The sequence below is a fragment of the Paenibacillus sp. FSL H7-0357 genome (assembly GCF_000758525.1).
GTDB lineage: Bacteria > Bacillota > Bacilli > Paenibacillales > Paenibacillaceae > Paenibacillus_AQ.
On the sequence record NZ_CP009241.1, the window covers coordinates 3,055,786 to 3,517,158 of the forward strand.

The 461,373-nt window shown below is 49.8% G+C and carries 426 protein-coding genes, 1 tRNA gene, 9 pseudogenes, 3 riboswitches and 2 other annotated features (2 of these 441 cut by a window edge); of the genes and pseudogenes, 317 read left to right on the top strand and 119 right to left on the bottom strand.

Translation table 11 applies throughout. The features are described 5' to 3' along the window. From H70357_RS13065 to H70357_RS13080, 4 genes are all read left to right on the top strand, one after another. A protein-coding gene (locus H70357_RS13065; protein ID WP_038589904.1) for a carboxylesterase/lipase family protein crosses the window boundary here: on the top strand, positions 1-166 show its 3' portion. Its footprint begins 1,367 nt before the window's first position; the window shows 166 of its 1,533 coding nt (coding positions 1,368-1,533); its start codon lies off the left edge, out of view; it ends in the stop codon at positions 164-166. Positions 167-183: 17 nt separating this feature from the next. Then, positions 184-966 (top strand): alpha/beta hydrolase, encoded by a 783-nt coding sequence (locus H70357_RS13070; RefSeq protein WP_038589907.1) that lies wholly within the window; start codon positions 184-186, stop codon positions 964-966. Between the two features lie 512 nt (positions 967-1,478). After that, positions 1,479-2,558, top strand: a complete 1,080-nt coding sequence (locus H70357_RS13075; protein ID WP_038589910.1) for an AI-2E family transporter — start codon at positions 1,479-1,481, stop codon at positions 2,556-2,558. Between the two features lie 27 nt (positions 2,559-2,585). Beyond that, complete coding sequence (locus H70357_RS13080; RefSeq protein WP_038589913.1) at positions 2,586-2,930, top strand: Asp23/Gls24 family envelope stress response protein; 345 nt, start codon at positions 2,586-2,588, stop codon at positions 2,928-2,930. A gap of 75 nt (positions 2,931-3,005) precedes the next feature. Here H70357_RS13080 and H70357_RS13085 read toward each other — a convergent pair whose 3' ends face one another. Together H70357_RS13085 and H70357_RS13090 are read right to left on the bottom strand one after the other, a co-directional pair. Beyond that, positions 3,006-4,421, bottom strand: a complete 1,416-nt coding sequence (locus H70357_RS13085; RefSeq protein WP_038589916.1) for a sensor histidine kinase — start codon at positions 4,419-4,421, stop codon at positions 3,006-3,008. Continuing rightward, complete coding sequence (locus H70357_RS13090) at positions 4,402-5,109, bottom strand: response regulator transcription factor (protein WP_038589919.1); 708 nt, start codon at positions 5,107-5,109, stop codon at positions 4,402-4,404. The genes H70357_RS13085 and H70357_RS13090 overlap by 20 nt, the downstream gene beginning before the upstream one ends. Positions 5,110-5,435: 326 nt before the next feature. Between H70357_RS13090 and H70357_RS13095 the strand changes: the two are divergent. The 6 genes and pseudogenes from H70357_RS13095 to mnhG all read left to right on the top strand — a co-directional run. Further along, positions 5,436-8,282, top strand: a pseudogene (locus H70357_RS13095) (Na+/H+ antiporter subunit A); the annotation flags it as partial. Between the two features lie 7 nt (positions 8,283-8,289). Next, positions 8,290-8,625: a Na(+)/H(+) antiporter subunit C gene (locus H70357_RS35275; RefSeq protein WP_081966165.1), complete on the top strand. Its 336-nt coding sequence runs from the start codon at positions 8,290-8,292 to the stop codon at positions 8,623-8,625. Next, a complete protein-coding gene (locus H70357_RS13100; RefSeq protein WP_038589922.1) occupies positions 8,622-10,097 on the top strand; it encodes a Na+/H+ antiporter subunit D in 1,476 nt (491 codons plus the stop codon). The genes H70357_RS35275 and H70357_RS13100 overlap by 4 nt, the downstream gene beginning before the upstream one ends. A gap of 5 nt (positions 10,098-10,102) precedes the next feature. After that, positions 10,103-10,579: a Na+/H+ antiporter subunit E gene (locus H70357_RS13105; protein WP_038589925.1), complete on the top strand. Its 477-nt coding sequence runs from the start codon at positions 10,103-10,105 to the stop codon at positions 10,577-10,579. Next, on the top strand, positions 10,579-10,872 hold the full coding sequence (locus H70357_RS13110) for a Na(+)/H(+) antiporter subunit F1 (RefSeq protein ID WP_038589927.1): 294 nt from the start codon (positions 10,579-10,581) through the stop codon (positions 10,870-10,872). The genes H70357_RS13105 and H70357_RS13110 overlap by 1 nt, the downstream gene beginning before the upstream one ends. After that, positions 10,862-11,230 (top strand): monovalent cation/H(+) antiporter subunit G, encoded by a 369-nt coding sequence (gene mnhG, locus H70357_RS13115; RefSeq protein WP_038589930.1) that lies wholly within the window; start codon positions 10,862-10,864, stop codon positions 11,228-11,230. Before H70357_RS13110 ends, mnhG begins: the two co-directional genes overlap by 11 nt. 79 nt (positions 11,231-11,309) lie before the next feature. Here the strand turns inward: mnhG and H70357_RS13120 are convergent, their stop codons facing one another. Continuing rightward, complete coding sequence (locus H70357_RS13120; RefSeq protein WP_038589933.1) at positions 11,310-12,110, bottom strand: YheC/YheD family protein; 801 nt, start codon at positions 12,108-12,110, stop codon at positions 11,310-11,312. 165 nt (positions 12,111-12,275) lie between these two features. Between H70357_RS13120 and sbnA the strand changes: the two genes are divergently transcribed. The 7 genes from sbnA to treR all read left to right on the top strand — a co-directional run bounded on the left by sbnA (position 12,276) and on the right by treR (position 22,310). Continuing rightward, positions 12,276-14,480, top strand: coding sequence for a 2,3-diaminopropionate biosynthesis protein SbnA (sbnA, locus tag H70357_RS36960; protein WP_331281760.1), 2,205 nt, complete (start codon positions 12,276-12,278; stop codon positions 14,478-14,480). 20 nt (positions 14,481-14,500) lie between these two features. Beyond that, complete coding sequence (locus H70357_RS13135; protein ID WP_038589936.1) at positions 14,501-15,466, top strand: ornithine cyclodeaminase; 966 nt, start codon at positions 14,501-14,503, stop codon at positions 15,464-15,466. Positions 15,467-16,236: 770 nt separating this feature from the next. Next, a complete protein-coding gene (locus H70357_RS13140) occupies positions 16,237-16,572 on the top strand; it encodes a potassium channel family protein (protein WP_038589938.1) in 336 nt (111 codons plus the stop codon). Between the two features lie 92 nt (positions 16,573-16,664). Beyond that, positions 16,665-17,486 (top strand): methyl-accepting chemotaxis protein, encoded by an 822-nt coding sequence (locus tag H70357_RS13145; protein ID WP_038589941.1) that lies wholly within the window; start codon positions 16,665-16,667, stop codon positions 17,484-17,486. A 328-nt stretch (positions 17,487-17,814) separates the two neighbouring features. Beyond that, positions 17,815-19,515 (top strand): alpha,alpha-phosphotrehalase, encoded by a 1,701-nt coding sequence (gene treC, locus H70357_RS13150; protein WP_038589944.1) that lies wholly within the window; start codon positions 17,815-17,817, stop codon positions 19,513-19,515. 39 nt (positions 19,516-19,554) lie between these two features. Further along, entirely contained in the window at positions 19,555-21,546 is a 1,992-nt protein-coding gene (treP, locus tag H70357_RS13155; RefSeq protein WP_038589946.1) for a PTS system trehalose-specific EIIBC component, read from the top strand. 32 nt (positions 21,547-21,578) lie between these two features. After that, positions 21,579-22,310, top strand: a complete 732-nt coding sequence (gene treR, locus H70357_RS13160; protein WP_038589949.1) for a trehalose operon repressor — start codon at positions 21,579-21,581, stop codon at positions 22,308-22,310. A gap of 364 nt (positions 22,311-22,674) precedes the next feature. Here the strand turns inward: treR and H70357_RS13165 are convergent, their stop codons facing one another. After that, a complete protein-coding gene (locus H70357_RS13165) occupies positions 22,675-23,445 on the bottom strand; it encodes a DeoR/GlpR family DNA-binding transcription regulator (RefSeq protein ID WP_038589951.1) in 771 nt (256 codons plus the stop codon). A 227-nt stretch (positions 23,446-23,672) separates the two neighbouring features. On the opposite strand from H70357_RS13165, the gene H70357_RS13170 reads away from it, so the two are divergent. The 5 genes from H70357_RS13170 (at position 23,673) to H70357_RS13190 (ending at position 30,787) form a co-directional block, all read left to right on the top strand. Next, positions 23,673-25,442 carry an L-fucose isomerase gene (locus H70357_RS13170; RefSeq protein ID WP_038589953.1) on the top strand — a complete coding sequence of 590 codons (1,770 nt, stop codon included), beginning with the start codon at positions 23,673-23,675 and terminating at the stop codon, positions 25,440-25,442. A gap of 23 nt (positions 25,443-25,465) precedes the next feature. Then, the gene (locus H70357_RS13175; RefSeq protein ID WP_038589956.1) at positions 25,466-26,896 is read left to right on the top strand and encodes a rhamnulokinase; all 1,431 of its coding nucleotides are present in this window, start codon (positions 25,466-25,468) and stop codon (positions 26,894-26,896) included. A 23-nt stretch (positions 26,897-26,919) separates the two neighbouring features. Next, positions 26,920-27,570 carry a class II aldolase/adducin family protein gene (locus H70357_RS13180; protein ID WP_038589957.1) on the top strand — a complete coding sequence of 217 codons (651 nt, stop codon included), beginning with the start codon at positions 26,920-26,922 and terminating at the stop codon, positions 27,568-27,570. A 13-nt stretch (positions 27,571-27,583) separates the two neighbouring features. Next, positions 27,584-28,012 carry an L-fucose mutarotase gene (fucU, locus tag H70357_RS13185; protein WP_038589960.1) on the top strand — a complete coding sequence of 143 codons (429 nt, stop codon included), beginning with the start codon at positions 27,584-27,586 and terminating at the stop codon, positions 28,010-28,012. Positions 28,013-28,405: 393 nt separating this feature from the next. Further along, a complete protein-coding gene (locus H70357_RS13190) occupies positions 28,406-30,787 on the top strand; it encodes a transglutaminase domain-containing protein (RefSeq protein ID WP_038589964.1) in 2,382 nt (793 codons plus the stop codon). Between the two features lie 111 nt (positions 30,788-30,898). Here H70357_RS13190 and H70357_RS13195 read toward each other — a convergent pair whose 3' ends face one another. After that, complete coding sequence (locus tag H70357_RS13195) at positions 30,899-31,288, bottom strand: hypothetical protein (RefSeq protein WP_231578425.1); 390 nt, start codon at positions 31,286-31,288, stop codon at positions 30,899-30,901. A 366-nt stretch (positions 31,289-31,654) separates the two neighbouring features. After that, entirely contained in the window at positions 31,655-34,015 is a 2,361-nt protein-coding gene (locus H70357_RS13200; protein ID WP_038589965.1) for an ABC transporter ATP-binding protein/permease, read from the bottom strand. A 354-nt stretch (positions 34,016-34,369) separates the two neighbouring features. Between H70357_RS13200 and H70357_RS13205 the strand changes: the two genes are divergently transcribed. Both H70357_RS13205 and H70357_RS13210 read left to right on the top strand, forming a co-directional pair. Next, positions 34,370-35,044 carry a response regulator transcription factor gene (locus tag H70357_RS13205; RefSeq protein ID WP_038589968.1) on the top strand — a complete coding sequence of 225 codons (675 nt, stop codon included), beginning with the start codon at positions 34,370-34,372 and terminating at the stop codon, positions 35,042-35,044. After that, a complete protein-coding gene (locus H70357_RS13210) occupies positions 35,041-36,075 on the top strand; it encodes a HAMP domain-containing sensor histidine kinase (protein ID WP_038589971.1) in 1,035 nt (344 codons plus the stop codon). The genes H70357_RS13205 and H70357_RS13210 overlap by 4 nt, the downstream gene beginning before the upstream one ends. A gap of 14 nt (positions 36,076-36,089) precedes the next feature. Here H70357_RS13210 and H70357_RS13215 read toward each other — a convergent pair whose 3' ends face one another. Next, positions 36,090-37,211 carry a saccharopine dehydrogenase family protein gene (locus H70357_RS13215; protein WP_063848042.1) on the bottom strand — a complete coding sequence of 374 codons (1,122 nt, stop codon included), beginning with the start codon at positions 37,209-37,211 and terminating at the stop codon, positions 36,090-36,092. Then, positions 37,208-37,939 carry a class I SAM-dependent methyltransferase gene (locus H70357_RS13220; protein WP_038589975.1) on the bottom strand — a complete coding sequence of 244 codons (732 nt, stop codon included), beginning with the start codon at positions 37,937-37,939 and terminating at the stop codon, positions 37,208-37,210. The genes H70357_RS13215 and H70357_RS13220 overlap by 4 nt, the downstream gene beginning before the upstream one ends. Before the next feature lie 129 nt (positions 37,940-38,068). Here H70357_RS13220 and H70357_RS13225 point away from each other — a divergent pair, with 129 nt between their 5' ends. Continuing rightward, entirely contained in the window at positions 38,069-39,142 is a 1,074-nt protein-coding gene (locus tag H70357_RS13225) for a helix-turn-helix transcriptional regulator (RefSeq protein ID WP_038589978.1), read from the top strand. A 58-nt stretch (positions 39,143-39,200) separates the two neighbouring features. On the opposite strand, the gene H70357_RS13230 is transcribed toward H70357_RS13225, so the two are convergent. Continuing rightward, positions 39,201-40,337 (bottom strand): KamA family radical SAM protein, encoded by a 1,137-nt coding sequence (locus tag H70357_RS13230; RefSeq protein WP_379145003.1) that lies wholly within the window; start codon positions 40,335-40,337, stop codon positions 39,201-39,203. A gap of 131 nt (positions 40,338-40,468) precedes the next feature. Further along, positions 40,469-40,607: riboswitch (cyclic di-AMP (ydaO/yuaA leader) on the bottom strand. A 431-nt stretch (positions 40,608-41,038) separates the two neighbouring features. Between H70357_RS13230 and H70357_RS13235 the strand changes: the two genes are divergently transcribed. Both H70357_RS13235 and H70357_RS13240 read left to right on the top strand, forming a co-directional pair. Further along, on the top strand, positions 41,039-41,719 hold the full coding sequence (locus H70357_RS13235; protein WP_038589984.1) for an HAD family hydrolase: 681 nt from the start codon (positions 41,039-41,041) through the stop codon (positions 41,717-41,719). Positions 41,720-41,806: 87 nt separating this feature from the next. Further along, the gene (locus H70357_RS13240) at positions 41,807-43,015 is read left to right on the top strand and encodes a mannitol-1-phosphate 5-dehydrogenase (protein WP_038589987.1); all 1,209 of its coding nucleotides are present in this window, start codon (positions 41,807-41,809) and stop codon (positions 43,013-43,015) included. 193 nt (positions 43,016-43,208) lie between these two features. Here H70357_RS13240 and H70357_RS13245 read toward each other — a convergent pair whose 3' ends face one another. Beyond that, positions 43,209-43,703: a MarR family winged helix-turn-helix transcriptional regulator gene (locus H70357_RS13245; protein ID WP_038589990.1), complete on the bottom strand. Its 495-nt coding sequence runs from the start codon at positions 43,701-43,703 to the stop codon at positions 43,209-43,211. A 629-nt stretch (positions 43,704-44,332) separates the two neighbouring features. On the opposite strand from H70357_RS13245, the gene H70357_RS13250 reads away from it, so the two are divergent. The 6 genes from H70357_RS13250 (at position 44,333) to H70357_RS13275 (ending at position 51,465) form a co-directional block, all read left to right on the top strand. Then, entirely contained in the window at positions 44,333-46,705 is a 2,373-nt protein-coding gene (locus H70357_RS13250) for a PEP/pyruvate-binding domain-containing protein (RefSeq protein ID WP_038589993.1), read from the top strand. Between the two features lie 85 nt (positions 46,706-46,790). After that, a complete protein-coding gene (locus tag H70357_RS13255) occupies positions 46,791-47,366 on the top strand; it encodes an acyl-CoA-like ligand-binding transcription factor (protein WP_081966167.1) in 576 nt (191 codons plus the stop codon). Positions 47,367-47,502: 136 nt separating this feature from the next. Continuing rightward, positions 47,503-47,937: a GNAT family N-acetyltransferase gene (locus H70357_RS13260; protein WP_331281761.1), complete on the top strand. Its 435-nt coding sequence runs from the start codon at positions 47,503-47,505 to the stop codon at positions 47,935-47,937. Positions 47,938-48,396: 459 nt separating this feature from the next. Further along, the gene (locus tag H70357_RS13265; RefSeq protein ID WP_038590002.1) at positions 48,397-49,764 is read left to right on the top strand and encodes a nitrogenase component 1; all 1,368 of its coding nucleotides are present in this window, start codon (positions 48,397-48,399) and stop codon (positions 49,762-49,764) included. Beyond that, positions 49,751-51,067, top strand: a complete 1,317-nt coding sequence (gene nifN, locus H70357_RS13270; RefSeq protein WP_038590005.1) for a nitrogenase iron-molybdenum cofactor biosynthesis protein NifN — start codon at positions 49,751-49,753, stop codon at positions 51,065-51,067. Before H70357_RS13265 ends, nifN begins: the two co-directional genes overlap by 14 nt. Next, positions 51,067-51,465, top strand: a complete 399-nt coding sequence (locus H70357_RS13275; protein WP_052092004.1) for a NifB/NifX family molybdenum-iron cluster-binding protein — start codon at positions 51,067-51,069, stop codon at positions 51,463-51,465. Before nifN ends, H70357_RS13275 begins: the two co-directional genes overlap by 1 nt. Positions 51,466-51,633: 168 nt before the next feature. On the opposite strand, the gene H70357_RS13280 is transcribed toward H70357_RS13275, so the two are convergent. Continuing rightward, positions 51,634-51,867 carry a ferredoxin gene (locus H70357_RS13280; RefSeq protein ID WP_038599442.1) on the bottom strand — a complete coding sequence of 78 codons (234 nt, stop codon included), beginning with the start codon at positions 51,865-51,867 and terminating at the stop codon, positions 51,634-51,636. A 442-nt stretch (positions 51,868-52,309) separates the two neighbouring features. Here H70357_RS13280 and nifH point away from each other — a divergent pair, with 442 nt between their 5' ends. The 8 genes from nifH (at position 52,310) to H70357_RS13320 (ending at position 58,900) form a co-directional block, all read left to right on the top strand. Next, complete coding sequence (gene nifH / locus H70357_RS13285; RefSeq protein ID WP_038590008.1) at positions 52,310-53,137, top strand: nitrogenase iron protein; 828 nt, start codon at positions 52,310-52,312, stop codon at positions 53,135-53,137. Between the two features lie 142 nt (positions 53,138-53,279). After that, entirely contained in the window at positions 53,280-54,839 is a 1,560-nt protein-coding gene (gene anfD / locus H70357_RS13290) for a nitrogenase iron-iron protein, alpha chain (protein ID WP_038590013.1), read from the top strand. 18 nt (positions 54,840-54,857) lie between these two features. Next, complete coding sequence (gene anfG, locus H70357_RS13295; RefSeq protein WP_038590016.1) at positions 54,858-55,208, top strand: Fe-only nitrogenase subunit delta; 351 nt, start codon at positions 54,858-54,860, stop codon at positions 55,206-55,208. Between the two features lie 70 nt (positions 55,209-55,278). Next, complete coding sequence (gene anfK / locus H70357_RS13300; RefSeq protein WP_038590019.1) at positions 55,279-56,667, top strand: Fe-only nitrogenase subunit beta; 1,389 nt, start codon at positions 55,279-55,281, stop codon at positions 56,665-56,667. Positions 56,668-56,710: 43 nt separating this feature from the next. Beyond that, positions 56,711-57,136 carry a hypothetical protein gene (locus tag H70357_RS13305; protein WP_038590022.1) on the top strand — a complete coding sequence of 142 codons (426 nt, stop codon included), beginning with the start codon at positions 56,711-56,713 and terminating at the stop codon, positions 57,134-57,136. Between the two features lies 1 nt (position 57,137). Continuing rightward, positions 57,138-57,851: a type 1 glutamine amidotransferase gene (locus H70357_RS13310; RefSeq protein ID WP_038599445.1), complete on the top strand. Its 714-nt coding sequence runs from the start codon at positions 57,138-57,140 to the stop codon at positions 57,849-57,851. After that, entirely contained in the window at positions 57,851-58,354 is a 504-nt protein-coding gene (locus tag H70357_RS13315) for a pyridoxamine 5'-phosphate oxidase family protein (protein ID WP_038590025.1), read from the top strand. The genes H70357_RS13310 and H70357_RS13315 overlap by 1 nt, the downstream gene beginning before the upstream one ends. A gap of 297 nt (positions 58,355-58,651) precedes the next feature. Next, positions 58,652-58,900: a hypothetical protein gene (locus tag H70357_RS13320; protein WP_038590027.1), complete on the top strand. Its 249-nt coding sequence runs from the start codon at positions 58,652-58,654 to the stop codon at positions 58,898-58,900. 4 nt (positions 58,901-58,904) lie between these two features. On the opposite strand, the gene H70357_RS13325 is transcribed toward H70357_RS13320, so the two are convergent. Beyond that, the gene (locus H70357_RS13325) at positions 58,905-59,723 is read right to left on the bottom strand and encodes a serine/threonine protein kinase (protein WP_038590030.1); all 819 of its coding nucleotides are present in this window, start codon (positions 59,721-59,723) and stop codon (positions 58,905-58,907) included. Between the two features lie 178 nt (positions 59,724-59,901). On the opposite strand from H70357_RS13325, the gene H70357_RS13330 reads away from it, so the two are divergent. Further along, positions 59,902-62,283 (top strand): alpha-L-arabinofuranosidase C-terminal domain-containing protein, encoded by a 2,382-nt coding sequence (locus H70357_RS13330; protein WP_038590033.1) that lies wholly within the window; start codon positions 59,902-59,904, stop codon positions 62,281-62,283. A gap of 92 nt (positions 62,284-62,375) precedes the next feature. On the opposite strand, the gene H70357_RS36635 is transcribed toward H70357_RS13330, so the two are convergent. Then, positions 62,376-62,645, bottom strand: a complete 270-nt coding sequence (locus H70357_RS36635) for a helix-turn-helix domain-containing protein (protein WP_231578426.1) — start codon at positions 62,643-62,645, stop codon at positions 62,376-62,378. A gap of 539 nt (positions 62,646-63,184) precedes the next feature. Here H70357_RS36635 and H70357_RS13340 point away from each other — a divergent pair. Continuing rightward, a complete protein-coding gene (locus H70357_RS13340; protein ID WP_038590037.1) occupies positions 63,185-64,096 on the top strand; it encodes a hypothetical protein in 912 nt (303 codons plus the stop codon). Between the two features lie 224 nt (positions 64,097-64,320). Here H70357_RS13340 and thiD (H70357_RS13345) read toward each other — a convergent pair whose 3' ends face one another. Then, positions 64,321-65,133: a bifunctional hydroxymethylpyrimidine kinase/phosphomethylpyrimidine kinase gene (gene thiD, locus H70357_RS13345; RefSeq protein WP_038590041.1), complete on the bottom strand. Its 813-nt coding sequence runs from the start codon at positions 65,131-65,133 to the stop codon at positions 64,321-64,323. Positions 65,134-65,391: 258 nt separating this feature from the next. Here thiD (H70357_RS13345) and H70357_RS13350 point away from each other — a divergent pair, with 258 nt between their 5' ends. Further along, positions 65,392-66,513, top strand: a complete 1,122-nt coding sequence (locus H70357_RS13350) for a tetratricopeptide repeat-containing glycosyltransferase family 2 protein (RefSeq protein WP_052092006.1) — start codon at positions 65,392-65,394, stop codon at positions 66,511-66,513. 430 nt (positions 66,514-66,943) lie between these two features. On the opposite strand, the gene H70357_RS13360 is transcribed toward H70357_RS13350, so the two are convergent. Beyond that, entirely contained in the window at positions 66,944-67,705 is a 762-nt protein-coding gene (locus H70357_RS13360; RefSeq protein ID WP_038590046.1) for an SGNH/GDSL hydrolase family protein, read from the bottom strand. A 174-nt stretch (positions 67,706-67,879) separates the two neighbouring features. Between H70357_RS13360 and H70357_RS13365 the strand changes: the two genes are divergently transcribed. The 4 genes from H70357_RS13365 (at position 67,880) to H70357_RS13380 (ending at position 70,550) form a co-directional block, all read left to right on the top strand. Further along, on the top strand, positions 67,880-68,284 hold the full coding sequence (locus H70357_RS13365) for a hypothetical protein (protein WP_038590050.1): 405 nt from the start codon (positions 67,880-67,882) through the stop codon (positions 68,282-68,284). 4 nt (positions 68,285-68,288) lie between these two features. Continuing rightward, entirely contained in the window at positions 68,289-68,690 is a 402-nt protein-coding gene (locus tag H70357_RS13370; protein WP_038590053.1) for a hypothetical protein, read from the top strand. Positions 68,691-68,928: 238 nt separating this feature from the next. Then, on the top strand, positions 68,929-69,300 hold the full coding sequence (locus H70357_RS13375) for a hypothetical protein (protein ID WP_038590056.1): 372 nt from the start codon (positions 68,929-68,931) through the stop codon (positions 69,298-69,300). Between the two features lie 17 nt (positions 69,301-69,317). After that, positions 69,318-70,550: a beta propeller repeat protein gene (locus H70357_RS13380; protein WP_052092007.1), complete on the top strand. Its 1,233-nt coding sequence runs from the start codon at positions 69,318-69,320 to the stop codon at positions 70,548-70,550. 88 nt (positions 70,551-70,638) lie between these two features. On the opposite strand, the gene H70357_RS13385 is transcribed toward H70357_RS13380, so the two are convergent. Further along, entirely contained in the window at positions 70,639-71,742 is a 1,104-nt protein-coding gene (locus H70357_RS13385; RefSeq protein WP_063848043.1) for a glycosyltransferase family 4 protein, read from the bottom strand. 138 nt (positions 71,743-71,880) lie between these two features. Between H70357_RS13385 and H70357_RS13390 the strand changes: the two genes are divergently transcribed. Next, complete coding sequence (locus H70357_RS13390) at positions 71,881-72,387, top strand: DinB family protein (protein WP_038590059.1); 507 nt, start codon at positions 71,881-71,883, stop codon at positions 72,385-72,387. On the opposite strand, the gene H70357_RS13395 is transcribed toward H70357_RS13390, so the two are convergent. Further along, complete coding sequence (locus H70357_RS13395) at positions 72,388-73,224, bottom strand: sugar phosphate isomerase/epimerase family protein (protein WP_052092008.1); 837 nt, start codon at positions 73,222-73,224, stop codon at positions 72,388-72,390. A 100-nt stretch (positions 73,225-73,324) separates the two neighbouring features. Here H70357_RS13395 and H70357_RS13400 point away from each other — a divergent pair, with 100 nt between their 5' ends. Both H70357_RS13400 and H70357_RS13405 read left to right on the top strand, forming a co-directional pair. Then, positions 73,325-74,299 carry an acetylxylan esterase gene (locus H70357_RS13400; RefSeq protein WP_038590062.1) on the top strand — a complete coding sequence of 325 codons (975 nt, stop codon included), beginning with the start codon at positions 73,325-73,327 and terminating at the stop codon, positions 74,297-74,299. A gap of 363 nt (positions 74,300-74,662) precedes the next feature. Continuing rightward, positions 74,663-75,040, top strand: a complete 378-nt coding sequence (locus H70357_RS13405; protein ID WP_052092009.1) for a YkvA family protein — start codon at positions 74,663-74,665, stop codon at positions 75,038-75,040. Between the two features lie 54 nt (positions 75,041-75,094). Here H70357_RS13405 and H70357_RS13410 read toward each other — a convergent pair whose 3' ends face one another. Further along, entirely contained in the window at positions 75,095-75,469 is a 375-nt protein-coding gene (locus H70357_RS13410; RefSeq protein WP_038590065.1) for a winged helix-turn-helix transcriptional regulator, read from the bottom strand. Positions 75,470-75,617: 148 nt separating this feature from the next. Between H70357_RS13410 and H70357_RS13415 the strand changes: the two genes are divergently transcribed. From H70357_RS13415 to H70357_RS13425, 3 genes are all read left to right on the top strand, one after another. Next, positions 75,618-76,298: an NAD(P)H-dependent oxidoreductase gene (locus H70357_RS13415; RefSeq protein ID WP_038590067.1), complete on the top strand. Its 681-nt coding sequence runs from the start codon at positions 75,618-75,620 to the stop codon at positions 76,296-76,298. 239 nt (positions 76,299-76,537) lie between these two features. Further along, on the top strand, positions 76,538-76,954 hold the full coding sequence (locus H70357_RS13420) for a CidA/LrgA family protein (protein ID WP_038590069.1): 417 nt from the start codon (positions 76,538-76,540) through the stop codon (positions 76,952-76,954). Next, on the top strand, positions 76,951-77,640 hold the full coding sequence (locus tag H70357_RS13425) for an LrgB family protein (RefSeq protein WP_038590072.1): 690 nt from the start codon (positions 76,951-76,953) through the stop codon (positions 77,638-77,640). The genes H70357_RS13420 and H70357_RS13425 overlap by 4 nt, the downstream gene beginning before the upstream one ends. A gap of 10 nt (positions 77,641-77,650) precedes the next feature. Here the strand turns inward: H70357_RS13425 and arfA are convergent, their stop codons facing one another. Beyond that, positions 77,651-79,159, bottom strand: a complete 1,509-nt coding sequence (arfA, locus tag H70357_RS13430; protein WP_038590075.1) for an arabinosylfuranosidase ArfA — start codon at positions 79,157-79,159, stop codon at positions 77,651-77,653. A 154-nt stretch (positions 79,160-79,313) separates the two neighbouring features. Here arfA and H70357_RS13435 point away from each other — a divergent pair, with 154 nt between their 5' ends. After that, positions 79,314-80,216, top strand: a complete 903-nt coding sequence (locus H70357_RS13435) for an ArsR/SmtB family transcription factor (protein ID WP_038590078.1) — start codon at positions 79,314-79,316, stop codon at positions 80,214-80,216. A gap of 100 nt (positions 80,217-80,316) precedes the next feature. Further along, complete coding sequence (locus tag H70357_RS36290; RefSeq protein ID WP_173139976.1) at positions 80,317-80,490, top strand: hypothetical protein; 174 nt, start codon at positions 80,317-80,319, stop codon at positions 80,488-80,490. Positions 80,491-80,689: 199 nt separating this feature from the next. Here the strand turns inward: H70357_RS36290 and H70357_RS13440 are convergent, their stop codons facing one another. The 3 genes from H70357_RS13440 to H70357_RS13450 form a co-directional block, all read right to left on the bottom strand. Then, positions 80,690-81,889: an MFS transporter gene (locus H70357_RS13440; RefSeq protein ID WP_052092531.1), complete on the bottom strand. Its 1,200-nt coding sequence runs from the start codon at positions 81,887-81,889 to the stop codon at positions 80,690-80,692. Between the two features lie 87 nt (positions 81,890-81,976). Further along, positions 81,977-83,005 carry an ROK family protein gene (locus H70357_RS13445; RefSeq protein ID WP_081965798.1) on the bottom strand — a complete coding sequence of 343 codons (1,029 nt, stop codon included), beginning with the start codon at positions 83,003-83,005 and terminating at the stop codon, positions 81,977-81,979. Positions 83,006-83,152: 147 nt separating this feature from the next. After that, entirely contained in the window at positions 83,153-83,986 is an 834-nt protein-coding gene (locus tag H70357_RS13450) for an AraC family transcriptional regulator (RefSeq protein ID WP_038590081.1), read from the bottom strand. Between the two features lie 156 nt (positions 83,987-84,142). Here H70357_RS13450 and H70357_RS13455 point away from each other — a divergent pair, with 156 nt between their 5' ends. From H70357_RS13455 to H70357_RS13520, 14 genes are all read left to right on the top strand, one after another. Beyond that, the gene (locus H70357_RS13455) at positions 84,143-84,802 is read left to right on the top strand and encodes a ThuA domain-containing protein (RefSeq protein WP_038590084.1); all 660 of its coding nucleotides are present in this window, start codon (positions 84,143-84,145) and stop codon (positions 84,800-84,802) included. A 24-nt stretch (positions 84,803-84,826) separates the two neighbouring features. After that, a complete protein-coding gene (locus H70357_RS13460; protein ID WP_197073688.1) occupies positions 84,827-85,930 on the top strand; it encodes a Gfo/Idh/MocA family protein in 1,104 nt (367 codons plus the stop codon). A 270-nt stretch (positions 85,931-86,200) separates the two neighbouring features. Next, positions 86,201-86,974, top strand: a complete 774-nt coding sequence (locus tag H70357_RS13465) for an NAD-dependent epimerase/dehydratase family protein (protein ID WP_038590089.1) — start codon at positions 86,201-86,203, stop codon at positions 86,972-86,974. A gap of 55 nt (positions 86,975-87,029) precedes the next feature. Further along, positions 87,030-87,224 (top strand): hypothetical protein, encoded by a 195-nt coding sequence (locus H70357_RS13470; protein WP_038590093.1) that lies wholly within the window; start codon positions 87,030-87,032, stop codon positions 87,222-87,224. 145 nt (positions 87,225-87,369) lie between these two features. Further along, positions 87,370-87,939 (top strand): putative ABC transporter permease, encoded by a 570-nt coding sequence (locus H70357_RS13475; RefSeq protein WP_231578427.1) that lies wholly within the window; start codon positions 87,370-87,372, stop codon positions 87,937-87,939. Between the two features lie 157 nt (positions 87,940-88,096). Next, entirely contained in the window at positions 88,097-88,558 is a 462-nt protein-coding gene (locus tag H70357_RS13480; RefSeq protein WP_038590096.1) for a DUF4362 domain-containing protein, read from the top strand. Between the two features lie 38 nt (positions 88,559-88,596). Further along, positions 88,597-89,070, top strand: a complete 474-nt coding sequence (locus H70357_RS13485) for an NUDIX domain-containing protein (protein WP_038590099.1) — start codon at positions 88,597-88,599, stop codon at positions 89,068-89,070. A 24-nt stretch (positions 89,071-89,094) separates the two neighbouring features. After that, positions 89,095-89,478 (top strand): ribosomal maturation YjgA family protein, encoded by a 384-nt coding sequence (locus tag H70357_RS13490; RefSeq protein ID WP_038590102.1) that lies wholly within the window; start codon positions 89,095-89,097, stop codon positions 89,476-89,478. A 130-nt stretch (positions 89,479-89,608) separates the two neighbouring features. Further along, complete coding sequence (locus H70357_RS13495; protein ID WP_038590105.1) at positions 89,609-90,334, top strand: response regulator transcription factor; 726 nt, start codon at positions 89,609-89,611, stop codon at positions 90,332-90,334. Next, positions 90,331-91,422, top strand: coding sequence for a sensor histidine kinase (locus H70357_RS13500; RefSeq protein WP_038590107.1), 1,092 nt, complete (start codon positions 90,331-90,333; stop codon positions 91,420-91,422). The genes H70357_RS13495 and H70357_RS13500 overlap by 4 nt, the downstream gene beginning before the upstream one ends. A 139-nt stretch (positions 91,423-91,561) precedes the next feature. Continuing rightward, complete coding sequence (locus H70357_RS13505; RefSeq protein WP_038590110.1) at positions 91,562-92,338, top strand: ABC transporter ATP-binding protein; 777 nt, start codon at positions 91,562-91,564, stop codon at positions 92,336-92,338. After that, the gene (locus H70357_RS13510; protein WP_038590113.1) at positions 92,313-93,668 is read left to right on the top strand and encodes an FtsX-like permease family protein; all 1,356 of its coding nucleotides are present in this window, start codon (positions 92,313-92,315) and stop codon (positions 93,666-93,668) included. The genes H70357_RS13505 and H70357_RS13510 overlap by 26 nt, the downstream gene beginning before the upstream one ends. Beyond that, positions 93,665-95,176 (top strand): serine hydrolase domain-containing protein, encoded by a 1,512-nt coding sequence (locus tag H70357_RS13515; RefSeq protein WP_038590116.1) that lies wholly within the window; start codon positions 93,665-93,667, stop codon positions 95,174-95,176. Before H70357_RS13510 ends, H70357_RS13515 begins: the two co-directional genes overlap by 4 nt. A gap of 167 nt (positions 95,177-95,343) precedes the next feature. After that, positions 95,344-96,135, top strand: coding sequence for a lipid II flippase Amj family protein (locus tag H70357_RS13520; RefSeq protein ID WP_038590118.1), 792 nt, complete (start codon positions 95,344-95,346; stop codon positions 96,133-96,135). Between the two features lie 61 nt (positions 96,136-96,196). On the opposite strand, the gene H70357_RS13525 is transcribed toward H70357_RS13520, so the two are convergent. Next, positions 96,197-97,009: a hypothetical protein gene (locus tag H70357_RS13525; protein WP_052092010.1), complete on the bottom strand. Its 813-nt coding sequence runs from the start codon at positions 97,007-97,009 to the stop codon at positions 96,197-96,199. A 344-nt stretch (positions 97,010-97,353) separates the two neighbouring features. Between H70357_RS13525 and pgsA the strand changes: the two genes are divergently transcribed. From pgsA to lepB, 4 genes are read left to right on the top strand one after another with little or no spacing between them, the layout of a single operon-like run. After that, positions 97,354-97,944 (top strand): CDP-diacylglycerol--glycerol-3-phosphate 3-phosphatidyltransferase, encoded by a 591-nt coding sequence (gene pgsA / locus H70357_RS13530; protein ID WP_038590121.1) that lies wholly within the window; start codon positions 97,354-97,356, stop codon positions 97,942-97,944. Between the two features lie 16 nt (positions 97,945-97,960). Next, positions 97,961-98,827, top strand: coding sequence for an SDR family oxidoreductase (locus tag H70357_RS13535; RefSeq protein WP_379145101.1), 867 nt, complete (start codon positions 97,961-97,963; stop codon positions 98,825-98,827). A 30-nt stretch (positions 98,828-98,857) separates the two neighbouring features. Then, complete coding sequence (locus tag H70357_RS13540; RefSeq protein ID WP_038590124.1) at positions 98,858-99,259, top strand: DUF4265 domain-containing protein; 402 nt, start codon at positions 98,858-98,860, stop codon at positions 99,257-99,259. A gap of 22 nt (positions 99,260-99,281) precedes the next feature. Then, positions 99,282-99,776, top strand: coding sequence for a signal peptidase I (gene lepB, locus H70357_RS13545; RefSeq protein WP_038590128.1), 495 nt, complete (start codon positions 99,282-99,284; stop codon positions 99,774-99,776). A 4-nt stretch (positions 99,777-99,780) separates the two neighbouring features. Here lepB and H70357_RS13550 read toward each other — a convergent pair whose 3' ends face one another. Next, positions 99,781-100,086, bottom strand: coding sequence for a Dabb family protein (locus tag H70357_RS13550; protein WP_038590131.1), 306 nt, complete (start codon positions 100,084-100,086; stop codon positions 99,781-99,783). A gap of 200 nt (positions 100,087-100,286) precedes the next feature. Here H70357_RS13550 and H70357_RS13555 point away from each other — a divergent pair, with 200 nt between their 5' ends. The 5 genes from H70357_RS13555 (at position 100,287) to H70357_RS13575 (ending at position 104,276) form a co-directional block, all read left to right on the top strand. After that, on the top strand, positions 100,287-100,748 hold the full coding sequence (locus tag H70357_RS13555) for a hypothetical protein (protein ID WP_038590134.1): 462 nt from the start codon (positions 100,287-100,289) through the stop codon (positions 100,746-100,748). A gap of 159 nt (positions 100,749-100,907) precedes the next feature. After that, entirely contained in the window at positions 100,908-101,942 is a 1,035-nt protein-coding gene (locus H70357_RS13560) for an HD-GYP domain-containing protein (RefSeq protein WP_038590137.1), read from the top strand. Between the two features lie 203 nt (positions 101,943-102,145). After that, positions 102,146-102,886 (top strand): GTP pyrophosphokinase, encoded by a 741-nt coding sequence (locus H70357_RS13565; protein ID WP_038590140.1) that lies wholly within the window; start codon positions 102,146-102,148, stop codon positions 102,884-102,886. Between the two features lie 102 nt (positions 102,887-102,988). Further along, on the top strand, positions 102,989-103,663 hold the full coding sequence (locus H70357_RS34330) for an HAD family hydrolase (RefSeq protein ID WP_052092011.1): 675 nt from the start codon (positions 102,989-102,991) through the stop codon (positions 103,661-103,663). 58 nt (positions 103,664-103,721) lie between these two features. Further along, the gene (locus H70357_RS13575) at positions 103,722-104,276 is read left to right on the top strand and encodes a YfiT family bacillithiol transferase (RefSeq protein ID WP_063848044.1); all 555 of its coding nucleotides are present in this window, start codon (positions 103,722-103,724) and stop codon (positions 104,274-104,276) included. 80 nt (positions 104,277-104,356) lie between these two features. Here H70357_RS13575 and H70357_RS13580 read toward each other — a convergent pair whose 3' ends face one another. Beyond that, positions 104,357-105,211 (bottom strand): alpha/beta hydrolase, encoded by an 855-nt coding sequence (locus H70357_RS13580; RefSeq protein WP_038590143.1) that lies wholly within the window; start codon positions 105,209-105,211, stop codon positions 104,357-104,359. A 178-nt stretch (positions 105,212-105,389) separates the two neighbouring features. On the opposite strand from H70357_RS13580, the gene H70357_RS13585 reads away from it, so the two are divergent. From H70357_RS13585 to H70357_RS13610, 6 genes are all read left to right on the top strand, one after another. Continuing rightward, entirely contained in the window at positions 105,390-106,982 is a 1,593-nt protein-coding gene (locus H70357_RS13585; protein WP_038590146.1) for a sensor domain-containing diguanylate cyclase, read from the top strand. A 155-nt stretch (positions 106,983-107,137) separates the two neighbouring features. Beyond that, the gene (locus tag H70357_RS13590) at positions 107,138-107,890 is read left to right on the top strand and encodes a cupin domain-containing protein (protein WP_442950463.1); all 753 of its coding nucleotides are present in this window, start codon (positions 107,138-107,140) and stop codon (positions 107,888-107,890) included. 151 nt (positions 107,891-108,041) lie between these two features. Further along, positions 108,042-108,725: a response regulator transcription factor gene (locus H70357_RS13595; protein WP_038590152.1), complete on the top strand. Its 684-nt coding sequence runs from the start codon at positions 108,042-108,044 to the stop codon at positions 108,723-108,725. Then, positions 108,722-109,981, top strand: coding sequence for a HAMP domain-containing sensor histidine kinase (locus tag H70357_RS13600; RefSeq protein ID WP_038590155.1), 1,260 nt, complete (start codon positions 108,722-108,724; stop codon positions 109,979-109,981). Before H70357_RS13595 ends, H70357_RS13600 begins: the two co-directional genes overlap by 4 nt. 99 nt (positions 109,982-110,080) lie before the next feature. Next, a complete protein-coding gene (locus tag H70357_RS13605) occupies positions 110,081-110,842 on the top strand; it encodes an ABC transporter ATP-binding protein (protein ID WP_038590158.1) in 762 nt (253 codons plus the stop codon). A gap of 1 nt (position 110,843) precedes the next feature. Further along, positions 110,844-113,183 carry an ABC transporter permease gene (locus H70357_RS13610; protein WP_038590161.1) on the top strand — a complete coding sequence of 780 codons (2,340 nt, stop codon included), beginning with the start codon at positions 110,844-110,846 and terminating at the stop codon, positions 113,181-113,183. A gap of 72 nt (positions 113,184-113,255) precedes the next feature. On the opposite strand, the gene H70357_RS13615 is transcribed toward H70357_RS13610, so the two are convergent. Continuing rightward, positions 113,256-114,248, bottom strand: a complete 993-nt coding sequence (locus tag H70357_RS13615; protein ID WP_038590164.1) for an acrylyl-CoA reductase family protein — start codon at positions 114,246-114,248, stop codon at positions 113,256-113,258. 125 nt (positions 114,249-114,373) lie between these two features. Here H70357_RS13615 and H70357_RS13620 point away from each other — a divergent pair, with 125 nt between their 5' ends. From H70357_RS13620 to H70357_RS13645, 6 genes are all read left to right on the top strand, one after another. Further along, entirely contained in the window at positions 114,374-114,970 is a 597-nt protein-coding gene (locus H70357_RS13620) for a TetR/AcrR family transcriptional regulator (protein ID WP_038590167.1), read from the top strand. A 132-nt stretch (positions 114,971-115,102) separates the two neighbouring features. Beyond that, positions 115,103-116,512, top strand: a complete 1,410-nt coding sequence (locus H70357_RS13625; protein WP_038590170.1) for an NAD-dependent malic enzyme — start codon at positions 115,103-115,105, stop codon at positions 116,510-116,512. Between the two features lie 164 nt (positions 116,513-116,676). Next, positions 116,677-117,213 (top strand): AAA family ATPase, encoded by a 537-nt coding sequence (locus H70357_RS13630; protein WP_038590174.1) that lies wholly within the window; start codon positions 116,677-116,679, stop codon positions 117,211-117,213. Between the two features lie 123 nt (positions 117,214-117,336). After that, a complete protein-coding gene (locus H70357_RS13635; RefSeq protein ID WP_038590177.1) occupies positions 117,337-117,822 on the top strand; it encodes a hypothetical protein in 486 nt (161 codons plus the stop codon). Between the two features lie 3 nt (positions 117,823-117,825). Further along, positions 117,826-118,374, top strand: coding sequence for a histidine phosphatase family protein (locus tag H70357_RS13640; RefSeq protein WP_038590180.1), 549 nt, complete (start codon positions 117,826-117,828; stop codon positions 118,372-118,374). Between the two features lie 20 nt (positions 118,375-118,394). After that, on the top strand, positions 118,395-118,838 hold the full coding sequence (locus H70357_RS13645; RefSeq protein ID WP_038590183.1) for a GNAT family N-acetyltransferase: 444 nt from the start codon (positions 118,395-118,397) through the stop codon (positions 118,836-118,838). A 194-nt stretch (positions 118,839-119,032) separates the two neighbouring features. On the opposite strand, the gene H70357_RS35290 is transcribed toward H70357_RS13645, so the two are convergent. Further along, entirely contained in the window at positions 119,033-119,260 is a 228-nt protein-coding gene (locus H70357_RS35290) for a DUF2651 family protein (protein ID WP_081965799.1), read from the bottom strand. A gap of 149 nt (positions 119,261-119,409) precedes the next feature. Here H70357_RS35290 and H70357_RS13655 point away from each other — a divergent pair. Then, positions 119,410-119,904: pseudogene (locus H70357_RS13655) on the top strand (DinB family protein). A gap of 75 nt (positions 119,905-119,979) precedes the next feature. Here H70357_RS13655 and H70357_RS13660 read toward each other — a convergent pair. Next, positions 119,980-121,656 (bottom strand): ABC transporter substrate-binding protein, encoded by a 1,677-nt coding sequence (locus H70357_RS13660; RefSeq protein WP_038590189.1) that lies wholly within the window; start codon positions 121,654-121,656, stop codon positions 119,980-119,982. Between the two features lie 113 nt (positions 121,657-121,769). On the opposite strand from H70357_RS13660, the gene H70357_RS13665 reads away from it, so the two are divergent. Both H70357_RS13665 and H70357_RS13670 read left to right on the top strand, forming a co-directional pair. Beyond that, a complete protein-coding gene (locus H70357_RS13665) occupies positions 121,770-123,269 on the top strand; it encodes a DUF4153 domain-containing protein (protein ID WP_038590191.1) in 1,500 nt (499 codons plus the stop codon). An 89-nt stretch (positions 123,270-123,358) separates the two neighbouring features. Further along, a complete protein-coding gene (locus H70357_RS13670; protein ID WP_038590196.1) occupies positions 123,359-124,057 on the top strand; it encodes a Crp/Fnr family transcriptional regulator in 699 nt (232 codons plus the stop codon). 37 nt (positions 124,058-124,094) lie between these two features. Here H70357_RS13670 and H70357_RS13675 read toward each other — a convergent pair whose 3' ends face one another. Then, positions 124,095-125,171, bottom strand: coding sequence for a M24 family metallopeptidase (locus H70357_RS13675; protein ID WP_038590199.1), 1,077 nt, complete (start codon positions 125,169-125,171; stop codon positions 124,095-124,097). Positions 125,172-125,253: 82 nt separating this feature from the next. Next, on the bottom strand, positions 125,254-127,533 hold the full coding sequence (locus tag H70357_RS13680) for a beta-L-arabinofuranosidase domain-containing protein (protein WP_038590202.1): 2,280 nt from the start codon (positions 127,531-127,533) through the stop codon (positions 125,254-125,256). A 186-nt stretch (positions 127,534-127,719) separates the two neighbouring features. On the opposite strand from H70357_RS13680, the gene H70357_RS13685 reads away from it, so the two are divergent. The 10 genes from H70357_RS13685 to H70357_RS13730 all read left to right on the top strand — a co-directional run bounded on the left by H70357_RS13685 (position 127,720) and on the right by H70357_RS13730 (position 135,680). Further along, the gene (locus H70357_RS13685) at positions 127,720-128,577 is read left to right on the top strand and encodes a helix-turn-helix transcriptional regulator (RefSeq protein WP_038590205.1); all 858 of its coding nucleotides are present in this window, start codon (positions 127,720-127,722) and stop codon (positions 128,575-128,577) included. Positions 128,578-128,699: 122 nt separating this feature from the next. Beyond that, entirely contained in the window at positions 128,700-129,758 is a 1,059-nt protein-coding gene (locus H70357_RS13690) for a hypothetical protein (RefSeq protein WP_038590208.1), read from the top strand. 187 nt (positions 129,759-129,945) lie between these two features. Then, on the top strand, positions 129,946-130,176 hold the full coding sequence (locus tag H70357_RS37130) for a WapI family immunity protein (protein WP_038590211.1): 231 nt from the start codon (positions 129,946-129,948) through the stop codon (positions 130,174-130,176). 142 nt (positions 130,177-130,318) lie between these two features. Beyond that, positions 130,319-131,785 carry an amidase family protein gene (locus tag H70357_RS13700; RefSeq protein ID WP_038599484.1) on the top strand — a complete coding sequence of 489 codons (1,467 nt, stop codon included), beginning with the start codon at positions 130,319-130,321 and terminating at the stop codon, positions 131,783-131,785. 407 nt (positions 131,786-132,192) lie between these two features. Beyond that, positions 132,193-132,585 carry a hypothetical protein gene (locus H70357_RS13705; RefSeq protein WP_038590214.1) on the top strand — a complete coding sequence of 131 codons (393 nt, stop codon included), beginning with the start codon at positions 132,193-132,195 and terminating at the stop codon, positions 132,583-132,585. Between the two features lie 162 nt (positions 132,586-132,747). Further along, entirely contained in the window at positions 132,748-133,008 is a 261-nt protein-coding gene (locus H70357_RS13710) for a hypothetical protein (RefSeq protein ID WP_038590218.1), read from the top strand. 153 nt (positions 133,009-133,161) lie between these two features. After that, entirely contained in the window at positions 133,162-133,527 is a 366-nt protein-coding gene (locus tag H70357_RS13715; protein ID WP_052092013.1) for a VOC family protein, read from the top strand. Between the two features lie 512 nt (positions 133,528-134,039). Then, positions 134,040-134,486: a GNAT family N-acetyltransferase gene (locus H70357_RS13720; protein WP_063848045.1), complete on the top strand. Its 447-nt coding sequence runs from the start codon at positions 134,040-134,042 to the stop codon at positions 134,484-134,486. A gap of 143 nt (positions 134,487-134,629) precedes the next feature. Further along, a complete protein-coding gene (locus H70357_RS13725) occupies positions 134,630-135,178 on the top strand; it encodes a histidine phosphatase family protein (RefSeq protein WP_038590220.1) in 549 nt (182 codons plus the stop codon). Between the two features lie 241 nt (positions 135,179-135,419). Then, complete coding sequence (locus H70357_RS13730) at positions 135,420-135,680, top strand: hypothetical protein (RefSeq protein WP_038590223.1); 261 nt, start codon at positions 135,420-135,422, stop codon at positions 135,678-135,680. A 196-nt stretch (positions 135,681-135,876) separates the two neighbouring features. On the opposite strand, the gene H70357_RS13735 is transcribed toward H70357_RS13730, so the two are convergent. The 3 genes from H70357_RS13735 to H70357_RS13745 all read right to left on the bottom strand — a co-directional run bounded on the left by H70357_RS13735 (position 135,877) and on the right by H70357_RS13745 (position 140,870). Next, positions 135,877-138,099, bottom strand: a complete 2,223-nt coding sequence (locus H70357_RS13735) for an alpha-galactosidase (RefSeq protein ID WP_038590226.1) — start codon at positions 138,097-138,099, stop codon at positions 135,877-135,879. Positions 138,100-138,156: 57 nt separating this feature from the next. Then, positions 138,157-139,671 (bottom strand): peptide MFS transporter, encoded by a 1,515-nt coding sequence (locus H70357_RS13740; RefSeq protein ID WP_038590228.1) that lies wholly within the window; start codon positions 139,669-139,671, stop codon positions 138,157-138,159. Positions 139,672-139,937: 266 nt separating this feature from the next. Then, the gene (locus H70357_RS13745; RefSeq protein ID WP_038590231.1) at positions 139,938-140,870 is read right to left on the bottom strand and encodes a zinc-binding dehydrogenase; all 933 of its coding nucleotides are present in this window, start codon (positions 140,868-140,870) and stop codon (positions 139,938-139,940) included. Between the two features lie 140 nt (positions 140,871-141,010). Between H70357_RS13745 and H70357_RS13750 the strand changes: the two genes are divergently transcribed. The 5 genes from H70357_RS13750 (at position 141,011) to H70357_RS13770 (ending at position 150,560) form a co-directional block, all read left to right on the top strand. Further along, positions 141,011-141,889, top strand: coding sequence for a hypothetical protein (locus tag H70357_RS13750; protein ID WP_331281762.1), 879 nt, complete (start codon positions 141,011-141,013; stop codon positions 141,887-141,889). A 299-nt stretch (positions 141,890-142,188) separates the two neighbouring features. Beyond that, positions 142,189-143,883, top strand: coding sequence for a methyl-accepting chemotaxis protein (locus H70357_RS13755; protein WP_052092014.1), 1,695 nt, complete (start codon positions 142,189-142,191; stop codon positions 143,881-143,883). A gap of 583 nt (positions 143,884-144,466) precedes the next feature. Then, positions 144,467-148,336, top strand: coding sequence for a discoidin domain-containing protein (locus H70357_RS13760; protein WP_038590236.1), 3,870 nt, complete (start codon positions 144,467-144,469; stop codon positions 148,334-148,336). A 283-nt stretch (positions 148,337-148,619) separates the two neighbouring features. Then, positions 148,620-149,540 carry a cysteine synthase A gene (cysK, locus tag H70357_RS13765; protein ID WP_038590239.1) on the top strand — a complete coding sequence of 307 codons (921 nt, stop codon included), beginning with the start codon at positions 148,620-148,622 and terminating at the stop codon, positions 149,538-149,540. A 24-nt stretch (positions 149,541-149,564) separates the two neighbouring features. Then, a complete protein-coding gene (locus H70357_RS13770; protein ID WP_052092015.1) occupies positions 149,565-150,560 on the top strand; it encodes a DUF3558 domain-containing protein in 996 nt (331 codons plus the stop codon). A 40-nt stretch (positions 150,561-150,600) separates the two neighbouring features. On the opposite strand, the gene H70357_RS13775 is transcribed toward H70357_RS13770, so the two are convergent. The 4 genes from H70357_RS13775 to H70357_RS13790 all read right to left on the bottom strand — a co-directional run bounded on the left by H70357_RS13775 (position 150,601) and on the right by H70357_RS13790 (position 153,931). Then, a complete protein-coding gene (locus tag H70357_RS13775; protein ID WP_038590242.1) occupies positions 150,601-151,098 on the bottom strand; it encodes a VanZ family protein in 498 nt (165 codons plus the stop codon). Between the two features lie 38 nt (positions 151,099-151,136). Then, on the bottom strand, positions 151,137-152,003 hold the full coding sequence (locus H70357_RS13780; protein WP_038590245.1) for a D-Ala-D-Ala carboxypeptidase VanY: 867 nt from the start codon (positions 152,001-152,003) through the stop codon (positions 151,137-151,139). A 151-nt stretch (positions 152,004-152,154) separates the two neighbouring features. Further along, complete coding sequence (locus H70357_RS13785) at positions 152,155-153,243, bottom strand: sensor histidine kinase (RefSeq protein WP_038590249.1); 1,089 nt, start codon at positions 153,241-153,243, stop codon at positions 152,155-152,157. Beyond that, positions 153,236-153,931 carry a response regulator transcription factor gene (locus tag H70357_RS13790; RefSeq protein WP_038590252.1) on the bottom strand — a complete coding sequence of 232 codons (696 nt, stop codon included), beginning with the start codon at positions 153,929-153,931 and terminating at the stop codon, positions 153,236-153,238. The genes H70357_RS13785 and H70357_RS13790 overlap by 8 nt, the downstream gene beginning before the upstream one ends. A 271-nt stretch (positions 153,932-154,202) precedes the next feature. On the opposite strand from H70357_RS13790, the gene H70357_RS13795 reads away from it, so the two are divergent. The 3 genes from H70357_RS13795 (at position 154,203) to H70357_RS13805 (ending at position 156,381) form a co-directional block, all read left to right on the top strand. Continuing rightward, complete coding sequence (locus tag H70357_RS13795) at positions 154,203-155,000, top strand: sensor histidine kinase (protein ID WP_052092016.1); 798 nt, start codon at positions 154,203-154,205, stop codon at positions 154,998-155,000. Beyond that, positions 154,997-155,668, top strand: a complete 672-nt coding sequence (locus H70357_RS13800) for a response regulator (RefSeq protein ID WP_038590258.1) — start codon at positions 154,997-154,999, stop codon at positions 155,666-155,668. The genes H70357_RS13795 and H70357_RS13800 overlap by 4 nt, the downstream gene beginning before the upstream one ends. 62 nt (positions 155,669-155,730) lie before the next feature. Then, a complete protein-coding gene (locus H70357_RS13805) occupies positions 155,731-156,381 on the top strand; it encodes a YcnI family copper-binding membrane protein (protein WP_038590260.1) in 651 nt (216 codons plus the stop codon). Positions 156,382-157,095: 714 nt separating this feature from the next. Here the strand turns inward: H70357_RS13805 and H70357_RS13810 are convergent. The 3 genes from H70357_RS13810 to H70357_RS13820 form a co-directional block, all read right to left on the bottom strand. Next, complete coding sequence (locus H70357_RS13810) at positions 157,096-158,934, bottom strand: CotH kinase family protein (RefSeq protein WP_038599495.1); 1,839 nt, start codon at positions 158,932-158,934, stop codon at positions 157,096-157,098. A gap of 54 nt (positions 158,935-158,988) precedes the next feature. Then, the gene (locus tag H70357_RS13815) at positions 158,989-159,648 is read right to left on the bottom strand and encodes a DUF4956 domain-containing protein (RefSeq protein WP_052092536.1); all 660 of its coding nucleotides are present in this window, start codon (positions 159,646-159,648) and stop codon (positions 158,989-158,991) included. A gap of 95 nt (positions 159,649-159,743) precedes the next feature. Then, complete coding sequence (locus tag H70357_RS13820; protein ID WP_038590263.1) at positions 159,744-160,457, bottom strand: polyphosphate polymerase domain-containing protein; 714 nt, start codon at positions 160,455-160,457, stop codon at positions 159,744-159,746. A gap of 278 nt (positions 160,458-160,735) precedes the next feature. Between H70357_RS13820 and H70357_RS13825 the strand changes: the two genes are divergently transcribed. From H70357_RS13825 to H70357_RS36640, 4 genes and pseudogenes are all read left to right on the top strand, one after another. Next, positions 160,736-161,986, top strand: a complete 1,251-nt coding sequence (locus H70357_RS13825) for a purple acid phosphatase family protein (protein ID WP_038590266.1) — start codon at positions 160,736-160,738, stop codon at positions 161,984-161,986. Positions 161,987-162,199: 213 nt separating this feature from the next. Then, positions 162,200-165,181 (top strand): annotated as a pseudogene (locus H70357_RS13830) (X2-like carbohydrate binding domain-containing protein); the annotation flags it as partial. Next, positions 165,167-165,295: pseudogene (locus H70357_RS37135) on the top strand (X2-like carbohydrate binding domain-containing protein); the annotation flags it as partial. The pseudogenes H70357_RS13830 and H70357_RS37135, both read left to right, overlap by 15 nt. A gap of 108 nt (positions 165,296-165,403) precedes the next feature. Beyond that, positions 165,404-165,871 (top strand): cellulose binding domain-containing protein, encoded by a 468-nt coding sequence (locus tag H70357_RS36640; RefSeq protein ID WP_339225877.1) that lies wholly within the window; start codon positions 165,404-165,406, stop codon positions 165,869-165,871. 118 nt (positions 165,872-165,989) lie between these two features. Here H70357_RS36640 and H70357_RS13835 read toward each other — a convergent pair whose 3' ends face one another. Beyond that, positions 165,990-166,730, bottom strand: a complete 741-nt coding sequence (locus tag H70357_RS13835; RefSeq protein WP_038590269.1) for an SDR family NAD(P)-dependent oxidoreductase — start codon at positions 166,728-166,730, stop codon at positions 165,990-165,992. A 127-nt stretch (positions 166,731-166,857) separates the two neighbouring features. On the opposite strand from H70357_RS13835, the gene H70357_RS13840 reads away from it, so the two are divergent. From H70357_RS13840 to H70357_RS13855, 4 genes are all read left to right on the top strand, one after another. Then, a complete protein-coding gene (locus H70357_RS13840; RefSeq protein ID WP_038590272.1) occupies positions 166,858-167,742 on the top strand; it encodes a LysR family transcriptional regulator in 885 nt (294 codons plus the stop codon). A gap of 61 nt (positions 167,743-167,803) precedes the next feature. Continuing rightward, complete coding sequence (locus H70357_RS13845) at positions 167,804-168,514, top strand: SAM-dependent methyltransferase (protein WP_038590275.1); 711 nt, start codon at positions 167,804-167,806, stop codon at positions 168,512-168,514. Between the two features lie 895 nt (positions 168,515-169,409). Continuing rightward, entirely contained in the window at positions 169,410-170,033 is a 624-nt protein-coding gene (locus H70357_RS13850; RefSeq protein ID WP_038590278.1) for a hypothetical protein, read from the top strand. 168 nt (positions 170,034-170,201) lie between these two features. Then, positions 170,202-172,391 carry an alpha-galactosidase gene (locus tag H70357_RS13855; protein ID WP_038590281.1) on the top strand — a complete coding sequence of 730 codons (2,190 nt, stop codon included), beginning with the start codon at positions 170,202-170,204 and terminating at the stop codon, positions 172,389-172,391. A gap of 81 nt (positions 172,392-172,472) precedes the next feature. Here the strand turns inward: H70357_RS13855 and H70357_RS13860 are convergent, their stop codons facing one another. Beyond that, positions 172,473-173,090 (bottom strand): nitroreductase family protein, encoded by a 618-nt coding sequence (locus H70357_RS13860; protein ID WP_038590284.1) that lies wholly within the window; start codon positions 173,088-173,090, stop codon positions 172,473-172,475. A gap of 326 nt (positions 173,091-173,416) precedes the next feature. On the opposite strand from H70357_RS13860, the gene H70357_RS13865 reads away from it, so the two are divergent. From H70357_RS13865 to H70357_RS13935, 15 genes are all read left to right on the top strand, one after another. Then, positions 173,417-173,854, top strand: a complete 438-nt coding sequence (locus H70357_RS13865; protein WP_038590287.1) for a helical membrane plugin domain-containing protein — start codon at positions 173,417-173,419, stop codon at positions 173,852-173,854. Positions 173,855-173,894: 40 nt separating this feature from the next. After that, a complete protein-coding gene (locus tag H70357_RS13870; protein WP_038590291.1) occupies positions 173,895-175,073 on the top strand; it encodes an NAD(P)/FAD-dependent oxidoreductase in 1,179 nt (392 codons plus the stop codon). A gap of 201 nt (positions 175,074-175,274) precedes the next feature. Continuing rightward, positions 175,275-176,018, top strand: coding sequence for an alpha/beta fold hydrolase (locus H70357_RS13875; RefSeq protein WP_231578428.1), 744 nt, complete (start codon positions 175,275-175,277; stop codon positions 176,016-176,018). Continuing rightward, complete coding sequence (locus H70357_RS13880) at positions 176,015-176,869, top strand: DUF2785 domain-containing protein (RefSeq protein WP_038590294.1); 855 nt, start codon at positions 176,015-176,017, stop codon at positions 176,867-176,869. Before H70357_RS13875 ends, H70357_RS13880 begins: the two co-directional genes overlap by 4 nt. Before the next feature lie 93 nt (positions 176,870-176,962). Continuing rightward, positions 176,963-177,592: an SGNH/GDSL hydrolase family protein gene (locus H70357_RS13885; protein ID WP_038590298.1), complete on the top strand. Its 630-nt coding sequence runs from the start codon at positions 176,963-176,965 to the stop codon at positions 177,590-177,592. 380 nt (positions 177,593-177,972) lie between these two features. Further along, positions 177,973-178,719, top strand: a complete 747-nt coding sequence (gene map, locus H70357_RS13890) for a type I methionyl aminopeptidase (protein ID WP_038590301.1) — start codon at positions 177,973-177,975, stop codon at positions 178,717-178,719. Positions 178,720-178,751: 32 nt separating this feature from the next. Continuing rightward, positions 178,752-179,336, top strand: a complete 585-nt coding sequence (locus H70357_RS13895; protein ID WP_038590304.1) for a DJ-1/PfpI family protein — start codon at positions 178,752-178,754, stop codon at positions 179,334-179,336. A gap of 27 nt (positions 179,337-179,363) precedes the next feature. Then, complete coding sequence (locus H70357_RS13900) at positions 179,364-180,179, top strand: hypothetical protein (protein ID WP_038590307.1); 816 nt, start codon at positions 179,364-179,366, stop codon at positions 180,177-180,179. Between the two features lie 64 nt (positions 180,180-180,243). Then, the gene (locus H70357_RS13905; RefSeq protein ID WP_038590310.1) at positions 180,244-180,666 is read left to right on the top strand and encodes an Rrf2 family transcriptional regulator; all 423 of its coding nucleotides are present in this window, start codon (positions 180,244-180,246) and stop codon (positions 180,664-180,666) included. A gap of 421 nt (positions 180,667-181,087) precedes the next feature. Beyond that, positions 181,088-181,267 (top strand): hypothetical protein, encoded by a 180-nt coding sequence (locus H70357_RS13910; RefSeq protein WP_038590313.1) that lies wholly within the window; start codon positions 181,088-181,090, stop codon positions 181,265-181,267. A 16-nt stretch (positions 181,268-181,283) separates the two neighbouring features. Then, positions 181,284-181,835: a GNAT family N-acetyltransferase gene (locus tag H70357_RS13915; protein WP_038590318.1), complete on the top strand. Its 552-nt coding sequence runs from the start codon at positions 181,284-181,286 to the stop codon at positions 181,833-181,835. Positions 181,836-181,846: 11 nt separating this feature from the next. Continuing rightward, positions 181,847-182,233 carry a hypothetical protein gene (locus H70357_RS13920; protein WP_038590321.1) on the top strand — a complete coding sequence of 129 codons (387 nt, stop codon included), beginning with the start codon at positions 181,847-181,849 and terminating at the stop codon, positions 182,231-182,233. A gap of 41 nt (positions 182,234-182,274) precedes the next feature. Further along, positions 182,275-183,012, top strand: a complete 738-nt coding sequence (locus H70357_RS13925; protein WP_038599506.1) for a metallophosphoesterase family protein — start codon at positions 182,275-182,277, stop codon at positions 183,010-183,012. Positions 183,013-183,208: 196 nt separating this feature from the next. Continuing rightward, a complete protein-coding gene (locus H70357_RS13930) occupies positions 183,209-184,081 on the top strand; it encodes a VOC family protein (RefSeq protein ID WP_038590324.1) in 873 nt (290 codons plus the stop codon). An 82-nt stretch (positions 184,082-184,163) separates the two neighbouring features. After that, positions 184,164-185,024, top strand: coding sequence for a beta-1,6-N-acetylglucosaminyltransferase (locus H70357_RS13935; protein WP_038599509.1), 861 nt, complete (start codon positions 184,164-184,166; stop codon positions 185,022-185,024). 121 nt (positions 185,025-185,145) lie between these two features. Here H70357_RS13935 and H70357_RS13940 read toward each other — a convergent pair whose 3' ends face one another. Further along, positions 185,146-185,901 (bottom strand): MBL fold metallo-hydrolase, encoded by a 756-nt coding sequence (locus tag H70357_RS13940; RefSeq protein WP_038590327.1) that lies wholly within the window; start codon positions 185,899-185,901, stop codon positions 185,146-185,148. Between the two features lie 259 nt (positions 185,902-186,160). On the opposite strand from H70357_RS13940, the gene H70357_RS13945 reads away from it, so the two are divergent. Together H70357_RS13945 and H70357_RS13950 are read left to right on the top strand one after the other, a co-directional pair. Further along, positions 186,161-188,182 carry a Na+/H+ antiporter gene (locus H70357_RS13945; RefSeq protein WP_038590331.1) on the top strand — a complete coding sequence of 674 codons (2,022 nt, stop codon included), beginning with the start codon at positions 186,161-186,163 and terminating at the stop codon, positions 188,180-188,182. A gap of 3 nt (positions 188,183-188,185) precedes the next feature. Then, entirely contained in the window at positions 188,186-188,707 is a 522-nt protein-coding gene (locus H70357_RS13950) for a GNAT family N-acetyltransferase (RefSeq protein WP_038590334.1), read from the top strand. Between the two features lie 155 nt (positions 188,708-188,862). On the opposite strand, the pseudogene H70357_RS13955 reads toward H70357_RS13950, so the two are convergent. The 5 genes and pseudogenes from H70357_RS13955 to H70357_RS13975 all read right to left on the bottom strand — a co-directional run bounded on the left by H70357_RS13955 (position 188,863) and on the right by H70357_RS13975 (position 192,780). Next, positions 188,863-189,284: pseudogene (locus H70357_RS13955) on the bottom strand (threonine/serine exporter family protein). Between the two features lie 24 nt (positions 189,285-189,308). Then, positions 189,309-190,076 carry a threonine/serine exporter family protein gene (locus H70357_RS13960; RefSeq protein WP_038590337.1) on the bottom strand — a complete coding sequence of 256 codons (768 nt, stop codon included), beginning with the start codon at positions 190,074-190,076 and terminating at the stop codon, positions 189,309-189,311. 129 nt (positions 190,077-190,205) lie between these two features. Next, positions 190,206-191,468 (bottom strand): DNA polymerase IV, encoded by a 1,263-nt coding sequence (locus H70357_RS13965; protein WP_038590341.1) that lies wholly within the window; start codon positions 191,466-191,468, stop codon positions 190,206-190,208. Between the two features lie 98 nt (positions 191,469-191,566). Then, positions 191,567-192,148 carry a YitT family protein gene (locus H70357_RS13970; protein WP_038590344.1) on the bottom strand — a complete coding sequence of 194 codons (582 nt, stop codon included), beginning with the start codon at positions 192,146-192,148 and terminating at the stop codon, positions 191,567-191,569. A gap of 113 nt (positions 192,149-192,261) precedes the next feature. Continuing rightward, positions 192,262-192,780 (bottom strand): DUF3231 family protein, encoded by a 519-nt coding sequence (locus H70357_RS13975; RefSeq protein ID WP_038590347.1) that lies wholly within the window; start codon positions 192,778-192,780, stop codon positions 192,262-192,264. A 185-nt stretch (positions 192,781-192,965) separates the two neighbouring features. Between H70357_RS13975 and H70357_RS13980 the strand changes: the two genes are divergently transcribed. Beyond that, entirely contained in the window at positions 192,966-193,178 is a 213-nt protein-coding gene (locus tag H70357_RS13980; RefSeq protein WP_038599512.1) for a hypothetical protein, read from the top strand. 6 nt (positions 193,179-193,184) lie between these two features. On the opposite strand, the gene H70357_RS13985 is transcribed toward H70357_RS13980, so the two are convergent. Then, positions 193,185-194,057, bottom strand: coding sequence for a helix-turn-helix domain-containing protein (locus H70357_RS13985; RefSeq protein ID WP_038590349.1), 873 nt, complete (start codon positions 194,055-194,057; stop codon positions 193,185-193,187). A gap of 170 nt (positions 194,058-194,227) precedes the next feature. Here H70357_RS13985 and H70357_RS13990 point away from each other — a divergent pair, with 170 nt between their 5' ends. Next, on the top strand, positions 194,228-196,192 hold the full coding sequence (locus tag H70357_RS13990) for a glycoside hydrolase family 127 protein (RefSeq protein ID WP_052092019.1): 1,965 nt from the start codon (positions 194,228-194,230) through the stop codon (positions 196,190-196,192). A gap of 229 nt (positions 196,193-196,421) precedes the next feature. Here the strand turns inward: H70357_RS13990 and H70357_RS13995 are convergent, their stop codons facing one another. Both H70357_RS13995 and H70357_RS14000 read right to left on the bottom strand, forming a co-directional pair. Then, on the bottom strand, positions 196,422-198,857 hold the full coding sequence (locus tag H70357_RS13995; protein WP_038590352.1) for a glycoside hydrolase family 94 protein: 2,436 nt from the start codon (positions 198,855-198,857) through the stop codon (positions 196,422-196,424). 181 nt (positions 198,858-199,038) lie between these two features. Further along, entirely contained in the window at positions 199,039-200,094 is a 1,056-nt protein-coding gene (locus tag H70357_RS14000) for a LacI family DNA-binding transcriptional regulator (protein ID WP_038590355.1), read from the bottom strand. Between the two features lie 614 nt (positions 200,095-200,708). Here H70357_RS14000 and H70357_RS14010 point away from each other — a divergent pair. Together H70357_RS14010 and H70357_RS14015 are read left to right on the top strand one after the other, a co-directional pair. Continuing rightward, on the top strand, positions 200,709-201,605 hold the full coding sequence (locus H70357_RS14010) for an Rpn family recombination-promoting nuclease/putative transposase (RefSeq protein WP_038599518.1): 897 nt from the start codon (positions 200,709-200,711) through the stop codon (positions 201,603-201,605). Positions 201,606-202,285: 680 nt separating this feature from the next. Continuing rightward, positions 202,286-203,305, top strand: a complete 1,020-nt coding sequence (locus H70357_RS14015) for an ABC transporter substrate-binding protein (RefSeq protein WP_038590361.1) — start codon at positions 202,286-202,288, stop codon at positions 203,303-203,305. Positions 203,306-203,411: 106 nt separating this feature from the next. On the opposite strand, the gene H70357_RS14020 is transcribed toward H70357_RS14015, so the two are convergent. Continuing rightward, a complete protein-coding gene (locus H70357_RS14020; protein WP_038590364.1) occupies positions 203,412-203,801 on the bottom strand; it encodes a hypothetical protein in 390 nt (129 codons plus the stop codon). Then, a complete protein-coding gene (locus H70357_RS14025; protein WP_038590367.1) occupies positions 203,798-204,004 on the bottom strand; it encodes a helix-turn-helix transcriptional regulator in 207 nt (68 codons plus the stop codon). The genes H70357_RS14020 and H70357_RS14025 overlap by 4 nt, the downstream gene beginning before the upstream one ends. Positions 204,005-204,179: 175 nt before the next feature. Between H70357_RS14025 and H70357_RS14030 the strand changes: the two genes are divergently transcribed. The 6 genes from H70357_RS14030 to H70357_RS35295 all read left to right on the top strand — a co-directional run bounded on the left by H70357_RS14030 (position 204,180) and on the right by H70357_RS35295 (position 209,358). Then, entirely contained in the window at positions 204,180-205,781 is a 1,602-nt protein-coding gene (locus H70357_RS14030) for a helix-turn-helix domain-containing protein (RefSeq protein WP_052092020.1), read from the top strand. A 221-nt stretch (positions 205,782-206,002) separates the two neighbouring features. Then, complete coding sequence (locus H70357_RS14035) at positions 206,003-206,290, top strand: hypothetical protein (RefSeq protein WP_038590370.1); 288 nt, start codon at positions 206,003-206,005, stop codon at positions 206,288-206,290. A gap of 298 nt (positions 206,291-206,588) precedes the next feature. Beyond that, complete coding sequence (locus tag H70357_RS14040; protein ID WP_038590373.1) at positions 206,589-207,800, top strand: copper amine oxidase N-terminal domain-containing protein; 1,212 nt, start codon at positions 206,589-206,591, stop codon at positions 207,798-207,800. Between the two features lie 274 nt (positions 207,801-208,074). Next, positions 208,075-208,704 carry a hypothetical protein gene (locus H70357_RS14045; protein ID WP_156130866.1) on the top strand — a complete coding sequence of 210 codons (630 nt, stop codon included), beginning with the start codon at positions 208,075-208,077 and terminating at the stop codon, positions 208,702-208,704. Beyond that, positions 208,697-209,221 (top strand): accessory gene regulator ArgB-like protein, encoded by a 525-nt coding sequence (locus tag H70357_RS14050; protein ID WP_038590376.1) that lies wholly within the window; start codon positions 208,697-208,699, stop codon positions 209,219-209,221. The genes H70357_RS14045 and H70357_RS14050 overlap by 8 nt, the downstream gene beginning before the upstream one ends. 2 nt (positions 209,222-209,223) lie before the next feature. Then, positions 209,224-209,358 carry a cyclic lactone autoinducer peptide gene (locus tag H70357_RS35295; RefSeq protein ID WP_081965804.1) on the top strand — a complete coding sequence of 45 codons (135 nt, stop codon included), beginning with the start codon at positions 209,224-209,226 and terminating at the stop codon, positions 209,356-209,358. 244 nt (positions 209,359-209,602) lie between these two features. Here H70357_RS35295 and H70357_RS14055 read toward each other — a convergent pair. Then, positions 209,603-209,674 (bottom strand) — tRNA-Val (locus tag H70357_RS14055). Positions 209,675-209,810: 136 nt separating this feature from the next. Here H70357_RS14055 and H70357_RS14060 point away from each other — a divergent pair. The 6 genes and pseudogenes from H70357_RS14060 to H70357_RS14085 form a co-directional block, all read left to right on the top strand. Beyond that, the gene (locus H70357_RS14060; protein ID WP_052092022.1) at positions 209,811-210,347 is read left to right on the top strand and encodes a cupin domain-containing protein; all 537 of its coding nucleotides are present in this window, start codon (positions 209,811-209,813) and stop codon (positions 210,345-210,347) included. Positions 210,348-210,514: 167 nt separating this feature from the next. Continuing rightward, positions 210,515-210,949 carry an NUDIX hydrolase gene (locus H70357_RS14065; protein ID WP_038590379.1) on the top strand — a complete coding sequence of 145 codons (435 nt, stop codon included), beginning with the start codon at positions 210,515-210,517 and terminating at the stop codon, positions 210,947-210,949. A gap of 21 nt (positions 210,950-210,970) precedes the next feature. Continuing rightward, positions 210,971-211,453: an NUDIX hydrolase gene (locus H70357_RS14070; protein ID WP_038590382.1), complete on the top strand. Its 483-nt coding sequence runs from the start codon at positions 210,971-210,973 to the stop codon at positions 211,451-211,453. A gap of 240 nt (positions 211,454-211,693) precedes the next feature. Beyond that, positions 211,694-212,431: a creatininase family protein gene (locus H70357_RS14075; protein WP_038590386.1), complete on the top strand. Its 738-nt coding sequence runs from the start codon at positions 211,694-211,696 to the stop codon at positions 212,429-212,431. Between the two features lie 205 nt (positions 212,432-212,636). Continuing rightward, positions 212,637-213,440, top strand: coding sequence for a helix-turn-helix transcriptional regulator (locus tag H70357_RS14080; protein WP_038599530.1), 804 nt, complete (start codon positions 212,637-212,639; stop codon positions 213,438-213,440). Positions 213,441-213,553: 113 nt separating this feature from the next. Further along, positions 213,554-213,802 (top strand): annotated as a pseudogene (locus H70357_RS14085) (aldo/keto reductase); the annotation flags it as partial. 284 nt (positions 213,803-214,086) lie between these two features. Here the strand turns inward: H70357_RS14085 and H70357_RS14090 are convergent. Together H70357_RS14090 and metG are read right to left on the bottom strand one after the other, a co-directional pair. Continuing rightward, a complete protein-coding gene (locus H70357_RS14090; RefSeq protein WP_038590393.1) occupies positions 214,087-214,488 on the bottom strand; it encodes a hypothetical protein in 402 nt (133 codons plus the stop codon). A 220-nt stretch (positions 214,489-214,708) separates the two neighbouring features. Then, on the bottom strand, positions 214,709-216,373 hold the full coding sequence (gene metG, locus H70357_RS14095; protein ID WP_038590396.1) for a methionine--tRNA ligase: 1,665 nt from the start codon (positions 216,371-216,373) through the stop codon (positions 214,709-214,711). Between the two features lie 230 nt (positions 216,374-216,603). Beyond that, positions 216,604-216,869 (bottom strand) — a binding site (T-box leader). Between the two features lie 158 nt (positions 216,870-217,027). Here metG and H70357_RS14100 point away from each other — a divergent pair. The 3 genes from H70357_RS14100 (at position 217,028) to H70357_RS14110 (ending at position 218,091) form a co-directional block, all read left to right on the top strand. After that, complete coding sequence (locus tag H70357_RS14100) at positions 217,028-217,243, top strand: hypothetical protein (RefSeq protein ID WP_038590399.1); 216 nt, start codon at positions 217,028-217,030, stop codon at positions 217,241-217,243. Positions 217,244-217,325: 82 nt separating this feature from the next. After that, positions 217,326-217,769: a GNAT family N-acetyltransferase gene (locus H70357_RS14105; RefSeq protein WP_038590402.1), complete on the top strand. Its 444-nt coding sequence runs from the start codon at positions 217,326-217,328 to the stop codon at positions 217,767-217,769. Positions 217,770-217,854: 85 nt separating this feature from the next. Then, a complete protein-coding gene (locus H70357_RS14110) occupies positions 217,855-218,091 on the top strand; it encodes a DUF3892 domain-containing protein (RefSeq protein ID WP_038590405.1) in 237 nt (78 codons plus the stop codon). A gap of 115 nt (positions 218,092-218,206) precedes the next feature. On the opposite strand, the gene H70357_RS14115 is transcribed toward H70357_RS14110, so the two are convergent. Further along, entirely contained in the window at positions 218,207-218,944 is a 738-nt protein-coding gene (locus H70357_RS14115; RefSeq protein ID WP_038590408.1) for an MBL fold metallo-hydrolase, read from the bottom strand. A gap of 167 nt (positions 218,945-219,111) precedes the next feature. On the opposite strand from H70357_RS14115, the gene H70357_RS14120 reads away from it, so the two are divergent. Further along, the gene (locus tag H70357_RS14120) at positions 219,112-219,663 is read left to right on the top strand and encodes a copper amine oxidase (RefSeq protein ID WP_038590410.1); all 552 of its coding nucleotides are present in this window, start codon (positions 219,112-219,114) and stop codon (positions 219,661-219,663) included. A 91-nt stretch (positions 219,664-219,754) separates the two neighbouring features. Then, entirely contained in the window at positions 219,755-220,078 is a 324-nt protein-coding gene (locus H70357_RS14125) for a DUF1292 domain-containing protein (protein WP_019911532.1), read from the top strand. Between the two features lie 121 nt (positions 220,079-220,199). Here the strand turns inward: H70357_RS14125 and H70357_RS14130 are convergent, their stop codons facing one another. Then, positions 220,200-221,675, bottom strand: coding sequence for an aminotransferase class I/II-fold pyridoxal phosphate-dependent enzyme (locus H70357_RS14130; RefSeq protein WP_038590413.1), 1,476 nt, complete (start codon positions 221,673-221,675; stop codon positions 220,200-220,202). 90 nt (positions 221,676-221,765) lie between these two features. On the opposite strand from H70357_RS14130, the gene H70357_RS14135 reads away from it, so the two are divergent. Beyond that, entirely contained in the window at positions 221,766-223,055 is a 1,290-nt protein-coding gene (locus tag H70357_RS14135; RefSeq protein ID WP_052092023.1) for an MFS transporter, read from the top strand. Between the two features lie 108 nt (positions 223,056-223,163). On the opposite strand, the gene H70357_RS14140 is transcribed toward H70357_RS14135, so the two are convergent. Further along, a complete protein-coding gene (locus H70357_RS14140) occupies positions 223,164-223,787 on the bottom strand; it encodes a DUF1054 domain-containing protein (RefSeq protein ID WP_038599535.1) in 624 nt (207 codons plus the stop codon). A 309-nt stretch (positions 223,788-224,096) separates the two neighbouring features. Here H70357_RS14140 and H70357_RS14145 point away from each other — a divergent pair, with 309 nt between their 5' ends. From H70357_RS14145 to H70357_RS14155, 3 genes are all read left to right on the top strand, one after another. Next, positions 224,097-224,693, top strand: coding sequence for a hypothetical protein (locus tag H70357_RS14145; RefSeq protein WP_038590415.1), 597 nt, complete (start codon positions 224,097-224,099; stop codon positions 224,691-224,693). Positions 224,694-224,959: 266 nt separating this feature from the next. Beyond that, the gene (gene gndA, locus H70357_RS14150; RefSeq protein WP_038590418.1) at positions 224,960-226,372 is read left to right on the top strand and encodes an NADP-dependent phosphogluconate dehydrogenase; all 1,413 of its coding nucleotides are present in this window, start codon (positions 224,960-224,962) and stop codon (positions 226,370-226,372) included. A 156-nt stretch (positions 226,373-226,528) separates the two neighbouring features. After that, positions 226,529-227,071 (top strand): shikimate kinase, encoded by a 543-nt coding sequence (locus H70357_RS14155; protein ID WP_038590433.1) that lies wholly within the window; start codon positions 226,529-226,531, stop codon positions 227,069-227,071. A 25-nt stretch (positions 227,072-227,096) separates the two neighbouring features. Here the strand turns inward: H70357_RS14155 and H70357_RS14160 are convergent, their stop codons facing one another. Further along, entirely contained in the window at positions 227,097-227,405 is a 309-nt protein-coding gene (locus tag H70357_RS14160; protein WP_038590436.1) for a rhodanese-like domain-containing protein, read from the bottom strand. Between the two features lie 112 nt (positions 227,406-227,517). On the opposite strand from H70357_RS14160, the gene aroA reads away from it, so the two are divergent. The 7 genes from aroA (at position 227,518) to H70357_RS14195 (ending at position 236,611) form a co-directional block, all read left to right on the top strand. Then, a complete protein-coding gene (gene aroA, locus H70357_RS14165) occupies positions 227,518-228,810 on the top strand; it encodes a 3-phosphoshikimate 1-carboxyvinyltransferase (protein ID WP_038590439.1) in 1,293 nt (430 codons plus the stop codon). A gap of 94 nt (positions 228,811-228,904) precedes the next feature. After that, entirely contained in the window at positions 228,905-229,339 is a 435-nt protein-coding gene (locus H70357_RS14170; RefSeq protein WP_038590442.1) for a CoA-binding protein, read from the top strand. Between the two features lie 224 nt (positions 229,340-229,563). Beyond that, the gene (locus tag H70357_RS14175) at positions 229,564-230,232 is read left to right on the top strand and encodes a PDDEXK family nuclease (RefSeq protein ID WP_038590445.1); all 669 of its coding nucleotides are present in this window, start codon (positions 229,564-229,566) and stop codon (positions 230,230-230,232) included. Positions 230,233-230,832: 600 nt separating this feature from the next. Further along, on the top strand, positions 230,833-232,719 hold the full coding sequence (locus H70357_RS14180) for a glucose PTS transporter subunit IIA (protein ID WP_038590448.1): 1,887 nt from the start codon (positions 230,833-230,835) through the stop codon (positions 232,717-232,719). Beyond that, complete coding sequence (gene ptsP, locus H70357_RS14185) at positions 232,716-234,482, top strand: phosphoenolpyruvate--protein phosphotransferase (protein WP_038590450.1); 1,767 nt, start codon at positions 232,716-232,718, stop codon at positions 234,480-234,482. The genes H70357_RS14180 and ptsP overlap by 4 nt, the downstream gene beginning before the upstream one ends. Positions 234,483-234,675: 193 nt before the next feature. Then, positions 234,676-235,209 carry a sigma-70 family RNA polymerase sigma factor gene (locus H70357_RS14190; protein ID WP_038590453.1) on the top strand — a complete coding sequence of 178 codons (534 nt, stop codon included), beginning with the start codon at positions 234,676-234,678 and terminating at the stop codon, positions 235,207-235,209. Next, entirely contained in the window at positions 235,199-236,611 is a 1,413-nt protein-coding gene (locus tag H70357_RS14195; protein ID WP_038590456.1) for a DUF4179 domain-containing protein, read from the top strand. The genes H70357_RS14190 and H70357_RS14195 overlap by 11 nt, the downstream gene beginning before the upstream one ends. An 83-nt stretch (positions 236,612-236,694) precedes the next feature. Here H70357_RS14195 and H70357_RS14200 read toward each other — a convergent pair whose 3' ends face one another. Continuing rightward, positions 236,695-237,219, bottom strand: coding sequence for a type 1 glutamine amidotransferase domain-containing protein (locus H70357_RS14200; protein ID WP_038590459.1), 525 nt, complete (start codon positions 237,217-237,219; stop codon positions 236,695-236,697). A gap of 213 nt (positions 237,220-237,432) precedes the next feature. Here H70357_RS14200 and H70357_RS14205 point away from each other — a divergent pair, with 213 nt between their 5' ends. The 4 genes from H70357_RS14205 to H70357_RS14215 all read left to right on the top strand — a co-directional run bounded on the left by H70357_RS14205 (position 237,433) and on the right by H70357_RS14215 (position 240,019). Continuing rightward, a complete protein-coding gene (locus H70357_RS14205; protein ID WP_038590461.1) occupies positions 237,433-237,885 on the top strand; it encodes a hypothetical protein in 453 nt (150 codons plus the stop codon). Positions 237,886-237,988: 103 nt separating this feature from the next. Next, entirely contained in the window at positions 237,989-238,132 is a 144-nt protein-coding gene (locus H70357_RS35870; protein WP_156130867.1) for a hypothetical protein, read from the top strand. An 87-nt stretch (positions 238,133-238,219) separates the two neighbouring features. Beyond that, positions 238,220-239,230, top strand: a complete 1,011-nt coding sequence (gene ccpA, locus H70357_RS14210) for a catabolite control protein A (protein WP_038590464.1) — start codon at positions 238,220-238,222, stop codon at positions 239,228-239,230. Between the two features lie 93 nt (positions 239,231-239,323). Further along, positions 239,324-240,019, top strand: coding sequence for a 5'-methylthioadenosine/adenosylhomocysteine nucleosidase (locus tag H70357_RS14215; RefSeq protein ID WP_038590467.1), 696 nt, complete (start codon positions 239,324-239,326; stop codon positions 240,017-240,019). A 19-nt stretch (positions 240,020-240,038) separates the two neighbouring features. On the opposite strand, the gene H70357_RS14220 is transcribed toward H70357_RS14215, so the two are convergent. After that, positions 240,039-240,671 carry a GNAT family N-acetyltransferase gene (locus H70357_RS14220; protein WP_038590470.1) on the bottom strand — a complete coding sequence of 211 codons (633 nt, stop codon included), beginning with the start codon at positions 240,669-240,671 and terminating at the stop codon, positions 240,039-240,041. A gap of 161 nt (positions 240,672-240,832) precedes the next feature. Between H70357_RS14220 and acsA the strand changes: the two genes are divergently transcribed. Then, the gene (gene acsA, locus H70357_RS14225) at positions 240,833-242,557 is read left to right on the top strand and encodes an acetate--CoA ligase (protein ID WP_038590473.1); all 1,725 of its coding nucleotides are present in this window, start codon (positions 240,833-240,835) and stop codon (positions 242,555-242,557) included. 92 nt (positions 242,558-242,649) lie between these two features. Here the strand turns inward: acsA and H70357_RS14230 are convergent, their stop codons facing one another. Continuing rightward, positions 242,650-245,568, bottom strand: coding sequence for a transglycosylase domain-containing protein (locus H70357_RS14230; protein WP_052092024.1), 2,919 nt, complete (start codon positions 245,566-245,568; stop codon positions 242,650-242,652). Positions 245,569-245,705: 137 nt separating this feature from the next. After that, positions 245,706-245,961 (top strand) — a binding site (T-box leader). Between the two features lie 68 nt (positions 245,962-246,029). Here H70357_RS14230 and tyrS point away from each other — a divergent pair. Beyond that, positions 246,030-247,283, top strand: a complete 1,254-nt coding sequence (tyrS, locus tag H70357_RS14235) for a tyrosine--tRNA ligase (protein WP_038590476.1) — start codon at positions 246,030-246,032, stop codon at positions 247,281-247,283. Between the two features lie 22 nt (positions 247,284-247,305). On the opposite strand, the gene H70357_RS14240 is transcribed toward tyrS, so the two are convergent. Next, positions 247,306-247,839 (bottom strand): GNAT family N-acetyltransferase, encoded by a 534-nt coding sequence (locus H70357_RS14240; protein ID WP_038590479.1) that lies wholly within the window; start codon positions 247,837-247,839, stop codon positions 247,306-247,308. Positions 247,840-248,009: 170 nt separating this feature from the next. Continuing rightward, entirely contained in the window at positions 248,010-248,609 is a 600-nt protein-coding gene (gene rpsD / locus H70357_RS14245) for a 30S ribosomal protein S4 (RefSeq protein ID WP_038590482.1), read from the bottom strand. Positions 248,610-249,000: 391 nt separating this feature from the next. On the opposite strand from rpsD, the gene H70357_RS14250 reads away from it, so the two are divergent. The 5 genes from H70357_RS14250 (at position 249,001) to H70357_RS14270 (ending at position 254,059) form a co-directional block, all read left to right on the top strand. Beyond that, positions 249,001-251,013 carry a sensor domain-containing diguanylate cyclase gene (locus H70357_RS14250; RefSeq protein ID WP_038599541.1) on the top strand — a complete coding sequence of 671 codons (2,013 nt, stop codon included), beginning with the start codon at positions 249,001-249,003 and terminating at the stop codon, positions 251,011-251,013. Positions 251,014-251,177: 164 nt separating this feature from the next. Beyond that, positions 251,178-252,044, top strand: coding sequence for a hypothetical protein (locus tag H70357_RS14255; RefSeq protein ID WP_038590485.1), 867 nt, complete (start codon positions 251,178-251,180; stop codon positions 252,042-252,044). 98 nt (positions 252,045-252,142) lie between these two features. After that, entirely contained in the window at positions 252,143-253,258 is a 1,116-nt protein-coding gene (locus H70357_RS14260; RefSeq protein ID WP_038590487.1) for an aminopeptidase, read from the top strand. Positions 253,259-253,362: 104 nt separating this feature from the next. Continuing rightward, positions 253,363-253,608 (top strand): HPr family phosphocarrier protein, encoded by a 246-nt coding sequence (locus H70357_RS14265; protein WP_038590490.1) that lies wholly within the window; start codon positions 253,363-253,365, stop codon positions 253,606-253,608. A gap of 148 nt (positions 253,609-253,756) precedes the next feature. Beyond that, entirely contained in the window at positions 253,757-254,059 is a 303-nt protein-coding gene (locus H70357_RS14270) for an Fpa/YlaN family protein (RefSeq protein WP_038590492.1), read from the top strand. A 104-nt stretch (positions 254,060-254,163) separates the two neighbouring features. Here the strand turns inward: H70357_RS14270 and cax are convergent, their stop codons facing one another. Further along, the gene (gene cax / locus H70357_RS14275; RefSeq protein WP_038590495.1) at positions 254,164-255,234 is read right to left on the bottom strand and encodes a calcium/proton exchanger; all 1,071 of its coding nucleotides are present in this window, start codon (positions 255,232-255,234) and stop codon (positions 254,164-254,166) included. A 155-nt stretch (positions 255,235-255,389) separates the two neighbouring features. Between cax and H70357_RS14280 the strand changes: the two genes are divergently transcribed. Beyond that, positions 255,390-255,755, top strand: a complete 366-nt coding sequence (locus H70357_RS14280) for an Asp23/Gls24 family envelope stress response protein (protein WP_019911482.1) — start codon at positions 255,390-255,392, stop codon at positions 255,753-255,755. Between the two features lie 166 nt (positions 255,756-255,921). Here H70357_RS14280 and ftsW read toward each other — a convergent pair whose 3' ends face one another. Beyond that, the gene (gene ftsW / locus H70357_RS14285) at positions 255,922-257,166 is read right to left on the bottom strand and encodes a putative lipid II flippase FtsW (RefSeq protein WP_052092025.1); all 1,245 of its coding nucleotides are present in this window, start codon (positions 257,164-257,166) and stop codon (positions 255,922-255,924) included. Further along, positions 257,163-257,510 carry a YugN family protein gene (locus H70357_RS14290; RefSeq protein WP_038590497.1) on the bottom strand — a complete coding sequence of 116 codons (348 nt, stop codon included), beginning with the start codon at positions 257,508-257,510 and terminating at the stop codon, positions 257,163-257,165. The genes ftsW and H70357_RS14290 overlap by 4 nt, the downstream gene beginning before the upstream one ends. A gap of 239 nt (positions 257,511-257,749) precedes the next feature. On the opposite strand from H70357_RS14290, the gene H70357_RS14295 reads away from it, so the two are divergent. The 12 genes from H70357_RS14295 to H70357_RS14350 all read left to right on the top strand — a co-directional run bounded on the left by H70357_RS14295 (position 257,750) and on the right by H70357_RS14350 (position 269,510). After that, a complete protein-coding gene (locus tag H70357_RS14295) occupies positions 257,750-258,919 on the top strand; it encodes a M20 family metallopeptidase (RefSeq protein ID WP_038590500.1) in 1,170 nt (389 codons plus the stop codon). Positions 258,920-258,997: 78 nt separating this feature from the next. After that, positions 258,998-259,429 (top strand): CBS domain-containing protein, encoded by a 432-nt coding sequence (locus H70357_RS14300; RefSeq protein WP_038590501.1) that lies wholly within the window; start codon positions 258,998-259,000, stop codon positions 259,427-259,429. Positions 259,430-259,554: 125 nt separating this feature from the next. Next, positions 259,555-261,258: a DNA repair helicase XPB gene (locus H70357_RS14305; protein ID WP_038590504.1), complete on the top strand. Its 1,704-nt coding sequence runs from the start codon at positions 259,555-259,557 to the stop codon at positions 261,256-261,258. Continuing rightward, the gene (locus H70357_RS14310) at positions 261,255-263,243 is read left to right on the top strand and encodes a helicase-associated domain-containing protein (RefSeq protein ID WP_038590506.1); all 1,989 of its coding nucleotides are present in this window, start codon (positions 261,255-261,257) and stop codon (positions 263,241-263,243) included. The genes H70357_RS14305 and H70357_RS14310 overlap by 4 nt, the downstream gene beginning before the upstream one ends. Positions 263,244-263,289: 46 nt before the next feature. Further along, on the top strand, positions 263,290-263,730 hold the full coding sequence (locus H70357_RS14315) for a YlbF/YmcA family competence regulator (protein ID WP_038590509.1): 441 nt from the start codon (positions 263,290-263,292) through the stop codon (positions 263,728-263,730). Positions 263,731-263,769: 39 nt separating this feature from the next. After that, entirely contained in the window at positions 263,770-264,033 is a 264-nt protein-coding gene (locus tag H70357_RS14320) for a YlbG family protein (RefSeq protein ID WP_020432997.1), read from the top strand. Between the two features lie 585 nt (positions 264,034-264,618). Further along, on the top strand, positions 264,619-265,455 hold the full coding sequence (locus H70357_RS14325; RefSeq protein WP_231578429.1) for an EAL domain-containing protein: 837 nt from the start codon (positions 264,619-264,621) through the stop codon (positions 265,453-265,455). Beyond that, entirely contained in the window at positions 265,436-266,404 is a 969-nt protein-coding gene (locus tag H70357_RS14330) for a GGDEF domain-containing protein (RefSeq protein WP_038590518.1), read from the top strand. The genes H70357_RS14325 and H70357_RS14330 overlap by 20 nt, the downstream gene beginning before the upstream one ends. A 115-nt stretch (positions 266,405-266,519) precedes the next feature. Beyond that, positions 266,520-266,957 carry a hypothetical protein gene (locus H70357_RS14335; RefSeq protein ID WP_038590521.1) on the top strand — a complete coding sequence of 146 codons (438 nt, stop codon included), beginning with the start codon at positions 266,520-266,522 and terminating at the stop codon, positions 266,955-266,957. Between the two features lie 87 nt (positions 266,958-267,044). Next, positions 267,045-267,944 carry a selenium metabolism-associated LysR family transcriptional regulator gene (locus H70357_RS14340; protein WP_038590524.1) on the top strand — a complete coding sequence of 300 codons (900 nt, stop codon included), beginning with the start codon at positions 267,045-267,047 and terminating at the stop codon, positions 267,942-267,944. An 86-nt stretch (positions 267,945-268,030) separates the two neighbouring features. Next, entirely contained in the window at positions 268,031-268,600 is a 570-nt protein-coding gene (locus tag H70357_RS14345) for a GNAT family N-acetyltransferase (RefSeq protein ID WP_038590528.1), read from the top strand. A 22-nt stretch (positions 268,601-268,622) separates the two neighbouring features. Beyond that, complete coding sequence (locus H70357_RS14350; protein ID WP_052092026.1) at positions 268,623-269,510, top strand: PHP domain-containing protein; 888 nt, start codon at positions 268,623-268,625, stop codon at positions 269,508-269,510. 192 nt (positions 269,511-269,702) lie between these two features. Here H70357_RS14350 and H70357_RS14355 read toward each other — a convergent pair whose 3' ends face one another. Then, positions 269,703-271,616, bottom strand: coding sequence for an Rqc2 family fibronectin-binding protein (locus H70357_RS14355; RefSeq protein WP_038590531.1), 1,914 nt, complete (start codon positions 271,614-271,616; stop codon positions 269,703-269,705). Positions 271,617-271,808: 192 nt separating this feature from the next. Between H70357_RS14355 and H70357_RS14360 the strand changes: the two genes are divergently transcribed. From H70357_RS14360 to H70357_RS14380, 5 genes and pseudogenes are all read left to right on the top strand, one after another. After that, positions 271,809-274,625: a calcium-translocating P-type ATPase, SERCA-type gene (locus H70357_RS14360; RefSeq protein WP_038590534.1), complete on the top strand. Its 2,817-nt coding sequence runs from the start codon at positions 271,809-271,811 to the stop codon at positions 274,623-274,625. Between the two features lie 140 nt (positions 274,626-274,765). Beyond that, positions 274,766-275,602, top strand: coding sequence for a diaminopimelate epimerase (gene dapF / locus H70357_RS14365; protein ID WP_038590537.1), 837 nt, complete (start codon positions 274,766-274,768; stop codon positions 275,600-275,602). Between the two features lie 337 nt (positions 275,603-275,939). Further along, positions 275,940-277,477: pseudogene (locus tag H70357_RS34340) on the top strand (spore germination protein). Further along, complete coding sequence (locus H70357_RS14375) at positions 277,467-278,678, top strand: Ger(x)C family spore germination protein (protein WP_038590541.1); 1,212 nt, start codon at positions 277,467-277,469, stop codon at positions 278,676-278,678. Before H70357_RS34340 ends, H70357_RS14375 begins: the two are co-directional and overlap by 11 nt. Before the next feature lie 22 nt (positions 278,679-278,700). Next, positions 278,701-279,801: a GerAB/ArcD/ProY family transporter gene (locus H70357_RS14380; protein ID WP_038590545.1), complete on the top strand. Its 1,101-nt coding sequence runs from the start codon at positions 278,701-278,703 to the stop codon at positions 279,799-279,801. On the opposite strand, the gene H70357_RS14385 is transcribed toward H70357_RS14380, so the two are convergent. Further along, on the bottom strand, positions 279,774-280,031 hold the full coding sequence (locus H70357_RS14385) for a hypothetical protein (protein WP_038590548.1): 258 nt from the start codon (positions 280,029-280,031) through the stop codon (positions 279,774-279,776). The genes H70357_RS14380 and H70357_RS14385 overlap by 28 nt on opposite strands. A 169-nt stretch (positions 280,032-280,200) precedes the next feature. On the opposite strand from H70357_RS14385, the gene H70357_RS14390 reads away from it, so the two are divergent. From H70357_RS14390 to spoVM, 16 genes are all read left to right on the top strand, one after another. Continuing rightward, the gene (locus H70357_RS14390) at positions 280,201-282,075 is read left to right on the top strand and encodes a bifunctional homocysteine S-methyltransferase/methylenetetrahydrofolate reductase (RefSeq protein ID WP_038590552.1); all 1,875 of its coding nucleotides are present in this window, start codon (positions 280,201-280,203) and stop codon (positions 282,073-282,075) included. A gap of 38 nt (positions 282,076-282,113) precedes the next feature. Continuing rightward, a complete protein-coding gene (locus tag H70357_RS14395; RefSeq protein WP_038590555.1) occupies positions 282,114-283,010 on the top strand; it encodes a YicC/YloC family endoribonuclease in 897 nt (298 codons plus the stop codon). Between the two features lie 51 nt (positions 283,011-283,061). Beyond that, the gene (gene remA, locus H70357_RS14400) at positions 283,062-283,322 is read left to right on the top strand and encodes an extracellular matrix/biofilm regulator RemA (protein WP_006209218.1); all 261 of its coding nucleotides are present in this window, start codon (positions 283,062-283,064) and stop codon (positions 283,320-283,322) included. An 18-nt stretch (positions 283,323-283,340) separates the two neighbouring features. After that, positions 283,341-283,910, top strand: a complete 570-nt coding sequence (gene gmk / locus H70357_RS14405; RefSeq protein ID WP_038590557.1) for a guanylate kinase — start codon at positions 283,341-283,343, stop codon at positions 283,908-283,910. Positions 283,911-283,964: 54 nt separating this feature from the next. After that, positions 283,965-284,165: a DNA-directed RNA polymerase subunit omega gene (gene rpoZ, locus H70357_RS14410; protein WP_038590559.1), complete on the top strand. Its 201-nt coding sequence runs from the start codon at positions 283,965-283,967 to the stop codon at positions 284,163-284,165. 340 nt (positions 284,166-284,505) lie between these two features. Next, positions 284,506-285,741 carry a bifunctional phosphopantothenoylcysteine decarboxylase/phosphopantothenate--cysteine ligase CoaBC gene (coaBC, locus tag H70357_RS14415; protein ID WP_038590561.1) on the top strand — a complete coding sequence of 412 codons (1,236 nt, stop codon included), beginning with the start codon at positions 284,506-284,508 and terminating at the stop codon, positions 285,739-285,741. Beyond that, positions 285,741-288,272 (top strand): primosomal protein N', encoded by a 2,532-nt coding sequence (gene priA / locus H70357_RS14420; protein WP_038590563.1) that lies wholly within the window; start codon positions 285,741-285,743, stop codon positions 288,270-288,272. Before coaBC ends, priA begins: the two co-directional genes overlap by 1 nt. 111 nt (positions 288,273-288,383) lie before the next feature. Beyond that, a complete protein-coding gene (gene def, locus H70357_RS14425; protein WP_038590565.1) occupies positions 288,384-288,869 on the top strand; it encodes a peptide deformylase in 486 nt (161 codons plus the stop codon). A gap of 5 nt (positions 288,870-288,874) precedes the next feature. Then, positions 288,875-289,813, top strand: a complete 939-nt coding sequence (gene fmt, locus H70357_RS14430) for a methionyl-tRNA formyltransferase (RefSeq protein WP_038590568.1) — start codon at positions 288,875-288,877, stop codon at positions 289,811-289,813. After that, positions 289,810-291,267, top strand: a complete 1,458-nt coding sequence (rsmB, locus tag H70357_RS14435; RefSeq protein ID WP_038590571.1) for a 16S rRNA (cytosine(967)-C(5))-methyltransferase RsmB — start codon at positions 289,810-289,812, stop codon at positions 291,265-291,267. Before fmt ends, rsmB begins: the two co-directional genes overlap by 4 nt. Before the next feature lie 179 nt (positions 291,268-291,446). Continuing rightward, entirely contained in the window at positions 291,447-292,487 is a 1,041-nt protein-coding gene (gene rlmN, locus H70357_RS14440) for a dual-specificity RNA methyltransferase RlmN (protein WP_038590574.1), read from the top strand. A 6-nt stretch (positions 292,488-292,493) separates the two neighbouring features. Then, positions 292,494-293,270, top strand: a complete 777-nt coding sequence (locus H70357_RS14445; RefSeq protein WP_038590577.1) for a Stp1/IreP family PP2C-type Ser/Thr phosphatase — start codon at positions 292,494-292,496, stop codon at positions 293,268-293,270. Then, positions 293,267-295,495: a Stk1 family PASTA domain-containing Ser/Thr kinase gene (gene pknB / locus H70357_RS14450; RefSeq protein WP_038590580.1), complete on the top strand. Its 2,229-nt coding sequence runs from the start codon at positions 293,267-293,269 to the stop codon at positions 295,493-295,495. The genes H70357_RS14445 and pknB overlap by 4 nt, the downstream gene beginning before the upstream one ends. Positions 295,496-295,614: 119 nt before the next feature. Then, positions 295,615-296,520, top strand: a complete 906-nt coding sequence (rsgA, locus tag H70357_RS14455) for a ribosome small subunit-dependent GTPase A (protein WP_038590583.1) — start codon at positions 295,615-295,617, stop codon at positions 296,518-296,520. Positions 296,521-296,523: 3 nt separating this feature from the next. Further along, on the top strand, positions 296,524-297,192 hold the full coding sequence (gene rpe / locus H70357_RS14460) for a ribulose-phosphate 3-epimerase (protein ID WP_038590588.1): 669 nt from the start codon (positions 296,524-296,526) through the stop codon (positions 297,190-297,192). Between the two features lie 185 nt (positions 297,193-297,377). Then, positions 297,378-297,458: a stage V sporulation protein SpoVM gene (spoVM, locus tag H70357_RS14465; RefSeq protein WP_020431362.1), complete on the top strand. Its 81-nt coding sequence runs from the start codon at positions 297,378-297,380 to the stop codon at positions 297,456-297,458. 100 nt (positions 297,459-297,558) lie between these two features. On the opposite strand, the gene rpmB is transcribed toward spoVM, so the two are convergent. Continuing rightward, positions 297,559-297,747, bottom strand: coding sequence for a 50S ribosomal protein L28 (rpmB, locus tag H70357_RS14470; protein WP_019911441.1), 189 nt, complete (start codon positions 297,745-297,747; stop codon positions 297,559-297,561). A gap of 191 nt (positions 297,748-297,938) precedes the next feature. Here rpmB and H70357_RS14475 point away from each other — a divergent pair, with 191 nt between their 5' ends. The 4 genes from H70357_RS14475 (at position 297,939) to H70357_RS14490 (ending at position 303,080) form a co-directional block, all read left to right on the top strand. After that, entirely contained in the window at positions 297,939-299,717 is a 1,779-nt protein-coding gene (locus H70357_RS14475; RefSeq protein ID WP_038590591.1) for a DAK2 domain-containing protein, read from the top strand. Positions 299,718-299,800: 83 nt separating this feature from the next. Then, complete coding sequence (locus H70357_RS14480) at positions 299,801-300,661, top strand: DegV family protein (protein WP_038590594.1); 861 nt, start codon at positions 299,801-299,803, stop codon at positions 300,659-300,661. Between the two features lie 13 nt (positions 300,662-300,674). Further along, positions 300,675-302,726 carry an ATP-dependent DNA helicase RecG gene (gene recG, locus H70357_RS14485; RefSeq protein WP_038590597.1) on the top strand — a complete coding sequence of 684 codons (2,052 nt, stop codon included), beginning with the start codon at positions 300,675-300,677 and terminating at the stop codon, positions 302,724-302,726. Positions 302,727-302,792: 66 nt separating this feature from the next. After that, positions 302,793-303,080, top strand: a complete 288-nt coding sequence (locus H70357_RS14490; RefSeq protein ID WP_038590600.1) for a stage VI sporulation protein F — start codon at positions 302,793-302,795, stop codon at positions 303,078-303,080. A 128-nt stretch (positions 303,081-303,208) separates the two neighbouring features. On the opposite strand, the gene H70357_RS14495 is transcribed toward H70357_RS14490, so the two are convergent. From H70357_RS14495 to H70357_RS14510, 4 genes are all read right to left on the bottom strand, one after another. Beyond that, positions 303,209-304,078 carry a YitT family protein gene (locus tag H70357_RS14495; protein WP_052092029.1) on the bottom strand — a complete coding sequence of 290 codons (870 nt, stop codon included), beginning with the start codon at positions 304,076-304,078 and terminating at the stop codon, positions 303,209-303,211. Positions 304,079-304,109: 31 nt separating this feature from the next. Continuing rightward, positions 304,110-305,357 (bottom strand): cation:proton antiporter, encoded by a 1,248-nt coding sequence (locus H70357_RS14500; RefSeq protein ID WP_038590603.1) that lies wholly within the window; start codon positions 305,355-305,357, stop codon positions 304,110-304,112. A 3-nt stretch (positions 305,358-305,360) separates the two neighbouring features. Further along, positions 305,361-305,855 (bottom strand): cation:proton antiporter regulatory subunit, encoded by a 495-nt coding sequence (locus tag H70357_RS14505; RefSeq protein ID WP_038590606.1) that lies wholly within the window; start codon positions 305,853-305,855, stop codon positions 305,361-305,363. Positions 305,856-305,930: 75 nt separating this feature from the next. Beyond that, the gene (locus H70357_RS14510) at positions 305,931-306,296 is read right to left on the bottom strand and encodes a hypothetical protein (RefSeq protein ID WP_038590609.1); all 366 of its coding nucleotides are present in this window, start codon (positions 306,294-306,296) and stop codon (positions 305,931-305,933) included. 181 nt (positions 306,297-306,477) lie between these two features. Between H70357_RS14510 and H70357_RS14515 the strand changes: the two genes are divergently transcribed. Next, a complete protein-coding gene (locus H70357_RS14515) occupies positions 306,478-306,897 on the top strand; it encodes a DUF2500 domain-containing protein (protein WP_231578430.1) in 420 nt (139 codons plus the stop codon). A gap of 139 nt (positions 306,898-307,036) precedes the next feature. Beyond that, entirely contained in the window at positions 307,037-309,769 is a 2,733-nt protein-coding gene (locus H70357_RS14520; protein ID WP_038590612.1) for a calcium-translocating P-type ATPase, SERCA-type, read from the top strand. A 105-nt stretch (positions 309,770-309,874) separates the two neighbouring features. Here H70357_RS14520 and H70357_RS14525 read toward each other — a convergent pair whose 3' ends face one another. After that, positions 309,875-310,813, bottom strand: coding sequence for a C40 family peptidase (locus tag H70357_RS14525; RefSeq protein ID WP_038590616.1), 939 nt, complete (start codon positions 310,811-310,813; stop codon positions 309,875-309,877). 411 nt (positions 310,814-311,224) lie between these two features. On the opposite strand from H70357_RS14525, the gene H70357_RS14530 reads away from it, so the two are divergent. The 21 genes from H70357_RS14530 to H70357_RS14630 all read left to right on the top strand — a co-directional run bounded on the left by H70357_RS14530 (position 311,225) and on the right by H70357_RS14630 (position 336,880). Continuing rightward, positions 311,225-312,295 carry an ABC transporter substrate-binding protein gene (locus tag H70357_RS14530; protein ID WP_038590619.1) on the top strand — a complete coding sequence of 357 codons (1,071 nt, stop codon included), beginning with the start codon at positions 311,225-311,227 and terminating at the stop codon, positions 312,293-312,295. A 66-nt stretch (positions 312,296-312,361) separates the two neighbouring features. Next, positions 312,362-313,288 carry an ABC transporter permease gene (locus H70357_RS14535; protein WP_038590622.1) on the top strand — a complete coding sequence of 309 codons (927 nt, stop codon included), beginning with the start codon at positions 312,362-312,364 and terminating at the stop codon, positions 313,286-313,288. After that, positions 313,275-314,069: an ABC transporter ATP-binding protein gene (locus H70357_RS14540; protein WP_038590625.1), complete on the top strand. Its 795-nt coding sequence runs from the start codon at positions 313,275-313,277 to the stop codon at positions 314,067-314,069. Before H70357_RS14535 ends, H70357_RS14540 begins: the two co-directional genes overlap by 14 nt. A gap of 188 nt (positions 314,070-314,257) precedes the next feature. Then, positions 314,258-316,036: a sensor histidine kinase gene (locus H70357_RS14545; protein ID WP_038590628.1), complete on the top strand. Its 1,779-nt coding sequence runs from the start codon at positions 314,258-314,260 to the stop codon at positions 316,034-316,036. After that, the gene (locus tag H70357_RS14550) at positions 316,029-317,594 is read left to right on the top strand and encodes a response regulator (RefSeq protein ID WP_038590630.1); all 1,566 of its coding nucleotides are present in this window, start codon (positions 316,029-316,031) and stop codon (positions 317,592-317,594) included. The genes H70357_RS14545 and H70357_RS14550 overlap by 8 nt, the downstream gene beginning before the upstream one ends. A 172-nt stretch (positions 317,595-317,766) precedes the next feature. Then, positions 317,767-319,047: an extracellular solute-binding protein gene (locus H70357_RS14555; RefSeq protein WP_197073714.1), complete on the top strand. Its 1,281-nt coding sequence runs from the start codon at positions 317,767-317,769 to the stop codon at positions 319,045-319,047. Between the two features lie 119 nt (positions 319,048-319,166). Then, positions 319,167-320,051, top strand: a complete 885-nt coding sequence (locus H70357_RS14560) for a carbohydrate ABC transporter permease (RefSeq protein ID WP_038599556.1) — start codon at positions 319,167-319,169, stop codon at positions 320,049-320,051. A 3-nt stretch (positions 320,052-320,054) separates the two neighbouring features. Further along, entirely contained in the window at positions 320,055-320,894 is an 840-nt protein-coding gene (locus H70357_RS14565; RefSeq protein WP_038590635.1) for a carbohydrate ABC transporter permease, read from the top strand. A gap of 48 nt (positions 320,895-320,942) precedes the next feature. Continuing rightward, complete coding sequence (locus H70357_RS14570; protein WP_038590637.1) at positions 320,943-321,155, top strand: hypothetical protein; 213 nt, start codon at positions 320,943-320,945, stop codon at positions 321,153-321,155. A gap of 118 nt (positions 321,156-321,273) precedes the next feature. After that, the gene (locus H70357_RS14575) at positions 321,274-322,065 is read left to right on the top strand and encodes an SDR family oxidoreductase (RefSeq protein ID WP_038590641.1); all 792 of its coding nucleotides are present in this window, start codon (positions 321,274-321,276) and stop codon (positions 322,063-322,065) included. A gap of 262 nt (positions 322,066-322,327) precedes the next feature. Then, positions 322,328-323,050: an MgtC/SapB family protein gene (locus H70357_RS14580; RefSeq protein WP_038590644.1), complete on the top strand. Its 723-nt coding sequence runs from the start codon at positions 322,328-322,330 to the stop codon at positions 323,048-323,050. A gap of 86 nt (positions 323,051-323,136) precedes the next feature. After that, positions 323,137-324,129 carry an aldose 1-epimerase gene (locus H70357_RS14585; protein WP_038590647.1) on the top strand — a complete coding sequence of 331 codons (993 nt, stop codon included), beginning with the start codon at positions 323,137-323,139 and terminating at the stop codon, positions 324,127-324,129. A gap of 183 nt (positions 324,130-324,312) precedes the next feature. Continuing rightward, positions 324,313-326,118: an LTA synthase family protein gene (locus H70357_RS14590; protein ID WP_038590652.1), complete on the top strand. Its 1,806-nt coding sequence runs from the start codon at positions 324,313-324,315 to the stop codon at positions 326,116-326,118. A gap of 78 nt (positions 326,119-326,196) precedes the next feature. Further along, a complete protein-coding gene (locus H70357_RS14595; protein WP_038590655.1) occupies positions 326,197-327,210 on the top strand; it encodes a substrate-binding domain-containing protein in 1,014 nt (337 codons plus the stop codon). 29 nt (positions 327,211-327,239) lie between these two features. Then, complete coding sequence (locus tag H70357_RS14600) at positions 327,240-329,099, top strand: cache domain-containing sensor histidine kinase (RefSeq protein WP_038590657.1); 1,860 nt, start codon at positions 327,240-327,242, stop codon at positions 329,097-329,099. A 26-nt stretch (positions 329,100-329,125) separates the two neighbouring features. Continuing rightward, complete coding sequence (locus H70357_RS14605) at positions 329,126-330,349, top strand: response regulator (RefSeq protein ID WP_038590659.1); 1,224 nt, start codon at positions 329,126-329,128, stop codon at positions 330,347-330,349. Positions 330,350-330,604: 255 nt separating this feature from the next. Then, positions 330,605-331,693, top strand: a complete 1,089-nt coding sequence (chvE, locus tag H70357_RS14610; RefSeq protein WP_038590661.1) for a multiple monosaccharide ABC transporter substrate-binding protein — start codon at positions 330,605-330,607, stop codon at positions 331,691-331,693. Between the two features lie 41 nt (positions 331,694-331,734). After that, positions 331,735-333,285 (top strand): multiple monosaccharide ABC transporter ATP-binding protein, encoded by a 1,551-nt coding sequence (gene mmsA / locus H70357_RS14615; protein WP_038590663.1) that lies wholly within the window; start codon positions 331,735-331,737, stop codon positions 333,283-333,285. Then, entirely contained in the window at positions 333,272-334,435 is a 1,164-nt protein-coding gene (gene mmsB / locus H70357_RS14620) for a multiple monosaccharide ABC transporter permease (RefSeq protein ID WP_038590665.1), read from the top strand. The genes mmsA and mmsB overlap by 14 nt, the downstream gene beginning before the upstream one ends. Before the next feature lie 168 nt (positions 334,436-334,603). Continuing rightward, positions 334,604-335,272, top strand: coding sequence for a TraX family protein (locus H70357_RS14625; RefSeq protein WP_038590667.1), 669 nt, complete (start codon positions 334,604-334,606; stop codon positions 335,270-335,272). A gap of 93 nt (positions 335,273-335,365) precedes the next feature. Continuing rightward, entirely contained in the window at positions 335,366-336,880 is a 1,515-nt protein-coding gene (locus H70357_RS14630; RefSeq protein WP_052092032.1) for a copper amine oxidase N-terminal domain-containing protein, read from the top strand. A gap of 64 nt (positions 336,881-336,944) precedes the next feature. On the opposite strand, the gene H70357_RS14635 is transcribed toward H70357_RS14630, so the two are convergent. Beyond that, a complete protein-coding gene (locus H70357_RS14635; protein ID WP_038590670.1) occupies positions 336,945-337,160 on the bottom strand; it encodes a helix-hairpin-helix domain-containing protein in 216 nt (71 codons plus the stop codon). Positions 337,161-337,190: 30 nt separating this feature from the next. After that, complete coding sequence (locus tag H70357_RS14640; protein ID WP_052092033.1) at positions 337,191-338,612, bottom strand: metallophosphoesterase; 1,422 nt, start codon at positions 338,610-338,612, stop codon at positions 337,191-337,193. Positions 338,613-338,882: 270 nt separating this feature from the next. On the opposite strand from H70357_RS14640, the gene H70357_RS14645 reads away from it, so the two are divergent. Both H70357_RS14645 and H70357_RS14650 read left to right on the top strand, forming a co-directional pair. After that, a complete protein-coding gene (locus tag H70357_RS14645; protein WP_038590673.1) occupies positions 338,883-339,482 on the top strand; it encodes a nitroreductase family protein in 600 nt (199 codons plus the stop codon). 75 nt (positions 339,483-339,557) lie between these two features. Beyond that, positions 339,558-339,752 carry a DUF2188 domain-containing protein gene (locus H70357_RS14650; protein ID WP_038590676.1) on the top strand — a complete coding sequence of 65 codons (195 nt, stop codon included), beginning with the start codon at positions 339,558-339,560 and terminating at the stop codon, positions 339,750-339,752. 78 nt (positions 339,753-339,830) lie between these two features. On the opposite strand, the gene H70357_RS14655 is transcribed toward H70357_RS14650, so the two are convergent. After that, the gene (locus H70357_RS14655) at positions 339,831-341,042 is read right to left on the bottom strand and encodes a peptidylprolyl isomerase (protein WP_038590679.1); all 1,212 of its coding nucleotides are present in this window, start codon (positions 341,040-341,042) and stop codon (positions 339,831-339,833) included. Positions 341,043-341,358: 316 nt separating this feature from the next. Beyond that, positions 341,359-341,694, bottom strand: coding sequence for a hypothetical protein (locus H70357_RS14660; RefSeq protein ID WP_038590681.1), 336 nt, complete (start codon positions 341,692-341,694; stop codon positions 341,359-341,361). A 223-nt stretch (positions 341,695-341,917) separates the two neighbouring features. Here H70357_RS14660 and H70357_RS14665 point away from each other — a divergent pair, with 223 nt between their 5' ends. Beyond that, positions 341,918-343,027, top strand: coding sequence for a lactonase family protein (locus tag H70357_RS14665; RefSeq protein WP_038590684.1), 1,110 nt, complete (start codon positions 341,918-341,920; stop codon positions 343,025-343,027). Positions 343,028-343,165: 138 nt separating this feature from the next. On the opposite strand, the gene hfq is transcribed toward H70357_RS14665, so the two are convergent. Continuing rightward, positions 343,166-343,387 (bottom strand): RNA chaperone Hfq, encoded by a 222-nt coding sequence (gene hfq, locus H70357_RS14670; protein WP_038590687.1) that lies wholly within the window; start codon positions 343,385-343,387, stop codon positions 343,166-343,168. A gap of 111 nt (positions 343,388-343,498) precedes the next feature. Between hfq and H70357_RS14675 the strand changes: the two genes are divergently transcribed. Then, positions 343,499-344,179, top strand: a complete 681-nt coding sequence (locus H70357_RS14675) for a phosphatase PAP2 family protein (protein ID WP_038590689.1) — start codon at positions 343,499-343,501, stop codon at positions 344,177-344,179. A 49-nt stretch (positions 344,180-344,228) separates the two neighbouring features. Here H70357_RS14675 and H70357_RS14680 read toward each other — a convergent pair whose 3' ends face one another. Further along, positions 344,229-344,699 (bottom strand): hypothetical protein, encoded by a 471-nt coding sequence (locus H70357_RS14680; RefSeq protein WP_038590692.1) that lies wholly within the window; start codon positions 344,697-344,699, stop codon positions 344,229-344,231. Positions 344,700-344,902: 203 nt separating this feature from the next. On the opposite strand from H70357_RS14680, the gene H70357_RS14685 reads away from it, so the two are divergent. The 3 genes from H70357_RS14685 (at position 344,903) to H70357_RS14695 (ending at position 350,038) form a co-directional block, all read left to right on the top strand. Next, positions 344,903-345,934, top strand: a complete 1,032-nt coding sequence (locus H70357_RS14685) for an FUSC family protein (protein WP_038590695.1) — start codon at positions 344,903-344,905, stop codon at positions 345,932-345,934. Between the two features lie 247 nt (positions 345,935-346,181). Further along, complete coding sequence (helD, locus tag H70357_RS14690) at positions 346,182-348,533, top strand: RNA polymerase recycling motor HelD (protein ID WP_038590698.1); 2,352 nt, start codon at positions 346,182-346,184, stop codon at positions 348,531-348,533. 224 nt (positions 348,534-348,757) lie between these two features. Next, positions 348,758-350,038: a bacillibactin exporter BcbE gene (locus H70357_RS14695; protein ID WP_038590701.1), complete on the top strand. Its 1,281-nt coding sequence runs from the start codon at positions 348,758-348,760 to the stop codon at positions 350,036-350,038. A gap of 37 nt (positions 350,039-350,075) precedes the next feature. Here the strand turns inward: H70357_RS14695 and H70357_RS14700 are convergent, their stop codons facing one another. The 3 genes from H70357_RS14700 to fsa form a co-directional block, all read right to left on the bottom strand. Next, the gene (locus tag H70357_RS14700) at positions 350,076-351,278 is read right to left on the bottom strand and encodes an MFS transporter (protein WP_038590704.1); all 1,203 of its coding nucleotides are present in this window, start codon (positions 351,276-351,278) and stop codon (positions 350,076-350,078) included. Between the two features lie 5 nt (positions 351,279-351,283). Beyond that, positions 351,284-351,727, bottom strand: a complete 444-nt coding sequence (locus H70357_RS14705) for a MarR family winged helix-turn-helix transcriptional regulator (RefSeq protein WP_231578431.1) — start codon at positions 351,725-351,727, stop codon at positions 351,284-351,286. Positions 351,728-351,885: 158 nt separating this feature from the next. Further along, positions 351,886-352,533 (bottom strand): fructose-6-phosphate aldolase, encoded by a 648-nt coding sequence (gene fsa / locus H70357_RS14710; RefSeq protein ID WP_038590710.1) that lies wholly within the window; start codon positions 352,531-352,533, stop codon positions 351,886-351,888. A gap of 273 nt (positions 352,534-352,806) precedes the next feature. Here fsa and H70357_RS14715 point away from each other — a divergent pair, with 273 nt between their 5' ends. Genes H70357_RS14715 through H70357_RS14725 form a run of 3 tightly spaced genes read left to right on the top strand, consistent with a single transcriptional unit; the run spans position 352,807 to position 354,328 of the window. Next, positions 352,807-353,274, top strand: coding sequence for a hypothetical protein (locus H70357_RS14715; protein WP_156130868.1), 468 nt, complete (start codon positions 352,807-352,809; stop codon positions 353,272-353,274). 4 nt (positions 353,275-353,278) lie between these two features. Next, positions 353,279-353,812 (top strand): macro domain-containing protein, encoded by a 534-nt coding sequence (locus H70357_RS14720; RefSeq protein WP_231578481.1) that lies wholly within the window; start codon positions 353,279-353,281, stop codon positions 353,810-353,812. 39 nt (positions 353,813-353,851) lie between these two features. Next, positions 353,852-354,328, top strand: coding sequence for a GNAT family N-acetyltransferase (locus tag H70357_RS14725; protein ID WP_038590718.1), 477 nt, complete (start codon positions 353,852-353,854; stop codon positions 354,326-354,328). 8 nt (positions 354,329-354,336) lie between these two features. Here the strand turns inward: H70357_RS14725 and H70357_RS14730 are convergent, their stop codons facing one another. Further along, the gene (locus tag H70357_RS14730; RefSeq protein ID WP_038590720.1) at positions 354,337-354,534 is read right to left on the bottom strand and encodes a hypothetical protein; all 198 of its coding nucleotides are present in this window, start codon (positions 354,532-354,534) and stop codon (positions 354,337-354,339) included. Positions 354,535-354,618: 84 nt separating this feature from the next. On the opposite strand from H70357_RS14730, the gene rpiA reads away from it, so the two are divergent. The 5 genes from rpiA (at position 354,619) to H70357_RS14755 (ending at position 360,155) form a co-directional block, all read left to right on the top strand. After that, positions 354,619-355,299, top strand: coding sequence for a ribose-5-phosphate isomerase RpiA (rpiA, locus tag H70357_RS14735; RefSeq protein ID WP_197073716.1), 681 nt, complete (start codon positions 354,619-354,621; stop codon positions 355,297-355,299). Next, the gene (locus tag H70357_RS14740) at positions 355,283-355,786 is read left to right on the top strand and encodes a VanZ family protein (RefSeq protein ID WP_052092034.1); all 504 of its coding nucleotides are present in this window, start codon (positions 355,283-355,285) and stop codon (positions 355,784-355,786) included. The genes rpiA and H70357_RS14740 overlap by 17 nt, the downstream gene beginning before the upstream one ends. Before the next feature lie 94 nt (positions 355,787-355,880). Then, entirely contained in the window at positions 355,881-356,321 is a 441-nt protein-coding gene (locus H70357_RS14745) for a GNAT family N-acetyltransferase (RefSeq protein WP_038590727.1), read from the top strand. Positions 356,322-356,547: 226 nt separating this feature from the next. Further along, a complete protein-coding gene (locus H70357_RS14750; RefSeq protein WP_038590729.1) occupies positions 356,548-357,000 on the top strand; it encodes a MarR family winged helix-turn-helix transcriptional regulator in 453 nt (150 codons plus the stop codon). After that, entirely contained in the window at positions 356,997-360,155 is a 3,159-nt protein-coding gene (locus H70357_RS14755) for an MMPL family transporter (protein ID WP_038590732.1), read from the top strand. Before H70357_RS14750 ends, H70357_RS14755 begins: the two co-directional genes overlap by 4 nt. 280 nt (positions 360,156-360,435) lie before the next feature. On the opposite strand, the gene H70357_RS14760 is transcribed toward H70357_RS14755, so the two are convergent. Then, entirely contained in the window at positions 360,436-361,107 is a 672-nt protein-coding gene (locus tag H70357_RS14760) for a tetratricopeptide repeat protein (protein ID WP_038590735.1), read from the bottom strand. 176 nt (positions 361,108-361,283) lie between these two features. On the opposite strand from H70357_RS14760, the gene H70357_RS14765 reads away from it, so the two are divergent. Next, positions 361,284-362,279, top strand: coding sequence for an aldo/keto reductase (locus H70357_RS14765; protein WP_197073689.1), 996 nt, complete (start codon positions 361,284-361,286; stop codon positions 362,277-362,279). A 176-nt stretch (positions 362,280-362,455) separates the two neighbouring features. Next, complete coding sequence (locus H70357_RS36295; protein ID WP_179091770.1) at positions 362,456-362,617, top strand: hypothetical protein; 162 nt, start codon at positions 362,456-362,458, stop codon at positions 362,615-362,617. Between the two features lie 85 nt (positions 362,618-362,702). On the opposite strand, the pseudogene H70357_RS14770 reads toward H70357_RS36295, so the two are convergent. Both H70357_RS14770 and H70357_RS14775 read right to left on the bottom strand, forming a co-directional pair. Next, positions 362,703-363,525 (bottom strand): annotated as a pseudogene (locus tag H70357_RS14770) (manganese catalase family protein); the annotation flags it as partial. A gap of 149 nt (positions 363,526-363,674) precedes the next feature. Continuing rightward, positions 363,675-363,887 carry a hypothetical protein gene (locus H70357_RS14775; RefSeq protein ID WP_038590741.1) on the bottom strand — a complete coding sequence of 71 codons (213 nt, stop codon included), beginning with the start codon at positions 363,885-363,887 and terminating at the stop codon, positions 363,675-363,677. Positions 363,888-364,128: 241 nt separating this feature from the next. Here H70357_RS14775 and H70357_RS14780 point away from each other — a divergent pair, with 241 nt between their 5' ends. From H70357_RS14780 to H70357_RS14870, 19 genes are all read left to right on the top strand, one after another. Then, on the top strand, positions 364,129-365,490 hold the full coding sequence (locus H70357_RS14780) for an ABC transporter substrate-binding protein (RefSeq protein ID WP_038590744.1): 1,362 nt from the start codon (positions 364,129-364,131) through the stop codon (positions 365,488-365,490). 145 nt (positions 365,491-365,635) lie between these two features. Then, entirely contained in the window at positions 365,636-366,589 is a 954-nt protein-coding gene (locus tag H70357_RS14785) for a carbohydrate ABC transporter permease (RefSeq protein ID WP_038590747.1), read from the top strand. Next, positions 366,586-367,449: a carbohydrate ABC transporter permease gene (locus H70357_RS14790; protein ID WP_038590750.1), complete on the top strand. Its 864-nt coding sequence runs from the start codon at positions 366,586-366,588 to the stop codon at positions 367,447-367,449. Before H70357_RS14785 ends, H70357_RS14790 begins: the two co-directional genes overlap by 4 nt. Positions 367,450-367,534: 85 nt before the next feature. After that, positions 367,535-369,259 (top strand): cache domain-containing sensor histidine kinase, encoded by a 1,725-nt coding sequence (locus H70357_RS14795; protein ID WP_038590753.1) that lies wholly within the window; start codon positions 367,535-367,537, stop codon positions 369,257-369,259. 38 nt (positions 369,260-369,297) lie between these two features. Then, a complete protein-coding gene (locus H70357_RS14800; RefSeq protein ID WP_038590756.1) occupies positions 369,298-370,644 on the top strand; it encodes an ABC transporter substrate-binding protein in 1,347 nt (448 codons plus the stop codon). 18 nt (positions 370,645-370,662) lie between these two features. Beyond that, positions 370,663-372,258: a response regulator gene (locus H70357_RS14805; protein ID WP_038590759.1), complete on the top strand. Its 1,596-nt coding sequence runs from the start codon at positions 370,663-370,665 to the stop codon at positions 372,256-372,258. A gap of 92 nt (positions 372,259-372,350) precedes the next feature. Continuing rightward, positions 372,351-372,698, top strand: a complete 348-nt coding sequence (locus tag H70357_RS14810; RefSeq protein ID WP_038590762.1) for an MFS transporter — start codon at positions 372,351-372,353, stop codon at positions 372,696-372,698. A gap of 133 nt (positions 372,699-372,831) precedes the next feature. Next, on the top strand, positions 372,832-373,896 hold the full coding sequence (locus H70357_RS14815; protein ID WP_038590765.1) for a Delta(5) desaturase DesA: 1,065 nt from the start codon (positions 372,832-372,834) through the stop codon (positions 373,894-373,896). Between the two features lie 162 nt (positions 373,897-374,058). Then, positions 374,059-375,195, top strand: a complete 1,137-nt coding sequence (locus H70357_RS14820) for a sensor histidine kinase (protein WP_038599567.1) — start codon at positions 374,059-374,061, stop codon at positions 375,193-375,195. Next, positions 375,195-375,797 carry a response regulator transcription factor gene (locus H70357_RS14825; protein WP_038590768.1) on the top strand — a complete coding sequence of 201 codons (603 nt, stop codon included), beginning with the start codon at positions 375,195-375,197 and terminating at the stop codon, positions 375,795-375,797. Before H70357_RS14820 ends, H70357_RS14825 begins: the two co-directional genes overlap by 1 nt. A 251-nt stretch (positions 375,798-376,048) precedes the next feature. Further along, entirely contained in the window at positions 376,049-377,488 is a 1,440-nt protein-coding gene (locus tag H70357_RS14830; RefSeq protein ID WP_038590771.1) for an SWIM zinc finger family protein, read from the top strand. A 51-nt stretch (positions 377,489-377,539) separates the two neighbouring features. Further along, positions 377,540-379,378, top strand: a complete 1,839-nt coding sequence (locus tag H70357_RS14835; RefSeq protein WP_038590774.1) for a HEAT repeat domain-containing protein — start codon at positions 377,540-377,542, stop codon at positions 379,376-379,378. A 23-nt stretch (positions 379,379-379,401) separates the two neighbouring features. Next, positions 379,402-380,505: an AAA family ATPase gene (locus H70357_RS14840; RefSeq protein ID WP_038590777.1), complete on the top strand. Its 1,104-nt coding sequence runs from the start codon at positions 379,402-379,404 to the stop codon at positions 380,503-380,505. Then, positions 380,505-382,847 carry a DUF5682 family protein gene (locus H70357_RS14845; RefSeq protein WP_038599570.1) on the top strand — a complete coding sequence of 781 codons (2,343 nt, stop codon included), beginning with the start codon at positions 380,505-380,507 and terminating at the stop codon, positions 382,845-382,847. Before H70357_RS14840 ends, H70357_RS14845 begins: the two co-directional genes overlap by 1 nt. Next, positions 382,848-384,059, top strand: coding sequence for a VWA domain-containing protein (locus tag H70357_RS14850; RefSeq protein WP_038590780.1), 1,212 nt, complete (start codon positions 382,848-382,850; stop codon positions 384,057-384,059). A 67-nt stretch (positions 384,060-384,126) separates the two neighbouring features. After that, entirely contained in the window at positions 384,127-384,828 is a 702-nt protein-coding gene (locus H70357_RS14855; protein ID WP_052092035.1) for an alpha/beta hydrolase, read from the top strand. Positions 384,829-385,228: 400 nt separating this feature from the next. Next, on the top strand, positions 385,229-386,314 hold the full coding sequence (asd, locus tag H70357_RS14860) for an aspartate-semialdehyde dehydrogenase (RefSeq protein ID WP_038590783.1): 1,086 nt from the start codon (positions 385,229-385,231) through the stop codon (positions 386,312-386,314). Between the two features lie 146 nt (positions 386,315-386,460). After that, a complete protein-coding gene (locus tag H70357_RS14865) occupies positions 386,461-386,640 on the top strand; it encodes a DUF3934 family protein (RefSeq protein ID WP_038590786.1) in 180 nt (59 codons plus the stop codon). 96 nt (positions 386,641-386,736) lie between these two features. After that, a complete protein-coding gene (locus tag H70357_RS14870; RefSeq protein WP_038590791.1) occupies positions 386,737-387,432 on the top strand; it encodes a pseudouridine synthase in 696 nt (231 codons plus the stop codon). Between the two features lie 111 nt (positions 387,433-387,543). Here H70357_RS14870 and H70357_RS14875 read toward each other — a convergent pair whose 3' ends face one another. Continuing rightward, on the bottom strand, positions 387,544-389,376 hold the full coding sequence (locus H70357_RS14875) for an ABC transporter ATP-binding protein (RefSeq protein WP_038590793.1): 1,833 nt from the start codon (positions 389,374-389,376) through the stop codon (positions 387,544-387,546). A gap of 33 nt (positions 389,377-389,409) precedes the next feature. Continuing rightward, positions 389,410-389,865 (bottom strand): MarR family winged helix-turn-helix transcriptional regulator, encoded by a 456-nt coding sequence (locus H70357_RS14880; protein ID WP_038590795.1) that lies wholly within the window; start codon positions 389,863-389,865, stop codon positions 389,410-389,412. A gap of 127 nt (positions 389,866-389,992) precedes the next feature. On the opposite strand from H70357_RS14880, the gene H70357_RS14885 reads away from it, so the two are divergent. Further along, positions 389,993-390,538 carry a GNAT family N-acetyltransferase gene (locus H70357_RS14885; RefSeq protein WP_038590797.1) on the top strand — a complete coding sequence of 182 codons (546 nt, stop codon included), beginning with the start codon at positions 389,993-389,995 and terminating at the stop codon, positions 390,536-390,538. A gap of 72 nt (positions 390,539-390,610) precedes the next feature. On the opposite strand, the gene thiE is transcribed toward H70357_RS14885, so the two are convergent. The 6 genes from thiE to H70357_RS14915 form a co-directional block, all read right to left on the bottom strand. Continuing rightward, positions 390,611-391,270: a thiamine phosphate synthase gene (gene thiE / locus H70357_RS14890; protein ID WP_038590799.1), complete on the bottom strand. Its 660-nt coding sequence runs from the start codon at positions 391,268-391,270 to the stop codon at positions 390,611-390,613. Next, positions 391,267-392,085, bottom strand: coding sequence for a bifunctional hydroxymethylpyrimidine kinase/phosphomethylpyrimidine kinase (thiD, locus tag H70357_RS14895; protein ID WP_038590800.1), 819 nt, complete (start codon positions 392,083-392,085; stop codon positions 391,267-391,269). The genes thiE and thiD (H70357_RS14895) overlap by 4 nt, the downstream gene beginning before the upstream one ends. A gap of 25 nt (positions 392,086-392,110) precedes the next feature. Further along, positions 392,111-392,908, bottom strand: a complete 798-nt coding sequence (gene thiM, locus H70357_RS14900) for a hydroxyethylthiazole kinase (protein ID WP_038590803.1) — start codon at positions 392,906-392,908, stop codon at positions 392,111-392,113. Between the two features lie 266 nt (positions 392,909-393,174). After that, a complete protein-coding gene (locus tag H70357_RS14905) occupies positions 393,175-394,233 on the bottom strand; it encodes an ABC transporter substrate-binding protein (RefSeq protein ID WP_052092036.1) in 1,059 nt (352 codons plus the stop codon). Further along, entirely contained in the window at positions 394,230-395,006 is a 777-nt protein-coding gene (locus H70357_RS14910) for an ABC transporter permease (RefSeq protein ID WP_038590806.1), read from the bottom strand. The genes H70357_RS14905 and H70357_RS14910 overlap by 4 nt, the downstream gene beginning before the upstream one ends. Further along, complete coding sequence (locus H70357_RS14915; protein ID WP_038590809.1) at positions 394,987-395,751, bottom strand: ABC transporter ATP-binding protein; 765 nt, start codon at positions 395,749-395,751, stop codon at positions 394,987-394,989. The genes H70357_RS14910 and H70357_RS14915 overlap by 20 nt, the downstream gene beginning before the upstream one ends. 151 nt (positions 395,752-395,902) lie before the next feature. Continuing rightward, positions 395,903-396,006, bottom strand: a riboswitch (TPP riboswitch). A 275-nt stretch (positions 396,007-396,281) separates the two neighbouring features. On the opposite strand from H70357_RS14915, the gene H70357_RS14920 reads away from it, so the two are divergent. From H70357_RS14920 to H70357_RS14930, 3 genes are read left to right on the top strand one after another with little or no spacing between them, the layout of a single operon-like run. Next, a complete protein-coding gene (locus tag H70357_RS14920; protein ID WP_038590812.1) occupies positions 396,282-397,112 on the top strand; it encodes an amino acid ABC transporter substrate-binding protein in 831 nt (276 codons plus the stop codon). 54 nt (positions 397,113-397,166) lie between these two features. Then, positions 397,167-397,835: an amino acid ABC transporter permease gene (locus H70357_RS14925; RefSeq protein WP_038590815.1), complete on the top strand. Its 669-nt coding sequence runs from the start codon at positions 397,167-397,169 to the stop codon at positions 397,833-397,835. A 12-nt stretch (positions 397,836-397,847) separates the two neighbouring features. Continuing rightward, positions 397,848-398,600, top strand: a complete 753-nt coding sequence (locus tag H70357_RS14930; RefSeq protein WP_038590817.1) for an amino acid ABC transporter ATP-binding protein — start codon at positions 397,848-397,850, stop codon at positions 398,598-398,600. A 126-nt stretch (positions 398,601-398,726) separates the two neighbouring features. Here the strand turns inward: H70357_RS14930 and H70357_RS14935 are convergent, their stop codons facing one another. The 3 genes from H70357_RS14935 to H70357_RS14945 form a co-directional block, all read right to left on the bottom strand. After that, entirely contained in the window at positions 398,727-399,401 is a 675-nt protein-coding gene (locus H70357_RS14935) for an S-layer homology domain-containing protein (protein WP_038590820.1), read from the bottom strand. Between the two features lie 115 nt (positions 399,402-399,516). Continuing rightward, entirely contained in the window at positions 399,517-400,092 is a 576-nt protein-coding gene (locus tag H70357_RS14940; protein WP_038590822.1) for a hypothetical protein, read from the bottom strand. Positions 400,093-400,171: 79 nt separating this feature from the next. Continuing rightward, complete coding sequence (locus H70357_RS14945) at positions 400,172-401,044, bottom strand: AraC family transcriptional regulator (protein WP_038590825.1); 873 nt, start codon at positions 401,042-401,044, stop codon at positions 400,172-400,174. 212 nt (positions 401,045-401,256) lie between these two features. Between H70357_RS14945 and H70357_RS14950 the strand changes: the two genes are divergently transcribed. Continuing rightward, the gene (locus H70357_RS14950; RefSeq protein ID WP_038590839.1) at positions 401,257-401,727 is read left to right on the top strand and encodes a Fur family transcriptional regulator; all 471 of its coding nucleotides are present in this window, start codon (positions 401,257-401,259) and stop codon (positions 401,725-401,727) included. A 98-nt stretch (positions 401,728-401,825) separates the two neighbouring features. Here the strand turns inward: H70357_RS14950 and H70357_RS14955 are convergent, their stop codons facing one another. Beyond that, positions 401,826-402,371 carry a hypothetical protein gene (locus tag H70357_RS14955; protein WP_038590853.1) on the bottom strand — a complete coding sequence of 182 codons (546 nt, stop codon included), beginning with the start codon at positions 402,369-402,371 and terminating at the stop codon, positions 401,826-401,828. Between the two features lie 98 nt (positions 402,372-402,469). Between H70357_RS14955 and H70357_RS14960 the strand changes: the two genes are divergently transcribed. After that, positions 402,470-403,060, top strand: coding sequence for a TetR/AcrR family transcriptional regulator (locus tag H70357_RS14960; protein ID WP_038590874.1), 591 nt, complete (start codon positions 402,470-402,472; stop codon positions 403,058-403,060). A 56-nt stretch (positions 403,061-403,116) separates the two neighbouring features. Here H70357_RS14960 and H70357_RS14965 read toward each other — a convergent pair whose 3' ends face one another. Next, a complete protein-coding gene (locus H70357_RS14965; protein WP_038590891.1) occupies positions 403,117-403,797 on the bottom strand; it encodes a TIGR00266 family protein in 681 nt (226 codons plus the stop codon). Positions 403,798-404,013: 216 nt separating this feature from the next. Here H70357_RS14965 and H70357_RS14970 point away from each other — a divergent pair, with 216 nt between their 5' ends. Further along, entirely contained in the window at positions 404,014-404,226 is a 213-nt protein-coding gene (locus tag H70357_RS14970; protein WP_038590894.1) for a hypothetical protein, read from the top strand. Position 404,227: 1 nt separating this feature from the next. Here H70357_RS14970 and H70357_RS14975 read toward each other — a convergent pair whose 3' ends face one another. Beyond that, positions 404,228-405,046 carry a helix-turn-helix domain-containing protein gene (locus H70357_RS14975; protein WP_038590897.1) on the bottom strand — a complete coding sequence of 273 codons (819 nt, stop codon included), beginning with the start codon at positions 405,044-405,046 and terminating at the stop codon, positions 404,228-404,230. A 308-nt stretch (positions 405,047-405,354) separates the two neighbouring features. Here H70357_RS14975 and H70357_RS14980 point away from each other — a divergent pair, with 308 nt between their 5' ends. The 9 genes from H70357_RS14980 (at position 405,355) to H70357_RS15020 (ending at position 416,123) form a co-directional block, all read left to right on the top strand. Continuing rightward, positions 405,355-406,122 (top strand): sugar phosphate isomerase/epimerase family protein, encoded by a 768-nt coding sequence (locus tag H70357_RS14980; protein WP_038590900.1) that lies wholly within the window; start codon positions 405,355-405,357, stop codon positions 406,120-406,122. Continuing rightward, positions 406,115-407,212 carry a Gfo/Idh/MocA family protein gene (locus H70357_RS14985; RefSeq protein WP_038590903.1) on the top strand — a complete coding sequence of 366 codons (1,098 nt, stop codon included), beginning with the start codon at positions 406,115-406,117 and terminating at the stop codon, positions 407,210-407,212. Before H70357_RS14980 ends, H70357_RS14985 begins: the two co-directional genes overlap by 8 nt. Before the next feature lie 44 nt (positions 407,213-407,256). Beyond that, on the top strand, positions 407,257-408,327 hold the full coding sequence (locus H70357_RS14990; RefSeq protein WP_038590906.1) for a Gfo/Idh/MocA family protein: 1,071 nt from the start codon (positions 407,257-407,259) through the stop codon (positions 408,325-408,327). 41 nt (positions 408,328-408,368) lie between these two features. Further along, on the top strand, positions 408,369-409,337 hold the full coding sequence (locus H70357_RS14995; RefSeq protein ID WP_038590909.1) for a sugar phosphate isomerase/epimerase family protein: 969 nt from the start codon (positions 408,369-408,371) through the stop codon (positions 409,335-409,337). Between the two features lie 5 nt (positions 409,338-409,342). Continuing rightward, positions 409,343-410,323, top strand: a complete 981-nt coding sequence (locus tag H70357_RS15000; protein WP_052092037.1) for a phosphotransferase family protein — start codon at positions 409,343-409,345, stop codon at positions 410,321-410,323. Between the two features lie 91 nt (positions 410,324-410,414). Next, on the top strand, positions 410,415-410,954 hold the full coding sequence (locus H70357_RS15005; RefSeq protein ID WP_038590912.1) for an HXXEE domain-containing protein: 540 nt from the start codon (positions 410,415-410,417) through the stop codon (positions 410,952-410,954). Positions 410,955-411,092: 138 nt separating this feature from the next. After that, complete coding sequence (locus H70357_RS15010; protein ID WP_038590915.1) at positions 411,093-412,163, top strand: ABC transporter ATP-binding protein; 1,071 nt, start codon at positions 411,093-411,095, stop codon at positions 412,161-412,163. A gap of 187 nt (positions 412,164-412,350) precedes the next feature. Continuing rightward, a complete protein-coding gene (locus tag H70357_RS15015; protein WP_052092038.1) occupies positions 412,351-413,784 on the top strand; it encodes an arabinan endo-1,5-alpha-L-arabinosidase AbnB in 1,434 nt (477 codons plus the stop codon). 293 nt (positions 413,785-414,077) lie between these two features. Next, positions 414,078-416,123 carry a beta-galactosidase gene (locus H70357_RS15020; RefSeq protein ID WP_052092039.1) on the top strand — a complete coding sequence of 682 codons (2,046 nt, stop codon included), beginning with the start codon at positions 414,078-414,080 and terminating at the stop codon, positions 416,121-416,123. Positions 416,124-416,518: 395 nt separating this feature from the next. Here H70357_RS15020 and H70357_RS15025 read toward each other — a convergent pair whose 3' ends face one another. Beyond that, positions 416,519-418,078: an IS1182 family transposase gene (locus tag H70357_RS15025; RefSeq protein WP_038590918.1), complete on the bottom strand. Its 1,560-nt coding sequence runs from the start codon at positions 418,076-418,078 to the stop codon at positions 416,519-416,521. Between the two features lie 335 nt (positions 418,079-418,413). Then, entirely contained in the window at positions 418,414-419,655 is a 1,242-nt protein-coding gene (gene fabF, locus H70357_RS15030) for a beta-ketoacyl-ACP synthase II (protein ID WP_038590921.1), read from the bottom strand. A 136-nt stretch (positions 419,656-419,791) separates the two neighbouring features. On the opposite strand from fabF, the gene H70357_RS15035 reads away from it, so the two are divergent. Together H70357_RS15035 and H70357_RS15040 are read left to right on the top strand one after the other, a co-directional pair. After that, entirely contained in the window at positions 419,792-420,643 is an 852-nt protein-coding gene (locus tag H70357_RS15035; RefSeq protein WP_038590924.1) for a helix-turn-helix transcriptional regulator, read from the top strand. 118 nt (positions 420,644-420,761) lie between these two features. Continuing rightward, entirely contained in the window at positions 420,762-421,865 is a 1,104-nt protein-coding gene (locus H70357_RS15040) for a citrate synthase/methylcitrate synthase (RefSeq protein WP_038590927.1), read from the top strand. 308 nt (positions 421,866-422,173) lie between these two features. On the opposite strand, the gene H70357_RS15045 is transcribed toward H70357_RS15040, so the two are convergent. Then, positions 422,174-423,343 carry an MFS transporter gene (locus tag H70357_RS15045; protein WP_038590930.1) on the bottom strand — a complete coding sequence of 390 codons (1,170 nt, stop codon included), beginning with the start codon at positions 423,341-423,343 and terminating at the stop codon, positions 422,174-422,176. A gap of 137 nt (positions 423,344-423,480) precedes the next feature. Here H70357_RS15045 and H70357_RS15050 point away from each other — a divergent pair, with 137 nt between their 5' ends. Continuing rightward, a complete protein-coding gene (locus H70357_RS15050; RefSeq protein ID WP_038599586.1) occupies positions 423,481-424,245 on the top strand; it encodes an exodeoxyribonuclease III in 765 nt (254 codons plus the stop codon). Between the two features lie 89 nt (positions 424,246-424,334). On the opposite strand, the gene H70357_RS15055 is transcribed toward H70357_RS15050, so the two are convergent. Continuing rightward, the gene (locus H70357_RS15055) at positions 424,335-425,471 is read right to left on the bottom strand and encodes a VanZ family protein (RefSeq protein ID WP_052092040.1); all 1,137 of its coding nucleotides are present in this window, start codon (positions 425,469-425,471) and stop codon (positions 424,335-424,337) included. A gap of 186 nt (positions 425,472-425,657) precedes the next feature. Here H70357_RS15055 and H70357_RS15060 point away from each other — a divergent pair, with 186 nt between their 5' ends. The 6 genes from H70357_RS15060 to H70357_RS15085 all read left to right on the top strand — a co-directional run bounded on the left by H70357_RS15060 (position 425,658) and on the right by H70357_RS15085 (position 430,475). Further along, positions 425,658-426,008 (top strand): hypothetical protein, encoded by a 351-nt coding sequence (locus tag H70357_RS15060; RefSeq protein WP_331281763.1) that lies wholly within the window; start codon positions 425,658-425,660, stop codon positions 426,006-426,008. 145 nt (positions 426,009-426,153) lie between these two features. After that, on the top strand, positions 426,154-426,645 hold the full coding sequence (locus H70357_RS15065; RefSeq protein WP_052092041.1) for a sigma-70 family RNA polymerase sigma factor: 492 nt from the start codon (positions 426,154-426,156) through the stop codon (positions 426,643-426,645). Further along, complete coding sequence (locus tag H70357_RS15070; protein ID WP_038590933.1) at positions 426,638-427,288, top strand: hypothetical protein; 651 nt, start codon at positions 426,638-426,640, stop codon at positions 427,286-427,288. Before H70357_RS15065 ends, H70357_RS15070 begins: the two co-directional genes overlap by 8 nt. Positions 427,289-427,399: 111 nt before the next feature. After that, on the top strand, positions 427,400-428,632 hold the full coding sequence (locus H70357_RS15075; protein ID WP_038590936.1) for an aminopeptidase: 1,233 nt from the start codon (positions 427,400-427,402) through the stop codon (positions 428,630-428,632). 174 nt (positions 428,633-428,806) lie between these two features. Then, positions 428,807-429,337 carry a sigma-70 family RNA polymerase sigma factor gene (locus H70357_RS15080; RefSeq protein ID WP_306080840.1) on the top strand — a complete coding sequence of 177 codons (531 nt, stop codon included), beginning with the start codon at positions 428,807-428,809 and terminating at the stop codon, positions 429,335-429,337. After that, positions 429,327-430,475 (top strand): DUF4179 domain-containing protein, encoded by a 1,149-nt coding sequence (locus H70357_RS15085; RefSeq protein WP_038590942.1) that lies wholly within the window; start codon positions 429,327-429,329, stop codon positions 430,473-430,475. The genes H70357_RS15080 and H70357_RS15085 overlap by 11 nt, the downstream gene beginning before the upstream one ends. Before the next feature lie 373 nt (positions 430,476-430,848). On the opposite strand, the gene H70357_RS34345 is transcribed toward H70357_RS15085, so the two are convergent. Beyond that, entirely contained in the window at positions 430,849-431,391 is a 543-nt protein-coding gene (locus H70357_RS34345; protein ID WP_052092042.1) for a GNAT family N-acetyltransferase, read from the bottom strand. Between the two features lie 3 nt (positions 431,392-431,394). Beyond that, positions 431,395-431,955, bottom strand: a complete 561-nt coding sequence (locus tag H70357_RS15095; protein WP_038590945.1) for a GNAT family N-acetyltransferase — start codon at positions 431,953-431,955, stop codon at positions 431,395-431,397. Between the two features lie 252 nt (positions 431,956-432,207). Here H70357_RS15095 and H70357_RS15100 point away from each other — a divergent pair, with 252 nt between their 5' ends. The 10 genes and pseudogenes from H70357_RS15100 (at position 432,208) to H70357_RS15145 (ending at position 447,945) form a co-directional block, all read left to right on the top strand. Continuing rightward, entirely contained in the window at positions 432,208-432,543 is a 336-nt protein-coding gene (locus H70357_RS15100; RefSeq protein WP_038590947.1) for an antibiotic biosynthesis monooxygenase, read from the top strand. 159 nt (positions 432,544-432,702) lie between these two features. Next, positions 432,703-433,845 (top strand): amidohydrolase family protein, encoded by a 1,143-nt coding sequence (locus H70357_RS15105; protein WP_231578432.1) that lies wholly within the window; start codon positions 432,703-432,705, stop codon positions 433,843-433,845. Between the two features lie 13 nt (positions 433,846-433,858). Then, the gene (locus H70357_RS15110) at positions 433,859-434,875 is read left to right on the top strand and encodes a LacI family DNA-binding transcriptional regulator (RefSeq protein ID WP_231578482.1); all 1,017 of its coding nucleotides are present in this window, start codon (positions 433,859-433,861) and stop codon (positions 434,873-434,875) included. Between the two features lie 278 nt (positions 434,876-435,153). Then, positions 435,154-437,222, top strand: a pseudogene (locus tag H70357_RS15115) (serine hydrolase domain-containing protein). A 694-nt stretch (positions 437,223-437,916) separates the two neighbouring features. Then, positions 437,917-439,161 carry a sugar ABC transporter substrate-binding protein gene (locus H70357_RS15120; protein WP_038590954.1) on the top strand — a complete coding sequence of 415 codons (1,245 nt, stop codon included), beginning with the start codon at positions 437,917-437,919 and terminating at the stop codon, positions 439,159-439,161. A 123-nt stretch (positions 439,162-439,284) separates the two neighbouring features. Continuing rightward, on the top strand, positions 439,285-440,184 hold the full coding sequence (locus H70357_RS15125; protein ID WP_038590956.1) for a carbohydrate ABC transporter permease: 900 nt from the start codon (positions 439,285-439,287) through the stop codon (positions 440,182-440,184). Positions 440,185-440,226: 42 nt separating this feature from the next. Further along, positions 440,227-441,051, top strand: a complete 825-nt coding sequence (locus H70357_RS15130; protein ID WP_038590959.1) for a carbohydrate ABC transporter permease — start codon at positions 440,227-440,229, stop codon at positions 441,049-441,051. Positions 441,052-441,093: 42 nt separating this feature from the next. Then, positions 441,094-442,086 (top strand): LacI family DNA-binding transcriptional regulator, encoded by a 993-nt coding sequence (locus tag H70357_RS15135; protein ID WP_038590962.1) that lies wholly within the window; start codon positions 441,094-441,096, stop codon positions 442,084-442,086. Positions 442,087-442,316: 230 nt separating this feature from the next. After that, positions 442,317-444,485: a beta-glucosidase BglX gene (gene bglX / locus H70357_RS15140; RefSeq protein WP_038590965.1), complete on the top strand. Its 2,169-nt coding sequence runs from the start codon at positions 442,317-442,319 to the stop codon at positions 444,483-444,485. A gap of 70 nt (positions 444,486-444,555) precedes the next feature. Then, a complete protein-coding gene (locus tag H70357_RS15145; protein WP_038590968.1) occupies positions 444,556-447,945 on the top strand; it encodes a GH36-type glycosyl hydrolase domain-containing protein in 3,390 nt (1,129 codons plus the stop codon). A 100-nt stretch (positions 447,946-448,045) separates the two neighbouring features. Here the strand turns inward: H70357_RS15145 and trpS are convergent, their stop codons facing one another. Together trpS and H70357_RS35875 are read right to left on the bottom strand one after the other, a co-directional pair. Continuing rightward, the gene (gene trpS, locus H70357_RS15150) at positions 448,046-449,035 is read right to left on the bottom strand and encodes a tryptophan--tRNA ligase (protein ID WP_038590970.1); all 990 of its coding nucleotides are present in this window, start codon (positions 449,033-449,035) and stop codon (positions 448,046-448,048) included. 137 nt (positions 449,036-449,172) lie between these two features. Beyond that, a complete protein-coding gene (locus H70357_RS35875; protein WP_156130869.1) occupies positions 449,173-449,349 on the bottom strand; it encodes a hypothetical protein in 177 nt (58 codons plus the stop codon). 248 nt (positions 449,350-449,597) lie between these two features. On the opposite strand from H70357_RS35875, the gene H70357_RS15155 reads away from it, so the two are divergent. Continuing rightward, positions 449,598-450,200 carry a GNAT family N-acetyltransferase gene (locus H70357_RS15155; protein WP_038590972.1) on the top strand — a complete coding sequence of 201 codons (603 nt, stop codon included), beginning with the start codon at positions 449,598-449,600 and terminating at the stop codon, positions 450,198-450,200. A 13-nt stretch (positions 450,201-450,213) separates the two neighbouring features. Here H70357_RS15155 and H70357_RS15160 read toward each other — a convergent pair whose 3' ends face one another. Then, positions 450,214-451,803, bottom strand: a complete 1,590-nt coding sequence (locus tag H70357_RS15160) for a DUF4179 domain-containing protein (RefSeq protein ID WP_038590974.1) — start codon at positions 451,801-451,803, stop codon at positions 450,214-450,216. After that, the gene (locus tag H70357_RS15165) at positions 451,772-452,350 is read right to left on the bottom strand and encodes a sigma-70 family RNA polymerase sigma factor (RefSeq protein ID WP_038590977.1); all 579 of its coding nucleotides are present in this window, start codon (positions 452,348-452,350) and stop codon (positions 451,772-451,774) included. Before H70357_RS15165 ends, H70357_RS15160 begins: the two co-directional genes overlap by 32 nt. 120 nt (positions 452,351-452,470) lie before the next feature. Here H70357_RS15165 and H70357_RS34350 point away from each other — a divergent pair, with 120 nt between their 5' ends. From H70357_RS34350 to H70357_RS15185, 4 genes are all read left to right on the top strand, one after another. Further along, positions 452,471-453,238, top strand: coding sequence for an aminoglycoside 6-adenylyltransferase (locus H70357_RS34350; protein WP_052092043.1), 768 nt, complete (start codon positions 452,471-452,473; stop codon positions 453,236-453,238). A gap of 126 nt (positions 453,239-453,364) precedes the next feature. Beyond that, positions 453,365-453,456: riboswitch (cyclic di-GMP riboswitch) on the top strand. 50 nt (positions 453,457-453,506) lie between these two features. Then, positions 453,507-454,562, top strand: coding sequence for a hypothetical protein (locus tag H70357_RS15175; RefSeq protein ID WP_038590980.1), 1,056 nt, complete (start codon positions 453,507-453,509; stop codon positions 454,560-454,562). Between the two features lie 139 nt (positions 454,563-454,701). Beyond that, the gene (locus H70357_RS15180; protein WP_038590982.1) at positions 454,702-455,061 is read left to right on the top strand and encodes a hypothetical protein; all 360 of its coding nucleotides are present in this window, start codon (positions 454,702-454,704) and stop codon (positions 455,059-455,061) included. Between the two features lie 38 nt (positions 455,062-455,099). Further along, positions 455,100-456,098 carry a ketoacyl-ACP synthase III gene (locus tag H70357_RS15185; protein ID WP_038590985.1) on the top strand — a complete coding sequence of 333 codons (999 nt, stop codon included), beginning with the start codon at positions 455,100-455,102 and terminating at the stop codon, positions 456,096-456,098. Between the two features lie 337 nt (positions 456,099-456,435). On the opposite strand, the gene H70357_RS15190 is transcribed toward H70357_RS15185, so the two are convergent. The 6 genes from H70357_RS15190 to H70357_RS15215 all read right to left on the bottom strand — a co-directional run. Continuing rightward, positions 456,436-457,242: an alpha/beta fold hydrolase gene (locus tag H70357_RS15190; RefSeq protein ID WP_052092044.1), complete on the bottom strand. Its 807-nt coding sequence runs from the start codon at positions 457,240-457,242 to the stop codon at positions 456,436-456,438. A gap of 16 nt (positions 457,243-457,258) precedes the next feature. Then, positions 457,259-457,804 (bottom strand): PadR family transcriptional regulator, encoded by a 546-nt coding sequence (locus H70357_RS15195; protein WP_038590988.1) that lies wholly within the window; start codon positions 457,802-457,804, stop codon positions 457,259-457,261. A 236-nt stretch (positions 457,805-458,040) separates the two neighbouring features. Then, on the bottom strand, positions 458,041-458,964 hold the full coding sequence (locus H70357_RS15200) for a sensor histidine kinase (RefSeq protein ID WP_081965809.1): 924 nt from the start codon (positions 458,962-458,964) through the stop codon (positions 458,041-458,043). A gap of 14 nt (positions 458,965-458,978) precedes the next feature. After that, complete coding sequence (locus H70357_RS15205) at positions 458,979-459,776, bottom strand: ABC transporter permease (RefSeq protein WP_038590991.1); 798 nt, start codon at positions 459,774-459,776, stop codon at positions 458,979-458,981. Next, positions 459,769-460,695 (bottom strand): ABC transporter ATP-binding protein, encoded by a 927-nt coding sequence (locus tag H70357_RS15210; protein ID WP_331281764.1) that lies wholly within the window; start codon positions 460,693-460,695, stop codon positions 459,769-459,771. Before H70357_RS15210 ends, H70357_RS15205 begins: the two co-directional genes overlap by 8 nt. Before the next feature lie 104 nt (positions 460,696-460,799). Further along, on the bottom strand, positions 460,800-461,373 hold the 3' portion of the coding sequence (locus H70357_RS15215) for a response regulator transcription factor (protein WP_038590995.1). Its footprint extends 101 nt past the window's final position; the window shows 574 of its 675 coding nt (coding positions 102-675); its start codon lies off the right edge, out of view; the stop codon is at positions 460,800-460,802.

The window sequence follows — 461,373 nt, forward strand, 5'->3', positions numbered from 1 at the left end:
CAAAGATTCCACCGGGGAGGACTTGCCTCTCTGGAAACCGTGTACGCCGGAGGCGCCTTACGGCATGGTTTTTGCGGACAAGGCAGAATTTGTGAAGGAGCCTTCGGGTGAGGTTATGCAATTTCTGGTCGAGCAATATTTCAAGCGGCAATCCATTTATATCTAGGGGAGGAATGAGGGGGAATGAACGAGAGCAATCAGAATTATACGATACCAACGGCCGGATATGATAAGGAGAGGGAAGCCATTGCGCGGGGAGTGATCCGTACTATAGAATATCCTTCTACAACGGTAGGGAACGCCCGGAAGGCAATGGTATATACACCGCCCGGATATTCCGCCGCCGAGGAATACGGTGTCTTGTATTTGCTGCACGGAATTGGCGGAGATGAGAGCGAATGGTACAATCACGGCAAGCCTCAGATTATCCTGGACAATCTGTATGCCGATCAAATGCTGAAGCCCATGATCGTCGTGCTTCCGAACGGCCGGGCGATGTTGAATGACCGGGCGGAAGGAGATGTTTTTGCTCACGACAAGGTACAGGCGTTCGAAACCTTCGAGTCGGATTTACTCCATGATCTTATCCCTTATATAGAAGCGAATTATTCGGTCCTGACGGACCGGATGCACCGCGCCATTGCCGGATTATCCATGGGCGGAGGGCAATCCCTGAATATCGGTCTGAACAATCTGGACCAGTTCGCCTGGATCGGGGCGTTCTCCCCGGCTCCCAATACGAAGCTGCCCGAGCTGCTGGTGCCGGAACCGCTGAAGACGGCAGAATTGCTCAGCCTGCTCTGGCTATCCTGTGGTGATCTGGACAGTCTCAAGAATGTCAGCGACCGGACGCATGCCTATTTATCGCAGCATTCCGTGCCGCATATCTGGGTGGAAGAACATGGCGACCACGATTGGCCGGTCTGGAAGAACGGCTTGTATCAGTTCTCCAAGCTTATTTTTTAGCTGACCGCTCAAGGATAACCGCTGCTTCAGCCTAGTACGACAAAAAGGGGGCATTCCCGGCTTCGGGACAGCGAATATATGGGTGGACGGAGCTTTAATCTGAACAGCCGATCCGCTTGTTGTGAACTGGACGCTGCCATGCCATGATCTTGTTTAATGAACGATACTGGGATTTGGGTATGTGTTGTAACACCAATTTAAAGCGAGCGTTTCCTTGTTCAATGGGGAAACGGTTGTTTACTATGAGCTGCTAAGAATTCTGAATCTTATTAAAGTGATTTGGATGGAGCTCCAGTTATAACCCCGATCCGCGGCAGCTGTTATGCCTTTGTTATGGGAGCCAAGGGGCCGCTGCTTGAACGGGCAAATCGCTTTGAAGGAGAACACCGATTGCATCATTTGAGTTGATAAAATGTAATAATATTTATCTAATCTTTAGGTTCAGTTTAGAGTGTATAAAGATTGGAACGCTATATTAATACAAATAAGCTGGATAGAGCAGGAGATGGCAGATGAAAAATGTAAATAAATTTCTTACCATAGGTAAAGCAATACTGCTGGTCCTTGCAATCATTTATGTGGGTTCTTTAGTGGATTTTATTTTTAAACCCTTTAAGGCGCTGACGGGTGTAATCCTCATCCCGATGCTGCTAGCCGTTTTTTTCTACTATATCTTGCGGCCTTTAATTCCTCTGCTGGAAAAGTGGAAATTGAAGCGAACACCGGCGATCCTTCTGATTTACCTTTTCTTGTTTATCATTGTAATGGCATTCTTTGGGGGTGTCTGGCCTCCCTTGAAATCGCAATTAATAAATCTGGTGCAAAATGCGCCTCATCTTTTCAATTTATTAAACGATAAAATTGTGGAGTTGGAGAAGACAGGAGTTTTCTCGAAAATTTTCCCCGAAGATTTCAGCCTGCTCTCCCAATTAAATGAATATTTAAACAAGGGGTTCACTTTATTAACCAGTTATGTCACAGGGCTATTTTCAGCGGTCTCCAACTTAGCGATTATACTGTTTACCTTTCCAATATTGTTGTTCTATATGCTTAAGGAGGGCGACAAATTCGGGAAAATCATCGTAAGAGCTGTTCCCAAACGTTTTCGCGGGAAAACCAGTACAATTACAAAAGAAATCGATGCCGCGCTCAGCAGCTATATCGTTAGCAGAGTTATCGTTAATCTGGCGCTGGGTGTCCTGATGTATCTCGGATTCCTTTTGATCGGGTTACCTTATGCTCTTGTATTGACGCTGATTGCTGTCATTATGAACTTTATTCCTTATTTTGGGGCCATCATCTCATCTGTTCCTATTGTGATTGTAGGACTGGTTGAATCTCCTGCTGTGGGATTGTGGGCTTTGGTTATTATCCTGTTGGCACAGCAGGTTCAGGATAACATCATTTCACCGTTGGTCTTTGGCAAAAGCCTTGATATTCATCCCATTACCACAACAGTTCTTGTGCTCGGAGTGGGGAATTTCTTTGGATTCATTGGCATGCTGATCATTATTCCTGTGTATATGGTCATCAAAATTTTATCTAAGCATACGTATCATTTGTTCTTTAAAGAAAAATGGGAGGGACTATAGTTCGTATAAATCGAAGGAGGCGATAGGATGAACAACTTAAATAACGGATATAGAGGTAACATTACGATTTCAAATCGGGCCATATTGAAGATTGCCGGCAAGGCGATTCAGGAAGCGGAAGAAGTGAAGGCGCTTATGGAAGGCAAAACAAAACGCAAAAACAGAGATGACTTCTATAAAGCTATTGACCTCCAGATAAACGGGGGAGAACTGGCGGTTCACATATTTCCGGTTTTTGTGCTCGGAACTCCTCTTCACCAGCTTGCACAGCTTTTGCAGCAAAAAATTAAGAGCAGCCTTGAAATACTGACTGGATTAAAAGTGTCACAAGTGAATGTAACCGTGGTTGGCATTATACCGGAGCCAATTTGAATTTTTCAATAAAACAGCGGCAGTCAAGGACATTATTCTATCGTCCTTGGCTGCCGCTATTTATTTGGCGTTAGACTATTTTTGTAAACTGATCTTAAAGACAGTTGATTCCTTCCCGGGGTTGGCCAGTTCCAAAGTTCCGCCCATTCTTTCCGTATTTTTCAGGGCTATAGCCAAGCCTAAGCCGGTTCCTCCAGATGCCGTTCTGGCTTCATCTCCCCGCACAAAGGGATCGAAAAGGGTGGATCTGAGTTCTTGAGGAATCCCCACACCATTATCGGCAATTTCAATGACCATTCGGGTGGCCTGGGGAATGAGCTCAATCCGAAGATTCGTTCCGGGCGGATTATAAGTCAGAGCATTGGTGATCAGATTATAGACCACTCGTGACAGCAGTTCAGGATCAAAGAGCGCATAAATATCCTGATCGGGTACTTGGAACTGAAGCGTAAACCGCTTTTGTTCGATTTCTCCATACGAATCGGCGATAATTTCCCGCAGGAAGTCGCCAAGCTCGTGATGCCCCATTTTCAACAGGAAATCCGGCGAATCTGTTTTGAGCAGTTCCATCATATTTTGAATTAATTTAGTGACTTGGGAGGACTTATTGTGAATATATGACAGATATTTCCGCTGTCTTTCCACATCCTCGACGCGGCCTTCATACAGGGCTTGCGCATAACCCTGAATGCTGGTAACCGGAGTCTTCAGATCATGAGAGAGGTCCATCATCATCCGCTGCTTGCTTTCTTCCGCCAGCCGCGTAGCCTTGGTAGTTTTCTCAATCATATCTGCCATGTAGTTGAACGTTTCAGCCATTTGCTCGAATTCCTGCTCAGCATGGACAGAGATCCTGGTGCTGTAATTACCTTGGATCATTTCCTTTAATCCTTCGTTAATTGTTTTGAGCGGTTTGAGAATCCGCCGGGCTACAGAATAGCTGTAAACAACAACCAGCACCAGAAGCACCATCGCCCCAATCAAAATATAGAAGGTAACCGAATGGTTAAAATAGGACATAAACGGGTAGCTGTTAATGGAGATGTCAATACGGTCCCGTGGGATTTTCAGCAGCAGCCAGTCTGGCGAACCAGGGCCCGGGTAGCGGGACAATGAATAGTAATAATCCTGACTTCGATCATTCTCAAGCAGTTTATACAATTGTTCCTCTGAGTAGCTAATCATCTGATCCTGTTTATTTCCGATCACTTCTTTGATGAGCTTGCTTCCGTCCAAGATTTCAAGCCAGCCCCGGCTGCGCAGCAATTTCTCGGTTTCCGGTCCGGATTTGGGATTATTCAAATATTGGCTTGCCGTGACCTTTAAATCCGGATCCGCAAGTTGATAATCCTTTAGTTTTTGCGTCACATCCAGTTGTATAAACAAATAGGCGCCAAGCGAAATGACAAGAACAATGACAAGAAACCGTAAAAAGTCAAGGGCTAGCGACGTCTGCAGCGGCCGTTGGTTTCTAGTTCTCCACAGGCGCATTAATTTTGTACCCCAATCCCCGGATGGTTTTCAGATACTCAGGTTTCTTGGAATCCAGCTCAATCTTCTCACGGATGTTGCTGATATGTACCATGATACTGTTGTCCTCATACATATAGAAGTCTTCCCAAACCGCTTCATAAATTCGCTTGCGCGTGAACACCCGCCCCGGTTCCTCCATCATCAGCTTAAGGATTTTATATTCAGTGGAGGTCAATACAACCGGTTCCCCTGAGACATACAGAACACACTCGCTCAGATCTAGTGTCAGTGCTCCAAGTACAATTTTCTCAACCGCCGGCTCCTTCTCCACAGGAGAAACATCAAAATGATGGACTCTCCTCAGCAAAGCATTGACACGGGCAACGACCTCCAGCGGATTAAAGGGCTTAGAGATATAATCATCCGCTCCGAGCTCCAGACCGAGAATTTTGTCATGATGCTGGCTTTTGGCCGATAAGAACAGGACGGGAAAATGATACGCCCGGCGAATACTCTTAAGCAGCTGTAATCCATCCATCCCCGGCATCATAATATCGAGAATAGCTAAATCAATGGTATGCTCCCCAATGATATGTAAAGCGTCCATACCGTTGGTAGCCTTCAAAATATGGTAGTCCTTTTCAAGGTAAAGCTGCAGCAATTCGACGATTTCGAGTTCGTCATCAGCGATCAGTATCGTAAATATAAAAAATCACCCCTACTCAATATAACTCTCTAACCTTTATCCATTCTAAACCAAACCTAAAGATTGGATAAATATTTATGGAATATTGTTTTTAGCTTTTTTTCATTCGTTCGAACGGGGCTTTACAGTTTCTTGCGCTGACTGTATAATTATCTTTAATTGTATACGGAATCAAACGGAGGAGCCTGCCAAAAGCGGGCTCTTTTTGTGTTTTTTTACTGGGAAAATAAGTTAATTATCAATACCTGAGAATTGTACAGAATGAATGGATACAACCGCAATAGCAGAAAACTAGAACATGAATAAAAGAGGAGGAGTGCTGGACCGTGCTGCATCTTGTAATTTTACTTCCATTTGTGCTTGCTGCATTTATTCCGCTTACTAAATATTTGCCGCGTTTTCATGTGGGCTGGATTGTTCTGCCCTTGCCTGCAGCTCTATTTCTCTACTTCCTGACAAGAATCCCAAGTATTCAAGCAGGATCAAATCTAATGACAAGCTTCTCCTGGATGCCTTCACTTGGAGTCGATATTACACTTTACCTGGATGGACTCAGCCTGTTGTTTGTTTTGCTGATTACCGGAATGGGCGCTCTGGTGGTGCTCTATTCGATTTATTATTTGAGTAAGCACAGCGAAGGAATTCGCCCATTCTACATGTACCTGCTGATGTTTATGGGGGCGATGCTGGGTGTTGTGCTGTCAGATAATCTGATGGTTCTATACGGGTTCTGGGAGCTCACCAGTATTTCATCATTCCTGCTGATTGCATTCTGGCACCGCCGGGAAAGGTCGCGCTACGGTGCAATGAAGTCGATGCTCATTACGGTGTTTGGCGGTCTGGCTATGTTTGCCGGATTTAATCTGTTATACGTCATGACTGGAACTTACAGTATCCGGGAAATTGTAGCTGTAGCCGGATCTTTGCCGGGCTATTCCATGTTTATCCCGGCGATGCTGCTGATCCTGCTGGGAGCGTTCACGAAATCAGCGCAATTTCCATTTCATATCTGGCTGCCTGATGCGATGGAAGCACCGACACCGGTCAGCGCCTATCTTCATTCGGCTACGATGGTTAAGGCGGGAATCTATTTGGTTGCACGGCTCACCCCTGTATTTGCAGGTCAATCCGGGTGGTTCTGGCTGGTTTCGCTCACAGGAATGGTGACACTGATCTATGGAGCATTTAAAGCGATTAAGCAAAGCGATCTCAAAGGCTTGCTTGCGTACTCTACCATCAGCCAGCTTGGTCTGATCATGTCTCTGCTGGGAGTTGGTTCGGCGGCTTCCTTTTTTGCCGGGAAGGAAGAAGCTGTTTTCTATACTATGGCTACTACAGCGGCTCTCTTTCATCTCCTGAATCATGCTGTTTTTAAAGGCAGCTTGTTTATGGTTGTCGGAATTATTGACCATGAAACGGGTACCCGGGATCTCCGCAAGCTGGGCGGGCTGATGTCTCTCATGCCCATTACTTTCTCGGTTGCGTTGATCGGCGCATTCTCCATGGCGGGCTTGCCGCCGTTCAGCGGCTTCCTCAGCAAAGAAATGTTCTTTACCGCTATGCTGAATATCCGTGAGTTCGACATACTGAATACTGGCTCCTGGATGGGGATTTTTCCGGTAGCCGCCTGGCTTGCCAGTGTGTTTACCTTTGTGTACAGTATGATTCTCGTCTTTAAGACCTTTGGGGGTAAACTTCAGAAGGCTAAACTGGATAAAATGCCGCATGAAGCGCCGCTCGGCCTTCTGCTGTCACCAGTGATGCTGGTCTCCCTTGCTGTAGTCTTTGCTTTCTTTCCTGAGCTTGTTTCTAATTCGCTGATTATGCCGGCCATGGCGTCGATCCATAACGGGGTATTGGCGCCTGAAGCTACGTTCGAGGTCTCGATTCATTTCTGGCATGGCTGGACACCGGAGATATTTATGACCATAGGTGTTATCGCTGCCGGTGTGCTGTTATACCGAAGCTACAGCCGGTTGCGGGTCTTGGACCGTGGGCCAAGCGGACGGAAAACGCTCAACCATCTCTATGATGGGAGCCTTCAATTGTTGGAGCGGGGCTCAAAACGCCTGACCAATGCTTATATGACCGGCTCCAACCGTCATTATTTGCTGTATATTTTCAGCTTCTTTATTATCGCGTTGCTCGCTGCTCTAATTGGACAACCGGGTATCAGCTTCGGCATGGAGCACTATGCGCCATTGTCCATTTATGAGACAGCGGTAATAGCCGTTATGCTGCTTGCGGCATTCGCGGTGCCTTTTGCCAAATCACGGGTCAGTGCCATTTTATTCACTGGCTGTGTCGGCTATATGGTAACGCTATTGTTCGTCATCTTCCGGGCGCCTGATCTCGCGCTTACGCAAATGATGATAGAGACGGTGTCGGTCATTCTCTTCCTTCTCTGCTTCAGATATCTTCCGAAGCTGAAGAAGGATAAGGAACGCCTGCGGTTTAAGCTGCCGAATTTGATTATCGCCCTTGGTGTTGGTATCACCACAACTTTAATTGCTTTGGCGGCGATGGGTAGCAGTCCCTTTGAACCGATTTCTGAGTTTTTCCTGAAAGAAAGCTACAATTCAGCCGGCGGTAAAAATGTAGTCAACGTCATTCTGGTGGATTTCCGCGGCTTTGATACCTTGTTTGAAATTATGGTGCTCGGTATCGCCTCAATGGCTATCTATGGCTTGATCCATTTAAGAATGGAACCTGGTCAGACTGAATCCGGAAAAGTCCATTCTGGAAACTCAGCCTTGCGGCTGCGGAGTAATGATGTGATCCTGCAGACCATGTCCAAGGGAATTGTCCTCATTATACTTACGTTCTCCTTGTACTTATTCTTTGCGGGCCACAACCATCCGGGTGGAGGTTTTATTGGAGCGCTGATGACTTCCGCCGCGCTTGTTCTGATGGCTGTCGCTTTTGGCATGGATACGGTCCGTAAGGTTCTTCCGGTGAACTACCGCTTGATTACGGGAGCCGGATTGCTGATCGCGATTGTTACGGCATCGGGTTCCTTCATATTTAATGCACCGTTTCTCAGTCATGCCTTTGGTCATTTTCAATTGCCTATACTCGGGGATACAGAGCTTGCGACAGCGGTTCTGTTTGACCTGGGCGTGTATTTGGCCGTAGTGGGTGTAACCATGAACATCATATTATCGATCGGGGGGATAAACAATGGAACTCATAATGGCGGTGGCTGTAGGGATTTTATTTACAATTGGTGTCTATCTGATTCTGTCCAAAAGTCTGCTGCGCATTGTGCTGGGAACTTCCCTGCTGACACATGGTGTCCATCTGCTGCTCCTCACGATGGCCGGACTCAAAAAAGGCGCTGCACCGGTGCTGGGAGACAATGCGGAGACTTATGTCGATCCCCTGCCGCAGGCGCTGATCTTAACCTCCATTGTGATCAGCTTTGGAGTTACTGCTTTCTATTTTGTTCTGGCCTACCGTTCCTACCAGACACTGGGTACGGATGAAATCGATAGTATCAAGGAGGAGAAAGAATGAGCAATCTGTTGGTGCTGCCGATTCTGATCCCCCTGTGTACAGCTGTGATCCTGATCTTCCTGAAAGAAAGAATCCGGCTCCAGCGCTGGATCAGCTCCGCCAGCGGATTACTGAATATCGGCATTGCTGCTGTCCTGGTCTCACGCGTTCACGATAAGGGTATACAAACCCTGCAGATGGGGGGATGGTCCCCGCCTTACAGCATTGTGTTCGTTGGCGATATGTTAGCGTCATTGCTGCTGCTGACGGCTTCGCTGGTCAGCTTTGCCATATTGCTCTACTCCTTCCGCAGTATAGGTGAGGAGCGGGAGCGCTTTTACTACTATAGCTTTTTTCATTTCTTGCTCGTAGGGGTATACGGTTCCTTCCTTACAGGGGACATCTTTAATCTGTTCGTCTTCTTCGAGGTGATGCTCATTTCTTCCTATGCGCTTATTTCTATTGGCGGGACGAAGCTCCAGCTCCGGGAGACGTCCAAATATTTGCTGATAAATATCGTATCCTCCACATTGTTCGTGGCGGCGGTAGCTTATCTCTATGCAGCAGTGGGCACGCTCAACATGGCCCATTTGTCCCTGCGTATTGCCGAAGCGGGGCAAGGCGGCTTACTTAATGTAATAGCCATTTTGTTCCTGATCGTATTTTCTTTAAAGGCCGGACTCTTGCTGTTTTATTGGCTGCCTGGATCGTACAGTGCACCTCCGGTGGCGGTCAGGGCTTTGTTTGGCGCATTGTTGACTAAAGTGGGCTTGTATGCAATTATTCGTACATTTACCCTCCTGTTCGTAAACGATCCGGGCTTCACCCAGCCTTGGATAGCCTGGATGGCGGCGGCTACAATGATTCTGGGCGGATTGGGAGCTGTAGCCTATCAGGATATTCCCCGTATTCTTAATTACAATGTCATCATCAGCGTTGGTTTTGTCGCCTTTGGCCTGGCAGTTGGGACACCTGACTCTCTGAACGGGGCGGTATTCTATTTGCTGCATGATATGTTGGCGAAAGCACTGATGTTTATTCTCGGAGGAATGATCATCTCTGCCGCAGGAACGGAACACTTGAAGAACATGGGGGGGATGATCAGAAAGTACCCCTTGATCGGCTGGATGTTTTTTATACTGGCGCTTGCTCTTGTGGGAATTCCTCCGCTCAGCGGTTTTGCCGGCAAGGTTCTGATGATTCGCGGAGGGTTGGATACCGGCATGTTGACCTTGTCTCTGATTGGTCTGGCGTCAAGCTTTCTTGTACTGTATTCCTTGATGAAGGTGTTCAGACTGGCATTTTGGGGAAATGAACCGGAGAAGGAATTACCAAAGGCCAACTTAAAAAGTGCTTCGGCTGTTGCTGCCGGACTGCTTGTTCTTGTTATTGCAATGGGTATTGGGGCGGAGTGGGTATACAACTATGTATCGCAGGCCGGAGATATCTTGGTCTCACCCGGGCTTTATATTGAAGCTGTAATGAAGGAGTAGAGGAGATGACTTTGCAAATACTGTTCAACCTGATGATTGCTTTCATGTGGATGCTGCTGAATAACAACAGTTCGGGCTCAAGCTTTATCGTGGGGTATGTGCTTGGAGTGTTCATTCTGCTGATCCTGCGGAAATCCTGGACACAGCCCTTCTATCTCAAACGAGTATGGGCAATGCTGAAGCTGCTGCTGATATTTATCCGCGAGCTGCTGGTATCGAGCTTTGTGGTGATCGGTCATATCGTTCGTCCAAAGCTGGCTATACGTCCCGGTATTTTTGCTTATGAGACTGCCTTAACATCCGCGTGGGAAGTCACTTTATTATCTTGTTTGATTTGCCTGACACCGGGAACACTGACACTTGATGTTTCGGGAGATGGAAAGATCCTGTACATCCATGCCATTGATATTGAAGATGCACAGCTGCTTACCGAGCAGATCAGAGGTACTTTTGAGCAAGCCATTATGGAGGTGACCCGCTGATGAGTCTGACTTTGTTAACCGCAGCGCTGATTATATTATCGGTGGCTATGCTGGCCTGTCTGTACCGTCTGCTTAAAGGACCGACCCGTTCTGACCGGGTTGCTGCACTGGATACGATAGGCATCCATGTGCTGGCCATGATTGCGGTAGTCTCTATGCTGCTGAATACACAGGATTTTCTTGAGATTATTCTGGTGATAGGCATTCTTACTTTTATAGGAACGACGGCGCTGGCCAGATATATTGAACGGGGCATTGTATTTGAAGAGGGAGGTGATAGGCATGACCGGTGAGTTGTTCAGTTCGATTCTGGTGCTGCTTGGCGCTGTATTCTGCGGTCTGAGCGCATTCGGTTTGGTCCGGCTGCCCGATGTGTACCTGCGTTCACACGCCGCTACCAAAAGCGCAACACTTGGGGTGCTCTGTGTGCTGAACGGAGCGTTTGTCTACTTCCTGTTTCACGATGGAACGGTTAGCTATAAGCTGCTGCTTGCTATCGTCTTTGTATTCATTACCTCTCCGGTAGCAGGCCATTTAAACGGCAGATCAGCCTACCGGTCGGGAGTCCCGTTATGGGAAGGCAGCATTCAGGATGACCTGAAGCCCTCCATGGAAGAGGATCAGGCGCTGTCTGTAGAACAAGATCGCTGACAGGAGCAGGCGAGCTGTGGAAGAGCAGCTCCACAATTCGCCGCTTCCGGCTGCGTTGTTCCGCAGACAACCCCGCAGATTACACCACACCCTGTTTAGATTTCATACATTTCAGATTATATGTGCGGCCATAGGCGTTAGCGTATTTGACGATCCGTTTAATCATGCTTTTGTCCTTCAGCTTGGTAAACGGACAAGGATCGGGGGAAGTATTCACTTCCAGAATCCAGGGCTTGAGGCGCTGGTCCAAGGCAATGTCCACGCCAATTTCCTGGAGGGCGGGAAAGGTTGTGCTTAGCTGCTTGGCGGACTTCACACCCATTTCCTTCAGGGCCGAGATCAATGCTTTACGCTTCTCCAGGCTGGTGTAGGCGTTCAACAATACTTCAACCGGATAAATCGTCCCCCCCTGGCTCCCGTTTGTAACAACCTTGCGGGGATGCGCCACGCGTCCTGCAACCCCCGTAGCTTCCCATCCACCCTTAAGATTTCGCTGCACCATCACCCGGATATCGAAGGGGCGGCCTTCATAAACCAAAAGCCGGATCCCTTTCTGCACTAAATAGGACTTCCCCTGGGTCTCCTTTAAGATTGCGCGATAAGCTGTTTCGTAATCCGGGAAGCTGCGTACACGTATACCCGCCTGATAGCTGTATTGAATCCGTTCCTTCCGGGCGGTCTTTTCCATCCGCATCACACCTTTCCCAAAGGATCCACAGCATGGCTTAATGTAGACCATATTATATTTTTGCAGCATCTCATGCAGTGTGCTTTGATCCATTTTTCTCGTTACCGGGATGTATGTCCTTAATTCTTGGCTTCGAGCCATCACCTTTGTCTTCGTCAGCTTATTGGATATATGCCTTATTTGCTTCTTCATCTTGTCCCTCCGTCTCTATAGTTCCATAGGCTATATTACGGAAATGTTCAGTTTTTGATTGGGCATCTACACAGCAATAGAACACACCCGGAGAATTCTACATAAGATTATTGCAGGTGTTTATCTAATGAGGCTGCAGCATGCGGCCAATAGGAGGCGGCGAAGATGCTGCTCGGCAATTTGCAGGATAAGGTGCTAGAAGTCACTGGGGTTTTTCCTTGGTACAAGAGTCTGCTCGGTGGGGAGAAGACGAGTTATAGCCTACAGAACCTTCCGCTTATGACGTCGGAGATTCTGGATACCCATTATTATACCCAAGATAGTGACCCTACTCTGGCCGTATACCGGACCTCGGGCACAAGCACGGGCCGCCGAAAAGCGATATTCTACTCAGAGGAAGACGATAAAAACTACATTGATATCAAAACAAAGCTGTTCGGTGAGCTGCTTGCGGGAAGCGGCTGTACAAGAGCTTTGGCGGACATGGGTACGGGACATGCAGCGAACACGGCCCTGTCCATATTTGAGCGGCTTGGACTCGAAAAGAGTTCAATACCCTTTGAGCTTCCCATCGAACAGCACATTGAACGGCTGCAAGCCTTTAAGCCTGAGCTGCTGTATACGATGCCTTCCATCCTTGACCATATCGTATATGCCGCCGGAAATCCGCGTGACTTCGGCATCCGCAAGATTATTCTGGTCGGGGAAATCGCCACACTGGGATGGCAGCGGAATATGGCGCGCCTGTTCGGTCTTGATCCAAGGGACATCGTCGATACTTATGGCTCCATTGAAATGGGCACGATTGCTTATTACTCTCATGAGCTAGGCAGGTACATCCTTGCCGACGGGATTTTTGCGGAAGGGCTCGGGACGGAGGCGTTAGGCGGGGGGTTAAGGCCGCTGGGTAAAAATGAAAGTATTCTGGTTCTTACTTCAACCGTCCGCAAGATGATGCCAGCCATTCGTTTTGTTACCTATGATGTGGTACGGGATTTCAGACCTGTGATGATAGGCGGTGTGGAAAAGCAGAGCTTTGCCTCAATCGTCAAACGGGTGGGCCGGGAACTGAAGCATGGAGAAAAAATTAGCCTGTACGATATCGAACAAGTTGTATACCGTCATATAGAAGATGCGATCATCCGGGTGAAGGTAAGGAACAATGCCCTGACCATTTATATCAAAAGTAAATCTGCACTTAACTCCACGGCTCCGGCAATCAGGGAGGAAATCAGGGAGTGCATTCCGGAAATCGGCATGATGATTCGAAATCATCTGCTTGACGATATTGAAGTCTTTATAGTGGCCAATGGCGAGACGCTGGAGAGCGGGCAGGTAAAGAACAAAAAGCTATATTACCAGAAAGATAAAGACAGGGCAGAGATGAACTTGAGTGGCGGCATACTGTCGACCATCGGAAATACGCCCTTAATCAAGCTGAGCAACCTGTTCCAGAACAGCGGGTTTGAGGTCTACGCCAAAATGGAGCTGCTGAATCCGGGCGGAAGTGCGAAAGACCGTCCTGCCCTGCGGATGATCCAGGAAGCTTGGAAGGAAGGTAGAATCAGGCCTGGAACTGTCATTATTGAATCGAGTTCGGGGAATATGGCGATTAGCCTGGCGATGATTTGCAAATATTTGGGGCTGCGGTTTATCAGCGTTATCGACCCCCGAACAACCGAAACTAATATTCAGATCCTGAAGGCTTTGGATGCAAAAATCGACTATGTCGCGGAGCCAGACCCGGAAACAGGCGAGTTTCTGCCTGCGAGGCTCACACGCGTACAGCAGTTATTGGCGGAGATACCCGGCAGCTTTTGGCCGAATCAGTATGGAAACGCAAATAATTATCTGGCCCACTACCATACGACCATGAAAGAGATCGTGACCGAACTTGGCCGGGTGGATTATTTGTTTTGCAGTGTCAGTACATGCGGCACGATCAGGGGGCTGGCGGAATACGCAAGGGATCATGGGCTAAAGACCAAGATCGTGGCTGTCGACGCGCAGGGCAGCGTTATTTTTGGCGGAAATAAGGGCAGCCGGCGTTTCCCCGGACTGGGTGCCGGCATTGTGCCGCCTTTCTGCAGAAAAGACCTAATCGACCATATCGTGTATGTTTCGGACTGGGAGATCGTAAAAGGCTGCCGGGCGCTCTCGCAGAATGAATCGATCCTGGCCGGTGCATCCTCCGGAGGGATTATTGCCGCCGTCAAGCGTATGGAGCAAGAAATAACTCCGGGATCTCACTGCGCGGTCATTCTGCATGACAAGGGAGAACGTTACCTCGATACCGTATATTCGGACTCATGGATTCAGAACCAGTTCGGCCGGGATCTCTCGTCTGAAGACGGAGATGTCCCTACCTAATAGCCAAAGGAGGGAGTGGCATGCTGTACTTAAATGACCAGGATATCCAGGCGATAGGCCTTGAGTGGCCTGACCTTGTGGAGTCTGCAGAATCTGCGGTGCGCATTCTTGATTCCGGTGATTACGCACAGCCAGTTAAGCCTTATCTAAGGTATAACCATCCTCAAAACCGGATTATTGCAATGCCCGCGTATGTAGGGGGAGACGTGAATGCAGCAGGGATCAAGTGGATTTCCAGCTTCCCGGATAATATCGGGGCCGGTCTTCCCCGCGCACATAGCGTTATCATATTGAATGATCCCCATACGGGCCAGCCTTCAGCCGTTCTGAACTCGCCGCTGCCCAGCATCGTCAGGACAGCTTCGATCAGCGGGCTGATGATCCGTCACTTTATGCAGGCGCGGCCGCTGGAAAAGATTCAGCTCGGCATTATCGGCTGGGGGCCGATTGGGCAGCATCATTTTCAAATGGCAATGGCTCTGTACGGTGATCGAATTGAACGTATCCGCATCTTCGATCTAAGGGGAGCCGATCTGTCAGGAATTCAGTCCTGTTACAGGGACAGGATTGAAGTGGCAGAGACCTGGGCGGACGTCTATCTGAAGTCTAATATCTTCATCACATGTACCGTATCCGATCACCGGTATATCGATCTTCCCCCTGCAAAAGGTTGTCTTCTGCTGAATGTTTCTCTGCGTGATTATAAGCCGGAGGCGTTAGCTTCGGTGAAAGCTGTCATTGTCGACGATTGGGATGAAGTGTGCCGCGAGAATACAGACATCGAGCGGCTCCATCTGGAACAGGGGCTGACCCGTACCGGCACCCGTAAGATTAGCGACGTCGTCTGCCGAAGCGGCCTGACTGAATTCGCCGAAGATGAGCCGGTCTTTTTCTGCCCGATGGGGATGGCTGTCTTCGATATTGCAACAGCGGTATATTATGTAAAGAAGGCCAGGAAAAAAGGGATTGGGAGCGAGCTTGAGTAAGATGGGAGCAATTTGCTCTGCGCAAGGATCGTGTAATACAGCTTTTCACCGCTCGATATATGATGAGGTAGATCTAACACAAACAGCGCGAGCCAATGGATACTGGCACGCGCTGTTTGTGTTCTATTCCATTCTGTAAATTATCTTGCCACCGTAATAATATAGTTAACTTCTTTTTGAGGAAAGTTTTGTGAAATAGATATATTACCATTTACATTAATTTCTCGAATTGCTGGATAAACTGGACGACTATAAGAGTCGCTAGCAAAGCCTCCATAACTAGCCCCAAAAGAAACAAGTGGATGAATGTCAGCCTTACCCTTAGGAATACTTTCACCGGTTATGTTTGTTGCATTTATGGTGAGCTGAAATGTGTTATTGCTTTTATAAGTTATTGCATAGTCATTGATTCTCAGGTTTTTTATCCATCACAACAGTTTGTCCATCCATTTGAGTATTCTTTGAATTTCGGAAAATACAAACAATATAAGTTGAACTAAAGAACACCTAGAGGCAAAAGCAGCGGAGGGGAAGTTTGGAACTGTAGGAGCGCTAGCGACCGCCTTTGTCTACGGATTTCTACCGCTAAGAGCGGTATTGATCAAGAAATCTGTAGACAACAGCGGCCGGAAGTCCAAACATTCACCGCAGTTGCGTTCTATGCCGGCTCGGTAATTCTACCCCATGAAAGCAGAACTATACTTTCTTCAGCTAGCCGATTATACTGAATTATAAAATTCACAATCTGAAATAGTTGAAAGGTGCTGCCCATGTTATCGTTTTTGCTTACGCTTAAGCGTCTGGTGACCGGCTTATGGCGGGCGCTCAAACTTAAGAATTTTCAGGCATTGCTCGTATTGGTGGTCATCACGCTGACGTCCGGAACTATTTTTTATGTCAAAGAGGAAGGACTTTCTGTAATTGACGCGATCTATTTTTGCGTAGCCACGCTTAGTACAATCGGACATCCTACCTTTGTTCCGCAAACCACTTTAGGGAAAACTTTTACTATTGTCTACATCATCGTTGGCACCGGGTTATTCCTGGGGATGATCGGCTATATCGCTTACTTCTTGATCAAACAAACAGACAAGGAAAGTGATTGATCCGCAGCAAATAGAACAGAATAATTTCTTCTTAATTTATGAACTGTATGTGACGATAATAATTAAAAACATTCACATTTAGGAGATGCATCATGGATAATTTGACCGCACTTGTATTGGCTGCACCAATGATTAAGCAAATTCACGCACAGGATATTATGATTGGGATTACGGATAAGGAGATCTTTCATTACTACGCACCCAGCAAGGTACTTGATTTTGGCCTGACCAAGGGAAGTCCTGTTCCAGAGGATGACCCGTCGCTTGGAAACGCACTTGCAGGACGTGCTACGACGAATCGTCTGTCTGCCGAGCTGTACGGTGCGACTGTAATCTCCTCGGCAGTGCCGATTTACGGAGATGAAGGGGAGATTATCGGGGCATTTGCGATTGCTTATACGCTTGAGAACGAAGACAAAATGGAACAGCTGACTGATAGTATCAACCAGATCAGTGGCCAATTGATGGATATGGTCCAGAACGTTGCCGCACAGTCCGAGGAGCTGTCAGCTACGACGGCCCAAATTCTGGAGAATTCGCGCAAGACGGTTGAGGAGTCAAAGCAGGTGAACAAGGTGGCCGGCTTTATCCGTGAAATCTCGGAACAGACGAATCTGCTTGGCCTGAACGCAGCGATTGAAGCGGCCCGCGTGGGGGAGCAGGGTGCAGGTTTCGGTGTAGTAGCTACCGAAGTGCGCAAGCTTTCCGTCAACACAAAGGAAGCGACGAAGACGATCGAAGATTCACTCAGCACCGTGCAGCATTCCATTCTGCAGATGGAACAGGAAATTGAAGCCATTGCGGATTCTTCCTCTGCACAGGCCGAATTGGTCACCCAGTTCAGCGAGCTTATTGAGCGCCTGAATGAGACCAGCAGTGAGATGGAAAAGTTCATTTCATCCATTCTTCAATAAAATTGGTGATAAAACTCCGCAAATGAGGACACTTATTTGCGGGGTTTTTTGCTATGAAGAAGCCCAAATGCGGTCTCTCCTGTTCAGGCAGGAGGTATTATTGACAATTACTTGTTAATAAATGGCCTATCTAGTTTAAGTAAGTGACATAGCTGTATTTCATGGTGGCATGCACGCTGTGTTGCATCATGATGAAATAGAGGCATTTTCAGGTTTGACAACCTGTATATACAGGTGTACAATCCATCTTGTATATACAGGTTAAAGAGAAGTGAGCTAAACCTATAATGGGTGGAAAATGCTACATACAACTAGGAGGGACAAATAAATGGCAAATACACCTGAACAACAATGGTGGCAGAAATCAACGGTGTATCAGGTCTATCCGAAAAGCTTCAAGGATACGACCGGGAGCGGAACAGGTGATATAAAAGGTTTGACCCGGAAGCTGGATTATTTGCAGGACCTGGGCATTGATATCGTTTGGCTGCAGCCGGTTTATGTATCCCCGCAAAATGATAACGGTTACGATGTCGCGAATTACCGGCAGATTGACCCGACTTTCGGAACGATGGAGGACTTCGATGAGCTGATGCATGAGCTTAATAAGCGCGGCATGCATCTGATGACGGATATTGTGGTCAACCATTCCTCAACAGAGCATCCCTGGTTTCAGGAAGCCCGCAAATCGAAGGACAATGCTTACCGCAATTATTATATCTGGAAAGATGCAGCACCGGACGGCGGTCCTCCCAACAACTGGCAGTCCAAGTTTGGCGGACCTGCATGGCAGTGGGAAGAGACAACGGGCCAGTATTTTTTGACACTGTTTGATAAGACACAGGCCGATCTGAACTGGGAGAACGAGCAAGTGCGGCAGGAAGTGGCCGACCTGATGATTTTTTGGGCGGAGAAGGGAGTCAGGGGATTCCGTATGGATGTTATCAACCTGATCTCCAAGGATCAGGGGTTTCCGGAGGATGACGGAAGTATTTCACCCGGTGACGGACGGCGTTACTATACGGACGGGCCGCGGGTGCATGAATACATCAAGGAGCTGTATGCCAAGGTCTTTGGTCCATACAATCTTGTAACTGTAGGAGAGATGTCTTCAACTACACTGGAGCACTGTATCCGCTATTCTAATCCGGAGGAGAAGGAATTCTCCATGACCTTTAACTTCCACCATCTGAAAGTGGACTACCGGAACGGGCAGAAGTGGGAACTGAAGCCTTACGATTTCGAGGAATTGAAGCAATTGTTCACGAAATGGCAGTCCGGCATGCAGCGGGGAGGGGGCTGGAACGCGCTCTTCTGGAACAACCATGATCAGCCGCGGGCTTTGTCCCGGTTTGCGGACGACGGAATCTACCGGGTGGAGAGTGCCAAGATGCTGGCGACGACGCTCCACGGGCTGCAGGGTACACCCTATGTGTACCAGGGTGAGGAGATCGGAATGGCAAATCCGAAATGGCTGGACATAAGTGAGTTCAATGATATCGAATCCACCAATATGTTCAAGATCCTGCAGGAAAGAGGCCTGTCCGCGGATGAAGCACTTGCCATCATCCGGGAACGCTCCCGCGATAATTCACGGACACCGATGCAGTGGGATGAGACAACGAATGCCGGATTTACCAGCGGGACCCCATGGCTGAAGGTGGATGAGAGTTACAAGGAGATCAACGTTAGCGCACAGCTTGGAGATCCGGCTTCTATCCTGGCTCATTACCGTAAGCTGATCCGTCTGCGCAAGCAGGAAGAAGTGCTTACCAACGGACGTTATGTCCGGCTTGATGAGGCCCATCCTCAGATTTATGCCTATGCCCGGATTAACGAAACCGAAATACTGGTCGTCGTATCCAATTTCAGCGGTGAACATGTTGTATTTACTGCTGCCGAAGTGTTCTGGGAGACGGTCAAGGGCAAGGAAGCAGAGCTGCTGGTCGGTAATACCCCGCAGACCCCGGTATGGGGCCAGACGGTTGAGCTATCACCTTATGCATCCTACATGTGGATTATCCGATAACAGCACGAATATAACCTAACTAAATTAAGGAGTGAGAACATGGCGATTAACCGGCAAAACGTGGAGCAGATCGTACAGGCTATCGGCGGGAAAGACAATATCGAAGCAGCCACGCACTGTGTCACAAGGCTGAGATTTGCCCTGAAAGACGAGGGCAAGGTTGATACCTCTGCGCTGGAGCGGAATGATCTGGTGAAAGGGCATTTTTCTTCCCAAGGCCAATTTCAAGTGATTATCGGTCCGGGACTGGTGGACAAAGTATATGAAGAAATGATCGGCATTACCGGCGGAGCCCGTTCTTCGAAAGACGAGGTGAAGACGGCGGCCAGCAAACACCAGAATCCGCTGCAGCAGGCAATCAAGACACTGGCGGATATCTTTATTCCGATCCTCCCGGCCATTGTGATGGCAGGTCTGCTGCTTGGGATCAACAACATTTTGACGGGTCCCGGCATCTTTTTCGACGCACGTTCCCTGGTGGATGTGTATCCGCAGTGGAAGGACATCGCTTCGATTATCAATACGATTGCCAGTACGGCCTTTACCTTCCTGCCCGCACTTATTGGATGGTCGGCAGTAACCCGGTTCGGCGGCAGTCCGCTGCTGGGGATTGTGCTTGGTCTTATCCTGGTTCATCCTGATCTGCTCAGTGCATACGGATATGCGGATGCCAAGCTGGAAGGTACGGTTCCGGTCTGGAATTTATTCGGCTGGGAAGTTAACAAGATCGGCTACCAGGGACAGGTGCTCCCGGTGCTGGTCTCCGCTTATCTGCTCGCCCGGCTGGAGCGCTGGCTTAACAAGCGGGTGCATGATTCCATCAAGCTGCTGGTCGTTGCACCGGTAGCGCTGCTGGTTACAGGATTTCTGGCGTTTACGGTTATCGGTCCGGTTACATTCATGATTGCCAACGCCATTACAACGGGGCTGGTCAACATCTTTGGCTCCTTCCCGGCGCTGGGAGGACTCATTTATGGGGGGCTGTACGCACTGCTGGTTATTACCGGCATGCACCATACGTTCCTTGCTGTTGATATTCAGCTGATCGGTTCCGAAGGAGGAACCTTCCTCTGGCCGATGCTGGCGTTGTCCAACATTGCACAGGGTGCAGCCGCACTTGGCATGCTGTTCGTGGCCAAGCAGGAGAAGACGAAAGGTCTGGCCGTGACCTCTTCCATTTCTGCCTTCCTGGGGGTTACAGAACCGGCGATCTTCGGGGTTAACATCCGTTATAAGTATCCGTTTATCTTCGGGATGATCGGTTCGGGTCTGGCGAGCATACTGCTGGCGCTCAACAATGTACTGGCATCCTCCATCGGGGTCGGCGGGATTCCCGGCTTCCTGTCTATCTTCCCGAAACAGTGGGGAATCTTCTTTGTCGGCATGGCCATCGTATTAATCATTCCGTTCGGAGCTACCGTATTGTTCGGCAAGATCCGCGCCCGGGGAGGAGAAGAACCGGATAATAACGCAAAGGCGGATAACGTCCAGGCCACAACTCCGGTTTCCCTTCCTCCGATGATTCAAGAGAAGGATGGTACCAAGGAATCAGCAGCGAATGTTCTGGAAATCTTCTCGCCGGTGAGAGGACAGATTGTACCGCTGGAAGAAGTGCCGGACCCGGCCTTCGCCGAGCGGCAAATGGGTAAAGGAGTGGCGGTAAATCCGTCCGAAGGAAAAGTGTATGCTCCATTTGACGCTACGGTCGCCCATGTCATCAAGAGCAAGCACGCGATGATTCTGGAGCATGCTACGGGAGTGCAGATTCTGATTCATATCGGCATCAATACCGTTTCGATGAAAGGCAGAGGTTTTACGGCTCATGCCGCCACTGGAGATCAAGTCAAGGCGGGTCAGCTGCTGCTTGAATTCGACCGGGATGTTATTACCGCAGCAGGATACCCGCTGACTTCACCGGTTATCGTGCCTGACGGGCAGGATACCATCGAACGGGTGGAGGAGCTGATCCCTAGTTCAAATCCTGTTCAGGGGCAGGCGGTTCCTGTTCTAAAGATCTATCTTAAAGGTTAACAATCGTGGTACTATGGGCATGGTGATTAAGGATGAATAAGAATATATATCTTCATATTTATAATGATTATTCGGCCCGGATTCAGTCCGGGCAGCTCCCTGCTGGCAAGAAGCTGCCCTCGGAAAGCGAGCTTGCTGAAGCTTACGGAACTTCAAGGGAGACGGTACGCAAGGCTTTGCTTATGCTCTCTCAGAACGGCTATATCCATAAGATTAAGGGCAAAGGTTCTTTTGTACTCGATGCCCAGCGGATGAATTTCCCCGTTTCCGGCTTGGTCAGCTTCAAGGAAGTGTCCAAGAACCTGGGGCGTTCCGTACGTACCATTGTATATGAGAACGGCTGTGTGCCTAGTACATCCGAGGAGGAACGGCGTCTTCAGATGAAGGAGCCGGGCCTGCTTTGGAAGGTAGTTCGTGCCCGGGAGATTGATGGGGAGAAGATCATCCTGGACAAGGATTATTTTCTAACCTCCTATGTACCGTCTCTCACTGCTGAAACCGCCGGGAATTCGATTTATGCGTATTTGGAAGGAGAACTTCACCTCACGATCAGCTACGCCAAAAAAGAGATCTCTGTGGAAGAAGCTACACCGGAGGATAAGCTTTTGCTTGATTTGCATGATTATCAGCATATTGTCGTAGTCCGCAACTATGTGCATCTGGTGGACACTAAGCTGTTCCAGTATACCGAATCGCGGCACCGGCTGGATAAGTTTCAGTTTGTGGACTTTGCCCGGCGGGCTCAGAGCGAAAGCGATCTGTAGCATTGACGGATACCGTCCTTTTGAGGACGGCGAAGCCGTTTCCACTTGGAAAAAATCGGGTGTGATTCCTCCGTCAAAGAGGGATTGCACCCGATTTTTTGTATGCAGAAGGGAATCCGGATTATGATTGATAGACCTGAAAGTTGAGTGGAAGCTTTAAGCGGGTAGAATACGGAAGGTAAATTGTTAATAGAAAGCGCATACAAAACATCAGTCCATTTTTTTGAACACAGCCCATAACAGCCCAATCAAGCATAAGCCTACAGCCAGGAGGACAAAGGGGAGCCACTGCGGACCGGCTGCAGCAGTTATATTTATTGAGACCATTCGCGGGTTCACCCCCTTTCCGGGTAAAGATTGCAGGCTACTCTGTGGGGCCATAGACCAGTGAAATCTGATGCTCCTTGAAAAAATCAATCCATTCCTCCGAAGGCTTGCGGTCTGTCACAATGTAATCCACCTTGTCAAAGCTGAACAATTTGATGAAGGCAATACGGTCGAATTTCGAATGGTCCACAAGCAAGATCACCTTGCTCGCCTGCTGCTGCATCAGAACCTTTAGCTCGCTTTCTGCTTCATTGGAATCACTCAGCCCGCCTGTCATAGACAGAGCTTTGCAGCTGAACAAGGCGACGTCCACATTGTACTTCTGTAGAGTATAGGAGGCAGTTGGTCCGACAAAAGAGTTCGTCTCGGCACCCAGCACACCACCGGTAGAGATCAGCTTGTGGCCGGAATGCTGGAACTCGGACAGGACTACCAGTGAATTGGTGATCACCGTCAGATTTTGTTTAACCTCGGTTATTTTCCTTAAAGCTTCAAAAGCAGTCGAACTGGTGTCTGTCATCAGACTGTCGCCATCATTGATCAGTCCCAGCACGTTGTCGGCGATCATCCGCTTCTCGTCAAGATGGACTGAATGCCGGAGGGAGTAGGCGGGGTCTTCATTGGTGTGAACATTCAGAACCGCTCCGCCATAGCTCTTCTTGGCAATTCCTTCTTTATCCAGCTTGTCGAGATCTCTTCTTATCGTTTCTTCGGAGACTCCGAAATCCTGTGCCAGATCAGCAACATGGACTTTCTTATAGCGGTGCAGCTTGTTGATAATATATTCCCGGCGTTCAAAAGCTCTCATGTAGTTCCTCCTGGATTAAAACATCTATAAGGGTAGTGTACTACAATTCACTTCGGGAATAAAAGGGTATTCCACATTTATTAGCGATTAACAAAATAAAATCCACAAAAAGTCACATTAATGTGTGGTTTTTTGTTGACATTCCATTTCCCAGATTTTATGATGAAGCAGATGAAAGCGATTTATTTATAGTATAAACCCATTTACCTTTGAGGAGGTTGTTCAGTATGGCAGTAAAGTATCCGGCAATCGGCATTCGTCCAACGATCGACGGCAGAAGGCGCGGTGTGCGCGAATCGTTAGAGCTGCAGACTATGGGAATGGCACAACGGGTAGCTGATTTTTTGCAGGAAAATTTGCGTTATCCTGATGGATCGCCCGTGGAATGCGTCATTGCGGATTCTACCATTGGCGGGGTCAGTGAGGCTTCGGCTGCACGTTCGAAGTTCTCCGGAGCAAATGTGGGGGTATCCATTACAGTAACTCCTTGCTGGTGCTACGGCTCCGAAACGATGGATATGGATGCGGCAATTCCCCATGCGGTATGGGGGTTCAATGGCACGGAAAGACCCGGTGCCGTTTATCTAGCCGCAGTTCTGTCGGCATACGCCCAGAAGGGAATTCCGGCCTTCGGGATCTACGGGGAGGATGTGCAGGACTCCGGAAGCGAGGAGATTCCGGCCGATGTTCAGGCCAAGCTGCTCCGGTTTGCCAAATCGGCGTTGGCTGCTGCCATTATGAAGAGCCGCTCCTATTTATCCATGGGTTCCGTTTCCATGGGAATCGCCGGTTCTATCGTGAACGACCAGTTCTTCCAGGAGTATCTGGGCATGCGTAATGAATATATCGACATGTCCGAGTTCGTGCGCCGCTTCGAAGAGGAAATCTATGATCCGGAGGAATTCGCGCGGGCCTTGAAATGGACCAAGGAGAACTGTCAGATAGGGCCTGACAACAACCCTGCCCATCTGCAGGTCAGCGAAGAAGAGAAGGAGAAGCAGTGGGAGACCTGTGTCAAGATGGCCCTGATCGGACGTGACCTCATGATCGGCAATCCTGTGCTTGCGGAGCTTGGCTTTGAAGAAGAAGCGCAGGGACATAACGCTATTGCTGCAGGCTTTCAAGGGCAACGCCAATGGACCGACCATTTCCCGAATGGCGACTTTATGGAGACGATCCTGAATTCCTCCTTTGACTGGAACGGCAAACGGGCTCCTTATATTCTGGCTACCGAAAATGACAGCCTGAACGGCGTGACGATGCTGTTTAATTATCTGCTGACGAATACGGCGCAAATATTCGCTGATGTCCGCACGTACTGGAGTCCGGCAGCCGTGAAGCGTGTGACCGGCTACGAGCTGGAAGGCGCTGCTGCGAATGGCCTGCTTCATTTGATCAACTCCGGTTCGGCCGCGCTAGACGGAACTGGGCAGCAATCCCTCGAAGGTAAGCCGGCGATCAAGCCCTTCTGGGACATTACGGATGAAGAAGTGGCTGCTTCACTTAAGGAGACCTTCTTCCGCCCTGCCTCGCAGGAATATTTCCGCGGCGGCGGTTTCTCTACCGACTACTTGACCAAAGGCGGCATGCCTGTCACGATGGCGCGGCTTAACCTCGTCAAAGGCTTGGGACCCGTTCTGCAGCTGGTGGAAGGGTATACCGCCGAGCTCCCCGGAGAGGTTCACCGCCAGTTGGATGAACGCACCGATCCGACCTGGCCGACTACCTGGTTTGCTCCAATCCTTACCGGAACCGGCTCGTTCAAATCGGTCTATGATGTGATGAATAATTGGGGAGCCAATCATGGAGCCATCAGCTACGGCCATATTGGAGCCGATCTGATAACACTTGCTTCTATACTGCGAATTCCAGTCAGCATGCATAACGTCGACGAATCACAGATTTTTAGACCGCGTGTGTGGTCGCTGTTTGGAACAGACAGCCTGGAGGATGCCGATTACCGGGCATGCCGCAATTTCGGTCCGCTGTATCATTGACAGAACTTAGGCAGGTGGTTTCGATGAGCGAGTTCAAAAGAGTGCTGGCCGTGGATCTTGGAGCCAGCTCCGGCAGAGTGATTCTGGGAACTTATGACGGCAGCCGCATTGTCACCGAGGAGCTTCACCGGTTTGCCAATACTCCGCTGCACATCGGCGGGGATTTACACTGGAACGTGCTGGAGCTTTTTCAGGAAATTAAGCAGGGTATCAGGCTGGCCTGCAGCAAATACGGGGAGCTGCTTAGTCTTAGTGTGGACACCTGGGGTGTGGATTACGGCGTGCTGGATCAGGACGGAATGCTGCTGTATCCGCCTCACCATTACAGAGATCAGCGGATGCAGGAATACCGCCTCAAGCTGGAAGAGCTGCTGCCGCCGGAGGAACAATTCCGCCTGACCGGCAACCAGCCGGACCCCATCAACACAGTGTATCAGCTGTTTGCTGATGTTCAGCGGAATCCTGAACTGCAGGCAAATGCTGGCCGTATCTTAATGATGCCGGATTTATTTCATTATTTATTATCAGGAACAGCCGCCGCCGAGAGGACGATCCTCAGCACCAGCGGCCTCATGAAGGCCGGCACGGCAGAACTCTCATCCGAGGTGTTCAGCAGACTGGGAATTTCTCCGGCGCTGATTGCCGAGAGGGTGGATGCCGGGACAGTTATCGGCTCCCTGCTACCCGGCCTCCGCAAGGAATTCGGAGGCAGTGCCCTGCAGATCATTGCCGGCGCTTCACATGATACAGCTTCAGCGGTTGCTTCCATTCCCTATCGTGACAAGGAGCATGCAGCATTTATCAGCTGCGGCACCTGGTCGCTGGTCGGATTGGAAACGGAGCAGCCCGTGCTTACAGAGCGCTGCTACCGTTATGGCTTCACCAATGAGAGCTGCTACGGCAGGGGCAACCGGCTGCTGAAGAATATTACGGGTCTTTGGCTGCTGCAGGAAACCCAGAGAGCCTGGGCGGAAGCCGGTGTGGCCCTTAGCTTCGGGGAAATGGTCGAGCTGGCCGAGAGCGAGCAGGCTGTGCAAGGTCTGATCAATCCGGGTGATCCGCTGTTCAGCACCCCGGGAGATATCCCCGGACGTATTGCGGAATATTGCCGCAGCACCGGACAGCCGGTGCCGGATACCAAAGGTGCAGTCGTCCGGCTCATTCTAGTGAGCCTCGCCGAGGCGTACCGCAAGGCGATCGCGGAGCTGGAGGAGCTCACCGGCAAAACGATCCATACCGTGCATATGGTTGGCGGCGGTATTCAGAACCGGCTGCTGTGCCAGCTGACGGCGGATGCGACCGGGAAAGAAGTGATCGCCGGTCCGGTCGAAGCAAGCGCGATCGGGAACGTTATCGTGCAGCTTACTGCACTTGGCTTGCTGGATTACAGCCGGGCGGGGGAAGTGGCCGCCGCTTCCGGAGGTCTTGCCGTGTACCGGCCTGTTCAAGAATGAATATACAAAGAGGAGAAATGACAATGGATGAAATGGAACGGAAATTACGACTGCAGATTTGCGACATTGGGAGAAACCTGTTCAATAAAGATTATATTGCCGCCAATGACGGCAATATTTCAGCAAGGTTGAACGAACACGAAGTATTGGCCACCCCTACAGGTGTAAGCAAAGGATATCTGGAGCCGGATATTCTGGTGAAAGTTAATCTTCAGGGCGAAATTCTGGAGGCACAGGAAGGCTACCGCCCTTCGACAGAGGTGAAAATGCATCTGCGGATCTACCGGGAACTTCCCGGCATCCATGGTGTGGTTCACGCGCATCCGCCATTTGCCACCGCTTTTGCCATCAAGGGAGAAGCACTGGATAAGATGATGATGCCGGAATCGGTCATTGCCATGGGCGAGATTCCTCTGGCCCCGTACGGTACGCCTTCCACTGAGGAGGTTCCTGATTCGATTATGCCCTTCCTCGGCAAGAAATCCGCTGTGCTGCTGGAAAGCCACGGGGCCTTGTCCTGGGGGAAGGATGTAATGGCGGCTTACATGAATATGGAGAGATTGGAGTATACAGCGAAGCTCACTTTTCTGACCCGCATGATCCAAGGGGAGCGTGAACTGCCGGCAGACCGGATCGAGCAACTGGTAGCACTTAGATCATTTTACGGAATGTAAAGGAGATTATAGGATGCTCAAAAAGATTCCCAAGCTGCTGTCTCCTGAGCTCGTGCGGATTATGATGGAAATGGGCCATGGGGATGAGCTGGTGCTGGCGGATGCGAATTTTCCGGGACATGCGCTGCATCCAAGGGTGACAAGATGCGATGGCATAGGAATTCCCCAGCTGCTGGCCGCTATTCTGGAGCTGTTTCCGCTGGATCATTATGCCGGGCATCAGGCCGTTCTGATGGATGTGGTGCAAGGCGATCCCACCGTTCCTGTAATCTGGGATACTTATAAGGAGATTATTAGGGGTGTTGATCCTCAAGCAGTGATTGGTTACGAGGAACGCTTCAACTTCTATGAACGGTCCAAATCCGCTTATGCGATTGTAGTAACCGGGGAAGAAGCGCTGTATGGCAATCTCATTCTTAAAAAAGGCGTTATTGAAGGGTAAGAGTAGAATTGCAGGCAATTATTAATTTTTTTATAATATACTTGAGTGTTGCGAAATCGACTTGAATGTTTTGAAAAAAACAGAGCTGTAGAAGGTTACCATATGAATGGGACATCTCCTTTATCTGGAAATTGTGGTCTGGTAAACGACAATTTCTCCAACAAGGCTGGATGTCCTTCTTCTGTCTGCCTATTCGATAAAAGTTCTAACCGTTGCCGCGAATACTCAGCGCCCCCTCGTTAGCCCTCTGCTTATATAACTTAAATATAAAATATCCCAAATTTGTTTTAATCGTTCCCAAATGGGTTATATATCTCCTGTGCTTTGTAATGGGTAATTTTGGATTACGCACCATAACCCTCATTAAGACAACCCAGACAGGAGAGGACGTTAGTGAAAGTGAAACAATTGGCAATGATTATGCTCATCATGTGTATGATTCTAACAGGCTGCATGGGGGGCGGCAAGGAAGCCGGTCCAGCGCCTTCACCCGCACCGACGGCCAGTCCGGCTGCAGAAACGAAGAAACCTTCAGGGAACCCTCCGCCGGACGCTTCGCAGACGGTGTATAATCTGAAGCAGAAATACGATACTGACAACAATCCGGGCATCATGCCTATGTATAATGTTGAGCAGGATATGGTATTTATCTTCAGATTCAATACGGATCTTGGCTCAGAGGCAATTGGCAAGACGCTGTCCGTACATACCGATATCAAGGCACTGCCGGAGAGCAAGGTAGGGACCCTTGAAGACTCACAGCTTGTAGGTGGCAAAAGCGTATACTCCATCAAGCCGCTCGGCTTCGGCGTACTCCCTTCCGATTCCTTGCGCGAAGCCGGAGGCAGCTCCTGGGGGAACGCCCCCGTGTACTACATCCGGCTCAACTATGACCTGGATGCCAAATCGCCTACTCCGCTGAAGCAGCCGATTATCATTCCGTTTACGGTGAAATCGGATCTGCCCACACCGACTCTGGATGCCGACATCAGCCCTGACGGCAGACTGACTCTCGTATGGAATGAGGTGCCGGGCGCAGAGAGCTACAATATTTACAGCGCTTCGCATATCACGATGGAGAATACCAATGAGGCGCTGAACGGGGCGGAGCAAGGATATGCGAATCAGCGTCCGCTGAAGATTGCGACGGTGCCCGGCACTTCTTATAACGACTTCATGAAGGACGGGCGCGGTGCGCTTGGCATTGTGGATGAGACCATCACCAGCCTTCAGAACAACAATGTGCAAGGTGAATATTATGTCACCGCTGTTCAGGGAGGCAAAGAGTCCAGGTTCAGCCGCTCGGTGGATACCGTGTCGCTGTCCAAGCTGCTGCCGCGCACCGTAGCTTCCGAGGATAATATCAACCTGAAATTGTTCAAGAACGCTGCCGAATTGCCCAAGACTGTACCTGTCCAGTTCATTGACGGCTCCAAAGCCTCGGGGACTGTGATATATGACACGGATTCCATCACGATTCAGCAGTCCGGTCCAACCGATGTGCCATACTCCATTCAAGGTACAGCGCTCAAGGGGTACGTACAGGTTACGCAGTTGGCGGATGCCGATATTGCAGGTCTTGCAGCCGCCCAGAGCAAAGGGGCCAATCAAGGGTATGTGGAGCCGGAGAATAATACGGAGTATGTGCCTGCCCCTGATGTTCCGACCATCATTGACAACGACAATGCGGGCGAATCCGGCGATAATGCCATTGACCGGCAGAAGGAAAATACCCGCAGCAAGGTAGATGAGGGGAACAAGCAGGCCGTGCCTGCCTCAACGATCCGGGCGGACCTGATTCATGCCGATTCTGCGCTGGAAGAGTATCTCGCCTTGTTACTGATCAGCGGAAAGACCGAAATTTCGCTTCTGGCCTTCCCGGAGGCGCAGAATGCGCGAACCCTGGTCGATGTAGTGGAAAAAGTAGTCTATCAGAACCCGCTCATTCTTGGATTCCGCAGCTACGGCTACGATTATCAGAACCTGACGCTGCATGTGGAGTACGATGATTCAGCCGAGGTCATTGCGTCCAAACAGCGTGAGATCCTCTCAGAGGCAGATAAAGTGATCGCCGCCACACTCAAGGACGGTATGAGCGCCGATGAGAAGCAGATGGCGATCTACGATTATCTGAATGACAATACCGCCTATGACGATGCCGCGCTGGAGAATGCCAAGGAGCAGCAGTTCAAGAGTGTGGATGCCAAATTCAATGATTCCTTCAGTACCTACGGCATTCTGGTCAAAAAAGTTGGCGTATGTATGAGCTATGCACACACCTTCCAGTTGCTCGCTGACCTGTCCCAGGTCCCTTCGATGGTGGTCACAGGAACCATGAGCGGCGTGAATCACGCCTGGAACAAAGTGAAAATCGGCGCGGAATGGGTCAATGTCGATCCGACCAATAATGCTACCAATAGCGGACTTCCCTATCTGCTCTACAATTCCAGCGATGCCACTGCCACAGATGTAGAGTATGCGATGGACAAGGCTTATTGGCTGGACCATGAGCTGTCCCTGTTCCAGGCCACCAGCAATGCCTATGATTATTATGTGACGCAAGGGCTTGAGGTGGATTCCCTGGAAGCGTACAAGACCAAATTGGCCGAACAGTTGAAGAATGGGGAGACCCTGGTGGTCCTGCGCGTTCTGGCCGATACAGACAGTTCAGAGCTGATGCAGAAGACCGCCGAGGTCATCAAGCAATATGATGCAACCAAGCTGGACAAAGCGGGTATGGTTGAATTCGGAAGCTACGTGGCGGTTCAGCTGTAAGCCTGGCCCCTATAGAAATGCCAAAAGGTAAGCTCCTGCAGCGGAGCTTACCTTTTGACTTTCCAGAAGAAACAAATTGCAGTCTGGGCTATGAACTTAGTTCCAAAAATATTACATCCGCTTATACCCGACATCCCATACTTTTTGGTTCCCCTCAATGGTGATCTTCAGCTCGTTCCCCGGCTCGAGAGGAATCTTGAATATCGACGGGAATAGATCAGGATCACTCCGCTGATCTTCTCCAGAGCCGGTCATTATCTCTTTTCCATCGAGGGTAACACGGATGCTTCCCGAATAATCGGTTGGTTCAGGGATTCCGTTATAGAACGAGAATATCGTCTCCCCCTCAGACGTATACGTGAACGTTCTAGAATCTACGCCTTCAGCGCCATACATATTATACAAGGGCTTTACAGTTTGACCGCTTATTTGAAAGCCGTCCTCCGGCTTGTCTCCAGCGGATGAATTCCCCGAACTGTCCGTCCATTCATTGATCGCCACAAACGGGCCTTCTACTTTGGTTGTCGCTTTATCTATCGCCCCGCTTAATCCCCATACGGCTGTTTTAGGCAGAGAGTCGAAGCAATTTTAGAATGTCGAAAAGAGGCTTCTTTTCCAGGGCTTGCTGATACACAATGAATGGGACATCTCCTTTATCTGGAAATTGTGGTCTGGTAAACGACAATTTCTCCAACAAGGCTGGATGTCCTTCTTCTGTCTGCCTATTCGATAAAAGTTCTAACCGTTTGACTTTAATTTCATTTGTTCGTCAGCATGTTTTTTACAAGACTCAAGTAATATAGTGAATACAAAAGGGGCGCTCCGTAACCATTTCTGGTTGTCGGAGCACCCCTTAGTAGGTTGTGATTATTCGCTGCGCAGCGCCGTTACCGGATTCTTCTTGGCGGCAAGCTTGGCCGGAATGAATCCGCCGAGCATGGTGAGCACCACGTTGATGAGGATCAGCAGCAAGGCATGCAGCGGATTTAATTGGGCGACATTGGAAAGATCTGTGAGCGATTTAATAATGATGTTCGCCGGGATGGTCAGCAGATAGGTAATTCCTATCGCCAGAACCCCGGAAAAGGCACCGATGATAAAGGTTTCTGCGTTGAAGACACGCGTGATGTCCTTTTTGCGTGCACCTAATGCGCGTAGCACCCCGATCTCCTTAGTCCGCTCCAGTACAGAAATATAAGTGATAATTGCGATCATAATCATGGAAACGACGAGCGAGATCGAAGCAAAGGCAATCAGTACAAGTGTTATGGCATTCATAATCCCGCCGGTCAGGCCGGTAACGATGGCCGCCATGTCCGTGTATACGATCATATCACTCTCAGGCAGGTCTTCATTCCATTTGTCCAGATACTTCACGATGGCTTCCTTGGAATCAAAGTCCTTCGGATAGATGGAGATCGAAGCCGGAATGCTTGTAGCACCCAGAGCAGCCAGAACATCTTCTTTCACAGGAGCCGTATTACTGCCTGCGCCACCTGGCATCATGGGTGCACCAGGCATCATGTCTGTCTGAGCAGAGGTTTTCGGAAACACATCGCCGGTCAGAAGGTTAACGGTATCTTCCTGCTCCTGGGCCTTTACCACCTTGGAAGCCTGTGCGGAGGTAATGAAGCGGAGCGCCAGGTCGTCGGAATAGGCGATCCCGGCAGCCATAGTGGACATCGGAGAATCCTTCTGCGCCCGGATAATTCCTGCAATCCGAAGTGGAATGGCATCCGTGCTGTTATACATATCGCTTAAATTGGCAGCCGTTCCATTGACCACGAAATGGTCACCGGATTTTACATAGTACAGATCATTCGGGATCAGCTTAAACTCTTGGCCGACAATATCGTCAAATTTGATGCTGTCCGAAGTATAATCCAGGCCGAGTGCTTCTACCGAAGCAACATTCAACTGGTTGTATTCATCCACGATCAGTACAAGGTCGGTATCCTTGGACGGAAACGAACCGGCGAGCAGGTCATAATAGTTCTCCAGATAACTTCCGGGAGCACCGCCTGCCTTACTTGGGAATGAGGAGAAGTAGCTTGTATTGATGGCAGTTGCTGTTTTACCATCAGACTTTAGAATGTTCATATTCACTTTACGGGCATAAGAGATGCCGTCGATCAGGGACGGATCAATCTGCTTCGCAAAGTCCAGATATTTTTCGGTCAGAACATTGGTGTGCATAATGGTATTGGCACTCGGATCGTATGGATAGATTTCCTGCGAGTCGCTGTACTCCTCCTTGCTGGTTGCTGCATTATCTGCCGCAGTTTCCGAGCGGTCAAAGCTCATCGCAGACTGGCTGATCGACACCGGGAAATTGGAGAGCGCACCCGCCTCATAGTTGTTGATTTGTTTATTGAAGCCGTTGGAGAGCGCCAGGATTAAGGCAATCCCGATGATACCGATACTGGAGGCGAAAGCGGTTAAGGTCGTTCTCCATTTTTTGGTCATGATGTTTTTGAAGGACAATTTGAGCGCTGTGGAGAAACCCATTGCTGTCTTTTTCAGCTTGTAGTCAGAGCTTACTTTCTGATCGGGAAGCGGATCGGTGTCAGAAATGATTTTACCGTCTCTGAATTCCACAGTCCGGTCAGTGTATTTCCGGGCCAGTTCAGGGTTATGCGTAACCATAACGACCAGCTTATCCTTGGCGATTTCCTTGATCAGCTCCATAATCTGTTCACTTGTCTGGGTATCCAACGCTCCTGTAGGTTCGTCGGCAAGAATAATGTCGGGGTCATTGGCGAGCGCCCGGGCGATGGCTACACGCTGCATTTGACCGCCGGACAGCTGGTTCGGCTTCTTGTGCAGGTGATCTTTAAGGCCAACCTTCTCCAGCACCTCTTTTGCCTTGTGCCGTTTCTCGGCTGCGGGGACACCGCTGAGGGTCATGCCCAGCTCGACATTGTCCATAATACTCAGATGTGCAATCAGATTATAGCTTTGAAAGATGAAGCCGACGCTATTATTACGGTAAGCATCCCAATCGCTGTCCTGAAAGTTCTGTGTGGATTTACCGTTAATGATCAGGTCTCCGCTGTCATATTGATCCAGCCCGCCGATGATGTTCAGGCAGGTGGTTTTACCCGAGCCGCTGGGACCCAGGATGGCGACAAATTCATTTTCCCGTAAATTGAGGCTGACCTTATCGAGCGCTACCTGTGTGAAATCTCCTGTTGTGTAGCTCTTGCTGATGTTTTTTAGCTGCAGCATATCTGTAAACCTTCCTTTCAAATAAAGCAATAAAAGTTGAACAAAAGAACTACCTAGAGGCAAAAGCAGCGGAGGGGAAGTTTGGAACTGTAGGAGCGATAGCGACCGCCTTTGTCTACGGATTTCAACTGCTAAGAGCGGTATAAATCAAGAAATCTGTAGACAACAGCGGCCGGAAGTCCAAACATTCACCGCAGTTGCGTTCTATGCCAGCTTGGTAAATCTAAAGTTCAACATATATAGCTTGATGATTGCTGACAGCATATCATACGAATATGAACTGAACATCAACTGGCTTCCGGCTACAGGGAAAGACTATAATTTATTCAAAGGCTAAAGAATGCAGGTGATTTCATGATTACTATACTTGTTGTGGAAGATAATGAGACGTTGCGCCAGCTGATCTGTACGGTGCTTGGGAAACATGGCTACAGGGTGCTTGCAGCAGAGGATGGTCAGAGTGCGCTGGATATTTTGGAAGCGGAATATATTGATTTGATTATTTCTGATATTATGATGCCGCAAGTGGACGGTTACGAGCTGATTGAGCATCTGAGGCAATCCAATAACAATCTGCCTGTGCTGATCATTACGGCAAAAGACAGCTTTCAGGACAAGCAGAAAGGGTTCCTTGTCGGCACAGACGATTATATGGTGAAGCCGGTTGATATCAATGAGATGGTACTGCGGGTGGGGGCTTTGCTGCGCCGGGCGCAGATTGTTAATGAACGCAAGCTGACTGTGGGCGGGGTGACCCTCGATTATGATTCTGTAACGGTCTACAGGGATGGGGATAATACGGTTCTCCCGCAGAAAGAATTTTTCCTGCTATATAAGCTGATTGCTTATCCAAACAAAATATTTACCAGGCAGCAGCTGATGGATGAAATCTGGGGGATGGATACGGAGACGGATGCCCGGACAGTGGATGTTCATATCAACCGGCTGCGGGAACGTTTCAGGGAATATACGGAGTTTGAGATTGTAACGGTCCGGGGACTCGGGTATAAGGCGGTGAAGCATATATGAAAAAGAGGTTCAGCAATTTATGGTTTGCCTTTGTGATGCTGGTATTTATGATCATGCTGTCTTCTGCGGTCTTTATGATGACTATTATATTCGTTATAAAGAGATTCACAATCATCGAGCCGGGCCAATTCCACGCCTTCGGATTTCTGGCAGCGGTACTGCTTACAGGGATCCTTACTGGAACGCTTATCACTGCCGTCATCGGGCAAAAAATATTGCTTCCCATCAGCAGACTGAGAGAAGCAACCAAGGAAGTCGCCAAAGGCAACTTTAATGTTCAGTTGTATGAGAATATTAAGATTGAAGAATTCCGGGAGATGGCCAAGGATTTCAATAAGATGGTTCAAGAGCTCCAAGGGATTGAAACACTAAGGACCGATTTTGTCACGAATGTATCCCATGAATTCAAGACGCCTATCACAGCCATTGAGGGCTATGCTGCACTGTTGCAGAATTCGGATCTTCCAGCCGAGGAAAGAGAGGAATACGCGGGCAAGATCATTAGCAGCACGAGGCAATTATCCATGCTGACCAACAATATTCTGAAGCTGTCGAAGCTGGAGAACCAGGAAATCATCATTGAAAAAACAGAGTTCAGTCTGGATGAGCAGATCCGCCAGGCGCTTCTTCTCCTGGAGCCGCAGTGGAGCGGCAAACAGCTGGATCTGGAGATTCAGTTGGCGGAGACTGGCTTCTACGGCAGCGAAGAGCTGCTGATGCAGGTATGGATTAACATTCTGGGGAATGCGGTAAAATTCTCAAGAGAATACGGGAACCTGTCCGTCACCTTGACCGAATCCCCCCAGAACGTGAGTGTTGAAATTACCGATACCGGAATCGGCATGACCCCGGAGGTGCAGCGGCATATCTTTGAAAAGTTCTACCAGGGCGATAAAGCGCGGGCTTCTTACGGGAACGGGCTCGGACTGCCTTTGGCCAAACGGATTGTCGACCTGTGCGGGGGACGGATTGTTGTGAGCAGCAAGCCGGGCCAGGGCTCGACATTCCTCATTGAATTGCCAAGAGGATAAAGATCGGGAACCTCTTACTGCGAGCGGACACCGGACCAGAAGGTAAGCCCGTCAAGGGGATAATCGGCTCTGCCGGAGGCCCCGGCTGCTGAACTCAAGGAGAGCTGCGTACCGCTTGACTTAAGCTTGAACAGCTGCTCAATATGATGTATTCCCGCCGGATGGGTTTCCTCATATACACTCAGGGCAACCCCGGCGGCCACTCTGGCAGTGATTGCGGATTCCCGCATTCCTTCGATACCGGCTTCCATGACAACAGCTTTACCGCTCCGAACACCATAAGCATCAACTTTGACAGCATATTGTTCTGAACCCAGCCGAAGTTTGCCGAAAGCCTGGACCGTGAGCTTGCGGATGACTTTGTTGCGGAAGAGGGCGGTTAAGCCGATTTTCCGCATAAAAGCGATGCCGGAGGTGGCCACCCGGGAATCAAAGCATAAACGTGTAGCGACAGAAGGGACTTTCAAGGTATAGGGCAGGATCTGCTGATCGGAAAAAGGGAAAAGGTAGGTCTTGCGCGTTCCCGGCGTACCTCCGAAATTCACCTGCTTGCGTTCCGTGAAGCTTCTTGCGGCAACCTTGTGTCCTTGCTCCACACGCTCAAAGGCAGAGCCGAGACTATCAACCGTCCATTCCAGGGCAGCTTGGCCGTGACTGTCGCCCAGACCCAGCATGATGGAGATGTCGATGCGCTCACGTGTATCCAGTTCATTCACCGCTTTGAGGGATAGCAGATTGGTTAAGCCGGGAGCAAGCCCCACGCTTAGAACAGCTGTACCCTTGAGCCCGGCTGCTGTGTCTCCCAGGCTCTGAAGCAGCCGGAAGTATTCCCCATTTGCCGACACATCGACATAATGGGTTCCGCTGCGCAGGCAAGCCTCCGCAAACGCGGTATCCTGCTGATCCAGGCACATGACCACCAGCTTGGTCCGCTTCAGCAGTTCTCCATCTATCGCTTCTCCCACACTAAGCCGCAGCGGCTTCACTTTGCCGTCTGTCGTCCTGCAGAATTGTTCCGCACGTTCGAGGCTTCGTCCCGCCGCATATACCACTCCAGGATGCCGTTCTCCCAGAAGCCGGCAAATTTCTGCGCCGACATGGCCATACCCGCCGACAACCACTATGTCTGTTTTCATTTCGCAACCTCTTTTCCTTGCTTCACAGCGAACCAGCCATCAATCAGATAGGAGCTGAAGAAGCGTGTGACACCGGAGAACCCGCTGCTTGCGAGCAACGCTAGAAGTTCATGTTCCGGAATGGGGAAGGAGGTTTCACCGATGGAATGCTCGAACCATTCGCATTCCTGCCCGGATATCCCGCCTGCCAGCATGTGTTTTTTCCATGCCTTTAGCGGCAAGGACCCGGGGATAGAACGGACGTCCCCGCTTAAGGTTGCCACAACCAGTATCGCCCCCTCCTTAAGCCGGCTATGGATTTCTTCCAGCATCCGCTGCTTCTGTCCGGTTTCCTTGACAAAGTGAAGCACCAGCATGCATGTGGCGGCGTCAAACAGCTTGTTCTTGTCCAGTTCATCAACCGTGCTTTGCTGGAGAGTGATTTCAGCGGCCAGCTCCGTGCGCTGCATCCGCTGCCGGGCAAGCTCAAGCATCGCCGTTGACAGATCAATGCCAGTGAGCCGCCAGTGCTCATGCTGAGCGCCGAGGGTTATCAATTCTTGTCCGCCTCCGGCCCCGACAATCAGCAGGTCTGCCGGAGTTTCGCCGCCGAGGTGTGCACTCAGCAATTGCTCCATGATGTCATAGAGCAGAGGATACCCCGGTATTTTTGCAGCGATTGTTGTCTCGTAATGCTGAACATCGGGATGCTCCCAGTCTCTGGCATGATGTAAATGTTTCTCTTGCATGATATCTGCTCCTGTCTCTATAGCTTGAATGTGAGTTCTCCTGATATATAATAAGAATTATTACTAATTATCAGGATTAAACACGGAATAGGCTATCCCACATATGTGGGATTTGGAAAGGACATCAGGATGAGCGAGGTTCTAAAAGGCTTGAGGATGCTGGAAATCAACCGGCAGGAGATGAGAATGACATCTCCGCAATACAGGGAGGCGGTAATCTCCAAGCTGCGGCAGTACATTCCGTTTACCGCTGCCTGCTGCACTACCGTGGACCCGCATACGCTGCTGTCCACCGGGGCGATCACAGAGCAGGGTCTTGAGGATCTGCACCCGCAGTTGTTTGAATATGAATATCTGCATGAGGATTATATGAAGTATGAGCAGTTGGCCGCAGCGGCAGTGCCGGTCGCCTGTTTAAGTGGTGTAACGGAAGGGCAGCCCGGGCGGAGTGAACGTTACCGCAACGTACTCCAGCCTGCGGGCCTGGGAGACGAGCTCCGGGCTGCGCTGGTTGAAGGCGGTGGCTGCTGGGGGTTCTTAACCTTGTTCCGGTCGCAGCACGAACCTCCTTTTCAGGAGCGGGAGTGTGCGGTGATATCATCTGTTGTTCCGCTGATTGCCGGCGCACTCCGCAGCTATGCCTCCGAGCCCCCTCTGGGACGGATGGATACCGCACCGGAGGACAGTGGAATCATGATTCTGACGGACCAGCTGCTTCCGGTCAGCGCGAATAGTGCGGCCCAATATTGGATGAACCGTCTGCAACAGCTGGAACGGTTGGATCACGGAGTTCTTCCCCGGCCGGTCAATGCCGTATGCCTGAGGGCACTTGGCGAGAATACGGAACCAGGAGGCTTGCCTTCCAAGGCGAAATTATGCCTGCGTGTCGAGGATGGGGCTTACTTGACAGTTACGGCCAGCAGGCTTGAAGGAAGCGGCGGGAAGACGGAGCTGGCCGTTGCCTTTGTCTATGCCAAGTCCTCGGAGATCTTCCGGCTGCTGGCCGATGCCTGCCAGCTGACCGCCAGGGAGAAGCAGCTGGCCGAAATGCTCTCCCGCGGATTATCTACCAAGGAGCTGGCGGAGTCGCTGCATATTTCTGCGTACACCGTACAGGATCACCTGAAATCGATCTTCTCCAAGACCGGCGTATCCAGCCGGAGAGCGCTCATCAGCAAGCTGTTCTCACAGGGGATGGAATAGCCGGTAAGCACGCTAAACAAACAGTCCCGATGCTGATACAAGGGGACTGTGCTGGCTTTTATAGGAGCTGCGGGATCTGGGAAGTGAAAGCAGGATGGGTCCAGTGCTTCTCGCTGCCGGGAAGATCATCGAACCATTCCGCATCCGGTGGACATTCCAGGATCATAAATTTGCCGTACTCCTGCGCTCTGGACTGATGGTATTTCAGATAGGCCTTGCCGTCTTCAATCGCCAGTATCTCGATTTTGCCGGAGGAGTGGCTCATGGATAGACGGACTCTTTTACCCAGACCTGAGGTTCTGGCCTTGGCTTCCTCAACAATGTTGTAGACACGCTCCAGCGGCAGAACGAACTCGCGGTTGCCGGCAATGGGCCGGTTCACGAAGAAATAATAGGGAGTGACTCCGGCCCAGGACAGCCGGTCGAGCAGTTCTCCGAGTACCGCCGGATCATCGTTGATGCCTTTCAGCACCGGTGTTTGATTAACTACGATTGCCCCGGCATTATGAAGTGCTCTGAATGCTTGTTTGGCTTCGGGCGTAATTTCCCGGGGATGATTAATATGCGCCATGACGTAAATGCGTTTGTCCTCCGATGAATAGGTACGGATTAGTTCCAGCAGTTCTTCGTCCTGATAAATGCGCATGGGATTAAATACGGGAATTTTGGAGCCCAGCCGGATAATCTTCACATGGTCAATGGATCTCAGGCTTTCGATGATGAAGCGCAGCTTGGAGGTAGAGAGAATCAGGCTGTCTCCGCCGGTAAGCAGCACATTATTGATCTCAGGATGATTCCTGATGTATTCCAGCCCAGGAGCCACATCGGTTTGTGCTTCCTTCACATCATTGCGGAACAGGCGCTTGCGGAAGCAGTAGCGGCAGTAAGCTCCACACACCTCGGAGACAATCAGAAGGGCCGTTGTTCTGTATTTGTGCTGACATCCCGGCACTACATAATTCATTCCCTCATCGGATGCATCCCAGCAGCCGTACTCCGCAAGTTCACCTTCACTTGGAATGACGAGCCTGCGGATCGGATCACCCGGGTCATCCCAGTCGATCAGCGACAGATAATAGTCATTGACCCGAAAGGCAAATTTGCCGGTGATCTCCTTCAGCTTTTCTTTTTCCGTTTCAGACAGCATGGCAACCTTGTTGATATCCGTTATGTACCTTACCTTTTGCACTTGCATCTCTCCTTGGTCTCATAGTGTGAGAAGTAAGGGAGCCTTGAGGTCGATAGCCAAACTGCTGCCAGCAGGGTCATTAGAATACAAAAAAGAGACCCTTAGCAAGGGTCTCTGGTTATGAATATACCTAAAAAAGCAGACCCATCCACTACTGACGAGGTTAGCTGACGGACTCGGGTAAGATGGTACCCTACATTCTGTGAATGATTCGCCCCAAAAGACTGGTTCCCCCGCTTTCCTGCCCAAAGGCTGGAAATTAAGCGTAGGTAAAGTATAACCCGGGAAGTTTTGAAAAGTCAAAGCTAAACTTGCCCGCGGCAAGGCATACGGGGCCAAGCCAAATCAGCAGAGTAGAAATTTTTTTTGTTGTGGGATTGCCGGTCGTTTTGAAATGCTTCATACGCAGAGTCCCGGCCGCAAGGCATAGAAACGCGAAATCCTTTGTACAGAAAGGTTTTTTTGTTTTTTTTGGTGCAAACAGGAGCGACCGGGAAAACGCTTTTTTTAGGCTTGTCCCCAGTTTCGTTTTTGTGCAATTGTAACCGCCCTCATATGATGGAAGATAAGCTGCCCCGGTTGACGCGGCCAGAAAACCTTTGTTATGGTTTTTACAGACATACGCCAGCCGGAAGCATTTTTGGAAGCGGATTGCACGCTTTTGTGTGAGCTTAGCTTACCGGACTACTGTGAGGGAGATGGTTGATTTGATCAAAGGGATTATATTTGATTTTGACGGAACGATTATCGACACGGAAACAGCTTGGTACACCGCTTTTAGCGAAGCCTATGGAGAGCATGGGGTAGACCTGTCGCTGGAACAGTATTCTACTTGCATAGGCACCAGCCTTAACAGTTTTAATCCCTACGAATATTTGATGACTGACCTTAAGCTGCCTATCGACCGGATGGCATTCAGAACAGCGGTCCAGCAGAGGCACAGCAAGCTGATGGAGCTCGAACAGATGCGGCCGGGAATTCAGCAATATCTGGATGCTGCCCAGGACGCCGGACTGCGGATTGGCCTTGCTTCCAGCTCCTCTATGGACTGGGTGGAACGGCATTTGGAGCTGCTGGGCATACGCGATTATTTCGAGAGCATCCGCACCTCCGATCATGTGGAGAAGGTGAAGCCTGATCCGGAGTTGTATAACCAGGTCATGTCCTCTCTTGACATTAAACCACATGAGGCAGTCGCTATTGAGGATTCGCCAAACGGCGCAAGAGCTGCGACTGCAGCCGGAATGTTCTGTGTGGTGATCCCGAATGCCATTACCCGTTTTCTTGAATTTGATATGCCGCATCACCAGACCGAAAGCCTAAGTCTTCTTGACTTCGATCACGTGATTTCCCGGAGCTGCTTCGAAATCTCTGATGTGCAGGTATAAATCACTACGGTGTACTAATTTTCTGCGTATAACAACTATGATTCGTGAAATTTTATAGAGTTGAATTTACTAAAGGGGGACACCGATTTGAGAGCCGTACATTTTGGAGCGGGCAATATTGGCCGGGGATTTATCGGTCCAGTGCTGTCAGACTCCGGTTATGAGGTTTGTTTTGTCGGAAGAAATAAGCTGAAAATCGCTCAGCTGCAGGAACGGGGGCGCTATCCCGTTACCCTTGCCAATGATGAGCGGGACCGCTTTATTGTGGAGAATGTAACTGCCCTTCATCTGAATGATCAGAAACAGGTGGCTCAAGCTGTTGCAGAGGCTGAGATCGTGACGACAGCGGTCGGGCTAACAGCGCTGAAAGACATTGCCGGAGCCATCGCGCAGGGTATCGAGAACAGGCTAAACAGCAACCCCTATCCGAAGCCGCTTCATATTATTGCCTGCGAGAATGGCGTGGGAAGCAGCCAAAAGCTTAAAAATCTGGTTTACCGCCATTTAAAGCAGCCTTTAAAGGGGCGTGCAGACCGCTGTGTCGCCTTCCCCGATGTTATGGTGGATCGCATCGTTCCTGTACAGACGCATAAAGATCCGCTGGAAATCGTAGTGGAGCCGTTCAGTGAATGGGTCATTCCCCGCAGCGAGTTAATCGCTGATTATACGGAAATCAAAGGCGTCCATTATGTAGACTCCCTCGATTCCTATCTTGAACGGAAGCTGTTTACGGTGAATACCGGGCATTGCAGCGCAGCGTATTTCGGTTACCTGGAGGGCTGCTCCAGCATTCAGGAGGCGATGTCCGACCCCGGAATTAAAGACCGTGTCCGTGGAGTGCTGCAGGAGACCGGCGCGTTGCTGGTCCATTTATACGGTTTTGATCCTGCGGCGCACGACAGATATATCCATAAGATCATGGACCGGTTCATCAACCCGAACTTCAACGATAAAATATCGCGCGTAGCACGTTCCCCGCTTCGCAAGCTTTCACCAAATGACCGGCTGCTCCGGCCTGCTATGCTTGCCCATGAGCTTGGTCTAGAGACCTCGTATCTGGTGTCGGCCATTACTTCCGCACTTCTCTATGGCGACCCAAATGATCGGGAAGCCGTGCTTCTTCAGGAAGAAATTCGGACTGCCGGTTTAAGCGCAGTGCTTGCCGCCCGGTTAGGGGTTCCAGCCGAACATCCGCTTCACGGCGAAATCCTCAAGACATACCGGAGAGCCTGCTTGAGACATCCTCATATGGCCAGCAGCGGCTTTGAATCCATGGTTCAAATTCTTCGCGGCTAAGCTGTCCAGAAATTCGCATATCAACGGCAGTCCGAGTCATAATGCTTATGCCGGCCTGCCGTTTTAATAAGCAAAGATGGCTTTTACAGCAATCCCGCATGTGAAAAAAGGACGATATCCCGGGGCCATTCGACTGCTGGATATCGTCCTTTTGAGTACGGCGAAGCCGTTTCCGCTTGTGGCAGCAGAGGATTCAGGAAGAGGGCTTGCTGAGTGTAGCAGAGCTAAGCCGATAAATCTGGTCTTCCAGAACCGTACTTGCCTTGCCCAAAAATTGTGTGATGAGTTCAAGCTCTTCTGCCGTATACGAGGAAGCAAGGTTCAGCATTTCCGAGTGAAGCTTGAGGTAGGTGCTGCTTACCTCTTCCTTATTCTCATACAACGGGACAATAATCACTTTGCGGCGGTCATTGGGATCATTTTGCCTGCGGACATACCCGCTTTTTTCAAGCCGGTCAATTAATGCGGTAACGCTGCCGGTAGTCAGCCCGGTCAGTTTGGACAGTTCCCCGGCCGTAATGGGACCTTTCTCACGCAGGATATCTACGGATAAAAAATCATTATTGTATAACCCGAGGGAAGCGGCCACGTTCTGCTGATAGATTACCGTTCGGGTTCCCAGTCCACGCATGAGTAGGGTGAGTTGTTCCTGCAGTTCCGTAGGTTGATCTTGTTCATGACTTGACATAAGACAACCCTCCTTCTGGAATGTTAATATCTCGATGGGCCAGATATTACAATCTTAAAATATTTGATGGCATGTAATAAATTAATTTTATTTTATCGAAACCATTGATATTTTGCAAAACAAGTTCAAAATAGTGTGGACCACAGTGATTGGAACAACGGTCTGGTCGCGGACCATTCGCACCAAGTGCTCATGTCTATCCTGTTCACCAAACGAGGGGTGTCCCAAGCAGCCATTTCATGGCTAATGGGACGTCTCTTTTTGTTTGGTGAAATTAATCAACTATATCAGTTGAACTGAAGAACTACCTAAATAGATTGAACTTGAGAATTACATTTAGGGATAAGTGACGGAGGGGGATTTTGGAACTGTAGGAGCGATAGCGACCGCCTTTGTCTCCGGATTTCAACCGCAAGTAGCGGTATAAATCAAGAAATCGGGAGAAGGGCAGCGGCCGGAAGTCCAAACATTCTCTGTAGTCACGGCCAATCCCAAAATAGAAGAATTATAAGTTCAATATATTGATGGATTAAAGCTTGACGGTTAATACAATAATGGAATAAAGTATTAAAAGAAACTAAGTATCAAATTAAATAAAGTTTCGAATATATCAAAGGGAGCAATTGAATATGGGACAGATGATCCGAGGATTCGCCGAGCTAAGCCCGGAGCAATACGTCGAAGCAGGAGGTAAGGGAGCGATGCTCTCCAGAATGCTTCAGGCGGGATATCCTGTGCCGGAGGGATTTGTTGTCTTTCCTTCGGCCTTTGAAGGCGATAAATTAAAGGAAGAGGCTTGGACTGAAAGTGCAGCCAGGTTGCGGAAAATCCGCATGTCACATAGAAATGCACGATTTGCAGTCAGATCTTCGGGCTTAAGTGAAGATTCCGCTGAGGCATCATTTGCCGGAGAATTCGAAACGGTGCTGAACGTGGAGACAGACGAACAGATTCGCGAAGCTATGTACACGGTCTATCAATCAAAGGATAGCGAACGGGTTCAAGTTTACAGCTCCATGCAGGACATGGACTCCTCCCATAAGGTTGCCATTGTCGTGCAGCTGATGATTCACTCGGAAATCTCCGGAGTCCTGTTCACCGCCGACCCCATTACAGGCAGCCGCACGGTTCTGCCGGGGAATTATGTCTATGGGCTGGGAGAACAGTTAGTTTCAGGGGAGAGCAACGCTTATTCCTTCACACTGGCAAGGAACCGGGGCAGATATGAAGGCCCGGATGATTTCAAGCGGTATGCAGCCAAGTTATACCGGTACGCATGCCGGCTGGAGAAGGAGCTGGGAGCTCCCCAAGATATCGAGTGGGCGGTCGCAAAGGGGCGGGTCTACCTCCTGCAGACGAGACCGGTTACGACCTTGAACCCGGGAAACCGCAATACCTTCGAGATCAACGACTCGCTGGCCGGTGATTTTCTCTGGACCAATACCAATGTGGGCGAATCCATCTCTGGTGTCTTAACACCTCTGACCTGGTCTATCCTGCGCTCCTTGGATGAAGAGTACAATATTATTCCGGGGCATTATGTAATGTCCGGCAATATTTGCGGAAGGGTGTACACTAATGTTAGTCTTTCGGTATCAATGTTCTCGGCATTTGGACTGAACACCAAGTCGATATGGAAGAAAATGAGCCGGGTGTTTGGAGAGCTTCCTGAAGGCATGGCTCTGCCGGTATATCCATTTACCAAACGGGAGCTCCTCAAGACAGTGCTTCCCAAGATGATGCACAGTATGAAACAAACTCGTAAGACCGTTAGAACCCTTCCGCAGTTCCTGGAAGATTCACCGGAGTGGTGCAGACGGCTGACAACCAGACTCCAAGCCGCAACAACCCGCAAGGAACTGCTGTCGCTCTGGAAGCAGGAGCTGTGGCCGCAGAATGTCACGGCGCTGTGGTCGGCGCTGGAAGCGCCCTCTGCCCAAATGCAGAAGTTTGAGAAGCTGCATAAGCAGCTCAGCGAGGCAGTCGGAGAAGAAAAGGCCAATATGCTGCTGTCCAACGCCGGAGAAGCCGCCCAGCTGGAAAGCCTGGGACCGCTGATCGGAATATCCAGAGTAATAAAGGGAGAAATGAGCCGGAAGGAATACCTTGTGAAGTATGGCCACCGGGGACCGAATGAAATGGAATTATCGTACCCTGACCCGGGAGAAGATGACGCGTGGCTGGACAAGCAGATCGCTGAGTTCCGCAAGGCCCCTATGGACGTGGAGGACATCCTGCAGAGACAGCGGGTCCGGAGCAGAGAAGCCTTGAAGGCGTTCGAACAGCAGTTCCCGGCAAAGGCCAAGCGGATTGCCCGGCGGATAGAGGAAGCCTCGGAGGGCCCGCGCCTGCGGGAAGCCGTACGTTCCGAATGGACCCGAACGATGCGGGTGAACCGCGCATTTGCGCTTAAAGCGGGTGAGCTTGCGGGAATTGGAGAGGATGTCTTTTTTCTTTATCTGGATGAGATTATGGATTGGCTTGCCACAGGCAATCTGACTGCTGTACAATATTTTTCTGCACGTAAGCAAACGTATGCAAGGTATCAGTCATTGCCGCCGCTGCCCTCGATGCTCCGGGGACGTTTCGAACCGTTCAAGTGGGCGAAGGATCCGCACCGGCGGCTGGATTACTACGATGCTTCCCAACCGGTCCCCTTATCTGAACACCCTCATGCCGAAAGGCTGAAGGGTTCTGCCGGTGCCGCAGGTAGGATTGAAGGGCGGGTGCGTGTACTGGCCAAACCGGAAGAGGGAGAGCAGTTTCAAGCCGGTGAAATTTTGGTCGCTTCGACGATCAATGTGGGCTGGACACCGCTGTTTCCGAGAGCTGCGGCCATTATAACCGATATCGGTGCGCCGTTGTCGCACGCGGCTATCGTAGCCAGAGAATTGGGTATCCCTGCTGTTGTTGGCTGCGGCAGCGCGACAGCAAGGTTGAAGACCGGCGACCGTGTTATTGTGGACGGGGGACAGGGAGTAGTAGAACTTATTGTGAACTGACATATGGAAATATGGGAAAATTCATTACAAGTTAATTTTAACAGGACAGGATGTGTGTACTATGCCTACAGGCGGGAAACGAAACATGGGATTGCGTGAACGTAAAAAGGCGAAGTCCATGGCAGAGGTTCAACGGCATGCCCTGCGGCTGTTCCGTGAGCAAGGCTATAAGTCAACCACTGTGGAACAGATTGCCGAAGCTGCTGAAATTTCCTACAGCACTTTTTTTCGCTACTTCTCAAGCAAGGAGGATGTGCTGACCCGTGATAATTATGATCCTCTGCTCGTGTCTGCCTTTGAGGCACAGCCGCCCGAACTTAGTCCGCTCCAGGCGCTCAAAAACGCCATGATGTCCGAGGTGATTGATATGTCTGAAGATGAGCTGGCTACGATGCGCGAACGGAATCAGCTTGTGATTGCGATTCCCGAGCTGTGGTCAGCGATGATGAACAGCATGACGCAAATGATGCAGCTGATTGCGGAGATGGTAGCGGGGCGTGTTGGCCGTCAGCCGAATGATCTCGCAGTTCGCACTTTTGCGGGAGCGGTCATCGGTGTGAACATCTCGGTCATGCTCCATTATGCAGAACACCCGGAAGAGGATTTCGCGGCAGTGCTGGATGAAGCGCTGAGCAAGCTGGAGGACGGACTGCCGTTGTAAGCAACTAATTCTTTTTAGAGGTACTTTCTTTTTATGGAGAAGTAGGGTTTCACCAAGCCTTTCGGTTTGCCGGAGGGCTGTTTATGTTTTCAAATTAGCTATTGACCCGCCGGTTTATTTCTGTACCGTAAACCATTTGGAATGGAGATATGAAGCGCCGTATGCGATGTACAATCTGTCTGACGATCCTGAAGACATTCAGGAACTGCTGGACGGCTCCTATTATGCTGTGATCAGCCCTGAGAATGAACTGGCCGGGTTTTTCTGTTACGGGCGCTACGCGCAGGTTCCCGGTGGAATCCGTGAGGGTTTATACATAGGTGACAGAGCGCTCGATATCGGTCTTGGCTTAAAGCCGGAACTCACCGGACGAGGCAAAGGGCGCGATTTTCTGGAGTCCGGTATGGAATTTGCCCGGCGGATGTACGGTCCTGAGCGATTCAGATTAAGCGTGGCCGCGTTTAATCAGCGGGCCATTGCTTTGTATACCGGTCTTGGCTTTAAGCCGGCAGGGGAGTTCGTAAATAACAATGGAGAACACGAAATGATGTTCTTGTTGCTGGAGATGTAGATTCAATTTGATTGAGTGCTAGTTGTTGCTGCAGGTTAACCTTCTTGTGATTTGTGCTCTTTAAGAGCGGATCACACAGAAGTTTTTTTGCATTTGATTAAGGATCGTAGAGCGGGTTATCGGCGTTTGTTCACAGAAGGGACAATATCTGAGGTGTGCTTAACGCAGTGAATGTATGGATTTCTCGAGAAATATGTCAAGAAACATATGCAATCTGCTGCCGGGATCACGCGGAAAACCTAAACAAAACCTGTTTGGAAACGCTTAATGTAATATGTTTGTCACAAATTATAACATGCACAATGACAATGTGCCTGAGTGCGCGTTTTGAGATTGAACTATATTTAGAATAAAAGTAATATAAATAAATAAATTTGGAATATTGACCAGCAACTGCTGGAAAGCACGCGTTACCTCAACTATTTTATGCAGGCAAAATAGAAGAAGGAGGGGTGTTCAATGCCCAAAGGTATCCCGAATCTGTACATTGAGCCTGATTGTGAGCACAACCGCCAGTTTGCTAAAGGCTGTGCCGCACCGAGCCCTGGCGAGATCACAAAGGGTTGTGTATTTCAAGGCTCCCAGGCTGTTCTGCTTCCTATCTCTGATGCCGCGCACCTGGTACACGGAACATCCGGCTGTCTTCAGAACAGTTGGAGCATGCTGGAAGCCGGTATGCCGGGAGGGCCGCTGTCGAAGTTCGGATTTTCCATGGGGCTTACGGAAATGGATATTATTCTCGGCGGGCAAAAGAAACTGTTTGAAGCTATAAACTATATCGTGGAGCACTATCGTCCTCCCTGTATATTCGTATATGCCACCTGCATTACGATCCTCACCGCCGAAGATTTGGATACGGTGTGCCGCAAAGCCGAGAGTCTATGGAGCATACCTATCATTCCGCTGCATAATTCGGGACTCACGGGGAGCGGTAATATGGGAAACCGCCAGGCGGGCGAAGCGCTGTTCGAAAAAGTCATTGGAACCTGTGATTCAGACCCCAGAAAATTAACCCCTTTTGATATTAATCTCATTGGTGATCATCATTTCTCCAAAGAAGGACATGAAATTGAAGCTATGCTATCCAAAATAGGGATCCGTGTCATCTCGCGCATTGCCGGCGAATGTACGTTCAGCGAGCTGCGCTCGGCCCATCAGGCCAAACTGAATATGCTGGTGTGCAGCCGCTCGATGGTTACCTTGGCCCGGAAAATGCGTGACTCCTTCGGTATTCCTTATTTTGAAGGCTCGTTCTGCGGCTCCCGGGAGATCCGCTTCTCCCTGCGGCAGCTCTCCTTCCACTTTCAGGATGAGGGTCTGGACAAACAGTTGCACCGCTATATGCGCCGGGAAGAGGAACGCCTTAATAAGGAAATCCTCCGCCGCTACAAATCGCTCAAAGGCAAAAAGGTTGTGCTGTTCACCGACGGCATCGAAAGCTGGATCTATATCTCGCTGCTCTATGAGCTGGGGATCAAAATCGCCGCCATTGGCACGAATCAGAATGCACAGGAGGATCTGTCACGGATCAAAGAGAGGATTCATGAGGACACACTACTGGTCGTCCAAAGCGATGAAACCCGGATTCTTAAGCTGTACCGGGAACGGAAGGCCGATCTGATGATCGTGAGCGGACGCAATGCGTTTGTGCCTCTGAAGGAAAGGATTCCTTTTATGAACATCGATGAAGAGCAGCATGGGGGATATGCCGGTTATGATGGAGTTAGAAGATTTGCTCAGGGTCTAATGGATACCCTTGAGCAGCCCATCTGGAAAATAATCCGCCGGCGTTCACCGTGGGAGGTGGAAAGCTATGGACAAGGCTGACAGAGCAGCCTCGAAGCCGCTGTCTGTCAATCCCTTTCAGACCAGCCAATCGGTTGGCGGTGTGCTTGCGCTACAAGGGATCTACCGTGCCGTACCGGTTCTGCATGGTGCGCAGGGCTGCGCGGAATCAGTGAAAACGGTGCTATCCCGCCATTTCCGCGAACCGATTTCGCTGCAGAACATTGCCATCCATGAGCAGAATTTGATTTTTGGGGGTGGGGATGGCATCCGCGAGATGATCCGGCTGGTCATGGAGAGGCATCATCCGGATGTTGTCGCGCTGATAGGCACCTCCCTGACAGAGGTAGTGGGCGAGGATCTACTGGGAACCGCTGAAACTTATTACAGGCAGCATAAGGAGATGTTCAAAGATAAGCTGATGTGCGGGTTGTACCTCCCCGACTATGAGGGCTCTCTGGAATCGGGTTATGCCAAAACGGTGTTTGCCGTGATCCAAAAAGTCATCCGAAGTCGCGGAAGGCTGTCACGGAAGAAGAAGCGGGGCCGAATCAATCTGCTGCCGGGATCTCATCTGACACCGGGGGATGTGATGGAGCTGAAGGAAATGATAGCTTCTTTTGACATCGAGGTTATCGTCCTGCCGGATTTGTCCTCCTCGCTCACCGGGCATTTAATGACAGGGCATACTGCACTCTCCCGGGGAGGCATTCCGTTGGATTATTTACGGGAGATGCTTACGAGCACGTATACGGTTGCGATCGGCAGCTCGATGGAGCCTTGTGCGAGACTGCTGCAGGAGGAACTGCAAATCCCTTATCAGATGTTTCACGGTGTAACCGGCCTGCGGGAAAGTGATGAATTCTTCCTGTTCCTCCGGCAGTTCAGCCAGAGTGAAGGACAGAATAAATACCGCTGGCAGCGGCAGTTCCTGCTCGATTGCTTGCTGGATACCCGTTCGGTCTTTAGAGGGAAACGGATTCTTGCCGCGCTTGAGCCCGATCATCTGGTTGCGCTGTACCAATGTCTCTCGGAACTCGGAATCAAGTCCTTCGGCGCGGTCATCTCCGCCGCTTCACCGGCTGTGGCTGTGATCCCGGAAGCGGTGCAGGTTGGCGATCTGGAGGATCTGGAGCGGATGGCCGCCGGGGGTGCCGACCTGTGGCTGAGCAATTCATACGGAGAGCAGACCGCGCTTAAGAGCGGCATTCCGTACTTTCCGTTGGGCTTCCCTGTCTTTAACCGCTTTGGGTCACCGGCCAACGTTTCGGTTGGTTACCGGGGAACGGCCGATCTGCTGAACCAAATCGCTAATATTATGAATAGCAAGGAGAGGATCAGCTGATGAAGATAGCCTTTGCGTCCAACGAGGGCAGAGCTCTGGATTGTCATTTCGGGCAGTGCACATCATTTTCCATTTTTGATTTCGGGGAGAAGGGATACCGCTTGCTGGAGACAAGGCCGCTTCCGGCCCCGCAGCCGGAGACGGAGGAATGCGATAAATTCCAGCAGAGGGTGGATCTTATTCAGGATTGTACGGTTTTATTAGTAGTGAAGATTGGCGGTGATGCCACTAAAACAGTCTTGAAAGCAGGCATTATCCTCCTGCAGTCCGAACAGGGGAGCGAGATTATCCCGCAGCTTGAACAACTAGGGCGGATGCTGAAGGAGCGTCCGCCCCTGTGGCTGGTCAAAGCTTTGAAACGGGGGCAGGGACTGGGGCGAGCGGATCATCTATTATGATGGCGAAAGTATGCTGGACCCCTTTTTAGTCGGTGACGGCATCTGTGCAATCGAACAGATGGAGTTTCACCGGCGGTTGAGCGAATAGCAGAACACAAAACGGGTGCTGTCCTTTGTCAAGGGCGGCACCCGTTTCTGCTTATGAGGGCACGATCATGAAATGAATCTTTAGGCAAAAGGAATGGCGGCAATCTGGATGCAGTGGGTTGGACAGCTGTCAAAGGCTTCCTGCAATTCTTCGTGCAGATCCTGTTCAATGGCTGTTATGCCCCGATTCTTGTCTCCTTCATAGATCACTCCGGCAATTCCGCTGTAGTCCAGATCGAAAATGTCAGGAGCTGCGGAGTTGCAGGCGCCGCAAGCGATACAGGCCTCCTGGTTGACACTGGCAAATTGACTCATGGTTTTTCTCTCCTCTGTTTTTTGATGAACTCCGTAATAAACCTGAAGATCTGTCAAATAACATATCTCCTAAGGACTACAACATTCCTATACATGTCATTTTACATCCCCTCAATGACCAATCACAACGGTAAAACAGACGAATTAACAGTAGGTTCATCGAATGTGTCATATAAGCTGACTCTAATATTACAAAAGTGTACTTGTCATGAAAATGATTGCGCTTTTACAGATGTGTGTTACGAATTTGTTCGGGATTTATTTTATATATGTCATGTAATATCGGAAAAATAACGGTTACAAATGTCTGTTTGCGAATGAATAATAGATATGCCTGGATTATAGTTCGTCTATGCCGTTGACAGCTTTTTCAATTTTGTTATGATCTAGTCAATTCCAGAGCAACAACAGATTCAGACTAATTCAAAGGGAGTGTGGAGAAATGACGAGAAAGATTGCAATCTACGGTAAGGGCGGAATCGGGAAGTCGACTACACAACAGAATACAGCGGCGGCATTGGCTTATTTCCACGACAAAAAAATATTTATCCACGGCTGTGACCCAAAGGCTGACTCCACCCGGATGATCCTTGGCGGGATGAATCAAAAAACTTTGATGGATATGCTCCGTGATGACGGTGCAGAAAATATCACCACCGAGAAGGTAGTCAAGGAGGGCTATCTGGGTATCCAGTGCGTGGAATCGGGCGGTCCTGAACCGGGAGTCGGCTGTGCCGGCCGCGGCGTTATTACAGCGATTGATCTGATGGAGAACAATGGAGCCTACACTGAAGATTTGGACTTTGTATTTTTTGATGTACTGGGTGACGTAGTATGCGGTGGATTCGCAATGCCGATCCGTGACGGTAAGGCACAAGAGGTGTACATCGTGGCATCTGGCGAGATGATGGCTATATACGCGGCGAACAATATCTGTAAAGGTCTGGTGAAATATGCTAAGCAAAGCGGTGTCCGCCTTGGCGGTGTCATCTGCAACAGCCGGAATGTGGACCGGGAAAGAGAGTTTCTGGAAGAATTCACTGCTTCCATCGGCACGCAGATGATTCACTTTGTACCCCGCGACAATATTGTGCAAAAAGCTGAATTTAACAAAAAAACGGTTGTTGAGTATGATGCGGAGTGCAATCAGGCGCATGAATATGGAGAGCTGGGACGTAAAATCCTCGAAAATGAGAGCTTCGTAATTCCCAAGCCGCTGAGTATGGATGAGCTGGAAGCGATGGTTGTTAAATACGGAATTGGCGACTAAGCGGATGCTTGCGAAGCGAGAGTTATTGCGAAGAAATACAGGAAGTAATGCTCCATAAAACTTAGCATATGCTTTCGAAGCCAGTTTTGTTCGAAGTGACTCAGGAAGTAAATGCTCACAAAACTTTTTAGGAGGAATGATTATGCCGCATCATACATTTAAGTGCAGTGAGTGCATCCCTGAACGGAGACAGCATGCAGTGATCAAAGGTCCCGGTGAGGATTTGACGTCAGCTCTTCCCGAAGGGTATCTCAACACTATTCCCGGAACGATCTCTGAACGGGGCTGTGCCTACTGCGGAGCCAAGCATGTTATCGGCACGCCGATGAAGGATGTTATCCATATAAGTCATGGTCCGGTGGGCTGTACCTATGATACCTGGCAGACCAAACGCTACATCAGCGATAATGACAACTTCCAGATCAAGAACACGTTTGCGACGGATGTAAAAGAAAAGCATATCGTATTCGGAGCGGAAGGGCTGCTCAAGAAAAATATCATTGAAGCGTTCAAGGCTTTTCCTGAAATCAAACGGATGACGATTTACTCTACCTGTGCCACGGCGTTAATCGGTGATGACATCGGCGCGGTTGCCCAGGAAGTCATGGATGAAATGCCTGAAGTTGATATCTTCGTCTGTAATTCTCCCGGGTTCGCGGGTCCAAGCCAATCCGGAGGCCATCATATCATTAATATCGCCTGGATCAAGCAGAAGGTAGGAACGGTGGAACCTGAAATCACCAGCGATTATGTAATCAATTATGTCGGCGAGTACAACATCCAGGGAGACCAGGAGGTTATGGTTGATTATTTCAAAACCATGGGTATTCAGGTGCTGTCCACCTTTACCGGAAACGGCTCCTACGATGATCTGAGAGCGATGCATAGAGCGCACCTCAATGTTCTGGAATGTGCGCGTTCCGCCGAATATATCTGCAACGAGCTGCGGGTGAAATATGGAATACCGCGTCTCGACATTGACGGATTTGGCTTTGAGCCGCTGTCGGCATCACTCCGCAAAGTCGGATTATTCTTCGGCATAGAGGACCGGGCACAGGCGATTATCGATGAGGAAACTGCCAGATGGAAGCCGGAGCTTGACTGGTACAAGGAACGCCTGCAAGGCAAAAAAGTATGTCTCTGGCCGGGCGGGTCCAAGCTCTGGCACTGGGCGAATGTCATTCATGAGGAAATGGGACTTGAGGTTGTCTCCATGTATACGAAATTCGGCCATCAGGGCGACATGGAAAAGGGGATTGCCCGCTGTGATACGGGTGCGCTTGCGATAGATGATCCGAACGAGCTTGAAGGACTGGAAGCTCTGGAGATGCTTAAGCCCGACATCATTTTAACCGGTAAACGTCCGGGCGAAGTGGCCAAGAAAGTACGTGTTCCTTATCTCAATGCGCATGCCTATCATAATGGTCCTTACAAAGGCTATGAAGGCTGGGTCAGATTTGCCCGCGATATTTATAATGCGATCTACTCGCCGATTCATCAGCTGTCCGCCCTGGATATCAGTAAGGATGCGATTCCGACGGATAAAGGCTTTGCTACCCAGCGGATGACCTCTGATGCGAATTTGAGCGAAGAAATCCGGTCTTCTGTAACGTTAAGACAATATACAGGCGGGTATGATTCGGTATCCAAACTGCGGACCAAAACCTATCCGCATCTGCAAAATCAGCTTGCCGGCGTTTAGGTATAGGGAGGAGAGCCCATGGAAGAGTTGATGAAAGAGAGAGTTGCACAGCTGGAAAATTATATTTTGAAGCATTGTTTATGGCAGTTTCATTCCCGCACCTGGGACAGGGAGAAGCAGAACGAGGGCGTTCTTTCAAAGACCATGCAGATTCTGTGCGATGAACCCGTGGACAAAGGAACCCCCGCAGACCGCTGCTATTGGGTAGATGCCGTAGTTCTGGCGGAAGAGTACAAGAAGCGGTTCTCGTGGCTTGCGGCTTTGGACAAAACGGAAATTAAGCTGTTGATGCAAGGGCTGAAGGAACGGATCGATTATGTAACCATTACCGGATCGCTGAACAAAGAGTTGACCGTCAAGCAATATTAATTCGTCGTCAGCTCTACAACAGGTCCAGTCAAGGTGGACGCGCACATGAATAATCGGAGGGGGTAATACTATGACTTGTGAAATCGTTCAAAAGGAACGCGGCGGTGTTATTAATCCGATATTCACTTGCCAGCCTGCAGGCGCGCAGTATGCCAGTATCGGAATCAAGGATTGTATCGGAATCGTTCATGGAGGGCAGGGCTGCGTAATGTTCGTCCGCCTGCTGTTCTCGCAGCATTTCAAGGATAACTTTCTACTCGCCTCGTCTTCCGTGCATGAGGATGGAGCGGTATTCGGCGCATTAAACCGTGTGGAAGAAGCAGTTGATGTCCTGCTTATGCGATACCCGGAGATTAAGGTAGTGCCGATCATCACCACCTGTTCCACGGAAGTCATCGGTGACGATGTGGACGGCGTGATTTTGAAGCTTAATAGCGGGCTTTTGGCGGAGAAGTATGCCGGCCGCGAGGTGCATTTGATACCGGTTCATACGCCGAGCTTTGTGGGCAGCCAGGTGAGCGGGTATGATGTGGCTGTGGAAGCTTTTGTGAAGTATTTTGCCCAAAAGGACCAGCCGAACGGCAAGCTTAATCTGATCACTGGCTGGGTTAATCCCGGAGATGTGACGGCACTCAAGCACCTGCTGGCCGAAATGCAGGTGGATGCGACGGTGCTGTTTGAAATAGAAAGCTTTGATTCTCCGATAATGCCGGATAAAAGCGGAGAATCGCACGGCAATACGACGATTGCCGATCTGGCCGGAACGGCCAACGCACTGGGTACCATTGCGCTCAATAAATACGAAGGCGGTAAAGCCGCCAAGTATCTCCAGAATGAATTTGATATACCGACGGTCATCGGACCTACTCCGATCGGTATCCGCAATACAGATACCTTTTTGCAGAATGTCAAACAATTAACGGGCAAAGCGATTCCGGAATCCTTAGTCCGTGAACGCGGGGTAGCCATCGACGCCCTGGCTGATCTTGTGCACATGTTCCTCGCCGACAAGAAGGTAGCGATCTACGGACATCCCGATCTGGTTATCGGTCTGGCTGAGTTCTGTATTGATCTGGAGATGAAACCCGTCCTTCTGCTGCTGGGTGACGACAACACGACCTATAAGAATGATCCCCGGATAAAGGCGCTGCAGGAAAACGTGGAATTCGATATGGAAATCGTCTTGAACGCCGACCTGATGGAACTTGAAACCCGCATTAAGAACAAGGATGTGGATTTGGACCTGATCCTGGGCCACTCCAAGGGCCGTTTTACCGCCATCGACAACAATATTCCCATGGTGCGTGTCGGGTTCCCAACCTATGACCGCGCGGGATTGTACCGTCATCCGACTGTTGGATATGCAGGTGCGATCCGGCTGGCTGAAGAAATCGCCAACACTTTGTTCACTGATATGGAGTACAAGAAGAACAAGGAATGGATTTTGAGTGTGTGGTAGGACCTGCGTTACCCAGGACTATATACGGGAAGGGTGAATCGTTATGCTGGTAACGGAAACGGATGTAGAGGCATTTGAAGAAAATTATCGGGATGCCATGGGATATCATCGCCGTGCGGAGCAGTTTTTGCATCAAAAACAGCGGCTAAGCCTGGTATTCAATGTTGGCTCTGTTGCGCTGGAACGGTACCTTGTCGCCTTATGCCACCTATATGGGATCATGCCCTTGAATCACAATTATATCTGTCTCATGAATGCAGTGGAATCTGTCATTGATGTTCCCAAAGAGCTGAATAAGGAGATCCGGTCGCTGGATTTTATTTTCGGTATCTGTTCGCTGGATGATTATTTTCATGGCACACCGAAGCCGGAGGATTCAACCCGTGTGCTGACCATGTGTGAAAAGGTGCGGCAGCTCTTTGATCCGGGCAGGATATCCTTGGCGAGAGCAGCTGGTGCCGTTGGCTGAGATGCGAATCCATTATCTGCAGCATGTAGCTATGGAGGACCCGGGCAGTATTCTGGCCTGGGCTAGTGAGCAGGGATGCAGTCTTACGCATACGTTGTTCCACGAGTCGGGTGCGCTACCGGCTGTGGACAGCTTTGATTGGCTGCTGATCCTGGGCGGCCCCATGAATATTTATGAAGAGGAGCGCTTTCCGTGGCTGGCTGAAGAAAAGCTGTTCATCCGTTCTGCCATTGCTGCCGGAAAGATAGTGATCGGTCTTTGTCTCGGAGCCCAGCTTATTGCGGATGTGATCGGCGGACAGGTAACGGCAAACCGTGAGCCTGAAATCGGCTGGCTGCCGGTACGCTGGAGTGCCAAAGCCCGGGAACACCCGCTCTTCTCTTTTTTTTCTGAAACCTCTATTGTGTTTGAATGGCATTATGACACCTTCAGCTCTTTGCCGCCCGAGGCGGAGGTTCTTGCCGGAAGCGATGCGTGCGCTCATCAACTCTTTATGTACAACGAACGGGTTTTCGGATTCCAATTCCATCTGGAGACTACACGAGCGATGCTGGAGCAGTTGATTGCGGAATACAGGAGTGAGCTGCAGCCTGCTGCCTATGTGCAGTCTGCGGGGGGAATGCTCGCTCATCCGGAATATATCGTGCTGAACAACACCTGGATGGCGGAGTTTTTGAACCGGCTCAGCGAACAGGAAAGGAGGAGCAGGTCCTGATGGAGCATATCAGCTATAAGCAAAGGGACTGCCGCGACCAGGATAAAATCGTGGATTTCCTGACTGTCGCAAGAATTGGCATTGTAGGAATCGGCGGGGATGCTTATCCCTATGCCGTGCCGGTCAATTATGTATGGCATCAAGGCTCTGTATATTTCCACGGCATGGGTTCGGGCAAAAAAGTGCGTCTGCTCGCGGAGCATCCGGCAGTAAGTTTCACCGTGTACCGGGAAGACAGCACGTTGACTGATCCGGTCCCCTGCAAGGCAGATACCGCATATTTCAGTGTGATGCTGTTTGGTGAAGCAGCCAAGGTTACCGATATGAGTGAGGCAGCTGGAGTCCTTCAGAAGATTCTGGAGAAGTATACACCGGGCTTCTATAAGCAGGAAATGTCGGAACGTATGGTAGCGAAATACAGGTCCTCCATGGATGGGAACGGAGTAGCCGTCTACCGGCTGACTCCGGTTCATCTGACGGCCAAGGAAAATGCGGCTGTCTGAGTAAACGTTCCGGCAGTATACAGCATAAGTCCGGAGCTTCACTTTAGCAGGAGTGCCCTGCACTCAATCACATATGGATGGCGGAATTCCTGACGCGTACATGCCAGAGTCTCCTGTTAAAGGGGGCTCTTTATCTTTCCGGGTTCGGGTTAACCGATACTCCGTAAATTTGCACTAGGGCAAAAAATATGTTCTAATTTTAAGTATATTCTAAACCCCAGCTTTTTTGTTGCATATACATGTAGTATCCTGAAACGAACATAAGTGGTCCGGCCAATTTACAGAGGAGGCGATGGTATGTTTAAGAAATTGCTGAAAAAAGTGATTCATTCCGTTGAGCATTCCCAGCATAAACACTCCAGCAGCAAACGGGGAAGGCAAGGATATGGCCGTCATTCCAGCTCCGATAAGAAAATACAGTATTCCCGTCATTCCAGCAGTGACAGACCAAGATCCCGGGGAGGCTCTTCTTCGGACTACCGTCATGGCAGCGGTCATAAAGGGCATAAATATTATAAGAATAGATACGGCAGCCATTCGAGCTGAGCGGTTAAGACTTCAGCCCGGGGAGGCTTGCCGATAGTTCGGAGACAAACTCGGAGGTGCTCTGATAAGGTACACCTTCACCGAGCAGCCTGATGAGAATAAGCTCCAGCTGTGGTGAGAGCTCAAGCTCCTCCATCCAGTTGCCTTCAGCTGCACCGGATGTGGGGTTGAAACGGGAGTAGAGCATGAACAGCATCAGATGTCCGATATCAAATAGATCACCTTGTATGGTTGCAGGCTTCGATGGCGTTACGCTGTTGAAGCCTGTTTGTGTTTGCTGCCGGGCTGCTGTGTCATTGCCGCCGATCGGCGCAGCTAATCCGAAGTCGATCAGATAGAGGTCTTCACCCCGCATAATCACATTTGGAATACGGATATCCAGATGAACAAAACCCTTTGAGTGAACATATTGAACACGTTCCATAAGCTCCAGTGTCCACTTCACCGTGTCCTGTTCTCCGAAAGTCCGGCTGTCTGCAAAGATCAGATCCTCTAACGTTTTGCCTTCCACATAATCTGTCACCAGCCAATAGGAGCGGTTCTCGCTGAAATAATCGCGGCAGGCCGGGATGAAGGGATGCTCCAGCTGTGAAATGACCTCCCGTTCCCAGGCCAGCATCTTTTGCCCGATTCCTTTCTTGCTCGGCTTGGCCTGCTTCACAGCTACAATCTGCTGCTCCTGTTCGTCCCTACACCGGTAGGTAATTCCGTAGCTGCCAACGCCAATCTGCGCTATAATTCTGTACCGCTTACCGATAGAACTGCCTTTCTCCAGCGGATAGTCCGCCCATGCCTGCAGGAAGCTTTTTAGATATTTAAACACGTTGATGTTACCTCGTCTTCTTCATTTCTCATGATTAATAAATTATATCATTGGCCTTGGGGCATCTGCCATTGCCGCAGCTGAACTGTTGACGGATTGGAAGACAACTGACTATAATTATTTATATAATAGCTAACTAATTAATATAATTATTAACGAAGAGGAAAGTGGTGAACAAATGAAGACAGAAGGAACATTAACAGTCCATACGGGGCGGCGCGGGGCGGAACTCAGCGATCTGTTCGGCATCTTCTTCGAGGATCTCAACCATGCAGCGGACGGCGGATTGTATGCCGAACTGGTCCAGAACCGGTCCTTTGAATTCGATCCCATAGACAAGGCTGACTACCATGCACTGACTGCCTGGGAACCTGTGATACGCGGTGACGGGCAAGCTGTAATTACTGTGGAAGACAAAGAACCTTTAAATCCCCGGAATCTCCATTATGCTGTCATCGACATTGTGTCGGAGGGCGGCGGAGTCGGCATCATGAATCTGGGCTTTAACAGCGGCATCCCGGTAAAAGAAGGCGATAATTATAAATTCTCCATGTACGCACGCCGCGATAACAGCTGGGATACACCACTGACTGTAACGATAGAAGCAGTGGACGGCACCGTTTATGGTGCTGCGAAAATCACTGTGAACAGCAGTGAGTGGACCCGGTACGAGGCCGTAATACAAGCTAATAGTACAGACAACAGCAGCCGGCTTGTAATCCTTGCAGGGGGAAGCGGAAAGGTATGTCTGGACATGGTGTCCCTGTTCCCGGAGAAGACCTTCCTGAATCGGCCCGGCGGCCTGCGCGAGGATCTCTCAATGCTGCTTGCGGACATGAAGCCAAAGTTTATGCGTTTTCCGGGAGGCTGTCTGATCCATGACGGGTCGCTTAACCCGGATGACAGAAACTCGATGTACAGATGGAAGAATACCATCGGGGATATAGCCCAAAGACCGCCCAGACGGAACAACTGGAGTTATAATCAGACGCTTGGATTAGGGTATTTGGAGTATTTTCAATTCTGCGAGGATATTGGCGCGAAGCCGATTCCCGTTCTGCCCGGCGGATACGACCCGCATCATAAACGGATTGTGCCACTGGATGAATTGCAGCCGTGGATTGATGATGCGCTTGATTTAATAGAGTTCGCGAACGGCGATTCCTCAACGGAATGGGGCGGCATCCGTGCCGGCCTTGGCCATACGGAGCCCTTTGGCCTGGAGTATATCGGCATTGGGAACGAAGAGGTAGGCGAGCCGTTTTTCGAACGGTATCCCTTTTTCCATGAGGCCATCAAGGCCAAGTATCCGGAAATTAAGGTGATTAATTCGAGCGGCCCTTTCTCAGCGGGCAAGGAATATGAACGGGGCTGGGCATCAGCCAGAGCAAACGGCTCCGATCTGGTAGACGAGCATTATTATGCGGCACCGGAGTGGTTCCTGGCCAATCATCACCGGTATGATGAATTTAAAGCCGGTGAGCCGAAGGTATTCCTCGGTGAATATGCCTCATGGGGCAACACTTATTATAATGCGCTGGTCGAAGCTGCGTTCATGACCGGGCTCCAGAACAACGCCCACGCGGTCGGACTGGCCTGTTATGCCCCCATGCTCTGCAATGTGGATTATGTGAATTGGAAGCCGGATATGATATGGTTCAACAATCATCAAGCCTACGGGACGGCCAATTATTACGTGCAGAAATTATTCATGAACCACCAGGGAGATCAGCTGCTGGAGATGAGAAGCTGCGGATTTGCACCTGCTCAAGCACAGGAGGATCAACCGATAACCGGAGCCATCACACTGGCGGTGGACGCTTCCGCTGCCCGTTTCTCCGAGATCACACTTGTTAACAATCTGACCGGAGAAGTGAAGGCTTACGCGGACCTGTCCGGCGAAGTTGCGGATCTGCCGGATCCGGCATTAAATGGAGCAGCCAAGCGGACGCTGGAGCTGGGTCCTACGCATTGGACGAATTACACGCTGAGTCTGAAAGCGGTACGCACCGGAGGGGCAAAGGGGTTTGTGCTCTATTTTGGCAAAGCAGATGAACAAAACCATTTATTCTGGGAAATCGGCGGCTGGCAGAATCAGGATTCCATAGTTGCTTCCATTGCACAAGGCAGAAATTCCGTCTTAACCCATACCCTGTTCACCGTCGAAAGTGATGTGGAATACTATCTTACGCTGGAGGTCTCGGGAAGGCAGATCCGCACTTATATTGACGGAGAGCTGATTAATGAGGCGGAAGATAAACTGCCTGTAATAGAACCGCTCTATTACACAGCAAGTGTAGAGCATTCGACCGGGGATATGATTCTCAAAACTGTTAATATGCAGGAAGTGAGCGTTACTGCTGAGATTGTTTTGGAAGGATTGGCTGATAAGAGACTGAGTATAGAAGTGTACGAAATGTCGGGACATCAGCCGGAGGACGAAAACAGCTTCGAGCAGCCCATGCTTGTCTCCCCGAAACAGAAGGCCTTGCAGACAGAGGGCAGCAGCTTTGCTTATGAGTTTCCGAAGCAGTCGGTGACAGTGATGAGACTCCGATAACCAACCTTGTATAGCTGAGAATAGACCATAAGCGCTTGGCTTCCCGGGAAGCAGGCGCTTTTTGCTGTTTTATCCGCTCTTTTGCGCTGGTGTTAGGGGACGGGCCCTGCGGATTTCATCCGAAACTGGCTTGGGGTAAGCTTGACGAACTTCTTAAACTGCCGCATAAAATGCACGCTATTCTCATAACCACAAGCGGAAGCAATATGGCTTACCGGGTAGGAAGTGTTCTCCAGCAAATACGAAGCGTACCCGAGCCTGTTGTGAATGACGTCAACCATGACCGGAATTCCGAAGATCTGCTTGTACATATGCTGGAAATGCGACCGGCTGAGCCGCAGCTTCTCTGCAAGCTGATCCACGGTAAACCATATCCAGGGCCCGGATCAGCGTGTCAAACGGAAGATTCAGCTGACTGAAGAAATCCTCGGCGTCCTCCATCTCAAAGTGGAACCAATCATGGATCATCGGACATCCGGCCCCCCGGTAGAACTGAAGGCTGCTTTTCTTGTAGATAATGTAGGTGTTTTTGTCGGCGATGATCCTTTGGCCTTGTAGCTGTATCTCCATGGTGCTGCGGAACATTAAAAACAGATAATCCCCCGAGCCATGGGGACGGTCTATCGTAAACCCTTCGGGATGGATGACTTTAAGGGTCAAGTGATAAATATATGTGAGATTAACAGATAATAAGTTAGTAACGGAGATGAAAGTATGAGAGTGTTCATCCGGGATTCTGAATGGACGCATTCAGTTATTCGTAATCAGATGTCAGAACATTCAGAGAGAAATTGTGTCGAGTGTCAGTAAAATATATAATGAAAGAGTAAACGCAGCTAAGAACAGAGACGGCAGTGGCGAAGCAAGGCGGGCATCATACATACCAAAGGAGAAATTTAATGTGAATGAGAAGCTGAAGAAGGCATATGAACGAGTGGGATTGTCTGAAAACGTATCCAGAGAAGAGATAAATAAACGGTTTGATCTGCTGCTTAAACGGCGGCGTTCCAAAGCTTCCGATGATGAAAGGTCAGCGCCGGAGGAGGATTTTCAGGCCTTCAAGTTTATTCTGGATAGTCTGGACGAGCAGGAGATTCAGGAAGCCGAACAGCAGAGACTGGCGAAATACGGCAAGCTTTCCGGTTTTGCGAGTAAATGGGAACGGTTTATGCGCCTGTACAAGACACATGTAATTGTATCCATTATTATCGTTATTGTACTGGCTGTAGGCGGGAACGCGCTTTATAACAATTGGCAGCATAAGAAATATCTCGCCTCTCTGCCTCCGGTTGATGCGGAAATCATGTTCCTGGGCAATTTTGGGGTTCAGGACCCGGATGGTAAGACGGATGCTCTGGAAAAGGCAGTTATCGCCCAATACCCTGATTGGAAGCGGGTAGAGGCCAGCATCGTTTATCTCCCGCAAACAGGACCCGGTTCGGATACGTTTGATATGAACTATATGCAGAAGGCCGTTGTAGAACTGGCGGCGAATCAGCCGGATGTTCTCATTCTGGATGAAGCAACCCTGGAATGGATCGGCGGGCAGGATGGCTTCGGGAATCTGGAGGCTATCGTAGCAGACGGTGTAATTGCCAAAGACGATTCCCGCCTGAAATGGGGGAAAAATGAAGAAAGCGGACAGGAGGAGCTGTACGGTGTAGACATTACAGATTCACCGTTTGTTTCCGCGCTTCCAATCAACCACAATTCCAAAAACATCATCATTGGGGTCCTTGGTGAAGATGAAAACAAGGACAAGCTCATTTCGTTCATCGAGAAGATCGCCGGGAAGTCAGCCGCTCAAAAATAAGCCTTGAGGTTCTCTGAAGCTTCGATTGTATAGAACAAACCGTTATCATGCTGAATTGCGCAGCACGATAACGGTTTTTTTTACAATAGGCAAACAAAAACCGTGACACCCTATACGGGGCACGGTTTTGTTATGCGTATAGCAAGCAGGTTGCAGGTTGAGGGACGCATATCCAGTCAGGGAATTACAGCCCTGTTTGTGCAGTCCTACAGCCCCGGCTTGTCCTACTGTTCCAGGCGGTAACCGCCATGAAATACAGGGCCGACATATTGATTGAAGGCGTAACCGCTGCGGATGGCTGCGGAGACGAAATCCTTCGCTTTGACTACTGCGTCATGCACAGACAGGCCGTTCGCCAGGCCGCCGGTAATGGCAGCTGCAAACGTGCAGCCTGCTCCGTGATTGTATGCAGGTTCAATCTTGGCGGTCTCAAGTACAGTATATTCGGAGCCGTCGAAGAAGACGTCAATCGCAAGGTCTCCACCTAGCGCTTTACCGCCTTTGACAACAACATTTTGGGTTCCCAGCAAATGGATCAGGCGCGCCGCCTCTTTCATTTCTTCAATGGTTGTGAGCTTGCCTAGTCCGGAAAGCACCCCTGCTTCAAACAGGTTGGGAGTGGCTACGGTAGCCAGCGGCAGCAGCAAATCACGGATGGCATTTGCGCTCTCCGGATTCAGCACCTCGTCTTCACCTTTGCAGACCATAACCGGGTCAATGACCACATTGGTCTGGAGGTTTTCCTTGATCGCTTTTTCCGCAACAAGCACAATATCCACACTGCCCAACATCCCTGTCTTCATCGCGTCCACAGGTCCACCGGCAAAGATAGTCTTTAGCTGCTCCGCCACGATGGAAGAGTCAATCGGGTAGACATTATGGTGCCAGCCATTATCCGGGTCCATGGTGACAATAGTCGTTAAAGCGCTGAAGCCGTAGGTGCCATACTCCTCAAAGGTTTTTAAATCAGCTTGGATGCCTGCGCCTCCACTGGAGTCACTGCCGGCAATGGTTAGGGTTTTTATGATCTTTGACAAAGGTAACGTCTCCTTCTTGTATATGAAATTCTAAAGCCTGATTCAGAGGGAATCATTTTAAACTCTACGATATTATAACAAAAAACAAAGCCAGCGTCCTCAAAAAAGCACACTGCGCTTGTTTCACTCCGGGCTTTCTCCTTAGGGTCAGTGGTGAATGCGGAAATGTCATAGGTAGGAGCAAGGGTTCCATTCCTGCTGCGGTGCATATCAATATAGGAGAAAAGCGTGTGCTCACAAAACTTTGAGGAGGGTAACATGATAGAAATCAGCTTATGCATGATTGTCTGCAACGAGGAGAATAGCCTGCCACGCTGCCTGTCTTCGGTAGGGGCAATTGCTGATGAAATCATCATTGTGGATACCGGGTCAACGGACAACACCAAAGAAATCGCCTTGTCCTATGGGGCGGTTATTTATGATTTTACCTGGATTGATGATTTCTCAGCCGCCCGCAATTTTGCTTTCAGCAAAGCTACCAAGGAATATATCTTCTGGCTGGATGCCGATGACTACCTGAAGGACGTGGATCATGCACGGTTCAGGGAGCTGAAGCACTGCTTGCCAGACGGCGTGGAGAGTGTGAACATGCAGTACAATCTGGCTTTTGACGAAGAGGGGAGAGTCGTGACCTCTTTGCGCCGCAACCGGCTGGTCCGCAGAAGCTGCAATTTCAAGTGGATAGGTCCGGTGCACGAGTATCTGGAGGTCTACGGGCCCGCTTACAGCAGTGATGTCTGCATCACTCATGAAAAAGACAAAGTGTACACGGACCGCAATTTGCGGATCTATCAGAAGCGGGTGGCGGAGGGTGAGGTATTCTCGCCGCGTGACCAGTATTATTTTGCCAACGAACTGCGCGACCATGGAATTTATGAGGAAGCCTGCCGCTATTATGAGCTGTTCCTCGACGGAGGTTTGGGCTGGATTGAAGATAGTTACCAGGCCTGTCTTAGGCTGGCTGAATGCCGGGAGCGGCTGGGAGACAGGGAGGGAGCCTTTCAGTCTTTATGCCGCACGCTGCAGTATGATACCCCCCGGGCGGAGTTTTGCTGCCGGCTAGGTGCCTGGCATGTAGAGAAAGGCCAGCTGCTCCCGGCTGTCTACTGGTATGAGCTTGCGATTAAACTCCCGCGGAATAATGATTCAATGGGTGTGAAGAACGAGGCGTTTGCCACCTGGGTGCCTAATCTTCAGCTTGCTTTATGTTATGACCGGCTGGGCCAGCGCGAGAAAGCTAATCTATTTAATGAAGCCGCTTTGCTCTATCATCCCGTCCATCCCAGTATGCTCTACAACCGCAATTATTTCAAAAATGTGCTCGGAGACAATTATGTAGAGCTGCATTCACGGGAAGCTGCTGAAAAGGAAGCGGAATAACACGTTGCTCGCCCAGCCCCTTGGCCACTTTGCTGTTTGAATTAGGGGCTTTTGAGCAGACCTACTTGCACTTTGCGGCTGCATCCGGACTCCAATGCAGCTATTTCGGATAAACAGCATCATTCAGCGAGGAATCGGACCTCATGGACGTTATGCTCTACATTTGGCGATAAAAGGCCGCCTTTTGGCGAGAATAACGGCTATGCAGTCCGCCGGCAAGGAATACAGCTCGTTCGTGGTAAGATAGCGGCTCCTTAGTCCGGTAGAGGCAGCAAACATAATAAGCCAGCTTACTGGAACAGCATTTTCTGAATGCAGGAGACAGAACCATCTGTTCCGCCAGCTGCTTGCGGTAGTTTCCATCCCATAATCCCTGAACAGGCGGCAAAAGGCCCGCTGCATCTATCATATGCAGCAGGCCTTTTAGACTTTAATGACTGTGTGCAGCCTGTCCGGTGCTGTCCACCAGCAGCTGGGGTTCACTGCTTCGGATGAAATCCAGCACCTTGTCAAAGATGATGCGGTGTCCTTCTTTATTGGGATGAATCCCGTCCCGGCAGATGAACTTGGTGAAATCCGGCTGCTGGAGAAAAGCGCCCCGGACATCAATGATTTTGGTTCGGGTGCTCTCGGCGACCTTGATAATCGTGGAATTGTATCTTTCCTGCCACCAGTAGATTTTAGTGATGCTGCCGAGCCATTTCAGAATATTCACTTCCGACGCCGGGTTGTTTCCGCTGACCCATTTGAAATAGCTGTCCGCATCCAGCGGAGGGAGACTCATCAGAATAGGCATAATCCCCTGGCTTTTCAGGAAATCAATCATATCCAGCAGCATTTTTTCGAAAGCCGTGAAATCGGTCTTGGGATTATGCTCTGCCTCAGGGTTATTCATAATTTCCTCCCAATGAAAGTCGCAGTCATTTCCCCCATATTCGATCAGTACCACATCCGGTTTCTCCTTCAGCACATCCCGTTTCAGATTGCCGAAGCCCTTGAGCAGAGTGTTGCCGAATCTGGCCGTATTGCGCAGCGCTCCCTTCAGATTGCCCTGAAGCAGCGACACGTAATTTTCTTCCAGAATGACATATTTGCTTCTCGCTTCATCATAGACCACCCCTTTGGAGATGGAATCGCCGCTCACCATATATTTAAACTGGGGCACGGCAGTTTGTTTGTCCGATACGTTCATATGACTAGCCTCACCTCCGATAGCTATATTGTACTTAATCTTAGTGTAATCCATTCGTCCAAGGATTGCCTATGTATATATGTCATGGATTTAGGGGCTGAAGAGGTCCAGTCACTTCTTTAATAATGCCATATCCTATATAGAGTTAAATTTGTGACAAGGAGGCGTTTTGTAATGACCCAGGTTGTTGATTTCAGTAAAAGCTCAATATCCAGCTTCAGCCAGACGATTTCCGTGCCGGTCCTTGGTGCTCCTTCAAGCAATACACTGACCCAGTTTGGGCTCGCGACAGCGCAGGGAGGCAGTGTCCTGCTCAATGCTTCGGTTGGCGTTCAAACCACACTCGGAAGTCCGGACCTGCTGTTCACGATTTTGCGCGGGGCAGCTGCTATTTTTTCAATTCGTGCAAGTGCGCTGAACGCCGGACAATTTGACCCGATTAGTTTCTCGTATGTGGATTCCAATGTGCCTGCCGGATATTTTGCCTATACACTGACTGTCTCGATTGTTAACAATGCTGCGCTTAATTCTGCAAATCTGGTAGGTCCTGTGGATTTCTCAGGACTATCGTTGGTGTGAAGCCATGACACAACTTATTGATTTCGGAAAAAGCATCCCGTCGAGCTTCAGCCAGTCCGCATCATTGCCCGTAAACAGCTTGCCAAACAGCACTGTTCTGGGACAATTCGGTTTAGCTGTAGGCGCTAATGGCTCAGTTTTACTTCAAGGCACCGTTGGCCTGCAAAGCACTGGACCAAACAGCTCCGACATTATTTTTACAATCTCGCGCAATGCGGTGCAGGTCTTCACCATTCGATCCAGCGGGCTGGCAGTAAACGACTTTGAAGCCGTTCATTTCTCCTTTGCAGATAGTGGAATCCCTGCCGGATATTATGGATATGCTTTAACCGCTTCTTCAATTGGTACGGTGAACCCGCCGGTTATTATCGGTCCGCTTTTATTCTCGGGGCTTTCCATACTTTAATTTTTGGAGGCTGCCGGAGCAATCATGCTCCAGGCAGTTTTTTTTATGCTCCAGGGCTGTACCTATACTATAATTTTCCGTTTTCTCACCGCTTAGGCAAAGTTTTTTCTCATTGGACAAATAATAACCACATACACATGAATGGAATTGTATTATACCTGATTGCGAAGGAGGTGAGCTGCGCGTTGTCCTGCGGGAAACTCTCTGCTTGCAGCAGACGGAAAGGAGTTTAGAAAATATGCCCTTTACAACGGGGGCGGTTTACAATCCGCCGGCCGGACTCAACCATATCGACCGAATACAGATTTCCTGCTTGAATGATTCGATTATAGCCGCAATTAATATCAATTTGCAGATCTTTCATTTTCGGGGTAATAATTTTACCCGCGTCCCGGTGGGCGAGTCCTTATTTCAGGTCAATCCCCAGCAGCTTGTCGTTCAGACCTTTTCTGTGAACCTTGCTGATTATTATGAAGCCCAGATCAATTTCTACAGTGCCGTTAATACTGTCATAAATGTGTTCGCCATGGATGCAGCCGGGAACATCGTTAACAGCATTCTTCAACCTGAGTTTACATACATCGATCGCTTAACAATTATCTCTACTTGAAAATGGGGTGATACGAATTGGTGAATGTCAATATTACCGCCGGGCTTCCGGGCAATCATATTGAACCTTCCATCGCAGTAAATACGTTGAGTCCGAATATTCTGTGTGCGGTGGCGGTGGATGACAGCACAGGTACAGCTTTGACCGGATTCTACAGATCTATTGACGGGGGGCAGACATGGTCGGCTACTATTCTGCCGCAGGCTCCGGGGTATATGAGTGCTGAAGCACCTACCATAGACTATACCTTTCCCAATACCTTTATTGTTGCCGTGCATTTTTTTAATGATTTTGATGACGGTACCATTGCGACCTATACCTCTTTTGACAACGGCGTGACCTTTAATCCACCTGTTATCGTGCGGCAGGGTTTTGGTCTCTATATCCACAATGATGAGCCTTTTCTTGCCGTGGACCGCTCACCCTCCAGTCCGTACCTGGGAAATGCCTATGTAGGCTATACGCCGCTTTATGATCTGGCGCAGAACTCGGCGATTTTCTTTCAACGTTCCTTGAATCAGGGAGTAAGCTGGGAACCTCCGCAGCGGATATCAGACCCGAGGGGGAGGCTTGAGCGTGCTGCTCTGGCAGTCGGACTCGCCGGTGAGGTATATGTCGGTTATATTGAGCTTGGACCGTTACCCAAATACGCTTATATCCGGGCTTCGCTGGATGGCGGAGTCACCTTTAATCCACCCGTTACCCGCGGCGCTACATTTATCGCCAATACGGTTCCGGTGCCCAGTCCGCTGCCCGTACCGAATTATGCCTTCCGTGTGCAGACAAATCTCAGCCTTGGGGCAGATATTTCTGCCGGATCTTTCGGCGGGTTCGTCTATGCGGTGTGGAATGATTTCCGGCTGGGGTATGCAGACATCTTTTTCTCGCGGTCGCCGGATGGTTTGCTCTGGTCACAGCCGGTCAGCATAACAGGTGCGCCGGCAGGCTCGCAGAATTTTTCACCTTCGATTACGGTGTCAGCTTCCAACGGAACAGTGCGGGTAATATATTATACGAACCGTCTGGATGGTTTCCTGCTGGATGTCTTCGTGGCGGAATCCATCAACAGCGGCTTGTCCTTTGTGAACCGGAGAGTATCGGATGTGTCTACGAATCCGAACGGGAATTCACCTACACCAGTTCCGCTCATTGGAGATTATATTACCGCAGCAACGATCTTCCCGGATACACTGGGAGCTGTATGGAACGACACGCGGCTTGGGAAACAGGATGTTATTTTCGGGAATTGAACATATGTATGTAAGCCGCAACAGCATAAACAGCAGCTCAACGCCAAATTTCGGCAGTTGTGCTGCTGTTTTGCTTTTGAGGAAATCGTTATTTCCTGCATGCCCTAAAGCTGTTCATCTTGCGCACCAGTGCAGACTTGGGCTGATTGTCAACAGGTGTGCCTTGGAGGAAATTTTTGATACTCCGCTCCATGATTCTGACGCTGTTCTCCCAGGTCCATCCGGCAGAATCGTTTTCTCCCTGCATGGCTAAGCGGGCTCTGAGCAGATGATCCTGGCTCAGGCGGAGGACATCCTCGGCGAGCCGGTTCTCGTACCGGTAGGAGAGCAGACAATTCTCTTCATGACGGGCATATTCCAGATTGCCGCCGGAGTACACAGAGACGAGCGCCGCCCCGCAGCGCATGGCTTCCAGTCCCGGAAGGGACCCGGTATCAAAAATGCTGGAGCTGACAAAGATATCCGCCCCATTGTAGTGATAGCAGAGCTCTTCATCATTCAGCGGTGTGAAGAAGCGGTATTTGCCGCTGGCCTTCATCTGCTGCAGGGAATCCGAGGTATAGAATTCATCCGGCGGACTGATGAAGTTGATATTTACACCGGGAAGATTCTGTTTGACGATATCCAGCTGTTGTACCAGATAATCCTGTTCGCGATGCCAGGAGAAGCCGTTCTCAACCTTGCGCAGAATGGCAGTAATGTTCAACGGCTCCTGCAGCTTGTGGCGGATACGCATATTATTAAAGGAGGAGCTGATGCCGACAGGCACAATACTTCCTGATATCCCATGATTTAATTCAATCAATTCTTTCTGCCACTGTGATAGAACGATCAGCTTGCCGGTGGTATGATAACTGGGAAAGGATACATGATTTTCCGGCAAAAAAAGCGGCTCGTAACATAAGGACAGGCGTACATGAATTCCCTTTCCATTCTTGCTGGCGGCTTCAGCCACAGGCACAGTGGTATAGAAATTGGAAACAATGACATCGCTGGCCGGAAAGTCGGTTTCACGCAGCAATGTGTGGTCGGTGCGGAGCAGGGTGGAGTGGATCTCATAGGAAATGTCTCCCCCCAGCGGCATGAGAATCACAATCTGGTGGCCCAAAGCTGTCAGACCATTGGTAAGCTCCACCAGCATCCGTTGCGCCCCGCCATGGCATAGGGTGAGAATGGGGAATGTGAACCTCATCGATGATCGCCTCCCTTCTGGAGAATATAGCATCAGCAGCGATGCTTTTTGTATACTATTTTATTCAGAAGGATAGGAAAAGTACTGGGTATCCGGTCATTAATCAAAATCGGGACTAGCGAACAGGAGGCAAAGAGGATGAGTGAAATGATTGCGGAGTGTATGAGAAGGCTGGATCAATCCCTGGAGTATGTGGAGAAAGCTGTCGGCAAGCTGCCGGAAGAGAAGATATGGTTCCGTCCCCGACCGAAAATGAATGCGATCGGCAACCTTTGCCTTCATATCGCAGGCAGCGAATACCAGCATCTGGTCAGCGGGATTGGCAATCAGCCGGTGATCAGGGACAGACCGGGTGAGCTTCTGGAGACAGGCGGACATAACCGGGAAGAATTGCTCACCCTGCTAAGATCGGTAAGAGCCGAGAGCTGGTCCGTTGTCCGGAAGCTCACGGCTGCAGATTTGGAGCGGGTAGCTACCATTACCTACCCGGAGAATTCCGGCGTGGACAGCTACCAGTGGAGCATCCAGAAGATACTGATCGGTGCGGCAGAGCATTATTCCTATCACACCGGGCAGATTGTGTATGCAGCGAAGTGGCTGCAGGAGGAAGACGCACATCTTTTGAACTGGAAGCATTACAATTAATCATTTCCCGAGAGCGGTCAGCAAGGCAACTGTTTCCCGAATTTCAGGAAGAGTGATTTCCTCCAGGGAGACATCAATCATAGGCTTGAAGGTCTGAAGCTTTTGCAGAAATTCTGCAGTGTGGAACAGCCCCTGGCCCGCTTTTCCGTGACGGACATGGTTCCCTTCGCGGTAGATATCCTTCAAGTGGGCCAGGATCATCCGGTCACCCAGCAGACTGAAGGCACTGTCCACAATTTCATCCTGCCGGGACACATCGTCACCGATCCAATTGCAGGGGTCGAACACGACGCCTATGGAGCTGGAAGGCACCTCATCCAATAGGCGGCGCATTTTTTGCGGGGTGGATAAGGTGTGGGTACTGACGCCTTCGATCCCCAGAAATACGCCCCATTTCTCCGCTTCCTCGGCCAATTCTTCCACCGTAGTCCGCAGCGTTTCCCAACCGATCTCCTCGTAACGGTAAGGCTCCATCTCTTGAAACGTATGCAGGTCCCCGGTTTCTGTAGCTACCATCGGTGCGCCGAACTGTCTGGCAAACTGCAAGTGTTCCTTGAAACGGTCGATTTCTGCCCTGCGGACCACCGGGTCCGGATGAACGGGGTTGATGTAGCAGCCGAGAACACCAATACGGATCCCTGCCTTGTCGAATTGCTCACCGATATAATTGGCCAAGCCGGGACTCAGTTTGCCGGGGGAAGTGTCGATATCCTGTATTGCCTTGGACAGGGCGAGCTGCACGAAGCTGATATCGTGGGCCTGCAGTGTGGAGGTTAAGGTCTGGAGCGGCAGACAACCTGCTGAATGCGCCAAAGTTCCGTATCGAATGATGAACATCTCCTTTTGAATTTTCTGGATTTATATTATTATTACTATTAATATTAATAACGCTTACAAGAACTTGCAATAACAAAGACTAAGTTTAGGAGATTATGCTATGAATACTATTGAACTGCGTAAGCAGGAACTGGAAAACTGCCGTCCTGAACCGACACTTGATGCACAGTCAGCCGACAATTACTGGGATGGAATCCTTGCGGAATATGAACAGAAGCCGCTGCACGTTACCACTGTTCCCGAAGAAACACCCTATCCGGGCATGGAGGTTAACAAAGTCAGCTTCAAGGGATTTGATGAAACCACGGTGTATGCCTGGCATATTCAGCCGTCCTGGAGTGTAGAAGCCGGGCAGGCGCTGCCTTGTATCGTTACATTTCCGGGTTATACCGGAGACCGGGGATACCCGGAACGTTATGCCTCATGGGTGCTTCTCGGCTATGCTGTTCTGGCTGTAGATGTGCGGGGCCAGCTGGGTGAGACGGGAAACCTGCTGCCCCAGAGCAGCGGCGTTGCCAAAGGCTGGATCACCCAGGGGATCCTGGAGAAGGAGCACTCCTACTACATGGCTGCGGCGATGGATGCCGTCCGGGCCGTGGATACCGCCGCGCAGCTGCCCGGCATAGATCCCTCACGCATCGCTGTTACCGGCGGCAGCCAGGGAGGCGGACTTTCCCTGCTGGCAGGCGCGCTGAACCCGCGTGTCGCTGCGGTCGCTGCCGACATTCCGAATCTTTGCCGGCTGGATTTCGGGGTGCTGAATTCAACCAGCTCTTTGACAGAGATCGCTGATTACATCAAGCGGTACCCTGAGCATCTGGAACGCATTCTGCATAATCTTGCCTATTTCGATATCGTGAATCTGGCGCACCGCTTTACTGCACCTGTAATGATGTCTGTCGGCTGGAAGGACACGGTATGTATGCCGGAAACGATCTATGCGGCGTATAACCGCATTACGGCGCCCAAAGAAATCTGGGATTACCCATTCTCCGGACATGAGGTCGGCGAGTTCCATAACCGTCAGAAGGCTATATTTTTTGAGCGGCATTTGGGGACAGGGCAGCTGCTTTAGGTAATTTTTATACCCTTGATCTGGAGTAACACCAGGTCAAGGGTTTTAATTTTAGCTATATAGATTGAACTTGAGAATTACATTTAGGGAAGAGTGGCGGAGGGGGATTTTGGAACTGTAGGAGCGACAGCGTCCGCCTTTAGGTTTGGATTTCTACCGCGATTCGCGGTTATTTCAGGAAATCCAAACCTAACAGCGGCCGGAAGTCCAAACATTCACTGTAGTCACGGCCATTCCCAAAATAGAAGAATGATAAGTTCAATCTATATAGAGCGTTGCCCGAAGGGGTATGGTGTATATGTTATAATGAGGGAGCTTTAGAACTTATTAAGGATTAGTCTACAATCACAGGAGGGATCGCTAATGGAGAAGGACGGAAACAAGCTTCCTGCAGAGCTCGTAGTGGACCATTTCAAATACAGCAAAGAGAACGAGAGGCTGGTGCAGAAAAGCTTCTGGAGCAAAACCAGGAAATTCGCCGGAAAAATTCCTTTTACCAAAGATGCGATTGCGATGTACTATTGCGCCATTGACGCCAAAACTCCATTGTGGGCAAAAGGTATTGCCTTCGGAGCACTAGCCTATTTCATCTCTCCGATTGATGCTATTCCTGATGCCTTACTTGGTCTGGGACTGACAGATGACGCAGCTATTATTGCGGCAGGCATTCGGGCAATCGCCGGACAGGTAACGGACGAACACCGGGAGAAGTCAGAGGTTTTCTTCAACGGGGATAAATAAAAGCAGGTCATACAAAAAAAGGTGCAGCATCAAACCTGCACCCCTGTTTCTGAATCAACTAGGGCAGCTTTCTTTGGAAAGCTGTTTTATTTTGTATTCTTCGCCCCAATCCCTCATCAGCATAATGATCGGGATCAGTGTCCGGCCGAATTCGGTCAGGGAATACTCGACCTTTGGCGGCACTTGATGGTAGACCTCGCGGTGCACCACTCCGTCTTCCTCCAGCTCACGGAGCTGCAAGGTCAGCATCCGCTGGGTAATGCCGGGACAGATACGGCGGAATTCATTGAACCGTTTCTTGTCATCCATTAAATGGTATAGAAGCACGCCCTTCCATTTGCCGCCAATAACGTCGAGCGTAAATTCTACGGGGCACGCTGTTTCGTTGCCGTCCGGGCATTGGCCAAATCCGCCTTTTCGATCTCGCATTCGGGGATCACTCCTATAGTATCAATTTGTATACTACATAACAAAAATGTGCGTACTACAAAATCAATTATATATACATTAATATTATGCTTGTAAGCCATAATCAGTCAAACTAAACTTGTCCAGTTATAGAAAGGGAGTATGTAAGATGGAAGCCAGTGCGACAGCAGCAGCCAAGCATGAAATCCTATCCGCCTTTGAATTCAGACATGCGACGAAAGTGTTTGACAGCAGCCGGAAAATCAGCGAGGATGATTTTCAGTTTATTCTGGAGACGGGACGGTTGTCTCCAAGCTCCTTCGGGTTTGAGCCCTGGCGGTTTGTTGTGGTACAGAACCCGGAAATCCGCGAGAAGCTGCGCCCCTTTGCCTGGGGGGCCCAAGGACAATTGCCAACCGCCAGCCATTTTGTGCTGATCTTGTCCAGACAACCCGGAGATATGGCCGCCGGATCGGATCATATCCGGCATATGATGGAACAGGTGCAGAACCTGCCACCCGAAGCTGCTGAAGGTAAGCAGCAGACTTACGATTCTTTCTTGAAAGTCGACTTTGGTCTGAAAGACAATGAGCGGGCCATGTTCGAGTGGGGGGCCCGCCAGACGTATTTGGCTCTCGGCAATATGATGACCGCTGCGGCGATGATTGGCATCGATTCCTGCCCGATAGAAGGCTTCGACAAGGCGAAGCTTGAAGAGGTACTGGCTGCTGAAGGTATTATGGACCCTGAGCATTTTGGGATATCCTGCATGGTAGCCTTTGGTTACCGGGTCAATGAGCCGCGCGGGAAAACTCGGCAAACTGCCGGGCAAGTGATTCAGTGGGTGTAAAGTAAAGAGGAGTAATGTAAATGGAAGAAACCTCTCCATGTGAGCGGGCAGTGTGAGAACACGATCCCGTTCTGGAGAGGTTTCTTTTTAGGATGTAAGGATTTATTTTGTTCTACACTCATGAAAATACATAGAAGCTTCGAAAAATAATTGAAAATTTACTGAAAGTTCTGCTACTCTAATATAGTCAGTATTTTTACATAGGATATTCATTTTAAGACTGAAGGGATTCCTGCATCATGAAAATCATCCGCATTATTGCCGAGGTCGGAATATTGTACGCGTTCTATCTGGCCGGAGACTATCTGCAAAAGCTGCTGCATCTCCCGGTTCCGGGCAGTATTGTCGGGCTTCTGCTTCTGTTTATATTGCTGCTCTGCAAAATCGTGCCGCTCAAGCTGATTGAGAATGGCTCATCCTTTATTCTGGCCTATCTTCCGATGTTCTTCATTCCGGCGACTGCCGGGATTATGAACCACCTCGATATTTTCAGCGGCAGAGGACTCCTGCTGATTGCCATTCTCGTGGTGAGCAGTGTGCTGACCATGGTCGTAACGGCCCATTCCAGCCAGTGGTTCACCGGCCGCAGCGCCAGACGCAGAAGCAGAAACAGCTACCGCACTGGAAGCCTTAGAGAGAAGGGGAAGGAAGCATGAGATTTTTGCTCGCAGTTGGCTTTATCCTGCTTAATGTGGGGATTTATCTCCTGATGTCCATGCTTTACAAACGTTATCGTTTCCCCGTACTCCTGCCGGCCCTGACGGCAACCTTTACAGTGGTTGTGCTGCTGATGGGCTTTCATATTTCCTACGACACTTATATGATTGGCGGTGAGTGGATCAACAAGCTGCTTGGACCTGCAGTTGTCTCTCTCGCTTACCCGTTGTACAAACAGCGTCATGTGTTGTGGCAGAACCTCCCCGCAGTGCTCGGGGGTACGGTAACCGGACTTCTGGTCGGGATGTTCAGCGGCCTGCTGATGGCGGCAGGAATGGGATTTTCCAAATTATATGTTCTTTCAGTCCTGCCGAAATCGATTACGACCGCTGTAGCGATTCAAATTTCCAGCAATCTGGGCGGAGATTCTTCGCTGACTTCTGTATTTGTGATGATTGCCGGATTCACCGGAGCCATCGGCGGTCCTTACATCATCAAGCTGTTCCGCATCCGGGGCGAGTCCGGCATCGGGATCGGTCTGGGCACGGCTTCACATGCACTTGGTACGGCAAAAGCCTTGGAATACGGCGAGCAGTCCGTCTCCATGAGTTCCGTAGCGATGACGGTGTGCGCAATCGTCGGCTCCATTATCGGACCGCTTGTGGCCTGGATCATGTATCATTAATACCTCTGGCCTAGCCGTTCACCTGCAGCCGGATCACATTCCAGGACGCCTTAGGAAGCAGGGCGCTTACGCGTCCGCCGTCTGCCGTGGCAGTGCCGCGGTCATGCGGCAGGACTGTCCCCGGGTTGCTTCGGGTGTTCGTTACATGAATATCCTCATGTTCCAGTACGGTATGCTGGATCACGGTAACAGCCCCGAAGCTGCGCAGGTCCACAGCTAGCTCCAAGCCTTCTGCCAGATGGCGGTTAACGGCAAACACAGTTACCTCGTTCAGCTCTTCGTTGTATACACTGATCGCTTCCAGATAGGGAACATCGGTGAAATCCTTGGAATCATATTTCGGACTGGAAATGAGCGGGTGCAAAACAGTCCCGCGGCCATAGACAGAAGCATGCATATAAGGGTAGTACGTGGTCTGCAGCCAGAGCGGGCCGCCGTTTTCGGTCATAATTGGTGCAATGACATTAATAAGCTGGGCAATGCAGGCCATCTTCACGCGGTCCGCGTGCTTCAGCAGCGAGATTAGACAGCAGCCCACAACAAGCGCATCCTCCAGCGTGTACACATCCTCGAATTCCGGCGGGGCGACCTGCCAATGCTGCTCGGCGCGGCTTGAACCCTGGGACTTCCACACATTCCATTCATCCATGGAGAGATAAATCTTTTTCCTGCTCTTTTTCTTGGCCTTGATATAATCGCATACAGCGGCTACACTGTCGATAAACTGGTCCATATCCAGGGAGCGGGCCAGGAAATTAGGGGTATCGTCTTCATTGTTATTGTAGTACGTATGCAAAGACAAGAAATCCACATTATCATAGGTGAGATCCAGCACAGTAGCTTCCCACTCAGCGAAGGTGTTCATCCCGCTGCCTGAGCTGCCGCAGGCGACAAGCTCAAGCGAAGGATCCACCCAGCGCATAGCTTTAGCTGTTTCATTGGCTAGGCGCCCGTATTCGACTGCCGTCTTGGCCCCGATCTGCCATGGACCATCCATTTCATTGCCAAGACACCAGGTTTTGAAGGCATGGGGGGCTGCATAACCGTGGGAGATCCGCAGATCACTCCAGTAAGAGCCGGAGGGATGATTGCAATACTCGACCAGATTTCTGGCCGCATCGATCCCGCGGGTACCGAGATTGACGGCCATCATGACTTCGGAACCTGCCAGCTTAGCCCACTCTGCGAATTCATTAGTACCCATTTGATTGGTTTCGGTCGTCCACCAGGCGAGTTCAAGAGAGCGCTTACGCTCAGCCTTGGGACCAACTCCATCTTCCCAGTTGTAGCCTGAGACGAAATTTCCGCCGGGATAACGGATAATCGGGACATTGAGCGTGCGGATGGCCTGCAGGGCATCTCCGCGGAAGCCGTTCTCATCTGCCGTTGGATGTCCCGGTTCGTAAATACCGCCATAGACAGCCCGTCCCAGATGTTCAATGAAAGAACCGTAGACCCGCGGGTCCACCTCAGCCAGCTTAAAATCCTTATCGACAATCATTGAGGATTGTATCGTCATGAATTATCTGCTCCTTCGTATAGGATTAATGATTATATTAATCCGTTAAAGTTTTAACTGATTACATAATACGTATGTCAAGCTATACTAAGCAATATAAATATTAAGGATTAATAAAAATGTTAATTCAATTACGGATAATGGAGGATAGGATATGTATTTAACAACGGATTCAGAATCCCTTAAGGTCTATGAAGCGCTGGCGAGTGAGGTCAGATTGCGGATTATTGAACTGCTTGGCACGCAGGAAATGCATATTAAAGAGCTGGCAGCCAGACTTTATCTCAGCAGTGCAATCGTGAGCTCCCATGTCGCCAAGCTCCAAAAGGCAGGAATTGTAAGTTCGCAAATGAAGAGAATTGACGGAGGGACCTACAAGTTCTGTTCACTGTCGGCCAATTTCCTGCAGATTAAGCTGTCGGGATCAAAGGGTATCGCCAGAAAAGTGGTCGAGGTGTCGGTGCCTGTCGGCCATTATACCGATCTGCAAGCTTCGCCGACCTGCGGCATTGCCACAACGGAGAAGCTGATCGGGTATTATGATGATCCGCGTTATTTTCTCGATCCGGAACGGGTGGATGCGGGGATTTTATGGTTCGCCAAAGGTTACGCCGAGTACAAGGTTCCAAATTATCTTTTTATGGACCAGACGGTTCAGGAGATCGAGATCTCTATGGAAATCGGCTCAGAGGCACCGCATGTGAACGAGAAATGGCCTTCAGACATCAGCTTTACCTTGAATGGTATGGAGCTGGGGAAATGGACCAGTCCCGGTGACTTCGGGGTGATGAGAGGACGCCTTACTCCGGCCTGGTGGAACTCGGATGTCAACCAATATGGGCTGCTCAAGGTCCTAAGGATTAATAAAGGCGGTACGTATGTGGACGGGCAGCAGATCTCTGCGGTCACTCTTGATGATGCGGGTTGGGAGCAGGATCACTGGATCTTCCGGCTCACTGCGGAGGACACCACCCGAAGGCGGGGCGGTTTAACCCTGTTTGGCCGCGGGTTCGGGAATTATGAGCAGGACATTGTCTTCCGGGTATATTACGAATAGCCGACCTGCAATATTACAGGACTATCCTGCAAAATGTTTGCAAACCAGGTCAACGGGTAACTATAACTATGTGGCCCAAAAAAGTCTAGGAGGAATTCACATGTCAGATCACACGCAAAACGAAGCGGATCTCCGCAATAAAGAAAACAAAGACGGTGATTCTCTCGCCGAGCGCAAAAAGATGGAGAACGGCGTCGATATTGAACCGGAGGCTGATGACTGGGTGGCTAAACCTGCAGAATCGGCTCATCCAGACCCGCTTCCCAAAAATTAATCCAAGTGAACTGCCAAAGCAGACTATCCTTTCGGGGATAGTCTGTTTTTTAGCTTGGGAAATTATACAGCTGATTGCGGTGATGCAAGATTTTGAAGACGCCACGGACCGTTCACGATGAAAAACACAGCACAAAACAGCGGTTCTTCTGCTACCGGAGAACCGCTGTTCTGCTGTTTTTACGAACTACGTAAAGCCGTCAGATCAGTTCCTGTCTCCGCTTCAAATACAGATACAGCACAATTCCCGACACGGAGCAGACCGCAGCGCATAATCCGATGAAACCATATCCCGCCTGCAGACCGCGAAGCAGGCCAAGCTCTGTTGTACTGCCATACATCGCTTTGACGGTTTCAATTACCCAGCCGATCAGGTAGTTTCCGACAACACTTCCGAGGCCCATTAAGGTCACAACAAAGGTAATGGCTATATCACTTCCATTGGGGTAGCGGCGCGCAATAAAGGCCATAACGGTAGGATAGATGATGGCGATTCCTGCCCCCGATAAAGCGAACAGAAATGCAAAGCTCTCCCCGCCAGCCAGAGCTATGAAGGTACATACTGCCGAGAAGCATGAGAATATAATCAGGGAGAGCACAAATCCGATACGGTCCGTCAGCGGACCGAGTAAGAGTCGTCCGAGTGAGAACAACAGGAAGAATGCCGACAGCATGCCGGCGGCCTGGGCGGTATCCCAGGCATACGCTTTCTCCAGAAAGTTAACCAGCCAGCCGCCTACTGCCAATTCGGAAACGACGCCAAAGGACAGGATCATGACCATCATCCAGAGCGCAGGATCATGCATCAGGGTCCGGAAGGAAGTGCGGTCCTCGTGTGGCAGTTCATCGCCGGGAAAGGTGCTGCGCAGTGCGGACAGAATCGGCAGCAGACAGAGCGACAACATGACCAGGTACATCCCCCGCCAGTCCAGCAGATGTCCAAACACACTTAACGACATCACTCCTGTAGCCAGCAGCGGCGCTATGGTCGAACTCAGTCCATAGAAGAAGTGAGATAAATTCATCATCATCCCCGTATTTTTTACAAAAATGCGTGCCCCCAGAATCGCCAGCCCAATCTCCAGCATCCCGTTCCCGATGTACATCAGAAAGTAAGAGGAAGCAAACAGCGGATAGGTATGCGACAGAAAGATCAACACACCCGAGATGACCATCGAGGCGAATGCAATAATGCTGACCGCCTTGATGCCCCATTTGCGGACGAGAATAGCCGTGAAAGAACAGGCGATCAGATAGCCTAACGCATTCAGGGAGAGCAGCGTCCCGAGTTGTTGCTCATCCAGGTTGAAATCAAATTGAATCCGCGGAATCGCCGGGCCTTTAATATTTTCCGAGATCCCGAATACAACAAAGCCTAGAAAGATGGTTACGAGCTGCATGATATAGATAGTGTTAGGTTTGCTCTTGGAATTGCTTGCTTGAGCCTTCACATTAAATAGCCTCCTGAGTTTGAGATGATGCGTATTTTATTTCCGTTCAACCAGCTGGAACCGGTAGGTCAGGCTTTCCATGGTTGTTGTAATCAGTCCAGTCATGTATTCCTGCCGGGTGTCGTTCTGGATGATCAGCTCAGGCATATGCTCGGGCGGAATGATCTCCTGGCAGCCGCTGCGCAGATCGTCCAGCATCCCTGGCGATATATTGTCACCGGTGATCACGATCGTAGCAGGATTGATAATGCTGATAATAGATACCAGTGCATGAATTGCCAGCCTGCCGGGGTCCCCGGAACCCTGGACCAGCCGCAGCTGCTCCTCTCTGGAAATGCCGTAAGGCAGGTATGACACCTCGCCGCTGAAATAGCTGTTTCCGTTAAGCAAACGTCCATTCACCATGAAGCCAGCTCCGGGGAAATGGTTCTTAGGGAAAGTCAACACGGCAAAATGACTCTCTTCCAGGAACAGCTTCTGATACAAGCCGTAAACCGTCAGATTCATATCATTCTCAATAATGATCTCTACCTCTTCATAGCGTTCCTTCAGAAGGATACCAAGGGGCTGATCTGCCAGCGCCGGCACATCACATATACCAATACGGTCATGCTGAACTACCCCCGGTATGCCGATGCCAATCGCCTGCACATTCGGATGAGCCTCTATGATCTGATCCAGCCAGTCTTCGAGGGTGCCCAGAGTAATCTGATCGAATACCTTAGCGGTCTCCTCGATCACTTCACCGTTTAGATTCGCGAGCACATAGGAAATGGATTGAACGCCGCTCTCGGAACGCACGATCATACAGATCATGAAGGAATAATCCGCGTTGAACTGATATTTTCTCGCCGGTCTGCCGCCGCTGGATTCCTCCCATCCAAGTTCAAGGATTTCACCGGTCTGGACCAGTTCATTCAAGATCGTGCCGCATGTGGCCACGCTCAATCTGGTCTGCTCTGCAATGGATGCTTTCGTGCCTGTGCCGGACGTGCGCAGCATGTTTTTAACCAATTCAACATTTATTTTCTTCACCAGCTGTGTGTTGTGGGATGGTTGTGACATCTAGGAACCCTCCTTCGGGATATTGATTATCATGCTATTTTTTAAAAGAGTTTTAACAAGTGTATTGTAGTTACTATTCTGCGAAGAAGCAAGACATTATTATATGGATTGAACTTGAAAACATAAGGATAGCGATGTAACGCAGCGCTAACGCAGTTCGCTCGGTGTCCGCAGCTTGACCTGTTTAAATACACGGTTGAAGGTACGGATATTGGAGAAACCGCATTCCAGCGCGATATCCAGAATGCTTTTGTCCGTGCTGAGCAGTAGCCGTTCTGCCTGATTGACCCGGATACTATTGAGGTACGCGATGTAACTCATGCCCGAGATGCTTTTGAAGAAACGGGAGAAATAGAACAGGCTCATGTTGGCGTGACGTGCTGCGTCGGCAAGTGTGATGGGATGCATGTAATTGACGTCGAGGTATTCAAGGACCTCCTGCATGATCTTCATATTCGTAATGCGCCGCTTATCCTTATGAGGATTGACTATGTCCAGAGGCATATTCCGTAGAATCAATGCGCACAGCTCGTGCAGCAAGCCGATCATAAGCTGTTCATGATGCGGAAGCTTCTGAACATGTTCCTGCAGCAGTTCCTGCATGATCGCGGACAGGCGGCTGTTAATGACCTCATCTTCCGGTGTGGCTGGACGGTTCTCCCTAAAAGGGGAAGTGAGCCGCATATTCAGGGGCCAGCCTGCAGGAAACCCGATCAGTGAAGGGTTAAAGATAACAAAGATAAGCTTGGATTTGTTGTCCTTGCTGTCATAGTAGTGAATATCTCCGCTGCTGCAAACGGCCAGATCGCCTGCCAGAAGTACCCGTGTTTCCGAGTTGATCCCCATCCGGATCGAACCCTCCAGTACATAGATAATCTCCAGATCATTATGCCAGTGGGCCAGAAAATCTATATTTGCACTCACAAATGCAGTGAAGGGAAAAGCTGATCCATACGTTCGGTTTTCGTGAAAAGCTCTCATAATTTCTCCTGTTCTGATGTTCCGCTATTTACACATAAACTTAGCAAAAAATGACCAGTCATTCAAGCAAAATGGCGAGCAGCCGGTACCCTTTTGGATTACAATTTCTTCAGGTAGACACGGTTATTGATTCCAGGACAAAAAGGAGAACTTGATATGGCGAAGAAAGCATTGATTGTAAAAGGCGGATGGGATGGTCATGAACCGAATGAGGTTGCAGCGATTTTTGCCGGCATTCTGGAGGCCGAAGGGTTTGAGGTTGAGGTATCGGATACGCTGGACAGCTTCAATAACGCCGAGGCGCTTAAGGAATTAAGTCTGATTGTGCCGGTGTGGACAATGGGTGAAATCGCGGGTGAACAGGTGTCTTCAGTTCTTGCAGCTGTGGCTTCCGGGGTAGGCATTGCCGGTTGTCATGGCGGGATGTGCGATTCCTTCCGTAATAATACAGAATGGCAATTTTTGACCGGATCGCAGTGGGTGGCACATCCCTTCAACGATGGAGTGGATTATGAAGTGAATATTGTGAGATCCGGCTCCAGTCCGATTGTGGAAGGCATCCCGGATTTCATGGTGAAGTCAGAACAGTATTATCTGCATGTAGATCCAGCGGTAGATGTACTGGCTACAACTACTTTTGTGCTGAGCGAAGGGGAGCATTCGGCGAACGGGGTCATCACCATGCCAGTGGTATACACGAAGAAATGGGGCAAGGGCAAGGTATTCTATAATTCACTTGGACATCATGCGGATGTTTTTGATATTCCGGAAGCCAAGGAACTGATGCGTAAAGGCTTTTTGTGGGCTGCCAACTAAAACCGTGATAAGGGGAGAATCATTGTGCGTAAAGTGAAGGTGGGCATCGTCGGCTGCGGGAATATCAGCGGCATTTATTTTGAGAATTTGACCGGAACTTTTGTGAACACGGAGGTCTATGCCTGTTCTGATCTGGATCTGGGGCGGGCACAGCAGGCAGCGGAGAAATACGGAGTTGCTCATGTATGGACGACAGAGGAATTGCTTGCTTCGGATGAGATTGAGATTGTCGTTAATCTGACCACGCCTAATTTTCATTTCGATGTGTGTAAGCAAGCTTTATTAGCCGGTAAGCATGTGTACGTCGAGAAGCCGCTGTCGCTAACGCTTGAGAATGGAACAGAGCTTGTCCGGCTGGCACAGGAAAAGAATCTGTTCATCGGCTGCGCGCCGGATACCTTCCTCGGAGGCGGTCTGCAAACCTGCGCCAAGCTGATTGCGGACGGCTATATCGGAGAGCCGGTAGCAGCAACGGCCTTCATGCTCTGCCATGGCCATGAGAGCTGGCATCCGGACCCTGAATTCTACTATCAGGCCGGAGGCGGCCCAATGTTTGATATGGGCCCTTATTATCTTACGGCTCTGGTATCTTTGCTTGGCCCGGCCAAAACGGTATGCGGTATCACCAAAACCTCTTTTGCCACACGGACGATCACCAGTGAGAAGAAGTTCGGCAAAGTGGTTGATGTAGAAGTACCTACACATGTCGCCGGAACCATTGAGTTCGTCAGCGGCGCCGTGGCAACGATGATTACCAGCTTCGATGTCTGGCACAGCACATTGCCGCGGATCGAAATCTACGGATCGCAAGGCACATTGATCGTACCGGACCCTAACACCTTCGGCGGTCCGATCCTGCTGCGTCCGGCTCACAGCACGGAATTCCAGGAGATTCCGCTGATCTACAATTATGCCGGGAACAGCAGAGGCATTGGCGTGGCGGATATGGCCCGCTGCATCGGGACAGGAGACACCCCGCGCGCAAACGGCGAGCTGGCCAATCATGTGCTTGAAATGATGCATGCGTTCCATACAAGCTCCGATACCAAGCGTTATGCGGAGCTGTCCACCAGCTGCGAGCAGCCGAAGCTGCTGCCGCTGGGTTTGGTTAAAGGGTACCTGGAGTAGCAAATATACAAAACGAGAAGAAAGATAAGGATAATTTATTGCGCGAAGCATAATAATTCTTATCTTCTCAAAAAGCAGCGGCCCGTTTCCGGTACTTCCGGGACCGGGCATTGCTTTTTTGTGTTGTAACAGTGCTGTTGGCATTCAAACGGCTCGCCGCTACCTGAAAATGGGTCTAACCAGCCCGCAAATTTGAGTTATTTGTAATCATTTCCTCTCCAGCGGTTAATAATGCATAGGATAGTAGGCTGGAAAGGGGACTTGTAATTAATGAAACGCAAACTCTTGCTAACAGGGGCGGCTGGAAGAATTGGCAATGCACTCTTCAAGGGGCTGAAAGAAAGCGGCAGATATGATGTTGTAGGAGCGGATATTCAAGCGGACGAAGAGCAAGGGATCGTTCAGATGGATATCGCGGATGAAGCCCGGCTGGCAGAGCTTACCAAGGGTGTCGATACGGTACTTCATTTTGCCTGGATTAAGGATAATGACGATTTCCTCGGTAAGGTGCTTCAAGGCAATGTAGGGAGTGCGTATAAATTATTTGAGGCGGCTGTACAGAACGGTGTGCGGCGCATTGTATTCGCCAGCTCCAATCATGCGACCGGATATTACAAGACCGATGAGAAAACGGGTCCAAGCGACCCTTACCGGCCGGACAGCTTTTACGGGTTAAGCAAATGTTATATCGAGCTGCTCGGCCGCCTATACTCAGACCAAGGCAAAATCTCTTCGTTGAATATCAGGATCGGCAACTTCCCCGGGGACGACCGCCCCCATTCGGAACGGGCAGGACATATCTGGATATCTGAACGCGATTTGCTGCAATTAGTAGAATGCTGCATTGAGGCGGATGAGGAACTGAAATATTTGAATCTGTATGGGACCTCTGCGAATACTGACAACTATTATACCATCGGGTATCTGGAGGAATTGATCGGATATAAGCCTCAGGATGATGCGGCGGAGCTGCTTGAACAGGCCAAGGCAGAAGGCAGGAATGTACGTCAGGATGAAACGGAATATCAGGGAGGGGTGACGTAAGATCATCGCAGATTTCTAGGGTCTCAAGCAATTTCAATTGCGGGGAGGAAATGAAATGCGTAGTCGGAACGAGAACGGCCGGTATCGGCAGAAACGCGGGGAAGCGCAGGCAGGCAACCTTGAGAAAAAGTACGGTTCGGACTTTGGTGTACGCAGCGATATGAAGCTGGAGACACTAAGAAGACAGACGGATGGCGAGTCACTGACACCAATGCTCAAGGAACAGCATGTTAAGAATCTTAAAGAATAAACCGGCGGAGCGCCGGGCTCATATTTTGGTTTCTGGACATAACCCGCGAGGGTTATGTTTTTTTGCATAACAACAGTTCTAGAATGGCATACTAGCTCCCGAATATATGTGTGGTAATCCTCACAGGCAGGGGGCGGAACAGATCGTGATTACACCGGTGCTACCGCTGGACAGCTATGCAGCTGTTGCAGTTGCGGGAGAATATTTCTTTTACTTTATGGTCTATTCCTTTCTGGGCTGGGTGCTGGAAGGATCGTATAATCTCTATAGTCAGGGGACCTTTCGTAAAGAGGGGTTTCTGAAGGGGCCTTATAAGCCGATGTATGGCTGTGCTCCGCTGCTCCTGCTGGCCGCCAAGGATTTACAGCTGCCGGTTCCGCTATTGCTTGTGCTTGCGCTGATCATTCCTTCAGCAGTGGAGTATGCAAGCGGGTGGCTGTTGAAAGCGGCTTTTCACAGGCAATGGTGGGATTATAAGGAGCTGCCGTACCAGCTGCACGGGCATATCTGCCTGAAGTTCTCCTTATACTGGTGGGGGCTGGCTACAGCATGCATATACCTCCTCCAGCCGGTGATGGAAGGATTGTATACGATCATTGAACCGATATGGGGAATGGTGCTGCCGATGGCTGCCCTGTTGTTTCTTGCTGATTTACTTTGGACTTGCCGGGTCCGGCGGCGGGGGTTGAAGGGGCTGGAACTCGGGGAAGGTTAGAAATGAACAACTGAATCATGTTTCTCTCAGAAACGGCTATCTTCCTATCAGGAAGGTCAAGCCGTTTCTTTCTTGTGTTTTCAGACAAGGAATCTCTGGCAGTGGTGTCAAATATAGAGACAGAGGATGATGAAATTACATCCTGACAGGAGGAATTATGAAGGGGATCATGAAATACAGTAGAACTATTATGCTTTTGGAAGCAGTCATAATCGCTGTGTTGGCAACTCTATTAATCCTTGATTTCATTGAGCGGCCGTCCAGGTCAAACGATCAGCCGAATTTGATTACACATTTTGACCAGATGGATTTGGACAGGATCAAAGAAATGATTCAGCGGTTTGAGGATGGCAAGGGTGACAATCTTACTCTGCTGAATTGGGGGATAGACAGCGGGCCATTTATCCATGATGTCTATAATGATGGGCGGGAGCTGCACTGGACACTGGACAATACACGGGACAGCATGAGCGCCGCCACAGGGAAGACCGAATATGTATGCAAGGCGATCGGGCTTGAGAATACCACTGATTTTTACAGAGTAAATTTGTCAGAGTGCAGCGGCTATCCCAAGGAAGAGAAGATCAACATTATTTCCTTCCGCAAGGATGAGCTGTAGACTTACTCTGGCAAGGTTACATAAAGGGGGAAATGAACATGCCAATCTCGGAATATTACCGTGCTTTGCGTGAGAAGACAGGCTCCGGGCTGCTGATGGTGCCATCTGTAGCGGCAGTAATCAGAAATGACGACGAGGAGATTCTCTTTATTCGTAAAGGAAAAGAGCAGTTGTGGGGCTTGCCTGCCGGAGCGGTTGAACCGGGTGAAACTCCATCCAGGGCGCTGCGCAGAGAGGTCTTTGAAGAGACGGGGCTGATGGTGACACCCGGGCGGATCATTGGGGTATTCGGCGGCGAAAAGTATGCATACCAGTACAGTAATGGGGACATGGTTGAGTATTCGGTAATAGTGTTTGAATGCTCGATCGTCAAAGGCACGCCGAGAAGCATGGACGGAGAGGCGGAAGAATTTAAATTTTTCAAGGAACAGGAGCTGCCCGAAATTGCCATCCCTTACCCCCGGGAGATTTTTATGCAGGATTCCGGTAACGGGCATGCGATATTTGAATAGAACGGGGATCCGGAAAGGGACAACATGAGAGAAAAATTTGCTTACAGCATCGCTATGCTATTGATGATGGTGCTCGGATTCGGTTCTAGAGCATTTGCAGACCAGCTGCCGCTGTTTATCTCCAGGCATTTTGGAGATGCGCTGTGGGCGGCTATGATTTACTTTGCCTTTCGCGTATTGCTTACCCGGCAACAACGGTGGATTTCAGTAGTGCTGAGTTTCGGCTTCAGCTTTGGCATCGAGTTTAGCCAGCTCTACCAAGAAGTATGGATCAATGAGCTGCGTGCCACTTTATTGGGAGGATTAATTCTCGGCAAAGGTTTCCTCTTGATTGATTTGATCAGATATTCAGCAGGGATTTTGTTCTCTTATGTGGGGGACCTTTGGTTTCGCAAGAATTCGTGCTAATAGGAAAGGATAGGGTAGAGAACGTTAACGCATGTGTTTCTGAAGGGGGGAATACTCTGTATTCTTGTGTGTTTCAACATTTTGCTATACTAATAGTTGGCATACAAGGAAAGCTTGAAGGAGGAATCATATGTACCGGATTTTCATTGTGGAGGATGATAGTAAAATTAGTGCCCTTCTAAAAAGGAATATGGAGAAATACGGATTTGAAGCATCTTGTGTAACGCAATTTCGCGAAATAATTACTGAATTTGAGGCGTATGATCCACATTTGGTGATGCTTGATATTAATCTGCCGTACTTTGATGGCTATTATTGGTGCAGACAAATACGTACACGCTCCAACCTGCCGATCATCTTCATATCGGCGCGGGCGAGTGAGATGGATCAGGTAATGGCCATAGAGAACGGCGGTGATGATTACATTACGAAGCCAATTCATTTAGACCTTTTAATCGCGAAGGTAAAAAGTATTCTAAGGAGAGTTTACGGGGATTATGCGGCTTCTAACGGGAATGTCTTGCTGCCCGACAGTGAATTTAATGCACATGGCTTACGACTGAACTTAAGCCGTAATGAACTTATATGGCAAGATCAGAAAACCCAGATTACAAAAAATGAGCAGTTGTTAGCTGAATGCTTCATGCAGCAATACGGAAGAACCGTCTCGCGGGATCAACTTCTGGGAAAGTTATGGGACAACGCACAGTTTGTCGATGACAACACGTTAACGGTCAACGTGACAAGGTTGCGGAAGAAGCTGGAGGAACTTGGTCTGCCTAATGCGATCACGACGGTTCGTGGTATGGGTTATAAACTGGCCCTGGGCGAGGACCAGGGGGAGCTTGGCTCATGAGATTGCGATCGGTTGCTTTATTTTTTCGTGATCGGCTAATTTTTGTATTATCAACGTTTGCAATTATTGGGGTTGGTGCCTGCTTAATGCTGCTGGAAAATGCGCGTTATCCTGGAATGATGGATAAGAGCACGATTTTTTATTTTGTGGCTGCAGCTGCTTTTATCGGGGGCCTTGGATTGCTTGTTGACTATATTCGAAATCGTGAATATCACAAACAGCTCAGAAATGCGGTTGAAGGATCTGATGATTTGCAGGCGGCAGCGATCGTGCAGTCTGCCGTTACGGCAGAGCAGCAGCTGGTCATACGCTTGTTAGACCGGCAAAACAGCGCTTATTTGAATAAACTTGGAGCATATCGCCGCCAGCAAGAGCTCCACAACCATTTTGTTCTGCAGTGGGTGCATCATATGAAGACCCCTTTATCGGTTATAGATATACTCTTGCAAGAAAGCCTGAAGCAGATGCCTTCTTCTGAAGAGGAGCAGAAAGAGCTTATTCTCAGTCTGCATGAAGAGGCTGATCGAATGACGAGAGGTCTGGAGATGCTACTGTATACCGCGCGTCTCGATAAGTTCGAAATGGATATTCATCTCAAAAAAGTGCCGCTGCACAATGTAATTCGTGAAGTTATGATTGCACACAAGCGGCTTTGTATCCGTCATGCCGTAATACCGCAAATTGATGGTGAGGCATGGCCGGAAACAGATGAGAAGTGGATAACAGTTGTGCTAAATCAAATAGTCAGCAATGCAATTAAATACAGCAAACACAAACAAGGCATGAAAAGCCTTGTTTTTCACTTAGAGAATACAGAAACAGGTTGTAAAATTAGCATAACAGATGAGGGGAGCGGCATAGCAACGCACGATATACCACGAATATTTGATCCTTTCTTTACCGGTGAGAATGGACAATCTGCAGGAGAATCGACGGGAATGGGATTGTATTTGGCGAAGCAGGTGTGCGGCAGACTAGGTCACGTACTATCGGTAAAGTCGGAACTAGGCAGGGGTACGACTTTTACAATCGCTTTTCAACCTGAGAGTATACATATTCTAGGCGGCAAAACAGGAAAGAGCATGTAGGCTATGTGACAACTTTGTTATGTGTGAAGTGTGATTTTGTAATATAAATCGATGGGTTCAGCGCGCATGGCCCGCTATACTAAATTTTGTTAAGACATACAGACTATGCAGACTGAAACGGGGGGAGGAAAATTGAATAATGACTTTACTTGAAGCGCAGGGGCTGAGTAAAATTTACAGCTCCAAAGGCAATGTTGTTTGTACAGCTTTACATGACATTGATTTGCGTGTAGAAAGCGGCGAATTTGTCGGTGTTATGGGGCCATCCGGAAGCGGCAAGACAACGTTGCTTAATCTGCTCGCAGCAATTGATCGTCCGACGGCTGGATACATAGAAATTAACGGTATTGATCCAAGCAAGCTCAGCAATAAAAATTTGGCGTTTTTCAGAAGGCGCGAGCTTGGTTTCATCTTTCAGGATTTCAATTTGCTGGACTCGCTGTCCATCAAAGAAAATATTATCTTGCCGCTTGTATTAGAAGGGGTGGCCCCTAAGTTAATCGAACATAGATTGTATATGATAGCCGAGCGGTTAGAAATTGCCAAACTGTTGAACAAACGTACGTATGAGGTGTCTGGTGGTCAGAAGCAGCGAGCGGCTATTGCACGTGCCTTCATTAATGAACCGTCGTTAATGCTTGCAGATGAGCTGACCGGCAATCTGGATTCGAAGTCCGCGAAGGATGTGATGGATTCGTTGAAGGAGTTGAACGAACGTTTGAAGGCAACAGTGTTAATGGTGACGCACGACCCGTTCTCAGCAAGCTATTGCCAGCGTATTGTATTTATTAAGGACGGCAGAATCTTCTCGGAAATTCGGCGGGGCTCCAATCGACAAACGTTTTTCCAACAAATATTGGACGCCCTGAGCGTGCTCGGAGGGAATTTTAATGACGTTCCGTTCGCTCGCGCTTAGTAACATTCGCGGCAACTGGCGGTCGTACGGCGCATTTTTTATGAGTTGCGTGTTCTCTGTAATGATCTTTTACATGTATGCAGCGTTTCTTGCTCATCCCAACCTCTCGAGTGGCCATATCTTAGGGTCTGTGCAAGTAAGACAGGGGATGTTGTTCTGCCAATACATTATCGTTGTTTTCTCGTTTCTGTTTGTACTTTATTCCAGTTCGGCGTTTTTGAAGTCGAGGAGGAAGGAATTCGGTCTTCTTTCTTTGTTTGGAATGACACATCGGCAGCTTCTTATACTTATTATTTTAGAAAGTACCGTTATAACGATTACGGCCATTGGGGCTGGTATCGGCTTGGGCATTTTTTTCAGCAAGCCATTCTTTATGGCACTCGCTGTGCTGTTAGGGTTGAAGGATCCGATCCCGGTTGCCATACCGCTACGTTCGGTATGCATGACGGCTGGTAGTTTCTTCATGCTGTTCACACTCATTTCCTTGGGAACGGCTTTGCGGGCGAGACGTACGGAAATTGTTGTTTTGCTTAATGCAGCGGGCGGTCCGAAAGAAAAACCCGTTTATTCGCCATGGCTTGCTGTGCTTTCGGTCGTCTGCATAGCAGCCGCATATATTATGGCTCTAATGTTAAATGTAAAGAACTTCAACATGCTGGCGCTGTATATTTTGCTTACCATTTTACCTGGAACTTACCTGTTATTTACGCAGTTTAGTGGATTGCTGCTTCGATTTATCCAAAGTTGTACAGCCATATACTACAACCGAACGAATCTGATCGTATTCGCTCAGCTTGACCAAAAGCTGAAGGAGAATGCACGAATGCTGTTTATTGTATCGATTTTAAGTTCGGTTATTTTAACGGCCTCAGGTACGATTTATATGCTTGGACTTGCGGTGCAACTGGACGATATCAAGACGCAGTATGATGATGCCCAAGGAGTGATATCGCTAACGATGTTTATTGGGGTGTTCATCAGTTTGCTGTTTTTCATAGCCGCCGGCAGCTTGATTTACTTTAAACTGTTTACGGAACTGCAGGAAAATCAGGCGCAATATAAGGCGCTCACCCGAATTGGGATGTCTTCAGGCGAGCTTCGGAGAATTGTTGTTACGCAGACTGGTATTCTATTCTTCGTGCCCTGTCTCGTCGGCATCGTTCATGCGCTAGTCGCGCTCAAAGCACTGGACAACCTGCTTATGGTATCCAATTGGCTCTATTCGTTCGTCATCATCGGCATTTATATGGCCATGCAGACGATCTATTTCCTAGTCGCCTGCAGCAGCTATATGAAAATCATTAAATTGACCAAGGAGCATCAGTTATGAAATCGTCATTAAAAATAGTTATTTTAATGATCGCTATTCTTCTTCTGTCGGCTAGCGGTTATTCACAGACTACAGCTAACGCCGACTCAGGCGACTCAAATAAAAAAATACAGAAGATCGAAAGCTTTGTTGAAGAACAAAGAAGTAAGAGTAAAACTCCGGGAATATCGCTAGTCATTGTAGAGAAGGGGAAAACGATATATCAGAAAGGTTTCGGTTACGCGGATGTAAAGACGAAAAAACCAGTAACCGGTGATACTTTATTTGAAATAGGCTCAACAACGAAAGCTTTCACAGGTCTAGCCATTTTGAAATTGGAAAAAGAGGGGGTGTTAAAACTAACCGATGATGTCAAGAAGTATATACCGTGGTTGGAATTAACTTATAATGATGAGCCGCAAACGATCACACTAAATCAGCTCCTTCATCATACTAGCGGAATAGCATCGAATACAATAGCCCACATACCTGAGGGTAATACAAATGAAGCGTTAGAACTAACCGTTAAAACATTACTAAACCAGCAACTAGATCGTAAACCGGGTAGCTCCTTCGAATATGCAACAATTAATTATGATGTATTGGGACTCGTGATCCAGATTGTAACGAAGATGCCTTATGATATTTATATGAAACAGCATATTTTAGAACCGGTCGGAATGAAGGATTCGTTTGTTGGGCTGCATCAATCCCAGTCCGCAGAGCTGGCTACCGGATATAAAATAGGATTTATGAAAGAACAAGCCTACTCACCACCTATATATCGAGGGAATATACCAGCTGGATATATTATCAGCAATGCAAACGATATAGCGAAATGGATGAATCTGCAGCTAGGAACTGATCCGAGCAATGTTATGGATAAACAGTTAATAAAAGAATCACATGTTCCTGACCAAACTGTAGAGCCTTTTGATGTGAATACTTACTATGCCAGCGGATGGGGAATCCAGACAAAAAAAGATAAACAATATATATTTCATGCCGGAGAGAATCCGACATATACTTCGTATTTCATCATGCAGCCCGATGAACAGTTGGGGGTAGCCATCTTGACCAATATGAAAACGAGTTTTACAACTGCGATAGGTCAAGGAGTTATGGATCTGTGGGAGGGGAAGGAAGTAACCAACAATCACTCTGACAGCTACCAAAATTTAGACCGAATCGTGACAATCGTATGTATAGCCGTCGGCTGTTTTGGTGTGTTATTCATATTTTTGATAATAAGAGTCATGGTGAAACTCGCTCGAAAACAACGGATTTGGACAAAGTTAAATGTAAAAAGGATCCTGCTGCTGCTGCTGCATACATTGATCATTGCGGCAGGTTTGACATTAATGATTATGTTTCCGAAAATTTTACTTGGAGGATTGCCTTGGGCATTTATAAAAGTATGGGCTCCCACTACGATCTGGGTGACTCTTTGTAGTGCTATAGCTGTATGCATCATCTATTATATCTTTGGATTAATGCTCATTTTTTCAAAGAAAATGAAAGTATCATAAAAAAATAAAAGTATCATAAAGAAAAAGTAAGCTTGTTCAAAAGGTACGAGAACTTGGGGATGGACGAAACGTTCCACCCGGGCTCTCGTTTTCTTGCGTAATTCCAAACACTTCAGGAGGAAGCAGATTGATCCAGATAAATTTATAAATGGAGATGATTTCGACAAATGACAAACAGTCTAATTGTGGTATGCCTGCTGACAATGATCATTCATACGGCAGAAACCCTGTCGTATTCCGTTCGCTTTGCCGGAGTGAAGCTGAACAAGATCGCCATAGCATTATCTTTGACCGGAATTATTGTACTAGTATCCAGAACGGCTAATATGATCCAAGCACCGCTTACCGCCAAATTTGTTGACTTTGCCAAAACACACCCGGATTTTCCCTTAATCAATTATTTGCGGATCATCATGCTGGCTTCATCGCTTGGCACTTTGATAGCGATTGCCATATTCCCTACCTTCGTGGGCCTGTTTGGAAGAGTGATATCCAAGCTGGAGGTAGAGGGCTCTATACCGAAGCTGCTGACCAGCGTCACCATCGGCCAGCTTAAGAACACGCGGAAATATATCAAAAAACCGAAAATAAAACTGCCCAGCTTCAGATATCTCGGCATCCCCAAACGTTTTATTATCATGAATATCTTTGTTACTGCGTTCTATACTGTAGGGGTGCTCTCCTCATTGTACGCGGCGCATTTATCGCCAGAGTTCAGCACAACCGCCTCTCAAGCTTCAGGACTTATCAACGGGCTGGCTACGATTCTGCTGACCATCTTCATTGACCCGCAGCTTGGCATTATCACGCATAAGGCTACGGAGCATTTGGAATATCGCGACCAGTTAGGAAAAATCTATGTGCTGCTGATGGGCGCACGTTTCCTCGGAACCTTGCTGGGCCAGCTTGTGCTTGAGCCTGCTTCTTATTTCATCAGCTGGCTGGTACAGCTGATATAGTGCACAACCACACTGCGCCGAAACAGGCGTTGCAGTGTGGCTGTTTCTTTGGGCAGCAGCTTTACTTCGGAATCTTGGATTCCGCCGTCCGGAGCGCAGCTGATATCTTCTGCTCCCAGCTGTACATCTGCTGAACCATGACGCGTATTTCGCTCATCTTGGCATAAGACAGCTTCATCCCCGCAGCGGCTGCAACAGCGTCTCCTGCTTTGACAGCGGCTTTATAACGTTTGTCAGCTTCAGAACGTATAGCTTGCAGCTCGCTTACTTTTTTGTTCTCTGCGGTAATTTGCTTCCGCAGAGCAGAAACCGGGGCAAGGGCATCCTTTGTCGGTTTGATTTTGGCAGCGGTAGACTTCCGCGCTTCAGCAAGGGCTGTAGTCTTTACTTTGATCTCTGCACGCGCAGCGGTTGCAGATACCTTCAGTTTATTGCGCTTCAGATTCAAGGAAGCAGCAGACTTTTGATTATTGGCTTTACGGGCCGCTGAGGCCTGCTTGCCAAGTGTCGTGTACTGTTCCAGCAACGGTGCATGCTTCTTCTGCGTCGCTTCGGCCTCGGATTTCAGTCTGTTGAGGAGAGTCTGATTAATGGACTGAAGCTGCGAATTAATCGCGGAAAGATTGCTGGTATTTTGTTTGCGCAGCGTCTGATTCCTCGAAATTTCAGCTTTAAGCGTAACCTGCAGTCCGGTGTAATCCTCATATAAATCATGAAATTCTTCCAGCGCGGAGTCCCAGTCTCCTGCTGCTGCGGCCAGTGGAATATTGCCCGTAAGGAGCACTAATACAATTAGCAAACCAGCCAATCTTCTGAAATAAACGGGCGCAGCCTTTCTGTTCCTGGAGCTTTCCTTGCCTGCTGAATAAATCATCTTCTTCATCTCCCGTCTGAATTGCGTTAAAGCGCACAAAAAAGCACCCCCAAGAAAGGCATAAATGCCTGTCCTGCGAGGTGCTTCGCCCGCTCAACGTATATATTTGTTACTCACTATAGCTTGAAATTAATGGATAGTCAAGAGCGAAGTGGAACGCCAGTTCGTTTTATTGAAAATATATGAATTTATATGCTCCACGCTATAAATTATCCTCTATTTCTCGCTGAAACGGATACCGTCCTTTTGAGTACGGCGAAGCCGGTTCTACTTGCTTAACTACATTTCCAGATATAACCTAATCTATGATATGATGATTGAAAGAATATACAAGGAGGACGTCGATGAATCTGGCGAATAAGATAACCGTGACGCGCATATTAATGATTCCGGTTTTCGTAATGCTGTTTCCTATATATCCGGATGGGTTAGTCAGCAAATCAGCTCTTCTGCAGCATATTGATCTGTATGGAGTTTATTATGCTGCAGCCGTATTTACTCTGGCCTCGGTTACAGATAAACTGGACGGTTATATTGCAAGAAAATATAATCAGATTACGAATCTTGGCAAACTGCTGGATCCGTTGGCCGACAAACTGCTGATCTCGGCAGCATTGATCTTAATGGCGGGCCGGCACGATATTGCTGCCTGGGTTGCCATTACTATTATCGGCAGAGAGTTCATTATAACAGGGATCAGAATGACGGCATCTGCGCAAAAAATCGCCCTGCAGGCCGATAAGTCCGGAAAACTGAAAATGGTATTTCAAGTGGCGGCGATCTCCGCAGTCTTGTTAAACAATTGGCCATTCAGCTTCATCACGGCTATCCGCATTGATCAGATGCTAATGTACTGTGCGCTTGTCCTGACTGTCTATTCGGGTTATCTATACATAAAGAATAATTACCGTATTCTGAAGCTTGATCAACATTGAACAGCAGGAGGTATATGTGATCCACACTAACAAACAACCCTATGACAAAATAGCGCTCATCACTGGAACCTCCAGCGGGTTTGGGATGCTCAGCGCGCTTACCCTTGCGGAGAAAGGGTATCAGGTTATCGCTTCTATGCGGGATTTAAGCCGTAAAGACGAGCTGGTGCAGCAGGCTGAGCAAGCCGGAGTTCTAGGGCGGATTCATCTGGTGACAATGGATGTGACAGATACGGCATCCATTGAATCGGCTGTCTCGGAGATTATTGAGCAGTTCGGCAGGGTCGATGTTTTGGTTAACAATGCAGGTTTTGCTGTCGGCGGCTTTATGGAGGAAGTAAGTATGGAGGAGTGGCGCCGGCAGATGGATACCAACTTTTTTGGCCTGGTGGAGGTCACCAAGAACATCATTCCCCTGATGCGCAAGCAGCAGACGGGCACTATTATAAATGTCAGCAGCGTGAGCGGACGGTTCGGATTTCCCGGTTATGCGCCATATGCTGCTTCAAAGTTCGCGGTTGAGGGCTTCAGCGAGAGCTTGCGCCAGGAACTGTCGTCATTTGGCATAAGAGTTGTGCTGGTGGAGCCCGGATCTTTCCGCACGCCTATCTGGGGCAAAGGGATCGCGGGAATTCAGAGCCTGGCCGATTCACCGTACAAGGAGAAGCTGGAAGAGGTGCTGCGTTATTCCCGGAGAACCGCAGAGACGGCTCCCGATCCCCGGCAGGTGGCTGAGCTGATCGGGCGTATTGCCGCAATGTCCGCACCGAAGCTGCGTTATCCCGTTGGGAAAGGGACTAGAACGCTGATTCTCGGTAAAACGCTGTTTCCCTGGAAAACGCTGGAACGCATCATCGCCCGGTCGCTCGCAAAATTGAAATAAGCTGTACATCATAAGAATTGAGGTGTGACCATGCCGGATACTGTGGGGCTGCACATATGCTTCGACGAGCTTGGCCGTGAGATTGAAATCCTTGATGTGACCCCGGTAGCGCGGGATAAATACCGCATTGAAGAGACACCGATCTTTAACCCGGGTATCGCGCTAGGCGACATCATCAGAGTGAAAGAGAAGCAGGGCATTTCATATTACGTGGAGACGGTGGAGAAATCCGGGTTCAGAAGATACGCCTGGCTGCTCAGCAAGGAAGCGGCAAGCTCGAAGGAGATCCGGGATATGAAGCAGCGCATCGAGGACGACGAGGGGAGAACGGAGCAGATCTTCGGCGGTTTGCTTGTCATCCATATGCCCTATAGCTCTGGAATTGATGTCGAAGGCGAAATGGCCAGAATTATTGAACGATTTGAACTCTAAACTAATCAACTGAGGTGGCAAAATGAAAAAGTTTCTGAAGCAATGGGTGCCCAGCATCCTTATCGGGGTTGTCCTGTCCTTATTTATCCGTACTTATGTTGCCGAGGCGATGCGCGTGCCTACCGATTCAATGGATCCAACGATCGAGGTTAACGACCGTCTTGTCGTAGAGAAAATGCTCTGGCTGACCACGCTGAAGCATGGCGATATTGTTGTGTTTATTCCGCCTGTAGAGGGCGTGCAGAAAAAATACGTCAAACGGCTGATGGGACTGCCGGGAGACACCGTTGAGATTAAAGATGGGGCTTTGTTCAGAAACGGGGAGAAGCTCGACGAGCCGTATCTTAAGGAAACGATGAACTATACCTTCGGGCCAGTTACCGTTCCTGCAGACCACTACTTTTTCCTCGGTGACAACCGGAATGTCAGCTATGATGCCCATTTGTGGCCGACGCCTTTTGTGGCCAAGGATAAGCTGATCGGCAAGATGCTCGTCGACCTCAGTGATCTTTTCTAACCCGTTACTTCGCGATGGGATAATCAACAACTACGACATTTTCAATAATCCCCTCAAGCAGTTCAACAAAATGGCGGTGTGCCGGATGCGGCCCGTATTGGCGGAGGGCTTCCTGATCTGCAAAGGTCACGCGAAGCCCTAGTGTGTATCCATGCATATTCTCAGTCTCTTCCGTGACATTCACACCTGCCGTAAGTTCCAGGATTCCCGGTATTTGGTCCTTTAAACCCAGAAGTGTCTGCACCAGCAGCGCTTCTTTTTGTGGTTCATAATGCTCATTAAATTTAAAAATAACCAGATGCTCGAACATATTACTACCTCCTGAAAGTTTTGTGAGCAATCGCTCCTTTGTTTAACTTCATCACAAAACGGCTTCGGAAGCAAACACTTAGTTTTGTGAGCAATCGCTCCTTTGTTTAACTTCATCGCAAAACTGTTTCGGAAGCAAACGCTTAGTTTTGTGAAGAGCAGTTTCAGTATACAACACAGGTCTCGTGAAAGGAGTACATTATGCCGGATACTTTTGCAACAAACATCAAATTTCCCTTTGCTTTAAGATCAATGCTGGGTATGGTTTTCCTGATCGCCATCGAAATTCAAATGATTTATATAAATTCATCTAACACGGCTCATCCTCACCCGGTACTGAGTTATTTCGTAGTAATTTGGCTCTGCGTCTGCGGTTTGTTGCTGCTGTTTTTTATGTTTCAATCGCTGCGGAAGGCAACTGAAATTAAATGGGGGAGAGAGTCCATATTTCTCCGAAATAGAAGGCTGTTGCCGGGAGAGATTAAGTGGATTATGGTTGATGGTCCTTTAATCGGTATCATGCCAAGAGGCAAACGTATCGTACCTGTCAATCTATGCTTCAGATTTATGGATGACCGGGAGCAGGCGATGAAGGGGTTGACCAGCTGGGCTGAAGTAAACGGGGTCCAGCTAAAATACAAAAGATTTTTAAAATGGATGTAAAATCATACCGGTGGGTGGCTAAAGTAGGGGATTCATTTGAACTATGCCGGCGGCGTGAATGCGACTTTCACCATATTGTTACTTTGAGCACTTTTGACTATGATCAAGTAAAGCTCTGGGAATTTATTGATTCCTGTACATAAGAAGGGGTGCTGATACTTGAAAGTACATGTCACAGATCTCAAAAATGGCGATTGCCTTATCACGGACACTTTCAATAGTCTGGGCCTGCATGTTCTCCCTAAGGGAACTGTCGTAGAACGGGAGGAAATTACCATCCTGATGCGGCACAAAATAGATTATGTGGATATTGAGGCGCGCTTGCTGTCCCGTGATGGGGAAGATGCGGATTTAACCCACGGTTTGAATGAGGATTTTGATCTTGCGATACAAAACTACGAATCTATTTTTATGGAGGCGCTGGCTCAGGGAAGCTTTAGCCCGTCCATGGTGGACGGCACACTGCGGCCGCTGCTGGAAACACTGGATGCGCAAAAAGATGTGGTTTCTCTGCTGCTCCTGCTTGACCGGGACGATATTGACACCTATCAACACTCTTTGCTGGTAGGGATGCTGTCTTATTATATTGCTTCCTGGCTTGGCTATTCCAAAGAGGAACGGTACATGATCAGCCGTGCCGGCTATCTGCATGATATCGGCAAAAGCCAGGTGCCATTGTCCATTCTGAATAAAGTTGGACTGTTGAACGCTATCGAGGAGGACGAGCTGAGACGCCATACTTCCCACGGCTACGATATCATCCGCAGCTCTATGAAGGATGAAGGTACAGCGCTCGTAGCGCTGCAGCATCATGAGTTTGAGGATGGTTCAGGTTATCCGAACATGATCCGTAAAGGTGAAATTCACCCGTATACCGAAATCGTCACTGTAGCAAACATTTACATGGGACTTACAACCTCGCGACTGAACCAGCCCAAACAGGGATTGGTTACCGTGCTGCGCCAAGTGCATGAGATGGGCTTCGGCAAGCTGAACGGTAATGTAGTACAGGCGCTTACAGGACATATGCTGCCAGGCTTCGTAGGCAAGAATGTCCGGCTCAGCAACGGGGAAATAGGCACTATCGTAATGAATAATCCGCTGGATCTGTTCAAGCCGCTGGTAAAAGTGAACGAAACGTTCAGAGATTTGTCACGGGAGCGCAGCCTGTCGGTTGAAGAGGTATTTATTTAAAAGGTATTGGGGTATCACCAAGCCTGCTCATAGCAAAGGCTATCTGATGGGGATCTGTAGCAGACCCATCGGATAGCCTTTTTGTGTACCGCCGGATTTGAATTCAGCCGGTAGATTGGCTATGATGAATGAAAGATTACTATAGGGATCGTCAGCCGAATGGACATACGGGACTTGTAGAAGTTAGAAGAGGAGAACTAATTATGAATGTCGACAACAACCAGATGGAGAATTTAAAACAGATCAAACACGAATTGACCCGCTTTATGATGATTTATAGATTCGCTCTGGAGGAAATGGAGACCAAGATTGAAATTTTGAAACAGGAGTTTCAGATCCTTCATGACTACAGCCCGATAGAGCATACCAAATCACGGATCAAATCCCCGGAGAGCATTATGAGTAAAATGCTGCGCAAGAACAGCGAGCTTTCGCTGGCTGCCGTGAAATCCAGCATCAAGGATATCGCCGGCCTGCGAATCACCTGCTCTTTTATCTCGGATATATACAGTGTCAGTGAAATGCTGCAGAAGCAAGATGATCTGAAGGTGCTTGAGGTTAAGGACTATATTAAGAATCCGAAACCGAATGGGTACCAGAGTCTGCATCTGCTTGTGGAGGTTCCGGTATTTCTGTCGGACTGCACGGAGCTGGTATGTGTTGAAGTGCAGATCCGTACGATTGCGATGGACTTCTGGGCTAGCCTTGAGCACAAAATTTTCTATAAATACAGCCAGTCGGTACCTGAACATCTGACCCGCGAACTTAAACAAGCCGCCGATAAAGCAGCTGATCTCGATCTGCAAATGGAACGCCTGCACCGCGAGATTCAGGAAATTAAAGATGCCCAGGAGGACGATTCCTTTGAAGAATTGCGCCGGATCATCCTCAACAACCAGCAATTACATCTGCCCGCCGATTTCATCAAGCTGTTAGGGAATTAGTCATAGTCTAAGCAGTGCTGATGCGTATAGCATGTACATATATTTACTGGAATTCACCGGCAGTGTTCGTAGCGGCACGCTTTAATCTCTAGGAGGAAGTTCATGAAACCATACAAAGTGATTAGCCTGGATATGTTTCAGACACTGGTAAACATCCAGGGCCGGACGGGAAATGTGTGGAGGCCGATCCTGCAGGAGCGCTATAGCGAGGAACGGGCGGCAGAGCTTGGCGGGCTGCTGTTAAGCCACTATTACAAGGCCGCGACAGCAATCCGCGATTCCGGGGTCTACTGGACCAGCAGAGAGATATACAGCGACAGCTTCAAGAAAGTGTTTCAGCAGGAGGCAATGGAGTATGATTACCTGCAGGCAGTAGATGTTTTATTTGCCGAACACCGTTTGTCAGAGTTGTATGAGGAGACGGAGCATTTTTTGCAGCGGATCACTGGAGAATATCAAGTGTGTATTGTCAGCGATACAGATGTGGAGATGCTTCCCGATTTCTACAAGAGTTATCCTATCAGGCTGTTTACTTCAGAAGAGCACCTGTCGTATAAGAATGACAGCCATAACCGGATGTTTGGCGAAGTTATTGCGCATTATGGTGTAGAACCCGGACAGATTATCCATATAGGTGATTCTGTTTCAGATGTGCTGGGAGCGGCAAGAGCAGGCATTAAGGCCTGCTGGCTTAACCGGAATCAGGAGGTCTGGAACCATGAGGTGCAGCCGGATTATATGGTGAAGAATTTGGATGAGTTTTACGAGTTGCTATAAGGCTGCGCGATTTATGCACGTCAAGGAGAGGCAGTTCCGGAAGGAGATGGACTTTATTATGGAGAACTATACATCAGCAGATCAGGAACTGGACCGTTTGCGCTACCCTATCGGAAGGTTCGAAGCGGCAGAATGCCGGACAGGCGAAGCACGGAATCAGTCGGTTCAAGATATCCGGGAGCTGGCGGATGTCTTAAGCAAAGCAGTAGAGCAGCTGACACTGGAGCAGCTGAACACACCCTACCGGCCAGGCGGCTGGAGCGTACGGCAAGTGGTGCATCATCTGGCAGATACGAATATGTATGCCTATCTGCGTTTTAAGCGGGGATTGACTGAGGATGCCCCCGAGATACCTTCGTACCGGCAGGACTTATGGGCGGAACAAAGCGATTACCTGGAGGAACCCACTGAATCTTCTCTTCAGCTGCTGAAGCACCTCAACGGGAGATTTGTGCTTTTGCTGGATGCAATGAACGAAGCGGACTATGATCGAACCTTTGTAAGCCTGGGACTCGGGACAATGACGCTGGATGCGGCAGTCCAAAGATATGTATGGCATAACCGTCATCATACCGCTCAAATCAGCTCATTGGTACTTCGAAGTGGCTGGTAATCGCCCCTAATTAAAAAGAGCAAGTGGTCGGGGAAAACGTCCCGCCGCCTGCTCTTTAATTTTGTCCGGCCGCGGATGTCTTAGTCCCGGCTGGCTTGAACGATTTTATCGGCAATTTGCCGAGGATTCGTGTGAACGGTTGTCATATGATCGCCGGTCCCTTCAATGTAGCGGAACATTCCCAAATGGCTGGACTGGCCGGGATGCCAGCCGGAAGCCCCTTGAGGCAGCACAGCATCTTCCGTCAGGAACAGATAACTTTTAGGCAGCTGTAGGCTGTAGAACTTCTTAAGATCAAGCTTCTGAAATGCCGGACCTGCCGGCTCGGGAATAACCTTCCGGTATAGGGATTGTGCCTGCTCAAATGTGGCTGTATTGACGAAGACGTCGCGGAACAGGCTAAAGGGCAGCATAATCGTATTGTTGCCTGATGTTTTCAGCAGATTTCCGAACAGCTCCTGGACGGGAGCGGGGAACTGGTCCGCAACGCTTTGTCCGTCCAGAGGCACAAAGGCGTCAAAAAATACGAGCCGCTTAATCCGGTCCGGAACCTGCTCGGCGGTTTTCTGGATCACAGAGCCCCCAAAGCTATGCCCAAGCAGGATTATCTCATGCAAATCTTTCTGCTTGATGAAATCTGCCACTGACTTTGTTACTTGTTCATGAGTAACCTGCGTATTCTTGTCCCCGCCATGACCGGCATATTCCGGCGTATATACGGTATGTCCCATTTTGCGCAGTTCTGCTGCCGTCTCATCCCAGAAGCTGGCATCCACCCATGCCCCGTGCACAAGTACGAAGGTAAGACTTTGCTTGGCTTCAGGCTTGCCTGTTACAGCAGCAGCATCAGCTTGTCCGGCCAACAGCGGCTGAAGTGCCAGCAGGATCAGGAATACCGCAGTCAGGCTTAAGGTGAGTTTGTTTTTTATCCACATTATTTTCGTTTACCTCCTGCTGTTGTTTTATACATCCCACAATGAGAAGGATACCCTGTAGGCGGGCAAAAGATGTGCCGGCAGGTGCAGAAAATGGGAAAAAATATGCAGGTAGACTCTGTTTCGCAATCGTTTATAATTAGTACAAATAGGCTCGCGAATACAAGGAGGTTTAGGAATGCCTTTACCACGGGGAGCAGATGCCCGGTTCAAAAAGAAGCTTAGTCTGACTTGGCTGCTTATTGCCCTGGTAACACTCGTGTTTCTGCTCACAACAACGATTTTGCTCATCGGTTCATATGAATCCAAGAAAAAATCACTGATGGAAACTACACTTAATCTGAATCTGTCCAATGCCGAGAGAATGAGCAAGACAGTAGATTCACTTTTTCGTTCCATGCGCAGCAGCCTGCTGTATAGCGCAGATCAGATTTCCAAGCTTGAGACACCACAGCCGGGAGCTATTGACCGCTATTTAGAGCTAATGCGCAACAGCAGCAACTATTTTAATTCGATAATTCTGATAAACGCTGACGGCGTGGTTCTTAACAATTCACCTGCATCGCTGGGGATCGTCGGGCAACCGATAGTATCTCCTCCAGTCAAGGAAGCGCTGCGGTTAAAAAACTCATATTTATCCGCACCGTACACCACCACCTCAACGGGAAGAATGCTTTTCTTTATGAGTGAGCCGCTGTACAGCGAAGATAAGGGATATCTTGGAGTGCTCGGAGGCACCGTCTATCTGCAGGACTTCAATATCCTCAATATGATTTTCGGGAATAATAACATAGATGATTCCGGCTCTTATTACTACATCGTCAGCTCTGAAGGGCATGTGCTGTTCCATCCCGATAAAGAGCGGATGAATGAAGATGTTAGCGCTAATAAGGTGGTACAGAAGCTGATGAAAGGTGAAAGCGGACAAATGGAGGCTCTAAACGTAAAGGGGCAGTCCATGCTAGCCGGCTTTTCCGCCGTTCCGGCGAATGGCTGGGGAATTGTCGTCGTTTCACCAGTAGATTTCATTCAGGAACAATTAATGGCCCATATGCGCAAGATTCTTACTTATACGCTTATTCCTTTTGTAATTTTGCTGATTTTTGTTTTTCTGCTGGCCCACCAGTTGGCCAAGCCATTCGTGTTTCTAGCTGACCTGGTGAACAGGATCGGCAAAGACAATATGAAGGTGCCTGAACTGAAACCTCATTGGAACCGGGAAGCGGATCTGCTGACCCAAGCAGTCGTTATGGCCTGGAAAGATATCCAGAAGCAGAATGATCAACTGGCCCAGGAGGCGATGACCGATCTGCTGACAGGGCTTGTGAACCGCAGATCACTGGAAATCAGTATGAATCAGTGGATCGCCGCGCGAATGCCTTTTTCCCTGATCGTCCTGGATGTGGACAAGTTCAAATTTGTGAATGATACGTATGGCCATTTGACTGGTGATGAGGTGCTGCGCCAGGTAGCCGGAATTATCAGCGCCAGTGTCCGTCCAGGAGATGTATGCTGCCGTTTCGGCGGAGAAGAGTTTGTAGTGCTGCTTCCAAGGACAAAGGCTGAAGATGCTTATATCGTCGCCGAAAGAATCCGCAAGACATTGGAGAAAAGCGATGTTCCTCTGGCTATGCGGGTAACTTCCTCACAGGGCATTGCCCATTATCCCACTCACGGCGTTTCGCTGGAAGAACTGCTTGGACAGGCGGACCGGGCGTTATATGCAGCCAAGAATAGAGGCAGAAACCGGACTATTATCGCCGGTGAATAAGGTCGCAGCATCTTTGCGGAAAATTAATAAGCTGTATCCATGGGGTAATTTTATTCCTGGGCTTGGAGTGAGAAAGTCGTCACCTGGGCCTGGGCGGATACATATCCTACTGCAGAACGAATAAAAAACGGTCAGCAGAAGGGAAGGATTGCAAAGTGACGTCATACATGGATTACAAGTCTCCCAATACACAGTTTACTTTTGATGTAAACAGCAATACAACGTTTAAGAAGGATGCCAACAACTATATCAATACCTTGTCAATTAAGGAATTGAACACCCTGGATAACACGTCTCTGCTTGATATTTTCCTCAGCAAATCCAATGTCGTCGAACCGCATTATCATCAAAATGCTGCGGAGCTGGTCTATTGCATCTCCGGTGCGGCAGTGGTTTCCATAATCAATCCCTTTACGAATGAGCTGCTGCATTTCCCGATCTGCCCCGGTCAAGTGGCGAATGTGCCGCAGGGGTGGTGGCATTATGAGGTCGCAACGATGGATTGCACCCATCTGCTGGCTATCTTTAATGCACCTGTCCCGGAAGTGATTCTGGGTTCGGACATTCTGAGTCTCACGCCGGCGAATGTACTTGCCCATACTTACTGTCTTAACGAAGCTAAAGTGAAGGATGCACTGGCTCCGCTTCAACCGGGTACCTTTATTGGACCGCCCGCGGACTGCTGTGAACCATCAAAGATGGCAGGTGAAAATATCGCAGCCCCCAATATGGCTCCTCACATGCCTATGCATGTTCCGCATGCCCCGCAAGCGCACTCCTTCGGGTACCAGCCATACGCCAATCCCGGCTATTATGGCCAGCCTTATGTTCAGCAGTATCACCAGCAGCCTTATGCCCAGGCCTATCCGGTTTATCAGAATATGGTGAACCCTCCGGAGAATCTGTAAACTTATCTCATGTCCATCACCAAGTGAAGCCTCAGCGCTATCCTGAACCCGTCGAATTGACGGGTTTATTTATTTTGACTCTATATTCATGGTATCGTAGAGAGAGTATTATAGGTTTGTAAATTTTAACGATAGATGGAGATTATGCAAAATGAGATATGATGTCTTAATTGTCGACGACGAGGCCGTGCTGGCGGAAACTACCTGTGAGTATCTAAATATGTTTGAGGTTCGGACCGCTTATGTAACCAGTGCGGCAGAATGTGAGCGGTTTGTGCAGGAGCATGAACCGTCACTTATTCTACTGGATATTAACCTGGGTGAAAGCTCGGGTTTTGATCTGTGCAAAAAACTAAGAGGGACATTGCAGATCCCGATTCTGTTCATAAGTGCCCGTTCCAGCGACGATGATATTCTGATTGCGCTTAATATTGGCGGAGACGATTACATCCATAAGCCCTATACACTCAGTGTGCTGCTGGCAAAAGTAAAGGCTGTGCTGAAGCGGTACGGTAACAAGGATCAAGCGGAACAGCTGGAGTTTGGTCAGGTGCGGATTGATACCCAGCTCTCCCGTGTTCTCGTAAACGGAGAGGAGATCCGTTTCAAAACCATGGAGTACAAGCTGCTCTGTTATTTGGCACAGCATAAGAACCGGGTGGTGCCGAAGGAAGAACTATTCGCCAAAGTGTGGGAAGATTCGTTTACCGGTGATGGAACGCTGAATGTGCATATCCGCCACCTGCGTGAAAAGATCGAATATGATCCCAACAGTCCGCAATATATTAAGACCGTGTGGGGAAAGGGCTATGTGCTGGAGGATAGTCCGCGATGAGGTCCAGGGGAGTGCTCCTGACAATGCTCGCTGTTTTTATTGCAGGAGTTGTTTTTTCGCTGTCCATCATCCCGGAAGGCATTGACATGAGGCTGGATATGGTTATGGCCAACGATGTGCTGAAGACCGTAGAGAAGAACTGGGAGCGGATTGAGCAAGGCGATTACAGCGGCGTCACGCAGCAATTCGCTGTATTGGATCAAGAGGGCTTATTGCGCTACCAAACGGCGGATGGAATGTTCACGGGGCTGAATGAAGCCATCCGCAACAGGGATGCAATCCTTGACGTAACGGTGCAGGGAGTGACGGCAGGCAAGCTCATTATTCGGGAGGACTACAGCGCAAAGCTCAAGCAGAACAAGCACCAGCTGGCGACGGTCATCACGGTCAGTTTTTTCATGATGCTGGTATTGGGCGGGCTTTATGTTTTTTATTTGCAGCGGGCCTTTATCTCACCCTTCAAGAAACTGCAGGGTTTCGCACGGAACGTGGCCCGGGGGAATTTGGAAGTTCCGCTCAACATGAACAAAAACAATCCGTTTGGCGTTTTTACCGAAAGCTTTGACATTATGCGTGAACAGCTCGCTTCAGCCAGGAAAAGCGAATATGAAGCCAACCGCAGCAAAAAGGAGCTGGTGGCCAGCCTCAGTCATGATATAAAAACCCCGGTTGCTTCGATTAAGGCGGTCAGCGAACTGATGCTGCTTCGCGCAATGGATGCGAAGGACATACGGCAGCTGAACATGATTAATGCCAAAGCCGAGCAGATAGATCTTATGATAACGGATATGTTTCATGCGACGCTGGAGGAGCTGCAGGAATTAAAGGTTAAAGGAACTGAGGAATACAGCAGTATCTTGGATGATATTCTGCAAAATGCCGACCTGGATAACCGGATATTTCACGACCCGATCCCGGAGTGCATGATTTATGCGGATGCGCTGCGACTGCAGCAGGTTTTCGACAACATCCTTAGCAACTCCTATAAATATGCAAATACTGCGGTAACCGTTGTTACTTACCTAACCTCCGGTTATTTACAAATCGATATTATGGATTACGGCAAAGGTGTAGACCCGGATGAGCTGCCGCTGCTGTTCAACAAATTCTACCGGGGACAAAATATTACCGGTCAGGCCGGAGCGGGACTCGGTCTTTATATCTCCAAATACCTGATGCAGGGCATGCAAGGGGAGATTGAATGCAGCAATCGTGAAGGCGGTTTTACGGTAAGCCTGCGATTAAAGCTGGTGTAAACGAATTAAGGAATGGTTAAGGTTCCGGCAAAGAAGGATTAAGAATTGATTGTGTATGATAGATCTGCAGGCTACTAATGAACAAAGGATGATCCATTCATGCAGAATACAATTCTCAGAACCGAAAAATTATGTAAAAGCTTCTCTTCCGGCGGAGTACAGCAGCATGTGCTGAAAAATTTGGATATCAGCCTGATGGAAGGGGATTTCACGATTATCATGGGCAGTTCGGGTTCGGGCAAATCGACGCTGCTGTATGCCCTGTCCGGTATGGACAGACCGTCGCTCGGTGAAGTTCATTTCGCGAACGCCAACATTGCCAAGCTGAGCAATGACCAGCTTGCCATTTTCCGCAGGAACCATTGCGGATTTGTCTTCCAGCAAATCTATCTGCTCGACAACATGAGTGTGCTCGACAATATGCTTGCGAGCGCTCTGCTGGTGAGCCGGAATAAGCGGGAGCTGACCGCTAAAGCGAAGCAATTGCTTAGCCAGGTAGGGCTGGAGGAGCCCACATGGGGCAAGTTTCCTTCGCAGCTGTCCGGCGGTGAAGCCCAGCGGGCCGGAATTGTGCGTGCGCTGATCAATGATCCCAAGATCGTATTTGCGGACGAGCCTACGGGAGCGCTGAATTCCGCATCAAGCACCAATGTGCTTGATATCATGACCCGGATCAACCGGAGCGGACAAAGCATTGTTATGGTGACCCATGATTTCAAAACGGCTTTACGCGGCAACCGGATCCTGTACCTGCGCGACGGAATGATTTGCGGTGATCTTCGGCTGGATGCTTATGACGAAGGGCAGCATCAGGCAAGGCATGACAAGCTGGATGCCTTTCTTGCTGAAATGGGGTGGTAAGATGAACGTTCTCAACCTCTCCTGGGCCAATATCAAAAAAAGAAAAGGAGCAGCCTTCTCCCTGTTCATCCTGATTTTGACGGCTTCCTTACTGCTTAATATCGGTATCACGATTGTCTCCTCAATGGGAAGGTTCTATGAGAAGAAGGCCGATGAGCTGCATGATGCGCATGCAGTGATTACGATGTCAGCCTCTCATTTTAAGCCCTCCACTGAGGATTATATTAAATCCTATGAAGGGGTAAAGGAACAGGAAACGGAACGGATTATCCTCATCCCCAAGGCTGCTTTCCGCTACGATAAAGACACCGATAATGATTTCAGTCTGCGTATCGCACTTCTGAATGCAGATAACAACCGCAACATCGCACCGCTTAAGTTGGTCGAGTCTATACCGGCAAATGATGAAACTGGGATTTTAGCCCCATATTCTTTGAAAGCCAGCGGAGGCTACCAGTTGGGTGATTCGTTCAGTCTTACCTATCAGAATGTGACTTACAGCTACAAGATCACCGGATTTTTCGAGTCTACCCTGATGGGCAAGCCAAATCTGGCCCTGATGAAATTTTATTTGCCGGACACCACCTATCGTGAGCTTCAACACAAGCTGGGAGCTGATGCAGAGGGGATCCTCCAGTCGGCAGTGTTCAAGGACAGCAGCCAGTCGACATCATTCTTGAGAGATTACAGCGCCGAGTTTCCGGAGCTTAACGACTCGAACGATATCAATTTCTGGAGCGGTGATATCGGACAGGCCAAAAGCTCGACACTCACAATCAATATTGTCGCGATGATTCTGATTGTTTTTGCAGCCATTATTGTGGTGGTGTCGCTGATTGTTATCAAGTTTCGCATTGCGGACAGCATCGAAGAGGGAATAGTGAACATCGGTGTGCTCAAGGCACTGGGATATACGAGCCGGCAGATTTCATCCTCCTTTGCTCTGCAATTTACGCTGACCGGTCTTGCCGGGAGTGTTGCCGGTGTAGCGCTTTCCTACGCTGCGGTTCAAGCGTTCGGAGGCATCATCGCCACGCTGACGGGTCTGCGTTGGCCTGGCGGAACCCCATTAGGCAACTCGTTGCTCAGTATTGCTATCCTTATGGTGCTTGTGTGGGCAGTGGCGATGGGTTCAACCTGGCGTGTACGCAGACTGCAGCCGGTTGCGGCGCTGCGGGGCGGGATTGTGACGCATAATTTCAAGCGCAATCACCTTCCACTGCATAAGGCCAAGGGAGGTCTGCAATTTCTGCTGGCCTGCAAAACAATGCTTGCCAATAGCCGGCAGAACCTGTTAATTGGCTGTATTATAACGGCGATTACGTTTGCATCCGTCTTCTCGGCTGTGTTCTACTATAATATTGCCGAGGATAAAACGGCCTTCTTTCAAATGACCGGTGCCGAAACACCCAATGTGGGCATTCAAGTTCAGCAGGGGCAGGACAGTGAACGGCTGCTGAAGGAGATTAAAGGGATGAACGGCGTCGAAAAAGCGGTCTTTCAGGATTACCTCACGGTAACGATCAACGGTCGTCAGGTGTCGTCTGATTTCTCCGATGATTATGCGCAGATGGACAATAACACAGTGGTGAAAGGCCGCCATCCGAAATATGATAACGAAATTGTGATTACCAGCACTTTGTCCAGGCTGCTGGGCAAAAGTATCGGTGATACGATAAATGTTGATTTGGGCAAAGTGTCCGAACCATTTCTGATCACCGGCCTGAGCCAATCCTTAAGCACAGATGCATCTCTGGCGCTTGAAGGTGTGCAGCGGCTGATGCCTGGCCAACAGGCGATGTCTATTAACGTCTATCTGGATGGCACTACCTCTCCGGAGTTTATTGAAGCTGTGAAATCACAATATCCGGATATGCTTCAGTCTGTAACCAATGCCGAAAAATCCATTGCAGATTCGATGAAAGTGTATATATCAGCCATTTTCACCCTTATGGTTGTGATTTTGGCAATTACTGTACTAACTGTTAGTTTAATTCTCTACCTGGTAATTCAGACAGGCATCCTGAAACGGAAGCGGGAGCTGGGCATAATGCGTGCCTTAGGTTACACGACATTCCAATTGAGATCGCAAATAGCTATGAGCTTTCTCCCTGTAGTAACGGTGGGCGTTCTCATCGGCGCCTGCCTTGGCGGTCTTTATACCAATTCCATGCTCGAAATGCTGCTGTCCAGTGCGGGAATCGCACAGGTGAACTTTACTATACAGGCCCCGATGATCATAGGACTGGGCATAGGCCTTATCTTGTTCTCTTACCTCATATCCATGCTGGTCTCCCATCGGATCAAACGGATTACGGCTTATGAATTGATCACAGAGTAGACAGTTTCTTTATGCTTAAACTAAAAAAGCCACCCGGGCATGATTTCCCGGGTGGCTGTAGTTGTATTAGGACTAGGAGAGGCGGACAAGTACCCGGCCTCTGGTATTCGATTTAAGGATGTCTTCCAATGCAGCGGGCAGCTCACTCAAGGCGATCTCCCGGTCGACCAGTTCCTCCAGTACCGCAGGCTTCAAATCACTTGCCATACGCTGCCAAATCTTCAGCCGCTTCTCCATAGGGCAAGAGACGGAATCAATGCCAAGCAGGCTTACACCGCGCAGGATAAAAGGCATCACGGTCGTCGGGACTGCCGTTCCTGCAGTTAAGCCGCTTGCGGCAACGGCGCCGCCGTAGGTGATCTTGCTGATTACCGCCGCTAGCGGGCCGCCGCCTACGGAATCAACAGCAGCCTGCCACAGCTGCTTGTCAAGCGGCTTGCCTGTACCATCGCCGACGTCTCCGCGGGAGATGACCTCGGCTGCACCCAGGGTCTGCAGATAACCGGCTTCTTCCGTTCTGCCGGTGCTGGCTGTGACCGTGTATCCTTTGTGGGCCAGCATCGCTACGGCTGTTCCGCCGACACCGCCGGTTGCGCCGGTTACCAGCAGCTTGCCTTTGTCCGGCGCTGCTCCGTTATCCTCCAGCGCTTGAATCGACAAGGCAGCCGTTAATCCGGCGGTGCCATAGATCATCGCTTCGCGCAGGGAAAGACCTTCCGGCAGCGGAAGGACCCATTCGGCAGGAATCCGGGCATACTCACTGAAGCCGCCGAAATGGGATACGCCGATGCCATAGCTGGTGGCAATGACGGATTGTCCTTCCCGGAACCGGCTGTCTGCTGAAGATACAACGATTCCGGACAGATCAATGCCCGGGATGAAGGGATAATTGCGGAGAATGTTTCCATTCGGAATGCTGGCTAAGCCGTCCTTATAATTCACGCTGGAGTAGGATACCTTGATCAGCACCTCACCGGCAGGCAATTCCCCAAGTGTCACCGGTTGTACAGCTACCTTAAACGTGTCTGTTTTGTCCACAACCAAAGCTTGAAATGTTTCAGGCATGAGTTTTCGCTCCTGTTCTTCTACGATCTGTGATAGGTAAGTCAGTTATATAATATTTATTCTGACCGGTCAACTTTTTTAGTGCTATGATATTAAGTACATAACAGTCTAATCGTGGAGGTCCAATGGTACGTTACAAGAAATCCGAAGAGAAACGCAAGCAGATTCTGTATGCAGCCTTTCAGGCATTGACAGAAAGCGGCTATGATTCCGTGACCTTGCAGACCATCGCAGATCATGCCGAAGTCAGCAAAGGGGTCGTGCATTACTATTTCGAGAATAAGGAGGCTGTGTTGGTTGAACTGCTGGCATGGCTGACAGGTAAAATATCGGCGAAAGAGCAGGCGGCGGTGCAGGAGCAGCATACGGCAACGGGCAAGCTTGCCGCCTATATTGATTCGGCGTTTGCCGGTCCGGCCCAAAACCGTTCATTTTACCGGGTGTACCTCGATTTCCTGGCCCGGGCGAGCCGGATTCCCGTGTACCGGGAAATCAACCAGCGCTTCTATGACAGCTGTGCAGCCATCAGTACCGAAGTGCTGAACCTGGGCCAGGAGGAAGGGGTATTCTCCAGGGAGCTGACCCCGGACAAGACCTCGCCGGTGATCCGTGCAATAATCGATGGTTGTCTGATCCAGTGGCTGATGACCGATGACGATGACCTGCATGCCACTTTCAAAGAATCCTGTTATACAGCAATTATAAAGGTGCTGAGTGACTGAACCCTTGTGAAGTAAATGATTGGCACGTACATTGTGAACGTGGGACCAAAAGTTCCACGGAAAATTTCTTTTGTACATTCTGTGAACTGTAGTATATTGGTCATAGAACGCTTTGAGAAGGAGGCTTACTCTATGTCCATTGCGACAACGATGATTATCCGTCTGGAAATCCGTAAATCGGTTGCATCTTTTGGTGATGTTGCTTCAGCGCTTGCTTCAGCGGGCGGGGATATTGTGGCCATTGACGTCATCCGTGCAGGTAAGGATGTGACGACAAGAGATATTACCGTAAACGTCCAGGATGCAGGCAATAAGGAGATTATTACGATATTGTCGAACATGCCGGGGATTAAGGTTATTAATGTATCCGACCGGACGTTTCTGGCCCACCTTGGCGGGAAGATTGAGATCACACCCAAAATGCCGATCAAAAACCGGGAGGATCTGTCACTGGTGTATACACCTGGTGTTGCCCGTGTCTGCATGGCGATTGCCGAGGATCCGGGTAAAGCCTATTCGCTTACGATGAAAAGAAACACGGTTGCCGTCGTTACCGACGGAACTGCGGTACTTGGCCTCGGTGATATCGGACCGCAGGCGGCGATGCCGGTCATGGAGGGCAAGGCGATGCTCTTTAAGCAACTGGCAGATATCGATGCGTTTCCCTTATGCCTGGACACCAAGGATCCGGAGGAAATCATCGCGATTGTGAAAGCGGTTTCTGCTGGTTTCGGCGGCATCAACCTGGAGGATATCAGCTCACCCCGCTGCTTCGAAATTGAACGGCGCCTCTCCGCCGAGCTGGATATCCCCGTGTTTCATGACGATCAGCATGGCACGGCAGTTGTTGCTTTGGCAGGACTGTTAAATGCCTTGAAAGTGGTGGACAAGCAAATCGCTTCCTGCAGAATTGTCGTGGTCGGCATCGGAGCAGCCGGCGTCTCCATCTGCCGCCTGCTGCTGGCAGCGGGAGCCCGCAGCATATATGCCGTTGACCGGCAGGGGATTCTCAGCAGAGAGCAAGCTTACGGGAATGCCGAATGGCGCTGGCTGGCGGATAACACCAATCCTGAGGGTTTAAGCGGCGGATTGACGGAGGCGCTCCAGGGGGCGGATGTGTTTATCGGCGTATCCAGCGGGGGCATTCTGAACGTCAGCCACCTGCAGAGCATGGCCAAGGACAACATCGTCTTTGCTATGGCCAATCCCAATCCGGAGATCGAGCCTGAACTGGCAGAACCGTATGCCCGTGTACTGGCGACCGGAAGAAGCGATTATCCGAACCAGATTAACAATGTGCTCTGTTTTCCGGGAATTTTCCGCGGAGCGCTGGATTGCAGGGCAAGAGAGGTGAATCTGGAGATGAAGCTGGCTGCAGCACAGGCCATTGCTTCGGTTGTACAGGAGGATGAGCGGAATGAGCAATATATCATTCCGAGTATTTTTAATGAGAAAGTGGTGGAGCAGGTACGGCTGGCAGTGATCAAGGCAGCTATCGCTACCCGTACGGCGCGCCGTATTCCTCCGGATATTTCGGACTGAGGTCACCAAAGAGCAAGCGGAAAACCTGCGGCCACAACGGTCTCGCGGGTTATTTGCTTTGCGTCCGCTTCAATAGTTGCCGCCGGGGAGTGAAATGTGCCGCTGTATCTTTTATGTGAAAAATTATACAATTATAAATAATCATTACATGTTCAGGAGGAGCCATGTTCAGCAGGATACATATTATGGGGGCTTCCGGATCCGGCACAACCACGCTCGGCCAGGCGCTGGCAGAGAAGCTGCCGCATGTGCATCTGGATAGCGACGACTATTTCTGGGAGCACAAATTCACGAAGCAGAGTGACAAGACGCAGAGACTGGCTGCAATCAAGCGGGACTTGGATCATGCCGGACCATGGATACTTTCCGGAGCTGTCTGTGGCTGGGGAGATGAACTTCGCGCTTATTTTGACCTGGTAATCTTTCTGTGGATTCCACCGGAGCTCCGGCTGGAGCGCTTAAAGGCAAGAGAATATGAGCGGTATGGGAAGGAAAGTCTGCCGGGTGGGAGCAAATTTACAGATGTGCAGTTTTTTTTGGAATGGGCCGCTTTATATGATACGGCAGGTGTGGAGGTCAGAAGCAGAACACTGCATGAGGAATGGATGTCTGAGCTGGGCTGTCCGGTACTGCGGTTAACAGGGGAAATGTCGGTAGATCAACGTGTAGAGGCTGTGCTGAGCCATCTGTCCAGTCAATGATAAGGAGAGAAAGAGCGTGGCAAGAAGGAGCGGTTTGAGCTGCGGGTTAAGGGATGACTGTTTGTAGGATCAAGTTGTGATGTGAAAATCAAAAGTTGAATGTAATCATGGGGAGTGTATAAGATGTACAACCGGGGGATTGCTTGTTGTCTTAGTGTGGTTCTGGCTGCTGTGGTGTTTGCCGGCTGCGGTGTCGACCAGAAACAGAAGGATGTGTATGGCAACAACAAGGTGATCGTACAGAGCGGAGACAGCCTTACTTACAAGGATCGTATAGGTGAAGTGACTGCACAGGATGCCGAGCTTAACTTTACCGGATTCTATGGATCGGATACTTTGTGGAGCATTGAGGCCGCGGAGGAAGGTAAGCTTGGCATCGAGTTTGAGCAGGATATCACCAAAGGAAAGTTTAAAGTCGTACTCATAACTCCTGAAGAGGAAACCGTAGTCATTGCCGAAGGCAGCGCTGAAGGTTCGGTGGAACTGCCGCTTATCAAAGGAAACAGCCGGATTAAGATCGTCGGAAACAAAGGCAAGGGCAATGCGAACCTTCATCTGACAGCTGGAAAAGGAATTGAAGTCGATACCGTCGATTCAGGCGGGTGGTAGACGGTGAAATTCGGATTGGTCAGACATTTCAAAGTAGAGCCTCCGCCGCTGCAGGGCTGGGTGAACGGCCGTCAGTTCAATGAATGGGTGAGATTGTATGATGCAGCGGATATCCGGACCGGGGAGTGGAATCAGCCTGCAGAACTGTGGGATCATTGCCTGTGCAGTGATCTGCCCAGAGCGGTGGACACGGCCCGCAGCATCTACTCAGGCAGCATTACATTCACGGAGCAGCTGCGAGAAATTGAAGTGGCTGCGGTTAGCGTATCGGGTCCCAGGCTGCCGGTGCCCTGGTGGCTGGCTCTCGGACGTCTGTCCTGGATATTCGGTCACCGCTCCCAGCCAGAGAGCAGGCGGACAACCAGTCAGCGCGTGAAAGCGGCTGTCGATCTCCTGGAATCAGTACCGCAGCGCTCTGGTGTGCTGATCGTCACACATGGCGCTTTTATGAAGCAGCTGGAGCGGGAACTGCGGCGCAGATCCTATCAAGGGAAGCGGATGGGACATCCGCGAAATGGGCAGCTTTATACATATGAGAAGATAGAAAATTAAATGAAAGCGGGATGCACAAAATGGTCACCATTAAGGAAATTGAAGCGGATGCTCTTGAGGCATTAAATGAGCTGTACAGTGAATTGATAGGCCATCGAACGGATCAAGTGAAGCTGGCAGAAGCTTTTAACAGGATAAAGGCAGATAGCCGGTACATCTTGCTCGGCGCATACGTGGACGGGGAGCTGTTCGGCTCCTTGATGGGGATCGAATGCCAGGATCTCGTCGGAGACTGCCGGCCGTTTATGGTGATCGAGAATGTAGTTGTATCCTCCCGCGCCAGACGCCAGGGTCTCGGCAAAAAGCTTATGACTGCCATTGAGCAAGCCGCCCACGAGAGAAACTGCTATTACATTATCCTCGTTTCCGGTGAGCAGCGTAAGGAAGCGCATGTCTTCTATGAGTCTATGGGCTACCGGGATGAAAAGGTAGAAGGGTACCGCAAGCATCTAAGCTCACATTAACATGAGGGAGGGAGGGCTGTGTGGGCATTTTTCGAAATTATCTTTGATGACATCACAGATACTCTTTGGGAAAACCGCAAGAAGCGAAAGAAGAATTAAGAATACCCCGCCAGCCTGCAGAGGCTGGTTTTTTTCGCTTAGGCATAGAAAAACGGCTCCAATATGGAGCCGTTAATCATTACGTTTGTTGATTTTCACTTATTTGCTGACTTCATCATTAAACCTACGATGACTGATAATATTGCATAAACTATCGCCCAAATGAAAAAGGACTCATTGAAGACGGTAAAAGTTAGTGCTGTGAAAACAATAAAAGTTAATAACGGCATTACGAACCATCTTCTAATCAACATAAAACCAACAATTGAAGTGACTATAACGATTATAGGACAGATTACAAAAACCAAAAGCAACGGATTCACTCCTCAATATAAAATATTCTATAATTATATACTTTTTACCTGGAAGAAGCTGTATGACAAGTATAATTATTTTTTCCATGCCATGCCGGTTCTGCTATATGTTAAACTGTCTGCAAGTGTGATGAATTTAACATTATTGGAGGGGTTGGATGGAGACATTTTTCCGTTATAACTGGGTGGTTCGCGAGCAGTGGTACAAGTGGTGTGAGGAGATACCGGAAGAGGAACTGCTGAAGCCGCGTACAGGCGGCGTTGGCGGGATATTGAAGACGCTGTTTCATATTGCCGATGTAGAGTGGAGCTGGATCATGGTGATGGAGGGCAAACCGGATTTTCAGGAGGATTTCGCCTGGTACAGCAGCCTGCAAAAGGTACGGGAGCTGGATGCAAAGTTTCGTCCCTAGGTGGAAGACTTTGTGCTGGCCTGGCATGAAGGTCTGGAGCGGAATGTTTTTGTAGATGAGCGCAGTGACGGCTCGGTGGTTACCGATGCCTGGGGCGAAATTATGCGCCATGTTATCGCTCATGAAATTCATCATACCGGGCAGCTCTCCGTCTGGGCCAGAGAGCTCGGGAAGCAGCCGCCTTCCGCCAATGTGATCGGCAAAGGGTTAGCGGACAGCCTGCCGGGCTTACGGAATTGAACTTTAACTCTGAAAGTCCGTCCGCTCATCGCCCCTCGGCCACTGGAATGACCAGGCCAACTGTCCTTGGAGGCTTTACAGCTCCGGCGGGAACCATAGATGGCGCAGGTCGACCCAGCCCTGGCTGTTGAAGGTTACACCGCGCACAGAGGGAAGGTAAGCCGTTTCGGTGGGCTTTTCGTACAGGATATGCAGCTGATGATCGTGGATCAGGCTGTCTTCGATGATCTTGAAGCCCTCGGCTCTGGCCTGGAAATGCGGCTCGCGGGAAATGAGGCTCAGCCGGCCTTCAATATCGGCCCGGGTACGCGGCTCGATATGCTGCGCGAGCGTCAGATACAGGTCGAACAGCCGGAGCTGTTCATCCTGATCACGGAGCAGGGAGAAAACAATCAGGTCGGCTTGCAGGCGGACCGGACCTTTGAATTCCTCCGGGGAAACGGTCAGTACCGTGCAGGCATAACCCTGGCGCTTCAGCCTTGCGGCAATGGATTCGGCATCACCGGAATATTGCGGAATCGTGGCAATTTGCAGCGCTGCCGGATGAGGCTCTGGCTGCTGTGGTCCATGCGTCTCCACATCCGCGTTCAAACAGGATACAATGTCTGCCCGAAGAAGGGGATCGCTTAGTGGTCCCTTTTTTTTCGTATTGAAGGTCACAAATTTCCGCACAGAGGACTCGGAATGAATCCGGCTCCAGGCCGAAGGGTCAGAGACAGAAGGATTCGTAACAATGTGGAAGCCGGAGCTTGTCTCCGGAGAAGAATTACTTATCCCCCACGGTACATAGAGAATTTCCACCCGGTCCAGATGGGCGCGGCCCTGAAAATAATACGGGAATACCTCCAGTACGCAGGAATCCTCATGCATCTCCGCTACCTTGAACGGTCCGGTGCCTGCCGGTCTGCGCCCGAAGCTGCTCTCACCCTGGTTTTCCAGATCCCTTGGAACGACAGCTGCCCGGCTCGTGCACAGGAAAGGCAGGAAGAGCTCATTGGGTTTCTTGAGCAGAAATCGCACTGTGGTAGCGTTCAGGGCTTTCACTTCCTGAATCTCTTTGAAAATAGAGTTGTACAGCATCCGGTGCGACGAAGTCATCATCCGTTCGAAGGAATAGACCACATCTTCGGCAGCCAGTACCTTGCCATGATGGAAGAAGACATCCTTACGCAGATGGAACGTCCAGCTGGTGCGGCTGACATCTACATCCCAGGCATGGGCGAGCCCGGGAAGGATGTCGTCCCGTTCACCGCCGCGTCCTACCAGCCCGTCGAACACATGGCTGGACACGAAGGACTCCGCCAATAAATTCATGTACAGCGGATCAAAGGTATGGAGCTGCTGGTTGACCGGCAGCCGTAAGCTGTCAATCCGTTTGTCGCTGCGGATCTCGGAGTGATGGCCGAAGTAGGACATCAGCCAGCCCTGCAGGGAATCCTGCAGCGAGGAGGAACGGGCATGTCCGCGGATGCCCTCCATGGCGCTGCGGATATCTCTGCTGCTGATCGCCTGCTTCATGGATTGCAGGGCGATAGACTCGGAATCCGTTAGAAATTTCAGGGAGGACCGGCGGCCCCGCCCCCGGCTGGGTGTCCAGACGATCCAGCCCTGCTCCGACATTTTATTGATAACATGCAATGCATTGCGGTGGGTGCAGCCCAGAGTTAAAGCCAGTTCATCAAGGGTGACCATGATTTCCGCCGCCCCCCCATGATGGGAGTGCAGCTTCAGAAATTGGCTGTGCAGTTTCATTGTCGGCTGTTCCTTTCTTAAAATAGGAAATATAAACTCATTTCTTTCTCTTTTTCTTCTTATTTTATCAGCTAAAATTGGGATAAGAAAGCAAGATAATGGGGGGATTTACCATGGAGGATGAAAATGCGGTTACAGCAATGCGGCCGCTTTACGCATTAATTGCTGCATTTCTGCTGGCTGACGTGCATCAGTATCTGTTCTACGGCCAGATGGCAGGCGTTTCTGTACCGATTTTTGTATGCCTGCTCTATATCTTTGTGCTCTATGTTGCCAAGGATAGGTTGCGTAAGAACACTTGGTTCAGTTATGTTTGGCTGGGAGCCATATTTCTGCTCTCCTTGACGTATGCACTGTTTGCAAACTGGTTTTTCTTCGGGCTGAATTTCCTGGTGATTCCGGCGCTGATTTTCTTACATATGACCTATATGCTGAGCTATCGCCTTCCGTCCTGGAGCCGGTTAGCACTGATTGGGGCTGCGGCGGAGCACTTTTTTGCCCAGAGCCTGCGGCATTGGCCTACGGTGTTTAAGATTATCCAAAAAGCAGGAGGCAGGAATCTGCAAGGGGAGCGCAAGCAGGTGCTGGTCAAAGTGCTGATTGGACTGCTCATCTCCTGCCCGCTGCTGCTGATTGTAATCTCACTGCTCTCTTCAGCCGACGGTGTATTTCATGAGATACTGGCGGACGTCCCGGCGCTGCTGGAGCGGATCTCATTCAGTGACGGCTTAGCCCGCATCTTATGGATCATCCTGCTCGGAATGGGACTGTTCGGTTTTGCCCAAGGGTTCGCTGATCCTAAACACTATGACTGGAGCGTGCCGCCGCTGGACGGCGAGCCGGTCCGTGAACCCTTCACCATTTCCATTGATCCGGTAATTATCACCACAATCCTTGTGTCGATCAATACCGTGTATGTGTTATTTGTCAGCGTGCAGTTTTCATATTTTTTTGGTGCATGGGATGGAGTTTTGCCGGAAGGCAGCACGTATGCTGACTATGCCCGGAGCGGATTTTTCGAGCTGATTCTGGTTACAGCCATCAACTTTGCGATTCTGCTCTTGTCGCTGCTGTCCGTAGGGGAAGTGAAGAAAACGCTGAAAAAGATCATTAACGTCCTGCTCTATACCTTGGTCCTGTGCTCCATGGTTATGTTGTATTCTGCCTACTCCCGTCTGGCGCTGTATGAGGAAGCCTACGGCTATACCTATATCCGCTTTCTCGTGCACGCCTTTATGATCTTTCTTGGTTTGCTGCTGGTCATTGCGGCGGTGCGGATTAGCCGGGTTAACTTCCCGCTGGCCAAATGTTATATTGTGCTTGGTCTGCTTGCGTACGTGCTGATGAATTATATTGGGATGGACGGGATCATTGCCGGCAGAAATATGGAACGGTATGAAGCCAGCGGCAAGCTGGATGCTGCCTATTTGAGCGGACTATCCTGGGATGCGGTCCCGAAGCTGATTGAATTCAGCAAGAAAGAGGATGGGCTGCTGGATCAGAACCTGCGTGACAAGTGGCAGAGCAACACAATTGCTGAACAAGAATGGCCATCCTTCAATGTTTCCAAATACCGGGCGAAGCAGGCCCTGGAGCAATATTTCGCGGAATAGAGACTTTATTTTGAAATCGGGGACGGGTTATACTCTACTATATATTGTGGTACATTGAAGCCAGCATGAGGTCAAGGAGGAAGCACGGAATGAACACAATATTGGATCTTGAGGCTGTCCGTACACTGGCCGGGAAGAACGGGCTGGAAGAGATGTTCAGCACTGAGGTCATTGAAAGAATGGAGCTGCGGCGGTACGGCGACGGGGAAGCGGTCTGCTCGGTCGGAGACCGGCTGGAGAGCATGTTCATCCTGGTCCAAGGGAAGCTCAAAATTCACACGCTGCTCCCCAACGGAAAATCGATGCTGGTGCGGTTTGCCAGACCGATGTCCGTGATTGGGGACGTGGAGCTACTGCGGCAGTATCCGGTTAAAAATGAGGTGGAGTCTGTTGGGGACAGCCTGCTGCTGGTGGCCGGCAGAAAGCTGCTGCTGAAAGAAATGGAAGAGAACACGGCGCTGCTGCGTTTTCTGGTAGGAGAGCTAAGCCACAAGCTGTATACGCTCGGCCAGACCTCCGCGCTGAATCTGCTCTACCCGGTGGAGAACCGGTTTGCCAGCTATCTGATGTCCATGTTCGCGGACAGCGTCGGCGGGCATCGTGTGGAGGAGCTCCGCACAGCAAGTCTTACGGAAACGGCGGATTTGCTCGGAACGAGCTACCGCCATTTGAACCGGATTGTGCGGCGGTTCATTGAGGATGGCATCATTGAACGCAGACAGGGCCGTTTGAGTGTGCTGGATGAAGCTAAGCTGGCCCGGCTTGCGAACGGGAATTTATATGAATAAACGGGATTGGAGAGCGGAATGGGTTGATTTGAATCTGTCAATAAAACGGTAGTACAAGCAAATCGCTTTTCGGTGATTTACTTAATGTACAGCTTTCCTCTGATTTGACAAGGATATCATCTTCGATACGCACTCCGCCAACCCCCTGAAAATATAATCCCGGCTCGATCGTCATAATGGTATGCTCTGCAAACTTATGCTCCGACCGGGAGCTGATATAAGGGGCTTCATGAATGTCCAATCCGATGCTGTGACCGGCGCCATGAGTGAAATGGGCATTCATTCCTTCACGGATAAAGGGAGCCCGGATGATCGAATCCAGCTCCTTGCTTTTCATTCCGGAACGGATTGCGCGAAGTCCTGCTTTTTGTGCTTCCAGCACCAGATAATAGCTATCGTCAAGTCGTGAATCCGGCTGACCAACGGCAATGGTTCGGGTGATGTCGGAAACGTAACCCTCGTAAGTTGCTCCAAAATCTAAGATCACCATGTCGCCCCGCTCGATTTCTTTATGGCTGGCCTCACCGTGGGGATAGGAGGAGCGGATACCGGATGCCACGATGGTGGGGAAGGCCGTCTTCTCCGAGCCGTTCCGCTTCATGAAGTATTCCATTTCTGTCGCCACATCGAGCTCGGTGACTCCCGGACGAATGTAGTTGAGAATATGCATGAAGGTCTTGTCAGCTATACGTACAGCTTCAAGGGTACTCCGAAGCTCTTCTTCATCCTTGACCTCGCGGAATTTCTCCACCCAGCCTGTTACAGCCCGCGTGTCCGCTTTGACCAAGGATTTGAACTGTTCTCCATCGCTGTAGCTCAAATGCGCACCTTCAAAGCCGACCCGCGGAAAATCTAGCTTGTTGATGATTTCCGCTGCTTCATCCATTAAAGACTTGCGCCAGCATACACGCTGGAGCAGGCCGGGCAATTCCTCGGCGGCTTGCTCCACATAACGGCCGTCAGTGAGGAAGAAAACTTCCTGTTGGGTTAACAGCAAAGCGGAATCTTCACCAGTAAAACCACACAGATAACGGACATTTTTGGGATTGCTGATGTATAAGGCCGGAAGGTTTTCCTCCTCCATTGTGCTCAACAGCTTTTCAATTCGTCTCACTTTACCTTCTCCTTTGTCTCTATCGTTTGTAGATAACAGGAAAGAGGAGCAGTACTGCACTGCTCCACGGATCTCATTCTTGTCAAATGGTTTTGAAATACAAATGATACTGCTCATGGTTTAATTCTGCCAAAGGGGCAAATTCAAGCTGCGTCTCCTTGAAGACGAACCGGTTGGTACCAGTGATTCGTTCCATCTTCTCCTGTACATTTCCTTGGTGTAGGGGCAACTCATAAAAGTCTTTGCGGGTGGATACAGCCGCCAGAATAAAGGGACCAAAGGCGAGGGAGGCAGTGTCGTTCTTATCGGGAGTGAATTCCAACCGCAGCTCCGGCAAAAACCGAATGGTTACCTTATCTTGCTTGCACCAGTCACAGGTTAAGGTGACATAACTGTTCTTTTCGGTAAAAGCAACCTGCTCACCATTGAGTTCAATCTTGACATCTCCTTGATGCCAGTAAGGCTTGCGGATCTTTAAACGGGTTTTCTTCAAGGCCAGGATGGACAGCGTGATCTCTCCCGTAAAGATTTCAGGAACCATTTGCACCACATGCAGTCCATTGTCCGCATCCACCAGCTCAGATGAGACAAAGAGATTAACATATAAAGCGTCCGCATCCTCGAAGTAAACCGCTTCCGTATATTTAAAATGGGCCTCCAAACCTGTACCGTGACAGCAGGAGTTCTCCTCGTCATAGCCCTTTTGCCCGCCGGGGCTGGTGGGCATAAAGTAGGTGCTTGCTCCCAGACATTCATGGTCGGTTGTCGCAAGAATATGATTCAACATGGTTCTTTCGTAATAATCCATATAAGACACATCATTTTCATATGCATATAGGTGTTTGGTGAGCTTTAACATGTTATAGGACGCACATGTTTCGGCGGTATGCTCCGTCAGATGGGCGCCGATCTTGTTAGGCTGCTTGAACATCTCACCCTCACCGGTTCCGCCGATCGAGTAAATATGGGAGTTTACAACCGACTGCCAGAAGAACTGGGCGATATCATAATACTTTTTTTCTTGCGTTGCCTCAAATATCTTGATTGCTCCAACTACCTGGGGAATATGCTGATTGGCATGCAAGGCTCCCAGGGCATCTACTTTTTGCTCCATCGGGAAGAACAAGCGATCATTATCAAACAGCTTGGCCGCTTTAATATGATTTTCTTTGTCAGTATACGTATAGAGCTCAGCCAGTGACTCGTTGATCCCCCCAAACTCACCCGCAATGTACATGCTCCACATTTTGATTAATTGTTCATGCGACAGTGCACTCAAGCGGTTGTACACCCAGTCGCCGAGCTTGTCGGCAATGGTCAGCGCCAGTTGAATCCCGGCTTTATGATAGCTGTCCAGCAAGCCGGCAAAAATCTTGTGCAGGGTGTAATAAGGTGCCCAGATTGCCGGATAGCGCACATATTTTTGCAGCAGATCAAATTGCTCCTCCGAATACGCGCTAATAAAGCCGAACTGGTATCTGTCATCTGCATCAAAGGCAAGTTGAACTTTATCTAATTCTTCAATCAGGTAAGTCAATTTACCGTAAATCTGCCCGTTGCCCGTTGAAGCATAGCACAGAGCAAGTGCCGACAGATAGTGTCCAGTCGTGTGTCCCTTCAGCAAGCTGTCGGGTGAATCCCAGCCGATCATCTCATCGGCCCCAAGGGTATCGATCCCAGCCGCCTTCCTGAAATTGTACAGCATCTGATCATCGTCAACCTTCAACAGAAAGGCCAGTCTCCGATCCTGCGCAGTTTTGAATCTAGATGGCCCAAGCAGGCTGACCTTCTTCGGCGGAAAGGCATGCAGCAAGGCTTGTCTGACACTCTTCTTCTCGATGGTCTCCTTAACGATGACAGTCGCTGTTACCTCGTAAAGCGTGTCCGTCAGATGGCCAGCCGCTTTTTCCTCCCCGATCTCAGCATAAAGTCTTTCTGCTCCCCCAAGCCAATTGACCTGATGGCCAATGACATCGCCGGTTACAGTTTGAATAGACACAACAGAGGGCAGGCAAAATCTTGTATTCACTTGTTGCTGAATGTGTATGGGAAAGATTTTTCCAACCTGGGTTTTGTTTTTTTCCTCCAGAATGTTCACCTCAAAAACCTTAACCATCCTTGCCTCCCCGTACTGGAAAGTTGCGGTTAGCGGAACGATCCGGTCCCCTTTTCCATATTCAGGCTGATGCACTTTCCCAGAGCCGTCAATCCAACGGTCATCTTTTGAGGACCAGGTAATGGTGGAGCCATGCTTGCCCTCGGTCGGCAAAACAACATCAAACTCTACAGTTTTCAAATTCCCCAGATGCAAGGCCTCTATGTCTTGTTGGACCGTTTTTTGATCACTGGATTTAACCGACATGTACTTTCCTCCTTGACATTTAATCGCTTTCACAGGATTAATGGTACAGGAAATAAAAATCAGTGTAAGTAGTTGAAAAAAAGAATAGGTGGATTATATTTACTACTATCGGGATGATTGCCGGGTTGAACTTGCCCGCTTATGGATTTCACGGAGCTATGTCTAATGCTGAGAGGAGTCACAGTCATGTATTTTGTTGATAAGAAATACACGGAGCATGCACAATTTTTGTCCGCAGGCACTTTCATCACCAATCAGCCCTGGATTCACACCGAACGGGTCATTGACAGTTATGAAATCATCAGTCCCATCGAGTCTACGCTTTACATCGAGTGCAACAATATTCCCTACGCCATAGAATCGGGTGAGATCTTGGTCATTCCGCCGCATACTCGGCACAAGGGAATCAAATATTGTGAGGGTCGGATGAAATTCCACTGGCTTCATTTTTCATCGGTAAATCTGAGTATCCATACGGAGACAGAGGTTATTCAGGAGCTCAATGTTAACAATGCCGATGACATGATTATCTTGCCCGTGCACACCAACAAAATCGACTCCAGGCGATTTCATGTCATGTTCAATCAACTGCTGGATTTATATCAGGAAAAGAAGCGGAATAATTACCTGAATGCTTATTTAAGCTGCCTTTTGCATGAATTGACCTCCGAAATCTTGAGTGTGCTGACCCGGAAAAATGTTAACGGCAACCGCCTGCAGCCGATCCAGGACTGGATTCGGATACATGCTTTTGATGACGTTACGATTGATAAAATTGCTGATCATTTCAAATACAACAAAAGCTATCTGTCGAGAATTTACAAAGAGAATACCGGGATCGGAATCTCCGAGCAAATCATTACCTTTCGATTGAAGCATGCCAAAAAGTTGCTAACGGAAACAGATTTGAGCATTGTGCAAATTGCCTCGGAGGTGGGTTACGAGGATTCAAAATATTTCATGCGTTTGTTCAAAAAATATGAGAGCATCACTCCCACCCAATACAGGAAAACATTTTTTAACAAGCATTACAATAAAAAATGAAGAGAGCCATACTTGTGTTGCGTTGTCCACTTAACCTATGGTTTGGGCTACCGTAGTGAAAAAGAAATCATGCTATCATTGAAAAGAAAGCGATACCATTTATTGTGAGGGGGGCATATGTAATGGTGAATGGTGAATTGCACATAGCGGCGGCCCAATTTATTGATCCGCACCGGATTGAATTGGTTTGGAATGATGGGGCGGAAGTTGCACAAGATCCAAATGCTTTTTTGGTTGAGCTAAACGGGGTGAATGTGCCCATTTACGCCAATGAGGATAAGGAGGCTTGGGATACTAGATGTGTGTATGAGGCGTCCAAGCGGCGAACAACGCTGTACCTGCTGAATCCCATACAGCATAATGATTTGGGCAAGGTCAAGCTTACCGTTGTCGGGCAAAAAGGACAGGGCAGCGCAGTAACGGTCAACCAACCCTGTATAATAAAAAAGTGGCAGAACTACTACACCAGATTTACCAGAACCTCTTCTGGAATTCTCATTAAATCCTCTTCACATGTCGGTTATCAGGTGCATGACCAAGCCTGTGCAATGATTGAGGTGATGTTGAGCAAAAGGCCGGAGGTAGCGCGGAAGCTGGAAGAGCTGCAAGCCTCTCTGGCTATTTACGGTTTGCAGGAGGACGCGTATGATATACCGGAGCATCGCGGCGGAGCGGACTTTTTAACCCGTCCTGTAGAAGGCTTCGGTGGAACGCCGCAAATTCCGACGACTTCTGTGTCAGAAAAAAACATCATGCGGTATAGAGATGGAGAGATTCAGACCCGATACCTCAATGAGTCCATCCTGGCCCATGAATTCGGGCATGCGATCCATTTAATCGGGATCAATAATCTGGAGGATCAGACTTTAGCCAGACAACTGGTTAACGCCTATGAGCATGCCGTGGCCAGCGGACTTTGGCCGCATACCTACGCGATTTCCAATTACGAGGAGTATTTCGCCACATTAACGACAATCTGGTTTAATGTAATGGCCGAAAGCAAGGACGGCACCTGGGACGGGGTTAGAGGGCCAGTTAATACTCGGGAAGAGCTAAAAGTCTATGATCCGCTGGGCTACTCCTTTTTCGACTCAATCTATCCTGACCGGGCATTCCCGGAACCCTGGAGCAGCACGTCCAATAAGTTTTCCGTTCAAGACCTGCTGCCTGCTGCGGAGTGAAAACGAGCAAATATAGTTAAACAAAGCGGAAAATCCCAATTAAGTGAGCTGGTTAAAGTGCATGAGTTTGTAGTACGAGGGAAAAAGGGCTGTTTTGTACAAATCACCATAGAAGAGGCATTCGGTTTTCCGAACATGACAAGCCATTTTGGTGGATATGATGTCAGAGGAATTGTAGAAATTAAGAGTGGGAACTATTGCAGCATTGATAAATTCTGAAGTGAACCTAAAGCTAGAAGTTAAGTTTAACAAGCGAGGGCAGGTCATCATTGAAGGTTACTTCAAGGAGTTTGCACACGAGGGCAATGAGTTAATATTTGAAATCGAAAGCGATCAAAGCTTTTTTGTGGAGACGCTCGACGGATTGAAACAATTCGTTAACCACTATGGGGATATGAAAGGAATATGTCCTAAGTAGCCATTCTAACGGGCAGTTTTGTGGAACTTTATCGTGGGATAGTTTAATTATGTTTGTTTTATCCTGGTCATATTGTCTATCCATCGTGGTATTATTGAATGCAATAAACAATATAATACTTCTGATGGGGCGTGATTTGAATATGAAGTCTCCCTTTAATCTGATGAATTTAAATATAGAAGAAGCAAGTATATATGAATTACAAAACGCGATGGAACAAGGTGAATTTACTTCAAAAGAATTAGTGTTTTGCTACTTATCACGTATCGCAAAATATGATCAGGATGGCCCTCACATAAATTCCATCATGGAAATTAACCCCGATGCCATTTTCATCGCAGAAGCACTTGATATAGAACGTCAGCGCAAGGGGAGTAGAGGACCTTTTCATGGCATACCGATTCTCGTTAAGGATAATATCGAAACCGGAGACAAGATGCGTACCAGTGCGGGAGCTTTAGCACTAGCACAGCATGTAAGTACGACGGACGCTTTCCTGATTCGCCGATTAAGAGAATCGGGGGCCATCATTTTGGGCAAGACGAATATGACAGAATGGGCCAACGGTATTTCCTCGACAATGTGGGCAGGTTATAGTTCAAAGGGGGGGCAGGTCGCGCACCCCTATGGTGATTTTTTCGTAGGCGGATCCAGTACGGGATCCGCAGCTGCGGTGGCCATGAGTTTTGCAGCAGCGGCGATAGGCACAGAAACCTCCGCTTCAATTCTGAGTCCGGCCATACAGATGTCTATTGTCGGCATCAAACCGACCGTCGGCTTAATTAGCCGCTCAGGACTTATTCCTTTTTCTTATTCACAAGACACAGCAGGGCCGATGGCAAGGACGGTTTCAGATGCGGTAGTTCTGCTTAACGCATTAGCTGGGAGGGATGAGCACGACCCAGCAACCTGGCGTAATGACCATGTTATACAGGATTACACATCATTCTTGGACAAGAATGGACTACAGGGAGCGAGAATTGGGGTCTTTTGTGAAGTACCAGATTCCCTGCGTGAATCTGGTGAATATAATCAGGAGCTATTTCATCAAGCAGTCTCCGAATTGATAAAAGCAGGAGCCGAAGTAGTAGAAAATATCGACATTCCATCGTTTCATGGTCCATGGCATTGGAACAAGATGAATTTAGAATTCAATCATGGAGTGGAGAATTATTTGCAGCGTCTCCCGGCACATATGCCTGTTCATTCATTGTCCGAACTCATCAATTGGAATGAAAAGTATGCAGATGCAGCCCTGAAATACGGTCAAGATATATTAGAATTCCGGGAGGGGTTAACCAATCCTTTGAAAAATAAGGACTATATCATGGAATCTATTATGGATTTATATCTAGCCCAGAACGAAGGAATTGATTATGCGATAAATAGTTATCAGTTAGATGCGATAATGTTTCCAGCTTATATTGGAGCGGATATATGTGCCAAAGCTGGTTATCCATCTATTGCTATCCCCGCAGGGTATGGAGCAAACGGCAGACCATTTGGCATTACTTTTGCCGGAAAAGCATTTACTGAACCTACCTTAATTCGCATAGCTTATTCTTTTGAACAAATAACAAAACATCGCAAAAAACCTATATTCAACTAAAGGGGAACTATGTAGGCAGCTTCCCATTTTCTTATCTTACGGTAGAAGATTAAACAAACGAGAAACACTAGCTCAAGCATGCTGGCAGATTAAAACCTCCCTTTAGAAGCAAATCTAGATGGAATAGCTTCTAAGGGGAGGTTTTGTATGCTATTCAACTAGAGAGCAGTTTAGCAGGGTGAACGATATGATCCTCTGTTAAAAAAATAGAGGATTTTCATATCACTCCGCCGAAATTTGAAATGTACTTTTTGTTAGATATAGTGGTGTGAACCGTAGCATAGATGACAGATTTCGCTACATTTGATCTGCGAATCGGGCATATAATTCCAGGGAAATGTGGTGGAAGATGCGGGGCAAGCGTTCAACACCATGATAGAAGTGAAATCTATCTAGGAGGACTTCAAATGAGCTATGATTTGATGGTTTTCGAGCCGTCCAGGGCACCGAGGGAAAGAAAGGAGTTTATGGATTGGTTTGAGCAGCAAGTACAATGGTCGGAAAATCATGAATATAATGATCCTTTTGTCTGCTCAGAGTCGTTGCACCGCTTGTACAGTAAGCTATCGGAGGATTTTCCCAATATGAATGTAGATGATGAAATTTTTGAAGCTATGGAGGAAGCCGGAACTGAAAACCGGTTAACCGAGTACTCGCTGGGCTCCGCCGTCATCTATGCGGCTTTCGCTTATTCCGTAGCTAAGGAAGCATATACTACGATGCGGAATTTGGCTATAAAACACAAGGTAGGATTTTTTGATGTTAGCAGCAACGACGGCGAAATCTTTTTCCCTGATTGATAATGCCACTTCGATAGTTTTCCATACCTCCCCCAAGTTAGTTGAAAACGCGGACGGAAATACGGTATTAATCGTAAATTTCTTTAGAAAACAAAAGACAATTAGTAACATATTCATTATTCAACTAACGGGTAGGATAGTTCAGAAAAGGCGTGAACAGTAATGGAAAGTGTAATTAAGGAAATCATATCCCCAAGCGGGGTCTATAAAGCGCAGATAATTAAACGCTCTAAGGATGGTTTATTTACATCACAGGTCTTCAAATGGATTGAACATGATGAAGAAATAAGCGAGATAATAGGGGAGAAGGGCTTTTGGGGAGTTCTCTACTCTACAAATTCATTAACAGATACAGTGGAAAGCTGTATGAAAGTTACTATCGAGAATTTAACTAATGCTTCAGCAGAGAAGATTATTATATAACGTTCAACTAACGGAAACGTTAGTTCAATGAAAAAAACGACAGTTAGTTTAATGATTTCGCGAATACTTCAACTATGTAGAATATGCGAAGTTTGCAGATTAGCTGTTAGGCGAATCTTTTGAAAGCATATATTAAAACATGGGAGGAAAAAATTGATTAAATTCATCTCATCAGTTTTATTTGTTAAAGATATAGCAGTTTCACGGATGTTTTATGAAGAGATTTTAGACCAACAAGTAGAGATAGACTATGGTGTCAATATCGGATACCTTGGTGGCTTTTCAATATGGAGGAAGGACGTAGCACATCAAAACATATTTAGAGATAACAAGGCTGAAATCGAATTAATAGGTAGCGGGAAGCAGCAAATTGAACTGTATTTTGAAGTGGAATACATAGATGAGATCTACAAAAAACTTAAAGATCATCAGATTGAATTCGTTCATGACATATTTGAACAACCTTGGGGACAAAGAGTAGTTAGAGTATATGACCAGATAAATATATTATTGAATTAGGCGAACCGATGAATGTGGTAATCAAGAGATATTATGAGACTGGTATGACATTGGAAGAGGTAGCAGAGAGGTCTTTAACACCAATTAGTATTGTAAGAAGCGTAATTAATAACAAATAATTAGCACTAGCTCAAGCAGGTTAGAAGATTAAAACCTCCCTTTAGAAGCAAACCTAGATGTAATAGCTTCTAAGGGGAGGTTTTCTTATGAAGTTAAGTGAGTTGTGGCATCTATATGAGGCTGATATTCCTAAGTTTTTAATCGAGGAAGATGTTATTCACCTTAAGATCTCGTGTCACTTGTTAAGCGACAGGACTCGAGATATCTTTTTTATAACAGTTTTATACCAATCGTAAAGTATTACTAGTAGTATACTATTGGATGTGTTTCCCATTATTGAAGGGAGTGGTGTGGTATGAAGAATATCGTTGCTGTCGTGGTTGTTACGGAGGAAGTTCAATTATAATCACAGAGGAATTCCTCTGTGATATCAAAATTTTGGAGGGATTCATGTGGTTATTGAATTAAAGCCGGTATCAATTGAGAACTGGTACGATTGTACCAAGTTAAATGTAAAGCAAGAACAAACTAGTGTTTTTCCAGCTCCTGTTGTTTATTGGATTGCAGAATCTAAATTTCTTCATGATTTTGATTTGCGCGCAATATATTCAGAGGCGTTGCTAGTCGGATTTATTGTCTTTTGTAAAACCCCCGACGAAGACGGTAACCATTGGATACCTGCACTCATGATTGATGAGAATCATCAAGGGAATGGTTTTGGCAAAAAAGCAATGAAAAAATTAATTGATCTTATGAGTCAAAATGGTTGTAATAGATTAATGATCGGGCACAGACCCGACAACTTGATTGCTGGGAACCTGTATGAATCCTTGGGATTTCAGAGGGCTAGCGAAGAAATAATTGACGGTGAAATTATTCGTTTTCTACAACTTAATTAAAGGATCCCCTTAGTAAATAAATATGGCTGTCAGTAAATTACTGGCAGCGGTCGTTCAACTAATAAGAAACGTTAGCTCAATAAATGCCATGAGTATATTAGAAATGGATTTAAGAGCGGTATGTGATGTGTGGAGGATTTTTAATGACGCAATTTTATCTCATTCGCCATGGTGAACCTCTATGGGACATAAATGAACATTACAAATTAAAGGGACATGGCCGGGACATGGTTCCTCTTACGAATAAAGGGGTTAACCAAGTATATTTGACAGCAAAGGACGAACGTTTAAAAGAAGCTGAAATTGTTGTCTCTTCTCCTTACCCAAGAGCACTTCAAACGGCCGCTATTTTATCAAAGGAACTTGGTTTAGAAATAATGGTTGAATTCGATTTAAGGGAATGGCAACCTGACTTAACATTTGAATATGATTCATTGGAGAAGCTTAAAGAACTGGGGGATGATTATGATGCTAATCATGGAGTCTATCCTCCTGGGGTAACCAAGCTTTGGGAGTCTAAAGAACTACTGAAGAACCGCATGGAGAAGGTGATTAACAAATATCTCGAATTTCAAAAGGTGATAATTACTGGACACGGCATGGCTTTTCGTACCTTGGTAGGAGAGGTAGGCGAGATTCCACATGCTTCAATTATCGAGTATTATAAACAAAGCCATGTCACTTTACGCTAACGGGAGACGATAGTTCAAGCAGTAAAGGTAAGTGAGTTATGGCATCTGTATAAGGCTGATAAACGAATTCAAGGATGCTGGGCCATGAGAAAGCCTCAACCACGCAGATATACGCACAACACCGTGGCGAACGCAGGAGAGAAATGTACCAGTGATCCCTTTAGCACATTATAGCGGTAGATCCCTTTTAGAAATTTGCCGCTATTCAACTAAAGAGCAGTATGTGAAGGGAGAATGATTAATGAAGGGGCGAGTTTATGTAGAGTATAGGCGTTTAGGATTTTTTGCTGTAGAGACCGAAGACAATGATTTCTCCATAATTGAGGTTGGGAGTGGAATCCCTTCCTTAGGAGACGAATTGATTGGGGGGCTTAATTCACTTGGTGAAAAGCAACTATACAATGAGACAACTAAAGAAGAATTAGATGTATCTATTAAATCTATACAATTAACCCTAGCCGAAGCGAAGAGCTATATTAAAGATGCTGCAAGAGGGAAATAGTTAGACGATTTAACGGGATACGATAGCTTAATAAACCAGCGGGAGTTCAGGATTTTATTTTCCAGAACAAGACTTCCGCTGGTTTTATATGGGAGTCAGTCTAATACTTCGAACATGTATATGGAAAATATATAGGAGGTCCGGCAAACCATTTCATTGGTTTACCGGACCTCCTTATTGCAGATGCGGGTTGCTACTAGTCTGCCTCCAAAATAAAAATGCGAGACAGAAAATCGCCTCTTGGCACCTTGGAATGGTAATCGCCAGATGTATGGTCATTTAAAACAATACCGATCTCCATCAATTCATCCCCAAAATAGCCGTGTTCGCCTAAATGGGCGATGCGATATTTTTTATGAGGGTCCAGTCCGGCAAGCTTCAATCGCCGATAGCCGTCGTTTACCTTCGTAAGAATGCGGTAATAGCCGACGATCGCCCGGCTTCTGTCTCTGGATCGGACCATCCATGCTGTTTCATTACCCTGGAAGGGACTGGCCAGCCGATAAAACGTCCCCCGCGCCATGAGACCACGGTACTTTTTCATAAAGGTGATTTGTTCCTGAACGGTTGCTTTTTCTTCATCAGACAGCAGGCTGATATCGAGCTCATAGCCAAAGGTGCCAAAATAGGCGACACTGCCTCGGGTATTCAGGGAAACGCTGCGGGATGTCTGGTGATTGGGTACCGCGGAAACATGGGACCCCATGCTGCTGAGCGGGTATACCATGGAGGTGCCGTATTGTATTTTTAACCGTTCGACGGCGTCTGTATTATCGGAAATCCATCCCTGCGGCGAGTAATACAGCATCCCCGGATCAAATCGTCCACCTCCGCTGGCGCATGACTCGAATAAGACCTCAGGAAATTTACTGGTTAACCGTTCGTGCAATTCATATATCCCCAGGATGTATTGATGGTAAACCCTTCCTTGAAAATCACATTCCCTTCCTTGGGAAAACACTTCTGACATAGAGCGGTTCATATCCCATTTCACATAGGAGATATCAGAGCCGGCTAACAGATGGCTGAGGGTCTGATCCAAGTAATCAATGACCTCGGCCTTCGTCAAGTCCAGGACATATTGATTTCGACCCGGACTCACCGTACGGTAGGGGACGGATAATAACCAGTCCGGGTGCTTCTCATAAAGTTTGCTTGCTTTGCTGATCATTTCCGGTTCAAACCAAAGGCCGAATTTCAGCCCCATTGCAGTAATCTTAGAGGCAAGGCCGGAGATGCCGTTGGGCAGCTTGACCTTGTTGGGGTACCAGTCCCCGAGAGAGGTTGTGTCTGTATTACGTTCGCCAAACCAGCCGTCATCCAGAACAAACAATTCGATTCCAAGCCCGGTGGCCGCGCGGGCAAGTCCAAGTATTTTGTCCTCATCAAAATTCATGTAGGTGGCTTCCCAGTTATTGATTAGGATGGGGCGCTCTCTGTCCCTCCAGAAGCCTCGGACCAACCGTGTTTGATACAGCTCGTGGAACACTTGGCTCATCCTGTTCAAGCCTTTATCAGAATACACCAACACGGACTCCGGCGTTTGAAAGCTATCTCCGGGTTCCAAAACCCAACTGAAGCCATGCGGATGTATGCCCATCATTATACGGGTTACATCATACGTATCTACTTCAGCCTGAGCCAAAAAATTGCCGCTGTACACTAAACTGAATCCGATTGCTTCGCCGAGAAACTCCGTAGTTTCCTTTCGCTTCAACCCGATGAAGGGGTTATAGTTGTGGCTGCTGTGCCCCCGCAGACTGTATATGCTTTGAATACCCTGGTGCAGAGGAACATTCTGAATATGCCGCTCCCTCCCCCAAGCACCGGTTAAGGTCAACATTTCATACTCCTTATCCGGAAGCTCCAGGCTGAAGCTCATAGCGGCTTCAAGGCGGATTTTCTCTGTGCCTGAATGGATTATTTTCATAGATCGGGTTAATACAGGTAACTGGTTGAAGAGAGTATATTGCAGTTCAACCTGACAGGAGAGAGTCTTGTCGATTAAACAAATACACACGGTATCGGCCTCATTGTCCTCTTCGACATACGTTGCGGGCAGGCCTTCAAGTGAAGGTTTGCCCGGGAGGATATGATGACTTAAATACTCAAAATGAGTGGTGCTGCTGCCATCCTGCTGGACCACATGAAGCCCGCAGCTTCTTAAATCGCCTGCACCATAAACCGAAACTTCCTGTTTGACCTGCTCCAGGGAAAACTTGGGATTTCCTTCAAAAACGCAGGGAGACATATCGCGAAACCCCCATTCCAGCAGGTGGGAGAAATCCTCCTGGTCCTGAATCCTTTTGCCGTAATACAAATGGCCAAGCTGCTGATTCAGCATGACGCAAAAGATGTAACTGATATCATCATTGTACAAGTGAAATTGCTTGGTTTTTTCATGGTAGATCACAGGCATGGGGAAAACTCCTTTCAAAAAAGTGCTGACAATTGAAATTGTCAACACTGGGGTTTATTAGTCCATATCTTTTTCGATATTTTTGGAAAAGAGGAAGATGAGCAGAGCCGTCATGAACAGAAGTCCCGTCATAATAGGAAACAAGTTGACCTGCTCGTCAGCCGTTTGATAGAAGGTGAACAGAATCAAAGCTATTCCGTTGCCGATCGTGCCCGCCTGACCCCAAGCGGTTTGCATCTGCGTATCGTAAGCATCGGGCGACAATTTAGCTACAAGCGATGAACCGATGGGCCAAACCAGATTGTCGGAGAACGTAAGGAACAAATAGTAGAACACCATCCAAAGCAGGTTGTAGGGGGCCTGATCCTTAAACATAATGATCGGTATGGTCAGCAAGCCGAAGCCGCAAGCAGAGAACAATATACCTAATCCGTATTTATAAGTGGTGCGAATATGGGTTGCGCGTGTTTTGGTCCACAGCCAGACAAAGACGGGGGACAAGGCCAAGCCGAAGATGGTATAAATGGTTCCCACTGATCCTGGAGCAATTTCAATTCCAAAAATATGACGATTGATTTTCTGATCGATAAAAATCGCCACAGTGGAAGTCAGCATGGTTCCGCAAAGCGCCATCACAATCTGGGCTGAGAATAATTTGAGGAAGGGCTTCAACCGTCTTTTGTCCCGGGCGGTTAAATCTTTTTTCCTCATGAGATTGGTCAAGAAAGCAATCGGAATAATAAAAGTGGCTGAAGTGATGATGTTTAATACTCCCTGGAAGGACATCACACCGTTAATGACTAAAACCACAATGGTGCCTATAAAGATAAGCATAATGATCAGGAAACGGGTCAATAATGTTTTGAACTTCCCTTCCTCAAGAGGTTTGATCGGCTTTTCGCCCAAGGGACCAAAATATTTGTGTTGTGTAAAGAAAATCACCGCACCATACAGGAAGGCAGCCGCAGACGCGATCAAGAATCCCAGATGGAAATTTTTCATTCCGATTTGGCCGACCAGAAGTGGAGCAACCAGACCGGCAATATTGTTGGCAATCGTGTGAATGGTAAAGGCGGCGTCCCGTCTTCCGCTGTCGGATTTGCGGTAGAGCTGGCCGGTCAAAGAAGCGTTGCTTGCCCCCATAATTGGAAGCGACATCAAAAACAATGCGATGAATGCAAATATTCTTCCTTGTGTTAGAGAAAAAGCCGGAATGGCCAAAACACCAAATGCCATCCCTTTCACTATGTTGCCAATAATCAAAGCTTTGCGCATGCCCAATACCCGGTCAGCCAGCCAGCTTCCCAAAATGCCAAATATGGAGTTGCAGGCGCCCATTGCCGCAATCATAGATGCGGCCTGACCCTGTGTGAAGCCTAACCCTTTCATGTATGGACTGTAGAGATAAAAAATTAAAATCGCGTACAAGGCTCCCCAAGCAAATGAATTAAAAAAGTTCCCCGCTGCCAAAGCGCCTACACCTCTTGGGTGGCCCAAAAATTTCTTGTCGTCCAGTACCTCCTCCAACGATTTATTTCTGGGATTCATGTTCGTATGGCTTTCATCGCTCATGGTTCTTCCTTCTTTCTGCGTATTTCTGAGAACGCTTTCCCTTTTAAAATATAGCAGATTCATTTCTGTAAAACGGTAGCGGATAGTTGGGATAGGTGGACATTTATTACCTATCGCGGAGGTATCCGTTTCTCCCGCATAATCGATGACTTCGATGAACGCACCAAGGCCGTCTCTACAAAAAAAGGATGCACCCGAGCTGTCGCTTGACGGGGCATCCTTTGCATTTAAATAGCGGTACTATTCATTCGGAAAGAATACAAATGCTAATTGATTAAAAGCACTGCTTTACCGGAAAATCTGCGTTCTAATAAATCTTCGGATACCTCCCCAATGTTCTCCCATGATGTCTCCACTTCAATCCGGGGAGTTAATCGGCCTGTTGAAAGTAAATCCGCTAGCAATTTTAAATCGCTGGCAGGTGAATAGCGGTTAATTTCCTCCCCTAAAAAGAAGCTATACAAGGTTCTGCCGCCCAACCCCCTGATATTAAGTGTGGAGTAAGGGGAGGACGAATGTCCCATCGAAACGATGATTCCTCCTGGTTCAAGCTGGGGCATTAAGGCAGCCAGCGTATCGCCACCCACCGAATCCACAATGAGATGATAAGGCCCGAAAGAGTGGGCCGCTGAAATCGCTGCATCTCCAACCAAAACCTCGTTGGCACCAGCTTCCCGGACAACCAGGGCTTTTTCCTTTGTTCTGGCTACACCTACTGTGAAAGCCCCGGATTGTGCGGCTAGCTGATGGGCCCAGATCCCCACTCCTCCAGTGGAGCCAGTGATCAATATTTTTCTACCGAGCAGCATACCGCCCTTTCTAAGGGTATAGAGTGCAGACAGGCCCGCTACAGGTAAAGTGGAAGCTTGGACGAAGCTGACGTTATCCGGTATTACTGCCAGAAATGAAGCGGGTGCCGCCACCTGCTCAGCCCATGCGCCCAGCGGAAGCAAGCCGACAACACGGCTTCCTTGTTTCGGACCTGTGCCATTGCTGGCTTGCTCAATGACGGTTCCGGCAAAATCCCAACCTGGGCGAAATTGCTCGGCCTCATTCCTTGCGTCTATAACTTCACCCCGATTAAGAGAGAAGGCGTGTACTTTAACGATCGCCTCCCAAGGCTGAGCTTGAGGAGCAGCGACGTCCTTGATGGCAAAATATCCTTTTGCCAGTGAGTCTGTAACTATTGCGCGAACCATATAATCTCCTCCATGGATGTAATTAGAAGCAGATTGAACATTGCTCCCCGTTTTCATAATGGAGTATACTGTACAATAACTCTCGCACCAAGAGTAGAACTACACCTCATTATTTGTAAAGGATTTGGAGAATAATGACTATGCGTAAAGATCAGAACCTTCAGGTTGAAACATTAAAGAATCTTTTAGCTGAGGTAGAGAGTCTTCGTGTAAAACGTCAACAAGCCTATGCTAATCAATCCCATCCGTTGTTGAAACGTTTTAACCAGCAGGAGCTTAACGATATGGCTTGCCCTACTTATAAGAACTTATTAACGGGACGTTCACATCGAATTCCGGATCGTCAAATGATTGTTCGTATTGCTACCTATCTTGAGTGCACATCCATTGAACAAAATGATCTGCTGGTAGCTGCCGGTTATCTCCCATTCCATCAGCGACTTGAAGGTGAGGCTTGGGAGCAAGCGCTTGAGGAAGCAAGGCAGATCATGAGCAGCCTGCCATTGCCGGCCATGATCGTCGACCAGGCTCTAGCTATCAAAGGTGTTAATGATTCATTTTCCCAACTATTCGATCTGCCTGCTCATCCGGCTTTTTATAAGGACCTCAATATGGCGGATCTTCATTTCAATTCTGAATTCCCAGTTCGTTCCCGTTCCACTTTCGATGCAGCATCCTTCGAATTGTGGGAATCACATGCTATCGATGGCATACAAGCCTACAAAACAATGCACATCTATTCCAGGCACGAGCTTTGGTATAAACAAGGCATCCGAAAACTTCAGAAATACGACGACTTCAATAAATACTGGAACAAGCAGCCCGGCAACACGAGGAATGAGCTTGAGCAGCATAAAATGATTTTAGCCGAAATGGGCAACACAGGTAAGTGGGTTCCTATTCGCTACAAGCAAATTCATATTTCCACAAGCCATCATATGCATCCGAGAATTGAGGCTTTTTTACCGGTTGATGATGCTGCCCGAATGGTATTTAAACAATTGGGATGTCAAGCCTAGTGTGATCGCTTCAATGTTAGAACAAATCAGTCTTATATTTCTCTTATCAACGGATACCATCCTACAAAGGACGGTGTCCGTTTCTTTGTTAAGCGCTGAATCGCAAAATTCAATCACCTCCGCACTTTAAGCGAACATTCAGTTCAAACTCAGGTCAGCTTAAGGCTGGGGAGATAGGATAAGGGCAGAGGAAATGTTTAGCAATACATAGGAAGAGGCGGCCCCGAGCTACTGGTTACATAACAGATATAGTGTGGTTGCATCAGCAAAGAATACATACGGATATGGAGGAAACACCTATGTTTACAAAAATTCGCGCAAAAATACTACTTGGCTTCGCAGTGGTCATTCTCGTATTCATCGCCGCAATCGCCGGAAACACCTTGTTTCAAGGCAAGGTTACCATGCTCACCGAGCAGATTAACCGCAATTACAGCAAGCTGTCGCTCGTTCAGCAGCTGACGGACAAGATCCGCACAGCGGACGGGCTCGGCGCCAGATATGTGATGAGTAATACAGATGAGGAAAGAACCACCTATCTGACCGCTTATGAGGCAATGATTCCGGAGATTACCGAGGCGATAACCGTGCTTAAGAATGCGGGCCTCAATGAAGCGGAGCTTGCCGGGATTACGAGTCTCGAAAGTGAATGGAGCAACTATTTGACCGTGCTGGAAAATGCTTTCGCTTTAGCCAAGGAAGGAAATTTCCCGAATGCGCAAAAGGAGTTCACGAATCTCTCGCTGGATACGATTATTGCTTCGCAGCTGGTCTTCGAGAATACGCTGAATGAGGAGATCCAGCATGCGCAAAGTCAGTCCGCGGAGCACCGCAGCTCGGCCATGGGTATCAGCTTTGGCGTGACGGGCTTGTCGGTTCTGCTGGCTATCTTCATCGCACTGCTGCTGTCCGGCAAGATTATTAAACCGATCCGTGATGTAAATAAACAACTCCAGGAGATTGCCGAAGGAGATGCCGACCTGACCCGCAAGCTGACAGTCCGGACCAAGGACGAGATCGGTGATCTGGCACTTGCTTTCAATAAAATGACGGATAATCTCGGTCTGATCATCGGACAGGTGAGCCAGTCAGCGGATGGTCTGGCGGCTTCCTCCGTCAAGCTTACCTCCGACAGCGGGCTGACAGCCGAGGCTACGGAACGGATCGCCGGCATTATGGGTACGGTTGCTTCCGGTTCGGAGAGACAAATGAATGATCTGCAGACCAACATGACGACGATTGTTGAAATGTCGGCCGGCATCCAGCAGATCGCCGCAAGTGTGCAGGATATTTCCGATGCATCACTACGCTCTAATGAATTCGCCATGGCAGGCGACAAGTCGCTGCAGGCGGCCGCCCGCCAGATGGCTTCGATTAACCAGTCGATTGGGTCGCTGTCCGAGCAGGTGCTTGGTTTTGCCAAACGATCCCGGGAGATCGGCAGCATAGTAGGGGTCATCCAAGGCATCGCCTCGCAGACCAATATGCTGGCGCTGAACGCAACAATTGAAGCGGCGCGTGCCGGGGAACAGGGCAGAGGGTTCGCCGTTGTTGCCGATCAGGTACGCAAGCTGGCCGAGCAATCCGGAGAATCGGCCAATCTTATTGCCGAGATGGCGGCAGGGATTCAGTCCGATGCCGATGATGCGGTCCTGGTGATGAAGAGCAGCATTGCCGAGGTGCAGGACGGTACGGAAATCATTGAAGAAGCAGGACATTCCTTCGGGGAGATCCGCATTTCGATCGATTCTCTGGCCGGACAGGTTCAGGAGGTGTCGGGAGCGGTCGAGGAGATCACGGCGGCTACCGAAGAGATTGTGGAGTCGATCCGCACCGTCACGCAAATATCGGAAACCACAGCTGCGAATACGCAGCAGGTGTCGGCAGCTTCACAGGAGCAGATGGCATCTGTAGAACAAATCGCTTCCTCGGCAGGTGCGCTGAACACATTGGCGCAAGGCTTGCAGGGGTTGGTGGCAAGGTTTAATGTGTAGCTTGACTGGAAATACGCTCTTCAGCAAATCTTTACCTTCATTTCATTTGGTTTTAAGCTTCAGGCGGTATATTCATCACATGACCCCCATACAATAGACCTTGACCCTGCCGGATAACAGCGGGGTCGCTTTTTTTATATGCTGCTATATATAAATGGATCAGCTATCTCTTAAAGAACGAGAACTGATTACAAGTGTGCTATCCAACCATTTTGGCTAGATAGAAAAGAATAACAATTAATGTGAACGTAATATTGCACATACTAAGCATAGAAACGGCCATTGGTTAAAATCTAGTTATATCTTATATTATTACCATAATTAGTTAGTTAATAGTCAGTCTCCGAGTTCGGTCAGGGTATCTTGCGATTGCGGCTAGTAGTTCTGCATGTTTGCGCAAGGAGTAGATCGTGCTTTTTGTTGTGGATGTACAGCATTGGGAGACGCTGCAGCTGGCTAATTGAAATTGGATTAGTGCGGGCAGGAGGGCAGCCTTTGAATCAAGGAGGTGAAGGGGGAAACAAATTGTTTGTGAATGCGCTTTCTTTAACATGATCCATAACATTTTGGAAGGTGGTTGTGTATGTTAACAGGAGACAAGGCATCTGCCAGGAAAACATTCCTCATCTATGGTTTGATTGTTGCGTTGTTTGTAGGCCAATTGGTGCTGTTTCCGGCTGTAAGCTCTGCGGCGGCCAATCTGGCGCAGGGCAAAACAATTACCGCAAGCTCGGTCGGCGACGTTTATGTGGCGGCGAATGCCAATGACGGCAATCAAGGGACGTATTGGGAAAGTGCAAGCAATGCTTTTCCGCAATGGCTAAAGATAGATCTGGGCACAAGCAGCAATGTGAACCAGGTGGTGCTGAAGCTGCCTGCTGCCTGGGAGGCAAGAACGCAGACGTTAGCTGTTCAAGGCAGCACGAATGATTCTGCGTACAGCAACCTTGCGGCATCGGCGAGTTATACGTTTAATCCGTCAAGCGGCTCCAACACGGTAATCATTAATTTTACCGCAGCAAACGCCAGATACATCAAATTAAACTTTACCGCAAATACGGGTTGGCAGGCAGCACAGGTATCAGAGATCGAGGTCTATGGGACGACCCCAACGCCAACCGGCACTTATGAAGCGGAAGCTGCCGCATTATCTGGTGGAGCCAAGACAAACACCGACCATACTGGCTATACAGGCTCGGCATTTGTGGACGGATATCTCGTACAAGGTGCAACCACAGCCTTTACGGTTACTGCTGCCACTGCAGGCAGCTACAATGTTTCGCTCAGGTATGCCAATGCTTCAGGCAGCACCAGAACATTAAGTGTCTACGTGAACGGAACAAAGGTTAAGCAGACTTCGCTTCCCAATCTGGCGAACTGGGACACTTGGTCCATACAAGATGAAATATTGACTCTCTCTGCCGGTAACAATACAATTTCCTATAAATACGATTCCGGAGATACCGGCAATGTTAATATGGATCATCTGGTTCTTACTCCGGCGGCCACACCTACGGCGACACCAACAACCGTACCAACTCCAACAACCACACCGACAGCAACCCCAAAAGTAACACCCTCACCAACGCCTACAGCCACACCAACGGTTACGCCAACACCAACGGCTTCACCTACAGCTACACCAAGCACAGGTCCAGGATTGAATCTGGCCATCGGCAAAACTATTAATGCTTCCTCATCCATATTTACGTTTGTTCCTGGCCATGCGAATGACGGCGATGTCACCACTTACTGGGAAGGCGGGGCTGCCAGCTATCCGAATACGCTGACCGTCAACCTTGGGGCCAATGCCAGCATTACTTCTGTCGTCGTGAAGCTGAATCCGGCGGCGGCCTGGGCAACCCGTACCCAAACGATTGAGGTATTGGGACACAATCAGGCAACCTCCACCTTTACAAGTCTCGTTCCGGCTACCCTGTATACCTTTAATCCGGCCAGCGGCAATTCAGTGACTATTCCGGTTACGGCAACGGCCAGTGAACTTCAACTGAAGTTCACCACTAACTCCGGTTCAAATGCCGGCCAGGTTGCAGAATTTCAAATTACCGGCACGCCGGCAGCGAATCCTGATCTGACGGTGACGGCAATGTCCTGGAGCCCTTCTGCTCCGGTGGAATCGGATGCCATCACCTTAACCGCAGCCATTAAAAATGCAGGAACCGCAGCATCCACAGCGACAAATGTCAGCTTTTATCTGGGTACGACCAAGGTAGGGACGACTCCGGTAGGGGCACTTGCTGCAGGAGCCTCAGCCAATGTCTCGCTTAACATCGGTGCCCAAGATGCGGCCACCTATGCACTGGGCGCCAAGGTGGATGAGAGTAACACTGTTATTGAACTGAATGAAGGCAACAACAATTACACCCATCCGTCTTCTCTTACTGTTACACCTGTATCAAGCTCCGATCTGCTAGCATCTCCGGTAAGCTGGACCCCGGGAAATCCGGCCGGAGGCAATACCGTAACCTTCTCGGTTGCCATCAAAAACCAAGGGACAGCAGCTTCCGCCGGCGGTGCGCATAATATAACGCTGACGGTGACTGATGCCACCACCAATGCCGTGGTCAAAACCTTAACCGGGTCCTACAACGGAGTAATCGCCAGCGGTGCCACAACGGCTCCGGTCACTTTGGGCACATGGACTGCGGCGAACGGCAAATACACGGTGAAGAGCGAAATTGCCGTGGATACCAATGAGCTTCCGGTGAAACGGGCCAACAATATTCAGACCCAGCCGCTGTTTTTCGGCCGCGGGGCGAACATGCCTTACGACATGTATGAGGCCGAGGATGGTGTTGTCGGCGGTGGAGCTGTTAAGCTTGCCCCAAACCGCACCATCGGCGATCTGGCCGGTGAAGCTTCGGGCCGGAGGGCGGTAACACTGAACACGACCGGCAGCTATGTGGAATTTACCACAAAGGCCAGTACCAATACGCTGGTTACCCGGTTCTCCATTCCGGATTCGGCCAGCGGTGACGGAACCAATGCCACATTGAACATTTACGTCAATGGAGTGTTCAACAAGGCGATCAGCCTGACCTCCAAATACGCCTGGTTGTACGGCCCGGAAACCAGTCCCGGCAACTCCCCGGGCTCCGGTTCCCCGCGCCATATCTATGATGAAGCGAACATTATGTTCGACAGCACCATTCCGGAAGGAAGCACGATCAGGCTGCAAAAGGATGCGGCAAACACCTCGAAGTATGCTATCGACTTTATCAGTCTGGAGCAGGTGTCGCCAATAGCCAATCCGGACCCGGCTAAATATGCGGTTCCTGCCGGATTCAGCCATCAGGATGTGCAGAATGCGCTGGATAAAGTCCGTATGGATAACACCGGCAACCTTGTGGGGGTATATCTGCCTGCCGGAACTTACGAGACCTCAAGCAAGTTCCAGGTCTACGGCAAAGTCGTGAAGATCGTCGGTGCAGGACCGTGGTACACCCGGTTTTATGCTCCAGTCAGCCAGTCCAATACGGATGTCGGATTCAGAGCCACCGATTCCGCCAATGGATCGACTTTCTCGGGCTTCGCTTATTTCGGCAATTATACTTCGCGGATCGACGGACCCGGTAAAGTGTTTGATTTCTCCAATGTGTCGAACATTACGATCGACAACATTTGGACCGAGCATCAGGTATGCATGTTCTGGGGTGCGAATACCGACTACATGGTGATCAAAAACTCGCGTATCCGCAATACCTTTGCCGACGGTATTAATATGACAAACGGAAGCACCAACAATCTCGTATCCAACAATGAAGCGCGGGCCACCGGAGATGACAGCTTTGCACTGTTCTCGGCGATTGATTCCGGCGGTTCGGACATGAAGGACAATGTCTATGAGAATCTGACCTCAATCCTGACCTGGCGTGCAGCCGGTGTGGCGGTCTATGGCGGTTATGCCAATACCTTCCGCAACATTTATATCGCCGACACGTTATGCTATTCCGGGATTACCATCAGCTCACTGGACTTCGGGTATCCGATGAACGGATTTGGCGCTTCACCGCCGACGAACTTCCAGAATATCTCGATTGTCCGTGCAGGCGGACACTTCTGGGGCAGCCAGACCTTCCCGGCCATCTGGGTATTCTCGGCATCGAAGGTGTTCCAGGGCATCCGGGTCAGTGATGTGGACATTATCGATCCGACTTACCACGGCATTATGTTTCAGACCAACTATGTGGGCTCTTCACCGCAGTTCCCTGTCGCGGATACAATCTTCTCCAATATTACGATTTCCGGTGCGCAGAAGAGCGGGGACGCATTTGATGCCAAGTCGGGAGTGGGCATTTGGGCCAATGAATCGGCGGAAGCCGGTCAAGGCCCGGCAATGGGTTCGGTAGTCTTCAACAACTTGAAGATTACCAATACAGTCACTTCTATTAAAAATAATACGTCCACCTTTACGATCAACGTTAATCCTTAGACAGCCAGCTGAACAGACCCATAGAAACGGAGTGCTGCTGCTTTCATTAGCAGTGCCCGTTTCACAGCAGGGCCGCCTCCCGCCGACACAGGGGGGCGGCCTTTTGCCGCGGAATAAAGAAGCGGCATGAGCAGCCCGGATTCCCGGCAATCGACAAGTGCCGGGCCATAGCCTACAATGGGTGTTACAAAGTATAAGGAGTAAAGCCCATGCTTCCGATGCCAGTTTTATTCGAAGAACACTCATGGATGCAGCGCTCACAAAACTGTTAGGAGGATTTACTATGACACCCCTGGTAGTCAATAATATTACGGAACTGATCGGCGATACGCCAGCCCTGCGGTTGAACCGCCTGACCGGCCCGGATGATGCAGAAGTGTATGTGAAGCTGGAAATGTTCAACCCCAGCGGCAGCGTGAAAGACCGGGCCGCGTATAATCTGATCCGGCAAGCTGAGCTTGGCGGCTTGCTGAAACCCGGCGGAACCATTATCGAGCCGACGAGCGGAAATACCGGCATCGGGCTGGCGATGAACGCAGCGGCAAAGGGGTATAAGGCGATTCTCATCATGCCGGATAATATGACGAAGGAACGGATCAATATCCTGAAGGCATATGGTGCTGAAGTGGTGCTGACTCCGGCGGCGGAGCGGATGCCGGGCGCAATTGCTAAGGCGCTGGAGCTTGGCGCAGAAATTGCGGACAGCTTCATTCCCCAGCAGTTTGAGAATAAAGCCAATCCGGACATCCACCGCACGACGACGGCACCGGAAATTGTGGCCCAGATGGACGGCAGGCTCGATGTGTTCGTCGCCACCTCCGGAACCGGAGGCACGATTACCGGAACCGGCGAGGTGCTGCGCCGGGAGCTGCCCGGCATCAAGATCGTTGTGGTGGAGCCGCAAGGCTCACCGGTGCTTTCGGGTGGCAAGCCCGGCCCGCATAAGCTTGTCGGAACCAGCCCGGGATTTGTCCCCGCCATCCTGAACACGGATGTATATGATGAAATCGTCCAGGTGTCCGACGAGGATGCGCTGGAAACAGTCAGAGCGCTGGCCAGCACGGAGGGGATATTGATTGGCCCTTCCGGCGGAGCAGCGGTGTGGACGGCGCTACAGGAAGCGCGGCGTCTGGGGAGCGGCAAACGTGTCCTCTGTATCGCTCCAGATACCGGTGAGCGTTACCTGAGCATGGGGATATTCTAATACTTCTCTGGGGGGAAATGTAGAATGAAGCTTATCCGGGGTATAGTGATTACTTGCGTGCTGCTGACAGGATGTTCTGCGCAAAATGCGGCTAAAGAGGAAGGGACAACGTCCACCTCCTCCCCGTCTGCCGTAGTAGCAAGCGCAACGCCGTCTCCGGCGGTTACGGATGAAGCCAGTGCACCGTTGGTCAACGGAACCGATGGTGGAACAACTTCGAACCCTCCGGCCTCGGCATCAGCATCGAAGGAGTACATGGAGACTGCCAGGCTGCATACCACGTTCGGGTTTGCCGATGCAGAAGGGAAGCATATCCTGATGACCCGGGAAGATGACAGTGAGATGGAACAGATGAAATCCCTGAACACGGCTGTCGGCAATAACGGCCAAATTCTCACGTTAACGTTCGAGAAATGGCAGGCTGGGAGCGAGAACAGTAACGGCCGGGAGTCGGCGAATAATTTTGCCAATCTGCAGGGGGTTGTCTATGCGGTAGATGAAGGCGGCGCGACCCCGGATGAAACCTACTATTTGGCCGATTCCGCTGAGTTTAAGCTCAAGTCGCTGCTTGAAATTCAGCCGGCAGCAGAAGGAAGTGGACAGCTCACCGCTGATGATCCTTTGCGAAAGAGCATTTCTGCGGCTAAACAGCGGGAAATCAAGGCCGCCTGGAAGCTGGCGGATTTGCCGCCGGACCGTGGCCTGTACCTGGTGCAATTCGTGAGACAGAACAAGAACATGCTGTTCAGTCTTGTTGTAGTGGATGGCGGGAAGCTCAAGTTCATGGATTATCCCGCCGTTGTTCAGGAGGATGAATATTCAGTATGGCGTGTAGATGATGGCGGTGAGGTCCTGCCGGAGATGTTCTCGTTGTTATTTGCTGCCGAGACTACAGATGGACTGCTGCTCGGGCTGAATTGGTGGGGCGCAGAGGGGATTAATTCCTTTTTCCTGTCCCAGGATGGGGATACCTTCATAGAGCTGGATATCCAGTACGGCCGTTATACCTCGCCTTTGTAGCTGCTGTAAATGTGTATCTGTGTTGCACAAAGTCCAGCCGTCATGATTCTGTGGCGGGCTGGACTTTTTTCTTGTGCACGAACAGTCGAAGCATACTATAGCCGATCACTCCTCCAAGGGTATTCAGAATGAGATCGTCGACATCAAAGGTACCGATAGAGAGGATAGCCTGTGCACACTCCAATAGCAGACTTAAACCCAGGGAGCGAATCAGTACACGCATCAATGAAATTCTCCGGCCGCTCGACTGGAGTATAAGGAACATGCCATACGGCAGGAATAAAGCGATATTTCCGCCCAGATTGAGCAGTGTGTTACTTGTCAGGTTATCGAGTGTGTTCGATATGGTGGCCAGCGGGATGAAATTGCCCCATTGCATCGCACGGTCGATGTTGTGCGCACTGTGTTGTAATTGTTCCCAGAGAAAGATAAAATTTATGGAGCTGAACTTAAATAAAATGATTTTGAACAATGCATAGACATACAAGGCGAATAAGATCTGCACTGCAATCTCTCTCGTAGCTTGTGTACGCTTCATTTCTTCTCCTCACTTTCTATTGATTACTCCCATGCTCGTCAGGGGAACACGGTCAAAATGACCCCGTCCATATTGTCGCCCGACAGCTCAAAACGGCGGTCAGCCGGCACCGGGATCGGTGTGTTGCCGGTAACGGAATGATACGAAACCTGGTATGGCTCTCCATCCACCGTTGCCGAATAGGTCTGCTGCTCCTTGATGAATTCGAGATACTCTTCCAGTGTGAAATTGTTGTCCTGCATAATTCTGCTGTGCGGCAAACCGACATAGCGGAAATGCCAGGGTTCATACTGAATGCCGGTAATGGCCGTCTTGTCACCCGGGTAGCGTAAAATAAATCCGTATTTCCAGGCATTCTTCTGGAGCCATTTTCCTTCAGGTGCGCTGTTCATCGCCGTCTGTGTAGATCCGATATCCAGTGATAAGCCGAGATTATGCTCACTGTGGCCTGCCGGCAGCGCATATTCGGCACCTTTTTCCTCATAAAGCCGCTTTTGTTCTTCCGTATCCCGGTATCCGCTGCTGATCAGAAAATTCGAAATGCCGTCGGCGGCAGCTGCTTCAATCATCTCTGAGAAGCGCTGCACCACGCTTTGCGACAGCATGATCGTGTTGTCCAGCAGCCCGTATCCTTGCACCAGCTCCTGATGCTCAAACAGGTTGACGATGTCCTTTGTAACTCCTGATTTATGTACTGAATATTTTTTGTTGACGAGTAACAGGTTTCCCTGGTAGATCTGGCTTTTGGAAATAACCGTAAGATCGGTTCGCCCGGGATCCGCTGTGATCACTTTGGACCTCATGTCCTTAAGATCATTTCCTGTGATTTCCGCTTCCTTGTGGACAGCTTCATAGCCCAACAGCATCAGGATGACAAGCCAAAAAACCCACTTCTTTTTTTTCATTTCTGTCTCCTCCTTGTGTTCATTCTTTAAGGATAAGAGAGAGCGTTTAAAAAGAAGTGGGGTAAAAATAAAGTTTTTCTTAAATATATACTAATTTATTGCTGAAACGGATAATAAGCATGTTGAAATCCGTGTAACGAAAAGATTACAGCTACCGTGGAAGCCGAACCTCAAAGAGGGTGCGGATGATGTCACTTTGCACAGAGATGCTGCCGCCATGCTGTTCGACGATATTTTTGGCAATGAACAGGCCGAGTCCAGTTCCGCCTTCTTGGTGGCTGCGGGCCCGGTCTCCGGTATAGAACATATCGAATAGATGGGGCAGTTGTTCTGCAGGGATGCTGCCGCCATAATTGATCACCTGAATGACGATATCCTCCGCCTGCGGACTGCAGCTGACATCCACATACTGGCCATCTTTGCCGTACCGGGCGGCATTGGTCAGCAGATTCTCGAATACGCGTGCCAGCAGCTCACCGTCGCCCTCGATCTCGATCCGGGGAGGGGTATTCAGGCGGGCTGTCAGTCCATTGCTCTCAAAGACAGGATATAATTCCTCATTTAATTGGCTCAGCAGTTCGCTTAGATCAAGCGGCCTTTTGTTGATGGTAAGCATGCCGTAGTTCATTCTGGTGATTTCAAACAGTTCATCAATGAGCTTTTCAAGCCGTTGGGATTTGGTATAGGCGATGGTCGTATAATGTTTGATCTGCTCTGCAGACAGCTGTCCTTCCTTCAGCACGAGATCCAGATATCCCAGCACAGAGGTCAGCGGAGTACGCAGATCATGGGCCAAATTCAAGACCAGCTTGTCCTTGCTGTTTTCGGCAAAATCTCCCCGTTCCACCGCTTTCTGCAGCATTTCGCTCGCCAGATTCAGGTCTGCGGCAATGTCCTCGAACTCGTCGTTCGAGGAGAGAGTAAGCCTGCTTTTGAAATCGCCGTTTGCCAGCAGATGAATATGCTTGGAAATCTCCCGGAAATAGGTGGCATAGGGTTTGGTAAAGAGGAAGAAAAAAAGGATGGCCAGCGGAATAAAAAAGATCAGAAAGAAATTGAGATCTCCGACGCTGCCGATCATATGCCGGAACCGGGCCAGCGAGTCCTCCAGTTTAACCTCTGATTTATAATAAAGCTGAAGCATTTTATACAGCGCAAAGGTAAGGACACCCGAGCAAATCATGCTCATTATCAGCAGCATAATCATTTTAAAGCGGAAGCTGCGGATCATTTTAGCCATTGAATGTATAACCTACTCCCCAAATGGTTTTGATCCATTTATTTTTGTTTTGATCTTCGCCAAGCTTTTTGCGCAGGGTACGGATATGCACCATCACTGTGTTCCCGCTCTCAAAATAGGCTTCACCCCACACCTGCTGGAAGAGCTGCTCGGCACTGAAGACCTTCTTGGGGTAGCTGGCCATAAGGTACAGGATATCGAATTCTTTGGGCGTCAGCTCGATGTTGTTCCCGTATAACGTCACGGTGCGGCAGTCAGGATCAACGATCAAGCCGCCCGCTTCGAGCACAGCCTTGCTGCCGGAGACGGGCCGGCTCAGCTGCATGGAACGGCGCAGCTGCGCGTTCACCCTGGCGACCAGCTCCATGGGATTAAACGGCTTGGTCATATAGTCATCGGCTCCGATTACAAGGCCGGTGATTTTGTCCAGGTCCGAGGTTTTGGCACTCAGGAAGATGATCGGCATCTGGTGCTGCTCGCGGATCTGCCGGGTGACTTCATGCCCGTCCAGGCCGGGCATCATAATATCCAGAATTGCTAAATCAATGGAGTGGGTCTGGACCGCCTGTACGGCAGCTCGTCCGTCAGATACTTTGATCAGATGGTAGCCCTCTTTTTCCAGGTGCAAGGCGACCAGTCCGGCGATCTCGGCATCGTCATCGGCGATTAGAATCGTAATTCGTTTCATTTCATTTTCGCTCCTGTATAAGTTAACATGTAATGTGGACTTCAATTAACGCTTTGCTCCTAGTTTACCTTATCGGTTTAGCTTTCGCGAGCGGCGATTTTCGGTAATGTTAATATTTTAAATACTTATATTTGTAACATTTCAAAGAGGGTATAGCCCGAAAGAGTCATGCCGGCGCTAGCTTGGGAATGCTATTCTATACATTAAGATTTGGGAGGGGACAGCAACGTATACGAGAATCAAGCTGCTTATTCTGCTGCTTCCGACAGTGATGGTCGGTATTTGGGAGATTGTGCGCCACCAGTTTCTGATGCCTTATATCTCTATGGACATGGGGAATTATCTGACGCCTGTGCTTGTATTCCTGTTCAGCATCGTGCTGCTGCTGCCGCTGTTCTCGTTATTGGAACGGAACCAGCGGGAGCTGGAGCAGGAACGGGCGGTCAAAACGGCCATGGAAGCCCGTGAGGGTCTGGCCAAAGAGCTGCATGACGGGATGGCGCAGTCGCTGTTTCTGTTGTCTGTGCGGATTGAGCGTCTGGAGCAGAACCGCAGGAATGGTGAGGTGAGCGGAGAAAGCATTGAGCAGATCAAAAAAACAGTGCATGAGGTCAATTCTTATGTACGCCAGGCTATTGCGAACCTAAAGGTTCCAGTCAGCGTTGTGCAGAACTTCACCCTGGAGCAGTCCGTTAAGGAGCAGCTGGCGCAGATGGCAAGTGAAGTGATGATAGAAGTGTCGCTGGACTGGAGTCTGGATGACGAAGCACTCACTTCCGCTGAAAAGGCGGAGCTGCTGTCCTGCATCCGTGAGGCTATCATTAATGTGCGCAAGCATACACGGGCGGGCAAAGTAGCCATATCCGGGCAAGGCGGCCGGGAGCGTTGGAGAGTAGCTGTCACGGATGACGGTGCGGGTATCCTGCATGAGGACCCTTTTGCAGTGAGCGGAAGTTATGGCCTGCAGATTATGAGAGAACGGGCAGAGCGGATGGGCTGGAGATTATCGCTGGGATCGGATGCCGCCGGGACCCTAGTTGAAATAACGAAAGGGGGAGACGCCGAATGAACCGTTGCCGGGTACTGGTTGTGGACGATCATGCTCATGCGCGTGAGGCGATGTGCGAGATTCTGGCGATGGATGAGCGTTTTGAGGTCATTGGAGCAGTGGCGAGCGGAGCCGAGGCCATGGTCTGGACCGCACAGTGGATGCCGGATCTGATCCTGATTGACATTGAGATGCCGGGGATGGACGGACTGGAGACGACGCGGCGGATCAAGCTGGAATACCCTTATGTCAAAATCGTTATCGTGACCGTGTCGGATGAAATCTCCTATCTGTTCGAGGCGCTGAAGCAGGGGGCACAGGGATATCTGCTGAAGAACCTGGCTCCATCGACCTGGATCGAATATTTGCTGGCAATTGTCAGTGAGGAGGTTCCGCTGAGCCGGGAGCTGGCTATTCAGATTCTGAAGGAGTTTGCCGTTACTTCGGTGAAGGAAGAGCGGGAAGCATTAACGGCGCGGGAGAAGGAAATACTGGGCTGTGTCTCCTCCGGTTCCACCAACAGGGAGATTGCGGCTGAACTCGGGATTTCCGAGCATACGGTCAAAAATCATCTGAAAAACATCCTGCAAAAGCTGCAGCTCCAGAACCGTACGCAGCTGACGCGGTATGCCCTGGAGCAGGGACTGGCCTCGCGGGAGCGGGATTTTCCGAGGAAACCACAGAGATAACGGTTATTAAGAGGGAACCTGACAGATACCATAGAAACTGAGAAGAGGGGAAATATACACACATGAATAAAATGCTTCGTAAACTGATGACTTTAGCCGCACCTTCCGTGGCAGCACTGATGCTGTTCGCGGCTGTGGCCAGCGCACATGTGACCGTTGCTCCGGCAGAATCCAGTACCGGTGCATGGGAGACCTATACACTGAAAGTGCCGTCGGAGAAGGATATCGCTACCGTTCAGGTGGATCTGCGCATCCCGGAGGGGGCGGAGTTCAAGCAATATGAGGCAACGCCCGGATGGAATGTAACCATCGATGGGAATAAAGTCAGCTGGACCGCAACCGGTGAAGGCATTCAAGCCGGACAATTTCAGCGCTTCTACTTCACGGCCAAGAACCCGGATGCCGCAGGCGATATTGCCTGGAATGCTTACCAGCATTATGCTGACGGCAGTCTGGTGCAGTGGTCCGGTGAAGAAGGCTCGGAAACGCCGCATTCCGTTACTTCGATTGTGCAGTCTTCCGGCAACGGGGACAGTCACTCCCACGGATCGGCGGACATGGATGACTCCATGAGCATGGATGAGCACAAAGCCATTGTGGAGGACCTCGATAAATCCTCAGGTACCTCACCGCTGCTCTATATTGCTCTGGGGATATCATTGCTGTCCTTTTTGTTAGCTGCCATCAGTTTGTTAAGAGGGCGTAAGGAATAAGGAAAGACAGACATTTACGGGATGCAGGTGGAACGTAGCTTCTGTCAAAATTCCAAAGGAATATGCTTTTGCAAAGAAGCTCCGCGTATTGACACTTTCTGTCTAAGGCGCGGAGCTTTTTGGTATGTATGGCCAAGCCGGTGGAAATCCTATAATTTGGTACGAGTCATCATCCGTCTGAAATAACAGAGAGTACATGCCTTCCAAAGAACGTTTCGCATCACTCTGTGCCCTTGCAGCTGAATATTCAGGATAAGATCTGAAGTGTACGGCATACGGCAGCTAACATATTCTAAAAACAAAAGAGCCTCAGACGATCACCCGTCTGAGGCTCCACTTGCCGGAAGTTGCCTTCCACCAGTATTTAGTTGCTAGGCTGCACGGACACATGTCTGAGAGGTTTGCAGAGCCGCGTCCTGCCGAAATAACTGTATTTTGTGCAATAAAAATGGCCCATATTTGGGGTTTTTAAGTGATAATTGTATTTTGTGCAATTATAAATATCAAATAATACCCGTTTATTCCAAATGCCTCATTTTAAGTGCACACAGTGCAATTATTCTTCGGTTCGACGCAATATCTTGGATTAGAGCTGTATGAAATACAGTTAAATACAAAGCGAACTTAAGAATCTTTTCCCGTGAACCCAACTAAACTTATTTTATGGTATTCACCGGTTTACATTATCTAGTTCTTAAGTTCAGCTTGCACAGTTTATAGACGTTTGCGTTTGTAAAAGGTGATGAACGCTGCTGCAAGCAGAAGCACAACGATGGACACGCCGGTTGTGATGGCCTCGCTTGTGCTGCCCTGTTGCTGCGCACCGCCAGCTCCGCCAAACTCGCCGCCGCCCATACCGCCACCGCCAAAGCCACCACCGCCGAAGCCGCCGGTCATATCACCGCCAGGACCGTTGCCGCCTTGAAGCATCGCCGGTCCGCCCATGGCACCCGGCGCACCGCCTTGCGCGGCCTGCCCGTCTGCCGGAACTTGCCCCGGTGCAACCGCGCCGATGGCGCCTTGCCCCGGAGCCGCCGCGCCGTTGGCGCCTTGCCCGGGTGCCGCTGCGCCGATGGCACCTTGCCCGGTCGCCGCCGCGCCGATGGCGCCTTGCCCCGGAGCCGTCGCGCCGATGGCGCCTTGCCCCGGAGCCGCTGCGCCGTTGGCGCCTTGCCCGGAAGCCGCCGCACCAGCGCCATTCGCACCCGTTGGCGCCTGCCCGCCTGCGCCGCCAAAGCCGCCGCCTGGACCACCGCCCATGCCGCTTCCCGTTCCGTCACCGGAGGAAGGAAGGGTGCCGTCCAGCTGCTGGGAGACCGAACTGGCCATGGTGGACATGAAGGTCTCCACGGAGGTAATTCCGCTCTCGTATTGCTCGAATGTGTAGAAGGTGGATGGATCAGCCTTCACGTAGCTGGAGATCATCGTGTCCAGCTCCTGAATCCGCGCCTTGAACGTATCGTTCTGCAGATAACCATCCAGCATTTCGCGGATCATCTCATGATATTTCGTCTTGTATTCCTCGTTCGCCAGCAGCTTGGCCACCAGCGGACGTTCGGCAAGAGCGCCTTGGGTTGGTTCGTCAATCAGCACATCCGAGCCGCCCATCCCGCCAAAAGCCATATTATAATCCCAAGGCAGGATCGAGAAGATTCCTTCATCTTCATAGAGGTAATAATTCTGCTTGTTTCCTCCAAGGTAGCTGTCCATATTGCCAGTCACGGCATTCAGTGCAATATACCCCAAAGCATCGTCGATATCGATATACTTCTCATAGTCGGTGCCGTTGTTCAGTTCATCCAGCATGTCGACCACAATGTCATCGTTTGATTTTTCGGACTTCAGCTCAAGTCCCGTGTAGAGTGAAGCATCGTCGCCGAGCCAGGTCAAATCACTGCCTTGGCCGGTCATTACACCTTTATATAACGCACCATAGGAATTACCGAAGTTGCGCTCCAGATAGGCGTCGCCGATCTGTTCCACCGCGAGATAGAAACCCTTCAGTTCATCGTTGACGTAGACGTTGACGAAGGAGTATTTCGGTGTCGGAAGACCGATGCTCTCCGCCAGCTCATAGGTCAGAAACTCCCGCATATAGGAGGCATCGCTGTAGTTGTTGTTGAGGTTGATTTTGGTAATGCCGAATAAATTCTGGTTCACATACTCGTCAAAAGAAATCTTGAAGCTGTAACGGTCGGAGTCCGCCATCTGCACAACACTGCGCAGGCTTAAGTTGCCTTTGGTCCGCACGGCCACATTGTCCATTTTGATCCCGTTGTATTCCACGGAGGCTGTCTTGTATTCCTCGGCGCTGGCATTGTCCAGCATATCCTGGAAATCATCCGGGTCCAGGGTGATTTTAACATCAACAACCTTGTCCTTCGGGAACACCTCCGTATCCAGACTTTGTTCCTCGCTTGATACCGCTTTTTCCTGCGTATCCGTAATACTGTTATTGTCCGCAGAAGGATTTGCAATCTGACAACCCGCCATAGCGATAACCAGCAGCAGGCAACAAAGAATCAGCAGGGTCAGCTTACCGCGTGCTTTCATCTTCAGCACCGCCTTTCCTCATTGAATATTCTGTTGCTTCCATAAGGCCGGGACTTAAGATACATAGTCGCCGCTATAGCTGATCAGCAAGGCGTTTTTGACACCTGCAATATCGGAGACGGTGTTTACAAAGCCGCCTTCCTTGTCGTCCAGACGCAGCTCAAGCGTAAGCTCGATATTGCCTGCGGTTACGGTTTTTTGCTTGATGTTGTAACGTTTTACGGCTTTGTTCAGATGGCTGTGCACCTCACGTTCGCTGTCATCGCCTTCACAGTTAAGCACCAGCAGGTACGGAGTTTCGACTGAAGAATGTTTAATGAACAGGAAGAGAATCAGACCGATAATGATCGAGCCGATAATCGCCAGCGTGAAAAATCCTGCACCGGTAACGATCCCTGCAACGGCTGCCCAGAACAGGAAAATCAGATCCGTTGGATCTTTGATCGGCGTTCTGAAACGGACGATGGACAAAGCGCCGACCATACCGAGCGAGAGCACAAGGTTGGAGTTGATGGCGATAATGACAGTTGCGGTGATCATAGTCATGCCCATCAGGGACACGTTGAAGCTTTTGGAGTATAATACGCCGCTGAACACACGTTTGTAGAGCAGGTAGATGAAGAATCCGATCAGAAAAGCGACGCCGAGCGTGATCAGGATTTTGGAGATGCTGATATCGGAAACGAAGTTGTCTACGACCGAATTTTTAATCATATCGGAAAAAGTTGTGGCCGTATCGTTTTCTTGCCCTGCGGTTGCAGCTATAGTCTGCGTGGCCGTGGCTGCCCCCAGTGTGGATAAAATGCTCATTAATAATCCTCCCAAGTATTGGTTTTTAGAAATTTGCGGCAAATGACGTATTTCGAAGCGGATTGCCGGTTTAAACCGTTTAGCTGCAGCGCAATTTTGATGTACTCCGGTATGTATTCATCAAATTTGACCTCGAAAATAATGAAGTTCTCATCAAGCGCCCGGACCGGCTGAAGCTCTTTATCAAAAATGTCCGTCTCATGCAGTCCCGTACGCAGCTCCTTGTCGAAAGTGATCCGCACATTGCCGTTATGGCAGACGTAAGGCTCGCGGACATAATCGACGATCACTTTGGGACGCAGCAAATTGTGGCGCATCTGGTTATAGAGCTCCATAAACAAAGGACTTTGCGGAACGTTCAGCACCTCGTAATTGCCGGCCATGATCTGATCATACATTTCGCGGGTCAGCGGTTCCTTGATCTTGGCGATGTAGTCGTCCATTTTGATTTTTTTCTCAAAGTGTATGACATCGTCCTGTACGTTGTAGATGCGGATCCGGTATTTGGCGCGTTCTCTAAGTCCGCCCAGCTTGTCCGAAAGGGCCGAATTGTTAATATCATCAAAATACAGGCTGCGGATATGGTACTCCCCACTGTCGTTCGCGTTCTGATCGGTATCTATCAAGCTCTGCAGCCGCTGCCGCAAAATAAGGTATTGATGATAGTTAATGAAAAATTTCAATTCATGCCGGAATTGCAGCTTCTTATTCATCTCACACCCCATTTCTCACTCAAAAGTTTGGCTTTGGTCACCGCTGCGCCTAAAGCTTGCTACTGAACCCATATTAAGTGACGGACCTTATGATTTTCTTAAATCTGCCTGAACGTTAGCTGAAAGTTATTACATTGCGTTAACAAATGACGCCGTTATGTGAGGTTTTAGGGAGGGTTATTTGACTTCTGTCTATGAGGGAGGCTATCTTTTATAGACAGAAAGCTAGAATCCGGACTGTTGTTTATTGGAAATCAAGCGATGAGGGAGGGATGGGCATGAAGGATTTTAAAGTGTTGATTATTGTTGTTATCATCGTAGCTGTATTGGTCTTGCTGGCCCTTGGCCTGGAATGGCTTAAATCGGAGCGGACTGCCCGACCTGGAGAAAGCAGTGCTCCGTATGATCTGGTCACTACCTTTAAGGAAGATGCGGAGACCAGCCGTGCGTTCACCTGGTTTACCGGAGATCCGGGCGCGGAGGGACGGCTTGAGGTTGTGAAAGGAAAAAGCGCCGCATTTACAGCAGGAAATGTTGTCAAGGTGCAGGCTATAGACAGCGTGATCAAAACAGATGATGGCAAAAGAGGCGTACATAAAGCTGAAGTGACCGGGCTTGAGCCGGGAACGCTGTATACCTACAGGGCAGGCAGCGGGAAAGAAGGCGAATGGAGCACAGCAGCTACGTTCACCACGGCGGAAGCGGACAGCGAGAGCGTAACCTTTATCAATGTAACCGATTCGCAAGGGGAGACGGCGGCAGATTTCAAATTATGGGGCAATACGCTGGACAAGGCGTTCCAGACCTTCCCGGCGGCAAAGTTTATCGTACATAACGGGGATTTGACGGAAGAGCCGGAGGATTCAGGTGCATGGGATGACTTTTTCGGCAATGTGCAGGGGTGGGTGCCGGGCATTCCGCTGATGCCTGTCACCGGCAACCATGATGAGGTCGACGGGCAGGCAGCAAGCTTTACTTCGCATTTCAACCTTCCGGATAACGGTGACCCGGAATCCATTGCCGGAACCTCATATTCTTTTGATTATGGACCTGTGCATGTGACGGTGCTGAATACGGAGAGCCACCTGAAGAGCCAGGCCAAGTGGCTGAAGAAGGATCTGGCCCTTACAGATAAACCGTGGAAAATCGTAGCGCTGCACCGTCCGGCATATGGCGGGAACATGTATAAGAAGCTGGAGGACTGGACAGAGATATTTGACAAGTATAGGGTTGATCTGGTGCTCCAGGGACATAATCATGAATATTCCAGATCATATCCGCTGCTTGCCGGAAAAGTCGTCCCGCAGGGCGGGAATTCTGCAGGTACCGGAGGAGGAACGGTGTACGTGGTGACCAACGCCTCCGGCGCAAAATTCAACGAGAAGAAAGAGGATCAGTACTATCATCAGGTTCATTTCCAGAACAATAAGCAGATGTACGCCGGAATTACGGTCAGCGGAAATACATTGAGCTATCAGGCCTATGATGTGGATGGCAACAAACTCGACGAGTTTCTGCTGAAGCATTAAGATAGTAAGACTCTTCTGACATTCCGTCAGGAGAGTTTTTTACTATAAATGTAATAATTAGTGTGAAAATGGTACGATAACAGAAGACGGAATTCTCCAAGTTTGAACCATTTTCCCTCACTATGAATCCTGCTTACACTCTATAATGAAAGCGTTAACAAAGTAAAGCAATCATAGGAGGCGTGGTTCGTGATTCGTAACCGTATCCGAAGAATGGGATTAATTGTCCTGCTGGCCGCGATGTCTAGCTCTTTGTTTACCGCCTTTCCGGCGGCTGCCCATGCTGCTGCAAGTGAAGCTTACAACTGGAAAAGTGTCGTCACCGGTGCGGGCGGAGGGTTTGTGCCGGGCATTATTTTTAACCAAACTGAACCGAATCTGATCTATGCGCGTACCGACATCGGGGGCGCCTACCGCTGGAATCAGGCCACTGGCAGCTGGATTTCCATCAGTGATGCCGTGGGCTGGGTCGACTGGAACAAGAACGGGGTGGATGCGCTGGCTACAGACCCTGTCGATCCGGACAAAGTATACATGGCTACCGGCACGTACACGAACCACTGGGATGACAACGGGCAGATTATGCGTTCCAGCGACCGGGGCAATACGTGGCAGACGACAGCGCTGCCGTTCAAGGTTGGCGGCAATATGCCCGGCCGTTCGGCCGGTGAGCGTCTGGTTATCGACCCCAATAAGAACAACATCCTGTTCTTCGGGGCACGCAGCGGCAACGGGTTGTGGAAAAGTACGGACTCGGGAGTAACCTGGTCCAAAGTAAGCTCTTTTCCTAATGTAGGCACTTATATTCAGAACCCGACGCTCGATTATGGCAATGACCTCGTCGGATTATCCTGGATTACTTTTGACAAAAGCACAGGCACACCCGGCAGTGCTACGGGAACGATTTATGTCGGCGTAGCGGATACGGCAAGCAGCGTGTACCGCAGCACCGACGGCGGCGTTACCTGGTCCGCGCTTCCCGGACAGCCCACCGGTTTTCTGCCTCATCATGGCGTGCTTTCCTCAACCGGGGATCTGTACATTACGTACAGCAATGGCGTAGGACCCTATGACGGCAGCAAAGGTGAAGTCTGGAAATTTAATAAAACCAGCGGTGCCTGGACGAATATCAGCCCGACGACCGGAACGGATAATTGGTACGGCTTCGGAGGACTTGCTGTCGATGCCCAGAATCCGAATACGCTGATGGTCTCCAGTCTGAATGCCTGGTGGCCGGATGAGGTTATTTTCCGCAGTACGAACGGCGGAGCGACTTGGAGCCGGATCTGGGATTGGGGCAACTATCCGGAACGGACCTATAAATTCGCAATGAACATTACCGCAGCACCTTGGCTGGATCATGGAACGACCTCCACTTCACTTGATCCTTCACCAAAGCTCGGCTGGATGATGGGAGACCTGGAGATTGACCCGTTCAACTCCAACCGGATGATGTACGGAACAGGAGCTACAATCTACGGCTCGAATAACCTGACTGCTTGGGATACGGGCGGCAAGGTCAATATTTCGGTCATGGCCAAGGGCGTAGAGGAGACTGCTGTGCTCGGACTGATCAGCCCGCCGTCGGGAAGTGCGCATCTGATCACGGCGCTTGGTGACGTCTCCGGCTTCCGGTATGAAGATGTGACCCAGGCACCGGTCAAGTTCCAAACGAGCCCTTCCTGGGCGACAACGACAAGTATTGATTATGCGGAGCTCAGTCCGGCGTTCGTTGTGCGCGTTGGCGGAGCTGATAAGGAAAAGACACCGAGCATGAAATCGCTTGGGATTTCGAATGACGGCGGTTCTAATTGGTATATGCCGAATGCCGAACCGTCGAATGGAACCAAAACAACGGCAGGACAAGGCCAGGTCGCCGTATCTGCCAGCGGCAATGCCATCCTGTGGAGTACCTCCGATATCGGTGTCTATTACACCAAATCGTCGGGCAACTCCTGGACGGCAAGCAGCGGGGTACCGGCCGGAGCCAAAATCGCTTCCGACCGCGTAAACGCGAACAAGTTCTATGCGTTCTATGCAGGAATCTTCTATGTCAGTGTGGACGGCGGAGCTACCTTTACCGCTACGCCGGCAGCGGGTTTCCCGACGAATAATGTAGACGGCCTGCAGCCGAACCAGGCTCAGATCAGCTTGAAGGCAGTGCCGGGCATTGAAGGCGATATCTGGCTGGCCGGAGGCAATACAGTCGAGAACAAATACGGTTTATGGCATTCTGTGAATTCGGGAACCAGCTTCACCAAGCTGTCTAATGTCGAGGAAGCTGATCTGATCGGTTACGGTAAGGCCGCACCGGGCCAGAGCTATATGTCACTATATACGGTTGCTCAAATCGATGGCGTCAGAGGCGTCTTCCGCTCCGATGATGTTGGCGCATCTTGGGTACGGATCAATGATGACGCCCACCAGTATGCGAAAATCAACATGGCCATAACCGGTGATCCGCGGATATACGGCCGGGTATATCTCGGAACAAACGGCCGGGGCACACTCTATGCTGATCCGGTGAATCCTCCGGCTCCCGGATCCACCATTACGCCGGTCACGGCCAGCTTCGATAAGAAGACGGCGAATCAGGCGGATGTGGCCGTAACACTGACGCTGAACGGGAACACGTTAAGCGCGATCAAGAACGGAACGGCAACATTGACTGCCGGAACGGATTATACCGTTAGCGGCACAGCAGTCACGATCAAGAAAGGTTATTTGGCCGCGCAGCCGGTGGGCACAACAACGCTGAGCTTTAATTTCAGCGCCGGAGCCGCCCAGTCGCTGGCGGTTGCTGTAGTGGATACGACGGCAGCGAGCAACTCGGCGATTACGCCGGTCACGGCCAGCTTCGACAAGAAGACGGCGAATCAGGCGGATGTGGCCGTAACGCTGACGCTGAACGGGAACACGTTAAGCGCGATCAAGAACGGAACGGCAACATTGACTGCCGGAACGGATTATACCGTTAGCGGCGCAGCAGTCACGATCAAGAAAGGTTATTTGGCCGCGCAGCCGGTGGGCACAACAACGCTGAGCTTTAATTTCAGCGCCGGAGCCGCCCAGTCGCTGGCGGTTGCCGTAGTGGATACGACGGCAGCGAGCAACTCGGCGATTACGCCGGTCACGGCCAGCTTCGACAAGAAGACGGAGAATCAGGCGGATGTGGCCGTAACGCTGACGCTGAACGGGAACACGTTAAGCACGATCAAGAACGGAACGGCAACGTTGACTGCCGGAACGGATTATACCGTTAGCGGCACAGCAGTCACGATCAAGAAAGGTTATCTGGCGGCACAGCCGGTGGGCACAACAACGCTGAGCTTTAATTTCAGCGCCGGGGCCGCCCAGTCGCTGGCAGTTGCCGTAGTGGATACTTCTGTGGTTGTGACCGGTGGTCTTAAGGTCCAAATGTATAATGGCAGCACAGCGGCTTCGGCGAATGTCTTGAATCCGCGGATCAAACTGCTGAATACGGGCACCAGCGCCGTTTCGCTGGCGGATGTGAAGATCAGATATTATTACACGATTGACGGCGAGCAGCCGCAAAGCTTCTTCTGCGATTGGTCACAGGCCGGCAGTGCGAATGTTACCGGCACCTTTGTGAAACTCCCGGCAGCCACAACCGGGGCGGATTATTATTTGGAGCTGGGTTTCACAAGCGCAGCGGGTTCCCTGGCAGCAGGGGAGGGCCTGGATATCCAGATGCGGGCATCCAAGGCGGATTGGAGCAATTATACCCAGACTGGAGATTATTCCTTTAACGCGTCAGGTTCGGGTTATGCGGATTGGGCTGGCGTTCCGGCCTATCTCTCCGGCAGCCGGTATGGGGGAATGAACCTTCCTGATCTGATCCGGCCGCAACCCGGATCGGCATAACAGGATTATCCATTATACAATGAGCTGCAAGAAGCCATGATTTTCTTGAACCAACAGCCTCATCTTCCTTTGTGAATTGGGAAGATGAGGCTGTTGGGCGTTTTTGCTGTGCCTGCTGTTATAAAGTCTGTCCGCTGTCGACGGTAATGATCTGTCCGGTTAAGGCCTCTTGCACAACAACCGAGCAGATGAACCGGGCGATATCTTCCGCTGTGGCGATCTGCTGCAGCAGAAGATTGGGAGCCAGGCGCAGCATCTGCGCTTCCCGGCCGGTCCACCATCTCGTCGCGACGGCTCCCGGAGCCACAGCATTGACCCGGATCTCCGGTGAAAGCGCGCGGGCCAGTGACTTGGTAAGTCCATGTACGGCGGCTTTGGACACCGCATAAGGAAGAGAGGAGCCGGAGCCGGTATTTCCGGCAATGCTGCCGAGGTTGACAATGGCTCCCTGCTTGCTTTGCTTCATATAAGGAGCCACTGCCCGGGCGCAAAAGAACATTCCTTTGACGTTGACATCCAATAATTGATCCCAGACTTCTTCCGTAGCTGCATCGAGATCCTCCAGAGGGATGTGCTTTGTAATGCTGGCATTATTGATGAGCACATCCACACGGCCGAATGTTGCTGCGATTTGTTCAACCATCGCCCGGACTTCGACGTCCCGTGAAACATCGGCCTGTACCGCGATGGCCTGTCCGCCTTGATCAATGATCTGTTGAACAGTTTCCAGCGCTTCCTGTTCCGAACGGGAATAATTAACAGCGACCACCGCCCCGAGCCGTGCCAGCTCAAGGCTTGTGGCTCTGCCTATGCCGGTACCCCCGCCTGTTACGAGCGCCACTTTGTTTGTAAGCTCCATCTGCATCCACTCCTTGAATATCTTTTTGGGTTGATACAGACTATTTTATAGAGCATACTTGGTTTTGTATAATTGAACTTATTGAAGTGATGATTCATTAATATTGAATCTTGATGGGGGAATGGAAATGGACTTCAAGGCGCTGATTACCTTCCAGACGATCGTAAGCACAGGAAGCTTTAACCGTGCGGCGGAAGAGCTGAATTATGCCCAGTCGACGATTACAATGCAAATACAGAAGCTGGAATCACAGCTGGGGGTACAGTTGCTCGAACGCGGCAAGGGGATTAGCTTAACGGAAGCCGGGCGGCTATTCCATGAACAGAGCCTGCTCATTGTGAAGGACATGGAACGGTTGCAGAGCAGTCTCGCGGAAATGAAATCTGGCGAGGCGGGGAGTGTCCGTCTGGGTGCAACCGATCCTACTGCCAGCTATCGGCTGCCTCGTCTTTTGCAGCAATTCATGAGCCTTTACCCCAAGATTGAAATCTCGGTAGATATCGCCGGAACGCCGGCGCTCACCGAGCGGCTGCTCCGCGGGGAACTCGACATGGTGCTGTGTTCAGCACCGGAGCTGGGAAAGGAGCTGCACTTTGAGCCTCTGTTCATGGAGAAATTCGTGCTGTTAATGCCGGAGGACCATTCGCTCGCTGACCTGCCGGAGGTGACTCCAGATCATCTTCGCGGACATCGGCTGCTGATTACGGCCGTCAATTGCCCCTACCGCAAAAAATTGGAGAGCGTACTGCAGGAATTCGCCGGACCGCCGCTGAATACCATGGAAGTCGGCAGTATGACAGCGCTGAAATTCTACGTAGAGGCTGGTTTAGGCCTTGCGTTTGTCCCTGAGTCTACACTTGCGCCCGTACCGGCGGGAACGGCAGTGAGGCAGCTGGCAGGAGGAGCTGTAGACATGGCCTGCGGAATCGCCTGCAGAGTGGCCGGTTATCCGCTCCGGTCGGCCAGCTTGAGACTGTATCAATTTCTGAAACGGGAGCTGTCGTTATGCTAACTTTGCAACAAGACAAGATAGATGGGACGAGACGAGAAGAGGAAAGGTGAGATGAGATCAGATGAGTGGAGCGAAACTGGATTTACAGCGGATTGTTGTGATTGGGCGGACCTTTGAGGAATATTTGCGGATGTTCAATTTGCAGCGTGAGGAGCTGGCCGGGCGGAGAATACTCGATTGTCCTGCGGGTGTTTGCTCTTTCACGGCTGCGGCGAATCAGCTCGGCGCTGAAGCCGTCGCCGCTGATATTGCCTACTGCCATTCTGCGGAAGTTCTGATGGAGAAGGGAATCAAGGATATTCAGCACGCTATACTGCAGCTTGGGAAGGTGCAGCAGAATTTCCTGTGGAATGAGTTTAAATCCATCGAAGAGCTGAAGCAGGCAAGAACCGAAGCGTTAACAGCCAGCACTTTGGACAGACAACAGAACGAGGAACGTTATATTTCGGCGGTGCTCCCGCAGCTGCCTTTTGCCGATCTAAGTTTTGAGCTTACATTATCCGCGCATTTTCTATTCATGTATAGTGACCGTCTGGACTATGATTTTCATCTCCAGAGTCTGCAGGAGCTGATGCGTGTGACAAGTGAAGAAATCCGCATCTTCCCACTGATCGATCTATCCGGCCGCAGATATGAAGAAATGGACCGTTTAATAGAATATATTCACACTCAGGGCTGGAATACAGAAGAGCTTAAAGTCTCCTATGAATTCCAAAAAGGCGCAAACAGCATGCTGCGGATGACGAGGAGCAGAGGAATGCAGTCTGCATAGAATACAACTAATAAAGCAAACCATGGAACCGCCCGCATTGCTGTGAGGTTAAATTTCATTTCATATCAGCTGTTGCGATATTGCGGTAAAAGTACCCGCTAATTTGAGCTGAAAACCCCTTTTTGGCATAATATAGGGAATTGTTACCGCTAACGTGGAGATAAACCCCAATGATCCCTGGTAACATAAAATTAGAGGGCGGGATTCCCGTTAGTTGTTCATTTCTTGGAATAAGGGCTATATTAGCGGCAGCATTTCCCGTTAATGAGGATAGGCATCAAAATGAAGCAAGGGTGCTCCCGCATAACACACATAAACCTCTATCATTGATTGTTCATCAACAATAGAGGTTTATGTTGTAAGCACTATACCCATGTTCTTCTCAGACTCCTTATCCTATCCTTTGTTCTCAGCCGGGTAGAAATCGTCCGAGGCGGCAGTGTATTTGCCTATCCTGACCGTTAAATCTTCTCTAATCATCCTCAGGTAACGATTGGATTGATGATCAACGTTTGAGCTTTAAGAAGCTCATACCATTTCGTTCCGGGATAAATTGAAAGCTTTATTGCCAGGATCAAAGATATAGTCTCAAGCTCAGGGATTACAGCTGCAAAAGATTGCTCACGGAGAGATTTTACCTGCCCGCATTAGCGTTCCTTCTAGCAGTGTATGGTTCCTTGAGTTGATGTCTATAGTATACCCTGATCCCCATAAGCAGTAAAAAGCCGTATCATTTGAATCTGGAACCATTATACATATAACCCTCTTGTAAGCGCTATTATCCTTGCTTATTCTTAGTTTTTTAACTAATATTCCATGGATAATTGCTGCTGCTCTTAATGTATAATTCACTTATGGCGTAGGAGTTAGGAAGAATGGAAGGAGTAGAGCATATATGAAGCTGTTTCAGATGAAGACGGCGCCGCTTGGGATTGAGCGGATGACGGAGTTTGTGCAGGACAATTATGTTTGCGCCGGATATCCCGGCATCGGTGATTTGGAACAGGCAAGCCGCGAAGAAATCGCCAGACGGCTGCATCAGACCTCTGCCTACTACGGGCCGGAACTGGAAAAGGCGCTGGACAGCCTGGACATCTTTGTACATACAATGCAGGACGGAGATTATGTATTGATCTCAGACGGGGAGTGGGCCTACCTTGGCGATCTGGGCGATTATTTCTATGAGGAAGCCTGTGACCATCCGGAAGATGGCCGTTGTCACCGGAGAGGTGTAACCTGGCTGAAGAGCTTGATTAGTGCAGAGCTGAATCCTATGATGGGTGAACTGCTGGCAGATGCCCTGCCAGTCTCGCAGTATATAGGAACACTGCCGCCTGAAAGGCTGGACCTGTGGCTTGCGGATGCGGGTCTTGGAGGTATTGAGCAAACGAAACACACTGTTAAAGTTGATGCAGAGATAATTGCTGAAGCGCTGTCTGTTCTCACGGCTGCGCTGCATAGTGAAGATGCCGAGCGGCGGGAGCGGGCGGCTGCGGCTATTCTTCATTATGCGAAATGAAAGCTAACCAGAAGTGAAATTAAAGCGATTTCACTATATAATAGAGTGATGTTGTACGAAGCCTATTAAGTAAGATGCTGCTCTACAAAACTAAGCTGATGCTTCCCAAGCGAGTTTGTACGATGCTAATCAAGGAAGCAGATGCTCACAAACTTTCAGGAGGTTCCAATGGCAATTCAATATTTTTCCGACGAACGCATCTTTCATCTTCAGAGCAAGGCAACCAGCTACGTGATTCAGTTGCTGCCGACCGGAGTTCCGGCGCATGTATATTGGGGCAGAAAAATCCGTTCAACCGGTCTGTCGTCCATCCTACAGCGGACTGAACGCTGCTCCTTCTCGCCAGCCCCATATCCTGAGGACATGTCTATCTCTTACGATACGATAGCACAGGAGTACCCGGTTTATGGTGTGGGTGATTTCCGCCATCCAGCCTACCAGATCCAGGCTGAGAACGGAACTACGGCTTCCGAGGCGCTGTATGACAAACACCGCATTTACCGGGGAAAGCCTGCTCTTGAGGGGCTGCCAGCTACATATACCGAGCATGAAGAGGAAGCCGATACACTGGAGATCGAGCTGCTCGATCCTGTGGCCGGGCTGCGGATTATCCTCTGCTATACCGTATTTAATGAATTGAACGCCATTACCCGTTCTGTGCGGTTTGTCAATGAAGGCAGCCAGTCGCTGAGGCTGCTGCGTGGACTCAGCATGAGTGTGGATTTCCGTGACTCGAATTACGATATGCTTCATTTGTCCGGGTCCTGGGCGAGGGAGCGATATGTGGAACGCAGAGCACTTGCTTCCGGCATGCAGGGTATCGAGAGCCGCCGGGGAGCGAGCAGCCATGCACAGAATCCATTTATCGCCCTGCTGTCCAAAGGTGCGGATGAAGACCATGGCGAGGTATATGGCGTCAGCCTGGTTTACAGCGGCGGATTTAGCGCACAGGCTGAGGTTGAGCCGTACAAGACAACCCGCTTATCCATCGGGATTAATCCTTTCGACTTCAACTGGCTGCTGGAGCAGGGACAGGCGTTCCAGACTCCCGAAGCTGTACTGGTCTTCTCGGCGGATGGCATCGGTTCGATGTCACGGACCTATCATAAGCTGTACCGTACCCGGCTGAGCCGCGGCACCCACCGCGACCGTACCCGGCCAGTACTCGTCAATAACTGGGAAGCGACTTATTTCAATTTCACCGCCGACAAGATTGAAGACATCGCCCGTGCCGGCAGCGAGCTTGGACTGGAGCTGTTTGTGCTGGATGACGGCTGGTTCGGTCGCCGCAATGATGACCGCAGCTCACTGGGGGACTGGTTCGTGGATGCGAATAAGCTGCCGGAGGGATTGGATGATCTGGCCAAGCGTGTAAACGGGCTGGGCCTGCAATTTGGCCTCTGGTTCGAACCGGAGATGATTTCGCCGGACAGCGAACTGTACACCCGGCATCCCGATTGGTGCCTGCATGTGCCGGACCGCCGCAGAACAGAAGGACGGATGCAGCTTGTGCTCGATTTCTCCCGTGAGGATGTCTGCCAGGCGATCGGCGACAGGATTGCCGATGTGCTGCGCAGCGCGCCAATCTCCTATGTGAAATGGGATATGAACCGCAATATGACCGAAATTGGCTCTGCGCTGCTGCCGCCGGAAAGACAGCGGGAAACGGCGCACCGTTATATGCTCGGTCTTTATGGAGTGCTTGAACGGATTACCTCGGAGTTTCCGGATGTCCTGTTTGAGAGCTGCTCCGGCGGGGGAGGGCGCTTCGATCCGGGAATGCTCTATTATATGCCGCAGACCTGGACAAGCGATAATACCGATGCGATCAGCAGACTCAAAATCCAGTATGGAACGAGCATCGTCTATCCGCTTAGCTCCATGGGCAGCCATGTCTCGGCCGTGCCGAACCATCAGGTACACCGCAATACTTCTCTTGAACTGCGCGGACATATCGCAATGTCAGGCAATTTCGGCTATGAGCTGGATCTGACAAAGTTTACGGAAGAAGAGAAGGAAACGGTAAAAGCACAGGTAGCGCTCTACAAGGAGCTGCGGCCGCTGGTGCAGTTCGGGGAGCAGTACAGACTGCTCAGCCCGTTTGAAGGCAACGAGACCGCATGGCTGATTGCGGCTGAAGATAAATCCGAGGCTGTCGTCGTGTATGCCCGGACACTGGCCGAGCCCAATGATTCACTGTATTATCTTCGCCTGAAAGGACTGGATCCCGAAGCGGATTATGAGTGGCTGGAAGGCGGAGGCGTGTATGGAGGAGATCATCTTATGTATGCGGGGCTGCCATTGCCGAATCTGCACGGTGATTTCCAGAGCGTGCTCTGGCGTTTCCGCAGAGTCTAGGATTTAACCGGTTGTTATTATCACAAAAGGCCTTGCCGCGATACTGCGGCAAGGCCTTTTTGCAGGTTGCAAGGGTCCATCTCAGAAGAATTCAACAAACTCATTTACCGGCTTGCGGTAGCCGCGCGGTCTGATCTTGCGTTTGTAGTCTTTGCCGATGGTAATCATCAGAGCCGGCACAAGATGGTCCGGGATATTGAGGGTGGCCTTGATGGCTTCGGGATCAAAGCCGATCATCGGGCAGGTATCCCAGCCTTTATCCTTGGCAATCAGCATGAACTGCATGGCGGACAGGGAGGCGTTGCGAATGGCTTCATCACGCTGGAAAGCATCATTTCCTTCGTAGGCATCGTTGATGGATTGAATGGTGTTGTCATATTCCTCCTGGCTCATAGCGCCAAGCAATTTCAGTCCGCTGTAAATTTCCGGTGCCTGCTGATAGGCAAGCTTATCTCCGAGCACAATAATAACGGCGGAAGCCGTGTGGATTTTATATTGGTCATAAGCACCTCTGCGGATTTCCTCCTTCAGTGCCGGATCGCTGATCACCTTGTAATGTGTATGCTGCAAATTGGAGCTTGAAGGGGCGAGCCGGGTGAGAGAGAACATGTCCTCCAGTTCGTTTTGCGGGATCTTGATCCCTTCCACGAAATTCATAGCTGATCTGCGGGATTGCACCAAATCTGTAAAAGTACTCATGATAAATACCTCCAAATGGTTATAAATTAATAGTTAATAAATATCAATAACTTATGTAAATAAACCTACTTACTAATGGTTACTTACTTAAGATAGCACGGCAATTGGGAATCGTCAATGATGAATTACACTAAATCGTGAAATTAAGTTCAAATAGAAGGTAATTAATAAAAATGACAGAAAAGAAGTGATTTTAATCACAAAATAAGGTTATAGAGGCAAAAAGATTGTGACGTTTATTACATAATAGGTGTTATAATAGACGCATGGGTTATTGAATTGACTATTATCAAGCGTTACAAGCTAATGCAGAGGAGAGTTCAACAATGTCAGAAACAATTACGCAAACCACTCCTGAACAGGAAGCACCGAAAGCCTCTTTAACCAAAGAGGATGTTCTGGATCAGCTTTTGAAGCCGGAAGTTCAGGAATCATTAACAACCTTGATAGAACAGCTGCCGCAGCTTACACAGCTTGTAGGTGTATTAACGAAGTCTATGGACTTTGTACAGTCGGTTGCATCCGATGAAGTACTCAAGAATGATACGGTGGGCGCTATTAAAGAAATTGCCGAGCCGGTAGTAGGTTCCGTCAAGAATATGGCGGCTACTGTGATCGAGGCGAAAGACCGGGCAAATGAAAGCAGCGAGACGATCAGCGTGTTCGGAATGATGAAGATGATTAAGGATCCGCAGGTTCAGAAGCTTCTCCGTTTTATGAATGCTTACCTGCAAGTCAGCGGCGAACGCAGCCAGCAGAAATAATTAATTCTAATCTCATACGTAAGGACGGAGGAAACATCATATGTCAAAACATATTGTTATTCTAGGAGCAGGTTACGGCGGATTGCTGAGTGCCTTGACAGTGCGCAAATATATGAGCAAGGCTGAAGCAAAGATCACAGTTGTCAACCAGTATCCAACCCACCAGATTATTACCGAATTGCATCGTCTTGCCGCAGGCAGCGTGGAAGAGAAAGCTGTTGCTATGCCGCTGGCGAAGCTTTTTGCCGGTAAAGACATTGATCTTAAAATTGCCAAAGTAAAATCCTTCTCCGTTGAAAGCAAACAAATTGCGCTCTCGGATGGCACGAATCTTACTTACGACGCCCTTGTTGCGGGCCTTGGCAGCACGACGGCTTATTTTGGAATTCCGGGACTTGAACAATACAGCATGGTATTGAAATCGGCTGCCGACGCCAATAAAATTCACGGGCATATCGAAGACCGGATCCGTGAGTACGCAAAAACCGGCAATGAAGCTGATGCGACGATTCTAATCGGCGGTGGCGGATTGACGGGTGTTGAGCTTGTAGGTGAAATTGCCGACGTGTTGCCGAAGCTCACCAAACGTTATGGGGTGGATCAAAAAGCGATCAAGCTGCTGCTCGTGGAAGCAGGTCCGAAGATTCTCCCGGTACTGCCCGATCACCTGATCGAACGCGCTACATCAAGTCTTGCTGCACGCGGCGTACAATTCCTGACCGGTCTAGCCGTTACCAATGTGGAGGGCAACACCATTGATCTGAAGGATGGCCAGAAAATTGTGGCCAACACATTCGTATGGACCGGTGGTGTACAAGGAAATCCGCTGATCGGTGAATCCGGTCTTGAAGTTAACCGTGGACGTGCAACGGTAAATGAATTCCTGCAATCCACATCGCATCCTGATGTATTTGTTGCTGGTGACAGTGCTGTTGTATTTGCTCCGGACGGCCGTCCTTATCCGCCGACTGCACAAATCGCCTGGCAGATGGGTGAGCTGATCGGCTATAATCTGTATGCTTACCTGAACAATAAATCGCTGGATACCTTTAGTCCGGTCAATTCGGGCACACTCGCCAGCCTGGGCCGTAAAGACGGGGTTGCTATTATCGGCGGCAACTCAACGCCATTAAAAGGCTTGCCTGCAACGATGATGAAAGAAGCAAGCAACATCCGTTATCTGACACATATCAAAGGTTTGTTCAGTCTGGCGTATTAATATTCATTAGCCGGTTTTGCTGGAAGTAGTTCATAGGATCCCCTTTTAGTTACCCGAAAACACCTGGTTTTTTCTTGAGGTGCGGGTGCTGGAAGGGGATCTTTTTTCTGTGCTGAATTACATAGTTAATAACTGGAAATTAATTTAAACTGAATTTGTTTTTGGATGTATATTGAATACGTGTGGTAACAGGAGGCCGGTATGATGCTGTTTTATAGATACACACAAAAAAGCGCACCGGCGGTTATTTTCATCTCCGGCTTGGGAGACGGGGGTGATTCCTGGAGTGGGGTACAGGATCGGATAGCGGCGTTAACGACAACCCTCTCCTATGACAGGGCCGGAATCGGTGCAAGCACAGCAGCATCGGGTCCCCGTACCTGTGATGACCTGGTTCAGGAACTGCATAGGTTACTGTCCAAGCTGGCAGTGGAGCCGCCGTATATCTTGGTAGGACATTCTTTTGGCGGATTGGTCGCCAGACAGTTTTCTGCAAAATTTCGCTCATGCACAGCGGGACTTGTTCTGGTGGATGGCGTACCGGAGTATAAGGAGCTTGCTTATGAGGAGGTTCTGCCCGTGCATTTGATCCCGGCAAACAGGGCTTATCTGGAGAATCCTCTGCTGAACAGCGAGAACATTGACAAGCTGGCGAGTTATAGGCAGATAGCTGAAACTGAGCTCCAATGGCCGGGTACTCACCCGATGTCGATTATTACAAGAGGGCTCCCTGATGAAGGAGAAGGGGATTGGCCGTCGACTGCAATCCTCGAGCTGGAGCAGAAGCTGCAGAGGGGATTCTTGCGGTGGTCTGCGGCTGGCCGCCAGAGGATCGCGGGAGGCAGCGGGCACTATATTCACCATGATGAGCCGGAGATTGTCATTGAAGAGATTACGGCAATGATTGCACAATGTACCAATAGACCTGAAGGGGTGGAAGAATGACGGATACAAGAAACGGGCTAAAGCTGGATTTGCAAAGAATCGAGGAGGAACATTATCAGCTGCGTGATGGTGAAGTGGCAGGAGATTACATCAGCCGGATGCTGGAGTATATCGGCGACCCGGATCCGGAGCTTCGGGATCTGCTTATTTATCCGACATTTTATGAATGGATATCTGAGCAGCAGTTGTTCACCGCAGATGAGCTGCGCAGCTTGCTTGGAGTATTGACCGATGAGCGGCATTTGTTCTACGACATCGGCGGTTCAGGAGACCAAAGTGTATTCACGCGGACCTTCTCTGTGTTGCCGGCAGCTTTGATTATACAGCAGCACAGACTGCAGCCATTTCTGGAGGAAGCTGATTTCATGAGTTTGAAGGATTCGCTTCTCCGCTACTACAGAACAGAGAAGGATTTACGCGGCTATCTGGAAGAAAACGGCTGGGCCCACGCTGCTGCCCACGCGGCAGATGCACTGGATGAACTGGTGAAGTGCCCGGAGAGTGATGCGGCGGTGCAGCTGGAAGTCCTGGATGCGGTACAGGGTATGCTCCAGAACGGCACGTACATTTTCAATGAAGAAGAGGATGAGCGGATAGCCACTATCGTCGACTCCATGGTATTCCATAGCCTGCTTCCGGAGGAACAGCTTGCCGGCTGGATTAGCGCTCTCGGGGAATGCGGTAGCCTGCCGAGGACCCGCAGTGTGGATATTAACCGGATCAATTGCAAAAATTTCCTCCGGGCTCTCTATTTCAGACGGGGCAGCCATATCCGTGGACAACAGCTTGAGGAGGCTTTCATGTCTGCCGAAATAAATTTAAATAAGTTCACAATGCGAAGTGCGCTTTGAAATCCTGCCATAATTGAGGGTGTCCGGAGAAATTCTATTTGATATAATGGAATATGTTTATACCATACAGTGGTTTTATAGGAGGATTTAAACATGGCGTTTAAAGAAAACGATATCATTTTGTTCCAGGGTGACAGTATCACTGATTGCGGGCGCAATTATGAAGACGCTTCATCACTGGGCGTAGGTTATGCAATGATGGCCGCCGCACGTCTCGGGCTGCAGTATCCGGAGAAGAATCTGACGTTCATTAACCGGGGAATCAGCGGCAACCGCATTACGGATTTGCAGCAGCGCTGGGATAAGGATTGCCTGGACTTGAAGCCGACATGGGTGTCCATTTATATCGGGATTAATGATACCTGGCGCCGCTTTGACTCAGGCCAGGAAACTACTGCTGCCGAGTTTGAAGCCGCTTACCGTGATTTGATCGAGCGTACAATGAGTGCGCTGGATGCCAAGCTGGTGCTGATTGAGCCGTTCGTACTACCTGTGCCGGAAGACCGCAAGAATTGGCGTCAGGATTTGGATCCCAAAATCCATGTTGTGCGTGAATTGGCACGTGAGTACGGTGCCCCGCTGGTTCCGCTCGACGGCCTGTTCGCTGCGGCTTCCGTTAAAGCGGAGCCGGCGTTCTGGGCAGGGGATGGCGTGCATCCTTCTTCGGCCGGACATGCCCTCATTGCCGAAGCCTGGCTGAAAGCGGTAGGAGCAATTAACTAGAGCGCCTAATGATTTTGTTAAAGCTATCCCATCTGAGTGTGTTCAGAGACCGGTCCGTTATTTTATAGCGGACCGGTCTTTTTGATGCGCGGAGCTGAAAATTGGATGAGGCAGACCAATGCACGGACATTTCACTCTGCACCTGAAGACTGTTATAATTGTAGGGTACATATTACCGATACTTCATCTAACAAGCTCATGACTAAGCCTGAATAAACGGAAGGAATTCTCAGAGCCGCCGGGCGTCAGCACAAACCTCAAGATGAAGCTAGTGTTCGGAGAAGCGTATCAGGAATACATTATTTATGAAGAAGTTAACAATCTATACCGAAATAATAAATATCGAGTACATCTTATAGAGCGAGAGGAATGTTAAAAGAATGACGAGCGATACAGCAGAGGATTTGCAAGGTCTGAAAGCAGCCGGCAAGGTGGTAGGTTACACTATCGCCGAGATGAAGAAACATGTAAAACCAGGTATGACGACTGCCGAGCTTGATGCGGTGGGGGCGAAGATCCTGGAGCAATTTGGTGCAAAATCGGCTCCGAAGGTTACCTATAATTTTCCGGGCAGCACCTGCATCAGCATTAATGAAGAGGTGGCTCACGGCATTCCCGGCTCACGCGTCATTAACCCCGGTGATCTGATTAATATTGACGTATCGGCCGAGCTTAACGGTTATTACAGTGACTCCGGCGTTTCTTTTCAACTGCCGCCCTATAACGAGAAGCTTGTACATCTGTGCCGCAGCACGGAGGAAACCATGATGAGCGTAATCAATCATCTTCGAGCAGGCATGAAGGTGAATGAGATTGGCAGAGTGATGGAGAGTGAAGCCCGCAAACGCGGCTACAAAATCGTACGCAATTTATGCAGCCACGGCATCGGCAAATCACTGCATGAGAAGCCTTTCGAAATTCTCCCGTTTTATAATCCGCGGGTAACTACGGTGCTTAAAGAAAATCAGGTCATTACGATTGAGCCGTTCCTGTCTACCGGGGCTGACTTTGTAGAACAGCAGTCGGACGGGTGGACACTGAGTGTGAAGGACAATAGCCGGGTAGCACAGTATGAGCACACCATTATAATTACTAAGGGCAAACCGATCATTCTGACAAGCGCATAGAACCCTGCCGAGGGTGAGAGGAGCGAGCGAAGTTGAAAATGGCCTTTATTCTTTTTGATGGAATTACTTTTCTCGATTTTGCCGGATTCTATGATGTTATCTACCGGCTTGGACAATTTGCCCCAGGTGAAGGGCTGGAATGGGATATTTGCGGTGTTGCGGAAGAAGTGACCGATGAGCTGGGGCTTACGGTCAAGATCGGCACAGTATTGCCGGATCTGTCGCAATATGATTTAGTCTTCGTACCCGGCGGGATGGGAACGAGAAGGCTCCGGACCGATGAGTCCTTTATCTCTTGGCTGCGGGGAGCCGCCAATGTGCCTTATAAGGTTTCTGTATGCACAGGCTCACTGCTGCTGGGAGCCGCCGGATTTCTGGAGGGACGCAGTGCAACGACGCATCCCGCTGCGTACGATCTGCTGGCGCCCTATTGTGGCAGTGTGGTGAAGACGCGGATTGTACAGGACGGCAGTATAATTACCGGTGGAGGGGTGTCTGCCTCCATTGATTTGGGGCTGCATGTCATGTCACTGCTTGCCGGTGAAGAGGCCATGCTCTCCGTGAAGAAACAAATTGATTATCCTTATGTGATGCAGGGCATTGTACAGCGGCAATAAACTGTCCAGGAAAACGGGGGAATTAGGATGACTGTAACTAAGACGGTGCCAGTGCCGATTCGGGAATGGATGGAGACGGAGGAGCAGTGGCCCCTGCTTGCCGGTTATATGCTGGACGGGAGCGGCCTGCCCGGACCACGGGCCAATCTGGAGCTGGCAGAGAGCTTCGCTATGTCTTTTGCCCGGCCTTCTGTAACGGAGACCTCATGGGCAATGCTTTCGTCATGGGCGCTTATTTCGGACCACGAGGCTGCTGCTAATGATCCCCGCGAGTTTCTGCCTTTTTGTGCTGTACAGGCCAGCTGTGCGCATTACGGGTATGCTGATGCAGTGCGGCGGACCCTGACAGAAGGCCTGCTGAAGACTGCCATGAATGATTCCAGATGGCGGCTGCGCGAGGCCGCGGCGATCGGTCTGCAGATCATTGGAGAATATGATTTTTCGCTTCTGCAGGGACTGCTGGATTCATGGAAAGCGGAGGCTACACTGTTGGAACAGCGCGCCTTTGTTGCCGCTTTAGCCCATCCGCCGCTGCTCAAGGAGCAGATCAACGCACGGTATAGCCTGGATCTGGCCGGCGGCATTATGGAAGGCATCCTCTCCTCTGAGCCGGGACAAGGCGATCGGGAGCATTATCGCGTGTTGTCCAAGGGTTTAGAATATAGTCTCAGTCTGTTTGTGGCCAGCGAGCCGGAAGCAGGTTTTGCTATGCTCCGCAGATTTGTACAGAGCGGCGATCCCCGGATGCTGAAGATTGTGAAGAGCAATCTGGGCAAAGCCCGGCTGAGTAAAAAATATCCGGACCAGGTTGCGGACCTCCTCACAGCATTGACAATGTGCTAAAATGTAACTATTATTGTTGCATCCAAAGCATTCTTTTGTTTAGGGCAATAAAGGAGAGATTTCCATGAACATCAGCACCCGGTTTGCGGTGGCTATTCATATTCTTACGTTAATCGACAGCAACAAGGAAGGCAAAAGCACCTCCGAATGGATCGCTGGCAGTGTCAATACCAACCCGGTGGTCATACGCAGAATTACAGGCATGCTGAACAAAGCGGGACTGGTTGATGTCCGTCCCGGTGTGGCCGGAGCCAAGCTGAACCGCACTGCAGCTGAGATCACGCTGCTGGAGATTTATCGGGCGGTTAATGCGGTGGAGGAAGATTCTTTATTCTCCGTGCATGAGCACCCGAATCCCGATTGTCCGGTTGGCAAGAACATCGCCGGTGCCATCGTGCCTGTATTCTCCCTCGCCCAGAAAGCGATGGAGAATGTGCTGCAGGAGGTTACCTTGGACCAGATTATAAATCAGATCCCTGTTTACTGAGCAGGGAAGGGGATTAAGAGTAATTTAAGTAAACTTTTAGCAAAAACTTATGTTTCTTTAAGGTTTCAGGAGTATATTAAAGATCTCCACCCCCCAGTGGATGCATTTTTGCTAGGAGCCTGCCGTGCCTCGGCAGGCTCCAATTTTTTTGGTTTGCTGCAATCCGATGATTCTACAAAATTCAGCAAACCTTTATTAAATTTTCATCCGGATTTAAGCTTTGCCGGTTATAGTAGTCACATGACCCCCTTATAATAGACCTTGACCCTGCCGGACGCTGGCAGGGTCACTTTTTTGTTCCTGTATAAGGAAATGGAGAGCGCGATAACGTAGCGGGAGCTTTACACAATATTCCAAATGAATTAGACTGACACAAGGCATACGAAATGGAATGATTTTTGTGAAAGAGGATGGGATTTGAATGATGACCTTTCTGGCTGTGATTCTAGGTTTGTTAAGCCTCTTGGTATTTATGCTGATTATTAGAAAAGCGATAGATGATTCGAAAACTTCGCACAAACTGGATATTTTGATTCAGGAGATCAGGCTGCTGCGCAAAGAAATTAAAGAGAATAAGCATATTATTGATAAACGCCTGTAAAAGGGGGAGCTTTGCAATGATCTTATATCACAATCAGGAACTAAGCGTTAGAAGACTGGTGCCTCCCGATGCGGAGCTGCTTGTGAAATGGCTTTCCGATCCGTTTCTGTTGGAGTATTATGAAGGACGTGACCGTCCGCATACAATGGCGATGGTGCTGGAGCACTTTTATGAAGAGGAAGCCGGGGAAATCACGCGCGGGATTGTCTGTTATAAATCGCAGGATGTTGGATACATACAGTTCTATCCTATTGATGCTGAAGAGAAAGCGGAGTACGGGTATACGGATTTTGAAGGCAGAATTTACGGCATGGACCAGTTTATCGGCGAAACTGCATTCTGGAATCAAGGAATTGGTTCGCAGCTCGTGGGGGAGACAGTTAAATATCTTACCGAGTCGAAGCAGGCGGACAAGATTGTGATGGACCCGCAATGCTGGAATCACCGGGCGCTGAGAGTGTATGAGAAACTTGGTTTTGTGCGGAGGAAGCTGCTTGTAGAGCATGAATGGCATGAGGGAGAATTCAGGGACTGCTGGCTCATTGAATATGAGGGCAGTACGAAATAAGGGGATACTTTATGAAAAATAACCATTTATCTATACTGGGGGCCAGCCTTATTCTTGGTGTTTGTTTTATTGTCGGCTGCCTGGTCATCAGCCATGAAAAGGCGGGTAGCAGCGGAAATGCTTTGCAAGCCCAGAATACTCTGCTGCAGCAACAGGACAAGGCATTAATGACGCTTCAGGAGGCCGCATATTTTCTGGGGCTGGAAGAAGAGCAGGTGCTCAATATTATGAAAGCGGAAAATGCAATTCTGAGCAATAATGGACCTTTTACAAAAGCAAAGCTTCCTTATATTAAAATTGATGACGAGTTCTTGTTCACCAGGGAGGACTTATTGAACTGGATTCGGACAGCTACCGCAGAGAAGAGAATATACAGCGGCATTAAATTGCTGAAATGATTAAGCAAGACAATAAGAATGGACCAAACGGAGGAACTTCAGTGGAAAAAATTGCAATTATTTCTGATATTCATGGCAATGTGCCGGCTCTTGAAGCGGTACTCGCGGATATACACGGGCGTAACATCACCCGTATTTTTTGTCTTGGAGACATTGTCGGCAAAGGACCTAGCTCAGACCTGGCAGTTGATCTGGTGAAGAAGCATTGCGAAGAAGTTGTGATGGGCAACTGGGATGAATTCATCGGCCGGCCCAGCGAAATCGCCGTTGTACAATGGCATCGGGAGCTGCTCGGCCAAGACCGCCTGAATTATCTGAACTCCCTGCCGTTCTCGATTGAATTCTGGATGAGCGGAAAGTTCATCCGTTTATTCCATGCCTCACCGCGCAGCTTAAATGAGCGGGTCCAGCCCTGGGATGATTACGAACAGCGTTTATCCCTGTTCCTATCCTCCGGATTGTGCAAGGAACCAATCATGGCGGATATAGCCGGATATGGGGATGTTCATAATGCGTACCTTCAGCATCTGGACGGAAGGACGTTACTGAATGTAGGCAGTGTAGGGAATCCGCTCGATCTTACCCAGGCCTCGTATTTAGTAATGGAGGGAAGGTATCAAGATCGCGCAATGGCACCGTTAAATCTGCAGTTCGTCAGAGTTCCCTACGATATCGAACTGGCTGTGCAGCAGGCACAGGAATCTCATATGCCTGACTTGGAACCCTATATTAAGGAGCTTAGAACTGCTGAATATAGAGGCAAGGGCGTGGATCACTAATGCTAAGCCAGACCTGACGGGTCTGGCTTTTCTTTTTGAAAGTAATTGACAAACTTATGGAGTGCTACTATACTAAAGTTAGTTAATGTGTAACGGAAACAGTTACAAGTGTGAATTGCAAAAATGGAAGTTGTAAAGACTAAGCTGCAATAAGCGGCTAGACACGGACACCAGCATTTATTCAGGAGGAGATATTATGCCAACAGCGACATTGCATGAGGGTGTGCAAATTGGTTTAGTGCAGATAAGAGTAAGCAATTTGGAGCGTTCGCTCGCTTTTTACCAGAATGTTGTGGGACTGAAGATCTTGCGCCAGACCGGGCGCCAGGTGGAGATGACGGCAGACGGGCAGCGTGTACTGCTCATCCTGCGGGAGATCGAAGGCGCGCAAATTCTGCGCCGGAATTCGGCAGCGGGCTTGTACCACTTCGCCATTCTCGTGCCTGACCGCCCCAGCCTGGGGCTCACGCTGCGCAATCTGATTGACTCTGGGATTCATATCGGCCAGGGGGATCATCTGGTAAGTGAAGCGCTGTACATTCAGGATCCGGATAATAACGGAATTGAGCTGTACCGGGACCGGCCGCGTGATACATGGAAACGTGATGCAGAAGGGGATTATATTATGACTACGGACCCGGTAGATGCCGACGGTCTGCTGGCCGCTGCTGAAGGCTTAACCTGGAACGGCCTGCCTGCCGGCACCGTGATCGGACATGTGCATTTTCATGTAGGTGATCTTGACCAAGCGAAGAAATTTTATGTGGATGCATTGGGCTTTGAGCCAACAACCCATTATGGAGACTCGGCACTGTTTATCTCGGCGGGAGGTTATCACCACCATATGGGCCTCAATATCTGGGCGGGGCAGGGTGCTCCGGCGGCTCCATCTGATGCACCCGGCATCGATTATTTTACACTGCTGCTATCAAGCAGACAGGAGCTGGCGGAAGTGTCTGAGCGTATGCGGGAGGCTGGTTATACAGTAACTGAGGCAGACGGCATCCTTTCGCTCAAAGATCCATGGAACATCGGTTTGAAGCTGATGGTGAACTCGCAATCGGAATAATTTGCTTGTCCATCTTCACTCATTCCCCTATAATATTTGGAAATGAATGAGTGAAAGGGTGTAAATTTTGCAGAAATTCAAAATGGCATACGTAATCCTTTGTCATAAAAATCCTGAGCAGATCAATTTGCTGATTGATCGTTTAAGTGATGAACATGTGGATTTTTTCCTGCATGTAGACAAGAAGAGCGGCATAGAAGAGCAAATTGTTCACCGTGAACATATTCATTTTGTAAAAGATCCTGTTGAAGTGCAGTGGGGACATTACAGCCAGATTGAATGCATTCTTAAAGGTTTTGAGCTGATTAAGCAGCATGGTTACTATAATTATATTCATATCATAAGCGGGCAGGATTTGCCCCTTGTCTCCAATGGAACGATTGTGGAGTTCTTCCAGAAGAACGAGGGGAAGGAATTTGTGAAGTATTTGCAACTGCCTAATGAAGCGGAGATGTGGGGCTGCTACTATCGGGTTTCTGTCTATTATCCAAAATTTCTTGTATCGCGGGTAAAAGCAGTCTCCGAGGTGCGCAACCGGTACATTAATCTGGTGATGTCGGTGCCTTGGCTTAAGCGGAGTCTGAAGCATCTCCCGGATAAACTATATAAAGGCTCAAACTGGATGTCGATTACCGGTGAGTGCATGGAGTATATTCTGGAATTCACCCGTACTTCTCCAGGTTATATCCGTTTGTTCAAGAACTCATTCTGCGGTGACGAAATATTCTTTCATTCGATTATTTTGAATAGTCCGTTTAAGGATAATGTAGTGAATGAAATCAAACGTTATACAGACTGGGAGACCGGACCGGAGTTCCCAAGAACGCTCAGGGCGGTGGATTACGAACGAATCCGCACACAAGGACAGGGATGCTTCTGGGGCCGCAAGTTTGACTTGGATGTAGACCGCAGTATTGTCGAGGATCTTCTGCAAAAGTGTTGAACCTTAGGACCACTGGGTCAAAAGCTCTTCAATCCTGATTTGATTACCGGGAGCGGTCGGGATTTCAGCAGGAGGCAAGGCCGGATCTACCGGCCTTGCCTCCTGCTTGTTCTGCAACCAGTTACGCTTCCCCCTGTGACAACGCGGCAATCCGGCGGCCTGCATCACCGCGGTACAATCCTCCGTGATAGCAAATCACCTGCCGGATCTCCAAATCGGCGAATTTCTGCAAAGAAGCAAGTGCGGTAGCCATGTCGGGTGTCGCCGCTGCATCTGGCCCGTACAGTTCTCCGCCGCGCACCGTGAGGGCATCAGCGGCAATCAGTGTGCAGCTAGCCTGATGATACAGGCTCAGATGCCCGGGGCTGTGGCCGGGCGTATGGATCACAGTTATTCCGCCGCCACAAGGAATCTGTTCACCGCCAATGAGCGTTTGGTCGACCCTTCCTTTTGGTGGATGGGCAAGCACGGAGAGAAAGGCATGCCGCCATTCTTCCGGTACTGTAGGCGGCAGCATGGCTTCGGCGGCAGCCAACGCTTCCGGCGTATGCTTGAGCAGCATTTTATCGCCCTCAATATAGGGCTTCTCAATTTCGTGCGCCAGTACGGTCAGCTCGGTTTCAGCCTGCTCCAGCAGAGCGGGCAGGCTCCCGATATGATCGAGATCCTGATGGGTAATCAGGATAGTGCGCAGCTGATTCCAGGGTACAGAGGCTTCTTCCACAGCCTTTCTAAATATGGACAGCAGCCCCGGGTAACCCGTATCTACGAGAGTGGCGGCTTGTCCGTCCCAAAGCAGGGTGGGGTAAATCGTTTCTTTTCCGCCCATAACTTGAACGGAAATCTCAAGCATGTCTATTCCTTTGGCGATATGCATAATGTTCCTCCTAAAAAGTTAGTGAGCCCGTGCTCCCATGCTTGATAAGATTCATGCTGTGAGGCTAATGCATATCATACTGAAAACAGAAATATAGCGCAATAGAAAAATAATATATTATAACACAAAAATAATTATTTGTCAATATATAAATTGGTGAACTTTTTCGGCTAAACATAAATATGAAAATTGCATTTTGCCCCTATATAAACGTTTAGGATATAATAAATGGGAAAATCATTTTTGGAGTTGATGCAGCTTGGAGACTTTTCTTGCCGTACTGTTAATTCTGGGGCTGATCGCGGCCTCCAACATCGTGAACCGGTTTATCCCGTTTGTGCCAATTCCGCTGATTCAGATTGGACTGGGCGTTATTGCTGCACTGATGCCCACGGGAATACATATGACCTTTGAGCCTGAGCTGTTTTTTGTATTATTTATTGCTCCGCTGCTGTTCAATGACGGCAAGCGGACACCCCGCGATGAACTTTGGAACCTTAGAGCGCCCATTCTGCTGCTGGCGCTGGGCCTTGTCTTTGTCACCGTCTTTGTTGCGGGATATGCGATCCATTGGATGATACCCTCGATTCCACTGGCGGCGTCGTTTGCGCTGGCGGCCATTCTCTCGCCGACCGATGCGGTGGCGGTAGGCGCCTTGGCCGGAAGGGTTCATTTGCCGAAGGGCATTCACCGGATTCTGGAGGGCGAGTCATTGATGAATGACGCCTCCGGTCTGGTAGCCTTTAAGTTTGCCATTGCTGCTGCGGTTACCGGGGTGTTCTCCCTGCCCAAAGCAACGTTCAGCTTTATCCTCATCGCGGCGGGAGGGCTGCTGCTGGGGGCGCTGCTGTCATTTTTGCTTATCCGGCTCAGCGTGCTCATCCGCAGATTAGGCATGGAGGATGTTACCGTCCATGTACTGCTGCAGATTCTTACTCCGTTCATTATTTATCTGATTAGTGAAGAAGTCGGCGTATCCGGAATTTTGGCCGTTGTTGCCGGCGGTATCGTATATGCCATCGAGAAAGACCGGGCTGTATCTCCGCAATACAAGCTGCAGCTTGTGTCAGCGAGTACCTGGTCGGTGCTGCTGTTTATCCTGAACGGGATGGTCTTCCTCATTCTCGGCATCTCCGTTCCCGATGTTGTTGAAGTCATCTACCGGGATGAAACGCTGAATAACTTTATGGTGGCCGGCTATGTGCTGGCAATTACGGCTCTGCTCATTGTACTGCGCTTCCTCTGGGTGTATGTCTATTCGCTAGTAGAGAGCCGCAGGCTGAAGACAGAGAAGTCACCGCTCAAAACACAGCTGATTATCTCGATCTCAGGCGTCCGCGGAGCTGTAACCTTGGCCGGGGCCTTCTCCATTCCGCTGGTTGTAGGAGATGGTTCCCTGTTTCCGGAACGGGATTTAATCATTGCGCTCGCGGCAGGTGTTATTCTCATGTCGCTGGTGATTGCCAGTATCTTTCTGCCTATCCTTGCGGGAAAAGAAGAGGCCGTTGACGAAACCGCCCAACCGCAGAACACGGAGCTTGCAGCCAGATCGGTGGTGATTGATGCAGGAATGACCATGCTGCGGAGCTTGGCGACGGAGAACCCCGGCTCCCCAACGCAGCCTGCATTGCTGGAGTTCACCGACAAGATCGACAGACTATGCGCTCCCCAACCGGAAAATGATGTGGCTACGGAGCGCTTCCGCCGGCTTGGCGTTGAAGCGCGGCTGAACGGCCTCGATGCGGAACGGGCAGCATTGCGGCGTATGCTGGAACAAGGTCAGATTGAATCTCCGGTAGCAGTGAAGATGGAAGAGCTGCTGGATCATACGCAGGCCGTTCTGTGCCGGCGGTTCGATACACAGGTCAAATTCTCCCTGACAGAGATTCAACGCTTATTCTCGGGATTGTTCACCGACCGTTTTAACGGTGAGGAAGGAAGGCGGGCGGTTCAGAATGCCGAGAGTGCCCGGAAAGCGAAGATCGCGATGTGCCAGGCAGCCGTCTCAGCGGTCAGCGCCGAGATGAGCGAAGAAAATCGCCAGGCTTCGCAGCGGGTTATTGACAAATATGAGCGGCTGGAGTCACGGCTGGAGCAGGGGGAAGGCTGGAGCAAGGATGGCGTAATCGACGATGAGAAGCTGGAGCTGAAGCTGAAGGCGATTCAGGAGCAGCGCGACACGGTGCAGCAGATGTACCAAAACGGAGCGATTAATCTCAAGGTAGCCGGCAAGCTGCGCCGGTTCGTGGATCAATTGGAAACATCAATCTGGGAGGATTAACAAATGGGCGAAATCACTGCGAGCGGGCTGTTGTTTGAAGAAATCGGGGAAGCGCATTTGGCTGAAGTGCTGGATATATATAATTATTACGTGTTGAACACTACAGTTTCTTTTCATACTGAGCCGCAGAGCCTGCCGGAAATGCGCCAGTCGGTGCTGAGCGGCGATCCGCGGTTCAAATCCTATGCCATTATGCAGGACGGCGAAATGGTGGGTTATGTGCTGATTGCCAGACATAAGAATAAACAGGCCTATGATACCTCCGGTGAAATCAGCATCTACCTGAAGCCGGGCTGCGGCGGCCGGGGATTGGGCGGCCATGCGCTGCGCTTTATCGAAGAGCGGGCCGTGGAGCTCCGGTTTCATGTACTGGTGGCTACGGTGTGCGCCGATAACGAGCCGAGCCGCCGGTTGTTCGTGAAGCATGGATACGAGCAGAGTGCCCTGTTCAAAGAGATCGGCAGCAAGTTCGGCAGATGGCTGGATATTGTCAGCTACCAGAAGATCATTGGCCAGCTGCAGTAAATATCCCCTATACCCAAAAGTCCGCCTGCGGCAAGGATGAATTCCTTGCCGCAGGCGGACTTTTTATGCGCTGCAGACCAAGCAGCTCTAGCCGAGGTGTCCCTGTAATCATAGCTATAGGTGATCGGTAAGGGGAGGCTCTTTTCTGCGCGTGTCTACTTGTTCTTCCGGCGGAACATTTGTCCAAGCACTTCACTGAGCACAAGTCCCGTGGCGATCGCTCCAGAGAGCAGCAACGCCTGTACGGCGATCTGAATCGCCTGGTTATTGTCGTTCTCCACGAATTTGCGCATAGCGTCATATGCAAGTCCCCCGGGACAAGAGGAATAATCCCTCCGACGCTGAAGATAATGACCGGCATCTTGAAGGAACGGGCAAAGAATTGGCTGATGACGCCGACGACTACGGTTGCCGCAAAGGTGGCAATTACCGTATCCCATCTTTCATCAAGCTCCAAATACAGTATCCAGCCTACCATTCCGGCCAAGCCGCACTGCAGCAGCGCGCGCCGCGGGGCATTGAACAGAATGCAGAAGGATGCAGCGGCGATAAAGCTGGTTATCAGTTGCAAAATCATGAATTGCTACCTCTTTCACATGGGTTAAAAAAGCGACAGCACAAGACCGATGCCAGTCCCGATCGCAAACGCGGTCAGGAAAGCATCGGCACCTTTGGAGAGGCCGGAAACCAGATGCCCGGCCATCAGGTCACGCACCGCATTGGTAATGAGCAGACCCGGGACCAGCGGCATAACGGAGCCGATGATAATCTTATCCATTTCCCGGCCAATGCCAAATTTGACGGAGAAGAACGCGAACAGTCCGATCAGGAATGAGGCGGTAAATTCTGCAAAGAATCGGATCTGTACGAGCCGGTGCAGATAGGTAGCAGCGGCGAATCCAAGCCCGGACACCAGCAAAGCCGGAAGGGCGTCCCACAGACTCCCCTTGAACATTACTGTGAAGCAGGCTCCGGTGAGGGCGGCTGCGGCGATCTGCAGCCATGCCGGATAGGCATGTGCGGCATCGTCCACGACGCCGAGGCGCTCGCGGGCTTCTGCCGCGCTGAGCTGTCGTTCGCTCAGCCGGCGCGAGATGTCGTTGACCTCCGACACTTTCTGCAAATCGGTCGTCCGCTCGGCAATCCGGAACAGCTTCACCGGTTCGGTTCTGCTGGTTGTGAACATGATGACCGTTGGCGTCACGTAGCTGTGCGCCCCGGGAAAACCGAGTGCCTCCGCCATACGCGTCATGGTATCCTCCACACGGTAAGTTTCCGCACCGCTCTGCAGCATGATTTTACCAGCCAGCAGGCAGAGATCGATAATTTCATGCGTGGAAGTATTGCTGTTATTGCTTGTGCTATCCAACTTCTTTCGATCCTCCCCGGGAATGTTATATATTCGATTGTCGCCGCAATACCTGAAAATATCAACCCTTATTCATTTAATTTATTTTTAAGTACTTTTCCCGTTCAGGCAGTGTAAAAGCAGTACCGTTTATTTGTAGTGTCCTCCGATTTTGCCGGCCCGATCCTTAATTTGTCCTGCATCGGTGAAAGACGCAGCCCGGCCGATAATCGTATCTCCATACTTGTTCTTGAGATTGTCAGTAGCCCGTTCAAGCTCGCGGTAGCGGGGGCGGGATTCGAACAGTGTCAGCTGGTACTCACTTTCGTCGGAGAGCGTGGAAAGACTGAGGTTGACCCTGCGTACGGGCTGGTTGTCCCAGTGCCGCTGGAAAAGCTCTACGGCTGCTTCGTAGACCAGATTGGTGGCATTGGTGGGGTCGTTCATTACGGTCTGGCGGGAGAAGCCGGTCGGCATCTCAAAGCTTGCACCCTGGCAGCCGACGGACAGGGCCGCGCCGTTCACCTTGAGGCTGCGACAGCGTCTGCACACCAGCTCGGATAGCTCCAGCAGAATCGTCTTGATTTCCTTCAGTGTGCGGTAGTCCCGGGGCAGGGTCATCTGGTGCCCGACACTCTTGGGTGGAACCTCGTGGGTATGCGGGTTTACGGGACTGTCGTCAATGCCGTTGGCAATCCGCCAGTACAGCTCGGCGTCTATATCGCAGTTCTTGCGGAATTTCTCGCGCATGCGCCACTTCAGCTCGGCCAGCGGCAGCTGGGCCACATGGCCAATGGTCGTAAGCCCCATGCTATGGAAATGGGCGGACATCCGGCGGCCGACCATGAACAATTGCGAAATCGGCAGCGGCCAGAGCAGGGTGGGCAGCTGTTCGCGGGTGAGTGTAAACCGGCCGCCTTCGTTCTTCTTGGCCCACAGATCGCAGGCCATCTTGGCAGTAACCTTGGAATAGCCGATGCCGATACGTACATACACGCCTGTCTCCTGGCGGACGGAATCCTGGATCGCGGCCGCGATGGACAGCGGACTGCCGAACAAGGCGGAGCTGCCCGTGACATCAATGAACTGCTCATCAATGGAATAAGGCTCTACGAGATCACTGAAGCTGCGCAGAATATCGGTGATTTGCGAGGAAACGTTGATGTAGTGCTGCATACGGGGACGGACGACCACAAGCTCAGGGCATTTCGCCAGCGCTTCCTTTAAGGTCTCGGCAGTGGTAACGCCATGCTCTTTGGCTAAGGGGCAAGCGGCGAGTACAATCCCGCTGCGTCTGGCCGGATCGCCGGCAACGACCAGCGGTTTATGGCTGTAGAGAGGATTGGCAGCCTTCTCGACCGAGGCATAGAAGCTCTGGCAATCGGATAGCATAATGACACGATCTCTGTTCATAGGTTCACACTCTCCAGGCAAGCGGCTGAATTTGACCTTATTATAATACGAACATATGATCGTGTATATGCATAGTTATTTCCATTCAGTCAAGAGGCTTATTTTTCGAGCGTACATAACCCCGTAGCGATTCCGCCCGAAAAGATCGTCAGAATCGAATGCAAGAAGGTTTCCTTGGAGATCAGCAGGCCACCCGCGCCGATAATCAGGAAATCCGTCAGAAAAATAATGACGCCGACATTGAGCGGAATATAGCGTTTCATAAACTTGGCGAGCAGATCTGTTCCGCCTGTGCTGGCCTTGAACCGCAGCATAATCCCGAAACCGCTCCCCATCAGAAAGCCGCCGAGAATGGCGCTGGAGATGGAGCCGAGCTCAATATAGTACAGAAAGTGGTACTGGAGCGGTCCGAGGACTTCAATGAAAAACGAGGAGGTGAGCAAACCCAGCACGCTGTTATAGAAGATGTCCCGTTCTTTAAGCCAGGCAAGCAAGAAAATCGGCAGGCTGCACAGGACAATGGCCAGTCCAATTTTTGCGCCGGATATATAGTTGATGATGAGGGCGATGCCGATGACTCCCCCATCAAGAATTTTGTAGGGGACCAGAAAAAAATTAGTTCCTGCAGCAATCAGCAAACTTCCCAGCAAAATAATGGCGTACCTTACACTTGAGCGCATATTCAACATCTCCACATTTAGGCCTGTCTTAATGAATATGCTTGGAAATGGGAAAAAATAGCTATACAGCAAAAAATCCTGCTTGCGCAGGATTAGACGGGACGGGGATATTACTAGACCAAAGCAGGCTCCGGCTTTTTGAGCTGCAGCGGCGGAGGTACGAGCCAGCCCTTCTTTTTATTCAATTTCAGCACAGCCATTCCTAAAGCGGCCATTTGCGCATGATTTTTCATAAACATGGCCCCGATATCCTCACGGATGGAAGTCCCCATAATCTGGCTGCATACGACTAGGCTCAGGGAAACTGCGCCAGCAAGGGAAGCGGCGATTTCCGGATCGGAGAAACGGGCTCCGGCAGGAATCTCATCGAGCTTAACGGAGGGGCGGTCGGGCAGTGCAGGGGGCGGTGTGAAGCCATGGGTCTTCAGCAGCTTGTCGCAATCTTTTATTTCCTGCTGCGACTGGTCCATGAGATCATCAATTATTTTTTTCAGATCCTGATCGCCAGCGTGATAATGAAATGCCTGTAAGGTGGATAATGACATTTTGGCGGTAGCGGAAAATTGCCATAGATTAAATATTTCGCCATAGTGCAGCGGTTCGTCTTTGGGATTGCCGTTTAGAACTCCCATCGTTGCAAAACTCCTTCACTGATAAGGTGGTGAAACGTGAAGTTAGGTTGTCCGGCATCCTCTGTTTTATTCGAAGGAAGGGTTGATTTAAGCAATTAAGACTTGTACAGGACAGCCAAACAATATATATTAATAGTAAAGATTACGATTAAATGCATAAAGTCAGCAAGGCGGGTGAAGGTTGGATGGACTATACATATAAAGTGCTGGAGAGCGATATTGATTTGCTGGCGGCCGCGCTGTCAGAAGTCAAAGTGGCGGTCGCCGTGAAAGAAATAAAAGATGATATTCTGGAGTTTGGCGGGCAGATTAGAGAATACACCCCTAATTGTGTCCGTATCGGGGAACTGTCCTACAGCCGGGAGTTGTATGAGTTTCGTGCTCTCGCTAATGAGTGATTCGGCTTACCGTGAATAACGCTTGCGGAAGCGCAGCGGTGAGATGCCGACTTTGCGGGCAAAACGCCGTGAGAAGTAGGCAGCGCTCTCGAAGCCTGTGCGCTCCGCAATCCCGGAAATGGGGATCTCTGTCTTGAGCAGCAGCAGCTTGGCCTGCTCCAGGCGGTAATCCGTCAAATATTCCATCGGCGTCAGCCCATAGACGCGCTTCATGCAGCGGGCGAGATAGTTATAGTGAAAATGGAGGGCATCCGCGAGCGAGCCATTGGTGAGCGCCTCTGCGTAATGGTTGCGGATGTAGGCTTCCGTCTGCTCCGCAATCTCGGCAGCATGGCTGCCTGCAGCGTCCTGCTGCGCAAGATCCATCATCCGCAGCATCTCCTCAAAGATCCGCTGTTGCTGCCATACCGCGCTTGACCGTCTGTCCCGGCTCAGCTGCAGGAGCAGCTCCGCCTGCCCGCTCCGCTCAAAGGGGTCCGGGAGCGGACCGAATTGCGGTACACGGATCGTGTACGGATGTGTGAGAAACTGCTGGAAATGTGCTTCACGGCCGGCATACACCGGATCGCCCTCGGCTTCAATCCATTCCCCCACCGTGTGAAAATGGATCCATACAAACGTGGTGATCTCCTCGCAAGGTTTGACAGCGTAGTGATAACGGTCTGGCAGCAGCAGCAAAGTGTGCCCGGCCGCAACCTCCCATTCTTTCTCATCTTCGCCAATGAACAGGGTGCCCTGTTCTACAATAATCAGATCGAACTTCCCCATACGGTTGCGGTTCGGGTGCTGATCCCCCGGCTGATATACAGTGCGGTCGCATTCCAGAAAGTAGGGGAACGGCGGAGCAGCCAGATGGATATAAGAAGGACTGAATGTCATGATTACTCCTTTCAAAGCAAATTGTCGGCAGCCTGCAGTTCTGGTGTCATTCGTAATCTTGAGTGTGAAATAGTACAAAAACAGGGTTGCTTATGATTGTATTTTTTATTTATTCTACCCTCTATAATTGCTAATAGCGAGAATGAAATCTAGCGGAGGGGAAGAGGCAAATGAGCAGAACTATTAAAACGCAGCAGACAGACAAGCAGCAATCGGTAAAGATTCAGGATGAATTCTGGGGACGTTACATCAGGCTGGCGCAGGATGTAGTCATTCCGTACCAATATGAGGCGCTGCATGACCGGGTACCGGACGCAGAGCCCAGTCATGCGATTGCCAATTTCGAGATTGCCGCAGGGAGAAAGGAAGGAGAGTTTCACGGCTGGGTGTTTCAGGATAGCGATGTGGCGAAGTGGCTGGAGGCAGTAGCTTACTCCCTGAGCCTTAAGCGTGATCCCATACTGGAGCGGCAGGCAGATGAAGTTATCGACCTGATCGGCGAAGCGCAGCAGCCGGATGGATATCTCAATACCTATTTCACAATCAAGGAGCCGGGCAAACGCTGGACCAATCTGCAGGATTGCCATGAGCTGTACTGCGCCGGACATTTTATCGAGGCTGCGGTTGCGTATTACGAGGCTACAGGCAAAGACAAGCTGCTAAATATTATGCGCAGGATGGTCGATCATATCGACTCGGTCTTTGGACCGGAGGAAGGCAAGCTGAAAGGCTATGACGGGCATCAGGAGATTGAACTGGCACTGGTCAAGCTGTACCGTCTTACTGGTGAAGAGAAATATTTGAAGCTCAGCAGCTTTTTTATCGACGAGCGCGGCCAGGAACCGAATTTCCTGCGGCAGGAGTGGGAGAGCCGGGGGCGGATCACGCACTGGAGCGGGCAAACTGACCATCTCGATCCAGCCTATAATCAGGCGCATATTCCGGTCCGTGAGCAGAGCGAAGCGGTAGGGCATTCTGTACGTGCAGTCTATATGTATTCAGCAATGGCTGACCTCGCGAGACTTAAAGATGATGACGCGTTGCGCGATGCTTGTGTGAGGCTGTGGAACAACATGACAGATAAGCAGATGTATATTACAGGGGGAATCGGTTCCACCCATCACGGGGAGGCTTTCACCTTCGATTATGATCTGCCCAACGATACTGTATATGCGGAAACCTGCGCTTCCATTGGCCTGATCTTTTTTGCCCGGCGGATGCTGGAGTTAGCCCCGGAAGCCCGGTATGCGGACGTGATGGAGCGGGCGCTCTATAATAATGTGCTGGGGTCCATGGCGCAGGACGGCAAGCATTATTTCTATGTCAATCCGCTGGAGGTATGGCCGCAGGCCTGCAGCTGCAATCCGGGCAAACATCATGTGAAGGCGGAGCGGCAGGGCTGGTTCGGCTGCGCCTGCTGTCCGCCCAATGTAGCCCGGCTGCTGACTTCGCTGAACCAATATATTTACACGGTTCACGGGAACACACTGCACACTAATCTGTACATTGGCAGTGAATGGAAGGGTACGCTTGGCGGAACGGAGGTTAAGGTTAGCCAAGAGAGTAATTACCCATGGAAAGGCAAGGTATCGCTGAAGGTTAATCCGGCAGAAGCTGCAGAATTCGGCATTGCCTTGCGGGTCCCTTCCTGGAGCAGCAGCATGGAGATTAGCGTCAATGGCGAAGTGCTGGATCCTACAGCAGACCGGGAACTGGGATACCGGGTGATCCGCAGAGTGTGGTCTGCCGGGGATACCATAGAGGTAAGCATTCCGATGGAAGCGCACCGAGTTTATGCCCATCCCGAGCTGCGGGCTGATGCGCAGAAAACTGCTATTCAGCGGGGACCGCTCGTCTATTGCCTCGAGGCAACCGATAACAGTGAGCCGCTGAGCTCTATCTCCCTGAACGAGACAGGGGAGTTCGCAGAGGTCTTTAAGGACTCGCTGCTTGGCGGAGCCGTAGTCGTTGAAGGAACCGGCTTCCGTGTCAATCCGTCCGGCTGGAGCGGAGGGCTGTACAGCAGGGAGAAAGCACCGCTGGAATCCGTTAAGGTTACAGCTGTCCCTTATTATCTGTGGGGCAACCGCGGCAGCGGAGAGATGAAGGTGTGGATACCGGAGGGCAAGGCTTAAGCTGCAGCACGTTATCTAAGAGGAAAGCAACCCAAATGCACCCCGCTAGTATGGCGGATGTATTGGGTTGCTTTTTTTTAGAACATTGTCCTTGGATTGGTGGTAACGGCATTACTGTATCTTTTTGTGAACCGGAAAGTGAGCTTCCCACAAAAAACAGGCCCCGTCTTTTTGCAAAGACGAGATCCGTTTAATAAACAAGCGGTTAAAATGTTGTCACGGCAGCTATTTAGCCCAGCTCAACTACCACTTGGTGCACTGCACCGTCGCCAACAGGAGCGATGATGTTTCCTTCTACAGCGGCGCCGTCGAGAGTGAGGCTGGCTACGCCTTTAGAGACATGGTTAGGGTTCTTAATAGTGATTACATAAGTATCTCCACGGAAGACGCGGGTAATTTCGAATCCGTCCCACTCAGCAGGGATACAAGGATCTACTTTCAGACCGGCGAAATCAGCCTGGATACCGAGAATGGATTGGGTAATGGCTACATAGTTCCAGGCAGCGGTACCCGTCAGCCAGGAGTTTTTCGCTTCCCCGTGGCGTACGGCATCTTTACCAGCGATCATTTGCGAGTACACATAAGGTTCCATCCGGTGAACTTCGCTGATGTCTTCCAGGTAAGCCGGAGCGATTTTCTTATAGATATCGAATGCTCTGTCTCCGTGTCCCAGTACCGTTTCAGCAATCATGATCCATGGGTTGTTGTGGCAGAAAATACCGGCATTTTCTTTGTAGCCCGGCGGATACGTAGAAATTTCACCCAGGTTCAGGTAGTACTTGGAGTATGGCGGCTGCTGCAGCACGATACCATAATCTGTGTCCAGACGTTCCTCAACGGAAGTCAAAGCTTTGGCCGCTTGACCGTCTTCCACGCCGATACCTGCCATTACGCAAATGCCTTGCGGTTCGATGAAGATTTGGCCTTCTTCGTTTTCTTTGCTGCCGATCTTGTCGCCGTAGTGGTCGTAAGCGCGCAGGAACCAGTCACCGTCGAAGCCATGGGTCAGCGTGATTTCACGCATGTTGTCGATCTTGGCTACGGCATCCGCAGCAACATCGTTAAGTCCGCGCATGCGGCAAATTTCCGCATAGTCCGGTCCAACAAAGACGAACAGACCGGCGATAAAGACGGATTCCGCTACACGGCCTTCGATGTTGGCAGTCGTCTGGAACGATTCGCCTGGCTCGGTAGAGAAGCAGTTAAGATTCAGGCAGTCATTCCAGTCCGCGCGGCCGATCAGCGGCAGGCCATGAGGTCCGAGATTGTTGGTGACATGCTCGAAGGAGCGTTTCAAGTGCTCGAACAGGGTAGCAGTGTTGTCCGGGTTGCTGTCGAAAGGAACCTGCTCATCCAGAATGGAAGTGTCGCCGGTTTCCTTAATGTAGGCAGCCGTTCCCAGGATCAGCCAAAGCGGATCATCGTTAAAGCCTGTGCCGACTTCGTTGTTGCCTTTTTTGGTGAGCGGCTGGTACTGGTGATACGCGCTGCCGTCTTCGAACTGGGTAGCGGCGATATCCAGAATACGCTCTTTGGCGCGCTCAGGAATTTGGTGTACAAATCCGAGCAAGTCCTGGTTGGAATCGCGGAAGCCCATACCGCGGCCAATCCCGGATTCGAAGTAGGAAGCGGAGCGGGACATGTTGAAGGTAACCATACATTGATATGGGTTCCAGATGTTAACCATACGGTTCAGCTTGTCGTCGCCGCTTGTGATCTGATATTTGGACAGCAGGTTATCCCAGTGTGCAGCCAGAACAGCCAGAGCAGCATCCACTTGAGCGTCTGTAGCGAATTGCTCGATGACAGCCTGCGCCGGTTTTTTATTGATGACATTCAGGGATTCCCATTTCTCATCTTCCGGGTTCTCGATATAGCCGAGTACGAAGATGAAGCTTTGCTCTTCGCCTGGTTCCAGCGCGATTTCCAGTGCATGAGAGCCGATTGGCGACCAGCCGCTGGCTACGGAGTTGGTTGCTTCCCCGGCAGCTACTGCTTGTGGAGCATCCAGACCATTATACATACCCACGAAGGATTCGCGGTCGGTATCAAAGCCGGCGATTTCTTTATTTACAGAATAGAAGGCATAGTGGTTTCTGCGCTCACGGTATTCTGTTTTGTGATAGATTACGGAATCCTTGACTTCAACCTCACCAGTGCTCAGATTACGCTGGAAGTTGGTCATATCATCCTGGGCATTCCACAGACAGAACTCGGCAAAAGAGAACAGCTTCACCGATTTCTTAGCAGATCCGGTGTTCTTCACAACAAGGCGGTGAACTTCGGCATTGTGGCCCATCGGTACAAAAGCGAGCTGGTTCACAGAAATACCGTTGCGTTCGCCGGTGATGGAAGTATAGCCAAGACCGTGGCGGCACTCGTAGAAATCGAGGTCGCGTTTGACCGGCATCCAGCCCGGGGTCCAGAAATCGCCGTCGTCATACAGATAGTAGTAACGTCCGCCTGTATCCAGCGGAATATTGTTATACCGGTAGCGGGTCAATCTTCTCATCCGGGCATCGCGATAGAAGGTGTAACCACCGGCAGTATTAGAGATAAGGCCGAAAAATTGCTCGTTACCGAGGTAGTTGATCCATGGATAAGGTGTTTTAGGGGTGTTGATTACGTACTCTTTACGAGTGTCGTCAAAAGTTCCGAATTTCATAAGAGGAAAGTCTCCTTTCAATTGTGAACGCGCGTTTATAGAGCTGAGAAAAAATTCCCTCGGGGCAAAGGGATTTTCCTGCATAACATTATAATAATGATTGCCACTCCTTAAAGAAATGCTGGTACATCCAGCGAAATGGTATACGCTGGACGGATGATGCAGCATTCTTGCAGGAGCCTTACTTCTTCGGCGGCAGGCAGGAGTCTCTTTCGACCAGCCTGGCCGGGAAGCTGATGGTGCTAAAGGTCGGCTGAGCGGAATCGCACAGCTCGATCACTTTCTCGACAGCGGCCTTGGACATTTCGTAAATCGGCAGACGTACGGAGGTCAGCTTGGGATGAATGCGCGAGGCAAGCTGCACATCATCGAATCCGGCAATGGACATATCCTCAGGCACGGATACTCCGTGTTCGGAGAACGCTTCCATCGCTGAGATAGCCATGTCATCATTGGACGAGAAGAAGGCTGTAGGCAATGGGCCGCCGGACTCCAGCAGCTTCTTAACCTCTTCGTAGGCCTTCTCCTTCAGGAAATCACCCTGCAGGATGAAGTTCTCATTGAGCTGCAATCCATGCCGCTTCAACGTATCCTCGTATGCCATATAGCGTTCCCGTCCGGAGTACGTGTTCATTCGTCCGCAGATCATGCCAACTTCTTCATGGCCAAGGCCGATCAAGTACTCGATGGCTTCGACAGTGCCCTCATAGTCCTTGGAGTTCACAATGGCCAGATGATTGCGGTCCAGATGCTCCGACATAATCTCCGAAATGTCATAATCGATCAGCACTAGCGGGGATTCAAGTCCAACCATTTCCCGTACGATATCAATATCCTTCTGGGTGCCGACGATAATGCCGCCGTCAATCCGTTTCTGCAGGAAAGCCTGCTTAACCTTCAGGAAATCGTCGGGAGAGTATACGGTATGAATCAGCACATAACAGCCGCGGGCATTCGACGTGTCGACTACGGCATCGACGAAAGGCGCGAAGTAATTGTTCTGATAGATCCGGGTTGCATTCTCCTTCTCGTTCATGCTGATGGCGAAAAGGCCGATCGTATCGGTCTTCTTGCCGGCCAGAGCCCGGGCAAAGCTGTTTGGCTCGTATTGATGCTGTTCAATAACCTTCAGCACCTTGGCCCGGGTCTCTTCAGGGACATTGGAATAGTTGTTGATCACGCGGGATACCGTACTACGGGATACCCCGGCGAGCTTAGCAATATCTTCGCTGCGCATAGTGCCCCCTTTAAATAAACGCGCGTTTATGAGTTCATTGTAAAATAAATCGCTACAGAAATCAATCACCCGGTTAAAGAATTTTGCCTTGCGGGGAAGCTCTTTTTAAGCTAGAACTAATTTGGCAGCTTCAATCAGGAGAATAGGGGGACAGCGAATGCTTTTTGAAGAGATGAATCACGAAAGAAGCGGTGCGAAAGCTGAAGTCGTCGATTCCGTTGGCCTGGTATGGTGTGAATCCAATCAGGCATAAAGTAGAGTTCGAATATTCGTTATTATAGGCGTAAACAGAGAAACATACGGATAAAACAAACTGGATCAACCCCGAGGTTGCTCTATTTGTGTTCAGAATATGGATAGGATAGACAGTAAGTATCAAGAGGAAAAGCATCCTCAAAACATGTCTTGATATACGAACGTTTGTTTGTTAGTATCAAGGTTATATTATCTTTAAATCCTAAATCTGTAAAAAAGGGGGGGCTGAACGACCTGGAAGCTGCCGCCATTGAGGGAAGTAAGTACAGGAACACATATGTGGAGATGGTCGGGGATTACATAGAACATACGCAACTGGAAGCGATAATGTTATAATGAACAAGAACGGAGATGTCAAGATGGAGCTACTTGATCCGCGCAATGATTTTTTGTTCAAACGTATATTTGGCAGTGAAGAGAACCGTGATGTACTAATCGCTTTCCTTAACCGGACATTTGCTGAGGCTGGGAAGCCGCCACTAAGCGAGATCATTCTACTTAACCCGTACACTGACAAAGATTCTCCTCGCGATAAGCAGTCTATACTGGACATTCGTGCTAGAACAACAGAAGGCGAAATCATTAATATCGAGATGCAATTGTTTAATAAATATGATACAGAGAAGAGAACTTTGTTCTATTGGAGTAAACAATACTCCAGCCAATTACAGGAAAGCCAGTCTTATAGCCAATTGAAGCGTTGTGTGACTATTAATATCCTAAACTATACATTGCTGCCCAATGAGATGTATCATAACGTGTTTCATCTGCGTGAAGACCGGACCGGAATTTCTCTGATTGAAGACATTGAAATTCATTTTTTGGAACTTCCGAAGCTAGATGAGCAAATCGTTTCGCTGGAGCAAGGCGGTCTTGCGAATTGGTTGCTCTTTTTGAAAGGCGCAGATCAATCCAAATGGGAGGTGCTGACAATGAATGAGCCTATACTAAAGAAGGCTATGAATACGCTGGAGTTCTTAAGTCAGAATGAGGAAGCCCGCAGACAGTATGAAGATCGCCAAAAATATTTACATGATGAAGCTTCAATGTATGAAACGGCGAAGACTAGAGGGTTCACTGAAGGTGTTGCTGAAGGAAAAGCAAAAGGAAAAGCTGAAGGAAAGGCTGAAGGTGAAGCTCAGGCGAAAAGAGAGATTGCGCGGAAGCTCCTTGGACTCGGCGTTGATCTGCCTGTAATCGCTGAAGCATCTGGCCTGACGGTAGAAGAAATTAAACAACTGAAGCCACTGCAATGAACATCCGCCATTGTTAGCTACAAACCCAAGAAAGCCTCTCCAAACTACGGAGGGCTTTCTTGGTTTGAGGTCCGCTTAGAATTTATCGAATTTTTCAACCCTATATGGATGCGACTTCTCCACACTGTGTGCAGAGGGTAAGGATAAGTTTAGAGCCAAAGGAAAAAGGTTTGTTCATGGGTCTGACAACAGCGTGCCCCTCCATTTGACCTTTGGATAAAGAAGTACCCCCGCACACTTTGCACACTAACTCATCTTGATGCATACGCTCACCCTGAATTCTATTTATAGTCTACTACGTTTGGTTAGATTTAGAAGTTTAGAAGGATAATTTATCCATTCCATGATTTCTTCACACACTCTATTAACAATCAGGTGTTAAATTGAAGATATCCCCAGCTTGTATGTAGTATATACGTTCATGAACTCTTGACTCTGCCAGCTGCTGGCAGGGTCGTTTTTTAAATTATATGAATTTTTAGATGCTTCACGCTATAAATTATCCGTTTCAGCTTGTTCATAAGTTTGCAAATCGACGTGAGATACTATGCAATTTAGAAGTTTGTATAAGATTGCCGCAGAGAAAGTGCATTGAAAGCTGATGAAGACGTGCTACTATTGTCATTAGGATTATTGAGAATGATAATCAATAACAATGATGTATAGGAGTGAAGAGATCAATGGCAAGTTGGGGTCGAAAATGTATTTGGACAGCTGTACTTGTACTGGCAATGTCCGCTTTGGCGGCTTGCGGCACGAATAATAATGCTGCCGGAGGAAAAAACGTTCAAACAGAGAATGCGGCGAATCCAACCGCAGCAAGCAATACATCCACCGATGCAGGCACCGATACTTCAGCCGAAGATGGCACACGGACTGTCGTCGGGGAATTCGGAGAGGTTGAAATCCCCGTTAGTCCTAAGCGGGTGGCAGGGATCTATGTGGAGGATTATCTGAAGGCGTTAGGCGTTACCCCGGTCGTGCAATGGTATCATCCCAGCTGGGGCAAGCAGGATTATTTGAATCTGGATGTGCCGGAATACGATATTACCGGGAGCATTGAGGCATTGTTGGAAAAAAATCCGGACTTAATCATTGCCGACGGAGGAGCAGATGCAGCAAAATACGAACAATATTCCAAGGTAGCGCCAACCTTCCGTCTGCCGGAGAAAGTGCTGCAGGATTCAAGACAAATGCTCACAGCTATCGCAGAGGCGCTTGGCATTCCGGAAAAGGGCGAAGCTGTACTTGCGGAGTATGACCAGAAGGTGGCGGATGGAAAAGCCAAGCTGCAGCAGGCGTTGGGGCAGGAGAAGGTAGCTGTAATCCGGCTTAACGTTGCTGAGAAAACCTTTGCGCTATTTGGTGTCAAAAACCGCTTTACGGGTGTGATCTATGATCAATTTGGTCTGACTCCCGTCCCTATGGCTGCGGAGATGACTGAATTTCAGTCCATTATTTCCGAAGAAGTGATACCAGATCTTGAAGCGGATCATATCATTGTATTCCCTGACAACGGAGGATGGGACACTGCGGAGAACGAGGAAGCAATCAAAATTCTGGGTGGCCCGTTGTGGAAGAACCTGCCTGCGGTGAAGAACGGGAATATTTACAGAATGGAACGCTCCCACTGGCAGTCCGGCGCCATTACAGCCAATTCGATGAAGCTAGATGATCTGCTGAAAGCAATGGTGAAATAAAACGCCAGGCAAACTGATAGACTAACCCCCCTAAAAGAAACCGCGGCAGCCATGGACGAGAATTAAAGTCCTGGACTGCCGCTTTTTTATTGAACTGTCGTTCCCGCTAGCGATACTTCTTACTCACTAAAAACTCAACAATAGGTAATGTAATCATTGCTAATCCTAATACCCCTAATAAAAAAATGTTCATTGTTTCATTTACGATTTCATCAGCAACTAAAGCTCCAAGTATAAAAAAAAGAAGAAGAAAGTAACTTATTTTCGAGCTTCTCTCCGTAATCTTTTTTCCTAACTCGTCATCCTCAAATATACCATCTTTGTCTGCCTTGCTTCCCCAGGTGATCATAGGAAAAAACATCATTAATAGCGTTGCGATTGTTATTATTTCGTTAAATCCAACGTCTTTTCCAACAATGACCTTATAGATGGTAAAGGCCACCACTATTAGAGTGGCTGCCCCTACTGTGATTGCACCTATTTTTCGGGTGTTCATACCTCTTCTCTCCCTTCTTGTAAGAATAACTTATCGATTCTAACTCCTAAATGTTTGGCAATATCAAAGGCTAATTGCAAGCTTGGGTCATATTTGTTGTTTTCAATGGCATTTATGGTCTGTCTGCTAACATTGCATAAATCTGCTAACTTGCCTTGTGATATATCTTTTTGCTCTCGAAATTTTTTGATATGATTTTGCATTTAATTCCACCTTCTTCGTTAGATGGGTGTAAAAAAAGTTTTTACATGTAGATTTTAAAATAACATGGGTGAAGTGTCAAACATCTTTTACATCTTTGAACAGCATGGTTGATAGGCTTTCATTTTTGTTTTACACTAAGGAAATGAAAATGATTCTCAATTAGGGGGCGGGAGAATGGCAGAGCAGCTCAGTGAAAGCACTGAAAAAAAGCTGTTATACAGCTTGACTAACATAGAAGCACTAGCCCAATCCCCTGCGGGAAACGGACAAATGGCTGTGTTTCAGGAGCACACATTAATCATAGTATCGGAAGGGCAGGGCTGGCTCGAAGCGGAGGAAAGACGTTATCCTTTAGACAAAGGCGCAGGCTTTCTGATTAAGGCTGGTTCTATGAACAGAATTCAGGCCGGAGAGCGGGGGCTTAGCTTTTACCGGCTTGCCTTTGAGGTTATCGGCACTGGGGATGGCAGACACCGCGGAAAGGAGAAATTGCCCGGGAATGCCATACTCCAGCCGGGTCTCTTAAGCTGCAGACCTTTTTCACAATGTGCACTGCTGCTGGATTCCATTTATCATAGCCGCAGGAGCCCCGATGACATCGAATGGTTCGCGGGTCATACCCGTTTTCAGGAGCTGCTGCTGCTGATCATGCGAGCCAATTCCCCGGCAGTTCAGACAAAGAATGATCATGAGGCGGTACAACGTTCCATTCACTATATGCAGGAGCATTACAGTGAACCGGTATCCGTCGATCAATTGGCAGAGATTGCAGGCATTGGGCGCGCGCGTTACACACAGCTTTTTAAAGAGATTACCGGCAAGATTCCCTTGGAGCATTTGAACGCCCTCCGTATCGAACGGGCGCAGCAGCAGCTGCTTCTGACCAAGGACCGTCTGCATGATATCGCACTTACTGCCGGCTATAGCAATGAGTATTATTTTAACCGGCGTTTCAAGGGAGCGGTAGGTGTTACACCCGGTCAATACAGGAGCCTTCATCAGGATGGGGTCCGTGTATTCGCGCCTTTTCTGGAGGATTATCTGCTGGCTTTGGGCATTACTCCGGTGGCTCAATATTGTCATGCCCAGTGGGGCAAGCAGGAGTACCTGGGTCTGGAGCAGGTGCCAACGTTTGATATTTCCCGCGGAGATTGGTCGGAGCTTTCCCGTTACACGCCCGAGCTGATTATGCTGGATGACGGCTTTCAGCGCTGGCATTTAGGTGAGTGCCGCCGGATTGCTCCGCTGTTCAGACTCCCGTTTCACCAGGAAGACTGGCGTGCAACACTGCGCTCTGCAGCTGCTGTCTTCGGCAGAACGGAACATGTGCAGGAGGTCATCGGCCATTATGAGCAGCAGGCCCAGCAGGCGAAGCGGATCCTCAGCCGCAGCGTCCGGGGACAGACGGTAGCGTTACTCCGAATTTCTTCCTGCGGAGTTGCTCTCTATGGATGTGAGGGTCTGGGATATACAGCAAGCGTATTGCATGAGGATCTCGGGCTCCAGCGGCATCCGTTGGTCCGGCAGCTCACCCGGGGACAGAAGCGTGTGAGCCTAACAAGTGAAGAGTTGTCAGGCCTGACGGCGGATCATTTGTTCATTACTTTTGACCGGCAGGAAGGTGAAGGCCGGGAGCTGCTGGATACTCCGCTGTGGAGAAGCCTGCCCGCTGTGCGCAACCGCAACGTGTACGAGGTGGATTTTATGGCCTGGATGAATTATGGTGTGCTTTCGCATCAGAGGAAGATCGAGGATGTGCTGCGGGTACTGGCGTAAAGAGCCGGTTACCTATGTGGGATAGGTTCATGAATGATTTGACTCTGCCGGATGCGGCGGGGTCTTTTTTTATATCTAATTTTGATTGAATCTAGGCCATAGAAGATAGTTTCACCACTATTTAATAAAAGTAAAATGTATTTTATTACTGATTCACTTATCTATTACATTTATTCTTTGGAAGAATAGAATACTATATCTAGTTCTAGGAGGTGATTCTTATGTCGATTCTCTTACCTCAGCAGTTTTACTCTCTGGCTACCAATGTTGGTAAATCTTATTTTGAAAACTTGAACAATGGAGCAAATGCTACAATTACCGTTAATAACAACGGTCCGTTTCCGATCCTTCTTGTAGTTACACGTGTTAATGCTCCTGTTATCACTTATGAAATACCTCCAGTCAATAGCCTCACGCTGGAAGTTGCTTTGCTGTTGGCAGCTGCTCTCCAGGCCACAGCTGCTGGTCCTGCTGCAGGTTCAATTCAAATTGCTACTGCAGATTTCTAGTTTTAAAAACAACAATAGATAGATTTGAATGTAGAGCATGTGTATCATAACCCGCCGGGCTTGTCCTGACGGGTTTGTTTTTGTTTATTCTTTGACGTATATTGGCACATTTTGTATGCTTATTGAACAATTAGGGGGAGGGAGCGCAAAATAAACGGATCAGAAAATATGAGGAGTCTTTGCGATATTATTTAGAAGTTGTATGAGCTGATCAATAGTGAACGAGAACCATACAAGCACTAGGCAAAATATTATACATACACATAGTCAATCATTTTGAAACAAAGGAGTTTTCGTAATGAGAAATATAGTAAAAAGAATGCTATTTATCATGTGTTTGATTTTGGCTTCAACTGGCACAGGTAGTTATGTGCACGCCGACATGAATCAGACAATCAAAGTAATGGTGAATGGTCAGCTTTTAAATATGAACCAGCCAGCCGTTTATAAAAATGGCCGGGTAATGGTACCTATGCGTGCTGTCAGTGAAGCTTTAAATGCTACTATTAAATTCCAGTCTGCTAAGAAGCCAATTGTGATCGAAAGCGCTTCCTTCGAGGTTTCTTTTACTTTGGGGCAAAAAACGGCCTATACGAACGGGAAGAAGCTTGCTCTTGAGGTTCCGCCGCAGAACATCAACAATACCATGATGGTGCCCATTGAGTTAATTTCCAAAGGAATGAATACAGATGTGGTATGGAAAGATGTCTGGAAGACCGTAGCTATCGAATCGAAGCATGCGGCTAGTGAGGTAGTTACAACGCAAGCTGAAGCATTACAAAAAGCTAAGTACCTTATAGATGGAGACAACAGCACAGCAAAAATCAAGGGGCAGGAGCTTCTAAGATACTATAGCGTTAATCTGGACGGTTACAATAACGGTGTGTACCTTGTTGATAAGTACAACGGTGAAGTGCTTTATTATTCTATTTCTGATGGAGCTTTTCAAAGTATATCTCGAAGTAATGCCCTTGAAGTTTTGGAAGCAAAGATAGAATCTCAGTCACAGGAACTAACTATTGACGACAACGATGAGATTAAAATCATCAACGGGAACAAATACTACGCTTTTAATGTTGAAATAGGAGATGAAAAATATTTTAACTCTTATGTTGTTACCACTATGTATGTCAGTGTAGATGGAGAAACTTTCCTCATGTTGAATAAAGACCATCAAGTTGTAGGTTTCTCTGACAAAGCTTTCTCAGAAAATATGAATGCTGTTTCTTTGAGAGTAAAAGCTTTAGAAGTTCTTGATAAAAAAGTTAGATCCCTTCTTGGAAATGAACCTAATCTTATGGATGATGGTGAGATTAAGACAATCAATAAGCAAAATTACTATGTTATCGAAGTGTGTTTTGTAGGGGCAAATAATCCCTATTATTATGTGACTACTGCGTATGTAAGCGCGGGTGCTAAAAGCATATATATGCTGACGAAGGACAATAAGGTTGTTCTGTTCTCGGACAAATTGTTTGTTCAATATATAAATGATGCTCTCAATGGATAAACGCCATTCTTGAATGGATATTTGATGTTCAGCTTATCCGTCTTGGTTTTGTATGGTTGACCAAATGATATGATAACCCGCCGGGCTTTTTGAGCTGGCGGGGTTTCTTCGCTTCAGACGTGTATTCCAGGATATCTTGTAGGAGCGAGTATATTGTAACAATCAATTATCATGAGGAAGCGGACCTATTTCGTAGTAAATAAGTAGTATACGGTAACTCTATTTCGGATTTATAATTAATGCATTGAATGAAAATAATGTCAGGCGGTGTTGTGTGTTGCCATGGGAGCCAATGCTATTCATGTTCTTTTCTACTATTGAACTCATGTCTATTTATTATTTGATTATGTCGCTCTTTAGATTCAAGTGGAAACATCATGCTTGGCAAGCCTTGTTTGTTACTTTAATTATAAATTTGCAGAGCTATTTGGTGAGGAAAGAGCTTGATATGAGCAATATCGCACCTTTAATATTGATAGTAATATTCATATTATTCTTTGCTGCAGTTGTTAGGATGCCCCTCATACTGTCCGTTATTGCAACTATATCAGGATATGCTATTTTTGCAGTCATACAAACTGTTATTGTACTTATCTTATTCGGTTCAATAGGAGCAATAGAAGGGAATAAAAGCAATGGATACATATTACAAGTACTCACCTCCGTAGTTATTTGCTCCTTTTTTTGGCACTACTACAGAAAAGGAAAAGGCTTTACTTTTGACATAGAGAAACTTCGTTTTAAATTAGAAGATATTTTTTTAACGACGATCATCATAATTTTCTTAATTGGAATCTCAATTCTTTTATATTACAACGAAATTTATTTGAATATATTGTTCTTTTTAATGATCTCAATTTTCTTCATCTATTACTCTACCGGGAAGGAAAAAGAAAATGATTGATCGTATATCTCAGAGGATAGCCTACAACATAAAAAAAGTTGTTCCTGATCACCCCGCATCGCAAGCGGTTCTAAAGTATGCATTAGAGGTTGTGCTAAATGTTGTTTTTATCATCGTCATTACACTTGCTATATCTTTGCTCACAGGTAATTTTTCTGAAGCTTTAACGATATTAGTTTCTTTTGCATTACTACGGCAATCGTCGGGCGGTGTTCACCTTAAGTCGGGTGTAGCATGTGTCATATTTACTACGACGTTGTTTACTGTGCTATCGTTTATTAACGTAAATTTATTAGTTGTACAGGTTATGAATGCAATCAGTTTTTTGATCATCTTGTGGTTAGCGCCTATTGGGATTGAAAAGCAGACTAGAATTCCCAAGCGTCACTATCCGAAGCTTAAAATAATCGGTCTGGTCTTGGTTGCTACAAATGTCATAATTTGTTCATCTGCTATAGCCGTGAGTTATTTTGCTCAATCTCTAAGTCTATTAATTGCCAGAAAGGAGGTGAAGTAAAAATGTTGAAAAAAGCGAATGTTCGAATCGTGTCTGGTTTGGCGACATGCTTATCGATGGTAGCGTTATTCATTGCAAATACAAATAGTGCGTTGTATGTGCATCAACCTGAGGTTCCAGAAGAACTACTTAAATAATACTGGAGTGATCCGTTTGAGTATCATATCCGTGAATCAAGACCCAAAAGGCATTACCGGGAGTCGAGCAAAAGTGTTTCCTTTCTGAAAAAGGATACAAAGAAGTCAATAAAATATTATAAAAACAACCACTCTGACATGAGTGGTTGTTTTTATAAGCGAAAAATTCCATCCCCAATGCGAGTGGGGGATAGAAAAAGAAAAACTCCTTATAAAATAAGGAGTTTTACGTAGTGATGCAGTATAGGACGGATGGGGTTCGAACCCATGACCCCTACCCTGTCAAGATAGTGCTCTCCCGCTGAGCTACCGTCCTGCAACGAAATTTATAATACCACAGGATGTGAGGGGATGGCAATGTTTTTTTCACGGGATATGAATTTACTCACTTACAACTTGCTCCATAGTCTCTATGCTCGGATTAAAATAACTTATGCGTAGGGAGTAATTCCATGGCGACCATTTTCAATGAACAGAACATCTCTTTTAAACAAAGGCAGTCTCCGGTTCCGGAATTTGCTTGGCACACCAGCGAGAAGCTGGCGGGGATGGTAGGATCGAAGCATTTGATTTTTGATATCCGGTCATTGGACCCGGGCAAGTACTCGTATCCGTATCACTTTCATAGAAATGCTGAAGAGCTGTTTGTGATTTTGACGGGCAGTGCTATGTTAAGAACTCCCGACGGGTTACAGGAAGTCCATGAGGGGGATACGATATTTTTCGAAACCGGTCCATCAGGTGCGCATCAGCTGTTTAATCATACAGAGACGCCTTGCCGCTATCTCGATTTACGGACGAATAACGGCTTGGATGTTGCGGAATACCCTGACTCCGGGAAAATCAATATTTTGCCGTATGAGGAGCTGTATGAAACGGAGAATAGGGTGGACTATTATAAAGGTGAACATTTGACCCGGGAGATATGGGCGCAATTGAACGCTCAGGGCAAGGGTGAGGAGAAGCGGGGAGAAGACGGTGGTGAGTGATTCTTTTCCCGACGGACTTATGAATGCTTCTATTATATAATGGATGAAGCTGTTGGGAAAAATATCAAGGGATTCTATACATAGTTTAAACCAGAGATAATAGGAACGTCACATCCGGTAATCCACCAAAACTCTATCGGTTTTGCCGTCTAAGGAGATGTTTGTGAATGAAAGTTACTATACACGAGACGGGAATAAAGGAAGAAAATCTAACCTACGTCGTTATTATCGTTAGGCATAATAAGCAGTGGATATTAGCTCGGCAGCGTGGACAGACCACATGGGAATTTGCAGGTGGACATATTGACGAGAATGAAACGTCTGATGAAGCAGCGGCAAGAGAACTGTATGAAGAGACAGGAGCGGAAGACTATACGTTATTTCCAATAAGTATTTATTCGGTTACCGGAGAGTCAATGCCGGATAGTTTCGGAAAGCTCTACCTGGCCACCGTTAATAAGTTCGGACAATTGCCGGCTTATGAAATGGAAGAAATATGCGGGTTCACGGAGGTACCGGAAGAGTTAACCTATCCGATGATCTATCCTGCGTTGCTGTCCAAAGTCAATGAATTTGCTGAGCAGTGCAATATTCAATTATAAAGATCATGGGAGGTCAATAACATGGCTATGCCAACTCATATTGTGGCTGTCGGCGGGATCGTGGAGAATGAGCAGGGAGAAGTGCTTTTGGTCAAAACATTTCATGGTGGCTGGGTGTTCCCCGGGGGGCAAGTGGAGGCCGGAGAGAATCTGATGGATGCGCTCATCCGGGAGATCCAGGAAGAAAGCGGAATAGATACCGAGGTCTCTCACCTGATCGGAGTGTATTCGAATACGGGAATGTACAAATGGCATGACGGCATCACCGATGTTCCGACGAAAGTAATGCTGGATTATGTATGTAAGCCGGTGGGCGGAGAACTTGCCGTTTCAGAGGAAACGTCGGAAAGCTGCTGGGTGGCTAAGGAGCTTGTGTTGGATAAGATCACAAGCCCGGCGATCCGCACGCGTTATCAGGCTTATTTGGATTTTGCAGGGACAGTATCCTACATGGCCTATGAGACCAAACCGGAGTTTGCCGTCTCGCTGAAACGGAAGATATAGAACCAGCATAGAAATCCTATTATTCTTCACTTCGATGGCTGCAGCTAGCCTTCTTTTCTCGTTCAGGGTCAGATGTCGCTAAAGCGCTGTCTTCGTTTCTTGTTAAGGCTATAGATCAGGAAATCCAGAAGAAGGCCTGCGGCAAGAAAGGTTAGGAGGGGCAGCCACAATGAACATCTGCGCATAAACAAACACCTCGCTTCGACTATTTACTATTAGACAACCTAAGGGGAAATTCAAATGACAGTCGAATACGGAAAGCTCACCTTTTTGGAAATTAAAGAAAAAGCAGCGGAAGGTTATCTGGCAATTATTCCGACGGGCTGTACGGAGCAGCAGGGTCCACACTCCACCGTTGATTTTGATACATGGCTGGCCACAGAACTGTCCATTGAAGCAGCGCAGCAGGCCAAGCTGAGATATGGAGTCAAGTCCCTGGTGATACCGACAATTCCTTTTGGACCTACGCCGGAGCACCGCAGCTTTGGATACGGCTTTATCGATATTCCGCAGAAGCTTTATGAAGATGTAATATACGCTGTTCTGACTTCCCTGGTGGACCAAGGCTTTAGACAGCTGGTTATTTTTCGCGGCTGCGGCGGTCACTTGCTGGGCAATGTGGCAGTAAGGTTCAATCAGGAATATGAGGGGAAAGCCAAGGTCGATATTCCCCACCATCCGTTTCATGAGATCTGGTGCAGGCATGCTGATCCCGACATTCCGGGTGGTCATGCAGACAGCTTCACTACTTCGCTGGGACTTTATAAACATCCTGAGGATATTAGGGAAGCGCAGATCTTTAATCCTGGCAGCAGTGAACCGGAATGGGATGATCCCAATCTGGATTTTGGCAAATACTCCACAACAGGCGTTATAGGTGACCCAACCCATGCCAGTAGGGATCTTGGCGAGAAGCTGTGGAACGGCTCCGTTGAAGCCATTGCAGCAATGCTGCAGGAAATTGCTCTAGCTCAGTAAAAGTTGCACAAAAGTGTGTCCGCAGCAGTCGTGTTTATGACTGTTCGGGCACTTTTTTTATTCTGACGCTGTGGGGACACGTAACGCGCAGGCTTGATCAATGATGAACATCCGTTTTAAGGGATAGCAAGCACGGACAAAGGTTTAAGTATGGAACATGTTAAGCTAAAATGGATCGTAATGATTCAGTGAGAAGAGGTTGTGTATGCTTAATGAGAATAGTAAAGCCAAAACGCTCGGCGATTATCTGAAATCGCGCCGAAACCGGCTTCAGCCGGAACAGGCAGGGCTTAAAGCATCCTATAGCCTACGAAGAACGCCGGGACTCCGAAGGGAAGAGGTTGCTATGCTGGCAGGTGTCAGTGCAACTTATTATACCTGGCTGGAGCAGGGCAGAGAAGTAACCGCGTCCAGAGATATCATCGAGAACATCGGGAGGGCGCTGCAGCTGACGCCGGATGAGCAGCAACATCTGTTCGAGCTTTGGAATCCACATGAGCGTGCAGCTGTTTCTTCTATTAGTACAACGCTTAATCCGCAGTGGAGGGAAATCATCGGGCAGCTGCCCTATCCGTCTTTCATCAGCAATGAAAGATCCGAGGTTCTTGCCTGGAATGAAGAGGCAGCGAAGATGCTGATTGATTTTGACGCAATACCTGATGCTGAACGGTTGATGATCCGGCTGCTGTTTCTGGATACCGGGCTTCGCCGCCGTATGATCAATTGGGAAGAGTTCACTCTGCATTCAGTTGCCGTGTTCAGAACCTACTATGATAAGCATCCGGAAGATCCATGGTTTCAGGATATCGTCGAGCAGTTGTGTGTGGAGAGCAGGGAGTTTGCGGACATATGGAAGCTGCACAACATCCAGCTCAAAACTGTAAACCGGGTTTACATCCAAACTCCTGCTGGTGATGACAAGACGGTTGCCTACGACATTCATTCCTTTGCAAGTCCAACCGATCATCCCGATCTGCATGTGTGCGTGTATACACCGGTTAAGGATTGACAGCCTGGTAATGATCTTACTAGCATAAACATACTGTGGTTGCTTTTGTTAGGGCTGATTAGAATAAGTGCATGTTCATTTATTTTAATCTATAGAAAAGAGGGACTACATATGTGACAAGAAAACTGGGAAACGAAGGGCTGGAAGTGTCAGCTCTGGGCCTCGGAACCATGATGATGCCGGACAATGAAGAATCGGTAGATACGATCCGGGGATCGCTGGAGCTGGGTGTGACACTTTTTGATACAGCAGATCTTTATGGTGAGGAATACCTGCTGGGGCGTTTCGGAGGTAATGAGAAGCTGCTGGGGCGGGCGCTTAAAGGGCGCAGGGATAAGGCTGTAATTGCGACCAAATTCGGGGTGACGCATACTCACTAAAAACCTTGAAGTCGTCTCCCTGATTGAAGCGATGGCTGTACAAAAAGGCTGCACGACTTCACAGCTTGCCCAAATCGAAAACATCTCACCGAAGGGGGCAGTAGCCGGCGGGCGGTTTCCTAGCCAGAATTAACCTGGATAACCAGTAGAATTAGAGAAAGCATGAGGAATACAGTGGTCTTTTGCGGTACAGCCGTTTTTTTCTACAGCCTTACGATATCAACCGGGCTATAGAAAAATCGGCTTTTTTGGAGAGACGGTACCAGTTATTGTGTTCCTGCATTGATAGTTTCAATGAATTCATAATCATAGTAGAACTGAGCCGCCGCCTCTGCTCCGAAATCGTTGTAAATGATCAGCCTCTTGTCGGGTAAATTCCAGTAATACCGTTGAAAATTGGCATCATTGCTATACTGCCCTACACCGTAGATGCCCGCGTATTTCTCCGACAGCTTCCGGACGAGTGCTGCTCTGGCCTCTTGATCCTGTATATAATAGATGTAACCGGCGCCGCCTAACTTGTGGTTCTGCTGTTCCGGGAACAAATAGTACACCCAAGCATCGTCAAATTCCGGTGACGGATATTTATATTGCAGAATCTTTAGAGTACCATCACCGAGCTCTTTAAAATCCAACGTTTCGCTTTCCCTCACCTCGGTAATGCTCATTCCCCAGTCGGCGCTACGAAAGGAATGCTTCATTAGAAAAGAAGAAGAAGGCAGAAAAAGCAATATACATAATATTGGAACTAGAGTTAGAGTTTTTCTCATAGTTTCACCTTTAAATAGAATTGAATTCATCCCGAATATAAGCGGAACTTACAGGCGGAGGCTGCCTCCTACATAATAAACTCATCCTCCGCCATATGGCCAGCAGGTATTATAAGGATTAGTTACTTAGCATCTGGCTCTCCAGCCGGGCTGTTTCCTCTTCAATCCGTACAGTATCAATGCGTTCGAAGAGCAGCTTCAGTTCATTGATGGTCTGTCCTGCCGGAACAGAGGACTGCTGCCATCCAGCCTCATCAAGGGACAAGAAGGTACGGAGCTCATCACAGGAAAAAGGAATGAACGGATTCAGCAGATTAGCCAGATTAGCAATGATCTGTACGCAGGTGTAGAGGGTATCTCCGCAGGCATTGCGGTCTTCTTTGATCTGCAGCCAGGGTTTCTGTTCATCAAAGTATTTATTGGCTTGGCGAATATAACCAAAGATAAACTCCAGACCCTCCTTAAAACGCCCGGATTCGATCAGCCTGCCGGCTTCGGTGTATAAGGTGTCGAAGTTCGCTCTCCACTTAGGTTCCAGTATTCCGTCCGGCACACAACCCCCGAAGGCTTTATTTATGAAGGCCAGGCTGCGGTTTACAAAATTGCCGAAGGCGCCGAGCAGCTCGCCATTATGGCTGTGGATGAACTCCCTCCAGGAGAAGTCGGTATCACGTTTCTCGGGGCCGTTCGCAATCAGGAAGTACCGGATTGAATCCGGCTGATAGCGGCTGAGAATATCCGGTAACCAGACCGCCCAGTTGCGGCTGGTAGAGAATTTCTGACCTTCCAGCGTCATGTATTCGCAGGCAAACAGACGGTCAGGCAAATGCAGTCCGCCCACTCCCAATAGTATACCCGGCCAAATCAGACTATGAAAAGGCACGTTGTCTTTCCCATGCACATAATAAGCGGTTGTCTTGCCATCCTCATCGACGCTGTCGCGATTCTCCAGCCAGAAATCCTCCCAACGGTTTCCTGTCTCTGCGGCCCACTGCTTGCTGGCGGACAGATAGCCGCTGACCGCTTCGATCCATACATAGATTTTTTTGCCGGTAAATCCGTCTGCCGGCACATCCACGCCCCAATCGAGATCACGGGTAGCCGCGCGGTCTTGAAGTCCCTCTTGCAGATAACGCTGAGTCAACCGGACGGCATTATCCCTCCAGCCCCGAGATGATTCCGCATAGTCTGCCAGTTCCTTTTGATAGCTCGAAAGTGAAAGATAGTAATGCTCTGTAGGCCGCAGCACCGGAGGGGTTCCGCAGATTTTACAGGATCTGTCCAGCAGATCAGACGGGTCGAGCAGGGTGGAGCAGTAATCGCACTGATCGCCGCGTGCCTGCTGCCCGCAGACCGGACACGTTCCCTCCACGTACCGGTCGGGTAGAAACCTCTGATCCTGCTCGCAGTAGCACTGGAGCGTTGTCTTTTTGTACAGGTGCCCGTTGTCCAGAAGTTTAAGAAACAGCTCACGAACGACCGTGTGGTGGGTTTCCTGATCTGTGCGCGTGTATAAATCGTAAGTAAAACCAAGCTTGCCGAAGCATTCCACAAATTCCTCATGATAGCAGTCGGCGAATTCGCCCGGCGTTACGCCCTGTTTGGCTGCCTGGACAGCAACCGGTGTTCCATGGCAATCGCTGCCGGACACATACAGCACCTGATCACCTTTAGCCCGGTGGTAGCGGGCCAGAATGTCACCGGGCAGAATGCTTGCCAGTCTTCCCAGATGCAGAGAGCCATTGGCGTAAGGCCACGCCCCTCCGATAAAGATATTGGACATTTTATCTCCTCCTAAAGTTTTGTGAGCGTTACTCCCAGATTGTCCTTCGAACAAAACTCGCTTCGAAAGCATATGCTCAAGTTTTGTGAGCGTTACTCCCAGATTGTCCTTCGAACAAAACTCGCTTCGGAAGCATATGCTCAAGTTTTGTGAGTGTTACTCCCGGATTTCCCATCGAACAAAACTCGCTCCGGGAGCATTTTTGGGCAACAAAAAAGACTCCCGTCCCCAAAAGGGACGAGAGCCTGTGCTCACGTGTTACCACCCAACTTCATCAATGCCTTGCGGCATTCACCTCTTCAGGTACGTCCGCTGTTCGCGGGTATACCCTAGCACGATAACGGATGCGGGTTCCGGCGCAGCCTACAACCCTCCTGGAGGGGTTCGATGCGCAGCTCAGAGACCATATTCCCTTGGATTTTCTTTGCTCCTTTTCAGCGGCTGGAGCTCTCTGTGAAAGATTGGCCAAGGTACTCTTTCTCTTCTTAGCTTTTGTGGTTATCCTAATTAATGGTTATCTTACGTGAGGAACGCGGTAAAAGTCAAGCGTTTAATGTGGTTTTTGAATCTGGATTCACAAAGACCGCTAATCAGTTTAATAACCTCACGAATCGTCAAAGCTGTGTAGAGCAGAAGACGATAGGAGGGAAAGAGATGCGCAGAATTAAGATATGGGAAGCGGTAGTGTGTTTAATGCTGCTCCTGACGGCAGTTGGATGTGCTTCGTCCTATCAGGCGCCGAGTGTTGTGGAGATCCAGAGCATGACTGGCTTGGATGGAAAGCCTGAAGGTTTAGACAGCCCTTTATCGCCTGTATTGGAGGATGTATACGACCGCTCGATTTCCACTGAGGTCTATTCGGTCGAATAATGGCGCTCTTCACAGAGTAATGAAAATTCTGTATAATGGGTCAACTATCGTTTTTATATTAAGAGAGGAGACCTGTGGAAGTATGGCGGCGGAAATCGTACATGTAACGACAGATGAACAGCTCCAGATGGGACTGGACATCCGCAAAAAAGTATTTGTTGAAGAGCAAAAGGTACCGGAAGAAGAGGAAATTGATGAGTATGATGCAATCGGCGACAATGTGCATCATATCTTGCTGATGGATGAGGGTCTCCCGGTAGCTACCGGAAGATTGATTTATTATAAAGCAGGCACTGCGAAAATGCAGCGTATCGCAGTCGACAAAGACTACCGCAGCAAGGGATACGGGCGTATCCTGCTGTTGGCGCTGGAGGAGCTTGCCCGTGAGCTGGGCCTCGAATCATCCATCCTTGATGGACAATGCCAGGCGGAAGCCTTTTATAACAAACTGGGGTATGAAGTGATCTCTCCAGAGCCATTCTATGATGCAGGTATTTTGCATGTGAGAATGCAGAAAACGCTGTAAACCTCAAAGTACATATTCTTTCGTTAGCGGGGCAAGCTAGAGTTGAGCCTAATGGCCAATCCAAGCGCGAAGGAGTAGATCCTAAGTGATGAACAATGAACGCGAACGGTTTACAGCGGCCCAAAGAAACGGTGACGGTGATCTGATGAAGTTCCAGACCTCTTCAGGACGAGTACTGGACTACCAGCAGGCGCTGCAGGAGGTTCAAGCGGGAAGTATAGCCGGAGTGAATGTGTTCAAAGGCAGAGATGGCGAACTATACATCCGTGGCGATGCGGATGGCGATCCCACGAATAATCTGGATCAGCTGCCGCAGTTCTAAAACCGCATAGATAAGAACAGCCGGACAGGCAGTGTCAGTTGACACTGCCCATCCGGCTTTTTTTGCAGCTTCAAGGTTATAAACTGCGGTTAATAAAGATACGGGAAACTGAACCTCAAAGCTCATATATCTCATGCTGAACAAGAAACTCCATTTCTCCGGTCATCCCCTCAAATTCAGGCTTCCGGTCGCTGTAGTGCATTAAATAGATTAGCTTGCGTACATCATCAGGCAAAGACATCAGTTCCCGGAGTGTAGTATGAACCTTACCCGATCCGCTGAGCTCACAGTCGTGAAAAATCTTCCGGACGCCATGCTTGCGGACAAGCTTGATCAGCAGCTCAGGCTGGAAGGTCATATCGGCGCTGTAAAAGATATCGTCATTCAGCAGCAGCGAGTAGCTGTCCCGGCCGCGAATATGCGGGGTGCGAATCAATTGCAGTGTAATTTCCGGGGAAAGGGTATAAGACTCACCTGGACGCAGCGCAGTTACATTGAACATTTCTTCGAGGGAATCTGCACGGCCTTCCTTTGAGTGAGCGCTCTTGCGGATGTGATCCCACAGCGGTTTGACCAGTGTCTCCGACAACAGCAGCCGCATTTTCCGGTTATTATCCTGCATCAACTCTAGTGCCAGCTCTTCCAGTCCGCCGACATGATCATTATGGATATGTGTGATTAGTGTCGCGTTCACCTCACGGAACGATCTCCCTAATTGATGCATGGCGAGCGGGGCTGTAGCACCACAGTCTATGAGAAGCGAGAAGTTGCCATCCAGCAGCAGCCCGTTGTTATTATAGTAGTTATTGGAAAAAGCATCACCCGTACCTATCATTTGCAGTTGTATAGTCATACCGAAAATCCTCCAGTTCTAATTGTTGCCAACACAGGTTAACGTTTTATTTTCAATATAGTAACATTTTGATGACAGAAATGAAATTTTCATCTCACTTCGGCGCAACTTGTGTCACCCTTGGCAGTATATATTAACAGCATGAATTATTTGGAGGGTCTCTGCTTATGAGGTGGAAAAAAGTTGCTCTGTGCGTAGTTGTATTTTCCCTGATGGGAAGTTCATTATTGTTCGCGGACGCTGTAAATCAGAAAATCAGGGTATGGAGCAATGGGAAGGAAATGGCCGATGGCGGCTATTTGATTGATGGCAAGGCTTATATCCCGGCCAGGGAAGCTGGAGGCGTCGTGAACTGGGACGGTTCAGGCAAAGTGACCATTCTTAAGCCGAATGTACAGATTATTCTGTATAAGGGCGATGATGTATTTGGTAACGTGAATATCGGAAAACTCAAATTTAAGGTGTTGTCACAGGTGGACAGCTTGACAGATAGCATCGCAGCAGTAAAAGTAGCCATTACCGATCCATCGGGAAATGTGAAGGACATTCAGTCGCAGGAGCTGGGCGGTTCGAAAAAAGAAGATTTCTGGTTCTCCACCTCGGAGTTCACCTATGATTTTAAAGAGTCCGGGAAGTACCGGGTGGGCTTCTATATTAAGGCCTCCAAGAATGTAGATTACGTACTTGTGTCAGAGAAGGTAATCACTGCACTAGATTAGGTATTTTGCACCTCCCTCAAATTGACCTGAACTTATCATACGTGTTACGATACCAAATGTAGGATAATTCAATTCAAAGTGAGGTATTTCAATGAGCGATCACAAACATGAGCATGGCCATGAACATGGTGAAGCATGCGGTTGCGGACATGATCACGACCATGAGCACGAGGAGTTTGTGCTGACCTTGACGAACGAGCAGGGCGAAGATGTAGAAATGGTGCTGGTAGAAACGTTCGATGTGGGCGAGAAATTATACGCGCTGTTGCTGGAACGCGAAAACCCTGAAGCGGATGGCATCATTCTGCGTATGGAAGAAGAAGATGAAGAAATGGTGCTTTACAACATTGAAGATGAAGCTGAATGGAAAGCCGTTGAAGAAGCTTACAACGAGCTGCTTGCCCAGCAAGAATAGATTTCAGTGTAGCACAGCCTGAGGTTGCATGGATTCAGCACTGAGGCTTGCATGCAAAAACCCGATACCTAAAGTATCGGGTTTTTGTATGAATGCCTATGTTTTGCGGAAGGCTGGCCGATCAAGAGATCGGATCAGCTTCCACGACTACCTTGACAAAGTTGATGCTGCGGTCCTCCGGACCTTTGACCGGCAGCCCGATTTCCACATGGTCGATGATATAATCAATGTTATCCTGGGTAATTATTTCACCGGGGAGCAAAATTGGAATGCCCGGAGGATAAACATAGATGAACTCCGCAATGATATAACCTGCGGATTCGCGGAACGGAACAACCTGAGTATCCGCATAAAAGGCATCTCTTGGAATAAGGGCAAGCTGCGGAATTTCCGGCACCTGCACCTTAAGCTCATAGATCTCACCTTTGCTGTAATGGATGGCTGACAATACCCGCAGGGCGGAAAGCAGCTTATCTACGGAATCTTGGGTATCACCAGGCGTAATCAGGCAAAGAATATTATACATGTCGCTTAGTTCTACTTCGATGTTATACTTTTGGCGCAACCAGTTTTCTGTTTCATAACCGGTTATTCCCAAATGGCGGACATGAATGTTAAGCTTGGTTGGATCAATATTAAAGGTGGCCTCTGTGCCAAGAATCTCTTTGCCAAAGCTGTACAGACCGTCGATGTTATTGATGGCCTCCCGGGCATAATTGGACAAGGCTATCGTTCTCTCGGCCATTTCATGGCCGTTCAGAGCCAGATTGCGTCTGGAAGTATCCAGTGACGCAAGCAAAATATATGAGGTGGAAGTTGTTGTCAGCATACTGAGAATCGTCTGTACCCGCTGCGGGTTGACCAGCCCGGTTTTGGCATTCACGTTAAGCACCGAGCTTTGCGTCATGGAGCCGCCCAGCTTGTGAACGCTGGTTGCCGCCATATCGGCACCGGCCTGCATGGCTGATACCGGAAGATCCTCATGAAAATGAATCAATACTCCATGTGCCTCGTCCACCAATACGGGAACCCCGTAGCTGTGGGCCAGGTCCACAATCGAACGCAGGTCAGCGCATACGCCAAAATACGTTGGATTGATTACTAGAACTCCTTTGGCGTCCGGATGACGCCTTAATGCTCGTTCCAGCGAGCTGGTGGTAATGCCGTGGTCTATCCCAAGATTCTCATCCTGAACAGGTGAGACGAAAACAGGCTTGGCTCCGGAGAAAATAATTGCCGACATCACGGATTTGTGAATGTTGCGCGGCACAATTATTTTGTCTCCTTCTGAGCAGACAGAGAGGATCATAGTCATGATGGCATTGCTCGTGCCCTGTACGCTAAAATACGTATAGTCGGCGCCGAAAGCCTTCGCAGCCAGCTTCTGAGCTTCTTGTATTACGCCGGTAGGCTGATGAAGATCATCAAGCGGTGCGATATTGATCAAATCTATGGATAGAGCGTTATCGCCGATAAACTCACGGAATTCGGCATCGGTTCCTAGCCCCTTCTTATGCCCGGGAATATGAAATTGAACTGGGTTTCCAGCGGCATGCTTTTTGAGAGCAGTGAAGAGGGGAGTACGGTGTTGATCCATTTAATGCTGTCACAACCTTTCGCGAATAGTTTTTTTTCAAGCAAGCATCAGTATAACAAATCAATCAACATAATACTAGGATGTGATCTAATGTCTGGCAAAGTAGCACAACGTATGCATATCAGCTTGGCCTCGCCCTTCATTATGGAAATGTGGGCTATTATCTTTTTGGTGGAATTTGTGAAAGGCTCGCTGCTTGTCGCCCTCCTGCCTGTGTATATGGAGAATATCCTTGGCTTGTCGGTAACAGTGGTAGGTTTTGCTTTTGCGTTGCAATATCTGGGGGACAACCTTTTCCGCAGCCCGTTCGGCTGGGTGATGGAGCGTATCGGCTACCGCTGGACAATGACGGGCGCCCTGCTGCTGCTGGTAGTAGCGGTAGGGATGATTGTCTATGCCAAAGATGCGGTCAGTTTATCCATAGCCTGCCTGATTCTGGGCATTGGAACATCGCCGCTGTGGCCTTGCACAATGACAGGGATTACGGAGCTGGCCGGTTCTACGAAGAGCGGAAGCAGCGGTGCGGCGATGGGTGCAGTAGAGATGGCCTCGCTGGCAGGAACCGGTATCGGGCCGATCACCATGAATTTTCTGATGGATCATGGCGGTCAAGGCTACCGTACGGTATTTCTTGTGCTTATGGGATGCGCAGCTGCTGTTGCTGCCGTTGCCCTGCTGCTCCCGTCCAAAATCGGTGGCCATGCTCCCCATGTTGTGCGTGACCTCCACAGTGAAGAAGCTCCTGTGGAACAGCGCAGACCATTTCAGCCGCTGCAGAGCCTCAAGCGGACGATGCACGCGGTCAGAAGCTCGCTGAAGGTAAGCCGGCTGCTGTTCCCGGCATTATTTCTGCAGGCTTTCGCCATCGGCCTCATGACGCCGGTAGTTACGTTGTTTGCCCATTCGGAGCTGCATGTCACGCCGAATCAGTTCAGCATGCTGCTCATTGCCGGTGGGGGGATCACAGTGCTGGCGCTCATTCCCGCCGGGAAATTGGTGGACCGGATCGGGACTACGGTGTTTCTGAATATTGGATTTCTGCTGGCAGCCGGTTCACTGGCCTTCTTCTCCCAGGTGCGCTGGCTGCCGCTGGCCTTCTGCGCTGTTGCGCTGGTTGGTGTAAGTTATGCGCTTATTCTTCCGGCCTGGAACGCCTTTATTGCTTTGCAGGTGCCTAAGGGGGAGCGGGGCACCGTATGGGGCCTTTTCCTGACACTCCAAGGCTCCGGCATGGTCGCAGGCCCCGTGCTGTCAGGCAGACTGTGGGATTCAGTCAGCCATAGTGCTCCTTTTCTGGCCAGCTCATTTGTGATGGTGCTGCTGTTCGGACTGCATCTGCTTATTGTCCATCGGACAAAATTAAAGGCAGGAACTAGCTGATCTGGAGTCGATTGGGAACGATCGGTGACACCAAATAAGCCGCAGGCAGACGGAATGAATTCATCCGTCTGCCTGCGGCTTTATTGCAGCCATAGACTTTGTAGGTGTCTAAAAGGACATACGATACAGGGGCAGCAGCGTCTCGAAGGTCTGCTGAATAAGCTCCAGGAGCTTATCCTCATCCGACAGAATCGGATCATCCTTGTCGATCCGCAGACCGCACGTAATCTCGGCTTTCTTGACTTCCTTCAGCTTGCGGGCAAGCTCGGTGAACTGCCGGTCGTCCATGTCCGATTCCTGGATTCCCTTAGGATCCAAGTGGTCGGTCGACCAGAAATAGCTTCCCGGAAGCTCGGCGCGGATATCTGCGGATTGTTTCGCCAGCGCATTCGCAAAGAGCACCTTGTTGGAGCTCTCGTAGATAATGGCAAAAACAACAAACAAGTGGCTGTGGAACATACCAACCTGGAAATGCGGCAGAGCCTTGTACCCGCGTTTATTCGGGCCCCAGGCCACCCATGTATCATTCGGGGCATGAACGGTGCGCCGGGCGTGCTTGGCTACATGCGGGAACATTTCTTCACCGCACAGCGCGGACAGGACTGGAGCAAGTTCGTTGCCAAGCTCATTCAATTTAGGCCGCACCCGGTCAATGAGGGCATCCATTCTCGGCTCCAGCCCCACAATTTGAAATACTGCAAAATCATCATGTGTAAATCCTTGAAATGGCATTCTAGCGTCTCCTTGTTCAAAAAATAGATTCGCATGCATGTAAGCATTGCTGAAATTGCTGCCGCTGCCGCATATTTCCATCTCAAAGCCTCAAAATCCAGTAAAAACAGCGGGAAGCGTTTGGGATTAGCAGGAAACGGGTAAAAATAGTCAATAAACCAAGTTACCGCTACATAAAATGAAGTATAAAATAAGAGTAAGACGAACGCAAAGTAAAGATCGCAAGTGGAGGTCCGGCAGTCAATTTTACCTAGGAAAAAAGCTAATAAAGCTGGTTTTGCAGAAGCAAAGCTGTTAGGGGGGAGTGCCGTGAACAAAAATGACGAAGTGGAGTATTGCAATCTGGAGCTGCGGTTTGACCGACAGCATATACAGGATCTTATCAAGGACTTGATAAAGGATGGCTATTCCCTTTACTGGAGTGAGAATGAAAGTGTTTTTTTGATTTCGGTGCGCACCGGCCGTAAGCTGGTAAAGCTCCGCTTCCAGCGGATTAAGGATGGCTACAAGCTGGTGGGCGATTATATGATCCGTGATGCGCGCCTGTCCGAATGGATGGAGAAGCTGATTGGCGATATGCGAGGGCATGCCGTAGTCAAACGTTTCCGCGACCGCCAGATTATCATTGAGAATATTTTATTTGGTGAAGTGATCCGTCTGGTGGAAATTTCCGGGTATCAGCAGCGTGTCCTGTATCAGAAAGGGCCGATGCTCACGGATCAGGAGCTGACAAAGCTTTTTTACTCCGGTGAAGGAGAAGAGCGGATCCGCCAGCGGAGGATTGAGGTTGATGAACAGCTGGACCGCTTGAATGAGGCCCTTCGCAGTGAAGACGCCGAACTTGCAGAGTCCTGTATGGCGGAGCTCAGCTTTTTGCAGCGGGAACTAAATATGCTTGAATGGTAGCAAAGATCGGCTTCATTTGGTTAAGGGCATCCCTCAGCAGGGGTGCCCTTAACTTTGTATTTCAACTTGTGGACAGGGGTTCACTTCTGGCGGTAAAAACGTTAAAATAGTCATTGTGAGCAATTTCCTGCAACTTAAGGACTTTGTCAATGAAATTGCTCTCTATTTCGCAGGCGGAACTTTGCTGTATCTGACAAAGGGTGGTATTCTTATACTGCGAGAAATGGATTTCACAAAAATATAGGATGCAAAGGGTGGAGGACCAGATGGCAAAACAACAAATCGGCGTTATTGGCTTAGCGGTAATGGGTAAAAATTTGGCTCTTAACATCGAGAGCAGAGGCTTTACCGTATCGGTATTCAACCGTTCCCCGGAGAAGACACATGATCTTATTGCCGAAGCGGAAGGCAAAAATCTGGTGGGTACTTTTTCCATTGAAGAGTTTGTAGAATCACTTGAAGTACCGCGCAAAATTCTGATCATGGTTCAGGCGGGTAAAGCTACCGATGCCACAATTGAGCAGCTTTTGCCGCATCTTGACCAAGGCGATATTATTATCGACGGCGGCAACGCTTATTTCCCTGATACGGTTCGCCGCAGCAAAGAACTGGAAGAAAAAGGTTTCCGTTTCATCGGTACCGGAGTTTCCGGCGGTGAAGAAGGCGCGCTTAAAGGACCTTCCATTATGCCAGGCGGTCAAGAAAGTGCATATAAGCTTGTTGAACCTATCCTTACGGCAATTTCGGCCAAAGTGGACGGAGAGCCTTGCTGTACATATATCGGACCGGACGGTGCAGGACACTATGTAAAAATGGTGCACAACGGCATCGAGTACGGCGACATGCAGCTGATCTGCGAAGCTTACCAGCTTTTGAAGGATGTGCTTGGTCTGGATGCCAAAGAACTGCACAGCATCTTCAAAGAGTGGAACAGCGGCGAGCTTGACAGCTATCTGATCGAAATCACAACGGATATTTTCGCACAATATGATGAAGAAACCGGCAAACCGATGGTTGACGTTATCCTCGATGCCGCCGGCCAAAAGGGAACAGGCAAATGGACAAGCCAGAGCTCGCTCGATCTTGGCGTGCCGCTGTCCATGATCACCGAATCCGTATTCTCCCGCTTCCTGTCTGCAATGAAGGATGAGCGTGTAGAAGCCAGCAAAGTGCTGAGCGGACCGGAAACAGAGCCTTTCCAAGGGGACAAAGCAGAATTTATCGAAAATGTGCGCAAAGCGTTGTTCGCGAGTAAAATCGTATCCTATGCGCAAGGTTTTGCGCAGCTGCGCGTAGCTTCCGACGAATACGGCTGGGATCTGAAATACGGCAGTCTGGCCAAAATCTGGCGCGGCGGCTGCATTATCCGCTCCCGTTTCCTCCAGAATATCACCGATGCCTATGAAACCAATCCAGAGCTGAAGAACCTGCTCTTGGATCCGTTCTTCAAAGACATCATGGGTTCGTACCAATCCGCATGGCGCAAGGTTGTTGCTGCTGCTGTAACTCAAGGGGTTCCGGTTCCGGGATTCGCAAGTGCACTGGCCTACTATGACAGCTACCGTACGGAACGCCTGCCTGCGAATCTGCTGCAAGCACAGCGTGACTACTTCGGCGCCCATACTTTCCAACGTGTGGACAAAGAAGGCGTCTTCCACCACAACTGGCTCGCTGAATAGGCTATTTGGCTTAGCTGCAAACAGCGGCCCGAACGGCTTCCCGCACGCGGGAGGCTTTCGGGCCTTTTTTTTCGGAATCTACAGGACGGGAATCGCATTGTGCAAAGTTTTCACCCTGTGTTATGATATGACAAATGTCGCGGTTGGAGGGTAGTCATGACTGGGGAGTTAGAACAACAACAGAGTTTCAATACCTTGCATAAAAATATTATCCTTGTAGGAATGATGGCCACGGGCAAGTCAACAGTGGGTGCCATGCTGGCGGAGGAACTGGGCTTTGAACTGGTTGATTTGGATCATGTCATTATAGAGAGTGAAGGCCGGAGCATTGCCGATATTTTTGCCGATGGCGGTGAAACGTATTTCCGGAAGGTTGAAACTGCAGTACTTCAGCGGATGCTTGAAGGAGAGGGCAGAATTATTTCGACAGGCGGAGGTGCAGCACTGGCTCCAGGGAATGCCGAGATGATGTTGGAAAAGGGGCTTGTTGTGGCGCTTACGGCCACGGAAGAAGTCATCTTATCCCGCGTCAGTGGAGATCAGAACCGGCCACTGCTCGCTGGCAACGCGCAGGAAAGGGTCCGCACCATCATGGAGCAGCGCCGGGAGGCTTACCGTTTCGCGCATTGCACAGTCGATACTTCGGAGCTGAGTGCGGCAGAAGTGTCGCAGCATATTTTAATGCATTACCGCGGTTGAGCTTTTAAGTATACTTGTGTGCGGCTTACGCCTCTGCACTTTCATTCCATTCAATCATTCCGCCGCTGAGGTTGGAGCCTTTGAAGCCGAACTGCTGCAGATATTCGCAGACACGCTGGCTGCGGGCACCTGAGCGGCAAATAAAGACGATCTCGGTCTCTGCCGGGAGCTCTTCCGTGCGCTGCGGAATCTCGCCCATTGGGATATGCTGAGCGCCGGGAATCATCCCGAAGGCGACTTCATCATCTTCACGTACGTCTATCAATACAAGGTCTTCGCCTGTCTCCAGACGTTTCCGCAATTCCTGCGGTGTAATTTGGGGGATCTCATTCATGGTTGTGACCTCTTTTCTATCGGAAGATTGGTTTAATGATAACACAAGTGGAGAATAGCCTGTCAAACGAAGCACTATATATCAACTACATTAACTAAGGAGCGCTTATATCATGGACGTTATTGTTAGGCCGACGCCAGCTTTGCAAGGAGAATTTGGAGCTTTGTCTTCCAAAAATTACACTACACGCTACCTGCTTGTTGCCGCTCTATCCGAGGGCGTCAGCACGATCTACTATCCTGCACATAGTGAGGACAGCGATGCGATCCGCAGATGTATTGCCGATCTTGGAGCAGTGCTTACGGAGGATGAAGAGAAGATTGTCATTCAAGGCTTTGGCCGGCATCCCCGTGACGTCAAGGAACTTAATGTAGGGAATGCCGGGGCTGTCCTGCGCTTTCTGATGGCTGTAGCTGCGCTGAGCCCGGAGGTGACTTTCGTTAACACGTACCCGGATTCTCTGGGCAAACGCCCGCATGACGACCTCATTGCAGCGCTCGGCCAGATCGGTGTTCAAGTGGAGCATAATAATGGAAGACTTCCGATTACCATTCGCGGCGGCAAGCCGGTTGGCGGCCGGATTACCGTCTCCGGTGCAGTCAGCTCACAGTATCTTAGTGCGCTGCTCTTCCTGACGCCGCTGCTAGAAGAGGACAGCGAGATCGTCGTACTGGATGATCTGAAGTCGAAGGTTGTTGTCGGCCAGACGCTGGAGGTGCTGGAGCAGGCAGGAATCGTAGTTCATTCTGCTGACGATTATATGTCCTTTAAGGTGCCGGGGCGCCAGGCTTATGCGGCCAAGTCTTACACCGTGCAGGGGGATTATCCGGGATCTGCGGCTGTGCTTGCGGCAGCGGCTGTCACCCAATCGGATGTGAAAATTCACCGGCTTGCCGAGAAGAGCAAGCAAGGGGAACGGGCAATTGTGGATGTGCTGCGTATGATGGAAGTACCGCTTACTCACGAAGACGGAACAGTACATGTGCAGGGGAACGGCATTCTAAAGGCTGTGGAATTCGACGGCGATGCGGCAACCGATGCCGTGCTGGCGATGGTGGCGGCGGCGGTATTTGCCGAAGGGACCTCGCGTTTCTACAACGTGGAGAATCTGCGTTATAAGGAATGCGACCGGATTACCGACTATCTGGCGGAGTTGACCCGTGCCGGAGCCAAGGTTGAGGAGCGCCGCGACGAGATCATCGTGCACGGCATGCCTGAGGGTGTCGAAGGCGGAGTAACGATTAATGCGCATTATGATCACCGGGTAATCATGGCGCTGACGGTAGTGGGCCTTCGTGCCCGCAAGCCGCTGCTGATCAAGGACGCCCATCATGTCGCCAAGTCCTATCCGCAATATTTCGACCACCTGCGTGCGCTTGGAGCAAATGTGGAGTGGGTACAATAACAATATAGGATGCTGATCCAGGCGAAGTCGGCTTATAATAGGAAGATTTGGTTTCACCTGCTGATTCGGCACTAAAGCGAAAGGGGTAACAAACATGAGCTTTGAGAACCCGACCCGGGAGCAAATCGGCGATATTCTTGCTTCCGCAGGTAATATTGCTGTTGTAGGTCTTTCCGACAAATCGGACCGTACCTCCTATATGGTGGCTTATGCGATGCAGAGCCGCGGATACCGGATCATTCCGGTTAATCCTACAGTAGACGGTGAGATTCTAGGGGAGAAATGCTACCATACGCTGGCTGAAATACCGGAGCCGGTGGACATTGTCAATGTGTTCCGCCGCAGCGAATACTGCGCCGAAGTGGCGCAGGAGGCAGCTGATATCGGCGCACATGTGCTGTGGCTCCAGCAGGGCATTATCAGCAAGGAGGCTGCTGACATTGCCGCAGACCACGGCATGACGGCGATCATGGACCGCTGCATCAAGGTCGAGGAAGCAATCACGATGCACGGGCGCAGCCGGCAGTAGTATTCAGGGGAGTCTGGGAAGGATCCGGTACTCTCATAAATCCGGAACCCTTTAGCCTAGGTGGGGAAGGAAGGTATACAGCAAGTTTTGCTGCTCTGATCCTGTTTCATCTAGAAATAGCCAGGTTGTGTTGCTATACTGGCATTAGGCGAAGAACGTCCATGTACCCGTGATTATTTTGCGGGAGGTGGGCGTTCTTTTTTTATTTACCGGGAGGGGATCAGATGGAGTTTGAGGCAGCACATCGTTTATTCATCGAGCAGCATACGTCGGAGAGAAGTGGGGAGCGTAAGGGTAGGCTGGTCAGAGGTCACAATTTTGCGGAGCGGCTGTTTTTGCAGAATGTGTGGTGGCCGTTGTTTGAATCGCTTGAGCATTTGCATCCAGAATATGAAGTTTACGATTGGAACCGCAAATCGCAGTTTCTGGACTTCGCTTTTCTGCCGCAAAATGGGGGCCGGTTCGGGATCGAATGCGACGGCTTTCAAAGTCATGTCAAAGACATGGACCGCGAGAAGTTCAGCTATTCCTTGAACCGCGATAGTTTCCTCACCGGGATGGGCTGGAGGATGCTCCACTTTTCCTTCGACGATGTTCAGCAGCGTCCTGAAGTATGCCGGATGCTCCTGCAGCTGGTGCTTGCGCCGCATTTAGCCAGAAAGACGCTAGCCGCAGATATTTTGTCCGAAGAGAAAGAAGTGCTGCGCCTGGCCTGGCGTATCGCTAAACCGCTCCGTCCCAAGGATGTGTGCAACCATTTCCAGATTAACTATCGTACGGGCCGGAGGCTGTTGCAGTCCCTCAGTGACAAAGGATTACTCAAACCGGTAAATTCAAAGCAGAGGGTGCGGTTCTACGAAGTAAAAGCAATGCAGGCTGATCAAATATGGTAAGTGGATAGGGAAATGAAAAGCAAATTTAAGCACTCTTGCATGCAGTCTGATTGAGGTACAGGTGGAATTAAGGAACTAAGTGAGGTTTGGTTGAATAGCAGGATGATAATAGAATAAATGTACTTCATGCAACTAAATGATGCTAAAAGTTCCTTTTTTGAAGTTTAGCTGCACTTGGTACAACTAAAAGTTGCTAAATGGCTCCTTGGAGCAGAAAATGCGATTTGTAGATGTATAAAGTGCAGTTAAACTAATATTACTGTTTGAAAGTGCTGTTTTAGTTGTACAGAATACACTTAAGTAGCTGGAGTAGCTGGAGTAGCTGGAGTAGCTGGAGTAGCTGGAGTAGCTGGAGTAGCTGGAGTAGCTGGATTGATTCCCCATGCCCACGCATGCTCACTAATGATCGTTGTAATGCCTTATAGGGCTTACTTCTCTGTTTCCTTCACAGCAGCGAACACCACATCCAGACCACACTAAATTACGAATAAAGTTTCCCATAATCACGGGAACCGTGGTATCCTAATTCTTGCCGCATTCTTTTGACAAAAGCTGTCGCAGCGCGTACCATTCAATATAGAATGAAAGGAGAGGGTCACCTTGAATTGGCTCGGATCATTGCAGCAGTTGGGCAGAGCCATAATGCTTCCTACCATGGTGCTTCCGGCGGCCGCCATCCTGCTTAGTCTGGGCAGCTTACCGTGGTCTGCATGGGGACTTTCTTCGGTATCCGAAGTGACTACATATGCGGGGCAGGGAATATTTTATTTCATGCCTTATTTGTTTGCTGTCGGCGTAGCGTGGGGGTTATCCAATCAGGCCGGACCTGCTGGGCTGGCTGCACTGGCTGGAATGTTCACTTATGACCGGATTGTTACCCATATGGGGAACGGGGATGTTCAGCCTGCTACATTAATCGGAATCATACTCGGGATTGTCGCCGGCGTGGCGCATAACCGGTTTAAAAATATCAAGCTTCCAGAAGCCATACAATTCTTCGGAGGTTCGCGGTTTGTCCTGCTGTTCATGGGCCTGTTCTCGGCCTTATTCGCTTGGGTGATGCTCGGCGTTTCTCCGCTGCTTCAGCAAGGGCTGGACGTGCTTTTCCGGGATATACAGGCGACCGGCGGATATGGCGTGTTTGTCTACGGGGTGCTTTACAGGGTGCTTACGGCCTTTGGCCTCCATCATATTTTAAATAATTTGTTCTGGTTTCAGCTGGGGAGCTTTGCTACTCCTGACGGCAGCGCGGTCGTCCAGGGGGATTTGCCGCGGTTTTTTGCGGGAGATCCTACTGCGGGCATCTTTATGGCCGGACTTTTTCCGATCATGATGTTCGCATTGCCGGCGATTGCCTTAGCTATTATTCAGGAAGCGCGGGAGGATTTGAAGCCGAAGATCCGCAAAACTTTTTTGCGTGCCGCAATGGTCTGCTTTTTGACCGGCGTGTCGGAGCAAATTGAGTTCGCTTTCCTGTTCGCTTCGCCATATTTATTCGCGCTGCACGTAGTCATGTCCGGTCTTGCAATGGTGCTGACCTATTCACTTGGCATCCATCATGGATTCTCTTATTCGGCGGGGGTCATTGACTTTATCCTCAACCTGCATCTGTCGCAGCGCGCCTGGCTGCTGATCCCGATCGGGATCGGTTATGGGGTTGTGTATTATAACGTCTTCCGCTGGGCGATCCGCCGTTTCCAGATTCCGACACCGGGGCGTGAGGAAGGCTCTGAACTGGGCGACTGGGCAGGGAATATCCCGTATCAGGCTCCGCTTATTCTGGAGGCGCTGGGGGGCAAAGAGAACATCGTACAAGTTCAGGCTTGCATCACCCGTTTAAGATTAACTGTGCATAATGACCGATTCATTGATACCGGGGCGCTCAAGGGATTGGGCTCGGCCGGAATTATAAAGCTGGGCGGCGGGAACGTGCAGGTGGTATTCGGCACCTACTCAGAGCTGATCCGTGAGGAGATTGACAAGCTGATGCTTCGTGATCTGCCGCAGGTGCTGTTCAGTTCTCCAATGCAGGGCCGAATGATGCCGATTGAGGAAGTGCCGGACCATATTTTTGCCGCGAAGCTGGTTGGGGACGGGGTGGCCTTTTTCCCGGACAAAGGGGAGCTGGTCTCACCCGTGTTTGGCAAGGTGATGCACGTATACCCTACAATGCACGCAGTGGGCATCTCAACGCCCGAAGGGCTGGAAGTGCTTATGCATATCGGGATCGACACTTCACAGCTTAAGGGGCCGTTTGAGGCGCTTGTGCAGGAAGGGGACAGTGTGGAGCCGGGCCAGTTGCTGGTGAGATTCGATCTTACCTTTTTGCGTGAACATGCGGCATCGCTTGCTACACCGATGGTGATTACCAACCCTGACCGTGTGAAATCCTGGAGCTATGCTCCATTTAAAACTGTGAAAAAGGGGCAATCGTCCGTAATGTCCGTGGTATTACATGAAAGCAATGTTGGAGGGATTGAAGCATGATACAAGGCATAGGCGCTGCAGCAGGTGTTGCCATCGGGAAGGCCTTTGTCTTGCCGAACTGGGAATGGAGCCTGCCGGATACGCAGGTAAATCCGGTGGATCTGGCCAAGGAATTTGAGCGTTTATACGAAGGAATCCGCACCTCGAAAGATGAAATTGAGTTTATCAAAAGAGAATTCAGGGAAGTCGTGGGGCCGGAGGAATCGAGTATTTTTGACGCCCATCTGGCAATTCTGGATGATCCCGTGTTCATGAGTGAAATCCGTGGCATTATCGAACGCCAATACAAGGCGGCTGAAGTGGCGGTCAAGGAAGCCATTGACCATTTTGTAGCGATGTTTGATCTGCTGGACGATGAATATATGAAAGAGCGGGCAGTTGATATCAAGGATGTCGGCAACCGTCTGCTGAAGCATTTGCTAGGTGCACCCGAGGTAACTCTGCCGTCTGATACACAGCCCTATATACTGGTGGCGAAGGAGTTATCTCCCTCTCAGTTGGTTCATTTGAATCCGGTCTATGTGCTGGGAATTGTCACCATGATGGGCGGCAAAACTTCCCATTCCTCCATAATGGCCCGGGCGCTTGGGATTCCGCTGGTGGCTGGCTTGGAGAACAAACTGCCCAATCCGATTCAGACCGGAGATCTGCTGGTGCTCGACGGTGAAACCGGGATTCTGCAGCTTCATCCGGATGAGCTAACGGTAAGAGACTACGCAGCAAGACGCGATAAGCAGCAGCGTAAGAAAGAACAGCTGGAGCTGCTTGCTACAGTGGAGGCCATTACCAAAGACGGTGTATCTCTGCGGCTGGCCGGTAATATCAGCTCGGTCAAAGAGCTGGATATGGCCCTGAAGTACGGAGCGGAGGGGGTTGGTTTGTTCCGTACGGAATTTTTGTACATGGACCGCCATTCCTTTCCGACAGAAGAAGAGCAGTTTGAGGTCTATAAGCTTGTCGCCGAGAAGGTTGGCAGCAACACCGTTGTAATCCGTACCTTGGATATCGGGGGAGACAAGCATCTGGATTATTTCCAGCTTCCTGACGAGCAGAACCCATTCCTGGGCTACCGCGCCATCCGGATCAGTCTCGACCGCAAAGATATGTTCAAAACACAGCTGACTGCGATCCTGCGTGCCAGCCACTACGGCAATGTGAAGATGATGTTCCCGATGATTTCTTCCGTAGAAGAAGTACAAGCTGCCAAAGCAGTGCTGAACGAGGTCAAGGCAGAGCTGGACGAGCAAGGCATTCCGTATAACCGCAATGTACCGGTAGGCATTATGATTGAGGTTCCGGCTGCCGTTATGATCGCGGATCTGCTGGCGGAAGAAGTGGACTTTTTCAGCATTGGGACAAATGATCTGGTGCAATATGTGCTGGCTGTTGACCGGATGAATGAACAGATCGCCCATATGTATCACCCTTATCATCCAGCGGTATTGCGCATGATTCGTATGACAGTGGAAGCTGCACGGCAAGTAGGCATCGGTGTGAGTATCTGCGGTGAAATGGCTGCCGATGAACGGTCTCTGCCGCTCTGGCTGGAGCTGGGAATCAGCGAGCTGAGTATGTCGCCGCAGGCGCTGCTCCGGGTGAAGCACCGTACACTGAACACACTGGCGTCGGAAGCCAGAGAGATGGCCAAAGCATGTTTCCGGCACCGTACCAGTCTACAGACAGAAGAGATGCTAAGCACATTTGCAGGACGGAGCGGCCTATCGCTGAATGCGGGTGTAGATCCGAAAGAGAAGACATCCTAGTCTTTGGCAATCAGAATAATATTCGATAAAGTGAAGGGTCCGGCGAACGCGCCGGGCTTTTTGCGTTACTTGTCTTGAACCGCCATTTATAAAAAAAGTAAAACCGTTTTTCCCTTGGGAGAGTCAGTATAGATGAAAGTATAAAAAGGCGCTTTTTGAGGCTGCTGTATGAGGGAGGCAAAGTAAGCGGAGAATGGAAAATCTAATGGAGTCTGAACGGGTCCAGTTTGGTGATGAGAGTGGACAGGCTTTTATCCGGCTCGTATCAGAGCAGAAGAAAATACTATACGGGATCGCTTTCAGTTACTTCCGCAGTGAGTCAGATGCACTCGAAATGCTGCAGGAAGCTACGTACCGGGCGTGGAGCAAACGGAAAAGTCTCAAAGATCCGGAACGGTTTGCACCTTGGGTGACACGAATTCTGATCAACTGCTGCAACGATGAACTGAAGCGGAGAAAACGGTTAGTTTCCGTAGAGCCTGCGAATGCAGGCAGTACTGGAGTGATGGAAATGACCAGTGACCGCAAGCTGGACATGGAGCAGGCCCTCGACAGTGTGAAATTGAAATACCGTCAGGTGCTTGTACTGAAATATTACCGTGATATGACACTTACAGAGATTGCTGAAGTGCTCGGCAAGCCGGAGGGGACGGTCAAGACCTGGCTGAATAAGGGCTTAAAGCAGCTGCGTGACCAAATGAAAGGGGGACTTGTACATGGCCGGTAGCGAGGAGAATTTGCTGAAGGAATATTTTGACGGGTTGTCTGGGCAGGTAGAGGAGATATCGGAGATCAAATTGAATGCGGCGATACGCAGCGGGATGTCTGGACCCCGAAGTTACCGTATATCTGCAGGCAAGCGGTATTCGATCGGTATAGCAGCGGTATTGGCAATTGTGATATTGTTTGCCTTCCCTTGGATCGGTAAGCAGGCAGAGCCGCAAAATGCCCAGAGTCCGCTGGTATCAGCCCAGAGCAGCAATGCATTTGAGGCATACCGTAAAGTGGCAAGCGGCAATATTACGGTATCGTCGGCAATCGATGCGGGATTAGTACAGCGCATCAGCGGTGCTTCAGCACAGCAGAATGGGTACGTGCTAACGGTGGATGGGATCGCCGCCGACCGCAAGGGAATCCTCATATTGTATTCGCTGCAAAACAATACGAGCCGTAAGTCGCAGGTGAACCGTCTGCAGCTTGCGGGTGAAGGATATTCAGCCGTGAACTATCCTAACGGGTGGTCTCCTAAAGATGTGCAGCCAGGTATTACCCTCGGTTATGAGGTATTGCAGTGGGGTGGCGATTTTAGGTCACTGCCTGATCAGATCACATTCGAACTGAATCTTGGTGAGAAGACAAAAACAGCTACTTCAAGTGGAGTAAAGCCTTTGGCACAACTGTCTCTACCGATCACCCTTGATCACGATAAAATGGCCAAAACAGGAGAACTCATCCATGTAGACCGTACTCTGACCATTGCAGGACAAGAGGTCGATGTCAATGAGGTATACATTTCAACAACCGGTATTTATGTGGAAGAGGAGTATAATCCGCAGAATTCAAAGCAAATCTTCGGACTGCTTAATCCCAGAATGTTATTAGGCAGTGAAGATCAATTTATGAGTCTAAGTTCATTCCGTACACTAGTTGTAGAAGGCAAGAAGAGTCTGGTATTTGCAAATGATAACAATTCCAAGCAGCCGCTCAGACTGCAGATTGACGGAATTCATGCGCTAGCCAAGGATGCAACGGAATTGATTATCGACACAGAGAAGCAGCAGATTATTAAAGCACCCGATAAAAATTTAAAAGTCTCCGTAAACAGTACTGCAGAAGGTTCCACCATGATTCTGGAATATTATACACCGTTGCCAACGACCAGATTTTCTGATTCAATTATTCTGTTATTAGACGATGAGTTTAAGGATGCCTCAGGCCAGGTGTACTCCACTATTATGTCCGATATAAGTATTCCGGCGCGCAAGGAGTCATCAGACAAGGCGGCCTTACCGCCAACATTGTATTATTATGCTTTAGGCAAAGCTAAGCTTCCTCAGCCATTGACATTCACTTTGAACGGCTACCCGAATCCGCTGAAGGAAACGGTATCCCTCTCCATCCGCAAATAGCTGCCTTAACGCGGCAACAAGCCCTGCACCTCGGTAAGTTGAGAGGCAGGGCTTATTATCTTTGTGAAGAGATTGCTTTCAGCTTATTCTCCGGCTAGTGCATCGCAGAAGGCTTTGCCGTAAGGCGGCAGATCCGGCGGCCGGCGGGCGGAGATAATATGCCCGTCAGTAACCACGGGCTCATCTTTCCAGATGGCTCCGGCATTTTCCATGTCATCACGGATACCGGGCGTAGAAGTAACGGTTACGCCTTCCAGGATTTTGGCTGAAATCAGCACCCAGCCTGCATGGCAGATTTGGCCGATCGGCTTCTTGGCTTCATTGAAATCCTGTACCAGCTTTAGTACCGCGCTGTAACGGCGGATCTTATCGGGCGCCCAGCCTCCCGGTACCAGAATGCCGTCGTAATCGGCTGCACTCAGCTCATCCCAGGAGTATTCCGCTGTGGCGGGAACGCCGTATTTGCCGACATAAGTTTTGTCCTTCGTTAGGCCTGCCAAATGCACCTCGGCTCCTTCTTCTCTTACCCGGTATACGGGATACCAGAGCTCCAAATCTTCGAATTCATCGTCTACAAGTGCGATGACCTTTTTACCGGCCAGTCTCATGTTCAGCAGCTCCTTTCAGGAATGTGATTCTTGTCCTGTACATTCTATCAAATTTGAAATATGAAGTCATCTTAAGGTATTGAAAACATTGTATTAATTACCAAATAAATCTTTATATGCAAATCAGCAGGGATTATGGAGAGAGAGGTCGAATATAGCTATTGAAAAGGCGGACTCTCGTGTTGTTTCAATATTATTCCTGAGGTGTGGGAGATGAAAAAAGACAATCTGGTAAAGAAAACATGCGGCTGCGGCGGAGTTATGACTATACATATGCATACATTGATTTATAGCGGTAAGATAAAGATTACCCATGTTCCGGTCTACACCTGCGGAGTATGTGCCCGTTACGAACCCTTGCCCTTTATCAAACGGGATCTGGGCGAACTGATCGGTGAGATGGGGGAGCATCCTGCCAAGCTCCATCTTTCTCTTGCTGACAGAAATGAATGGGCCAATGTGCTGAAGGAAACTTTCTCCACGGGCTTTTTCCACGGCGGTATCTCTGAGCTAGAAGAGAGCATCCGCTCGGCTATTCAAAGCCGTATTGATCTGTTGCTTGATGTCTATCGCGTTGCCGGGGATCTGGCTGACCTGAAATGGATGGAAGAAACGGCTCAAAGACTGTCACAATTGACGTTACAATGTACAAAAAGCGCTAAATGAAAAAGTTTTTCTGCAAAATCATTGAAAATTTTTCACGAATGTTGGATTTTTCACGCGCTTTTTGTTACGATAGTACTAGGTTAGTTGAATTGTGGCTGTGCGGATGAGAACTATTGCAGATTTTCAAACCTCCCTTGCTGCTGATATTTCAGTTTTGCGAGTGGAGAGCTATATTGAAGCATTAGTGAATACAGCCCGCGTCAGGATGATGTGTTCAGCCTTTGAAAGAATTTTGAAAGGAAAATGAAGCGTTATCATTGCACAATTGTACAAAGTGTCGTATCATAATTTTAATTAGTCGAACGATAAAATTTATCGCAATGGAGAGAGTAATTTGACGGTAACCATTTACGATGTAGCTCGAGAAGCAGGCGTATCTATGGCTACGGTATCACGGGTTGTGAATAATAACCCCAATGTGAAACCGCAGACTCGGAAGAAGGTTTTTGAAGCGATTGAGCGTTTGGGCTATCGTCCAAATGCCGTGGCGAGAGGACTCGCCAGCAAGAAAACGACAACTGTTGGGGTTGTCATCCCCGATATCTCAAACTCGATTTTTGCTGAAATTGCACGCGGGATTGAAGATATCGCCAATATGTATCATTACAATATTATCCTGTGTAACGCAGACAAGCGCAAAGAGAAGGAAATCCGGGTCATCAACACCCTGCTTGAGAAACAAGTGGACGGGCTGCTCTTCATGGGCGGAACAGTGACGGAAGAACATATCCAAGCCTTCCAGACTTCTGCCGTACCGATTGTTCTTTGCGCAACGCGTGATGAGAAGGGAACCTATCCTTCAGTTGATATCGATCATGAGAATGCTGCATTTGACGCTGTCAACACACTTATCCGCCACGGTCATCGTGAGATTGCAATGATCAGCGGAACGCTGCAGGATCCTGCAAACGGTTATGCACGTTTCCATGGCTATAAGAAAGCACTGGAAGCTGCAGGTATTGAGTATCAGGAGGATCTCGTGCGAATCGGTAATTACCGGTACGAATCCGGTGTCGAAGCCATGAAGTACTTCCTGGGCCTTAAGAAGAAACCAACTGCGATCTTTGCCGCAACAGATGAAATGGCAATTGGCGCCATTCACAGCATACAGGATGAAGGCCTTAAGGTGCCGGATGATTTCTCGATCATCAGTGTGGATAACATCCGCATGGCTTCGATGGTTCGCCCTCTATTGACGACTGTAGCCCAGCCAATGTATGACCTGGGTGCGGTAGCTATGAGACTGCTCACGAAGCTGATGAAGAAGGAAACCGTTGAGAATCCACGCGTCATTCTGCCGCATGAAACGATTCTCCGCTTGTCCGTCAATCATGTAAACAAATAATACAGGCTTACAAGTTGCATATAAGATCATAAAAAGCTCCTTTTGGGGCTTTTTATGCTGTATGCATATATTTAATGATCAGGAGGAGTACCGATGAGTGAAGTGTTCGGATTAATCGGAGCCATGGATGAAGAAATTAAACTGCTGCTGGAGAGTATGGACAATAGGGTGACAACGGTTAAGGCAGGCATAAAGTATTACACAGGAACGGTGTTTGGCAAATCGGCAGTGTTGTGCAAATCAGGGGTAGGCAAAGTTAACGCGGCGGTCACGACGCAAATTCTGCTGGACACCTTCGGCGTCTCGCGGGTATTATTCACAGGAGTAGCCGGTGCAGTTCATCCAGGACTGAACATCGGTGATATCGTGATTTCTTCGCAGTGTATTCAGCATGATATGGATGTATCTGCATTGGGATACCCCAGAGGGGTTATTCCTTATCAGGAGATTTCCGCCTTTCCGGCAGATCAAACACTGGTGCAGCTTGCTGAACAAGCCTGTCATGACCTTAAGCAGCAATCGGTGACCGGAGTTGTGTTGTCCGGTGATCAATTTATAGCCAGTGCGGAGTTGGTCGCCAAGCTGCGGCTGGAGCTGAACGGCGCCTGCGCCGAGATGGAAGGGGCTGCTGTTGCACAGGTGTGTTTCATGAATGAAATCCCCTTTGTCATCCTCCGTTCAATGTCAGATAAGGCTGACGGATCGGCGAATGTCAATTACCACGAATTCACAGTAGAGGCTTCCGAGCGTTCCCATGCCATACTTGAATATATGCTGAAGGCAATGTGATCAGGCAGGGCAGGTTATTCTAGTACATAAAGCGCTGTCTGAAGCGCACTCTGTCAAAGGTTTCCTGAGACGACATCGGAACTTCCCGTCCGATACGGACCATAAGGCAGTTGGCCGGATGAGAGCAGATTTCCGGATCATCCGTAGCATACCATACCATATCTACGGTTTTCATCAGCTTCTCCATCATTTTCCGGTAGGCCCATACATCAAGCCCGCTGCCTTTCAGGTCCCAGTGCCAGTAATATTCCGTGGTGTATACGATGCAGTTCTCCAACTGCTCCCGCTCAAAGGCGGTGGAAATCAACAGCTTGCCAAGCCCGCTCCCTCTATACCCGTTAGCCACCTCTACAGCCCCCAGCTCAATGAGATCCATCATTCCCCCCTGTGACCAAAGCTCCAATTCATCCGGATAGTGAAAGGTTACATAGCCTATAACAGTTTGGTTCTCGACAGCGGCGATCACCCGCCCCTCAGGCAGTCCTGCGATGTCTATGAGCGCTTCCAGCTGTTCGCTTGGTTTGCGGAAGGCATCCAGATCAGGATGCATAAGCAGGCCCTCCAGCAGGCTTGGAGATAAAGGTCCACTGACTGTAATGTTCTTGCTGTTATATACAAAGGTATGGGAAACGCGGATTTTGCGGTGCTCCATGAATGGGCTCCCTTCGCTTAACTAAAATATGGAATGTAACCGCTTGCTGTGATATACTAATTCCGACATAAAAACTTCACATTTAATACATTGACAGGATTTTGATGGAAATCAATCTCGCCCTTAAAGCTTAAATCAAACGAGTAAGGGAGGCAAGAGTAATGGGGCAAGTCCACAGCGAAATTTTGCCGGGCCACGTGCAAAACGCAAATATGGCGGATTATTCCCAGGCAGTCAGCGAATTCCGGTGGGAGGATGTAGAGAGGGACTTCTCCTGGTATAGTACCGGCAAGGTGAATATGGCCCATGAAGCCGTGGACCGTCATGTGCAGGAAGGCCGTGGGGCGTCAACCGCCTTACTTTACAGCGATTCGTCGAGAGAGGAAAGATATACCTTTTCCGATTTGCAGGAACGCTCGAACCGGTTCGGTAACGTTCTGCGCAAGCACGGCATTGGTAAAGGAGACCGCGTGTTTATTTTTATGCCGCGGAAGCCGGAGCTGTATTTCAGTCTGCTGGGTATTCTTAAGATCGGAGCAGTGGCTGGTCCGCTATTCGAGGCATTTATGGAAACGGCGGTTAAGGACCGGCTTGAGGATAGCGGCGCAGTGGCGCTGGTGACTACACCGGAGCTCCTACACCGGGTGAAGCAGAGTGAGCTGCCGGAACTGCGCCATATTATTGTTGTCGGCGGTGCAACCGATGTGGAGCAGGGGATATTGGGCTTTGAACAAGAGATGGTGGCAGCTTCAGCTGAACTTGAGCCCGAGTGGCTCAGTTTGGATGACGGGCTGATTATGCATTACACCTCGGGTTCCACAGGTAAACCCAAAGGTGTCTATCATGTACAAAGAGCAATGATCCAACACTATTATAGCGGCAAAATTGTACTGGACCTGCAGCCTGACGATGTCTATTGGTGTACGGCTGATCCAGGCTGGGTCACCGGCACTTCTTATGGCATCTTTGCCCCTTGGCTGAACGGAGTAACCAATGTGGTGCGGGGCGGGCGTTTCAGCCCGCAGGACTGGTACAAGACGATTGAGCGTTTCGCCGTTACTGTATGGTACAGTGCACCTACCGCTTTCCGCATGCTGATGGGAGCAGGGGAGGCTAGCCTGGAGGGCATCGACCTAAGCAGCCTGCGCCATGTGCTGTCCGTAGGGGAGCCGTTAAATCCGGAAGTTGTCCGCTGGGGTGACAAATTCTATCATCAGCGCATTCATGATACGTGGTGGATGACAGAGACAGGCGCGCAGTTAATCTGCAATTACCCGCGGATGGATATTAAGCCGGGTTCCATGGGACGTCCGCTGCCGGGCATTGAAGCAGCGATATTGGACGACAGGGGCAATGTACTGCCGCCTTATTCCATGGGAAATCTTGCGATACGAACCCCTTGGCCGTCCATGATGGGCGCCATTTGGAACAATAAGGCCAAATACGACGAGTATTTCCGGATTCCCGGATGGTATATCTCGGGTGACTCAGCCTACATGGATGAGGATGGTTATTTTTGGTTCCAGGGCCGGATAGATGATGTAATCAATTCCTCTGGTGAACGGATTGGTCCATTTGAGGTGGAGAGCAAGCTGGTAGAGCATCCGGCGGTAGCCGAGGCTGGGGTCATCGGCAAACCTGATGTGCTGCGGGGAGAGATCATCAAGGCGTTTATTTCCTTACGGGAAGGTTATTATCCGACCACGGAGCTTAAGGAAGAGATCGCCGCTTTTGTCAAAGCCGGTTTATCTGCTCATGCAGCGCCCCGGGAGATCGAATTCAAAGATAAGCTGCCCAAGACACGCTCCGGCAAAATTATGCGCCGGGTGCTGAAAGCCTGGGAGCTGCATCTGCCTGAAGGGGATTTGTCGACCATTGAGGACTAAGCCATGCGGCAGCATAACAAAAAACACCGTTTCCCGCGAATCCGCGGAAACGGTGTTTTTGCTGTTCTGTATGGATCGCCTCAGGCAATCCGCTATTGCGGTTTTTGTCCGTTGCCGGCAGCATTTCCTCCGGCAGCGTTACTTCCACTTCCGCTGTCAAGAGGTATCTCCGTTCCGTTCACTGGCGGAACGATGATCATGCCGGGATCTTCGGTGGCACCCGGTATATTCTCCCCTTCCGGCGTTGGTTCTGTCCCCGGCAGTTCTGTCGGAGCAGGCGTCGCTTCGGGAGTCGGGGTAGCACCTCCGGCTACACTGCCGGAAGCTGACTCATGATCGGCCACATCAACGGCAGCCACGTAGAAGGCGGCATTCACACTGGAAGGTGTGCCTGACGAGAAAGCGTTGCCTTCACCGGCTGAAAGCACAAGCTGTTTCTTGAATGGGCCTCCGTTCATGGAACGGTACAGCCGGTAGCCTACAACGTCTGATGAGCTGCTAGGCGTAAAGCTGATTACGGCTTTGCCGCTGTTGTACGACACGATTACTTCGCCTGGAGCAGCAGGAGCCGTACCGTCGTCGACACGCGGATCAACCTCGGTCGGGAAATCGGTTTTGGCATCAGCCGGCATATAATATGACAAATCCTTGTGCTCTTTCATTGCAGGGAAAGCGGCGAGCAGCTCCTTGACCAGATCCTGAATCGGCTTTTCGCGTTTCACCACGATCTTCTCCTTCAGGAAATCCTCAGGGGTTCCTTCCAGCGGAATATAATTCACGCCTTTGTATGTGATGTATTTAGCTTTGGATATACCATCATCACTTTCCGTCGGTACATACTTGGCATTGAACATGTCTGTAGTAAACTTGTCGGTTAAAGAGGTAGGCAGCTTGCCGCTGTACGCCGAAACCGTCTTTTTGACGATGCCGTCAGGCTTACTGAACTCTTTCGTTACGAACAGCTCAGGCCGCTTGTCAATAACCGCATTCATGACCTTGGTCCATAACGTCTGGGCCTGCCGTTTCTGGGCATCTCCCTGGAGCGTATTGATCTGCTCCTTATAGCCAACCCACATTCCGAGAGTGACATCCGGTGAATAGCCCATAAACCACACATCGCCGTAATTCTGGGTAGAACCAGTCTTGCCGACAATCGGTACGTCCTTGAAGTGTTTATAATTCTTTCTGACAGTGCTGGCAGTTCCGTCGGTAATGACTGTGCGCAGCATATCCGTCATGAGGTATGCCGTCTGTTTGGAGTAGACCTGCTCCGGATTGACCTTATGCTGGTAAACGACTTTTCCTTCCGAATCAACGATCTTCTCGATCATATAGGCATCGGTAAAAGCGCCATTGTTCGCGATGGAGGAGTAGGCATTGGTCAGTTCCTCGACAGATACACCATAACGCAGACCGCCGATTACGCCGGTTTTTGCACTGTAGTCTTCATCCTGGATGGTCGTAATCCCCAGCTTCTTGGAAAAAGCCCAGGCGTCTTCGATGCCAACCTTCTCATTAAACAGCTTGAGCGCAGGAATGTTCAAAGACTTGTTAAGCGCATAGCGGGCGGTAACCAGACCCTGATAACGGTTGTTGGCATTCTTCGGGATGTGGAATCCCTTGGAACCATCCTTCAATATGATTGGAGCATCGTCGAGGATGCCGGCAGGCTGGATCAGACCCGCATCAAGTGCAGGCAGATAAGCAGCAATCGGCTTCATGGTCGAGCCCGGCTGACGGACCATCTGCGTAGCATAGTTCATCTGTTCAATGTTGAAGTCCCGGCCTTCGATCATCCCCAGGATGGCTCCGGTCTTGTTCTCAATCATCATCCCGGCTGTCTGTTCCTTGCCTCTGGCCTTGCTGTCTTTTGTGAAATTATCACTGTTCTCGGAGATGCTGTGCATAGCGCTGTATACTTTTTTGTCAATCGTAGTGTATACACGGTATCCGCCGGTCATTAGCTTCTGACGGGCTTCCTCCAGAAGCACTGTGTCTTCTGCCGGACTCGTGGTATCTTTCGCTTTTTTCTTGTCTTCGTTGATCGACAGTAGGATCTCTGCCGCCTTGCGTTCGGTTTCCAGCATCAAGTAAGGGAATGTAGCATAGGCCTTCTTAGAATGCGGTGCCAGAGAGCCTTTGATGTCAAAGAGGCGCGCTTCATCATACTGGGAGGAAGTGATTTTGTTCTCCTCCAGCATCCGCCGCAGTACGAGCTGCTGGCGCTCCATGGCTCTGTTAAAGGCCGTCTCGTTGAATTCACCCACTCCGTTAAATGCGGAATACTTGGAAGGAAGCTGGGGCAGACCGGCCAAATAGGCAGCTTGCGCAACATTCAGCTTCTCCAGGTCCTCCACACCGAAGATGCCCTTGGATGCGGCTTTGATACCGAACACATTATAACCGTTGGAGCCGTTCCCAAAGGGAACCTTATTGAGATATGCGGTAATAATTTCCTGTTTGGATAAAAAACGTTCAAGCCGCAGGGAGAGCAGGATTTCCTTCACTTTGCGGTCTTCCGTACGGTCCAGATTCAGAAATACACGTCTTGCGAGCTGCTGGGTAAGCGTACTGCCCCCGGTCTGGACCGATTCGTTGAGCAGCTTCTGCTTGACGGCACGAAGGGTACTGCTGAAATCCACTCCTTTATGGTCATAGAAGTTATTGTCCTCTATAGCGAGGACGGCATCAATCACAAGCTGTGGAATATCGTTGAATTCAATTAGCCTGCGGTCTTCTTCGGTGCGAAGCTGACCGATCGGTTGCCCATCCCGGAAATAGGCAAACCCGGTGACGGCGTTCAAGCTGACTTGCTGCTGAATCAATTCTTCGGTGCGCACAGGATCATCTTTCACAATGGAAGTTATGTAGCCTGCCAAGGCACCACCAGCAAACAGAATGCCTAGTATGCCGAGTATAAACATCCACTTTACGACTGAACCGAACCTGCGGAGCCAGGATCTTCGGGGTGGATGCTGTTTTACGGTCTTCTTTTTGTTCTCCTCAACCATCGACGATAATCCTCCTTTTAACGGAACTATTATAGCACAATTTGGCGTATTTGAATGCGCTTCTGCCTGAAAGTCGAATTCATGAGGTGTTGACTTTTTAAAAGGTCCTATGGTATAAGTTTACTCAATTGGATATTCGAAAAGCGTGGAAAGACATCAGTAGAAGGAAAGCCATGTGTTTCAGAGAGCCGGTGGGTGGTGCGAACCGGCAGCAGGCCCCTTTGAATTACAGTCTGGAGCTGTCCGGAGGAACTACAAGCGCATTTCGCTTGTTCAGTAGTCCTGGACCGGGTGCAAGCCCGTTATGGCAATGAAGTGAAAGAGAATGCCTGTGCTCCGGCACGGCAAATCTTTAATTAGGGTGGTACCGCGAGCCTCTTACTCGTCCCTTGGGATGAATGAGAGGCTCTTTTTGCGTTCTTTGGATTGATTAGTGTTGAAAAACTGGGAGGAATAAGGAAATGACTTGGGAAGAGCTTTCAATCAGCCAACAGCAGGAAGTCGAGCGTCAGATGGAAGTGATCACGCGTGGTGCCGTGGAAATAGTGCCAGAGGGGGAAATGAAGCGCAAAGTGATCCAATCCGTTGCTGCGGGTATTCCGCTAAACATCAAACTGGGTCTTGATCCGTCGGCGCCGGATATTCATGTGGGACACACTATTGTGATTCATAAGCTGCGCCAGTTCCAGGAGCTCGGGCATCAGGTGCAGCTGGTCATCGGAGATTTCACCGGACGTATCGGGGATCCTACGGGCAAATCCGAGACACGGAGGCAGCTTAGTGAGGACGATGTGCAGCGTAATGCCGAGACCTACAAGAAGCAGATTTACAAGATTCTTGACCCGGAGAAAACAAAGATCTTCTGCAACTCGGAATGGCTCAGCCCGATGTCCTTCTCAGATGTTGTAAATCTGGCGGCAAAAGTAACCGTAGCCCGGATGATGGAACGCGACGATTTCTCCAAACGCTTCCAGGGCGGCCAGGCCATCAGTATTCATGAATTTTTCTACCCGCTGATGCAAGGGATGGATTCCGTTGCTCTTAAGACCGACGTGGAGATTGGAGGCACGGACCAGAAGTTCAATGTGCTGATGGGCCGTACACTGCAGAAGGAATATGGCCTGGAACCGCAAGCTGTTATACTGATGCCGCTGCTGGAAGGAACCGACGGTGTGCAGAAGATGAGCAAAAGTCTGGGGAATTACATCGGCATTGATGAAGAGGCTAATGAAGTCTATGGCAAGGCGATGTCCGTGCCGGACGAGGTGATGCTGAAATACTACGAAATGGCTACAGATATCAGCAATCAGGAGCTCGCTGCCTTGAAAGCGGGTCTGGCCGACGGGACGGCCCATCCACGGGATGTCAAAATGCGTCTTTCATATACATTAGTACGAATGTACCATGGAACAGCAGCCGCGGAGGCCGCGCAGCAGCACTTCATTACGGTGTTCCAGCAGCGTGCGCTCCCGGAGGATATTGAGACAATCGGCATACCGGCTAAAGAGCTGTTGAGCGGCACAATTAAGCTGGTCAAGCTGTTAACGCTGCTTGGTTTTGCAGGCTCCAAAGGCGAAGCTAAACGTTCGATCCAGCAGGGCTCAGTGAAGCTGAACGGGGTGAAGCAGGAGGATCCGAACGGGGAAATCCAGCCTCAGGAGGGCGACATTGTCCAGGTAGGCAAGCGGAAGTATGCCAAATTAACTTTAGCTTAGGGGTTATTTTGCATAATGCAGCCTAATCTGCCGAAGCTTCCATTACATAATTCTCTTTAGTTAACTCGTAGTCAACTGAAGATTGCAGTTCCCCGAGCTGATTTCTCCAGGAGTCATGATGAACCGCAACTTTGCGAAAGCCGAGCTTCTCATAGACATGCTGCGCCCTGTAGTTCTTGAGGTTGGTATCCAGAATGATTTTTTGAACCTCCAGCTGCTTAAACAGGGAGCTGATAAGCATAGTAAGAAACGCACTCCCAAATCCTTGATTATGGTGATTGAAATTGCAGATTTTAATACCAATCTCTGCACAGTGCCCGGCTAATATTCTGAAGTTCATTTCCCCAACGGGCACATCATCGATTTCCAGGATCAGGCGATGGTTGCAGCCGGTAGCATTCTGAAGCATCTCCAGAGTCTCTTGGACTGTAGTACCGAGACCTTCAGGATATCCGGCATGGGCCATGATCATTCCATCGTTCCACCAGTTGCACAAGGTTTGCGCATCGTTGGCAGTCGCTTCACGAATGACTAAATTATCTTTTAATAGATGCATTCAGGTTCCTCCGATTCAGTAGTTATCCTGAATTTACCACAGAAGCTAATTCAGAAGGAATGGAAAAGACTTGTTAAATAGAATTATCTCGCCTGGCACAAGAACAAGCATACAAAAAAGCCTCCGGAATTCTCCGGAGGCTTTGCTTTGCATTCGCTGTTCGCGAAATCTTAACGGTTGTAGAACTCGACGATTTGTTTCTCATCGATGTCTTGGGAAAGCTCAGCGCGTTCTGGCAAACGGATGTATTTACCTTCGAAAGATCCGTCAGCATATTCCAGGTAAGCTGGAAGGTGGGAGCGGTTTTCCAAAGCTTCTTTGATAGAAGTCATAGCGCGGCTTCTTTCGCGAAGTCCGATAACGTCGCCCACGCTTACACGGTAAGAAGCGATGTCGACTTTTTTGCCGTTAACGGTTACGTGTCCGTGGGATACCAACTGACGTGCACCTGCACGGGAGTTAGCGAAACCAAGACGGTAAACCAGGTTGTCCAAGCGGCTTTCGAGCAGGAACATGAAGTTTTCGCCCGCGATACCTTGGATCTTTTGTGCTTTAGTGAAAAGAGTTTTAAACTGCTTTTCGCCCAAGCCGTACATGTGGCGCAGTTTTTGTTTTTCCAAAAGCTGCATTCCGTAGTTACTTACTTTTCTGCGTTGGTTAGCGCCATGCTGTCCTGGTGGGAAAGGGCGTTTCAGGTCTTTGCCTGTACCGCTAAGGGAAATGCCCAGACGGCGGCTGAGTTTGAATTTAGGTCCGGTGTAACGTGCCATGTTATAGTAGACTCCTTTATAGTTGAAATTTCATTGTAGGGCCTATTTGCGCCGCAATCCGTATCCGCGAAAGCGTCAAATGGTTTCACACTGCCAGGGAAGTTCAGCCGCTGCCCTGGCAGTAACGAAATGCGTAGAGGGTGACACAACGTTACGCCCAATTAAGACTTCTTACAGTCTTGTTCAACAATAAATATTATATGAAAACAACAGTTAAAGTCAAGTGCATCTTTAAGGAGATTTTGTCTATCTTTGTCGTTAGTTCTTTGGTCCTAAAAAAAATCCCTGAAATCAGGAAAATATAATGCAATACAGGAAAAAAGAGAGTAAAATATAGCTAATTAGATGTTATCGGAAGATTAATAATATGAGACGCAAAGGGGATCCGCTTATGTCAGTTCAGGAAGCATACGGCCGCAAAGACACTCGTATGCTGTTGCAGGACACTATGCAGTCAAGCGGAGATATGATAGATCCCGCCGCATGGCTCAGGGAAACGGATATTGTATCCTATGATTTCCCGTATGCAGCCAATTTGATTGCGGAAAGCTTCGCGGACTGGCGTGGACTGGCTGTTCCTCCCTTCGCGGAATCATGGAACTGGGGTCTGCTGGATTTTGAAGGGAAGTGGATTGAACCTTTAGACTCAGATTCCGGCAATATCCGAGAGGAGGGCTGGGATGCGAAATGGGCGGAAGCCGCAGGGCTAAGCCTGCTTTCCGGAGATGCCAATGCCGTCCCGGAGCAGAAGAACGGACAAGCTGTGTACCTTTTGACCTTGCCGGTGTTTACCCGAGGTCAACGGGAAATCTTTGCTCTGCTTGCCTGCTCCATGACTGCCGTGGAGTATGAGCAGGGCGGAAAGAATACGGCTGAAGCAATGGCCATGCATTTCCAGACCTGCTTTTACCGCAGGTTTGAGCATGTTTTTGTATCAGATCTAGCGGGAGTGTACCAGCATGCCGAGCGGGAGAGCATCCGCCGTTCGCTCCTGTTCCAGATTGTCCAGCGGATGCACGACAACATTGATGTCGATGCCGTGCTTACCGAGGTCATTGAGAGTATTGCCGCGATGTATCCGGGTGCCAGACTGGAGCTGTTTATGTCACAGGACCACCGCAGCACGCATCCGCAGGTAAAGCCGCTTCCGCTGCTTTGGGATAGTGATGATGTCTGCGCGCGTGCCTTCAAGGACGGCCGGGTAGCACTGCATGCCGGGCGCGAGGACAGTCAGCATGTGGAGGTCGGCCTCCCGCTCGGAGGGAAGCAAGGCGTATATGGTGTCTTTCATATGATTATGGATAAGCCAGTTTTCTCGGAGGTTGACCTGCGTTTCCTCTCGATGGTTGCCGATACGGCCGGGACAGCGTTTGAGAATGCCAAGCTGTATGAACGCTCCAACCAGCTTATTCGTGAATTGCGTATGAGCAATGAAATGACACAACGTTTGAACCAAAGCCTGCGGTTGGGTGATATTTTTCAGTATGCCTTTGAAGAGCTGCTGGAGATGTTTGCTGCCGATTATTGCTGCATTCTGCATATGAATGAAGAGAAAGGCGGGCTGGAGGCGATTGCCTGCAATCATCTTCCGCTGCGCAATGAACTTATAGAAGTAGGGCAAGGGCTGGGAGGCAATGTCTACACTACAGGTGAGCCGATCATTTTGTCGGATTATTTAAATACGCCGGGACCCTCTTCGAAGCTCATGGACGCAACTCGCTCGCAGTCGCTGATTGCCACTCCCCTTAATGTAGGCGGAGAAGTACGCGGTGCTATTATGCTTGCCCACCGGGAACCGTATTTCTTTTCCTATGACAGCTTCAGGCTGCTGCAGGCGATGGCGGGCCACATCGGGCTTGCGGTAGGCAACGCCCGGCTGCATGCTGAGGTGCGGTTCCTGGCCAACCGTGATAGTCTCACCGGTCTTTATGCCCGCCATTACCTGGATGAGGAGATCAAGGAGAGGCAGACATCGGACTTCTGCGGCTCTTTGATTGTCGTTGATATTGATCAGTTTAAGACGGTCAATGATACCTACGGCCATCAGAAGGGCGACAAAATTCTGAAGCAGGTGAGCGAGATTGTGAAGTCCTCCATCCGCCAAGGCGATATCGCTGCCAGATGGGGCGGGGAGGAGCTGGCGGTCTATTTGCCGCAGCTGGGGGTGCAGCAGGCTTTTTATGTAGCCGAACGGATCCGCAAGCGGGTAATGGGTGAGACCGAGCCTCGTGTTACCGTATCCTGCGGCATCGCGGAATGGAGTTGGACAGATGAACGGGTGAGTGTGGAGTCGCTGTTCTACAGGGCCGATATGGCACTTTACGAAGCGAAGAACAACGGCCGCAATCAGGTTGTCATCGATACCAAGAAAGTGGATAGTACGGCAAAGAATCCTCTGGCCTGACGGCGGGGATTCTTTTTTTTGAAATACAGATCAAAGTATAAGCCCGGGCAGCAGGGGGAACCTATTAATAATTGTTCACCCGGGTACTTCTATTTGGCCTCGGCTCCGCCTCCGGGTGAATTTGTAGGAGCAACTACACTTGGACCGGGAAAGGCTTGAACACGATGAAATTACCTTTATGGCGGCGCGAGGCGATTCTTGCCGTAGTTCTATCTTTATATTGTCTGCTATGCAGCGGCTGTGGTGCCATTTCGGATAAGCCGGCTGACCAGGAGCTGAGTCTTGTTCTGGCCGGGATGGATGGTACAGACGGGGTATCCTTTGAAGGTGCCGCTGCATTACTGCTGGGAGGGAAGCCGGTTGAGCAATCGGCGCTCTATTATGGTGGAAAGGTTGCAGATCACAACAAGGTAAGTCTGTATACTTTGCTGCCGGATGAGAATGGGAAGACCAAGGCAGCGGCTAAAGCTGGTCTGAAAAAGCTTGAACAGAGACAAACTCCCGAGGCATACTACACGCAATTGGAGAAAAAAGACGGGGAATGGAAGATGCTGACCGGTGCTCCAGCTGCGAATGCCGGTAATCCGCTTCCTGCGCTCAATCCGCTGCTTCAGCTGGAAGAACTGGAGGGCAATGAGAAAAAGGTAACGAAGCGGGCAGGAGCCGCCAGAGGGACTAAAGAACTTCGGATTGAGCTGACCCCGGGAGAGGCAAGGAAACAGCTGTCTGCCGAGCTGGAGAGAGAGATGCTGCTGATCCGTCCGTCCGGTGACAGCAAGCCACAGGAGGCCGCAGGCAAGCCTAAGCAGGTCAATGAGGCAATGATGGCATTATGGGAGCAGAAGGACGAGGAGCTGCGGCAGAGGCTCGAGCAAGCCGAAATTTCATCGGTGTATTATCTGAAGGTGGATGTGAAGCGCAATCTGCCCAAGCGGCTGACCTGGACCCGTAAGGTAAAATATCCAACTGCCGCCGGAAGTGACGCCGAAGAAACTTACATCACCAATGTTGATTTTTATGGGTTCCGGTGAAGCAGAGCTGACTGACCATGAGATCTTGCGCTCTTTTGCGGGCGTGCTACAATAGAATAGTATGTTTATTTTTAGTGATGAGGAAGGAAGAGAGAAGAATGAAGGATCCAAGAATTCAGAAGCTTGCGGCAAACCTTGTAGGGTATTCCGTAAATGTGCAGCCGGGCGAGAACGTGCTCGTTGAAATGATCGGCAGCGAAAGAGATCTAATTAAAGCTGTTGTGGAGGAAGTCGGCAAAGCCGGAGGCAACGCATTCGTGCAGCTGACGGACCGGACTGTTCTGCGCAGCATGCTTCAATATGCTACCCGTGAGAGTCTGCAGACCTGGGCAGAGATTGATCTGAACCGGATGAAGCAAATGGATTGTTATATCGGTATCCGTGCAGGAGAGAATGTCAATGATCTGGCTGATGTGCCGGAAGAGAATATGAAGCTGTACAATTCCCTGTATTCCCACCCGGTACATAGTGAACAACGCGTGAAGCACACCAAATGGGTGGTTCTGCGCTATCCGAATGCGAGCATGGCCCAACTGGCGAATACGACTACGGAAGCATTCGAAGACTTCTACTTCGAGGTGTGCAACCTGGATTATGCCAAAATGGACAAAGCACAGGATGCGCTTGCCGAGCTGATGCGTGCAACCGATAAGGTGCGTATCGCGGGACCGGGAACAGAGCTCACATTCTCCATTAAGGGCATCGGTGCAGAGAAATGCTCCGGCCAAAAAAACATTCCCGACGGCGAGGTTTACAGCGCTCCAGTTCGTGATTCCGTCAACGGCACGATCAGCTACAACGCTGCGACACTTTATAACGGTGTGACTTTTGAAAATGTGAAATTCAAATTCGAGAACGGCAAAATTGTCGAAGCGTCCAGCAATGATACGGTTCGCTTGAACGAAATTCTGGATTCCGACGACGGCGCACGCCATATCGGTGAATTTGCCATTGGCTTCAACCCCTACATTCTGCATCCGATGAAGGACATATTGTTCGATGAAAAAATCGCCGGAAGCTTGCATTTCACCCCGGGCCAGGCTTATGATGTGACTGATAATGGCAACCGCTCGTCCATTCACTGGGATCTGGTGCTGATTCAGCGTCCGGAATACGGCGGCGGAGAAATCTATTTTGATGATGTGCTGATCCGCAAGGATGGTATCTTCGTTATTCCGGAACTTCAAGGTCTGAACCCGGAAAACCTGAAATAAGATGTAATAAAAAGAAAACACCTTGCGCGAGTAAGCGGATTCAATGTATCATGGAATTGATTAGAAAAGACTTTGTTCCATAATCAAGTTGCGGAGGGATTCCTATGTCCAGTAACAATGCGGCAATCGTGGATATTGCCCAAACGGCAAGCCAGTTCAACTCTTCTATCGTTCTTCAAGCGGACAACAAGTATATTGATGTTAAGAGTATTCTTGGGTTGTTCACTACTCTGGTCTCCAGCCAGAGCTACGAGCTTCATGTTCATGGCACAGATGCCGAAGAAGCGAAAAAAGCAATGAGTGAAGTTTTTGCCAAACACGGTTTGAATTTTACAGTTGTTGCGGAGTAATCTACTATTTCCGAAGACGTCCTGCCCTTGCGGTGGGGCGTTTTTATATATATTAAAAACTGAATTCTTGTATTGGGTTCGGATTTCGACTAATATTAAATTAAATAGCATTTGCAGCTGTAACTTTTGGACATGGGGGGGAAAATGCATGACTTCATCGGATTTGCAGGAACAGCTTAATCTTAAAGCGATCACTCTTCTACAAGAAGATGCCGATAAAATTCAGAAGCTCATCGAAGTGCAGATGGAGAATCTGGCGACTCGTTACTGCCCTCTCTATGAGGAAGTGCTGGATACCCAGATGTACGGCTTCTCCAAAGAGGTCGATTTTGCGGTCAGAGCGGGACTGGTGCCTGAGCAAACGGGCAAGCTTGTGCTGAGCGAGCTGGAACGCAATTTGGCCGTGCTGTACGAAGCTTTGAATAAGAAGGCGGAAGAGCGCGAGCTGTAAGCCAAGTCTCTAACCATTTATAAAAACGCACATGAGGACCGCCGGGCCGCTCATGTGCGTTTTTTGTTTCGTATGAAGTGTAGCAGCTTCTCGCGGGGTCAACCTTATACCAGGTAGAAAGAGACACCCAGAATCATATAAACAACGAGCAGGAGAAGTCCTTCGTACCAGTTGGTCGCACCGTCCTGTATGATCGATTTAGCAATAAACACAGAGACGGCGATGGCGACGATCTCGATGATGGTGAACACAATATCCATCGTATCGCCCATAAAATAGCTGGCAAAGATCAGAACGGGGGCTACGAACAAGGCGATCTGCAGGCTGCTGCCGACGGCGATCTCCACGGCGGCACCGATCTTGTTCTTCATCGCCAGCATGATCGCAGCACTGTGCTCCGCGGCGTTACCGATAATCGCCACAAGGAATGCACCGACGAACAGCTCACTGAACCCGAAACGTTCGGTTAACGTCTCTAGCGTCCCCACCAGCCATTCACTGACAAAAGCGACCATCACTGTAGCCAGTACAAGATAGAGAATGGATTTGTTCTTCGACCAGACGGGCGCATGCTCGTTCGGCAGCTCTTCGTCGCCGTCCACAGTGACATCCTCCAAGTATTTCTTGTGTGTTATCATAGAGAAGACCAGCCAGGCGATATACGCAGCGATAAGCAGCCCGGCGACAACAAGACTTAGCACATCGGTGTCCTTCTCCGTGATGGAGTGGGTGTTGAAGAACATAGCGGGAACAAACAAGGCAATGACGGCCACGATCATCAAGGAACCGTTCAGTCCGGCCAACGTGACATTGAAATTCTGAACCTTGAATTTCATGCCGCCGGCAAAGATGCTGAGCCCGAGAACGAGCAGCAGATTACCGATGATCGAACCGGTGAGAGAGGCTTTAACCATGTCATACAGCCCTTCCTTGACCAGAAAGAAGGCGATGATCAGTTCGGCCGCATTGCCGAAGGTTGCGTTAAGAAAACCTCCGAGCCGCTGACCGGCGTAGTGGGCTACGCTTTCTGTGGCCCTTCCGAGGAAGCCTGCCACAAAAATGACGGCGATGGCAGATACCACGAACTGAAGGGTGTGGTCCCAATTTGCATAGTGACCAATTGCGCTAAGTAGGAAAGTAATGACCATTAGCGAAGGTGAAATCCATTTTTTCAAGTGTGGCACACTCCAGTCTTGTATATGTAGGTTGAATTCATAATTCAATATAACCAAATTGATCCAGTGTGTAAACGGGCATGATAGAAAGTCATTTGCTTTTTAGCCTGTTTTCGAATTACAATAATTGATAATGAGTGTAGGGGGGATATGGCATGGCGGAACAACTTCAATTGGAAATGGGAAACATACGGATATCAAATGATGTCGTCTCGAAAATTGCCGGCTTGGCTGCCTTGGAGACTCCGGGAATTGCGGCCATGTCAGGCGGCTTGTCAGAAGGCTGGGCTAAGCGTCTGAGCGGTAAAAACGTGCAAAAGGGTGTTACCGTTGAAGTGGGACAGCTTGAAGCCGCAGTTGATTTGCGTATTATTGTTCTCTATGAAACTCCGATCCACGAGGTATGCCGGATGCTTCAGCAGAATGTGCGCGAAGCAGTGGAGAGCATGACAGGGCTTCATATTGTTGAGGTTAATGTCAAAGTGGAAGGCGTAGCCTTCAAGAATGACGAAATTTCGTAAGCGGTTATTCCCGTCTCTCCAAGTGAGTCGCGGGGCATGACAAAAAGGCAGTCCGGGAGGTTCTCTCCGGACTGCCTTTTTGTCAATATAATAATTTATATGCTTCACTCTATAAATTATCCTTCCGTTTCAGCTTGATTTAACCAAGAGTTCCTCTTATGTACCCTTAGCGGGCCCGGACACCTCTGACAGTGGTCACGGATTTCGTGACCTCCTCCTTGGCGGGACGGTTGGTTTCTCTCGAAATGCTGAGCATGATTCCCATGCACAGCATGGAAACAAGCAGAGAGGAACCGCCATAGCTGATGAAAGGCAGGGTTACCCCCGTCAACGGAATCGTCTTCGTCACCCCGCCGATGTTGACAAAGGCCTGAATGGCAATCAGCCCCATGACTCCGATGCCGACGAGTGTGCCGAAGGGATCGGTGCACCTGAGTGCAATCAGAATGCCTCGCCAGATAAAGTACAGATACAGCAGGAGAAAGATGGAGGTTCCAACAAACCCCAGTTCCTCCCCGATTATCGCAAATATAAAGTCAGTATACGGATATGGCAGGTAATGAAGCTTCTGCACGCTTTGTCCAAATCCGGAGCCTGTAGTTCCGCCTTCTCCGAGGGCAATCAAAGACTGCATGATATTATAGCCGCTGTCTGAAGCATCTTGAGCCGGATCCAGGAAGGCTGAAATCCGGTCTTTTCTGTAATCATTGGCGGCTATGTTCTCACTTGTAGGCGGGGACAAGGAATCAATTGCTGTCTTTGCCCCCATGACAAGTCCAACCCCCAGCACTAGCAAGGCGATTGAACCGAGAATATGCTTCATACTGGCCCCCCCGGCATAAATGACAAGCCCGCTGGTAGCCACCAGAATAAGACAGGAGCCCAGATCCGGCTGCATCATAATTAGACCGGCCACAATTCCCACAATGACCATCACCGGAATATAACCGGTGCGCAAATCCCTTAGCCGCTCGCCTTTTTTGGAAATGAGTGCAGATAAATAAAGGATAATTGAGAGTTTGGCCAGCTCGGTAGGCTGGATGCCCAGCTTCCCGATGCTCAGCCAGCTTTTTGCACCGTTGATACGCTCCGTAAAAGCCACTACAAGCAGCAGAATCAAGGTAAGGATGAAGATGGGCACGTACCATTTTTTGAATTTGCTGTAATGGATATTCATGACCGTAAACATGACGATGGTTCCCAGTATGACAAAGACAACTTGTTTTTTTACAAAATACAACGAATCATTGCCGAATTTTTGACTGGCCAGAGTGAGACTGGAGCTGGCGCTGAAAACCATAACCAGTCCAAAGCCGACAAGGAGCAAAGTGAGAATAAGCAGTTGGAAGTCGGGTGTTCCTCTTTTGGGCAGGCTGACTTTTTTGGTTGTCTTTCCCTTTACGCTACTCAAGCTTCCAACAGCTCTTTCAGTTCAAGTATCCGCTTAGCGGCAGTGTCCAGTACAGGCTGCGGCACAGGGGATGTATACTCCAGGCCATGGGGAAAGGTTGCTTTGCCCAAGTAAACGGCTTCAATGGCAAGTATGGTATCCGGCTTCTCCAGCTTTCCTTCGACAGCGCGCGTATTGATCCGCAGGAAGTATTCTCCGCCGTTCTGCTGATCTTCGATCTTACAGTCGTAAGTGGCGCGATAGTATTCCCATTGCCAGCGGATGAACCCGGCCTTGGCCGCGCTTTCGTCCAGATAGAGAAGATCGCTTTTCAATCCTACGAGGCCCGTGTTCTCAAATATCATAGCGCACATATCCCCTTTATGAAGTATAATGATTATTTCTGATCGCAATTATAGACGTCTACCTCATGATAGTATGTTTCCCAAGGTTGCGCAAGGGCAGGCGGGGCCTGGAGATACCCACTTTTTTGCGTTTCTGCTACAATAAAAGAAATATAGCTCTTTGCGGCCGGGATATGAAGATGCGGAGCGCTTGCTGTCTTGGCCGGAGCGGGTTATCGGGAGAAGGGAATGGAGCAAATATGGACAGGTTAGCAATCGAACAACTGCTTCCGGAAATGGTGAAATGGCGCCGCCATCTGCACCGTCATCCGGAATTGTCATACCAGGAGAAGGAGACGTCAGCTTATGTAGCGGCCAGATTGGCCGAATTCGGAATTGAGGTCAGAAGAAGCGGAGCCGGTTATGGACTGACAGGAATCCTTAAGGGAACGCGGCCAGGCAAAACAGTGGTCCTGCGCGCGGATATGGATGCCCTGAATATCACGGAGGAGAACAGCAGCGAGTATGCCTCACAGAATACAGGGGTCATGCATGCCTGCGGCCACGACGGGCATACAGCCATGCTGCTCGCCGCTGCTTCGTATTACAGCACCCGCCGTGAAGAGATCACAGGAGAACTGCGGTTTCTATTCCAGCCGGCGGAAGAAATTTGCCCCGGCGGAGCTCAGGGCATGATTGCCGAAGGTGTGCTGGAGGGGGCAGATGCTATATATGGCCTGCATCTGTGGACTCCGCTTCCACTGGGCACCATCGGTAGTGCCCCCGGACCGCTAATGGCTTCTGCCGATGAGTTTTTTATTGATATTACCGGCAAAGGCGGACACGGCGGCATGCCCCATCGCACCATCGACAGCATTGTGGCCGGTGCAGCGCTTGTCACTGCACTGCAAAGCATTGTCAGCCGTTCCGTTGATCCGCTATGTCCCGCTGTTGTCAGCGTGGGAACGATCCAGGGAGGCTCTGCCCAGAATATCATCGCGGAACGCTGCCGGATAACCGGAACAGTACGCGCATTTGATGAGGAGACGCGTTACTTAATCCGGCGGAGAATCGAAGAGCTTACAGCCTCTATAGCCGCAGCATATGGTGCGGAATCCAAGATCGACTACCTCATGGGTTACCCGCCGCTGGTCAATCATGAAGCGGAATTCAACCGTTTTTTCCGGGTGGCTCCTGAGGCACTGGGTGATTCCGCAGATGTTATCCTTATGGAGAAGCTTATGCCGGCGGAGGATTTCTCGTATTATGTCAAAGAGATTCCCGGCTGTTTCATCTTTGTGGGTGCAGGCAATCCGGATAAAGGGGCGGTTTATCCGCATCACCACAGCAAATTCGATTTTGACGAAGAGGCCATGCTGCATGGCGCCAAGCTGCTGGTGGCAATGGCTGATTCTTGTCTGAACGAATAATCTTTTATCGTATAATTTGAAGACATTGAGGAAACCCTACTCCCGTATAACATAGCGACATGACAGGAGGAAGGCTTCTTGAAGACAGTCAAAGAGGTAATGACCACGCACACTGCGACGGTTACACTGCTGGATAATGTATATGAGGTTGCCGTCAAAATGAGAGACTATGACACCGGATTTGTTCCCGTAGTTGATTCTAATGATGGAGAAACATTGATTGGCGTAATTACAGACCGGGATCTTGTGCTTAGAGGTTATGCGGACAAGCATTCCGGATCAACCTCCGTGGAAACGGTGATGAGCAAAGAGGTCATCACTGTTTCCGAATCTGCATCTGTGGACGAGGCGGCTGAACTCATGGCTTCAGCACAAGTCCGCCGCCTGCCGGTGGTCCAGGGGAAGAAGCTGATCGGCATCGTATCGCTCGGCGATTTGGCGGTGAAGCGTATCTTCGCGGACGAAGCGGGAGAAGCGCTAAGCGAAATCTCGCAGCGGCAGCTGCATTGATAAGAATACAAGGGAAGCTCATGTCCGCTGGCGCGGAGATGGGCTTTTTCCGCTATCCTGCGGGGAGGATACGGGATACATAACCCAACTCAGGTTGAACATGACATAAGCACAGGAGGGATTCGATGAATGGAACAGGGCCCTGCATCACCCGGAAAGATCGGACAATCCTGCTGGATTGCGCTCATCCCGGGTTCGAGGCCGCAAGAATAGCACTGGCGGATTACGCGGAGCTGGTCAAAAGCCCAACCGCTTACCACACCTACCGGATTACACCATTGTCGCTCTGGAATGCCGCCGCTTCCGGTCATACAGCGGAGAACATTATTTCCAGCCTGAAAAAGCTCTCCCGCTGGGGGCTTCCTGCCGAACTGGAGCAGGAGATTGGTGAGCTGATGTCCCGGTACGGCAGCTTGGAACTGTATGCTCATATGGGGGATCCCCGCTATATTATTTTACGTGCCAATCAACCCGGACTGCTGGATGAATTGGAAGTGAACCAGTCCTTACAGGCTTTGGGTCTGCGGAGGCACCTCCCCCAGGAAAGCGTCTGTCCCGCTGAACAGCGCGGGATACTGAAGCAAGAGCTGACCAGGCTGGGCTATCCTGTGCTGGATTATGCCGGTTATCGTGAAGGGCAGACTTTAAGTCTGGCCTGGAGGGGAGCAGAGGGGCTGGAACTGGAACCGGAAGCATCATTCGGGCTTCGGGATTATCAGAAGGAAGCTGTCCGTATGTTTCGGGGGATTGGGGGCACGGGAGGCAGCGGTGTTGTCGTTCTGCCCTGCGGTGCGGGCAAGACGGTTGTAGGTCTTGCTGTGTTGGAAGATCTGCAATGCGAGACGCTGATTCTGACTTCAAGCTCTACCTCCGTAGGACAATGGCGTGATGAACTGCTGCGGTGGACGAATCTGGATACAAATGCCGTAGGGGAGTATACCGGTGAGAAAAGAGAAGTACGTCCAATCACTGTGGCAACTTATCAAATACTGACGTTTCGCCGGGCCAAAGACGGACCGTTTCTGCATATGAATCTGTTTAATGAACGGAACTGGGGACTGATCATTTATGACGAGGTCCATTTGCTTCCGGCTCCTGTATTCCGGGCTACGGCGGATATACAGGCGACCCGCCGTCTGGGGCTTACCGCCACGCTTGTCAGAGAAGATGGGCGGGAAGGGGATGTATTCTCCCTCATCGGTCCGAAATGTTATGATCTGCCCTGGAAGTCTCTGGAGAAAGAGGGCTGGATCGCCGCTGTGGATTGCATAGAGATGTTGATACCCATGAACTCCGGTTTAAGGAGCAAATATATCTATGCTGGCGGAAAAGAGCAGTTTCGGCTTGCTGCCGGGAATCCGGCCAAGGCAGCAGCTGCCGCCAAGATCATTAAGTCCCATACCGGTGCTGCTGTACTGGTCATCGGCCAATACCTGGATCAGCTGGAGCAGCTGGCCGAAAGCCTGCAGGCACCCTTGATCACTGGGAAAACGCCACAGCGGGAAAGAAGCCAATTGTATGCTGCCTTCAATGAAGGGCAGCTGCGGGTGCTGGTGGTCTCCAAGGTGGCCAATTTTGCCGTGAATCTTCCGGATGCCTCGGTGGCGATCGAGGTTTCGGGAGCCTTTGGTTCACGGCAGGAGGAAGCCCAGCGGTTGGGCCGGATTCTGCGCCCGAAGCCGGGTGAGAATAAAGCGTATTTCTATACACTTGTCTCGGAAGACAGCAGAGAACAGGATTTTGCTCTGCGGCGGCGGCTGTTTCTGACTGAGCAAGGCTACGATTACGCCGTCAGAGGCGTGGACACGCAAGAGGAGGCGGTTTTATGAACGGGTTATCGCCCGAAGCGCAGGAAGTGCTGAAAATGATATGCGCGGTCCATGCGGCCCAGCCCTTTGCGGTGGAGAAGGCAGACAGCTTGCGTCCTGCCACCCTGTGCCGCGCCGAGCAGCAGCTTGCACTGAAGGAGCTTCGTCAGGCTGGAATGCTGGAGCTGCGGCAGAAAATATGGGGGGAGAAGCTGTATCAGATTCCCGTGCGGCAGCTCGCAGCTATCCACCAGCATTTCTTCTCCATGAGCCCGCTGCCAGTGGCTGGCGACAAGGTAACACTCAAGCTTGCCGCAGGCAGCGGATTGCCGGGTGAGCTGTTTCGTGCATTGGTGTTCACAGCGCGTGAAGGATTGCCTCTGACTGCCAAAGGTGTGATCCACAAGAAGAATATCAGCCGTCTGGCAGCACTGCTCTCTTTGCGCGAAGAGCATTTACGGGGTTTGATTCCCGGAGATGCTTATGCTGAGCCCCAGCCTCTGACAGCCATGGTTATGGTTGATCTTATGCTCATGCTTGGACTGATTAGCCGGCAGAGTGAGGCTTATATGCTGGAGATGGAAAGGCTGGATCAGTGGTTTGCGCTCAATGAGCCGCAGATGAACGATATTTTGTATAACCTGATCTTAAACCGCTACGGCTTGCAGGAGCCTGTCAGGCAGCATTTTCGATACTGTATTTCCGCTGGAGAGTTCGCGCCTGGTCAATGGTTCTCCCTGCCGGATATTCTGGACAGGTTGCATAAGTTAAAGCTTGCGGCAGATTATCCTGAAACAGGAGTGGAGGCCTCCTGTCTGGCATGGTTTAGCTGTCTGGCCGGGTTTGGCTGGTGCGAGCTGGGGTATAGTGATTACGGGGACTGGTGCTTCCGCTGGACGGACTCCAAGCCTACGCCCGATCCAGGCGGGGAAGCAGGAGACGGCTGCGTGAATCTGTTCACTGTGGATAGGCCAGCTCCCGGCTCCGGGACAGTGGAAGACCTGAATGCTCCAGTGCCCGTGGAGAAGCAGATATTACAAGATTCCTCCCTTCAGTCGTTTATTGTTCAGCCGGATTTCGAGGTGCTGGTGCCGCCGGAAGTGCCATACACTATCCGCTGGACGCTTGGCGGTTGCGCGGAGCTGCTGCATAGCGATGATCTGTGGAGCTTCAGGCTGACCCGGGAAAGGCTGGAGCATGCCGCTGAACAGGGACTGTCGCCAGAGACGGCGATTTCCTGGCTGGCTGCCCATGCACAAGGGGGATTGCCGGAACAGGTGGACCTATCTTTAAGACAGTGGGCAAAGGGGATTGGCCGAACGGTATTCTCCGAGGTGATTCTGCTATCCTGCAGCAGTGAGGCAGATGGAGCGGATATTGCCGCCCATCCCCGGCTTGGCAGCAGCCTCACCCGTGTAGGCCCGCTTCATTTTATCGTGCAGGGTGATCAGGTGGAGCAGGTGCGCAAGGAGCTTGCGGCAGCCGGAATGGCCCCGCCGCGGATCATCGGCGGCAGGGAAGGCAGCGCGAAGCAAAAACTATTTGATCTAGGCGATCCCGGCCTGCCATTAGCTGACTTCGTTCTCCCGGCCCCGGACCCCAAGCGGGGAATCCTTGGCGGGGAAGCTGTTTATCAGCCCTTACCGCTGTCCTCAGCTGAAGTGGAAGAGAGCAATTGGACCGGTGAAGAAAAGGTTCCGCAAATGTGGATCAAGGAATGGCGGAAGTATCACGGCTCCACGGCCCAAAAGGTGATGGAGCAGGCGCTGAAGTGGGGGATTAAAGTCCGGCTTTCCATAAGAGATGAGGTTTGCGACTTTATTCCCGGGCGGATCAGCGGACATCCATGGAGAGTCTCCGGATGCCTGCTGGATTCCGATTCACAGATTCGTGATGCGGAAATGGAACTGGACCCGGGAGATTGGGATGAAATGAAGCTGCTGATTCCTGCGGAGCTGAGAAATTCTTCTTCTGCTGGAGCAAGTGGTTATGTTATGATAAGGTAGTCTACTGTGTACGGTAGAACATTAACGTAGAAAAGAGTTGAAGTTCATGAGCGTAGCGGAGTTGAATACGGTCGATATGGCCGAAGTGCTGACATACGCCTATGAATTAGGCGACATGATTAACCAATCGGCCGAAGTGTCGGATTACTTATACTGGAAAGGCCGGGTAGATTGCAACCCGGAAATCCAGGCCATGGTCAAACAGCTGCAGAACAAGAAGGAGCTGTTCGAAGAGACACAGCGGTTCGGACATTTTCACCCGAACTATCATTCGGCCAAGGATGAGGTATCGCGGGTGGAGCAGGAACTTGAACAATTCGAGGAAGTTGCCCGCTTCAAGCTGGCCGAGAAGACGCTGGACGATATTCTTCATTCCATGTCGGAAGCGATTGCGTTCTCTGTATCGGAGAGCATCAAGGTTCCAAGCAATGACCCGAATCCTAAGGGCGGCGGATGCGGCAGCGGAGGCAAATGCTCCTGCGGATAAGCGCCTCTGAGAGGGAGAGAAAGAAAGGCGGATGAGCTAATGTTTGCGGAACGGACAGGATATATCGTATGGGTTAGCGACGTTAAGGCGGCGCGTAATCTGGAAAAATATGGAACACTGCATTATGTATCGCGGAAGATGCATTATGCGGTCATGTATGTGAATGCGGAACGCGCCGAGGAAGTTATGAAGAATGTCCGCAGACTTTCCTACGTGCGCAAGATTGAAAGATCTTACCGCAATGAGTTGAAGACGGAATACACCAGTAACGGACCGGACAAGTCCCGTTATTACGGATTGTAATTCCTGAAGCTGAAACTCTAGAAGGATGACAGGCGCCGTTGGCGCCTGTTTTTTTATGCGCCTGTTTTGGCTTTCCTCTTAAACCTTTGCCTGCATTGCAGGCAGAGGTTTTTTTGTTGGCGGGCTATATCAGTTGAACTAAAGAACTAGCTAGAGGCTAAAGCAGCGGAGGGGAATTTTGGAACTGTAGGAGCGATAGCGACCGCCTGAAAGCTTTCCGAAGGAAAGCTCGCTTCGAAAGCATAAGCAGTCTACGGATTTCAACCGCAAATAGCGGTATAAATCAAGAAATCTGTAGACAACAGCGGCCGGAAGTCCAAACATTCACCGCAGTTGCGTTCTATGCCGGCCCGGTAAATCTAAAGTTCAACTTATATAGCTTGAAGACTTTAGCGGTCATATTAAAAGGGAAATGGAGCGTATAGGACGGTCACTTTATCGCTGCTTAATATTTCCTGTTTATACTCGGAAGAGAGTGACAAAATTCACGTAGAAAAGCATATAGGTGATATGATGACTAAACCGTGGGCAATGCCCCCAAAATTATCGGTGATTTCCCAATACCTTCAGCATCTCAATGGAAGGATGAGAGGTGAGATCAAGGAACTGGGAAGATTGACCGCCTTCCTGGATATTATGAATAACAAACGGCTGGATACTTTTTTTCAACCGATACTGCAGCTGTCTTCCGGACGGACCATCGGACATGAGGCACTGAACAGGCCTCATGGCTCGGTACATTTCCCGACTACAGAGCATTTCTATGAGTTTGCCGGACGGACAGAGCAGATGTTCCGCTTCGAGCAGGATTGCCGCAGGCTGTCGCTTTCAAGGTATGTGGAGAGGCTTCCGAAATCAGGTGTGGAAAGTGAACGGCTTGTCTTCATCAATGTGCATCCGGGTGTGTTGAATGATGCCCGCCATAAAAGCGGAGAAACCTTGGGACTGCTGCAGGAGCTCGGGTTGTCACCTGAGCGGATTGTCTTTGAGCTGACCGAAAGGCAGGCTGTACAGGATTATGTAGGCTTTGAAAAAGTGCTGTCCCATTACCGCGAGCAGGGCTTCCGGATTGCTGTCGATGATGCCGGCTCCGGGTATAACAGCTTGAAGACACTGGTTTATTTAAAGCCGGAATTCATCAAGCTGGACAAGTCTTTGATCCACGGCATTCAGGGCAACCGGGAACAGCAGGAACTTTTGGAGCTGGTCCGGGAATACGCCGAGCGTTCATCGACCCGGGTGATCGCCGAGGGAATCGAGACAGCCGGGGAGCTGCAATTTTTGCAGCAGGCGGGGATTGAATTCGGTCAAGGGTACGCTCTGGGCAGGCCCGTCCATCGTCCAGTGCATGGATCGTTCCCCTCCGATATCATTAAAGTTCCGGTGAGAGGAGGCTACAAGCATGTTTCTTCAGATCGGTGAAATCGCGGAGCAAATTCCTGAGATTTCCCCTCAGCATAAATGCGAATACGTGGATCAAATATTCAAAAGCAATCCCCAGCTCCAAGGAGTGGCGGTAACCGAAAACGGGCATCCGGTAGCGTTAATTATGAGAATCCGATTTTACCAGCAGATAGGCACTTTATACGGTTATACGCTGTATATGGGAAGAGCGGTTTCGCTCGTGATGGACAGAAATCCGCTTGCCGTAGAGTACAAAACACCGATCACCGAGGTCAGCAGGCTGGCAATGAACAGAAATGAAGAGAATCTTTATGATTATGTGATCGTTATCCATGAAGGTGTAATGTTCGGAGCCGTGAGTGTAAGGGATTTGCTGCTTAATTTTGCCGAGATTCAGGCTGTAGCCGCCAGTTATCTGAACCCACTTACCGGTTTGCCGGGTAATCTGAGCATCAATGAATGGATTGTGAAATCACTGCTGCAGGAGCAATTCAGCGTACTTTATATTGACCTTGACCATTTCAAAGCTTATAACGACACCTATGGATTTAAGGAAGGGGACCGGATGATTCAGGCGACTGCGGAAATTTTAAAGCACTGTGCGCTGCGTCTGGAGGGCTTTTTAGGGCATATCGGCGGGGATGACTTTATCATTTTCATCAATAATTATGATTATGAGGATTGCTGCAGGATCATTATCAGGGAATTTGAGACAGCGGTGAAGGGCTTTTATCATGCCGGCCATCTCGCACAGCAGTATGTGCTGACTGAAAGCCGCTCAGGAGTGATGGAGGAAATTCCGCTCGTCTCGATTTCCATCGCCATAGTGACCAACCGCTTCCAGCGTTTTGATTCCATCGAAGCCATTTCGGGTGAGGCGGCGCGGATCAAGAAAAAATGCAAAATGATCAAAGGCAGCAGTCTTGTGGATGACGCAGACAGAATTGCAAGCAGGTCCGGCAACTAACACTGGTATTTCGCATTCGCTGACTAGGGGCGTGCTTGAACAACCCGCGTCAATGCGGTAAGATTGACAACAATAAGAGAGCATGCCAAGACCCTTTCGGTGGAGTGTGATGATAATGCATGGCAAGGGGATGGAATGGTGGGGGGCGTTTGAACCCTTCCACATCATGCTGAATGACTACAGGGTCGCTGATATTGTGATTACCAATCATGCCAAGAGCCGCTATCTGGACCGGATTAACCCGGAAAGCAGTGACAGCGGACAACTCAGTGCATGGATGTGGCAATGCCTGAAGCAAAACCGGATCAAACCTTACCAGCAAAAGGAGCATAACGCGTATTTGATTGACGAGGATACGTTAGTCATTGCCGAATTTAAGGAGCTGGAAGATGTAACGAGCCTCTCCGGGCGTCCGCTGTATGTTATGGTAATCGTATCTTATCTGGGGCGGATCTCCGCGACTCCCCAACTGCGTGACCTGCAAGCTTATTATTCGCGTCTGCGCAACTCACACCGCATGAAGCTGATGAAGAAGCGCCGCAAACGCAAGTAATGCACAGCAATTACAAAGAAGGTATGCGGCGGGTGGCTGCATGCCTTTTTTAGAATAATTTATGATCTATAAAGGGGCTTTGAGTGCATGAATTTTCATCAGCTTCATATTTTTTATACGGTATCTGAACGGGGCAGCTTCTCTGCTGCAGCCCAGACACTGCATATGACGCAGCCGGCGGTAACGATGCAGGTACAGGCATTGGAAGACTATTTCGGAGCCAAGCTGTTCGACCGTTCGAGTAAAAAAATTGTGCTCTCCGAGGCCGGCCGGACGCTTATGCCCTTCGCGCTGCGCAGCATTCAGCTGATGCGGGAGACAGACCAGGCGATGTCGGCTTTTACCCATATGCTGGAGGGACGGCTGCAGCTCGGGGCAAGCCTGACGATTGGAGAATATGTACTGCCGCGTCTGCTGGGTCCTTTTGGCAAAGCGTATCCGAATATTTCGATCATGATGAAAGTGATGAATACGTCGCAGATCATGGAGGAAATTCACAAACACCAGCTAAATTTTGGGCTGATCGAGGCGCCGGTGTCCCATCCCGACATGGAGATTGAACCGGTCATGGGCGATGAGCTCAAGCTGATTGTTCCCAGTGAGCATCCGCTTGCAGACAGGGATGAAGTTACACTAGAGGAAGCGCTGGAGTATCCGTTTGTGCTGCGCGAACAGGGCTCGGGAACACGTCGGGTGATGGAAGAACAGCTGATAGCCAAGGGGCTGGATCCGGCCGCGATGCGAGTCGTAATGGAGCTGGGCAGCACAGGCGCGGTAAAATCAGCGGTGGAGGCCGGGCTGGGTCTGACCATAATCTCAGCCTCCTCGGTTAAGCATGAGGTGACGCTGGGGCTGCTGAAGATTGTGAATCTGTCAGATACTTCTTTTAAGAGACAATTCTATGCGATTCATCTAAAATCAACGCTGCTGCCGATCTCTGCGGTTACGTTTCTGACCTTTTTGCGCCAGCACGCGAACGACCGGTAGGCGATTAGGATGGTACTGAGGATTTCTTAGGTATGAGTTTTACGCTGAGAGGCAGGCTAAAAATAGTGGGATAGGGGAGTCTGATGATGGTCATTTTGCTGCGCGGAGAGAAGGTTGTCTTGCGGGACCTGAGGGAAGAGGATATCCGCAAAATCTATTATTTCTATTATGAGGCAGAAGATCGCGAGTTTCTGCAATGGGATGGTCCCTACGAACCTCTGGAGCAAGTAAGTTATGCACAATTTGCGGAAAAATATAACGGGATGCTGGCACTTGTAGGTACGGATAAACCGCGGAACCGTTTGATTATCGAGATTGATGGTGAGATTAAGGGAAGTGTGGGCAGATACTGGGTTGCGGAAGTCACGAATTGGTTTGAAATCGGAATTGCTATTTATGACTCCCGTTATTGGTCTGGAGGATACGGTACCGAAGCCTTCAGCATGTGGATGGAATATCTGTTCAATTCGCTGGATACGGTCCGTCTCGGCATAGGCACCTGGTCCGGCAACGCCCGGATGATGGGGTTGGCCGCCAAATGCGGGATGGTGGAGGAAGCCCGTGTCCGCAAAGCGCGGATTGTGCGGGGCGAATATTATGATGCCATAAAGATGGGGATTCTTCGTGAAGAGTGGCAGTCTGCAGGCACATTATAAACTTGGGACAAGGAGTGGCATGATGGAGAACGATGTGGAAGCGAGCAACCCTATAGATGGTGCTAAACAAGGATTACAGGGCCGATGTGATTTACATACCCATACACAGGCTTCGGACGGGATGCAGCCACCGGCGGAAAATGTGCGGATTGCCCGTCATAAAGGGCTGGCCGCAGTAGCGATTACCGACCATGATACGGTAAGCGGCGTTGCCGAAGCGCTGGAAGCGGGCCTGAAGTACGGGATTACTGTTGTACCAGGCGTAGAAATCAGCACCCGTGCAGAAGGTAAGGAGATTCATGTGCTTGGATATTATATCGATACACAGCAGGAACTGTTTCTCTCGCGGCTTGCAGAGCAAAGAGACACCCGTGCCAAGCGCAATGCGTCTATTATCGGCAAGCTGCGCGGACTCGGCATCAATATTACGCTGGACAATGTTATTGCAGGGATCGGCCGCGAATTGAAGCCTGATGAAAGTATCGGGCGGCCCCATATCGCTGATGAACTCGTACGGCTGGGCGCGGCAGCGGATATGCGCGAGGCCTTTGATAAATATTTGGCAACTGGTGCGGCGGCATATGTCTCTCCCCCGCGGATTACGCCTGAGCTGGCCTGTGAGTGGATTATTGAAGCCGGAGGCACTCCAGTGCTGGCTCACCCCGGCATCTACGGTGATGATGAGCTGGTGCGCGGTATTCTGACCCGAAGCTCTCTGCGGGGCATTGAGGTCTATCATTCCGACCATACTCCCGCCGATGAGGAGCGTTATCTGGCGATGGCCGAACAATTCGGCCTGGTTGTTACCGGCGGCTCGGATTTTCATGGTGCGAGGCAGGGTGTGATCTTCCACGGTGATCTGGGAAGCGTTACGGTTTCTGCCGATGTGCTGGAGCGGCTGAAAAGATAGAGAGGTAAGTACGCCTGCTTAATCCAATTAACCACAGGGGTCAATACAATAGCTGAAAGTAATAGTTATGAACATTGACGATTTGAAACACCGGAAAAGTTAAAGAACCTTCAAGCCCGAGACGATGTTTCGTCAGGCTTGGAGGTTCTTTGGTCTGTCCGGATATTTGAAATAACGAAGAAGGGTCCGGAGCTAGCTTCTCAAAGCATTCGGCAGACTTTTGATCCGCGCCTCATCCGGTGTGACAAACAGAGTCTTCTGGTGATCGTAAATGACGAAGCCGGGCTTTGCACCGCTTGGCTTGCGGACATGGCGGATCAGGGTGCAGTCCACTGGCACGCTGCTTGACTGCTTGGCCTGACTGAAGTAGGCGGCAAGCTGAGCCGCTTCCTCCAGGGTGGCATCGCCGAATTCCTCGCTGCGGATCACGACATGCGAGCCGGGGATATCTTTCGTGTGCAGCCAAGTGTCATTGGCAGAAGCCAGCCGGTTTGTGACGTATTCATTCTGCAGGTTGTTTTTGCCGACATAGATGTCCACGCCCTCGGAGGAGGTAAACACCTGTAAGGTAGGACGGGTGGTTTTCTTCTTCTTTTTGCCCTTTTTGCTGCGGTCGCGCATGTAACCCTGGCTGACAAGCTCATCGCGGATTTCCTCGATATCATTGAGGGAGGCGTGGGCCAGCTGCTGCAGCAGTGTTTCCATATAAGCAATTTCCTCATGGGTTTTGATCAGCTGCTCACCGATGACCCGCAGGCTGTTCTTGTATTTGTTGTATTTCTTGAAGTAACGCTGCGCGTTGTCCGAAGGCGTCAGCAGCGGATCAAGCGGAATGGTCGTCTCCGCCTGGTTCTCATCGTAATAGTTCACCAGCCGTGCTTCCTTGTCGCCCTTGGACACGGCATACAGTGACGCAAACAGCAGCTCGCCCCAAATCCGGTAACGGTCGGCATCTTCCGCTTCTTCCAGGTCTTTCTGGAGATTGGCGAGCTTTTTAATATTTTTGCTCCGCTCATTGCCCAGGAAGCGAATCAGATCGCTGACGCGCTGCTTCACGGTATCCCGCTCCGCTTTATCCCCGTAATAGTCTTCCATACAAACGCTGATCGAGCTGTAATGCTTCAAGCTTTCATCCGGCAATGCCAGCGGAATTGCCGAGAAAACGGGTTTGCCTTTGGCATTCGTCCCTATAACCGGTGAAAACCGGAATTCCCGCACCGGAGCCAGTACCTGATTAAAGGCCTCCCACAACAGGAGCGGATTCCCGCTGCTGTCGTCTGAACCAACATCCTGCTGATCGCGTCCGGCCTCCGCGGCTTCGGAACCGCCGGCGCTGCGCTGCCGCACAATTTCTCCGGCAATCAGCGGACTCATGCCGCTGAAGGCATGCACCATCCATCCGATTGGATCGGCTGTTGGCGATGGACCGCCTGAACCATCTGCTTTGGGCTCTTCCAGAGACCGCAGCAGGTCCGCAATCTCGCCCTCAATAATTTCTTCGGGCTCTTCTTCCTCCTGGGTGCCTGCCAGCAGTGCTGCTTCTTCTGCCGAGGAGAACAAAGTAACAAAATCCTCTTTGCCGATCTCCAGCGGATTCAGCTTGTGCTGCTGCGGCGGCTCCAGGTAGGCGATGCCGGGCATGACATTCCGGTAGCTGCTGATCGATGGGGTAACGTGATGAATACCGTCGATGATCGTGCCCGTGGAGAGATCGGTCAGAATGATATTGCTGTGCCGTCCCATGAGCTCAATAATGATTTTTTTGGCCGAAACGTCTCCCAGCTCATCCCGTGTCTTGATGTTTATATGAATGATGCGTTCCATACCGACCTGGGTGATGCTCTCAATCGTGCCGCCTTCGCAGTGCTTGCGCATCAGCATGCAGAACATCGGTGCTTCCGCAGGATTAACCGTGTTCCGGTCCGTCAGATGCAGTCGCGGGTAGGTCGGATTGGCCGACAGCAGCAGCTTGCCTCCGCCGCCTGTGCCGCGCAGGATGAAGATAAGGTCGTGAGCGTTTGGTTGATATATTTTGCCGATGCGTGCACCGATGAAAGGCCCAAGCTCATGCACGATCGCTCTTGTAACGATGCCGTCTAATGCCATGATAATGTTCTCCTGTCGCATAATAATAAATTTCTCTTCTCTATGATGCCATACTTTAACACATTCGCGCAAAAGGAGAAGCTTCGAAGCTGTGATAATTTGGGACGACCATGAATAGACTTTGTCATGAACAGGTGGAAAAGCTGTGCGCCGCCGGAAGTCAAGAAACGACCGGGAGGGGAAAGAATAGTCATGGAACAAAAAAGTTGGCACCGGTTCGGTGCGGAGGAACTGCAGAGGATGCTGAACATTCATCCTGGAGTAGGCCTAAGCGGAGAGGAGGCGGAGGAGAGACGCAAAGAGAGCGGGTATAACGAGCTTTCGGAGGGGAAGACAATTTCTCCGATCACCTTGCTGCTGAATCAGTTTAAGGATTTTATGGTGCTTGTGCTGATGGGAGCGACGCTGGTATCCGGACTTTTAGGTGAATATCTGGATGCAATTACGATCATCGCCATTATTTTACTTAACGGAGTTCTGGGTTTTGTCCAGGAATTCCGTGCCGAGCGTTCACTCCGCGCACTCAAGCAGCTCTCGGCACCTTCTGCCAAAGTGCTGCGGGGCGGAAAGCAGGAAGTTATACCGGCAAAAATGCTGGTGCCCGGCGACATCGTTCTGCTGGAAAGCGGCGACCGGATTCCAGCTGACATCCGCTGGCTGGAGTGCAGCGCACTTTATGCCGAGGAATCTGCACTGACCGGTGAATCGCTGCCTGTCTCTAAGCACGCGGAACCGATTCATGCCGAGGAGATTCCCTTGGGGGACCAGAAAAATATCGGCTTCATGGGGACGATGGTAACACGGGGCACAGGTAAGGCGGTTGTAGTCCGTACAGGCATGGATACCGAGATGGGGAAAATTGCCGATCTGATCCAAAACACTGAATCGCAGGAAACGCCGCTGCAGCACCGCCTAGAGCAGCTTGGGAAGATCCTGATCTACGTTTCGCTCGGTCTGACCATTGTCGTCGTCGTTGCTGGCATTCTGCACGGTCAGCCCGCTACAGCGATGTTCCTGGCAGGCGTCAGTCTTGCAGTTGCAGCCATTCCGGAAGGTCTGCCGGCGATTGTCACCATCGCGCTCGCACTTGGCGTGCAGCGGATGATCAAACGCAAAGCGATCGTCCGCAAGCTTCCTTCGGTGGAGACTCTCGGATGCGCCTCCGTAATCTGCTCTGACAAGACAGGTACTCTGACCCAGAACAAGATGACGGTAACGCGGCTGTGGACCGGAGGACGAAGTCTGGACGTGACGGGCGAAGGTTATGCTCCCAGCGGACAAGTGATGGAGAAGGGGCGAGCGGTTGATCTCAAGCATGATCAAAGCCTGCGGCGCATGCTTCAGGTCGGGGCTTTATGCAGCAATGCCGAAATTGTTGAGTCTCTGTCCAGTGACAGCCGAGGGAAACGCAAGGGAAAGGATAAGGGGGAAACGGACAAGGCGGCAGACACCCAGTCGGTATGGGAGCTCAAGGGCGACCCTACCGAAGGCGCATTAGTCGCTTTATCAGCGAAGATGGGGCTTACTGCCCAGTCGCTTGCTGTAACGTACGCCAGAGAGAAGGAGTTTCCTTTCGATTCTGAGCGCAAGCTGATGTCTGTGATCGTGGGGCATCCCGGCGGACGTATGATCTGCACCAAGGGAGCGCCGGATGTGCTGCTGAGCAACTGCGCCTATATGCTATGGGAAGGCGGGGTTGTCCCTTGTACGCCTACTTTGCGCCAGAAGGTGCTCGAAGCGAACGAGGAGATGGCTTCCGGAGCGTTGCGTGTACTAGGGATGGCTTACCGTGAGCTGCGATCAGGCGAAGCAGCAGACAGTGAAAAAGAAGCGGAATCCCAGCTGATATTTGTCGGACTGGCCGGAATGATCGATCCTCCGCGCCGTGAAGTGCGCGACGCGATCAGCATTACCCGGCGGGCAGGAATCAAGACGGTGATGATTACCGGTGACCACGGAACTACCGCCGAAGCCATTGCCCATCAGCTTGGCATTCTGCAGCGGGGTGGGACCGTTCTGACCGGCTCCCAGCTAACGCGGATGACTGATGATGAGCTGGATAAGGTGTCAGACTCTGTATATGTATACGCCCGTGTCTCCCCTGAGCATAAGCTGCGGATCGTCAAATCTCTGCAGCGGCGGGGCCATGTTGTGGCTATGACCGGAGATGGTGTGAATGACGCTCCGGCAATTAAAGCGGCGGACATCGGGATTTCCATGGGCATCACCGGCACCGATGTCACTAAAGAAGCATCAGCGCTTATTCTCGGAGATGATAATTTCTCAACGATCGTGGCAGCTATAGAAGAAGGGCGGAATATTTACGAGAATATCCGCAAATTTATCCGTTACCTGCTGGCTTCCAATGTCGGAGAGATCCTGACCATGTTCTTCGCTATGATGCTGGGGCTGCCGCTGCCGCTGGTGCCAATCCAGATTCTCTGGGTCAATCTGGTCACCGACGGACTGCCTGCGATGGCGCTGGGCGTGGATCAGCCGGAGAAGGATTTGATGGAGCACAAGCCGCGCGGAGCGAAGGAGAATATTTTTGCCCGCCGCCTGGGCTGGAAAATCATCAGCCGGGGCCTGCTGATCGGTCTGTGCACCCTGGGCGCCTTCTGGTTGACGCTGCGTATTGATCCAGGCAGCCCGCAGCAGCTCATCCGCGCACAGTCGGTTGCTTTTGCCACACTGGTTATGGCTCAGCTTATTCATGTATTCGACTGCCGCAGTTCCCGTTCGGTGTTCCACCGCAATCCTTTCCAGAATAAATATCTGGTGCTCGCCGTGTTGTCATCCGTTGTGCTCATGCTGGCTGTTATGTATCTGCCGCCGCTGCAGCCGGTATTTAAGACCGTACCGCTTAGCTTCCGCGAATGGTGCCTGGTGCTGGTCACCGCCGGTATCCCTACCTTCCTGATGGGAGCGGGCAGCGTGTGGGGCGGCAAGAAGAACCGCGGCCGCAGCGGAGGCCGGACGATGATAAAAAGTACAAAAATTTCAGCATAAAGTCAATAGCTTAAGACCACTCCTTAAGGTATGCTAGTCTCACAGAAGCCTAAACATCGCGTAAGCTTCCGAAGCAAGTTTTGTACGATGCTTGTTCGGAAGATGTGAATGCTAACAAACTTTTAGGAGTGGGATTTTTAATGGAATTTACAAAAATGCACGGACTTGGAAATGATTTTATTATCGTATTCGGTGAGCAGGAGCTGCCGGGCAATGCTTCCGAGCTTGCAGTTACGTTGTGCAACCGGTTCTTCGGCATCGGAGCCGACGGTCTTGTCTACATTCTTCCGTCGGAGCGCGGAGACTATATGATGCGCATTATGAATTCGGACGGCTCAGAAGCGGAGCAATGCGGAAATGCAATCCGCTGCGTCTCCAAATATGTATATGAGCAGGGTCTCGTCAGCTCGGAGCAGATTGTGATTGAAACCATCGGGGCCGGTGAACAAAAGGTATCCCTGCAGGTGAAGAACGGCGTGGTGGAGACGGTTACGGTCGATATGGGAGAACCTGTATTGTCGGGCCCGCAGATTCCGGTGGCGATAGATGCCGAGCCTGTGCTGGACCAGCCCATCGAGGCAGACGGAACGGAATTCAAGTTCACGGCCGTATCCATGGGCAATCCGCACTGTGTAATCTATGTGGAGGACGCCGTGTCGTTTGATCTTGCGACCTGGGGGCCGAAGCTTGAGGTGCACCCGCTTTTCCCGAGAAAAGTGAACGTAGAATTCGCGACAGTGCTAAACCGCAGCCATGTAGATATGCGTGTCTGGGAACGCGGCGCCGGACCGACACTGGCCTGCGGTACCGGAGCCTGCGCAACGCTGGTCTCATCGGTACTGAATGGCCATACAGACCGCTCGGCCACGATCAGCCTGAAGGGCGGCGATCTGTTTATCGAGTGGAATGAGAATGACAACCATGTCTATATGACCGGACCTGCCCAGGTTGTATATACCGGCTCGGTAGAAGTTTAATCCTGCAGGGATTTCGGTATCCAAACTGAATAAGTTGTGCATTACAAAAGGATGACCTCAAGCTGACCGCTTGCAGGTCATCTTTTTTTGCAAATATAAGCATTTATATGCTTCACCCTATAAATTATCCGTTTCCACTTGTTGTTCCAGAATGGCATCATATCCGAATAATGGCAGAGTTAACCGTGAATAATAAGAAACAGTAGGAGAGAGGGGGAGCCGGGTGAACTCGAAGCGATATCTTACAAGAAACGGGGCAAAGGATGCCCGCGAGCAGCGTTTAGGCAGCGGCGGTCCGAAACTGTCAGAAAATCTTGGCCAGAGCATAGAGAACATAATGACGGAGCTTGGTAACAGCCCTGATCTCAAAGTCCGCCAGATCCAAATTGGCGGAGTCCACCCTGTTCAAGCCGCGGCTGTTCATCTGAGCGGGCTCGCAGATACCGTCGCAGTCAATGAATTTGTGGTGGGGTCACTGCTCGATAATACCGCAGGGCTTACGGATAGCATGGACGAAACTGACAGAGGGGTGGACTTGCCAGCACGGATCCTAAGCTCTGCTCTGGAAATAGGTGAAGCGGACTTCAAAGAGGAATGGAACGAAATCATGCTGGCCGTGCTTTCCGGAGATACGGCGATTCTGGTGGAAGGTTACACATCAGCTATTGTGTGTGAGACCAGAGGCGGCGAACAGCGCTCTGTCACTGAGCCGTCTTCGCAGCTCGTTGTCCGCGGGCCCAAAGATGGCTTCGTAGAGTCCGTGGGAACTAATATCGCGCTGATCCGCCGGAGAATCAAGTCCCCAAGCTGAGGCTGGAGTATATGAAAATCGGCTCGGAAACCCAAACCCATGTGGCCATCATGTATATGAAGGAAATCGCCGGTGAGGATTTGGTGCAGGAGGTCAGAGACCGCCTGCATAAGATCGCCATTGATGAGGTGCTGGAGTCCGGATTCCTGGAGGAGCTGATTCAGGACAAGACCTTTACGCCCTTTCCGACAATATACAATACTGAACGGCCCGATGTGGCAGCGGGTAATCTGCTGGAAGGCAGAGTTGTAGTGATCGTGGACGGTACACCCTTTGTGCTGATTCTGCCGGCGGTGTTTACTCAATTTTTTCAGTCGGCGGAGGATTATTCCCAACGGTTCGATATTGCGATACTGATGCGGATCGTCCGTTACATGAGCTTTGTCGTTCTGCTTCTCGGCCCTTCTATCTATATCGCTTTGACCACTTATCATTATGAGATGATCCCGACAACCCTGCTGATCAATCTGCTGGCCCAGCGGGAAAATGTACCTTTTCCGGCTTTTGTAGAGGCCATGCTGATGGAGAGCGCATTTGAAATACTACGTGAGGCGGGCGTGCGGATGCCACGTGTTATCGGACAGACGGTCTCGGTCGTCGGTGCGCTGATTCTTGGCTCGGCAGTTGTGGAAGCTGGAATTATTACCCCGATTATGGTTATTGTCATTGCATTAACAGGGATTGCGAGCTTCGCCATTCCTGCTTACAACATGGCGATTGCCGGACGGATTATCCGCTTCGGCTTTCTGCTGCTGGCCGCCATGTTCGGCTTCTATGGCATTACCCTTGGCTTAATTGTGCTGGTAGCACATATGAACAGTCTGCGTTCCTTCGGCATTCCCTATTTGTCGCCGTTTGTTCCGCTCTCTATAAAAGGGCAGAAAGATACGATTCTGCGGTTGCCCTTGTGGCTGATGAGACCAAGCAAATCCCCGCAGCAGATGCGGGCGGAACTGCCGGACTACATGAGAGTCACTACAGGCCATGATTCTGAACTCGCACCTCTGATCCTTAAGGATAACGATGCTATGCCGGTCGATGAAGGAGGGCGAAATGAAGATTAAGCCTTCCAGTCTGATCTTATTGTCCATTCTGCAGATTGTGCTGCCGCTTGTTCTTACCGGCTGCTGGGACAGTGTCGAGCTGAACAGGAGGGCCATCGTCTCCGGCGTGGCCATTGACAGAGGTCCCTCGGAGAAAGAGAAGTATCGGCTGTCCTTTCAGGTGATTGTCTCGGAGGAAATCTCCGGAGAGAATACCCGGAGTACTTCACCGGTGTCTTTGTATACAGGCAGCGGCCGTACGATGTTCGAGGCACTGGCCAACGCTTCGCGGCAAACTGCGAGATTTCTGTCGCTTGCCCATGTCCGGGTGCTTGTCATCTCGGAGGAGTTTGCCCGTGAGGGAATTAAGGACATGCTGGATGTGCTGGAACGGGAGAGCGATACACGGCTCACCAGCCTGATGTTCATTTCCAGAGGCCAACCGGCGAGCGACCTAATGTCAACGATGACTGTGTTCAGCAAAATCCCCGCCAATGATCTGGTGGAAAAGCTGGATACCACCTCGAAGCAGTTCGGTTACAACTTCAGGGTGGAGGTGGATGATGTCGTCAGGGGGATTCAGACCGTAGGAGGAGGTCCGATTATTAACGGGGTGTTTACCACAGGGGACAGGAATTCCGCAGACACCAACGATAACATGAAGACGATTGCTCCGAGCGCTATTCTGAGAGTGTCTGGTATGGCGGCGTTTAGGGATGATAAGTTGAAGGGTTGGCTGGATGGCAACGCTGCGCTCGGTACCGTACTTTTGCATAACAAAATTAAAGAGGTGCCTGTAATAGTAAAGAGCCCGGCGGGCGGCTATATTTCCTTCAATGTATACAAATCCCAGGTTCATCTGGAGGTCCAGGCGAAGGATCCGGAGCATCCTGTAATTACTATTAAAATAACCCAGCAGGCCGCGCTTAAGGAATCGGCTAACGTGCTTAATCTTACCTCTCCCCAGGTATTGGAAGAGCTTTCGGGCCGGCTGACCGATGAGACGAGAAAACAGATTAAGTCAGCGGTATCGGCAGCCAGGGAGCTAAAGAGTGATTATCTCGGCTTTGGAGAGGCGGTAGAACGGAGGAGTCCGCGCGGCTGGAAAAAGGTCAGAGATCACTGGGAGGATGTATTTGCGCATTGTGAGGTCAGAATCGAGGCGGATGCTGTGATCAGACATACGGATATGAGGAGCAATTCTTTTCAGGTCAATAAGTAATGCGAAACAAAGGGGGGGCATGATGGGAACCATCAAAATTGGTCTAACCCAGTTTTTCAGCTTGACCTTGCTGTTTGAGCTGGGGACGGCGCTTGTCGTTAATTTGGGAATGGAGTCGGGGAGGGATGCCTGGCTCTCAATTCTGCTCGGCTGTCTGGCAGGAATTGTCGTGTTTGCGGGCTACGCTTATCTGTACCGGAAATACCCGGAGCTGCCTTTTACAGCTTATACCCGGAAACTGCTGGGCAAAACGCTGGGAGTACCGGTTGCGGTGTTGTACATCATTTTATATATCAACCTGGCAGCGCGGGATTTGCGTGACGGCAGCACGATGCTGGCCATGGCGACCATGCATAATACCCCGATGTTTATTCTCAGCAGTCTGATGATTTTATCGGGAGCCTATGTCCTGCATAAGGGTATAGAGGTGCTGACCAGAACTTCACTTGTTTTTGCCGCTATCGTCCTGATCATCGGTGTGTTCAGTACAATTATGCTGGTATTGTCAGGCTCGATTAACCTGCACCGCCTGCTTCCCATGCTGGAGGACGGGATCAAGCCGGTACTGGGCTCAGTTGCACATCAGAACTTTATGTTTCCTTTTGGCGAAATGATCAGTTTTACAATGCTGATGCCCTACTTGTCCAATGTAAAAAAAGGCCCATGGATTATTGCCGCAGCCATGCTGGTATCCGCGCTGCTGCTGAGCTTTACCATGGCGCTTAATATATCGGTGCTGGGTGCAGATATCGTTCGGCGCTCGCCGCTACCGCTGATGCCGACGATCAGCAAAATTTCCATTTCCGATTTTATTCAGCGGGTTGATATTTTTGTGGTTATGGTGCTGATTATCGGCGTGTTTTTCAAAATGTCCGTGTTTTTTGCCGCTGCCTTGATTGGAATATCCGAGCTGTTCAGTATCCCTTACCGGAAAATGATCTATCCTTGCGCGCTGATTATCCTGTTCACCTCTATCCTGGACGCCCGCAGCTTTATCGAACATCTGGATGAAGGCGGAAGGCTGCTGTATATGGTATATCCTCTGTTTATAGTGGTTATCCCAGCCATTCTGATTATAATCACGGCGTTGAAGAGCTATTTCTCGGCCCCCCGCCCGGGCTGACTGCCGCGAACCCAATAGATTAGGTCTGGAACCAGCAGACACAGCAGCATGATTGCCGCAGCCAGCTTCTCCGAGGCGGAATAGAGCAGGTAGTTCATGATATATCTGATGTTGCCCATCCCATAGCCGAACAGCCAGTCGCCAAAATATAAGTAAAGCAAAGAAAGTGTGGATAACAACAGGATTACAGCGTATTTGCGCAGCAGCAGCCTTCTTGTTCTTTTTTTCAAGGTAGGTTCCTCCTTATATAAGAATAAGGCTAGTATGAATCATTTCATTCCATGCCATGCAGAGGCAGTGATGGAGCGGTTAGGCTTTTGGGCTTTGAATGCTTATCATCCAACCCGATTTATGTTACATTAGTATGAAACTAATGACAGTTTAGGGGAGGTTCTTGCGGTGAAGCCGGATTTGCGCTCTGCGTGGAATACGAATGTTTTGGTCGGGGACGGAGCCATGGGAACCTTTTTATATCAAAAAGGGTTTCCTGTCGGCATCTCCTACGAGGAATTGAATCTGACCTCTCCGGGGGTCATTGAAGACGTGCATCGCAGCTATATTGAAGCTGGAGCCGTGCTGCTGGAGAGCAATACGTTCTCTGCCAATTATGACAGGCTGTCCAAATACGGATTGGAATCAAAGGTTGGGGAAATCAACCGTGCAGGTGTGCGGATTGCCCGGCAAGCTGCCGGTGAAGCAGGATATGTAGTCGGTGCGGTAGGCTCCATTCGTGCCGGCAAACGGGCAAATCTCTCTTCGTCGGAGCTGAAGCGTTATTTCACGGAGCAGATCACCGCACTGCTGGAAGAGCAGCCGGACGGCATCATGCTGGAAACCTTCTACGATGTGGAAGAGCTGCATTTAGCACTGCGGACAGTGCGGAAGCTCAGCGGGCTGCCGGTCATCTGCCAGCTTGCTGTAGATGAAACGGCGCGAACGCTGGATGGATTGACATTGCCGGAAGCCTTCCGCATTTTGGAACAGGACGGAGCGGATGTGATCGGCTTCAATTGCCGGACCGGTCCCAACGGCATCAAGCGTGCGTTGAAGACGCTTCAGGGCAGTCTGACACTTCCGGCGTCGGTATATCCCAATGCCGGAGTAGCGGATTATGTGGACGGGCAGTACCGCTATGGCGCCACACCGGATTATTTCGGCCAAATGGCTCCTGTGTTTGCCGGGCTGGGCAGCCGGATCATCGGCGGCTGCTGCGGGACTACTCCGCAGCATATCGCCGAAATCTCGGCTGCACTGCGTGATTATGCTCCGCAGCCGCTGCCAGAACCGACTCAGAAGAAGAGCACGGAGCGGATTGTGGTGCAGGAACATCTCGGCGAGGATGAAGGCCGCAGCGGCGGCGAACCGACACTTGTCGATCTGGTCAAGGAGCGCCACACCGTTATTGTAGAGCTTGACCCTCCCCGTGATCTGGACATCGCCAAGTTTATGAGAGGTGCAGATGCGCTGCGCAGAGCAGGTGCAGATGCGCTGACCCTTGCGGATAATTCACTCGCCGTAACACGGATGAGCAACATGGCTCTCGGGCATCTGGTTCAGGCCCGCACAGGACTCCGGCCACTGGTGCACGTGGCCTGCCGTGACCGGAATCTGATCGGGACCCAGTCGCATCTCATGGGTTTTGATGCGCTTGGCATCGACCATGTGCTGGCGGTGACCGGAGATCCGGCCCGTTTCGGGGATCTGCCGGGGTCCAGCTCGATCTATGATCTTACTTCCTTTGAGATCATCCGGATGATTAAGCAATTGAACGACGGGATCGCTTTCTCCGGCAAGCCGCTGAAGCAGAAGGCGAAATTTGTGATCGGAGCCGCATTTAATCCCAATGTCAAACATTTGGACAAGGCGGTGGAGCGGCTGGAGAAGAAGATCGCTTCCGGCGCGGATTATATTATGACCCAGCCGGTGTATGATCCTGAGCTGATCGCCCGTATCGCCAAAGCGACCGAGCATCTGGATATTCCGATATTCCTCGGGATCATGCCACTGGCAAGCGGCCGCAATGCAGAATACCTGCATAACGAGGTTCCCGGTATTCAGCTCTCCGCAGAGGTGCGCAGCCGGATGCAGGGCCTTGAAGGAGAGGTTGGCCGGGCTGAAGGCGTGGCCATCGCCAAAGAGCTGCTGGACGCGGCGACAGAGCATTTTAACGGCATCTATCTGATGACTCCATTCATGTTCTACGAGATGAGCGTCCAGCTGCTGGAGTACATTTGGGAGAAACAAGGGCGCAAATTGTCCCCCTTGTTTCGCTAGTAATAATCAATTACAATAGTGTAATGGATGTGATTCCGTTGTCATTTAGCATGACCGGATACGGTCAATCATCCCTGCAATTCGGCGGTTACAAGATTACGTTCGAAGTCAAATCGGTGAATAACCGTTACTGCGAAGTTGTGCTGCGGATGCCCCGGGATTGGACGGGTTATGAGGATATGCTGCGAAGAAAGGTTCTGCATCATATCAAACGGGGACGGGTAGATGTCGTCATTAATAGAGAAATCACTGAAGAGACAGCCTCCGTTCAGATGCTGAACCGCCCGGCGGTCAAGTCCTATCTGAAAGCCGCGAAAGCGCTGAAGGACGAGTTCGGATTTACGGGCGAGTTGACTTTACGTGATATACTTTCTATGCCCGGTGTAATGGAGCTCAAGGAGGAGGCAGCCTCCACAGGATTTGCATCCTTTGAAGAGTACTCCGGGATGCTTGAACTGGGGCTGGAGCAAAGCCTTCAATCCCTGCTGGAAATGCGCGCCCGGGAAGGCGGTTATCTTGCCGCTGACCTAACGCGCCGGCTAGGGCATCTGGAGGAGCTGCACGCTGAAATGGCCGCACTTGCTCCTGCAGTAGTAGTTGAATACCGTGATAAGCTGCGGTTGCGGCTGAACGCGCTGAATGACGGGACTTTCCCTTTTGAGGAGCATAAATTCGGAATGGAAATTGCTACCTTTGCCGACCGCTGTAACATTGATGAGGAGCTTACCCGGCTGTACAGTCATTTTGAACAATGCAGAGCTTTGCTGAAGGGAAGCGAGCCGGCAGGACGCAAACTGGACTTTCTCATTCAGGAGATGAACAGGGAGACGAATACAATCGGGTCGAAGTGCAACCATCTGACTCTAGTGAATCTCACGCTTGATATGAAAGCTGAGCTGGAGAAGATACGCGAGCAAGCAGCGAACTTAGAATAACAGGTAGTTCAATTAAGCAAAGATGTAACTTATGGGGGGAACAACCGGAACATGGCAATCAAATTAATCAACATCGGCTTTGGAAATATCGTATCGGCCAACCGCATTATTTCCATTGTCAGCCCGGAATCTGCACCAATTAAACGTATTATCCAGGAGGCCAGAGACCGGCATATGCTGATCGATGCGACTTACGGCCGCCGGACGCGGGCCGTCATTATTACAGACAGCGATCATGTCATTCTGTCGGCCGTTCAGCCGGAGACTGTGGCACACCGCTTATCCAGCAAAGATGACGATAACGACGAATAACAACAAATGGAGTGTACTATGTCAAAAGGATTGCTGATCATATTGTCCGGCCCTTCCGGCGTTGGTAAAGGTACCGTCTGTACCGCGCTGCGGCCGAAGATGCCCGAGCTTATCTATTCCGTTTCCGCCACCACACGCAGTCCGCGTGAGGGTGAGGAGAACGGCGTCAATTATTTTTTCAAGAGCAGAGAGCAGTTCACGGCAATGATAGAAGCGGACCAGCTGCTGGAGTATGCGGAGTACGTAGGCAATTATTACGGTACTCCGCGTGATTTTGTGGAGAGAACACTCGAGAGCGGAAGAGATATTATTCTGGAGATCGAGGTTCAGGGAGCTCTCAAAGTCAAAGACAAATTCCCGGAAGGCATCTTTGTGTTCCTTCTTCCTCCATCCATGGACGAATTGAAGGACCGCATCCGCGGTCGCGGTACGGAGCATCCTGATGTGATTAACCACCGCATGTCCGTAGCAGAAGATGAGATTGGTCTGATCCGGCATTATGACTATGCCGTAGTGAATGATGAGATTGATCTGGCCTGTAAGCGAATAGAAAGCATTATTATCGCCGAACATTGTAAGGTAAGATGATATGCACAGCAAGATTGATCATGTTTAACAGTAAAAGATGAAGAGGTGTCTTACGTGCTATATCCATCTATTGATGAAATGATGACCAAAGTCGACAGCAAGTATTCGCTGGTTGTCGCAGCTGCCCGCCGGGCAAGAGCTCTCCGTGAAGGCGGCAAGACTGATATCAAGTCGCCGAGATCCCACAAGTTTGTTGGCGTTGCCCTGGAAGAAATTTATGAAGACCGCATCATTGTAACACGCGGCGAAGAATAGTCCGGATAGCTTGCCATGCCTACTGTAGAAACGGACACCGCCTTTGTATAAGGCGGCGCTACCGTTTCTTCTTAGGTTAAGGGGCTGACAACGCATGAACCTAGTGACCCATAGCCCGTACCGGGCTGTTCCTGACAACCGGAAGGTTGTTATTTTTTTAAAGAGATAAGGCTAGAGGATTTACGCTATATTATCCTTATATTATTGCAGAAACGGATGCCGTCTCGAGATAGGCCGACGCAGCCGTTTCTTCTTGCCCGAAATATTAGAATTTCAAGTTTTCTTCATTTTATATCCGAACTATAGAGCTTTGGCGCAGGAAAGGAACAGGGGGGAGATCATGTTGAACAACATCAAGGGTAAAACGATTATTCTTGGCATTACAGGGGGGATTGCTGCATACAAGGCAGCGGATTTGACCAGCAAGCTTACACAAAGAGGAGCCGAAGTCCATGTCATTATGACAGCCTCGGCTAAACAGTTCATTACTGAGCTGACACTGCAGTCACTCTCGAAGCAGCGGGTATACAGCGATACCTTCCAGGAACGCGACCCGTCATCGATATCGCATATTGACCTCGCCGACGCAGCCGACCTTGTCCTGATCGCACCGGCTACGGCCAATATCATCGCCAAAATGGCGCATGGCCTTGCCGATGATATGTTGTCCACCACACTGCTGGCCGCGACCGCTCCGATTATGGTCGCACCGGCAATGAACGTCCATATGTACCAGCATCCGGCGGTAATCAGCAATATGAATACTCTTGCCGGGCGTGGTGTGCAGTTTATTGAACCGGGTGAAGGGCTGCTGGCCTGCGGTTATGTAGGCAAAGGCAGGCTTGAGGAGCCGGCGACGATTGTGAGCTGTGTGGATGCTTTCTTCGCTCTTCAGAACAGCGCTGCATCCGGTCCGCTGGCCGGTAAAAAAGTTATTGTGACGGCTGGAGGTACGGTGGAGCGGATTGATCCGGTCCGTTATATCTCCAATGACTCCTCAGGCAAAATGGGCTTTGCCCTGGCTCGTGCTGCGCGTGCTATGGGTGCGGAGGTAACTTTGATTGCTGCGCGTACGGATGAGAAGCCCCCCCAGGACCCGGACATCAAAGTGGTACGGGTAGAGTCGGCCCAGGAGATGTATGAGGCGGTTTCCGGCCGGTGGAAGGCATGCGATATACTGATCAAGGCCGCTGCTGTAGCAGATTACCGTCCTAAGCAGAGTGCCCCATCCAAGATCAAAAAAAGCGGAGAAACAATGACGCTTGAACTGGTTAAGACAACCGACATCCTGGAGAGTCTGGGGAAAATGAAGGACAAGCAGTTCCTGATCGGATTTGCCGCCGAGACAGGAAACGCCGAAGCCTTCGCGAAGGACAAGCTGGTCCGCAAAAATTTGGATCTTATTGTGGCTAACGATGTGGCTGCGGAAGGGGCCGGATTTGGCACGGATACCAATATTGTCTCTATTTATGGGGCCGAAGGCCTTGTGCTGGATCTCCCTCTAATAAGCAAAGATGAAGTGGCGCGCCGCTTGCTGGGACTCGCAGCAGAGCGTATCGCTGGAGCTGCTTTATAATGGATATAGCCAAGGTCATTGTCGATGTTCCCGTGCGCAGCACTGACCGGCCATTTGATTATTTGATTCCCGCTGACCTGAAACTGTGGATTGAAGTGGGCAGCAGAGTGGCTGTTCCTTTTGGTCACAGGACTGTACAGGGTTTTGTTGTCTCACTGGAGTCGGGAGAGACCGGCTCGGGCCCTTCCCTTAAGCCCATCCAAGAAGTGCTTGATCTGCTCCCGCCTTTGTCGCCAGAACTTGTAGAACTTGGGGACTGGATGAGTCAAAGATATGCCTGCAGACGGATCTCCGCCTTGCAGGCTATGCTTCCGACTGCCCTTAAGGGCAAAGCCGAGCGTCTGATCTCCCTCGGAGAAGCGGCAGAGGAGGCAGGGAGCCCTGAGGATGAACTGTTTCCGCTGTTTCTGGATACGGACCAGGAGGAGCAGCAGATCACCGATTTTGTCAGACGTGCCGGGGAGGTCTCCATGAAACAATTGACCCGGACGTTTCCAGATGCGGCGGAGACGGTGAAGTTCATGCTGCGGCGGGGAGTGTTGTCCGAGAGCCAGTCGATTAAGGATAAAATGGGCAAAAAGAAGCTGAAGGCCGTAGATTTGGCGATAGGCGTTGCCGCAGCCCGCGAATCACTGGGCAGCTTCCCGGCACGTTCAGCACGGCAGAAGGAAGTGCTGTCCTTCCTGGTCGACATGGAGCCGATGCTACCCATGCCAATGAAGGATCTTTTGTCGGTACTACAGGTTACAGCCGGTACCGTGAAGTCGCTGGAAGACAAGGGCTTCATTGAGATCAGCGAAATTGAAGTGTACCGTGATCCCTACCGGGGACGCGATTTCAAACCGAGCACTCCGCTGCCGCTGACTGGCGAACAGGAATCCGTATATAAACGGATTGTCCGGACGGTGGATGAGCAGCGGCATGAAGTGTTTTTGCTACACGGGGTAACCGGGAGCGGAAAGACGGAAATTTACCTGCAGTGCATCCAGCGGGTAGTGGACCAGGGCAGGCAGGCGGTGGTGCTGGTTCCCGAGATCGCGCTCACTCCGCAGATGGTTGAGCGGTTTAAGGGCCGGTTCGGAAGCGGAGTGGCGGTGATGCACAGCCGCTTGTCTGTCGGAGAAAGATACGACGAATGGCGCAAAATCCGTGAGGGCAAAGCGGCAGTTGCCGTCGGAGCACGTTCAGCGGTATTCGCGCCATTCGCCAATCTTGGACTGATTATTATGGACGAGGAGCATGAAGGCTCCTATAAGCAGGAGGAGAATCCGAAGTACCATGCCCGCGATGTGGCTGTCCGCAGGGCAGAGCAAGGCGGGGCTGCAGTAATTCTTGGCTCAGCCACTCCTTCTTTGGAGAGCTATCATGCTTCCCGGGCACAAAGCGATATTCACTTCTCTCCAGTTCTGCTAGAGATGCCGAGCCGTGCGCTTGGCAATGAACTGCCGAAGGTGCATGTGGTAGACATGCGCGATGAACTCAAGGAAGGCAACCGCTCCATGTTCAGCCGAAGGCTGCACGCTGCGCTTGAGAGCAGGCTGGAACGCGGGGAGCAGACAGTGCTGCTGCTGAACCGCAGAGGGTTTTCCACCTTTGTGATGTGCCGGAGCTGCGGTTATGTCGCCGGCTGTCCGGAATGCGACATCTCGCTGACCTATCATGCCCGCAGCGACAATTTGCGCTGCCATTACTGTGGCCATGCGGAACCTTCGCCGAAGGTATGCCCTGAATGCGGAAGTGAGCATATCCGCTTCTTCGGGACAGGCACACAGCGGGTGGAAGAAGAATTAGGCAAACTTTTCCCTGGCATCCGCGTAATCCGGATGGATGTGGATACAACGACGGAAAAGGGCTCGCATGAGAAGCTGCTGAACCAGTTTAGGGACAAAAAGGCGGATGTGCTGCTCGGAACGCAGATGGTGGCGAAGGGGCTGGATTTCCCAGATGTTACACTCGTCGGAGTTATTACGGCGGATTCCGCGCTCAACTTGCCCGATTTCCGCGCGGCGGAGAAGACGTTTCAACTGCTTACCCAGGTGGCTGGGCGGGCGGGGCGGCATCAGCTACCCGGTGAAGTCGTGGTCCAGTCCTATACCCCCGAGCATTATTCGATTATCCATGCCAGCGGCCATGATTACAGCTCCTTTGTCCGTGAAGAGTTGAAGCACCGCAAAGAATTGCATTATCCTCCATATTGCCGGCTGATTCTAGTGACCCTGTCACATGAACAGCTGCCGCTGCTGCTGCGGCTGGCCGAGAATTATGCGCTGAACCTTCAGGGCAAAGCGAGACAGCTCCGCTGGTACGGCAGCTTGGATAAGCTGTCCACGGACGCGCTCGATCTGTTGGGACCGGTGGCTTCACCGTTGCCCCGCCTGAAGGGCAGATACAGATTCCAGTGCATCATTAAATGGCGGGGAGCCATAGATGCGATTGGGCTGGCCAAGCAGGTGGCTGAAGAGCTGGAGGATTCGGTCCGCGACACAGGACTGCAGGTCAGCATCGACGTTGATCCGCAGATGTTGATGTAACCGGAAGAAATGTTACAATGGGTAAGGAAATATTGCCTCTAGGCATGATTTGGGTTATTAATTCGTTTTACTAACTATAGAAATGTTCAGAACAAGGAAGGTGTTTTGGTAATGGCAATCAGGCTGATCGTGAAAGAACCGGATGAAGTGCTGCACAAGACAGCGAAAACAGTAACGAAAGTAACACCCAATGTCCAGAAGCTGCTGGACGATATGGCGGACACAATGTATGACGCTGAAGGCGTTGGCCTGGCGGCACCGCAGGTGGGTATCCTGAAACGGCTGATCGTAGTAGATGCCGATGAGGAGCATGGTTTGATCAAATTGATCAACCCGGAAATACTCAGTATGGAAGGCGAACAGTTTGGTCCTGAGGGATGTTTGAGTATTCCCGGACTAAATGGCGATGTGCGCCGCGCGGAGACTGTGACGGTGCGTGGCCTTGATCGTGAAGGCAAGGAAGTGACGATTACGGGAAGCGGTCTGCTGGCCCGTGCTTTTCAGCATGAAATCGATCATCTCAACGGAGTAGTGTTCACGGATATTGCCGAGAAGGTATATGAATATACAGCTGAACGCAGTGAAACCGAGGAGTGAATGAAATGAAAATAGTGTTCATGGGAACGCCGGCTTTTGCGGTGCCCTCCCTGCAGATGCTGGTGGAGGAAGGTTACGAAGTTGTGGCCGTTGTCACCCAGCCTGACCGGCCGCAAGGCCGCAAGAAGACACTTGTACCAACTCCGGTGAAGGAGGCGGCGTTGTCTCTGGGGCTGCCAGTCCTGCAGCCAGAACGGCTGCGCCGGCCGGAAGCCGTATCAGAGCTGGCCGCCTATAAGCCGGATTTGATTGTTACTGCGGCATACGGTCAAATTCTGCCCAAATCGGTGCTGGAACTGCCCGTGAATGGCTGTGTCAATGTTCATGGCTCGCTGCTGCCGAAATACCGCGGTGGAGCGCCGATTCAGCGCTGTATTATCAACGGTGAGCAGGTCACCGGAGTCACGCTGATGTACATGGCGGAAGGGCTGGATACCGGGGATATGATATCGCGGGTTGAGGTTCCCATCGGAGATGAAGATACTTCAGGGATATTGTTTGAGAAGCTGAGTCTTGCCGGACGGGATCTGCTGAAGGCGGAAATGCCGCGTTTGGCTACCGGTCGTCTTCAGGCTACGCGCCAAGACGACAGTGAAGCCACCTATGCGCCGAATCTCAGCAGGGAAGACGAGCGGATTGACTGGAATGCCGGATCGCGCGAAATTTATAACCGCATTCGGGGACTGGTCCCGTTCTCCGGCGCGTTTACGCTCTGGAACGGTGAAACGTTCAAGGTGTGGGCGGCAGCAAAGCCTGACGGGAACAGCACGGGTGGAACGTCTGCGCCAGGCACGGTATTAGCTGTTAACGAGCGGGGCGTCGAGGTGAAGACCGGCGATGGAGTTGTGCTGTTGACCTCAGTGCAGCCTGCTGGCAAAAAAGCAATGAGCGCTGGCGACTTCAGCCGTGGCGCGGCCATGAAGCCCGGGACGGTGCTCGGTTGAGCGCGGGCGGCCACAATGGCACAGGACGAAGTGGACAGGCCCCCTCTACAAAAGGGGCAACTGCCAAACCAAACCGCAAGGGCGCTGCTGGCGGCAAATCGTCGGCAGACTCTGCCCGTGAGGTAGCTCTCGATGTTCTCGTCCGGGTTGAACAGCAGGGGGCTTACAGTAACCTGCTGCTCAACAGCAGCCTGCAGAAATCAGGGCTTAGCCGGGAAGATACGGGACTTGTCACAGAGCTTGTATACGGCAGCATCTCTAGGATGTTAACGCTGGATTATGTACTGGGAGATTTCGTGACTAAGGGAATCGCCAAGCTGCAGCCTTGGGTGCGCAATCTGCTGCGCCTGAGTCTGTATCAAATCATGTATCTCGACCGGATTCCATCACATGCAGCCGTAAATGAGGCTGTGAATATAGCCAAGAAACGCGGACACCAAGGGATTTCGGGAATGGTCAACGGGGTTCTCCGCAGCGTGCTGCGGGCCGGTGATCTGCCTGTACTGAAAGAAGGGCTCAGCGGGGAGGAACGGATTTCCATTCTCCATTCGCATCCGCTCTGGATGGTGCAGCGCTGGGCGGCTGAATATGGTATGGAAACGGCTGAAGCCATGTGCGCGGCCAATAATGAACCACCTTCGGTCAGCGTGCGGGTGAACACAACGATGATCAGCAGGGACAATCTGCTGGCACAGATGCAGCAAGCGGGATTGGAAGCCTCTGTGTCAAGAGTAAGCCCGTACGGAATTGTTGTAAAAGGTGGAGGTAATCTGGCATTGACCTCCTGGTACAGCGATGGATACATCTCGATCCAGGATGAGAGCTCTATGCTGGTGGCTGAAGCTGTTGATCCTAAGCCGGGAATGAACGTGCTTGATTGCTGCGCTGCCCCGGGCGGCAAAAGCGCGCATATGGCTGAGCTGATGAAAGACGAAGGCAGTATCTATGCCAATGATCTGCATGAACATAAGGCAAAGCTGATTGCAGATCAGGCGCTGCGGCTGGGCCTGGAGTCCATAACAACAGGCAGCCGCGATGCACTTGAGCTTGTGGATACGCTTGAGCCGGAATCCTTTGACCGCATCCTGCTGGATGCCCCGTGCTCCGGCCTTGGCGTAATCCGCCGCAAGCCGGATCTGAAATGGCGCAAGCAGCCGGAGGATGTCGCCAGTGTTGCCGTCCTGCAGGGCGAGCTGCTGCAATCGGTTGCCAGACTGCTGAAACCCGGCGGCGTGCTGGTCTACAGTACGTGCACAACAGAGCAGGCGGAGAACAGCACCATTGTTGCTGATTTTCTAAAGAATAATCCCGGGTTTGCACCTGTGACTTTCAGCTCCCCTGTATGGGAGCGTCTTGAAGAAACTGCAGTTGCCGCAGGAGAGGGCATACAGCTCCTGCCGCAGCATTTTGGAAGCGATGGGTTCTATATTGCCCGGCTGGAACGACTCTTGTAAAATAGTAAATCGGCAAGGGATTTACAGATGTCCCGCCCGCAGGGTATTGTGCGTGGCGGGCTTTCTTTTACCGTCTCTGAAATTTGTGTTAAAATAGGAAGAATGAGAAATAATACGCATATCCTAAGCGTATAATCAATACATTTTTATACTTCATGAAAGAACAGGTGCTGAATATAATGAAACCTTTAATATATGATTTTTCTTTGGAAGAGTTGCAGCAGTGGGCGAAAGATAACGGTGAGCCCGCTTTTCGCGGCGGACAAATCTTCGACTGGCTGTATGTAAAGCGGGTAAGCGAGTTTGAATCCATGAGCAATTTGTCCAAGGCGCTGCGCATGAAGCTGAATGATCAGTTCAGCATCAATGCCCTTACCGAGATTACGAAGCTGGAGTCCAAGGACGGTACTGTGAAATTCCTGTTCGGTCTGCATGACGATCATGCGATCGAGACAGTTATTATGAAACATAACTATGGCAATAGCGTGTGTGTAACGACACAGGTAGGCTGCCGGATCGGCTGTACCTTCTGTGCTTCCACACTTGGTGGGCTGAAACGCGATTTGACCGCAGGCGAGATTGTTGCCCAGGTCGTCCGTTCACAGCAAATTCTTGATGCGCGCGGCGAGCGTGTCAGCAGCATTGTAATTATGGGTACAGGCGAGCCCTTTGAGAACTATGACGCAACGATGAGATTCCTGCGTCTTATGATCCATGAAAAAGGCCTGAATATTGGCCAGCGCCATATTACCGTTTCTACCAGCGGAATTGTACCGAACATTTACAAATTCGCTGAGGAAGATACACAAATCAATCTGGCCATTTCCATTCATGCGCCAAATGATGCCCTGCGCTCCAAGCTGATGCCGGTGAACCGCCGCTATCCGTTTGACGACGTGATTGAATCTCTGCGTTACTACCAGGCCAAGACTGGGCGTCGTATCAGCTTCGAGTACGCACTGATCGGCGGAGTGAACGACCAGCCAGAGCATGCGAAGGAATTGGCGGGGGTCCTCAAAACAATGCTTTGCCATGTCAACCTGATTCCGGTCAACCACGTGCCGGAGCGTAAGTATGTAAGAACTTCACGTAATGATATCTTTGAATTTCAGCGTATTTTGGCCGATCAGGGTGTGAATGTTACCATCCGCCGTGAGCAGGGCCATGATATTGCGGCCGCATGCGGACAGCTGCGCGCCAAACATATGGAGTTGGGGTGAGGATATTTGATCAGAACAGTTCATGCCAGCGACATTGGCCGGGTACGTACCGTCAATGAGGATTCGGTCTGGATCGGCGCGACGCGCCACGGTTATACCCTCGGTATTATCGCCGATGGAATGGGCGGACATTTGGCTGGCGACACCGCAAGCCGGCTCGCCTTGGAGACGATGAGGAATTCCCTTGAAGGGTTACAGCCTGATCTTTCAGAGGAAGAGCTGCGGGAAGCGCTGGCTGCCGCAATTACAGAAGCCAATGGTATCGTCCACAGCGAGGCTTCGCGCGACGAAAAGTACCATAATATGGGAACTACAGTCGTTTCTGTTCTACTGAAGGGGTCAGCGGGATATATTGGCCATATAGGGGACAGCAGGGCTTATCTGGTTAAGGACGGTGCAGCTACGCAATTAACCGAGGATCACACGCTGGTCAATGAGCTGTTCAAGAACGGCCAGATCAGCCTGGAGGAGCTCGACAACCATCCGCGCCGCAACGTGCTGACAAGAGCACTGGGGACGGATCCCGAGGTCCATGCTGATCTGGCTCCTGTCAATCTGGCTATGGGGGAACTTCTGCTGCTATGCAGCGACGGCCTGAGTAATTTTGTCAGCCTGGAGCATATGGGTAAGGTTGCTGGAATACAAGAAATACCGTTAGAGGAAAGAGCGGATCGGTTGCTTCAGCTGGCATTGCTTGCTGGGGGCGGCGATAATATCAGCCTCGCTATGCTAGAACATCAAGGAGAGGCCGCTGTGCCCGAAACAAAGGAGTGGAATAGATGATCGGTCACGAATTGGGCGGCCGTTACCAAGTCATCGAACGGATCGGTGGAGGCGGTATGGCGCTTGTCTATAGAGCGCATGACATATTGCTAAACCGGAACGTCGCCATTAAAGTGCTGCGCAATCAATTTGTGCATGATGAGGAATTTATCCGCCGGTTTAGGCGGGAGGCGCAATCAGCCGCATCTTTATCACATCCGAATGTGGTCAGTATATATGATGTGGGGCAAGAAGACGAAGTTCATTATATTGTAATGGAATATATAGAAGGCAAGAACCTGAATGAGATCATTAAGGAACGGGCTCCGCTACAGGTAGATGAATCGGTGCGTATCGCTTCACAGATTTGCGATGCGCTCGACCATGCCCACCAGAACCAGATCATTCACCGCGATATTAAACCTCATAACATTCTGATCGGCCGCAATGGACGGGTTAAAGTAACGGATTTCGGGATTGCCCGTGCTGTTACTTCCACTACAATCACCCAGACGGGTTCAGTTGTAGGTTCAGTGCACTATTTCTCCCCGGAGCATGCCAAGGGTGTGACCACTGGAGAGAAATCTGACCTCTATTCTTTAGGTATTGTGCTCTATCAGATGCTGACGGGCGTACTGCCGTTTCTGGGCGAAAGTCCGATCAGTGTTGCGCTGAAGCATCTGCAGGAGGAATTTGAGGAGCCACGTCTGCTCAATCCGCTGATTCCGCAGAGTGTGGAGAATGTAATCCTGAGATCCATGCGCAAAAATCCGGAGGAACGTTATCAATCGGCCAAGCAGATGCTGCAGGATTTAGAGACATGCCTGCTGCCTGAGCGGCGCAGTGAAGCCAAATCCCTGTTCCACGATGACGGGGATGACGAGGACAGAACACGGATTATTCCAGCGATCAAGCCGCTCCAGCGGGGGCTTGGCAACCGCAGCGGCGGTGAAGACCGGATGCAAATGCAGCGGGAAGAGGATGAGATCATTCCTTCCAACCCGGGTAAGCGGAGATGGGGCCGCCCAGCTTTATGGATTAGTCTTACACTTGTAATCTTGCTCGCTATGGGCAGTGTTGTGTGGTATGTAAATGCCAAGCTGGTCGTTGACGAAGTGACAGTGCCGGATGTGGTTAACCAAACGCTTGAGAAAGCCACTTCCATGCTGGATGAGGCAGGACTCATTGCGGAACCGGTTATGCAGTACAACCCGGATTTCGCTGAGAATATCGTATGGGAACAGGGTAAAAAAGCTGAAACAATCGTCAAAGAAGGAACGCATATCATCCTGTCGGTCAGTACAGAAAAGACTCTGTCTAAAATGCTGGAATTGTCCACACAAACCTACGACGAAGCCGTTAAAGCGCTGATTGCAGAGGGAGTGGAGCAGGAACGGATCACCCCGGTAGAAGAGCACAACGATAACATTCCTGAAGGGCAGGTCATTCGTTCTGAACCGGCTGCGGGGAGTGATTATGATCCCGAGACGAGCTCTATTAAGCTATATGTCAGTCAAGGCAAAGACACGGTTACTATGCCTGATCTTACCGGTTCAACCCAGAAACAGGCAAAAGCGAAACTGGAGGAGCTGGGCCTTGTTCTTGATGAGGTCAAGGAAGATACCAGTTATTCCGTTGAAAAGGGACAGGTCATGAAGCAATGGCCTTATGAAGAAGGGGATACTGCTGCACCAGGCGACAAGGTCTCCATTTCCATAAGCACAGGGTTTCCGCCGGAGGCTATTGATTATGTCTTTAAAGTGCCTGTAGCTCCGTCAAGTGACGGTAAGAAGACTCAAATCCGTATTGTTTTCTCTGATGCCACCAAAGATGGAGCCCAGCAGGAATGGGGAACCCGCACGATCGCGAAGAGTCAGGTCTTATCCGTACCTCTGATCCTTGCCCCGAATAAAGACGGAGCAGTCTCGATCTACCAGAACGGAGATTATATTGAGGCTTTTGAGATCCGTTACTCGGATGCCAAAAACGGAACTGTGCAGATGCCTGAGCCTCCAGCGACAGCGACACCTGTACCTACACCTGAACCTACTCAGGCGCCAACTGAAAGTCCGCCTGAAGAGACAATTGAACCGGAGATTCTGTCTCCGCCTACCGGCGAAGGCGAAAACACGGGTGAAGCGGGTCAGAATCAGACCGGATATTTGCCGGATAACTCCAAGAATGCAAATGTACTGACGAATGACAAGAAAACAAACGGTAAAAATAAAGAAAAAAACAAATCCTAAAGAGAAAAGCTGAAGCTGAACCGGTGAATTTGACCAGGGAAGCTGCGGCAGCGAAATGACCCGGGGAGCTTCAAGCTTGGGTCATTTGCGCAAAATCAGGAGAGGAAGGCTCACTATGTATGCCTGAAGGAATAATTATCAAAGCGTTAAGCGGATATTATTACGTTAAGCCGCTCCGGGACGGAGTAATTGCGACAGAGGAAGAGGCCGTTCAATGCCGTGGTCGGGGGATTCTTAAGAAAAAAGGGGTTGCTCCGCTCGTCGGTGACCGCATAATCTATGTTCTGACCGAAAACGGGGAAGGGATGGTTGACGAATTGCTTCCGCGTGAATCGGAACTCATCCGCCCGCAGGTTGCCAACGTGAAGCTGGCTGTACTGCTGTTCTCGGTGCGGGAGCCGGATATGAATTTGAATCTCCTGGACAAGTTTCTGGTCCACATCGAACATTCCGGTCTGAACACCCTGATTGTGCTGACCAAACAGGATTTAGCGGATGACGATGGGAAAGCAACGCAAATGGTTAAAGAGCTTTATGAACGTATCGGCTACGAAGTGATGGTTACTAGCTCTTTAACCGGCTCTGGCAGCGATGAGCTGCGCAACCGGCTTGCCGGAGTCATCAGTGTCTTCTCCGGACAATCCGGTGTAGGCAAGTCAACGCTGCTTAACCGGCTGGTGCCCGGTCTTGAACTGGAGACGGGTGAAATCAGCCTGCGGCTCGGCCGGGGACGCCATACTACCCGCCATGTGGAGCTGATGGATATCGGTAATGGCGGCTTTGTGGCCGATACACCCGGGTTCAGCCAGTTGGACTTTTTGGAACTCGGCGTGGAGGAGCTGTCGGTCTGCTTCCGGGAGTTTGCTCCTTATGCGGAGAATTGCAAGTTCCGCGGCTGCAGTCATCTGCATGAGCCATCCTGCCGTGTCATCGAGGCATGGCAGGCTGGAGAAATTGCAGACAGCCGCTATGAGCATTACAAGCTGTTCTACAATGAAATGAAAGACAAGAAGCGGAGGTACTAACTGATGATTATAATTGCCCCATCTTTGTTATCGGCGGATTTCGCCGCACTTGGTACTGAAGTAGCGGAAGCGGAGGCCAGTGGTGCAGACTGGATTCACGTGGATGTGATGGACGGTCATTTTGTGCCGAATATTACGCTGGGTCCGCCCATTGTCAAAGCAGTGAAGTCCCACACTTCTTTACCGCTTGATGTGCACCTGATGATTGAGAATCCGGAACGTTACATTGCCGATTTTGCTGCAGCCGGTGCAGCGGTGATTACGGTACACGCAGAGGCTTGCGTGCATCTCCACCGGGTTATCCATCAGATCAAGGAGCTGGGCCTGATGGCCGGCGTGGCGATCAATCCGGGGACTCCGGCTTCTGCCGTGCGCGAGGTGCTTGAGGATGTGGATATGGTGCTTGTGATGACCGTGAATCCCGGCTTTGGCGGCCAAGCCTTCATTCCCCATACACTGCGTAAGATCCGGCAGATCCGGGAGTGGGCGAATGAAGCCAATCACAAAGGGCTGCGCATCGAGGTCGACGGCGGAATTGCCGAAGCAACGGCACCCCTGGTGGCTGAAGCGGGCGCAGACACCCTTGTCGCAGGCAATGCCGTGTTTGGACGCAGCGATCGCGCTGCCGCCATCAAAGCAATCCGTGAAGCAGCAGAGGCAACAATCCGTTAATCGGGCGGCCGCCTAATTAGTCTTGAGGTATAGGCCAAGTTGTGGGTGCATAAATATGGTTACATGAGCAGAAATCTCATGTAGCCTTTTTTTGTTCCATAAGGGAGCTCTGCAGCTCGTTTGCGCAAACAGAAAAGACAGGAAAGTCTCCTAGCGTACGGCATGAATTGATGGGAGGGTTAATGATGAAATTTTACACGTTTAAGCTGCCAAGATTTTTGGGAGGTTTTGTTAAAGCGATTTTGAATACTTTTCAGAAAAGCTGAGGAAGGATCAGAACTGAAAACATGAAAAAAAGCACCTTACGTATGTAAAGGGTGCTTTTTGCTTCATATGAGATATCGCTAGGTCTAGGATAATCCAAGACTAAACGCGTTCAACTTTGCCGGCTTTCAAAGCACGGGTGCTGACGTACACGCGTTTCGGTTTGCCGTTCACTAGGATACGGACCTTCTGAACGTTAACTCCCCAAGAACGACGGTTGCGGTTGTTTGCGTGAGACACGTGGTTGCCGCTGCCCGGTTTCTTGCCTGTTACAGTACATTTGCGGGACATAGATTACACCTCCTTGTTACTAACACCTGCATAAAACAATACTTAAATATAATATCACAGCAAAATTTGCTACGTCAACCGATTCAAAAACATTTATTTCTTTTGGCTCTTATAGTACAATATAAATTAGTGTATTATGTCCAGTTAATCATAGAATTGATTAGGCATGAAGTTAGGAAGGGGAATTCTCATTGAGTAAGCGTTCTATAAACGGAGCAGATTTTACCGCAATGGTACTCGCCGGAGCGGAAAAGCTGCAGCAGCATGCAGAGCACGTCAATTCCTTAAATGTATTTCCGGTTCCGGATGGAGATACGGGAACTAATATGAATTTGACGATGACTGCAGGCGCGAACGAATTGAAAAAGAATAATACCGCCTCTGTCGGACAATGTGCAGGAGTACTCTCCAAAGGTCTCCTGATGGGTGCACGGGGAAACTCTGGCGTTATTTTGTCACAGCTGTTCAGAGGTCTTGGACGTTCCGCAGCCCAATATGATGAATTGAACACGCAACAGTTCGCGGCAGCACTGCAGACCGGAGTGGATACGGCCTACAAAGCGGTGGTCAAGCCTGTAGAAGGCACTATACTCACCGTCGCCAAAGAAGCTGCCAGACATGCGGTATATTACGCTCGCCGCACGACAGACATTACGGAGCTTATGACGGAGGTCCTGGCCAAAGCCAAAGAGGCATTAGCCAATACTCCGGAACTTCTGCCTGTTCTGAAGCAGGTTGGCGTGGTTGACTCTGGCGGCCAAGGTCTGGTCTACATTTACGAAGGATTTCATCAGTATCTGACAAGCGGAGTCTCCGCATCTCCGGCGTCTGTACAAGGACAAGCTCCGGCACCTGCCGTTGTAACGGCACCTGTGCTCACCAAACCTGAGAATATATTGTCCTCCGTGCAGTCTTCTGCGCAATCCCAGCTGTCCACGGAAGATATCGAATTTTTATATGATATGGAATTTTTCATCAACCGCCAGCTTGGCGCAGCCGTGAAAGCGGATTTTGATGAGGAAGCTTTTCGGAAAGCGTTGTCAGTTAATGGGGATTCAATCATCGTCATTTCCGATGACGACACGATCAAAGTGCATGTGCATTCCAAGACTCCTGGTGAAGTGATGAGCCTGGCATTGCTCTACGGCGAGATCACCCAGATCCATATTCTGAATATGCGTGAGCAGCATCGCGATCTGCTGACGACCGGTATGGATATCGCTCCAATGCCGGATCTGTTTGCAGATATCCCTAGCGAGAAGAGCACAGTGCCTGCCCCGGCGGTTCCTCCGGCGGACGATATGGCACCGTACGGCTTTATCGCCGTATCCTCCGGCGGCGGGATTACCGATATTTTCAAAAGCCTCGGGGTCGATGCGGTTCTAGCAGGCGGACAGACCATGAATCCCAGTACGGAGGATTTCGTAAATGCGATCTCATCCATCTCTGCGAAGCATGTTTATATTCTGCCTAACAACTCCAACATCGTGCTTGCCGCACAGCAGGCTAAAGAGCTGCTTGAGGACGAACGGGATATCACGGTGATTCCGAGCAAGAGCATCCCGCAGGGAATTGCCGCTGCATTTGCCTTCCAGGAAGATGATGCAGTGGATGCCAATACAAGCAACATGCTGGAAGCCATCGCACATGTGAAATCCGGCCAGGTTACGAACGCCGTACGTGATACCGTGATTGAAGAGCTGGAGATCAAATCCGGACAGTATATCGGTATTTCCAATTCGAAGATCGTTGCTGCTTCCGATGAATTGCTCGCTGCAAGCAAGCAACTGCTCACAAGCATGCTGGAGAACGGCGACGAGATCGTTACAGTTCTGACCGGTGCTGAAGCAGAAGCGGAAGTGACCGCGTCACTCAGCAGCTGGCTGGAAGAGGCTTATCCTCAGGTTGAAGTTGAGGTTCATGAGGGCGGGCAGCCGCTGTATTATTATGTTTTCTCGGTAGAGCCATAGGCGGAGACTGAATTCCTTCTGTCAGCATCAAAGCATACTCCGCCTCGTGCGGACTGCTTAATCATAGTTTGGGGAGGAAACCCATGAATCGTACCGTAATTGTCACAGACAGCACCTCAGATATTCCGCCGGCTCTGGCGGAAGCATACGGCATTGAGGTCGTGCCGCTGACATTAATGTTCGGCGAGGAAGCGTACAGGGACAATGTGGATATGACACCGGAGCAGTTCTATGAGCGTCTTCCCCACTCAGCGAAGCTGCCGACCACATCTCAGCCGTCTCCGGTGGAATATATGAATTTGTATCGCAGTATTCTGGAGCGTCATCAAGGCAGTACGATTCTATCTTTTCATATATCATCCGGACTTAGCGGAACTTATCAGTCTGCAGTCCTGGCCAAATCGATGCTGGATGAGGAAGGGGACGCCATCACTGTGGTAGATTCCCTGTCCGCATCCTACGGTTTCGGATTTATGGTAGTGGAAGCGGCCAGAATGGCTAAAGAAGGTATAAGCCCGGAGGAGATTCTGACAGCCGTGGAGAAGCTGCGCCAATCGCGCAAACTTTATTTCCTGGTAGATACACTGGAATATCTGCAAAAGGGCGGCAGAATCGGCAAAGCATCCGCCATATTAGGCACGCTGCTGAATATCAAGCCGATTCTCTCCATTGATGCAGAAGGCATTATTTATGCGGTAGAGAAGGTCAGAGGCCGGAAGAAGGCAATAGCCCGCATGATCGAGCTGTTCAAAAACGATCTGCCGGGAGTGGACAAAATCAATGTGGCTGTGGGTCATACGGCTGAACCGGCTTACGGCGAAGAATTCCTGCAGGAATTAGCCGTGCACTTCACCCTGAATGAGAAAGTGCTGACCAACATCGGCCCTGTCGTAGGCAGCCATGTCGGCAACGGTACCTTAGCCGTATTCATTTGGCCCGCGTAAATAGGGGATGAACATGAACCTGTCTTTGGAAAAAATTGAAGTGAAGCAAATAACTGGCGTGAGCGCTCAAAAGCAATCCGAGCTCCACGCCTTTGGCGTTTTTACAGTAAAGGATCTGCTGGAGTATTACCCATTCCGTTATGAGGATTTCCGCCCCCGCTCGCTGAGTGAAGTGAAGCATGGTGACAAGGCTACCCTGGTGGCCAAGGTGATTGGCATCCCTGTACTTCAGCGGTTTGGCGGCAAGTCGCGCTTAAGCTGCAAGATGGTGGCTGAACCCTGGATGTTCACCGCTACATGGTTCAATCAGCATTATGTGCGCGAGCAGTTGACTGTAGGCCGGGAGATCGTGTTAACCGGTAAATGGGACCAGAAGCGCAGCCAGATTACGGTGACGGATTATGAGTTCCCGGACCGAGGGGAGGGCAAGACAGGCACCCTGCAGCCGGTATACTCTGTGGGCGGAAAGATTACCCAGTCCTGGATCCGCAAGGTTATTAACCAGGGCATGCAGCAGTTCGGAGAGATGATTCCGGAAATATTGCCGCACGTCATTATGCGAAAATATGATTTTATGCCCCGCAAGCGGGCCATAGCGACGATCCACCAGCCGGAGGATACACGCGAAGGGCAGCAGGGACGGCGCAGAATGGTGTATGAAGAGCTGTTTCTGTTCCAGCTTAAGGTGCAGGCCTTCCGGGTGCTGAACCACGGTAGAATGGACGGTGTAGTGCATACAGTTGATAACTCTACCGTCCGCTCCTTTGTGCGCAGTCTGCCGTTTGAATTGACGGATGCGCAGAAGCATGTAGAGCTGGAGATTCTGCAGGACATGCGGTCCGGTTACTGCATGAACCGGCTGCTGCAGGGGGATGTTGGCTCAGGCAAAACGGTGCTTGCGGCCATTGCGCTCTTTGCCACCGTGAGGTCGGGGTTTCAGGGCGCGCTGATGGTGCCGACGGAGATTCTGGCCGAGCAGCATATGCGCTCGCTGACCAAAATGTTTGAGCCGTTTGGCATCACGGTAGGCCTGTTGACGGGCAGTGTCTCAGGGCGCAAACGTAAGGATCTGCTGGCCTCACTGCAAATGGGCGTGCTGGACGTCGTGGTCGGCACCCATGCTTTGATACAGGATGATGTATTCTTCCGCGGGCTGGGGCTTGTGGTTACCGATGAACAGCACCGCTTCGGAGTGAACCAGCGCAGTGTCCTCCGGCGCAAAGGGTATAACCCGGATGTGCTGACGATGACGGCGACCCCGATCCCGCGGACATTGGCAATTACGGTCTTCGGGGATATGGACGTCTCGACTTTGTCAGAGCGGCCTAAAGGACGGGTTCCAATCACGACTTATTGGGTGAAGCATGATCTGATGGAGCGTGTGCTGAACCTGGTCAGCCGTGAGATTGATCAAGGCCGTCAGGCCTATCTCATCTGCCCCCTGATCGAAGAGTCGGAGAAGCTGGATGTGCAGAACGCGATAGACCTGCATGTCCAGATGTCCCAGGCCTTTCCGAACTATAAAGTTGGGCTGCTGCATGGACGGATGACGCCGGGTGAGAAAGATGAAGTGATGCGCGCCTTCTACAGCAACGAGCTTCAGCTGCTTGTCTCCACTACGGTCGTGGAGGTTGGCGTCGATGTTCCCAATGCCACGCTGATGATCATCATGGATGCGGACCGCTTCGGTTTGTCACAGCTGCATCAGCTGCGCGGGCGGGTCGGTAGAGGCCAGCATGCGTCATATTGTGTGCTTGTGGCTGATCCTAAGTCGGAGATCGGCCGGGAACGGATGACCGCCATGACCGATACGGACGACGGATTCGAGGTCTCCCGCCGTGATCTGGAGCTAAGAGGTCCGGGGGATTTCTTTGGTACGAAGCAAAGCGGTCTGCCGGAATTCCGGCTGGCGGACATGACTGCGGATTTTGAGACACTGGAGCAGGCGCGCGACGATGCTGCGGAGCTGCTGAAGGATTCTTCCTTCTGGACATCCCCAGATTATGCACCGCTGCGGAGCTATTTGCAGAACGAACAAATATTCCAGGGAGATATTATCGATTAATTAGGCACATGCGGCAACCTGCCCTCATATACTGTGAATGATTGGATATGACGGGAGGTGCTGCGCTTGGGTTATCAGCAATACGGAATCAGCCCGCAGCTGGTGGAACGCATCAAGCTGAAGATGAAGAATCCGGCAGTCAAGGAACGCATCAAAAATATGATTAACGGTATTTCCAAGCAAGAGCTGCAGGACACAGGAGTTGTGCGCAGGCTGGTACGCAATGCTGCGGCAGTTATGGGTGAGAAGCTGTCGTCAGCCCAGGAAGAGCAAATCGTGAAATTTGTGATCGCACAGAAGATTGATCCGAGCAATACGTTTCACCTGATCCGGTTATGGGGCATGTTCCGTTGAAGAAACGGGCGGTTGCTAGACCCGGATCTGGCAGATAGGAAAAGGCGTTCCCGCGCTGCAGCAGCGGGAACGCCTTTTTCATAGGTAATAGCCATTCACAGTTCAGGAAAGTCCGGCAGAGTTATCTTTCAGCTGATTTTTTTGCGGAAAAAATCGGCGATGCCCCGGCCCTGCGCTGCGCGCACGACAATGAGGCTGTCCTCGTCGCATTCCTTCACAATTGAAGTCAAAGTGGCTTCCTCCATCTTGCTGGCAAGACAGAAGAGCGTGCCTTTCTGTCCCTCCGGCCCGGAAGCCTGGACAAGTTTGGTCTCCCGCTCGAGCGATTGGTGGAGCGCTTTGGAGATTTCATCACAGTGGCTGCTGGTAATCCAGACAGCCCTGGAGCGCGATAGGTCCCGAAGCGAGATCCGGATGCCTTCAAAGGCCAGCAGATAGGCGATAATGCTGTACATCGCCTGATCCCAGCCAAACAGCACACCTCCGAATAGCAGAATGACACAGTTGAGCAGCATAATGACGGTTTCCGCCGATTTCGGCAAGCTGCCGCTTAGCAAGACATAACCCTGTTCACTGGTCTTGTTGCTGATGCCGCCGAAGCGGATTGAAATACCGATTCCAAAGCCAAGGCAGAGACCACCAGCTATTGCTGCAGCAAGCGGCTCACTGACAACGGCTGGAAAGTGATGCAAGGCCAATGAGCCTATGGTCAAGCAAATCAACCCGAGCATCGTATAAAGGGCAAACCGGATGTCAATCTGCCTGCGTGACAAAAGAATAAACGGCAGATTGAACAGAAACAGAAACAGGCCAAGCCGCATTTCGGTAAGATGGGCGAGCAGAGCAGACAGTCCGGCAATTCCGCCAGGGACCAGCTTATGCGGAATCAGAAACAGCTCCAGCCCGACAGCGGCCAGCAGTCCTCCGCCAATAACGGAGAGAATGCGGATTCCCTTGTGCTGTGGCGGGGTGTATTCCCCGCGTAAACGTTTCTTCATACACGTCCCTCCCTTCAACAGGGAACTCTATTTACTCTTTGTCGAGTACAGGGGCGGCTTGTTTCGCTTTGCGTGCGAGATGCCGCTTTTCGAATTTGAATACCTTATCCAGGAGCTTGTAAATCGTCTTGGACTCCTTTGTCAGCAGCGGACCAAGGATGGCCAGCATCAGAACGTACATGGCAGCGAATGGCTGAAGGATCGCCATCAGTCCGCCCGCTTTGCCAAGATTGGCCATAATAATGGAGAACTCCCCACGGGAGACGATAGTTAGGCCAATGTTGGACGAAGCCCGCGGACTGAGACCTGCACTGCGTCCCGCCAGCATTCCTGCCAAGAAATTTCCGAACAGTGTTATGATTACCGCAGCTAATGAATACCAGAACGCTTCTCCTCCGAGGGAGAGCGGGTCAATGGTCAAACCGAAGCTGAAAAAGAAGATGGCTCCAAAGAAGTCACGGAACGGGATGACCAGTTTCTCAATCCGTTTCACATGCTCGGTTTCGGCGAGCACCAGCCCGACAAGCAATGCTCCGATCGCTTCGGCAACATGGATCGTTTCGGAGAAGCCGGCAATGAGAAAGAGGGCACCGAAAATGACAAGCGCGAATAATTCACTGGAACGGATGTTCAGGACGCGGTTGAGCCAGGGAACTAGCTTGCGTCCGATAATGAGGAGGGCCAGCATATATCCAAGCGCGAGCAGCGCGGACAGCAGTACGCCGCCAAGCGACGAAGAGCCGCTGAGGACAAGGCCCGAGAGAATGGAGATGTAGACTGCGAGAAATACATCCTCAAACATGATGATGCCGAGAATCATTTCGGTCTCGGGATTTGCGGTTCGCTTCAAATCAACCAATACCTTGGCTACAATCGCACTGGAAGAGATCGTGGTGATTCCGGCAATAATTAGAATCTCCTCCAGAGGGAAACCGAGTGCCCAGCCGAGGACCAGCCCCAGTGTAAAATTGATCAGGATATATATCGTACCGCCAGTTACGATCGACCGTCCTGCTTTGACAAGCCGGCCCACGGAGAACTCCAGCCCCAGATAGAACAGCAGGAAGAGTACGCCGATGCGGCCCATAAATTCGATCAGGGAAGCACTTTCGATAAAGCGGAAATCGAGATGCCAAATTTTGAAGGCGTGGGGCCCAACGGCCATCCCGATTAGAATATAGAAAGGAATTACAGAAAAGCGGAGTTTGGTGGAGATGATTCCGGCAAGCGCAATCAGGACAATGGCCAGGCCAACTTCAAAAATAATATAATGGCTCATCTATTAACCACATCCATTTCGTAGAATGTGTTTGAACTGCTTATGCTGATGTCTCTCCCCGGCAGCGACAACGGTGCAGTCCGCTTTCAGCAAAACTTCCGGTCCAGGACTCAGATGTTTCTGGTGGTTTTTTTCAATGATCGCAATAATAGTGACGCCTGCACGTGCACGTACATCCAATTCGCCGATCGTATGCCCGATGCACTTGAATCCTAACTCGAGGCGGTACCATTCGATGATCAAATCATCCAGTGCCACCTCAATGGACTCCAGGGCCTTGGGCTTGTAGGTGACTCCGCCGACAATGGCAGAGATATGCCTAGCTTCATCATCGTCCAGTGTAACCATGGATACACTCTGATCCGGATCATCATAATCAAAATGGTACAGCTCGCGTCTGCCGTCGTCATGCACAATGACCACTAGCTTGTCGCCGCTGCGCGTTTGCAGCAGAAATTTTTTGCCGATTCCCGGCAGATCTGATTCTCTATAGTTCATGAAAGTCCAGCCTCCAATTGATATGTCTTAAGATTGTTCTTCTGTGAGAGTAAATATGCATTTCTATTTCTGCCGTTAAATGGGGCGATGCACCAAATTTGAAGTATATCTAAGCGGTTGCAGCAGCAGCCGCTTCAGCGTAATGTAAATAATTGGGGAAAGCGAAACCACAAGTACAGGTACGGGAGGTTCCGGCAGAACTACCGGAGTGATCCCATGATGCGGTAAGCGGACAGCGGGTACAAATTTAATAGGTGTTGAATGTGCACGAACTGGCGTCGCCATTTTATGCTCATAGCGTTCAAATTTGTGGGTCTCCCCTTCATCCTTCACAGTGCTGAAAGCACTGATGGCTCCTGCTATCAGGGTAAACAGAAGAATCGGAATAAATGCGGCCCGAAGCAGTTTTGAGTAGGAAAAATACGCTAGATATGCCCTCATGAGATCACCTCCTTACTGTATCTTGTATATAAAGCATAACATACGTTCTTGTGCCGGGCCAAATTCAAATCAGCTCTTTTTTCATTTTACAAGGCTGAAAAACTGAAACTGATGGAGAAATAAAGCGTATTTTAAAGTAAATCGTACTTTTAATATTTTTTTTGAAAGAGGAGAGATGGATTTGAACGGACAGAGCTTTATTAGCGGTTTTGGGCAATTTCCGCAGGGCAGTTTTTTTTGGAGTTTTATTTATGGAATGCCTTTCTTTTTTAAGCTGATTTTTTTGCTGGTGATTGGTTTTTTTATCTTTTTTATCATCAAAGCCATCGGCATCTGGAGTAGCAATAATGCCAGTCCCTTGGTCTCCGCGTACGCTGCGGCCGTGACCAAACGGACACAGGTCTGGGGCGGATCAGGCGACTCCGGGGCCCACACGAGCTACTATGTAACTTTTGAGTTTCAAGATGGACGCCGCGTCGAACTGCAGGTACCAAATAAGGCCTTTGGATTGATTGTTGAAGGAGACCGGGGGGAGCTTGTATATCAGGGAACCAGGTTTAAGGGCTTTGAGCATCCCGGTTTTCAAAATACTGAAGGCTGATCGTCGTTGTTTGCAGATGTTTCTGAGCAAGCTTTGAAAAATGTCCTTAAATTTTCAGAATTCCGCGGTTAATTTTGGGTAAAACTCCATATAAGTGATTTGCTATACACCACTTTATAACATGGGAGGAGCTGACAGCTTGAATTCGAACTCTGCAAATCAACAAGATCAACAGCCGTTTCATCTGCTGGAGAAAGAGGAAGTCCTGAAACGGCTGGAGACAAGAGAAGAGGGATTAACTTCAGAACAGGCGGCGCAGCTGCTGGAACGGTACGGGAAAAATATGCTGCAGGAGGCAAAGCCAAAGTCACTGCTGGCCAAATTTATTGAGCAGTTCAAAAATGTAATGATCTTTATTCTGCTGGCGGCCGCGGTGCTGTCGGGTATTCTTGGGGAATGGACGGATACAATCATCATCCTGCTGGTTGTTATATTGAATGCGGTGCTTGGAGTCATCCAGGAAAATAAGGCAGAACAGGCCCTGGAAGCGCTGAAAAGCATGTCTTCGCCGCATGCCCGGGTCCGCCGCGGTGGTCAGGTGACGGAGATCAAGAGTGAGGAGCTTGTGCCCGGTGATATTGTCCTGCTGGAAGCAGGCAATGTCGTACCTGCCGATGTCAGGCTGCTGGAAACAGCATCACTTCAGACGGAGGAAGCTGCGTTAACCGGTGAGTCGCTGCCTTCGGATAAGCATGCCGACAAACTGGAGGGGACAGATCTCGTAATAGGCGACCGGACAAATATGGCATATATGAGCAGCAGCGTCACGTACGGAAGAGCTGTTGGCGTCGTTACCGCCACGGGGATGAAGACTGAGGTCGGAAGAATTGCCGGCTTTATCGCAGAGGAAGAAACAGATGTCACTCCGCTGCAGAAAAAGCTGGATGAACTGGGAAAATACTTCACCTATATTATTCTGGGTGTGTGTGTAGTCATTTTTGCCGTAGGATTGCTCCAGGGCAGAGAAATGCTGGATATGCTGCTCACCTCGATCTCACTGGCGGTTGCGGCGATTCCTGAAGGACTGCCGGCGATCGTAACGATCATTCTGGCGCTTGGCGTTCAGCGCATGGCCGGACGCAAAGCGATTATCCGCAAGCTGCCTGCGGTGGAGACGCTCGGTAGCACTGAAATTATCTGCTCCGACAAAACAGGAACATTGACACTCAACAAAATGACTGTCGAGAAGCTGTACGCCAATGGAGCAACTATTGAGGCGACCGAACAGCTCAAGGAAACTCCGGGCGGTGAGCTGCTGCTGCAGGCGATGACGCTGTGTAATGATTCCAGCATTGACGAAGGCAGCACTACCGGCAAGCAAGGTTCAGAGAACACAAAGGGGGATAAAGCCAGCGGGACCAAAAGCGGCAAAGCGATTATCGGGGATCCCACGGAGACAGCCCTTGTGGACTATGCGCTGAGCATCGGCACTGACAAGCGGGAGCTGGAGAAGCAGTATCCCCGGAAAAGCGAGCTGCCCTTTGACTCGGACCGCAAGCTGATGACAACGATTCATCAGGTGGAGGCAGGGAAGTTCCGCGGGCTTACGAAAGGTGCTCCCGATGTGCTGCTTTCCAAGTGCAGCCATATTTATGAGGCCGGGGAGCTCATTCCGCTCACAGAGGAGCATTCCCGCAAGATTACTGCAAGCAATAAGGCCCTTGCCGACGAAGCGCTGCGGGTGCTGGCTTTTGCCTACCGTGATTATGCAGAGCTTCCAGACAAACCTTCACCGGACACAACAGAGAAGGATCTGGTATTTATCGGCCTCGTCGGGATGATTGATCCTCCCCGCGATGAAGTGCGCGACGCTGTAGCGGTCTGCCGCAAGGCGGGGATCCGTCCGGTCATGATTACCGGAGACCACAGGGACACTGCTGCGGCTATCGCCAAACGGCTGGGTATCATCGATGACGACAAGAGTGTATTGACCGGACGCGAACTGGATAAGATCAGCGAGGCGGATTTTGCCAATAGGGTCGAGGACTATTCCGTATATGCCCGTGTTTCTCCGGAGCATAAGGTAAGGATCGTCAAAGCGTGGAGAAAAAAGGGCAAGATCGTCGCTATGACTGGAGACGGGGTGAACGATGCACCGGCTTTGAAGTCAGCGGATATCGGTGTGGGCATGGGGATTACGGGAACGGATGTCGCGAAAGGCGTATCCGACATGGTGCTGGCCGACGATAACTTCACGACCATTGTAGTTGCGGTGGAGGAAGGACGGAAGGTATACAGCAATATCCGCAAAGCCATCCAGTTCCTGCTCTCCGCCAACCTTGGGGAAGTGCTGACCTTGTTCATCGCCACAATGATCGGCTGGCGGATTCTTGAGCCTATCCACATCCTCTGGATCAACCTGGTGACGGATACGCTGCCTGCGCTGGCACTGGGGCTGGAAAAAGCCGGGGAAGATGTAATGACGAAGAAACCTCGAAAGTCCAGCAGCAGTATTTTTTCCGGTGGTGTGGGGGCAGGGATTGTCTATCAGGGGATCATCGAAGCGGCACTGACGCTGCTCGTCTATTACTGGGCGCATACCCATTATGATGAGGGTGTCGCCGTTACGATGGCTTTTGCCACCCTTGGTCTGCTTCAAATTACACATGCCTTCAACGTCAGATCCAATACGAAATCTCTGTTCCAGATCGGCTTGTTCAGCAACAAATATATGCTGGGCGCGTCGGTGATTTCCGGACTGCTGCTGGTGCTGGTCATCATTATTCCGGGTCTGAACGATTGGTTTGGTGTACAGCATCTGAACGGTTTGCAGTGGTGGATTGTCTGCGGGGCAGCCGTGTCCATCGTTGTTTTAGTTGAACTGGTGAAGCTGTTTGTCCGGCTGAGCGGCAAAGGCAAAGGTTGGGACTAGTGAAACCGGATCACATCAGTTGATTTAAAATGTAAAAAAGAGCTTGGTCTTCTTTAGCAGAAGACCAGGCTCTTCTTTACTTCAGCAGCCTAAGCAGCTATGTGGTTACAGCACGCGCTGCATATGCAGTATCACGTTGCTCCAATATCCGCTGTCCAGTTCGCTGATCTGTACACCGGGATCACCCCAGGTATGGATGAACTTTCCGTCGCCGATATAAATACCTACATGCCCCGGTATGGCGTCACTGTCAAAACGTCCTGGCACGGTGAAAAAAATCAGATCTCCGGCCTGCAGCTCACTGCGGCTTACCCGTCTGCCGATGTTGTCCTGGTCTTTAGCCAGCCGGGGCAGATCCACGCCAAACCTTTTAAATACATGCCTTGTGAAGGAGGAGCAGTCGAAACGTCCGGTATCCTCATAAGAACCGGCGCCAAAATCGTAAGGTACACCCAGAAATCTTTTGGCAAAGGCGACTAGTTGACCGGTATCTACGCTCGAAGCGCTCTGGATGCGCAGCGGTTTGGCCATATTGGAGTTACCGGTTTTTTCAGTATTACTAAGGACTTCCTTGTCTGACGGTAAAGCGATATTGATCTCACCGCTGGTGGGGTTCCAGCCCACCTCGGTTTGCAGCAGCTTGGACAAAGCTGTAGGAGTGATATAGATTTGACCGTCACGGCGCACCGGCGCGTCAGGCAGGGTGATTTTTTCCCCCAGTGAAAAGACCTGAGTAGAGTTCGGGCGCAGCATGTACATCACATCCGTATAGCCGAGCTTGGCATAACCTCCGCTGGCGGTGTCATCCTTCATCCGGTAGCCGATTGAGGCAGCGGCGGGTTTCAGCGGAATCCAGAACTTTCCCTGCTTGTCGGTGACATGGGATTTCTCATAATAGCTGCCCGCAAAAGTGCCGGCAGGTGTCACCGAATTGACTTTTGGTTTTGCCTCGTTTTTGTAATACCCGCATGCGCTGGTGGACATAACAATGGCAAGGATCACAGCAGTTTTCGTGAATGTTTTAGTTGGATAAGTAAATGTCATCGGACACACTCCATGTTCAGACTGTAAGTTCAGTTTGCGCAAGGAGATTTTTTTTATAAGATCAGGGGGAGTGAACATCTTGGCTTAGCTTCCTGATCTTGCAAGAAAAGCATCCTCTAAGGAAGGATTCGACGACATCCCCGAAATGACATCAAACGAAGCTTTTCTTGTAGGGTCAGAAGGAGTGAACATCTTGGCTAAGCTTCCTGATCTTGCAAGAATAAATTGGAGAGCTGATAAGTCATTGACGGATAAAGGACCGCCATATAATATTATGTTTAATAGATTGGCTGTATTTTATGTGAGGTTAGTGTGAGCTTTCGCTTTAACGCTTTTAAAGATGAAAGCGATAGTGCTGAGTCGCTCACTTTGATGCACGCGCTGATACCGTAAAAGAAAAGGGGTTATATGATGAAAAAAAAGAACATTTGGGTAGGATTAAGCTTGTGTCTGATGCTTGTAGCTTCGGGTTGCGGATCGAACAACAATGCTGCGGTGAATACGGAAAAAGCTGCTAACAAACCGGCAAATGCCACGGCTGCTCCTGCAGATGCAGGCAGCAAAGAATCCTACAGCATTGCCATCTCCCAATACGTAGAACATCCGTCGCTGGATGCGACACGCGAAGGCTTCATGGCCGCACTTAAGGATGCCGGACTTATTGAAGGCGAGAACCTGAAGGTGGATCTCCAGAACGCACAGGCCGATCAAGCCAACAACCTGTCCATCGCACAGAAGATTGCAGGCGACAAAAACGATCTCGTGCTCGCGATTGCCACTCCTTCGGCTCAATCAATTGTGCAGAAGGTAGATAAGGATACACCGGTATTGTTCGCCGCTGTTACAGATCCGCTGGATGCCAGACTTGTAACCGATCTGGAACACCCGGGCGGCAATGTCTCCGGTGCTTCCGATACCAATCCGGAGGCAATCACCCGGCTGATGCAATTCATTGCGGCACAGTTCCCCAAGGTGAAGAAACTGGGTCTTGTCATTAATGAGGGCGAGCCGAATGCTGTAGTTATGGCGGGAATCGCCAAGGAAGAGCTCGACAAACACGGCATTGAGCTGGTGAAGGCTGCAGTCACGAATACTTCTGAAGTGAAGCAGGCGGCTGAATCGCTTGTCGGACGTGTAGACGCATTCTACATTACGCTGGACAATTCAGTGGTAAGTGCTGTAGATACGATCATCCAAACCGCGAATGAGAAGAAGCTTCCGTTCTTCTCCGCTGACCGTGATACGGTAGAGAAGGGCGCTTTTGCCACTGTCGGTTTCAAATATTATGACCACGGCTATCAGGTTGGTGAAATGGCTGTGGAGGTGCTGAAGAACGGCACAAGCCCAGGCGACATGAAAGTAACCATGCAGGAGAAGCTGGACCTTATACTTAACCTGAAGGCTGCAGAGGCGCAGGGCATTGAAGTTACAGATGCCATGAAAGCCGAAGTCGCTGACCAGACCAACAACATCATTCAATAAGTTCAGATATTATGACGGGGCGATTCGAGAAGAACGCCCCTTGCCGCTTGAGGGAGGAAGTCACCTATGTATGATTCAATAATGGGAGCCTTGGAATCGGGCTTGCTGTACGCTTTTATGGCTTTGGGGGTATATATAACTTTTCGGATTCTTGACTTTCCGGATTTAACTGTAGACGGAAGCTTTACAACTGGCGGGGCGATCGCCGCAGTGATGATTACTCAGGGCTATTCCCCTTGGCTGGCTACATTCTGTGCAATGGCTGGCGGTATGGCAGCCGGCATGTGCACGGGCCTGCTGCATACAAAAGGCAAAATTAACGGATTGCTGTCCGGGATCCTGATGATGATAGCTCTTTATTCCATTAATTTACGGATATTAGATAAGCCCAACGTTTCGATCATGGGCGAAGACACCCTGCTTAGTTCAATAAATCCTTTGCTGGTCATGCCGTTTATTGTGGTTGCTGTTAAACTGCTGATGGATCTGTTTCTGCGCACAGACCTTGGCCTGGCCCTGCGGGCCACAGGCGACAATTCAAGAATGATCCGCAGCTTCGGTGTAAACACAGATACAACGACTATTCTCGGCATCAGCCTGTCGAATGGCTTAGTGGCGCTCTCGGGAGCACTAATCGCTCAGTCTTCCTCTTTTGCCGATTCAACCATGGGTATTGGGATGATTGTTATCGGACTGGCTTCGGTAATTATTGGAGAGGCGATTTTTGGCGCCAGAAATGTGTTCCGGGCTACGCTGGCCGTTGTGCTGGGCTCGATCGTTTACCGGATAGTTGTAGCGCTCGCCTTGCGGGTTCCGTGGCTGAAGGCCTCCGACTTGAAGCTGATTACGGCAGTTATCGTCATTATTGCCCTGTTGTTCCCGTCGCTTCAGCGGTATATGAAGCAGAAGAGAACAGCCCGCAGAAGAAGTGCTGAACTAGCGGCGCTGGCGCTAAGAAGCAAGAAAGGGGGAACAGCCGATGCTAAAGCTTGATAATGTATCCAAGCTGTTTAATCCCGGCAGCCCTGATGAGAAGATTGCGTTGCTGGGCATCGACCTTCACCTTCAAGCCGGCGATTTCGTTACGATTATCGGAAGCAACGGGGCAGGTAAATCCACTTTGATGAACGTGATCTCCGGGGTAATGAAGCCGGATCTGGGGGAAGCACGGATCGAAGGCAGCTCGATCAGCCATTTGCCTGAGTATCAGCGCGCCCGCTGGATCGGACGGGTCTTTCAGGATCCGATGGCCGGTACGGCCCCGCATATGACGATTGAGGAGAACCTGGCGATGGCTTTCAAACGGGGCCAAAACCGCGGTCTGACCTTCGGAGTCAGCAGCGCCAGACGGGTGCTGTTCCGTGAACAGCTGAGCCGCCTCGGCATCGGGCTGGAGAACCGGCTGCGCGCCCAAGTGGGCCTGCTGTCCGGCGGAGAGAGACAGGCGCTCAGCCTGCTGATGGCGACCTTTACCCAGCCGCAGATTCTGCTGCTGGACGAGCATACTGCAGCCCTTGACCCGGCCCGCGCGGAGCTGATTACGAAACTGACGGAATCGATTGTCCGTGAGATGAAGCTCACTACGCTGATGGTTACCCATAACATGGAGCAGGCCATCCGGCTGGGCAACCGGCTGATCATGATGGATAAAGGGACTATTATCCTGGACATTGATGCAGAGCGGAAAAAAGATCTGACCGTCGAACGGCTGCTTGGTGAATTCGAAACCATCAGCGGACATAAGCTGGCGGATGACCGGATGATGCTGGGATAATATGTGCTCTACTTAAATACGCTTTTATAATCATCACCCTATAGACTTGGATATGCAGTTTCTCATGGAACTGCTATTCAGGTCTTTTTGGTTTATATTTCCATAACCGTGTCATTCGTTTATGATAATAATGTCCATGAAGCGAACTGGCCTTATAAATGATACGGAAAGGCGGATTGAAAAGAGAAATGTACTTGAGAAATAATAAAAGCGCTTACAGGAATTCGGGGATCTTTAACAAAATGATTCTGCTCATTTCCTTCTTACTGCTGTTGTCGTTTCTGTTTTCTCTTATATTTCTTCAGTACGTGTACCGGATCTACGACCGGCAAATTTATGAAAAGTCATCTGAAGTCCTTGGTATGTCGGCAGTAAGCATAGAAAGTGAGCTTAAGGAGCTGGAGCAGCTGTCCTTTGCGGTCGGCTCGGATGAACAGATCCAGGATTGTCTGCGCAAGCTGCTGGATTATCCCACACCCTATGAGCGGCTGGTGCTGCATAACAAGATTATTAACCGGCTGGTGGCTTTTGCGGGTGCGGAGAAGTATGTGTATTCCATGATGCTGATGGATGCAAATGACGGTGTGATGACAGCCGGCAACCGGGAAGGAGTATCGCAGTCCCTGCAGGATCAGCTGAAGCAGCTGGCTGTAGAGGGTGGAGGAAGCAACGTCTGGTACACCCAGGGCAGCAAAAACTCGCTGCTTGCCGTACGCCAGATCAAGTCTTATACAGGCTCTACTTTTACACTGGATCATCTGGGGACGCTGGTTATCCGCATCCGGGTAGAACGGATCGTTGCCGACAGCACGAATATGGCCTCGGGCGAAGGGCAGCTGATTGTAGTTGATACGGCCAGCAACCGCTCAATCTATCCCGCAGAGCCGCTGCTTACACCGCGCGAGCTGGCAGTGGAAGTGGGACGGCCTGAACCTTACCGGACCGGCAGCTACGCTCAAGGCACGTATTTCATTGCTAAGACGGAGTCCTCCTATATGGATTGGACTTATATTAACGCGACACCGTTCAATGAAATGTTCAAACAGATCACTATTCTCAAAAGAATGGTCGTCATCGTATTTGCCTGTATTCTCCTGCTTGGGCTGCTGCTTGGCTATCGTCTCGCCCGAAGCATCGCACGGCCGATTTCGAAGCTGACGGAGAAGATGAGACGGATCGAAAAAGGCGACTTGGACAATCTGGAGGAGCAGTCGCTGGGACTTGTCTCGCGCAATGCCCAGGATGAAGTAAGCCAGCTCAACCGTACGTTCAAAATGATGATCCGCCGGATCAGAGAACTGATTGATGAGAACTACGCCAAGCAGCTGGTGATCCGGGAAACAGAGCTGAAGGCGCTCCAGGCGCAGATAAATCCGCATTTCCTATACAACACTTTGGAATCGATTAACTGGCTGGCCAAGGTGAACAAGCAGGAGCAGATTTCAGAGATGGTGGAGGCGCTGGGTTACCTGCTCCGCAGCTCGATAGGGCTGAAAGACCCGCTGATCACACTGGAGAAGGAGCTCAGTATTGTGAGGAGTTATGTCACGATTCAACGAACGCGTTTTGAGGAGCGGCTGGACTTCAGAATGGACATTCCTGCCGATCTGCAGGATGCGCTGATTCCCAAGCTGACCCTGCAGCCGCTGGTGGAGAACGCCATCCGTTACGCGCTGGAACCAAATATTGAACCCTGCATGATTACGATTTCTGTGAGCCGTACTTCAAACGGGCTGGATCTTAGGGTAGCTGACAATGGACCCGGTATGACGGATCAATTTATTCGTGATCTGCAGCAGGGCCGGATTCAGACCCGGGGTGAGGGAATCGGGCTGGCGAATATCAAGGAACGTGTACAGCTGGTTTTTGGCGGGGAGTGGGGAACTGAAATTGAAAGTCAGCCGGGGATGGGTACGGTTATTCATGTACTTATTCCTTATTTGAAAGGGGAGCATGGCGATGTATAAATTGCTGTTGGTCGACGATGAACGGCTGATCCTGGAAGGGATCTCACAGGTGGTGGATTGGGAGAAGGCAGGTACAGTGCTGGCTGGAACAGCCCGCAACGGCATTGAAGCGCTGGCTCAAATGGAGCGGCTTAAGCCGGAGATCGTGATCACCGATATTTCCATGCCCGGTCTGGATGGCCTGAAGCTGGTAGAGCAGTGCAGTGAGCGCTTTCCGCAGGTGAAATTCATTATGTTGACCGGCTATAAGGATTTTGATTATGCCTGCAGCGCTATGCAGCACGGGGTCAAGCATTATCTGTTGAAGCCGTGCAACGAGCGGCAGATACATGAAGCGCTGAGCGAATTGACGTTGGAATTGGATGAGATCAAGAGACGGGAGCAGTTTGTGGGTGACATGAAAGAGCGTCTGAAGAAGGTGCTGCCGCATGTCAAAGAGCAATTTCTTAAGGAATGGATCTCCAACAAAACCTATGGAAGCCGTGACCTGGATTATTATCAGGAGCTGTTTGGCCTCACGCTGGATGATAAATCAGTCAGGCTGATCCTGTTCCGGCTGGAGGATGGCTGTGAATATGAGCATTTGTTCGCGCTGCAAAATATCGCCCAGGATATGCTTCATGAGGTGCTTCTCAGCACTACCATCGGCAACCATCTATTAATCCTGGTGGAGCAGCCGGAGGATGGCAGTGACCAGCCGGGTCTGCTGGAGCGGATCTCAGAGGTGAAGGAGATTTTTAATACTTTTTATAAAATATATCCGACGATTGCGGTCAGTGACGAGGGACAGATGAACCACTCCCGCAGCCTGTACCGGCAGACACTGCAGTGCATGAACCATCGTTTTTATCTGGAAGAAGGCAGCCTGATTACGGGAAGTGACATTCTTGAAGATGAGCTCAGCGGGCGGAATGAGATTGATCTGCAGGAGGAGCAAATATGTCTGCTTATCAAGGCTGGCGACCGGCATGCGGTGGAAAGTGAACTGGATCGCTTATTCGGCATATTATCGGCAGAGCGGTTTGATATCAATGTGACCCGTTCCTATGTGCTGCAGCTGTATTCGGCAATGATCAGACTGTGTATGCCGGAGGAGAGAGGCGCCTTTACTTCAGGGCTTGCGGAGCTGGCAGAGCTGCGTACCCTCGGCAGTCTTAAGGATTATGTGAAAGAGGCGGCCTGCCGGCTGACGGCCATGTACGAACGGCATTTCGTCACCCGCCAATCCTCCATCGTAGATAAAATGCTGCACATCATCGAAACCGATTACTGGAATGCGGAGCTCTCGCTTGGTTCAGTGGCCGCAAAAATGTTATATATGAATCCGGATTACCTGGGGAAAATATTCAAAAAAATCACCGGCGAAAAATTCTCCAACTATGTGACTAATTACCGGATCACAAAAGCTTCAGAGCATATTATGCGTAGCGGTGACGTTAAGGTATTTGAGCTGGCGGAAATGTTCGGGTTCGGCGGGAATGCCCAATATTTCAGCCAGGTGTTTAAAAAAGTGACCGGCCAGACCCCTACAGACTTTATGAAGCCGCAAGGAAGCTGATTATTGAACAAAGAGAACGGTTTTTTGTATTCAAGTATGCTGCTGAATTTGAGAGAATTTACATATGGAAGCGTTACCATTGAAGTGGGTCCTTCTTAATCCATTTGCGAAAAGGGGAGAACTGAAATTGAAAAAGAGATTTGCCTTATTGGCGGTACCCATGCTGATGTCCATGCTTGCCGGCTGCGGAGGAAACAATAACACTACAGCCACCGCAACCAATTCGGAAGCGACAGCAGGAGCAAATAACAAGCCGGCAGCTACAACCTCAGCGGAGCCTGTAACCTTGCGTATTGCCTGGTGGGGCGGAGACACCCGTCATTCGTATACTCAGCAAGTGATCGATATGTATGAAGAGCAGAATCCGAACGTTACGATTGAACCGGAATATGCGTCCTTTGATGATTACTGGAAGAAGCTGGCTCCTCAGGCAGCGGCAAACCGCTTGCCCGATATTGTGCAAATGGATATTTCCTATATTAATCAATATGGAACGAACGGTCAGCTGGAGGATATGGGCGCCTACTTAAACCAATCGATTCAGGTCGGAGACGTGAATGAGAATGTGCTTGCGACCGGTAAAATTGACAGCAAACAGTACGGCATTCCGCTGGGTGTCAATGTTCTTGGTTTCCAATACGATCCGGCACTGCTCAAGAAAGCCGGTGTAGACAGCATTCCTGAGAACTGGACTTGGGACGATTATAAGGAAATTGCACTCAAGAGCAAAGACGCCGGGTTGTATATAGACACCTCGATGGCGGCGGATGTCTTTTTCAACTACTATCTGCGCACCAAAGGAGTGTCACTCTACAACACGGACGGTTCTGCACTGGGTTATGAAGATGATGCAATGTTCAGTGACTTTTTCGGAATGCTCTCTGATTTGATTGTCAAAGGTGCTGTACCTTCCCAGGATAAGCTGAGCCAGAATAAAGGGGTTATTGAAGAGACGGATGTGGTCAAAGGAACGGGGATCGGGGTCTGGCAGTGGTCGAACCAGTATGTGGCCCTGCAAATTGCTGTGAACCGTCCGATGGCGCTGGCGCAAATGCCTGGGCCGGATATGGAAAAAGGGCTGTATATGCAGCCAAGCATGTACTGGTCGATCACAGCCAACTCCAAGGCTAAAGAAGAAGCGGCGAAATTCATTGATTTCTGGATCAACAATGCCGAAGCGAACAAGCTGATCAAAGGTGAACGCGGCGTGCCGATTTCCAGCAAAATCAAAGAATCACTGTCCACTGAACTGACAGATTCCGGCAAACAGGTCTTCCAGTTCGTAGCGGACATGGAGCCGAAGACTTCGCCAATGAGCCCGCCGGTGGGATCGCCGGAAGTGGTGGCCCTGCTGACCGACCTTGCCGAGCAAATGAACTTCGGCCAGATTAAGTCAGATGCTGCCGCTGCCCGGTTCCGTAAGGAAGCGAATGAAATTCTCGCGAACCGTTAAGGCAAACCCCGCCGTACTGTGAATTCTAAAAAGATTGGAGTTGGAGAACCTTGCCTTCCAGCCATCCCCTTACCGCACAACCTCCCGTCTATAGAGCGAAGAAACCGCTAGGGCAGAGGCTGCGCAAAAACCTGACAGGATACGCATTTATCAGTCCTTTTATTATTGGTTTCCTGAGCTTCACACTGGTTCCTATGATCATTTCCTTGTATCTGTCCTTTACCAAATATAATCTGTTCGCCCCCCCTCAATGGGTGGGGCTGGACAATTATACTAAGATGTTTACAGGTGATCCCAAGTACCTGCATTCCCTGAAAGTCACCTTGATGTACGTGTTCATCGGTGTCCCGCTGCGGTTGGGATTTGCCCTGTTTGTGGCGATGATCCTCAATACAAAGTCGCGAATGGTGGGGGCCTACCGGACCGTTTATTACTTGCCCTCCATCATCGGCGGCAGTGTGGCTGTCTCAATTATGTGGCGCAACATCTTTAGCGATACCGGAATTATCAACGGCCTGCTGGGATTTTTCGGACTTGGGCCCGTGAGCTGGTTCGGAGATCCGGGTGCCGCGCTCATAATGCTGATTACCTTATCGGTCTGGCAATTCGGTTCCTCGATGCTGATCTTTCTGGCCGGTCTAAAAAATATTTCCGGTGAAATGTATGAAGCCGCCAGTGTAGACGGTGCAAGCTTCTTCCGCAAGTTCTTCAAAATAACGCTGCCGCTGCTTAGTTCAGTGATTCTATTCAATCTGGTTATGCAGACGATCAGCGCATTTATGACATTTGTGCCAGCCTACATTATTTCCAAAGGCGAAGGAGGGCCGATGGACGGAACCATGCTTTATTCCCTGTATTTGTTCCGCCAGGCATTTATGTTCAACAATATGGGCTATGCGTCGGCTATGGCCTGGGTGATGCTCCTGCTCGTCGGAATTATGACTGGAATTCTGTTCAAAACATCCAGATCATGGGTTTTCTATGAATCGGGAGGAGGGAAATGAGCCATGGCGAAGTATAAAATGAAATGGCCGATCTATCACCTGCTTATCGGCGGACTCGCCATCATCATGCTGTACCCGATTGTATGGATGATCATGAGCTCCTTTAAGGAGAGCCGTTTGGTGTTCGTCACGGCGCAGCAGCTGCTTCCGCATCCCTGGGAGTGGGGGAACTACGCCAAAGGCTGGGAAGGGGTCGCAGGATATTCGTTCGGCGTCTTTATCAAGAACTCATTCGTTATCGTCATTGTGGCTACTTTTGGTGCGGTGTTCTCTTCCTCACTGGTTGCCTTCGGATTCGCCCGCAACAAATTTGCCGGCCATGGCCTGTGGTTCGGGATCATGATGATGACGCTGATGCTGCCCTCGGATGTAGTGCTGGTGCCGCAATATATAATTTATACGAAGCTGAATTGGCTGGACAGCATCAGACCGATTGTAATTCCGCAATTTTTCGGTGTCCCGTTTTTTATCTTCCTGATGCTGCAGTTCATCCGCACGATTCCCGCAGAGCTGGACGAGGCGGCGACGATTGACGGCTGCGGTAAATTCAGATTGTATTACAAGATTATTCTGCCACTGATCCGGCCTTCTATGGCGACTGCAGCAATCTTCTCCTTCTACTGGCGCTGGGAGGATTTGCTCGGGCCTGTGCTGTATTTGAACTCTCCATCCAAATACACAGTATCCATGGGTCTCAAAATGTTTCTCGACAGTGAATCTGTTTCCAATTGGGGGCCGATGTTCGCGATGTCTGTGCTCAGTCTCACGCCGGTTATGCTGATATTCTTTATCTTCCAGAAGCAGATAGTGGATGGCATCAGTACCAGCGGACTGAAGGGTTGAGTAAAAGTATGATCTGCTCTGGAGAGAGCAGGAAAGGTGTGCTTAAGCATGGGAAGTTATCACTTTGATTTTGGACCGGAAGGCTGCAAAGAGCTGTTCATGTGGAGTTATCCCGGGGAGTTCCTCAAACATCCTGCGGGAGTGCAGGACAACACCCATTTTCAGATCCTGGGTGCCCGCATGCTGTCGCAGCTGGTGGCAGAAGGCATCCGCGAGGCCGGCCTGAGTGCTTTGATCATTCATTTGCGCCAGGGAGACTGACTGAAGATTAATGAAATTAGAGTTGCCGATTCACTCCCCTGTATGCGAGGTAAAAGTTAAGGAAAGAACTTAACCGGTAAGCGTATACAGATGATCTAGATTGGGAGGATTGGCTAATATGACAGACCAGAAGCTGAAAGGCAAGGTAGCTATTGTTACTGGAGGCGGTTCCGGGATCGGAAGAGCATCGGTGCTGGAGTTCGCCAGAAACGGAGCAAAGGTGGTACTGCTCGACCGGACGGTTGAAAATGCCGAGAAGGTTGTACGTCAGGTGAATCAGGAAGGCGGGGAAGCCGTCGTCATTGAATGTAACATTGCCGAACCGCAGCAGGTGGAAGCGGCGGTGAAGCAAGCGGCCGCAAAGTGGGGGCGGCTTGATGTTGTGTTCGCCAATGCCGGGATAAACGGAGCGATGACTCCGATTGAAACGATGGATATTGAGTCCTGGGATCAGACGATTCATATCAACCTCCGTGGAACCTTTGCCACTGTCAAATATGCAATTCCGCATTTGAAAGAGAACGGAGGCAGCATACTGATCAACAGCTCGATTAACGGTAACCGCGTGTTCTCTAATATAGGTTTCTCTGCCTACAGCACGACGAAGGCCGGTCAGGTGGCTTTTATGAAGATGGCTGCACTGGAGCTGGCCCAATACAAAATTCGTGTGAATGCCATCTGTCCGGGGGCGATCAAGACGAATATTGATGACAATACGTATCCTTCCGACGATCTCAAAGAAGTGCAGATCGAGGTGAACTTTCCGGACGGCGGGCAGCCGCTGGAGGAAGGTCCCGGACGACCTGATCAGGTGGCCAAACTTGCCCTGTTTCTGGCATCCGCCGATTCGGATCATATTACGGGAACAGAGATTTATTGTGACGGAGCCGAGTCGCTGCTGCATGGCTGATCTCTTCTAACCACGGGCAGCCAAGCATATTATGAATTGAATAGCTCTTCCTCAGAAGAAACGGAATCCGTTCCTTGTCATAGGCTCAGCCCGAGAGGGCTGCATCGCTGACGCAAAAGGCCGGGGATGCCGTTTCTTCTTGTTCATTAAGATTTAAATGTTTTATGAGGTTATCTTGCTATAAATAAAGCATAGCTTTCATGTTGTTTTCAGGTATACTGATTCTATCTGTTTATTCATAAATATACTTTTAGGAGGAGCTATGGAGATTGATCTGCACACGGAATCGATAGTAAAGCTGCTTGTGGCCATGCTGTTCGGGCTGTTCATCGGTATCGACAGGCAATTAAAACAAAAGCCGCTGGGGATTCGGACCAGTATGGTCATCAGTATCGCAAGCTGTTTAGTGACGCTTGTCTCGATCCATGCTTATGACAAGTTCGGGGGAACGGACCACCCCAACATGGACCCGATGCGCCTGGCGGCGCAGATTGTCAGCGGGATCGGATTTTTAGGCGCGGGTGTAATCCTGCGCAGAGGCGGAGACGCGATTTCCGGATTAACTTCGGCGGCGCTGATCTGGACGGCCTCGGGGATTGGCATCGCGGTTGGAGCAGGCTTTTATGTGGAAGCGGGGTATGCAGTTGTGCTGCTGATGTTTGCCGTCAATGCTGTGCCGCTGCTGATCAAAGCCGTTGGACCACAGGTGCTGAACAAGCATGAGATTTCCGTCAAGATCATAATGGAGCCCAATTATGTGCTGACCGAGGTGATCCAGAAGATCGAGGGACGTCAAATGACCGATCAGCGAAAGACGAGAAGACCGGGACGGACGATCCGGCGGATGAAGATCAAGGATCTGGATGACGGCAGGCAACTGATTGACATGGTGCTGTCTGCGCCTGATCAGGATTATGCGACGGAAATTTATTATGATGTGAAGAAAATTGAACATGTAATGAGCGTAGAAGTGGAACAGTTGTAAAAATGACATGTTCCCTTCTGGGCAGATGTGGTAATCTATTTAGGAGATAGTCATTTCGAACATATGGAAGGGAGAATAAAGTTATCATGTCGATTACTGCATTCGAAGGACAATATGAAGGAGAGGCTGCAGTCTGGCTGAAAGCGGGACGTTACGAGGCAGCTATCCTGCCGGGCATCGGCGGCAATCTGATTTGCTTCCGTGATACCGAAAACGGTTACCGTTTCCTGCATGAGCCGGGCGCGTCAGAGATGGAGGCCTTTAAAGCCAGCCCTGGAATTCACGGCATACCTGTACTGTTTCCTCCGAATCGTTATGAAGATGGGGGATTTCCATGGAATGGACAAACCTACAAGTTTCCGGTGAATGAGGCTGCAACAGGCAACCATCTGCACGGATTTTTACATACGGCTGCGTGGGAAGTTGAAGAATTCGGCAGCGGTAAAAGCGAAAGCTTCGTTACGGTGGCGATCAAGGTAGACGAGAATCACCCGTCCTATCAATACCTGCCGTTCAAATATACGGTCAAGCTGCGCTACACGCTGGGCGAAGCAACCGGGCTGTCCCAGCAACTGCTGGTCCACAATGACGGCGGCGAGCTGATGCCTTGCCTGCTGGCCTTCCACACGGCGATCAATGCGCCGTTTGCACCGGACAGCTCGCCTCAGGATTACCGTGTGAAGGCAACCATTGGCGAGCGTTGGGAGTTGAGTGATCGTATGCTGCCCACCGGCGCTTTCCAGGAGTTGACGGCAGACGAAATCGCGTTACGTGATGAAGGAGTCAATCCGTTCTTTGCGCCGATGGACAACCATTACACCGCTGTACCGCAAAACGGCCGCAACCGGATGGAACTGACGGACAGCAAGTCCGGCGTTACGCTCGTGTATGATGTCGGAACCTCCTACAAGCAATGGATGATCTGGAACAATGGCGCTACAGAAGGATTCTTCTGTCCGGAGCCGCAGATTAACCTGGTGAATGCCCCGAAGGTGGATCTTCCTGCCGATGAGATCGGATTGTTCGGCCTGAAGCCGGGCGAATTCTGGGAAGAAACCAGCCGTCTGTACGTGAAATAGGGAGTAGAGATTCATAGCTGAACAACCCGGGTGCATCTAACTGATGTGTGCGGTGCTAAGGTCTCAAATGGGAAGTAAAGCCAAGCCTCACTTTTGTGGGGCTTTTTTTGTGCGTTCTTTTAATGCAGCTTTAAGCTAAATGGCGTATACTACACGTTTAGTATAGTTAGGAGTGAATTTTATATGCGATATTTTTTACCTTCCAAAAGATTGGGTTTCCTGCTGCTCGCTCTGCTGTTATGCGGCTTTGCTCTGAATTTCTTCATGCAAGCCGCTTCATTAAATATGGATGCGATGAGTGTTTTCAGCTGGATCGGAGAATATTACTGGTTGTATTTAGCCGGAGGCCTGTTCTTTTTCTTTCTCCTGCTGGTATTTTCTATGATATTGCCGAGCGTCTACGCCGGATCTGCGGTGGCCGCTGTGTTATGCATCCTGCTGGGTATTGTCGATTACAAGAAATTGTCCACCACCGGAGAACCGCTGTTTCCCTGGGATTTGATGCTGCTCAAAAATGCCGGGGAGATGAGCCATATAACCAAAGGCATGATTCCACCGCTTGCACTGGCAGCTGCTGTTCTGCTTATTGCCGCTGTGGTCTGGCTGCTCTTCAAACTGCCGAAGATTAAGGTATCCCTGCCGCTGAGAATGCTCTTTGCCGTGCTTTCGGTGGCGATGATAACCGGATTTGTTTCGATGGTCGCCCATCAGTCTTCTTTGGCTGTTTCGATGAAATATCAGAACATTTTCTGGAACCAGAAGGTGAATTACAAACAGAACGGTCTCTTATTTGCCTTTGCCGGCAATTTGCGCCAGAGCCTGATCGAAGAGCCTGAGGGCTACAGCCGCAGAGCGATAGAGGAGATCGCCGCCAAATACAGCAAGCTGCCGGATCCGGTTCCGAACGTACAGGCAACACAGCAGCCGAACATCCTGTTCATGATGGACGAAGCCTTCTTTGATCCTACCCGTCTGCCGGGGCTCTCCTTTAGTGAAGATCCGCTTAAGTTTATCCATGGGGAAGAATCTGCCACACCCTCCGGTTTCCTGCTCTCTCCTGAGTTTGGCGGCAATACGGCAAATATAGAATTTGAAGCGTTGACAGGGATGTCCATGTATTTTCTTAAGGACGGTTCCATTCCATATCAGCAAAAAATAGTGAAAATGTCCTCGCTGCCTTCAATTGTAAGCATTCTGAAGGAGCGTGGCTACCGGGCGCTGGCGCTGCATCCGTATGACGAGACGTTCTACAACCGCAACCGCGTGTACCCGATTCTCGGATTTGACGCTTTTACCAGCGAGAAGGATCTGGACAATGCCGAACGCATCACACCGGAGGGATACATTTCCGATAAGGCGGCTGTACAGGAGGCTTTGCGGGAGCTGAAGGCGTCCTCTGACCCGGCGTTTTTGCATCTGGTGACCATGCAGAATCATTTTCCGTTTACGAAGGGGCACAATGGACCGAATACGATATCCGTTGAAGGCACTTCACCGTCCTATAAAGACGAGCTTGAAACCTACACACAGAATACCAAGCTGACCGATGAGGCGCTGGCGTATCTGCAGCAGGAGCTGCTAACTCTTGATCGTCCTACGATTGCCGTCTTCTGGGGTGATCATTTGCCGGCCTTGTCGGCCGGAATATACACGGATGCCGGCTGGGACAGCGAGCCAAGGCTCAAGCACGAGACAAAGCTGGTGATGCTGGCGAATTTTGATATTGGCAAAGAGCCGCTGAACACTCTCAGCCCGGCCTTTCTGGGTCCTACAGTCTTTAGACTTTCGGGTCAGCCTATGCCCCCGTACTACAAACTTCTGGGGAAAGTGCAGGATGAGATGCCCGGTCTGAGCAAGCAGGTGCTGATCGGTTCCAACGGTGTACTGACAGCTTTTACTCCTGAACAGCAGCAGCTGCTGGATGACTACCGTATGGTAGAGTACGATCTGCTGGAGGGCGAGAATTATTCACAAGATTTGTTGTTCTGAGGGATTCCCATCTCTTATTAAACAAGGTATCATGGCAATAGCTGTGCTACCTTGTTCTTTTGTGAAAGGGGTTACATTTTGAAAAAGCTGTGGATGGTATATGTGCTGTTAATCGGTATTTTTCTCGTTTATGTGCTGAATTACAAGCTGCAGGCTGACGCTGCGGATCCATGGGAGACAGCCGGTCTGCGCGGCAATATAGAAGATAAATATGTGATGGTTACCTTTCAAAGTGGAATTGATTATTGGAAAAGCGTACTGAAGGGCTTCGAAGATGCTGCGGAGGAGCTGAACGTCTCCGTCGAATACCATGGCTCGACCCAGCATGATGCCAATGAGCAAATGACAGTATTGGAGCAAATGATAGCCAAAAAACCGGCGGGAATTGCCATTTCGGCAGTCAATTCCGAGCTGCTCACAGCGACGATCAATAAGGCCGTGGACAGCGGCATCCCCGTCGTGCTGTTTGACTCGGGAGCACCGGACAGCAAGGCCTACTCTTTCCTTGGCACTAACAACTACAATGCCGGAGTTGAAGCAGCGCGGAAGATGGCCCAGCTCACCGGCGGCAAAGGGGAGGTGGCGATTATTACGACCCCGGAGCAGCATAATCATCAGGAGCGTACGGACGGCTTCAGCGTCACCATCCGCAGCGAATTCCCTGAGATGAAGCTGGTAGCAATCAAGGATGGACGCGGCGATCAGGTGGCTTCCAGGGAAGCGGCGGAACAGCTGGTAGCGGAATACCCGGAGCTTACAGGTATCTTTGCTACGGAGTCCAATGGGGGAATAGGAGTAGCCGAGGCGGTGGAAATGAAGCAGGGAGCCGGATCATTACTCAAGATCATCAGCTTCGATACGGATAAAGGCACACTTGATCTTGTTAAAGAAGGCAGAATCGCCGCCACGATGGCGCAAGGTACCTGGAATATGGGCTACTGGTCGCTTACGGAGCTGTTTCATTTACACCGTGATCTGGATGAGGACCCTGCCGCCTACGCCAATAACAAGCCTATTCCTGTGCCCGATACGGTAGACACCGGCATTGATGTGGTGACCCGGGCCAATGTGGACAACTATTATGCCAAATAGAAGCAGGCTGATGCGGGGGGGATTGTCTTATGCGGAAGAGCGGCTTGACGATGGAGAAGCTGAAGTTTAACAATCTGCCGATCCGGTATAAGCTGATCATCCATTTTTTATTGATCAGCATTCTGCCTTCGATCGGGCTAGGATTGCTGATTGGCTGGACGGTGGACCGGATTATCGAAGAGCAGAGCAACGAGAATACGATGCAGCTGATCGGCAAGGTCAATACGGCGCTGGAAAATGATGTGGAGAATCTGCAGAAGATAACCTACCTGATTTCTTTTGATCCGGGGGTGCAGGCTTTTCTGGATGGCACCGAGAAGGCGGAAACGCGGTTGAAGGAAGCAGGCACAAGCGGAGAATCGGCAGAGTACAATATCCGCAAGTTTCTGCAGGGCTTTACTACGCTTAGCTCTGAAATTGCCGGAATTATGCTGGTCAACCGTGAAGGCAATTTCATCAGTAATGAAATGTATGCCCGCCCCGAAACCCGTGTGACTAATGAAGCATGGTACAAGGAGGCTGTTGATAATAAAGGGATATTCAAAATTGTCGGACATCCTTATGGGCGCGCAGTCATGTCCCATGTTGATTATAAAGAAAGCGAAGTGGTATCCGCCGTGAGAGCGATTGTTGATCCGGAGACGCAGGTGGTGCAGGGCGTGGTTCTGGTCGATTTGAAGCTGCGGGTCATTGCCGAGACGGCGCGCGATGTGACGCTGGGCAAAACCGGTTATTTGACGGTAGTGGATGACAGCGGGGAAATGATCTATGCTCCGCAGCATCCTTTTATGCAAAAGATTCCGGCCGGCCTGTTCAGTGAAACCTCCGGCATCACCTCGGAGACTGTAGACGGCCGCCATTTGCAGTTGATCTACAGGACTTCTGCCTTTACAGGATGGACGACAATGGGCGTCTTTCCAATGGAGGAATCAGCTTATGGCGTGCGGGAGATTACGTTTAATGTCGTAACGTTTGTGTTTGTGGTCTGTATGCTGGGGATGACGGCATCCTTTTATCTGGCGTATTCGATTTCCCGCCCGATCGGCCAGCTCGCTTCCTTCATGAGCAAGGCGCAATCCGGCGATTTGACGATCCGCTACTGGGGCAACCGCTCGGATGAAATCGGGCTGCTTGGCCGCAGCTTCAACAGTATGCTGGCCCAAATCAGCAGGCTGCTCTCCTTGACGGAGCTGCAGGCCCGGCAGAAGCGGGAGGCGGAGCTGCGCAGTCTACAGGCGCATATCAAACCGCATTTTTTATATAATACGCTGGATACGATCCACTGGATGGCCCGCAGCAAGGGGGCGGAGGATATCGCCGAGGTGGTCCAGTCTTTATCCAAGCTGTTCCGCCTTGGACTCAGCAAAGGCAGCGACATTGTCCCGCTCTCCGATGAGCTGGAGCATATCATCAGTTATCTGAAGATCCAGCAGGTCCGCTACAGCAGCAAGCTGACGTATAGCATTGAGGTGGAGCCGCGGCTCCGGGAGCTCTATGTGCTTAAGCTGCTGCTTCAGCCGATGGTAGAGAACGCGATTTATCACGGAATCAAAGAGCGGCGCGGTCCGGGTCAACTCACCATTTCGGTGGTAGAACGTGAGGGGGATTTGTACTTGACAGTTACAGATGACGGGGCAGGTATTCCGGAAGCGCAGCTCTCCATCCTGAACCAACGGCTTGAGGCTGTCGGGAGCAGCAGTGACGCTGCGGAAGCGGAACAGCCGCTTCCCGGCAGCACAGGGAGCGGCTACGGCATTCTCAATGTCCAGGCACGGATTAGGCTGACCTACGGGCAGCCATACGGACTCCGCATCGACAGCAGACAAGGTGAGGGAACCGCTGCAACGATCCGGCATCCTGTCGTTCGTGAAGCGTATCCCCGCGATTGATTATGGAATGGAGGGAGCAAGCGCATATGGAATACTGGAAGGTCATGATTGCCGATGATGAAGACATCATCCGTGAAGGAATTAAGCAATGTGTGGACTGGGAAGGGCTTGGCCTGCAGGTAGTTGCGGAGGCGGAGGACGGTGAGGAGGCGCTTGAGCTTGCGCTTCATCATACCGTCCATATCGCACTCGTTGATTTGAATATGCCGATCATGCATGGAATTGAACTGATGAAGCGGCTGAGGGAGCAGCTCCCCGGCTGCAAAATCATCGTGATTACCGGACATGACGAGTTTGTCTTTGCCCAGGAGTCGATAAGGCTGCAGGTGAATGATTATATTCTCAAGCCTGCCGAACCAAAGCAGCTGATGCAGGTGCTGCGGGGTGTCCGGGATGAACTGAATGCGGTGAGAGAGCGGAACCAGCATTTGCAGCAGGCCTCCAAACAGATTAGCAAAAACTTTCCATTGCTGCGTGAACGCTTCTGCCAGGAATGGCTGGACGGAAATCTGACCCGGGAAGAAATCCTTGAGCAGCTGCATTTTCTGCAGTTGCCGCTGGAGCGTCCTGAACTGATCGGCATCATCCGCTGGAGATGGGAAGCCCACCCCTCGGGAATGGGGGAGAAGGAACGCCAGCTGTTTCTTTTCGCCATCGAGAATATTGCCGCCGAACTGCTGGAGACGTACCCGAAAGTTATTTTTCGCGATGCGGCAGGACTAATCGTAATTCTTCTCTGGCATGAAGCGGGAGAGCGTATAATGGCCGGAGTCGAAGCTGCCGTACGCTGTCATCTCAAAATCGCCGTCGAAGTGGGAATTCAGCCCGTTGAAGGAGAGATTGAGGAGCTGGCCTCCTCATACCGTAAATGCAGAGCGGAGCTTGCCAAGGAGCAGCCTTTATCGCCGCTGGTTCGCCGGGCGAAGCAATATATCCTTGAGCATTACAGTGAGTACGGCTTGACCCTGGAGGCGATGGCGGGCTCTCTTCAAGCCTCTCCGGTCTATCTCAGCCGCCTGTTCAAGCAGGAGCTTGGCGAATCCTTTGGAACGTATCTGACACAGATTCGAGTGCGCAAAGCGGCACAGCTGCTGCATTCCACGGAAATGAGCATCCATGAGGTAGCAGAGCGTTCAGGATACGAGACCCAGCATTATTTCAGCACCTCGTTCAAAAAGCAGACAGGAGTGTCCCCCCTGCAGTTTCGTAAGGGCGTGCTTCCCGGAGAAGCCGGCCGTGATAACGAGTAAGTGGCAGGGAGCAGAAAGTTAGAGTGCCCGTTGGGTACTTGAAGTCCATAGTTGTTCAGCAAGACGTTCCCACATGCAGGCTCCGGCCTCATGTGGTTTTTTTGTTTTTATGTAAACGCTGACAAAAAAGGTTTTGATTTTATAAAAACAGTAGTTTGAGTGTAAATACGGGGCCGTATCCCCCTTGTTATACTCGACTTGTCAAACGGGAAACGCCCGCGAAGGCAACAGAATAGTCCAGGGGGGAATACAGCAATGAAAAAATACTCATTGATCATGTTGACACTGGTAGTTGTATTGATCATGTCCGCTTGCGGCAACACAAAAAATGCAGGCGGCAGCTCGGATGATTCCAAAGGCAAGGTAGGGATTGCTATGCCGACGAAGTCGTCGGAGCGCTGGGTGAATGACGGCAACAACATGGTGAAGGAGTTCGAGAAGCTGGGATACGGCACGGATCTTCAATACGCCGAGGATGTCGTGGAGAACCAGGTGTCGCAGATCGAGAATATGATCACCAAAGGTGTAAAGGCAATTGTCATCGCTTCTATTGACGGTGAGGCCCTGACTGATGTGCTGCAGAAAGCGCATGACGCAGACGTTAAAGTGATCGCCTACGACCGCCTGATCAAAAAAAGTGAATATGTCGATTATTATGCTACCTTCGACAACTTCAAGGTCGGTGTGCTGCAAGGCTCCTATATCGAAGAAAAGCTTGGCCTGAAGGACGGCAAAGGGCCGTTCAACATTGAATTGTTCGGCGGTTCACCGGATGACAACAACGCCTATTTCTTTTTTGATGGCGCGATGTCCATTCTGAAGCCTTACATTGACTCCGGCAAGCTGGTGGTCCGCAGTAAACAGACCACGATGGATCAGGTCGCTACCTTACGCTGGGACGGTGCTGCCGCTCAAGCGCGGATGGATAATCTGCTCAGCGCCAATTATGCGAGCGAGAATCTTGATGCCGTTCTGTCCCCATATGATGGCATCAGCATTGGAATCCTGTCTTCCCTAAAAGGTGTGGGGTATGGCTCAGGTGACAAGAAGCTTCCGGTTGTCACCGGTCAGGACGCCGAGCTGGCCTCTGTGAAGTCGATTTTAGCCGGAGAGCAGACCCAGACCGTATTTAAAGATACCCGTGAGCTGGCCAAAAAAGCGGTAGATATGACGGAAAGCGTACTTAAAGGCACAGAGGCAGAGGTCAACGACACAACTACCTATGACAACGGTGCAAAAATCGTTCCTTCCTACCTGTTGGAGCCGGTCTCTGTGGATGCAGGCAATGTGGATAAAGTGCTGGTGGATGGCGGCTATTATACCAAAGAAGAGCTGGGAAAATAATCGGCTGCAACAGTGACTATTGAAAGCTGGGTGAAAAAGCAATGAGTGACTATATCTTGGAGATGAACAGCATTACGAAGACGTTCCCCGGCGTCAAAGCGCTCTCGAATGTGAATCTGCAGGTCAAGGCTGGTGAGATCCATGCGCTTTGCGGGGAGAATGGAGCCGGGAAATCAACGCTGATGAAAGTGCTGAGCGGTGTCTATCCGCATGGGACATATGAAGGAGATATTTTATTCGAAGGCCAAGTCTGCCAGTTCAAGGATATCAAGGACAGCGAAAATCTGGGTATAGTCATTATTCATCAAGAGCTGGCATTGATTCCGTACTTGTCTATTTCGGAAAATATCTTCCTCGGCAATGAGCAGGCAAAGCATGGGGTGATCAACTGGAACGAAACGACGGTAAAAACCAAAGAACTGTTGGAGACAGTCGGCTTAAAAGAATCACCGTTTACCGGAGTATCAACGATAGGTGTCGGCAAGCAGCAGCTCGTGGAGATCGCGAAAGCGCTCTCCAAGGAGGTGAAGCTGCTCATTCTTGATGAGCCGACGGCGGCACTGAATGAGGATGATAGCGAGAACCTGCTCAACTTGATCCTGGAACTGAAAAAACGGGGGATTTCCTCGATTATCATCTCACACAAGTTGAACGAAATCGAGAAGGTAGCGGATTCTGTAACGATTTTGCGGGACGGCCAAACGATCCGGACACTGGATATGAAGTTGGATGGAGTGACCGAGGATGTCATTATCAAAGGCATGGTCGGACGCGATCTTACGAACCGCTATCCCGAGCGGACACCGGATTTGGGCGAAACGATCTTTGAGATCCGTAACTGGGAAGTGTATCACCCTACACAGGCTGACCGCAAAATGCTCCATGGGATCAATCTTCATATCCGCCGCGGGGAAGTTGTCGGCATTGCCGGACTTATGGGAGCCGGACGCACGGAGCTGGCGATGAGTGTCTTCGGAAAGTCCTATGGCAAAAAGATCAGCGGCCAGATCTTCATGCATGGACAGGAAGTGCATTTAAACGACATCAATAAAGCGATAGAAAGCGGACTGGCTTATGTAACCGAAGACCGCAAGCAGTACGGGCTTATTCTAATCGACGATATCAAGCGCAACATCTCGCTCAGCAATTTGCGGAAGCTTTCCCGCCGGGGTGTCATTAATGAGAATGAGGAAGTGCTGGTTGCAGAGGAATACCGCAGGAAGCTGAACATCAAGACACCGAGCATTTTGCAAAAAACAGTCAACCTCAGCGGCGGCAATCAGCAAAAAGTGGTGCTCAGCAAATGGATCTACGCGCAGCCGGATATCCTTATCCTGGATGAACCTACACGAGGCATTGACGTAGGTGCGAAATATGAGATTTACTCGATCATCAACGGGCTTGCTGCGGAGGGTAAGGGAGTGCTGGTTATTTCTTCCGAGCTGCCGGAAATTATCGGCATGTGCGACAGGATTTATACGATGTGCGAAGGCCGGATCAGCGGCGAAGTGGAGCGGCAGGATGCGTCGCAGGAGCTGTTAATGAAGTACATGACACGAAGCAAGGGGGCAACACCGCATGGCAGTCATTAGTGGGATTTTCAAAAAGAATATCCGCCAATACGGCATGATCATTGCACTGATCTTTATTTCAATTTTCTTTCAAATCCTCACCGACGGCATTTTGCTCAAGCCGCTGAATGTTACGAATCTGATTCTGCAAAACAGCTATATCCTGGTTCTGGCCATCGGGATGGTGCTTGTCATCATTACGGGACATATCGACCTGTCCGTCGGATCGGTGGCAGCATTTATCGGGGCGCTTTCAGCGATAATGATGGTCGACATGCAGCTGAATCCGGTGCTTGCTGTCATTCTTTCACTGCTGATGGGGGCGCTGGTTGGTGCCTGGCAGGGCTTCTGGGTTGCCTATATCAAAATCCCCGCATTTATCGTCACCCTGGCAGGAATGTTACTGTTTCGCGGCTTGACGATGATCGTACTGAATGGGCAGTCCATTGCCCCGTTCCCCAAGACATTCCAAAAAATCAGTTCCGGGTTCGTCCCCGATATCGTGAGCGGGGGTTCGCTGAATGTGCTGACCCTTATTGTGGGTGTCATTCTTTCCGTTCTGGTGGTGTACCAGGAATTCAGAACCCGTAAAATCTCTGTGAAATACGGTTTTGAGCAGTCGGCGGTCTGGTTGTCCATCGCCAAAGCGGGAGCATTGGTGATTGTAATCAACCTCTTTACCTTCGTGATTGCTCAATACAATGGGATTCCGAATATCCTCGTGATCCTGCTTGTGCTGATTGCGATTTACTCCTTCGTGATGAATCATATGACGATGGGCCGGCATATTTATGCGCTGGGCGGCAACGAAAAAGCAGCCAGCCTCTCCGGTGTCAAAACCAAACGAGTTACCTTCTGGGTGTTCGTCAATATGGGTGTACTCGCGGCCTTGTCCGGTCTGGTATTTGCCGCCCGCCTGAACTCCGCCACTCCAAAAGCCGGAACCAACTTCGAGCTGGATGCTATCGCAGCCTGCTTCATTGGGGGAGCTTCTGCTTCCGGCGGAATCGGCACAGTGGTGGGAGCGATCATCGGGGGGCTGGTAATGGGCGTCATGAACAACGGTATGTCCCTGGTTGGCCTGGGCGTCGATTGGCAGCAGGGCATTAAAGGGCTTGTACTTCTTCTGGCCGTAGGGTTCGATATTTACAACAAGTCGAAGACTGCGTAGTTAAGGATGAATTGTCACAGAGCCATTCCCGCAACCGTTGCGGGGAGGGCTCTTTTTGGCATAGTTGGAAAGAAGAAGCTGTTCATATCTGTATCCGTACCTTACAATAGAAAAGACTTCTTGATGAATAGCTATATATAATGTAGATTATGAACCAGGAGGATAGACATGCAAATCATCGCGATGCTGACTATGCTGATCGACCATATCGGCTATATTTTTTTTCCGGGAGAGCTTGCCTGGCGGTATGTTGGGAGAATTGCTTTTCCAATTTACTGCTACGGACTGGTGCAGGGGCATATACATACATCATCAAGGGCCAGATACCTGCGGCGGCTTCTCTGGATTGCGTTGATTGCACAGGTGCCATATAATCTGGCGCTGGATCCCGGAGGCTGGAATGTCGTATTTACTCTGCTTCTGTCTGCTATTGTGCTTGTAATCCTGGATAAGTTGCCTAGCCTTTGGTTTGGCATTCCTGTGGTAATTGCAGCGGTTTTTCTAATGGATGTTCTTCCGCTCGATTATAATGCCTACGGTCTGTTGCTGGTGCTGATTTTCCGCTATGCGCGTTCCTATTGGCTAGTTCTGGCACATTTTGTTTTGAACGGGTTTTACCTGTTCTACAGCGGCTGGCTGGTCCAGATGGTCAGCATTGTGCCTACGCTTCTCATTGCTCTGACCCCGGGAGTATGGGGGGGTCTGGAGAAAAAACGCCTTCCGCGCTGGGTATGGTGGTCCTTTTACCCGGCACATTTAGCGCTGCTCGCCTTGTTGAAGATTCTGATTTTCCAGAATTGGGTAACTATAGATTGGCGAGGTTTGTTAACTTTATAGCTGGTTACCAAAAGATGGCGTATCCTATGCAAATCCTTCCTCATTTTGAGTTGATGGATAGATCACAAAAATAAACGTAAGAGGAGACATGCTATGAAGAAAATGAAAGCAAGAACCAAGTGGTTACTCCCGATTCTCGCACTGCTGCTGATTCTGGCGGGCTGTCAGACGGTCGGCGGACTCGACGTCAATAAGGCGTTACTAGGGGATCTGGATGTTAAGTCTTCTGAATCCAGCACAACCTTTTCCTTGAATGCTGTACCTGCCGCTGGAATCAGCGCCGAGGATCAGGAGATGGTAGATCTTATCAATTCTTTTTCCGTTAATATTGCTCATGTAAAACTGCAGGACAACGGCAATGTATCTGCTGTCGGATCAGTTGGCTATAAGAAATTGACAGTGCCATTCACACTGTTTATGGATAAAGAAGCCATAGTGTTTACAGCGGAAGGGGCGAAGCAGCCGTTCTACTTCCCGCTTGAAAGTTATGAAGAAGAATTAGGTGTGGAAGGATTTGATCCGACAAAAGCACAGGAGATTTCCAGGCTCCTTACGACGTTTGTGGTGAAGAATCTTCCGAACCCTGGTGCAATTAACGTATCCTCCGTAAATGAAGCCGTATATGGTCAGCAATTGAACCTTACGAAGCTACATACGGAAATTACAGGTGACGAGCTGCCCGCATTAGTGAAAAGCTTCCTGAAATCTGTTTCTAAAGATACTGAAGGATTTACTGCGCTGATCAGCGGCCTCTATGATTATCTGTATCCGATTCTTAAGGCATCCGGAATGGAAGAAGGCTTGAGCGATTTCGGACTGGGTGATATCCCGTTGAATGACAAAGAAGGTGTCGTAACAGTCGCACATGATGCCGCCAAGCTGGCGGTGGATGCTCTTCTCCTGGTGTACGACAATCAGGTGAAGAACCTGTATAAGTCAACTCCTGAGCTGAACACCATTCTCGGCAAGGATACAAAGCTGCAAGTGGATCTGTTCGTGGACAGCGGATTCCATATCCGCAAGCAAAACGTAGATCTGAAGGTAGCACTTCCAGCTAGTGAAGACCTGCCGCTTCAGAGCATTTCGGTTAAAGCAGAAACCCAGACCTGGAATGTAAATGGAGCTGTGACAGCCGATGCCATCAGCAAAGAGGGAGCATTGGATCTCTCCGAAACCCAGCTTACACCGGGTCAGACGCTGAGAAGCTTTGATCAGAATTCTGCAGTATACAAACTGCTGAAGGATGATTTTGGCATTACAGCCAAAGATCTTGTGATTGCCCCGGATGATGATTATTATTATCCGATTGTAGAAAACGGCACAACGTATGTTCCGCTGCGCTACCTGGCAGAGGATCTGGATGCAGTGGTGAAATGGGATCCTGTGAACAAGGCGATTAATGTTACCGATGATGTGTATGGCGACGTTGTCGTGTTCAAGGTAGGCTCTGCACAGGTCTTGATCAACGGTAAGGCAGTGAAGATTTCACAGCCAGTATTCGTAGACGAGTACGGTGATGCCTATGTGCCTCTCCGTCTGTTGGCGGAAGCTTTGCATGCTACTGTTAAAGTAGATGAGTACGGTTATATTGATATCCACCGTCCTTAAGCAAATGTGAAGCAATAGAAAAGAAGGCCGGAACTCCTGTACATAGGAGTTCCGGCCTTTTTGATTATTCGGCAAATGACAGCCCTTTGGCCGCAAGTGCCTGACGGATCTGATCCATCGCTTTGGGTCCCATGCCATGCAGCTTTAGCACCTCAGCTTCGCGGAGTGTAGTGAATTGCTCCAGGCGGCTGTATCCGGCAGCGGTAAGAGCACGTTGTGCCGGCTTGGACAATTTGGCGGGGAGCTCGCTGTCTAGCTTGAATTCAGTGATGTCAGCCACTGGAAGTGCTCCTCTCTTTGCACAAGGTTCCTATTGTTTGGTGAGGACAATCTTAAGTGAGGTATGGCTCTGTTCCTGATTCTCGGCCATGCTGCGGATATAGCCGGACATGAAGCCGCCTTCCATACCTTCCCACAGTTTGTAGCCCGGCATGGCTTTAATCTCATCAATCGAACTGGCTGCAGTTCCTGCAAAGTAATTCACATTTAATTTGGCCATTACCTGAGCCATCGACTGCTTTTCTGCTTCGGTAAAGGATGTTTCTTTGAGCTTATTCATCGCCTTGTTGTAGGAAGATCCGGCAAAAGTTTCTTCTGCATATGTCTTAAAGTTTAGCAGATGGGGATCGTTAATTCCAGATGCTGCGGCCCAGCCCTCCACATCAACTGCAGCCGTATGATAGGTTACAGCGCGGGAGCTTGGATCAAAGGTCATAGCTCCATATTGATGGGGATTCACAGCCATAGCACTTGTAGCGATATCATATACCGGCAATGCTTGAGAGGCTGCCTTATTCTCTTCGTTAACGGGTGGATCACGGCGGATATTCTGCATATGAATATGCCCGGACAGTACCAGATTCAGCCCGCTCCGGCGCAGCATCTTCATTGCTTCCTGGCTGTTGTTCAGCTTGAAGCCGGAAACGGACATCGAGGTGTGGCTCAGCAGGTTGTGGTGCATTACCGTAATGATCGAAGCATGCTGCTCGGCCGCCAGCTTTACACAGTCATCCATCCAGGAGAACGTACCTGGAAGAATACGCCCGTCGGTTTGCGGAAAACCGTATTTCTCGTTGTTGTTGTATTGGCTGCTGTCAATCATCAGCAGATATAGTTCCGGCGCTGCCTTTACGAAATAACTCAGGCTGTTCTTGTCCCGGGATATGGCTTCATTATATCCGAAGTCTCCGTACATTCCGGTAAAATCTTTATCAGTGATATGCTCTGCAACAAGCTGCTTGTCCCCTTCAAAGGATCTCGCCCAAGGGTTGAACAGATCATGATTGCCGGGTATGACATACACAGAGGTACCCATATTCTCAATACGTTTCAGCTTCTCTGCAAGCTCCTTATGGCTGCTTGCTTCACCATTATTGGTCAGATCGCCGCTGAGAATAAGAAATTTCGGCTTCTGCTGCTGCACATCATAGAGCAGAGCTTCCGCAAGCTCATCGCTGTAAGGCAGCATTTTGCCGTCGCCACCGCTGACATAGGACTGGAAAGCAGTTCCGCCATCTTCCAGCGCTTTATCCAGGTAGTGGGTATCGGTTGCTACCCAAAAGGATACCGGCTCGGTATTTTGTTCCGAAGAAGACGGGACCGCTGTTGAAGTTGGTGGCAATTTTGTGTCTTTGCATCCGCTGAGGCCTAAAGATGCTGCCAGCAATATAGATAAGGTCCAAGTCGTAGTGTTTTTTAGGGAAAAGGGGTACTTCAAAGACAATAATTTCATGGTTGAAACCTTCCTTCTGCACTTTTGCTGAACTATTGTAGCTTATTTCTAGCGGAATTGTATATCGGAAAGTAAGGCGATGTTTCGAAACCTGTACAGGTGATTATAGAAAAATAGTGGAGAGGGTATAAATATCGGGATTCCTGCGACAATAAGTGTTGGTGAAAAGAGAAGAAGCAGGAAATAGTTGTGAAATAGTATTGTGTTACCAGAATAAAAGTGTTAAGATTTAGAAAAGTTAGTTACTAAATAAATGGAGGTAGTTATTTTATGTCTAAAAATTTTCTGGAAGTAGTAAAAGAAAGACGTTCCATTTATTCACTCAGCAAAGAAACTCCGATTTCCGATGCTCAAATCAAAGAGATTGTTGAAGCTGCGGTATTACATAGCCCAACTTCATTTAATTCCCAAAGCTCCAGAGCCGTTGTTCTTCTAGGCGACAAGCATGATAAACTATGGGATATCACTGCTGAAACCCTGCGCAAGATTGTTCCAACAGAACAGTTTGAAGGCACTGCTCAAAAATTGGCTTCCTTCAAAGCAGGTTATGGTTCCGTATTGTTCTTCGAAGATCAGACAGTGGTGAAGAGCCTGCAGGAGAATTTTGCCCTGTACGCCGATAATTTCCCGGTTTGGTCCAACCAGTCTTCCGGGATTCTGCAGTTTGTAGTATGGACAGCATTTGCAGAAGCAGGCCTAGGTGCGTCACTGCAGCACTACAATCCGCTAATTGACGATGAAGTGAAAACAACCTTTGACATTCCTGCAGAATGGAAGCTGATCGCCCAAATGCCGTTCGGTAAAATTGCTACCGCTCCGGGCGAGAAAGAATTCCAACCGATTGAAGACCGTGTAAAAGTGCTTAAATAAGCATCCTATAGAGATGTTTAGAACCTCCTTGACCGGGCTAATAAGTACTATAGCCTAATCAAGGAGGTTTTCATTATGCCGTGGAACAAGGATGATTACCCGGATTCACTTAAGAATTTTATGGCGCCTGTACGTAACAAGGCGATTGAGATAGCCAATGCCCTGCTGGAGGAAGGTTATGAGGAAGGGCGAGCCATCTCGATTGCGACAGCACAAGCTAAAGAGTGGGGCGAAAATCACGATAAGCAGATCCGTAAGAAAAATCATTAGACAAGAAGAGGACCAGGCGGTTAACCGCCTGGTCCTCTTCTGTGGGAAAGCTTGTCCTGTTAAATATTGCGAACTGCCTTATTTGGCAGGGGGTGCTTCAGTTGCTGAAGGTTCTGCGCTTGTTTCTGGAGGTGCAGATTCTTTGGCATCAGTGAGCGAGTTGGTGATCTTTGCTTTGCTATTCAGCTCCGACAGCCAAGTGTTTGACATTTCGGATACCTTTTGTGCTTTAAGAGTCTTTTCGATTTCTGCTTTCTTTTCTTCCAGCGTATATTCTTTTGCTTCCTTGCGGTCGGTCACCTTGATAATGTGGTAGCCGAAATCACTCTTTACTGCACCGCTGGTTTCACCGACTTTAAGCTTAAAGGCCGCATCGGAGAATTCAGCAACCATATCACTGCGTTTGAAGAAGTTAAGATCGCCGCCGTTCTCTTTGGAAGCAGTATCCGTAGACTTTTCTTTAGCTAGCTTGGCAAAATCCGCTCCTTCTTTAAGCTGCTTGACGATGGAGTCAGCTTCCGCTTGGGTGGCTACAAGAATATGGGAAGCCCGGACTTCTTCTTCCTGTTTAAAGGAAGCTTTGTTCTCATCATAATAAGCGGAAATATCTTTTTCCGTAACGGTTACTTTCGGTTCAATCAGCTTGCGGATTTTCACTTGCATAGGCATTTGCTTCTTCAGATCATCAAGGGTCATATTACTTTGTGACAATGCAGCGTTCAGGGCGTCTTCACCGCCGAGCTGAGTCTTAAGATCTTCAATCTCCGCATTGAGGTCCGCGTCGGTAACGGTGACATTGGCTTTCTTAGCTTCCTGATCCACAAGGGTAGTTGTGATCAGGTTCTTCAGTGTAGCTTCACCGCCGGCTTCAATCAGTTTATCGTAAAGCTGAGCTTTCGTAATGTCGGTTCCATTAACGGTTGCAACAGCTGTCTTGCTGTCGTCTTTTTGGAAAGGCGGTTTAATCAGTACAATGATAAGCGCAGCTGCGAGTACAATAGAAGCGATCATCCAGCCTTTTCCAGCTTTAGGGGAAGATGACGGTGGAGGAGCTCCAGCGCCCACTTTGTTCATTACTGGAACATTTCTTTCAGCTTCTCTAACAGCAGGTGTCTCAACGGATTCGGCAGTTTTAAACACTGGTGTTTCGGAAGCGTTGACATCACCGGTTGCTGGAGTAGACGCTGCCTCTTGGACTAACCCTTCATTGTTGTTTACGGAAGTGTTGCTTTCCTCCGTTGTTCCATTGTTGTTCTGGTGTTCGTTTTCGCCCAAATCTCTTTTGTCCATTATAATTAATGACTCCCTTCAATATAGGTGTTGCCTGTCTTTCTACAACTTTACCAGAAATCAGGATTCCAAACCTTAAGAAAGTATAAAAAAGTATATTTACTTTTTAAGATTCCATTAAGACAAGTGGAAACGGCTTCGCCGTCCTCAAAAGGACGGTATCCGTTTCAGCGAGAAATAGAAGGATAATTTATAGCGTGAAGCATATAAATTCTTATATTTTAAAGGAAAAACCGGAGTTGCATGGTTGCACCACGCGCTTCCGGTTTATGTAGAAGATATAAGAATGTATTCGTATATCTCTGAGTGTATCCGCTTAGGAGCTGAGGCCTCTGAGCAGATGTCGAATACTTTCCTGCTTCCGTCTGGGAACACGGACATTTTTGGCGTACAGGCCCATTTCACCGAAGTAGATACAGTCATCCTCAATTGCGCTGATCTTGTTCAGATTAACGTAGCAGCCTCCGTACACATGATAATAGCTGGCATTGGATAATAAACGATTCAGTTGCTCGGCAGTCATTCTCTTTTTAATGTTGTAGTTTCTGCCGTGAAAAATGACCAAGTCGTGATCTCCGACTTTAAAGAACAGAATGTCCGTCTCCACCTCGAAGTCCTCATATACGTTTCTGGCTTCCAGCAGGCTGCTCATTCGTGTTCCCCCTTTATAAAAATTTACGTTGATGTTAGCGCTTTCATTATATCATATCCAATCTGATTTGAGAAGGCTTATTTTTGAAATGTTTTTTGTCATTTTTTACGTTGCATTTGTCATAGACGCTGAAAAATTGTAAATTATAAAGATGACTGCCGTTAAAACTGCGGGCGGTTTGGATGAAACTATAGTTATGAAACCATGGAGGAGGAATACCGAGATGAATGAGAATACTAAACTGTTGTTGTTTACTGGCTCCTACGCAAGTGCGGAAGAGAGCGGAGTTCAGGTGTTTGAATTCAACGGGGAGGCAGGGGGCACACTGGAACTGCTGGATACGGTGCAAGGTATCACGAATCCCACCTTTGTTAATGTTGATGCTTCGGGACAACGGCTGTATGCCATTGGTGAACAGGGGAATCGTGAAAACGTCAAGGAAGGCGAGGTTGTCTCCTTCGCCATTGATCCACAGACAGGCAAGCTGACCGAACTGAAGCGGATTCCATCGATGCCTGCCGCAGGCAAAACCCAAACCACCACCTGTCATATCTCCAGAGATCTGGAGAACGAATATATCGTTGTATGCAGTTACCATGGCGGAAGTATCGGTCTTGTGGCACTTGATAAGCAAGGGCTGCCGCTGGCGCTTACGGATACAGCTCAGCATACCGGACATGGCACGCATCCGGAACGCCAGGACCGGCCGCATCCGCATTCGTCCGTATTCAGTCCAGACGGGCGTTTCCTGTTTGTGTCGGATCTGGGACTCGATCTGATTCGTTCCTACCGGATCAACCGGGAGCGGCAGACGCTCGAGGTTCATGACGAAACCCCGCTGCACAAGGGAGCAGGTCCAAGGCATTTTACCTTCCACCCGGACGGCAAATCTGCTTATGTTATCAATGAAGTGGATTCCACGATTACTTCGTTTACATATGACAGCAGTGCCGGAACCTTGCATACGGTCGTAACTGTGCCGACTCTGCCAGCGGATTATGAGGGGGAGAACACTTGCGCTGAAATATCTTTGTCCACGGACGGCCGCTACCTTTACGGCTCCAACCGCGGGCATGACAGTATTGTGGTCTATGCTGTGGATGCCGAATCCGCTGCGCTTACGTGGGTAGAGCATGTGTCTACACGCGGCGGCCATCCGCGCCACTTTACAGTGACCCCTGACGGAGCATTTCTGATTGTTGCCAATCGTGACGGGAACAATCTGGTGGTATTTTCCCTCGATCCTGCCAGCGGGCGCCTTAGCTTCACAGGCAATACAGCAGAGGTGTCAAAGCCGGTATGTGTTAAGCCTGCTGTATTCTTCATCTCGTAAGTTATCACAAGACAGAGCGGTTAAGTGGACTTCATTCGGGTTAAATCCGACAAAAGGAACACCGGGGAATTGCTCCGGTGTTCCTTTTGAATTAAGGCTGTAACGTTATGGTGGTTAGTGGTGATGTAAAATGGCTTGTTATTTAAGTGAGACGGGCTTAAGCGGCACAACCGTGGAAACTGCCGATTTAAAGAGCACATTTTGCCTGCCGTCACCCTGTCCGTGCAAGGTGATCGTGTAAGCGTCGTATGAGGTCACAATTCCCTGCATTTTAACTCCGTTGGTTGTAAAAATCGTCACGGGCACCTTTGTTGAAATACATTGGTTCAACAAACGTTCCTGTAATTTTAGACTTTCCACTTTGGCAGCACTCCATCTTTTTTATGAATTGACTTCCAGGTCAATTATAACACGGGAAAGACTCTTCCTGGAAATGTGGTGGACGGCGCGGAATTAGACAAGGAGGTAGTTATGCTTTATTATCAGTACTGGTCCAGAGGTTTTCGCTGGTTTTTATGGTTTTTGTTAGGATTTAGTGTGATTGCTACGCTTGTATTCCTGAACAAGACGGTTTCCTTTGATACCTATATTATTCATATTGTCCAATCTGCAGAATCTCCTGCACTTACTTCGCTGGCTAAAGGATTGTCACTGGTGGGTTCCTCCAGTCTGGCGATCGGCATCTCACTGTTGACTATGGCGTTGCTATTCTTTCTGCTGAAGCACCGGTTGGAGCTGATTTTGTTCCTCTGGGTTGCATTAGGTTCGCAGCTGCTGAATACAATGATGAAACTGTGGTTTCACCGGGAACGCCCCAATATTCACCGGCTGATTGAGCAGGCGGGATACAGCTTTCCCAGTGGGCACTCCATGGCTGCCTTTTCCTTATATGGTGCAATCGCCTATTTGCTCTGGCGGCATTTGCGGCGGCACCGTGAACGGTTTTTACTGATTTGTTTTACAGTTCTGATGACAGGCGGTATCGGGTGGAGCCGGATTTATCTGGGTGTGCATTACCCGAGTGATGTGATCGGAGGGTATACCGCAAGCGGTGCGTGGCTGATGCTGTCTATCGCTTTATTTGAAGCCTACCGGAATTCACGAAAGCGCAAATCTGCCGGAACAATTAATCAAGCGGATACCCGCAGGTAGACCTGCGTTGTATCCGCTTGATGTTTGGTGGTTTTCTTTTTTTGAACGATTAGGGTTTGGCTTGATGTGCACTCGACGCATTGGCAATGCTCAGCTTCAGCAAAGCAGGCAGTCCGGCTTTTAGCTTCTGGACTTCGTCGGATGTCAATTGCCCGTCTTTGATGGACTCATCCAGCTTCAGGCTGGCGGCCTCACTCAGTTTTTGAATATATTGCTCCTCGGTCCAGCCCTTTTTCTCCTTAGCCAGCGTGTAGAGGGTTTTACCGCTTTTCAAACTGCGGATCAATTCTGTACGGTCGATCTCAAGCAGCTTGGCCGATTCATTCAGAATAAAATAACCTCCGGCTTTAAAGCCCCGCACATGATGTGGATGGGAGGAATGTTCTTTTCCCGCATGAATGCTGTCCGGTGCAGGTGAAGGTGTGCTTCCGGCAGTGTTGTCTGCAAATGCAGCGGCTGGAGCCAGACTGAGCATCACGGCTGTGGCAAAGGCTGTTATTCTTTTAATGTTGTTGCTCATGATTCACCTCTTGTGATCGTTATGGGTACTGCAGTACACAGTATTCCCTGGAAGCTGAAAGAATTCTGAAAGCAAGCTTAAGCCATACTAAAAATTCGCCGGCCTTCTCCATGGGTAATAGTGGTTGTACCCTATTAGAAATTGACTTAAGTTCTGCAGGATATACATAAAAGATGATAATAAAATAGTAAGGAGGGATGATTTTGGCCTTCGGCGCCCGCATACTCAAAACAGGAATGGCTGTCACACTCGCACTTTATCTTTCTGCACTGTTGCAATTTACTTCTCCAGTAGGTGCGGCGATTGCAGCAATCTTTGCCATGCAGCCCTCCATATACCGGTCATGGCGCTACTTCCTGGACCAGATACAAACCAGCACAATGGGGGCAGTCATCGCGCTGCTGGGGGGAATGGTGTTGTCCAATGAGCCCATCGCGGTTGGGCTGGTATGTATCCTCGTAATTATGATCAGCATGAAAATGAACCGTGCCGATACGATCGGACTGACACTCGTTACAGTAATTTCTGTAATGGAAGCTTCGGGGCAGTGGGAATTTGCATTGACCCGCTTTCTGCTTACGCTCACAGGAATTGTATCGGCATTTTTAATCAATATTACGGTCTTTCCGCCAAAACCGCGTAAGCAGTACATCCAGCAGATCGAGAGCGTGTTCACCAGCTTGTCGCTGCTGCTGCGGACTGCAGTATCGCATGAGATGAAAGAGAGTGTCTTCCGCGACGAGAAACATGCGCTGGAGGGTTCAATTAAAGCGCTGGCAGATAAGTATGGATTGTTTGAAGAAGAGCAGAAGCAGCTGCGAAGAGCCAAATACAGTCAAACCCGGCAAATGGTGATGTACAAAAATCTGTTGTCCTCGCTGCAGAAGGGGTATGAGGTACTGGAGGCCGTAGACCGCCACTATTTCCAGGCAGAACGGACGGAGCGGACCGATGAGCTGTTCGACAGGCATCTGGAGCAGCTGATTAAATACCATGAATACATCCTGCTCAAATTCGAGGACAAGCTGAAGCCGGGTTCAAGTGACTCGGAGCCGCTTGGAGAGGACAATGACAGATTTCTGCAGCAGGCAATTGAGGGCTATGACGCTGAGAAATCAGGGCAGTTGCGGTTATCTGTTGTTGCAGCAGCTATCTATGATTACGGGTACCAATTGGAGCGCCTCGATAAAGTGGCGGATCAGATCAACCGTGCATCTGCCGATGAAAAAGAATAGCAGGCTTCAATCTGACATACTTACGCTATATAAACAAAAAATCCGGTCCCAAAGGACCGGATCATATACATAATAGGCTATGACATCATAAAGTATTATAATAATGGACTCAAAGACTTGATAAAGTCGGGTGGAATTGCTAAAATAAGAGGATATTGAATGAATATTGTAAAATATGCATAATTATACAAAATAACTATACCATGGGTAAAAATAAATGTCAACCTTCCAAAGGGGATGAAATGCAGTGGAGAAACATGATAGCGAGTGGAAAGAGGAGCAGGAGCGGGTAACGGGTATAACGAAGCTGCTTAAGGGCCATATCCGGCAGTTGTCTGAAGAGCTGGGTCTGCACCGCAGCGATGTTGTGGATATGCGCAAAGATTTCTGGGAAGAGGTCACGGTTAACTTCAGCAGCCCGGATGATCTGGGCGAGACTTCAACCAGTCTGCGGCAGCAGGCACAAATATTAAATGAACGCGAGCGCCATCATCTGCAGTCAAGCAAAGCGCTTAAAAAATATAAAAAGCTTGTGGTGTCTCCCTATTTTGGACGGATTGATTTCTCTGAGACTCCGGACGGAGAGGTAGAGAAGATCTATCTCGGAATTGGTTCCCTGATGGAGGATAACGGCACCTTCCTGATTTATGACTGGCGGGCCCCAATCTCAAGTCTGTATTATGACGGAGCGCCAGGTCCGGCGGCTTATGATACACCTGGAGGACTCGTGAGCGGTACGATGGAACTGAAACGGCAGTTCGTAATTGATGACGGGGTCATCGAAGTGATGTTTGATACCGGAGTAACCATCGGGGATGAATTGCTTCAACAGGTGCTAAGCCACAGCGCGGACGACCGGATGAAGAGCATTGTGGCGACGATTCAGAAGGAACAGAATGCAGTAATCCGCAACGACAAAAGCCGGATGCTGGTTGTCCAGGGTGCTGCCGGAAGCGGTAAAACCTCAGCAGCCCTGCAACGGGTCGCCTATCTGCTCTATAAATACCGTGAGGTGCTGCAAGCCGATCAAATGCTGCTGTTCTCACCCAATCCGCTGTTCAACAGTTATGTCTCCACGGTTCTTCCGGAGCTTGGTGAAGAAAATATGCAGCAGACAACGTTCCAGATGTATCTGGAGCACCGGCTGGGCTACGAATTTCAACTGGAGGATGTCTTCAGCCAGACGGAAAGTTTGCTGAATACACCTGACGGACCGGAAGCCTCAGTGCGCAGAGAAGGAATCGGGTATAAATCATCAGTAGCTTTTCTGGATGCCATCCGCCGTTATGTGAATCTGCTGGAGCATGAAAGCATGCAATTCAAGCCGCTGATGTTCCAGGGCCGGGCGATCGTTGGAAAAGATGAGATGGAGCAGCAGTTCTACAGCTATGATCCCAATATCAAGCTGGCGAACCGGATTGATCTGATGACAGGCTGGCTGCTCAAGAAGATTGCTGCGTTCAGCATGGAGGAGCGGAGTGCCCAATGGGTCGAAGACCAGATTGAGCTGCTGGATTCCAGTGAATATCAACGTGCTTACCAGATGATGCGGCGCAAGGGTGGCGGCCATAACGAGAGCTTTGATGATTTCGATACCGAAAAAAGCCTGCTCGCCCGGTATATCGTCAGCCAGCGGCTGAAGCCGCTGCGCGGATGGACCAAACGGGGGCGGTTTGTCGATGTTAAAGGGCTGTACAGCCGGTTGTTTACTGACCGGGAGCTAATGGAAACCCTTAACAACAGCAATACTTTGCCGGAGGTTTGGGATGAGATTTGCAGACAAACGCTGCAATCTATAGGGGCTAACGAGCTGGCGTATGAGGATGCAACGCCGTTTCTATATTTAAAGGAGCTGAGCCAGGGCTTCCGGACCAATACGCTAATTCGTCATGTTATTGTGGATGAAGTGCAGGATTATTCTCCATTCCAGCTGGAATTTATGCGCCGCCTGTTTCCGCGGGCCAAGATGACGGTGCTTGGGGACCTGAATCAGGCGATTTATGCCCAGGGCGAGGTGCTTGGCGACCTGGCAGGACTGGTGAGTATTTACGGCGAGGAGAATACCGAGGTGATTTCTCTAACCCGCAGCTATCGTTCGACTTATGAAATTGTTGAGTTCACACGGGCGATGATTCCAGGGGGCGAGCGGATCGTTCCTTTCAACCGCAGCGGGGAAGCGCCACAGCTTACCGTTGTCGAAAGTGAGCCGCAGCTGCTTGCCTCGGTTGAGCAGGATATTCTTAATCTCCATGCGGAGGGCTATCACTATGTGGCAGTTATCTGCAAAACGGCGGAGGAAAGCGCACGTGTACATGCCGAGCTGCAAAACAGGCTGCCGGTAAGACTTGTGACAAAGGAGACGCCTAATTTTCAAAAAGGGACTCTGGTGCTGCCCGCATACTTAGCCAAGGGCGTGGAATTTGATGCAGTGATTATCTATGACGGCTCAGCGGAGAGATATGGCAGGGAGAGCGAACGGAAGCTGTTTTATACCGCTTGTACCCGGGCGATGCATTTGCTGCATATCTATAGCCTGGGAGCGCCCAACCATTTTCTTCCGGCCGCCGTGCGCGAGTCTGTAACCGCCGGTTCGCTGTGAGCTGAATAACATCATATTGGCCGTTTTCGCACCTGATGCGGGAACGGCTTTTTTAAAGTATAGAATTTATATGCTTCACGCTATAAATTATCCTTCTATTTCTCGCTGAAACGGATACCGTCCTTTTGAGGACGGTATCCGTTTCCACTTGCTGGGATGCATACCGGGTCTGCTAATAAACCACAATAAAGGAGACTGTGAACGATAACAAAGGTGGTCAATCCATGAAGGACAGAAAATGGGATCTGGCAGCTCTGGCTTCCATTCCGCTTATTATGACGCTAGGCAACTCCATGCTGCTGCCGATTCTGCCGCAAATCTCCCGGGAGCTGAAGATCAGCTCATTTCAGGTTAGTATGCTGATCACACTATACGGCCTGATGGCCATTCTAATGATTCCGGTGGCGGGTTATCTGTCCGACCGTTATGGGCGGAAAAAGGTTATTTTACCGAGTCTGCTCATTGCTGCGGCCGGAGGAGCGGTTTGTGTTGCTGCTGCCTGGTTCACAGAGGGGCTGACCGCTTACTGGATCATTCTCGGCGGGCGTGTGCTGCAGGGCATTGGCGCAGCCGGAGCCTTTCCGATCGTGCTTCCCTTTGTTGGCGATTTGTTTAAGGATGAAAAGGTGGTCAGCAAAAGTCTGGGACTTATCGAAACCTCAAATACTTTCGGCAAGGTGCTTAGCCCGATTCTCGGGGCTTATTTAGGGCTGCTGCTCTGGTATGCGCCCTTTATTGCCATTCCGGTACTGTGTGTGATCTCGTTTCTGCTTGTCTTATTTCTGGTCCGCAAGCCAGAAGAGCAGGAAGAGACTGAGAAGACGTCCGTCCGGCAGTTTTTATCGGGCATCGCGGATAGTTTACGCCAGCACGGGCGCTGGCTGTATGCCATCTTTGCCATCGGCGGCATTTGCATGTTCGTAACCTTTGGTGTTCTCTTTTATTTATCGGAGACGTTGGAGGCGAAATATAACCTTCATGGTGCCATGAAAGGTTTTGTATTAGCGATTCCGCTGGCGCTGTTGTGTTTGTCCTCCTTCGGCAGCGGCAAGATCATCGGGCAGAACAAGTCAATGATGAAATGGCTGGGCTTCAGCGGGATGGTTTTGTTGACAGCGGCGATGGTTATTGCCGGATTCAGTAAAAGTATTTATATGATCATTGGGTTCCTTAGCCTGGGCGGGATTGGAATTGGCGCAGCATTGCCATGTCTCGATGCGCTGATTACTGAAGGGATTGAGCAGGAAAAGCGGGGCACCATCACCTCCCTTTACAGCAGCATGCGATTCATCGGCGTGTCGCTGGGACCGCCGGTGGTGTCGCTGCTGATGACACGGGGGCACTGGGTGCTGTTTGGTACGATGGCCGGAGTGGGGGCAGTCGGCGGACTGTTGACATTGTTCGCCGTGACGCCCAGTAAAGGAGAAAAAGGAGAAAAGGGCCAATCGGGTTCAAAAAGATTGTCCGAACGGATACCACAGATCTGGCCGCAGCGCGCCCGGTAGTTATACTTCTGTTAATTCGCTGACGGCCGGCTAGAAATTAAGCAGAGGTGACGGCGGTCCGATTGCTTCTCCGTCTGATGGCGAGATACGCAATATAGACCAGAAGCAAAAGTGCGGGAGCCATTGCAGAATAGCGGTACATGACCGCATAGGAGTTATACAACGCAACAGATCCGAGGAGCATAGTGCCGATTGCTACACCAAGATCCAGTGAGTTGAAGAACATGCCGTTGGCCATTCCCCGCTGGCGCGTGTCAACGGACTGAATCATCCAGGTTTGCAGGGCAGGCTGCATGGATCCGAACCCGATCCCGTAGCATAAAGCAGCCGGGAACAGGGCGGCTGTCGATGAGGCGAAGGAGAGCAGCAGCAATCCGCCGATGATGAACAGGCTGCCGGGAATTAGCAGGGCAGCTGGGCCGAAACGGTCATAAATTTTGCCTGACAATGGACGAATGATAACAATGGCAACAGCATTAAACAGAAAGAAATAGGCGATATGTTCCAAATGGGCTTCTTTGCCGTAAAGAGCGAGAAAGCCCAGCAGTCCGCCGTATGACACGGACAGCAGTAAGTTCAGCAGGCATGGGATAAACAGCCTGCGAAATGCCCCGCCTTTGAAATCCGCTGCCGGAACCGCAGCGGGTTCCTTGTGCTGACCCGGAAGCACTGTTGTCAGGCGGTAGCCAAGCGGGAAGATTAGCGCCAGAGCAGCTGCGGTAACAAGCAGCAAGGAGCCGAAACCGGGACCCTGCAGCAGGCTTAGACCGATCAATGGACCGGCAGACATCGCCAGGCTTGTCGACAAGCCGAAATAACCCATGCCTTCACCCATCCGGCGAATCGGGATCACGTCCGAAGCCATTGTCGGAAAGGCGGTACTGGCCATCCCGAAGCCGATCCCGAAGAGCATGCGCATAAGCAGCAGTACGGTTATGCTTCCGGCCCAGTAATAACCGGTGACGGCTACAAGGGATACGGCCAGCCCGAGGAAGATCAGCAGGTTGCGGCCGCCTTTCTCCATGGCCTTGGCCGAGAACAGCCGTGAAGCGATGGCGCTAAGCGCAAATAAGCTGGTGACCAGGCTAACCTGCACGGAAGAGGCGTTCAAGGATTCTTCGGCATAGGCCGGGAGAGTGGATAGTGTCATTTGCAGTCCTGTAAACAGCAGCAGGTTGCAAATTGTCAGCAGAATAAACGATTTTGTCCAGAGACGATCAGATGTTGTGTTCAATACCATTGCTCCTATTCTTGGTGTGAATTTCCAGTGTTGTGATAGATCAGCTCCAGCATGACGCGAAGCTCTTCAAGCTTTTCCGGTGAAAGTCCGGCAACCGCTGCATGGATCGTCTGCTCCTCAAGAGCGATCGTGCTTTCGATTAGCGTCCGCCCCTCAAGGGTGGGATACAGCAGAAAGGCCCGCCGGTCGCTGGGACTTGTTGATTTTGTAATAAATCCTTTCTTCTGAAGCAGCTCCACGATCCGCGCAGTTGTGGGTTGATCTTTGGCTGCCGCTGCGGCAACTTCCTTCTGGTTAATGCCTTCCCGGTCAACAATCATTAACAGGACAGACCATTGTTCGGGGGTAATATCGTAAGGCTTCAAGGCCCGGGCAAACGCATTGGATATCCTCCGGTGGGTGGAGCCGAGCAGGAATCCGAGGAGTTGCTGCGGAGAGGAAATAGGCAAAAGAATCATCCTTTCTGAAATTACTTGTTATAACAACTATAGTTAAGACAAGTAAATTAGTCAACCCGACGCAAAAAACACCCCATAGAAATGTATCGGACCCATTATGATCCAATAAGATTTCCACGAGGTGCTTTATGTTAACAGCAGCAGTTGTATTATACTTGCGGAACTTTCTCCCAATCTTTCAGGAAGCGTTCGATACCGTTATCTGTAAGCGGGTGTTTCCAAAGGGAAGGCAGCAAAGAGCCCGGGATGGTTGCAATGTGCGCACCGGCGATTGCCGCTTGCTCTACATGTGCGATGTTACGGATACTGGCTGCGATAATTTCCGAAGTCAGGCCGTAGTTGGTCAGGATGGTCTTCAGATCCTTGATCAACTTCATGCCGTCAACGCCGATATCGTCGAGACGACCGACAAACGGGCTGATATAGGTAGCGCCGGCTTTGGCAGCCATGAGGCCTTGAGCCGCGGAGAATACTAGGGTAACGTTAGTCTTGATGCCTTTTTTGGTCAATTCGTAGCAGGCTTCCAGGCCATCTTCAGTCATAGGCAGCTTAATTACGACATTGGGTGCCCACTCAGCAATTTCATAGGCTTCCTTAAGCATTTCTTCTGCTGTAAGGCCAATGACTTCCGCGCTGACAGGACCAGGCACAATAGCCACGATTTCTTTGATTACATCTTTGAACAATCTGCCTTCTTTGGCGATCAGTGACGGATTCGTCGTCACGCCATCCACTAAACCGAGGCGGGTAATACGTTTAATTTCTTCAATATTTCCGGTATCCAAGAAAAACTTCATTGTAAATTTCCTCCCTTGATTTCTTATGGATTGACAAACAGTATGCACAACTTCATTATGGATCATGCCACAGAAAGTTTCAACTGTTAATATGAATATTTCAAAATAACTTTATAGAATATACATCGCTTTCAGTAAGGAGTAGCGTTCTTAATCATGAAGATTTCCTGTGAAAAAGAGACTCAGCCCATTTTGACCATTCCCGGGCATGTTCTCTCCATGATAATATAGAAACGGTATTGTTGATTTTCTGAAGAATGGCGGGTGACAGAAATGATTACTGTAGTTGGGGGCGTCGTGTTGTTTCTGTTGTTTGCTGCAGGACTGCTTGCCTACCAGAGCAGCCGCATGATCTCCGAGCGGGAGGCGATTGAATCTGCCGCTCCTACCGGTTCACTGATGTACTCCGTAGTTAATCAAGCGTTCGCAGAACATGAAGAACGGCCGGAGGCGGTACCGTTATTTCAGTTCACTGTGCTTTCCGGACCGGGAGAACAGCTCGCTAAGGGAGAAAAGGGAACGACTTCCGCTTTATGCCGTGTACCGGCCGGCACGGGAGAGATGGTTCTGACCGACGCGGAGAATTGGATGAGAAGCAACATCCGCAAAGCTTCTATTGAAGGAGCAAGGGTCGTGTTTGCTTCCTTTCCAGAGAAGGCGGACCGCAGGGGAGAGAAAGAGCTGATTCGAAACTTGGAGGCTACGGCGAGAGAGGAGGCCGAACATGCAAATCATCATTAATGATGTGGCGATATCTGTCCGTGAAGGTGACATTACGTCCTGGCAGGGCGATATGATTGTGAATGCATCCAATTCCGGCCTCTATGGAGGCGGTGGTGTTGATGGAGCGATCCACCGGGCTGCCGGACCACGAATAGCTGAGGAATGTGCGGTAATCCGCCAGAAACAGGGAGGCTGTCTGCCTGGTGAGGCGGCATTAACGAGTGCAGGCAGGCTGCCTTTGCTGGGCATTGTACATACAGTAGGGCCGATTTGGAAAGGCGGAGGCGCCGGGGAAGCCGATACTTTGGCCCAATGTTATGCCAGCAGCCTGGACTTGGCCTGCTTAAAAGGTGCGCGGAGCATAGCCTTTCCAAACATCAGCACCGGGGTTTATAATTTCCCTAAAGCGTTGGCCTGTGAAATTGCGCTTCATACGGTCATTGAGTATGTGGCGGCCCAGGATTCCCGGTTGCTGCCGCTGAAAGAGATCTCATTTATTTGCTTTGAGAAGGATAACGCTGAATTATATGAGGAAACGCTTAAAAATTATATATAGCTGGACTTGCGCTCTGGTTGAAGTGGAGGAGAAACGGTAATGACGTCCATAACTGATGTTAATTTTGTTGTAGTTGATCCCGGGAACGCGGATTTGCTTTCGTTAATTGACCGTCTGGATGAGGATCTGAAATCCCGCTATCCGCATGAGACCATCTACGTGGTGGATTTCACCGATCCGAAGGTAAAAGAGATGACTTTCGTGGTAGCTTATCAAGGAGAGAAACCGGTCGGCTGCGGAGCGCTGCGCCCGCTTGACCCGGACAGTACGGTGATGGAGCTCAAGCGTTTCTATGTGGACCCGGGCAGCCGCAAGCAAGGAATAGCCAACAAGATGCTGCTGGAGCTTGAGGCGAAGGCCATTAGTGCCGGCTGCCGGGAAATCCGGCTGGAGACGGGCATCAAACAGCCGGAAGCCATTGCACTTTACGTGAAGCATGGCTATCGGCCGATTGATTTGTTTGGACCTTATATTGGCGATCCGGATAGTTTATGTTACGGTAAGGAACTCTTCTAATCTGATGATCAAGCGTGATATTTGCCTGCAGGGGCATTCAGCACCCATTCCAGCATGAGCATCATATCCTCCAGCCGGGTAAGCTGGGCGTTTAGAGCTTCACGCTGCGGGCTGTCCTCGGCCAGTGGTGTCAAACGTGTCTCCAGAGACCTGCGTTGGAGTGTTAATTCATTGATTTTGGATTGAATCTGATTTTCGGTTCTCATCCGGAATCCTCCTGGTGATGATAATTTTATATTGTAAATCTATTTCATTATTATAACGGATAATATGGAGGTATTAAAATGAGTATCAATGTAAAGCAGCTGGCTGCGGAAAAAGCCGTGGAGTATGTGGAAGACGGAATGAAGGTTGGCCTCGGCACAGGTTCCACCGCATATTGGGCCATCCGCAAGCTGGGGGAACGAGTGCAGCAAGGACTTAAGATTACCGCAGTAGCTACCTCACGTGCTTCGGAGGAGCAGGCCCGCGAGCTGGGCATTCCACTGGTTGCATTTGGTGATGTTGACCACCTGGATTTGACGATTGACGGAGCGGATGAACTCGATGGCCGGCTTCAACTGATCAAAGGCGGCGGCGGTGCATTGCTGCGCGAAAAGATCGTGGCCATGGGCAGCACACGCATGATTGTGGTGGCGGATGAGAGCAAAGCAGTAGAAACGCTGGGCAAGTTTCCGTTGCCTGTTGAGATTGTTCCCTTCGCTTGGGAATGGACAGTCGCTGAACTAGCCAAGCTGGGCTGCAAGCCGGAGCTGCGGCGGAGCGGCGATGAATTGTACAAAACAGACAACGGCAATTACATTGCAGACTGCCGGTTTGAAGCGATTGCTTCTGCTCGTGAACTTGCGATGTCTCTGCAGGGCATTCCGGGCGTTGTTGAACACGGCTTGTTCATTGGAATTGCCGATCTGGCCATTATCGGCAAGAACGACGGCAGCATCGAAATAGTGGAAGGTGAAAGCAATCTCTAGTCCGCGTAAGACGCAGAAGCCCGGAAACCGTTCCGTCCGGGGAAAAATTCAGCCGAAGCCGCGCCGGATATGGGCGTGGATGCTGCTAATTCTGTACAGTACAGCCGTTGTGTACTGGATGTTTATCGGTTTTGGCCGTGTCGTTCATCCGGACGGACCGCTGCAATATAATCTGGAGCCGCTGCGGACCATAAAACTCTATTTTGATTTGGACAATGGGGTGCCTTTCTCCGGCCGGCTGGTGAATCTGCTGGGAAACGTCGCCGTGTTCATTCCCTTTGGCCTCCTGCTGCCGCTGCTGAAGAAGCGGCTTAATTCCATGTTTGGGCTAACCTTACATATGGCTTTATGGATATTGCTGCTGGAATCCATGCAAATGCTGCTGCGTGTCGGCAGCTTTGATATTGACGATCTGCTGCTTAACTTGCTGGGTGTGTGGATAGGTTATATTTTTCTTCATTTGGCATGGGGTAAATCGTTAAACTAAAGTTTCACAAAACTTAAGCGTATGCTTTCGAAGTGAGTTTTGTACGAAGTATTATCAGGAAGCTATGCTCACAAAACTTTTAGGAGGTTTAAAAATGCTGATAGATCTGAAGCATCTCGTGGGTTCTCCCGAGGTGAACGAGCTGCTGGCTTATGCTGTTATTGATGAACCGGATGCATTGCAGCGCACTTCAGCCGAATATAGCGCACAGGCTGCATTGCAGCTGTGCGGCTGGGAAGAGGAAGGCCTGCTGCTGGGGCTGGTAGGCTTTGAAGAAACGGAAGACGGCTCACTGGACATCCGCCATATCGCCGTACTGCCAGAGAACCGGGGCAAAGGGTATGCGCGCGGAATGATTCTTGAGCTGCTAACTGCGCGTCAGCCCCGTTACCTGCTGGCAGAAACTGAGGACGAAATTGCTGCTGACTTCTACCGCAGCCTTGGGTTTATGGTGTACAGCCTGGGTGAAAATGCCGCAGGAATCGAAATGTTCCGCTGTGTATATGAGGTCGAGGAGTCTGAAGACGAAGAATAACGAGAATAAGCTAAGGGGAAAATAGAGAGAATTCTCACCTCCTTACGTCAAACAGCCATTTACGCATGTCAACGTGCGGAATGGCTGTTTTTGTTATGCAAAATGCAAATTAGCCGCTGTTGGAATACGGAAAGGAACATATTGACTTTTTGGGCGGCAGACCATATAGTTTTACTGTGAAACAGTTTCATACGTGAACTATTAATAGTGTTGGGAGGTTTGAATCTTGAAAGAAGAGGCGGAACACTGGATCAACCGCTATTTGGATGCGTACATGGTAGTGACTAGGCAGATTAGCGCCCGTGTCAAGGAGCGGATTCCGGAAGGGCTGACCAATGACCAATTTATTATTCTCCGGCTGATAAACAGTCAGGAGCTTTGTACTTCCACATTTCTGGCCGAGGCGGTTGCGGTAGGCAAGAGTTCGATAACGGCAATTATTAACCGGCTGGACGAAGCAGGACTGATTCAGCGGACCCGGGACGAGAATGACCGCCGCCAGGTGTATCTGACACTCACGGAGCATGGGAAGAGTGTGCATCAGACCGCTGAGAAGCAGGTTCAGGAAGTGATTTCTCCTTATCTGTTTGATTTTGAGGAAAAGGACATTGAGAAATTTATTACCATGTTTGAGAAGCTTGCATTTTTAATGCATGAAACAGGAGGGAGAAACAATTGAAGACCATACTGAAAGCTAGATGGGCTGTAATTACAGTCTGGCTGGCTGTGGCGGTCGTGTTATTTTTGACGGCGCCGGCGATGTCGGATCTGGTGCGCGAGAAGGGGCAGATTGCTGTTCCGGATGGCTACACCTCTTCGAGAGCGGCTGAGATTATGAGAGAGGTGGCCGACGCCAAGGGCGGTGAGACGCTGCACCAGGTTGCCCTTGTTTTTAATAAGCCGGGTGGACTGAGCGCAGAAGATATGGAGAGTATTAAGCAGGGCGTTGAGCAGCTTGCGGCGAGCAAGGAATCGCTGAAGCTGGATTCCATTACCGACCCCTTTTCTCAATCCGAATTAAAGGATACGCTGATTGCGAAGGACGGTAAAACCATTATGGTTGCACTGTCGGTAAAAGGCGGAGAAGAAGGGGTCAAGGAGCTCCCCGCTAAAGTAACAGCCCTGCTAAGTGATGTAACTGCCGATCATTATCTGACCAGCGAAGGACTGATTACGGAGGATACCATTGTCAGCTCAGAGGCAGGACTGAAGAAATCGGAGTATATTACCGTTGTATTTATTCTCTTGATCCTGTTCGTTGTATTCCGTTCGTTCGTTGCGGCGTTTGTGCCGCTGCTTACGGTCGGACTGAGCTATATTGTATCGCAATCGGTTGTAGCCTTTCTGGTGGACCGGTTTGACTTTCCGTTATCCACATTTACGCAGATCTTTATGGTGGCCGTATTGTTCGGGATCGGGACGGATTACTGCATCCTGCTGATCAGCCGCTTTAAGGAAGAGCTGGCAACCTCTGAGGATACGAAAAGCGCGATTATCACCACCTACCGCAAAGCGGGGGGAACGGTATTCTACTCCGGTCTTGCGGTATTTGTAGGGTTCCTGGCCATTGGGTTGTCCAAATTCATGCTGTACCGTTCTGCGGTTGCAGTGGCCGTAGGGATTGCCGTGATGATGCTGGCGCTTGTGACTGTCGTTCCATTCTTTATGGCAGTATTGGGCAAAAAGATGTTCTGGCCATCCCGCGGGAAGCTGGAGCACAGCGAAAGCCGCATCTGGGGGGCCGCTGGTTCCTTCTCCTTAAAAAGACCGTGGGCTGCTTTGCTGATTGTAGCTGCGGTAGTGGTGCCGTTTCTGGTCACTTATGGCGGCAAGCTGTCCTTTAACAGTATGGACGAAATCGGCTCCAACTACGCATCGGTTAAAGGCTTCAATATTATCTCTGAGAGCTTTGGGCCGGGAGAATCGATGCCCGGCAAAATTATCATCAAAAATGATGACCGTATGGATACTGCTGAATATATGGGTCTGGCTGAAAAAATCAGCCGTGAGCTGGAAAAGGTCGACGGGGTCAAAGCTGTTCGCAGTATGTCGCGTCCTACGGGGGAACAGATCAATGACTTCCTGATCCCGACTCAAGTGGCTACACTGTCAGAGGGTCTGGACCAGAGCAATGAAGGGCTCACGAAGATTCAAACGGGGCTTGCGGAAGCAAGCAAGCAGTTAAGTGATAACGAGCCGAAGTTGAACGAAGCCGTATCGGGCAGCGCGAAGCTGACGGAGGGCACAGCTGAGCTGAAACAAGGTATCGCCGCGCTGGGCGAAGGCCTATCACGTATAGAGAACGGCATTAAAAGCGGCTCAGCGGGAGCCGGTGAGATCAAAGCCGGTCTGGCGCAGGCAGCGGCCAGCGCAGAGCAGCTTGCGGACGCCAATGCTGCACTACTGGCAGGCTACAAGCAAATCGGCACGGGGCTGACCGCATTGGACGGAGGCGTTGCAGGGCTGCAAACCCAGCTCCAGGGCGTGGCTGCTGCACTTACCGGGCTGGATGCTTCCTTCAAAGGCCTGGAAGCCAGCCATCCTGATCTTCTGCAGGATGTTGATTACCAGACGATTAAAGGAACGGTAACGCAAACCGGCACGGGTACAGCCCGGCTTGCCGCAGGACTTGGACAGATTTCAGGGCAGCTAAAAGCTGCAGCTGCCGGTCTGAACAAGGCCAACACCGGATATGCCAAGGCCGTTGCCGGTCAAACGGCGCTGGCACAAGGTCTGGGCAAGCTTGCCGCCGGAATCGGCCAGTTGCAGACGGGCCTGAATCAAGCGGCGGCGGGGCAAGGGCAAATTGTCGATCGCATCCCTTCGATCACAAACGGGCTCGACCAGCTGCAAGGCGGCCAGCAGCAGCTTGCTGACGGGTTCGGCCAGCTTACCGGACAAATCGGCCAGCTTACGGACGGTTTGAACGACAGTGCGGATGGCCTGAAGCAAATCACCGGCGGGCTGACTTCTGCTCAAGCGTACCTGGGGCAAATTCAGGAGGCCAAAGATGATGAACTGAGCGGATTCTTCGTACCGTCTGAGGCGCTGGAAGCCGAGGGCATCCAGCAGATTTTTGATACGTATCTGGAAGGTGACGGCAAGGTTATGACGCTGGATGTTGTTTTCGCCGAGAATCCCTATAGTTCCGAAGCGATTGACAGCATTGGAGATATTCAGGCTGCCGTGGACCGGGCTGTGAAGGGCACGAAGCTGGAGAATGCGGAGACCGCGATCAGCGGAGTGACCAGCACCTATAGCGATCTGCAGAAGATTTCCAATGAGGATTACTCGCGGACCGTTATCCTGATGTTGGGCGGTATTTTCATCATTCTGGTATTACTGCTAAGATCGATTATCATGCCGATTTATCTGATTGTTTCACTCGTTATCACTTACTTTACGGCGCTGGGAATTACGGAAGCCATCTTTGTGAATCTGCTGAATTATTCCGGAATTACCTGGACTACTCCATTCTTCAGCTTCGTTATGCTAATTGCGCTTGGGGTGGATTACAGCATCTTCCTGATGGCCCGCTTTAATGAGAACAAGACCTGGGATGTGCGTGAAGCGATCCTGCATGCCATGCGCAATATGGGGACAGTCATTCTGTCGGCTGTAGTGATCCTGGGCGGAACCTTTGCCTCGATGTATCCTTCCGGCGTATTGTCGATGATGCAGATTGCTACTGTAGTTCTGGCCGGTCTTGCCCTTTATGCACTGGTCTTCCTGCCGTTTTTCGTTCCGGTTATGGTACGGATGTTTGGCCGGGCGAACTGGTGGCCGTTTTCTTCGGCATCAGCGGAGGAACAGCCGAAAACATTAGATTTATAAGATTCGTCATGACTTGAATAACAGCAAAGAGCAGGCTTCCGGGACAGTGGAGCTTGCTCTTTGCTGTTTATGAAGAAACTGGGCGAAAAAAATTTCATACATAGAGATAACCTTTCACCACATTCCTGGGCTTGAAATGACCGTTCCTGTAAAATAGCATAAAAAACCTCCGGCATGCACAGGGAGTGCAGAAGCCGGAGGTTTTTGCGTTTTGTGTTAATGATTGCAGGAAGGAATAGGCGTATAATGGAGCCATCCCGGTTATTTATGTACCGCTGAGTCAGCGCAGCTTTGCGAAATAACTGCGCAGCGCCCAGCCGCGTTCCTGCCGCTTCTTGTACTTTGGCAATGAGCGGTAAATGGCCGTAGATTCGGCAAAAGCGCGTTTGGCGTCTTCATTTCTGCCCAGTGCCTTGTACATTGAGCCGGCCAAATAGTAGGCTTCACTGGAAGAGGACTGAATTTCCTGGAATTGTTCTACATAAGAAAGAGCTTTGTCATGGTCAATATTGCGGAAAGTCTCGGCGAGACGGAGATAAGGCTGGCCATATTGCGCTCTGCGGTTGATTTCCAGTCCTTGAAGCATCTGCGCTTCCCCCTCGGGAAGCTGGCCCAGCTTGAGATTCACATAACCAAGCTCCACCCAATATTCGGCGGATTGCTCGTACCGGTCAGCGATCTGCACAAGCAGCTCTTTGGATTCGCTGAAACGCTTGCGCTCAGTCAGCAGCCGGGCCAGATCGAACTTGGCGGAGACATCATTGGGGTTCAGCGAGATGGTTGTCCGCAGCTTGGAAATTTGCCGGCTCCGGCGGAACGGCTTCGTGATGCTTGGAAAGATGCCGACATATCGGCGGTCGAGGAAATACAGAATGACCAGCAGAATGATTAGGGCAAGAAAAGGATTGCCGACCAGATTTAACAGCATGAAAAAACCGAAGATTTTTAACATGAATTCCCTCCATTAATGATTGTGTTTCCATTCCGCAACACGGTTTGTTTGTAGTATGGCGTTGCAGAGCAGGGTAATTATACCATATTTACTAGCGGATCTGAGCTCTATTTTGCAGTAGTTTTGATTCTGGAGAGATTTTTATTATCTTGGTTCTGAAAGAAGGATGAAACTTGGTGACAGAGACAACAGCAGTAACTTTACGCCCCTTAGGCCAATCATTGTTATCCGTTTCACCGCTCGGACTGGGCTGCTGGCAGTTCAGCCGGGGAAGCGGAATCGTAGGAAGGTACTGGAGTAATCTTAAGGATGCAGATATCCTGGATATCGTGCGTGTCAGTCTGGAAGGCGGCATGAACTGGGTCGATACCGCAGAGATCTACGGCGGCGGTAAATCAGAAGAGGCGCTTGCCCATGCGCTGGATCAATTGCAGCAGGAGGGCAGTCTCCATGCCAAGCCGCTGATCGCTACCAAATGGTGGCCGATGCTCCGCACAGCGAAATCTATTTCATCTACAATTGATGAACGGCTCACCTGTCTGGGCGGGCGAAGCATCGATCTGTACCAGATTCACCAGCCGTTTTCCCTGTCCTCAATTGCCAGTGAAATGAAAGCGATGGCCGGTCTGGTCAAGGATGGCAAAATCCGTTATGCAGGGGTCAGCAACTATTCGGCCCAACAGATGGTGGAGGCGCACAGGATATTGCAGCAGTATGGTCTGACTCTGGTATCGAACCAGGTGAAATATAATTTGCTGCACCGGAAGATTGATGAGAATGGAACAATGGAAGCGGCAAAGGAGCTGGGCATATCCATCATTGCATACTCTCCGCTGCAGCAGGGGATTCTGACCGGACGTTTCCATAAGGATCCTTCACAGATCCGTACAGTTTCGAGGATGCGGCGGATGCAATCCGGACTGGATGAGAAGAGCCTGGCCCGCAGCAAGCCGCTGATTGATCTATTATCTGTTTTGGCCGAGAAATATGGAGTAACACCGGGCCAGATTGCCCTGAACTGGCTTATACATGTTCACGGGGATACAGTGGTCGCCATTCCGGGCGCTTCCAAGGTCCGTCATGCAGAAGAGAACATCGGGGCCATGAGTTTCCAGCTTGTTAGAGATGAGCTGGAGCAGCTGAATGAAGCTTCATGGGCAGCCTTGAAATAAACATTCGATACCAAAAAGATTATAGCCTCCGGCCGGATTATCGGCGCGGAGGTTGTTTTTTTTCCTGAAAGTGCAAAAAAAATGTTTAGGGATGGAAATGATGGGTTAAATAAGAGATAAGAAAATGCGCAACCACGCAAATTTAGGTGCAGATTACGGAAGGAGGTTGAACCTTAATGAATATGACAGTACATAATCTTATGGCTTTCAATCATCAGTATTTTAGACCTCAACCCGTGGTCGAAGCCAAATCTTCCAACTCCGATGACAAGACTCGCAGCTTTCAGGATATCCTGAACGAGAAGCTGAAGACATCAACGAATGAGATGAAGAGATAATTAGGAAGTTTATGACACAGTGATGACAATGATAGAAGCCGGACAAAGATCCCTCTGAGGGGGTCTTTGTCCGGCTTTTTTGAATTTAGCGGATATTGGCCGCCTGCTGCAGGCGTGCTGCAATGGCGAGGAAATCCTCCTCTGAAAAGCCCGGAGCGAATTCTTCCGGCACTTCCGGAGCTTCGGCAATCGGAAATCCTTTAGGGGAGCCTTCAATGACCTCTAATGGCTGGCCGTCTTCAGGGTGCGGCCCCTTCCAGATTTGTTTGATCTCTGTGAAATCTCCCTCGCTGTTCGTGTACAGCTTCGTATGAATCCCTTTGGACTCATATTTACGCGTTTCATTAAATGCTTTATTGCTGAGGGAAGGGATTGGAATGAGCTTGCTGACATCTACACCTGTAGCCATTTCCAGCGCTTTGGCGTAGGCCACCACATGCACTCCGCCGCGTACCAGCAAATACCCGACCACCTCGCGGGCAGCCGGATGGTCTGTCATTTCATAAACCTTCATCTTATGAGTACGGGCGCCGCATTCCAGAAAGAAGTTATGCAGCAAGTCCAGAATCAGATTGCCGCTGTTAAAGACATATTCTCCGCTCCATGGGCGTCCCATGGAATCTACAGGCAATGCGCCTTGGCCGCCGCTAAGGGCAAAATAGGTGTTGCGTGCGTTTTTGAACGGCTCCAGCGGCGTTTGATCCGGTTCTTTATAAAGTGGAGCCGCAGAGGCATTTATTAACTGCATGCGAGACCAGTTCAACATGGCCCAGCTCTTCTGCAGTGATGCTCATGAGCAGATCATAGAACGGCTTGAGCTTTTTTTTGCTTCGGAAATTGAAAGACTGGAACAGGTAATTGTTCAGTGTGGACATTTCCCCGTATTTCCCGCCAAGCAGTTCCTGAACAGTCATTCCTCGCTCTATAGTGTCTCCCTGCCTGTCAATCTATACTCAGTGCTATAGTTAATTTCCGTGCGTAATGTTGGTTGCTCCAAAGCTGTCGCCGGGTGCGGTGTCTACGAGATACAGTCCTCTCCATTCTCAAACTATTTGAGCTAGGGTCTGATCTCAAAAAATTCGCAGCTCCGCCGGGAATAGTAGGTTAAATCGCTGACCCGCGACTGGATGACAACATCCGAATCTGTAAATCGGACAACCGTCGCTCCGGAATTCACCAGATGATCGTCCTGAAAGACGCGCACAGGCAGCTTGCGGTCAACGGCTTCCTGTAAATCACTGTCTGTCAGTAAAGGGCGGTTGATAGGCATGAAAGGTACTCTCCTTTGATGGGTGAATAATTGCTTGAATTAAAACCAGTATACCTGTGCAGAGGATAGAAATCCAATGGTTCCAAACGGGATGCGGCTGTGGAAATGGGTGTATAAGAACCGGAATTTACCATATCGTAAATATTTCCACCTCAAATCGGAAGTTTGCCTCCTCAAAAAAAGATTTCTCCTACTGTACACTAAGACTTGTAAGAGAAACCTTTGAGAGGGGTACAGAGGAATGAAAAAAGCAAAGAATCTGGCGTTGACGCTTGCTTCAATCATGCTCGTTGGTTCACTGGCAGCATGCGGAGGTAACAACAACGCTGAAAACAACACTGCGAAAAATAATGCAGGTAACAACGTTAAAAGTACAGATGCGCCGGCAACCGAAGGAGATAAAACGGAACCGGCTGAGAAGGTTGAGCTATCATTCTGGACACTTGGCAGTGTTAACTATGAAGAACTGGCGAAAGAATATACCAAGGAACATCCGAACGTTACAATCAAAATTCAGAACACCGGTGACCAGACTGCCCATCACAACAACCTGACAACTGCGTTGTCGGCGAACTCGGGAGCGCCTGATATTTTCCAACTTGAAATCGGTTTCATGGAACGTTTCCTGGGTGCTCAGGATAAATTCTACAACCTGAATGATCTGGGAGCAAAAGATATTCAAGCCAATTATCTCGACTGGAAATGGAAGCAAGCCTCCTCTGTTGACGGCAGCTTCCAGCTCGGACTTCCAACGGATATCGGTCCTACGGTTGTCTACTACCGCACGGATTTGGCTGAAGCAGCGGGACTGCCAAGCGATCCGGAAGGGTTCAGTGCTGCTATTGACTCATGGGATAAGCTCGCTACTGTGGCGAAAGCCTACAAGGACAAAACCGGTAAATACTTCTCTGACTTAACAGATCTGACGTATAACGCGCTCCGCGACCAATCTCCTGATGAAATCTACTTCAGCAAAGCTGACGGCAAATTTATCGGAGATACCAATCCGCAAGTGAAAAAAGCTTACGATTTCACCGTTAAAGGCATTCAGGAAGGTTGGATCAGCAATATGCTGCTGTGGTCTCCTGAGTGGGGTCAAGGCATGACCGACGGATCGTTCGCCGTAGTTATGGGTCCTGCATGGATGGCCGGCTATATTAAGACCAACGCTCCTGATTCTGCCGGTAAATGGAAAATTGCTCAGCTGCCCGAAGGTGCCGGAAACTGGGGTGGTTCGTTCATCACCCTTCCTAAGGAAGGCAAACATCCGAAGGAAGCTTATGATTTCATTCAATGGCTCGTCAACAAGGATAATCAGCTCGAATCGTTCAAAGCTAAGGGTCTGATGCCTTCCATTCCTGCACTGTATGAAGATCCGGCATTCGTAGATTTCAAAGATGACTTCTTCGGCGGCCAACAAATCGCAGTTGAATTTGGTAAGGCGGCTAACCGTGTTAAACCGGTATACTACGGACCGCTGCATGACCAAACCGATACCTTCTTCAAGAACGCGCTGAAGAACGTAATTGAGAAAAAAGCCGACCCTGCCAAAGAGTGGGATGAAGCAGTTAAACAAGCGAAAACCCTGGAGGAACGCAGCTAAGCATTTCAATTAGGAAATGATGCCTGTAATGCCGGATTCATGGAGAGCCGCACTCTCTGTGAGTCCGGTTTTAGTGAAATAGGAAGACTTAATCATCGATCAAGACTCCTATCGGAGTTTTTGCTATATTCCCTGGAGGTGTGACATGGCTGAACCCGTAATTACGAGTCCACATGCCGAGAGCAAACGCCCTTTTTTAACTGAACAAAGACGGAGCCGCCTCACTGCTTATACATTTATTTCTCCGTTCTTTATTCTGTTCTCGATATTTGGACTGTACCCGATCTTCTTTACGTTTTATTTATCTTTCTTTAAGTGGGACGCGCTCAATCCGATGAAATTCGTCGGGATGAAGAACTACGATCTGGTCACAAGCGACCCGACCTTTTGGATTTCCTTCACCAATACGCTGATTATGGGCCTGATGGGCACGTTGCCGCAGGTGTTTCTGGCGCTGCTGCTCGCAGTGCTGCTGCATTCAGGAATGACGCGGTTTAAGAAAACCTTCCGTATTCTGTATTTCATGCCCAACATTACGTCGATTGTGGCTGTTACGCTTGTATTCAGCACCCTGTTCGGCAACAACGGGATGATCAACTGGATGCTGAACGGGCTTGGACTGGACAGTATGGCATTCAACTCCGGCTGGTGGGGCGTAAAGATTGCCATCTCCACCATGGTTATGTGGCGCTGGACGGGTTATAACGCGATCATCTTCCTGTCGGGCCTGCAGAGCATACCGATGGATCTGTACGAGTCCGCGCGGATTGACGGTGCGAACAGAAGACAGCAGCTGTTTTCCATCACACTGCCGCTCCTCAAGCCATTCATTATTTTCGTATCCCTCCAATCTACGATTGGTGCGCTGCAGCTCTTCACAGAGCCATATGTATTCTTGGGCCAATCCGGTACCGGATCAACCCGCCAGGAAGGGATTACAATGGTTACTTATTTATACAGCGAAGCATTCCGCAACGGATTCTTCGGTACGGCGGCGGCTACGGCGGTTATGCTGTTCCTCGTCACTATTCTATTCTCCATCCTTAATATGCTGATTACCAGAGGCACAGGCGGAGAGTCTAGGAGGAGAAAAGCGTGAGCACATTGCGAATTTTCAGAAAAAAACCGGATGACCTCGGTTTCTTCGGCAAGTTGGGGTTTTATTTCCTGCTCATTCTCGGAGCATTAATCTCTGTCTTTCCATTCTATTGGATGTTTGTTGTAGGAACCAATGACAAGGGTGCGGTGTTCCATAAGCCACCTTTGTTAACCATCGGGGACCAGTTCTTCGACAACTTCAGCAGAGTGCTGGAACGGTCGGATATCTTCCTGGCACTCGGTAACTCGCTGTTCGTCTCGTCCATGGTCACGATTTCGGTTGTGTTCTTCTGCACCCTGGCCGGCTATGCATTTGCCAAATATGAGTTTCCGCTAAAGAACATGCTATTTGTGTTCGTCATCGCTACGCTGATTGTTCCCCAGCAGCTGGGTGTAATTCCGACTTATGTTATTATGTCCAAACTGCACTGGATCGACAGCTTCAAGGCGCTTATTGTGCCTGCGATGGTCAATGCCTTCGGGATCTTCTGGATGCGCCAGTATATCTCCTCGGCGGTACCTACCGAACTGATTGAAGCAGGACGGATTGATGGAGGCGGACATTTCCGGATCTTCTGGAAGATTGCTATTCCTGTCATTACTCCGGCAATGGCTACGCTTGGCATACTTAATTTTATGACGGTATGGAATGACTTCTTCTGGCCGCTCGTCGTCCTGAAGAATAAAGAGCATTTTACCATTCAGATCGCGCTGCAGCAGCTGTTCAGTGCACGTGATGGTCTTGACTATGGGATGATTATGTCAGCAACCTTTACGGCCACACTTCCGCTGCTCGTCGTCTTCCTGTTCTTCAGCCGTTGGGTAATTGCCGGTCTGACCTCAGGCGCAATCAAAAGCTAAACTGGTTTTTAATGTTAAACAAGGAAATAGGGAGTACCGTGAAGAATAATAATGGGCAGAGACAGCAGGAGGAAGGGAAAGGCATATGAAGCTCCGCCGCAAAATCTTGTTCGCTATTATTCTTCTCGTGTTCATTCCCGTGATCGTGATGGGGATTGTTACGTATGCGAATTTTTCCAGTGCCATGGAGAAGAAATCAAGCAATTTTTACTGGATCTCACTTCTGGAGACAGACCGCAAGCTTAAGTTTGCACTCAGCGAAATCTCATACATTACAAATTCGGCTATTATTTCGCCAAAAATTCAGGAAACGCTCAAACAGCCGGATTTTGTACTGACCTACGACATTAAGCAGGACATTAACAACCTGCTGATAAATCATCCGATGATCACTTCTTTCAGTCTTTACGGCAAGGATCGCCTGATCTATCAGTACAACGCCCCTATGCCCTTCAATGAGATGCGCCATCAGAACTGGTACCGCGCGATGGAGGAAGCGGAGGGCCGGCCGGTATGGTCGGGACCCGGAGAGAATGGTTCGGAAGCTACCGGCAATCCGGTACTGGTGCAGTCCAGAATTATCAAGGATTCTTATTCTCTGGAGGATATCGGTTATCTGGTCGTTTACGTTAAGCCGGATTTGCTCGACCAAATTTTCTGGGAAGCTGCAACACTGAAGAAAGGGGATATTCTGCTGGTCAACAAGCAGGGGAATATCGTCTTTAACAAATCCGGTGAGCATATCGGGCAGCAAACCCATTTTCCTTTTCTGCAGGAGGGTTACGCCCAGGCTCAGGATTATTACATTGACAACTATCAAGGAGAGAAATCACTGATTACTTTCCTTCCTTCTCATAATTTGGACTGGAATTTGGTGGCCATCACTCCCATGAATCTGATTTCCTCGGAATCAGACTCTATTCGCAATCTTGCCATCATTCTATCCACGGTATCGCTGCTGTCCGCCTTTTTGTTTGACCGCTATTTCATCCGAAGGCTTGTGCGCAGCATTAACAGCGCGGTCAACGGTATGAAGCGGGTCAAGCAAGGAATCTTTACTCCGATTACGACACCTTTGCGCTCTGATGATGAAAGCGATCTCTTGATTGACGGCTTTAACCGGATGAGCTCGCAGATCAGCGAACTCATTGAGCAGGTGCAAACCGAGCAGGGCCGCAAAAAGGAAGCGGAAATGCAGGCATTGATGGCGCAGATTAACCCGCATTTTATTTATAATTCACTGGAATCCATCAACTCTATGGCGGTGCTGGCGGGGAACAGGGATATCAGCAAAATGGTCATTTCTCTCGGCAGGCTGCTGCGGATCAGCATCAGCCAGAATCAGGAGCTGATTCCGCTGCAAATGGAGTTTGAGCATGTCCGCCACTATCTGGATATTCAGAAATTCCGTTTTGAAGACAAATTCTCTTACGCTATTGACTTGCCCGATACCCTCAGAAATGTGATGACCCAGAAGCTGATTGTTCAGCCGATAGTGGAAAACGCGCTATATCATGCCATTGAGCAGATGGAAGAGCATGGGGTGATCACCATCGGAGCACAAGAGACAGGTAAAGATATTATTATCATCGTCAAGGATAACGGTCCGGGCTTCGATCTGGCCACACTGATGAGCCTATGGAATACAGAGCACAGCAATCCGAAGAAGTACAGCGACAGCGGCGTAGGCCTGAAGAATGTGCATGAGCGCCTGAACATCCGTTTCGGCAATCCTTATGGTATCCTCGTTTGTTCGTCCCCTGGATTCGGTTCGACAATCTGTATCCGTATTCCCAAAATCCAGCCATGAAAATAAGCGAAAACGGGATGAAAGAGGGGCGAGGAGCTGTGAAATGGGTGATGAAATGGGGCTGGATACTGCTCTATATCCTGCTTATGGCCGGAGCGGTATTATTTATAAATTTTGGCAACAGGGAGCCGATTGAAGATAACTCTCCGGAGAAGATTACGCTGACCTTCCGCCATTTCTGGATAAAGGAGCATGACAAGCCGCTGCTTGCAATATATGAAGAGGTCGTTCAGGAATATCAGAAGGAACATCCCAACGTCAAGGTGAATTTCGAGGGACTCGACCAGACGATTCACCGTGAGCAGAAGCTGAAAAACGAGATGGTCACGGGTACACCGCCGGATATGTTCGTGCTGTTCGGCGGTGCGGAGATTGAGCCGTATGTCCGCTCCAACCGGTTGATGGATCTGACTGATTTTGTGCAGGAGAACGGGCTGAAGAACCAATTCAGTGATCTGCATCTATGGACCTTCAACCAGCATATCTACGGATTGCCGATTGAGGGAAATGCCGAGCCGCTTTATTTCAACAAAACGCTGTTCAGCAAGCTGGGCATCAAAATTCCCGGGACGGTTGCTGAACTGGATGTTGCGATTAAGACGCTAAAGAAAGCAGGGTACATCCCGTTTGCTCTCGGCAATGAAGACCGCTGGCCTGCCGGGATATTCGCCCATTATTTAATGGACCGGTATGCCGGACCGGAGCTGATTCAGAAGCTGGTTACCGGGGAGGACGGGAGTACCTTTCAGAATAATTTGTATTCCCAGGCTTTTCAGCATCTGGAGCAGTGGATTGAGGAGGAGGCATTCAGCGCCAAATCCAATGATTTATCGACGGAGAATGCGGTCCGTTTATTTACAAGCGGCAAGGCTGCGATGTATTTGAACGGTAATTGGGATATTAATCTGTTCTCGGGAGACACGGCTCCGGCAGATTTTCAGAATCAGGTAGGCGTGATTCCTTTTCCCGCTCTGAACCAAGGGACAGAACCGTCCATCGCGGGAGGTTATACGATAGGAATCGGTCTCTCCTCCAGCCTGAGCGGAAGCAAGCGGGAAGCGGCGCTGGAGCTGATGAAAGCATTCTATACAAAAGAGATTCAGACACAGATTGTGTATGAGGGGTTAAGAATACCTTCGATGCGGATCACCATTGATCCGGATAAGACAGGACCGGTATTCGCTCAGGTAATGGCTATGATGGAGGATTATCACCAGAGCTTTGTTCCGTACGATAACCTGCTGTCTCCAGAAGTGAAGAAGACCTTCCTCAGTGTCATCGAGGAGATGATCGGCGGAGGGATGCAGGCTGACGAGGCGCTCGCGCAGCTGCAATCCGCTTCGGAACAATACTGGAATCTGATACAAAGTTCTACAGTTCAATAAATCTGGGGGGTGCCGGAAATGACTGCACGGCAAGAGAAATACAAAGTGCTGCTAGTGGATGATGAGCCAATTATTCTGCGAAGCTTGAAGGTGGCGATTCCCTGGGATGAGCTGGGACTTGAGATTGCGGGAGAGGCCAGAAATGGTGAAGTGGCGCTGCGGCTGATTGAAGAGAAAGCGCCGCAGATCATCATCAGTGATATACGCATGCCTGTCATCGATGGTATCGCCCTGATGAAAGAGGTGCTGCCCCGCAGCTCCAAGCTGATCTTTATTTTTATCAGCGGCTATGGGGAGTTCGAATATGCGCGTGATGCGCTGCGGCTCGGGGCATTTGATTATTTGCTGAAGCCGATTGACCATGATGAATTAACGGAGATGCTGACCCGGGCGAAGGTAAAACTGGATAAACAGAAGGAGAACGAGCAGTTGATGCTCTCTGTACAAATGCTGTCGACGCTCGCAAGGGAGCGGATGTTTGCGGAGTTCACGCTCGGCAATTCGCGGCCTTTGCAGCATTTAAAATGGCTGGAGAACAGCGAGCTGGAGGGCGAATATTTCATGGCTGTCGTCAGGCTTGACGACTATGCGGCCCTTGCTGCAAGATGGAGCGCGGAGGAGAAGCATCTCTGGCTGTTCGCAATCCGCAATATCCTTGAAGAGTGGTCAATGGACAATGGCGCGCTTTCTGTATTCCCGTTCTACAATGGAGAATGGGTGCTGCTCTTTCCGGGAAGGCTCGGGGAAGGCAAAAGAGAGCTTGGCGAGAAGTTGGTTGCTGATATTAAAAGGTACTCCAAGCTGGCCTGCTCGGTAGGGATTAGCCGCAGCACGCAGGGGATCGATCAATTGAGCACCGTATATCCGCTTGCAGCCAAGGCGCTGTTCCAGCGCTTCTATTCCGGCCAAGCAGGTGTATTTATTGAAGAGGAGACCCCGGATACAGGCGGCAGGGATGTGAAGTATCCGAAGGAGCTTGAGGTTTCGCTGATCGAAAGCATCCGCACGCTGAACATGGAACGGATGCTGGTGCTGTTCGATGAAATGGCCATCTTTATTGAGGCCCAGGCATTGTCCAAGGAGCTGGCCGAACGGATCATCATCGAGATGGTTGTGGTGCTGTACAGGCAATTTGAGAACCTGAACATGCAGCCGGACTGGTCGCTGGAGGGGTTGCTTGGCAAGCTGCACGGTCTGGGAACCCTGACGGCAATGATTAGCGTGCTGAAGCAGGAATTCTGCGAGTGGATGCTGGAGAGCAACAAAGTGATGGCCCGTGAAGACGGACGCAGCGTTGTTGAGAAAGCCAAACGTTATATTGAAGACAATTATCATAAAGATCTCAGTATTGAAGAGCTGTCGGAGGTAGCCGGTTTGAGCATCAGCCATTTCTGCACGTTATTTAAGCAAATATCCGGTTACACCTTTCTTGAATTCGTTACCAACTGCCGGATGGAAAAGGCCAAATATATTTTGCAGAACAGCAATGTGAAGGTCTACCAGGTAGCTCCGCTCGTTGGTTATCAGGACCCCCGTTATTTTACGCAGGTGTTCAAGAAAGCGACCGGCAAGACGCCGACAGAGTACCGCGAGGAATGTACGAAGCAGGCATAGTAGCTTGGGGATAATTTCCGGAACACTTGGTAAAGGGCAGCAACGATTAAAAATTTATTTGAGAAGTGCACAGATCTCTCTGTGCGCTTTTTTTGCTGGCAGCAGGACTGCTCATCAGTGCCGCAGGGACCATCGGTATGGGGTCGGCGCATAATGTGCTGCTCGCGATTTTGCTTCAAGCGTTGACTGGCTTCTTTTATCCTTGTGTTCATATCTGCATCAATACACTGATTCTGCAAAATACCGAGACTGCCTATATGGGCCGGGTAGGCGGAATTATGGGACCGATGTTTATGGGATTTATGGTGATCGGCATGTCCATGGCCGGATATCTGAAGGGAACATTCTCGCTGTTCGCTGTTTTCACAGGGAGCGGTGTGCTGATCTTGATGGGTACGCTGATTTTGCTCCCGCTGCTACGGATTAGAAAGTTAGCTTAATTTGAGGAAAGTATGACATTTGTCATACTCCCTCCTTGATATTTATGACTTACGGGTATGACACTTCCTTCTCTATAATGAAGTTAGATGAATGTGACCGGAACCGGACACATCCGAGGAGGAAACAAACACGATGACTACGAAACAGACATCCCAGCTTTCCAGTTTGAAAAAAAGTGTGGCTCCCTACGAGAAAACAGACCGCAAAACAAGCGTAAGACAGCTTATTAATACACTTGGACCGCTTGTCCTGTTATGGGCGGCTGCATATTTCAGCCTGTCTGTCTCCTACTGGCTTACCCTCCTGTTTGCGATTCCGGCAGCGGGGTTTGTGATCCGGACCTTTATTATTTTTCATGACTGCTGCCACGGTTCGTTCTTCAAAAGCCGTAAAGCCAACGATATCATAGGCACGATCACGGGAGTATTAACCTTGGTGCCTTATCGCCAGTGGAAACACAGTCATTCCATCCATCACGCCGGAAGCAGCAATCTTGAGAAAAGAGGCATCGGCGATATCTGGATTATGACAGTTGAAGAATATGAGGCTGCCAAGCCTTTGAAACGTTTATATTACCGGATTTACCGCAACCCGCTGGTGATGTTTGTAGCTGGACCTATCGTCGTTTTCCTGATCCAATACCGTTTTAATGCCAAAGGGGCAAGACGCAAGGAGCGGATGAATACTTATCTGACTAACATTTTGATTGCAGCGCTTTATAGTGGTTTGATTTTGGCCATCGGCTGGCAGGCATTTCTGCTGGTACAGCTGCCGATCGTATTTGTCTCAGGCTTCCTTGGCATCTGGTTATTTTATGTACAGCATCAGTTCGAGGATTCGTATTTTGAGCATGAAGATGAATGGAGTTATGTAAGTGCCGCCGTAGAAGGCAGCTCTTACTACAAACTGCCGAGACTTTTACAGTGGATCACCGGGAATATCGGGTTTCACCATGTCCATCATTTAAGTCCGAAGGTGCCGAATTATAATCTGGAGCTGGCCCATAATGCCACTCCGCCGCTGCAAAAAGCGACAACGATCACGATTGGCAGCAGCTTGAAGGCCCTTCATTTCCGTCTGTGGGATGAAGAGAATAGAAGATTTGTAGGCTTTAAGGAAATCAAGGCAAGACTGCGGGAGCCAAAGCCGGCAGTGGAAGCGTTAAAGGTACGCAAACCCGGACTTCAAGGCGAATAGAGCCATCCATATCTTTTAATTGACACTGTAACAGGAGAGGAAGCCAGAACCGCTGAACGCTGACCGGTGCTGAGCTTTCTCTTTTTTGTTGCGGGTTGCCGGTTGCTGCAAGGTTTATGCTAAAATGGAGGTACAATATTGCTGGTAAAAAGGATGGCTAACATGCAGAAGTGGCACCATATATTCCATAAAAGTACAGGTCTGAGCCCTTATGTATGGGTCATTTTTTACATTCTTCCCTTCTATTTTATCTTCCGTTCGTCCTCGATGGACCGGTGGGTATACGGAATTCTCATGATCATTGTATTTTTTGCCTGTTATGTCCTAGCCTTCAAATCAACGGGCTGGGTGGTCTACTTCTGGACAAGTGTGCAGATTATTGTTTCTATAACGATGACCTTGCTGTTCGGGTATATGTATTTTGCGTTATTCCTGGCTTTTTTTATCGGGAACATCCAGAAGCGGGTCGGATTCTTTACGCTGTATTCAATTCACCTGCTGACCACGATTATCGCCATTAACTATGAACTGATTACACGCAATCCGGTATTCATCTCCCAGCTCCCTTTTGTGCTTGTGAGTATGATTGCGGTGGTCCTGTTGCCTGCTACAACGTATAACCGCAACAATCAGGATAAGCTGGAGGTCCAACTGGAGGATGCTAATAAACGTATCTCTGAACTCGTCATCATGGAGGAACGCCAGCGGATCTCCCGTGATCTGCATGATACACTGGGACAAAAGCTGTCGCTCATCGGACTCAAGAGTGATTTGGCCGGCAAGCTGATCAACAAAAATCCGGCGCAGGCTATCGTCGAAATTAACGATGTCCGCCAGACAGCGCGAACAGCGCTCAAAGAAGTCCGTGAGATGATTACACAGATGAGGGGCATCCGGCTTGAAGACGAGCTGGTGCGGATCAGGCAGCTCCTGCAGGCTGCAGAAATTGAGTTCGAGCTGGAAGGCAGTCCCAAGCTGAAGAATACTTCGCTAATTACGGAAAATGTGCTGAGCATGTGTATTAAGGAAGCGGTGACGAATGTGGTAAAGCACAGCGGTGCCACGGTCTGCAAAATTCTCATTGAACCCTCGCGCGTAGATTTGGTTGTTAAGATACAGGATAACGGCAAGGGAATTGAGGGGACTTCTCTATTTTATAAGGGCCATGGAATGCAGGGAATTCAAGAGAGGCTGGAATTTGTAAACGGTTTGTTGGACATTGTGAAGGACGGAGGGACAACGATTGTCATTAAAGTGCCCACAGTCATCCAGCAGACGGAACGGGAGGCGAATCACTGATGATCAACATTGTAATTGCTGAAGATCAGCGCATGCTGCTTGGCGCCCTGGCTTCATTGCTCGACCTGGAAGAGGATATGAAAGTGGTGGGCCGGGCAGCTAATGGTGAAGAGGCTGTAAAGCTGGTCCAGCAGCTCAAACCGGATATCTGCATCATGGATATCGAAATGCCGGCAATGACCGGACTTGAGGCGGCGGAGGCGCTGAAGCAATCCGGCTGCAAAATCATGATTCTGACCACCTTTGCCCGGGCCGGATATTTCGAGCGCGCCGTTAAATCTGGCGTAAATGCCTATTTGCTAAAAGACAGCCCCAGTGAAGAGCTGGCTCTCTCGATCCGCAGCGTTATGGCTGGCAAACGGATGTATGCGCCGGAGCTTATGGACGAAGCTTACAGCAACGAGGCCAATCCGCTGACCCAACGGGAGAAGGAAGTGCTGGGGCTGATTGCCGATGGCAAAAATACTAAGGAAATCGCGAGCCAGCTGTACATTACGACCGGTACGGTTCGCAATTATATTTCGGTTATTCTCGACAAGCTCGATGTGGGCAACCGGATTGAAGCGATTACCAGATTCAAGGAAAAAGGCTGGTTCAAATGAGGATCACTGGGGGACTTTCGGAGTCACCCTATTTTTTTGCTCATTTTCCGGGATTTCATCTGCAGAGGTGGGACGATTTTACTATTTTTGCCACGGAAGAGGGATTGCCATTGGAACAGCAAACCATTTTTGTTAAGATAAATGCAAACATGTGATCTTATCCGTGTTAATTGGTTAATAGAAGATATATCCAATTGTTTGCTTGATATCTTTCGATTTATTATGCTATCTCATTTGGGGAGGAAACTGATTTGCCTGAACTGACATCATCGTATGTAGATTCGCTCGCACCCAACGCCGCTGCCATGAAGAATGGTCAGGGGCTGGTAAAGAAGAAAAGCTTCGTGCAGTTGAACCGTTCGGAGAACGGGGAATTGCTGTTCGGGCAGTGCTCGGGAAGCGGCAAAACGCCTTATGAGTGCTCTGCGGACTTCATTGTGCCGGATAAGCCGGTGTTCCGCTGCACCTGCCCCAGCCGGCAGTTCCCCTGCAAGCATGCGCTGGGCCTGCTGTATGCCTATGCCGAGGGTCAGCCTTTCACAATAGCTGATGTACCCGAGGACATCTCTGCCAAACGCGAGAAGGCCGAGAAACGTGAAGAGACCAAGGTGAAGCAAGCTGCCGAGGGCGGGGAAGCTAAGCCTAAGAAAGTTAATAAATCTGCGCTGAAGAAAAAGATCAACGCTCAGCTTGAAGGGCTTGACCTGCTGGAGAAGCTGGTCCTGTCGCTTATCCGCAGCGGATTATCGACCATTGACAGCAAAACGCTGAAGACGATTAAAGAACATGTGAAGCAGCTTGGCAATTATTATTTGTCAGGAGCACAGATTGAACTGCGCCGGTTCGCGCTGCTGCTGGATGAAGGCCGTGACCGTGAAGAGAGTTATACATATGCGATGGAGCAGTTGACACGGCTTCATGCTTTTATTAAGAAAGGGCGGGCTTATCTGACCGCAAGGAGTGAGGATCCCGAGCTTGCCCTGGATCATGAATCTACTATTGATGAATGGCTTGGACATGCCTGGCAGTTGTCTGAACTGAAGGAATACGGACTGGTGAAGGAAGAGGTCGAGCTTCTGCAATTAGCCTTCTACAGCTACGATGATCTTGCCCGTCAGGAATATGTCGATCTTGGCTACTGGCTGGAAACGAACAGCGGAGAGATTCACCGGACGGTATATTTTCGCCCTTACAAGGCAGCCAAACTGATGCGGGAAGAAGACAGCTTCTTTGAAGTTGGCCGGATTCCCTTGCTCTACAAATACCCCGGAGAGATGAATGCCCGGGTCCGATATGAAGAAATAACAGCGAGACCTGTTACTGAGGCTGATTTGAAGCAGGTCTACAGCAAGACTCACCGCTCTTACGCGGAGGTGCTCAAGCAAGTAAAGAATCAGCTCAAGAATCCGCTGAGTGATAAATCGCCTGTGCTGCTTCTGCATGCAGCAAGTCTTGGGGTAACCGAAAGCGGCCAGTATGTCATCACAGATGAGTCCGGCAGCAGACTGGTACTGGAGGATATCCCTTCGCTGCCTCAGGGGACGGTGGATTTACTGCCGTTTCTTCCGTCTTCCTTACTGACGGACTGTGCCATACTTGTGATGTTCGAGCATCATTTGGATTCAGGACGGCTGACTGCCCAACCGCTGACGATAATCAAGGATGAGGCGGTAACCCGGCTCTTGTACTGACCAATCATTGAGATCATAAACATGATTTATATACCTATAGGGGGACAGCCCATGAGTACAGCATTATTGCAAGAGCTTCACCAAGAGGTGAGAAGACTTTATATCGCCGGAAGTGATCTGGCAGCCGGAGATTTCCGGCTGAAGCGTCTGCTTCCGCAGTTTCAGCAACTCGGTGAGCGTGCTCCAGTCTTCAAGAGGCTGGGTGAGGGTATAACGGCTCTGATAGAGCCCGGCAGTACAGCGGAACCAGTATCCGCTGCAAAGCTGCAGGAGCTGACGCTGCTGCTGGAATCGGTGCTCTACACCCAGGGGGTTACGGCACCCGACGGAACTCCAGGTCCCTTGCGGGCGTTTTATTTCCCGGCGGAGACCCGGCTGCCTTACCGCAGGCTGGCCGCTGTGAGACAGGCATTGACCACGACGGGAAGCGGCAGATATGAGATCGTAATCGAAGCTTTTAAGGAAGGCGTATTTCAGGATATGCGCCTGCTTCCGCTGGCTATTGCCGCTTTGAAAGATCCTTATGCGGAGCTTGCGGACTTTGCGGCGGCAGAGATACTTCCGTCTTACGGCCCGGCTATCGCCGAATATTTGATGGAGCACTTTAATCCGGCCGGCAGCAGAGGCGATGTCCGCAAGCTGCAGGTGATTGGCAAAGTGGGGGGAGCCGGCGTGCTCGAGCAGATCTGCGCAGCCGCAGAGAGCGGCAGCGACGATGTCCGGGTGGCGGCGATCGGATGTCTTGCCGGGCATGAGGCCTATATCCCGTCACTGCTGGAATGGACGACGGACAAGAAGAAGACCATCCGGGAAGCTGCGTTTGCCGCTTTGGCAGCAGGCGGTTCCCTGCAAGGGGGGGAACGTCTGCTGGAAGCATTTTCGCTGAAGAAGGACCGGGCACTGGTGGCGGAGGCGCTCTGCAAGTGGCCTTCGGCCCGAATTGCAGACCAGCTGGCGGTTCGATTTATGGAGGAGCTGCGTGAAGCTCCTCTGGACAACGGGGACAAGAAAAAGACGGAAACATATTGGAATGGATTAGAACCCTATCTAACCGCTCTCTATAGGGAGCGGAATACACAACTAGATGAAGCATACAGTTATGTGATCGGAGAATATCCCCGTTTTGTCTCGTTTGGCTGGCTGCCGCTTATCGATCAGGCAGCCTGGTATACAGAAAAGTCGGATTCTGCAGAATCGCTGGAGCTGCTGAAGGGGCTGGCGAAACAAAACATGCGCTATCTGCCGAATGTTTTCCGTGCGGCTCAGCAGCAGTTGAACCCGGAGGAATTGTACAACCAGTTCGGCGGCACGATGATGAACAAGTTGAAATCAATCGTCTCGAAGGAGGCGGCGCAGCGTGACCAGCAGCTTCTGGAAACGCTGGAGCGGCAGATTATGAATGTGGAACGGGTGGCTTACGAAACACCTTGGAGTTCTTCCAGAGACAGGCTCCAATACTCGAGAGAGATGATGCCTGCGGAGAGAATTGCCGCAGAGTGGGACCCGCGCTGGCTGGACTGGTTCATTGACCGTGACGCACTGGAGCTGGTATGTGCCTTTGCCCAGCCGGGGCATGAGCGTGCCCGCAGCTACCTCCTGGAGAAGCTCCAGGGGCAGAAGAAACGCAGAATGCAAGAATTTATCACGAACATCTTTATTGGTCTGGAACGTACGGATATGCAAGAGGAGGAGCGCCAGGAGCTCCTAATGTCTGTGCTGGAGAACGATCGGCTTTATAATCCTTATATCTTTGACTATTTCGTATTCCAAATGATGCTTCGTTTTCCGGTCAGCTATATCAGCCGTATTGAAGCTATTGTTCCGGTATACAGATACGAATGCGTACAGCAGCTTGAGTATTTGCTTAACCATTTGCGGAGCCAAGAGTAAAGTCATTAGAGGGAGATGAGTATATGTCAACGGGACAAGAGCAGCTTCAGGATTACATGCGGCTGCCTGCGGAGGTATTATATCGTGAGGAGCTGGAAGCGCTGCGCAAGGAGGACAAAGGGAAGATTCCTGCCGGCTGGCAGATGTCTCCCCGGGCGGTGCTGACCTTCATAACTGGCGGCAAAGCCGGGAAAACGATCATTACACCGAAATATATCGGCAACTCAAGGTTGATTGAAATGGCGGTTGCCACCCTGGTCACTGACCGGGCGCTGCTTCTGATCGGTGAGCCGGGAACAGCCAAATCCTGGCTGTCTGAGAATCTGGCGGCGGCGATCTACGGCAACTCGGGGCTTGTTGTGCAAGGGACCGCCGGAACCAGTGAAGAGCATGTGCGTTATTCCTGGAATTACGCGATGCTCCTGGCGAACGGTCCTACTCCGGAAGCGCTGGTCAAGAGTCCGATCATGCGCGCCATGGAGGACGGCGGAATCGCCCGCTTCGAGGAAATCTCCCGCTGTGCTTCCGAGGTGCAGGATGCGCTGATCTCCATTCTGTCGGAGAAGACGATCTCTGTGCCGGAACTGGGCAAGGAGGCGGGCGCCCGCAAGGGCTTCTCCATTATTGCCACAGCCAACACGCGGGACCGCGGAGTCAACGAAATGTCCGCCGCACTCAAACGGCGGTTCAATATTATTGTGCTGCCGGCGCCTTCCGATCTTGAGACGGAGCTGGCCATCGTGAAGAAGCGGGTTGCGGAAATTGCTTCTTCGTATGAGCTGCAAGCTTCCGTTCCGGCGGATGAGGCGCTCCTGAAGGTGGTTACCATCTTCCGGGAGCTGCGCAGCGGCATGACGTTAGACAAGAAGGAGAAGGTGAAGTCACCGGCTGGGGTTATCTCTACGGCAGAAGCCATTTCTCTGCTGACCAACAGTATGGCGCTGGCGGCAAGCTTCGGCAGCGGCGATCTGACTGACGATGATCTGGCCGCCGGTCTTCAGGGAGCGATTGTCAAGGATGATGACAAGGATAAACTGGTCTGGAAGGAATACCTGGACAATGTGATGAAGAAAAAAGGAGCAGAGTGGCGCGGCCTGTACCAGGCATGTAAGGAGATGAACGAGTGATTAAGGCTGCTGAAGCTGGAGTGCATATTTTCGGGGTGCGGCATCTGTCACCGGGCGGCGCAAAGCATCTGCTGGAATACCTGGATCAGCTTCAGCCGACAGCGGTGCTGATCGAAGGGCCTAGCGATGCTTCCGATGAAATCCGCCATCTGACACATAAAGTTACGAAACCCCCGGTGGCGATTTTAGCCTTTACCGATGAGCTGCCGGTGCGTACCGTTCTCTGGCCTTTTGCCGTCTATTCTCCGGAATATCAGGGCATGAAGTGGGCTAAAGAGAATGGAGCGGAGGCGTTATTTATTGATTTGCCTTCTTCTGTAACGCTGGGCTTGCAGGATATGAAGAGACAGCAGCGGGGCAGCGGGCAGGAAGCTAAGCCCGCTGCCGTTGAAGCCGAAGAATCTTCTGCAGCAGAAATGCAGGACGAAGAATCGCTCTACAGCCGGATTGCCCGGTTGGCAGGCGAGTATGATTATGATATGTACTGGGAGCGTAATTACGAGCATAATGCGAATGCCGGGGCATACCGTGCAGCGGTCCTATCCTTCTCCGCACAAATGCGTGAACTGGCGGAAGAGAAGGAGCTGCGGGAGCAGCCGTCCGAATATGCCTACAATGTGCTGCGTGAGTCTTATATGAGGCGGCAGATCAAGAAGATGATTGCCGCCGGACATGAGCCGCAGAAGATCGTCGTCATCTGTGGTGCCTACCATGCTTCGGCTCTGGCCGATCTTTCGGAAAGCATGAGTGATGAAGAACTGGCTGCGCTGCCTTCACGCAGTACGAAGCTGACGCTGATGCCTTATTCGTATTACAAACTGTCCACGATGTCCGGCTATGGCGCGGGGAACGGGGCTCCCCATTATTTCCAAATGATGTGGGAAGCCATGGCTGCCGGGCGGCCGGAGGAGCTGCCGCATCTGTACTTGTCTTCGGTGGCGCGCCGTGTGCGCGGCTCCGGCACACACCGCTCAACCGCAGAGGTTATTGAAGCGGTCCGGCTGGCGGAGTCGCTGGCGTCGCTGCACGGCGGCAGTGCACCCACGCTGCGGGATCTGCGCGATGCCGCACAGACGCTTCTCGGCCACGGTGAGCTGTCGGTTGTAGCCGATGCTCTGGCCAGAGTAGACGTTGGCACAGCCATTGGCAGCCTTGCCGAAGGGGTCAGCCAGACTCCGATTCAGGATGATCTGAACAGGCTGCTCAAACGTTATAAACTGGAGAAATATAAATCGACGGTAGCCAGTGAACTGTCGCTTGATCTCAGGGAGAACCGCAGGGTGTCAAGCGTTGAGGCAGCCTATCTGGACCTGCACCGTTCTGTGCTGTTCCACCGGCTCACTCTGCTCGGCATTTCATTTGCCAAGAACCGGCCAAGCGGTCAGGAGGGAGCTACCTGGGCTGAGCACTGGGTGATCCAGTGGTCGCCGGAGGTGGAGATACAGGTTGTAGAATCCACCCTGCTGGGAGAGACGGTGGAAGTGGCCGGAGCCTATGTGCTGCGTGAACGGCTGCAGGAATGCCGCTCCATCGCCGAAGCTTCGGCACTCATCCGGATTGCCTGCCAATGCGGCATGACTGCCCAGATGGAGGAGGCCAGCAGAGTGCTGCAGAATCTGGCTGCCCTCAGCCGGGATGTGGCCGGCATCGCAGCGGCCGCCAGCGAGCTGTCGACGATTATCAGCTTTGGCGACATCCGTAAGGTGGATACCGCGCCGCTGGTACCGCTAATGGAGGAGTTGTTCCGGCGCGGCTGCCTGTTCCTGCTGGATGCCAGCGGCTGCAACGACGAAGCGGCCGGCAGTATGCTGACTGCCATCAATGAGCTGAACGGGATTTCACTTGAGCATGGCGAAACGCTGGATGAAGGTTTATGGCTGCAGGAGCTGCAGCAGTTAGCAGAGCGGGATGACCGCAATCCGCGGCTGTCCGGCTTCGCCTGCGCCATTCTGATGGAGCGGGCTGCAATTTCTGCGGAGGAAGTCGCAGCGGAAGTATCGCGCAGATTATCTCCGGGGATACCGGCCGATCTTGGAGCCGGCTGGTTTGAAGGGCTCTCCATGCGCAACCGGTACGGACTGCTGTCGCGCATGAGCCTGTGGGAACAGCTGAACAGCTATATCAATGCTCTTGCGGATGATGAATTCAAGCGTGCACTCGTCTTTCTGCGCCGGGCATTCAGCACCTTCTCTCCACGGGAGAAGACGATGATTTCCGAGCTGCTGGGCGAGCTGTGGGGTGTGAATGTGGAGCAGGCCGCAGAGATTCTCACCGGGGAGCTGAAGGAGGAAGAGGCCAAAATGCTGGATGAGCTAAATGATTTTGACTTCGGTGACTTTTAGATGACGGCGGAGAACAGGCAGGAGAATACGGTATCCCGCTGGCGGCTGATTCTGGGTCAGGAAGCGGAAGAAGCCTTGTCAGGCTATGGTGAAGGCGGCAGGCTTGCTCTGACAGAAGAGGAATTGATTATGGATGCAGCGCTTGCCGCCATCTATGATGAGACCGGTGCCGGCAGCAGCTCCGGGAATGCCGGCACCGCCAAGGGCAAAGGTGCCGGAACGGGGCGGAGCGCAGTCCACCTTTCGAAATGGCTCGGGGATGTGCGCAATTTTTTCCCGGAAGATGTAGTTTCGATTATTCAGAGCGATGCGATGGAGCGTAAGGGCTGGAAGCAGCTGCTGTTCGAGCCGGAGCTGCTGGCTGCCGTGAAGCCGGATATCAAGCTTATTGGTACCCTTCTATCACTAAAGGGCAAGATCCCGGAAAAGACCAAAGACACAGCAAGAATGCTGGTTCAGGCACTGGTCGACGAACTGGTCAAGCTGCTGGAGACGGATATCCGCCGGGCAGTGACAGGGGCTTTGAATAAGCGGCAGCATTCTCCTCTGCCATCGCTCAGCGGGCTGGACTGGAAGCTGACAATACAGCGGAACCTGAAACATTATGACTCGGAACGACGGATCATTATCCCTGAGCGGTTTTATTATTTTGACCGGGCGCGCCGCAGCAAAGAGTGGACGGTAATTGTTGACATTGACCAGAGCGGTTCCATGGCCGATTCCATTATCTGGGCTTCGGTCATCGGCTCGATCTTCGCCAGCATCCCGGCACTTAACACCCGTGTAGTAGCTTTTGATACAGAGGTTGTCGATCTTACCGAACAATGCGCCAATGATCCCGTAGACATGCTGTTCGGCATTCAGCTGGGCGGCGGTACGGATATCCATAAATCGGTGAAGTACTGTGAGCAGTTCATTGAAGAGCCTAAGAAGACACTCTTTATCATCGTCTCGGATCTGTATGAGAACGGCAATCAGGCCGGACTGGTGCGGCGGATGCGCGAGCTGCGCGAGGCGGGAGTCCGGACGATGACCCTGCTGGCTCTGTCGGATGAAGGGAAACCTTCCTATGATGAACGTCTGGCGGCGCAGCTGTCGCGGGATGGAACCCCGTGTTTTGCCTGCACACCTGCGTTGCTGCCGGCACTGGTCGAAGGCGCACTGAAGGGACAGGATTTGGGCGAGCTGGCCAAACGTCTGGGAGCTTCATAAGCTTACGACGGTTTGCGGGGCAACTGTTAGTTGAAACATGAGTCAATATCAGCGTACCCAGAGGGTGATGAAACTGTTCAAATTCCCGATTAAAGAACTGGTGTATACAAGTAGTGCGGAGTATGGAGAGCTGAAAATGTATGTGTTTGAACCTCCGGCGTGTGATGAGCTGCGTCCAGCCATTTTGTTTTTTCATGGCGCAGGGTTCTCAGCGGGTAAAGCAAGGCTGGAACAGTTTCAGCATCACGCACATTATTTTTCCGCACTCGGTTTTGTTTCGATCTGCGTGGAATACCGTCCAAGGCACATTGATGGTTTGTTCTCACCTGTTACGGGCATTAAGCATGCCAAAACAGCGGTAAGGCAGGTTAGAGCACAGTCTGCTCTTCTCGGGATCGATCCGTGCCGTATTGTCGTTGCAGGCGCTTCTGCCGGAGGTTACCTGGCCCTTTGCACAGCGATGATCGAAACAGTTACTGGTCTTCCCGATGATCTGTCAGTTAGTAGTGTTCCAGATGTGCTCATTATCTTCAACGGTGGGGTGGACACAGCAGTACTCATTGAAATGTTTCCGGAACTTTCGGTTGACCTCGCTGGCGCGTCTCCTAAAGATCATATGAGAGGGTTTTTGCCTCCAAGTCTTTTCTTTCATGGAACACAGGACGAGAATATTCCTTATGCAACCGTGGAGGAATTCGTAGATGCCATGAGGAAAGCCGGCAATGATTCGCGTCTGGTTCGGTTTGAAGGGCTAGATAGATTGAACTGAAAAGTTTAGAGTAAAGGTTCAGTCGCGACTGCGGGTAATGTTTGGACTTCCGGCCGCTGTTGTCTTCGGATTTCTTGATTATGACCACCGCTGCTCGCGGTTGAAATCCGAAGACAAAGGCGGTCGCTATCGCTCCTACAGTTCCAAACTTCCCCTCCGTCGCTCCCTTTCCTCAAGTTTCAAGTTCAATCTACCTAGGTTATGGATTTTTTATTATAATAATATTCCGTACCAGCGGACTCTTCAGGAGATCGTGAAATTCCTGAATGAATTGGGCTATTTTTATTAAAGGAAATACTTACTTTTCGTTCACATATTGTGTAAGCTGCGTATATCATTTATAATCGGTTATTAAAAAGCACCTATCAATAGGAGCTGCTTGAAAGGAAATGAATTTCTTATGTCAAGTAAGTTAAGAGCGGGTATCGTCGGCGGTACCGGTATGGTGGGTCAACGGTTTATTGCACTCCTTGAGAATCATCCCTGGTTTCAGGTGACAGCTATTGCCGCCAGTGCCAATTCGGCAGGCAAAACGTATGAACAATCAGTCAAAGGCAGATGGAAGCTGTCTACACCTATGCCTGAAGCAGTGAAGAGCATCATGGTACAGGATGCTTCCAAGGTAGAGGAAGTGGCTGCGGATGTGGATTTGATCTTCTGCGCCGTGGATATGAAGAAGGAAGAGATCAAGGCGCTGGAAGAAGCTTATGCGCGTACCGGCACGCCGGTAATCTCCAACAACTCTGCGCACCGCTGGACTCCGGATGTTCCAATGGTGGTACCGGAAATCAACCCGGAGCATCTTGAGGTCATTGCACAGCAGCGCAAACGTCTGGGTACGGAAACCGGGTTCATCGCTGTGAAACCGAACTGTTCGATCCAGAGCTACGTGGGGATGCTGCATGCACTGAACGAGTTCAAGCCTTCTAAGGTTGTCGTGACAACTTATCAGGCAATTTCCGGCGCCGGCAAAACGTTTGTTGATTGGCCGGAGATGGTAGATAACGTGATTCCGTTCATCGGCGGCGAAGAAGAGAAGAGCGAGCAGGAGCCGCTGCGGATCTGGGGAACGGTTACGGACGGAGGGATTGTCAAGAGCGAACAGCCGGTGATCACTTCACAATGTATCCGTGTGCCTGTCGCTGACGGCCATATGGCTGCAGTATTTGCCTCCTTTGAGCAGAAGCCGTCCAAGGAAGAAATTCTTGAACGCTGGAACAGCTACAAAGGACGTCCGCAGGAACTGGAACTGCCAAGCGCACCAAAACAATTCATCACCTACTTCGAAGAAGAAAACCGTCCTCAGACTCAGCTCGACAGAGATATCGAGAATGGCATGGGCATTTCTGCCGGCAGACTCCGCGAGGATTCGCTATACGACTATAAGTTCGTCGGCCTGTCTCACAACACTGTGAGAGGCGCTGCCGGAGGAGCCGTGCTGATTGCCGAGCTGCTGAAGGCTGAAGGTTATATTCAGCCGAAATAAATCACCTGAACTACTGAATTTCATCCGCTGAATAACAACCCGCCGGACCGTACCGGCGGGTTGTTTGTGTATTTTCCTGACACATTGCCTATAGTAATGGTAAGATAGAGAAATGCAAGGCGAAAACTGAATACTGACGGAGTGATATTGTGGCAAAAAGCAAAGGCGGCGGCACAGGCAGAGGAACAGGCAGCAAGGGCTGGACGCGCTGGAACAAAACGGCAAAGCCGGTGAAACCGAAAGGCGTAGCTCCCGGTAGCCAAGGAAGCAAAGGAAATGCTGCTGCCAAGAGCAGCGGGGGAACTCCATCCGGTCGCAGCAAATAACAGAGCGTAGTGCTCATAGATTATGTGAACTGAAGCATCTGATTTTGTACGCTGAAATCAGATGTTTTTCATTTTCGGGACGGAAGCGGGATCAGCATGAGAATTAATAAGTATATCAGCGAAACGGGTCTTTACTCGCGCAGAGAAACGAACCGGATGATCACCGCCGGGCGGATTTCTGTCAATGGAGAGGTATGTGAACCGGGTGCCACCGTAGAGCCGGGGGATGTTGTAGCGATTGATGGACAGACCGTAACCCCCAGCAAGGAGAAACCTGTATATCTGGCACTCAATAAGCCTGTTGGGATCACTTGTACCGCTGCGCGGCAGGTGGAGGGCAATATTATAGATTTTGTCGGTTATCCCTCACGGATCTTTGCTGTTGGCCGTCTGGACAAACATTCCGAAGGTCTGATCCTGATGACCAATGACGGAGAAATCGTGAACACCATGATGCGCTCAGAGAATGGACACGAGAAGGAATACAGGGTAACTGTGGATAAACCGGTGAGTGAAACCTTCCTGCAGGACATGTCTTCCGGTGTCGCGATTCTGGGAACGGTGACCAAACCTTGCGTGACCTATGCGGTTAGTGAATATGAGTTCGGAATCATTTTGACCCAAGGACTGAACCTGCAAATTCGCCGCATGTGCAAAGAGCTGGGCTACAGAGTGCTTAGACTGGAGCGGATACGGATTATGAATATTAGTCTGCACGGACTGGAACGGGGACATTGGAGGCATTTGGGTGAGGAAGAGCGGGAGGAGCTTTTTTTCCGGCTGAATGGATAAGCAACAGCTGAATGCAGGCAAAAAAATCCGCATCAGAACGCTACTCTCAGCGGGCTGTGCGGATTTTTATAAATATAAGCATTTATACGCTTCCACTTGAATCAGGGATCCTCACGACAGTATCTTTGGTTCAAATTGCTTGTTATACAAATCCCTATAGACCCCGTCATTCTTCAGCAACGAGTCATGTGTGCCTTCTTCGACGATCGAACCGGCCTTAACCACCAGAATCGTATCAGCGGCCATAATCGTGGACAGCCGATGGGCGATGACAAGGCTGGTCTTGTTCAGGAGCAGCACATGCATGGCCTGCTGAATGTAGTATTCCGACACCGTATCGAGCGAGGATGTGGCCTCATCCATGATGATAATCGGCGGATTTTTGAGCAGCACCCGGGCAATGGAGATTCGCTGCTTTTCACCGCCGGACAGTTTGATGCCCCGGTTACCCACAACGGTATCATAACCCTCAGGCAATTCCATAATAAAATCATGAATATAAGCGGATCTGCAGGCATCCATGATCTCTGCTTCGCTGGCCTCTGGATTTGCGTACAGCAAATTTTCCTTGATCGTTCCGTTGAACAGATAGGTATCCTGCGTCACCAGACCAATCTGTGAGCGAAGCGAGTCCAGTGTGAAATCGCGGATATCCTTGCCGCCGATGGTGATCGCACCGGAATCAAGCTCATAGAGGCGCGGGATGAGGTTCGTGATCGTTGTTTTGCCGGCACCGCTGGGCCCGACGAGGGCGGTTAGGGTTCCGGCAGCAGCAGTGAAGGAAATATGGCGGAGCGCCGGTTTATCCTGCTGATAAGCGAAGTTTACGTCACGGAATTCGATGTCCTTCCCGGAAGCGTTGATGTGCAGGGCAAGCGGAGAATCGACAATCTGTGGATCCATGTCAAAATAATCAAAGATCCGCTCGAAAAGCGCTGCGGAGCGTTTAATATCGACATACAAATTTGTCATTTGCAAGACCGGCCCGTACAGTCTGCCGAGTAAGGCGACAAAAGTGATGATCGTACCGACAGTTAGCTCACCTTGGATGAACAGATATCCGCCGTACAAGTAGATCAGCAGCGGTCCAATGCTGGTAAAGGTGGAGAGGACCATCATGAACCAGCGCCCGGCCATTGATTGGCGGATTTGCAGTTGTGTAGCTTCTGCATTAATCGTTTTGAAATTTGAATATTCCGCTTTTTCTTTGGTGAACAGCTTCATTAATAAATAGCCGCTGATACTTAACGTTTCCTCAATGACTTCATTCTGTTCGGAGAATTTCTCTTGTGTTTTTTTAGCCAGCTTCCAGCTCAAATTGCCCATTTTACGGGTAGGTAGTATGAATAGAGGAATAACAAATATTCCAAGCAGCGCCAGCTTCCAATTCATAATAAAGAGCGTCACCGCAGTGGTGGCAAGGATAAATAAATTACTGGCAAAATTAACAATCGTGTTGCTGAACACACCTTGAATTCCCGAGATATCGCTAGTCATCCGGGTGATGACTTCCCCCTGTTTGACACTGGAGTAGAATTGCAGCGGCATCCGCTGGAGATGACTGTACATCTGGTTTTTCATATCATGGACGATATTTTGCGATATAAAAGAATTCAAATAATTTTGCAGCACTCCCAGCAGTCCCGAGACAACGGTTGCGCCTAATGAAGCCAGGACCAGCAACAACAGCAGATGCAGATTTTTGTCCGGCAGCGCCTGGTCGATAATATGCTGGATCAGGATGGGCGGCAAAAGCCCCAGAACTGCAGAAACACATAATACGATCATAACCAGAAGCGTTTGCTTCCAGTAGGGAAGAAAATACTTAGAAATCCGCAGCAGAAGCTGCTTGGAAATCTTCGGATGCAGCTCATCATCATCAAATTTTAGCTTGCCATGCCCAGGTCCGCCACCAAATCCTGCTGCACCAAAACCTCTTGACATTACACATCACCAGCTTTGTGTGGAATTTTGTTGTTAAGTCTCTTGCTCCTGTGCCTGCGCCAGCTTGTCGAGCAGTTGTCTGTTCATCCGCAGGAGGGTGTCAATCTCTTCCCCGGAAAACTGCTCCAGTGCCGATCCCAGTACTTTATAGGAAAAAGCCTCCCCGTTGTACCGCTTGCACAGCTCTTCTCCGGCAGGAGTAATATATAGTTTGGTTTCTCTGCGGTCCTGTTCGGAAATGACCCGGGTGACCAAATTTTTCTCTGCCAGAGCATCAATGTGAGTGCTTACCCGGCTCTTGGCAAAAACCAGCCGTTCAGTAACTTCCTTCTGTGATTGGCCCGGATTGTCTTGAATAGAGTTCAGGATGCCGATCTGATGCACCGTCAGCCCCAGCTTTGCTGCACTTTGGTGTGCAAGCTTCTTGAGCTGGCGGGACACCGCGAAAAAGGAATGATAAACCTCACTCGTCTGCTGCGGATCAATCATGTGTGCGGACCCCCTTTGCTGAATATAGTTACGTTTGTGAACAGTTAACAAAGTAAACTAATAATACACCTGAAACAGCGGGATGTAAATGCTATAATTTACCTACCACTGTATAAAGGAGTAAAGCATGAACATTGACCAAAAAGGTTTTGAGGTAAAAGGCTTAAGCTACATTATCAGATCCGCCGACCCTACAGATGCAGCGAATTTATCGATATTAAGGCTGCAGATTGACGGCGAAACCGAAAATATGGACAGAGTTCAGGGTGAGGGAGTTATCGATACTTCCGGCTTTGAACAATTGATCGCCCGGGATACGGAAGATGAAAGAAACTTATTTTTAGTGGCGGAAGCTGAAGGCAAAATTGTGGCATTTTCGAGATGTGAGGGGAATCATCTTACAAGATTCTCGCATAAAGTGGAATTCGGAATCTGTGCAGCGCGGGAGTATTGGGGGTTTGGCATCGGGAAACATCTTTTGGAACAGTCGCTTGCTTGGGCGGATGCGAACGGAATCACTAAGATCATATTATATGTATTGGAAACAAACGAAAAAGCGGTGCAGCTGTATAAAAAGTTCGGATTTGAAATCGAAGGGGTCATCACGAAGGACCGGATTCTTTCTGACGGCAACTACTATAACACGATAGTTATGGGAAGGTTTAAGTTATAAGTTTCCCCAATAAAAAAATGCAGGACCGTCTGTTACGGTCTCTGCGTTTTTTTGTAATGGGCAGCTCTGAAGTCATGTATACCGGATAATCTGCAACAAATTTTTTGCAGCTGCGCTAATGTCATCCGCCCGGGCAATGGCTGAGATGACGGATGCTCCATCGGCTCCGGCTCCGATAACCGGCTGGGCATTACCCGGCGTAATTCCACCAATGCCTACCAGCGGGATAGTAAGGCCGCAGCGCCGCAGCTCTTCAATGACCCGGGTGCCTTGCACCGCCTCGGCATCGTCTTTGGAGGAGGTCGGATAGACCGGGCCAACTCCGAGGTAGTCTGCACCATCGGCGATGGCCTGCCGGGCTTCAGGCTGTGTATGGGCGGAGACGCCGATGATCTTGTGATCACCGAGCCGCTGACGGATGGAGCGGGCCGGCTCATCCTCTTGTCCCACATGGACACCGTCGGCATCAAGCGCGATTGCCAGCTCAATATTATCGTTCACGATGAAGGGGATACGATGCTCCCGGCATATCTGCTGAAGTTGTTTGGCCAGATCGAATGCTGCTGTTCCGGTCAGCGCCCCGGGGCCTTTTTCCCGGAACTGAAACTGCGTAATTCCGCCTTCAATGGCCTGGGTCAATGTGTCTGCTGGTGAAATCCGGCAGTTGACACTGCCCATTATAAAGTACAGCTTCAGGAGCCTGCGCATCTCTTCGCTGTCGATTCTCTTCATCTCACATTTCCCCGCATTCTGTTGCCATAAGCAAAATGATTTGTAGGCCCATGTCCCGCTCCAATGCCAAGACTGTCTTCGATGGCCGCATGGATGAAAGCTTTCGCGGTATGGATTGCTTCCTTAACGGTGTTACCCTGTGCTAATCCGGCCGCCGCTGCCGCAGAGAAGGTGCAGCCCGTTCCATGGGTATGCCGCGTGGAAATGCGCGGGCTTTCCAGATAGATAAACTCGTTACCGTCATACAGCAGATCGAGGACTCCTGTCGTTCCGTCATCATGGCCGCCCTTTAGAACAACAACGCGGGCGCCCATGGAATGGATGAGCACCGCTGCCCGTTCACGGTCCGCCAAGCCGGAAATCTTCATCCCGGTCAGACTTTCCGCTTCCGGTATATTAGGTGTTGCCACCAGGGAGAGCGGCAGCAAATCGGTAATCAGCGCCTGCACGGCTTCCTGCTGCAGCAGCGGTGAGCCGCCTTTGGCGATCATAACCGGGTCAACCACCAGCTTATCCCAGCCATACTGGCGTACTTTACCGGCAACGGCGCGGATGATTTCACCGCTAAAAAGCATGCCGGTCTTGACCGCATCCGGCTGCAGATCGCTTCCGACGGAATCAAGCTGCGCGGTAACAGCCTCCGATCCGAGCGGATATACGCCTTGTACTCCGAGAGTATTCTGTGCAGTCACTGCTGTAAGTGCCGACATGCCGTACACGCCAAGCTCCTGGAATGTTTTCAGATCGGCCTGGATGCCTGCGCCGCCGCCGCTGTCGGAGCCGGCGATTGTCAGCGCTTTGAATACTTTTGTCATGTAGTCCACTCCTTTGCCGCAAGCATTATAGTGTGAGCAGCTGTACCCGTGATCTCTCCTTGTAGGTGTCTGGAGTGACCAGGGCCAGCTGGTTGAGAAATTCAATTTGGAAGGCGCCGGGGCCTTTAAGAGCTGTCCGTTCGGCTGCGATCTCGGCCGCGACACCATAGAAGGAGAGCGCCTCGGCAGCCGCTTCCAGCCATGAGCCGCCGCTGACCGCCAGAAAAGCTCCGACTACGGCGCTGAGCAAGCAGCCCGTACCGGTGACTTTGGTCAGGATGGGATCACCGTTGCTGACGACGTAGGTGCTGATGCCGTCGGTAATTACATCATCTTTCCCGGTAATGATGACCACACATTCCAGCTTTCGTGCCGCTTTATTCGCCAAAGCGATGACATCGCCATCGCCGGCACCGGCGTCAACGCCCTTGATGGCCCAGCTTTCCCCGGCAACATGGGCCACCTCAGCAACATTGCCGCGCAGGGCGGTAATGCGCAGCTCCTGGACCAGCTTATGCGTGACCTCGGTGCGGTAGGCGGTAGCACCGGCTCCAACGGGGTCCAGCACCAGCGGTACCTTATGGCGCCCAGCCGCTTGCCCGGCCAGCACCATCGAGGTGATGGCATGCTCGTTCAGCGTGCCGATGTTAAGCACAACAGCTCCCGACATCGCGGCGATGTCCGCCACCTCCTCATGGGCATCGGCCATGAAGGGCGAAGCGCCCAGGGCCAACAGCCCGTTGGCGGTAAAATTGGCCACCACAATGTTGGTGATGTTGTGCACAAGCGGATTGGCTTCACGTACTTTAGCTAAATAACTCATTATTAGTCCTCCTCAAAGTTTTGTTTGAATCAGCTTGCTGAAACTATAAGCAAAACTGCAAATATATTAAATGAACTTAAAATTAACAGTCAGCGACCCGCAGGTTGGACTATACAGTGCATGTCTGTCCTCATACATCTCATTCCTTTATGCGTTAGCGAGGCCCATTCTATTGCACTTCCACAGCAGACGGCCCCTAAATCAGCCATACATAAGTCCAGTCCCCATACATGAATCTCTAAACTTCGGTCCTTTGAACTTAGCTCCTACAGATTAACAAAAGCATCCTTGCTGTCCGTTTCTCCGCTCAACAGTCCGTTCTCGGACAGCCACGTGTGCACGTTCTCCCAGGATTTCTCCTCCTGCTGTCCAAAAGGCAGTTTTCCTGCATCCATCAGCGGCAGAAGGATTTCCAGACTTTTTGTCTCGATTGCTTGGTCGAGCGGGGCGGTAGCATCTTCGTGTGCAAACAATATTTCAAGTGCCTGCTGAGGCTGCTCCTGTACGAATTGCTGTCCTTTGCGTGCCGCATTCATGAACTTCCGGTAGTCATCCTCCTTATCCAACAAGCCCTGTTCACTGGCAACAAGCACAAGCTCATAATAGTCCGGTACTCCGTAGTCCGTCGGATCGAATGAAGTGACGGGGTGGCCTTCTTTTTCCAATATCAATGCCTCATGATTAATAAATCCGCCGATAATGCCGTCTGCGCGTCCGGTAGAAAGAGCAGGAATAAGATCGAATCCAACATCAATCAGGTTCAGTGAAGCCGGATCGCCTCCGTCGTATTTGACCATTGTCCGGAGCATCGCTTCATACAGGGGAATGGAGGAGTATCCGGCATTTTTGCCTGTGAGTTCTTTCGGGCCGGTTATCCCGCTCTCTGCGGGGACCAGAAGATGATTGAGCGGATGCCTTACGAGCGCTGCGACAGATTTTACAGGTATTCCTTCACTCCGCGCCATTAATACCTGTGGTTGGTAGCTGAGAGCCAGATCGACTTTACCTGCGGCGACAAGCTTCAAAGCATCATTGCTGTCCGCCGGCATTTGAATGTCCACCTCCAGCCCTTCTTCGGCAAAATAGCCATTCTGCTGAGCAGCATACAGGAAGGAATGAACTGCGTTCGGATACCAGTCGAGCATTATAGTCAGCTTGTGCGGTTTGCCGCTGGAATTCTCTGAAGAAGCGGCGGAGGTATCCGGGTCTTTTGCGCTGGCGCAGCCGCTTAAGAGGGTAAGCAGGCATAACAACAATAAGTATGGAATAAGTCGGTGTGATTTCTTATGTGTGGAATGATTGCGATACAGCTCAGGATGGGTCATCGGTAAAATCCTCTTTTCTGCAAAATGAGTTTTTCGAGCACAGCGATACTGAGAAACAAGGCTACACCCAAAGCGGACAGCAGCAATACGGCGGCGAACATTTCTGCACTTTGCAGATTGCCGGCCATCCGGCGGCTGAAATAACCAAGCCCCCGGCTGCCGCCCAGCCATTCCCCGATCGTCGCTCCGATCACACAGTAGACGATAGAAAGCTTAAGTCCGGAGAAAAAGGAGGGCAGCGCCAGCGGAATCTGCGTCTTGCGCAATATCTGCCAGCGGTTTGCCCCAAGCGTCAGGAGAAGGTCTCTGTACAGGCTGCCGCTTTGCCGCAGACCGTCATAGACGGCTACCACAACAGGAAAAAAGGCAGTCAGAAAGACGACAGCAACCTTGCCCCACAGGGTATAGCCGAACCACATAATAAAAATAGGTGAGAGCGCGATCAGCGGAATGGTCTGGCTGATAATCAGCATGGGATAAAGTGCTTTGGCGAGCGGAGCGAACATATGCATGCCGGTACCCAGCAGTGTTCCGCAGACAACCGAGAGGGCAAACCCGATCAGTGTCTCCTGCAACGTGGCGGGCAAATGCTCTCCGAACAGCAGCCCCCGCTTTTCAATCAGCGCTGTCCAAATTGCACTTGGCCCCGGGAGAATAAATGAAGGGATCATGTTCAGCTGTGCTGTGATCTCCCATGCCGCAATAAGCAGCACCACAAGCAGTAGAAAGGGGCCATAAGTCCGCAGCTGTTTCTTATACCATAGAGCTCTCATGCAATCTACACTCCAAATCCTCCCGCAGGGCAACAAACTGCGGTTCATAATTCATTTTGTAATGTCTGGGTCTCGGCAAAGTGACGATCAGCTCCTGCAGCCCGCCGCCAGAGCCGCCGGTCATCAAATAAATCCGGTCGCTGAGCAGCAGCGCTTCTTCAAGATCATGAGTGATGAACAGAACGGACTTATCGAGCCCGCCCCACAGCTCCAGCAGCCAGCGGTGCATCTCCCGTTTGGTGATCGCGTCCAGCGCTCCAAACGGTTCGTCAAGCAGCAGCAGTTCGTTGCCAGCAGCTAGTGTGCGCAGCAGGGCGACCCGCTGGCGCATCCCGCCGGACAGCTCCTGCGGATAAGCATTTTCCTTGCCGGAAAGGCCAAAGCGGCCGAGCATTCCGCGGATCCGGGCGAGTGCCTCGTGCCGGCTAGAGTCCTGCTTCAGCTCCCAGGGAAGCAGGCAATTGTCCAGCACGGTCCTCCAAGGCAGCAGCAGGTCCTGCTGCGGCATATAAGCGATCTGTCCAAGCCGCGAGCGTGTCGAACGAGAGCAGCGTCCATGTACGGTTATTTCACCGCCGGACGGCTCGAGCAGGCCGGCAATGATTTTGAACAGTGTGCTTTTCCCGCAGCCGCTGGCTCCAACAACGGAAATGAATTCGCCTTGGCGGACGGTCATTGAAAGACCGGAGAATACCGGATTCCTAGTCGCTGCAAACGAATAAGCCAGGTTGGTTATAGTGAGCATATTGGAATGTGGAAACCTCCTGCGGGCGTAGTTTGTTTAACGTTACTTGCCTGATCGGCGGCAACAGCAGACACAAGAAAGACCCATTCATTTCCGGAGGAAATAAATGGGTCTGAACGTCACAGTCAGTTAGCTTAGTGCGGCTCCGCTGAACAATTCTGCTCCACTTCCCTCCGCTGGTATGATCCAGATCAGGTTCCAAGGGTCCGGAGCTTAAAGCTCCGTCTCAGTCGGCCGACTCCCCTAGTGAAATAACAGGTCAATATTGAATTTGCAATTGCTAATTAATATACCATATCCCGGCAGTTTGTAAAGAGAAGCAGTCGCTCACTTTTGCTGCAGTCCGGTTATGAACAGCGTGATCATACCAGCGGGAATCGCTTCTTTGCTGGAGCCGTACCGTTTCGGCTGGCATAAGTAGAGGTCTGACTGAAGATGCAAAAAACTTGATGAAGCAGCGGTGCTTTTGGGCAAGATAAGCAAGTGTCCATGCAGTGAAAAATAGAGGGATTTTGAAAGGGGTTCATGTGATGAAGAAGCTTAGTCTGACTATCCTGCTGCTGCTAACTCTGCTGCCGGCAGGGGCATGCGGCAATAATAACAATACAGCGCCTGCGGCTACTGCCGCGCCCACAGAAGGAGCGGCTCCGGCCGGGCAGAACTCACTGGAAGCTGTTAAAGCGAGTGGCAAGCTGCGTATTGGTACGGAAGGGACATATGCTCCGTTTACTTTTCATGATGCAGAGGGCAAGCTTACCGGTTTTGATGTGGAGATTGCCAAGGAGATTACGAAACGGCTGGGGGTGGAACCCGAATTTGTAGAAACCCAATGGGATGGCCTGTTTGCCGGCATGGATGCCAAACGTTTTGATACGATATTCAACGAGGTTTCGATCACGGATGAACGCAAGGTGAAATATGATTTCTCTGAGCCGTATATCGTCTCTAAGGGAGTGCTGATCGTGCGCGAGGATAACCAGGATATTACAGCCTTCGCGGATCTTAAAGGGAAGAAGGCAGGTCAATCGCTGACCAGCAACCTGTCCGATATCGCCCGGGAGAACGGTGCGGAGATCGTCGCTGTGGATGGCTTCAACCAGGCCATAGACCTGCTGACCTCCGGCCGGATTGATGCGACCGTAAATGACGGCTTGTCCTATCTCGACTTAAAGAAGCAAAAACCAGATGCAAAGATCAAACAGGTGGATGAAACGGCCGAGGGGTCGCAAAGTGCGGCAGTTTTCCTCAAAGGAAACGAAGAGCTGGTTAATGCTGTCAGCAATGCGCTGGCTGAAATGAAGAGCGATGGAACCTATCTGAAAATATCGGAGAAGTACTTTGGGGCGGATGTGTCCAAATAACAAATGGAGCTGGCGCGAAGTTGCAGCCGAGTGTCCAAAAAGGATGTCTGAACGATGGATGACCGGAAAATTGGGATTTTCATGGATTCACTGCTGCCCCTGTTTAAAGCGGGGGTGGCTTATACCCTTCCGCTGGCGCTTGTTTCCTTTGCGCTTGGATTGCTGCTAGCTGTTCTTACCGCGCTGTTCCGTCTCTCCTCATGGAGAATCCCGAAGCTGATTGCCCGGTTCTACGTCTGGGTTATCCGCGGAACACCGCTGCTGGTACAGCTCTTTATTATCTTTTATGGACTTCCGGCGGCAGGGATTGTGCTGGATCCTTTTATTGCCGCTGTAATCGGTTTTACACTCAGTGTTGGAGCCTATTCTTCGGAAATCGTCCGGGCAGCCATCCTGTCCATACATAAAGGCCAGTGGGAAGCTGCCTTTTCCGTCGGAATGAGCCGGGGGCAGGCACTGCGGCGGATTATTCTGCCTCAAGCGGCGCGTGTATCGGTTCCGCCCTTGTCGAACTCTTTTATCAGTCTCGTAAAGGATACCTCCCTGGCGGCAAGCATTACGTACGTAGAGATGTTCAAAACAGCGCAGCAGATCACGGCGACCACCTACGAACCGCTGCTGCTCTATAGTGAGGCTGCATTATTCTACCTGCTGTTCTGCTCCGTGCTGTCCGCGCTGCAAAATGTCCTGGAACAGCGGTTTGACCGTTATTCGGCGAGATAAGGAGGAAATCACTTGATTGAAATTCGCGGCCTGCACAAATCCTTCGGTTCGCTACAGGTGTTAAAAGGTATCGACCTCAGCATGGAGCATGGCAAGGTTCTGGTGATTATCGGGCCCTCCGGCTCCGGCAAAACAACGCTGCTTCGCTGTTTTAATCTGCTGGAAATACCGGATCAGGGCAGCCTGTCGCTGGGGGGATTAAACCTTGAATTTACGCAAAACAGGAAAATTCCGCATAACACACTGATGGCCCTCCGTCAAAAAACAGGGATGGTTTTTCAGTCCTATAACCTGTTTCCGCATATGACTGCGCTTGACAATGTAATGGAGGGGCAGGTTACTGTACAGAAACGCAGCAAGGGGGAAGCCAGGAAGCGGGGGATAGAGCTGCTGGCCAAGGTTGGCCTCAGTGATAAAGTGGAGGCTTACCCCCATCAGCTGTCCGGCGGCCAGCAGCAGCGTGTGGCCATTGCCCGGGCGATGGCGGTCGATCCCGAAGTGCTGCTGTTCGATGAGCCGACTTCAGCACTCGATCCTGAACTGGTGGGCGAGGTGCTGAAGGTCATCAAGCAGCTTGCAGCTGAAGGCATGACAATGGTGATCGTCACCCATGAGATGAAGTTTGCTGCCGATGTGGCCGACCGGATCATCCTGATGGACAACGGTGTGATCCTGGAACAGGGAACTCCGCAGCAGGTGCTGGAGCAGACGGAGAATCCGCGGGCCCTGCAGTTTCTGAACCGGCTGAGCGGTGATGATTTATGAGTCGCAGTGTATCCAAGCTGCGTGGAACAAGTAAAGGCAGTCCAGGGGGAGACCCGGACTGCCTTTGCTTGTATTTAGTTCATCTCATGATGCGCGGGGGAGCGCCTGAGATGCAGTCAATAGTAGTTAGTTCTGCGTGGATGCATCATTGACTGAATTCAGATATTCCAGTGCATTGTACAGCATAACAGCCGCTTCGGCGCGGGTGAGCTCGCTTTTCGGATTAAACTTGCCATTTGCATCAAGCGTGTTGATCTTGTATTTCAGCGAACGCTGTATGCTGCCTTGGTAGGAAGGCTCCAGTGCAGCTTCATCAGCGATATCTACAGGAACAATATTGATCAGTGGCAGATTGCCAACCTTCTCCACGCCCTGAACGAGCAGGTTGGTGAACATCTCCTTAGTAATTAGCTTGGAAGGATCGATATCTGCAGGAATATCAACGTCGTTGTAATGGGCGTTGACGAAAGCTTCCGCATACCAGGTTTTGTCTTTTACCTTGGAGAATATAGCGCTGGCCAGAGGTGCCTTGTTGAAATCAATGGCAGCCAGACTGAGTTGAAGTCCACCAGTGATAAACTGCACGCCTTGTGCTGTGGTCACTTTGGCACCAGGCAGAAACTGGGTATCGGAGATGCCTTTAATGAGACCTTGTTCCTTCAGGGAGTTGATTTTGGACTTTCCGGCTACGTTGTCAATATCTTTAAAGCTGCCGCCAGCAGCAAACATCTGTCCTCCCAGCGAGAAGGAGAGAAGTGATACGGTTGTTATCACTGCAAAAGCACTTTTTTTCAGTTTCATGGAGATTCCACCTCTATAGTAGGGTAGGCCGCTTGGCCATTATCAACTCCTTTGACGTTATTGTTGGGGTGAAGGTTGCAGACAATTTAATTTTAAATGGCTATGTCTGCGTTTTCTACATCACTTCCTGAAACATCAGGTTGCGGTAAGGATACTTGCTGAGGCTGCTTTCGAACAATAGCGCGGCACCATACTCCTCTATCGTGACGGATTTCAGTGACCTTGCCTTAACGAATCTGCGAACCAGCTTGTTAACGGCAGTCCTGTCGTTGCGCCGGATTGCGGCAGCAAAGCTTTCGGCGTAACTGCGGCTTCTGGCCAGCTTCCGGTAAAACGGAAGAACAGCTGCGGCAATCCTGCGGTGCATCCTTGCATTAAAAGTAAATTGTACGGTACCCGGCGGGATCGTCGTCCCGTTTGTATAGAAGGATACCGGCAACGGAAAGGGGAAGGAGATAAAGTAGCCGATGCCGTTTGTGCCGTAATTCTCTACAGAAGCGAGAGTAGGAATCTTTGCGAGCAGTTTGCCCATAAGACTAAGGTCTGCGTTAACGATGGCGCTTGACCATTGCGCGGCAAAGCTGCCGCTTCCGGCTATCTTCCGGTAGAACGGCAGCATGGCCGCAGCAACTTTGCGCAGAATGGAGCCAGTCACAAGGGGTCTTGCTGTAGGTGCGATTTCATTTGCCATCCGGACCCTCCTCATATCAATAAAATAATCCCTCAATATAAGGTATGGAAGCCGGGCCTATTTCGGATTGGGCAGACGTTTAATCTACAGGAATATAAATAGTTATTCGCATATTATCAGGATACGCTGAGTTCAACACATCCGTAATTTCAAAGTCCGGCCCCTCCCGCCGTTCATAATTGGTGTTCGGCAGCCAGGTTCCGTAGATATAGTCTCGGGTTGACTGGCTCAACCCGGCTGGGCCATGGGCCTTGAACATGGCATAGTTTCCTGCCGGGATATCAAATTGGACATAAGCTTCCGCTGGAACTTCTGCTGTATCCGCTACCGCTTCACCGATGATAAATGAGAAGTCTCCGTTCTCCTGATAGTGGCAGGCGATGCCGTAGGACATCCCCGGTGACTGTTTTTCCGGAATAGCCATGAACCGCCCGTTTCTTCCAAAGTCATCATAGAATCCGGGAATATCCTTGTAATGCGCGTCTTCATTTAGATTCGTTTTGTACTCTACGCCGATAATCTTTGTTCCTTCCCAGTGGATCAGAGTTGGTTTGTCCATTTCGTGTACATCTCCTTTGGTTTTTTTTTGGAGTTCCAGAAAATTGATGACAGGCTGTCCTTGGATAACGTCTGCAGTTTTGCGGTATCTACCGGGCGTCAGGCCGGCAAAGCTTTGAAAAGCCCGGGTGAACGCTTCCTGGGACTGGTACTGAAAACACAGGGCGATTTGCAGTACGCTTTCGTTGCTTCCACGCAGGCGGTTAGCCGCCTCAGACAATCTTCGTTTGCGAATGTACTCGTTGACAGTGAAGCCGGAGATCGCCAGGAACATCCGCTGGAAATGAAATGCCGAGAAATAAGCCCGGGCGGCAATCTCTGCAATCCGCAGTTCCTCCTGCAGATGTTCTTCAATGTAGTCGAGCGACTGCTGGATTCTGAAGTAATAGTCCATCGGCGTCATTCCTTTGCGCGTTAATTACAGCTTTAATTATGCGGGATATGTTGAAATGTTTTTTGATTCATTGTGCGGAAATTCGGCGGGTGATGTTATAATCATGTCATAGACTTTTCATTTATGGTCAATTTTGTTATGCTTATATCGTAACGATTACTAATTATAAGTACAAGATATAAGGAAATTCTTGCGGAAAGGCGGGAGAAGCCATGAACCCAATTGCGAATATCAGCCAACAGTTTGCTGCGCAAAACTATAAATTGACGCCCCAGCGTGAGGCTATCGTGAAGGTGCTGCTTGATAATGAGGAAGAGCATTTAAGTGTGGAAGAGGTATACATGCGTGTGAAAACGAGTTATCCTCATTTGGGGCTGGCAACGGTATACCGGACTTTGGAGCTGCTATGTGAGCTGCATATTGTAGAAAAGATGAATTTCGGCGATGGCGTGGCCCGTTATGATCTGCGGGATGATCATGCCCACATGCATCATCATCTGATCTGCAATGTGTGCGGAAGGCTGGAAGAAATCAAGGAAGACTGGCTGCTGGAGCTGGAAAGACGGCTGGAAGTGGAGTACGGATTTAAAGTCACCGATCACAGGCTCGACTTCAAAGGCACTTACAAGACATGCAAGCAGAACGGCTGTAAGGCGGACAAGCAAAAACAGGCGGTATCCTAAGGTTTCTGGAGATTAATATTGGGCATAAAAAAGACGCAGAGCTCTGGCAGCCTGCGTCTTTAGGTGTATCATACTTTGGAAAGAAATACTTATAATGGTTATTTCTCTACAGTGCCTTTAGCCTGCTTGGGCCAGAAAGTGTAGCTAAAACTTATAAGGGCATCAATCCCTACAATAATTGCCCAGACTTTTAACGTTTCGAACAGATTCTCTGTTCGAGAAGAATCACCAGTCACAACAATCATACCGTACATCACAAGTGCGCCAATGGCAAAAGCGAGCAGATGAAGCAGCCAGCCGATTCTTTCATTGCGTGCATGTGCTGTGCCGTGTTTTGGCTTGGGAGCAGGTTTTGGACCTCCGGCAAAACGGTAAGCAAACCGTTCATCCGCCCATTTGATCATCCGGTGGCCCCATGCGATGGATACGCCGATATAGATGGCGGAAAGACTATGCATGAATGTGGCTTCTGCGCCATTTCTCAGGTCAATTACCGCAACGGCGATAAGCACCAGATCAATCAGTGGAGTGCAGAACAGCAATATGGCTCCTATCTGCTTCTTGCGGAGGATATAACGGAAGGTCAGCCCCGCCAGGACGAACACCCAAAAGGCGATCTCACAGCCAATAATAAATAACGCCATTTTCGTATTTTCCTCCTAAATAGTACAAGTGTATTAAATCAATTGCTGTAAGTTTAGCATGGATGACCTTATAAATTCAACTATGATATAATTGCCTTATGCCAAAAATAGTGAATCATGAGGAACGGCGCCAACAGTTAGCCGAGGCCGCCTGGCGAATTATCCGCCGGGAAGGGATGGAGGCAGTCTCCGTCAGGAGTGTAGCGAGCGAGGCCGACATGTCATTGGGATCGCTGCGCCATTATTTTGCCACCCAATCAGAATTGCTTGCCTTCTCCATGAAGATGGTGTCGGATCGGGTCAACGCACGTATGGAAGCTATGGAATTTACGGATCATCCACTGCAGGACATCGAACGGTTTATCCGTGAGCTGATGCCGCTGGATGAAGAGCGGAGTGTGGAGGCCGAAGTCTGGCTGGCATTTTCCGTAAAGGCTGTTACAGACCCTGAGCTGCAGGTGCTGAAACAGGAGGTACATAACGCTATGTATGATGGCTTTAGCCAAGCCATTGAATATCTCGCGGCCCGGGGATTGCTTAAGGAGGGATTGGACCTGAGGGCCGAAGCCATGGCGCTGCATGCCTTGGTGGACGGGCTGGTGCTGCATCATATCAGCCAGCCGGAGCAAGTAACCCAGAAAGACCTCAGCACGCTTGTAACCTACCATTTGCGGGGTCTGCTTCAATAACACAAACAAGCTGCCTTGGAATTATGGCAGCTTGTTTGTGTTATTATTTCTCAGGCTTAAGGCCGGTTTGGCACAAACGATTTGATCCATGTTCCGAAGCTTCCCGGATTGCGGGTCTGCACCAGCACCACGCCCTCACCGCGGAATCTGCAGACCAGAGCTTCACCGCTGGTCAAGCTGTTCAGCCAGCCGGAGGCGGCTTTTTCCACCTTGTAGTCCATATAATCCGGCCAAGCCACCAGGTGCCCGTTGTCGATAACTACTTCCTCGCCAGGGGCGAGGTTAATCGCATGGATTGCCCCGAAGGAGGATAGGAACACCGTTCCGCTGCCGCTGATTTCTATAATGAAGAATCCTTCGCCGGAGAACAGGCCGCGGGTCAGGTTCTGCATTTTGGTGTTGACCTGAATCCCATGGGTTCCCGCGAGGAAGCCGTCCTTCTGAACATACAGCTTGTACGACCCGTCAAGCTCAATCGCCTGGATATCGCCGATTGCCCCGGGGGAGAGCAGCACTTCACTTTGTCCTCTGGTGGCAGTAAGCTCCTGGAAGAAGAACTTCTCCCCGCTCAGCATCCGGCCAAGCCCGCGCATCAAACCGCCGTCTACCGTACCTCTGATCTCAACATTCGGCGACATGGCGACCATTGCGCCCATTTCCGCCTTGACACTTTCACCCGGGTTCAAATGCACCTTGAGCATGGCAAAAGCGCCATCATACAATACATCGTATTTCATTGATTTCTCCTCCGATTCTGCCTGGCTTTTATACGGAATTCCTGTAAAACAAGGATACTGTATTATACCATTTTCTGGTCTGCAAGCTTCTAGATTTAAGCGGGTACCAGATTTTTATAATTAACTATACCGGGAAATCAGGTCGTGAATATGTTAAAATTAAAGTATCGGCAGACGGCTTGCCGGTCATAACGATACAAAAGGAGTGTTGCTGCAATGGCACGCACGAAAACACAAAAAGCTTTGCTCAAGGCAGAACGCGCCGGAACATGGTGCGCCGCAAGAAACCGGAGAACAAATGATGACTACAGCGCAATCTCCCAGCATGTACGTCTTACACCCAGCAAACAACAGCAATTGAATAAGATCAAACACAAGGAGCAGATCTTTCGGGATGGTGCTCCTTTGCATTTATACGGGGCCTCATAATTTAAGTCTGTGCCCTGCTGTGTATACGGTACTGTTTTGGCGACATGCCAAACCGGCTGCGGAACACGCGGTGAAAGTAAGTATAGTTGGCAAAACCGCAGGTTTCAGAGACATGCTCCAGCGGCATCGGACTGAAGGTGATCCGTTCCCGCGCCATTTCCAGCCGGACGTCATTTACATATTTCACTATGCTGGTGCCAAAAGCTTCTTTAAAGAGATGCACCGCGCGGGAGACTGAAATATCGACGTGGCCGGCCACATCCTCGAGCCGAAAAGAAATAGCGGCATGTTCCTCCACATATTGCTTCATCCGGTAGGCAAGATAACCTTTAGGTGAGATCACCGGCTGTTCGGTCATCAGTCTATCAATCTCCATGCATAAAATCTGCAGATAACACGCTGAAATCTCTGGTGAGGAGTCGGAGAGCCTGCGCTGCTCCAGCACAAGCTGGCGGAATAAGCCGAGAAAATAATCGCTGCGCGGCAAGCGGAGAAGGGCAGGACGCTGTGTGCGTGTCCACCATTCCTCGATCCAGGGGCCGCCGCAAAAAATATGGTAATCCCCACTTTCAATCCGTGGTTTGCCAACAGGGTAGTTCTCTTTGTCGATGCTTAAATAGTAAGGATCATCCGGGGCGAAGAGCATGAGGTCGCCGGTCTCCACTGTGGAGATGACACCGTCAATCCGCGTCCGGCTGCGCCCCTCCGTCTGCAATCGCAGGAGATAATTCTGGAGGCCTTCATTGAGTGACGAATGGAAAGGCTTGCGGTGAAAAGAGAATCCCGCGGAAAATACGTGGCAGGCAGCAGCAGATGTCATGAGTCCTCCTGGGTTGTTGAAATGATAAGCAGATTGTTCATGTTTTAATCATATTATTCATTTTATTATATACGCTTTCATATTACCATGTAGCTAAGCAAAAACATATAAATGATGCGAAGGAGGCTGTATGGCGGCTCTGGAAGCTACATAAGCAGGCGTGGGGTTCAGAAGGCGCAGGAAATAGATATAAAGGACATTTTGTATAACAGCCCTTTTGTTCAGGTGATTTCCATAGTGTGGCCGAAGCGGGTACGCCGTTTTGAATAACGCAAGTTAACTCTACATTGACTAGGAGTGAGGAAAGAATGCTGAAGATTGGATTACAGTTGTATACGCTGAGAGCAGAGCTGGAGCAGGATTTCGAAGGAACGCTGCGCAAGGTGGCTGAGCTGGGATATGCGGGAGTGGAATTTTACGATTTTTTCGGCCGGACAGCAGAGGAAGTAAAGGGACTGCTTCAGGAAACAGGATTGGTTGCTCTCGGAGCACATCGTCCATATGATGCCATGCTGAACGATACGGAGCAGGAAATCAGCTTTAATCTTGAGATCGGCAACCGGAACCTGATTGTGCCTTTCTTGACTGAGGAACAGCGTAACTGGGAAGAGGTTGTTGCTAATTTCCGCATAATCGGAGAGAAGTGCAAAGCAAGAGGCGCGGTTTTTGCTTATCATAATCATGATTTTGAATTCACAGAGCGTTTTGGAGAGCGCACCGCATTTGACGGTATCTTCGAAGAGGTTCCTGCTGAGCTGCTTAAGGTAGAAATGGACACCTGCTGGGTGTACTACGGCGGTTATGACCCTGTTGAGTATATTCACAAATATGCCGGCCGTTTGCCGCTTATCCACTTAAAGGATATGAAGAAGCTCGAAGATGGCTCGGCAGAGACTGTTGTATTGGGCGAAGGTGAAGTGAATCTTACCGCGATTCTGGAGGCTGCTGATGCGGCTGGAGTGGAATGGGCGGTAGTGGAACAGGATTATTGCAGCCGTCCGGCGCTGGAAAGTGTTGCGGACAGTATGAAATGGGTTAGAGGCTATGCCAATCAAGGGGGAAAAGTTCATGTCTAACAAACTTAAAATTGCTATTATCGGTTGCGGTGGTATCGCAAACGGCAAACATATGCCAAGCCTATCCCGTCAAGAGAATGCAGAAATGGTAGCATTCTGCGATATCGTGGAAGAACGTGCCCAGGAGGCTGCCAAAATCTATGGTGCCGAAGGTGCAGTAGTCTATACGGATTTCCGTGAGTTGCTTGCAGCGGGCGGATTTGATATCGTGCATGTATGTACACCTAATGACAGCCACTCCGAAATTACGGTTGCGGCGCTTGAAGCCGGAAACCATGTCATGTGCGAAAAACCGATGGCAAAGACAACGGCGCAGGCTCAGGACATGCTGGATGCTGCACGCCGCACCGGCAAGAAGCTGTCAATCGCGTATCAGAACCGCTTCCGTGCAGACAGTGAATACCTGAAGGGGATGTGCGAAAGCGGGGAGCTGGGCGATATTTATTATGGCCGTGCCATTGCGCTGCGCCGCCGCGCCGTTCCGACCTGGGGGGTATTTCTGGATGAAGAGAAGCAGGGCGGGGGCCCGCTGATCGATATCGGAACGCATGCCCTGGATCTGACACTCTGGCTGATGGACAATTATAAACCTCGTGTAGTGGTCGGTTCTACCTTCCACAAGCTGGGTCAGCGTAAAAATGCCGCAAATGCATTCGGTCCATGGGATCCTGAACAATTTAAGGTTGAAGACTCCGCCTTCGGCTTTATTACAATGGAGAACGGGGCAACCATCGTGCTGGAATCAAGCTGGGCACTGAATGTCGCTGAATTCGGTGAAGCGAAGACGCTGCTTGCAGGCACCGAAGGCGGTGCGGATATGAAAGACGGCCTGCGCATTAACGGAGAGCGCGCCGGACGCCTGTATGAAACGAAGGTGGACCTGTCTTCCGGCGGCGTTGCTTTCTACAGCGGGTCCGCAGAGACCGAAGCTGACCGCGAAGCCCGCTTGTGGCTTGAGGCGGTTATTGAAGACAAGGACCCGGTCGTCAAGCCTGAGCAAGCGTTTGTCGTGACGCAGATTTTGGAAGCTGTTTATGAATCCGCACGCACTGGCCGTGCAGTCTATTTTGACGGAAGTTCTGACAACTAAGAGAATTTAACACGGATACAATAAGAAAAGCAGGAGTGGAATCCATGAGTTCAAACAAACATTCTGTGGTCATTGTCGGATATGGTGGAATGGGAAGTTATCATGCGCAATTGATCGGTGAGAATGAGCGCCTGGAAGTCGCAGGTACGTTCGACTTACTGGAAGTACGGCGCGAAGCGTCAGTAGAAGCAGGTTACAAAGCTTATGCCAGCTATGAGGAAGTGCTTGCTGACCCGGTTGTCGAGGTGGTTCTGATTGCAACCCCGAACGATGTCCATAAAGAAATAGCCATCCGTGCGCTCCAAGCCGGCAAGCATGTCGTCTGTGAGAAGCCGGTAGCCATGTCCTCTGCTGAGTTTAAGGAGATGACTGCGGCGGCCGATGGAGCCGGACGCGTGCTGATGGTTCATCAGAACAGACGCTGGGATGAGGATTTTCGCGTGATCAAGCAAATGTACGAGACGGAAACGATTGGAGCACTGTTCCAGATTGAGTCTCGTGTACATGGAGCCAATGGCATTCCCGGCGACTGGCGCCATGTGAAGGAGCAGGGTGGCGGTATGTTGCTCGACTGGGGCGTACATCTGCTCGACCAGTTGCTGTTTATGATCGACAGTAAAGTGATCAGCGTGACCAGCACGCTGAGCTATATTCTCGGCAATGATGTCGATGACGGATTTGAAGCGGTGCTGCAATTCGCAAATGGCATCAAGGCGATCGTTGAGGTCGGTACGACCAACTTCATCACATTGCCAAGATGGTATGTGAAAGGGATTGAAGGTTCAGCAGTAATCGAAGACTGGTCGCTGACCGGAAGAATTGTTACCCGCAACAGTGAAAGTGAACACCGGGAGCCCACGCCGATCCGTGCCGGTGTCGGCTTGACCAAGACGATGGCACCGCCTTCGGAAGGCTCGACCATTACCGAAGCGCTGCCGCCGGCAGCAGAGCTTGCGGACGGTTTCTACAACAATTTTGTCGCTGTAATTGAAGGTACGGCTGAGCCTATCGTTAAGAATGCGGAAGTGCTGCGTGTGCAGAATCTGATTGAAGCGATTTTTGAGGCTGCGGAGAGCAATGAAATTATTAAGGATTTTGATATCTACGGGGTTTAAATAACGAACATGACTTATTATCTATGGGAGGCGTCAGGGCAATGAAACTTGGTGTATTTATGGTGCTTTTCGGCGGTCGGGGGCTTGAGGATGCGCTGGATTATGTAGTTTCCAAAGGACTTAAGGCAGTGGAGATCGGCACCGGCGGCAACCCGGGCAACAGCCATTGTGATCCGAAGCTGCTGCTTGAGAATGAAACGGCGCTGAAGGAATTTAAGCATGCGGTGGAGTCTCGCGGCCTGATGATCAGTGCGTTAAGCTGCCACGGCAATCCGCTGCATCCGCAGAAAGAGCTGGCCCGCAAGGACCATGAAGATTTCGTGAACTCTGTTAAACTGGCGCAAAAACTCGGGGTTCAGGTGGTAAACACCTTCTCCGGCTGCCCGGGTGACCACGAGGATGCCAAATACCCCAACTGGCCGGTTGCTCCATGGCCGAACGATTATCAGGAAATTCTGGCTTGGCAGTGGGAGAATAAAGTTATTCCTTACTGGAAGGAAATGGGCGCGTTCGCAACACAGCATGACGTCAAGATTGGCTTGGAGCTGCACGGAGGGTTTTCCGTGCATACGCCAGCTACATTGCTGCGCCTGAGAGAAGCTGCAGGTGAAGCTATCGGGGCCAACCTTGATCCCAGCCATATGTGGTGGCAAGGCATTGATCCGGTGCAGGCCATTCATATTCTCGGCCGCCAGGGCGCGATTCATCACTTCCACGCCAAGGATACCGTGATTGATCCGGAAAACGTGAATATGTACGGATTGACCGATATGCAGTCATATACCAATATGCTTGACCGTGCTTGGCAATTCCGTTCAGTCGGTTATGGACATGACGTGAAGGTCTGGGCAGATATCATCAGTGCCCTTCGCTTGGTTGGTTATGATTATGTAGTCAGTATCGAACACGAAGATGGACTGATGTCCATCGAAGAAGGGTTCTCCAAAGCGGTAGACAATCTTCGCCAAGTGCTGATTGAAGAGCCGCTTGCTGATATGTGGTGGGTGTAAATACTATGGATAGCTTCACTAAAGTCAAATTGGATGACGGGCAGCTGGCACTGCTGGTAGAGACGGCTTTCGGCAAAGATGCGGGGATTGTCTCTTGTTCGGAGCTGACCGGGGGTTTTTTTAATACGGCTTATGATCTTGAATTAAGCGATGGACAGACTGTGATTCTGAAGATCGCTCCTGCAGATGAGACGGAAACGTTAAGCTATGAGAAGGATATTATGCGGGCAGAAGTAGAAGCCCTGCAGCTGGTCAAGGCAGCCGGTGGTATTCCTGTGCCAGCCGTATACAGTTATGACGAAAGCCTGCAGCTAATTCCATCTCCCTATTTTTTCATGGAGAAGATTGAAGGGCAGCCCTACAGTGAAGTGAAAGATACTTTGTCCATCGAACAAAGAGCCTCCATCGAGCAGGAGCTGGGACGGTATCAGCGGTTGATTAACGAGATTAAGGGACCGCGGTTTGGCCTGTTCGGACAGATGCCGGAAGGAACGGTAGACTCATGGCGTGAGAGCTTCACCTCGCTGATGAATAACCTGCTTGCTGATGCCGTCAGACTGGAAGCCAAATTACCGGCGTCCCACGATGAAATTAAACGGGTGCTGGAGCAATATTATCCCGCCCTTGATGAGGTGACGGAACCCCGGCTTGTGCATTGGGATTTGTGGAATGGCAATCTGTTTGTGAAGGATGGAGTTATTGTCTCCATTATTGATTGGGAGAGAGCGTTGTGGGGCGATGTGCTGCAGGAGTATTATTTCCGGCACTTCGAGGACTCAGCAGCCTTCCACAAAGGCTATGGTCTCACCTTCGACAGCCCGAACGAGATGAGGCGCAAGAAACTCTATGACCTGTATCTCGACCTCATCCTTGTGATTGAGTGTTATTCACGGCAGTATAAGGATGAGAATCATGTAAGCTGGACCTTGGATAACCTGACGGAGAGCTGGAGAACATTCACCGGCAGCGGTGAAGCCATAAAATAGAACGCGGAAGGCCGGTCCTCTGAAGGGAGACCGGTCTTCTTGCTGCTCTGATTAACCGGAAACACTTCTTTTGTGGGAGGCTGGTTTACAAATGCTGAGTTGGCTGAATCTTCATATCGATACGATAAGCTTGTTGTGGTTGCTGCCTGTATGCTTTATGTTTCATGATTTTGAAGAAATTCTTACTGTTGAGTCTTGGGCAGGCAAATACGGCAGCCGCGTGGAAGCGGCTCTTCCTAAGTACATGAGCACAATGTATAGGAGTACCATGCGCATGACGACGCGGGCTTTTGCTATGGATGTGCTGTTCGTGTATATTCTGATAGTAACAGTGACCGTACTTGCAGTATTCTTTTCTTTTTACTTGTTATATCTGGCGGTTCTTGCCGTTTTCCTGCTGCATGTTTTTACACATCTGGGGCAAAGTATCTATCTGAAACTGTATACTCCCGGTGTAGTAACAGCGGTGTTAGTAGCATTGCCGTATTCACTGTATGCCTTTTACAGGCTGCTGGAGGCAGAGACCGTTAGCTTTGCGGATATAGGCTGGTCGCTATTGCTCTTGCTGTGCCTGGCTCCACCGGCTGTCTGGGGCCTGATGAAGAGCAGAATGCGCCGCAATCAAGGGTGAAACCGCTTGAATCTCTAAAGACACATTTTCAGAAAGCACTTGACGTAAGACTATAAAGATAGATAAAATAATACTTATTGCCTTTCTATATACTGAGAATCATTATCATATCTTGAAAAGAGCAGAGAGGGTGACAGGATGGAGCGCCTTTTAGAGGTAAAGGACCTAGCAATATCTTTCAAAACACGCGGCGGAGAAGTGCAAGCAATCCGTGGCGTCAACTTCCATGTAAATAAAGGGGAAACACTGGCGATTGTAGGCGAATCCGGTTCCGGTAAAAGCGTAACTTCCCAAGCGGTCATGAAGCTTGTTCCTGAGCCGCAGGGTATTTATAAACGTGGACAGATTTTGTTCGATGGTCAAGACCTGATTAAGAAGAGTGAGAAGCAAATGCAGAAGATTCGCGGTAAGGAAATCGGTATGATCTTTCAAGATCCGATGACCTCGCTGAATCCGATGATGAAGGTTGGTAAGCAAATTACCGAGGTTCTGTTCAAACATGAGAAAATGTCCAAAGACGCTGCATACAAACGGGGTGTCGAATTGCTCAATTTGGTGGGAATTCCTTCACCTGAGCGTCGTTTCCAGCAGTACCCGCATGAGTTCAGCGGCGGTATGCGCCAGCGTGTCGTTATTGCCATGGCACTTGCAGCCAACCCTAAGCTGCTGATTGCCGATGAGCCGACAACAGCACTCGACGTAACGATTCAGGCGCAAATTCTTGACCTGATGAAGGATATCCAGAAGAAAATTGATACGGCAATCATCTTTATCACCCATGATCTCGGTGTCGTGGCCCGAATGGCCGACCGTGTAGCCGTTATGTATGCAGGACAAATTGTCGAGATGGGCACAGCAGAAGAAATTTTCTATGACCCAAGACATCCATATACCTGGGGATTGCTCGCTTCCATGCCGAGTCTGGAAAGCAAGGGCACCAAGCTTACAGCCATTCCAGGAACCCCACCCGATCTGATCAAACCGCCTAAGGGCGACGCCTTTGCCTTGCGCAGCACCTATGCGATGCAAATCGATATGGAGAAAGAGCCGCCAATGTATAAGGTTTCGGACTCCCATTTGGTGAAATCCTGGCTGATGCATCCGATGGCTCCGGCTGTAGAGCCGCCTGAAGTTGTGAAGAAGAGACAACGCGTGCTGAAAAATGCTTATCCGGAGCCGGTTCTGGTGGAAAGCTTCAGCGTGAATTAATTAGATCAAGTAATGGCATACTATTGAGATTAGCGTCAGGCCTTCGTAAGGCTTGGCGCTTTTTTGCGTGGGTATAGAATTTTATATTTTATATATAGTTAAAACGAAACTAATATGTGTAAATAAAAGTATTGACTAATTTTTATTTTCGCAGCAAAATGTAAGGGTATACATAGGAGGTAAGATAATGAAAAAATACACATTGACCACATTGATTTCGTTAACATTATTGGCAGGCTGCAGCGGTGACGGCGGTACGCCGCAGTTCAATAATGTTTCAGTACATGATCCTTCTGTTATCAAGGTGAACAATACATATTATGTATTCGGTTCCCATTTGGCTTCGGCCAAATCCAAGGACCTGATCTCATGGAAACAAATTTCCTCCGGCGTAGCGGACGGCAACGTGCTGATTCCCAACGTGACCGAGGAATTGAGCCAGACCCTGAGTTGGGCCCAGTCGGACACACTGTGGGCACCGGATGTGATTCAGCTGGCGGACGGGAAGTTCTATATGTACTATAACGCCTGCCGTGGGGATTCTCCGTTGTCTGCAATGGGTATTGCTGTAGCCGACAAGATTGAAGGACCGTATAAGGATCAGGGGATTATCCTGAAATCCGGCATGGCTGGTGTAGGCAATGACGGTGAAATTTTTGATGCTACCGTCAAACCGAATGTGGTTGACCCTGATGTGTTTTTTGATAAAGACGGCAAGCTGTGGATGGTGTATGGCTCTTATTCCGGCGGGATCTTTATTATGGAGCTGGATGCCGCTACCGGCTTCCCGTTACCGGATCAAGGCTATGGCAAAAAGCTGCTGGGAGCAAATCACGCCCGGATTGAAGGCCCTTATATGCTGTACAGTCCGGAAACCGATTACTATTATCTGTTTCTCTCCTACGGGGGACTGGACACCAAAGGCGGCTATAATATCCGCGTAGCGCGTTCCAAGAATCCTGATGGTCCTTTTGAAGACTCCGAAGGCAAAGCGATGATTGACGCCAAGGGCACGGCCGGCAAGCTGTTCGATGATCCGGCTTATTCACCTTACGGGGTGAAGCTGATCGGCAACTATAAGTTCATCAATAGTTCAACTGAGAATGCTGTAAGCGAGGTTGGCTACTTGTCGCCGGGACATAATTCGGCTTATTATGATGCGAAGAAGGAGGAATATTATCTGATCTTCCATACGCGTTTCCCTAACCGGGGAGAAGAACACGAAGTTCGAGTACATCAGATGTTCATGAACAAGGATGGCTGGCCGGTTGTCGCTCCTCATCGTTACAGCGGTGAGAAGATCGGGACTTATACTGCAGCGGAAGTCACCGGAGATTACAAATATGTGAATCATGGCAAGGACATTACAGCAAATACAGTGCAGTCGGAACTGATTCAGCTGGGTGGTGATGGTAAGATATCAGGAGCGGTAACGGGAACATGGACGATAAGCGGAGAACACAACGCTGAGCTGACAATAGATGGGACTGTGTACAGTGGTGTCTTCCTGCGAGAATGGAATGAAGCCGTTGAGGGCGAAGTCATGACGTTCAGTGCACTTTCTGCCGAGGGGATTGCTATCTGGGGAAGTCATGTCTCATCTGCAGCAGAGAGCAAATAAATCTATTATTATATATTTGGTCAAAAGCTCCAGCCCACTGTGAAGAACGGTGAGCTGGAGCTTTTTTCAAAAATATAAGCATTTATATGCTTCACGCTTATGATGAAAAAGCCTCAATGGCAATATGCCAATCCTCCTGTGTGGTTCAGTATTGTTACATTCCTGCTTTCATAGAATGTTCGTTTTGTGCTAAAATTTCAGATTAAAAATACTAACGACCCTGTTACCCCATACGTTACAATGACTTCAGTATAAATACAAATTTTACATTCAGAAATGAGGGTTTCAATAAGATGTACAAATTCAAGTATTATAAGCAGCCCGAAATTTTGAAGAATCATTTGAATCTTGGAGGGGGAAATCCGGCAGGTGAAAAACTTGACGTAACAAGTTTGTATTTTACACGCAACGAAAAGCCGGTTCTTCCGGTGATGGGTGAATTCCACTTTTCAAGATATGACCGCAATTACTGGTATGAAGAGCTGTGCAAAATGAAAGCCGGCGGGATTACTGTGGTATCCACCTATGTGTTCTGGATTTATCATGAGGAAATAGAAGGTGAGTTCGATTTTACCGGAGATAATGATTTGCGGGCTTTTATCCTGGAGTGTAAAAAGGCCGGCCTGGAAGCCGTAATCCGGATTGGACCTTGGGCGCATGGCGAATGCAGAAACGGAGGATATCCGGACTGGCTGCTCAAGAAACCTTTCAAGCTGCGTGAGAATAATCCGGAATATCTTGAAAAAGTACGTATTTATTATGAGAAGATTTCTGAACAAGTGCAGGGGCTTTTCTATAAGGACGGGGGAAACATTATTGCCGTCCAGTTAGATAATGAGCTGACAAACGATGCATTTCATCTGTCAAAATTAAGAAAACTGGCCATAGAATGCGGGATGATTGCGCCAATCTACACAGTAACAGGATGGAATGCTGTTGCAGGTGCCCAAATTCCTGTTGATGAGGTGGTTCCTGTATTTGGAGGATATTGTGATGCACCATGGGATGAACATACTAATCCGCTTCCGCCGTCGCCTCATTATTTCTTCACCGGAATGAGAAATGACACAGGAATAGGAACGGACCTCCTTCCCAGACGAACTGAAGAAAACGGGGAATGGCAGATGCCCTATGAACGTTATCCATTTGCAACCTGTGAATTAGGCGGCGGTCTGCAGGTGACACACCACCGTAGATATATTGTAAAAGGTATGGATATCTATGCCGTATCGCTTGTTAAGCTCGGTGACGGTAACAACCTGATCGGGTATTATGTGTATCATGGCGGCACCAATCAGATTGGAAAACTTTCGACGTTCCAGGAGTCCAAGGCGACAGGCTATCTAAATGATTATCCGATTCTTTCCTATGATTATCAGACTGCCTTATCGGAGTATGGCGAAGTAGGAGAGCAGTACGGGCTGCTGAACCTTCTTCATTTGTTCGTACAGGATTTCCAGGAAACCTTTGCACCGATGGTCAGAGTGGAAGCCGAGCAAGTCGTGAGAAGGGATGATACTTCCTCTCTGCGGTACGTTATGCGTACAGACGGTGAAAGCGGATACGTATTTGTGAACCATTACCAAAGACTCTCCAAGCTTGAAGATATTCAAGGTGCTGTGATAAATACGGGTATTGTCACCTTCCCGCCTATTGATGTGCGCGGAGATATCAGCTTTTTCTTGCCGTTCCAGATGGACCTGTCGGGGAGTGTCCTGACCTATGCAACGGCGCAGCCTTTATGCAGACAGGCAAACACCTATTTCTTCGTACAGATCCCCGGTATCGCCGCGGAGTATCAATTCGGAGATGGACAGAAATTCACACCAGAGGCAGGGAAGAGATCTGCACTCCGGGTAAATGATATTGCCATTGTTACACTTACATGGGATCAGGCCAGATATTTGCGCAGACTGGATGGAGAGCTGTACATCGGTGACGAGTGTGACTTGTTCAAAGCGAATGGTGAAATACGCTCCATTGAAGAAGGAGATTTCGGCTATTGGTACTGGAATGGCGAAGGCTTTGAATTCAGATCAGTCCGGCAGCCCTATACCGAGCCTGTCATCGCATTTACGAATGTGGGACAGCCTCTATTTGAACCGAAGCATACGGAAGAACTTCATATCGGTGGTGAGCGAAAGGTCACCTGGCAGAAAGTTACGGTTACAGGATCTCAAGGCTTCGTAAATATTGATTATTATGGAGATGCAGCACAGATTTATGCGGATGGAGAACTGGTTGCCGACAGCTTCTATTACGGAAAGACGTGGAGAGTGCCAGCAAGGCTTCTGGACGGTAAAGAATGCTATCTTGTGATTTACGGAAATACGGGATGATTTTTATAGAGAGTTTTGAGGTGTTACAAGAATCAGATCCGGTGAACAGTGGCTGGATACGGACGGCTATCGAAGAGTACTCCGCTGACTGTAACCGTAGCAGATGTTTCTCCCGGACAAGCGGTATTGTCTAACGACAACTGGGATATAGACGGAAGCTTCAAGGTCAGTAGAAGAATGTAATGTAACGCTAACGAAACGATAGATTACGAAAAGAAGTGCCATAGATCAAGACCCCTCGGCCAAAGGGAGAGCAAGCGCCTTTAGGCGCAGTCGGTGTCACAAGGCTTCCAGCCGCAGAGCAAGGAGCTGTCCCAAAAGTAGTTTTCTACGAGCGGAGACAAACCACATTTATTCTCAAAACCGTAAAATTCAACAGAGCAGCGATTCTCCTGTTATTGGAGGATCGCTGCTCTGCGTTTTTGGTCATTTGCAGCTTGCTTCAGCATATTATGGGCAAGCGAAAGCCAACCGACCTCAAGCGTCACTTTTTCCATGCCGCGAAGCAGAAAGCGCCGGAAGCCCCGGTTATTCTTCAGTTGTCCAAATACACTTTCCGGTTCCGTCATTCGGCGTACGGCCAGGGCATAGCCTTCCTCGCTTCGCAGGATGGCCCGAGCCTGCTTCTGGTACCGCAGCCTCTCCAGACTGACAACCACTTCCCGGTTTCCTGCTGCCTTGGTGCAGCGTTCCTTCAGCGGACAGCCTTCGCAGCTTTGGCTTCGGTAATGACGTTTGTGAATTTCATATCCACTTTGTAGCGTCTCCTTGCTCTCTTTGCGGAAATGCAGCGTTTCTCCGGCTGGGCACGTCCATGTATCCTTGGTTTCACTGTACGTCCAGTTCTCACTCTTTCCGACATTCTCTTTCCAAGCTTTGCTTTTTTCTTTGTGGTAGCTGCCGTATTTCACGACCGCCTGAATCTCTTCTTTTTCCAGATAGGCGTAGTTTTCTTCACTGCCGTAGCCTGCATCCGCAATCACCGTCTGCGGAAGTTTCCCCAGGATCTGCCTTGCCTTTTCCAGATGCGGCTGTAAACAACGGGTGTCAGTAGGTCTCGGGTGTAGACTGTAGGCCAAAATAAACTGGTTTTCGGTTCCGATCTGTACATTGTATCCGGGTTTGAGCTGACCATTTCGCATGTGGTCTTCCTTCATCCGCATGAAGGTTGCATCCGGGCCCGTCTTGCTGAAGCTATTTCGGTCGCCAAGCAGTGTTTGGTACTGTTCGTACTTCAGCAGCCTGGGCAGCAAATCCTTGCGAAGCTTTCGAACGGCTTTTTTTAAGGGCTTGTCTTTGGGTTTGTCCATGAGCTTTGACTCCAGCGCCTGGGTCAGGTGTTCCAATTTCCTACTACTCATCTCGCAAGATTCGCCGAGTTCGGCGAGGTCCTTTCCCTGGCACTCCCGTTCTTCTTGGTGCTCTGCCGCTTCAATGTCAGCAAACAGAGCATGGACGTTCTCCTGCAATTTCGCTTTGTGTTTGCTGACCGCTTTGCCCCAAACAAAGGTGTAGCGATTGGCATTGGCCTCAATCTTGGTACCATCCACAAAGTAATGCTCCAGAGACACGTATTTTTCGTCAGCCAGAAACTGAAGCACGGCGGTAAATACGGTTTCGAGGACACTTCTCATCCGCTGGGAACGGAAGCGATTAAGGGTGCGAAAGTCGGGGCGTTGCCGTCCGGCCAGCCACATGAAAGGGATGTTCTCTCGCACGGCTTTAGCGATTTGACGAGACGAATAGATTCGCTGAGTATAAGCGTAAATAATGACTTTGGTAAGCATCTTAGGGTGGTAGCTGTCGCGGCCGCCGCCAGGATAGACAGCGTCAAAGATAGCGTCGTCCAGGCGATTTACGGCTGCGTTAACGACACAAACGAGATGATTTTGTGGGATGTCTTCTTCTAAATCCATTGGCAAGTAAAGTTGGTCCATGGTATATTGAATGTACAAAGAAATCGCTCCTTTGGGGATGGTGGGTGGTACTTCCATTTTACCAAAAGGGCGTTTTCTTTGTTGTTTTTTAGAGGATTGTAGAAACAGTTCCCGCTTAAACAGCGGAGAGGACGGACTGATTGTGGAAAAGCGGTAGCGGTCGCCTTTGTCCCCGGATTTTCACCGCTAAGGAGAATCAAAAAAATCTGGGGACAACAGCGATTGGAACAACGGTCCGTTCGCGGAGCGTCCACCCAAGTGCCCAAGTTGATCTTACTCAAAAACAAGGGCTGTCCCAAGCAGCCATTTCATGGCTTTTGGGACAGCCCCTTTGATTGCAGGTTAGACTATGGTTATCCATTCTCGTACTTGCTTAGGGCGATAACAGCATTATGGCCGCCAAAACCAAAAGAATTGGAGATTCCAATCTTGAGCTCGCCTTTGCGGGCAGTATTAGGCACATAATCCAGGTCGCATACTTCATCAGGGATTTCCTGATTGATGGTAGGCGGAATGATGCCGCTACTCAGGCTTTGAATCAGAGCGATGGCTTCCAGCCCGCCGGCAGCTCCGAGCGTGTGGCCGGTCATCGATTTGTTGGCGGTAACCGGAATGCGGTAAGCCGCTTCCCCGAACAGCTTCTTAATCGCCAATGTTTCCGAGCGGTCCCCGATAATGGTGCTGGTTGCATGGGCGCTAATAACATCCACTTCCTCCGGGTTGATTCCCGCTTCGCGGAGTGCAAGCTTCATCGCCTGAAAAGCACCGATGCCTTCCGGATGGGTGGCTACCATGTGATAAGCATCAGAGCTGGCGCCATAACCAATGACTTCTCCATGAATCACGGCATTTCTGCGCAAGGCGTGGGAGAGTGATTCCAGAATGACAATCGCACCGCCTTCGCCGATAACGAACCCGTCACGCTTGCCGTCAAACGGGCGGCTGGCTCTCTCGGGCTCATCGTTGCAGGTGGATAATGAAGTAGCGTTTCCGAAGCTGGCTAACGAAATCTCGCTGACCGCCGCCTCGGAGCCTCCGGCAATTACACAATCAGCTCCGCCGTAACGGATTAACCGGAACGCTTCTCCGATCGCCGTATTGCCGATTGAACAGGCGGTGACCGGGGAGAGAGTAGGACCCAACGCTCCCAGCTTAATGCTGATCGTCGCAGCCGCCATGTTAGAGATCAGCATGGGTATCAAGGTGGGACTGACTCGTTCCGGTCCCCGTGTCCGCAGTACATCCCCTTGCTCCATCAAGGTATGAATACCGCCTACCCCGGAACCTACATATACAGCAAGCCGTTCTTTGTCAATCTGATCACGCTGAAGACCGGAATGCGCCCACGCATCTTCGGCGGCAGCCAGTGCGAATTGGGTGAACCGGTCCATCCGGCGGGCTTCCTTGCGGCCGAATCTGCCCTCAGGATCGAAGTCCCGCACTTCAGCGGCAATTTTGGATTTGAAATGTGAGGTATCAAATGAAGTTATTTCGGAAATTCCCGATTCGCCTGCAGTCAGGCGGCTCCAGAATTGCTCTACAGTGTTGCCAAGGGGCGAGATCAAGCCCATCCCGGTAATTACTACGCGTTCCATAATCGTCCTCCTCCATCCTTGTACATAGGGGTTATACAAGTATTTTTCCACTTTACTTATCCTATTACAAGTTGTAGTTTATACTAGTATAATTACTACTATTTATAGGACGGTTTCAGAAAGGCAGGAACAGATATTGTCCAATCAGACGAGGCTTCAGGCATTATCGGATTTCTTAAAATCACGCCGGGCGGCGATCTCTCCCGCTGACGCAGGTTTGCCGGAAGGGACGCGCAGACGAACGCCCGGGCTCCGCAGAGAAGAGGTAGCGCAGCTTGCCGGAGTCAGCAGCACATGGTATACCTGGCTGGAACAGGGACGTGATATTAAAGTATCGGCATCTGTGCTGGATTGCATTGCCTCGGCACTGCAGCTGACCAAGGATGAGCGTAACTATTTATTCGCTTTGGCCCTTGAGAATGGTCCCGGGAATATGCCATTTGAGCAGGTGGAGGTTTCCGTCATTAGTCCGCCACTGCAGAAAATTCTGCAGGAGCTTACCACCTGCCCGACCCTTATTTCGGACCGGCGCTGCGGCATCGTCGGCTGGAATGAAGCGGCGGCACATGTTTTTCTGGATTTTGCCTCGTTGCCGCAAGAAGAACGGAACATGATCCGCCTCTTGTTCGAACGCAAGGAATTTCAGCGGCTTGCCGTGAACTGGGAACAATTCGTCAGGGGTTATCTGGCTATTTTCCGGGCGTACTACGGGCAATATGTTGAGGATCACTGGTATGATGATTTTATTGCGGAGATGAAGGGCAAACATCCTGCTTTTCAAGCACTTTGGGAGGAGAGCCAGGTTAGCTCAGCTCCCGATGTGGTGCTCGAATTCCGCCATGCCAAAGCAGGTAAGATGCTGTTTCATCTAACTTCACTTCAGGTTCACGGAAGCACAGATCTGCGCTGCAGCATCTATACCCCCGCAGGAGCTTCAAATACAGAAGCCAAGCTGAAGCAGCTTATCGGGCAGTCCGCGATACATTAACCTGATAAATTATTTTTATGCATTCATAAAAAACTATAAATATGCAATATGGGATTTACAGCATATACTCCTAATATAGTGTTCAATTCCTATTGGATCGGAAAAGGGGTTAAGTGCAATGGCAACAGTAAGCGGGTTGGAAGGTGTAGTGGCTGGAGAAACAGAAATTGGTTTGGTAGACGGAGAAAAAGGTTATCTGGTTTACCGCGGATATTGGGCGAAAGAACTTGCAATAAGCCGAAGTTACGAAGAAGTAGCTTATTTGCTGTGGAATGGCCATCTGCCAAGTTCGGAGGAGCTGGAGATGTTGAAGCTGGAAATGGCGGCGGCCAGAGCGATGCCGGAGTATCTGTGCAGAATTGTTGATCTGCTCCCGGCTTCGGTTCCGATGATGCTGGTTCTGCAAAGCTCAGTAGCTGCGTTAGGGGAGCAGGGGAATGCAACATGGCCGCCGACGCTCCGGCAAGCCGTGCGGTTGACTGCGCTATTGCCAACGATTATTGCTTACAGATACCGCAGGTTAAAAGGACTGCCTATTGTGGAGCCGCTTCCAGAGCTTGGGCATGCCGCTAATTATTTGTATATGCTGAATGGACAAATTCCGCAGGAAGCCCATGTGCAGGCACTAAGTGCGTACTTGATTCTTTGCATGGAGCATGGAATGAATGCCTCGACTTTTGCCGGACGCGTGGTTCTCTCCACCGAATCTGATATGTGCGCAGCCGTATGTGGTGCCATTGGGGCGATGAAAGGTCCGCTGCATGGCGGAGCGCCCTCCGAAGTTATCTCGATGCTGGCGGATATTGGAACGAAGGAGCGGGCTGAGCCATGGATCCGTGAGGTTCTGGATAAAGGTGGCAAGATTATGGGCTTCGGTCATCGCATTTACAAGACCAAAGATCCCCGCGCTGAAGCGCTCAAGATTGCTACCGAGGAAATGATCGGCAAGGATCCATCCTTTGATGTGGCGATTCATGTCGAGCATACGGCGATCCGCCTGCTTGAGGAATACAAACCGGGACGCCGGTTGTTCACTAACGTAGAGTTCTATGCTGCCGCGATCCTGCAGGCACTGGAACTGGACCCGGAGATCTTCACCCCTACGTTTACGTCCGGCAGAATCGTGGGTTGGACCTCGCATATTCTGGAGCAAGCCGCCAACAACCGTATTTTTCGTCCGCAATCCATATATACGGGACCTATGCCTGAAGGGGAGTTCTAAGAACAAGCTGTATGTAATCTGTTTATCCTATAGCGCGATAAACATCCCTGGCCGTTGAACGTCCAGGGATGTTAGCAGGGGGAGTGAAATGAGAGAGTATGGGCGGGATACTCTGGCATTACATTAGAAATCAGAGGTAGCTCTGCTTTCCAATGATAGAACATTATATTCTCCGTTTCTATTAATGCAGCAGCGAATGACTTAAGAGATTAGCACAATTTAGAATGTTCCGCGAACGGACCGTTATTCCAATCGTTGTACTCTTCAGATTTTATTGATTCTCCTTAGCGCTGACGCGGCATCCGGTCTTATAGAGTTGCTGCATGTTCTCCCCTACGGCTATGTCTACCATAAATCCGGTAAAGAATGAGGCCAAAGATCATGCCGGTAAAGGACATTGCTGATACGCATAAAAAGAACGTTTTGCCCCCGAATCTGTCATAAATGGCACCTCCCGCATATGAGGCCAGGATGCCCGACACTCCAAAGAACAGAAGTGCCAGCACTGTCTGGCCCGTAGCCCTCCATTCCTCCGGTACAATGCTGTACAAGTACTGGATAGCCGCCGAGTAGAAGACGGGAAATGTGAACAACTGCAGAACCTGCAGGTAAGTGAGCAGCTGCGGATCGGTAACCCAGGCAGAAATAAAGAAACGAAGGAAATAGAAGGCTCCCGCAAAAGCGATGATAATCAGCTCCTTGCCTTTGCGCAGCCACCAGAAGCTCAAGGCAAAGACAAGGATTTCGCTTATTGCCGCAAGGAAAAATGACTGTCCCACCAACGCCGATCCTCCGCCCAGATCAATAATATATACCCCCAGAAAAGTATCGTTCATTCTTGCCGGTACGGAGCTGACAAAGACCAGCAGCAGAAATAACAGCGTTTCTTTATTGGAGAGGAAATGCTTGAGACTGTCCAGGGTGACCGGTTTCCCGGTAACCGGGGCATCCGGCATGTTCCAGCTGACCAGGAAGCCTAGCAGACTGCTGCCGGCAAACAGCAGTCCTAGACCTTGTGCGCCAAAATAATACATTACATATCCGGTCAGCAGCGCCATGATACCATAACCGAGCGCACCATAGGTGCGGATCGAGCCGTAGCTGATCCCGGAAGACTCGGCGATACGGAAATTGAGGCTTTCTGTCAACGGATCAATCGGCATTAGGAAAAAGTAGAGCAGCATAGCGAACAGAATCAGCTGGCTGTAACTGCTTGAGACATACAGCAGGTAGCCGACAATGGCTGAGCAGAGCAGCAGGAACAACAGTACTTTGCGGATTGTTTTTGTACGGTCACTGATCATTCCCCATAGCGGCTGGGCGACTATCGTTATGAAGCCGCCGGTGCCGACAACAAATCCGATTTGCGCCGGACTCAGACCCTGATTATCCAGGTAGACCGGAAGAAAGGGAATGAACATGGCGAGCAGGGCAAAATATAAAAAGTTAAAGCTGCGTAGCAGTTTTGGTATATTCATAGCCTTAGGAACCCCCGCGTATTTTAGTAGATTGGAAGAAGCAAGCCCAGTTATTGTATCACGCATAGCAACTCTAAACAGCTTATAATATGTTACACTGGGGATAATTCTAGTGAAATGTAAGGAGAATGACGATGATAAAGCTGGTGTCCTGGAATGTAAACGGTCTGAGAGCTTGTGTGAACAAAGGCTTTAACGATTTCTTTAAGGAAAGCGGCGCAGACATCTTCTGTGTGCAGGAAACAAAGCTGCAGGAGGGACAAATTGTCCTGGAGCAGGGTGAGGAATATATGCAATATTGGAATTATGCCCTTAAGAAGGGGTATTCGGGAACGGCGGTCTTTACCAGAATCAAACCGCTTTCCGTACGATATGGAATAGAGGATGATTCAGAGCCGGAAGGCCGGATTATTACTTTGGAATTTGCCGGTTTCTATCTCGTGAATGTATATACTCCGAATGCTAAACGGGATTTGACCCGTCTGGAATATAGAATGGAATGGGAGGACCGGTTCCGCAATTATCTGCTGGCGCTGGATCAGCATAAACCGGTTGTAGTCTGCGGTGACCTCAACGTCGCCCATCAGGATATTGATTTGAAAAATGCGAAATCCAACCGGGGGAATTCAGGATTTACCGATGAAGAGCGCGGTAAAATGACGACATTGCTTGACTTAGGTTTTGTGGATACCTTTAGATATTTTTACCCTGACACAGAAGGGGCCTATAGCTGGTGGTCCTATATGCCGAAGATCAGAGAGCGCAATGTCGGCTGGCGGATTGATTATTTCCTGGCTTCATCACGGATGGCTCCGCAGCTAGTGGAGGCCGGTATCGAGTGTAATGTCCTCGGCAGCGACCATTGTCCGGTGGTGCTGACGATTAAGGAACTGGATTCCTAGTTTTTAAATTACTTTCAAAATGCAAAGAGGCCGTGCGTCCCCGGTAAGTGGGGAACATGGCCTCTTATGCTATCCATGAAAAAACTCTCTTAATTGACAACTGAATTTGTAACATCCTTAGCGGATTCCAGCGTCTTCTCCGGCCATGTAATTACGTTGCAGGTCTGGCTTATGTTCTCATAGAACAACACTCGTTTTTTCTTAAAGATTCCGATAAATAGATGAATACTAAATGCCATGTCCCCCAGAAATACAGCAATACGAACAACTGTTGCTAGGGCAGGAGTCAGACCGTCGAGCTGAGAAGAAACAAGAATTAGGCGGTTCATTCCAATTAGGAGCCCATACAGCAGCAAGTATCTGGTGATCAGCATCCATAGCCGGAGCCGTTCCCTTTGAGTGCTTATGCGGATGCGCACAATCCATTTGCCAAGTGTTCTTCCTCCAGCCAGACAGGGCACCAGCAGACAGAAGACACTGGTTGATATCCAGAATGCTCCTGATACAGACAAAGAATTCAGCAGGCTCAGCCCAGCCAGCCATACGAAGGCATCCAGCATAAAAGCGATGCTGCGGCGGGTGAAGGTGACTCTTTTGGCCGCCAGATCCTCGTGGTTGTCGAGCTGTTCGATCTTTGGGAGCAATCCTGAAATCCACAAGGCAATTCTGAATCCGATCATCCCGCCAAGCGTATTGGTGATCAGGTCGTCGACATCAAAGATACGGTAAGGATAATCAAATATACCGTAGATGCCGGTGATCTGGGTGATCTCGAACAGCAATGAGAGCGAGAAGGACAGCAGAATGCACACCACCCACCGGGTACGGAAATAGTAGCCCAGGAACAAGCCGAAGGGAATCGTCAAGACGATATTGAACACGGTCTGAAGAAATGCAGGCTCGCGAAGCAATGCCAGATAGCTTGAGGGTTGCTGAACGGAAAAATTGCCTTCTTTCAGAATCTCCTGAATAAATTGCAGTGGGATATGCTGAATTGTATTGCCCGAAGGGGGCAGGTTGTGCCGGGACGCCGGCATCGGCAGCATGATGAGATAAAAGGCGTTCAGCAGATAGAGCAGCAGCAAATAAAGAACAACTGCCCTGATCTTGTTGATATATCCATGCTTCCGGTATTGAACAATGAGAAAAGGCAGCGTGAAGAACAGCGCCGCTACAGGAAAGGTCATAAAGGCGTAAGAGATCGGAAATAGATACGATTGAAACATGGTTCACCTGCCATTTTGTTAGTTTACTGAGCTTACCCGCACTTGAACATACCCCTGCGGTTAGACGTTGCTTACTGGCGGAATCACTGCAGCAGAATCTATTTTATTATAGAAGTTTATGGAATAGGGCTCAACTTATTTATTGGCCTCATCCGGCATACATATGTTTGGAGAGGAGCGTGAGTAATGATGGAGAAGAAGGTTCAGCAGTATTATAAACTCAAAACAAAACAAAAGGAGCTTGAGAAGGAATTGGCCGAGCTGCGGCAGGACATTTTGTCCTACTGCAGTGAACTCGGGGAGACGGAGGCAGTGATTGGCAGCTACAAGGTTAAGCTTGTCACACAGAACCGCAAGGAATATGATGATGAAAAGCTGTACAACACATTGTCTGACCCGGAGGTTTGGCGTCTGCTCTCAAAGACCGATCCGGTAAAGGTGGCCAGTCTGACCAAACTGAATATCATCGCAGAAGAAAAGATTCAGCATACTTACGCTGTGAAGACCGTGACCTTGTTGCAGGTGGATAAACAATAGACACTGATGTTGCGCGGGGTAATAGAACCTTTTGCCCTATCTATGAGAAGCAGACAGCGGCTCCTGCACGGGGCCGTTTTTTTTTGTGAAGAAGTGAAACATATTCGCTGGTTCCGGCGTGTTATCAGTGAAGGGGGGAGACGGATTGGAGAAACAGTTGCCCTGCACTGAGAAATACATAAATGAAATGGTACGGAAACATTCGGACATGGTACTGCGGCTGGCCTTAGCCTATGTCAGGAATATGGCTGATGCGCAGGATATTTGCCAGGATGTTTTTATCAGACTGTTTCAGCATCATCCTGAGTTTGCAGATCCGGATCATGAACGCGCATGGATGATCAGAGTCACCATTAACCGGTGTAAGGACATGCTGCGAAGCCCATGGAAAAGGTACATTTCTGCTCTGGAAAGACCGGAATTGCCCATACCTGAAGCGGAGGAGAGGGAAGTGGTATCGGCAGTGCTGAAGCTTCCCGTCAAATACCGGATAGTCATTCATCTCTATTATTTCGAAAATTACAGCACGGCAGAGATCGCCGCAATGCTGCAGTATAAAGAAGGTACAGTCCGCACACAGCTGAAGCGTGCAAGAGAGCGGCTGAAAGCCGTAATGGGAGGGATGGAGGATGAATAAATATGTGAATGGGATGAGGAAGATTACGGCTTCAACAGAGCTTGCAGAAGGGATAGTGAAGAAAGCCGTTCAGGAAAAAGCTGAATCGGATACAGGTAAGCCTGCGCTAACCCGCCGTTATAGACTACAACCTGCCGTATCCATCATCGCCGCAGCGCTGGTTCTTCTTTCACTGCTTAGTTTGTTTCTGATCCAGAGTAACGGCCAGCGACAGCCGGGTCAACGCCCCTTCCTGTCAGACATCTTCGCGGTAACGGTGTACGCCGCAAACGGTGAGCCGCAACAGGTACAGCCGGAAATTAAGTTCCCCATCGGGGACTATCGTGTGACCAACAGCAGGTCGCCGGGATTTCCGATACAGATCACGGCTGACGGCGCGGATGAAATCAGGCTGCAGACAACAGAGGGCAGTTTTCTTCGCTGGACTCCGCCGGATTATGTGGTGCATGAGCTCGGAACGGAGACGGCCATTGCATCCGGAGATACGATTTATTGGTCGCCATTACCCAGCAAGAATAGGGAAAGTGAACTGACCCTTACTGCCTACAGCAATCATACTGAAATTGGCAGGGCGCTTATTAGGATACAGTCTGACGAATCCGGTACTTACTCTGGTAAACTGGTGGGGAATGGGCAACAGTAGAGGTCAAATCATAAAGAATCGCAACGAGGATCATTTTGCGTTAAAATAACAAGAGCAGTTCGTTTGGATTTGTAGAACTACAGCAATCTTAGATATGGAGGAAAAGAAGTCATGAAGGATTTTGAAGTGATGCTGGAGAAATATGCGGACCTCGTTGTGAAGGTCGGAGTAAATGTACAGCCTGGACAAGTGCTGATGATCCATTCTCCCCTGGAGACAGCTGAACTTACGCGCTTGATCGTTGGCAAAGCCTATGAGGCCGGTGCTAAATACGTCATGGTTGACTGGGATGATGAGGCGGTTACGCGCATCCGTTACGAAAAGGCTCCCGAAGACTCTTTTGGTTATTACCCGCAATGGCATGCGGATATGCTGGAGGGTTTTGCCGAAGAGGGTGGAGCTATCTTACATATTAAAGTACCCGATCCGGAGCTTTTCCGCGGCATTGATTCCTCGAAGGTGTCAACAGCCGTCAAGGCTGCTGCAGTAGCGCGGAAGAAATATCAGAACTATACCCGGAACAATAAAATCAGCTGGTCCCTCATCAAAGCGCCGACGCGCGCATGGGCGGATAAGGTATTTGCCGATCTTCCAGCAGAAAAACGAGTGGAAGCGATGTGGGAAGCGGTATTCCAGATGAACCGCGTAGGCACTGAGGACCCTGTTGCAGCCTGGCGGGAGCATATTGCCCAGCTGAAGCAAAGCCAGGACCGGATGAATGCCAAGCGCTACAAAAGCCTGCATTACCGCGCCCCCGGTACGGACCTGCATGTGGAACTGCCTGAAGGCCATTTGTGGCGCGGCGGCGGCGGGGAGAACGGTAGCGGCGTATACTTTGTAGCGAACATGCCTACGGAAGAAATCTACACGATGCCGCGTCGTACAGGCGTCAACGGCACAGTGGCCAGTACCCTTCCGTTGAATTTGAACGGGCGTCTAGTGGATGGCATCACCGTTACTTTTACAAACGGCAAGGTTACCGCATACGATGCCGAGTCCGGGCGTGAGCATCTGACTTCACTTCTGGAAACGGATGAAGGAGCTTCCTACCTGGGCGAAGTGGCCCTGGTGCAGCACGACTCGCCAATCTCCCGGATGAGCCGGGTATTCTATAATACAGGTATCGATGAGAATGCTTCCTGCCATTTTGCGCTGGGCAGTGCCTACCCTGTCAATATTGAAGGCGGCGTTGGACTAAGCAGCAAAGAACTGCTGGCGAAAGGCGCGAATGTAAGTTTGACGCATGTTGATTTCATGGTCGGCTCAGCTGAGCTTGATATCGACGGTGAACTGGCGGATGGTACCATTGAACCTGTGTTCCGCAAAGGAAACTGGGTACTGTAACATACATTTATTGAAAAGTCGTAGTCCCGCTGAAAGGCGGGGGTTACGGCTTTTTTTTGTCAATTTTCACTTTACGGAATGAAGAAAAGGATAAATTACAATTTAAGAAAACTGTTTGCGTGTTCTCCCCGTCTTAACTATGTAAGGTAAGGGGGAGTAGGAGGAAAGATGACAATGTCCGGGGTAGAGATGAAGCGGGTTAGCAGTACAGTGTCGCGGGAAGAATCTGTGTTCTATGACACTGTGATAGAGCATAGCGAGCAGCTATATCGTATAGCTTACAGTTATTTGGGCAACCGGAACGATGCGCTGGAAGCGGTACAGGAAATGACCTGCCGGGCGTGGATCAAGCGGAAAACGCTGAAAGATCCCAAGGCATTTAAATCTTGGATCATCCGGATTCTGATATATGTCTGCATAGATGAGCAGAGAAGACGCAAGCGCAGTGTTCCGACAGCGGACGAACAGATGCAGGAGCCTGTTACAATGCATAATACCAGCAGGATGGAAATGCTCTGGGCGCTTGAACAGGTGAAACCCAAGTACCGTCATGTGCTGCTGCTTAAATACTATAATGACATGACGTTGACAGAGATTGCGGAATTGTTGAACAAGCCGGAAGGGACAATCAAAACCTGGCAGCATAAAGGGCTTAAGCAGCTTAGGACGATTATCAGGAATCGGGGTGACTGGAATGATCAGTAACAAGGAAGAAGAGGAAATGCTGTCAAACGCGGTTCAGATGCACCTGCAGGTAGAAGTGGAATTGGAGCAGCAGAGCAGCGCGATAAGGTTTGCGGTTCAACAGGGGATTGAGAGGGGTAAGCGAAAAAGCAAGATGGCTTTATTCTCCAGAAGCACATTCATGGGATTTGCCGCAGCTGCTGCGGTCGCCATTCTGCTGTTTGTCCTTCCTTATCTCGAGTCAGAGCCGCAAACGGCCCGGCCGTTGCAAACGATTGACTGGACAGGGCTGGAGGATTTCAAAGATCTTTCTTCATTTGATGTCGACGACGAAACCGTTTATTCCGCACTTAGAAACGGATATATTCAAAAGATCAACAAATCGGTGAGCAGCGAAGGCTTTACGGTGACCTTGAACGCCGTTACTGCGGACGAGAATAAGCTTATTATTCTATATACGGCTACCACAGATAACGCTCAGGAGATTCACAGTATTAATAGTGCAAAGCTTGAAGACAAGGCAACGAACAGTTATTTGAAAGATACGATGCGGGTGGCCAGCCATTTTAGGGAACCGGGTGTGAAGAGTTACAGTAAATTCATCGGGCGGAGCACGTTCGACCTCGACCGGAACAAGCCATTCCCTGAACAGCTGGAAGCGGATTTTAAAATTGCTTTGGTAGATCCTGGCATGATGGAGGACCCCAATTCGGAAATTGCTTATGAAGATGTACAATATTCTCCCAGTCTTAAAATCAGTTTTACTTTAGCTTCCAAGTTTAAGGAGCATCCAACCCAAACCGTATATGCGGACAAGACTTTTACACTGGAAGGGCACGAGTTAACGCTGACCCAGGTTGAATTCTCCCCCTTAATGACCCGGGTGAATTTGGCGATGAAGGAGAACGAACGCGATCAATGGCAAATAAGAGACAAATTGTTTGTCGCAATCAAGGGAACAGAAATTGCCTCTGAAACGAAAAAGGGTGTAGATCAGCTTCTCTCGTACTCCGGGGGCGGGACGGATGAGGGTTTTAGTTATCTGCTCAGCAGCAATCTTTTGGATAACCCAAGGTCTATGGAGCTGTTAATTAAGACTGGATCAGAGGAAGAGGGCCTATCGGAGATCAAGCTTAAGATTCCTGCAGTTAATCAATAACCTTTGCCTTGTACACACTGAAACTATATAGATTGAACTTGTGGTTTTAGATTTCAGGACCAGTCGCAACTACAGTGAATATTTGGACTTCCGGCCGCTGTTGTCTTCAAATTTCTTGATTTTAACCGCTATAGCGGTTAAAATCCGAAGACTGCTTATGCTTTCGATGCTAGCTTTCCTTCGGAAAGCTTTCAGGCGGACACTACCGTTCCTCCAGTTCCAAAATTCCCCTCCGTTGCTCCTTTCCCTTTTCTCAAGTTTTTAAGTTCAATCTATATAGTAATAAACAGGGTCAGCATAGTCGTGCTGACCCTGTTCCTTTTATCCCTGTAAATGAGAGGTATCATTGAATACTTGAGGGAGTGCTGCTGCCCTATAGATTAAGCTGGACCCAGTCTTTTTCAAGCATCGAATAGATCAGCTCATCACACCAGGTTTGATTGCAATATCTTGTCTCCCGGAGTACGCCATCTTTGATCATGCCCACACGGATCATCAGGTTCTCAGAGCGGACGTTATCAGCATTGGCATATGCTACGATTCGATGGGTCTGAAGAGATTCAAAGGCATAGCCGGTCATCAGCCTAACCGCTTCCGCAGCATAACCCTGCCGCCAATAATCCGGATGCAGCGCCCAGCCGATTTCCCATTCCCTGATTTCTGACCAGTTCAGCTTAAGGCTGATGCCACCTAAGGGTATGTTATCTGCAGTTCTGCAAATGATCAAATTGAAATGTTCACGGGGTGTGCACTGTGCATGTGATAAAGCTGCTTCAAAATCCTTTTGAATTTGTGCGGCATCCGGTCTGTGGTTCTCGAAACGGGTGGTCAGCTCATGGCCCTCCAATTCCCCGAAAAAAGTACGGTCGCTGTCGGTAAAATCCCTTAGCTGTATTCGCTCGCCTATAATTTCCATTCTCTATAGCTCCTGTCTGTCTCCATTATTAAATCTAAATACCATCTTAGGGCCGTCTACGGTCGTTTCAAGCTTCTCTTCATACTTGCCATTTGCATAGCCCGATACGGTCTTTCTCCAGAACTTCTGTCCGGTAATGTTCTTCTCCGAGGGATTGGTGTACAGCTCCCAGTTGCCTTTGAAAGACTCGAATACTTGCACCGCTGCCTGCCGGGCGTAACCTTGCCCTCTGAATGGCTGAAGGATAAAGAATTCATTTACGAAGTAGTTTACACCTTTGGCGCAATAAGGCGGGGTAGCGATGAATGCAAAGCCGGCAGGCACAGCACCCACTTTGATTAAAAAAGGATACAGGCATCCCGGTTTCTCCCACCAAACATTCTGCACCTCGTATTGATCGGCCAAAGTTCTGATTTCCTGGCTGTCTTCGAAGATGCCGTGCCTGTTAAGGGCAGATCCGCCCGTTAGTCCATAGTGACCGGATAAATCATGCAAGTATAAAGGATAGAGATTTTTAATTATATAAGCTTCGTTTGTGTCCGCAAGTTTGATCTGAACATTCATAACAGGCCAACTTTCTCCAGTAAAGGATGGGTGTAATTTATATCGAGTATATATTTGCCTGAAACCCCGTACAAGAGAGAGTTCAGTTAAAAAAGAAGTATGCACCTATTCAATATGAAAGACTGTTTTTCTATCCGACTGGAAATGATAACGATTATCAATTAGAATAAAACAGAGAGTTGAAACAAGAGAATATGCCAAGCAAAAGCAGCAGAGCTAGAGGCGCTTATGGCATCATAGGAGGAATAATTGATGTTTATCCAGACCAGATCCATCGTCATTGAGAAGGGGAACAGCGATAAAGTGATTGAAAAGTTCAGTGCACCGGGGGCGCTGGAGGAAATGGAAGGGCTCATTGATATCAGCGTTACGCTGAACAAGAAGAGCAAGGATAACGAGGAAGTCTTGCTCCTGATCCGCTGGGAATCAGAGGAAGCATGGAAGAATTGGGAGAAAAGTGATGCGCATATCCAGGGCCACCGCAACAGCAGGGGCCAAGAGAAACCGGCTTTTATCATCAGCACAACGGTAAATATGTATGAAGTACAGAAGATAAAAGAAGGCAAGGCCTACGGAAAACAAGTGTAGGATACAGACGGCCACGGTGGTTTACAAAAGAACCGCCTACGGCTGGTTTGACAGCTATGTCGGAAACGTTCCCGAAAACGACATTTACATATTATAGATATAGAATTATAATTATCGTAAATATCGGGAACGTTTCCGAAAATAAGGAGGTATCAGATCATGATGCGCAGAAATGTGGTGTGGCTGCTCAGCACTATTATTGTACTCGGAGCACTGGCTGGTTTGTATCTGCGGAATGAGCAAGCCAAAGATATAGCAGACCCTGTGTTGGAACAGACAATACAGTCCTCTATGCCCAATACAGCGGAGCCTGCCGCTGCAGCAGCCAGCATTGCTCCCGATCAGGCAGACAATCTGCTGACAGATTTAGTTGCCAAGTATAAGGACCTGGGTCTTATCGACGCCCATAATCATGATGCCAGTCTAATGAAGTATATGATTATGCTAAAGACTTGGAAAGATCATGGAGTGCAGCAAGTAGTCCTGTTTGGTGATGTGTCTGAGCCGAGTGCCGTTATTTCCGATAAGTTTGCATGGAAGGCTTATCAGGAGCACCCGGAGACTATTATTCCGTATTTCTGCGGATTTGACCTGCATCGCGTAGAGAGCCTGACGGTAGTGAGAAATAATCTGGAGCAGGGATATATGGGCATTGGCGAAATCGTTGCTGCCTCCACGATGTCACCGGTTGTATCCCGGGTGGCCTGGAAGGCCAATCATCCTCTCGATGGCTATCTTCCACAAATCTATGATTTGGCCGCAGAATACAAGGTGCCGGTGCTGCTGCACATTGATCCGCCTAGCGGTATGCCGGTTGAGAAGCTGGAGCAGGCACTGGAAGAGCATCCGGACACGATGATGATTTTTGCGCATATAAATGCCTACAATACACCGGAAGAGATTGAGCGGCTGCTTTCCGCACACCCCAATTTATATGCTGACTTTTTTGCCGGGTTCTCTGTTTATAATCCAGCTGGGGGAGGTGCGCCGGAACAATTCATTCCTGTCATGAAAAAGTTCCCCGACCGCTTTATGCTGAGCACAGACTCCGGGTATGGAATAGAGGGTGAAGAACAGGCGATAGCCGCGATGTACCAAATGCTTGAGCTGATGGAGGATCCTGTCCTTGCGCGGAAAATCGCACATGACAATCTGGCCGCGCTCATTGAGCATCAACCCGCAACCAACACTCAGCGCGAAGCTCTGCGCAAGCTTGAGCAGGAAACCGGAAAGGACTATCATGTGGATACGCTCTTGAAGGTGGAGGCGGGTAAAATTTTGGCGGAAGCCGCAAAAGGATGAGATCAGCTTGGAAGTGACGATACAGCATATTGCGGAAAAGCTGGGCTTATCGGTCAGTACCGTATCCAGAGCGTTGAACGGCAGTTACGGTGTACATCCGAGAACCATAGCCCGCGTGCAAGAAGCGGCCCAGTCCCTTGGATACGTCCCCAATTTGGGTGCCAAGCAACTGGTCACCCGTAAAAGCAACCTGGTTGGTGTATTCATGCCGGAGATGGAAAAGGAGTCGATTCGTGAGTTCGACGATATTTTTACCACCTTAAGAAAGGCCTTACGGCTCTACCAGAAGGAGATTCTAATTTTCTCAGTGCCCTTTACGGAGTATAAGCCCAACAGCTTAACCGAATGGGTTCGGATGAGAAATCTGGAAGGCTGTGTATTTATGCCACCCTTTGCCAAGAATCACCCGCTCATCAAGGAAGCGGTAAAGCTGCAGGTTCCCTCTGTAAATCTTGGCTCAGCTGTAGGGCCACGCTGCTCGCTGGTTGCCTCTGACGACCGGGAAGGCGGGAAAATGGCAGCCGCCTATTTGATTGGGCAAGGACATCGAAGAATCGGCTATATTACTGGCCCCCCGGATGTAAGCATATGCGAGGAACGCTACAAGGGCTTCAGCGAGATATTTTTATCCGAAACAGGGACTCTCCATGATTCCGCCCAACTGGAATATGGAGATTTTGGCGGGGAGAGCGGAGCGGTGGCAGTCCTGAAACTGCTGGCAAGGGCACCTGAGCTGACGGCGATTTGCTGCGCAAATGACTTAATGGCAATGGGTGCGGTTATGGAGCTTGCCCGCAAAGGCATCTCCGTGCCTCAGGATATCTCTGTAATGGGCTATGATGGAGCATTTTTTACCGCATATAATAACCCGCCGCTGACTACAGTGCGGCATCAGTACGAACGCATGGGGACACTCGCTGCTGAAATGCTGCTTGAAGTGATGAACGGCGGAGCTGGCAGAACATTGAAACTTGTCCCGGAATTGATCTGCCGGGAATCGGTTAATGCTAACCGAATTTCAACGGATTAATAAATTGAATAGAAGAGCAGTCAGGTCATTTCAAGTCTGCTGCAATTGTTCAGAGAAAATAATGTATTAGACTGGTAAGCGTTTCATAAGCTAACGGGCAATTTTGCATAAATACTAATTTTTCATAAGTATATTAATATACTAAATTAGTACATATATACCAAAATTAGGAAATGGGAGTTTAGATGATGAAAAGTCGATGGATAACTGTAGCTGTGCTATTTTTGTGTCTGCTTTTGCTGTTAACCGCCTGCAGCGACAACACACCAGTAGCTGAGATGCAGAACACAGCAGGGGCACTAAATACATCTGAGGTGATTGAGTCAAGTGCTGCTCCGATAACTGTGTCAACGGCGGAAGTGGACTCGCCTTCTAACAAAGCTGGACTCACCTACGACTTAACCATGAAAGCTGCCAAGGAGAAAGCCGAACTCCTCACGGCAGCTTACGATACGAACAGCGTGCAATACACCCTTATCGATCATGGCAACATCGTCATATCCGGCCAGTTCGGCAAGAATGACGAGCAGGGACAGAAGCCGCTCACGACAGACACGATGTACGGAATCGGCTCGACGAGTAAAATGTTTACCACGGTTGCCGTCATGCAGTTGGTTGACCAAGGGAAAATCGATCTCGATACACCGGTCGTCCATTATATTCCCGAGTTTAGGATGAAGGATGAACGCTATAAACAGATTACGCCGCGCATGCTACTGAATCATTCTTCCGGGCTGAACGGGTCTACGTTTACGAACGCCTATTTATTCGAAGATATAGATACCTACGCCCACGACACACTGCTGAAGCAACTAGCTGGTCAGACCTTAAAGGCGGACCCGGGCGCTTATTAACGCTAGCCGAGATTCTGATCGAGCGAGTCAGCGGCATGAACTTCACCCCTTATATCCATCGATATATTACGGAGCCTCTGGGTATGGTCAATACGAAGACGCCGCTCGATTCTCCGAACACAGCGAAGATGGCGGGGCTCTATTATCCTACCTATACAGGACAACTTCCGAACGAGACGCTCAACATGATCGGAGCAGGAGGTATCTATTCCACGGCGGAAGATTTGGCTCGATTCTCGCAAATTTTTACGGGAGAAGCGGAAGAAATATTGTCCGGCAAATCGACTACGGCTATGGTGCAAGAGGAGTACAAGACACCTTTATGGCCTGACGATGCGGACAACTCCTTAGAATACGGTCTCGGCTGGGACAGCGTCCATCTGTATCCCTTCAGCGAATATGGGATGAAGGCACTGACCAAAGGCGGTGACACGTCTCTCTATCACTCATCGCTCGTCGTGCTTCCTGAGCAGGACATGGCGGCAGCTGTTGTCACTTCCGGAGGGAGCAGCACGTACGATCAGCTTTTGGCGAACGAAATCTTGCTTCAGGCGCTGAAGGAGAAAGGGACAATTGCTGAATTCAAGCCTAAGAAATCATTCGGCACGCCGGTAAAGGCTGATATGCCGGAGTCCGTGATGCAGTATTCGGGAATCTATGGGGCAACCAGTACAACGACGAACATAGAGATTACCGAAGGCGGCGTCATGTCCGTTACTTCGGAGCAGCCATCCGATAATCCAGTCCAGAGCTACGAGTATTCGGTAGACGGTACATTCCGGAGTACGAACGGGAATACAATGATCAGCTTCGTGACGAAGGAGAATGGCCGCACCTACGTATGGGTTCGTAAATACGTTTCGTTGCCGGGTCTTGGGCAGACTGCTGTGTCAGAGTACAGCGCCGAGAAGCTCCAGCCCCAAGATCTTCCAGCAGAGACAACAGCGGCATGGATTCAGCGCGACGGCAAGAGGTACTATCTGCTGAATCAGAAGTATACGTCGCTCGCTTATTTGGTGTCGCCACAAACACACACTCAATTGAATTTGTCGAAACAATTGCCGGGATACGTGTTGGATAAGCGAATAACCGGCCCGAACACGGCCGTCACCGAATTGCAAATTCCGGGAATGAGCGGGCGGGATCTCTCAGGTCTTACTTTCTTTACCCAAGACGGCGTTGAGTACCTGAATATGGGTGGAATCATCTTAGTGAGCGAGGATGCCGTGAAGCCCCTTAACTTCGCTAAGAAGTCAATCGTTACGATTCCGCCCAGCGGATACGCCAGGTGGTATACGATAAGCGACAATGATGGGGGCAAGATCGTTAAGGTGAGCATGTCCCAGAACGCTTCCTTCGCTGTTTATGATGCCAAGGGAACATGCATCTATTTCAGTGTCATCGGAGGCAAGGATCCGGTCATACTGCCCTTGGGAGGATCCATAGTTTTCGCCGGTGATGCCGGCACGAAGTTCGAGATTTCCGCTCAGTAACTTCGGATTCCTCAGGAAAAGTTGATGAAATTGAACTGAAAACCTACATAAAAAGTGCCTTGGTTCATCCCAATAGGTGAACATTCAACTCCCATGGAAATTAATTCTTGGCTGTTGCAAGGAAGACCGAAATACGGCGTACTTTCATCATCTGTGGTGCTGCGCTTTCGCTGCATGTGTGGCTAACGGGAAACGTTAGTTTAATAACAGCGGCAGTCTAATACTTTATTTTCACCGAACAGCAATACATTTAGGACGCGCTGAGTTTTGTACAGCGCGTCCTTTTTTGTAAACATTTATACAGCGGATTCCAGTATTTACTTTTTCAAAGCTGGGATTAATCCAGATATTAACACTGCGTCCTTGAGTTGGCTGTGAAAAGCTGTTTTTTTTAATAAGCCACTTGAAATCGCTAACACATGGATTTATAATAGGGCTATCGAAACGATTCGAATCAACCGTCGAGTGAATTAGCAATATGTTCACGGAAATGCTCATTCAACTCGAAAAATGTCTGAAAATTCGTTTCATCCTACATTTTTTTGGTTAATATTACCTGTAACTACCTCGGGGAATAAGAAAAAGAATGATAATATTCGAATTTTTTTTCGATAATAATCGAAACGTTTCGATGTAAGGGCTTTTATCATAGTTTTTTAAGTTTTACTCATACTAAAACAGGGGTGAAAGAGAAATGAAGAAAAAAACTGGAGTTACGATGATGGCAATGTTGATGAGTTTCTCATTAGTTGCGGCGGGTTGCGGCAACAATTCCAACAATGCAGCATCGGGAGACAACAAGACGCTTAAAGTATGGTTCATGGGTACATCTGATACCGTAGAACCTATTGCTAAAATGTATGAAGAAAAAAATCCTGGCATCAAAGTGGATGTGCAAGCGATACCATGGGATACCGCACATGATAAGCTGCTGACCGCAGTCGCTTCCAAAAACGGCCCGGACGTTATTCAGATGGGTACCACATGGATTCCTGAATTTGCCGCTGCCGGAGCTTTGAAAGATATGACTCCATACATCGAAAAGTATCCAAGCATGAAACCGGAGAACTTCTTTGATGGAGCCGTTGAAACAACCAAATATCAAGACCAGACGGTTGGTATCCCATTCTATGTTGAGACACGGGCGCTGTTCTACCGCACCGATATGCTTGGTGATGTTGGATACCCTGAAGGTCCAAAAACTTGGGACGAGCTGAAGGATGCGAGCAAGAAGCTGGTGGAAAAGGGCGGAGCCGGACATTATGCCTTGCCGATTGAAGGTAAAGACTCTATCTACCCTGTAATTTTTGCTTGGCAGAACGGCAGCGATATTATTGATAGCAACCGTAAGCCACAGTTTAATCAACCGGCCTATGTGGAAACTGTTAATTTTCTGAAAAGCTTCTACGATGAAGGATTGTCGCCTAAAGGCACTGACCTTGATACTGTAGCAGCATTCAAAGACGGAACGATGGCTATGTTCATCAGCGGTCCTTGGATGATCCAGACTGTAAAAGAGAAAAACCCTGAAATTGACGGAAAATGGGCAGTAACGACATTGCCTGCTAAAGTAACCAACACCTCTTCCATTGGTGGTGCTGATCTGTCCATCTTCAACTACAGTAAAAATCCGGATGAAGCTGCAAAATTCATTGCTTTCATGGCCGAACAGGATGCACAACTGAAGTATTTCGAAACTTCTAACTCCATGCCGGCACTCAAAGCAGCTTGGAAGAACGAAGCGCTTCAGGATCCAATGATTGCAGCGTTCGGTAAACAGCTTGAAAATTCCCGTCCGGCTCCAACGGTCAGAGAATATGAAGAAATTGCACAGGCTGCAATGGCTGCTTTCGAGCAGATTACCATGGGCGGAGCAGATACACAAACCGAGCTGGACAAGCTGAACGCCAAAGCGAATGAATTGCTGGGCAACAAATAAATAATTATTGAAGTATTGTGTCAGGCGGACTGCCGGGATCTCTTTTTTACGGAGGTTCCGGCATTATGCCTGTATATCCTTCCACACGGAAGAAAGTGAAAGAATGCGAAGGGGTGTGATGTTGTGAGTTCATTTGTCAAGCAGTGGAACAAGCATAAGTATCCATATTTGTTTATCGCGCCTGCGGTAATCCTGCTGACCCTTTTTTCGATTATCCCGATAATTATCGCACTGGTCATCAGTTTTACGGATATGGATTTGGTGGGGCTTGCGGATTATTCGAATATTAGTGCAATTGGTTTTGATAACTATTTTAATATTTTCAAAGATCCTATTTTCTTAAAGTCGATGTACAACACACTTATTTATGTTGTGGTCGGGGTTCCCTGCGTGGTTATTGCTTCCATGGGGGTTGCATTGCTGCTGAATTACGGAACAGGCTGGCTGTTTAAAAGCTTCCGGGTGATTTATTATATGCCTTCCATTACCAACATTGTGGCCGTAGCCGTAGTATGGGGTTATTTGTACAACGGGACGTACGGTTTGTTTAACTATGTTCTGTCCTGGTTTGACCTGCCTGCGCAGCAATGGCTCCAAGATCCTGTGCTGGCGAAATTTTCACTTATCCTGCTGGCGTTCTGGAAATCAATTGGTCTCAATATGATCATCTTCCTGGCGGCCCTTCAGGGAATTCCGCGTTCGTATTATGAAGCTGCGGAAATCGACGGTGCAACCGGCTGGAAGAAGCTGCGCTACATCACTGTTCCTTTGCTTGGATTCGCTACTTTCTTTGTGACCATTACGACCCTGATCGGCTGGATTCAGTTCTTCGAAGAGCCGCTCGTGATGACAAAAGGTGGACCGCTGAATGCAACGATGTCAATGGCGCTCTTTATTTACAATAACGGGTTCCAGCTGAGCAAATTCGGTTATGCGGCTTCGGGTTCATTTATACTGTTCATCATCATTATTATTGCGACACTTATCCAATTCGCGGTCAAAAAGAAAGAAGTGGAATACTAAGCTTCAGCGTGATGCTGCGGGCTTAAGAAGGAGGGAACTAGCATGGCACTGAAGATGAAGAAGATGGAAAAAGGAATTATGATTACCCTGCTCGTTGTCGGAGGACTTCTGATGATGGTGCCGTTTATTTGGATGATCGGTTCATCCTTTAAACCAGAGAATGAATTTACGGTGATTCCACCGTCGCTTTTCCCGGCGCACCCAACGTTTAACAACTACCGGGATTTGTTCGTGAAGATGGATTTTTTAATTTATTTGAAAAATACACTGATTATCGTGTTATGTTCTTTTGCCGGACTGTTTTTGAATGCGATGGCCGGTTATGCTTTTGCGAAATTTGATTTTCCGGGCAAAAACAAGTTCTTCTTTATTATCCTGGGTACGATGATGATTCCATCACAAGTAACCATGATCCCGACGTATCTGATTATTAATCAAATGCATCTCGTAAATACGATGGCGGGTATCGTTCTGCCCGGCTTGGTAGGGGCGTTTGCGATATTCTTGTTCCGTCAGTTTATGACTACCATTCCGATGGATCTGCTGGAAGCGGCAAGGCTGGATGGAGCGGGCGAACTGCGGATCTTTTTCCAGCTGATGGTGCCGATCGTGAAGCCGGTGTTTGCGGTACAAGGGATTTTGACATTTATCGGGGCCTGGAACAGCTTCCTGTGGCCGTTGATTATCGCCAATGACGAGAAACTGTATACACTCTCAGTAGGTTTGTCCTTGCTGAAAGGCCAATATGGTACAGCGTTTGGACTGCAGATGGCCGGTGCGGCATTTATGGTCATTCCAATTATTATCATATTTATCTTCTTCCAGAAGCATATCATAGAAGGATATACGATCTCTGGCATAAAATAGTATAGAGAGAAATAATGCAGGGCTCAGGAAGGGTTGAAATGGATGGCAACAATCAAGGATGTGGCCAAGCTGGCGGGGGTAGCACTGTCCACCGCTTCGTATGCGATGAGCGGGGACAGCAAGGTTAGCGCAAAAACGAGAGAAAAAGTTCTGGCAGCAGCAAGACAGCTGAATTATCAAAAAAACGGCTTTGCCATGGATTTGAAGCGGAGCCGGACCAATACGATTGCACTCATATTAATGGATTTGTCCGGTCCTTATTATTCGGAGCTCATCCGCAGCATTCAGGATGTTGCGCTATCCAACTCCTATGACCTGATTGCCTGCAGCTCGCTGGGTGGAAAAGATTCCACGGCTGTGCGTTATTTACTCGAAAAAAGAGTAGATGGCGCTATTGTGCTGGCTCATAATATTACAGTAGATCTTCTTCATGCAGCTGCGGGTGCACGTTTTCCAATCGTCGTGATGGATCGTCTCATTTCTGGTGAAGGCCTTATTAATGTAGTGGTAGACAGCGAACAGGGTGGTTATAGTGCGACCCGTTATCTGATTGAAAAAGGTCATCATTCCATTGCTTATATTAGCGGACCTGCGAACTCTTATGACAATGCACTGCGTTATCAGGGGTATTTGCGTGCCATGCGTGAGGCGGGACTAAATGAAAAAACGAAGTGGAAGCTGAGCGGCAACTTTGTCCGTGAGGGCGGTTATAAAGCAACGAAGATGATGCTGGTGCAGGGTGAGCTGCCTTCGGCGGTGTTTTATGCCAATGACGAAATGGCAGTCGGGGGAATGAAGGCATTGGAGGAAGCCGGAGTTTCCGTGCCGGATGATCTTTCGGTCATTGGATTTGACGATATCCAGTTAGCCGAATACCTTCAGCCAAGGCTGACGACCATCCGTCAACCGATGTACGAATCCGGTTCGCTGGCCGGACATCTGCTGTTCCAAAGGTTGAACGGAGATGAGGTCAACGATTTCTACAAGCTCAAGATCGAACTGATTGAACGGAGCTCGGTTAAAATCAACAGTTAATTGGAGCTGGATGCGATAATCCCGCCGAACGCTTTGTTTTTGGCCTAGCGCGGCGGCAAGCTTCCGGTTATTTATCGGGCAAGAGAAGATTCTGGACTCCTACTGCTCCGTATTGCTGTCGAAATTAATAGAAACGTTTATGAAATAGAGACAACGCATACTAGAAAAGACCATATAAATAAAGAGATAATAGAATAGAAACGTTTCGTTTCGGTGGAGGGAACACAACCATGACTGAACATCTCTATCACAAATATGTTAAGCACATGACACTTGAAGAAAAGATAGCCCAGCTGCTGCAGCTCGCAGCCCCCTTTTATGACGAACCGGGCGATCATTCGGAAATCACCGGACCTATGGAGGAGCTCGGTATCGGCAGCGAGACCAAACTTGCGGCTGGTTCCGTACTTGGAATAGCCGGTGCAGAGAAAATGATGGCTGTGCAGAAAGAACATCTGAAGAATAACAGACTCGGCATTCCATTGCTGTTTATGGCGGACATTGTACATGGATTCAAGACGATATTTCCGATTCCGCTGGCGATCGGCTGCTCCTGGAACCCGGAACTCGCTGAACAGAGCGCAGAAATCGCCGCGCGTGAAGCCGCAGTATCAGGACTTCATGTAACTTTTGCGCCGATGGTGGATTTGGTCCGGGATGCCCGCTGGGGCCGTGTGATGGAATCAACTGGTGAAGATCCCTATTTGAACTCTGTATTTGCCAAGGCATTTGTACAGGGATTCCAAGGGGATGACCTGAGAAATGATGTTTCCCGTGTTGCAGCCTGCGTGAAGCATTTTGCAGCTTATGGACTGGCTGAAGGCGGACGTGATTACAATTCAGTCGACTTGTCGGAACGCCAGCTGCGCGAATACTACTTGCCGGCCTATAAAGCAGCGGTAGACGCAGGAGTCGAGATGGTGATGACTTCCTTTAATATTGTGGACGGGATTCCGGCTACCGGAAACAGCAAGCTGATGCGCAGCCTTTTGCGTGAAGAATGGGGTTTTGAGGGAATCGTCATTTCAGACTGGGCGGCTATTAAGGAAATTATTGCCCATGGTGCTGCCGAAGACGAAAAAGAAGCCGCCTTTAAGGCAATCTGGAGTGGCGTCGACATCGATATGATGACCACAAGTTATGTGAACCATCTGCCGGAACTGGTGGCAGAAGGCCTTGTGGATGAAGCGCTGATTGATGAAGCTGTGCTGCGGATACTGAAGCTGAAGGAAAAGCTGGGCTTGTTCGAGAATCCAATGCGTGGTGCGGATCCGGTTCTTGAACGCGAGATTGTGTTCTCCGCCGAGCATCGCCAGGTTTCCCGCAAGCTTGCCGAGAAATCCAGTGTACTGCTTAAGAACGAAGGTGTACTGCCGCTGGCGCCTGAGCAACGGGTTGCATTGATTGGTCCGTTTGCGAATAGCGGAGATATTCTGGGCTGGTGGTCGTGGACGGGTTCTAAAGAGACGGCGGTCAAGCTTGGAGAATCCATGCGTATACTCAGCGAAAATCCGGGCAATGTGATTATTGCCGAGGGAAGCGGCATCGATTCGATCAGCGAGTCTCAGCGTAATGAGGCCTTGAAAGCAGCCGCAGATGCCGATGTAATCGTGCTTGCTGTCGGTGAATCTTCAGAGATGAGCGGTGAAGGCGGCAGCCGCAGTAATATCAAATTGCCGCAGGCGCAGCTGGAACTGATTGAGCTGATGAAAGGGCTGGGCAAACCTTTAGCTGTAGTCCTGTTTAACGGCCGCCCGCTCGATCTGCATGGTGTGTATGATCTTGCCGATGCTGTACTTGAAGCATGGTTCCCGGGAAGTGAAGGCGGTGCTGCGCTGGCAGATCTGTTATACGGAAAGGTTAATCCATCCGGAAAGCTCAGTATGTCCGTTCCTTATTCCGTTGGCCAGATTCCGGTTTATTATAACTCCTTCAGCACCGGCCGTCCCAAACCGGAAGAAGAGACAGACAACCGATATATTTCCCAGTACCTTGATATTCCTAACGAACCGCTCCTTCCATTTGGCTTCGGTCTAAGTTATACGGATTTCACCTATGAGGGACTTACACTTTCAGCGGAGACAATGAAGGCTGATCAGCCGATTGAGGCGAAGGTGACTGTCACAAATACCGGGAAGATGGCTGGAACAGAAACGGTTCAACTTTATATCCGTGATGTATCGGCAGAGGTAGTCCGCCCGGTTAAAGAGCTGAAAGGCTTCAAGCAGGTCGAACTGGCTCCGGGAGAAAGCAGCGAGGTCGTCTTCCAGATTGACGAAAGTATGCTCCGCTATCACCACAGTGACTTGTCCGTAAGCAGTGACCGCGGCCAATTCAGCCTGTTCATCGGCGCTAGCAGCAAGGATGTACAGGCAGCGTCTTTCCGTTTGCTTAAATAATGCAAAATGTTAAACACAAATACTGACGAATAGCGGCAATCTGCCGCAGCAGATAAGGAAGTGAGTAGAAATGACAACTATAACAGGAACTGGCTCCAAGCTGTCGCTTCACGAGGATGGATTGACTTTTACTTTCCTGGAAAGCGGCGACCTGTACCAGGCTGTCGGCGGGACGATGATGATCAATCAGCTGCTGTCTAATAGCGTAGACGGTGCGCCCGGAAATCTTTATGCGCGTTTGCACCTGCAGGATGGCATTCAGGTCTTTCCGCTGCTAGGTGTGAAATCGAGCAGCCGTTTCCGTCAGGATGGCAAACGCCTGGTGTGGCAAGGTGAAATTACTGCGGGTCCGGATGTCCCAGGGCTATTGGCGGATATCCGTTATCAGGTGGTATTTACTTTGTCCAGCCGTGGGGTGTGGTTCTGGGAAGTGAAAGTTGAAGGCAGCAATGTGCTGCTGGATGTCATCTATAGTCAAGATGTGGGGATTGCTTCCCCCGCAGCTGTCACCAGTAATGAAGCCTATTTATCGCAATATATTGATCATGCGGTATTTGAGGATGAGAAGTATGGATATGTGGTTTGCTCCCGGCAAAATCAGCCGCAAGGCGGCAAGTTCCCATACTTGCAGCAAGGTGCTCTCACCGGAGCTACCGGGTATTCCACTGATGGATTCCAGTTCTTCGGATTATCCTACAAGGAAACCGACAAACCGGAAGCATTGTACCAGGAACAGCTGGCCAATGAGATTTATCAATATGAATTTGCCTATACGGCGCTGAAATCCGGGAAAGTTCAACTGGATGGAGCTGCACGTTTTACTTTTTACGGACTATTCCGTGAAGACCATCCCGCAGCCATTACAGAGCTGGAATTTAATTCGGCACTGCGTCAAGCGTGGGATGAGGCTGAAGCTCTGGGAGATGTTCAGGAGACGGGTCACTGGCTGAATCAGGCCTCCTTATCTTCACGTTTTGGAGCGCCGCTGCAAACTGTAGACATGCTTGAAGAAGAGCTGAACTCATTGTTCCCGCAGAGATTTGAGGAAGAACGTGATGGCGGCCAGCTGCTGGCCTTCTTTACCGGCACCTATGAGCATATTGTGCTCAAGCGCAAGGAATTGCTGGTCGAACGTCCGCATGGGCATATTCTGATGAGCGGGGACAATGCTCATCTGGGTGCTGAGGTCATGACCACAACCTCGTATATGTATGGGATTTTCAACTCCCAGGTGGTAGTCGGTAATACGAATTTCAATAAAATGATGTCCAACCCCCGTAATGCGCTGAATGTGTACAAGACTTCAGGACAGCGTATTTATGTGGAAATGGATGGACAATACCGTATGCTTACGATGCCGTCGCTATTTGAAATCGGGTTTAACTACGTGCGCTGGTACTACAAAACTCTTTCCGACACGCTTGTGATTACCAACTATACAACAGTTGATTCACCGGAAGTAAAGCTGCATGTACGATCTGTAAGCGGCCAAGCGTACCGTTTCCTCGTCAGCAACCAGATTACGATGAATGTGGCCGAGTATGAGGTGCCATACCAAATGGCTCAGGATCCGAACGGAGTGATCAGCTTCCGTGGCGAGAAGTCCGGAACGAGTGCTCAGGTATATCCGGAGCTCACTTACAAGATGTTCCTGGAGGGGGCTTCTTACCGTCTGGGAGATGAAAGTCTGCTGGCAGACGGACCGGTTCAGGGCAGTGCTTCGCTTGCTGTGCTTGAACTGGAGGAGAGCGCAGAGTGGACGCTGACACTACAGGGCTTGCTGGACGGCAAGGAACGTCCGCTCTCCAGTAAACCCGTCACAGAAGAAATCACCCGTTACCGTGAGTTTTTCTCCGGTGTCATGAATGGTTTCAAGCTGACACAGGAAAGCGGAGTCGAAGGCGGACTATTCAAAGTGAATGCGTTGGCCTGGTGGTACACTCACAATATGCTGGTCCATTACTCAGTGCCTCATGGTCTGGAGCAGTATGGCGGCGCAGCATGGGGGACGCGTGATGTGTGCCAGGGACCGGTGGAATATTTCCTCGCCACACACAAATATGAGCAGGTGCGCGAGATTCTGCTGACCGTGTTTGCCCATCAGTATGAAGATGACGGCAGCTGGCCACAGTGGTTCATGTTCGACAAATACACATCCATTCAGCAGGAAGAAAGCCACGGCGATATTATTGTCTGGCCGCTTAAAGTGCTGGGGGATTACTTGCGGGCAACCCTTGATTTTACTGTATTGGATGAACAGATTCCATATACACGCAAGCACAGCTTTGACTTTACGGAAACGACAGCTTCGCTGCGGGAACATGCCAACAAAGAGCTGGATTACATTAAATCTCACTTCCTGCATGATACGTTCCTGTCTTCTTACGGCGACGGGGATTGGGATGATACGCTACAGCCGGCGAACGCACAGCTGAAGCAGTATATGGTCAGCAGCTGGACAGTTGCGCTTACCTATCAGACAGTGCTCGGTTTATCCGGAGTGCTGCAGAGCAATGATGAAGTTTGGTCAAATGAGCTGAAGCAGATGGCGGAAGGGATCAAAAGTGATTTCAACCGTTACATGCTGGGAACAGAAGTGATTCCGGGCTTCCTGTATTTCGAAGATCCGCAGGATGCCAAGCCTATGCTTCATCCAGAAGATCAGGAGACCGGTATCCAATACCGGCTGCTGCCGATGACCCGCAGTATGATCGGCGAGCTGCTCACACCAGAGCAAATGGAGTCGCATTACAAGCTGATCCTGGAGCAATTCCTCTGCCCGGATGGTGTGCGGCTGATGAACCATCCGGCGCAATATGCCGGCGGAGTCAGCACGCATTTTAAACGGGCGGAGCAGGCGGCTAATTTCGGACGCGAAATCGGACTTCAATATGTGCATGCGCATATCCGGTTCGTAGAAGCTATGGCGAAGATCGGCAAGCGGGATCAGGTATGGAACGGACTGGCGGTCATTAATCCGATTGGGATCCGCGATGCCGTGCCGAACGCTGAACTGCGTCAGAGCAATGCCTACTTCAGCAGCTCGGACGGGAAATTTGCTAACCGTTATGAAGCGCAGGAGCGGTTCAATGAGCTGCGGAATGGTTCGGTAGCCGTTAAAGGCGGCTGGAGAATTTATTCCAGCGGTCCCGGAATCTACATGAATCAGCTGATCTCCAACGTGCTCGGTATCCGTGAGGACGGCGGTGATCTCATCATTGATCCTGTACTGCCGGATGAACTGGATGGAACCCGCTTTAACTTCGAATATGGCGGTTCACCGGTATCATTCATCTACCATTGTGCAGAAGGCAATCTCCGCTCTGTAACCGTGGGCGGCAAGGAGGTTCAGGCCGAACGGCTTGCCAACCCTTATCGTCTTGGAGGATTGCGGATCAAACAGGCAGACTTTGAAAATCTGCGCACAGCAGATGGTACTGTAGTCGATATTTATATGTAACAACAAGAAGAGGCCGCTGCTGAAGCGGCCTCTTTGCTATTCACAATTATTCAGCTGTTAAGTCATCAATTCCAGAACCTTCGTTGAAAGCATCTCGAGTTCATTTGAAATAATCAAGGCTCATCGCCTCGCGGACTTCGTTCATCGTTTCCTGGGCCAGAGACCGGGTATGGCGGGTGCCGGCCATTAGAATGTCATCGACAAGCTTCGGTCTGGCCGCATAGTAGGCCCGGCGTTCCCGCATCGGTGCCAGAAGCATTTCCAGCGCGGAGGTGATCCGTTCTTTGCAGGCCGAACATCCGATGGTCCCGCGTTCGCAGCCTTCGCGGATTTCAGCGGCGTCTTGCGGAAGAAAGGCCCGGTGATAAGCATAAATTGGACAGATATCCGGATGCCCGGGATCATTTTTATGAACGCGGGCAGGATCTGTCACTGCTCTTTTTATTTTGTGGGCAAGGTCTTCCGTTGAAGCATCGAGCGTTATGGCGTTGCCGAGGCTTTTGCTCATTTTCGCGTTGCCGTCTGTGCCAATCAGCCGGGGTGTTTCACTGATCAACGCCTGAGGTTCCACAAATATAGGCTTATACAGCTCGTTAAACCGGCGCACAATTTTACGGGTCAGCTCCAGATGCGGCAGCTGATCCTCACCAACGGGAATGATGGTGGCTTTGCAAAAGGCAATATCGGCCGCTTGGCTTACCGGATAACCGAGGAAACCATAATACATTTCATCCAGACTGCTGTTTTTCGATTCTGCTTTTACTGTTGGATTGTGCCGCAGGTTATTCACCGTAACAAACATAGAGAAGAAGATCGTCAGCTCGGCGATTTCCGGAATCATGGACTGTACATAAAGGGTTGTCTTGCCGGGGTCAATGCCTGCAGACAAATAATCGAGCATAATCTCGCGGATATGGCTGCGGATCAATTCGGGTCTATCGAAATGGGTTGTCAGTGCTTGAACATCTGCCAGAAACACATAGGATTCATATTGATCTTGTAAAATAACCCGGTTCTGCAGGCTGCCGGCGTAATGGCCAAGGTGAAGTTTGCCGGTAACCCGATCTCCTGTGAGTACACGTTCTTTCATCGTTAAAAAACCTCCTGGTATAATGTTGTTGTGTAAATATTATAAATCGCCACCACCAGCCATCCTCCATGGCCATCACCCCCTTATCAATACAAAAAAACTCCGTCCCATAAGGACGAAGTTGTCGTTGTACCACCTTAAATGACCGTCTTGCTGCATGAATTGCAAGCGTTCCAGTCTTCGCTATACGGTGCGGAGATCGCTGAATACATGATCTCGAGACCGCTCCCTTGATAACGGCGGGGTGCCCGGCATTTCCCTACAACATCGTAGCCGACGGTTCGGGAAAGCAACTCCAAAGTCCATTCGATCATATGCCGGACACCGGTTCGCAGCTACCACCGGCTCTCTGCAAGTCCGCTCACATATGTCTACTTACTCTTCTTCTGCGTTATTGATGATATATATGTATATTATTACCTGATCCCTGGAGATCGGTCAATGCTTTATTAGATTGGGGCAGGAAAAAGTATCAATTGTGATAAGTTATTTATAGACAATAAATGAAGAGGGATGCAATTATATAAATATTCAGCTTCAAAACAATCGGAGTGGTGAAAAGATGAATTTGGATGCCGTTTTTACACAGATGCCTATTCTTAGTTCGGATAAAATGGTGTTGAAGAAGATCGGAACGAATAATCTGGATGAGGTATTCGAGATTTACAGCAATGATCATGTATTTGAATACTGCGGCATTATTCCCAAACATAATAAAGAAACCGTGAAAAACATGATCGGACATTTTGAGCGGGATTTTCTGAAGCGGTCAAGGGTTAAATGGGGGATATTCAGCTGTAATGATAATGACAAATTGCTTGGTATTATCGAGGCATTTGATTTTAATCAGAAAGTAAATATGGTATCGGTCGGCTATTTTTTGGAGCAAGGCCATTGGGGGAAAGGCATTGCTTCAGAAGCGTTATCCCTATTGATAAGTTATTTGTTTAATGATGCGGATATCAATAGGATTCAAGCTGAAGTAATGCCCCCCAATAGGGCTTCCAAAAAGGTGCTGCTGAAAAACGGCTTCATGAAAGAAGGGACTTTGAGACAAGCCAGTGTATGGTCAGGCAAAGGAATCGTCGATCTTGAAGTGTACAGCATCCTGAAAGATGACTACATTAAATGGTATATGGGATCAGAAGTTCCAGATCCACAATAGAATGGAAGCAAACTCAAGGTTTTTTCACTTCGATTTTTGGCAGATCAAAGCTCCAGTTCACATCGGTGAATTTTTTATCCGTTATGACCCGGCGGAGCGTCAGCTCCTCGGGCAGTTCAGTCATGCCTTTGGCTATAAGATAGGCTTCATTTGCATGATTGCCCGTCTCGCCGAATATGACTTTCTCATCCATAGTGTAACCACCTCTAAAAATAACTTTGTATTCTTTTCCTTGACCATCGAGGGCGACCCACTTGTCATTGGCAAATCTGTTGGTGAATTCGCCGCTGACCGACATCCAGCCGGATATTCCCGGTTCATCCTTGATTTCCTTGATCTCCATCTTGTTCACCTTCAGCACATCACCTTGAGCACTAAATACTGCGGGTTTCTCATTAAGCTCATGAGGATGGAACGTCACTGAATCGTTAGACTTGACGGGACTATTGTAACCATCCAGGATGAACCGTACTTGCCGGCTGTCATATGGAAGGCTCTTGAAATAGTAGGTCCAGTGCAGCTTGCCGGCTTGTTCTGTTGGTCTGACAGTGTAGCCGAAGGAAGTGTCGATAATACCTCCGGAGATGTAACTGTTGATTCTTGAAAGTTCTTCACCTTTCTCATCCACAAAATGGAACATGACCCCGAAATCGTGGCTAAAATTAGTTAAATTGGCAGAAATAAGGCTGGCTGCCTCTCCAGTAAGCGAGGTGTTGAATTTCAGTGTGACACCTGCAGGTGTATGCATCACTTGATCCATCTCCAGCTTCATCCCATCCGGAGTAGTATAGACATGGTCCTTCAAATCTGTGGTTACTGTTAATGCCTGCGCTGCGGTCATATCCGCTTCATAGCTGAAGCTCCAGTCCCCGGCTATCACCTTGTTTGTCTCCAGTTCATGAATATTACCTTGAATAACTACGGTGCTTCCGGGTGCTTCATCGGGGAATACGTAAGTCAGCAGAAGGGAGGCCTGATCCGGGTTTCCATAAGTATTCTTGTCCATGCTCATGACCGATTTAAGTTCTCCGATACTTTCGCCTGCTTCATTCCGGATTTCCAGCTGGCTGGCATTAAATCTGGACATTGCGTCTTCCGAGGCAAGTCCGTTTTCATCCATGATAGTGATGTTGAGCACCAAACGGGTAGGATCAGCCACTACGTCCTGCAGGACTAAGGTATAGCCTTTATCGCTTTTCTCTATGTCAGGCTGCTGCACCACACCGAGTATTTTGGCGTCCAGCAGACCAAGCTCTGCCCACTGGTTGGCAAGGAGGAACGGTTTCTGTGGAGGGGTGGATAACGTCTCTGAGACTGTACCTGATCTGCCAATGAAAAACAGTAATGAAGCAATTCCTATCACTGCAGCAACAGAGCTGCCCCACTTTAAACCTCTTTTTAGGGTGCGGCCCGTTTGCATTCCGGATATCTCGGATAATTTTTGCCCGGAGGCGGGCTGTATCTCTGTATTGCGAACTTGTTCCATAACGCGCTCTGTGAAATCATCAGCTAGATTAGAGCTTGTATACAATTGTGAATCCGTCAGTAGATCGTTATCAGTGCCGGACAAGTCATTGTGATTGGTGTAAGCCCATTTTTTCATTGGAACCCTCCCTGGATTTCGACCATTGTTTCTTCAGCTTTTGACGGGCGCGGTGGAGACAATTTTTGACCTGGTGCATAGGCATTCCCGTTATCGCTGAGATTTCCTCATAGGATAATTCATTGGTATAGCGAAGCAGCAGTACAATCCGGTATCGCTCTGGAAGCTTGGCCAATTTCCGGTGCATTTCAAGCTCGTCTTCCTTACGCATATACTGCTCTTCAGGGGTTGGCCCGTGATCCTTCTCCTCCAGTAAGTTGCTTGTTAGGCCAGGGGATTTCCGCCTTTTCAGTGACCTGAAGTGGTTGATCGCAATGGCGTACAGCCAAGCGGCAAAGCTTGATTGGCCATGATGCTCGCGGAGTTTCTGGTATGCTTTGATAAATGTTTCCTGGGCCAAATCCTGTGCATCCTGGTGACTGGCGCCCATACCGAGCAGCAGACCATACAAGCTCGACTTGTATTTGTCTACGAGTACCGCAAAGGCCTCCCGGTTGCCCTGCAGCACTTCGGCAATGATTTGTTTGTCGTTTTCCTGTGCCTTCATCCAGTGCCTCCCATTAATTTATTTGTATATAAGACGCACCAGCGCCACAATATTTCTCACTTTTTATAAAAAAGAAAGATTATGTTCAGATCATACTACACATTGCAGGGGGAAGAGAGAATGAAACAAGACGAAGCAATCCGTCAGGTAGGCTTGGCTGTAAAGGATGATCCGGCAGTCAGGGCGGTATTTCTGAAAGGTGCACATGCCAGAGGACAGCAGGATGTTTACTCGGATGTTGATTTGTACTGTTTGGTCCACAGCGAGGGCTTGACGGATTTTTTAACGCGCAGAATATCCTATATGGAGAGCTATAAACCGCTGATATTCTGGTCGGAAGCTAACTTCGTAGGACCACAAATTGTTGGCGTGTTTGAAGACGGTCTGCATTTCGATCTTTATACAGTGACTGAGGAGAGTCTGAAACAAACCGAGCAAATCCTTGTCCTGCATGATCCCGAGGGATGTCTTGCCAACTACAAAGCAGAGAGCTTCCCCATGTCGGATGTAGAGATTACGAGAATCCTTTCCGGTTTCACTTTCAGTCTTCTGGAATTTGAAACCGCGTATCTCCGCGGCGATTTGCTCTGGGCACACCGGCTTGGCAGTCATCTGGCGGCAGATCTAATGATAGTTCTGCGGCATGTAGCAGATCCTTCTACAGCGCAGCTCGGCATTAAGAGATTGCATCACAAACTCAGTCCACAGCAACTGGATGAGTTAACAGGAGCGTTAAATGCTCTTGGACCGGACGCACTCCCTTCAGGTGTCCAGAAGCTGGTGGACCTCGCTGTGGTGTTGATTGCAGACTTGACCGAACGGCTGTCAGAGAACTGGAATCAGCGTTTTTTCGATTTTATGGTCAAACGGATCTATGCACTATCGTAACAAAACAGATACAGCGAACAATATTTGAATGTGAGAAAAAAGAAGGATAATGACTACTCTTGTCGAATTATAAATTTAGATAGATAATAAATACCAAAATATGTTTGTGATTCGGAAGCGCCAGCTGATGAACAAAGGCAACTCCGCCGAAAGGCGGAAGACGCAAAGCCACCGGTCTAAACCGCTCACGAAAGCGGCATGACAGCGGGGACGCTCATGTAGTTTGGTTTTTTGTTGTCTAAATACAACAAAAGGAGAATAAAAAAACATGTTTTTGAAGATTCGCCACAAAATAAGGCCAGGTTTAGCGTTTATTCTGGCTGCGGCCTTGGCTGCAGGACCCCTGATTGCTACTCCGGTCCACGCAGCTGCGAAGTACACTTTTACAGATGTCAAAACTGCATATAACATGCCGCTTGACTACAACTACAAGTTCACGGGTGACACGATCGCTTCACTGGAGAAGGATAGCAAAGGGGCTTATCAGCTGTACTTACATAACTGGAAGAAGAAGACGACGGAGAAAGTCACTTCTACTAACACGTTCAAAACGAACCTGCAGCTCCTGGGAGACAGTGTTTATTATTATGAGTCTACAATTGAAGTGACTAAACGAATTAATATCTACCCGAAGAAGCTGGTACAGTACAATTTGAAAACAAAAAAAACAAGCGAGCTTCCGCTGGAAGTGAAAACTCCGGAATTACTGGGTGTGGGTGACAAATATTATGCACACAGCAGTGGCTCAGATTTTTACTTCACTAACAAAACGACGCTGGAAACTCAGACCATCAATGATCTCGGTTTTGATCAGGTCCACCAGTTTGTAGATGACAAGTTCATCTATAGCAAATGGGACACCGGCACGTTGTATCTGTATGATCTGCCAAGTTCAAAAACAATTGAGCTTTACAAGCTGAAAGAAAATGAATCCTTCAACCTCGTAGCTTCGAATGGTAAAGATATTGTCTGGATGATTGACTCCAAAGAAGTGGATGCTGCCGGCAAGACCAAAAATTATTTCATTTATATGACGATGGACCGCAGTAAAGCCGGAGCTCCGGTTAAAGTATTGCTTAAACGTGAATGGGTAAATGGCGACCGGAATGATCTATTAATCGTGGGTGACAATTATGCGGTGTTCTCGGAAATGATGAACAATAAACTGGTAGCCCGCGGAGTGAACCTCCGAAACGGGGAACTCTTTTTGCTTGGGGAACGAAACCGCAGTGCGGACAATTTTGTGTATTTCAATAAAGACACACTGATCTCACGCGACGCAAATGACTATATTGTGCTTCGTACAATAGTCAGAACGCCATAAATGAATTTTCAGAAACTATCAAAAAAACAGTGCAATTTGACGATAGTAGTAAAGCGGTAAATTTTGGGTATGAACCTATTTCCAATGAATCCCGCAACCGCAAATTGAAAAAAAACAACTAGAGGAGTGTCGTTAAAAAATGATCGCAGAAACTAAAATGTACCCGGAATTCAACACCATCTTCATCAGCTTGCATGGATTTGCCGAATTGGCTGAAACGGTAAAAGAAGTGGAAATATTCGAGGCGTCCATGCCGACTTTGCCGATCCACGAGATGTCTCTGATTATTGACTGCAACGATATGGCGCCCTTCAAGCCGGAGATACTACCGGTTCTGGAACGCTGCTATGTGCTGTATAACGGTTTTAAACATGCGGTTCTGGTGAATCCGAAGAAAGTAGTAGCCAAATCTCAATTACAGAGAGTAGCTCCAAGCGCCGGATTTAAAGGACATTTTGTGGATACGGTGGAAGAGGCTTGGGCAATCGTTAAATCCTAAATCGTATATCCTAAATCTAAAGCAGAGGGTGGTCAACCATGGCTAATGTCAAAATAGTAAGCACCGAAGTGTACCATCCTGCCTATAAGATCAGCAATGAGGAATTGGCTCTGCAGGCCGGATCTTCAGCGGACAAGCTTATCGGCATTTGGGAGTTCTTTGGCCGTAAGGATCGTTATTACGCGGCGGACTATGAAGAGAGCACGCTTTATATGGCTATTGAAGCATCCAAAAAGCTATTGAAGAGCTGTGGGCTCAGCGGAAGCGATTTGGATATGATCGTATTCTCCTCAGGAACACATGATTTCAGCGCTCCGACAGATGCTGCATTTGTGCATCAGGCGCTGGAGGGTAAAGATTCCTGCATTATCTATGACAGCAATGCCAACTGTGTAGGTATGGTTGTCGCTGCTGACCAAGCAGCCCGATCCATGATATCCACTCCCAGAGTGAGATACGCACTCATTGTAGGGTCGGAGCAGATTGCCCGTTTCTACAAAGAAGGGGACCTGGCGTCCAAGGGCCTTTGCGGAGATGCGGCCTGTGCGGTTCTGCTGGAGAGAGTGGAGGATACGGATTCCGGTCTGATAGATTCGGCGTACTACACCAATACGCAGAAGGCGGAGGATATGCAGTTCCCTGCCGGAGGCATGACGCAAATGTACGGAGAACATCTGTCGCTTGAAGATAAGAAAATCTATCTTCATCCGGAGTATAACGTCAATGTGGCTTTCCCGACAGCAGTATCCAATATTGAACAGCTGCTTCAGGAACATGGATATACAAAAAGTGATGTGAAGCACTATATCCTTAGTCAGTTAAACTTGAGTGTTATTAAAGATATCGCGGGCAAGCTGGACGAGGAGCTCGTTAAATTCCCTTACATTGGGGATATTTATGGCTACACAGGCACAAGCAGTCCGTTTATCACCCTTCACCATGCGATTAAGGACGGGACGTTGGTACCCGGCGACTTGTTCTTTATGTGGTCGGTAGGCGCGGGTATTACGAGTTGTGCTACCCTGTGGAGACTCTAACATCACCACTACAGTAATGGAACGCGATAGAAAAACAACGAAAGCCTGCGCCTTGGTGCAGGCTTTTTTGTGTATTTTTCCCGGGGCGAGCCATCTATATAGATTGAACATGAGAATTACATGTAGGGAAAAGTGGCGGAGGGGAATTTTGGAACTGGAGGAGCGATAGCGTCCGCCTGAAAGCTTTCCGCAGGAAAGCTCTCTTCGGAAGCGTGGGCAAGGTTTGGATTTCTACCGCGATTCGCGGTTAAATTCAGGAAATCCAAACCTAACAGCGGCCGGAAGTCCAAATATTCTCTGTAGTCACGACCAACCCCAAAATAGAAGAATTATAAGTTCAATTAATATAGTCTTTATTTAAGAATTCAATAATCAACTCTATAAATTCAGCAGGCTGCTCAAGATGCGGATAATGGCCGCATTGACGCAGCTGAACTAGTTCTGAAGCTGGAATATTCTTATGTACGTAACTGCAGATCTGCTTGTTGAAGGGCAAATCCAGCCCGGCTTCCATAACAAGGGTTGGATGACTGATTTCATTTAAGCGACTGTAGGCCGGAGGCATTAGAGGACGGTGCAAATTGGGTTTACCTTGATAAAAGACTTCATTACTGACATAAAGCTCTTTGAATTGAGCCCGAAGCGTCTGATCTTGTGGAACGAGGTAGTGCCAGAAGCTGTTCTTCATAAAATGCTCCGCAGCCTTGTTAATTCCAACCCGGCGGACTCTCAGGAAATCCTTCATGCCTTCCCAGGACAGCCGCAAGGGATACTTGGCACCGTTAACAGAAGGAGCAACAAGGATTAGCTTGCTGACACGATCCGGATAGGCCAGAGCGAAGTCAATCGCAGCACTTCCTCCAAAGGAAGAGGCAACAACACTGGCACGGGTAATCCCAAGATGATCCAGAACGGATTTCAAGTCCTGATAATAGGAGAAGGGAGTGGTGATAGCGTCGCTTTGTCCATATCCTCTCTGATCATACCGGATCACCTGATAAGCTTGAGCCAGTCTTTCCACATGGAGATCCCACACCTTGAGGTTGGAGTAGCCGCCATGCAGCAGCACAAGCGGTTCACCTGTTCCTTGTACATCGATGTTAAAGTTTACACCCTGGATGTTATGCAGTTCACTCTGATTCACTTTTTTCACTCCCTCGTTAACGCTGTTGATTTAACCATTCAATTGATTCTTTGCACCACTGCAGTCTAGCTTCGGTTGACAGGATCCCATAGTTCAAGGTTAACATCCACATCGGTAAATCTTCCGGCGATTGCTTCTGTGTTATTAATGCACGCTGTTGTTCACGGTAAACCTCCATGGCATTTGTGAGCTCACCCAGCTCATGTTCGAACAAACCTCTAATGACTTCTCTATCCTGAGGGGTTGCAAAAAAAACCTTAAGCAGCAATTCATCCCGGTAGTTAAGGGCGCCGATGGGGGCGGACAGCCATTCCCGGAAATGATCCATGCCTTCAGGCGTAATCTGATACTTCTTCTGCCCGCGTGTTTGATTGGGTGTGCTGGCTTCCACAGCATATCCTTGAGCAACAAGCTCCTTCAAAGCAGGATAAATCTGCCCGTAACTTTCACTCCAGAAATGATGAAGCGAGCCGCTGAAATGCTTCTTGATGTCATATCCGGAATAGACTCCTTTCGTTAAAACACCCAGAACTGCGAACATTGTATTTCCTGATTTGGCCATAACCCTCGCTCCTGACTATAATATATCTTTTAGATATGTAACTATTAGATATATCATACAGCGTTGATCTTATAATTTCAACCCTTACAAGCCATCTCATCGGCACAAAAAAACAGAGCAGCGGAGGTTGTGCCTGCCGTGCTCTGTTGTGTTATTTAATGAATTTAGCTTCTAAGACCTGCTGCTGCATTTGTTATTCTGTCAATTGGGCGGCAATAATTTTACCCAGAGCTTTTTCAGCGGCTATCATTTCCAATGGAGGTGGATTCATATAGAGGCAGCTCGACTCTTATCTCTAGCATCCCATCCTGTATGGAGGCACTGGTGCTGCCGCCCGATTGTTCCGCAAGCAGCCGGACAATGGACAAGCCCAGTCCTGTAGTTGCGCCTCTTGCTTGATCTGCGGTATAGAAACGTTCAAATATACGCTGTACATCAATAGCAGTAGCATCCTTCACTGGATTTCTGAAGACGATAGCCGCTTGTTGACCAGCAAGTATCTGTACTTCCACAGTTCCGTCCGAGTGGGTGACACAGTTGCGGATCAGGTTCTGGACCATCCGTACGACCATTTTCTTATCGGCAAAAGCAAACACTGGCGCAGCATCTACAAGATGCACCGCCAGATGTCTTTGCTCAAATTCAGTGATGGATTCCGCCAGGCATTCTGTCACAAGGTTTGTCAGATGGATGCGCTTCTTGTCAGGCACCGGCTCCGCATTTTCCAAATAGGCATATTCGAAAAACTGTTCAATTAACGCTCCCAGCTTATCGGCATGTTTTTGAGCCGTTTGAAGTTTGCGCTGCTGATCCTCAGACAGTCCGCCTGTATCCAATAGCTGCTGATAGCCTTTTATCGCGGTAAGCGGTGTGCGCAGATCATGCGAGAGATTCGCAATCAGCTCCTTGAATCTTTTTTCTTCCAGAATGCTGTCCAGACGCAGGTTCTCTTCCACCTTTAAGGATTTGTTGATATTAGCTGTTAAGCGGTTCAACTCGGGGTTGATGAGCTCCAGACTGAGCGGCTGACGTGATTGTATGCCCAGCCGCTTATCCAGCTGCCGGTTGATGCTGCGCAATTGCAGATGAAGAACAACAATATACAGGATGAGCATAACTACACAACACCCCAGGAACCCTGCTGCAATTGCCAACATCATCACCAGCCTTTCTGCTATTTCATTTCCGATTTTCTGAATGCGCTATAGGAGACAGCTAACATCAGGGCGATAAAAGCCAGGCTGACCGCTGTGGCCTTGAACAGTTCCCCGGCACTTGCATCCAGAGTCACCACCGTATAACCCGAGGCGAAAGGAGTATAGGAGAACAATTTTGCCACCGACGGAAGATTGTTCCCCAGACCCAGGGACTGATCCAGAAGCATAGTACCGCCAAACCCGATGCCGACAACAAGTGAAGACTTCTTCAGTACAAAGGAAGACAGGATGCAAATGCTCAGCCGCGCAGCATATACCGTCAACAGGGTCAGCATGACCGCGATCAGCTTCAGCAGGGACTCAGCATCAAAGGGAATGCCGGACTTGTTGTCCAATATTTGCAAAAACACCGAAGCGGCATAAGGTGTACTGAACTTTTCACCTGTACTGAAAGCAATGCTGGTGATCACAATGTAGGGAAGCAGCAGAACGGCAGTAGCTATGAAATACACAATTGCCTTACTGAGCATAACCTTAAACCGGCTATGGCCGCGTGAAATGGCATCCTGTATGGTTCTATGCTCAAAATCTCCGCAGATGAAGCTGCCTGCAAGGAACGAGCCTAGAAGGGTCAGAATGAACAGATCGGATAAGCTGAAGGTGAGCGAACCCAGCTCTGCAGGCATCTGGCCTTGCCCAATCCAATAGGAAATCAGATTCATTCCTAAAGCACTTATAAATGACAACAAGCTGGAAAGTATAAACGCCTTGGATTTGCGCAGCTTGTACCAATCGGCGCGGATCAGATTAAGCATTCCGGTCACCCCCAATAACCGAAATAAAATAATCCTCAAGGGTATCTCCCTCGATACTCAGGCTAGTAACCACGATCCCATTGTCAAAGAGAGTGCGTGCCACCCGTTCCTTTTCATTTAAATAGTCGTACAGCTTGACCGTCTGATCCGGCATAACCTTGTAGTTGCCGGTGTGCAGCTGCATTTCCAGAATACTGACCAGCTTCTCCGGCTGATCACAGCTGATCCGCAGATGATGCTTGCAGCTTTCCTCAAGCTCTGCGAGGGTGATCGATTGTTTGAGTTCCCCTTGATGGATAATAAAATAGTCGGTCGCCACTTGATACAGCTCCGGCAGATTGTGGCTGGAGATGAGGATAGTCATTTGCCGTTCCTCGCACAGCTTGATCAGCAGCTTGCGTACCTCAACCACTCCCAAAGGGTCAAGCCCATTAATCGGCTCATCGAGGATCAGCAGCTCGGGGTCGCCGAGCAGAGCGATGGCAATCCCGAGCCGCTGCTTCATGCCGAGCGAGAAGTTTTTGGACTTTTTCTTTCCTGTACCGCTGAGGCCAACCAATGCCAGCAGCTCATCTTCCAGGGTCTCGCTGGGGATACCGCGCATGATCCTATGAAAGGTGAGATTTTGCTTTGCCGTCATATGCGGGGTTAGCGCAGGATGCTCAATCATACAGCCCAGTCTTTTTCGTTCCGCCTGCAGCGCCGTTTCGCCGTTTTGGCCAAATAGCTCAATACTTCCAGAGGAAGGGAAAGCGAGTCCGGCTACAATACGCATTAATGTGGATTTGCCGGCACCGTTTTGCCCGATTAAACCGTAAATCCGGCCGGCTTCCATCGTAAGGGACAGATCCTTAAGTGCATTTGCACCTTTGTAGCTTTTGGTCAAACCTTTTGTTCGCAGCACATATTTGTTCATCATGCCCACCAATCCTTTCTGGCTATAGTGTAAAGGCGGCAGGTTTAGAAAAGGTTAAGCGGATACAAGTAGTCGAAAAACTGCCGGAAAACTACAGGGAACAGCGTTTACTCCTTGTACAGGCGGTAGCCGAGGCCCCATACCGTTTCTATGTATTCTATAGCCGGGTTTGCTTTTTTTAGCTTGCTGCGCAGATTGCTGACATGAGTTTTGACCGTCTGCTCATCCCCTGCATCATCATCCGGCCAGAGCGTTTCGTACAGATTCGCCTTGGTGAACAGCTTGCCGTGATGCTTCAGCAGCAGTTCCAGGATCATATATTCTTTGGCAGTCAGATCTATTTCGCTTTCATTTACCGTAACCCGTTTAGTCTGGTCGTCCAGTGACAGATCTTTATACCGGAACCGATTTTTTTGCTGTTGCTGTGAACGCCGCAGATTCGATTCTACCCGTGCCACAACTTCGCTTAAGTCAAAGGGCTTTGTAATATAGTCATCCGCCCCCAGCTTTAGCAGGTCGATCTTCGTACCCACCTTATCCTTGGCGGAAATTATGATCACGGGTGTTTCCGAAATACCACGGATTTCTTTAAGGAGCTCATCCCCGTTTAAGAATGGAAGCATAATGTCCAGCAAAATCAAATCATAATGTGTATTCCTAATTTCTGTTAATCCGTCAGCG

Bases quoted from the DNA above. Each gene is read 5' to 3' on its own strand.
- H70357_RS14760 (WP_038590735.1), bottom strand. From the start codon at position 361,107: ATGTTAAAAATCTTCGGTTTTTTCATGCTGTTAAATCTGGTCGGCAAT.
- H70357_RS13740 (WP_038590228.1), bottom strand. From the start codon at position 139,671: ATGAGCGATGAAAGCCATACGAACATGAATCCCAGAAATAAATCGTTG.
- H70357_RS34330 (WP_052092011.1), top strand. From the start codon at position 102,989: ATGAAACCATACAAAGTGATTAGCCTGGATATGTTTCAGACACTGGTA.
- remA (WP_006209218.1), top strand. From the start codon at position 283,062: ATGGCAATCAAATTAATCAACATCGGCTTTGGAAATATCGTATCGGCC.
- H70357_RS14640 (WP_052092033.1), bottom strand. From the start codon at position 338,612: ATGAAATTATTGTCTTTGAAGTACCCCTTTTCCCTAAAAAACACTACG.
- H70357_RS14570 (WP_038590637.1), top strand. From the start codon at position 320,943: ATGGGAAGTTATCACTTTGATTTTGGACCGGAAGGCTGCAAAGAGCTG.
- H70357_RS13710 (WP_038590218.1), top strand. From the start codon at position 132,748: ATGGAAAGTGTAATTAAGGAAATCATATCCCCAAGCGGGGTCTATAAA.
- H70357_RS14090 (WP_038590393.1), bottom strand. From the start codon at position 214,488: ATGAGCATTACCGAGGTGAGGGAAAGCGAAACGTTGGATTTTAAAGAG.
- H70357_RS13480 (WP_038590096.1), top strand. From the start codon at position 88,097: ATGAAGGGGATCATGAAATACAGTAGAACTATTATGCTTTTGGAAGCA.
- H70357_RS34345 (WP_052092042.1), bottom strand. From the start codon at position 431,391: ATGGAAATTATAGGCGAGCGAATACAGCTAAGGGATTTTACCGACAGC.
- H70357_RS13975 (WP_038590347.1), bottom strand. From the start codon at position 192,780: ATGGGAGTTCTAAACGGCAATCCCAAAGACGAACCGCTGCACTATGGC.
- H70357_RS13250 (WP_038589993.1), top strand. From the start codon at position 44,333: ATGGGACAGATGATCCGAGGATTCGCCGAGCTAAGCCCGGAGCAATAC.
- H70357_RS14480 (WP_038590594.1), top strand. From the start codon at position 299,801: ATGAATCGTACCGTAATTGTCACAGACAGCACCTCAGATATTCCGCCG.
- H70357_RS14525 (WP_038590616.1), bottom strand. From the start codon at position 310,813: ATGACATTTACTTATCCAACTAAAACATTCACGAAAACTGCTGTGATC.
- H70357_RS14840 (WP_038590777.1), top strand. From the start codon at position 379,402: ATGTCAACGGGACAAGAGCAGCTTCAGGATTACATGCGGCTGCCTGCG.
- anfK (WP_038590019.1), top strand. From the start codon at position 55,279: ATGACTTGTGAAATCGTTCAAAAGGAACGCGGCGGTGTTATTAATCCG.
- H70357_RS14360 (WP_038590534.1), top strand. From the start codon at position 271,809: ATGGAACAAAAAAGTTGGCACCGGTTCGGTGCGGAGGAACTGCAGAGG.
- H70357_RS14135 (WP_052092023.1), top strand. From the start codon at position 221,766: ATGTCTGGCAAAGTAGCACAACGTATGCATATCAGCTTGGCCTCGCCC.
- H70357_RS13280 (WP_038599442.1), bottom strand. From the start codon at position 51,867: ATGAGTCAATTTGCCAGTGTCAACCAGGAGGCCTGTATCGCTTGCGGC.
- H70357_RS13635 (WP_038590177.1), top strand. From the start codon at position 117,337: ATGTACAACCGGGGGATTGCTTGTTGTCTTAGTGTGGTTCTGGCTGCT.
- H70357_RS13210 (WP_038589971.1), top strand. From the start codon at position 35,041: ATGAAAAAGAGGTTCAGCAATTTATGGTTTGCCTTTGTGATGCTGGTA.
- H70357_RS14780 (WP_038590744.1), top strand. From the start codon at position 364,129: ATGAAAAAAGCAAAGAATCTGGCGTTGACGCTTGCTTCAATCATGCTC.
- H70357_RS13245 (WP_038589990.1), bottom strand. From the start codon at position 43,703: ATGTCAAGTCATGAACAAGATCAACCTACGGAACTGCAGGAACAACTC.
- H70357_RS14585 (WP_038590647.1), top strand. From the start codon at position 323,137: ATGTCGATTACTGCATTCGAAGGACAATATGAAGGAGAGGCTGCAGTC.
- H70357_RS13835 (WP_038590269.1), bottom strand. From the start codon at position 166,730: ATGGAGCTTACAAACAAAGTGGCGCTCGTAACAGGCGGGGGTACCGGC.
- H70357_RS36640 (WP_339225877.1), top strand. From the start codon at position 165,404: ATGTATAATGGCAGCACAGCGGCTTCGGCGAATGTCTTGAATCCGCGG.
- H70357_RS14855 (WP_052092035.1), top strand. From the start codon at position 384,127: ATGAAACTGTTCAAATTCCCGATTAAAGAACTGGTGTATACAAGTAGT.
- H70357_RS13825 (WP_038590266.1), top strand. From the start codon at position 160,736: ATGAAGGATTTTAAAGTGTTGATTATTGTTGTTATCATCGTAGCTGTA.
- H70357_RS13995 (WP_038590352.1), bottom strand. From the start codon at position 198,857: ATGAAATTCGGAACTTTTGACGACACTCGTAAAGAGTACGTAATCAAC.
- H70357_RS15210 (WP_331281764.1), bottom strand. From the start codon at position 460,695: ATGATGAACAAATATGTGCTGCGAACAAAAGGTTTGACCAAAAGCTAC.
- H70357_RS15080 (WP_306080840.1), top strand. From the start codon at position 428,807: ATGTCCGGGGTAGAGATGAAGCGGGTTAGCAGTACAGTGTCGCGGGAA.
- H70357_RS13850 (WP_038590278.1), top strand. From the start codon at position 169,410: ATGAAGCTGTTTCAGATGAAGACGGCGCCGCTTGGGATTGAGCGGATG.
- H70357_RS14820 (WP_038599567.1), top strand. From the start codon at position 374,059: ATGCAGAAGTGGCACCATATATTCCATAAAAGTACAGGTCTGAGCCCT.
- H70357_RS13575 (WP_063848044.1), top strand. From the start codon at position 103,722: ATGGAGAACTATACATCAGCAGATCAGGAACTGGACCGTTTGCGCTAC.
- H70357_RS13775 (WP_038590242.1), bottom strand. From the start codon at position 151,098: ATGAAGCGTACACAAGCTACGAGAGAGATTGCAGTGCAGATCTTATTC.
- H70357_RS15200 (WP_081965809.1), bottom strand. From the start codon at position 458,964: ATGATGTTGGCAATTGCAGCAGGGTTCCTGGGGTGTTGTGTAGTTATG.
- rpe (WP_038590588.1), top strand. From the start codon at position 296,524: ATGATTATAATTGCCCCATCTTTGTTATCGGCGGATTTCGCCGCACTT.
- H70357_RS14075 (WP_038590386.1), top strand. From the start codon at position 211,694: ATGACAGTCGAATACGGAAAGCTCACCTTTTTGGAAATTAAAGAAAAA.
- H70357_RS13070 (WP_038589907.1), top strand. From the start codon at position 184: ATGAACGAGAGCAATCAGAATTATACGATACCAACGGCCGGATATGAT.
- H70357_RS14350 (WP_052092026.1), top strand. From the start codon at position 268,623: ATGGAGAACGATGTGGAAGCGAGCAACCCTATAGATGGTGCTAAACAA.
- H70357_RS13265 (WP_038590002.1), top strand. From the start codon at position 48,397: ATGCCCAAAGGTATCCCGAATCTGTACATTGAGCCTGATTGTGAGCAC.
- H70357_RS14265 (WP_038590490.1), top strand. From the start codon at position 253,363: ATGTCCAGTAACAATGCGGCAATCGTGGATATTGCCCAAACGGCAAGC.
- H70357_RS14175 (WP_038590445.1), top strand. From the start codon at position 229,564: ATGGAGTTTGAGGCAGCACATCGTTTATTCATCGAGCAGCATACGTCG.
- H70357_RS14545 (WP_038590628.1), top strand. From the start codon at position 314,258: ATGTACTTGAGAAATAATAAAAGCGCTTACAGGAATTCGGGGATCTTT.
- H70357_RS13555 (WP_038590134.1), top strand. From the start codon at position 100,287: ATGCCGGATACTTTTGCAACAAACATCAAATTTCCCTTTGCTTTAAGA.
- rpmB (WP_019911441.1), bottom strand. From the start codon at position 297,747: ATGTCCCGCAAATGTACTGTAACAGGCAAGAAACCGGGCAGCGGCAAC.
- H70357_RS14200 (WP_038590459.1), bottom strand. From the start codon at position 237,219: ATGAGACTGGCCGGTAAAAAGGTCATCGCACTTGTAGACGATGAATTC.
- anfG (WP_038590016.1), top strand. From the start codon at position 54,858: ATGGAAGAGTTGATGAAAGAGAGAGTTGCACAGCTGGAAAATTATATT.
- H70357_RS13385 (WP_063848043.1), bottom strand. From the start codon at position 71,742: ATGAGGTTCACATTCCCCATTCTCACCCTATGCCATGGCGGGGCGCAA.
- mmsB (WP_038590665.1), top strand. From the start codon at position 333,272: ATGGCAGTCATTAGTGGGATTTTCAAAAAGAATATCCGCCAATACGGC.
- H70357_RS14955 (WP_038590853.1), bottom strand. From the start codon at position 402,371: ATGGCGTTATTTATTATTGGCTGTGAGATCGCCTTTTGGGTGTTCGTC.
- H70357_RS13980 (WP_038599512.1), top strand. From the start codon at position 192,966: ATGGACTATACATATAAAGTGCTGGAGAGCGATATTGATTTGCTGGCG.
- H70357_RS15195 (WP_038590988.1), bottom strand. From the start codon at position 457,804: ATGGCCAAATCAGGAAATACAATGTTCGCAGTTCTGGGTGTTTTAACG.
- H70357_RS14320 (WP_020432997.1), top strand. From the start codon at position 263,770: ATGTTTGCGGAACGGACAGGATATATCGTATGGGTTAGCGACGTTAAG.
- map (WP_038590301.1), top strand. From the start codon at position 177,973: ATGACGAGCGATACAGCAGAGGATTTGCAAGGTCTGAAAGCAGCCGGC.
- H70357_RS13685 (WP_038590205.1), top strand. From the start codon at position 127,720: ATGTATTTTGTTGATAAGAAATACACGGAGCATGCACAATTTTTGTCC.
- H70357_RS14125 (WP_019911532.1), top strand. From the start codon at position 219,755: ATGAGCGATCACAAACATGAGCATGGCCATGAACATGGTGAAGCATGC.
- H70357_RS13600 (WP_038590155.1), top strand. From the start codon at position 108,722: ATGAGGTCCAGGGGAGTGCTCCTGACAATGCTCGCTGTTTTTATTGCA.
- H70357_RS13310 (WP_038599445.1), top strand. From the start codon at position 57,138: ATGCGAATCCATTATCTGCAGCATGTAGCTATGGAGGACCCGGGCAGT.
- H70357_RS14140 (WP_038599535.1), bottom strand. From the start codon at position 223,787: ATGCCATTTCAAGGATTTACACATGATGATTTTGCAGTATTTCAAATT.
- H70357_RS14775 (WP_038590741.1), bottom strand. From the start codon at position 363,887: ATGCCTATCAACCGCCCTTTACTGACAGACAGTGATTTACAGGAAGCC.
- H70357_RS13550 (WP_038590131.1), bottom strand. From the start codon at position 100,086: ATGTTCGAGCATCTGGTTATTTTTAAATTTAATGAGCATTATGAACCA.
- H70357_RS14805 (WP_038590759.1), top strand. From the start codon at position 370,663: ATGACTGCACGGCAAGAGAAATACAAAGTGCTGCTAGTGGATGATGAG.
- H70357_RS14975 (WP_038590897.1), bottom strand. From the start codon at position 405,046: ATGACATCTGCTGCTGCCTGCCACGTATTTTCCGCGGGATTCTCTTTT.
- H70357_RS14960 (WP_038590874.1), top strand. From the start codon at position 402,470: ATGCCAAAAATAGTGAATCATGAGGAACGGCGCCAACAGTTAGCCGAG.
- H70357_RS14730 (WP_038590720.1), bottom strand. From the start codon at position 354,534: ATGAGAACCGAAAATCAGATTCAATCCAAAATCAATGAATTAACACTC.
- H70357_RS14555 (WP_197073714.1), top strand. From the start codon at position 317,767: ATGCTTGCCGGCTGCGGAGGAAACAATAACACTACAGCCACCGCAACC.
- H70357_RS13615 (WP_038590164.1), bottom strand. From the start codon at position 114,248: ATGCCTGAAACATTTCAAGCTTTGGTTGTGGACAAAACAGACACGTTT.
- H70357_RS14240 (WP_038590479.1), bottom strand. From the start codon at position 247,839: ATGCATCTATTAAAAGATAATTTAGTCATTCGTGAAGCGACTGCCAAC.
- H70357_RS14965 (WP_038590891.1), bottom strand. From the start codon at position 403,797: ATGAAATACGATGTATTGTATGATGGCGCTTTTGCCATGCTCAAGGTG.
- H70357_RS13970 (WP_038590344.1), bottom strand. From the start codon at position 192,148: ATGCGCTCAAGTGTAAGGTACGCCATTATTTTGCTGGGAAGTTTGCTG.
- H70357_RS13450 (WP_038590081.1), bottom strand. From the start codon at position 83,986: ATGAGAGCTTTTCACGAAAACCGAACGTATGGATCAGCTTTTCCCTTC.
- H70357_RS13705 (WP_038590214.1), top strand. From the start codon at position 132,193: ATGAGCTATGATTTGATGGTTTTCGAGCCGTCCAGGGCACCGAGGGAA.
- H70357_RS13215 (WP_063848042.1), bottom strand. From the start codon at position 37,211: ATGAAAACAGACATAGTGGTTGTCGGCGGGTATGGCCATGTCGGCGCA.
- H70357_RS13075 (WP_038589910.1), top strand. From the start codon at position 1,479: ATGAAAAATGTAAATAAATTTCTTACCATAGGTAAAGCAATACTGCTG.
- H70357_RS13565 (WP_038590140.1), top strand. From the start codon at position 102,146: ATGAATGTCGACAACAACCAGATGGAGAATTTAAAACAGATCAAACAC.
- fucU (WP_038589960.1), top strand. From the start codon at position 27,584: ATGCTCAAAAAGATTCCCAAGCTGCTGTCTCCTGAGCTCGTGCGGATT.
- H70357_RS14700 (WP_038590704.1), bottom strand. From the start codon at position 351,278: ATGGTATTGAACACAACATCTGATCGTCTCTGGACAAAATCGTTTATT.
- H70357_RS14335 (WP_038590521.1), top strand. From the start codon at position 266,520: ATGCATGGCAAGGGGATGGAATGGTGGGGGGCGTTTGAACCCTTCCAC.
- H70357_RS13365 (WP_038590050.1), top strand. From the start codon at position 67,880: ATGACCCAGGTTGTTGATTTCAGTAAAAGCTCAATATCCAGCTTCAGC.
- H70357_RS13790 (WP_038590252.1), bottom strand. From the start codon at position 153,931: ATGAAACGAATTACGATTCTAATCGCCGATGACGATGCCGAGATCGCC.
- H70357_RS14950 (WP_038590839.1), top strand. From the start codon at position 401,257: ATGAACCCAATTGCGAATATCAGCCAACAGTTTGCTGCGCAAAACTAT.
- def (WP_038590565.1), top strand. From the start codon at position 288,384: ATGGCAATCAGGCTGATCGTGAAAGAACCGGATGAAGTGCTGCACAAG.
- H70357_RS14915 (WP_038590809.1), bottom strand. From the start codon at position 395,751: ATGCTCACTATAACCAACCTGGCTTATTCGTTTGCAGCGACTAGGAAT.
- H70357_RS13505 (WP_038590110.1), top strand. From the start codon at position 91,562: ATGACTTTACTTGAAGCGCAGGGGCTGAGTAAAATTTACAGCTCCAAA.
- H70357_RS15120 (WP_038590954.1), top strand. From the start codon at position 437,917: ATGAAGAAAAAAACTGGAGTTACGATGATGGCAATGTTGATGAGTTTC.
- H70357_RS14745 (WP_038590727.1), top strand. From the start codon at position 355,881: ATGCTGATAGATCTGAAGCATCTCGTGGGTTCTCCCGAGGTGAACGAG.
- H70357_RS15145 (WP_038590968.1), top strand. From the start codon at position 444,556: ATGACAACTATAACAGGAACTGGCTCCAAGCTGTCGCTTCACGAGGAT.
- H70357_RS14660 (WP_038590681.1), bottom strand. From the start codon at position 341,694: ATGAGCAGCCTGCTGGAAGCCAGAAACGTATATGAGGACTTCGAGGTG.
- H70357_RS14905 (WP_052092036.1), bottom strand. From the start codon at position 394,233: ATGACCCATCCTGAGCTGTATCGCAATCATTCCACACATAAGAAATCA.
- H70357_RS14230 (WP_052092024.1), bottom strand. From the start codon at position 245,568: ATGGTTGAGGAGAACAAAAAGAAGACCGTAAAACAGCATCCACCCCGA.
- H70357_RS14080 (WP_038599530.1), top strand. From the start codon at position 212,637: ATGCTTAATGAGAATAGTAAAGCCAAAACGCTCGGCGATTATCTGAAA.
- H70357_RS14355 (WP_038590531.1), bottom strand. From the start codon at position 271,616: ATGGCATTAGACGGCATCGTTACAAGAGCGATCGTGCATGAGCTTGGG.
- treC (WP_038589944.1), top strand. From the start codon at position 17,815: ATGGCAAATACACCTGAACAACAATGGTGGCAGAAATCAACGGTGTAT.
- mnhG (WP_038589930.1), top strand. From the start codon at position 10,862: ATGACCGGTGAGTTGTTCAGTTCGATTCTGGTGCTGCTTGGCGCTGTA.
- H70357_RS14650 (WP_038590676.1), top strand. From the start codon at position 339,558: ATGCCGTGGAACAAGGATGATTACCCGGATTCACTTAAGAATTTTATG.
- H70357_RS14985 (WP_038590903.1), top strand. From the start codon at position 406,115: ATGTCTAACAAACTTAAAATTGCTATTATCGGTTGCGGTGGTATCGCA.
- H70357_RS14220 (WP_038590470.1), bottom strand. From the start codon at position 240,671: ATGGAGCACCGCAAAATCCGCGTTTCCCATACCTTTGTATATAACAGC.
- H70357_RS14250 (WP_038599541.1), top strand. From the start codon at position 249,001: ATGTCAGTTCAGGAAGCATACGGCCGCAAAGACACTCGTATGCTGTTG.
- H70357_RS14540 (WP_038590625.1), top strand. From the start codon at position 313,275: ATGCTAAAGCTTGATAATGTATCCAAGCTGTTTAATCCCGGCAGCCCT.
- H70357_RS13395 (WP_052092008.1), bottom strand. From the start codon at position 73,224: ATGTTCATCATTCGATACGGAACTTTGGCGCATTCAGCAGGTTGTCTG.
- H70357_RS13140 (WP_038589938.1), top strand. From the start codon at position 16,237: ATGTTATCGTTTTTGCTTACGCTTAAGCGTCTGGTGACCGGCTTATGG.
- H70357_RS14990 (WP_038590906.1), top strand. From the start codon at position 407,257: ATGAGTTCAAACAAACATTCTGTGGTCATTGTCGGATATGGTGGAATG.
- H70357_RS14130 (WP_038590413.1), bottom strand. From the start codon at position 221,675: ATGGATCAACACCGTACTCCCCTCTTCACTGCTCTCAAAAAGCATGCC.
- H70357_RS13670 (WP_038590196.1), top strand. From the start codon at position 123,359: ATGAACACAATATTGGATCTTGAGGCTGTCCGTACACTGGCCGGGAAG.
- asd (WP_038590783.1), top strand. From the start codon at position 385,229: ATGTCAAGTAAGTTAAGAGCGGGTATCGTCGGCGGTACCGGTATGGTG.
- H70357_RS14325 (WP_231578429.1), top strand. From the start codon at position 264,619: ATGAGAGGTGAGATCAAGGAACTGGGAAGATTGACCGCCTTCCTGGAT.
- H70357_RS14885 (WP_038590797.1), top strand. From the start codon at position 389,993: ATGAACATTGACCAAAAAGGTTTTGAGGTAAAAGGCTTAAGCTACATT.
- H70357_RS15130 (WP_038590959.1), top strand. From the start codon at position 440,227: ATGGCACTGAAGATGAAGAAGATGGAAAAAGGAATTATGATTACCCTG.
- mmsA (WP_038590663.1), top strand. From the start codon at position 331,735: ATGAGTGACTATATCTTGGAGATGAACAGCATTACGAAGACGTTCCCC.
- H70357_RS15175 (WP_038590980.1), top strand. From the start codon at position 453,507: ATGTTTTTGAAGATTCGCCACAAAATAAGGCCAGGTTTAGCGTTTATT.
- H70357_RS15070 (WP_038590933.1), top strand. From the start codon at position 426,638: ATGAATAAATATGTGAATGGGATGAGGAAGATTACGGCTTCAACAGAG.
- H70357_RS15015 (WP_052092038.1), top strand. From the start codon at position 412,351: ATGAAAAAATACACATTGACCACATTGATTTCGTTAACATTATTGGCA.
- H70357_RS14115 (WP_038590408.1), bottom strand. From the start codon at position 218,944: ATGACTATACAACTGCAAATGATAGGTACGGGTGATGCTTTTTCCAAT.
- H70357_RS13350 (WP_052092006.1), top strand. From the start codon at position 65,392: ATGATAGAAATCAGCTTATGCATGATTGTCTGCAACGAGGAGAATAGC.
- H70357_RS13275 (WP_052092004.1), top strand. From the start codon at position 51,067: ATGAAGATAGCCTTTGCGTCCAACGAGGGCAGAGCTCTGGATTGTCAT.
- anfD (WP_038590013.1), top strand. From the start codon at position 53,280: ATGCCGCATCATACATTTAAGTGCAGTGAGTGCATCCCTGAACGGAGA.
- H70357_RS14875 (WP_038590793.1), bottom strand. From the start codon at position 389,376: ATGTCAAGAGGTTTTGGTGCAGCAGGATTTGGTGGCGGACCTGGGCAT.
- H70357_RS13370 (WP_038590053.1), top strand. From the start codon at position 68,289: ATGACACAACTTATTGATTTCGGAAAAAGCATCCCGTCGAGCTTCAGC.
- H70357_RS15085 (WP_038590942.1), top strand. From the start codon at position 429,327: ATGATCAGTAACAAGGAAGAAGAGGAAATGCTGTCAAACGCGGTTCAG.
- H70357_RS15105 (WP_231578432.1), top strand. From the start codon at position 432,703: ATGATGCGCAGAAATGTGGTGTGGCTGCTCAGCACTATTATTGTACTC.
- H70357_RS35875 (WP_156130869.1), bottom strand. From the start codon at position 449,349: ATGATCGAATGGACTTTGGAGTTGCTTTCCCGAACCGTCGGCTACGAT.
- H70357_RS15055 (WP_052092040.1), bottom strand. From the start codon at position 425,471: ATGTTTCAATCGTATCTATTTCCGATCTCTTACGCCTTTATGACCTTT.
- acsA (WP_038590473.1), top strand. From the start codon at position 240,833: ATGGGGCAAGTCCACAGCGAAATTTTGCCGGGCCACGTGCAAAACGCA.
- H70357_RS14590 (WP_038590652.1), top strand. From the start codon at position 324,313: ATGCGATATTTTTTACCTTCCAAAAGATTGGGTTTCCTGCTGCTCGCT.
- H70357_RS13320 (WP_038590027.1), top strand. From the start codon at position 58,652: ATGTTTAAGAAATTGCTGAAAAAAGTGATTCATTCCGTTGAGCATTCC.
- H70357_RS14040 (WP_038590373.1), top strand. From the start codon at position 206,589: ATGAGAAATATAGTAAAAAGAATGCTATTTATCATGTGTTTGATTTTG.
- H70357_RS14035 (WP_038590370.1), top strand. From the start codon at position 206,003: ATGTCGATTCTCTTACCTCAGCAGTTTTACTCTCTGGCTACCAATGTT.
- H70357_RS13145 (WP_038589941.1), top strand. From the start codon at position 16,665: ATGGATAATTTGACCGCACTTGTATTGGCTGCACCAATGATTAAGCAA.
- H70357_RS13770 (WP_052092015.1), top strand. From the start codon at position 149,565: ATGAAGCTTATCCGGGGTATAGTGATTACTTGCGTGCTGCTGACAGGA.
- H70357_RS13580 (WP_038590143.1), bottom strand. From the start codon at position 105,211: ATGTGGATAAAAAACAAACTCACCTTAAGCCTGACTGCGGTATTCCTG.
- H70357_RS13510 (WP_038590113.1), top strand. From the start codon at position 92,313: ATGACGTTCCGTTCGCTCGCGCTTAGTAACATTCGCGGCAACTGGCGG.
- H70357_RS13230 (WP_379145003.1), bottom strand. From the start codon at position 40,337: ATGCAAGTGCAAAAGGTAAGGTACATAACGGATATCAACAAGGTTGCC.
- H70357_RS13800 (WP_038590258.1), top strand. From the start codon at position 154,997: ATGAACCGTTGCCGGGTACTGGTTGTGGACGATCATGCTCATGCGCGT.
- lepB (WP_038590128.1), top strand. From the start codon at position 99,282: ATGAAAAAGTTTCTGAAGCAATGGGTGCCCAGCATCCTTATCGGGGTT.
- H70357_RS14630 (WP_052092032.1), top strand. From the start codon at position 335,366: ATGAAGAAAATGAAAGCAAGAACCAAGTGGTTACTCCCGATTCTCGCA.
- H70357_RS14375 (WP_038590541.1), top strand. From the start codon at position 277,467: ATGAAGATTAAGCCTTCCAGTCTGATCTTATTGTCCATTCTGCAGATT.
- H70357_RS13815 (WP_052092536.1), bottom strand. From the start codon at position 159,648: ATGATTAAAAATTCGGTCGTAGACAACTTCGTTTCCGATATCAGCATC.
- trpS (WP_038590970.1), bottom strand. From the start codon at position 449,035: ATGAAAGAACGTGTACTCACAGGAGATCGGGTTACCGGCAAACTTCAC.
- arfA (WP_038590075.1), bottom strand. From the start codon at position 79,159: ATGACGATACAATCCTCAATGATTGTCGATAAGGATTTTAAGCTGGCT.
- H70357_RS13660 (WP_038590189.1), bottom strand. From the start codon at position 121,656: ATGAAACTGCACAGCCAATTTCTGAAGCTGCACTCCCATCATGGGGGG.
- H70357_RS15010 (WP_038590915.1), top strand. From the start codon at position 411,093: ATGGAGCGCCTTTTAGAGGTAAAGGACCTAGCAATATCTTTCAAAACA.
- H70357_RS15155 (WP_038590972.1), top strand. From the start codon at position 449,598: ATGAATTTGGATGCCGTTTTTACACAGATGCCTATTCTTAGTTCGGAT.
- H70357_RS14070 (WP_038590382.1), top strand. From the start codon at position 210,971: ATGGCTATGCCAACTCATATTGTGGCTGTCGGCGGGATCGTGGAGAAT.
- H70357_RS14160 (WP_038590436.1), bottom strand. From the start codon at position 227,405: ATGAATGAGATCCCCCAAATTACACCGCAGGAATTGCGGAAACGTCTG.
- H70357_RS15185 (WP_038590985.1), top strand. From the start codon at position 455,100: ATGGCTAATGTCAAAATAGTAAGCACCGAAGTGTACCATCCTGCCTAT.
- H70357_RS14190 (WP_038590453.1), top strand. From the start codon at position 234,676: ATGGAAAATCTAATGGAGTCTGAACGGGTCCAGTTTGGTGATGAGAGT.
- H70357_RS13930 (WP_038590324.1), top strand. From the start codon at position 183,209: ATGCCAACAGCGACATTGCATGAGGGTGTGCAAATTGGTTTAGTGCAG.
- H70357_RS14505 (WP_038590606.1), bottom strand. From the start codon at position 305,855: ATGAACTATAGAGAATCAGATCTGCCGGGAATCGGCAAAAAATTTCTG.
- H70357_RS14530 (WP_038590619.1), top strand. From the start codon at position 311,225: ATGAAAAAAAAGAACATTTGGGTAGGATTAAGCTTGTGTCTGATGCTT.
- H70357_RS14345 (WP_038590528.1), top strand. From the start codon at position 268,031: ATGGTCATTTTGCTGCGCGGAGAGAAGGTTGTCTTGCGGGACCTGAGG.
- H70357_RS15180 (WP_038590982.1), top strand. From the start codon at position 454,702: ATGATCGCAGAAACTAAAATGTACCCGGAATTCAACACCATCTTCATC.
- H70357_RS13915 (WP_038590318.1), top strand. From the start codon at position 181,284: ATGATCTTATATCACAATCAGGAACTAAGCGTTAGAAGACTGGTGCCT.
- H70357_RS13465 (WP_038590089.1), top strand. From the start codon at position 86,201: ATGAAACGCAAACTCTTGCTAACAGGGGCGGCTGGAAGAATTGGCAAT.
- H70357_RS14880 (WP_038590795.1), bottom strand. From the start codon at position 389,865: ATGATTGATCCGCAGCAGACGAGTGAGGTTTATCATTCCTTTTTCGCG.
- thiM (WP_038590803.1), bottom strand. From the start codon at position 392,908: ATGAGTTATTTAGCTAAAGTACGTGAAGCCAATCCGCTTGTGCACAAC.
- H70357_RS13220 (WP_038589975.1), bottom strand. From the start codon at position 37,939: ATGCAAGAGAAACATTTACATCATGCCAGAGACTGGGAGCATCCCGAT.
- rpsD (WP_038590482.1), bottom strand. From the start codon at position 248,609: ATGGCACGTTACACCGGACCTAAATTCAAACTCAGCCGCCGTCTGGGC.
- H70357_RS13645 (WP_038590183.1), top strand. From the start codon at position 118,395: ATGGTCACCATTAAGGAAATTGAAGCGGATGCTCTTGAGGCATTAAAT.
- H70357_RS14665 (WP_038590684.1), top strand. From the start codon at position 341,918: ATGAATGAGAATACTAAACTGTTGTTGTTTACTGGCTCCTACGCAAGT.
- H70357_RS13180 (WP_038589957.1), top strand. From the start codon at position 26,920: ATGGATGAAATGGAACGGAAATTACGACTGCAGATTTGCGACATTGGG.
- H70357_RS13305 (WP_038590022.1), top strand. From the start codon at position 56,711: ATGCTGGTAACGGAAACGGATGTAGAGGCATTTGAAGAAAATTATCGG.
- H70357_RS14510 (WP_038590609.1), bottom strand. From the start codon at position 306,296: ATGAGGGCATATCTAGCGTATTTTTCCTACTCAAAACTGCTTCGGGCC.
- H70357_RS13755 (WP_052092014.1), top strand. From the start codon at position 142,189: ATGTTTACAAAAATTCGCGCAAAAATACTACTTGGCTTCGCAGTGGTC.
- H70357_RS14795 (WP_038590753.1), top strand. From the start codon at position 367,535: ATGAAGCTCCGCCGCAAAATCTTGTTCGCTATTATTCTTCTCGTGTTC.
- H70357_RS13225 (WP_038589978.1), top strand. From the start codon at position 38,069: ATGAGCGAGGTTCTAAAAGGCTTGAGGATGCTGGAAATCAACCGGCAG.
- H70357_RS14340 (WP_038590524.1), top strand. From the start codon at position 267,045: ATGAATTTTCATCAGCTTCATATTTTTTATACGGTATCTGAACGGGGC.
- tyrS (WP_038590476.1), top strand. From the start codon at position 246,030: ATGACTTGGGAAGAGCTTTCAATCAGCCAACAGCAGGAAGTCGAGCGT.
- H70357_RS13080 (WP_038589913.1), top strand. From the start codon at position 2,586: ATGAACAACTTAAATAACGGATATAGAGGTAACATTACGATTTCAAAT.
- H70357_RS13780 (WP_038590245.1), bottom strand. From the start codon at position 152,003: ATGAAAAAAAAGAAGTGGGTTTTTTGGCTTGTCATCCTGATGCTGTTG.
- H70357_RS14695 (WP_038590701.1), top strand. From the start codon at position 348,758: ATGAAGGACAGAAAATGGGATCTGGCAGCTCTGGCTTCCATTCCGCTT.
- H70357_RS13110 (WP_038589927.1), top strand. From the start codon at position 10,579: ATGAGTCTGACTTTGTTAACCGCAGCGCTGATTATATTATCGGTGGCT.
- H70357_RS13875 (WP_231578428.1), top strand. From the start codon at position 175,275: ATGATGCTGTTTTATAGATACACACAAAAAAGCGCACCGGCGGTTATT.
- H70357_RS13170 (WP_038589953.1), top strand. From the start codon at position 23,673: ATGGCAGTAAAGTATCCGGCAATCGGCATTCGTCCAACGATCGACGGC.
- H70357_RS14020 (WP_038590364.1), bottom strand. From the start codon at position 203,801: ATGAACACCCGAAAAATAGGTGCAATCACAGTAGGGGCAGCCACTCTA.
- H70357_RS36290 (WP_173139976.1), top strand. From the start codon at position 80,317: ATGTCAGATCACACGCAAAACGAAGCGGATCTCCGCAATAAAGAAAAC.
- H70357_RS13200 (WP_038589965.1), bottom strand. From the start codon at position 34,015: ATGCTGCAGCTAAAAAACATCAGCAAGAGCTACACAACAGGAGATTTC.
- H70357_RS14270 (WP_038590492.1), top strand. From the start codon at position 253,757: ATGACTTCATCGGATTTGCAGGAACAGCTTAATCTTAAAGCGATCACT.
- H70357_RS13400 (WP_038590062.1), top strand. From the start codon at position 73,325: ATGAATACTATTGAACTGCGTAAGCAGGAACTGGAAAACTGCCGTCCT.
- H70357_RS13990 (WP_052092019.1), top strand. From the start codon at position 194,228: ATGAGCAGAACTATTAAAACGCAGCAGACAGACAAGCAGCAATCGGTA.
- thiE (WP_038590799.1), bottom strand. From the start codon at position 391,270: ATGAAGAGAATCGACAGCGAAGAGATGCGCAGGCTCCTGAAGCTGTAC.
- recG (WP_038590597.1), top strand. From the start codon at position 300,675: ATGAACCTGTCTTTGGAAAAAATTGAAGTGAAGCAAATAACTGGCGTG.
- H70357_RS14605 (WP_038590659.1), top strand. From the start codon at position 329,126: ATGGAATACTGGAAGGTCATGATTGCCGATGATGAAGACATCATCCGT.
- H70357_RS13485 (WP_038590099.1), top strand. From the start codon at position 88,597: ATGCCAATCTCGGAATATTACCGTGCTTTGCGTGAGAAGACAGGCTCC.
- H70357_RS13665 (WP_038590191.1), top strand. From the start codon at position 121,770: ATGGAGGATGAAAATGCGGTTACAGCAATGCGGCCGCTTTACGCATTA.
- H70357_RS14645 (WP_038590673.1), top strand. From the start codon at position 338,883: ATGTCTAAAAATTTTCTGGAAGTAGTAAAAGAAAGACGTTCCATTTAT.
- H70357_RS13700 (WP_038599484.1), top strand. From the start codon at position 130,319: ATGAAGTCTCCCTTTAATCTGATGAATTTAAATATAGAAGAAGCAAGT.
- H70357_RS14625 (WP_038590667.1), top strand. From the start codon at position 334,604: ATGCAAATCATCGCGATGCTGACTATGCTGATCGACCATATCGGCTAT.
- H70357_RS35870 (WP_156130867.1), top strand. From the start codon at position 237,989: ATGAGAACTATTGCAGATTTTCAAACCTCCCTTGCTGCTGATATTTCA.
- H70357_RS15135 (WP_038590962.1), top strand. From the start codon at position 441,094: ATGGCAACAATCAAGGATGTGGCCAAGCTGGCGGGGGTAGCACTGTCC.
- H70357_RS13445 (WP_081965798.1), bottom strand. From the start codon at position 83,005: ATGTCACAACCATCCCACAACACACAGCTGGTGAAGAAAATAAATGTT.
- H70357_RS13870 (WP_038590291.1), top strand. From the start codon at position 173,895: ATGTCAAAACATATTGTTATTCTAGGAGCAGGTTACGGCGGATTGCTG.
- H70357_RS13795 (WP_052092016.1), top strand. From the start codon at position 154,203: ATGGTCGGTATTTGGGAGATTGTGCGCCACCAGTTTCTGATGCCTTAT.
- H70357_RS14925 (WP_038590815.1), top strand. From the start codon at position 397,167: ATGGATGACCGGAAAATTGGGATTTTCATGGATTCACTGCTGCCCCTG.
- H70357_RS13625 (WP_038590170.1), top strand. From the start codon at position 115,103: ATGTCCATTGCGACAACGATGATTATCCGTCTGGAAATCCGTAAATCG.
- H70357_RS14970 (WP_038590894.1), top strand. From the start codon at position 404,014: ATGGCACGCACGAAAACACAAAAAGCTTTGCTCAAGGCAGAACGCGCC.
- H70357_RS13935 (WP_038599509.1), top strand. From the start codon at position 184,164: ATGGCATACGTAATCCTTTGTCATAAAAATCCTGAGCAGATCAATTTG.
- H70357_RS13085 (WP_038589916.1), bottom strand. From the start codon at position 4,421: ATGCGCCTGTGGAGAACTAGAAACCAACGGCCGCTGCAGACGTCGCTA.
- H70357_RS13255 (WP_081966167.1), top strand. From the start codon at position 46,791: ATGGGATTGCGTGAACGTAAAAAGGCGAAGTCCATGGCAGAGGTTCAA.
- H70357_RS13470 (WP_038590093.1), top strand. From the start codon at position 87,030: ATGCGTAGTCGGAACGAGAACGGCCGGTATCGGCAGAAACGCGGGGAA.
- H70357_RS13440 (WP_052092531.1), bottom strand. From the start codon at position 81,889: ATGCAGCTCGTAACCATCTTTCTAGGCTTTGTTGTATTCGGGATCTCG.
- H70357_RS14995 (WP_038590909.1), top strand. From the start codon at position 408,369: ATGAAACTTGGTGTATTTATGGTGCTTTTCGGCGGTCGGGGGCTTGAG.
- H70357_RS13725 (WP_038590220.1), top strand. From the start codon at position 134,630: ATGACGCAATTTTATCTCATTCGCCATGGTGAACCTCTATGGGACATA.
- H70357_RS13840 (WP_038590272.1), top strand. From the start codon at position 166,858: ATGGACTTCAAGGCGCTGATTACCTTCCAGACGATCGTAAGCACAGGA.
- H70357_RS13985 (WP_038590349.1), bottom strand. From the start codon at position 194,057: ATGACATTCAGTCCTTCTTATATCCATCTGGCTGCTCCGCCGTTCCCC.
- cysK (WP_038590239.1), top strand. From the start codon at position 148,620: ATGACACCCCTGGTAGTCAATAATATTACGGAACTGATCGGCGATACG.
- H70357_RS14120 (WP_038590410.1), top strand. From the start codon at position 219,112: ATGAGGTGGAAAAAAGTTGCTCTGTGCGTAGTTGTATTTTCCCTGATG.
- H70357_RS13900 (WP_038590307.1), top strand. From the start codon at position 179,364: ATGACTGTAACTAAGACGGTGCCAGTGCCGATTCGGGAATGGATGGAG.
- gndA (WP_038590418.1), top strand. From the start codon at position 224,960: ATGGCAAAACAACAAATCGGCGTTATTGGCTTAGCGGTAATGGGTAAA.
- rlmN (WP_038590574.1), top strand. From the start codon at position 291,447: ATGAAACCTTTAATATATGATTTTTCTTTGGAAGAGTTGCAGCAGTGG.
- H70357_RS14100 (WP_038590399.1), top strand. From the start codon at position 217,028: ATGCGCAGAATTAAGATATGGGAAGCGGTAGTGTGTTTAATGCTGCTC.
- H70357_RS15205 (WP_038590991.1), bottom strand. From the start codon at position 459,776: ATGCTTAATCTGATCCGCGCCGATTGGTACAAGCTGCGCAAATCCAAG.
- H70357_RS14870 (WP_038590791.1), top strand. From the start codon at position 386,737: ATGAGAATTAATAAGTATATCAGCGAAACGGGTCTTTACTCGCGCAGA.
- H70357_RS14910 (WP_038590806.1), bottom strand. From the start codon at position 395,006: ATGAGAGCTCTATGGTATAAGAAACAGCTGCGGACTTATGGCCCCTTT.
- H70357_RS13950 (WP_038590334.1), top strand. From the start codon at position 188,186: ATGGGCGAAATCACTGCGAGCGGGCTGTTGTTTGAAGAAATCGGGGAA.
- H70357_RS13525 (WP_052092010.1), bottom strand. From the start codon at position 97,009: ATGATTTATTCAGCAGGCAAGGAAAGCTCCAGGAACAGAAAGGCTGCG.
- H70357_RS13620 (WP_038590167.1), top strand. From the start codon at position 114,374: ATGGTACGTTACAAGAAATCCGAAGAGAAACGCAAGCAGATTCTGTAT.
- H70357_RS14575 (WP_038590641.1), top strand. From the start codon at position 321,274: ATGACAGACCAGAAGCTGAAAGGCAAGGTAGCTATTGTTACTGGAGGC.
- H70357_RS13750 (WP_331281762.1), top strand. From the start codon at position 141,011: ATGCGTAAAGATCAGAACCTTCAGGTTGAAACATTAAAGAATCTTTTA.
- chvE (WP_038590661.1), top strand. From the start codon at position 330,605: ATGAAAAAATACTCATTGATCATGTTGACACTGGTAGTTGTATTGATC.
- metG (WP_038590396.1), bottom strand. From the start codon at position 216,373: ATGTCCAATATCTTTATCGGAGGGGCGTGGCCTTACGCCAATGGCTCT.
- H70357_RS13455 (WP_038590084.1), top strand. From the start codon at position 84,143: ATGGCGAAGAAAGCATTGATTGTAAAAGGCGGATGGGATGGTCATGAA.
- H70357_RS14255 (WP_038590485.1), top strand. From the start codon at position 251,178: ATGAAATTACCTTTATGGCGGCGCGAGGCGATTCTTGCCGTAGTTCTA.
- fsa (WP_038590710.1), bottom strand. From the start codon at position 352,533: ATGAAGTTTTTCTTGGATACCGGAAATATTGAAGAAATTAAACGTATT.
- H70357_RS13405 (WP_052092009.1), top strand. From the start codon at position 74,663: ATGGAGAAGGACGGAAACAAGCTTCCTGCAGAGCTCGTAGTGGACCAT.
- H70357_RS13810 (WP_038599495.1), bottom strand. From the start codon at position 158,934: ATGAAAGCACGCGGTAAGCTGACCCTGCTGATTCTTTGTTGCCTGCTG.
- H70357_RS14580 (WP_038590644.1), top strand. From the start codon at position 322,328: ATGGAGATTGATCTGCACACGGAATCGATAGTAAAGCTGCTTGTGGCC.
- H70357_RS14655 (WP_038590679.1), bottom strand. From the start codon at position 341,042: ATGGACAAAAGAGATTTGGGCGAAAACGAACACCAGAACAACAATGGA.
- H70357_RS13415 (WP_038590067.1), top strand. From the start codon at position 75,618: ATGGAAGCCAGTGCGACAGCAGCAGCCAAGCATGAAATCCTATCCGCC.
- nifH (WP_038590008.1), top strand. From the start codon at position 52,310: ATGACGAGAAAGATTGCAATCTACGGTAAGGGCGGAATCGGGAAGTCG.
- H70357_RS13520 (WP_038590118.1), top strand. From the start codon at position 95,344: ATGACAAACAGTCTAATTGTGGTATGCCTGCTGACAATGATCATTCAT.
- H70357_RS13330 (WP_038590033.1), top strand. From the start codon at position 59,902: ATGAAGACAGAAGGAACATTAACAGTCCATACGGGGCGGCGCGGGGCG.
- H70357_RS14850 (WP_038590780.1), top strand. From the start codon at position 382,848: ATGACGGCGGAGAACAGGCAGGAGAATACGGTATCCCGCTGGCGGCTG.
- H70357_RS13375 (WP_038590056.1), top strand. From the start codon at position 68,929: ATGCCCTTTACAACGGGGGCGGTTTACAATCCGCCGGCCGGACTCAAC.
- H70357_RS15045 (WP_038590930.1), bottom strand. From the start codon at position 423,343: ATGAATATACCAAAACTGCTACGCAGCTTTAACTTTTTATATTTTGCC.
- H70357_RS15075 (WP_038590936.1), top strand. From the start codon at position 427,400: ATGAAGGATTTTGAAGTGATGCTGGAGAAATATGCGGACCTCGTTGTG.
- H70357_RS14060 (WP_052092022.1), top strand. From the start codon at position 209,811: ATGGCGACCATTTTCAATGAACAGAACATCTCTTTTAAACAAAGGCAG.
- H70357_RS14940 (WP_038590822.1), bottom strand. From the start codon at position 400,092: ATGGCAAATGAAATCGCACCTACAGCAAGACCCCTTGTGACTGGCTCC.
- H70357_RS13585 (WP_038590146.1), top strand. From the start codon at position 105,390: ATGCCTTTACCACGGGGAGCAGATGCCCGGTTCAAAAAGAAGCTTAGT.
- H70357_RS13735 (WP_038590226.1), bottom strand. From the start codon at position 138,099: ATGCCTGTGATCTACCATGAAAAAACCAAGCAATTTCACTTGTACAAT.
- H70357_RS13410 (WP_038590065.1), bottom strand. From the start codon at position 75,469: ATGCGAGATCGAAAAGGCGGATTTGGCCAATGCCCGGACGGCAACGAA.
- H70357_RS14680 (WP_038590692.1), bottom strand. From the start codon at position 344,699: ATGAGCAACAACATTAAAAGAATAACAGCCTTTGCCACAGCCGTGATG.
- H70357_RS14295 (WP_038590500.1), top strand. From the start codon at position 257,750: ATGGACAGGTTAGCAATCGAACAACTGCTTCCGGAAATGGTGAAATGG.
- H70357_RS13595 (WP_038590152.1), top strand. From the start codon at position 108,042: ATGAGATATGATGTCTTAATTGTCGACGACGAGGCCGTGCTGGCGGAA.
- H70357_RS13860 (WP_038590284.1), bottom strand. From the start codon at position 173,090: ATGAGTACTTTTACAGATTTGGTGCAATCCCGCAGATCAGCTATGAAT.
- H70357_RS13680 (WP_038590202.1), bottom strand. From the start codon at position 127,533: ATGTCGGTTAAATCCAGTGATCAAAAAACGGTCCAACAAGACATAGAG.
- H70357_RS14205 (WP_038590461.1), top strand. From the start codon at position 237,433: ATGAAAAAAGACAATCTGGTAAAGAAAACATGCGGCTGCGGCGGAGTT.
- nifN (WP_038590005.1), top strand. From the start codon at position 49,751: ATGGACAAGGCTGACAGAGCAGCCTCGAAGCCGCTGTCTGTCAATCCC.
- H70357_RS13820 (WP_038590263.1), bottom strand. From the start codon at position 160,457: ATGAATAAGAAGCTGCAATTCCGGCATGAATTGAAATTTTTCATTAAC.
- ptsP (WP_038590450.1), top strand. From the start codon at position 232,716: ATGATACAAGGCATAGGCGCTGCAGCAGGTGTTGCCATCGGGAAGGCC.
- H70357_RS14495 (WP_052092029.1), bottom strand. From the start codon at position 304,078: ATGAAGAAACGTTTACGCGGGGAATACACCCCGCCACAGCACAAGGGA.
- H70357_RS14155 (WP_038590433.1), top strand. From the start codon at position 226,529: ATGACTGGGGAGTTAGAACAACAACAGAGTTTCAATACCTTGCATAAA.
- aroA (WP_038590439.1), top strand. From the start codon at position 227,518: ATGGACGTTATTGTTAGGCCGACGCCAGCTTTGCAAGGAGAATTTGGA.
- H70357_RS15005 (WP_038590912.1), top strand. From the start codon at position 410,415: ATGCTGAGTTGGCTGAATCTTCATATCGATACGATAAGCTTGTTGTGG.
- H70357_RS36295 (WP_179091770.1), top strand. From the start codon at position 362,456: ATGAATATGACAGTACATAATCTTATGGCTTTCAATCATCAGTATTTT.
- H70357_RS13165 (WP_038589951.1), bottom strand. From the start codon at position 23,445: ATGAGAGCTTTTGAACGCCGGGAATATATTATCAACAAGCTGCACCGC.
- H70357_RS13495 (WP_038590105.1), top strand. From the start codon at position 89,609: ATGTACCGGATTTTCATTGTGGAGGATGATAGTAAAATTAGTGCCCTT.
- H70357_RS13730 (WP_038590223.1), top strand. From the start codon at position 135,420: ATGAAGGGGCGAGTTTATGTAGAGTATAGGCGTTTAGGATTTTTTGCT.
- H70357_RS14000 (WP_038590355.1), bottom strand. From the start codon at position 200,094: ATGCGCAGCGAAGATATTGCTAAGCTCGCCGGGGTATCCCGTAGTACG.
- H70357_RS14025 (WP_038590367.1), bottom strand. From the start codon at position 204,004: ATGCAAAATCATATCAAAAAATTTCGAGAGCAAAAAGATATATCACAA.
- H70357_RS13540 (WP_038590124.1), top strand. From the start codon at position 98,858: ATGCCGGATACTGTGGGGCTGCACATATGCTTCGACGAGCTTGGCCGT.
- H70357_RS14785 (WP_038590747.1), top strand. From the start codon at position 365,636: ATGGCTGAACCCGTAATTACGAGTCCACATGCCGAGAGCAAACGCCCT.
- H70357_RS13905 (WP_038590310.1), top strand. From the start codon at position 180,244: ATGAACATCAGCACCCGGTTTGCGGTGGCTATTCATATTCTTACGTTA.
- H70357_RS13610 (WP_038590161.1), top strand. From the start codon at position 110,844: ATGAACGTTCTCAACCTCTCCTGGGCCAATATCAAAAAAAGAAAAGGA.
- H70357_RS13920 (WP_038590321.1), top strand. From the start codon at position 181,847: ATGAAAAATAACCATTTATCTATACTGGGGGCCAGCCTTATTCTTGGT.
- coaBC (WP_038590561.1), top strand. From the start codon at position 284,506: ATGTTGAACAACATCAAGGGTAAAACGATTATTCTTGGCATTACAGGG.
- H70357_RS13515 (WP_038590116.1), top strand. From the start codon at position 93,665: ATGAAATCGTCATTAAAAATAGTTATTTTAATGATCGCTATTCTTCTT.
- H70357_RS14920 (WP_038590812.1), top strand. From the start codon at position 396,282: ATGAAGAAGCTTAGTCTGACTATCCTGCTGCTGCTAACTCTGCTGCCG.
- H70357_RS14500 (WP_038590603.1), bottom strand. From the start codon at position 305,357: ATGAGCCATTATATTATTTTTGAAGTTGGCCTGGCCATTGTCCTGATT.
- H70357_RS14305 (WP_038590504.1), top strand. From the start codon at position 259,555: ATGAATGGAACAGGGCCCTGCATCACCCGGAAAGATCGGACAATCCTG.
- bglX (WP_038590965.1), top strand. From the start codon at position 442,317: ATGACTGAACATCTCTATCACAAATATGTTAAGCACATGACACTTGAA.
- H70357_RS15000 (WP_052092037.1), top strand. From the start codon at position 409,343: ATGGATAGCTTCACTAAAGTCAAATTGGATGACGGGCAGCTGGCACTG.
- H70357_RS14550 (WP_038590630.1), top strand. From the start codon at position 316,029: ATGTATAAATTGCTGTTGGTCGACGATGAACGGCTGATCCTGGAAGGG.
- H70357_RS14105 (WP_038590402.1), top strand. From the start codon at position 217,326: ATGGCGGCGGAAATCGTACATGTAACGACAGATGAACAGCTCCAGATG.
- H70357_RS14715 (WP_156130868.1), top strand. From the start codon at position 352,807: ATGATTACTGTAGTTGGGGGCGTCGTGTTGTTTCTGTTGTTTGCTGCA.
- H70357_RS13135 (WP_038589936.1), top strand. From the start codon at position 14,501: ATGCTGTACTTAAATGACCAGGATATCCAGGCGATAGGCCTTGAGTGG.
- H70357_RS14565 (WP_038590635.1), top strand. From the start codon at position 320,055: ATGGCGAAGTATAAAATGAAATGGCCGATCTATCACCTGCTTATCGGC.
- H70357_RS13630 (WP_038590174.1), top strand. From the start codon at position 116,677: ATGTTCAGCAGGATACATATTATGGGGGCTTCCGGATCCGGCACAACC.
- H70357_RS14050 (WP_038590376.1), top strand. From the start codon at position 208,697: ATGATTGATCGTATATCTCAGAGGATAGCCTACAACATAAAAAAAGTT.
- H70357_RS13855 (WP_038590281.1), top strand. From the start codon at position 170,202: ATGGCAATTCAATATTTTTCCGACGAACGCATCTTTCATCTTCAGAGC.
- H70357_RS13760 (WP_038590236.1), top strand. From the start codon at position 144,467: ATGTTAACAGGAGACAAGGCATCTGCCAGGAAAACATTCCTCATCTAT.
- H70357_RS14310 (WP_038590506.1), top strand. From the start codon at position 261,255: ATGAACGGGTTATCGCCCGAAGCGCAGGAAGTGCTGAAAATGATATGC.
- H70357_RS14290 (WP_038590497.1), bottom strand. From the start codon at position 257,510: ATGATATTTGAGAACACGGGCCTCGTAGGATTGAAAAGCGATCTTCTC.
- H70357_RS14260 (WP_038590487.1), top strand. From the start codon at position 252,143: ATGAAGGATCCAAGAATTCAGAAGCTTGCGGCAAACCTTGTAGGGTAT.
- H70357_RS13865 (WP_038590287.1), top strand. From the start codon at position 173,417: ATGTCAGAAACAATTACGCAAACCACTCCTGAACAGGAAGCACCGAAA.
- H70357_RS14280 (WP_019911482.1), top strand. From the start codon at position 255,390: ATGGCGGAACAACTTCAATTGGAAATGGGAAACATACGGATATCAAAT.
- H70357_RS13390 (WP_038590059.1), top strand. From the start codon at position 71,881: ATGAGTGAAATGATTGCGGAGTGTATGAGAAGGCTGGATCAATCCCTG.
- H70357_RS35295 (WP_081965804.1), top strand. From the start codon at position 209,224: ATGTTGAAAAAAGCGAATGTTCGAATCGTGTCTGGTTTGGCGACATGC.
- H70357_RS13420 (WP_038590069.1), top strand. From the start codon at position 76,538: ATGAAAATCATCCGCATTATTGCCGAGGTCGGAATATTGTACGCGTTC.
- H70357_RS14215 (WP_038590467.1), top strand. From the start codon at position 239,324: ATGAGTGAAGTGTTCGGATTAATCGGAGCCATGGATGAAGAAATTAAA.
- H70357_RS15095 (WP_038590945.1), bottom strand. From the start codon at position 431,955: ATGAATGTTCAGATCAAACTTGCGGACACAAACGAAGCTTATATAATT.
- H70357_RS13175 (WP_038589956.1), top strand. From the start codon at position 25,466: ATGAGCGAGTTCAAAAGAGTGCTGGCCGTGGATCTTGGAGCCAGCTCC.
- H70357_RS13885 (WP_038590298.1), top strand. From the start codon at position 176,963: ATGGCGTTTAAAGAAAACGATATCATTTTGTTCCAGGGTGACAGTATC.
- H70357_RS15040 (WP_038590927.1), top strand. From the start codon at position 420,762: ATGGCAACAGTAAGCGGGTTGGAAGGTGTAGTGGCTGGAGAAACAGAA.
- H70357_RS15160 (WP_038590974.1), bottom strand. From the start codon at position 451,803: ATGAAAAAATGGGCTTACACCAATCACAATGACTTGTCCGGCACTGAT.
- H70357_RS14815 (WP_038590765.1), top strand. From the start codon at position 372,832: ATGACTACGAAACAGACATCCCAGCTTTCCAGTTTGAAAAAAAGTGTG.
- H70357_RS15060 (WP_331281763.1), top strand. From the start codon at position 425,658: ATGATGGAGAAGAAGGTTCAGCAGTATTATAAACTCAAAACAAAACAA.
- H70357_RS15165 (WP_038590977.1), bottom strand. From the start codon at position 452,350: ATGAAGGCACAGGAAAACGACAAACAAATCATTGCCGAAGTGCTGCAG.
- H70357_RS13205 (WP_038589968.1), top strand. From the start codon at position 34,370: ATGATTACTATACTTGTTGTGGAAGATAATGAGACGTTGCGCCAGCTG.
- H70357_RS14065 (WP_038590379.1), top strand. From the start codon at position 210,515: ATGAAAGTTACTATACACGAGACGGGAATAAAGGAAGAAAATCTAACC.
- H70357_RS13105 (WP_038589925.1), top strand. From the start codon at position 10,103: ATGACTTTGCAAATACTGTTCAACCTGATGATTGCTTTCATGTGGATG.
- H70357_RS34350 (WP_052092043.1), top strand. From the start codon at position 452,471: ATGAAACAAGACGAAGCAATCCGTCAGGTAGGCTTGGCTGTAAAGGAT.
- H70357_RS13360 (WP_038590046.1), bottom strand. From the start codon at position 67,705: ATGAACGTATCGGACAAACAAACTGCCGTGCCCCAGTTTAAATATATG.
- H70357_RS13500 (WP_038590107.1), top strand. From the start codon at position 90,331: ATGAGATTGCGATCGGTTGCTTTATTTTTTCGTGATCGGCTAATTTTT.
- thiD (WP_038590800.1), bottom strand. From the start codon at position 392,085: ATGACAAAAGTATTCAAAGCGCTGACAATCGCCGGCTCCGACAGCGGC.
- H70357_RS15100 (WP_038590947.1), top strand. From the start codon at position 432,208: ATGTTTATCCAGACCAGATCCATCGTCATTGAGAAGGGGAACAGCGAT.
- H70357_RS13805 (WP_038590260.1), top strand. From the start codon at position 155,731: ATGAATAAAATGCTTCGTAAACTGATGACTTTAGCCGCACCTTCCGTG.
- H70357_RS14835 (WP_038590774.1), top strand. From the start codon at position 377,540: ATGAGTACAGCATTATTGCAAGAGCTTCACCAAGAGGTGAGAAGACTT.
- H70357_RS14535 (WP_038590622.1), top strand. From the start codon at position 312,362: ATGTATGATTCAATAATGGGAGCCTTGGAATCGGGCTTGCTGTACGCT.
- H70357_RS13690 (WP_038590208.1), top strand. From the start codon at position 128,700: ATGGTGAATGGTGAATTGCACATAGCGGCGGCCCAATTTATTGATCCG.
- fmt (WP_038590568.1), top strand. From the start codon at position 288,875: ATGAAAATAGTGTTCATGGGAACGCCGGCTTTTGCGGTGCCCTCCCTG.
- spoVM (WP_020431362.1), top strand. From the start codon at position 297,378: ATGAAATTTTACACGTTTAAGCTGCCAAGATTTTTGGGAGGTTTTGTT.
- H70357_RS14330 (WP_038590518.1), top strand. From the start codon at position 265,436: ATGTTTCTTCAGATCGGTGAAATCGCGGAGCAAATTCCTGAGATTTCC.
- H70357_RS13605 (WP_038590158.1), top strand. From the start codon at position 110,081: ATGCAGAATACAATTCTCAGAACCGAAAAATTATGTAAAAGCTTCTCT.
- H70357_RS15020 (WP_052092039.1), top strand. From the start codon at position 414,078: ATGTACAAATTCAAGTATTATAAGCAGCCCGAAATTTTGAAGAATCAT.
- H70357_RS13100 (WP_038589922.1), top strand. From the start codon at position 8,622: ATGAGCAATCTGTTGGTGCTGCCGATTCTGATCCCCCTGTGTACAGCT.
- fabF (WP_038590921.1), bottom strand. From the start codon at position 419,655: ATGGAACGCGTAGTAATTACCGGGATGGGCTTGATCTCGCCCCTTGGC.
- H70357_RS13940 (WP_038590327.1), bottom strand. From the start codon at position 185,901: ATGCATATCGCCAAAGGAATAGACATGCTTGAGATTTCCGTTCAAGTT.
- H70357_RS13845 (WP_038590275.1), top strand. From the start codon at position 167,804: ATGAGTGGAGCGAAACTGGATTTACAGCGGATTGTTGTGATTGGGCGG.
- rsgA (WP_038590583.1), top strand. From the start codon at position 295,615: ATGCCTGAAGGAATAATTATCAAAGCGTTAAGCGGATATTATTACGTT.
- H70357_RS14030 (WP_052092020.1), top strand. From the start codon at position 204,180: ATGGCAGAGCAGCTCAGTGAAAGCACTGAAAAAAAGCTGTTATACAGC.
- H70357_RS35275 (WP_081966165.1), top strand. From the start codon at position 8,290: ATGGAACTCATAATGGCGGTGGCTGTAGGGATTTTATTTACAATTGGT.
- pknB (WP_038590580.1), top strand. From the start codon at position 293,267: ATGATCGGTCACGAATTGGGCGGCCGTTACCAAGTCATCGAACGGATC.
- treR (WP_038589949.1), top strand. From the start codon at position 21,579: ATGAATAAGAATATATATCTTCATATTTATAATGATTATTCGGCCCGG.
- H70357_RS14935 (WP_038590820.1), bottom strand. From the start codon at position 399,401: ATGAAACTGAAAAAAAGTGCTTTTGCAGTGATAACAACCGTATCACTT.
- H70357_RS13745 (WP_038590231.1), bottom strand. From the start codon at position 140,870: ATGGTTCGCGCAATAGTTACAGACTCACTGGCAAAAGGATATTTTGCC.
- treP (WP_038589946.1), top strand. From the start codon at position 19,555: ATGGCGATTAACCGGCAAAACGTGGAGCAGATCGTACAGGCTATCGGC.
- H70357_RS13490 (WP_038590102.1), top strand. From the start codon at position 89,095: ATGAGAGAAAAATTTGCTTACAGCATCGCTATGCTATTGATGATGGTG.
- H70357_RS14010 (WP_038599518.1), top strand. From the start codon at position 200,709: ATGGAGCTACTTGATCCGCGCAATGATTTTTTGTTCAAACGTATATTT.
- H70357_RS14600 (WP_038590657.1), top strand. From the start codon at position 327,240: ATGCGGAAGAGCGGCTTGACGATGGAGAAGCTGAAGTTTAACAATCTG.
- H70357_RS13785 (WP_038590249.1), bottom strand. From the start codon at position 153,243: ATGGCTAAAATGATCCGCAGCTTCCGCTTTAAAATGATTATGCTGCTG.
- dapF (WP_038590537.1), top strand. From the start codon at position 274,766: ATGGAATTTACAAAAATGCACGGACTTGGAAATGATTTTATTATCGTA.
- H70357_RS14315 (WP_038590509.1), top strand. From the start codon at position 263,290: ATGAGCGTAGCGGAGTTGAATACGGTCGATATGGCCGAAGTGCTGACA.
- H70357_RS14675 (WP_038590689.1), top strand. From the start codon at position 343,499: ATGCTTTATTATCAGTACTGGTCCAGAGGTTTTCGCTGGTTTTTATGG.
- pgsA (WP_038590121.1), top strand. From the start codon at position 97,354: ATGAATCTGGCGAATAAGATAACCGTGACGCGCATATTAATGATTCCG.
- H70357_RS13880 (WP_038590294.1), top strand. From the start codon at position 176,015: ATGACGGATACAAGAAACGGGCTAAAGCTGGATTTGCAAAGAATCGAG.
- H70357_RS13910 (WP_038590313.1), top strand. From the start codon at position 181,088: ATGATGACCTTTCTGGCTGTGATTCTAGGTTTGTTAAGCCTCTTGGTA.
- H70357_RS14015 (WP_038590361.1), top strand. From the start codon at position 202,286: ATGGCAAGTTGGGGTCGAAAATGTATTTGGACAGCTGTACTTGTACTG.
- H70357_RS13315 (WP_038590025.1), top strand. From the start codon at position 57,851: ATGGAGCATATCAGCTATAAGCAAAGGGACTGCCGCGACCAGGATAAA.
- H70357_RS14825 (WP_038590768.1), top strand. From the start codon at position 375,195: ATGATCAACATTGTAATTGCTGAAGATCAGCGCATGCTGCTTGGCGCC.
- sbnA (WP_331281760.1), top strand. From the start codon at position 12,276: ATGCTGCTCGGCAATTTGCAGGATAAGGTGCTAGAAGTCACTGGGGTT.
- H70357_RS14945 (WP_038590825.1), bottom strand. From the start codon at position 401,044: ATGGACTATTACTTCAGAATCCAGCAGTCGCTCGACTACATTGAAGAA.
- H70357_RS14195 (WP_038590456.1), top strand. From the start codon at position 235,199: ATGGCCGGTAGCGAGGAGAATTTGCTGAAGGAATATTTTGACGGGTTG.
- gmk (WP_038590557.1), top strand. From the start codon at position 283,341: ATGTCAAAAGGATTGCTGATCATATTGTCCGGCCCTTCCGGCGTTGGT.
- H70357_RS14725 (WP_038590718.1), top strand. From the start codon at position 353,852: ATGACGTCCATAACTGATGTTAATTTTGTTGTAGTTGATCCCGGGAAC.
- H70357_RS14380 (WP_038590545.1), top strand. From the start codon at position 278,701: ATGGGAACCATCAAAATTGGTCTAACCCAGTTTTTCAGCTTGACCTTG.
- H70357_RS14170 (WP_038590442.1), top strand. From the start codon at position 228,905: ATGAGCTTTGAGAACCCGACCCGGGAGCAAATCGGCGATATTCTTGCT.
- H70357_RS13120 (WP_038589933.1), bottom strand. From the start codon at position 12,110: ATGAAGAAGCAAATAAGGCATATATCCAATAAGCTGACGAAGACAAAG.
- H70357_RS13965 (WP_038590341.1), bottom strand. From the start codon at position 191,468: ATGAACAGAGATCGTGTCATTATGCTATCCGATTGCCAGAGCTTCTAT.
- H70357_RS13435 (WP_038590078.1), top strand. From the start codon at position 79,314: ATGTATTTAACAACGGATTCAGAATCCCTTAAGGTCTATGAAGCGCTG.
- priA (WP_038590563.1), top strand. From the start codon at position 285,741: ATGGATATAGCCAAGGTCATTGTCGATGTTCCCGTGCGCAGCACTGAC.
- H70357_RS13425 (WP_038590072.1), top strand. From the start codon at position 76,951: ATGAGATTTTTGCTCGCAGTTGGCTTTATCCTGCTTAATGTGGGGATT.
- H70357_RS14980 (WP_038590900.1), top strand. From the start codon at position 405,355: ATGCTGAAGATTGGATTACAGTTGTATACGCTGAGAGCAGAGCTGGAG.